This is a genomic window from Pseudomonas sp. PDM25 (assembly GCF_019219045.1).
In the GTDB taxonomy this organism is placed as follows: Bacteria; Pseudomonadota; Gammaproteobacteria; order Pseudomonadales; family Pseudomonadaceae; genus Aquipseudomonas.
Genome location: NZ_JAHUWL010000003.1, coordinates 1 through 461,373 on the forward strand (window position 1 = coordinate 1; position 461,373 = coordinate 461,373).

The window sequence follows — 461,373 nt, forward strand, 5'->3', positions numbered from 1 at the left end:
TCAACTTGGTCATGACACTGGCCGGCGTCTTTTGCTCAAACCGCGCTAGAACTTCTGCCCACATCGTTTTCGTCACCCTGACTGGAATTTTGGGAGAGTTTAAACGAAGACCTTGAAAGGGCTGGCTTTTACAGCGAGTCACTTTGGAAAAGCCCCAAAGTAACCAAAGGGCTCTTGTCCCTTTCGTTCGGTGCCTCGCCTAGGCTCGGCATGCCCTCGCTCCGGTCCTGCTCCGTGGGCCCGCCGCCATCGGCCATCCATGGCCGGGGGCGGCTAACCCGGCATCCATGCCGGGTTGCCCACTGCGCAGAACCTCCACTCGGCCTCCCGAGGGGGCGAGTACCGCAAAAGCAACGCGAGGCGGCCTACCGGCCGGCCTGTCTCTTCAAGCGTACGCATTCCCCTTTGGGAGCGAGCCTGCTCGCGAAAGACGTGAACGATAACGCGTGCTGTCTGAATGAACGCGGTGTCCGGACGTTTTTCGCGAGCAGGCTCGCACAGATACCGCGCTAGGCTTTGGCTTTGGCTTTGGCTTTGGCTTTGGCTTTGGCTTTGGCTTTGGCTTTGGCTTTGGCTTTTGATCTGCCTGCCCCTTTCCCAGAGGCCGAACGCAGGTATTGCGCAGGGGGCACCGCGGCAAGGATGCCGCGGTAGCCGCCCCCGGCCATGGATGGCCGATGGCGGCGGGCCCACGGAGCAATGCCGGAGTGAGGGCATGCCGAGCCTAGGCGAGGCACCGAATGGAGGGGCAAAAGCGCTTTGGTTACTTTCGCGCTTTTCGAAAGTGACTCGCTGTAAAAGCGAAACCGTAATCAGCCATCACCGCAGAAACGGATATGTACCCACCAACCCAACCCCAACCCCAATCCCAAAACTTTCTCAGGCGAACTGCATTCCCATCCTCGTCCGCTTGTAAGAACCGCTTTACAGCGGCACTCTCTAACCCAAGAGCATGGACCTCAAGTCACCCGGATTTTCGCTGGAGAACTGCTGATGACCGATATTGATGCACGCTTGCGCGAGGATGTTCACCTGTTGGGTGAACTGTTGGGCAATACCATTCGTGAACAGTACGGGGACGGTTTTCTCGACAAGATCGAGCAGATCCGCAAAGGCGCCAAGGCCGACCGTCGCGGTTCAATGGACGCTGAATTGAGCGCCAGCCTCAACCAATTGAGCGAAGCAGAGTTGCTGCCGGTGGCGCGGGCGTTCAACCAGTTTCTCAACCTGGCCAATATCGCCGAGCAATATCAGCTGATTCACCGTCGCGAAGAGTCACAACCTGCGCCGTTCGAAGCGAGGGTGCTGCCGGAATTGCTCGCCCGCCTGAGTGCTGAAGGCCATGGCGCCGAATCCCTGGCCCGGCAACTGGGACGGCTGGAGATCGAACTGGTCCTCACCGCGCACCCGACCGAAGTCGCGCGCCGCACGCTGATCCAGAAATACGACGCCATTGCCGCGCAACTGGCCGCCCAGGACCATCGCGACCTGACCACCGCCGAGCGCGAGCAGATCCAGACGAAGTTGCAGCGCCTGATCGCCGAAGCCTGGCACACCGAAGAAATCCGCCGCACCCGCCCAACCCCCGTGGATGAAGCCAAGTGGGGCTTTGCGGTGATCGAGCATTCGCTGTGGCAAGCGATCCCCAACTATTTGCGCAAGGCCGATAAAGCCCTGCATGACGCCACGGGCCTGCACCTCCCACTGGAGGCAGCGCCGATTCGCTTTGCCTCGTGGATGGGCGGCGACCGGGACGGCAACCCCAACGTGACCGCCGCCGTGACCCGTGAAGTCTTGCTGCTGGCGCGGTGGATGGCCGCGGACTTGTACTTGCGCGATGTCGATCACCTGGCGGCCGAGTTGTCGATGCAGCAGGCCAGCGATGACTTGAAGGCCAAGGCCGGGGACAGCGCCGAACCTTACCGTGCGGTGCTTAAACAGCTGCGTGAACGCCTGCGCGCGACGCGTAACTGGGCTCACGCTTCCTTGACGCAGACCACGCCGGCACCCGCCGATGTGTTGCAAAACAACCGCGAGCTGCTTGATCCGCTGGAGCTGTGCTTCCACTCGCTGCATGAGTGCGGCATGGGCGTGATCGCTGATGGGCCGCTGCTCGATTGCCTGCGCCGGGCGGTGACGTTCGGGCTGTTCCTGGTACGGCTCGATGTGCGTCAGGACTCGACGCGACATACCGCGGCCATGACCGAGATCACCGATTACCTGGGCCTGGGACGCTACGAGGACTGGAGCGAGGAAGAGCGCATCGCTTTCCTGATGCGCGAACTGAACAACCGCCGGCCGTTGTTGCCGGCGTACTTCAAACCATCGGCCGACACCGCTGAGGTGCTGGCGACCTGCCGGGAAATCGCTGCAGCACCGAGCGCATCGCTCGGTTCGTATGTGATCTCCATGGCCGGCGCCGCTTCCGACGTGTTAGCCGTGCAGCTGCTGCTCAAAGAGTCTGGTGTGTTGCGGCCGATGCGCGTGGTGCCGCTGTTCGAGACCCTGGCCGACCTCGACAACGCCGGCCCGGTGATCGAAAAACTGTTGCTGTTGCCCGGTTATCGCTCGCGCCTGCAAGGGCCGCAGGAAGTGATGATTGGCTACTCCGACTCGGCCAAGGACGCCGGCACGACAGCGGCGGCCTGGGCGCAGTATCGGGCGCAGGAGCGCTTGGTCGACATCTGCCGCGAGCAACAAGTGGAACTGCTGTTGTTCCACGGTCGCGGTGGCACCGTGGGGCGCGGCGGCGGCCCGGCACACGCGGCGATTCTGTCGCAGCCACCGGGTTCGGTGGCGGGGCGTTTCCGTACCACCGAGCAGGGGGAAATGATTCGTTTCAAATTCGGTCTGCCGGACATCGCCGAGCAGAACCTCAATCTGTACCTGGCAGCGGTACTGGAAGCGACCTTGCTGCCGCCACCGCCACCAGAGCCAGCCTGGCGCAATCTGATGGACGAATTGGCCGCTGACGGTGTCAGCGCTTATCGCGCCGTGGTGCGGGAAAATCCGCAGTTCGTTGAGTATTTCCGCCAGTCCACTCCAGAGCAGGAACTGGGACGCTTGCCGCTGGGCAGTCGCCCGGCCAAGCGCCGCGCCGGCGGGATTGAAAGCCTGCGGGCGATCCCGTGGATCTTCGGCTGGACCCAGACGCGTCTGATGTTGCCGGCGTGGCTCGGCTGGGAAGCGGCGTTGAGCAAGGCGCTGGAGCGCGGCGAAGGCGAGCTGCTGGGGCAGATGCGCGAGCAGTGGCCGTTCTTCCGCACGCGCATCGATATGCTGGAAATGGTGTTGGCCAAGGCCGATGCCGATATCGCCCGGTCCTACGATGAGCGTTTGGTCGAGCCGGATCTGCTCCCTTTGGGTGCGCATTTACGCGACCTATTGTCGCAGGCCTGCTCGGTGGTCCTGGGGCTGACCGGTCAGTCGCAGCTACTGGCACATAGCCCAGCCACGCTTGAATTCATCCGCTTGCGCAACACTTACCTCGACCCTCTTCATCTATTGCAGGCTGAGTTGTTGGCGCGTTCGCGACAACAGGAAGTGGCGCAGGGCAGCCCGGTAGAACAAGCGCTGCTGGTGTCTGTGGCAGGGATTGCCGCCGGTTTGCGTAATACCGGCTAAGGTTTTCGTCGTGGGTCAAGGCACTCGGCGCGAGCGTCGAGTTGCCTGTGGGCGAGGGGTTGAAAAGTGCTGCCAGGCGACAGTTAGTGATGGGGTTGCGACTAGGGTTACCCCGACGAAAGGCCACATCAGGCGCGGGTTTCTCCGACTTTCGGCGGCTTGTGTGGTCCGGGCCTGCTGTGTATCTTGATCAGCCTTTGACCGTTTGGGCGGTCACGACCCTTTTTTTGAGATTGGCCCCACGAGGCGAATCTGACGTTATCTATATAAAAAATTGAGGAGCACATCGATGCGCGTCATTCTGCTGGGAGCTCCCGGGGCCGGTAAAGGTACTCAGGCTAAGTTCATCACCGAAAAATTCGGCATTCCGCAAATCTCCACTGGCGACATGCTGCGTGCTGCGGTCAAGGCCGGCACCGAGCTGGGCCTGATCGCCAAGAGCGTCATGGACAGCGGTGGTCTGGTCTCCGATGACCTGATCATCAACCTGGTCAAGGAACGCATCAGCCAGTCTGATTGCGCCAACGGTTTCCTGTTCGACGGTTTCCCGCGCACCATTCCTCAGGCTGAAGCCCTGGTGAAAGCCGGCGTCGAGCTGGACCACGTGTTGGAAATCGACGTTAAAGACGAAGACATCGTTCAGCGAATCGCTGGCCGTCGTGTTCACGAGGCCAGCGGCCGCGTGTACCACATCGTCTACAACCCGCCAAAAATTGCCGGTAAAGACGACATCACCGGCGACGAGCTGGTGCAGCGCAAAGACGACACTGAAGAAACCGTGCGTCATCGCCTGTCGGTCTACCACGCCCAGACCGAGCCTCTGGTGAAGTTTTACCAGGAGCTGTCCGTCGCTCAAGGCAAACCGAAGTACAGCCACGTCGAAGGTGTTGGCTCGGTTGAAGCGATCACCGGCAAAGTGCTTGAAGCACTGCGCTAAAAAAACGCTTCATCTTCTACGGCCCGCTTGCGGGCCGTAGTTGTTTATACTGGCGCACTTTTTCTGACCTCTCTTACGGAAACATCGATGAGCACCTTGCTGGCCCTGGACACCGCGACTGAAGCTTGCTCCGTTGCCTTGCTGCATGACGGCAAAGTCACGAGCCATTACGAGGTGATCCCGCGCCTGCATGCGCAGAAGCTGCTGCCGATGATTCAGCAGTTGCTGGCGAATGCCGGGACCACCCTGCAAGCGGTCGATGCAATTGCTTTCGGACGGGGTCCGGGTGCGTTCACCGGCGTGCGGATCGCCATCGGCGTGGTGCAGGGGCTGGCGTTTGCGCTGGATCGCCCGGTATTGCCGGTGTCGAACCTGGCCGTGCTGGCGCAGCGGGCCTATCGCGAACATGGCGTGAGCCAGGTCGCGGCCGCCATTGATGCGCGCATGGACGAAGTGTATTGGGGTTGCTACCGCGAAACGGCGGGGGAGATGCGGCTGGTCGGCAATGAAGCGGTGCTGCCGCCGGAAGTGGCCGCGTTGCCGGCTGACGCCAGTGGTGAGTGGTTTGGCGCTGGCACTGGCTGGGGTTATGCCGAGCGCATCGCTGTCAGCCTGACCGGGCAGGATGCGGGCCTGTTGCCTCACGCTGAAGATCTGCTGACCCTGGCACGTTTTGCCTGGGCGCGGGGTGAGGCGATTGTGGCTGATGAGGCTCAGCCGGTGTACTTGCGCGATAAAGTGGCGACGCCCAAAGCACGTTAAATCTTGATACCGAGTTGCCCCCTTCGCGAGCAAGCCCGCTCCCACATGGTCTCCGCTGACCCCTGTGGGAGTGGGCTTGCTCGCGAAGGCAATTTACGAAACGCAGCCAATCGTCGTTTTATATCCCCAGCTTTTAAACCTTTTCCATTTTCTGTGTTCTAGTTATCACTCGGCGGTTTGCGAAGCGGGCCATGTGCCACTAAGCTGCCATCATTGATACCGGACATGTACTCATGCGTATAGACGGCGTTCCCTCTCAGTCCTACCCCATCAAGCGCAAGCCTCGCAAAGGCCCTGTGGCGGATGACGACTATGTCGATATCGACGGCGAGCTGGAAATTCCATCCGAAGAGCAAATGGCCGCCCGCGCTGCCAAAGCCTCTGCGCAACGCTTGAGCAATCTCCCCGCCCGTCAACAAGACATGCTTTATCACCGCGCCATGAGCAGCAGTGTCGCGAAGGCCCTGGCCAGCTACCTGAGCACCGCCGGTTTTGTCGATTGGGATTCGGATGTGCTGGGCCTCGATCTGTACATCTGATGCAGTTGCCTTACTACCTGGGCTGTCCGTCCTGGAGTGAAAACGCCTGGCGCGACTACCTGTATCCGCAAGACGCAAAACCCGCCGAATTTCTGAGTCTCTATTCCCAAGTGTTTAACGCAGTGGAAGGCAATACGACCTTCTACGCGAGCCCGGCTGCGACCACCGTGCAGCGTTGGGTCGAGACCATGCCCGAACACTTTCGCTTCACTGCCAAGTTTCCCGGCGACATCAGCCACAGCGGTGACCTGCGCGAACAATTGACCGCTGCCGACACCTTCCTGCAATTGCTCAGCCCCCTCGGTGAACGGGTTTCACCGCTGTGGCTGCAACTGTCCAAAAGTTTTACGCCGCAGCGACTGTCGGAGCTTGCCGGTTTTATTGATGCGGTGGACCGGCCTCTGGCGATTGAAGTGCGGCATGACGAGTTCTTCGCCAAGGGCGATGCCGAGAGAATGCTCAATCGCCTGCTACTGGATCGCGGTGTCGAGCGTATCTGCCTCGATCCCCGCGCGCTGTTCAGCTGCACATCGACCGATCCTTCTGTCCTTCACGCCCAATCGAAAAAGCCCAGGGTGCCGCCTCGTCCGGCCGCCTTCACGCAATGCCCGCAGGTGCGCTTCATCGGTCATCCGCAGCTTGAGGCCAACGACCCGTTCCTGGTGCCATGGGTCGAGAAAATCGCCGTGTGGATCGAGGAGGGCCGTACGCCCTATATCTTCCTGCACACCGCCGATAACCTGCTGGCCGCCAAACTGGCGCAACGTTTTCACGCAAAACTGATGCTGCGTTTGCCTGGCCTGCCGCCGCTGTCTGAGCTATACAGAGAGCCCGCTGCCGAGCAACTTGGTCTGCTCTGAAGCGGATTCCCTGCCCTTTTCAGGAGCCTGCCAAATGGATGCGCAAACCCTTCGAGCCCAAGCGTTCAAAGCACTGCACGAACGCGCGGGGGCTTTTGTCATTCCCAATCCGTGGGACGCCGGCTCGGCGAAAATGCTCGCCAGCCTTGGTTTCGAAGCGCTGGCGACCACCAGTGCCGGATACGCCTTTTCCAACGCCCGCCCCGATGGCGCACTGACGCTGGACGACACCCTGGCAAACGTTCGGGCGATTGTTGCGGCAACTGATCTGCCCGTCGCCGTCGATCTGGAAAACGGCTTCGCTGACGATCCAGCCGAGTGCGCACAGAGTATTTTGCGTGCGGCAGAGGCCGGTGCGGTCGGCGGCTCTATCGAAGATGCCACCGGCCGTGAAGAAGCGCCGATCTACTGCTTCGAGCACGCCGTCGCGCGCATCGAGGCTGCCGTGGCAGCCGCTCGCAGCTTGCCGTTTCCCTTTATGTTGACCGCTCGCGCGGAGAACTTTCTGCACGGCAATCCTGATCTCGCCGATACCATTCGCCGCTTGCAGGCGTTTGCCGAGGCGGGTGCCGACGTGCTTTATGCGCCAGGGCTGCGCAGCGCTGAAGACGTGTTGGCGGTGGTCCGTGCCGTGGCGCCGAAACCGGTCAATGTGTTGATGTCCGGCGGACTGAAATTGACGGTCGAGCAGTTGAGCGAAATGGGCGTCAAACGCATCAGCGTCGGTTCGGCGCTGGCCTTGGCCGCCTATGGCGAGTTTTTCCGCGCTGCCGAAGAGATCAAGACGTCGGGCACCTTCGGATTCACGTCGCGTTCCATGCCGTACGCCCAGGCCAATCAATTGTTCAAAGGCTGACGATGCGGTTTCGGTTGTGGGTGTGTCGCTGAGGTTTAAGCGGCGATGCGCAGGTTTTGCAGGACGATCGGGCGAGCCCAGCCATTATCGAAGTCGAGTTGTTTCTGTTGCTCCACCAGTTCTTCGGGCGAGAACGGCGGGAATGGCTTGTCCAGCAGATCGAGTTCGAATTCGGCAATTGGCAGGTGCAGCGGACGCGGTTGTGGCGCTGGACCTGCTTGCGGTACAGGCTGACCTGCGGTGAGCACGATCGGGCGGACCCAACGGCTTTCGAAGTCCTGTTGCTTCTGTTGAGCGACGATTTCCTGTGCCGGGAACGGTGGGAAAGGTTTGTCGGCCAGCTCCATTTCGAACTCGGCAATCGGCAGGAACAGTGGCTCGGGCGGGCGGACCTCGGTTTCTTTCACGTCGCATTCGCGCTGGGAAATGATGTGCGCCAGCAGTTCGCTGCCAACGGTGGGTTCGATCGGGCTGTCGAGATCAACCGGTGGAAAGTTGAGAGAAGCCGGTACGACATCGCCCGACTGATCGGCCAGGGCCTGGGCAAAGAAATCCTGCCACAGGTGACTGACGCCGCTCAGTGCTTGGGAGTTTCGTAGACCAAAATCGCCGTGTCGCGAAATGTAGCCTATCGATGTGCGTTGAATGTCTGACATTTCTCTCGGTCGACGCTCAGCTCTGGCAAAATGCTCGATAGTTTTGTTATCGGCCGTTTTTGCCGATCATTAATTTTTTGAGCGTGTTTTCTCATGATTGAGCAACCTGCGGCCTGCCGCATCCACGTCGAGGCCCTGGCCGCGACTTTTCAGCCACAGGCCGAGCAATGGGCCGAGCGCCTGGGTTTGCCGATGCAGGTGGATGACGGTGAGTTCGCCTTGCAGGTCGGCGACCAGGGTTTGCAGCTGCAGCAACTGGGCCCGGACGCACCGGGGCCGGTGCGGGTGGACTTTGTCGAGGGCGGTGCGGCCCATCGTCGCTTGTACGGCGGCGGCAGCGGTCAGATGATCGCCAAGGCTGTCGGGGTAGCCCAAGGCGTGCGTCCGCGCGTGCTGGATGCCACGGCGGGGCTGGGCAAAGATGCGTTCGTGCTGGCGAGCCTGGGCTGCGAGATGAGCCTGATCGAGCGTCAGCCGCTGATTGGCGCGTTGCTTGAAGATGGCCTGGCACGCGGCGCGGAAGACTTTGAGGTGGCGCCGATCGTGGCGCGGATGCGCTTGCTCAAGGGCAATTCGATCGAGGTGATGCGCAATTGGGAAGGCGAGCCGCCGCAGGTGATCTACCTCGACCCGATGTTCCCCCATCGTGAGAAAACGGCTTTGGTGAAGAAGGAAATGCGCCTGTTCCGGCCGCTGGTAGGCGATGACCCGGATGCGCCTGCACTGCTCGCAGCGGCGTTGGCGTTGGCCAGCCACCGGGTGGTGGTCAAGCGCCCGCGCAAGGCGCCCTGCATCGAAGGGCCGAAGCCGAGTCATGCGCTGGACGGTAAATCCAGCCGGTATGACATTTATCCGAAGAAAGCGCTGAAGCCTTAAGACCGCGTCGCGCCCTTCGCGAGCAAGCCCGCTCCCACATTTGACCGAGTCTTCTCAAGGGAACGCAGTCAAATGTGGGAGCGGGCTTGCTCGCGAAGGCGTCCGCCCAAACACTGCAAAATGATCAGGCTGACTCTGGCCGATACGCCCGCATAAACAACTCCACCACTTCCTGCACATGGCTCTCGGCCGCATCCCCGGTCAGCGGCTCGCCGCAGCCATAAAGCAGCCTGAAATTCCCCGCCCCCTTGAGCAGGCAGAAGAAATGCTCGGCCGCATTGCGCGGTTTGTCGATGCTCAAGGCGCCGCTGTGATCAACCTTGGTCAGCAACCGCTCCATGCCCTGCAGCATGCGCTCAGGCCCGGCCTCGAAGAAGATCAGCGAGAGTTTCGGGTCCTGGCTGCCCAGCGTCATCATCAGCCGGTGCAGGTTGACCGATTCGTCGCTGTTGATCAGCAGATGAAAGCCGCGCGCGATGTTCAACAGCACCGTTTCTACGGCAATGCCGTCCGGCAATTCGAAAAACAGCGTCGGCAATTGCTCTTCGCACTTGGCCATCACGGCGGCGGAGAACAGCGTCTCCTTGTCGTTGAAATGGCTGTAGACCGTCAACTTCGACACACCGGCCTCGGCCGCGACGGCGTCCATGCTGGTACTCGCATAACCCTTGCTCAAAAATAGAATTTTCGCCGCCTCGAGGATCGCCTGGCGCTTGGCCAGATCCTTGGGACGGCCAGGGCCGTTGGGTACTGAAAGATTGTTAGGCATATGCGCTTTTAATACTGGACTGGTGAGTTTGCTATTAATAACATACCGCCCAGTATAATTATTCCAAGCACCATTAGCGAAAGGTCCTTCACCATGTTCCGCTATGCCTTGCCCCTCGCGTTGCCAGTCAGTCTGGCGTTTTTATTGTCTGCGTGCGGTCACGAAGAGGCGCCCCAAGTCACCGTTCGCCCGGCCATGGTCGTGCAGCCAGAGCCTTCGGCCCAGGCGATAGAAAGTTTTCCCGGTGAAGTCCGCGCACGGTATGAGCCGGACCTGGCGTTTCGCATTGGCGGTAAAGTCAGTCGACGACTGGTCGAAGAGGGGCAGCGGGTCAAGGCCGACCAACCTTTGGCGGAGCTCGATCCTCAGGACGTGCGCCTGCAACTGGAAGCCACCCGTGCCCAGGTCGCTGCTGCCGAGGCCAACCTGAACCTGGTCCGCGCCGAACGTGATCGCTACAAGACCCTGATGGACCGTCAGATGGTCAGCCGTTCGCAGTACGACAATGCCGAAAACCTTTACCGATCCGGTGAAGCACGCCTCAAGCAAATCAAAGCCGAATTCAACGTCTCGACCAATCAGGCCAGTTACGCCGTGCTGCGTGCGCCGCAGGATGGGGTGGTGGCTAAACGCGCGGTTGAAGTCGGGCAAGTGGTGGCGGCGGGGCAAACCGTATTTACCCTCGCCACCGATGGCGAACGCGAAGTGTTGATCAGCTTGCCGGAGCAGAGCTTTGGCCGCTTCAAGGTTGGTCAGCCAGTGTCGGTGGAACTCTGGACCCAACCCGACCAACGTTTCGCCGGGCGCATCCGTGAGCTGTCGCCCGCTGCCGATCCAAAATCGCGCACCTTTGCCGCCCGTATCTCCTTCACCGCCGGCAAGGTTCCCGCTGAACTCGGCCAGAGTGCCCGGGTGTTCGTTCAGACCTCCGATGTGGTGCCGCTGTCGGTGCCGCTTTCCGCGCTGACCGCGGAAAACGGCGCGACCTACGTCTGGGTCGTCAATGCCAACAACACCCTGAAGAAAACCCCGGTACGGGTCGGTGCTTTCGGCGAGAAAACCGTACCGGTACTCGAAGGACTGAACGCTAGCGATTGGGTGGTCGCCGCTGGCGTCCATGTGCTGCTTGAAGGGCAGCAGGTGCGTCCGGTGGATCGCTCCAACCGTGTGGTCAATCTGGCGGGCAAGGAGTAATCCCCGATGGGTTTCAATCTTTCCGAATGGGCGCTGCGTAATCGCCAGATCGTACTGTTCCTGATGCTCTTGCTGGCCATTGTCGGCGCACTGTCCTACACCAAGCTCGGCCAAAGTGAAGACCCGCCGTTCACCTTCAAGGCCATGGTGATTCGGACCAACTGGCCGGGGGCCACGGCGCAGGAAGTGTCGCGTCAGGTCACCGAGCGTATTGAAAAGAAACTGATGGAAACCGGCGAGTACGAACGCATCGTTTCGTTCTCCCGTCCGGGCGAATCCCAAGTGACGTTCGTTGCCCGTGATTCCATGCACTCGGTGGAAATCCCGGACCTCTGGTACCAGGTTCGCAAGAAGATCAGCGACATTCGTCAAACCCTGCCACCGGGCATCCAGGGGCCATTTTTCAATGATGAGTTCGGCACGACGTTTGGCAATATCTACGCCCTGACCGGCGAAGGTTTTGATTACGCGGTGCTCAAGGACTACGCCGACCGCGTGCAGATTCAGCTGCAACGGGTCAAGGATGTGGGCAAGGTCGATTTGCTCGGGTTACAGGACGAGAAGATCTGGATCGAACTCTCCAACGTCAAACTCGCCACCCTCGGCCTGCCTTTGTCGGCGGTGCAGCAGGCCCTTGAAGAGCAGAACGCGGTGTCCACCGCCGGGTTCTTCGAGACCTCCAGCGAGCGATTGCAGCTACGCGTCTCGGGGAATTTTCAGACGGTCGAAGAGATCAAGAACTTCCCGATCCGCGTCGGTGATCGCACCTTCCGGATCGCCGATGTGGCGGATGTGCGTCGCGGTTTCAACGATCCGCCAGCGCCGAGCATGCGCTTCATGGCGGAAAACGCCATCGGTCTGGCCGTGGCCATGAAGGACGGTGGCGACATTCTGGTGCTGGGCAAGGCGCTGGAAATCGAGTTCGACCGGATCCAGAAAAACCTTCCTGCCGGTATGCAGTTGCGCAAGGTCTCCGATCAGCCCGCCGCCGTGAAAAGCAGTGTCGGTGAATTTGTTCAGGTGCTGGTGGAAGCGCTGGCAATCGTCCTGCTGGTGAGTTTCTTCTCCCTCGGCGTGCGCACCGGCATGGTGGTCGCGCTGGCGATTCCTTTGGTATTGGCGATGACATTCGCCTGCATGTATTACCTGGGAATCGGCCTGCACAAGATTTCCCTCGGGGCATTGGTACTGGCGCTGGGTTTGTTGGTGGACGACGCAATCATCGCCGTGGAAATGATGGCGATCAAAATGGAGCAAGGCTTCGACCGGATCAAGGCGGCCAGTTTCGCCTGGACCAGCACCGCATTCCCGATGCTCACCGGCACGCTGATCACCGCTGCCGGCTTCCTGCCGATTGCCACTGCGCAATCGGGTACCGGCGAATACACTCGCTCGATCTTCCAGGTGGTGACCATCGCGTTGCTGGCCTCGTGGGTGGCCGCTGTGGTGTTTGTGCCTTATCTGGGGGAGAAACTCTTGCCGGATCTGGCGAAGATTCATGCCGCCAAACATGGCACCGGCGGCGGCCAGCCCGACCCTTACGGCACGCCTTTCTATCAGCGCGTCAGACGCCTGGTGGAATGGTGCGTACGGCGACGCAAGACGGTCATTGTCCTGACGGTCGTGTTGTTTATCGGTTCTGTCATCCTGTTTCGCTTCGTGCCGCAACAGTTCTTCCCGGCATCGGGTCGTCTGGAATTGATGGTCGATCTGAAACTGGCCGAAGGCGCCTCGTTGAGCAACACCCGCGATGAGGTCAAACGCCTCGAAGCACTGCTCAAGGATCACGCCGGTATCGACAACTATGTCGCATACGTCGGCACCGGTTCGCCACGTTTTTACCTGCCGCTGGATCAACAACTTCCTGCCGCGAGCTTCGCGCAGTTTGTCGTCCTGGCCAAAACCATCGAAGAGCGCGAAACCCTGCGCACCTGGCTGATCGAAGCCCTCAAGGAACAATTCCCGGCCTTGCGTGCGCGGGTGACACGTCTGGAGAACGGGCCTCCGGTGGGTTATCCGATGCAGTTCCGGGTCACCGGTGAGCACATCGAGGAAGTCCGCGCGCTGGCCCGTAAAGTCGCGGCCAAGGTTCGCGAGAACCCGCATGTGGTCAACGTCCATCTGGATTGGGAAGAACCGAGCAAAGTCGTGTATCTGAACGTCGATCAGGACCGCGCCCGGGCGCTTGGCGTGAGCACTGCGAACCTGTCGAAGTTCCTGCAAAGTTCTCTGACCGGTTCGAGTGTCAGCCAGTACCGTGAAGACAACGAGTTGATCGAGATTCTGTTGCGCGGCACGTTGCACGAACGCACTGAACTGTCATTGCTGCCAAGCCTGGCGGTGCCAACTGACAATGGCCGCAGTGTTGCACTGTCGCAAATTGCGACCCTGGAATACGGCTTCGAAGAAGGCATCATCTGGCACCGCAACCGCTTGCCGAACGTGACTGTGCGTGCCGACATCTACGGCAAGGAACAACCGGCGACGCTGGTGCAGCAGATCATGCCGACCCTCGATCCGATTCGCGCCGAACTGCCGGACGGGTATTTGCTGGAGGTTGGTGGCACGGTAGAAGACTCGGCTCGCGGGCAGAATTCGGTGAAGGCCGGTGTGCCGCTTTTCATCGTGGTGGTGCTGACGTTACTGATGCTGCAACTGCGCAGTTTCTCACGCACGGTGATGGTGTTTCTGACGGCGCCTTTGGGGTTGATCGGTGTGACCTTGTTCCTGATGGTGTTCCGTCAGCCGTTTGGTTTCGTCGCCATGCTCGGCACCATCGCGCTGTCCGGGATGATCATGCGTAACTCGGTGATTCTGGTGGACCAGATCGAGCAGGACATCGCCGCGGGGCTCAAGCCTTGGCAGGCGATTATTGAAGCCACGGTGCGGCGCTTCCGGCCGATTGTGTTGACTGCACTCGCGGCGGTGCTGGCGATGATTCCGCTGTCGCGCAGCGTGTTTTTCGGGCCGATGGCGGTGGCGATCATGGGCGGGTTGATTGTCGCGACGGCGCTGACGTTGCTGTTTCTGCCGGCGCTGTATGCGGCGTGGTTCCGAATCAAAAAGGACCCAGCCTGACCTCTGTAGGAGCAAAGCTTGCTCGCGATGCAGGCGCCTCGGTCCAAATGGCAGACCGAGGTGCAGCCATCGCGAGCAAGCTTTGCTCCTACAGTTTTTGAAGAGAGTGGGAACGATTAGCAGGAGAGAGTACTAGAGGGTACCAAACACCTTCTTCGCCAAACTGGTGGCTGCCGCCGCAGGATTCTGGCGAATGGTTTCTTCCTGTTTACCAATCATTTCGAACAACCCGTTCAACGCCTGCTCGGTCACGTAGCTTTCGATGTTGGCGCTCTTCGCATCCACTACACCCATCGTCGCGGCTTGCCCGGCGAACGAGTTGTACTGTTTGGCCAGGCCCACCTGGTCGGTGGCTTGCTTGACGATTGGCAGGAACTTGACGCGGATCTGTTCGCGGCTGGTTTTGCTCAGGTACTGAGTGGCCGAGTCCTTGCCGCCGCTGAGAATACCCTTGGCGTCCTCCACGCTCATCTTTTTCACCGCGTCCACCAGGATCGGCTGGGCTTGCGTCACGGCGGTTTCAGCCGCTTTGTTCATGCTGGTTTCCAGCTGGTCGACCTGGTCGCCCATGCCGAACTGCTTCATCTTGCTGGCGACTTTGCCCAGTTTGCCCGGCAATTCGATTTTCACATCCGGGTTGTTGCTGAAGCCGCCCGGCGTGCCCAGTTGTTTCACAGCCAGTTGCGCACCTTGAGTCAGGGCATCCTTGAGGCCTCCGGTGGCGTCTTGTTGTGACAGGTCGTTGAGCGACAGCGCCAGGGCGCTGGCGGAGATCATCAAGCCTGCGCACAGGCTGGCGAAGCGAAGGGTAGGGCGGAACATGGCGGCTTCCTTGTTCAAAATAGAGAATTAGCGGGCGGCGTCGACGCGGATTTTCAGTGGCTGCGGATCGCTGCCATCCAGTTGCACGGCGTGATGTTCGGTGGTGATAAACATCAGTTCGCCATTCACTTCTATCCGTGCGCTGACCGAATAACGATGGCCCGGTTTGACCTGCGCTGGATCGTAACTCAGATGAAAGGGTAGCGGCACCTGGCCTTTGACCGGGCCTTTCTGTTCGTCGAGGATCACGGCGGGTGCGTCGGCGAGGGACACGTCCTGCAGGCTGACGCTCAATGTGGCGCTCGGCGGGAGGGCGATGCGTTGCAGGTAGAAAACTTCGCCATTGAGGCTGGTTTTAGCGGTGGGTTGTATTGATTGGCAGGCAGCGAGTAAAGCCGTAAGCCCTAGAAGCGAGAGTTTTTTCATGAGTTGAATCCCTGTCGTTGGCGCCCGAAGTAGACGAACGCCAACAGCAATTTAACGGATTTTTCCGGTGGTTTCTCCCTATGAATCTTTTGATGGGCGCTTTTTTCAGGTTCTACCAAAGGGTTTCAATACAACGGATCCTGGATATACCGTAATTGCATTGTGGTATTCATTTTCAGTGGCTGCCAGCGTATAGCGTTTACCAGGTACGACAGTGTCCGGATCGTATTCCAGGTAAAACGCCTCCGCCATTTTTTCGCTGATATGTATTTGCGTCAGTTGTGCAGCCGTATCGTCGTGCTCGTGGGCGACAACGGTTACAGCGTGTTCAGGTTGGACCGCCCGAGGCTCCTGTGCCTGGAGATAGAGGCGACCGATGGGGCTAAGGTGTAGGGTTTGCCGGTGCGGTGCACGGTGGACGATCACGAAGTAGTCCAGGTCAATCAGCAGTGGAACGCCGTTGTGGGTCATTCTGACGGTGACCAGGTATTTAACGCTGACATCGGAGTAGTTGTGTGCAAAGTAAAAATTCCAGCGCCCACTGTGCAGTACGGGTTCACGGGATTGCGCCACTTTGATGGGGGTGGAAGAGTTTGCGGTATGCACGCTTATATAAGTTTCGCCTTCGCCACCGCTGGGCGGAAGATAGTCTTCAGGCAAACTAAAGGTGAGGGTGACGTATGGGGTGGTGTTTTCTAATGGGTTCATCGCGATATCCGTATCGGGATTAGTTGTAGAGGGCCTCTATTAATTCATAACTGGGTGATTATAAGAACATCCTTGTTCTTATAATCGTTGTCAGAAAGTTACCGCTAATCGCAACTAAACTTGATCCGCCGCATCTTCACTGCGATGCAACGCGACCTGACGGATCGACAAGCGAATCTCCGCCGGCAACACTCGCTTGGCCGCACCTTCGGCCAGTTCGCCGAGCAGTTCGTGATAGCTCAGCTTGCCGGCCTCGTCGCGCTTGAGCACGTCGAGGTCGAGCAGGGTCTGGATGAAGTGGCGGAACAGGCTCTTGTCGAAAAACTCCGGGGCGTTGAGGCCATGGAGGATCGACAGGCGTTGGGCCATGACCGTGCACAAGTCTTCCAGCTCTTCGGCGCTGATGCTGTTCTGACCGCTGTTGAGCAGCAGCGAGACCGTCATGTAGAAGCGTTGCAGGGTCTGGGCGATGCTCTTCGACAGCAGGGTCAGCAGCACGAAATGCCGCGAGCTCGGCGCCGGGCGCAGGTAGACGTCGTTCTCGAAACGCAGCAGACCTTGCTCGACGAAGGCTTCGAGCCATTGATCGATCACCGCATCCAGTTCGTCCAGCGACCAGCGAATGAACAGCTCCGATTGCAGGTACGGATACAGCGCGCGGGTGTAGCGCAGGATCTGTTCACGGCTCATGCGTGAGGCGCTCTGGAAGAAACTCGCCAGCAGCGCCGGCAAGGCGAAGATGTGCAAAACGTTGTTGCGGTAGTAGGTCATCAGGACGGCGTTCTGTTCGTCCAGATACAAAATCTTGCCCAGGGCATCGCTCTGCTCGGACAGCAGATCCATGTCCTTCACATGCTCGATCAACGCTCGGCCGTCACCTTCCGGCAGCGTGGTGTGCGGCGAGTACGGGACCTTGCGCAACAGCGCCAGGTACAGATCGAGCACCCGTGCCATGGCGCGATCGTCCAGCGCGAGACGGCTGGTGGACAGCAGCGCCAGCGCCACGAGATTGACCGGGTTGATCGCCGCGGCTTCGTTCAGGTGCTGCGCGACTTTCTCGCCGAGGCGGTTGGTGGTTTCGTTGAGCCAGGCCGGTTTGAACTGCGGACCGAGTTCCTGTTGACGCCAGTCCGGCTGCTCGCTGTCGAGGAATTCCGCCAGTTTGATCGGCTCGCCGAAGTTCACCGCGACCTGGCCGAAACGCTGCTTGAGGGCGCCGATGACTTTGAAGATGTCGAAGATCGATTCTTTCTTCTTGGTCGCCCCACGCAGTTCGCCAAGGTAGGTCCGGCCTTCCAGCACACGCTCATAGCCGATGTAGACCGGGATGAAAACGATCGGCATCCGCGACGAACGCAGGAAGCTGCGCAGGGTGATCGCCAGCATCCCGGTTTTCGGTTGCAGCATGCGCCCGGTGCGCGAGCGGCCACCCTCGACGAAGTACTCCACCGGGAAGCCTTTAGTGAACAGGGTGTGCAGGTATTCGTTGAACACCGAGGTGTAGAGCGGGTTGCCCTTGAAGGTGCGGCGCATGAAGAACGCACCGCCGCGTCGCAGCAGGCCGCCGATTCCCGGCATGTTGAGGTTGATCCCGGCGGCGATGTGCGGCGGGGTCAGGCCATTGCGGAACAGCAGATAGGACAGCAGCAGGTAGTCGATGTGGCTACGGTGGCAGGGTACGTAAATCACTTCGTAACCCGGTGCGACCTTTTGCACGCCTTCGATGTTGTTGACCTTGATACCGTCGTAGATCTTGTTCCAGAACCAGCTCAACACCACTTCCATGAAGCGGATTGCGGTGTAGGTGTAGTCGGAGGCGATCTCGTTGCCATAGCGTAGGGCCTGGGCCTTGGCTTTCTCCGGGGAGATGTTTTCACGCTCGGCTTCATCGAGGATCGCTTGCTTGACCAAGGGCTGATTGAGCAGGCCTTTGACCAGGTTGCGACGGTGGGAAATGTCCGGACCGATCACCGCCGCTTTCAGGTTGCGGAAGTGCACCCGCAGAATTCGCTGGGCCATGCGCACGGTGCGCTCGTGGCCCTTGTTGTGGTCGATCAGCTCGCGTAGATGGATCGGCGCGGAGAACTGAACGCGGGTTTTGCGCCCCAGCACAATGATGCTCAGCAACCGACGCAGGCGTCCGGTGACCGCCCAACTGTCGGCGAAGAGCAGTTTCCACGGGCTCGACTCGCTGTCCGGCGACTGGCCCCAGAACACGCTGACCGGAATGATCTGCGCATCTTCGGCGGCGTTCTGGCTCAGGGCACTGACCAGGCGGGTCAGGGTCGGCGGCGCGCCGCGTTTGTCCTGGCGGCCGAGCCAATCGGGTTCTGGCGTCAGGTAAAAGAACGCGGCGGGTTCCTCCAGCGTACCTACCGAGACCGGCAACACCGGGCGCGGCAGGCCGGCCTTGCTGCATTCGGTATCGACCACGGCCAGGTCGGTCAGCGAAGGGTTTTGCAGGACGTAGAACACCGGGCGGCTGCGGTCGAGGTTGAGGGTGAACGACGACTGATTGATCGTCTCCGAGCGAACCCAGAGGTACAACAGTCGACGCAGGGTGCCAAACACAAGACGGCGGAACGGGGAGCGGGTCATACGGCTTCTGCATGAGTGGAAAAAACCGAGCAAATGCTCGGGCGGTCGTAGGGGGCGTTCTCAATGAGTTTTCACGCCGCGTTGTCGCCTTAAAGCGGGCCAGGCAAGGCGCAGGCCGCGGGGAATGGTTGTTCCCTTTCCAAGGCCTGCAACGCAGCCTGGCCCGCTTTAAGGCACAACCCGAAGGGCCGGGCCTGCTGTTGTGCAGGGCTGCGTTGCTCGAAGCTTATTTGGAATGACCAAACCACGCTTCTCGCGCCTTGCCCTGCACAACAGCAGACCCGGCGCGGCGTGAAAACTCATTGAGAACGCCCCCTAGTGTGCCGTATTCGCCGAAAATCGGCAAAAAAGCGGCTAAGTAAAGTGAGTTGAGAGTTTTGGCGGCTGTCATATACTCGGCCGTTCAAAATAAAAACAAGGGGGTACTGACATGGCAACGCGCGAAACCGGCAATGTGAAGTGGTTCAACGACGCCAAGGGCTACGGCTTCATTCAGCGCGAGGATGGAGTGGACGTGTTCGTGCACTACCGCGCGATCCGCGGCGAGGGGCATCGCTCGCTGGCGGAAGGCCAGCAGGTGGAATACGGCGTGGTGACTGGCGAGAAAGGCTTGCAGGCTGAAGACGTTGTAGGCTTGTAAACCCGCTCTTCAGATCACCCAAAACAACTGTGGGAGTGAGCCTGCTCGCGATAGCTGACTGACATTCAACATTGATGTTGACTGAAAGGGCCTCATCGCGAGCAGGCTCGCTCCCACAGGTTTTGTGTACAGCTTTTAGACTGTTTTCCAGGTGATCTCTTCTTCACCATCCGCGCTGATGCGCATCCAGCGATCGGCGGTCTCCTCACCTTCTTCCTCGACCCAGCTACCCGGTGCGCAACGCACTTCGACGTTCAGCGCGGCAAACGCTGCGCGGGCGCAGGCGATGTCGTCTTCCCACGGGGTCTGGTCGCTGTCCAGGAACAGGCTGTTCCATTTGCCCACTGCTTTCGGCAGCCAGGTGACCGACACGTTGCCGGCCTTGCACTTGTAGGTCTGGCCTTTCTGGACCCAGTCGGTGCATGGGCCCAAAGCAGTGCCGAGCCAGGCCGCGACGGCCTTGTAGTCGACGTCGGCGTCTTTCAGGTAAATCTCGATATCGGGTTGGCGCATGGATGTCCTCACTGCGGGTCTGAAAAATCCATTCGCGGATTTAGCCGGCCTAAGGCAAATGCCGAAGACCAAAAAATTAAGAATTATTGAAGTACGAAGTAATCGTAGCGCATTGAAACAGTGACCTCGAATGGCTCGACCTGTTCGATGACCGCCGCCCGGCGTTCGGCACTGGCGCGCCAGCCGTGGGGTGTCATGGCCAACAGGTTTGCACGGTCCTGTCCCTTTTCCAGCGTCAGTTTGAATTCCAGGGTTTCACTGTGTTGCAGCGCCATGCCTTCCGGCACCAAAGCCAGATGCTTGTCGTCGGTGTATTCACGGACTTCGTCGTACAGACGCTCACGCAATTCCATCAGATGGCCGCTGGTCGGCCCGACTTTCATCAAACCGCCGCCGGGGCTGAGCAGGCGTTTGGCTTCCTCCCAGTCCAGCGGGCTGAAGACGCTGGCGAGAAACTGGCAGCTGCCGGAGGCCAACGGCACCCGCGCCATGCTGGCGATCAACCAGGTCAGCTGCGGGTTGCGTTTGCAGGCGCGTTTAACGGCTTCCCGGGAGATGTCCAGCGCGTAACCGTCGGCGTTCGGCAATGCCTCGGCGATTTGCGCGGTGTAGTAACCCTCGCCACAACCGATGTCCAGCCAGCGCTGCGGGGCGTACTGAGCGGCCAGTTCTGCCAGACGCTTGGCCACCGGCGCGTAATGGCCGGCGTTCAAGAAATCGCGGCGGGCTTCGACCATCGCCAGGTTATCCCCAGGGTCGCGGCTGTTCTTGTGCTGCACCGGCAACAGGTTCAGGTAACCCTGACGCGCACGGTCGAAACGATGCCCGGCGGGGCAGGCCACGCCGTTGTCCACCGCGTTCAGCGGTTCACTGCAGATCGGGCAGGCGAGCATCAGGCGAGCAACTTGATCAGGGTCTGGTAGTAAATTTCGGTCAGCACATCGAGGTCGGCAGCCAGTACACGCTCGTTGACCTGGTGGATCGTTGCGTTGACCGGGCCCAGTTCAACCACCTGAGTACCCATGGTCGCGATGAAGCGCCCGTCGGAGGTGCCGCCGCTGGTGGAAGCTTTGGTTTCACGACCGGTGATGTCCTTGATGCTCGACGCAACGGCATCCAGCAATGCACCCGGTTCGGTGAGGAACGGCAGGCCGGACAGCGCCCAGTCGATGTGCCAGTCCAGGCCATGCTTGTCGAGGATGTCAGCGACGCGCTTTTGCAGGCCTTCCACGGTGGATTCGGTGGAGAAGCGGAAGTTGAACACCGCCACCAGATCACCCGGAATCACGTTGGTCGCGCCGGTGCCGGAGTTCACGTTGGAGATCTGGAAGCTGGTCGGCGGGAAGAAATCGTTGCCGTGGTCCCAGTGCTCGGCGGCCAGTTCGGCCAGTGCCGGGGCGGCGAGGTGGATCGGGTTTTTCGCCAGGTGCGGATACGCCACGTGGCCTTGCACGCCGCGCACGGTCAGTTTGGCACCGAGGGAGCCGCGACGGCCGTTCTTGACCACATCGCCCACCAGGGTAGTGCTCGACGGTTCGCCGACGATGCACCAGTCCAGACGCTCCTTACGGGCGGCAAGGCGTTCGATCACAGCTTTGGTGCCGTGGTGCGCCGGGCCTTCTTCGTCGCTGGTGATCAGGAAAGCGACCTTGCCCTTGTGATCCGGGTAGTCGGCGACGAAACGCTCGGCCGCCACGGTCATGGAGGCGAGGCTGCCTTTCATGTCTGCCGCGCCACGGCCGCAGAGCATGCCGTGTTCATCGATCACCGCATTGAACGGATCGATCTGCCAGGCGGTCACCGGGCCGGTCGGCACCACGTCGGTGTGGCCGGCGAAGCACAGTACCGGGCCGTCGTGTTTACCGTGGGTCGCCCAGAAGTTATCCACATCTTCGATGCGCATGGGTTCCAGCATAAAACCGGCATCGCCCAGGCGCTGCATCATCTGCTTCTGGCAATCGGCGTCGACCGGCGTCACGGACGGACGGCGGATCAGGTCGATGGCGAGTTGAAGGGTCGGCGAAAGGTCGGCGTGGGCCGTCATGGGAAACTCCGAAAACATGAAATATGGGCGCGGACTAAATGTGGGAGCGGGCTTGCTCGCGAATGCGGTGTGTCAGTCAGCATAAAAGTTGATTGTTACACCGCATTCGCGAGCAAGCCCGCTCCCACAGGTTTCGAGTACGGTCAGAAAGACCGTATATCACGCCAAGCCCTGCAAAATGGCGGTTATCTTAAAGCAAAACGGCGGCCATTGGCCGCCGTTTAGTGCATCTGGAGCGATTTAGACCGCCGGAGCCGTCTCGCCCTCGACCGCCGGTTTCGGCAGGGAAGACAAGAACGCCATGATCAGCGCCGCCAGGTACGGCAGCGACTGCACGAGCAACATGGTCACCCAGAAGCGCATGTCGTTGCTCGGCATGCCGTTCACCACGAAAATCCCCAGCGCTGCGCTCCACAACAGCAGCATGATGAACATTTCTTCGCGAGCTTCCGAAATCGCCACCCAGAAGCCGTGGTTATCGGCGTTTTTCGGGGTGCGGAAGAACGGAATGCTGCTGGTGAAGAAACCGTACAGCACCGCTTTGGCGATGGTGTGCGACAACGCCAGACCGGCCAGTGCCGCGCAGAATGCATCCTTCAGGTTGACCCCGACCGCACGGCGGTACAGGAAGATGATCTTGCCAACCTTGAACACGAACAGCGCCAATGGCGGGATCGCGAAAATCAACAACGGTGGATCGACCCGTTGCGGCACGATGATCATCGCCGCCGACCACAACAGGGCGCCCACGGTGAAGAAGATGTTCATGCCATCCGCCACCCACGGCAACCAGCCCGCGAGGAAGTGGTAACGCTGGCCACGGGTCAGCTCGGTGTCCTTGCCGCGCAGCAAACTGGCGGTGTGACGCTTGATGATCTGAATCGCACCGTAAGCCCAGCGGAAACGCTGTTTCTTGAAGTCGATAAAGGTATCGGGCATCAGGCCTTTGCCGTAGCTGGTGTGGTAATACGCCGCTGACAAGCCTTTCTCGAACACGCGCAGACCCAACTCGGCGTCTTCACAAATGCACCAGTCAGCCCAGCCCAGTTCCTCGAGCACCGAGCGCCGGGTCATGGTCATGGTGCCGTGCTGAATGATCGCGTCACGGTCGTTACGGGTAACCATGCCGATGTGGAAGAAGCCTTTGTATTCCGCGTAGCAGAGCTTCTTGAAGGTGCTTTCGTTCTGGTCGCGGTAATCCTGTGGCGACTGCACCACGGCGATTTTCGGATCGGCGAAGTGCGGCACCATGTGCTTGAGCCAGTTCGGGTCGACGCAGTAGTCCGAGTCGATCACCGCAATCACTTCGGCATCCTTGGCGGTGTGCGGAATCAGGTAATTCAGCGCGCCTCCCTTGAAGCCGGCCAATGGTGCGACGTGGAAGAACTTGAAGCGCGGGCCGAGGGTTTCGCAATAATCGCGCACCGGTTCCCAGACCGCCGGGTCCTTGGTGTTGTTGTCGATGATCAGGACTTCGAAGTCCGGATAGTCGAGGTTGGCCAGGGCGTTGAGGGTCTGTTTGACCATCTCCGGTGGCTCGTTGTAGCAAGGTACGTGAATCGAGACTTTCGGTCGGTAGTCCGAATCGCCCACCACCGGCAGGAATTCACGCCGGCGTTTGTGGGTCCAGACCGCTTCGGCCAGCTCATGCGCCTCGGTCAGCAGCACGATAAACACCCCGAGTGCGCCGAGGGCAAGCAAGAAGCCCACCGTCAGGCTGAACCAGGTGCTGTATTGCTGGCTGTAGTCGTAACCGATCCATACCAGCACCGAACCGCAGAGGAACGCGATGAAGGTCAGGAAGGTGCGGCCGCGTTGACGCAAGGCCGAGCCGTCGATCATCAGCAGGGTCAGGGACAGCAGAGCCAACACCACCGAACCGATGGCCAGCACGCGCCATTGCGGGATCGCGACGACCGGGCCTTCAAAGTTGAATTTCTGCTGGCGCGCGGCGTTGAAAACACCCCAGTAAGCGCCCACGGAACCTTCGTCACTGGCCTTCCACGGTTGGTCAAAGGCTTCGATCACGAAGTAGTTGAAGCCCTGGCGATTGAGCTTGTTGACCAAGGTCCGCAGATAAATCGCCTGGTCTGCCGGCGACGCGTCGGCGCCACCACGCATACGGCCGTTGCTCGGCCAGCCGACTTCCGACAGCAGCAGCGGTTTTTTCGGGAACATCTTTTTCAGGTCACGGGCGCGGTCGAGTACGAACTGCCCGGACTGTTCCATCGGAACATGTTCCCAGTACGGCAGGATGTGGGCGGCGATCAGGTCGACGTGCTTGGCCAGGCTCGGGTTTTCTTCCCAGACGTGCCATTGCTCGGAGGTCGTCACCGGTACTTTCACTGCCGCGCGGACGCGATCAAGGATCACGCTCAGTTCGGCGGCGGTAATTTCCTTACGGAAGATCGCCTCGTTACCCACCACCACGCGGACCACGCTGCGGGAGGTATTGGCCAGGTCGATGGCGCGCAGGATTTCACGCTCGTTGCGCTCAAGGTCCGGGCTGATCCAGATACCCAGCGTCACGCGCAAACCGAATTCTTCGGCGAGCCTGGGAATATCACCCAGGCTGCCATCGACCGAGTAAGTACGGATGTTGTCCGTCAGCTTGCTCATGATCTCCAGATCGCGACGCATTTCATCGTCGGTCGGGTATTGCTCTTTTTGTGGGTACTGCCCTTGCTGGAACGGCGAGTACGAAAAGCCGGAGATCTGTTCAGGCCAGTTGGGGGCGGTGACCGGGCGATTGATCAGCGCCCAGAAGCCGGTAAACAAGGCTGCGATGGCGAGCACCACGACCAGGTTGAGTCCAAATTTACGCGATGACATAGCTATTTCAGGTTCCAGGGGCTGCTGAACGAAGGAACGGTCGGCGGCCGATTGCCAAGAGGCTGGGGGCGCGCATCCTACACCGGGCGTTCACTGACCGTACAGCGGACAGGGAAATGCCGGACGTTGGGCACTCCAACTCGGTTTAAGTTCTTCCGTTGGACCTTGTAGGTTAAATCTTGGTTCTGTGTAGGCTGATTAAAGAGGTCAAGACGCCCGTTCATAGCCCAAAGATGCTCTTGGCCGCTGACGGCCCTATAATGCGCGCCGGTTTTTGGGGTAATGGTCATGAGTACAGAAGATCCGCGGTTTGCAGGCATCGCCCGTTTGTATGGCATCGACGGCCTGGAGCGTTTGCGCGCGGCCCACGTGGCGATCGTCGGCGTCGGTGGCGTCGGTTCCTGGGCGGCGGAAGCCGTCGCCCGTTGTGGCGTGGGCGAGATTTCGCTGTTTGACCTGGACGACGTCTGCGTCAGCAACGCCAACCGTCAGTTGCACGCGCTGGACAGCACCGTCGGCAAACCCAAGGTTGACGTGATGGCCGAGCGCCTGCGCGGGATCAACCCGGACTGCACCGTGCACGCGGTGGCGGACTTCGTCACCCGCGAGACCATGGCCGAATACATCACGCCGAACATCGACTGCGTCATTGATTGCATCGACAGCGTGAATGCCAAGGCGGCGCTGATTGCCTGGTGCAAGCGCCGCAAGATCCAGATCATCACCACCGGTGGCGCGGGCGGGCAGATTGATCCGACGTTGATTCAGGTGTGCGATTTGAACCGGACCTTCAATGATCCGTTGGCTTCGAAAGTGCGCTCGACCTTGCGCCGGGATTACAACTTCTCACGCACCGTGACCCGCCATTACAGCGTGCCTTGCGTGTTTTCCACCGAGCAACTGCGCTACCCGAAACCGGATGGCAGCATTTGCTTGCAGAAGAGTTTTGTCGGTGATGGTGTAAAGCTCGACTGCGCCGGAGGGTTTGGTGCGGTGATGATGGTGACGGCGACGTTTGGCATGGTCGCGGCGACCAAGGCTGTGGATAAGATTGTGGCCGGGGTGCGGCGACCGGCGGATCGGGTCAAGCCTGAGGTTTAAGTTGTTGCTGATGGCGCCTTCGCGAGCAAGCCCGCTCCCACATTCGACCGAGTTCTCTCAGGGGAACACAATTAAATGTGGGAGCGGGCTTGCTCGCGAAGGCGATTAACCAGCCAACTCATTCATCCGCTGGAGCACGGCATTGAGGCCATTACTGCGTGATGGGGATAACTGTCTGCTCAGTCCAAGCTGATTAAACCAATCCGGCAAATCCACCTGCTGCAACTCAACCGCCGACAACCCGTTCACCCGCGCCAGCAACAACGCCACCAACCCGCGAATCAATCGTGCATCGCTGCTCGCGGCAAACTGCCAGTGACCGTCATCCAGCGCACCCACCAACCACACCTGGCTTTCACAGCCGTGCACCCGGTTGGCTTCGACTTTATCGACATCGCTCAAAGCAGGCAGACGGTCGCCCCATTGCATCAACAGCCGCGCCCGTTGTTCCCAACCGGCAGCATTCTGAAAAACCTCCAGCGCCGCAACCGCATCGGCAGGCACGTTCATCGCAACAACTCCAGCGCCTGATCCAGCGCTTCAAAGAACCGTTCCAAATCTTCGGAATCGTTGTACAGCGCCAACGACACCCGAATCGCCCCGGCCAATTCAAAGCTTTTCAGCAACGGCATGGCGCAGTGATGACCGGCGCGCACCGCGATCCCTTGTTCCGTCAGTAAGTGCGCCAAATCAGAGTTATGCACACCCTCGACGACAAAACTGGCAAGCGCCAGTTGCGGCTTGCCCAGCAACCGAATGCCGCTGCGCGCTTCGAGGCCTTTGAGCAAATAGTCATGCAGCGCTGCTTCATGGGCGCAAACCGCGTCCTGATCGAGCCCCGCAAGATAATCCAGCGTCGCCCCCAGACCAATCACACCGGCAATCGGCGGCGTACCCGCCTCAAAACCCAGTGGCGCCGGGCGGAACCGTGCGCTGTGATAATCCGCATCCAGCACCATTTCGCCGCCGAATTGCCAGTGGCGCAGTTGCTCAAGCGCTTCATTGCGACCGAACAGCACGCCCAGTCCATCGGGGCCGTAGAGCTTGTGGCTGGAAAACACATAGAAGTCGCAACCCAGCCCCTGCACGTCGTGCCGGCCATGCACCACGCCTTGGGCGCCATCGACCACGGTCAGCGCGTCATGCGCCTTGGCCATCGTCAAGAGGGCGGGCAAAGGCTGCCAGGCGCCGAGCACGTTGGATAGCTGACTGACCGCCAGCAAGCGGGTTCGCGGACCGATCAACTGCGTGGCAGCATCAAGGTCGATCAAGCCGTCGGCGTCCAGCGGCAGGATCACCAGCTTCAGATCGCGACGGTGGGCCAGTTGCTGCCATGGCAACAGGTTGGCGTGATGCTCCAGGGCGCTGATGACAACTTCATCGCCCGGATTGAAAAGATGTTCCAGGCCATAAGCCAGGAGGTTCAGCGCAGATGTTGCGCCGTGGGTAAAGATGATCTGCCCGCAATCGCCGGCATTGAGCCAGTGGGCGACTTTGCTGCGGCTGGCCTCGAACGCCTGGGTGGCGTGGGCGCCGGGCAGGTGTTGCGCCCGATGCACGTTGGCCGCGCCGTTGGCGTAGTAATGCGCCAGGGCATCCAGCAGGGCTTGAGGTTTTTGCGTGGTGGCGGCGTTGTCCAGATACGTCTGGTCTTGCCGTTGCAATGCGGCGATGGCCGGAAAATCGGCGCGCCAGGGAGAGGCAATCATCATGCTATCGAGCCCTGTTAAACATGGGCGGGTGTACGCCTGAACCTGTGGGAGCGGGCTTGCTCGCGAAGGCGTCCTTGAGGTCGCCAAAAGCTTCGCGAGCAAGCCCGCTCCCACAGTTGATCGGTTGGGTTGCTGCAGCAATCAGTTGTGAGCGTGCAGCGCTTCGTTCAGTTCGATGGCCGATTTGTGGGTTTTGCATTCCACGGCACCGGTCTCCGAATTGCGACGGAACAGCAGGTCAGGTTGACCGGCCAGTTCACGGGCCTTCACGACTTTGACCAGTTTGTTGTTTTCGTCCAGCAGTGCCACTTTGGTACCCGCGGTCACGTACAGGCCCGACTCAACGGTGTTGCGATCGCCCAATGGAATGCCGATACCGGCGTTCGCGCCGATCAGGCAGCCTTCGCCAACCTTGATCACGATGTTGCCGCCGCCCGACAGGGTGCCCATGGTCGAGCAACCGCCGCCCAGGTCCGAACCCTTGCCGACGAATACGCCAGCGGAAACGCGGCCTTCGATCATGCCCGGGCCTTCGGTGCCAGCGTTGAAGTTGACGAAACCCTCGTGCATCACGGTGGTGCCTTCGCCGACGTAGGCGCCCAGACGAATACGTGCCGCGTCAGCGATACGCACGCCGGCCGGAACCACGTAGTCGGTCATTTTCGGGAACTTGTCCACCGAGAACACTTCCAGCAGCTCGCCACGCAGACGGGCTTCCAGTTGATGCTCGGCCAGTTCGGCCAGGTCGATTGCGCCCTGGCTGGTCCATGCCACGTTCGGCAGCAACGGGAATACACCCGCCAGGTTCAGGCCGTGCGGCTTGACCAGGCGATGGGACAGCAGGTGCAGCTTGAGGTAGGCCTCAGGGGTGGAGGTCAACTGAGCGTCTTCGGCCAGAATGGTCGCGACCAGCGGCTTGTGACTTTCAGCCAGACGGGTCAGCAAGGCAGCCTGGGCAGCGTCGACGCTTTTCAGGGCCTCAGCCAGTTGCGAAGCCTGAGCGGTAGTGAACGCGATGGCCTGATTGCCTTCGGTGTAGCCCAGAACCGGTGCGATGGTAGCGACGAGTTCGGCCGAAGGGTTGAGCAGCGGCTGAGCGTAAAACACTTCCAGCCATGCGCCTTGACGGTTTTGAGTGCCGACACCAAAGGCCAGGCTGAACAGGGTAGTGGACATGTTGATACCTCTAACAAAATGGAACGGGCTGCCTTACTTGAGCGCTGCCGCGTAGATATCTGGCTTGAAGCCAATCAGGGTTCGGTCACCGAGATCAAGCACCGGGCGCTTGATCATCGAGGGTTGTGCGAGCATCAGTTCGATGGCTTTCGGCTGGTCGAGATCGGTTTTGCGTTCGTCGTCGAGCTTGCGAAAGGTCGTGCCTGCACGGTTCAACACCACTTGCCAACCGTGCTCGTCGCACCATTGGGTCAGGTGTTCACGGTCGATTCCGACCGCTTTGTAATCATGGAAGTCATAGCTGACAGCGTGTTCATCGAGCCAGGTGCGCGCCTTTTTCATGGTGTCGCAGGCTTTGATGCCGAAAAGGTGCAACGTTTTGCTTGAAACGGTCAAGGAATTGCCCCCTTTGCAGGTGCTGGAAATAAAAGGTGACGGATTATGCCATGAGCGGACGGTTTCGCGTCGGTCGTGGTCGGGTTTGTCTGTGGGGCATGGCGATCAGCTACTGCGTGCGACATGGGTATAACGGTTCGCCCGCAGTCTAAACGGCGAATATGGCACTTCAATGCTGTCGATTGCTTGGAAAATGCGCTCAGGAAATTGCCGGACTGATGGTGCAGCACCTGGGGGCAAGCTCAGGCGTCATCACCAGTTGAGTGATGACGTGCTGCGAGAGGGGCTTGGGGAGAGCCGGTGATGAAATAGTTTTACGAGTGCTCACTCGACTCTATGGGCTGCTTGGCTGCTAGCGCTTCGGATAAAGCAACTTCATGAGTTTTTTATCTTTTTTACTGATCTTTCGGTTGATAGGTAATTCCCAATCGCCCACTGTCAGCGTATTAGCCACCGGGTGGTGCATGATCGACTTTCTGTCGTAAGACGTATAAATCGCTTCGATTGTATTGAAGGGTTGAAAGAGGTTTCTATCGACTTGCTCTTTGGTCAGTGGATTCATTTCCCGATTCTGGTAGAACTCATACACCTTCGGTTTATCCCAGGGAATATTCGCATCGGGGTGTTGATGTTCGTGCATCGCGCCTAAGGCATGTCCGAACTCATGAGTCACGATCACTTCGAAATCTTCATGTTCAGGTTTGACCCCCAGGTTCATGGTGGGCCAATCAGGATGAATCAATAGCGCGTCAGTGCCCAGCATTGAGCTGTTGTCATTGTTTTTGGTTGCGATTCGGATATCACCTTCCAGCCCCTCAACGAAGTCGAAGCTCAGATTGATATGGGGCAGCCATTGGCGCGCTGCGTTGATGATCTTCTGTTTGTGTTCATCGTCGGGGCTGTCGATAAACGCGATCTTGAGTGTGCGTCCGTTTGCCCACAGCTTTGAGTAATTGATCAGAGAGCGCTTGCGACGAGTGCCGCCGCCGGTGCCGGCATTCTCAGGGTTCTCGTTGATAGCGGTTTCATAGGATTGTTGATCGTCGGGCCATTGGATAAGGGTGCAGTCTTCAATACTGTTCATTGGCTACTTCTTCCTTGAAGTAAGGTTGTTTGGATGCGCACGCTAATGCGCTGAATGAGAGTAAGGCGGACTCCGCAGTTCGGTGAGCTTTAGTTTCGGGGGAAGTGTAACTGGCTATATCAGAGTGCCCGCACTGCGTTGCACAGTGCGGGCTGGGATATTTACTTGTTGCGGGTAATAAACTCGCGAATTCTCTTGGCCGCTTCTACACATTCGGCCAGCGGCGCGACCAGTGCCAATCGCACGCGTCCGGCTCCCGGATTGAAGCCATCAACTTCGCGAGACAGATAAGATCCGGGCACCACGGTCACGTGTTCTTCAACGAACAGATCACGGCAGAACGCCTCATCATCGCCTTCAACATTCGGCCACAAATAGAAACCGCCGTCCGGACGCTGCACATCCATCACCGGGCTGAGGATTTCCAGCACCGCATCGTACTTCTCGCGATACAGCGCACGGTTGGCGCGCACGTGTACTTCGTCATCCCATGCAGCAACGCTGGCCAGTTGGGTCTGAACCGGCATCGCGCAGCCGTGGTAGGTGCGGTACAGCAGGAAGCCCTTGAGGATGTCGGCGTCACCGGCAACAAAACCGGAGCGCAGACCTGGCAGGTTGGAACGCTTGGACAGGCTGTGGAACACCACGCAGCGCTTGAAGTCCTTGCGGCCCAGTTCCACGCAGGCGCTGAGCAGGCCGGCCGGCGGGGTTTGTTCGTCGAAGTACAGTTCGCTGTAGCACTCGTCGGCGGCGATCACGAAGTCGTATTCGTCGGCGAGGGCGATCAGTTTTTTCAGGGTTTCAACCGGGATCAATGCGCCGGTCGGGTTGCCTGGCGAGCACAGGAACAGGATCTGGCAGCGTTTCCAGATGTCTGGGGAAACGGCGTCGAAATCCGGGTTGAAGCCGTTTTCGTCCAGGCACGGCAGGTAATGCGGCTTGGCTCCGGCGAGGAACGCGGCGCCTTCGTAGATTTGATAGAACGGGTTAGGGCTGACCACCAGGGCATCGTCGCCACGATTGACCACAGTCTGGGTGAACGCGAACAGCGCTTCACGAGTGCCGTTGACCGGCAGCACATTGCGCGCCGGGTCGAGCCAGCCGTGCGGAACGCTGAAACGACGTTCGCACCACGCGGCGATGGCTTCACGCAGAGCCGGAATGCCGAGGGTGGTCGGGTACACGGCCATCTTATCCAGATTGCTTGCCAGGGCTTCGGCGACAAAGCTCGGCGAACGGTGTTTCGGCTCACCAATGGACAGCGCAATGGCGCGCTTGTCCGGGTTTGGCGTGACGCTGCCGAGCAGGGCGCGGAGCTTCTCGAACGGGTAGGGCTGCAACTGGTTCAGAGCGTTGTTCATGGGGGCCTCATCTAATGTGGGGGCGAGCCCGTGTGGCGAGGGGATTTATCCCCGTTCGGCTGCGAAGCAGTCGTAAACCTGCTTTAACTTTGAAATGCCGGGGCCGCTCCGCAGCCCAGCGGGGATAAATCCCCTCACCACATGGTTCGCTCCCACAGGGGGAAAATTTGTTAATTCAGATGCTGATGCGCGACAGTTTGATATCGGGTTCGTTACTGACGGTCAGCTGTTCGACGATTGCATCCTGCAAGCGGCTGCACAGCAATGGGTCGGACAACGGCTGGTTGTTCGCGTCGGTGATGAAGAACACGTCTTCCACGCGCTCGCCCAAGGTGGCGATCTTGGCATTCTGCAGCGACAAGTCGAACTCCAGGAAGATCGTGCCGATGCGTGCCAGCAGGCCCGGGCGGTCGGGGGCGCTGAGCTCCAGCACCGTTACCGGACGCTGGGCGTCGTTGTGGATCGTCACCTGTGGCGCAAACGCGAAATGCTTGAGCTGGCGCGGTACCCGACGCTGAATGATGGTCGGGTAGTCGTCCGGGTTGCGCAGGGCCTCGGTCAGGCCTTCGCGAATCTGTTTGACCCGCGCCGGGTTATCACCGATCGAGTCGCCGTCGGTGTCGAGCACGATGTAGGTGTCGAGGGTGAACTGGCTGCTGGAGGTGATGACCCGGGCGTCGTGAATGTTCAGGTTGAGCTGGTCCATCGCGGCCACGGTCACGGCGAAGAAGTCGTGCTGATCCGGCGCATAGATAAAGATCTGCGTGCCGCCTTCGAACTCGCGCTGGGTGGTTTCCTTGATCAGCACCAACGGCCCGCCGTCGGCCGGCTGCTGGAGGATCGCGTCGCTGTGCCAGGCCACGTCGCCGGCGGTGTGGCGCAGGAAGTAGTCATCACCCAATTGCGCCCACAATTGCTCGACATCGTCCGGATCGGTGCCGCCGCGTACCAGAATGTCCAGCGCTGCGCTCTGGGTCTGGCGAATCTGCTCTTCGCGGTCCACCGGGTTTTCCAGGCCACGACGCAAGGCGCGCTTGGTCTCGGTGTAGAGCTGGCGCAACAGGCTGGCGCGCCAGGAATTCCACAGCGTCGGGTTGGTGGCGTTGATGTCGGCGACCGTCAGCACGTACAGATAATCGAGGTGGGTTTCGTCGCCGACGATCTGCGCGAAATCGTGGATCACTTGTGGATCGGACAAGTCCTTGCGCTGGGCGGTGGTCGACATCAGCAAATGGTTCTGCACCAGCCAGACGATCAGGCGGCTGTCCCACACTGGCAATTGGTGGCGCTGGCAAAAGGCTTCGGCATCCACGGCGCCGATTTCCGAGTGATCACCATGCCGGCCCTTGCCGATGTCGTGGTACAGGCCGGCCAGGTAGATCAGCTCGGGTTTGGGCAATTTGCCCATGAGCTTGCTGGCCAGCGGGAATTTTTCCGACACCTGGGTGTACTGCAACTTACGCAGATGTTTGATCAGGTTCAGGGTGTGAGCATCGACCGTATAGATGTGAAACAGGTCGTGCTGCATCTGCCCGACGATGAAGCCGAACTCCGGCAAGTAGCGCCCGAGGATGCCGTAACGGTTCATCCGTCGCAGGTTTCGGTGGATGCCGATCTTGCACTTGAACAGTTCGATGAACAGGCTGGTATTGCGGATGTCGTTGCGGAAATCATCGTCGATCAGATGACGGTTTTCTCGCAGCAGACGAATGGTGTCGGCGCGCACGCCTTTGATTTCCGGCTGCTGAGCCATCAATACGAAGATTTCCAGCATGGCGAACGGTGTGCGGCGGAACACGTTGTCGTTGCGCGCCTCGATGTAACCGTCGTGCAGCTGGAATCGCGAGTTGATCGGCTGCGGCGGCGCTTCGTCTTCCGGTGCGAGGATGACTTCCTCGAAGTGCTGGATGATCAGGTCGCTGAGCTGGGCAATGCTCATGACCACCCGGTAATACTGCTGCATGAAGTTTTCAATGGCTTGCTTGGCGTCATCGCCTTTGAAGCCCAGCAGCCCGGCAATGGTGCGCTGGTGATCAAACAGCAAGCGGTCTTCGGAACGGCCGGCGAGCATGTGCAGGGCGTAACGAACCTTCCAGAGGAATTCCTGGGAGGAGGCCAGCAGGGCGTTTTCGCTCTCGACCAGGAAACCTTCGCCGGCCAGGGCCCGCAGGTTCAGGGTGCCGTACTCGCGACGGGCCACCCACAGAATCGTCTGAATATCCCGTAGGCCGCCGGGCGAGCCTTTAACATTGGGTTCCAGGTTGTATTCGGTGTCGTTGTACTTGTGGTGGCGGGCCTTCTGCTCGGCGCGTTTGGCCAGGAAGAAGTCCTTGCTCGGCCACATGTGCGCGGTGCTGGTCACGTCCAGCATGCGCTGGCGCAAGCGCTCGGGGCCGCAGATGGTACGGCTTTCCATCAGGTTGGTGACAACCGTCAGGTCGGCGCGGGCCTCCTGGACGCATTCGTCCACGGAGCGAACGCTCTGGCCCACTTCAAGGCCGATGTCCCACAACAGCGTCAGAAAACGCTCGATGGAATCTCGGAAAACTTCGTGATCGGCACTGTCCAGCAGGATCAGCAAATCGATGTCGGAATAAGGGTGCAACTCACCGCGACCGTAGCCGCCGACCGCGACCAGCGCGATGTCGGCGTCTTCGCTCCAATCGAACTGCTCCCAGGCCTTTTGCAGGATGTTATCGACGAACCAGGCGCGATCCTCGATCAACCGGCGAATGTCGCGGCCGCTGCGAAAGCGCTCGTCGAGCACCTCGCGGGCCTGGCGAATCGCTTTCTTGAAGGCCGCGATCGGGCTTGCCTTCAGGGCCAGTTCAGCCTGGAACTGGCCACGGTCGAAGAGTTCGGGATCCACCTGCGGCATCGATTGGCTTTCCTGTCTATAAGGCTGAGGAGCTGCGCGCCCGGATCAGGCCGAAACGCGCGGGATGGTGTCGTCGGCGCGCAGGGTGAAGATCTCGTAACCGGTTTCGGTTACCAGAAGGGTGTGTTCCCACTGTGCCGACAGCTTGCGGTCCTTGGTGATTGCGGTCCAGCCGTCGCCCAATACCTTGGTGTCGGCCTTACCCTGGTTGATCATCGGCTCGATGGTGAACGTCATGCCGGCTTTCAGCTCCATGCCGGTGCCAGCGCGGCCGTAGTGCAGGATCTGCGGCTCTTCGTGAAATACCTTGCCGATGCCGTGACCGCAGAACTCGCGAACCACGGAAAAACCGTTCTTTTCAGCGTGCTTCTGGATCACTTCACCGATGTCGCCCAGGCGGCAGCCGGGTTTGACGATTTCGATGGCCTTGTACATGCATTCCTGGGTGACCTGCGACAGGCGCTCGGCCCAGACCGGCACGGTGCCGACGTGGAACATGCGGCTGGTGTCGCCGTGGTAGCCGTCCTTGATGACGGTGACGTCGATGTTCAGCGTGTCGCCATCTTTCAGCGGCTTCTCGTTCGGGATGCCGTGGCAGACCACATGGTTGATCGAGGTGCAGATCGACTTCGGAAAGCCCTTGTAGTTGAGCGGGGCAGGGATGGCTTTCTGCTCATTGACGATATAGTCGTGGCAGATGCGGTCCAGTTCTTCAGTGGTAATGCCCGGCTTGACATGTTCGGCAATCATTTCCAGCACATCGGCGGCCAGTTTGCCGGCGATGCGCATTTTTGCGATGTCCTCTGGGGTTTTGAGGGTGACGGTCATACAGGCTCTCTCTGCGCTCGATGGCGCCTTCTAAAACGAAATGGGCGTTACGCGATCGATCTTCGCGGCCCTTAAAAACGCGATTCTAACAGACGAGCAGCGCAAATCTGAGCCTCTGTGCATCGCTTCTCCTTATAGAATGGCGCATTCTTGGCGGATTCCAAGGGCTGGAACCAAAGCACGCGCCGGGATTTAACAATCCGGGTTCCGTTTTTTTCTGCCTTGTGATATAAAATGCGCCGCTTTCCGGGGATCCCCTGAAAAGCCTAAATCCACACACGTGTCGACACGATGACCTGGGTGCCTTCAGCTGATGCTGCTGGTTGGTCATTGGGATACGTGGAGGCCAAACCCGACTTATTAAGGAACTATCATGTCCCAAGTCAACATGCGCGATATGCTGAAGGCCGGTGTGCACTTCGGTCACCAGACCCGTTACTGGAACCCGAAAATGGGTAAGTACATTTTCGGCGCGCGTAACAAGATCCACATCATCAACCTTGAAAAAACCCTGCCAATGTTCAACGAAGCTCTGACTTTCGTAGAGCGCCTGGCCCAGGGCAAAAACAAGATTCTGTTCGTCGGCACCAAGCGTTCCGCTGGCAAGATCGTTGCTGAAGAAGCAGCACGTTGCGGTTCGCCGTACGTCGATCACCGCTGGTTGGGCGGCATGCTGACCAACTTCAAAACCATCCGTGCTTCCATCAAGCGTCTGCGTGACCTTGAAGTGCAAGCCGAAGACGGTACTTTCGCCAAGCTGACCAAGAAAGAAGCGCTGATGCGCACTCGCGATCTTGAGAAGCTCGATCGTTCCCTGGGTGGTATCAAGGACATGGGCGGTCTGCCAGACGCACTGTTCGTTATCGACGTTGATCACGAGCGCATCGCGATCACCGAAGCCAACAAGCTGGGCATCCCGGTTATCGGCGTAGTCGATACCAACAGCAGCCCGGAAGGCGTTGACTACATCATCCCAGGCAACGATGACGCAATCCGCGCTATCCAGCTGTACATGGGTTCGATGGCTGACGCTGTTATCCGCGGTCGCAACCACGTTGCTGGCGGCACCGAGCAGTTCGTTGAAGAAGCTCCGGTAGCAGCAGCTGAGTAATTGACGCCCAGGCGTTGACTCAGTAAGCAAAAAGGGGGCTTGGCCCCCTTTTTGCCACCTCGAAAACCGTTTGTCGGCAGCGCAGTTACAGCCTTTGTAACCTGCTGCAGCCAGCAAGGGTGGTTCGGGAAGAATTGATCGCCCGTTCGATCGGGTGGAATGGTTGAAAACCTATCCAAGAGGAATTTTGAAATGGCAGAGATTACTGCAGCGTTGGTCAAAGAACTGCGCGAGCGTACTGGCGAAGGCATGATGGACTGCAAAAAGGCCTTGACCAAGGCTGGCGGCGACATCGAAAAAGCCATTGATGACATGCGTGCTTCGGGCGCCATCAAGGCTGCCAAGAAAGCTGGCAACGTTGCCGCTGAAGGCGCGATCGCTCTGAAGGAAGACGGTAAAACCGCCGTTCTGCTGGAAGTGAACTCGCAGACCGACTTCCTGGCTCTGCAGGACGACTTCAAGGCATTTGTTGCTGGCAGCGTTGAAAAAGCGTTCGCTGACAAACTGACTGACGTCGCTCCGCTGATCGAAGCTCAAGAAGCTGATCGCCTGGTTCTGGTCGGCAAGGTTGGCGAAAACGTCAACATCCGTCGCCTGGCTCGCGTTGAAGGTGATGTTGTTGGTGGTTACCTGCACGGCAACAAGATCGGTGTTGCGGTTGTTCTCAAAGGCGGCACCGTTGAGCTGGCCAAAGACATCGCTATGCACGTAGCGGCCACCAACCCTGAATTCCTGCTGCCATCGGAAGTTTCCGCTGAAGCTGTCGAGCGCGAGAAAGGCGTGTTCCTGACCCTCAACGCTGACAAGATCGCTGGCAAGCCAGAAAACATCGTTGAAAACATGGTCAAAGGTCGTATCAGCAAGTTCCTGGCTGAAGCGAGCCTGGTTGAGCAGGCGTTCGTCAAGAACCCTGAAATCAAAGTTGGCGAACTGGCCAAGAAAGCCGGTGCTGAAATCGTTTCTTTCACCTACTTCAAAGTAGGCGAAGGCATCGAGAAGCCGGTCGACAACTTCGCTGAAGAAGTTGCTGCCCAGCTGGCTGCCGCCAAGCAATAAGACGGTTTTTTAACTGTCGCCCTGAAGAGGCTGCCCGCTCACGCGCGCAGCCTCTTTTCAGATGGGGCACCAATTTTTAATTGGTTTCCTTTTGGAACTGGCTTACAAAGCCATGTTCCGATGGCGCTGAAGCAGTGCCAAGTTAGAGTGAACGCCAGCTGTAAACAGCTCGCAAAGAATTTTTAAAATACGCCGCAGGAGAGATTCGCAATGGCTCAGCAGGGCAGTGGTTATCAGGCTCGCTATAAACGCATTCTACTCAAGCTTAGCGGCGAGGCCCTGATGGGCTCGGAAGAGTTCGGGATCGATCCGAAAGTTCTGGATCGCATGGCGCTGGAAGTCGGTCAACTGGTCGGCATCGGTGTTCAGGTCGGTCTGGTGATCGGCGGCGGCAACCTGTTTCGTGGTGCAGCGCTGAGCGCGGCCGGCATGGATCGGGTTACCGGCGACCACATGGGCATGCTGGCCACTGTGATGAACGCCCTGGCCATGCGCGATGCGCTGGAACGTGCCAATATCTCGGCCATCGTGATGTCGGCCATTTCCATGGTTGGCGTAACCGATCACTATGATCGCCGCAAAGCCATGCGCCACTTGAACGCCAAGGACGTCGTGATTTTCGCGGCCGGTACCGGCAATCCGTTCTTCACCACGGATTCGGCAGCGTGCTTGCGTGCAATCGAAATCGATGCCGATGTCGTGCTTAAGGCGACCAAGGTCGATGGCGTCTACACCGCTGACCCATTCAAAGACCCGCATGCCGAGAAGTTCGATCATCTGACGTACGATGAAGTGCTGGATCGCAAGCTGGGCGTGATGGATCTGACCGCTATTTGCCTGTGCCGCGACCACAAGATGCCGTTGCGCGTATTTAACATGAACAAGCCCGGCGCCCTGCTGAATATCGTGCACGGCGGCGCTGAAGGGACCCTGATCGAGGAAGGCCAACAATGATCAACGAAATCAAGAAAGACGCTAAAGAGCGTATGCAGAAATCCGTCGAGTCGCTGATGCACAACTTCGGCCGTATTCGTACTGGCCAGGCGCATCCAAGCATTCTTGAAGGTGTGATGGTGCCGTATTACGGTTCCGATACTCCGATCAAGCAGGTAGCGAACATCACCGTCAAAGACGCCCGTACCCTGCAAGTTGTTGCCTTTGAGCGCAACATGCTCGGTGCTGTCGACAAGGCCATCGGTAGCGCGGGTCTGAACCTCAACCCGACCAACCTGGGTGAGTTGCTGCTGATCTCCATGCCGGCCCTGACCGAAGAAACCCGTAAGGGCTTCACCAAGCAGGCTCGCGATGTCGCTGAAGATGCCCGTGTTGCAGTGCGCAACATCCGTCGTGATGCGAACAGCCAGCTGAAGGATCTGGTCAAGGAAAAAGAAATCAGTGAAGACGAAGAACGTCGCGCCACTGGCGAAATTGATGATCTGACCAAAAAATACGTGGCTGAAATCGACGCGAATTTGGCGCAGAAAGAAAAAGACCTGATGGCCGTATAAGGGTCACGTTTTAATGGATAAGACAAAGCAGACTGCACCGGCCGCGGTGCCGCGCCATGTCGCGATCATCATGGATGGTAATAATCGCTGGGCGAAAAAACGCTTTATGCCGGGTGTCGCCGGGCATAAAGCGGGCGTGGATGCAGTGCGGGCGGTGATTGAGGTGTGTGCCGAGGCCAAGGTCGAAGTACTGACCCTGTTCGCGTTCTCCAGTGAGAACTGGCAGCGCCCGGCCGATGAAGTCAGTGCCTTGATGGATTTGTTCTTCAAGGCGCTGCGTCGCGAGGCCAAACGCCTCAACGACAACAACATCAGTTTGCGCATCATTGGCGACCGTTCGCGTTTTCATCCGGAGCTTCAGGCTGCCATGCGTGAAGCTGAGGCAATGACGGCGGGCACCAATCGCTTCATTCTGCAGATCGCTGCCAACTATGGCGGACAGTGGGATATCGCGCAGGCCGCACAGCGTCTGGCTCGGGAAGTCCAGGCCGGGCACCTGCGTCCGGAAGACATTACCCCTGAACTGTTGCAAACCTGTCTGGCGACCGGCGATTTGCCGTTGCCGGACTTGTGCATCCGTACCGGTGGCGAGCACCGCATCAGTAACTTCCTGCTGTGGCAACTGGCTTACGCCGAGTTGTACTTCTCCGACCTGTTCTGGCCGGACTTCAAACACGATGCCATGCGTACCGCGCTGGCCGATTTTGCTTCTCGGCAGCGCCGTTTCGGTAAAACGAGCGAGCAGGTCGAGGCTGGAGCCCGGGTTTAATGCTTAAACAACGAATCATCACTGCGCTGATCCTGCTGCCGATTGCCTTGTGCGGGTTTTTCCTGCTCGAGGGCACCGGTTTCGCGCTGTTCATCGGGCTGGTCGTGACTCTCGGTGCGTGGGAATGGGCTCGCCTGGCGGGCTTCACTGAGCAACCGATCCGCCTTGCCTATGCGGCTGTGGTCGCGCTGATGCTGTTTGTCATGCATATCGTGCCCGGGCTCGCGCCTTGGGTGTTGGGCGCTTCGGTGCTTTGGTGGGGCGTTGCAACCTATCTGGTGCTGACGTATCCGCGCTCCAGCGAGCTTTGGTCCAGCGCTGCCTGCAAGCTGATGATCGGTCTGCTGATCCTGCTGCCCGCCTGGCAAGGTCTGATTCAGATCAAACAGGAGCCTTTGGGCAACTGGCTGATCATGGCGGTGATGGTGCTGGTCTGGGGCGCTGATATCGGTGCTTATTTCTCGGGCCGGGCTTTTGGCAAGCGCAAGCTGGCGCCACAGGTCAGTCCCGGCAAAAGCTGGGAGGGCGTCTACGGCGGCCTCGTGGCGAGTCTGGTCATTACTGTCATTGTCGGTCTGGTTCGAGACTGGACGGTGGCGCAGCTGTTTAAAGGTCTGATAGGTGCAGCCATCATCGTATTTATCTCGGTGGTAGGCGATCTCACCGAAAGCATGTTCAAGCGTCAGTCCGGGATCAAGGACAGCAGTAATCTGCTTCCGGGGCATGGCGGCGTGCTGGACCGTATCGACAGCCTGACGGCAGCGATTCCGGTATTCGCTGTGCTCCTGTGGATGGCGGCACCGTGAGCCGCCCGCAGCAGATTACCGTCCTGGGGGCGACCGGTTCGATTGGTCTGAGCACGCTTGACGTCATCGCTCGCCATCCTGAGCGTTATCAGGTTTTCGCCTTGAGCGGTTTCACCCGTTTGAGCGAGCTGTTGGCGCTGTGCATTCGTCATACGCCGCGCTTCGCCGTGGTACCCGAGGCGGTTGCTGCCCGAGGCTTGCAGGACGACTTGCGCGCCGCAGGCCTGTCGACTCGCGTGCTGGTGGGTGAGGAAGGCCTGTGTCAGGTTGCTTCCGATCCTGAGGTCGATGCGGTCATGGCGGCTATCGTTGGCGCTGCGGGCTTGCGACCAACTCTGGCGGCGGTCGAAGCCGGCAAGAAAATTCTCCTGGCCAACAAAGAAGCATTGGTGATGTCCGGTGCGCTGTTCATGCAGGCGGTGCACAAGAGTGGTTCGGTGTTGCTGCCCATCGACAGCGAACACAATGCGATTTTCCAGTGCATGCCACAGGATTTCGCTCGTGGACTGGGTGCCGTCGGGGTGCGTCGGATTTTACTCACGGCCTCTGGTGGTCCGTTCCGACAGACACCTATGGCTGAACTGGTGCATGTTTCCCCTGAGCAAGCGTGCGCCCATCCGAACTGGTCCATGGGGCGCAAGATTTCGGTGGATTCGGCCAGCATGATGAACAAGGGGCTGGAGCTGATCGAAGCCTGCTGGCTGTTTAATGCCAAGCCGTCCCAGGTCGAAGTGGTGATTCATCCTCAAAGCGTGATTCATTCACTGGTCGATTACATCGACGGTTCTGTATTGGCCCAGTTAGGTAACCCTGACATGCGCACGCCGATCGCCAACGCGCTGGCTTGGCCTGAGCGAATCGACTCGGGTGTTGCGCCGCTGGACCTGTTTGCAATTGCGCGGCTGGACTTCCAGGCGCCTGATGAAGAGCGATTCCCGTGTCTGCGCCTTGCGCGTCAGGCGGCCGAATCCGGCAACAGCGCGCCGGCCATGCTCAATGCAGCGAATGAAGTGGCAGTCGCGGCCTTTCTCGACGGGCGGGTTCGCTACCCGGAAATCGCGAGTATCATCGAAGAAGTGTTGAATCTCGAGCCCGTGGTTGCGGTTGATGATCTCGAGGCAGTGTTCACGGCCGACGCGAAAGCGCGAGTACTGGCCGAACAATGGTTGAGTCGTCACGGGCGGTAAGTGCTGCAATACGTTGACCCATGCGGCACTGGACAGGATTGCGGAGAAAGTAGATGAGCGCGCTCTATATGATTGTCGGCACCCTGGTGGCTTTGGGCGTGCTGGTCACCTTTCACGAATTCGGCCATTTTTGGGTCGCACGTCGCTGTGGGGTCAAAGTGCTGCGTTTCTCCGTGGGCTTCGGTATGCCGTTGCTGCGCTGGCACGACAAGAAGGGCACTGAGTTCGTCGTCGCCGCGATCCCGCTGGGCGGTTACGTGAAAATGCTCGATGAGCGCGAAGGCGAAGTGCCGGCTGATCAGCTCGATCAAACCTTCAATCGCAAATCCGTCCGCCAGCGTATCGCTATCGTATCGGCGGGTCCGATTGCCAACTTTTTATTGGCGATGATTTTTTTCTGGGGGCTCGCCATGCTCGGCAGCGAGCAAGTGCGCCCGGTCATTGGTGCGGTCGAATCCGGCAGTATCGCTGCCAAGGCTGGTTTGAGCGCGGGCCAGGAAATCATTGCCATCGATGGCGAACCAACTTCCGGTTGGGCTGCGGTGAACCTGCAGTTGGTCCGTCGTCTTGGGGAGAGCGGTTCCCTGCAGTTGCTGGTCCGTGATCAGGGTTCCACAGTGGATTCGCCCCGTGAACTGATGCTGGATAAATGGCTCAAGGGTGCCGATGAGCCGGATCCGATTCGTTCGCTGGGCTTGCGCCCTTGGCGTCCGGCGCTGCCACCGGTCCTGGCCGAACTTGATCCGAAAGGCCCGGCACAGGCTGCTGGCCTGAAGACCGGTGACCGACTGTTGGCTCTGGACGGCAAGTCGCTTGATGACTGGCAGCAGGTGGTGGACACGGTCCGTATGCACCCTGATACCAAAATCATGCTGCGCGTCGAGCGTGATGGTGCTCAAATCGACGTCCCTGTGACGCTGGCCGCTCGCGGCGAGAAGAAGGCACCCAGTGGTTATCTGGGGGCAGGGGTGAAGGCAGTTGATTGGCCGCCAGAGATGATTCGCGAAGTTAGTTATGGTCCTGTGGCAGCAATTGGGGAGGGTGCTCGACGCACCTGGACCATGAGCGTACTGACCCTCGATTCGCTCAAGAAAATGTTGTTCGGTGAGCTCTCGGTAAAAAACTTGAGTGGACCGATAACCATTGCTAAAGTGGCGGGCGCTTCTGCCCAGTCGGGTGTCGCTGATTTCCTGAATTTCCTTGCTTATCTGAGTATTAGCTTGGGGGTTCTGAATTTGTTGCCCATTCCTGTACTGGATGGGGGACATTTGTTGTTTTATCTGATCGAGTGGGCGCGTGGTCGCCCCTTGTCGGATCGGGTGCAGGGTTGGGGGATACAGATCGGTATCAGTTTGGTGATCGGGGTGATGTTGCTTGCTCTTGTCAATGATCTGGGTCGACTGTAACGCTTCGCTGAATTGCGAATCTGCCGCATTTTGCGGCAGTTTGTTTATTGCCAGTTGGAATAAGAAAGGACTTCATGAAACGTCTGCTGCTAACTGCGGTTCTCACCGTATTGATGATCGCCGAAGTTCACGCCGAGTCCTTCACTATCTCTGATATTCGCGTCAATGGCCTCCAGCGGGTCTCCGCGGGTAGCGTCTTTGGTGCTTTGCCGTTGAACGTCGGTGAACAGGCGGATGATCGTCGCCTGGTGGAATCCACTCGTGCGTTGTTCAAAACCGGTTTCTTTCAAGATATCCAGCTGGGCCGCGAAGGCAACGTCCTGGTCATCACTGTAGTCGAGCGCCCGTCGGTCGCCAGTATCGAGATCGAGGGTAACAAGGCGATCTCCACTGAAGACCTGATGAAAGGCCTCAAACAATCCGGTCTGGCTGAAGGCGAGATCTTCCAGCGCGCCACCCTCGAAGGTGTGCGTAACGAGCTGCAGCGTCAATACGTCGCTCAGGGTCGCTACTCGGCCACCGTCGACACCGAAGTGGTGCCTCAGCCGCGCAACCGCGTTGCGTTGAAGGTCAACATCAACGAAGGCACCGTTGCTGCTATCCAGCACATCAACGTGGTGGGTAACACCGTCTTCCCTGAAGAAGACCTGACCGACCTGTTTGAACTCAAGACCACCAACTGGCTGTCGTTCTTCAAGAACGATGACAAGTACGCTCGTGAAAAACTTTCCGGTGACCTGGAGCGTCTGCGCTCCTACTACCTGGACCGTGGTTATATCAACATGGATATCGCTTCGACCCAGGTGTCCATCACCCCGGACAAGAAGCACGTCTATATCACCGTCAACGTCAATGAAGGCGAGAAGTACACCGTCCGTGACGTCAAGCTGAGCGGTGACCTGAAAGTCCCTGAAGACCAGGTCAAGTCTCTGCTGCTGGTCCAGAAAGGCCAGGTGTTCTCGCGCAAACTGATGACCACCACGTCCGAACTGATCACCCGCCGTCTGGGTAACGAGGGTTACACCTTCGCCAACGTCAATGGCGTGCCTCAGCCTCACGATGAAGACCACACCGTCGATATCACGTTCGCCGTCGATCCGGGCAAGCGTGCTTACGTAAACCGCATCAACTTCCGTGGCAACACCAAGTCCGAAGACGAAGTGCTGCGCCGTGAAATGCGTCAGATGGAAGGTGGCTGGGCTTCGACTTACCTGATCGACCAGTCCAAGACTCGTCTAGAACGTCTGGGCTTCTTCAAGGAAGTCAACGTCGAAACACCGGCCGTGCCGGGCGTCGACGACCAGGTAGACGTGAACTACAGCGTTGAAGAACAGGCTTCCGGTTCGATTACCGCCAGCGTTGGTTTTGCCCAGAGCGCCGGTCTGATCCTCGGTGGTTCGATCACCCAGAACAACTTCCTGGGTACGGGTAACAAGGTCAGCATCGGCTTGACCCGCAGTCAGTACCAGAGCCGCTATAACTTCGGTTATGTCGACCCGTACTGGACTGCTGATGGCGTGAGCCTGGGTTACAACGCGTTTTATCGCACCACCGACTATAAAGACCTCGATGTCAACGTAGCCAGCTACGCCGTCGACAGTCTGGGTGCAGGCGTCAGCGTTGGTTACCCGATCAGCGAGACTTCGCGCCTGACCTTCGGTCTGTCTGCACAGGAAGACAAGATCAAGACTGGTCAGTACACCGTTGACGAGATTTTCGCCTTCGTTAACAAAGAAGGCGATCAGTACCTCAACTTCAAGGCATCGGCTGGTTGGTCAGAGTCCACCTTGAACAAAGGTGTACTGGCAACCCGTGGTCACTCCCAGAGCTTGACCGCGGAAGCCACGACGCCGGGCAGCGACTTGTCGTTCTTCAAGCTCGATTACCGCGGTCAATTGTTCCAGCCGCTGTCTGAAAATTACACCATGCGCCTCCACACCGAGCTGGGTTATGGCGATGGTTATGGTTCGACCGATGGCTTGCCGTTCTATGAAAACTACTATGCTGGTGGTTTCAACTCGGTACGTGGCTTCAAGGACAGCACTCTGGGGCCTCGTAGTACTCCGAGCCGTGGCGTGAACCCTGGGACCACAGCCGACCCGGATCAGGATCCACTACCGTTTGGTGGTAACGTCCTGATTCAGGGTGGTGTAGAAGTTCTGTTCCCTCTGCCTTTCGTGAAAGATCAGCGTTCCTTGCGCACTTCAGTATTCTGGGACGTGGGTAATGTGTTCGATTCGACTTGCAAGCAGAGCACTAACGCCAATGGTTCGCAGTCCAACACTCAGTGTAACGATGTCAGCCTGAGCAATATGGCCAGTTCGGTAGGTGTCGGTGTGACATGGGTTACCGCCCTGGGTCCGTTGAGCTTCGCCTTGGCGATGCCAGTCAAAAAACCGGACAGCAATGCCGAGACTCAAGTGTTCCAATTCTCCCTCGGCCAGACGTTCTAAGCGTCTGACCCAAGATAACGACAATGGATTTTGTAGGAGTGCATCGTGCGTAAGTTGACTCAATTGGTTCTCCTGGCGACCGTACTGGTTGCAGGTCCGGCTTTTGCCGACATGAAAATCGCCGTGCTGAACTATCAGATGGCTCTGTTGGAATCGGATGCGGCCAAGAAGTACGCCGTTGATGCCGAGAAGAAGTTCGGCCCACAGCTGACCAAGCTCAAGACTCTGGAAAGCAGTGCCAAAGGTATCCAGGACCGTCTGATGGCTGGCGGCGACAAGATGCAGCAAGGTGAGCGTGAACGCCTGGAGCTCGAGTTCAAGCAAAAGGCCCGCGACTTCCAGTTCCAGTCCAAGGAACTGAACGAAGCCAAAGCCGTTGCCGACCGTGAAATGCTGAAGCAGCTCAAGCCGAAACTGGACAGCGCTGTGGAAGAAGTCATCAAGAAAGGTGCTTTTGACCTGGTCTTCGAGCGTGGCGCAGTGATTGATGTCAAACCTCAGTACGACATCACTCGCCAGGTTATCGAGCGCATGAATCAGCTGAAGTAACCATGACAGCGACTATAAAGCTCGGCCAATTGGCCGAGTTCCTCGGCGCCACACTGCGTGGCGACCCGGAGAAAGAAATTACTGGGCTAGCCACTTTGCAAGAGGCTGGCCCAGCTCAGTTGAGCTTTCTCGCAAACCCCCAATACCGTAAATACCTGGCGGACAGCCGGGCCGCAGCGTTGTTGCTGAAGGCCGCTGATGCTGAAGGTTTTGCAGGTAATGCGCTGGTCGTGCCTGATCCGTATCTGGCCTACGCGCGGATTTCCCATCTGTTCGATCCCAAGCCAAAGGCCGCTGTCGGTATTCATCCGACAGCCGTTGTGGCAGCGGATGCAGTGGTCGATCCGGCGGCGAGCATTGGCGCCTTTGCGGTGATCGAAAGCTGCGCGCGTATTGCTGCGGGTGTGACCATCGGCGCGCACTGCTTCATCGGTGCTCGCTGCGAGATTGGCGAGGGCGGTTGGTTGGCCCCGCGAGTCACGCTGTATCACGACGTGCGCATCGGTAAGCGGGTGGTGATTCAATCCGGCGCGGTGCTCGGTGGCGAAGGCTTCGGTTTTGCCAACGAGAAAGGTGTCTGGCAGAAAATCGCGCAGATCGGTGGTGTGCTGGTCGGTGACGACGTGGAGATTGGCGTGAATACCGCTATCGATCGCGGTGCACTGGCCGATACCGTTCTGGGTAACGGTGTGAAGCTCGACAACCAGATTCAGATCGCCCACAACGTGCAGGTCGGTGATCACACCGCCATGGCAGCGTGTGTGGGAATCTCCGGCAGCACCAAAATCGGCAAGCATTGCATGCTCGCCGGTGGCGTAGGGCTGGTGGGGCATATCGAAATTTGCGACAACGTTTTCATCACCGGGATGACCATGGTGACCCATTCGATTACCGAAAAGGGTTCCTATTCTTCCGGTACAGCCATGCAACCGGCAGCCGAGTGGCGCAAAAGCGCGGCCCGCATCCGTCAGCTCGATGACATCGCGCGGCGGTTGCGACAGCTGGAAAAGCGAGTAGGGGAAGTGACCCCTGACGGTAATGCTTCATCAGATGGCTGATACCATTTCCATATCAAGTGTGCACAGCCGCTAGACTGCCTCCTTGATTTGCTAGAGGGGTGCGCGTCAGTCGCGCCTCCCAATCTTTACATAGGCTTCCCCCCGAAATGATGGACATCAACGAGATTCGCGAATACCTGCCTCACCGTTACCCGTTCCTGCTGGTGGACCGGGTCGTGGATCTGGATGTGGAAGGCAAGCGCATTCGCGCCTACAAGAATGTCAGCATCAACGAGCCCTTCTTCAATGGTCACTTCCCTGCGCATCCAATCATGCCGGGCGTATTGATCATCGAAGCGATGGCTCAGGCTGCCGGTATCCTTGGCTTCAAAATGCTTGACGTGAAGCCAGCCGACGGCACGCTCTACTACTTCGTTGGCTCCGACAAGCTGCGTTTTCGCCAGCCCGTCACCCCTGGCGATCAGTTGATCCTCGAAGCCCGCTTCATCAGCTGCAAGCGTCAGATCTGGAAGTTCGAGTGCCAGGCGTCGGTCGATGGCAAGCCAGTCTGCTCTGCTGAAATCATCTGCGCGGAACGCAAACTATGAGTTTGATTGACCCTCGCGCAATCATCGATCCGACGGCTATCCTGGCCGACGGCGTCGAGGTCGGCCCTTGGTCGATCATCGGTGCAGGTGTGGAAATCGGCGAGGGGACAGTGATCGGGCCGCATGTGATTCTCAAAGGCCCGACCCGAATCGGAAAGCACAACCGCATCTACCAGTTCTCTTCGGTAGGTGAGGACACGCCCGATCTGAAATACAAGGGTGAAGAAACTCGCCTGGTCATCGGTGACCACAACGTCATCCGTGAAGGCGTGACGATTCACCGTGGGACCGTTCAGGATCGTTCTGAAACGACCCTGGGCGATCACAATCTGATCATGGCCTATGCCCACATCGGCCACGACAGCGTCATCGGCAACCACTGCATCCTGGTCAACAACACCGCGTTGGCGGGCCATGTGCACGTTGAAGACTGGGCGATCCTGTCCGGTTTTACCCTGGTTCACCAGTATTGCCATATCGGCGCCCACAGCTTTTCCGGTATGGGCACCGCCATCGGCAAGGACGTCCCGGCGTACGTCACGGTGTTTGGCAACCCGGCAGAAGCCCGCAGCATGAACTTTGAAGGCATGCGCCGTCGTGGTTTCAGCGAAGATGCGATTCACGCGCTGCGGCGTGCCTACAAGGTGGTTTATCGCCAGGGCCTGACGGTCGAACAGGCACTCGCCGAACTGGCCGAGCCTTCGGATCAGTTCCCGGAAGTCGCGGTATTCCGTGATTCCATCCAGTCTTCGACCCGCGGCATCACTCGTTAATCATGGCTAATCTGCGTATCGCGCTGGTGGCGGGTGAGGCTTCCGGCGACATTCTTGGCGCGGGTCTGATGCGCGCACTCAAGGCACAGCATCCGGCAGTCGAGTTCATCGGTGTCGGTGGTCCGCTGATGCAGGCCGAAGGCCTGACCTCGTATTTCCCGATGGAACGTCTTTCGGTCATGGGCCTGGTGGAAGTGCTGGGCCGCTTGCGCGAGTTGCTGGCACGCCGCAAGAAGCTGGTTGCCGACCTGATCGCCGAGAAGCCGGACGTGTTCATCGGTATCGATGCCCCGGACTTCAACCTCAATATCGAACTCAAGCTGCGTCAGGCCGGGATCAAGACCGTGCATTATGTGAGCCCGTCGGTTTGGGCGTGGCGGCAGAAACGGGTGCTGAAGATTCGCGAAGGCTGCGATCTGATGCTGACGCTGTTCCCGTTCGAAGCGAAATTCTATGAAGAGAAGGGCGTGCCGGTGCGGTTTGTCGGGCACTCCCTGGCTGATGCGATCCCGCTTGAAGCCGATCGTGCCGCCGCGCGGGCTGAACTCGGCTTGCCCGACGGGCCGCTGGTCGCCCTGATGCCGGGCAGCCGTGGCGGTGAGGTTGGGCGTCTTGGTGCGCTGTTCCTCGATACCGCCCAGCGCTTGCGGGCCCTGCGTCCGGGCGTACGCTTCGTCATGCCATGCGCGAGCCCGCAGCGCCGGGCCCAGCTTGAAGAGCTGCTGGCCGGTCGCGATCTGCCGCTGACCTTGCTCGACGGCAAATCCCATCTGGCCCTGGCGGCCTGCGACGCGGTACTGATTGCCTCCGGAACGGCGACGCTTGAAGCGTTGTTGTACAAACGGCCGATGGTGGTCGCGTACCGCTTGGCACCGCTGACGTTTTGGATTCTCAAGCGCATGGTGAAAAGTCCCTACATCTCCTTGCCGAACCTGCTGGCCCAGCGCCTGTTGGTGCCCGAGTTGTTGCAGGACGATGCGACGGTTGAAGCCTTGGCCCAGACGCTGTCGCCACTGATCGAAGGCGGTGAAGAACAGACTCGCGGCTTCGACGAAATCCATCGGACCCTTCGTCTCGATGCCTCCAACCAGGCTGCAGATGCAGTGCTGAAACTGATCGGCCAAGTACAATGAGTAAACCAAGCATGCAAATGGGGCTGGATTTCACCTTGGTCGCTGAAGTTGAAGAATTGGTTGCCGGTGTTGACGAAGTCGGTCGCGGCCCACTCTGTGGCGCCGTGGTAACGGCTGCCGTGATCCTAGATCCGAGCCGTCCGATCCTGGGTCTGAACGACTCGAAGAAGCTCACCGAAGCCCGCCGCGAAAAACTCTATGACGAAATCTGCGAAAAGGCCCTGAGCTGGTGCATCGCCCGGGCTGAAGTCGAAGAAATCGACGAGCTGAACATCTTGCACGCCACCATGCTGGCCATGCAGCGCGCCATCGAAGGTCTGCACATTCAGCCGAAACTGGCGATGATCGACGGCAACCGCTGCCCGAAACTGTCCATGCGCGCCGAAGCGGTGGTGCAGGGCGACGGCAAGGTACCGGCCATCGCTGCAGCGTCGATTCTGGCCAAGGTCAGCCGCGACCGCGAGATGGCCGCGTTCGAATTGATTTACCCGGGTTACGGCATTGGCGGCCACAAAGGCTACCCGACGCCCGTTCACCTGGAGGCGCTGGCCCGCTTGGGGCCAACGCCGATTCATCGCCGCTCGTTCGCCCCGGTTCGCCTGGCATACGAGGCGCGGGAAAACCTGATCGAGAGTTAGTCGCAAGGCTGATGTTTTTGCCAAGGCTCGGTACAATCCGGGCCTTGTTGTTTTCATGACATAACGCAGGATCACTATGCCGGCTTCATTCGTTCATCTACGCCTGCACACTGAGTACTCCCTGGTCGACGGTCTGGTGCGGATCAAACCGCTGGTCAAGACCCTGGTCGGCATGAACATGCCTGCCGTGGCGGTCACCGACCAGAACAACATGTGTTCCCTGGTCAAATTCTACAAAGCCGCCATGGGCGCCGGGATCAAGCCGATCTGTGGTGCCGACCTGTGGCTGTCGAACAAGGATCCGGATAACGCTCTGAGCCGGATCAGCCTGCTGGCGATGAACGCCGTGGGTTATCGCAACCTCACCGAACTGATCTCTCGCGGCTTCATCGACGGCCAGCGCAATGGCTCGGTCATCATCGAGCGTGAGTGGGTGGCCGAAGCCAGCGAAGGCTTGATCATGCTGTCGGCGGCCAAAGAAGGCGAGATCGGCCTGGCGATGCTCAGTGGCAACCCGGCCGAAGCGGAAAACCTGGCACGTGAATGGATGGCTGTGTTCCCGGATCGCTTCTACCTGGAAATCCAGCGCACCAACCGCCCCAACGACGAAGAACAGTTGCACGGTGCCGTGGCCCTGGCGGAAAAAATCGGTGCGCCGCTGGTCGCGACCAACGACGTGCGCTTCATCAAGCAGGAAGACTTCGCCGCCCACGAAACCCGCGTTTGCATCGGTGAGGGGCGTGCCCTCGACGATCCGCGGCGTTCGAAAAATTACAGCGATCAGCAATACCTCAAAAGCGCCGAGGAAATGGCCGAGCTGTTCAGCGACATTCCCGAAGCGCTGGAAAACACCGTCGAGATTGCCAAGCGCTGCAACATCGAAGTGAAGCTGGGCACTCACTTCCTGCCCAACTTCCCGATCCCCGATGGCATGACCATCGACGAGTATTTCCGCAAGGTTTCCTTCGATGGCCTGGAAGATCGCCTCAGCGTTCTGCTGCCCAGGGACACCACCGAAGACTACGAAACCAAGCGTCAGGTCTACGTCGACCGGCTGAATTTCGAGCTGGATATCATCATCCAGATGGGTTTCCCCGGTTACTTCCTGATCGTTATGGACTTTATCCAGTGGGCCAAGAGCAACGGCGTGCCGGTGGGGCCGGGCCGTGGATCGGGTGCCGGGTCGCTGGTGGCCTATGTGCAGAAGATCACCGACCTTGACCCGCTGGAATATGACCTGCTGTTCGAACGTTTCCTTAACCCGGAACGGGTATCCATGCCCGACTTCGACGTCGACTTCTGCATGGACGGTCGTGACCGTGTAATCGACTACGTGGCCGAAAAATACGGCCGCAATGCGGTAAGCCAGATCATCACTTTCGGTTCCATGGCGGCCAAGGCTGTGGTCCGTGACGTGGCGCGGGTGCAGGGCAAGTCTTACGGCCTGGCGGATCGTCTGTCGAAGATGATCCCGTTCGAAGTCGGCATGACCCTGGAAAAGGCCTACGAACAGGAAGAAATCCTGCGTGACTTCATCAAGGTTGATGAAGAGGCCGCCGAAATCTGGGAAATGGCCCGCAAGCTTGAAGGCGTTGTGCGTAACGTCGGCAAACACGCCGGTGGTGTGGTTATTGCCCCGACCAAACTGACTGACTTCTCGCCGATTTATTGCGATGAGGCCGGTGATGGCCTTGTCACCCAGTTCGACAAGGACGACGTTGAAGCTGCTGGCCTGGTGAAGTTCGACTTCCTCGGTCTGCGGACCCTGACGGTCATCGACTGGGCGCTGAAAACCATCAACCGTGATCGCGCCAAGGTTGATGAGCCGCCTCTGGATATCGCGTTCATCCCGCTGGATGACAAGCCGACTTACCAGTTGCTGCAAAAAGCCGAAACCACCGCGGTGTTCCAGCTCGAGTCGCGCGGCATGAAAGAGCTGATCAAAAAGCTCAAGCCCGACTGCCTGGAAGACTTGATCGCACTGGTGGCCCTGTTCCGTCCGGGCCCATTGCAATCGGGCATGGTGGACGACTTTATCAACCGTAAGCACGGTCGCGCCGAACTCGCGTACCCGCACTCGGACTACCAGTACGAAGGCCTCAAGCCGGTTCTGGCACCGACTTACGGCATCATCCTGTATCAGGAACAGGTGATGCAGATTGCTCAGGTCATGGCCGGTTACACCCTCGGCGGCGCGGACATGCTGCGTCGAGCCATGGGTAAGAAAAAACCCGAAGAAATGGCCAAGCAGCGCGGCGGTTTCATTGACGGTTGCAAGACCAACAATATCGACGCCGACCTGGCCGGTAACATTTTTGACCTGGTAGAGAAATTCGCCGGTTACGGCTTCAACAAATCCCACTCCGCCGCTTATGGCCTGGTGTCATACCAGACCGCTTGGCTGAAAACGCACTACCCGGCGCCATTCATGGCCGCGGTACTGTCGGCGGATATGCACAACACCGACAAGGTCGTGACCTTGATCGAAGAAATTCGCACCATGAAGCTGCGTCTCGACGCGCCGGATGTGAATACTTCGGAGTTCAAGTTCACGGTGAATGACGAAGGCCGGATTATTTACGGCCTCGGCGCGATCAAAGGTGTGGGCGAAGGTCCGGTGGAAGCCATCACCGAGGCGCGTCAGGAAGGTCCGTTCAAGGATCTGTTCGATTTCTGCGCCCGTGTCGACCTCAAACGTATCAACAAGCGCACCCTGGACGGTTTGATCCGCAGCGGTGCGCTGGATCGTCTGGGCCCTTACTTCCATGACGAGCAGAAAGCCTATCAGGCCAATATCGACCGCAACCGAGCGGTCTTGCTGAATGCCATGGAAGGGGCGATCAAGGCGGCCGAACAAACCGCGCGTACCCACGACAGCGGTCATGTCGACCTGTTTGGCGGTTTGTTCGTCGAAGAAGATGCCGACGTCTATGCCAATCACCGCAAAGCCAAGGAACTGACCCTCAAGGAACGCCTGAAAGGGGAGAAAGACACCCTGGGCCTGTACCTGACCGGTCACCCGATCGATGAATACGAAGGTGAGATCCGCCGTTTCGCCCGTCAGCGCATCATTGACCTGAAACCGGCCCGTGATACCCAGACCGTTGCGGGCATGATCATCGCCCTGCGGGTCATGAAGAACAAAAAGGGCGACAAGATGGGTTTTATCACCCTCGACGACCGCTCGGGCCGGATCGAAGCGTCGCTGTTCGCTGAAGCATTCCATTCGGCGCAGTCGCTGTTGCAGACCGACGCGATGGTGGTGGTCGAAGGCGAAGTCAGCAATGACGATTTCTCCGGTGGCTTGCGGCTGCGGGTCAAGCGGGTGATGAGCATGGAAGATGCACGCACCAACCTGGCCGAAAGCCTGCGCTTGAAGCTGCAGACCCAGGATTTGAAAGGCGATCAGCTACGCTGGCTCGGTGAGTTGTTCAAGCGTCACCGTGGCGCGTGCCCGATCACCATGGAGTACACCAGTCCCGATGCGAAGGCCTTGCTGCAGTTCGGCGAGACCTGGCGGATCGACCCGGCGGATGCCTTGATTCAAGCCCTGCGTGACCAGTTCGGGCGAGACAACGTCTTCCTCCAATACCGTTGACGGTCAGGCCCTATAGTTGGGGCCTGATCTCGACCTGAATTTTTAATCTCGACCTGAACGCGCCTCTCCCTTAAGGTAGGGCGCGAATAGACAACCGGCCGGCCCAAGCTCTCTTGGATGTCGACCCAAGACGGACGCCTATGAACCCGAATTTTCTAGATTTCGAACAGCCGATCGCCGACCTGCAAGCCAAGATCGAAGAGTTGCGCTTGGTCGGTAATGACAATTCGCTGAATATCGGCGATGAGATCTCCCGCCTGCAGGACAAAAGCAGCACGCTGACCGAAGACATCTTCGGCAAGCTGACCAGCTGGCAGATCGCGCGTCTGGCGCGTCACCCGAAACGTCCGTACACCCTGGACTACATCGAACACATCTTCACCGAGTTCGACGAGCTGCACGGCGACCGTCACTTCTCCGACGACGCTGCGATCGTGGGCGGCATTGCCCGTCTGGACGACCAGCCGGTAATGATCATCGGTCACCAGAAAGGCCGTGAAGTGCGCGAGAAAGTTCGCCGCAACTTCGGCATGCCGCGTCCGGAAGGCTACCGCAAGGCGTGCCGCCTGATGGAAATGGCCGAACGTTTCAAAATGCCGATCCTGACCTTCATCGACACCCCGGGCGCCTACCCTGGTATCGACGCTGAAGAGCGCAACCAGAGTGAAGCGATTGCCTGGAACCTGCGCGTCATGGCGCGCCTGAAAACCCCAATCATCGCCACCGTGATCGGTGAAGGTGGTTCCGGTGGTGCTTTGGCGATCGGCGTTTGCGATCAACTGAACATGCTGCAGTACTCGACTTACGCGGTGATTTCGCCGGAAGGTTGCGCCTCGATTCTGTGGAAGACCGCCGAAAAAGCGCCGGACGCAGCTGAAGCCATGGGCATCACTGCCGAGCGCCTGAAACACCTGGGTATTGTGGATAAAGTGATCAGCGAGCCTTTGGGTGGCGCACACCGTAATCCGGCTGCTGCAGCTGCATCGATCCGTGCCGAGCTGAGCTCGCAGCTGGCGATGTTGAAGAAGTTCGATAACGAAGCGCTGTTGGCTCGTCGTTACGAGCGTCTGATGAGCTACGGTCTCTGATCTGACCTCGCTTTACCTATGTGGGAGCGAGCCTGCTCGCGATGGCGGTTTAACATTCAACTAATCTGTTGGCTGTTATGCCGCTATCGCGAGCAGGCTCGCTCCCACATTTGTTTTGTGTAAAGGGAACGCTATGAGTCGGCCAATGATTGATTTGCCTGCCAGGCTTTTGCTGAATCTGAAACCGTGGCGCAACGCTACGGCCTGGCGCATCGCCTTCTCCGGTGGTCTCGACTCCACCGTTCTGCTGCACCTTCTCATACACCTCGCGAAAACCGAATCCTTGCCGGCGCTAAGCGCCATCCATGTTCATCACGGCCTTCAGGCTGTGGCTGATGCGTGGCCGGATCATTGTCAGTCGGTCTGTGATGCGCTGGGTGTGCCGCTGCAGGTTGTTCGTGTGCAGGTTCAATCCGGCGCCAGCCTTGAGCGTGCCGCCCGGGATGCGCGATATGCCGCGTTCATCGAGGCGACTCAGGCCAATGAGGTGTTGATGACCGCCCAGCACCGCGACGATCAGGCGGAAACGTTGTTGTTTCGGCTGTTGCGTGGGGCAGGGGTGAGGGGATTGTCGGGGATGCCACGCCAGCGCCTACTCGGTAAAGGGCTGCTGCTTCGGCCATTGCTCGATGTCACGCGGGCTGAACTTGAAGCCTATGCGGCGGAGCATCGGCTGAGCTGGATCGAAGACCCATCGAACCAGGATCGGCAATTCTCGCGAAATTACCTGCGCCATCAGGTTTTCCCGGGATTGACCAAGCGCTGGCCGCAAGCGGTAACGACCATGGCCCGCAGCGCTGCGCACCTCAGCGAAGCGCAGGGATTGCTCGATGAGCTTGCGCAAATCGACCTGGCCGGTGCCAGCACGGCCAATGATTTTGATTGGCTGGGATTGCCGTCCCTTGAGTTGGGGGCATTGGCAACGCTGTCCGCTGCTCGTCAGCGTAATGCCTTAAGTCACTGGCTCGAACCGCTGACGCGACTGCCGGACAGTGACCATTGGTCGGGTTGGGAGGATTTACGTGATGCCACCGGCGATGCCTGCCCGATCTGGCGGCTGGCGGATGGCGAATTGCATCGGGCTGGTGGGCGTATCTGGTGGTTGTCCGGCAGTTGGTTGCGCCCGTCGCCCGCCGTCGGAAATTGGCCTGAACCCTCGCTATCGCTGGCGTTGCCGGATAACGGCGTGCTCACACTTACCGGCCAAATCCCCGATGGCTTGCTGCATATCCGCTATCGTGAGGGAGGTGAGGTGATGAGTCTGCCCGGTCGCGGCCATCGCGATCTGAAGCGATTGCTCAATGAAAGCGGCGTGCCGGGTTTCGTCCGTGGCAGATTGCCGCTGCTCTACCGAGACGAGCAATTGCTGGCGGTGGCCAACCTGCGGGGCTTGGATGGCAGTGCAAAGGAGCATTGGAATTTGCATTGGCAGCCACCGCACGAAGATCTAGGTTTGAGCTGAAAGGGGCTTTCCGGTAGACTACGCTCCCTTCTTGATACAACTTCTGTGGATTCGCCTGAATTGCAGGAGTTGCCGATTACCAAGCAGTCTTTGCTGGGCGATTCCAAAAAATGTGTAGCGAGCAACGTACCGGTGTTTCATCTTCCGGTCTGTCCCAACGCGGCGGTTTTTTTGAAAGGTGCACTGTGATTAATGCAGGTGATCGGGGGCTTCGGCCTTCCTTCGCTTTCCCCGGCGGCTCGGACCGCTTTAACGCAGACTTCTAGGGTTTTTCATGACGCGCTACATATTCGTCACGGGCGGTGTTGTTTCTTCATTGGGGAAAGGCATCGCATCGGCTTCATTGGCGGCCATCCTGGAGGCGCGGGGACTTAAGGTCACCATGCTGAAGCTGGACCCGTACATCAACGTTGACCCGGGCACCATGAGCCCGTTCCAGCACGGTGAAGTGTTCGTCACCCACGACGGCGCCGAGACCGACCTGGACCTGGGCCACTACGAGCGGTTCATCCGCACGACCATGACCCAGAACAACAACTTCACCACCGGCCGTGTCTACGAACACGTCCTGCGCAAAGAGCGCCGTGGTGATTACCTGGGCGCCACCATTCAGGTGATCCCGCACATCACCGACGAAATCAAGCGCCGGATCATCAAGGGCGCCGGCGATGCCGACGTGGCCATGGTCGAGATCGGTGGCACCGTGGGTGACATCGAGTCCCAGCCGTTCCTCGAAGCGATCCGTCAATTGCGTTTCGAAGTCGGCGCCAAGCGCGCGATGCTGATGCACCTGACACTGGTGCCGTACATCGCCACTGCCGGCGAAACCAAAACCAAGCCAACCCAGCACTCGGTCAAGGAACTGCGTTCCATCGGCCTGCAGCCTGACGTGCTGGTCTGCCGTTCCGATCACCCGATCGATATCTCCTCGCGTCGCAAGATCGCTCAGTTCACCAACGTTGAAGAACGTGCGGTGATTGCGCTGGAAGACGCCGACACCATCTACAAGATCCCGGGCATTCTGCACTCCCAGGGCCTGGATGATTTCGTTGTCGAGCGTTTCGGCCTGCAATGTGGCGGCGCCGATCTGTCCGAGTGGGAAGCCGTGGTCGACGCCAAGCTCAACCCTGAGCATGAAGTCACCATCGCGATGGTCGGCAAGTACATGGAACTGCTGGACGCCTACAAGTCGCTGATCGAAGCGATGAGTCACGCCGGCATCAGCAACCGCACCAAGGTCAACCTGCGCTACATCGACTCCGAAGACATCGAAAACCAGGGCACTGCGCTGCTCGAAGGTGTCGACGCGATTCTGGTACCTGGTGGCTTCGGTCTGCGAGGCGTGGAAGGCAAGATCACTGCCGTTCAATTCGCTCGCGAAAACAAGGTTCCGTACCTGGGCATCTGCCTGGGCATGCAAGTGGCCGTGATCGAGTTCGCTCGTAACGTGCTGGGCTGGAAAGACGCCAACTCCACCGAGTTCGATCGTGCCAGTGGTCATCCGGTCGTGGGTCTGATCACCGAGTGGGAAGATGCCACCGGCGCCGTCGAAACCCGTACCGAATCGTCCGATCTGGGCGGCACCATGCGCCTTGGCGCTCAGGATTGCCTGCTGGAGTCGGGTTCCCTGGTGCACGATTGCTACGCCAAGGACGTGATCGTCGAGCGTCACCGTCACCGCTACGAAGTGAACAACAACCTGCTGCCGCAAATCATGGAAGCCGGTCTGAAAGTCACTGGTCGTTCCGGTGATGGCGCCTTGGTAGAAGTGGTTGAAGCCCCGGATCATCCATGGTTCGTCGCTTGCCAGTTCCACCCTGAGTTCACCTCGACACCACGCGACGGTCACCCGTTGTTCAGCGGTTTCGTTAAAGCAGCTTTGGTTCAACACCAGAAGAAGGCGTAAATCCGATGGCCCAGAAGATCATCCGCGTAGGCGATATCGAGATTGCCAACGACAAGCCAATGGTGCTTTTCGGTGGTATGAACGTGCTGGAAAGCCGCGACATGGCGATGCAGGTCTGCGAAGAATACGTAAAGGTCACCCAGAAACTCGGTATCCCTTACGTGTTCAAGGCCAGCTTCGACAAGGCCAACCGTTCCTCCGTGACCTCTTACCGTGGCCCCGGTCTGGAAGAGGGCATGCGGATTTTTCAGGACATCAAGCAAGCGTTCGGCGTGCCGATCATCACCGACGTCCACGAGCCTGATCAGGCCGCGGTCGTCGCTGAAGTCTGCGATATCATCCAGCTGCCGGCCTTCTTGTCGCGCCAGACCGACCTGGTGGTTGCGATGGCCAAGACCGGTGCGGTGATCAACATCAAGAAAGCCCAGTTTCTCGCGCCTCAGGAAATGAAACACATCCTGAGCAAATGCGTGGAAGCGGGTAACGATCAGTTGATCCTCTGCGAACGCGGTTCGAGCTTCGGCTACAACAACCTGGTCGTCGACATGCTCGGCTTCGGCATCATGAAGCAGTTCGAATACCCGGTGTTCTTCGACGTGACTCACGCGCTGCAAATGCCCGGTGGTCGCTCCGATTCCGCCGGCGGTCGCCGTGCTCAGGTCCTCGATCTGGCCAAGGCTGGCATGAGCCAGTCGCTGGCCGGTCTGTTCCTCGAAGCGCATCCGGACCCGGACAACGCCAAATGCGACGGCCCTTGCGCCCTGCGTCTGGACAAACTGGAGCCATTCCTGGCCCAGCTCAAAGCTTTGGACGAACTGGTGAAGAGTTTTCCGACGGTAGAAACCGCGTAATCCTCATTTCTCCGGTAAAGTACCGCACGAATTAATGCTCAGGCCCTCGGGTCTGAGCCTTATCGTCCGCAAGTCTGCCCGCTGCACATTACTTGCCAGCGATACAAGATTTCCTTCAGCTGCGTCGTTTTCGTCAACTTTGGAGTGTTTACAACAATGGCAAAAATCGTCGACATCAAAGGTCGTGAAGTTCTCGACTCCCGTGGCAACCCCACCGTGGAAGCGGACGTGCTTCTCGATAACGGCATCATCGGCAGTGCTTGCGCGCCGTCCGGTGCTTCCACTGGCTCGCGTGAAGCGCTCGAGCTGCGTGATGGCGACAAGAGCCGTTACCTGGGCAAGGGCGTACTCAAAGCCGTCGCCAACATCAACGGTCCGATCCGCGACCTGTTGCTGGGTACAGATCCAAGCGACCAGAAAGCGCTGGATCACGCGATGATCAAGCTCGACGGTACTGAAAACAAAGGTTCCCTGGGCGCCAACGCGATCCTCGCCGTTTCCCTGGCCGCCGCCAAGGCCGCCGCGCAGGACCAGGACCTGCCGCTGTACGCGCACATCGCCAACCTGAACGGCACCCCGGGTGTTTACTCGATGCCGGTTCCGATGATGAACATCATCAACGGTGGCGAGCACGCCGATAACAACGTCGACATCCAGGAGTTCATGGTTCAGCCAGTAGGCGCCAAGTCTTTCTCGGAAGGTCTGCGCATGGGCACCGAGATTTTCCATCACCTGAAAGCTGTTCTGAAGGCCCGTGGCCTGAGCACTGCAGTGGGCGACGAAGGTGGTTTCGCACCGAACCTGGCCTCCAACGAAGACGCTTTGAAAGTGATCTCCGAAGCCGTGGCCAACGCCGGTTACAAGCTGGGCACCGACGTGACCCTGGCGCTGGACTGCGCTGCCAGCGAATTCTACGAAGACGGTAAATACAACCTGTCCGGCGAAGGCCAGGTGTTCACCGCTGAAGGTTTCGCTGACTACCTGAAAGGCTTGACCGAGCGTTACCCGATCATCTCGATCGAAGACGGTCTGGACGAGTCCGACTGGGCTGGCTGGAAAATCCTCACCGACAAGATCGGCGAGAAAACTCAGCTGGTGGGCGACGACCTGTTCGTGACCAACACCAAGATCCTGAAAGAAGGCATCGATAAAAAGATCGCCAACTCGATCCTGATCAAGTTCAACCAGATCGGCACCCTGACCGAAACCCTGGAAGCCATCCAGATGGCCAAGGCCGCTGGTTACACCGCCGTGATCTCGCACCGCTCCGGCGAAACCGAAGATTCGACCATTGCCGACCTGGCTGTGGGCACCGCGGCTGGCCAGATCAAAACCGGCTCCCTGTGCCGTTCGGACCGTGTTTCCAAGTACAACCAACTGCTGCGTATCGAAGAGCAGTTGAATGGCAAAGCCAAGTACAACGGTCGCAGCGAATTCCGCGGTTAATCGTTAATTGGTAAAAAGACACCGGATTGTGTCGGAAAAATCGCTACAGCGATGGATTTGCCACTAATCTGATGCCTTATAAGCACAAGCCTGGGTCTTCCAGGCTTCGTGCTATCAGAAGCTTCAAAGTTTTGGCATGGCTGTCTTTTTTCACTGGATACCTGATATTCGATGCGCAGTCCCAATTGGTTGTTCCTCGTCTTGCTCCTGCTGCTGGCTGGCCTGCAGTACCGCCTGTGGGTGGGTAATGGCAGTCTGGCGCAAGTGGCCGAACTGACTCAGCAGATCGCAGATCAACACGCTGAGAACGAGGGGCTGCTTGAGCGTAATCGAGTGATGGACGCTGAAGTCAGTGAATTGAAAAAGGGCATGGAGACCGTTGAAGAGCGGGCTCGTCATGAGTTGGGCATGGTCAAGGACGGTGAAACCCTTTACCAGTTGGCTCAATGAACCCCTCGTTACCAGCCTTCTGGGCTGTAATTCCTGCCGCGGGCGTCGGTGCCCGTATGGCCGCGGACCGTCCCAAGCAATACTTGCAACTGGGCGGGCGCACTATTCTCGAACACAGCCTCGGCTGTTTCCTTGATCATCCTTCCCTGAAAGGGTTGGTGGTCAGTCTCGCTGTTGATGATCCTTATTGGCCGAATCTGGCGTGTGCTTGCGATCCGCGAATTCAGCGGGTTGAAGGTGGCTCCGAGCGTTCCGGGTCGGTACTCAATGCGTTGCTGCATTTGCATGCGCAAGGCGCCGACGATGAGGATTGGGTGTTGGTTCACGATGCCGCGCGGCCGAATCTGAGCCGTGATGATCTGGACAAGTTGCTGGGTGAACTCGCAGATGATCCGGTTGGCGGACTGCTGGCGGTTCCGGCACGCGATACCCTCAAGCGGGTCGACAAGCACGGTCGCGTGGTCGAAACCGTGGATCGCAGTGTGATCTGGCAAGCCTATACGCCGCAGATGTTTCGCCTAGGGGCGTTGCATCGGGCGTTGGCCGACAGCCTGGTGGCCGATGCGGTCATCACTGACGAAGCTTCGGCGATGGAGTGGGCGGGTCTGGCGCCGCGCCTGATCGAAGGCCGGTCCGACAACCTCAAGGTTACGCGCCCCGAAGACCTGGAATGGTTGCGCCAGCGTTGGGCTAATCGCCGCTGAATGATTCGTTGACTGTTCTGCCGCCATCGCGAGCAGGCTCGCTCCCACAGTGTTTTGCGTTGCCCGGCTTTTCGGTGTTCGCCAGCGCCCCCTGTGGGAGCGAGCCTGCTCGCGATGGCGTCCGTGCAGGCAACCCATGACTTAACTCCGATACTCCGGCCGCTCAGCCAATCCTTCCTTCAAATAATCCACCAGCTTGCGCACCTTCGGCGACAGATGCCGTTGCTGTGGATAAAGCGCCCACACGGCGGTGTTCGGCGGTTGGTGAGCTTCCAGTAGCGAAATCAATTCGCCGTTTTTCAGATGCTCCAGCACGTAGTAGTCCGGCAGCTGACACAAGCCCACTCCCTGTAACGCCGCATCCAGCACCGCTTGCCCACTGTTGCAGCGCCAGTTTCCCTGTACTCGCTGGGAAAATTCCCGCCCGTTCTGTTCCAGTTGCCAGATGTCCGAGCTACCGATGAGGCAGTTGTGGCGGCTCAGTTCCGACAAGCTATGCGGGCGACCATACCGTTCCAGGTAAGACGGCGATGCGCACAGGTACATGCGTCGTGGCGCCAGGCGTGTCGCTACCAGCCGCGAGTCCTGCAGGCGACCGAGACGGATCGCCAGGTCCAGCCCTTCGTGCACGAGGTCGAGTTGACGATTGCTCAGTTCGATGTCGATGCGCAGTTGCGGATAGAGCCCCATGAAACGGGTTACCAGCGGCACGATGAATCGTTCGCCGTACGCCACGGCGCAGGTCATGCGCAGCATGCCTTTGGGTTCACTGGTCAGGTCACCCACCGCTCGCAGTGCTTCTTCGCGTCCATCCTGCAGGCGCTGGCAATGTTGCAGAAAGGTTTGCCCGGCTTCGGTCAGAGTGACCCGGCGGGTGCTGCGATAAAGCAGTCGCGTCTGAAGGCGCTCTTCGAGGCGTACTATTTGTCGACTGATGTGGGAGGAAGAAACCCCGAGGCGTTCCGCGGCAGCCGTGAACTGACTGCACTCGGCCACGGCGACGAACTCGTCGATACCTTCCCAGCGGTTTTCGGACATCAAGGATTATCCCTGTATGGCAATAATGTTTTGCTTTTGTCCGGATTATTCACCGTCAGGCGGTGTATTACACTCACTGTCTCGTTTTAATTCACTGGAGAATCCACATGATCAAGTCGCGCGCTGCCGTTGCCTTCGAGGCCAAGAAACCCCTCGAGATCGTTGAAGTCGATGTCGCCATGCCCAAGGCCGGCGAAGTCCTGCTGCGTGTGGTTGCCTCCGGTGTCTGTCATACCGACGCCTACACGCTGTCGGGTGCGGACCCGGAAGGTATCTTCCCGTCGATCCTCGGTCACGAAGGTGGCGCGGTGGTCGAGGCTATCGGTGAGGGCGTGACCTCCGTCGCAGTCGGCGATCATGTGATCCCGCTGTACACCCCGGAATGTCGCCAGTGCAAATTCTGTCTGTCGGGTAAAACCAACCTGTGCCAGGCGATTCGCGCGACTCAGGGTAAAGGCCTGATGCCGGATGGCACTTCGCGTTTTTCCTACAAAGGCCAACCCATTTTCCACTACATGGGGACGTCGACCTTCTCCGAGTACACCGTGCTGCCGGAAATCTCCGTCGCCAAAATTCAAAAAGAAGCGCCGCTGGAAAAAGTCTGCCTGCTGGGCTGCGGTGTCACCACCGGCATCGGTGCCGTTCTTAATACCGCCAAGGTAAAACCAGGTGATACCGTCGCCATTTTCGGCCTCGGCGGCATCGGTCTGTCGGCAGTGATAGGCGCCGTCAAAGCCAAGGCTGCGCGGATCATCGCCATCGACATCAACCCGGCCAAGTTCGAGATCGCCAAGCAGTTGGGTGCAACCGATTGTGTGAACCCGAAAGATTTCGATCGTCCGATCCAGGAAGTCATCGTCGACATGACCGATGGCGGCGTCGACTTTTCCTTTGAATGCATCGGTAATGTGCAATTGATGCGTGCCGCACTCGAGTGCTGCCACAAGGGGTGGGGCGAGTCGGTAATCATCGGCGTCGCCGGTGCTGGCCAGGAAATCTCCACGCGTCCATTCCAGCTGGTAACCGGTCGCGTCTGGCGCGGTTCGGCGTTCGGCGGCGTGCGTGGCCGTACCGAGTTGCCAAGCTATGTCGAGATGGCTGAAACCGGCGAAATCCCGCTGGATACGTTCATCACCCACACCATGGGCCTGGAAGATATCAACAAGGCGTTCGACCTGATGCATGAAGGCAAGAGCATCCGTTCCGTCATCCATTTCTGAGGTCGGTCATGAGCCTGGAAAATATCTCCTGCCAGAAAAGCTTCGGCGGCTGGCACAAACGCTATCGGCACCGCTCCGATGTGCTCGGCTGCGACATGGTGTTTGCCGTGTACCTGCCGCCGCAAGCGGAGCAGGGCGGCAAGTTGCCGGTGCTGTACTGGTTGTCCGGCCTGACCTGCACCGACGAAAACTTCATGCAAAAGGCCGGCGCCATGCGCATGGCCGCCGAGCTGGGGCTGATCATCGTTGCCCCGGACACCAGCCCTCGCGGTCCTGATGTGCCGGGTGATCCGGATGGCGCCTGGGACTTCGGTCTCGGCGCCGGGTTTTATCTGAATGCCACGCAGGAACCCTGGTCGCGGCATTATCGGATGCATGACTATGTCGTGCAGGAATTGCCCGCATTGGTCGAAGCCCATTTCCCGGCCTCGGACAAGCGCGGCATCAGCGGTCATTCCATGGGCGGCCACGGCGCGCTGGTCTGCGCGTTGCGTAATCCGGGACGCTATCAGTCGGTCTCGGCGTTCTCGCCGATCAACAATCCGATGGACTGCCCTTGGGGGCAGAAAGCCTTTTCCCGCTACTTGGGGGAAGACCGATCGAAATGGCGCGAGTGGGATGCCTGCGTCCTGATTGCCGAGGCGAACGAAAAGCTGCCGCTGCTGGTTGACCAAGGTGATCGCGACGATTTCCTGGCCACCCAGCTCAAGCCTGAAGCCTTGCAACAGGCCGCCAAACTGGCCGGTCATCCGCTGACGTTGCGCCTGCAACCCGGCTACGACCACAGCTATTTCTTCATCGCCAGCTTCATAGACGATCACTTACAGCATCACGCGCGCGCCCTAGGCGTGTAATGCAGGTAGAATCACGCCCTGACAAAAATCGGGGCGTTTTTTTATGCGTATTGGCCACGGCTATGATGTGCACCGTTTCGCTGAAGGCGATTTCATTACTCTGGGCGGCGTGCGCATTGCACATGGCTTCGGGCTGCTCGCTCATTCCGACGGTGACGTCCTGCTGCACGCCTTGAGCGATGCCTTGCTCGGCGCCGCTGCGTTGGGTGATATCGGCAAACATTTTCCGGACACCGACCCGACATACAAGGGCGCCGACAGCCGAGTGCTGTTGCGTCACGTCGTTGCACTGATCCACGCCAAGGGTTGGAAAGTCGGCAACGTCGATAACACCATCGTCGCCCAAGCGCCGAAAATGGCCCCGCATATCGAATCGATGCGCGCGCTGATTGCCGCGGATCTTCAAGTTGAGTTGGATCAAGTGAACGTGAAAGCTACCACCACCGAAAAGCTCGGCTTTGTCGGTCGCGAAGAGGGCATAGCCGTGCACTCCGTTGCCTTGTTGCTGCGCGCATGAACGAACTGCAATTGCTCGGCCCGCGGGCCTATGGCGAAGCCCTCGGCACCGCAGTACTGAAAGCCACGGCGGAAGATTTTCAGGTCGATGAAGTCCTCAACATTCCCCTCAGTGGCGACGGCGAGCACTTGTGGATCTGGGTGGAAAAACGCGGTCTGAATACCGAAGAAGCGGCACGACGGATCGCCAAGGCGGCGGGCGTGCCATTGCGCACCGTCAGTTACGCGGGCCTCAAGGATCGTCAGGCGCTGACTCGCCAGTGGTTCAGCGTGCAGCTGCCGGGCAAGGCTGATCCTGATCTGTCGGCGGCGGAAAACGATACGCTGAAGATCCTCAAGACCGGCCGGCACAAACGCAAGCTGCAACGCGGTGCTCACTCGGCCAATGGCTTCACGTTGCGACTGACGCAATTCGCTGGCGACAAAGCGGCGATCGACGAGCGTCTACTACTGATCGCCAAGCAAGGTATTCCCAATTATTTCGGCGCCCAGCGTTTTGGGTTTGACGGCGGTAACGTGGTCGATGCCCGTGCCTGGGCGGCGCGTAAAGCGTTGCCGGAGCAGCGCAACGTGCGTTCGCGTCTGCTCTCTACGGCGCGCAGTTTTCTGTTTAATCAGGTGTTGGCGGCACGTGTCGCCGATGGCAGCTGGCAGCGTGCCCAGGTTGGCGATCTGCTGGCCTTCACCGACAGTCGCAGCTTCTTTCCGGCAGGTGAGGCCGAGTGCAGCGACCCGCGTCTGGCGATTCTCGATCTGCACCCGACCGGTCCGCAGTGGGGCGAAGGTGACTCGCCGACCACTGGCGCTGTCCATGAACTGGAGCAGGCAATCGCCACTCGCGAAGCGGACTTGCGCGATTGGTTGATTAACGCCGGTATGAGCCACGAACGTCGCATCCTGCGGCTGCCCATTAGTGGGTTGACGTGGCATTATCCCGAGCCTGACATTCTGCAACTGGAATTCGTCCTCCCGGCCGGATGCTTCGCCACCGTATTGGTGCGCGAGCTTGTTGATCTGGTGCCGGTGGGGCAGACGGACAGCCCATGCGTATTCTGATTTCTAACGACGATGGGGTAACCGCACCCGGTCTCGCCGCGCTTTATGCTGCGCTGGCGGATTACACCGAGTGCGTGGTTATCGCCCCGGACCAAGACAAAAGCGGCGCCAGCAGCTCGCTGACGCTCGACCGTCCGTTACACCCGCAAACCCTGGCCAACGGCTTTATCAGCCTCAATGGCACACCGACCGATTGCGTGCACCTGGGCCTCAATGGCTTGCTGGAACGCGAGGCGGACATGGTGGTTTCAGGCATCAACCTGGGCGCCAACCTGGGTGATGACGTGTTGTATTCCGGCACCGTGGCGGCGGCCCTTGAGGGACGTTTCCTGGCACGGCCTTCGTTTGCCTTTTCGTTGGTCTCACGGCAAGTGGAGAACCTTCCCACAGCCGCGTACTTTGCGCGCAAACTGGTAGAGGCTCACGCGGACCTTGAACTGCCACCGCGTACGGTACTGAACGTGAACATTCCCAATTTGCCGCTGGACCACATCCGCGGTATTCAACTGACCCGCCTCGGACATCGCGCACGTGCTGCGGCGCCGATGAAAGTGGTCGATCCGCGCGGTAAATCCGGTTACTGGATTGCGGCGGCGGGGGATGCCGAAGACGGCGGCCCGGGCACCGATTTTCATGCGGTGATGCAAGGCTATGTTTCAATCACCCCACTGCAACTGGATCGCACCTTTAATGATGCCTTCAGAAGTCTCGATGGCTGGCTGGAGGGGCTGAACTAATGGCTCGTGAACAAGACGATATTCTGCGTCGTGGCATCGGGATGACCTCACAACGGACCCGTGAGCGCCTTATTCAGCGCCTGTATGAAGAGGGAATTTGCAACGCCAAGGTGCTGGAAGTCATTCGCCGTACACCGCGACACCTGTTCGTCGACGAGGCGCTGGCTCACCGCGCCTACGAAGACACGGCGTTGCCGATCGGCAATAACCAGACCATCTCGCAGCCTTATATGGTGGCTCGCATGAGCGAGTTGCTGCTGGAGGCAGGTCCTCTCGACAAGGTGATGGAAATCGGCACCGGCTCGGGCTATCAGACGGCGGTGTTGTCGCAACTGGTCGAGCGGGTATTTTCCGTCGAGCGCATCAAGGTTCTGCAAGACCGGGCCAAGGAACGCCTGGTGGAACTTAACCTGCGCAACGTGGTGTTCCGTTGGGGCGATGGTTGGGAAGGATGGCCGGCGCTGGCGCCTTACAACGGCATTATCGTGACCGCGGTGGCGACCGATGTACCTCAGGCGCTGCTTGATCAATTGGCACCGGGAGGGCGGCTGGTGATCCCGGTCGGATCGGGTGAGGTTCAACAATTGATGCTGATCATCCGGGAAGAACAGGGCTTTTCCAGGCGTGTTCTGGGGGCTGTACGCTTCGTCCCGTTACTCAATGGGCCACTTGCCTGAGCATTTGTTTCAGGGCGCTGAATTCTCTTCGATCGCTCCTGTCTTACAGCGGCATCGATCAGTTAAACGGGATTCATCGTCAGGCAGCAAACGTGTGCGCGAAGCCGTTTCGCTTCATTAAAGGTAAAGGCTGCACGGCCCGTTATACTTGCGACATTTCATGCCGGAACACGGCAATCCACATTTTCAGCCACCACAAAGGGAGCGGCGGGTGAGTCTCACAGTCATTGCGCAGCGAATGGGTAAAACGAGCTTTCAGCGCCTGGTGACTGGCCTTGTCTTGAGCACCTTGCTGGTCGGTTGCTCCAGCAACAAGTCGAGTGATGCACGCGTCGTCGATCGCAACAACGCCGTCGCCCAGCGTCCGGCAGTGACCACGGGTCAATACGTCGTCCGACCTAAAGACACCTTGTTCTCCATTGCCTTTCGCTACGGTTGGGACTACAAAGCCCTCGCGGCACGCAACAACATTCCTACGCCTTATACGATCCATCCGGGTCAGACGATTCGCTTTGACGGTCGCACCGGTTCAACGCCGACGCCGGTGGCCAGCACCACCGATTCAACGCCTTCTTCGTCGCTGAAAACCACGGTTATCCGGCGTCAGGCGAATGGCGCAACCACCAGTACAGCCGTGGTTACACCGTCCGTCGGCAGCAAGCCGACCCCTGCTCCGATGCCTCCTGCCGGTCCGGCCCCGACCGGCTGGGGGTGGCCATCTAATGGCATTCTTATTGGAAAATTCTCTTCAAACGGGAGTTTGAATAAAGGAATTGATATCGCCGGGGATTTGGGACAGCCTGTTTTAGCTGCGTCTGATGGGACGGTGGTATACGCCGGGAGTGGCTTAAGGGGCTACGGCGAATTAGTCATCATCAAACACAGCGATACCTACGTTAGCGCCTACGGACATAACCGCAGGCTGTTGGTTCGGGAGGGGCAGCAGGTCAAGGTCGGACAGACAATTGCCGAAATGGGGTCAACGGGTACAGACCGGGTGAAGCTGCATTTTGAGATTCGCCGACAAGGTAAACCAGTAGATCCGCTGCAATTCCTGCCGCGTCGTTGATCGCTTTCCAGCCTGTTCCGTCGCGTAGAGGGAACAGGTTCCAGCGTTGCCAAGGATAAAGGCGCCGCTTGAGCCTGAGGTCGAACTCACCAAAGGACTATAACAATGGCTCTCAGTAAAGAAGTGCCGGAGTTTGACATCGACGATGAGGTTCTCCTTATGGAGACCGGCATCGGTACGGATTCGATGTCGAATGATGAAGGGGCTGCTCCACCTTCCGTTCGTGCCAAATCCAAACACTCCGCCTCGTTAAAGCAACACAAGTACATTGACTACACGCGTGCGCTCGATGCCACGCAGCTGTACCTCAATGAGATTGGTTTTTCCCCTCTGCTATCCCCCGAAGAAGAAGTTCATTTTGCGCGCTTGTCGCAAAGTGGAGATCCGGCCGGGCGCAAACGCATGATTGAAAGTAACCTGCGGCTGGTGGTGAAAATCGCCCGGCGTTACGTCAATCGTGGTCTGTCGCTACTTGACCTGATCGAAGAGGGCAACCTCGGTCTTATCCGGGCGGTAGAGAAGTTCGACCCCGAACGCGGCTTCCGCTTTTCGACCTACGCGACCTGGTGGATTCGTCAGACCATCGAGCGCGCGATCATGAATCAGACCCGGACCATCCGGTTGCCGATTCATGTGGTCAAAGAGCTCAACGTGTACCTGCGGGCTGCACGGGAGCTGACGCAAAAACTCGATCACGAACCCTCACCCGAAGAAATTGCCAACCTGCTGGAAAAACCAGTAGGCGAGGTCAAGCGCATGCTCGGCCTGAACGAGCGGGTTTCTTCGGTCGACGTCTCGCTGGGTCCGGATTCGGATAAAACCCTGCTGGACACCCTTACCGATGACCGTCCAACCGATCCATGTGAACTGTTGCAGGATGACGACCTGTCCCAGAGCATCGATCAATGGCTCTCGGAGCTGACCGACAAGCAACGAGAAGTGGTGATACGCCGCTTCGGCCTGCGCGGTCACGAGAGCAGCACGCTTGAAGATGTAGGCCTGGAGATTGGCCTGACCCGGGAGCGGGTCAGACAGATTCAGGTTGAAGGCTTGAAGCGTCTTCGGGAAATTCTCGAGAAGAATGGCCTGTCGAGCGAGTCGCTGTTTCAATAAGTAATTTGCTGGCTGGCATAAAAAACCCCCGACTGGTTCGGGGTTTTTTATTGCCCGGGAAACAGGCTGGGAGTTCCCTCCGTCATCCCTCTGGTTTGTAGTCTCTCGCTGTAAGTTTTTGCTTACTCTTTCGTAAGTGTTCGCTAATTCAATGGGTAGCAGTCGTACATATTCTTACGTGAGATAGAATTAACTAATTGATTTATATGATTATTTTTTCAGATTAATAACTTGTGACAGGTCATTTCAGCTATCGGGGGCGATTGCTCTTGGTAGGGAATTCTCTAGTATCTGAACTGTGTCGACGGACAGACACACCCTTCAAGGATGAGGGGGAAGGACATCGCAGGAAGCGATTCATCAGGACGATGAAAAGGAACACAGGGAATAGGGAAAAATGTGGGCGGGTCAAACCGCCCCTTTTTTTGCCTGCAGAAAAGCAAAAAGGCCCGCGAGGGGCCTTTTTGAGAACGCGGGGGTAATCAGCGTTCGAGGTCTTTGATCTTGCCTTTGACGCCATCCCACTCTTCGGCATCGGGCAACGATTCTTTCTTCTCGGTGATGTTGGGCCAGATTTCCGCCAGCTCAACGTTCAGCTGAATGAATTGCTGCATGTCTTCCGGGACTTCATCTTCGGAGAAGATGGCCACGGCAGGGCATTCTGGTTCGCACAGTGCGCAGTCGATGCACTCATCCGGGTGAATCACCAGGAAGTTCGGGCCTTCGTAAAAGCAGTCCACCGGACACACTTCTACGCAGTCGGTGTACTTGCACTTGATGCAGTTGTCGGTGACGACGAAGGTCATTTCTATTTTTCTCCTCAGGCGGCGGCAGCGGAGCCCCTTCACGTTGGGGTCGCCAGGTTTGGGAGCGATAGTCTGCTGGTCAGGCTATAAGCCAGCAGCATCCCAAACCGCGCGAGATTCTAACAGCTTGCAGGCAAGTGCGTTAGATCCGTGTCTTTAGTGTATAGAGCATTTCGAGTGCACGACGCGGTGTCATGTCGTCCAGATCAAGTTTTGCCAGATCATCCAGCACCGGATGCGGCAGGCTGGCGAACATGTCGCTTTGCTGCGGTGCAGCCGGTTTGCCTTTGGCGGTCTTGGGAACCTCATGAGGCAGGGCGGTCGCTTCCAGCCGGCCCAGGTGTTCGCGAGCGCGCACGATCACTTCGCTCGGCACACCGGCCAACTGCGCAACCGCAAGGCCGTAGCTCTGGCTGGCAGGCCCTGGCAGCACGTGGTGCAGGAACACGATGCGTTCGTTGTGCTCGGTGGCGTTAAGGTGAACGTTGGCCACCAGCGGCTGGGCTTCCGGCAACACGGTCAGTTCAAAGTAGTGGGTAGCAAACAGCGTATAAGCCCGCAGATGTGCCAGGCGTTCGGCTGCAGCCCACGCCAGGGAGAGACCGTCAAAGGTGCTGGTGCCGCGACCGACTTCGTCCATCAGTACCAGGCTGCGCTCGGTGGCGTTGTGCAGGATGTTCGCGGTTTCGCTCATTTCGACCATGAAGGTCGAGCGCCCGCCGGCCAGGTCATCGCTGGAGCCTATCCGGGTAAAGATCCGGTCCACCAGAGACAGCTCGCAACTGGCTGCCGGCACGAAGCTGCCGATGTGTGCCAGCAGCACGATCAGAGCGGTCTGGCGCATGTAGGTGGATTTACCGCCCATGTTCGGACCGGTGATCACCAGCATGCGGGTGTTGTCGTCGAGGCTCAGGTCGTTGGCCACGAACGGCGTGGTCAGTACTTGCTCGACCACCGGGTGACGACCCTGGCTGATGCGCATGCACGGCTCACTGACGAAGCGAGGGCAGTTCAGATCGAGGTTCAGCGCGCGTTCGGCAAGGTTGCTCAGCACGTCCAGCTCGGCCAGTGCCGCCGCGGTGTCCTGCAACGGGGGCAACTGGGCGATCAAATCTTCGAGCAGTGCTTCGTAGAGCATCTTCTCGCGCGCCAGGGCGCGGCTCTTCGCCGACAGGGCCTTGTCTTCGAACGCCTTCAGTTCCGGCGTAATGAAGCGCTCGGCACCTTTTAACGTCTGGCGACGGATATAGTCTGCCGGCGCCGATTCGGCCTGCTTGCTTGGCAACTCGATGAAGTAGCCATGAATGCGGTTGTAACCGACTTTCAGGTGCGACAGACCGGTACGGGCCTTCTCGCGTGCTTCGAGGTCGATCAGGAACTGCCCGGCGTTTTCGCTGAGCGATTGCAAGTCGTCCAACTCGGCGTCGTAACCGGTTTTCAACACGCCGCCGTCACGGATCACGGCGGGCGGGTTGTCGATGATAGCTTTTGCCAGCAGCGCCGCCAGTTCCGGGTAGGTGCTGGTGGTCTTCGCCAGTTGGATGATGTGCGGAGCTTCCAGCTCAGTCATCGCCACTTGCAACTCAGGCAATGCACCGAGCGCATCGCGCAGGCGAGCCAGGTCGCGAGGGCGGGCATTACGCAGGCCGATCCGCGCCAGGATTCGCTCGATGTCGCCAATTTCCTTGAGCTGCGGTTGCAGCTTTTCGAAACGGTAACCGTCGAGCAGGCAGGTAATCGAGGTCTGGCGCGCCAGCAATACGGTCAGATCCCGCAGCGGACGGTTCAGCCAACGGGTCAGCAGGCGGCTGCCCATGGCGGTCTGGCAGCGATCGACCACCGATTGCAACGTGTTGTCGCGACCGCCGGCCAGGTTGGTGTCCAGTTCCAGGTTGCGACGGCTCGCGCCGTCCAGCACCACGGTGTCGTCCAGGCGTTCGTGGCGCAGGCTGCGCAAATGGGGCAGGGCGGTGCGCTGGGTTTCCTTGGCGTAGCTGAGCAGGCAACCGGCGGCGCCGATGGCCAGGGTCAGGTTCTCGCAGCCGAAACCTTTCAGGTCCTGGGTGGAAAACTGCTGGCAAAGACTTTTCAGCGCCGAATCACGTTCGAAATCCCACGGCGCACGGCGACGAACCCCACGACGTTTTTCCGCCGGCAGGTCTTTCGGCCAATCATCCGGGATCATCAGCTCCACTGGATTGACGCGCTCCAGTTCTGCCAGCAGGTTTTCCCAGCCCTTGATCTCCAGCACGGTGAAGTTGCCGCTGGTGATATCCAGCACCGCCAGGCCAAACAGACGTTCGTCACCCAGCACCGCTGCGATCAGGTTGTCCCGACGCTCATCCAGCAGCGCTTCGTCACTGACCGTACCCGGCGTGATGATCCGCACCACCTGACGATCCACCGGCCCTTTGCTGGTTGCCGGGTCGCCGACCTGCTCGCAGATCACCACCGACTCGCCGAGCTTGACCAGTTTCGCCAGGTAACCTTCCGCGGCATGGTAAGGAATCCCACACATCGGAATCGCCTGACCCGCCGACTGCCCACGGGCGGTCAGGGTGATGTCCAGCAATTTGGCGGCCTTCTTCGCGTCTTCATAGAAGATCTCGTAGAAGTCGCCCATGCGGTAGAACATCAGCTGGTCAGGGTGCTGGTTTTTCAGGCGCCAGTACTGCTGCATCATTGGCGTGTGGGAGGACAGATCAGAGAGGGCTTTATTCATCGGGTAATCAGGCAAATTCGTTGAAAGGTGTAGGGCAAAGGAGGGGCATCGGCCCGGCTTTTCCGCGATGGGCGCAAGGTTAACATGGGCGGTCCACCCGACGCAGGCATGAAAGCCCCGCGATACATTTCTTCTGTCTATGCACGACATATGCGCAATTTATGCAATTTGGCATTTGTCTTCCGCGAAAAGAACAAGCACTATGCGCTTTATGCAAAAACGCAATGTTTCTACCGTCTTAAGAGTGCTGCTCGATCAGCACGGGATCTCCCCCACGGAGCTTCACCGTCGCACCGGCGTGCCTCAATCCACTCTCTCGCGGATCCTCAGCGGGAAGATCGTCGATCCCTCGGATAAACACATCTCGAAGATTGCCGAGTACTTCGCCGTGAGCACCGACCAGTTGCGGGGCCGTGCGGATGTCGCGCCTGCAGCCAGCACCGGGCGCGATCAATTGCATTCGGAACTCAAGGACATAAGTCTGTGGGACGACGATACGCCCGTCGATGACGACGAGGTATCGGTCCCCTTTCTTCGCGAGGTTGAATTGGCTGCAGGATCAGGAAGGTTCGTCATCGAAGAGAGCGAGCGCTCTAGCCTGCGCTTCGGCAAGCGGAGTCTGCGCCACAACGGCGTTCAATTCGACCAGGCCAAATGCGTGACGGTGCGCGGCAACAGTATGTTGCCGGTATTGCGCGACGGCGCCACCGTCGGCGTTAATGCCGGCAAGTGCGGGATCGGCGATATCGTGGATGGCGACCTGTATGCCATCAACCATAACGGCCAGTTGCGAGTGAAACAGCTTTATCGCCTGCCTACCGGGATACGCCTGCGCAGCTTCAATCGCGACGAACATCCGGACGAGGACTACACCTTCCAGGAAATCCAGGAAGAGCAGATTGTCATCCTCGGTCACGTCTTCTGGTGGGGCATGTACGCCCGTTAACCTCACCGCTGTCAGATAAAACCCGCCATCGAGCGGGTTTTTTTCGCCTGCCAAAAACCACCAGCGCCTTTGTCTGCGGGGCTTTCATGCGTCTGTGCATTTTTAATGCATAAATAAATGCATCAATGCATTGACTGTATATGCATCCATGCATATTCTTTGTCTCAAGCAGCTCAAAAGCAGCTCAAAAGCAGCTCGAAGCAAAGCTCTTTAGTTCCACCACAAAGGCAGCGATGAACCGGCCTCAACGGTTCAGAGGGTTGGCAACTGACCCGGGTGTGCAGCGTAAAGCACCACAAGCAGTTATCCGGCGGGCAGGGACCGCGGTCGGAAAAACAATTTGAATCGATCCGTACCGCGCCAGTAGCGCCGAAAGGTCAATGCGAAGGATCGCATTCTGAAAAGCCCGGTTAGCGCCGGGCTTTTTGGAATGCCTACCTACCGTCAGGCAACTCACGAGACACCGTTTGAAAGACACACACATCACTCATCAATCACCCCCAGGAGGCGTGACATGACAAACGAGCAACAAGCGTTGCTGGACATGCCGATCTGGCTCGTCATCGTCCTCGCCCTGGTGGGCGGGGTGTCCGGCGAAATGTGGCGCGCCGATAAGGAGGGCGCCCGCGGCTGGTCATTGCTGCGGCGCCTGGCCTTGCGATCCGGGGCCTGCATGGTCTGCGGGGTCTCGGCCATCATGCTGCTGTATGCCGCCGGCGTGTCGATATGGACGGCTTGCGCGTTCGGTTGCCTGACGGCGATGGCCGGGGCAGACGTTGCCATTGGCCTTTATGAGCGCTGGGCGGCCAAGCGGATTGGCGTTTGCGAAGTGCCGCCGCGAGATCCTCGCCAGGATCACTGATCACAAAGCCCAATGGAATGGCGAGCAGCGGTGCCGACCGGCATCCGACCCACAAGGACGCGGGTTTCCCAAGGCCAGTACCTTTCACTCAAGCCCGCCAACAAGCGGGTTTTTTATTGCCCGGTGAAAACACCATGAAGATCAGCCCCCTGATTGCCCAACTGCGCGATCACTGCCCAACCCTCGCCGGTCGCGTGGCTGCCGGCATCGACCTCGAAACGCTGCAAGCCAATACCCCGCTTTCAACTCCTTGTGCCTACGTGGTGCCGATGGCCGATCCGGCGGGCGCAAACGTGGCGCAAAACGTTACGAGGCAGACCATTCGCGACCGCTTCGAAGTGACCCTGGTGCTCGACACCACCGACGCTACAAAAGCGCTGGATCTGTTGCACGACCTGCGGGCCGAACTGTGGCGGGCGCTGGTGGGGTTCAAGCCCGGCAGTGATTACGACGCCATCACCTACGACGGCGGCGAATTGGTTTCCATCAACAGCAGCCGTGCGCTGTATCGCCTGCGTTTTTATGCCGAGTTCCAGCTCGGCCGCAATCTGCCTGGTCAGCCTGCGGAGAGCTGGCACGAACGTGAACTGGACGGTTTGTCGTCCTTTACCGGGGTCACCGTGCGGGTCGATGCGATCGATCCGGCGGACCCCAATCTGCAACGGCCAGGCCCCGACGGACGCCTGGAACTGACTTTCTCTGGAGACGTAACCCCATGAGCAAACGCATCACCGTGCTGCCGGCCCCAGGCCGTGCCGTGCCCGACCCGGAAGCGGGCGATCTGTTGCCCCTCGAGGGCCGTGAAGTGCCGGACAACGCCTGGTGGCGTCGACGTCTGGCCGATGGCGATATCACTACCAAAGCCGTGAAAGCGGCAAAACCACAGGGAGCCAAATAATGGCGATCGGATTCAGCAACATCCCCGCGGACATTCGTGTGCCGTTGTTTTACGCCGAGATGGACAATTCGGCTGCCAATAGTGCGTCGTCGGCCATGCGTCGTTTGATCGTCGCTCAGGTCAACGACAACATTGCGCCGGCCGAGGTTGGCAAACTGGTGTTGGTGTCCAGCGTGGCGCTGGCCAAAAGCATTGGCGGCCAGGGCTCGATGCTCGCTTCGATGTATGAAACCTGGCGCAAGACCGACCCGATCGGCGAAATCTGGTGCCTACCGCTGCATAACACCGAAGGCAGCATCGCCAAAGGCGTGTTGACCCTGACCGGGGCGGCCACTCAAAGCGGTGTGCTCAACCTGTACGTTGGCGGCGTTCGTGTTCAAGCAGCCATCGTCAATGGCGCCACGGCAGCTCAGGCCGCTACCGCGCTGGCGCTGAAAATCAACGCCTCGGCAGATCTGCCGGTCAGCGCGGCAGCCGTTGAAGGCATCGTGACCCTGAGCGCCAAATGGACGGGCGACAGCGGTAACGACATCAGCCTGCAATTCAATCGCCTGGGCAAGAGCAATGGCGAAGAAACCCCGGCCGGCCTGACCACGGCCATCACCGCCATGACCGGCGGTGCCGGTGTGCCGGATCAGGTCGCTGCGGTAGCGGCGCTGGGCGATGAACCGTTCGAGTTCATCTGCATGCCATTCTCGGACCTGTCGACCCTCAACACCTGGCAAGCCGTCATGGATGACAGCACCGGTCGTTGGTCGTGGGCCAAGCAATTGTTCGGTCATGTCTACAGCGCCAAGCGCGGCACCATCGGTACTTTGGTGGCGGCCGGTCAGATGCGTAACGACCAGCACATGACCCTCCAGGCACTGGAACCGGGCGTACCGCAACCGTTCTGGGTTCAGGCCGCTGCACTCGCTGCGCGCACATCGGTGTTCATCTCCGCCGATGCCAGCCGTCCGACCCAAAGCGGCAGCCTGCCAGGCCTAGACCCGGCGCCGGCCAGCGAGCGTTTCACCCTGACCGAGCGTCAGTCGCTGCTCAATTACGGCATCGCCACCGCGTACTACGAAGGCGGCTACGTGCGCATTCAGCGTTCGATTACCACCTATCAGAAGAACGCCTACGGCCAGGCAGACAATTCCTACCTGGACAGCGAAACCATGCACCAGTCGGCGTTTATCGTGCGTCGTCTGCAAAGCGTGATCACCAGCAAATACGGTCGCCACAAACTGGCCTCCGACGGCACCCGTTTCGGCGCCGGCCAGCCGATCGTGACCCCGAGCACTATTCGCGGTGAGCTGATTGCCCAGTACGCCAAGCTCGAACTGGAAGGCCACGTCGAAAACGCCGAGCTGTTCGCCGAACACCTGATTGTCGAGCGGGATGTGCAGGACCCGAGCCGGGTCAACGTGCTGTTCCCGCCGGATTACATCAACGGCCTGCGCGTGTTCGCGCTGCTCAACCAATTCCGTCTGCAGTACGACGACGCAGCCTGATCGCTGCCTTTGACTGTGTGATTTCAGCCCACTTCGCGTGGGCTTTTTATTTGAAGGGAGAAACACCATGGGTCAACTGATTGCGGGCACCTGCTACGTCAAAGTGGACGGCGCTCAACTGACTATCAATGGCGGCTGCGAAGCGCCGTTGCTGGCTGTGAAACGGGAAACCGTCGTACCGGGTTTCTACAAGGAAACCGACATCGCCCCGTCGTTCAAAGTGACAGCGCTGCACACCGCTGACTTCCCGCTCAAGCAACTGATCGCAGGCACCGACATGACCGTCACCTGCGAATTCAGCAACGGCAAAGTCTACGTACTGGCCGGCGCTTACCTGGTGGAAGAGCCTGTCTCCAAGGGCGACGACGCCACCATCGAATTGAAATTCGAAGGCATCAAGGGGACCTGGCAATGACTGGCGCCGTGAAGCTTCACGTTGCGATCGAAGCTCACGGCGAGCCCTTGACCGAACTCAACCTGCGTCGCCCGACGGTGCAGGAAGTTCGAGCGATCAAGGCGCTGCCGTACAAGATCGACAAGAGCGAAGAAGTCAGCCTCGACATGGACGTCGCGGCCAAATACATCGCGGTGTGCGCCGGCATCCCGCCGTCGTCGGTCAATCAGTTGGATCTGGCTGACCTCAACGCGCTGAGCTGGGCCGTCGCGAGTTTTTTCATGAGTGCGGCGTCGGAGCCATCACCGACCTGATTTCAGTCGCCTATGACCTGGCCTGGTTCTGGAAGGTTGACCCCGAACAGATGATGGCCAGGCCTTTGGATGTGCTCCGCGAATCGCTGGAGCACGCGCAACGGATCAATGCGATGCAGCAGGTGCAGTGATGGCAGACATGGAAAAGGAAGATAAAACACCGGTCCAGCTGACGGGGGGCGATGAAGTGCCCTCCAAGCTGGCCCGCCTTCGAGCGAAGGTCGAGGGCTTCAGAACACACCTTGAACAGACGGGGCTGGGCAAGCTGGACATCAGCGGTCTGTTCAAGGGTGGCAGCGTGATCACGCCCTTCGTGGACGGGATCAAGGCGTCCGCTGCGTTCAAGGGCCAATTGACCGAGGTCAATGAGGCCGCCAAAGGTGTCGATGTGCCGAGCGTACCGACCAGCGCCGCGCAAACCCTGAATGTGTTCAGTCGGTCGATGGAGCAGGTGTCGGTTGCCGCAAACACCGCGTTACAACCTGCCGTCGCGACCGTCACGGCAGGGATTCAGCCGCTGCTCATTGGCTTTGGCAGTCTGCTCAATGACAACCCGAAGCTGGTCGAGGGACTTGCGGCCGGTGCCATTGCGTTTTCGGCAATGCAAACCGCCGTGACCGGCGCGACCCAGGTTTTCGATCTGATGAACATGGTGCTCAAGACCCATCCCATCGTGTTGATTGCTACGGGCATCGCCCTGGCAGCCGGTTTGATTGTGGCCAACTGGAAACCCATATCGGCGTTCTTCGCCGGGCTCTGGCAAAAGATTGCTCCGGTCGTGATGCCCATGGTCGAGTTCTTCAGGACGATGTTCGCCTTCACGCCGCTGGGACAAATCATCAGCCATTGGGGACCGATCACCGCCGTGTTCGCGGCGATCTGGGACGTCATCAAAGCGGTGGCGACACCGATCATTGGTTTTTTCCAGACGCTTTTTTCCTGGTCACCACTGGGTTTGATCATCAGCAACTGGACGCCGTTGACGGGCCTGTTTTCGGCGATCTGGGATTTGCTCAGAGCGCTGTCGGTGCCGGTCATGGACTTTCTGCACGGCTTGTTCGACTGGTCGCCGCGGGAGTTGATCATCGCCGGCTGGGGCGCGGTCACCGAACTGTTTTCCGGGATCTGGGACGGCATCAAGGCCCCTGCTCTGGTGATGTACGGCACGTTGCGCAGCCTGTTTGACTGGTTTCCGCTGGAAGAGATCAAACAGCGTTGGGAGCCGATCACCGAATGGTTCAGCCAATGGTGGGACAAGCTGCAAGGCGTCGTCGCGCCGATCAAGGAATTCTTTGCCGGTGGTTTCGGCAGCCTTGTCACCCGTGTGACCGGCAAGGTCGAAGGCTTGACCGAGGCTCAAGAAAAAACCAATGCCGAAGGCCAAGGTAAGTTTGCGCCGGCGTTTTTTGGCGCCGATACCGAGCAACCACAAAGCCTGTCAGTGCTGCCCGGCAATCTGCCGCACAAACCCTCGATGCAGCCTGGTTCCCTGACACAAAACTCCAGCGCCCTGATTCAACAAAGCGCCGCCAACAGCCGCACACAACTCGAAGGCGGCCTGACCGTGCGCTTCGAAAATGCGCCGGCCGGCATGCGCACCGATCAGCCGCAAACCAATCAACCGGCGCTGGCGCTCAATTCGCGCATCGGCTACCGCACACTGTCCCTTGGAGGTTCCAATGAGCTGGCGTGATCGTTTGATGCCGGCATCGTTTCGCGGCGTCCAGTTCTGGGTCGATCAGGCGAAAAACCCGGTCGGCCAAAAAGGCCAGTTGCACGAGTATCCGCAGCGGGATCTGCCGTATTTCGAGGGCCTTGGCCTGCAGGCGAAGATTCACGATTTGACCGCATTTATCGTCGGCCCCGACTGCCTGGAACAGCGCGACAAACTGCTCAAGGCGCTGGAACAGGGCAGTGGTGAGCTGGTTCACCCTTGGCTGGGGCGTCTGCAGGTCAAGGTCGGCGAATGCGACATGACCCACACCCGCCAGGACGGCGGGCTGGTGACCTTTATCCTGAAGTTTTACCCCGATCAACCGGTGCCGTTTCCCACGGCGGCGGTCAGCACGCAGACGCTATTGCTGGTGTCGGCCGACAGCTTGCTGGGCTCTGCAGTGAAGCGTTTCGAAGACGCGATGACTTTGATCAAGGCTGCGCGGATCGGCATTGCCAACCTGCGCAACAGCATCAAGGAGGCTTACGAGGTGATTCAGCAGCACCTTCAGCCGTTGATCGATGAGTACCAGCAGATCAGCGATCTGGTCAAAGCCGTCAAGGAACTGCCCAAGGATGTGGCAGCGCAATTCAAGGGATTGATCGGCGACATCAACGAACTGAAGGACTTCGCCCGTGAAGGTTATCGTGGCGTGATTGCCAACGTCTCCCAGCAGGTCGAAGCCATCAAGAAGGCTGATGCGCCGAAGCTCACCACCGGCAAGGACACCACCGCTGCGGCCCAGGCGCTGACCAACCTGGTGCAGGACACTTTGATTGTGCAAGTGGCCCAGTGGGTCGCCTCGATGCCGGTGGCTTCACAGGCCGTCAAGCGGGTCACCAACCTGCCGGTCGGGCATCAGGCTGTGCGACCGACCACGCACCAGGACGTTCCGGTGGTCGACGATTTGGAGGCCTTGCGTACGGCACTTGAGGAAGTGTTCAAGCTGCCCGAGGCCAAGGCGGACCCCGCGCACTATCTGGCGATGAGCAATCTGCGTCAGGCCCTCCGGGCGCATTTGAAGGCGGTCGCGTCGTCGGGCGTTCGACTGGTCAGCAAGTCTTTCAAGCAAAGCCTTCCAGGGCTGGTCGTGATCTATCAGCAAAGTGGAGACGCCACGCGAATCGCTGAAGTGCTACAGCGCAACGGCATTATTCATCCGGGGTTTCTCCCGCTGGACGACGTAAAAGTCCTGGGGGAATAGACCATGAATGAACTCGATAACAGCGTGTTGCTGACCGTTGACGGTCTGGAGTACGGCGGCTGGAAAAGCGTTGAAATCACTGCGGACCTGGAGCGTCAGTTCCGCACCTTCAAACTCGACATCACCTGGCAATGGCCGGGGCAGACGGTCGACCGACCCATCCGCCCGGGTGCGCCCTGCCAAGTGCGAATCGGCTGCGATCTGGTGCTCAGTGGGTATGTGTTCAAGGCGCCGATCAGCTATGACGGGCGGCAGATCAGCCTGAGTATCGAAGGCAGTTCGAAGACTCAGGACCTGGTGGACTGTGCGGCGATCAACACGCCCAACCAATGGCATCAGCAATCGTTGCTCAGCATCGTTCAGGCGTTGGCCTCACCTTATGCCGGGAAAGTGGTCAGTGAAATCCCCGACACCGCGCGACTCGGCAGTCACACGATCGTGCCGGGGGAAACGGTCTTTCAGTCGGTCGACCGCTTGCTCACGCTGTTTCGGGTGTTTTCCACCGATGACGCCGAAGGTCGGGTGGTACTGGCCCGACCGGGTAGCGGTGGGCGAGCCAGTGACGTGCTTGAGCTGGGCAAGAACATTCTGTCGGCCAACGCGCCGATGGACTTCAGCCAGGTGTTCTCCGAGTACCGGGTGATCGGTCAGCACAAGGGCGGCGACGAGAAGAGCGGTGCGGCCGTGAGCGAAGTGTCCGGGGTTTCCACCGACCCGATTATCGGGCGCAAGCGGATCACCGTGATCAACGAAAGCGCGCAATTGACCCCGGAACTGGCGCAGCAACGTGCCGATTGGGAAAGCGGTATTCGCGTCGGCAAGGCTGGCACCACGACCTATCGGGTACAAGGCTGGCGGCAGTCCAACGGTGACTTGTGGAAGCACAACACCTTGGTGCGGGTGATCGACAAGGTGTTGGGTTTTGACCACGACATGCTGATCTCCAAGGTGACTTACTCGCTGTCCGAACAGGGCTCGGTCACCACGCTGCAAGTGGCGCCGCCTTACACCTTCGATGCGAATCCGGTGCCTCCCAAGAAAACCTGAGGTTGACACTAAAACTGTGGGAGCGGGCTTGCCCGCGAAGACGGCGGTTGATTCGACATCTATCTGACAGATCCACCGCCATCGTCGGAACGCCGCCCGGGGCAAGCCCGCTTCCACAGTGTTCTGTGTTCGGCCCGACTCCAGAGGAAACCCAATGAGCCTACTGACACGCCTCCTGGCGCGCGGCACTGTCGTGCTCGCCAACTCGGCCACCAAGCTTCAATCGCTGCAAATGCGCCTCACCGCCGGCGAAGTGAACGACGACATGGAGCACTTCGAACCCTACGGTTTCACCAGCAATCCGCTGGCTGGCGCTGAAGGCATCGCCACGTTTCTGGGTGGTGATCGTTCTCACGCCGTCGTGCTGGTGGTCGCCGACCGCCGCTATCGCCTCAAGGCACTGGCCCAGGGCGAAGTCGCGATCTACACCGACGAAGGCGACAAGATCCACTTCAAGCGTGGACGGATCATCGACATCGAAACCGCCACCCTGAACATCCGCGCCAGCACCGCCGTGAACATCGACACCCCGACCCTGACCCAGACCGGCAAGATCGTCTCTCAGGGCGATCAGATTGCCGCTGGCATCAGCCAGATCAAGCACGTGCACGTCGGCGTGCAGGCGGGCAACGGCCAGACCGGCGTGCCGGCGGGAGGCCAGTGATGTTTATCAGCCAGAACCTCCACGCCGCACTGACCCGTTCAGTGCTGATCAGCCTGTTCACCTGGCGCCGCGCCGCCGATGACGATGCCCTCGATGACGAAGAACGTTTCGGCTGGTGGGGCGACACCTTTCCTACGGTCGCGGACGACCGTATTGGCTCACGCCTGTGGCTGCTGCGCCGGGTCAAGCTGACCCGACAGACCCAGATGGACGCCGAATTCTATGCCCGCGAAGCCTTGCAATGGCTGATCGACGACGGCCATTGCAGCGCCATCGACATCATCAGCGAACGCCTCGACGCCCAGCGCCTGAACCTGCGCACGGTCCTGACCCTGGCCGACGGCGAGCGCCTGGACATCAATCCTGATAACAGTTGGCAGGTGATCTATGCCGTTTGAAACCCCTTCGCTGCCGGTGCTGATCAAACGCACCCAAAGCGACCTGGCCAGCGATTCGCTGCGCCAGTCCGATGCGCAAGTGCTGGCCCGTACCCTCGGTGGCGCCGCCTATGGCCTGTATGGCTATCTGAACTGGATCGCCGAGCAGATCCTCCCGGACAAGGCCGATGAGTCGACCCTGGAAAGGATCGCCGCACTGCGTCTGAACCAGCCGCGCAAAGCCGCACAATCGGCCAGTGGCAGCGTCAGCTTTACCGCCAGCGCTGGCGCTGTGCTGGACGTCGATACGCTGCTGCAATCGAACGACGGTCGCACCTACAAAGTGACCGCTTCGCGCACCACCAGCAACGGCCTCAACAGCACCACCATCGCCGCCCTCGACGCCGGCAGCCTCGGGAATGCCGACGCCGGCATGACGCTGATTCCGGTGCAGCCGATTCTGGGCATTATCGGCAACAGCTTCACGGTGCTGGCGCCGGGGTTGACCGGCGGAATCGCTCGGGAAAGTCTGGAGTCCCTGCGGTCTCGGGTGATTCGTTCTTACCGGATCATTCCTCACGGCGGTTCGGCACAAGACTACGAAACCTGGGCGCTCGAATGTCCGGGGGTGACCCGTGCCTGGTGTCGCGGCAGCTATCCTGGCCCCGGCATTGTCAGTCTGTACATCATGCGTGACGACGATGTGCAACCCGTCCCCAATCCCGAACAACTGGCTGAAGTTCAGGCCTACATCGAACCTCTGCGGCCAGTCACCGCTGAGTTGCGTGTGCTGCCGCCGGTACAAGTGCCGGTGACCTACCGACTCAGCCTGAAGCCCGACACCACGGCCGTACGCGCCGCCGTTGAGGCGCAACTGCGCGATCTGCATAACCGCGAAGGCGGCCTGGGCGACACTCTGCTGGTGAGTCACATCCGTGAAGCCATCAGCAGCGCGACCGGCGAAAGTGATCACGATCTCAAATCACCTACCGCCGACGTCGAAGCCCAGAGCAACCAGTTGCTGACCTTCGGAGGTTGCGTATGGCAGTGATCAGAACCGCCGCGCAATACCAGGCCCAACTGCGCAGCCTGCTACCCAGCGGTCCGGCGTGGGACCCGGAGCAGGTCCCGGAACTCGAAAAAGTCCTTGAAGGCGTCGCCCAGGAACTGGCCCGACTCGACGCTCGCGCCGCTGACCTGCTCAACGAAATGGACCCGGCTGGCGTCAGTGAACTGGTGCCGGACTGGGAGCGGGTGATGAACCTGCCCGACCCGTGCCTGGGCGCGACGCCACTGTTCGACGACCGCCGACTCGCCGTACGCCGGCGACTGCTCGCTGTTGGCAGCCAGGCCATCAGCTACTACGTCGAGATCGCCAAGAGCCAAGGTTATCCGAACGCCACCATCACCGAGCTTGAAGTCCCGCGAATGGGACGGGCCCGGTTTGGCCAGGCGCACTTCGGAACATGGCAGGCGCATTTCATGTGGACGCTCAACACCGGTGGCCGCCTGCTGCTGGGCCGACGTTTTGGCGCGAGTTACTGGGGTGAGCGGTTTGGCACGAACCCGGGCTCGGCCCTGGAATGCCTGATCCATCGCAGCGCACCGGCGCATACCAAGGTGCACATCAATTATGACTAGGGGGTAGAGGAATGGATTATCCGAACAGTGTGCCCAGCGCCGGGTTGGTGAATGGGAAGTTTGTCGATGAAAATCCGTTGACTGGGACGCCGGGGTCGTTGATTCCGGCGAGCTGGGGTAATGGTGTCACGAGTGAAGTCCTTGAGGTAATCACCGCTGCCGGCCTGACACCCAGTGAGTTCAATCTGACCCAGCTTTTGGGGGCGATTCGTAGTATCAGTCGTTCGTCTGCGGGTCTCGGCATCCAGCGATTCACTGCAAATGGCAGTTTCACTGTCCCGGCGGGCGTGACGAAGATTTGGCTCAGCGGTTGTGCCGGCGGTGCCGGTGGAGGTGCTTGTCCTGGTGGCACCAGCGCAATTGCTTCAGGAGGAGGTGGCGGCGGTGCCGGTCAACCGGTCATCAAACTATTGGTAGCGGTGACACCTGGACAGGTGATTCCGATTGTTATCGGCGCTGCGGGAGCTGGAGGAAGCGCTGGTGTGGCTGCAACGGCTGGTGGCAATACGCTCGTGGGAGCATCAGGTGCTCTGCTTGTGTTATCCGGCGGTAGTCCAGGCCTTCCAGGTGTCAACGCCGCCGGGTTTGTTCCAGGCCCCGCTGGGGGGCAAGGCTTTCCTGCTGGAGCGGACGCGACAGATAGCGTATCCAGCGTAGCAGCTGGTTATGGGGGATTTGGGGCAAGCGGGCCTTTCGGCACCGGCGGAAGCTCCGCTCGTTCCGGCACGACTTCAGGGTATCCCGGCAAACCGGCCTATGGCTTTGGCGCCGGTGGCGGTGGTGCGGGTGGTTACTACATTCCGGGATTAGGCAGCGCCCAGTCCGGTGCTCAGGGAGCGCCCGGCCTCATGATTGTTGAATGGTGAAAACATGACAAAACAAGTTCTTTATTGCCGTCGCTCAGGCGTGGTAATTGAATGGCAAGACACCGAATTGTTCGCCTTTGCTGCGCCCGCGACGGATGCGGGCGTGTTGAAAATTACCGCTGAGCAATGGGTCAGGAAAGAGTTGCCGCATCTGGTTTATAAGGGCGAGCTGACGAACGTAGTAGTACCTCAACCCTCTCCAGGGCATTGCTGGGATGGAAGTCAGTGGGTACCGGATCCCGCCGATGCGTTGAGGCTGGAATATATGGAGATTGATCAGCTTTGTGCACGGGTGGACGAGGCGGCTGACAATGCTCGCCAGGTCATTGTCGGCGATCCGCTTCGCTTGATGGAGTATGCAAATGCTGCTGCTCAGGCACAGGTTTTCAAGGAGGAGGGCTACCCCAAAAAGTCTGTACCACTGGCCGTGTCCGCCTGGGTTGTTAAAGGTCGGACTGCCCGGCAGGCTGCGGACCAGATTCTCGCTAAAGCCGCTCAATTCAATGAAAGCCTGCTGACACTTCGAACCCTTCGGTTGAAAGCTAAAGAACAAATCAAAGTTCATATCGCCAAAGGCAAAACCGATCTCGCCAATCAAGTCAGTGATGAGGCGATTGCCGCTATCCGTAATGTGGTGAGCGACCTGGCTGGCTAGTTCATTCGAAATATCCGCTGTACCCAACGCCCACTTATCCGTGGGCGTTTTTGTTTTTATTCAAACACAGCCTGCTGCGCTGTTGTGCCAATAGCCATGCAGGGCTTTATTACAGGGAGCATAAACAATGGATTATCCAAAAAGCGTCCCCAGTGTCGGACTGGTCAACGGACGGTTTGTCGATGAAAACCCCGTGGCTGGTACGCCTGGATCGTTGATTCCGGCGGTGTGGGGCAATGCCGTTACGCAGGAGATTTTGAGTGTGGTGGCTGGCGCCGGGATGGCGCCGTTGGAGGCGGACACGGGGCAGTTGTTGAAGGCGATTCAGGCGATTATCGGTGTGAGCAGTCCGATGCGTCCGGTGGTGACCCGGCTAGCGGCATCGAAGCTGCTGGCGCCGGAAGAGCTCGGTCTGGTGCTGATTGATGCAAACCCTGGGGCCACCACCGTTACCCTGCCAGTGGCCAACACCGGTTTGGGGATTCGTGATGTGATCGTGCGACGGGTGGATAACACTGCTAATCGGTTGGTCGTTCGCTGTTCGGACACAGATTCCATCAAGTTTCACACCCATCTGAGAGCGGGTGGCTATCCGTTTTTGGTGTTGATGGGGGCGGGCGATTGGTGGCATCTGCGCAGTGATGCCTCGGGTAATTGGTGGCCTGTTGGGCGGTATGACGGTACGACGCTGGGACGGGTAGTTTTTGAGACCTCTTCGACGGTGATGCCGGGTGGATATGGTGTGCTCAATGGATATCTGTTCAATCGTACCGAGTGGCCGTGGGTTTGGGATCACGCGCAGGCGTCGGGGATGCTCACCACCGAAGCGTTGCGCGCGGGTAAAGAGGGTATGTGGACCTCGGGCGACGGCGCCACGACCTTCCGTAGCCCAGAGGCCCGTGGTGAGTTTGTGCGAGTTCTTGATGAGTTGCGTGCGGTAGATGCAAGCCGTGCGGCGGGTAGCTGGCAGGCCGGCCAAATCGAGTCTCACAACCACTCAACGCCGGGTGCCGGTTCCTTCGGCACACAGATGATGGGCGGCGGCTCCAACAACTACTCACTTTGGCAAGCCGGTGCTACCGGATTTTCCGGCGGATCAGAGACTCGCCCACGCAACATCGCCTTTCCCGGCCGTATCAAACTTATCTGAGGTGTCCATGTTTAATTATCTGATTGATAACTCGGGCGCCTTGTCGGGGCCGGTGGAGTTCTTCGTGACGCCGGGGATCGGCATTCAACTGCCCAGTAATGCTGTTGAACTCTCATTTGAATTACCTCCACCAGAAAGCGGCCGTACATGGGCGCTGGTCAACAACGTTCCGCGCGAAGTGATCGACCGACGCGGTCTGGTGTATCGCAAAGAGGGTGGGGCGCAGCAGATGTGGGGTGAACTTGGGGAATTGCCCGAGACCTTTACTACTGCTCCATGGCCGGGGGAGTTTTATGTCTGGCGTGATAATGCCTGGGAGTTCGACGACCAAGCGCGGTTAGCGGATACCAGGAATCAGGTGCTGACCAAACGAGACGCGCTGCTTCGTGACGCCGTCCTGCGTATAGCCCCGCTTCAATACGCCGAAGATATCGGCGACGCCACTCACGATGAGCAATTGGCATTGATGGAGTGGAAGCTCTACAGCGTTGAGTTGAATCGCCTTGAACGGCAAGTAACCTTTCCAGCAGAGATCCACTGGCCTCAGGTTCCAGGCTCGACCGAGTAACTGCATTGCCTGTTTTTATGCCCTTCAACTTGAGTAGGTCAAATGGACTATCCAAAAAGCGTCCCCAGTGCAGGACTGGTCAACGGTAGATTTGCCGATGAAAATCCGATAGCAGGAACTCCCGGCTCCCTGATTCCAGCCAGCTGGGGTAATAGCGTCACCCAGGAAATTCTCAACGCCATCACCGCCGCGGGGCTGATGCCTTCCGAGAATCAAACGGATCAACTGAGCCTGGCCATTAAAGAGTTGGCCAAACTCGACCCGCAACAGAATTTTCCGGTGCAGGTTTATCGCAAGAATCTGATGATTAACGGCAATTTCGATATCTGGCAGCGCGGCACGGTCAACTTGGGGCCTTACACCGGTGCCTATATCGCTGACCGTTTTCGTTGCGACTGGAACGGAAACGCCGGGGTGAATATTTCCCGGCAGAGCTTTGCGCTGGGGCAGGGCGAGGTGCCCAATGAACCCCGTTACTTTATGCGTTGGCAGCAAATCACCGCGGGCGTTGGCGCCAGCGTGCATAAAATTTCCCAGGCTATCGAGTCGGTCAGGACCTTGGCGGGGAAAACCGCGACGCTGACGTTCTGGGCCAAAGCCGACACGGCGCGTCAGATCAATGTGACTGTCGCGCAGTATTTCGGAGCGGGCGGTAGTGTGGATACAGTGACGCCGGTTGGCAGCTTTCAACTCAAAACTTCCTGGACCCGATACAGCGCGACGATTCAAATACCGTCCCTGGCAGGCAAAACGTTGGGAAGTAGCGGCAATGACTTTCTGCGGCTCTCCTTCGACCTGCCTTTGAATGTTTTGCAGGTGATAGACCTGGCACAGATCCAGTTGGAAGAGGGGCGGGTGTCGACGCCGTTCGAACTCCGTAGTCCTGGCGATGAGTTGATGTTGTGCCAGCGTTATTACGAAAAAACCTATAGCCAGGATCTGCCGCCTGGAAGCATGACAGGTCCCTACGGTGCACTGTTGTCCACCGTGAGACAGGGCCAGACGGGGTTTGCTTCACAGCCCATGGCTCAGTGGACCTTCAAGGTTGAGAAGAGAACTATTCCAAGTCTCAGTTTGTTTGCCACTACTTCGAAGGGGGTCGCTGGGCAATGGCGTTCGGGGAGCGATGAAGTTTCATCGGCTAATGCTCGACCTCTTGGGGTGTCGACTCGCGGCATCTGGGTAGATAACTCCGATATCGGGCTGGTTACTCAGACTTATTACATTCACGCCACTGCCGATGCCGAACTTTAAGGAGGTTTTCCCTATGCACTATCAACTCACTAAAGACCCGGCCACTGTCATTCGTCTGCCTGACGGAGCAACCGTGCCTCGGCATCACCGTTTCTGGGATGAATACCAGCAATGGTTGGCGAGTGGTGGTGTGCCATTGCTCGCCATGCTGGAAGACGATCCGGAGGCAGAACCTGAACCAGCCACAGTAGCCCGAGCCTGGCGGAACCAGGAACTGGCCGCCAGCCAATGGCTGGTCGACCGTGATCGCGATGAGCAAGCTGCCGGCACTCCGTTGACTTTGAGCAGCGATCAATATGACGAGCTGTTGGATTACCGGCAGGATCTGCGCGACTGGCCCTCGCTAGCCAACTTTCCAAAAGACTTCAGCAAACCCCTGGCGCCGGTCTGGTTTAAAAAAACGGCAAATGGAACATGAACCATGTCTCTTACTTCAACGCAGTTGCAACAAATTTTCCCCAACGCCCGCTCTCAAGCGGGCGTTTTCATTTCCGCCCTCAACAGCGCCATGGCCCACCGCAATATCAATTCCCTCAAACGCATCGCCGCTTTCCTCGCCCAAGTCGGCCATGAATCTGGACAATTGCAGTACGTGCGTGAAGTGGGCAATGACCAATACCTGAGCAAATATGACACTGGCACCCTTGCGGCTCGTTTGGGCAACACTCCAAAGGCGGACGGTGACGGCCAGAAGTACCGAGGCCGTGGACTGATCCAGATCACCGGGCGCAACAACTACCGTCAATGCAGCCTCGGGCTATTCGGCGACGAGCGCTTGCTGTCTCTGCCTGAGTTGCTGGAGCAACCGCAATGGGCCGCCGAGTCAGCCGCGTGGTTCTGGGAGCAAAATGGCTTCAATGAACTGGCCGACCGCGACCAGTTCAACAGCATCACCCGTCGCATCAACGGCGGCCTGAACGGTTTGCAGGATCGCTTGCAACTCTGGGCACGGGCGAGGGCGGTGTTATGCCAGCCTTCGGTTTGATCCCGGTGCCTTACCGCATCATTGGCGTTGTTGTGTTTCTGGCTGTGTTGGCCGGCGGCTCGGCGGCGCTGGCCTGGCGCTTTCAGGATTGGCGTTATGGCCGGCAACTGGCGGAACAGGCCACGCTGCACGCCGAGGCACTGAATCAACTGACGCTGGCCGCCGCAACCCGGCAACAGACCGAGCAGGACAAGCGTCTGGCCCTGGAGCAGCGTCTTTCGACCAGCGAACAAACCCATTACCGAGCGCTTAGCGATGCCCAACGTGATCAAGGTCGCCTGCGCGATCGTCTTGCCACTGCTGATGTGCGCCTGTCAGTCCTCCTCGATGCCCGTGACGCGGCCTCTGTCTGTGCAGTGCCAACCACCTCCGGAGCCAGCCGCGTGGATCATGGAATCGCGCGCGCCCGACTTGACCCTGCGCATGCTCAGCGAATTATCGCCATCACCGACGCCGGGGATCGCGGATTGATCGCCTTGCAGGCCTGTCAGGCTTATATCAGAGCCCTCGCTCGTTAACATTTTGATCGATCCTGCGCCTTGCAAGCGCGTTACGCTCGTGTACGGTAGTTCTCATTCCGCTTGCTCAGGAGATGACCGTGAAAGAAATCACCCAACTGGCCGCTGAACTTGGCAGGCGTTTGCAGGCTCTCAATGCCCACGTCACCGCCGCAGAGTCCTGCACCGGCGGCGGGATCAGCGAGGCGATCACCCGGGTTCCGGGGAGTTCGGCGTGGTTTGAGGCTGGTTACGTGACGTACTCCAACCGTCAAAAAATCTTGCAACTGAATGTGCCCGAGGCGTTGTTCAAGACGGTGGGAGCGGTCAGTCGCGAGGTCGTCGAGGCCATGGTCCGAGGCGCGCAGGAGAAAAGTCATGCACATTTTGCCGTCGCGGTCAGCGGTGTTGCAGGGCCGGACGGCGGTACCGCGAGCAAACCGGTGGGCACCGTCTGGCTAGCCTGGGGCGTCGGGGAGGCGGTGTTCAGTGAGGTCCGGCACTTCCCCGGAAACCGCGACGAGGTCCGCCGACAAACGGTCAAGGCCGCGCTAGAGGGGCTGCTGCGCCATGCCACTGGAGAAATCTCAAATCAGGGGTAGGCGATCCTGAAACGCTGTGGAATAATACTGGCTACTTATACAGGTGTTGGCCGTCAGGCCTTATTGATTACGTGAGGACTTTAATGGACGACAACAAGAAGAAAGCCTTGGCTGCGGCCCTGGGTCAGATCGAACGTCAATTCGGCAAGGGTGCCGTAATGCGTATGGGCGATCAGGACCGTCAGGCGATCCCGGCTATCTCCACTGGCTCTCTGGGTCTGGACATCGCGCTCGGCATTGGCGGTCTGCCAAAAGGTCGTATCGTTGAAATCTACGGTCCTGAATCCTCCGGTAAAACCACGCTGACACTGTCGGTGATCGCCCAGGCTCAAAAAGCCGGCGCGACCTGTGCCTTCGTCGATGCTGAACACGCCCTTGATCCTGAATACGCCGGCAAACTGGGCGTCAACGTCGACGACCTGCTGGTTTCGCAGCCGGACACCGGCGAGCAAGCCCTGGAAATCACCGACATGCTGGTGCGCTCCAACGCGGTTGACGTGATCATCGTCGACTCCGTGGCAGCTCTGGTTCCAAAGGCTGAAATCGAAGGCGAAATGGGTGACATGCACGTGGGCCTGCAAGCCCGTCTGATGTCCCAGGCGCTGCGTAAAATCACCGGTAACATCAAGAACGCCAACTGCCTGGTTATCTTCATCAACCAGATCCGTATGAAAATCGGTGTGATGTTCGGCAGCCCGGAAACCACCACCGGTGGTAACGCGTTGAAGTTCTACGCTTCGGTTCGTCTGGACATCCGCCGGACTGGCGCGGTGAAAGAAGGTGATGAAGTCGTCGGTAGCGAAACCCGCGTCAAAGTCGTTAAGAACAAGGTGGCTTCGCCGTTCCGTCAGGCTGAGTTCCAGATTCTTTACGGCAAGGGCATCTACCTCAACGGTGAGATGATCGACCTGGGCGTGCTGCACGGTTTCGTTGAGAAGTCCGGCGCCTGGTATGCCTATGAAGGCACCAAGATCGGTCAGGGCAAGGCTAACTCGGCCAAGTTCCTGGCAGACAATCCGGAAATCGCCGCCAAGCTCGAGAAGCAACTGCGCGACAAGTTGCTGACTCCAGCGCCGGACGTTAAAGCATCGCCAGTCAAAGAGACTGCTGATGACCTGGCTGACGCTGATATCTGATTGATCCGATGACCGCCGTACTCGATACACTCGTCGCGGTGCGGCGAACCGCAATGGACCTGCTCGCGCGACGCGAGCACGGTCGAGTCGAGTTGACGCGTAAACTGCGTCAACGCGGCGCCCTCCCTGAAATGATCGACACGGCACTCGACCGCTTGACGGAAGAAGGCCTGCTGTCCGAATCCCGTTATCTCGAAAGCTTTGTTTCCTACCGTTCCCGTTCCGGTTATGGCCCTTTGCGTATTCGCGAAGAGTTGAGCCAGCGCGGCCTGCAACGTACCGACATCGAACTTGCTTTACGCGAGAGCGGTATCAACTGGCAGGAGCAACTGGAAGACACCTGGCGGCGAAAGTTTTCCGGGCATTTACCGATAGACGCCCGGGAACGTGCCAAACAAGGCAGGTTCCTGAGTTATCGGGGATATTCCATGGAAATGATCAGCCGCTTGTTCAGCGGTCGAGGGATGGACGATTGACTGAAACGGCTCGCTATTTCGATAGCGGGCCGTTTTTTTTTGCTTACGTAACCTTGGATGGTTCCCGCGAGCGCTGTTGCGCCTGGGGTTGGGATTGCGCCAGGTTTTCTGGCAGGTTGATGTAGTCCACCAGTTCCCGCAGGCGTCCATGATCACGGGCGTTGAAGGTGAAAGCGAGTCGCGCCAGGTGGCTGAACTGCGGTTCGTCGTGTTCCTCTCCGCTGTAAGCATGTTGATGGAAATGATCGCTCAGACACAGGTCGGCAAATGCCTCCTGCATGTGTTCGAGCGCCTGGTCGCTGAGCTTGTGATTCATACGGATCACGAATTGATGCTTGAGCCAGCGGCTGGAGTGGAAGTTGCTGTAGAACTGGTTGATCTGCTCCACAGCTTCTTCCACGCTGTAGACCAGACTGACGAGTTTCATATCGGTCGGCAGGATGTAGCGATTTTCCTCCAGTTGATGGTGAATGAAGTCCAATGCGCCTTGCCAGAACTTGCCGCCGGGAGCGTCCAGCAATATCACGGGCACCAGCGGGCTTTTGCCAGTCTGGATCAATGTCAATACTTCCAGCGCTTCATCCAGGGTACCGAAACCGCCAGGGCACAGGACCAGCGCATCGGCTTCCTTGACGAAGAACAGCTTGCGGGTGAAGAAGAAGTGGAAAGGCAGCAGGTTGGTGGTGCCATTCACGGTGGGATTGGCATGCTGCTCGAAGGGCAGGGTGATATTGAATCCCAAGCTGTGTGCCAGGCCAGCACCTTCGTGAGCAGCCGCCATGATGCCACCACCGGCACCGGTGATGACCATCAGGTCTGAGCGCGCCAGCGCCGCGCCTAGCTCTCGGGCCAGACCGTACAGCGGATGTTCTATCGGCGTTCGGGCAGAGCCGAAAACGGTGACTTTGCGCCGCCCCTTGAACTGTTCCAGCACACGGAAAGCATGTTCCAGTTCGCGTAGGGTTTGCAGGGTGATCTTGGCATTCCAGCGGTTGTGATCTTCCTGGGCCATGCGTAGCACGGTCAGGATCATGTCGCGGTAGATCGGGATGTTCGGACTGTTGGGTGAAACCAGGTTGAGTTGCTCTTCGACCTTGCTGATGAGGTCGTGGCCGCTTTCTTCAAAATGACGGCTCAGGAGGTCATTCGGTTGGTAAGGCATCAACTTCTCCTTCCATACAGGCTCTGTTTTTCCCTTGGATGAAGGAAACATTCGCACAACAAGACGCGCAATGGGCAGCCCCTTTCCTGCCCGGAAATGTAAACGTGAACACTATGAATCTAGACCGTCATAGCGTTTTTCGCTGACTTGATCATTGCGCTGCAAAGTCTTTCCTGGCAACCGCTTATTGTCGATTTGCAAGGTGCTTTCACCGCTCGTCTGAACGCAAGGCGAGAGTCCGACAGTCTGATTTACTAAATTACAGGCACGACACGACAACTTTGCGTCAAAGGCAGGACGCACGTTACAAGCGGTTCAAGGAATTTATCGCTCAAGTAAGGGCGAGGTGCAGGGAGGCGGGAAGGTATGGCCAGAGTTATTCTGGAGATCGATACGCAACTGTATCGATTACTGAAATCATCCGCCGAGGCTAATCATTTGAGTCTCGAAGAAGAGTGCTGCCGGCGTTTGGAGGGTGCCGACCGACGCTCGCGTTATTTGCAAGCGCTGTTGGCAGAACTGCGCGCCGAGGATGAACAGCGGCGCGCCAATTCCCGTTGATTACTTCTTCTTGGTCGGAGCCGCTTTCGGGCAGTCCGATTCCTGATAACTGGCGGAGCCGACTGAGCGGTTGGTCTTCACCTCAGTGAAGTCGTAACGCATGACCGCGCCCTTGGCCATCAGTTTGCGGAACGATGGGTTGTTGCATACAGAGGCGCCAAGCTGGAAATACACGGCTTTCGGGTCGGCACGCATCTTGTTGGCGTGGCTGCTTTGCACGCTCAAATGGTTGATCAGCGTGTTGCCTTCGACGGTGTAGCCCTGATCAAGAATGTCTTCGTTGATCGCCCGTGGAGTACCAACACTGCTTTGTATGGCGACGTTTCGCAGCTCTCTGTTGAGATTCTGCTCACTCAAGGAAGCAGCCTGAGCGCTGAAGGACGACGCCAGCAAAATGGCAGCGGTGGGAACGATAAGGCGCAGCATGAAACTCTCCTGGTTCAGTGACTGGTGGTTCGACCCGTCACATGACTGTGCGTTCAGTGGCGGCGAATTATAGGGGACGAGGCCTGGACGGTACAGGCTTGCGCCGGCTGCTCTGATAAACTGCCGCCACTTTCTGCCCTGCCGAGTGTTTTTCGTGTCGATTTTCTTCCCCTGCCGGCGTTGCCTGCGATGAACCCTGCAATCCCACGCTTTGCTGCAAACGCAGTAGCCCGCTTGCGCGATGAGCGAGAGGAAGAGGGCATCAAGCCGATTCAGGCCCGAGGCTGGAGGGCGCCGCGTTGCCGAGCCTGCCGTGTGATCGAGAGCCACTGCCTGTGCGCCTGGCGCCCGCAGGTGGAGGCCCGCTCTGGCGTGTGCCTGATCATGACCAACAAGGAAGTGTTCAAACCGAGCAACACCGGTTGGCTGATCGCCGATGTGGTGCGCGACAACCATGCGTTCATCTGGTCGCGTACGGAAGTTGATGAGCAACTGCTGGCGCTGCTGGCCGATCCGCAATGGCAGCCGTACCTGGTGTTTCCGGGTGAGTACGTCGAACCCGAGCGTGTCACAAACAGCGTTGATGCCGATAGTTCGAAGCGTCCACTGTTCATTCTGCTGGATGCCACCTGGACAGAAGCCCGGAAGATTTTCCGCAAAAGCCCCTACTTTGATCGGCTGCCGATCCTGAGCCTGTTGCCCGAGAAGTTGTCGCGGTACAGGTTGCGTCGATCGACCCGCAGCGAGCATTTATGCACAGCCGAAGTGGCGGCGCTGTGTCTCGATCTGGCGGGTGATACCGAGGCAGCGTCGGCACTGGACGCTTATTTTGACGTGTTCAGCCAACATTACCTTGATGCCAAACATCAGCTTGAAATGGATGTTTCAACACCGGCACACGCCGAACTGATGCCTTTTGTGTAAAACGGCGCACCTGTCACGCGCTGATTGTCGCCCATACTGCAAAGAACTGTACTGGCCATGCACCTTGACCACCCCGGCTTCGCTGGGCATGCTTGGCGCCGATTAGGGCGCGGCCAAAGTTTGATACGCCGTATTCTTTACGTGGATAGCCACGTGATTGGCGTTGAACGTGCCCTGTTGGTACAGCTCCGTGGCTGTACCTCGAGTTGTTTGAAAAACAGGATCATTTGAAAAATGGCCACATACGAAATCCTGATTGCCGATGACCACCCTCTTTTTCGTAGCGCCCTGCATCAAGCGTTGACCCTGGGCCTGGGCCCGGAAGTCCGTCTGGTGGAAGTGGCAAGCATTGCCGAGCTGGAAACCCGTCTGGACGAGAAGTCCGACTGGGATCTGGTGCTGCTGGACCTGAACATGCCGGGGGCCTACGGTTTTTCAGGGCTAGTGCTGTTGCGCGGTCAGTATCCGCAGATTCCGGTGGTCATGGTGTCGGCCCAGGAAGAAGCCTCGATCATGGTGAAGTCCCGTGAATTCGGCGCCAGCGGCTTTATCCCAAAATCCAGTGATCTGAGCGTCATCCAGAAAGCCGTACGCGCGGTGCTCGATGGTGATGTGTTCTGGCCGCCCCAGGCGTTCGAAGCGGTCAGCGTTTCCGCCGAAGCCAAGGCCGCCAGCGAAGGCCTTGCGAGCCTGACGCCGCAGCAATTTCGTGTTCTGACCATGGTCTGTGAAGGCTTGTTGAACAAGCAGATTGCCTACGAGCTGAGCGTTTCCGAAGCGACGATCAAGGCCCACGTGACGGCGATTTTTCGCAAGCTGAATGTGCGGACCCGGACCCAGGCGGCGTTGCTTCTGCAACAACTTGAGTCAATTTCGAACTAACCAGGCGCGACGCGTTCACGCTTTTTTGACTGTGCTTAATCTAGCTTTCCCACTTCCTTTTTGGTCAGTTGCCTACTTTATGTCACCTTTCAAAGGCCAAACCGGCCTCAAACGCATCCTCAACGCTTCCGGTTATTCGCTGGACGGTCTGCGCGCAGCCTTCACCGGCGAAGCGGCCTTTCGGCAACTGGTGCTGCTCAACGTCATATTGATCCCGCTGTCGTTCTTCCTGAACGTCAGTCGCGTCGAGCAGGCGTTGCTGATTGCAGTCTGCCTGTTGGCGTTGATTGTCGAATTGCTCAATTCGGCAGTAGAAGCGGCCATCGACCGTATTTCCCTTGAGTTGCACCCATTGTCCAAGAACGCCAAGGACATGGGCAGCGCCGCTCAGCTCGTAGCCTTGAGCATGATCGCGCTGGTCTGGGCGGTCATCCTGCTCTAAGCGATGGTGGGCAGAACGATCTCGTCGCTGCGCTGAACCCCAGCGGTGAAAGCGCGGCACAGGTCGAGGAATTCACGCATCGCCGACGTCTGATATTTCTGTTTGTGCCAGATGAAATAGAACTGCCGCGCCAGGTCCAGATCTGGCGTCTCCACCGGCACCAGGCTGCCGCGTCGGAATGCATCGCGCAGTGCCAGGCGAGAGATGCAGCCAATCCCCAACCCGGACTCCACCGCACGCTTGATCGCTTCGGTGTGTTCCAGTTCCAGCCGGATATTCAGCGAGCTGCGATGGTGACGCATGGCCTGGTCAAAGGTCAGTCGCGTGCCGGAGCCCTGTTCCCGCAGAATCCAGGCCTCGTGGGTCAGCTCTTCCATGGTCGCCGTGCCGCGCTTGGCCAGTGGATGCTGGGGCGCACAGAACACCACCAATTCATCCTCGACCCAGCTCTGCACTTCGATGTCCGGATGACTGCAGTCGCCTTCGATTAGACCCAGATCAATTTCATAGTGGGCAACTTGCTGCACAATGTTGGCAGTGTTCTGTACGTGCAGCTTCACCTGGCTTTCCGGATGGCGCTGCATGAAGCTGCCGATGAGTAAGGTGGCCAGGTAATTGCCGATGGTCAGGGTCGCGCCGACCGCCAGAGAACCGAATCCTGACTTGCCATTGAGCAAGTCTTCGATTTCTTTGGACTGGTCGAGCAGCGCCACCGCTTGCGGCAACAGCTGTTTGCCGAGGGCGTTGAGACTCAGCCGTTTGCCGGCGCGATCGAACAGCTGACAGCTGGACTGACGCTCTAGCTCGGTGATCGAGGTGCTCGCCGCCGATTGCGAGAGGTTGAGCAGACCCGCAGCACGGGATACGCTTTCCTGCTGGGCGACGGCGACGAATACTTGAAGTTGACGGAGAGTAAATCGCATATCGATATAACCGATAACCCTTATCTTAATAATCCAGTTAACAGATATTGTCGCTGCCATTAGAATGCGATGCAATTGCGCACAGCAGCTCATTTTTTGCAGAGCAGGCGCAGAGCACGCGCAGACCAAATCTCCAGGAGTCCCACGTACATGAGCAACATGAACCACGAGCGTGTCCTCAGTGTTCATCACTGGAACGACACTCTGTTCAGCTTCAAGTGCACCCGTGATCCGGGCCTGCGCTTCGAGAACGGTCAGTTCGTGATGATCGGCCTGCAACAGCCCAACGGCCGGCCGCTCATGCGCGCTTACTCGATTGCCAGCCCGAACTGGGAAGAGCATCTCGAGTTCTTCAGCATCAAGGTGCCTGATGGCCCGCTGACTTCCCAGCTGCAGCATCTGAAGGAAGGCGACGAGATCATCATCAGCAAGAAGCCTACCGGCACGCTGGTGCTGGATGACTTGAAGCCTGGCAAACATTTGTACCTGCTCAGCACCGGTACCGGTCTGGCGCCGTTCATGAGCGTCATCCAGGACCCGGAAACCTACGAGCGTTTCGAAAAAGTGATCCTGTGCCACGGCGTACGTTACGTCAACGAAGTCGCTTACCGCGAGTTCATCACCGAGCACTTGCCGCAGAACGAGTTCTTCGGCGAGGCCCTGCGTGACAAGTTGATCTACTACCCGACCGTCACCCGCGAGCCGTTCGAGAACGAAGGTCGCCTGACCGACCTGATGCGTAGCGGCAAGCTGTTCAGCGACATCGGTCTGCCACCGATCAACCCGCAAGACGACCGCGCCATGCTGTGCGGCAGCCCGAGCATGCTCGACGAGACCAGCGAAGTGTTGAACAGCTTCGGCCTGAAAGTGTCGCCGCGGATGCGCGAGCCGGGTGATTACCTGATCGAGCGAGCGTTCGTCGAGAAGTAATAAGCCGCTGCACTGCTCTGCCTGTGGGAGTGAGCCTGCTCGCGATAGCGGACTGTCAGTCAACGTCATCGTTGAATGTTACGCCGCCATCGCGAGCAGGCTCGCTCCCACATTGGTTTGGTGGTGACCAAAAAAAGCCCGCGTTGCCTGTAAAGGCAGCGCGGGCTTTTTCGTTTTTGGCGTTCAGACGTTCGCGGGAATGACTTCGAGAACGCGGATCAGGTCAGGCGTGGGGTAATGCCATCGCACATCCAGGTCCCAGAACTGCGCGCCGTATTCCCGTTCGGGTGTAGGAATCTGGTACGCCGGACGTGGGTCTTGTGCCAGACATTGCTCGATCAGCTCCACTAACGGTTCTTCGAGGCGCTGAGCATGGCCGTGAGCCTGTTGCAGCGCTGAATCCGCCCACTGCACGGGAATCAGCTGCGGCGCAGCGCTGGCGATGCGGTTGGAGGCTGTATCGATGATATCGGCGTAAGGTACGTAGGGTTTGATGTCGAGAATCGGCGTGCCGTCCAGCAGGTCAATGCCGGATATCCACAGGCGATTGGCTTCAACCTTGTCCAGCTTCACCACGGATTGGCCGATGCCATTGGGTCGATGCGTCGCGCGGGTGGCGAACACACCCATGGATTTGTTACCGCCGAGACGAGGAGGGCGCACTTTCAGTCGTGGCTTTTCTTCCAGGGCCTGGTGAAACAGGAACAGCAGCCACACGTGGCTGACCTGTTCCAGACCTTGCACCGCATCGCCCTGATCGAACGGCGCCACCAGTTCCAGCACGCCGCGAGCGGCCGGGGCCAGTTGTGGCTGGCGCGGGATGGCGAACTTCTCCTTGAAACAGGAGCGCACGAAGCCGATGGGGGAAACGCTGTAGGTCATGGTCTGGGGTCGAGGCGGGGTGAGGGTGGGCATGATACCCGATTGATCCTCGGGTCTGCGGTGACTGACAGGTCGCCTTCGCGAGCAAGCCCGCTCCCACACTGGATTGATGCTGGCCACAAATGGCGCGGCCACAGGAGATCCAGTGTGGGAGCGGGCTTGCTCGCGAAGGCCGCACCACGGATTAAAGGCTGAACCCACCATCCAAAGGAATAATATTCCCAGTCATATACGCCCCAGCCGTACTCGCCAGACTGATCGCCAGCGCCGCCATCTCTTCCTCCCGGCCCCAGCGTTTCATTGGAATCAACGCCGTGTCGTCGGCCAGCGCCTGCTCATCATTGCCAATGTGCTGAGTCATCTTGCTCGGAAAACGCCCCGGCGCGATGACGTTGACGTTGATGTGCTGGCTCACCAGCTCCCGCGCGAGAATCCGCGACAGTTGATGCAGGGCCGCTTTACTCGGCCCGTAGGCATAAGCCTGCTCGCCGAAGGACGAAATGCCCGCCACTGAACCGATATTGATAATTCGCGCAGGATTCGCTGCCGAACCGGCGTTGCGCAGCAGTGGCAAAAACTGCTGAATGCAGTTGAACACCGAGGTCACGTTCAGCTGCATGACCTTTTCCCAGCCCTTGACTGGGTAGCTCTCCAGCGGCGCGCCCCACGTGGTGCCGGCGTTGTTCACCAGAATATCCAGATGAGTGATCTGCTCGCCCAGTCGCGTCGCCAGTTGAAGCACGCCTTCTTCGGTGGCCAGATTGGCCGCCACTGCGTGGCAACGACCGAATGCGCTCAATTCATCAGCCGTTTGCTGACAGGCTTCGGCATCCCGGGCGCAGACGTACACGGTGGCGCCGGCCTCGACATAAGCCTTGGCGATCATTTTGCCGATACCACGGGTGCCGCCGGTCACCAGGGCGGTGCGGCCTTGCAGGGAAAAGTACGGGTGCATGGCGAATCCTGAGAGCTGAGGGTCAATACACCCTAGTCGTCAGCCGCCGGAAGCGGAGCCACTATTTTTGCGAGGAATGAAGCGCTATACAGCTTTGCGACGCCGTCCCTTGTAGGAGCACAGCTTGCTGGCGATGGCGATCTCGAAAACGCTATCGCGAGCAAGCTTTGCTCCTACAGAGGGTGGGACGATTTACTGCGGACGCACGCGCAGGGTCAGGCCCTTGAGGAAGTTGCGCAGCAACTGGTCGCCGCACGGGCGATAGTTGGTGTGGCCGAACTTGCGAAACAGCGCGCTCAGCTCAGGCTTGGACACCGGGAACTCGGAAGCCTTGAGGATGGCGTGCATGTCGTCTTCTTTCAGTTCGAAAGCCACACGCAGTTTCTTCAGGATGATGTTGTTGGTCACCGGTACTTCGATCGGCTGTGGTGGACGGCTTTCGTCCTTGCCACGCTTGAAAATCACCAGGCCATCGAGGAAATGCGCAATGACTTCATCCGGGCAGCGTACGAAGCCTTCCTCGTCTTCCTCTTTCTTGTCGAGGTACGTCACCAGGTCTTCCAGGGCCACGTCCATGCCGCCGAGCTTGATGATCTCGATGACTTTCTTGTCGCTGATGTCGAGCATGTAGCGCACGCTGCGCAGTACGTCGTTATGAATCATGGTGTGCAATCCTGATATTCAGCAGTGGGCGCCGCGTAAACAGCGGCGCCAAAATGTGTGGCGGCGTGAAAAGTCTTAGAACTTCTCTTTGCCGGACAGGTAACGCCATTGCCCCAACGGCACTTTGCCAATGGACACGCCGCCAATGCGGATGCGGCGGATGGCGACAACCTTCAGGCCGACGGCCTGGCAGAACAGGGCGATGACGCCCGGTTGTGGGTTCTTCATCGCAAAACGCAGGCGGTTTTCGTTCTGCCAGCTGGCTTTGACCGGCGGCAGTTCCTTGCCCTTATAGGTCAGGCCGTGGTTCAGGCGGTTGAGGCCGTGAGCCACCATGTCGCCTTCAACTTCGACCACATACTCTTGCTCGATCTTGGCGGAGTCGGCCGTGAGTTTGCGCAGGATCTTCCAGTCCTGGGTGAACACCAAAAGACCGCTGGCGTTGGCCTGCAGGTCGGTGCTGGCGGTCAGGCGCAGGAAGTGGCCCTTGAGCGGACGTTTGCTGAAGCGGTGTTCTTCGCTCAAGGTCTCGGCGCTGATCGTTGCCATGGCCGTTTCCGCATCCATGCCCGCAGGTACGTTGAACAGGATGGTCACCGGATCCGGCGCAGTGGCCTTGGCTTCGGGATCAAGCTCGACTTTCTGGTTCTCGACCTTGAACTGCGGCTCGTCGATGACTTCACCGTCCACGGTGACCCAGCCGCCCTCGATGAACAGCTCAGCCTCCCGACGGGAACAGCCGACGAGTTCGATGAGGCGTTTGGAGAGACGAATCGGGTCAGTCATGACAGGGCCGTAACAAAAAAGGGGTGGGCATTGTACCTGCCTGGCGCCGGTTAATCCCGGCTCCATTTGCGCCGTGTGGCTTTTTGTGGGAGCGGGCTTGCTCGCGAAAGCGGTAGATCAGTCAATTTCTCTGCTGAATGACCCACCGCATTCGCGAGCAAGCCCGCTCCCACAGTTGTTCTGTGTGTCAGCCGTTGCGCGTACGTTGTTGTGCCTGACGCAAACGCATATGCAGCAACGGATAAGGCTGCCCCATGCCATCGACTTCCGAACGGCCGATCACCTCGAAGCCCTGTTTGAAGTAAAAGCCCAAGGCCTGCGGATTCTGCTCATTGACGTCCAGTTCATCGGCGTTCAAATGTTCCATCGCATAGCGCAGTAATTGCTTGCCCAGGCCCTGGCCGCGGTGAGCCGGGTCGATGAAGAGCATTTCGATCTTGCCCGCCGCAACCCCGGCGAACCCGGTGATGCGCTGGCGCGGGTCTTTGGTGCAGATCAGCATCACCGCATCGAGGTAGCGCGTCAGCACCAGATTCTTCAACAATTCGATGTAGCTGTCCGGCAGAAAGTCGTGGGTGGCGCGCACCGAGGCTTCCCAGACCTGAGTGAGCTCTTCGTAGTCGCTCTGTTTCGGCGTGTGGATGACCGAATGTTGGCGCATGGCCGGCTGCCCCTTTTCCTGTGAATGTCGAGAATCCTTTCCTCACAAAACGATAGACGTAAAAAAGCCCCGCATCTCGTCAAGAGAGCGGGGCTTTTCGTATTTTTTGCGTTTAGATCTGTTCAGCCCACAGGTCGTATTCGTCGGCGTCAGTCACTTTGCACCAGACTTTATCGCCTGGTTTCAGGTTGCTGCCGTTGTCGATGAACACGTTGCCGTCGATTTCCGGAGCATCGAAGAAGCAGCGGCCAACCGCGCCTTGCTCGTCGACTTCATCGACCAGCACTTCGATTTCACGGCCGACGCGCATTTGCAGGCGTGCCGAGCTGATGGCTTGCTGGTGCGCCATGAAGCGGTCCCAGCGGTCTTGCTTGACGTCGTCCGGCACGATGGCCGCGTCCAGCAAGTTGGCCGGTGCGCCTTCGACCGGCGAATACTGGAAGCAGCCGACGCGATCGAGCTGCGCTTCGGTCAGCCAGTTCAGCAGGTACTGGAAGTCTTCTTCGGTTTCGCCGGGGAAGCCGACGATGAAGGTCGAACGGATGATCAGGTCCGGGCAGATTTCGCGCCAGTTCTTGATACGCGCCAGGGTCTTGTCTTCGAAGGCCGGGCGTTTCATCGCTTTCAGGATTTTCGGGCTGGCGTGCTGGAACGGGATGTCCAGGTACGGCAGGATTTTCCCGGCGGCCATCAGCGGAATCAGCTCGTCGACGTGCGGGTACGGGTAAACGTAGTGCAGACGAACCCAGACGCCGAGGGTGCTCAAGGCTTCACAGAGTTCGGTCATGCGGGTTTTCACCGGCGCGCCGTTCCAGAAACCGGTGCGGTATTTCACGTCGACGCCGTAAGCGCTGGTGTCTTGCGAAATCACCAACAGCTCTTTGACGCCGGCCTTGACCAGGCGCTGAGCCTCGTCCAGTACATCACCGACCGGGCGGCTGACCAGTTTGCCGCGCATCGACGGGATGATGCAGAAGCTGCAGCTGTGGTTGCAGCCTTCGGAAATCTTCAGGTAGGCGTAGTGGCGCGGGGTCAGCTTGATGCCTTGCGGCGGCACCAGGTCGATCAGTGGGTTGTGATCCTGGCGCGGCGGCACGGCGTCGTGCACGGCGTTGACCACCTGCTCGTACTGCTGCGGACCGGTCACGGCCAACACGCTTGGGTGCACCTTGCGAATGTTGCCTTCTTCGACGCCCATGCAGCCGGTCACGATGACCTTGCCGTTTTCCTTGATGGCTTCGCCGATCACTTCCAAAGATTCAGCCTTGGCCGAGTCGATGAAGCCGCAGGTGTTGACCACCACGACATCGGCGTCCTCGTAAGTGGACACAACGTCATAGCCTTCCATGCGCAGCTGGGTAAGGATGCGCTCGGAGTCGACCAGTGCTTTGGGGCAACCCAGGGATACGAAGCCAACTTTTGGATTGGCCGGCGCAGGAGTGGTGGACATGTCTAACCTCGGTATTTGTGACGCCTCCAGCCGAAGACGGCAAGGCGACAAACGGGCACTTGGCGTGCCTCTGATCAAAAAGTGCGCAATTCTAGCGATGAGAGGCGCACTTGACCAGCTTTATGCAGGGAAATACGACGAGTGCTGCGCTATGCTTCGCGCCGTTACGCTTTACCGAATTTTTACAGTCAATAAATCGTCTGTAACCTTAAGTAAAACGGTGCATGCTGCACGGCAAAGCATAGTGCTTCTTATAAGAAGTCCGGATCTGGGTAGTAGGAGTTTTGGATGGGGCAGGCAAGTAGTCAGGCGGCGGGCGCTGAGCATTCGGCGGCAAAACCGATCGGCATGCTGGTCGCGGCGGTTGGGGTGGTTTATGGCGATATCGGCACGAGCCCGCTGTACACCCTCAAAGAAGTGTTTTCCGGTGGCTATGGCGTGCCTGTCAATCATGACGGCGTGTTGGGCATCCTGGCGCTGATCTTCTGGTCGCTGATCTGGGTTGTGTCGATCAAGTACATGATGTTCGTGTTGCGCGCCGACAACCAGGGCGAAGGCGGGATCATGGCCTTGACCGCCCTCGCTCGGCGGGCGGCGGCGGGGCATCCGAAGTTGCGTAGTTTGCTGGTGGTCTGCGGGCTGATCGGCGCGGCGTTGTTCTACGGCGACAGCATGATCACGCCGGCGATCTCTGTGCTCTCGGCGATTGAAGGCCTGGGACTGGCATTCGAGGGCATTGACCATTGGGTCGTCCCGTTGTCGTTGGTCGTGCTGGTGGCGCTGTTCCTGATTCAGAGTCACGGTACCGCGCGGATCGGCATCCTGTTCGGCCCAATCATGGTCACCTGGTTCTTGGTGCTGGGGGCGCTGGGCGCCTACGGCATCATGCAGCACCCGGAAGTGTTGAAAGCGTTGAACCCGGTGTGGGGCGTGCGCTTCTTCACCCAGCATCCGGGCATGGGTGTGGCGATCCTCGGCGCGGTGGTGCTGGCGTTGACCGGTGCCGAAGCGCTGTACGCCGACATGGGCCACTTCGGTCGCAAGCCGATCGCTCGCGCATGGTTCATCCTTGTGCTGCCGGCACTGGTGCTGAACTACTTCGGCCAAGGGGCGCTGCTGCTCGGTGACCCGGAAGCCGCTCGTAACCCGTTCTACCTGTTGGCACCGAGCTGGGCGCTGATTCCATTGGTGGGGTTGTCGACCCTTGCCACCGTGATCGCCTCCCAGGCGGTGATTTCCGGTGCGTTCTCTCTGACCCGTCAGGCGATCCAGCTCGGTTACATTCCGCGCATGCACATTCGCCACACCTCCAGCGCCGAACAAGGCCAGATCTACATCGGCGCGGTGAACTGGGCGCTGATGGTCGGCGTCATCCTGTTGGTGCTGGGCTTCGAGTCCTCCGGCGCGCTGGCCTCGGCCTATGGTGTGGCGGTGACTGGCACCATGCTGATGACCACCATTCTGGTGGCGGCGGTGATATTGCTGCTGTGGAAATGGCCGCCGATCCTCGCGGTTCCATTGCTGTTCGGCTTCCTGTTGGTGGACGGCCTGTACTTCGCCGCCAACGTGCCGAAAATCGTTCAGGGTGGTGCATTCCCGGTGATCGCCGGTATCGTGCTGTTTGTCCTGATGACCACCTGGAAACGCGGCAAGCAACTGCTGGTCGATCGTCTCGACGAAGGTGGATTGCCGCTGCCGATTTTCATCAGCAGCATCGCCGTGCAACCGCCGCATCGCGTTCAGGGCACCGCCGTGTTTCTGACCGCGCGCCCGGACGCTGTACCCCATGCGCTGTTGCACAACCTGCTGCATAACCAGGTGCTGCACGAGCAAGTGGTGCTGCTGACGGTGGTGTACGAAGACATCCCGCGGGTGCCGGCATCACGGCGTTTCGAGGTCGATTCCTACGGCGAAGGTTTCTTCCGGGTAATCCTGCACTTTGGCTTCGTCGACGAGCCGGATGTGCCTCAAGCGCTGAAACTGTGTCATCTCGAAGACCTGGACTTCAGTCCGATGCGCACCACTTACTTCCTCAGCCGCGAGACGGTGATCGCTTCCAAACTCGAAGGCATGGCCCGCTGGCGTGAGGGGTTGTTCGCCTTCATGTTGCAGAACGCCAACGGCAATTTGCGCTTCTTCAATCTGCCGCTGAACCGGGTAATTGAACTGGGGACGCAGGTAGAGATGTAACCCACAACAAAAAGCCCCCGTTGCCATGAAGGCAGCGGGGGCTTTTTTGTGGGCGGCGCATTTCCCTGAAGGCAATGCGCGTTCAGGCCGCTATTTTTTAGATTCAGCTTTTGTCCGGGCAGGTGGCGGTGGGGGCGTCAGTACCTTCACCACATCATCAATCACGGCCTTGCTCATTGCAGTCAGATAATGCGCGGCCCAGGCATGTCGGTCGGTGTCTCGGGCGTAGGCAGCGTCTTTAGTCAGCTCCTTGGCAAGGAACAGAAAATCAGAAGCCATGGCTAGCGCATCGCCAAGGGGAACGCCGTGACTGACATGGAACAGCGCTTTGTTGGAGCAGTAGATGAGGGGGGTGAAGCCGATGGTTTTCAGTTCGTCAGGTTCTGACGGATTTGTTTTGGTCATGGTTTTTCTCCTGGGTTCAAGGAGCTGCCATTTTCGTTACCACACGAAAGGGAGGCAGCTGTACGCAGGGTGGTAAACCGGGAACCAAGGAAACCGGCACGCCCGAGGGCGTCCCACGCACAGCCGCCATAACTCGAAATCGCAGACATAAAAATGCCTGTGTTCGGGATGAAGGCGCTGTTGCGCTGGTTTCGCCGGGTTACCACACCCGATCGCTGAATGGTCAGCGACGGCCGGAGAGTATCCCGTCGAAGAAAAGCGCAACAAGGCATCAAAGTGCCCAAACGCGAGATTCGGAGTTTGCCTACAAGGTCTGCGGGTGTCATCCGATATTGCGACACCTTGAAGTAAACAAAACTAAACGCGGCGGGGCAGGTTTCTCAGTGAAACCTGATATGTATCGGAAGGGCTTGACGGTTCGACATTTTCAATGAGACAAGTGTCCACGTTTTATGGAATGTGGACACTTGGAGTTTCTAGCTTCATGAAGAGTCAAGATGTTTTGCTTTTGTTCAAGATGGCCAGCCTGCACGCCCAGGAAGAAAACCTCTTTGGGAAGATGGAATCTGAGTCGAATTCGAACAGGGTTGAGGAATTGTTGAAGCCCCAGCAGATAAATCGAATGCCGGCAGGGGGGCGAGTGGGGGAGTCGCTAGCCACCTACCTTACTGGTGGTGAAGACGTGGTATTCCACCGCCGGGAGTTCGACTCACCCTTGGGCGAGGAGGATGGATGGGAGGGGTGGTCGGAATCCGTCCCTTCTGCGTCGCTGACGGGCTGGAGTGAAGCTTACTCGTTGCGTGCGTTGTCAGCGTCTCTTGGGCTAAGCAAAAGTGAGATTTCCAACTCCATGGCAAGATGTCGCGAGTCTGGATTGCTGACCAATGACTACGACACCGGGCTTGCGAAAGTTAATCGGCGAGAGCTGCTGAAAATCACCGAGCACGCTCTGAAATACTTTTTCCCCGTGAAGCCGGGCGCAATGGTTCGCGGTATTCCAACCGGCTTCGCCGCACCCGCGCTGTCCAAAAGCATCAAGAGCGCTGGCGGGCTGATTCCGGTTTGGCCTGATGCACTCGGAACTGAGCGTGGTCAGGCGATAGAGCCGCTCTACAAAACTGTGCCGGAAGCGGTGAAGAAGGACAGAATCCTTTATCACTATCTAGCGCTTGTTGATGCGATCCGTCTTGGCGGCCCGCGAGAGTGTGGTGTGGCGGTTGGCATTCTAAAAGCAGGGATGGGGCTGAAATAACATGTCATCAAATGCTGATCACAACTATGAGCTCATAGAGTTTGTTGCAGACGGCTTGGGGGAGGAGTTTCTCGCTGAGGTTGCCTTCGTCGGCGGTTGCACCACGGCCATGCTGGTTACTGACGCTTCAGTGCTGGACGACATTCGTTTCACCGATGATGTTGACTTGGTGATCGAACTGGCAGGTATTAGCGCCTGGCAACGCCTCACAGAACGGCTGGCGGCCAAGAACTTCAAGATCTCCGGTGAGGATGAAGTTAACTGTCGTTTCCGCTTCAACGACGTCGTCGTTGATGTGATGCCTTCTGATCCTGCAGTTCTCGGATATGCCAATCGTTGGTTCGTGGAGGGGCTGTCGAGGGCTGATAAATTTACGTTGCCCAGCGGTACGGTCATCCAGATATTTAAACCGACCTACTTTCTTGCGACGAAGCTAGAGGCCTTTAGCGGTCGCGGTGAGGGTGATCCGTACCACAAAGACGTCGAAGACATCATTATCTTGATTGATGGTCGTACAGAACTTTTGGAAGAAGTTCGCCAGGCTGAGCCTGAGCTCAAGGGCTTCATTACGACTGGAATTCGAAAGCTCACGGCGCTCAGTGGTATCGACTACGTGATTGAAAGCTCGGGCTCGGTGCAGGCGAATCCAGGTAGAGGGCGAATCATCCACATGCGCATGAAGGATCTGGGCAGCGCATGAGATACACGAGCAGGTCAGTCATCGGACGGACCAGGAAAGCCAATCATGACTGTGCTGGAGCGCTGTGCGACGGCGACAGAGGGCTGTTCGTCATCACGGACGGTACGTCGAAGCCCGGCAGTGGCCAACTGGCTGAATGTTTCGTAAGAGGTGTTTTAGCGGCCTACCCGAAACACATGGATCGGGAGGGTGATATCACTGAGCATGGAGCAGTTGAGCAAGTACTTGGTTCAGTGCTGGCCGAGCTTCACCCCACTTTGTATGCGCAGCAGACAGGAACTACGTGTTACCTGATCGGTTTTGCTGCTCATGGGAAGCTCACGCTTGCGTATGATGGGGACTGTTCGTGCGGTGTAGTGACACCGACAGGCACGATCGAGTGGATTACGCCGCCTCACTGCAAGGCTAATTGGAGGCGCGACCGTTCGCACTGTGAGCTGGCGCAAGATCCGGCTCGAAACAGGGTAACCCGATGCCTGAAGGTTAATCGTGCCCCAGACCCTGACTTTGTCTTTCACCCATTGACCGTCGGTGAGCGACTGGTATTCGTAACCGATGGCTACTGGGCGGAGTTAACGAAGTCTCAGCAAAGCAGCTTGCTGGCTGCTCCAGATAGCGACTTTATTGCTGTTGAAGACGACGTAACGTGGATTGATGTTCAGCTTTAGTCTTGGAACCACAGAACATCTACATGAAGTCAGGCTCGCTGGTAGCGCTTCATGTTTGTTCATGTAAAAAAGCCCCCGCAACCTTAAGGTTGCGGGGGCTTTTTCGTAGGCGGGACTCAGATCACTCCTGCGCCGCCGTCTCCTTCGCTTGGCGCTTCTCAATGATGTCCACCAACCGCTGTGCCAGTTTCGGGTAGTTCTCGTCGAAGTGATGACCGCCAGGCAGTTTCATCGCCTCTCCAACCGCAGTCTTGTCGGTACAGCCGCTCTCGTCGACTTCCTCTTCACCGTAGATGCACACCACTTTCTCCGGCGGCAGCTTGGCCATTTCCGGGCCGGTGGCGGCTTCTTTGCCGGCGTTGCCGAGCCAGCCTTCGACTTCGATTTCGAAGCTGCCGGTGCGGGCGAAGGCCAGCAGGATAATTGCGTCGACGCGTTGCTGCTCCGATGGCTCCAGGCGGTTGTAGATCGCCGGCAGGACGTCGGCGCCGAACGAGTAACCGGTCAGGATGAAGCGCTTGGTGCCCCATTTCTGCCGGTAGTGCTGCATCAGTTCGGCGAGGTCCAGGGCGCTTTGCTCCGGGCTCTTGTGTTGCCAGTAGTAGCGCAGGGTGTCGATGCCGACGACCGGGTAGCCGATCTTCGCCATCTCGCCCGCTACGTCGCGGTCAAGGTCGCGCCAGCCACCGTCACCGGACAGGAACAGGGTCACGGTGTCCTTGGCTTGGCCGGCGGGCACTTCGACTACCGGGATCTGCAGGCCGCCGGCGGCTTTATCGCCGCCAACGAGGATCTTGCGCAGTTCGTTGTTCAGCACTTGCGGCAGGTTGATGTCGTAGTCGCTGATGCTGGTTTCGGCGTTGGGTTGGTCGCGCACGAAGCCGGCGCTGGTGTCGTCCGGGTTGTCGTTCCAGGCCACCAGCCAGTGCCCGTGAGCGGCGCTTTTCGGTAGCAGGTGAGTGCAGCCTGGTTTTTCCAGGGCCAGGTCCACCGAGACGGCTTGAGCCTTGTCGTTCTTCTGCTCGGACAACCAGCGCCACGCCAGCACGGCGCCGGGGCCGATGCCGCTGACCAGGGTCGCCGGGCCTTTGAGTTCTCTGAGGGCCGATTGCAGGGCGCGACTTTGCAGCAGGCAGTCTTTGGGCAGGATCACCTGAACAATCTGCGCCGAACCGGTGCGGCTCAAGGTCATCAACTGTTTGTTGCTGAGCTTCTGGTCCTCATTGACCGCCACCAGCACCTGGGCGCGTGGCGTGTTGCCGGGGATGACACGGGTCATCGCGGCGCCATCGGCTGGCGTCAGCTGTTCGAGGGTCGGTTCGGGTGCCGGGCGTTTCAGGTACCAGTAGCCGCCACCGAGAATCAGGGCCAGCACTACCAGTGTGGCCAGTACGTACCGCAGGGAGCGTTGAATCATCAGCGTTTCACCAATCCAGTCAAGCCGCCCGCAATCAGGGCAGCAGTGTCGGCCAGGGCAACCAGCGGATCGAGTCCGGCGGGCACGGCCATATAACGGGGTTCCCAGTCAGGCTGGAATTTGTCTTTGAAACGGCGCAAGCCTTGAAAGTTGTAGAGCTGCTCACCACGGCGGAAAACCATCGAACCCAGACGCTGGGTCAGTGGGGCACCACGGCGGGGTTGCAACCCCGACAACGGCACCATGCCCAGGCTAAAGCGCGCGTATCCATGATTTTTATAATGTTGAATCAGGCCGACCATCATGAACTCCATGGTCAGCTTGGGGGCATCCGGGTGCGCGCGCATCAGGTCGAGGCTGGCCAGGTCATGACCATAAGTCTCGAGCAGGTTAGCGAACGCCACTGGGCGCCCTTCGAAACGAATCACCGCGACGCGGAAATGTTTGAGGTAATCATCGCTGAAACGACCGAGGGAGAAGCCTTTCTCGCGCACGTTCTTGCCGGTCAGCCAGGCATCTGAAATTACCTTGAGTTCTTCCATCGGTGCTTGCCCTGGATCAAAGATCTCCAGCGACAGGCCATCGCGAGTGCCGCGGTTCCAGGTGTAGCGCAGGTCTTTCATCTCTTTGCCTTTGGCCTCGAGATCAAAGCGATGCAGATCGACACGGGCTTCTTCGCCGAGTTTGATCGCGGTCAGGCCGATGTCCATGTAGTACGGCAGGTTCTCGGCGCGCACTTGATAGAACACAGGGCGGGCGTGGTGGATGTCGCAGAGGTCGCGGAACTGCCAGATCATTTCCGCCCGTTGCTGGGTCGGGCCGATCGGGTCATACAAGGCCACCAGGCTGCGACCACGACGCGCGTACATCAGGAACGCCTCGTCGTTGGGGTGAAACAGCAACGCCTTGTCACCGGTCAGGGCGAGGCCTCCATCCGGTTGTGCGGAGGCCATCAGGATCTTTACCGCGCGGTCCAGTTCATCGGCCGTTGGCAGATGGATCACCGGGCGTGCGGTGCGCAGCAGCCAAGTCAGGGACACCACCACCAGCAGCACCGCGGCGCCGAGCAGCGAGCGCAAGCCACGCGGGGCATCGGCGTCGAGGGTGAACTGCCACCAGAGCTGATGACTGTACGGGACGTCCTGATAGGCGAACAGCAACAACCAGATCGACGCCCCGAGTACGCACAGGCTCGCCACCAGATACAGCGGCGAGAACGGCACCTCGGTCAGGCGGCTGGGGCGATAGAACGAGCTGCGGAAAACCCCCAGCAAGCTCGCAGTCAGCGTCAGCAAGCAGGCTTCTTCCCAATCGAAGCCCTTGAGCAGAGAGAGCAGGGCAGCGACCAGCAACAAGATGGTGGTCAGCATCCAGGCGGCGGATAGGCGGCGGCGCAGCCCTTGAGCCAACAGCAAGCAAAGCACGCCGATCAGGCTGGCACCGAAGTGCGAAGCGTCGACCAGTCGATGCGGGATCAGAAAGCCGATGTGTTCCAGGCGTGTATCGATTTCCGGGGTGGCGCCGGAGAACAGCAGCACCACGCCGGACAGAAACACCAGCACCGCCAGAATCGGCGCGGCCAGACCGGATGCAACCCTTAAGGACTGGCGCGATTGAAACAGGCGCTGCCCTTCGTTGATCAGCAGGAATACGCAGGCCACCAGCAATGGCAACACCACGTAGGTCAGGCGATAGAGCAGCAGGGCGGCAGCGAGTGGCGCAGCGCCGAGGGTGTTGGAGAAGGCGGCCAGCAGAATCGCTTCGAATACCCCGACGCCGCCGGGAACGTGGCTGAGCACTCCGGCGGCCAGGGCCAGCAGGTACACCAGCAGGAATGCGCCGAAGGGAGGCGCTTCTGGCAGCAACAGATAGAGCACGGTTGCCGCGGCGGCAACGTCCAGGGCCGTGATGATCAGTTGCAGGAACGTCAGGCGTCGGCCCGGCAGGCGCAAGGTGCGGCGTCCGACCTTGACCAGCAGGTTGTCCGGGTAAGGTTGCTCTGGCAGGCGGCGGCGGTAGATGCCGATGGCCAGTACGCTGAAGAGCAGCAAAACGGCCAGGGCGATGACACCCAGCAACATCTCGGACAGGCCCAGGGCGGCAGAGGCGCCAGGCAGGTTGCTGAGGGTGGCGAGGGCGGCCAGTGGGGGCAGGGCGCAGCCGAGCGAGAGGCTGGCGAACAGCGTCATGTGAGCGACTTCAGAAGCGCCCAGGCCATGGCGTGCATATAAACGGTAACGAACCGAGCCCCCCGAGAGCATCGAAAGACCGATTGCATTGCCGATGGCGAAGGCGGTGAAGCCTCCCAGGGCCAGGATTCGTGGCGCCAGTGCCACGCCCGCGTAGCGGCTGGCCGACCATTCGTAGCCCAGCAGAATGATGAAGCCGACCACGGTCGCGCCCAGCGCACCCAACAATGCCGGTTTCGGAACGTCGAGAATCGAGTCGTGCAGAGCGTACAGATCGAGTTCGCTCAGCAGGTGGCGACAGGCAATCAGCGCGATAGCGAACAACAGCAAAGTGACGGCCAGGCCGATGGGCTGACGGTATTTGCTGATTCGATCAAGCAAGCGCACACGCTCGGCCTTGAGCGGTTGTGTCGCTGTGACGGTGTCTTGTGAATCAGACGAGTTGGCGCGCATCAATCACCTCTTGGATTGTGCGCGACAGGATGGGGGTATCCAGCCAAGTTACCAATCCCTGTAGAAAAAAATAATCACAAATATTAACGCCTCTCACCGGCTATCGGCGATGGTACGTCATCAGTCGTAGAGGGTTCTGTGTCTGTGGCTCAGCATAGTCTGGGCTCAGAGCATGGGTGAACCCGAACGGCTCGCTACACAGTGGCAGATCATTGTTGCGAAAGGACTTTTTCAACGGATACAAAAAAGGCCACTCTTTCGAGTAGCCTTTTTTGATGTTTGGTTGCGGGAGCCGGATTTGAACCGACGACCTTCGGGTTATGAGCCCGACGAGCTACCAGACTGCTCCATCCCGCGTCTGTGTGGCGGCATTCTACAGGCGAACGCTGGAGTGTCAACCGTTAATCCTGAATAGGGTCAAATAAGCGTAAATGAGCGGCGAACGGTCATGGGGGAGACTTAAGTTTCGGAATCAGAACGATTTCTAATTTTCGCGCTGTCAGCCGTTACCCGCTCGTATCCATGCTCAGATTTACAAAAGAGGCGCGCACAAAAAAGGCCACTCTTTCGAGTAGCCTTTTTCGATGTTTGGTTGCGGGAGCCGGATTTGAACCGACGACCTTCGGGTTATGAGCCCGACGAGCTACCAGACTGCTCCATCCCGCGTCTGTGTGGCGGCATTCTACAGACGAACGCCGGAGTGTCTAGCGTTAATCCTGAATAGGGTCAAATAAGCGTAAATGAGCGGTGAGCGGTCATGGGGGGAGACTTAAGTTTCGGAATCAGAACGATTTTTCAATCCTGCACCGTTAGCCGTTGCCCGCTCTTGCTATCTCGCTTTTACAAAAGAGGCGCGCACAAAAAAGGCCACTCTTTCGAGTAGCCTTTCTTGATGTTTGGTTGCGGGAGCCGGATTTGAACCGACGACCTTCGGGTTATGAGCCCGACGAGCTACCAGACTGCTCCATCCCGCGTCTGTGTGTCGGCATTCTACAGAGGATCGGCAGGCTGTCAACCTTCAATCCAGAGAAAACCTCTTCCCGTTCAATCGCTTAGCTCAAAAATAGGGCTGAGTGATTGGCTGTAAGGTCGGTATGGCAAGGCTTTCAGCTCTATCGGGTGAAGCTTTTCGATTAGGAAAATAAATTCATCGGCACTTTTCCTACAAGTAGAAAAGAACATTCAGAGTACTGGTGCTATATACAGGTGTCAGTGAGATACTGCCAATCTGACTCGCCAGTACGCCATTTCTTCACCATGAACACTGCTTTTATATGACGCAGCGAAAAATCATCCACGTCGATTGTGACTGCTTCTACGCCGCCATCGAGATGCGTGACGACCCGCGCCTGGCCGGGAAGCCTCTGGCAGTGGGCGGTTCTGCGGATCGACGTGGAGTGATCGCCACCTGCAATTATGAGGCGCGGGCTTATGGGGTGCGCTCGGCCATGTCTTCCGGACATGCCTTGAAGCTGTGCCCTGACCTGACCATCGTCAAGCCACGCATGGATGCCTATAGAGAAGCCTCTAAGGAAATTCATACGATCTTTCGCGATTACACCGACTTGATCGAGCCTCTTTCCCTGGATGAGGCCTACCTCGACGTGTCTGACAGCGCGCATTTCGGTGGCAGCGCCACGCGGATCGCCCAAGACATTCGCCGTCGCGTCTCTAATCAACTGCACATCACCGTTTCGGCGGGCGTTGCGCCGAACAAGTTTCTGGCCAAGATCGCCAGCGACTGGAAGAAGCCCAACGGCTTGTTCGTCATTACGCCGGATCAGGTCGAGGATTTTGTCAGTGGTTTGCCGGTGAGCAAGCTGCACGGCGTTGGCAAAGTGACCGCAGACAAATTAGGCCGACTTGGCATCGTCGATTGTTCGCATTTGCGCGAATGGGACAAGTTGGCACTTGTGCGCGAATTCGGCAGCTTCGGCGAGCGACTCTGGAGCCTCGCCCGTGGGATCGATGACCGATTGGTGCACAACGACAGTCGTCGGCAGTCAATCAGTGTCGAAAACACCTACGACGTGGACTTGCCGGATTTGGTGAGCTGCCTCGATAAATTACCCGAGTTACTGGAAACCCTGGCCGGCCGCATGGCGCGAATCGACAGCAGCTATCGACCGGGCAAGCCGTTCGTCAAAGTGAAATTCCATGACTTCACCCAGACCACACTGGAGCAGGCCGGGGCAGGGCGGGATTTGGGGAGCTATCAGTTGTTGCTGACCCAGGCGTTCAATCGTGGCGGGAAGCCGGTGCGGTTGCTGGGGATTGGGGTGCGGCTGGAGGATTTGCGGGGTGGGTTTGAGCAGATGGAGTTGTTTGAACGGTAGTGGCAGGGTTTTGGTGCTGTTGTGAATGTCAGGCCGCTTTCGCGAGCAAGCCCGCTCCCACAGTTGACCGCGTTGTTCAGACGAATGCGGTCAACTGTGGGAGCGGGCTTGCTCGCGAAAGCGGTTTGACGAAGCTTTTTGGCTTTTAGTTCGGTCCCGGATCCGCGACCAGTCGCCCGGCATCCTTGGTCAATGACTTGAGGAATTCGGTCTGCAACTCGGGATCGTTGCGCGTCAGTTCGATCAGGCTTTGTTCCAGCTCGGTGGCTTCCTCTTCCAGGCCCAGTTCCGACAAACGTTTGACCCGGTGTACCCACTGGCTCACTTCGTCGTCTTCGAGGTCGTCGTAAATCAGCCCGTGAGCTTCGAGCAGCTTACCGCGCAAGGAGCTACTGACCGCCAGGGACGAATTGGTGTGCACCTCGTCCTGAGCATCCTGGACACTGATCAGCAGCCGGCTCAGATGATTGATGTCGTGTTCGGCGAACGGGCTGTCCAGCAGGTTTACGCGCAATACACCGTTTTTGTCGGTGCTCATCTCGAACGTTTCCTTGCCGGCCTTGACCTCAACCGGACGCTCGCTCCATGGCAGGCTTGAGTATTCGGTGCGCTTGTCGAGCTGGACCTCGTCGATTCCCGCCAGGTTCTGTTGCGCGCGACCATGAGACTGCACGTTCATGAACGGGTTGAGCCCGGCGAAACCGTAGCTCAACCAGTCTTTCGTCACGCTGTCCGGCAGGTTGCCGAGGGCGAACACGTTGACCACGTTCGCACCGACACCGGCCACCACGGCCACCGCACCCAGCGGGATCTCGTAAGCCTCCCGCCAGGGTTGGTAAGGCGTGTAGCGGTCGTAGTGGCGTGTGACTTCGAATTCAGTGACTTCGAAAGTCTTTTGCTCGTGGATCTTCACCCGACGTTGCGGCAGCTCAAGCACCTTTGGCTCGCCGACATCGATCTGCAGGCTGTGGTCGAGCAATTTACGCTCGACACGTTCCTCGTGCTCGCTGCGTTGTGACATGTGATTGGCACAGCCGCTGACCAGCAGGGTGCCGCACAGGGCGGCACCACCGAGGCCTAAGGTGTTTCGCTTGAACATGACTTCTCTATCTGGTGTCAGCGGCGGATACGGGACTGAAGGAAGGCCAGCACGTCTGCGACCGGCAGCGCTTGCGCTTCGGGCTCGGTGCGGCTCTTGTATTCAAGATTGCCTTCGGCGAGGCCGCGGTCACTGACCACGATCCGGTGAGGAATGCCGATCAGCTCCATGTCCGCGAACTTGATGCCCGGGCTGGTTTTCTTGTCGCGGTCGTCCAGCAGTACTTCGAAGCCGGCGGCCGTCAATTCTGCATACAGCTTGTCGGTGGCTTCGCGAACCTGTTCGGTTTCGTAGCGCAGCGGTACCAGAGCGATCTGGAACGGGGCCAGCGTGTCGCTCCAGATGATCCCGTTGGCGTCGTTGTTCTGCTCGATGGCTGCAGCCACCACGCGGGAAACGCCGATGCCGTAGCAACCCATTTCCAGGGTGACTGGCTTGCCATTCTCGCCCAGCACTTCGCACTTCATCGCTTTGCTGTACTTGTTGCCCAGCTGGAAGATGTGCCCGACTTCGATGCCGCGCTTGATTTCCAGGGTGCCCTTGCCATCCGGGCTCGGGTCGCCGGCGACCACGTTGCGCAGGTCGGCAACGGTCGGAACCGGCAGATCACGCTCCCAGTTCACGCCGAAGTAGTGTTTGTCGTCGATGTTGGCGCCGATGCCAAAGTCGCTCATCAATTCAACGGAACGGTCGATGATGATTGGCAGCGGCAGGTTCAGCGGGCCCAGGGAGCCGGCGCCGGCACCAATGGCGTCGCGCAGTTCGGCTTCGGAGGCCATGACCAGCGGGCTGGCAACGCCTGGCTGGTTGCCGGCCTTGATTTCGTTCAGCTCGTGGTCGCCACGGATGATCAGGGCAATCAGCTTGCCTTTCTCTTCAGCGTGAACCACGAGGGTCTTGATGGTCTTTTCAATCGGCAGGTTGAAGCCTTCGACCAGTTGCGCGATGGTCTTGGCGTTCGGCGTGTCGACCAGGCGCAGCTCTTCGGCAGGTGCGGCGCGGGAAGTTTCGCGTGGCACGGCTTCGGCTTTCTCGATGTTCGCCGCATAGTCGGAACCGTTGCTGAAGACGATATCGTCTTCGCCGGATTCGGCCAGTACGTGGAACTCGTGGGAGCCTGCACCACCGATCGAGCCGTTGTCGGCTTCAACCGGGCGGAATTTCAGGCCCAGGCGGGTGAACACGTTGCAATACGCCTGGTGCATACGGTCGTAGGTGACCTGCAGCGATGGCTGGTCAGCGTGGAAGGAGTAGGCGTCCTTCATGATGAATTCGCGACCGCGCATCAAGCCGAAGCGTGGACGGATTTCGTCACGGAATTTGGTCTGGATCTGGTACAGGTTGATCGGCAGCTGTTTGTAGCTGCTCAACTCGTTGCGCATCAGGTCGGTGATGACTTCTTCGTGAGTCGGGCCGGCGCAGAAATCGCGACCGTGGCGATCCTTGAAGCGCAACAATTCAGGGCCGTATTCTTCCCAGCGACCGGATTCCTGCCACAGCTCAGCCGGTTGGGTGCTCGGCATCAACACTTCGAGAGAGCCCGCGGCGTTCATTTCTTCACGAACGATGGCTTCGACCTTGCGCATTACTCGCAAGCCCATCGGCAGCCAGGTGTACAGGCCCGAGGCGAGTTTGCGGATCATGCCGGCGCGCAGCATCAGCTGATGGCTGATCACGACCGCGTCGGAAGGCGTTTCTTTCTGTGTGGCGAGCAAAAATTGACTGGTGCGCATGGTTGGCCGTTGTCGGTTGCTGATGACGAGAAATGACTGAGCATTGTACGGGCGAGATCTGCTGGCGTACAGGCGTGCGGTCGGCGGGGTGTGGCGGGAGGGCGGGAATCCCCCCGCCCTCTGCGCTGCTTCCTGCTGAAGAACCTACGATTCTTCCGCGACCTGGGTCGGAACCGGTTCGGGTGTCGGCGTTGGCGTCGGGCCTTCGCGGCGACTTTCCTGGAACCAGTGCAGCGCGATCAACAGCAGCGTCGGAACGCCCAGCAGGGCAGTGATCAGGAAGAAATTGTGATAACCGAATTTCTCCACCATGACCCCGGAGTAGCCGCCGATCAGGCGTGGCAGCAAAAGCATGATCGAGCTGAGCAGGGCGTACTGGGTCGCCGAGAACTTCAAGTTGGTCAGGCTCGACAGGTAGGCGACAAACGCCGAGGTCGCCAGGCCCGAACTGAAGTTATCCAGGGAAATAGTGAGGATCAGCATGTTCAGGTTGGCGCCCATGTCGGCGAGCATCAGGAACAGCAGGTTGGTGCCGGCTGATGCAATGCCGCCGATGAGCAGAATCGGCAAGATGCCGAAGCGCACAATCAGCAGGCCACCCATGCCGGCGCCGACCAGGGTCATGATCAGGCCAAAGATCTTGCTGACGCTGGCAATCTGATCCTTGGTGAAGCCCTGGTCGATGTAGAACACGTTAGCCATCACGCCCATGACCGTGTCGGACATCCGATAGGTGGCGATCAGCCCAAGCAGCAGGAACGCTTGCCAACGGTAGCGCAGAATAAAGTCGTTGATCGGCGTCAGCACCGGCGCCAGGCCGCGGCGGCCAATGGCCGACAGGCATATAGCGGTGAGGGTGGTGTAGAGGATCGCCCGCAGGAACGCGCGGTCTTCGAGCAGCAGGTCGAGCACGCTCACGCCTTCGAACAGTACGCTGGCGAAATCGGTGTTGTACAACTGAGTGAACATGGCCGGCACGGAAACCAGCAGCACGATCAGCACAAACACCGACGCCAGTTGATGCACAAAGCTGTAGCGCCCGGCCTGAAGCTGCGTGCGTAGCGGCACCGGCGGTTCGCGCATGAAAAAGGAGGTCAGCAGCGCTGGAACCATCAAGGCGCCGAACAGGATGTAGGTGCCGGCCCATGCCGAATGCTTATAGTTGAAACCGGTGGAGCCGAAGCCTTCAGCGAAGAACAGGGCGCCGGCGGTGGCCAGCAGCGCGGCGATCCGATAACCAGACATGTAACTGGCGGCGAGCGCGGCCTGGCGGGTGTCGTCGGCGATTTCCAGGCGATAGGCGTCGACCGCGATGTCTTGCGTCGCCGAGGCGAAAGCAACGACCACGGCAATGGCGATCAGCCAGGACAAATGCTTTTGCGGGTCGCAGAAACCCATCCCGATCAGGCCGAGAATGACCAGTGCCTGGGAGAGCACCAGCCAGGAACGTCGGCGACCGAGCTTGCCGAGCAATGGCAGGCGCCATTGGTCGAGCAGCGGTGACCAGACCCATTTAAAGGCGTAGGCCAGGCCTATCAGGCTTGCATAGCCAATGGTTTCGCGCGCTACACCAGCTTCGCGCAGCCAGACCGAAAGTGTCGAAAACACCAGCATGTAGGGCAGGCCGGCGGCGAAACCAAGCAGCAACAGTACAAGCGTCGAGGGGCTGGCATAGGCGGCGAGCGCGGCGCGCCAGGTTTTACGGGGCATGGGCTGGAGTCTGCCTCAAGAAATACGGAAACAAAGCGCGCACTCTAACCGCTGTGCTCTACCGGGCGCCAGCCATGGCGCTGAATATCAACACGATTGTTCAGGATACTGATGCCCTCCATGCGCAAACGCGCGCGTTGTTCATCCCCCGAAGGGCTGCCTGCAGGCAGGCTGATACGCCCGCCGGCGCCGAGCACGCGGTGCCAGGGTAATTTGCTGTCGCCCGGCAGTTGGCTCAGTGTCCGCCCGACGAAGCGGGCGGCGCGACCCAGTCCCGCCAACTCGGCGAGCTGACCGTAACTCACGACTTTGCCCTCTGGGACCTGCGCCAGAGTCAGGTACAGCGCCGTGCGTCGGATTTGCGCCGGACTATCGGTTTCAGTGGTGGAGTCGGTCACGTCGGCAGTTCCTGAAAAAAAGTTCGCATTACCGTCTGTAGAGTAAATCCTGGATCAGCTATTGAGAAATGAACTCATTAGAAATAGTCGGGTCAGTCCTTGCTAGGGTCTTATTCGTATGGGTAATGCCGACTTTTTTTCGCAAACTTGAGCCTGTATTTGCTTATGTTGTCCAGAACCCTGCTGTGCCTTGCTGTCGTCAGTACCTCCACGCCCTTGCTCGCCGATACCGTCTGGTTGAAGAACGGTGACAAGCTGAGCGGCAAGATCACCGTTTTCGATGGCGGCAAGCTGTTGATCCAGACCGAATACGCCGGTGCCGTCCCGATCGACTGGAAGCAGGTCAAAACCCTGGAAAGCGATCAGCAGTTGCTGGTCAAGCAGGACGCCTACACCGGTGAAAAGGCCAAGGCGCTGCATGCGGCAGAAGACGGCAAGGTCACCCTGGCCAACGGCGACGCTCCCAAGACTGTGGAGCTGGCCAGCATTCAGCAGATTCTCAAGCCAAAGCCTGTCATCGAGGATTTGGTGTGGAAGGGTAATGTCGATGCAGCGCTGGATTATCAGCGGGCCGAAAAAGACACCGACGATTACGATATCGACTTCAAGACCACTGCGCGTCATGGCAGATGGCGACACACCGCAGAAGGCGAGTACAACCGCGAATTTCAGGATGATGTGGTCACTACCGACAACTGGCGGGGCGAATACTCGCTCGACCGCTTCCTGACCGAGAAGTGGTTCTGGCAGGGCCGCGCAGTCTATAAGCGCGACAAGGTCGAAGAGCTCTCTCGTCAGCGCACCGTCGGTACCGGCCCCGGTTACCAATTCTGGGACGACGAGCTGGGCGCGTTCTCGCTGGGGTCGCTGGTCAACCGCACGGACTATGAGTTCGCTGACGGCAGCAAGGAAAACTTCTATTCCGTGGCAATGAAGTGGGATTACAACCGCTACCTGATCGGCAAGAAGGTGGAATTCTTCACCAATGGCGAAGTGGGCAAGCCGTTGTCGGGCGTAGCGGATTACGCGCTCGATGCTGAAATGGGCTTGCGCTACAAAGTGACCGAATGGGCATCGCTTAACCTGAAGGCCGAACGAGACATCATCAGCGGCACCGATGATGCTGATCTGGACAAGACTCGGTACACCGCCGGGTTTGGTGTGGCCTGGTAAGACGCAAAAAATCGCAGCCATGGGCTGCGATTTTTTTTGCCTGCAAAACAGACAGGCACAAAAAAGCCCCGCTTTTGAGGGCGGGGCTTTTTACTAAAGCAAGTACAAGTTAGATAACTTGAACTTCTTCAGCTTGCATGCCTTTCTGACCGCGGGTAGCGATGAAAGAAACCTGTTGGCCTTCTTTCAGGCTTTTGAAGCCGTCGGATTGGATAGCTTTGAAGTGAACGAACAGGTCGTCACCGGATTGTGGAGTGATGAAGCCGAAGCCTTTTTCATCGTTGAACCACTTAACGGTACCAGTTTGGCGATTAGACATGGTGTAACTCCTTGAACAAAGATAACTGCGACTCAGGAAGAACCCTGGCCGAGACTGAGTGCAAAGAGCAGGAAAAATTCTTGTAGATGGTTGGATCGAAATTCAACATATCGTGTAGAGATTCTCAGTGACACAAGCAGCACAGTGGCGCCACCTTAACCCTTTTTCAGGAACGTGCCAATGCTTGCGGTGAAGGTTTCTCTGTTTTCATGACTGACGGTCCGCTGGTTTTCCCCCAAGGGCCGGAAATTACGGGGGATCGCCAAGATTTGTGACCCGGACTTTGAACCCGAAGCGCGCGCCCGGTAAGATGCCGGACAGATTTTTTCCACCTCGCTATTCAGGACACCCGCCATGAGCATCAAATCGGACAAGTGGATTCGCCGCATGGCGCAAGAGCACGGCATGATCGAGCCCTTCGTAGAGCGCCAGGTGCGCGGCAGCGACGATAGCCGTGTGATCTCCTACGGCGTGTCGAGCTATGGCTACGATGTGCGTTGCACAAATCATTTCAAGGTGTTCACCAACATCAATTCGGCAATCGTCGACCCGAAAAACTTCGATGCCGGCAGCTTCGTCGATATCCACAGCGACGTGTGCATCATTCCACCGAACTCCTTCGCCCTGGCCAGCACCGTCGAATATTTCCGCATTCCGCGTAATGTATTGACCATTTGCTTGGGTAAAAGCACCTATGCGCGCTGCGGTATTATCGTCAACGTCACGCCGCTTGAGCCTGAGTGGGAGGGTCATGTGACCCTGGAGTTCTCCAACACCACCAATCTGCCGGCGAAAATCTACGCGAACGAAGGCGTGGCACAGATGCTGTTCCTTGAATCCGACGAAGAGTGCGAAGTGTCCTACAAGGACCGTGGCGGCAAATATCAGGGCCAGCGCGGCGTCACCCTGCCACGCACCTGATCCGTTCGTCCGGGAAGTCATGGGAATTCTTGAGCGGGTAGACACTCTATTGGGTGTACTGCCCGGTTCGCGCAACGCGGACGGGCCATCGCTCAGGAGTGCCCTATGAAGATCGATCCGCGAATAAGTGCCGAACTGGCAAGGCTTGAGCCCAATCAGGTTGGCGTTTTGGCCTGGTCCTTGTTGGCACATCCACCTATCAACATGGCAGGGGGCATCCCCGGTCAGCCTGATCCCGATACCCCCAACGAACAACCCACCGAGCCCGGTGAGCCTACCTTGCCGGATGAGCCGCCTCCCGCGCCTGTAGCCTGATACCAAAACGCACGTAGGAGCAAAGCTTGCTCGCGATGAACGATAACCCGGTCGTTAATGGACCGCGTCGCCTTTATCGCGAGCAAGCTTTGCTCCTACAGGGTTTTAGGGTTACTTGAGGTTGCCGCTCAGGAACTGCTTCAGCCGCTCACTCTTCGGATTGCCCAACACGTCTTCCGGTGCACCTTCTTCCTCCACCAATCCCTGGTGCAGGAACAACACCTGATTCGAGACCTTACGGGCGAAGCTCATTTCGTGGGTCACCATGATCATGGTTCGGCCTTCCTCGGCCAGACCCTGAATCACCCTGAGCACCTCACCCACCAGTTCGGGATCGAGGGCCGAGGTGGGTTCGTCGAACAGCATCACTTCTGGCTCCATGGCGAGTGCCCGGGCAATCGCCACGCGTTGCTGTTGACCGCCGGAAAGAAACGCCGGGTATTGATCCGCTACGCGCGAGGCCAGGCCGACCTTGTCGAGATAGCGTCGGGCACGGTCTTCGGCTTCCTGCTTGCTGCACCCCAGCACCCGACGCGGGGCCATGGTGATGTTTTCCAGCACCGTCATGTGGCTCCACAGGTTGAAGTGTTGGAACACCATGGCCAGGCGGGTGCGGATCCGTTGCAGTTCATTGGCATCGGCCACGTGCATGCCGTGGCGATCCTTGATCATGCGGATATTCTTGCCGTCCAGGCTCATGGCGCCGTCGTTGGGCTGTTCGAGAAAGTTGATGCAACGCAGGAAGGTACTTTTGCCCGAGCCGCTGGCGCCGATCAGGCTGATGACGTCGCCGGTGTTGGCCTTGAGCGAAACGCCTTTGAGTACTTCATGTTCGCCATAGCTTTTATGCAGGCCTTCAATGGTCAGTTTGTACATGGGGCATGCATCCTCAAGGCGAAAGTAGGTAGCCGCTGCGATAGGCTTCGGTGCCCGCAATGTGGGCGATCACCATGCCGGCAGTGGCCATGCGCCGTAGCGAGCGGGCGTACATCAACCCGGCGACGGTGCAATGAACGGGGGTGACGCGGTCAAGGATCGGGTCGATGATTTCTGCAATCAGTTGCCCGGCTTCGAGGTATTCCCCTGGTAGCGCGGTAAACACCAGCAGCCCGCCGACCGGTGTCGCTACTGGTTCAACACCGGCCAGCGGCGTAGCCGGGTAGGGCAGTTCAGGCAGCGACGCCGGTTCGCCGGCAATGGCGCCGAAGTGAGTCAGGTAATTGATCAGCGCCTGGCAATCAAGGCTGGCCAGCGGGTGATTGACGTCACCCTGGCCGCGCAATTCGACGGTGACCGAAAAACTGCCCAGCGGAATATCAAAGTGTTCGCCGAAGCGTTCCTTCAACTGCCACCAGAGCAGGGTGAAGCATTCATCGAACGACTGACCGCCGGAGTCGGTCGCCAGCAGGCTGGCTTCGGCGCCGATGTACCGCGCCAATGGCTCGACCTGCGGCCAGGCCTCGGGCGTGGTGTAAAGGTGGGTGACCGCTTCGAAATCGCAATGCAGGTCCAGCACCATGTCGGCATCGCAGGCCAGCCGTTGCAGAGCCAGGCGCTGGGATTGCAGTTGCGTGCTGGCCGTCTGTTGGGCGAGGGCATTGCGCAGGCTGCTGCGAATCAGTTCGAGGTTGTGCTGCGGATCGTCGCCGAGCAGGCCTTCGATCTCGTTGCCAACGGCTTCGCTCAAGTCGACGAACCAGCGATTGAAGTTCTGCCCGCTTTCGAGGTCGTAACGGCCCAGCGGCACATCCATCAGCACTTGTTCGAGGCCGACCGGGTTGGCCACCGGCACCAGCACGATTTCGCTGCGCAAACGGCCGGCGGCTTCGAGTTCCGCCAGACGTTGCTTGAGGTGCCAGGCAACCAGCATGCCGGGCATTTCGTCGGCATGCAGGGATGACTGGATGTAAATCTTGCCTTTGGCCGATGAGGGGCCGAAGTGAAAGCTGTGAATCTGTCGCGCGGTCCCCGGCAGCGGGGCCAGCAGGTCATGAATCTGGTGGCGCATGTCTCTTTATCCCTAAAGCGGGTCCTAGTGGGTCGGCCCGAGGAAGGCCAGCCATCGGCGTTCGGCGAGGCGGAACAGGCCGACCAGCGCAAAGGTAACGGTCAGGTAGATCAGCGCGGCGATGCCGAACGACTGGAAGGTCAGGAAGGTCGCCGAGTTGGCGTCCCGCGCGACTTTCAAGATGTCCGGGATGGTCGCGGTGAAGGCCACGGTGGTTGAGTGCAGCATCAAAATCACTTCGTTGCTGTAATAAGGCAACGAACGACGAAGGGCCGAAGGCATGATCACGTAGGCATAAAGCTTCCAGCCTGTCAGACCGTAAGCCTTGGCCGCTTCGACTTCACCATGCGCCATGCTGCGAATCGCCCCGGCGAAAATCTCCGTGGTGTAGGCGCAGGTGTTCAGGGCGAAGGCCAGGATCGTGCAGTTCATCGCATCGCGAAAGAACGCATCCAGCACCGGTTGGGCGCGCACGGCGGCCAGGCTGTAGATGCCGGTGTAGCAAATCAGCAGCTGGATATACAACGGCGTACCGCGGAACAGGTAGGTGTAGAACTGCACCGGCCAGCGGACGTAGAAGTGTGGTGAAACCCGGGCGATGGACAGCGGAATCGACACCAGGAAGCCGATGAAGATCGACGCGCTGAGCAGCCACAGGGTCATGGCCAGGCCGGTGATGTTGTTGCCGTCGCTATAAAGGAAGGGTTTCCAGTATTCCTGCAGAAGTTCGATCATCGTACGGCCTCCCGGGAACCAGCGGCGTAACGACGTTCGAGCCAGCGCAGGATGACGTTGGAGGCGCTGGTGATCAGCAGGTAAATCAGCGCTGCAAGCACCAGGAAGTAGAACAGTTGATAAGTGCTTTTGCCGGCATCCTGCGCAGCCTTGACCAGGTCGGCGAGGCCGATGATCGAGACCAGTGCGGTGGCCTTGAGCATCACCATCCAGTTGTTACCGATACCCGGCAGGGCAAAACGCATCATCTGCGGGAACACTACGATCCAGAAACGCTGGCCGCGCTTGAGGCCATACGCGGTTGCCGCTTCGACCTGGCCCCGTGGGACCGCGAGAATCGCGCCACGAAAGGTTTCGGTGAAGTACGCGCCATAAATAAAGCCCAGGGTGATGACCCCGGCGCTGAACGGGTTGATCTCGATGTATTCCCATTCCATGAAGTCGGTAAACGACGTCAGCCAGGTTTGCAGGCTGTAGAAGATCAACAGCATCAGCACCAGGTCCGGCACACCGCGAATCAGCGTGGTGTAGACCTGCGCCGGTACGCGCACCAGTTTGACTTTTGACAGTTTTGCACTGGCGCCGAGCAGGCCGAGCAACACGGCTACCAGCAGCGACAGCGCCGATAATTTGATGGTCATCCAGGTGCCTTCCATCAGCAACGGACCGAAGCCCTTGAGGCTGAAGGCGGAGAGCCCCAGGTTTTGTAAGAGGTTTTCGAACATAAATCAGCAACCTGATCGGATAAAAAAAGCGCCCATCGCGAGATGGGCGCCGGGCATTATTTGCCGCTGTACAGATTCAGATCGCCAAAGTGTTTCTTCTGAATGGTGGCGTAGGTGCCGTCGTCGTGTAACGCTTTGATACCTTTATCAAGAAGTGCCTTGAGGTCTTTGTTACCTTTCGAGATACCGACAGCTGTTTTGGCTGGCAGCAATTCGTTGTCGACCGGCTTGCTGACTTCGTAATTGGCACCTTGTGGCGACTTCAAAAAGCCCAGTTCGGCCTGCAGCATGTCCTGGATGCCGGCGTCGAGACGACCGGAAGTCAGGTCGGAATACACCTGATCCTGGTTGGCGTAGGCTTGGGTTTTCACGCCCGCCTTGTCCAGAATGGCTTTGGCATAGGCTTCCTGGATGGTGCCTTGTTCGTAGCCGACGGTTTTGCCCTTGAGCGAAGCGACGTCTGCGGTTATGCCAGAACCTTTCTTGGACACGTAAGCGGTTGGGCCGGAGAACAGCTCGCTGGAGAAGTCGATGACTTTTTCACGGGCCGGGGTGACGGTCATCGAAGAGATCACGCCGTCGAATTTATTGGCTTTCAGGCCCGGAATCATGCCGTCGAAATCGCTTTCGACCCATTTGCACTTGACCTTCAGCTCGGCGCAGATCGCGTTGCCCAGATCGATGTCGAAGCCTACCAGGCTACCGTCAGCCGCTTTTGACTCAAACGGCGCGTAGGAAGGATCAACGCCAAAACGCAATTCCTTGTATTCCTTGGCCAGCGCGGAACCGGCTGCCATGCACAACGCCAGTGCAGAAAGGGTCAGCAATGCTTTTTTCATTATTCAATCCCTAAAAACCAATATGAGCGCTTGTGGCGCAGAATTATTGTTACTGGAAAGCGTAAGACCCTATGAAAGTAGCAATTTCCGAACCAGAGTCCCGAACAAGTGTTTTAAAAGGTGATTCAAGAAATGGCAAGGAGGGATTTGTGCACGAAAACGGGCGCCTGGAAACAGCTGCACCAACTTGGTTCGGAATGGCACAAATCCATGTGGGAGCGGGCTTGCTCGCGAAGAGGGAGTGTCAGTCGATATGAATGTGCCTGACATACCGCTTTCGTCGGAACGCCGCCCGGAGCCAGCCCGCTCCCACAGGGGATCGGTTTAGCCGAGCAGATCCTGAAGCGTCGCCAGATTGTCAGCTTCCTCAACCGACTTATCCTGCCGCCAGCGCAGCATCCTCGGAAACCGCACCGCAATCCCGCTCTTGTGTCGCCTGGACAGGGCGATGCCCTCAAATCCCAGTTCAAACACCAGACTCGGGGTGACACTGCTCACTGGCCCGAATTTCTCTACGGTGGTCTTGCGCACGATGATGTCGACCTGGCGCATTTCTTCGTCGGTCAGCCCTGAATAGGCTTTGGCGAACGGCACCAGTGCGCGTTTGCTCGCGTCAGGCGGTCCGTCCCACACGGCGAAGGTGTAATCGCTGTAGAGACTGGCGCGGCGACCATGGCCGCGTTGCGCATAAATCAGCACCGCATCGACGCTGAACGGGTCGACTTTCCATTTCCACCAGACGCCCATGTCCTTGGTCCGTCCAACGCCATAGAGCGCATCCCGGGCCTTGAGCATCATGCCTTCGACACCGAGCTTGCGAGAGGCTTGCCGTTGTCGGGCGAGGTCGAACCAGTCTTCGCCAGTGAGTACCGGTGAGGCGAGTAACACCGGGTTGTTGCCGCTGGCGACGACATGCTCCAGTTGAGTGCGACGCTCGGATTGAGGCTGGTTGCGCCAGTCTTCACCCTGCCATTCCAGCAGGTCGTAGGCGAGGATCACCACCGGCACTTCTTCGAGGATTCTTTTGTCCAGGGTTTTACGGCCGATCCGCTGTTGCAGCAGCGCGAATGGCTTTACTGCAGGTGCAGCCGGGGAATGAGGGTTGAAGGCGTCTTCGGTGGTGGGTTTTCCGGTTTTCCAGGCGACGATTTCACCGTCGATCACCGTACCGTCGGGCAAGCAGTGAACCAGGCTATCGAGTTCGGGGAAGCGCTCGGTGACCAGTTCTTCACCTCGCGACCAGATCCACAGTCGCCCGTCGCGTTTGACCACCTGGGCGCGAATGCCATCCCACTTCCATTCCACTTGCCAATGGCTGGCCGGGCCGAGCAGGGCTTCGAATTGTTCAACGGGTTGAGATAACGCGTGAGCGAGGAAAAACGGGTAGGGCTGACCGCCCCGTTGGGCATGTTCGTCAGCCGATTCGGCGGCGATCAACTTCAAATAACCGCACGCGTTCGGGCGGTTGGACAGGTCGGTGTAACCCACCAGACGCTGGGCGACGCGTTTGCTGTCGAGCCCGGCCATGGCCGCCAGGGCGCGGGTGACCAGCAACTTGGAGACGCCGACGCGGAAACTGCCGGTGATCAGTTTGATGCAGAGCATCAGGCTCTGGCGGTCCAGTTGCGACCACAGGGCAGGCAGTCGCTCGGCGAGGACTTGCGGGGTTTCACCGCGCAGCGGCAGCAGTTTGCGTTCAATCCAGACCGCTAATCCATCGTTGGAACTGTGAAGCGCTTCGGGCAGCACCAGCGAAATGGTTTCCGCCAAATCGCCGACCGCCTGATAACTCTCTTCGAACAGCCACGGCGCGAGGCCGGAGATCTCAACCGCCAACTCTCGCAGGATGCGCACGGGCACCAGTTGCCGAGGTCGCCCGCCGGACAAAAAATAAACAGCCCATGCGGCATCTTCCGGCGCTGCCTCGGCGAAGTAGTGTTGCATCGCCACCAGTTTGGCGTTGCTCGACGTCGTGGCATCGAGTTCGGCATACAAATCGGCGAACGCCTTCATGGCAGCACCTCGGCGCTCTCGGGTTCGACGGCTGCGTTTTCTTGCTCATCGTCGCCGTACTCGGTGCTGAAACTCATGGCATCGAGACCCTGTTCGCGCAGATGGCGCACCAGTACCCCGACCGAACCGTGGGTCACTATCACCCGCTCAGCACCGGTCTGTTCGATGGCCCAGAGCAGGCCCGGCCAGTCGGCGTGGTCAGACAGTACAAAGCCACGATCCACGCCACGTCGCCGCCGTGTGCCACGCAAACGCATCCAGCCGCTGGCGAAACCATCGCTGTAGTCGCCGAAGCGCCGCATCCAGGTGCTGCCGCCAGCCGAAGGCGGGGCGAGGACCAGCGCCTTGCGCATCATGGGGTCGCTTTTTTGTACTTCGCCGGCATAGATCGTGGGCGGTAAATAAATGCCACCTTCGCGATAAACCTGATTGAGCGGCTCCACCGCGCCATGCACCAGAATGGGGCCGAGGCTGGCGTCAATGCCGTGGAGAATTCGCTGCGCCTTGCCGAAGGCGTAACAGAACAACACGCTGGTTTTGTCGGTGGCGGCGTTGGCTTGCCACCACTGATTGATCTCGGCAAAGACATGCGCCTGGGGTTGCCAGCGATAAATCGGCAGGCCGAAGGTCGATTCAGTGATGAAGGTATCGCAGCGCACGGGTTCGAACGGCGCACAGGTGCCGTCGGGTTCGATTTTGTAGTCGCCCGAGGCGACCCAGACTTCGCCGCGATATTCCAGGCGCACCTGTGCTGAGCCGAGGACATGCCCGGCGGGGTGAAAACTCAGGGTGACGCCATTGTGGGTCAGGGGTTGACCGTAGGGCAGGGTTTGCAGGTTGATGTCTTGACCCAGTCGCGCACGCAAAATCCCTTCGCCGGGAGCGGCCGCCAGATAATGCCGGTTGCCGATGCGGGCATGGTCGCCGTGAGCGTGGGTGATGACTGAACGTTCGACCGGCCGCCACGGGTCGATGTAGAAATCCCCGACCGGGCAGTACAAACCTTCAGGACGCGCGATAACAAGATCCATGTTGTTACCAAAATCGAGGTACTTGTTAGCTATGAGGTTTGCGCGAGACGAGAAGTTCTATTTATTTTTCATCGGCAATTGATATACCCATGTGGGAGCGGGCTTGCTCGCGAAGGTGGTGTGTCAGTTGACGATAATATTGACTGACACACCACCTTCGCGAGCAAGCCCGCTCCCACATTGGGTCGATGGTGACCTTACTTGCCAGGGGTTAGAGTCAACCGCTTGTTGCCATACACCTTGTCAAAGTTCTGCGGCTGCATCGGCAAACTCATGTATTGCCCCTTCAGCCACGGATCAATGCTGTCGAGGTAGTTCGGGCTCGCCGGATTACCGGATTGCCCCGTACCGTTTTGCCCCATCAGCGGTTCCGCCTGGCCGAAGTCGACGATAAAGCGCATGGCTGGCGCCAGGGTGGTGTTGAAATCCTGCCCCCAGGCGAATGCTGCGGTATTCAGCGTGGTGTGGTCGCCACCGGCTGCCAGTGGACCGCGCACCGTCTGGCCGCTGGCGTTTTTCCACTCGTAGCGGTGCAGTTTGCCCCATTGCCAGGCTTTGCGATCGCCGCCCAATTGGTTGTCGCCCGCGCTGATCGCTGCCGCCAGACTGCGGGCGAGGATCGCCGGTTTATCTTCTTTCTGCGGCGTGCGAGCGTCATCCCAGAACGGACTGTCCTCACGCCCCAACAGGTGATCAGCCTGGGCCGCATAGGACAACTTGCCGTTGGCGATAAAGGCTTTCCACGCCGGGCTGCTTTGCGGGCCCAGTTCGTCGAGGAAGATTTGCTGGGTGCTTTGCTGCAGGAACAACTCGTAAATAGCGGCATCGGCGGAGGTCGGGCTGAGTTTGCCGTCGAAGGCCATCAGGCGGGTATACGCCTCGCGAGCCTTGCCCCGATCCGCCTCAGGCAACGCTTCAATGGCCTGCTTGAGTGGCTTGGCCATGCCCGGTGCTTCGAACATCTTCTTCAGCTTGGCAGCGAAAGTGGTGGTCTGGTCGTATTGCATGGCGATCAGGCTGCGCGTGTCGTGTTTGCCCACGCCTGCCAGTTCGGCCAGGCGTTCGCCACGCTCCGGTGCCGACCAGGAATTGGACAACTGCATGCCGTAGCCATGCGGAATGACTCGCTGGTTGGCGGTGCCGAGCCAGCCTTGGGCTGGATCCTGGTCATAGGGGTGGAGCATCGGGTCGGCATAACCATCCCAATCGTAACGACCTTCCCAGCCCGGCGACGGCAGCAGGCCTTCGCCTTCGCGACGGTTCGGGAAGCGACCGGTGACTTGCCAGCCGATGTTGCTGGCGTCGGCAAATACCAGGTTCAGCGCGATGGCGCGGATTTCGCGGCTGGCGTCCGAGGCTTTCTCGACGGTCTGGGCGCGGGACAGGTCGAAAAACGCGTCCAGGCTCTTGTCATCGGTGAAGTTCGGCGTCTGCAAGGCCAGGCCGAAACCATTAGCCAGCGTCGTGCCTTGGGCACTGTTGAGCAGCGGGCCATGACGGGTTTCGTACACCACTTCGCGAATCGGCCGCTGGCCTTTGACGAAGTAAGTTTCGTTGCGCACGATCGCCGGCTGCCATTTGCCACCCACCTCGTAGGAAAGACCATTGCCCTGGCGTTTGATTTTTTCCAGGAACAGGTCCTGGTTGTCGCCCATGACGGCGGTCATGCTCCAGGCCACTTTGCCGTTGAAACCGCCGAGCACCATCGGCAAACCGGCAATCGTCACACCAGAAGCCTGGTACTTCGGCGTGCGAATCTGCACGTAGCTGAACAACGATGGCACGCCCATTGGGCCATGGTTGTCGCTGGCCAGCAGGCTTTTGCCGCTGCGGCTGCGTTGCGGGCCGATCGCCCAGTTGTTCGACGAGGTGGCGCCCAGCAGGTTCAGATCGGAGAGTTGGCTCGTGGCTTTGCTGATCTCGGCCAGGCCCGGGACTTGCCCGTTGAGCTTGATGCCCTGAAGTTTTTCAGCTTCGGCCAGCGGCAGTTTTTCATCGGGAGCGGACGGGGTCAGCCACGGGAGTTTATCGGTGCTGACGGTCTGGGCCAGCATCAACGAGGCAATCTCTTCCGGCAGGTTGGCCGATTGGCTGAAGTTCAGCAGGCAGAAAATCAGCGCCGAGTCTTCCGGCTTCCAGTATTCAGGTTTGTAGCCGGTGGCCGCGAGGTCTGCCGGCAGTTTGTCGCGATAGCGGAACAGGTAGGCGTTGGCGCCGCGGGCATAGACTTCGAAGAAGCGTTTGAGGCGCGGCGAAGATGCCTTGTACAGCTCGTCGGCGCTTTTCTTCAGATTGACGGCGCGCATATATCGGTCAGCGTCGAGCAGGTCCGAACCGGACATCTCTGACAAACGGCCCTGAGCCAACAGGCGCAGGGTGACCATTTGCGTGATGCGGTCGGTGGCATGGACGTAACCCAGGGTGAACAGCGCGTCGTGGAAGGTGTTGCTTTCGATCAACGGCATGCCCATGGCATTGCGGCGTACCGAAACGTTCTGCGCCAGGCCCTTGAGCGGCTGCACACCGGTGGTCGGCGGGAGGGTGTCCTGGGTGTTCCAGGTCTGACAACCGGTCAGGCTCAAAACACCGGCCACTGCTGCGGCAACGCCGAACCGGGGAAGAAAATGTGTAAGGGCTGGCGAGGCCATGGCAAAGCTCCTGCGGGGGGGTAGCGTCATTAAAGGCGCTACGTTAGTGAGCAGGAGGTGCCCGCGCAAGCGGGGGTATAGGGTTATTTCAAGATTTGTCCGATAAATACAATTTCTTGGGCAATGCATCCCTGTGGCGAGGGGACTTGTCCCCGTTCGGCTGCGTAGCAGTCGTCAACTTTCAATGTGGTTTGTCTGAAAGAATGCCGGGGGCGCTTCGCGACCCAACGGGGACAAGTCCCCTCGCCACATTGAAAGCATCACAAGGAAAGTGCGTCGTTTTTCAGGATTTAGGCGGATTGACCTTGGCCACCAGCGCATACGCCTTCACCGTCGCCGGACGGCTCTGGATGTGGTTGTACCAGCGCAGCACGTTGGGGAAGTCTTCCAGGTTCTGACTCTGCCACTTGTGGGAAACGATCCACGGGTAGATCGCCATGTCGGCAATGCTGTATTCGCTGCCGGCGACGAAGTCTTTATCGGCCAACTGCTTGTCGAGTACCCCATAGAGGCGGGCGGTTTCGTCGATGTAGCGCTTGATTGCGTAGGGGATTTTCTCCGGCGCGAATTGGCTGAAGTGATGATTCTGCCCGGCCATCGGCCCCAGGCCGCCCATCTGCCAGAACAACCATTGCAGCGCTTGTTGGCGACCGCGCAGGTCTTTGGGCAAAAACTTGCCGGTTTTCTCTGCCAGGTACAACAAAATCGCCCCGGACTCGAACAGTGCCAACGGCTCACCGCCATCGGCCGGTTCGGGATCGACGATGGCCGGAATTTTGTTGTTCGGGGAGATTTTCAGGAAATCGGGTTTGAACTGGTCGTTCTGGCTGATGTTGATCGGGTGCACGTTGTAGGGCAGGCCGGCTTCTTCCAGGAATATCGAGATTTTGTGGCCGTTGGGGGTGGTCCAGTAATACAGGTCGATCATGGAGTACTCCAAATCAAAAGATGTCGTTACTTGCGGACAGCAAACGCCGGCATCAGGTCGTCCTGTTTGCGTTCGATAGCTTGCCTGTAGGAACAGGTGATGCTGAAGTGCGGGAAATTCAATGACCCCGCATGAGAAAAACCGGCATGGAGCTCAAAACAAACGCGGCGCTGATCATCATCGATCAACAAAAAGGCATCCTGCATCCCAAACTCGGTCGCCGAAATAATCTTCAGGCCGAGCAGCGAATCCTCGATTTGCTAGGGCATTGGCGTCGAACCGGGCGACCGGTGATTCATGTGCAGCACTTGTCCCGGTCGCCGGAATCGGTGTTCTGGCCGGCGCAGTCGGGGGTGGAATTTCAGGAACGGTTTCAGCCACAGACCGATGAGCAGCTTGTTCAAAAGCAGGTGCCGGATGCGTTTTGTGCGACGGGGCTTGAGAAAAGTTTGCGAACGGCGGGGATCGATCAGTTGGTCATTGTCGGCGTAGCGACCAACAACTCAGTGGAATCCACGGCGCGAACGGCCGGGAATCTGGGGTTTGAAACGTGGGTCGTGGAGGATGCGTGTTTTACCTTCGACAAGGCTGACTACTTTGGTAAAGCCCGTACAGCCGAGGAAGTGCATGCGATGTCGCTAGGGAATTTGCATGGCGAGTATGCGACGGTCGTGAGCACAACACAGATTTTGCAGCCTGGCTGAAATCCCTGTGTGGGAGCCTGCTCGCGAAGGCAGTCCAACTGCCGGCCCAAGACTTTTCCTCGCCCATAAAAAACCCGGCAAAAGCCGGGTTTTTTTTGACTGGCGTCGATCTTAAGCGGTGAAGGTTTTGCCTTCGAACTGCTCAGCCACGAATTTCCAGTTGACCAGGTTCCAGAACGCTTCGACGTATTTTGGACGAAGGTTGCGGTAGTCGATGTAGTAAGCGTGTTCCCAGACGTCGCAGGTCAGCAGCGGGGTGTCGCCGTTGGTCAGCGGGTTGCCGGCGCCGATGGTGCTGGCCAGGGCCAGGGAACCGTCAGCCTTTTTCACCAGCCAGCCCCAACCGGAACCGAAGGTGCCGATGGAAGTCTTGCTGAATTCTTCCTTGAACTTGTCGAACGAACCGAAGGCTGCGTTGATAGCTTCAGCCAGTGCGCCGGTTGGTTGACCGCCGGCGTTTGGCGCCAGGCAGTTCCAGTAGAAAGTGTGGTTCCAGACCTGAGCGGCGTTGTTGAAGATGCCGCCCGAGGAAGATTTGACGATTTCTTCCAGAGTCTTGCCTTCGAACTCGGTGCCTGGCACCAGGTTGTTCAGGTTCACGACATAGGTGTTGTGGTGCTTGTCGTGGTGGTATTCCAGAGTTTCCTTGGAAATGTGCGGCTGCAGGGCATCGTGTGCGTAAGGCAGCGGCGGCAATTCGAAAGCCATGATGATTCTCCTAATCAGGTCAGTTGCGGTGAGCGCAAGGCCGATCACGGGCGGCCAGACAAGCGCCGGGGAGTTTGTACTCTTTGCGGCGCATCGGACCGGATCATAGCACCGGGGGTGCGGCATAACCACGCAACAACTGTGTGGGATAGAGGTTCCAGAGCCTTTTGGAATAAATCAGGCGCTGGTGATTAGTTGGGCCGCCACTGTGAACATCATTACTGCCACGAGCAGGTCGAGAATTCTCCAGGTACTCGGTCGGGCCAACCACGGCGCCAACCACGCCGCGCCGAGCGCCAGGGTGAAAAACCACAGCAACGACGCGCTGGCCGCGCCCACGACATAAGCGCCGGGCTCGGTTTGTTGGGCACCGAGAGAGCCAATCAGCAACACGGTATCCAGATAAACGTGCGGGTTCAGCAGCGTTACGGCCAAAGCACTGAGCATCACCGCGCGCAGCGAGCGCACGGTCTGGTTTTCACCTTGTTGCAGGCTCTGTTTCGAGCAGGCCCGGCGCAGTGCCTGGCTGCCATACCAAATCAGAAATACGGCGCCACCCCAACGGGCAACCGCTAAAAGCGTCGGGTTCTGCGCCAGCACCGTCGCCAGGCCGAATACGCCGGCAGCGACCAATAATGCATCGCAGGTGACGCAGAGCGCCGCCACCGGCAGGTGATGTTCACGTCTCAGGCTTTGAGCCAGCACGAACGCATTTTGAGTACCGATCGCCATGATCAGCCCCGCGGCCACGAGCAGGCCGTTCACATAGCTTTGCCACATATTTTTTACTCCGCGTTGGCCGCCAGATCCCGCAACACGTGCAGGGCGCGTTCAGCATCGGCCTGGCCGACGAATAAATGGTCGTGGTAATAGCCAGCGATCACGTTGCAACTGATGCCGGCCTGGCCTAATGCCGTGGCAAACGCGGCGGTCAGGCCGACGGCTTCGAGGGCCGAATGCACGTTCAAGGTGATCCAGGCCGCGACGTAATCGAAACTGAAACCGGCCTTCTCGGCGTGGGAACGTTCCAGAATTACCGTCAGACCTTCCTGTTCGCGGAAACTGCCGACGATCTCCAGGCCTGCCGGCAATTTGCCGTCGCGCAGGGTGCAGAACACGTATTCGCCGGCATTGAGTTGCGGGCTCATGCTACGCAGCAAGGTTGCCAATGAAGTTTCGCCAGCCATGTCGATGATCCTTGTTGAAGAGTTCTTGCTGGCCATTCTCCGGTGTCAGGCTGTATAAGAAAAACCAATCATGCTGATCGCTCATTAGGAAAACTGATGTTCGACTATAAATTGCTTTCTGCTCTGGCCGCGGTGGTCGAGCAGGCCGGGTTCGAACGTGCGGCTCAGGTGCTGGGTTTGTCGCAATCGGCGATCTCCCAGCGCATCAAATTATTGGAGGCGCGGGTCGGCCAACCGGTGCTGGTGCGGGTGACACCGCCGGCCCCGACCGAAATCGGCCGACGGCTGCTCAACCATGTGCAGCAGGTGCGTTTACTTGAACGGGACCTGCAAACACTGGTGCCGGCACTCGATGAAGAAGGTCTGCCGGAACGTCTGCGCATCGCCTTGAATGCCGACAGCCTCGCCACGTGGTGGGCCGCAGCCGTCAGTGATTTCTGCGCCGAGCAACACCTGCTGCTGGATCTGGTCGTCGAAGACCAGACGGTGGGCCTCAAACGCATGCGCGCTGGCGAAGTGGCCGCGTGCATCTGCGCCAGCGAGCGACCGGTGGCCGGCGCACGCAGCGTTTTGCTGGGGGCCATGCGCTACCGTGCGTTGGCCAGCCCGGCATTTATCGCCCGGCATTTTCCTGAAGGTGTGCGCGCCGATCTGTTGTCGAAAACGCCCGCGCTGGTGTTTGGTCCGGATGATTTCCTACAGCATCGCTACCTCGCGTCCCTCGGCGTCGATGGCGGATTCGAACACCATCTATGCCCCTCGTCCGAAGGCTTCATCCGTCTCACGGAAGCGGGACTCGGTTGGGGCCTGGTGCCAGAACTGCAGGTGCGCGAGCAACTGGAACGTGGCGTATTGGTAGAGCTTTTGCCCGATAAGCCGATCGATGTGCCGCTGTACTGGCATCATTGGCGCAATGGCGGTCAGTTGCTGGGGCTGCTCACTGATCAGCTGGTGCGTTCGTCGAAGCAATGGCTGGTGCCGTTGGACTGACGGGCAGCGTCAAGACCTCACGCAAAATGCAAAACGCAAAACGAAATATTCGGAGCAATTCATGAAGATTCTGGTTACCGGCGCAAGCGGCTTCATCGGCGGGCGCTTTGCGCGTTTTGCCCTGGAGCAGGGCCTGGACGTGCGGGTCAACGGTCGCCGGGCCGAAAGTGTGGAGCATCTGGTGCGCCGTGGCGCCGAGTTCATCCAGGGTGACTTGAGCGACCCGGAACTGGCACGTGACCTGTGCTCAGACGTTGAAGCCGTGGTGCATTGCGCCGGTGCGGTCGGTTTGTGGGGGCGTTATCAGGATTTCCATCAAGGCAACGTGCAGGTCACGGAAAACGTGGTCGAGGCCTGTCTGAAACAGCGGGTTCGGCGACTGGTGCATTTGTCGTCGCCGTCGATCTACTTTGATGGCCGCGATCACCTGGGGCTGACCGAAGAACAGGTTCCCAAGCGCTTCAAGCATCCCTACGCCGCGACCAAATACCTGGCCGAGCAAAAGGTTTTCGGCGCTCAGGAGTTCGGCCTCGAAACCCTGGCCCTGCGCCCGCGTTTCGTGACGGGGGCTGGCGACATGAGCATCTTTCCACGGCTGCTGAAAATGCAGCGTAAAGGACGGCTCGCGATCATTGGTAACGGCCTGAACAAGGTTGATTTCACCAGCGTGCAAAACCTCAATGAAGCGTTGCTCAGCAGTTTGCTGGCCAGCGGTTCGGCGTTGGGCAAGGCCTACAACATCAGCAACGGCACGCCGGTGCCATTGTGGGATGTGATCAATTATGTGATGCGCAAGATGGATGTCCCACAGGTCACGCGCCACCGTTCCTACGGTTTGGCCTACACCGTGGCGGCGCTCAATGAGGGCGTGTGCAAACTGTGGCCAGGTCGTCCCGAGCCGACCCTGTCGCGCCTGGGCATGCAGGTGATGAACAAAAATTTCACCCTGGACATCAGCCGCGCCCGGCATTATCTGGACTACGATCCCAAAGTCAGTCTCTGGACCGCCCTCGATGAATTCTGCGGCTGGTGGAAGGCCCAGGACATCCGCTGACGCACGGGTTAGCGCCGCCACACTGAACCGAGTTCGGGGTTGAGGGTCAATCGATGCGGCAGTGGGGAGTTATACTGCGCCGCATCAAGCCATCACCGCGTTCCACAAAGGTTGACTCAATGTCCATGCGTAACGATGCCAACGACGACTTCGATCTGCCGAGCCTGCGTGCCGACAGCCTCGACGACGATGATTTTCCGACCACCGCTCGCACCTCCGTGCATTCGCGGACCACGCCAGTCGTCAAAGTCAAAAGTTCGAGCACGGGCCCGCTGTGGGCGCTGGTCGGCGCCTTGTTCTTTGCGTTTGCAGGCCTGGCCTGGTGGAGCTTTCAGCAGCTCTCGCTGATGGAACAGCAATTGGTGGCGACCCAGGAAAGTTTCGCGCGTATCAGTGAAGAAGCGGCGGGGCGCTTGCAGGACATTTCCGGCAAGGTTGTCGCCAGTCAGACCAACGTCAACAGCGACAGCGAAGCCTTGAAACTGCAAATCAAACAGCTGGAAAGCAAACTCCAGGATCAAAGCAAACAACAGCAGGGCGTTGTCGGCCAGACCACCGATCTGGACAAGCGCCTGGCGCAGATGAGTGCACAGACCACCGAGCTGGATAAGCGCCTGGCGCAGATAACCGGGCAAGGTAGCGAACAACAGACCGCCACCATTCAATTGCAGGCTCAGGTCAAAGTCTTGAACAGCGATGTAGCCGTGCTGAAAAGCAACCTGACGGACACCGACAAATTCGACGCGCAACTTAAAAGCCTTGGCTCCGACATCGTTGCCCTGAAGAAACAAGGCAACCCGAGCGCCGCCATCGAGCGCCTGGAGCAGGAAGTCATTATCCTCAAAAGCCAACAGGACAATCGCTCGGCCGCGACGTCGGGCGGGACCAATACCGCCGAATTCGACGCCTTCCGTAGCCAGGTCACCCGCACCATCAACTCCCTTCAGGCGCAGATCCAGAATCTGCAGCAGCAGCTGCGCGCAAGGCAGTGAGCCATGAATCATTCCCGGATTCCCCGGGAATGATTTCCTTACACACTGGCGTTCGCTGAATATCCATACATACCCCATTGCCGTCTACGCTCTTGAAACACCAACAAGAACGAGGGATGCGCAATGGGGTTTTTGCATAGGTTGGCCTTGCTGGGCGTGATGCTTTTGCTGTGTCTGGGCCAGGTTCAAGCCGCCGGCACGGAAAAGGACGACAGCCAGGCTGCCAAAGCCTTGCTGGAAAAAGCCCTGGCGTACTACCACGACCATGGCGACAAGGCCTTCGCTGCTTTCAGCCGTCAGGGCGAGTTTGTCGACAAGGATCGTTACGTGTTCGTGGTCGACACCAAAGGCGTGATGCTCGCCAGCGGCGGGCCGTCTTCGGCGTTGATTGGCCGTGATGTGTCCGATGTGCTCGGGCCGGATTTGCAGAAAGCCTTCAAAGACGCCTTGAAAGTGCCGGAGGGCAATGGCATCCAGCAAGCCGAGTATCGCTGGCAGAACTGGTCTGACGGCAAGGTCGAACGCAAGCATGTGTTTTACCAGCGCGTCGGTCAGCGGATCCTGGCGGTCGGTTATTACTTGCCACGGGCCTCAGCGGAACAGGCGATGGCGTTGCTGAACAAAGCGGCGGCCGATCTGGCCAAGGACGAGAAGGGCACGCTCACGGCCATCAACTCCCTCAAGGGCGGTTACTTGCAGGATGACCTGTACGTCTTCGTCGTCGACCTGGATAACCAGCGTTATGTCGCCCATGGCACCAACCTGCGGTTGATCAATACCGATTTCAGCAAGATCAAGGATCCGGAAGGCAAGCCGGTTGGGGAGCCGATCCTGGCGCTGATGGCCAGGCAGGACGATGGCGAATACGAGTACCGCTGGAAAAACCCGGTGACCGGCAAGGTTGAGGACAAACATGCCTACCTGAAAAAGGTCGGGCATTTTCTTGTGGCTGTCGGGTATTACAGCCCTTGAATGGTGGTGCCTGACGGACCGCATTCGCGAGCAAGCCCGCACACATTGGAATTCGGGTGTTCACATAGTTTGTGTTCAATGCAAAACCCTGCGGGAGCGGGCTTGCTCGCGAAGGCGGCTCAACAGGCGAAGAAGTTCTTCGCCCGAAGCATCAAGCGCCGTGGCACTTCTTGAATTTCTTGCCGTTGCCGCAGGGGCAAGGGTCGTTGCGGCCGACGTCTTTCAGGGCGTTGCGCACCGGTTCCTGGTGGGCGTGGCCGCAGTTCGGGCCGTGGACATGGCCATGGTCGTGATCATGGTGGTCGTGATGGTCATGATCGTGGTTGCAGTCAGGGCCATGGACATGGGGTTGCTGGGTCATCGGTTTTGCTCCGGAATTAAATCGGCGGGGATTATCACGCCATTGCGCGCCAGGTGCACGTAGTGCGCGATGAATAAACCGGTTTCCAGTTCACCTTCCAGACGATAGGGAATGGGCTGGTCGGGTTTTTTCAGCAGTTTCACCAGATCCCGCACCTTGGGCCACAGGTTGGTGCGGATCGGCACTTTAAAGTAGGTACTGTGTTTGGGGCCGACCGTAAACCAATGTTCGTGCTCGCCTTCGGTCAGCAACATGTCGCCCAAGTGAATGCGGTACTCGATGCCTCGCACCGTCAGGTCACTGTCGTTGGGGTTGTCGACGCGAAAGTGCAGCAAGAATTTTTGCTGCATCAATTTGGCCTGGACCACTTCGACCTTGACCAGATGCACCTGCGGTTCCGGTTCATCATCGCTGAACCAGGACACACAACCGCCAAGCCCCAGAAAAAGGAACAAGGTGAGCATCTGTAAGACGCGCCGCTGACTGAGCATGGAGTGACTCCCTTTGATGCCCAGTCTAGTCTCTTGCGATTACCTCAACTGCTGAAATAACCCGCACAACACTTCTTGAACTTTTGTCCGCTGGCGCAAGGGCACGCATCATTGCGCCCGGCCTTGAGTTGTACGGTGGGGTCGATGAAGTACCAGTGGCCGGCGTTCTGCACGAACGACGAGCGTTCGCGGTGGCTGTGTTCACCGCTGCCGTCGTGCCAGCGCGCGGTAAATGTCACGAAGGCATGTTCCGGCTGACCGCCCAAGACCTCGGAGCTTTCTAGTTCAAGGCCCAGCCAGGTGCTTTGGGCGCTCCAGTCGCGGATGGACTGCCGATCCAGGCCTGCCTGTTGTGCGGGCAGGGTGGTCGCCACCAGATAATCGATCAGCCCCAGTACGTAGGCGCTATAGCGCGAACGCATCAAGGCTTCGGCACACGGCGCCGGATGGCCGGCATGGTAATGGCCGCAGCAGGCATCAAGCGGGATGCCGCTACCGCAGGGGCAAATGGATGTACTCATCGCGTTACCACCAATATTTCCCGAAGTTTTCCGGATTGGCCCAGAACCGTGAGTTGAGCCAGTCGGGGACTTGTTTGTAGTCAAGCAGATCATAGGTGAACAGGGTCAGCACTTGATCGTCGCGCTGGAAGCGTTCACTGGCTTGCAGGGCCAGGGAGAAAAAATCGGTTTCCTGCCAGCCGCTGGCCGGCAAGTCCGCCAGCACCGCGATGCGACTGGCGTTGAGGTTACGGATCCCGCCCAGCAGGTTCAGGCCCTCGCGTTTGGGCAAGTGTTCGAGGCAATCGACCACCAGCGCCAGGTCAAACCGGCGCGCCGCCAGTTCGGCCGGCAACACCCCGGGTGCTGCATGGGCCACACATGTTTCCGGGTGCGCCAGCTTGAAGGCCTCCAGCGCGGGGAACTCGCTGGCGCCAATCAGCAACAGGCGCGCGGGGGCGTAACGATCAAGCAAAGCGGCCAACGCCTGCTGGGGCGTGCGCGAAGAAATACCTGCAATCATCGAAGATCCTCAATCAGAGCTGCCAAGACTAGCCTGCTCAAAGGGCCGGGCCTAGAGGTGGTTTGTCGCAAAAGCGTCGATCTACCGTGAACACAGGATAAAACTGCAATGGCCTATTGCTGGCGGAGATTAAAACTCGGGTCTTTACTACCTGAAATCGGTTTTAAGCCGATCCCCTCAGGAGAAAACTAGATGAGCATAGTTCGCACAGCATTACCCTTGGTTCTGCTAACCAGTGTGTTGACTGGTTGCGCAGGTTTGCAGAAAACCGACTGGCCGACCTGTGCGGCGGTCGGTGGCGTCGTGGGTGCCGGTCTCGGCGCGACCGAGAGCTCGGCATGGGCGGGGTATGGCGCGCTGCTTGTCGGCGGCACGGCTGCGGCCTATTGCTGGGTTCACGGTGATGGCGACGAAGACGGCGATGGCGTGCCGGATAGCCGCGACAAGTGCCCGGGAACACCTCGAGGCGTACGGGTCGATGCCGACGGTTGCCCTCCACCGGTGCCTGCGCCAGTGGTCGAAGAAAAGGCCGTGGTTAAAGAAGAAGTCATCGTCATTCGCGATGTTCACTTCCAGTTTGACAAGGCCATACTGACCCCTTCCGATAAAGAGGTACTCAACACAATCGCCACTCGCCTGAAGCAGGAATCGAGCACCGCCCAACTGACTGTAACCGGTTACACCGACAGCGTGGGCAGCGATAACTATAACCAGAAGCTGTCGGATCGTCGTGCGCACGCGGTGGTTGAGTACCTGATTTCCCAAGGCGTACCCCGCAGTGAATTCGTGTCTGTGACCGGTGCCGGGGAAAGCCAGCCGGTTGCCGATAACAAAACCGCTGACGGCCGCGCGTTGAACCGTCGCACGGAAATCAAAATCAACCGCTAACCTCTCGTACTCCGCGGCTTGTGCAGTCGCGGTTGCGCGTCTTTACTCCTGTGTGACCGGCATTGGCCGGTAACACAGGAGCTTTCACCATGAGTGTTCTCACACGGACCGTCTTGCCGGTTGTGCTGCTGGGCAGCCTGTTGACCGGTTGCGCTACTCACAGCGATGGCACCGCCCCCCTCAATCAACGAACCTGGCCAATCTGCAGCGTTATCGGCGGCCTGGTCGGTGGCGGTCTGGGCGCTCTCCAAAATGGCGGTTGGGCGGCCGGTGGCGCGGCGCTTGGTATCTTGACCGGTGGCTTGATCTGTTATGCCCAGGATGGCGACGAAGACGATGATGGAGTCTTCGATCGACGTGATCGCTGCCCTGATACGCCCGCCAATACTCCCGTCGAACATCATGGTTGCCCATTGCCGCAGTACCCGGCCAGCGTGAAACCTGAACCTGCGCAATCGGAGGTCATCACCCTGAACGACGCGGGCGACGTGCTGTTTGCCTTCAATCAATCCGAACTGACCCCGGCCGCGCAGAGCAAGCTGGATTCGCTGATGCCCAAACTGCAAAGCGCCGATGTGGTGAGCGTCAAGGTGGTCGGTCATACCGACAACGTCGGCTCGGACAGCTATAACCAGGCACTCTCGGAACGCCGCGCCAGTAGCGTGGCGGCCTACCTGTTAAGCCAGGGCCTGGCGCCGAACAAGCTCACCAGCGAGGGCAAGGGCCAAAGTCAGCCGGTGGCCGCTAACGAAACGGAAGAAGGACGGGCGAAAAACCGTCGGGTGGAGTTGCACATCAATCGCTGAGCCCCGTGATAGAGCCGTCGGGCCACAATTGAAGTCGGTCTGGCGGCCATTCGGCGGCCTTCATGAAGAATTTTCCGTTGCCCTCTGGCTTAACCCGCGTGTAAGCCGGTACTGTGCGCGCAAAGAATAATTCTCAGCGGGGGAGCGTATGAACGTGTTTTGGGGGCTGGGGAAGTTGTTGACCCTGCTGTTCTGGCTGGTGGTGCTGACCAATCAGCTCATGCCGTTTGTCAATCCTCTGCATCTGCTGGTGGATCTGGCCGGCGGCCTGCTGGCCTGCCTTCATCTTCTTGAGGCGGTGTTCTGTTTCCGCAGCCTCAGAGGTCGCGCTCACCCTTGGCTTGATCGCCTGAATATCCTCTTTTTCGGCGTTTTCCACCTGCAAACCCTCCCGGCTCCGACCGCTCCTAAGGCTTCCCATGCGTAAACTCTGTCTGCTCGCTGCACTCATCAGCCCATTGGCCTGCGCCCAGGTGGTGAGCGTCGAAACCAACTCGCTGATGCGTTTGCCCAACACCGCCAGCACCTTGCAGCTGGAACGCCTGGAAGTGGCCGACTACGGCACGTTATTGATTCCCTCGAACGTGACGGAGGTTTCTGTCGGTGAATTGCGTCTGGGTCGTGAAGCGCGGATCGCCATCGTACCCGGCGAACAGCCGCTTGAGCTGAAGGTCAGTCGTGCGCAATTGTCGGAAGGCAGCCAGATCACGGCTCGCGGTGCGCCGGGGACTTACCTCAAGGCAGCCCGCTCCGGGCGTAACCTGAACTTGCAGATCAAGGCATTGAGTGCGCCGCAATTGTGGGTGGACGCTCGTGGCGGTGCGGGCGCACCGGGTTTCGTCGGTCTCGATGGGGCCAACGGTCAGGCTCCGGGTTGTACCTGGGGCCAGGCCGGTCGTGGTGCCGATGGTAGTGATGGTAGCGACGGTCAGCCCGGCGCGCCGGGTGCAATGGTTCGTCTGGAAGTGCCACGCGATTACCCGGCGGAGCTGATCAAGGTTCAGGTGGCCGGGGGTGACGGCGGTGTGGCCGGGCCTGGCGGTAAACCGGGCGCGGGTGGCAAGGCCAAGGGCTGTTTCGTTTACAAGGCCGATGGCGGAAAAAATGGTCGTCCAGGTGCTGATGGCCAGCCGGGGCCTGCCGGTGCGGCAGGTTCGGTGACCGTGCAGCGTCTGTAAGAGGTTTCTGGAATGTGTGTCGTCTGATCGATCGCTATCGCGGGCAAGCCTTGCTCCTACAGATTTTGCGTTGTTCACAACTTTTATGAACGACATTAAACCTGTAGGAGCAAGGCTTGCCCGCGATAGGGTCAGCCCCGTCGCCTCAAAACATCGGTCGAGCCGCGGCAATCGCCACCAGCACCAACCCGACAATCAGATTAATCCCCACCAACTTGCGAATTTTCCCAAGCGTCGCCGCCCCGGTCGGCCAGTCCTGCGCCGCCACTGCGGTGCGCAACTCTGGCAACAACAACGCCTGAATCCGGATAAACAGCGCCGTCATCACCACGTACAACCCCATCATCACCTGCACATACCGCGGTGCCGCTTCAAAACCGCTGAACTGCAAATGAATCATGCCCACACCGCTGATCGGCAACAGCACCACTGCGACCCAGACCCAGCGGAAAAAACCTTGAAACACTTCTACCCACAGCTTCAAGCGGGCAGGGCCTTCAAGTGCCTTCATCGCCGCGGGCCGCAAGACCATCCACGCGAAAAACATGCCGCCAACCCACACCAGGGCTGACAGTACATGCAGGGTATAAACAAGGCCAAAAGGTGTCATTGGGGTACTCCGTTCTGCGCGGGATTAATTAGCGCGGTATGATAGCCGCCGAACCGAACCACTGAAAATTTATCCAGCGTTTTTTGCGCCCGACAATCCATGATCAGCACTGAACTCAAAACCACGATCCAGGGCGCCTACTCGCGTTTTCTCGAAGCCAAGAGCCTCAAGCCGCGCTACGGCCAACGCCTGATGATCGCCGAAATTGCCAAGGTCCTCGGTGACATCGACACCGACGACGAAGGCCGGCGCAGTGGCGACCCCGCGATTGTCGCGGTGGAAGCCGGCACCGGTACCGGCAAAACCGTGGCCTACAGCCTGGCCGCCATCCCCACGGCCAAGGCTGCCGGCAAACGCCTGGTGATTGCCACGGCCACCGTGGCCCTGCAAGAGCAGATCGTCTACAAGGATTTGCCCGACCTGATGCGCAACAGCGGGCTGAATTTCAGCTTTGCCCTGGCCAAGGGGCGCGGTCGCTACATGTGCCTGTCCAAGCTCGACATGTTGCTCCAGGAAGGTCACGCACAAACCGCCACGGCGCAGTTGTTTGAAGAAGAAGGCTTCAAAATCGAGGTCGACGAGGCCAGTCAGAAGCTGTTCACCAGCATGATCGAGAAACTCGCCGGCAATAAATGGGACGGCGACCGTGACAGCTGGTCCACTGCCCTGGAAGACGCCGACTGGGCGCGACTGACCACCGATCACAGCCAGTGCACCAACCGCCATTGCCCGAACTTCGGCCAGTGCGCCTTCTACAAGGCCCGGGAAGGCATGGGCAAGGTCGACGTCATCGTCACCAACCACGACATGGTACTGGCCGACCTGGCACTGGGCGGCGGCGCCGTGTTGCCGGACCCGCGCGACACCATCTACGTGTTCGACGAAGGCCACCACCTGCCGGACAAGGCCATCGGCCATTTCGCCCATTACACGCGTCTGCGTTCCACCGCCGACTGGCTGGAAACCACCGCCAAGAACCTCACCAAGTTGCTGGCCCAACATCCGTTGCCGGGCGACCTGGGCAAGTTGATCGAGCAGGTGCCGGAACTCGCGCGGGAGATCAAGACCCAGCAGCAATTCATGTTCAGCGCCTGCGAGCAGGTCGCCGATTTTAAACCGGGTGAAGACGTCGAAGGTCGCGAGCGGCCGCGTCATCGCTTCGTCGGTGGGGTGATTCCCGAGCACATGCGCGAAATGGGCGTCGAGTTGAAGAAGGGTTTCGCCCGTCTGACCGATCTGTTTACCCGTCTCACCGAACTGCTCAAGGAAGGCATGGACGGCGAGGTCAACATCGGCATCGCCAGCAACCAGGCCGAGGAGTGGTACCCGCTGTTCGGCAGTCTGTTGTCCCGTTCTTCGGGCAACTGGGAGTTGTGGGTCGCGTTCACCGCTGAAGACCCGGAAGACAACCCGCCGATGGCCCGCTGGCTGACCCTGGCCGAAAGCGGCTCGCTGTTCGACATCGAGGTCAACGCCAGCCCGATCCTCGCGGCGGAAATGCTCCGTCGCAATTTGTGGAACGTGGCTTACGGCGCTCTGGTGACCTCCGCGACCCTGACCGCGCTCGGCACTTTCGACCGCTTCCGCATGCGCGCCGGCCTGCCGAAAAAAGCCGTGACCGCGGTGGTTCCGAGCCCGTTTCATCACGCCGACGCTGGTGTGCTGCGGGTGCCGGACCTGAAGGCCGATCCGCGTGATGCGCCGGCCCATACCGCAGCGATCATTCGCGACTTGCCGGCCTTGGTGGAAGGTTCGCGCGGCACCCTGGTGCTGTTCTCCTCGCGCAAACAGATGCAGGACGTGTTCGACGGCCTCGACCGCGACTGGCGCAAGCAAGTGTTCATTCAAGGCAACCTGTCGAAACAGGAAACCCTGAACAAGCACAAGGCGCGGGTTGATGGCGGCGATTCCAGTGTGTTGTTCGGCCTGGCGAGTTTTGCCGAAGGGGTGGATTTGCCGGGTGCGTACTGCGAGCACGTGGTGATCGCGAAGATTCCATTCTCGGTGCCCGATGATCCCGTCGAAGCGGCCCTGGCCGAGTGGATCGAGGCTCGGGGTGGCAATCCGTTCATGGAAATCTCCGTGCCGGATGCTTCGCTGAAGCTGGTCCAGGCCTGCGGTCGCTTGCTGCGTACCGAAGAAGACCGCGGCACCATCACCTTGCTCGATCGACGCCTGGTCACCCAGCGTTACGGCAAGGCAATCCTCAATGCGTTGCCACCCTTCCGACGTGAAATTTCCTGATACAGGGCTGGGCAATTTTGCCCAACCCGTTGTCTATCTCTCTACCATCGCTTTTCCACTGGCCATTGTTGGTCGTTAGGGAGAATTTCGTTCTCATGATTCGCCGTTCGTTGCCCGCTGTATTCGCTCTGATGTTCGCAGCCCCTTTGCTGGCGGCTCCTGCCGGCCAACAGACGCTGTTCAACTTTGTGCGCCCCGCCGATGTGGTCCAGGTGGCGACTCAGGACGCCAGCCTGCCGCAATCCAACGCCGAGCAAACGGCCGAAGGCGAAGTGCTGCGTCGGGTGACGTTCAACCCGGTGGCACAACCGAACTTGCGTCTGACCCCGCAGACGGGCGCCTGGGACTGGTCGCAATCGGGCTTCATGAGTTTGCGGATTCAGAGCGCAATGGACTGGGCCGTGACCCTGTACGTGAAAATCCAGAGCAACGATGGCAAGACGCTGGTCAGCCGCGTCGACTTGCCGGCCGGCCCTGCGCAAACCTTGTTGGTGCCGCTGCAACCCTTTACGCCATTGAGCCTGGGCCTGAAAGCCGGCCCGCCAATGCCGATGACGTTCGATGGCCAACGCGTATTGCTGGCCAGCAGCGCCGGAGAGCTGGAGCGCAGCCAGGTGGTGTCGGTGACCTTGTCGATGGATCAGCCGAAAGTCGCCCAGAGCATCCTGCTGGAACGCTTTGGCGTGCAGGACGGCGATGCGGTTACCCAAGCGGCTTTCGGCGGGCTTGTAGATGCTTACGGTCAGTCGACCCGAACCAAATGGCCAGAGAAAGTCAGCAGCGACGAGCAACTGAAAAGCGCGGCCGCCAAGGAACATCAGCAACTGAAAACCTGGCTGGCCGAGCGCGAGAAGTCGTCCCTGGACAAGTTTGGTGGCTGGAACAAAGGCCCGTCATTCAAGGCCAGCGGTTTTTTTCGCACGGAGAAGCGCGACGGTCGCTGGTACCTGGTGACCCCGGAAGGCCATCCGTTCTATTCGCTCGGGGTCAACACCATCACCCCGGATGTCGACCAGACCTACGTCGCCGGCCGCGAGTGGATGTTCGAGTCCCTGCCCAAACCGGACGAGCCGCTGGCCAGCCATTATGGCGAAGGCGATAACCGTGGCGGCAACGGCGTCGATCAGGGCCGAGGCTACAATGCCGGTCGCTGGTACGACTTCTATGGCGCCAACTTGCAGCGTCTGTATGGTCCGCCGTGTGTGGTGACCAGCGACACCAAGGCCGGTGTCGCCGAAGCGGCCAAGGCTGACGCGGTTGCGGCAACGGTGGAGAAGGCTGCTGAGCAACCGGTCGTTCCTTCGACGGCCGAATCCGGTATCGCCGAAGCCGCCAAGACCGACGCTGTTGAAGCGACCGCCGCGAAAGCAGCTGAGCAAACGCCTGCCGAACCCTGCAAAGCGGCGGTTGATGAACAGCGCTGGGCCAGCCACACCCTTGATCGCCTGCAAGCCTGGGGCTTCAACACTATCGGCAACTGGAGCGCCCCGGCGCTGGCCAACGCTGATCGCGTGCCGTACACCTTGCCGCTGTCGATCGTCGGCGATTACGCCAGCATCAGCACCGGCACCGACTGGTGGGGCGGCATGCCCGACCCGTTCGACCCGCGTTTCGCCATGGCGACCGAACGTGCCGTGGCCATCGCCGCGCGCGACCATCGCGATGATCCATGGCTGATCGGTTACTTTGCCGACAACGAACTAGCCTGGGCCGGTCCCGGCGACGACCCGAAAGCCCGTTACGCCTTGGCCTACGGCACCTTGAAAACGACCACCGACGTGCCGGCCAAACGCGCGTTCCTCAAGCAATTACGCGACAAGTACCGCAACCAGGCAGGCCTGTCGAAAGCCTGGGGCATTGACCTGCCAGCCTGGGAATTGATGGAAGATCCGGGCTTCGAAGCGCCGCTGCCAAGTGCCGAGCACCCGGAAATCGAAGCCGACTTCAAATACTTCCAGAAGGTCTTCGCCGACACTTACTTCAAGACCATTTCCGACTCGCTCAAGTGGCACTCGCCGAATCAGCTGTTGCTGGGCGGCCGGTTTGCCATCAGCACCCCCGAAGCAGTTGAGTCCTGCGCTCAGTATTGCGACGTGCTGAGCTTCAACATGTACACCCTGCAACCGCAGGACGGTTACGACTTCGCCAAGCTGCGCAGCCTGGACAAACCGGTGCTGATCACCGAGTTTAACTTCGGCTCGGCCGATCGTGGCCCGTTCTGGGGCGGTGTGACGCAATTGCCCAAGGAAGAAGACCGTGGGCCCGCTTACGCCAATTTCCTCAAACAGGCGATGAGCGAACCGTCGATCGTCGGCGTTCACTGGTTCCAATACCTTGACCAACCGGTTAGCGGTCGTCTGCTGGATGGCGAGAACGGTCACTTCGGGCTGGTGGGCATTACCGATTTGCCGTTCCAGGGTTTCGTCGATACCGTGCGCAAGAGCAATTTGCAGACCGTCGATCAGCTCGGTAAAGAGGCCGAGAAGGCCAAGACTGAGGCGGATAAAGCCGGGCAAGCAGCTCAGGGCGGCAGAAAAGGCGAGGCTGGCAAAGGCGCAGGGCAGGGCGCTGGCCATGCGGGTGGGCATTCCGGTAATGGGCATTAAATAGCTGAAACAGTGTCATCGTTCTTCGCGAGCAAGCCCGCTCCCACATTCAATCGCATTCTTTCTGAAAGAACTCGGTCGAATGTGGGAGCGGGCTTGCTCGCGAAGGCGTCCGCCAAGGCACGCTAAAGATCTGATCCAATCCATAGGGGGGCGACCGCCCAGCCCGCCATAGTTCCCAAAACCCTCTAGGGCTGGAACAATGCGGCCACTTTGTAGAACATTATCCAGAGGAGTTGCGGGTGCAGATTCAGGGTTTTTACGAGCTGAAGTTCGAAGCGGTGCGTGAAGCTTTCGCGGCGCTGTTCGACGATCCTCAGGAACGGGGTGCAGCGTTGTGCATCAAGATCGGCGGTGAAACCGTGGTCGACCTTTGGGCCGGCAGCGCTGACAAGGACGGCACCGAAGCCTGGCACAGCGACACCATCGCCAATCTGTTCTCCTGCACCAAGACCTTTACCGCGGTGACCGCCCTGCAACTGGTAGCCGAAGGCAAGCTGCAACTGGATGCCCCGGTTGCCCGCTACTGGCCCGAGTTCGCCGCCGCCGGCAAAGAGTCCGTGACCTTGCGTCAATTGCTCTGCCATCAGGCCGGTCTGCCGGCGCTGCGTGAGCTATTGGCCCCGGAAGCCCTTTACGACTGGCAAACCATGGTTGACGCCCTGGCCGCCGAAGAACCGTGGTGGACGCCGGGAAATGGTCACGGTTATGCGGCTATCACCTACGGCTGGCTGATCGGTGAGTTGCTGCGGCGTGCCGACGGTCGTGGGCCGGGTGAGGCCATCGTGGCGCGAGTCGCGAAGCCTTTGGGCCTGGACTTTCACGTCGGCCTGGCGGATCAAGAGTTCCATCGCGTGGCGCACATCGCCCGTGGCAAGGGCAATGTCGGCGATGCCGCCGCCCAGCGCTTGCTGCAAGTGACCCTGCGCGAGCCGACGGCCATGACCACGAGGGCGTTCACGAACCCGCCGTCGATCATGACCAGCACCAACAAACCCGAGTGGCGACGCATGCAGCAGCCGGCCGCCAATGGCCACGGCAATGCCCGCAGCCTGGCCGGGTTCTATGCCGGTCTGCTCGATGGCAGCTTGCTGGAAAGCGAAATGCTCGAGGAACTGACCCGCGAGCACAGCCTCGGCGAGGACAAGACTTTACTGACCCGGACCCGTTTCGGCCTGGGTTGCATGCTCGATCAACCGGACGTCCCCAACGCCACCTACGGCCTCGGCCCTCGTGCGTTCGGTCACCCGGGGGCGGGCGGTTCCACCGGCTTTGCTGACCCGGAACACGATGTGGCCTTCGGCTTTGTGACAAATACCTTGGGACCGTACGTCTTGATGGATCCGCGCGCACAAAAGCTTGTGCGAGCACTGGCCACTTGTCTGTAAAACGCGCTCAGGGGCTCCAGGGCCGGAACCCCAAGGCCTTTTTGATTTCCAAGCGTCTGTTTATCCGGGTCAATCCGGCCTGATAGTTAATTACTTCATTTTGTGGATATCCAATGTCTTCCAATAAAACCCTCGCTTTGGCTCTGTGCTTCGCTATTACCGGTTGCGCACAAACTCCACAAAGTGACTCGGATGGCAGCAGCTGGTGGCCGTTCGGCTCTTCCGACAAAGTCGCCGCTAAAGGCCCGGCTCCGGCTCCGACCCCAGCCCCGGCACCTTTGAAGCCTGCCGCGACCGCTCCGGTGGCCAAGGCTGAAAGCTCCAACCCCTGGTACTGGCCATTCGGTTCCGATGAAGTTCTCGACAAGAAGCCAGAGGTGAAAGCTGAAGCCAAGCCCGAAGCCAAACCGGTCGAGGTGGCCAAGGCCAAGGCTGAGGCCGATGCAGGTGGCAATTGGTGGTGGCCGTTCGGCGGCAAAGAGCAAAGCACTGCCAAAGCCGTGCCGATGCCTGATCCTAAAGTTACCCAAGCCTGGCTCGACGACTACGAGCCGCGCTTGCGCGAAGCGGTCAAGGGCAGCAACCTGCAACTCGAACGCCGTGAAAACGTATTGGTGGTGACCGCGCCGGTAGAAGGCTCGTTCAACCCTGACCGTCCGGCCATGCTGCTGCCGGTGACCCTCGGCCCGTTCACCCGCGTCGCGAAAATTCTTGAAGTCGATCCGAAAACTGCCGTGCTGATTCTGGGCCACAGTGATACGTCGGGTGCCGCACCGGCCAACGTGAAACTGAGCCAGGAGCGTGCCCAGGCCGTGGCAGCGATTTTCCGCCTCAGCGGTCTGCAGCGTGATCGCCTGATGCTGCGCGGTATGGGTGGCGAAGCCCCGCGTGCTGCCAACGACAGCAATGAAGGCCGTGCCTTGAACCGTCGCGTCGAACTGTTGGTGACCCCGCAAAACACCATGGTCGCGTTGCTGAGCAAGTACAACATGCCGGCCCCGGCGCCAGTGAAATTGGTCGCTGCCCAGGACGTCAAGCCAGTAGTCAAACCGGTCACCCCGGCGCCAGCCGCGAAGAAAGCCGATGTGCCTGCGGCGAAAAAAGCCCCGGCCAAGAAAGCCGCCGCCAAGAAGGCACCGGCTAAAACTGCAACGCCGGCGAAAAAGACTGCCCCGGCCAAAGCCGCTGCCGACACGAAAAAAGTCGCCGACGCCGCCGATACTGTAAAAAAGTGATTCGTTAACCAAAAGGAATGCGCCATGACCCAGGGCCTGGCTGATATGCGTCGCGACTACACCCGTGATGGCCTGACCGAGGCGCAAGCCCCGGCCGAGCCGTTCGCGCTGTTCCATCAGTGGTTCGCCGACGCGGTGAAAACCGAGCAGGCGCCGGTGGAAGCCAACGCCATGACCCTGGCCACCGTCGATCAGGACGGTCGGCCGCATTGCCGCATTCTGCTGCTCAAGGGGCTGGACGAGCAGGGTTTCACCTTCTTCACCAACTACGACAGCGCCAAGGGCCAGCACCTGGCCGCGAACCCGTTCGCGGCCATGACCTTTTTCTGGCCGGCCCTGGAGCGTCAGGTGCGCATCGAAGGGCGGGTGGTGAAGGTTACGCCCGAGGAGTCCGACGCCTACTTCCAGGTTCGGCCGCTGGGCAGTCGTCTCGGTGCCTGGGCTTCGCCCCAGAGCCGGGTGATCGCCGATCGTGCCGAGCTGGAAGCGCTGCTCAAGAACACCGAGCAACGTTTCAGCGACACACAACCTCATTGCCCTGAGCACTGGGGTGGTTACCGTTTGTTACCGGAGCGCATCGAGTTCTGGCAAGGCCGTCCGAGCCGCCTGCACGATCGCCTCAACTACCGCTTTCAGGGCGCCGACTGGACTCTTGAACGTCTGGCACCTTAAGCCATCTACCGATCGGGATAGCCTGCCGCAGCGGCTTCAAGCCACTGCGGCAGGTCTCGGCGCTTGATCTTCTGCGCTTGAGCGTTCGCCAGTTGCTGGAGCATGAACGCCTTTTTCTGCTCGTCTTTACCCGCCAGTGACAACGCCAGATCGCGGTCCATCCAGCGTTTGATCCGCACGTATAGCCACCAGTGGAAATACAATCCGGCAACGGTAGTGACGACAATGATGAAGTAATCCATGACAATCCTTGGGGCAGCGGCGCAGATTCCGGAATTTGCCGCTACTGTGTGGTGAGTTCGTGGAGGTGCCTGTACCGGGCCTGAATCAAACCAATTTTATCCGGGCGAGGCCGTGACAGGCGTCAAGCTGCGGAGTTTAATGAATACTTGTCCTTTGGAGTTGATGCTATGCGTAAGTCTGTTCTGCTGGTTGCTTCCTTTTCCACGATGGCGATGTTGCTCACTGGCTGCCAATCGAGCCTGACCGGTGACTCCTACTCCCGTGACGAAGCGCGTCGCGTGCAGACCGTTCGCATGGGCACCATCGAATCCCTGCGGCCGGTCAAAATCGAAGGCACCAAAACCCCAATCGGCGGCGCGGCTGGCGCCGTCGTGGGCGGTGTCGGCGGTAGCGCCATCGGTGGCGGTCGCGGCAGCATCGTTGCTGCCGTTATCGGCGCAGTCGCCGGTGGCCTGGCAGGTTCTGCAGCCGAAGAAGGCCTGACCCGCACTCAGGGCGTGGAAATCACCGTGCGCGAAGACGACGGCAGCATGCGCGCCTACGTGCAACAGGTTCAGGAAAATGAAGTGTTCCGTGTTGGCGAACGTGTGCGGATTGCTACTGTTGATGGGACGAGCCGCGTTTCGCACTAAGCGGGAATACGGGTAAAAGAAAACCCCGATCAGGTGACTGGTCGGGGTTTTTTGTTTGGAATGATTACCGAGCGCTAGTTAATTTATGTTGCATTACCACTGGTCACGATAGTCGAACGCTATCTGGTAATCATAGGTATTCAAGACGATAGGGTGCTGAAAATGAGGTTGGATAACAGCAACCCAGTGGTTGCAAACATTAAAGCCTCCATTATTGATATTGTTTTCGACGTGGATACCGAGAGCATTCAGTACTGACTCATCGTCACCTAAATCTTTGGAGGACTCTTCGCCCTGACAAAGTTCAGTTTGCTTGTCATACCATTCCAACCTTAGCTTCAGTCCCATTGTCGTCTCACAAGTATTTTTTGGGGATGTTTCGTTTGGATTGAGCATCGTCACGTCGTTCACCCGTTATGGGATCAAAAGCTCCCAAGTGGCTTCCATTACTTGCGCGATAAGCTTCCAGCTCTCCATGCATAGAATCCCACTCGTAGATGGTTTTGCCCTTTGCATCAATCCAGCGTTCTCTAAGTCCTCCGCCTCCTACGATGGGGTTCTTTTTCTTGGCTTTTTTAAGGCCTGGAAATGCAGTGATATCTTCGGTTCTTGGTGCTGGATGATAACTGTGACCAGCTGCCGGCAAGCCTTTACGAGGAGCGCTGATCACAACATATAGCGGCGACACCCCGGAACCAACCGGAAACACAAGAATGAAATCCTTGTACTCCGGCGGGTAAACCGGATTCACGATGATGCTATCCGCCGCTTTCGTCGGCGGATAAACCCAAATGTGCGGCGCTTGCGGAGCTGCTTCCAGCGCTGGAATACCAAGGATGTCGGAACCATCCACAGCCGGTGTCCAGATCAGCTCAACACCATCCCCCAGATCCGCCACCTGCTGACTGCCGCGCAAGCTGAACTGCACGACATCAACCATTTCCCAATCACGGTTCTTGCCGGTGTAGAAACCGTATCCCTTGAGACTGCCGTCAGCCTGTTGCTCGACTCTTAGCCGAACACGAGTTCGAGCCTGTTTCAGGGCGCGTAACTGATCTTCGGTATAGAGCGCGCTATCGCCGAGACTCGGCGTCCAGAAGAACGCGACCAGGCCGGCCAATAGGGTGGTTCCAGCAGCACCGAGTGCTGCGGTGGGAACAGCGATAGCCGGGGCGCGAAGAGCCATTCGGCCGATACCAAGCGAAACGGTACTGCCGCTGATGGTTTCAAGATTCAGCAGCCCGGCTTCGTCTGCCTCGCGAGCACCGAGCCAGGCGACTTCACCGTAGTCCTTGAGGCTGTCGGTGGGCACCATCCCCGAAGGATTCGAGTAATCGATGATGGCGTCCGGCAGCTTGCAGGACTTGGCGAATACGCATCCTGCGCGAACGGGTTCGTGCTTTTTCGCGACGACCTCACGACTCCGTTCGAAGGCGTGTTGCCTCGCGAGCATCGCGTCGTAAGCGTTTTGTCTGGCATCCCGCGCGGCCAGTTCGGTGGCCGTCATAAAGCGGTGAGTGACGTGATGACCGTCGCCTGACGGAGGGTTCTTGACCCGGGGAATGTCCTTATTGCCAGCCACTGATCTTCCTTGCGTTCGAACATCGACAGCCCCCAACAAAGGGGCTGTGCGACGTTAACGAACGAGGCTGATCGTGGCTGTAGGACGAGTCTTGAATGACGCTAAGAGTTGTCTCTGTTTATCAGGATTGCAGAGTGGCACTCTTGCGACTCGCCGCCGCCGTCACCGCATAACCAATCAATGCTGCCAGTATCGAACCGGTCAAAATCCCCATCCGGTCCATCCCTGCGTATTCACTGGCACCCGGCACAAACGCCAGGGAGCCGACAAACAGGCTCATGGTGAAGCCAATGCCGCAGAGGATTGCCACGCCCATTACCTGGCCCCAGTTGGCGCCTTGGGGCAGGGCGGCAATGCCGATTTTCACGGCCAGCCAGGTCAGGCCGAAGACGCCTAGGGTTTTGCCCAGCAGCAGGCCGACAGCAATGCCCATCGGTACGTGGTGGGTGAAGCTTTCGACGGTCACGCCGCTCAGGGACAGGCCGGCGTTGGCGAAGGCGAACAGTGGCAGGATGCCGTAGGCCACCCATGGATGCAGGGCATGTTCGAGGGTCAGCAGCGGCGAAGGTTCGGCGTTTTTCGTGCGCAGGGGAATGCAGAAGGCCAGGGTCACACCGGCCAGTGTCGCGTGGACACCGCTCTTGAGCACGCAAACCCAAAGAATCAGGCCGATGATCATGTACGGCCCGAGCTTGACCACCCCGAGCCGGTTCATCGCGATCAGTGCCACGATGCACGTCGCGGCCAGGGACAGCGAAAGGGTCGAGAGCGTACCCGAGTAGAAGATCGCAATGACGATGATTGCGCCGAGGTCGTCAATAATCGCCAGCGTCATCAGGAAAAGCTTCAGCGACACCGGTACCCGCTTACCCAGCAGGGCCAGTACGCCGAGGGCGAACGCGATGTCGGTGGCCATCGGGATGGCCCAGCCACCCAGGGCTGCCGGGTCATCGCGGTTCAGAAACCAGTAGATCAACGCCGGAACCACCATGCCGCCAATCGCCGCCGCGCCGGGCAGGACGATTTGCGACGGTTTCGACAGTTGACCGTCGAGGACTTCGCGCTTCACTTCCAGACCGATCAACAGGAAGAACAGGGCCATCAGGCCATCGTTGATCCACAGCAGAGCCGGTTTGGCGATTTGCAACGCACCGACCTGCGCCACGACCGGAGTGTCGAGAAAACTGCTGTAAAGCCACGACAGCGGAGAATTGTTGATGATCAACGCCAGGGCAGCAGCGGCGATCAATAACAGTCCGCTGGCAGCTTCCAACTGGAAGAAACGCGTGAAAGTGCTACGCAGAGGCAAGGTCGCTCTCCATCGATGAATTCAAAAGGTGGCACACCCTAACCCGTACCGTTAGTTGTTAAAACAAAAGTTATATTCTTTTTTGTTATATGCCGTTACAACGTGAACGATCAGCAGGGACCTGAGCCTAGCAGTTGTCGGGCGTATTGAACGTCAGCTGTACCTGTGCGTGCTGTAGGTTTTTTCCTAAGCTTGTCAGCTGAGCCTTGCAACAAGGCCGACTCAACGAGAAAACCACCATGAGCGACAACCGACAGTGGGCCCGCGAAGCCATCCGGATCATCGAGGCCGACTTCCAGCGCAGCGCCGACACCCACCTGATTCCCTTGCCGCTGCCGGGTTTTCCGGGCATCGAGTTGTATTTCAAGGATGAGTCCAGTCATCCCACCGGCAGCCTGAAGCACCGCCTGGCGCGCTCGCTGTTTCTGTATGCACTGTGTAACGGCTGGCTCAAGCCCGGGGCGCCGGTGATTGAAGCGTCCAGCGGTTCGACGGCGATTTCCGAGGCCTACTTCGCCAGTTTGCTGGGCTTGCCGTTCATTGCGGTGATGCCGGCGAGCACGTCCAAAGAGAAAATCGCGCAGATCGCTTTCTACGGCGGCAAGAGTCATTTGGTCGACGATCCGACGCAGATCTACGCCGAATCCGAGCGCCTGGCCCGTGAACACGATGGGCATTTCATCGACCAGTTCACCTATGCCGAGCGCGCTACCGACTGGCGGGCGAACAACAACATCGCCGAGTCGATCTTCCAGCAAATGCGCTTCGAACTGCACCCCGAGCCGAGCTGGCTGATCTCCAGCCCCGGCACCGGCGGTACCACCGCGACGCTGGGCCGTTACGTGCGTTACCGACAACATTGCACCCGCGTGCTCTGCGCCGATGCCGAGCGCTCGGTGTTCTTCGATTACTACCAGACCGGCGACGCCAGCCTGCGCCTGGATTGTGGTTCGCGGATTGAAGGCATTGGCCGGCCTCGGGTCGAAGCGTCGTTCCTGCCCAAAGTGATCGATGCGATGGTCAAAGTGCCGGACGCGTTGTCTCTGGCGGCCATGCATTACCTGGCGCAGCGTTTGGGACGTCGAGTCGGCGGGTCGAGCGGGACCAACCTGATCGGCGCGTTGATGGCGGCCCAGCAGATGGCGGCGGCGGGGGAGTCGGGGTCAATCGTGGCGATTCTGTGTGATGGCGGCGAGCGCTATGCCACCACTTACTACGATCAGGATTGGCTCAAGGGCCAGGGGTATGAGTTGAGCGGTTTGATGGATGCCGTGGCGGCGAGTGTCGAGCGCGGCGAGCCGTTGCCGGCCAGCGTGCTGCGCGCCAATATCTGACACGCTGAAAACCAATGTGGGAGCGAGCCTGCTCGCGATATCGGTAAATCAGTCAACATCTCTGTTGAATGTTAATCCGCTATCGCGAGCAGGCTCGCTCCCACAGGGTATTGCGTTGTTTCAGGCGTCGCGTATCAGGCCTCGAGGCCGAGGATGTCGCGGGCCACGGCTTCTGCAATCCGAATCCCGTCGACACCCGCCGACAGAATCCCCCCCGCATAACCGGCGCCTTCACCCGCCGGGAACAAGCCTTTCACGTTCAGGCTCTGCATCGACTCGTTACGGGTAATCCGCAGCGGCGACGACGTACGGGTCTCGATCCCGGTCAACACCGCGTCGTGCAGCGAGTAACCGCGAATCTGCTTCTCGAACGCCGGCAACGCTTCGCGAATGGCTTCGATGGCGAACGCCGGCAAGGCCAACGCCAGATCACCCAAGGCAACTCCCGGTTTGTAGGACGGCTCGACGCTGCCCAACTCGGTGGACGGCTTGCCGGCAATGAAGTCGCCGACCAGTTGCGCCGGCGCTTCGTAGTTGCTGCCGCCCAACACAAAGGCGTGGGATTCCAGGCGTTCCTGCAACTCGATACCCGCCAGCGGGCCGCCCGGATAATCGACTTCCGGGGTGATCCCGACGACGATCCCGGAGTTGGCGTTGCGCTCGTTACGCGAGTACTGGCTCATGCCGTTGGTGACCACGCGGCCCGGCTCGGACGTCGCCGCCACCACGGTGCCGCCCGGGCACATGCAGAAGCTGTAGACCGAACGTCCGTTGCTGGCGTGGTGCACCAGTTTGTAGTCGGCGGCCCCGAGTTTCGGGTGGCCGGCGTACTTGCCCAGACGCGCGCGGTCGATCAGCGATTGCGGGTGTTCGATGCGGAAACCCACCGAGAACGGCTTGGCTTCCATGAACACGCCACGGCCATGCAGCATGCGGAAGGTGTCCCGAGCACTGTGGCCGAGGGCCAGAATCACGTGTTTCGAGTGAATCTGCTCGCCGCCGTTGAGCTCGACGCCGACCAGTTGCCCATCCTCGATCAATACATCGGTCACCCGCTGCTGGAAGCGCACTTCGCCACCCAACGCGCGAATCTGCTCACGCATGTTTTCCACAACACCGGTCAGACGGAACGTACCGATGTGCGGTTTGCTGACGTAGAGGATTTCTTCCGGCGCACCTGCTTTGACGAACTCGTGCAGGACTTTGCGACCGATGAATTTCGGGTCCTTGATCTGGCTGTAAAGCTTGCCGTCAGAGAACGTCCCCGCGCCACCTTCACCGAATTGCACGTTGGATTCCGGGTTAAGCACGCTTTTACGCCACAGACCCCAAGTGTCCTTGGTGCGCTGACGCACTTCGGTGCCGCGCTCGAGAATGATCGGCTTGAAGCCCATTTGCGCGAGCAGCAGCCCGGCGAAAATCCCGCACGGACCGAAGCCCACGACGACAGGACGTTGCTCAAGATCAGCCGGCGCCTGGCCGACCGCTTTGTAGCTGACATCCGGCGCCACGTTGACGTTACGGTCATCGGCGAACGTGCGCAGCACCGCCGCCTCATCGCGAACATTGAGGTCGATGGTGTAGATGAAGCACAGTTCAGAGGACTTTTTGCGCGCATCGTAGCTGCGCTTGAACAAGGTGAAATCGAGCAGGTCATCACTGCTGATGCCCAGGCGCTGCACGATGGCAGGACGCAGGTCTTCTTCGGGATGGTCGATCGGCAGCTTGAGTTCGGTGATTCGTAACATGACAGGATCCGGTTCGCGGGGCGCACAACTGCGCCAAGGCGTTTGAAGCCCGCGATTATAAGCCTCAACGAATGATTCCCGTGAGGCTAAAACGATCAGTCGTTACGCGATCCGCCGAAATACCCGCAGCCACGCTGAACCTGGCCGTCGATGCGCAGTTCGGCGCTCATGTGCTGGACACTGCCGGTGCTGCTGTCGACGCAACGTTGCGGCGCGACCCACAGTTCGATGTGCTGGTTATTGGCTTCGGTGCTGAGGTTGAAGCGGCCATCGCCCAGTTGCTCTTCAACGTAGGGTACGGCCAATGGCGGCTGACCGGCGCGCTCGATGACCATGCCTTTGCCGCTGACTTTCACGTTCCACTCAGGCCCATGGCCGGCAGCGCGCAGAATCAGCACTTTGAAATTCGGATCGTTGCATGCAGTGCCCGAGCGCTCGACGCGGTACAGCTGCGCAAGGTCGAGACGGCTGTCGACGACCCGCCCGCGTACGTCAGCAAACAGCTTGCCTTGGTCATCGGCCAGGGTCGCAGCCTCTTGCAGGAGGCTGGTGCCACCGGTGTCGTTGACCACATAACTGCGCTGTTCATTGCACGGCTGGAACAACAGCTTGCCGTCGGCCGCCGTCAATTGGCCCTGCATGCGGGTCTGGCCCACGTGGGAGGCACTTTCACGCGGGCCGTCGAGCAACTGGCAAGCGGCAAACAATGGAAGCAGGGCAACAAGGACTAAGGAACGGGCAACACGCATCTTTGAGTCTCCAGACAAGTGCCGCCACGTTACTCAGCCTGACCGTTCATCACAACCCCACTACTTTTGAATTCGATTCGCCCATCACTTGTAGGAGCACGGCTTGCCGGCGATGGCGTCTTCGATATCGCCATCGCCGGCAAGCCGTGCTCCTACAGGTCGCGGCGGTTTAGCCCACGTGAAAGGTCTGACCTGTTTGCAGGCCCTCGACGCTTTTGGCGTAGGCCAATGCCACGTCCGCTGCCAGAACCGGTTTGTAGCCGCGGAAATACGGCGCGTATTTGCCCATGGCTTCGACCAGTACGTTCGGGCTCACCGAATTGACGCGCAGGCCGCGAGGCAGTTCGATCGCTGCGGCGCGGACGAAGCTGTCCAGGGCGCCATTGACCAGCGCTGCCGAGGCGCCGCTGCGGATCGGGTCGTGGCTGAGCACGCCCGTGGTGAAGGTGAACGAGGCGCCGTCGTTGGCGTACTCGCGGCCGATCAGCAGCAGATTGACCTGGCCCATCAACTTGTCTTTCAGGCCCAGTGCGAAGCTTTCTCCGGTCATTTCACCGAGGGGCGCGAAGGTCACGTTGCCGGCGGCGCAGACCAGTGCATCGAACTTGCCGGTTTGCTCGAACAGCTTGCGAATCGATGCGCTGTCGCTGATATCCACATGGAAATCACCGCTGTTGCGGCCGATGCGGATGATCTCGTGACGCTCGGACAGCTCCTTGTCGACCGCCGAACCGATGGTGCCGCCTGCGCCTATCAAAAGAATTTTCATGCTGCTGTTCCTTGAGTGGTTGAAAGTGGCTTCAGTCTAGAGTGGTTTTTTCCATCGATAAGCGTGCTAATAGGCAACCTTTGGTTTTCAAATGGAAACAATCCATGAGCGAAATGGATGATCTGGCGGCGTTCGCGATATTGATTGAAGCAGGCAGTTTCACACTGGCGGCGCAGCAGCTGGGGTGCAGCAAAGGTCAGTTGTCCAAGCGCATCAGCCAACTGGAATCGCGGTTTTCAGTGGTGCTGCTGCAACGCACCACCCGCCGTTTGAGCCTGACAGCCGCAGGTGCGGCGCTGTTGCCGCAAGCCCAGGCACTCGTAGTCCAAGTCGAGAGGGCGCGTCAGGCATTGGCGCGGCTGAAGGACGACATGGCCGGGCCGGTGCGTATGACGGTTCCGGTATCGCTGGGGGAAACCTTCTTCGATGGCTTGTTGCTGGAGTTTTCCGGCAAGTACCCTGAGGTGCAGATCGAGCTGGACCTGAGCAACAACTACCGTGATTTGTCCCGCGACGGGTTTGATCTCGCGGTTCGCTCCGAGGTGGGCAATGACGAGCGCCTGGTGGCCCGACCGCTATTGGCCTGGCACGAAATGACCTGCGCCAGCCCGGCTTACCTTGAGCAATACGGCGAACCGCTGACGCCGCAGGCCCTCGCTGAACATCGCTGTCTGCTCAACAGTCACTACAGCGGTCGCGAAGAGTGGCTCTATCACCAGCAACACGAGTTGTTGCGGGTTCGCGTCTCGGGACCGTTCGCCAGCAACCATTACAGCCTGCTGAAAAAAGCGGCACTGGCCGGCGCCGGCATTGCGCGGTTGCCGTCCTACCTGCTGCAAGCGGAATTGGCTGACGGCCGTTTGCGCTGGCTCCTGCGTGACTATCAGACCCGCCGCATGCCGATGTACCTGGTGCATCCCTATCAGGGTGGATTGCCGAAGCGCACACAGGTGTTGGCGGACTATTTGATTGGCTGGTTCAAGCGCAGCGGTGAAGCGCTGGATCGACTCCAACGATAGCAGCTCACCACCCAACACTGTGGGAGCGGGCTTGCTCGCGAAAGCGGAGTGTCAGTCAGCATTAATACTGAATGTCACACCGCTTTCGCGAGCAAGCCCGCTCCCACAGGGTGATCTTGGTGATCAGGATTCTTGTTGGTCAATTTGATCCAGCGCCCGATTCACCGCCAGTTCGCCCAGCATGATGCTTTGCTGGATGCCGAGCAGCATGTTGCGGTGCGAACCTTCCAGGAAAGCGGCGAAATTGCTGGCCATCACACTCGCCGACGCAAGTGATTCACAGGCATGGCCCAGCAGGGTTTGCATATCGATACCGGGCGCGACGACAAACATCGGGCTGGGATTGTGCGGGGGATTGGGTGAATTCTTGAACATTTACGGGTTCTCTCTATATGAGGCTGCAACCCGCTCGCGACTAAACGAAAAGGTGGCGGCTGTGCACAGGTTAGTCGACCGATCGAGAACCCCGGATATCGGCGCGCCCGAGGGCGCCCTGCACACAGCCACCGTCAAGTGCAGGGATGGAATACCTGACTTTTTGGCACTTATGCGATCCGGGAGAACTACCGAGCGACTAAACCCGACCACTGATGGGCAGTGGCAGGGAAACGATAGAGGCAGGCCCCAAGACGCACAAGTCGGCGGATTCTGGCGTAGCTGTAGGCAACGACGCAAGGTGATGTAGCTTGCAGGAAGTAACACGGACACTGATTAAACACGCTCTCCAATACACCCAAAATCCCCTGTAGGAGCTGCCGAAGGCTGCGATCTTTTGATCTTGATCTTCGGTGGTCCTGGCGAAAACCAAGATCAAAAGATCGCAGCCTGCGGCAGCTCCTACGGGGGAGATTTCCATTATGACAAGCATAAAAAAACGGCCCGAAGGCCGTTTTTTGTTTACCGCAAAGACTCAACCACCCAGGTACGCTTCACGCACTTTCGGGTCAGTCAGCAATGCTTCCCCGGTACCTGTCATCACCACCCGGCCGTTCTCCAGAACGTACGCACGGTCGGCAATTTTCAACGCCTGGTTGGCGTTCTGCTCCACCAAAAACACCGTCACGCCATCCTTGCGCAGCTGTTCGATGATGTCGAAGATCTGCTGGATGATGATCGGTGCCAGGCCCAATGAAGGTTCATCGAGCAGCAACAGCTTGGGTTTGCTCATCAGCGCACGGCCGATGGCGAGCATTTGCTGTTCGCCGCCGGACATGGTGCCGCCGCGTTGGGCGAAGCGTTCTTTCAGGCGTGGGAAAAGTCCGAGGACCTTGTCCATCTGTTCCTGATAATCGCCCTTGTCGGTGAAGAACCCGCCCATGGCGAGGTTTTCTTCCACGGTCAGACGGGCAAACACCCGACGACCTTCCGGCACGACGGCGATGCTCTTGCGCATGATCTGCGAGGAACTCTGACCGACCAATTCCTCACCCATGTAGCGGATGCTGCCACTGTGGGCTTGCGGCGAACCGCAGAGCGTCATCAGCAGAGTCGATTTGCCGGCACCGTTGGCGCCGATCAGAGTCACGATCTCGCCCTGGCGGACTTCGACGTTGACGCTGTGCAGGGCCTGGATCTTGCCGTAGAAGGTGGAAACGTTTTCGAATTGCAGCATTTACGCTTCCCCCAGGTAGGCTTTGATCACTTCGGGATTGTCGCGGATTTGTTCCGGCGTGCCGTCGGCCAGAGGTGTGCCCTGGTTGATCACGACGATGTGGTCGGAAATGCTCATGACCAGTTTCATGTCGTGTTCGATCAGCAGCACGGTGACATTGTGCTCTTCACGCAACATGCTGATCAGCGCTTTCAGGTCTTCGGTTTCCTTCGGGTTCAGGCCGGCGGCCGGTTCGTCGAGCATGAGGATCCGCGGACGGGTCATCATGCAGCGAGCGATTTCCAGACGACGTTGCTGACCGTAGGCCAGGGTGCCGGCAGGACGGTTGGCGAATGCCTTGAGGTTGACCTTGTCCAGCCAGAACTCGGCGAACTCCATGGCTTCGCGCTCGCTCTTGCGAAACGACGGGGTCTTGAACAGACCGGCCAGGAAGTTGGTGTTCAGGTGACGGTGCTGGGCGATCAAGAGGTTCTCGACCGCCGTCATGTCCTTGAACAGCCGCACGTTCTGGAAGGTGCGCACCACGCCTTTGAGGGCGATCTTGTGGCCGGGCAGGCCCTGGATCGGCTCGCCGTCCAGCAGGATGCTGCCGCCACTCGGCTGATAGAAGCCGGTCAGGCAGTTGAACACGGTGGTCTTGCCGGCGCCGTTGGGGCCGATCAGTGCCACGACCTGTTTTTCCTTCACGCTCAGGGCTACGCCGTTGACCGCCAGCAAGCCGCCGAAGCGCATGCTCAGATTTTCTACTTTGAGGATCTCGCGGCTCATTTGCGCAGCTCCATGTGAGGACGTTGCATGGGCAGCAGTCCTTGAGGACGCCAGATCATCATCAGCACCATCAAGGCGCCGAACATCAACATGCGGTATTCACTGAACTCACGCATCATTTCCGGCAACAGGATCATCACTGTGGCGGCGAGTACGACGCCCAGTTGCGAGCCCATGCCACCCAGCACCACGATGGCGAGGATGGTCGCCGACTCGATGAAGGTGAACGACTCCGGTGTCACCAGGCCCTGACGCGCGGCGAAGAAGCTGCCGGCAAAACCGGCGAAGCACGCACCGAGGGTGAAGGCCGAGAGCTTGATGACCGTAGGATTGAGACCCAGCGCACGGCAGGCGATTTCGTCTTCACGCAACGCTTCCCAGGCACGGCCCAGCGGCATGCGCAGCAAGCGGTTGATCACGAACAGGGCAAACAGCGCCAGCAACAGCGCAACGAGGTAAAGGAAGATCACCTTGTTGATCGAGTTGTATTCCAGGCCGAAGTACTCGTGGAAGGTCTGCAGGCCTTCAGCGGCTTTGCGTTCGAAGGTCAGGCCGAAGAACGTCGGTTTCTCGATGTTACTGATGCCGTTCGGACCCCCCGTGAGGCCGGTCAGGTTACGCAGGAACAGACGGATGATTTCACCGAAGCCCAGGGTCACGATCGCCAGATAGTCACCGCGCAGACGCAGCACCGGGAAACCGAGCAGGAAGCCGAAGGTGGCCGCCATCATCCCGGCGATCGGCAGGCAGATCCAGAAGCTCAGGCCGTAGTAGTGCGACAGCAGCGCATAGCTGTAGGCGCCGACGGCATAGAAGCCGACGTAACCGAGGTCGAGCAGACCGGCCAGACCGACCACGATGTTCAGGCCCAGGCCGAGCATCACGTAGATCAGCACCAGCGTGGCGATATCCACCGCACCGCGGGAACCGAAGAACGGCCAGACCAGCGCACCGATGATCAACGCGATGATGATCCAGCGCTGAGTGGTCGGCAGGGTCAGGAACGTACTGGCCTTGGCCGGCATCACCGGCAGGTTCGGCGAGGATTTCCAGGCCGAGCTGATCTGCTGGTCGAACAACACCCGCAGGAACATCAACACCGAGCACACGGCGATGGTGATCAGGGTGGAAGTGCTGGTGCCGTGGACTTCGAGGTTGATGCCGACGATGGTCAGTTTCAGACCGAGTACCGGGTAGGCAACGGCCCACACCAGCAAGGCGCTGAACAACGCCTGTTTAAGATTCCTAGTCATACTTTTTCAACCTCCGGACGGCCCAACAGGCCGGTAGGCCGGAACAACAACACCAGAACCAGTAAGCCGAACGCCACAACGTCCTTGTACTGGTCGCCGAAGATATCGGCACCAAAGGCTTCCGCCACCCCCAGCACGATCCCGCCGAGCATGGCGCCGGGGATGCTGCCGATACCGCCCAGTACCGCTGCGGTGAAGGCTTTGAGGCCGACCAGGAAACCGGCGTTCGGGTTGATCACGCCGTATTGCATGCTCAGCAATACCGCCGCGATGGCTGCCAGTGCGGCACCGATGACGAAGGTCAGGGCGATGATGTTGTTGGTGTTGATACCTAAGAGGTTGGCCATCTTGATGTCTTCGGCACAGGCGCGGCAGGCGCGACCCAGGCGAGAGCGGGAGATGAACAGCGTCAGGCCGAGCATGGCGACAAAGGTCACCACGAACACCACGATTTGCATGTAGGAAATCAGCACTTCATGTGCGCCACCTGGCCCGATGGAGAAGTTACCGGGGATCAGGTTGGGGATGGATTTGTCCTTGGAGTCTTGCGCCAGCAGAACCGTGTTCTGCAGGAAGATCGACATGCCGATGGCGGAAATCAGCGGGATCAGACGGTTGCTGCCGCGCAGAGGGCGGTAGGCGATCCGTTCGATGCTATAACCGTAGGCACTGGTCACGACAATGGTCGCGAGAAAAGCGGCGGTCATCAACAGCGGAACACTGTCGAGTCCCATCATGGACAGGCCCGCAATGGCGATGAACGCCACGTAGGAACCAATCATGTACACCTCGCCGTGGGCGAAGTTGATCATTCCAATGATGCCGTAAACCATCGTATAGCCGATGGCGATCAGGGCATACGTGCTGCCAATGGTCAGACCATTAACCAGCTGTTGGAAGAAGTGATAGATGTCAGGCATTACAGCGCTCCTAAAAACCTGATACGCATTTCACTGGTGGAGTCATTTTCCCGCTCGAGCCCCGTGGATCTGCATCCACTTCGAACGCGAGGTTTGCCAGCGAACCGCTGATGACGGTTTTGAGATTTTCAGGTGGGGAGACTGGCGGATCACGCCAGTGCGGCCCAATACGTTCGTAAAACAAAGCCCACGGCACGCCGTGGGCTTTATTGGCAGTCAGTCAGGCAACGCCTTACTGAGGCTTGGCTTCAGTTTTAGGTTTGCCGAAGTGCCACTCGTAAACCACAAATTTGAAGTCTTTCAGGTCGCCCTTGGCGTCGAAGCTCAGGTCGCCAGTCGGGGTTTTGAAGGAACCTGCGTGGATGGCAGCAGCCACTTTGGCAGGGTCTTCGCTCTTGGCAGCAGTAATACCACCAGCGATGACTTCAACAGCCGAGTAGGACGGGAACACGAACGGACCGCTTGGGTCTTCTTTCTTGGCTTTGAACGCATCAGCCAGGGCGATGTTGGCCGGATCCTGGTCGAAGGATTTCGGCAGGGTCACCAGCAGACCTTCGGAAGCGTCTTTGGCGATCTGCGAAATGGAGTCGTTACCCACGCCTTCCGGACCCATGAACTTGGCTTTCAGGCCTTTTTCCTGGGCTTGACGCAGGATCAGGCCCAGCTCCGGGTGGTAGCCGCCGTAGTAGACGAAGTCGACGTTGGCTTGCTTGAGCTTGGAGATCATCGAAGAGAAGTCTTTGTCGCCGGCGTTGATGCCTTCGAACACGGCAACCTTGACGTTTTTGCCTTCCAGGGTTTTCTTCACGGCGGTGGCGATGCCTTCACCGTATTGCTGTTTGTCGTGCAGAACAGCAACGATCTTCGGTTTTACGAAGTCGGCAATGTAGTTACCGGCGGCAGGGCCCTGGGCGCTGTCCAGACCGATAGTACGGAAGATCATTTTGTAACCGCGATTGGTGATGTCCGGGCTGGTGGCAGCCGGGGTGATCATGATCACGCCTTCGTCTTCGTAAATGTCCGAAGCCGGTTGAGTGGAGCTGGAGCACAGGTGACCGACCACGAACTTGACGCCGTCGTTGACGACTTTGTTCGCGACCGCTACCGCTTGTTTTGGATCACAGGCGTCATCGTATTCAACGGCTTCGAGTTTCTTGCCGTCTACGCCGCCTTTGGCGTTGATCTGTTCGATGGCCATTTTGGCGCCACTGAACTGCATGTCGCCGTATTGGGCTACAGGGCCGGTTTTAGGGCCGGCGATGCCGATCTTGATGGTGTCAGCTGCGAACGAATGGCTGGCAACCCCGGCCAGAACCATAGCGGCAAACAGTTTGGAAATCTGCTTAGTAGCCTTAGTCATAGTGCTCCACTCTTACTGTTGTAGTTTTTATAGTCCTGGCGCCGTAGCAGCAGAACCGGGTCAGATATCTTCGATATCCTCCGGAAAATGCCCCCGGCAACTGTACCGGTACAGTGTAGAGCGCCAATTGTTAGCCTGGGAAGCTGGCGCCAGGGGGCAAAACCTGAGGGTGTCGCTTTTTTGAAAGAAAAAGACAGAATGGCGGCGGGGGTTATAGCTGAAATATCAGCAATCCTTGGCTTTCCTGCTGTTTTCAATCGGTCACTCAATTGCATCCGGGTTTTTCTGCCAGACCACCAACGTTATGATTACGTCGATTTCTTTTCCGGACAGGACCCATGACTCAAGAACCTAGCACCCTCTATGCCAAGCTGCTTGGTGAAACCGCATCTATTACCTGGAAGGAGCTGGAGCCGTTCTTCGCCAGGGGTGCCCTATTGTGGGTCGATCCCGGTCTGGATTTGATTGCTGCAGCGGAGGCAGTCGCGACCGACGAAGGCGAGAAAGTGGCTGCCTGGTTGGCCGCCGACAAGGTCGCCAAGCTGTCTGAAACGCGGGCGCTGGATCTTTTCGAACGCGATCCGGAGCTGTGGGCAGTGGTCGTTTCGCCGTGGATTATGATCCAGGAAAGGGCGACAAGCTGAAGATGCGCACTCTATTGGTGCGCTGCCTTGTCGGGCAAAAGTGTGTAGCCGAGTAGCGTGATGGCACGTTGCCGTAGAGAAAGGCCACAGGCGGGCCAGCATCACGGTGACGTAAACGTAACGGGAACAGTTTATCGAGCAGCCGATTGGCTGCTTAATTGTTTCTGGATGTTGGGATTTGTGGTGATTCTGATGCCGCCATCGCGAGCAAGCTCGGCTCCTACAGGGACGATGTCGATCACAAATTTTGTGAACGCTACCGAACTCTGTAGGAGCCGAGCTTGCTCGCGATTGGGCGCGCCGCTGATTAAGCCGTCTTGCCAGTATGGTTATTCAGCGAAATAACCTTGGTCTTGCCAATCCGGTGACGATAAATCTCGCGCAAGTACTTGATCGCCTTCTTTACGCAATCCCGGGACAGACGAATGTCATTGATCGAGACGAACTTGTCTTTGTCGTTGATCAGCTCGCGGTACTTCTTCTCGTACATCGGTTTGATCGCGTACCAATTGGTGTCGAGGATCTTCGCCGGGTTCTCGAACTCATTCAGCAGCTCGTCGATACGGTCCTCGTCGAACTCTTCATTAATGATGAAGTCCAGGATCGAGTTATCCAGAGTCTCGTCAAAGCGGTACGGGTTTTTCGCGAAGCAACGCTTGATGAAGGCCACGATCAGCGTCAGGAAGTCGTCCGACAGGCACGGGCTCTTGGCGATCAGGGTGGTCAGCGACAAGTTGGCCGAGGCGCCGATGACCAGCGCATAACGCTTGAGCGTGGTGTTCGGGAACAGGCTGTTGAGGTGGGTCTTCAACCGGTTCAAGTCCATGTAGGACAGCTTGTAGTCCTTTGGCAGCGAAACAATCGAGACCACCGACGAGCAGTTCTTGAAGAAGTGCAGGTCGTGCAACGCGGCCGCGTCGTACCCCGAATTCTTGTACTGCTCCAGCGAGGCGCGATAGCGCTTGGATTCGATTGGCAACAGGCTGATGCCTTCGATCGCCTGGGTCACTTTGTTGAAGTGCGGCAAGTCGATGGAGCGGAAGAACAGGTCGTCGATGTTCAGGCGCTGCGGTTCTTTCTCGAACACCTTGAACTTGTCGCTGCTCGGCGGCGGCGTTTCCGGCACCACGGACTCGGCATAGGCAATCGCTACGGGGCCGGCCAGGCTCATGAACAGGTCGTTGGCGTCGAGGCGAATGGTTTCGCCAATGTCGATGCCAGCCCGACGGAAATAGTTCTGGTCGTAGTCGGTGGTTACCGCTTGCGCCGTCAGAATGTTGAAGATCTGCTGTGAGATGTATTGGTTAGCGTGCTTTTCCATCGCGTTGACGTCGATGTTCTGGATGTTGCCGTCATCGCTTTCTTCGGCATAACGCATGATGTCGTTGGAGATCAGCATCATGGCGTTCCATGGGCGGATACGACCCATGACACTGGCTTCGCTGCTGTCTTCGTTGGCGAAGTTGTAGGAGAAGTCCCACTCTTCCGACAGGTATTTACACAGCAGACGACCTGCGTTGATGTGCAGCGCCTCGGACATTTCGCTGCGGTGATCGGAAATGTTCGGCAGCACGCAGATGCCGCTGGTGAAGATCGGCTCGAAGACGAAGGAATGACCGCTCTTGCCGTCGTGCTCGTCCATCGGCTTGGTGTCGAACGTCTTGTTCATGTACGAGTGCTGCTGGGCCAGGCCGAATTCCGAGGCCATGCCCGAACCGGTACCGCCACCGGCGCTGAAAATCGAGAAATACAGGCGCGATTGGTTGGCCTTGATCCCGCAGCTGTCGATCAGGTACGAGTGAATCATCTTCCAGTCAGGGCTGGAGAAACGCTGGGTGTCCTTGTTCAGGATGATCTTGGCCAGGTACTGACCGAGGATCGGCGCGTTACCGGCGCCACCGGCGTGGACTTCCGACAAGTCCATGATTTTCATTTTGCTGTAGTCGCGCAGGAAGCCGCTTTTTTCGCCCTTGCGCGAGAAACGGATGCGGCCGGCGATGTCTTTGTCCAGGTCGCCGAGCATGACCAGGGGTTCTACCAGGAACACCGGTTTGGTGGCCTTGTTCGGCCCCAGGCGCAGGTTGTTGCGAATCCACTGTGCCGGGCTGTAGCCCTTTTCGGCGAAACGTTTGTCCGGCGACAGGCGATCTTCGTTATTGAATTCGTTGAGGTAGAACTTACGGGCGTTGTACACCAGCTCTGCCACGTCCAGCGCGATGTTCGAACCGCAACGGCCCAGGCCGATCAGGCACACCGACGGGAATTCCTGATCGCTGTGATGTTCGCTGTCGCCTTCCAGATGCGGTGGACGCGGGAACACCATGTCACGCAGACCGTCGAGATTATCGAGGATACGATCGGTATTGGTTTCGGTGAAATACAGGTATTGCTGAGTCGCCAACGGGCGCGATGGCGTCAATGGCTTCGACGGTGCGGGGCTGTTTGCCGCGGGGCTCAACGTCAGATCGGGTATCGCAGTGGCCGGATTGTTTTTAGAAGTCATTGTGCGCCATGTACCTGGGCTGGTTGGTTGAGCGACACGGTGTCGTCGAACCATCACGGATGGGATCTCGCGTTTTTTTTCAGCGCGTATTTGGCCCAAGCGTCAGGGCCTTGGCCTGAGCATCGCTCGGGGGAATCCTTTCCTAAGTCATGATGAATCGGCCAATATTCGACGATCTTTAATCAAAAGGAGGCCAAATGATGGCAGCGTTACCTTCACTCGGGTTTGCCGGGGTCGGCCTGATGGGCTTGCCAATGTGCCAGCGCCTGTTGGCAGCGGGTTACCCGCTGACGGTGTGGAACCGCAATCCAGCCAAGTGCGCGCCGCTGGTCGAGGCCGGTGCACGACAGGTCGCCACGCCGGCTGAGCTGTGTCAGCACGCCGACGTGGTGATGTTGTGCCTGGCGGACACGTCGGTGGTTCGTGAGGTGGTGTTTGGTGCGGCAGGGATTGCGCAAGGTGCGAAAAGCGGTCAATTGCTGGTGGACTTTTCCAGCCTGGAACCTACCGCGACGCGGGAAATGGCGACAGCGCTGGTCGGCCAGGCCGGCATGAGCTGGCTGGATGCACCGGTGTCCGGCGGAGTGGTCGGCGCCGAGGCTGGCAGCCTGGCGATCATGGTGGGCGGTGAAACGGCGGATCTTGAGCGCGTCAGGCCTGTGTTGTTGAACCTTGGTCAGCGCGTGACCCACATGGGCGCCGTCGGAGCGGGGCAGGTGACCAAGGCCTGCAATCAGATGATCGTCGCCTGCAACGCGCTGGTGATCGCCGAAGTCGTGGCGTTGGCCGAGCGTTCCGGGGTGCAGGCCAGTCTGATCGCCGAGGCGCTGGCAGGCGGGTTTGCCGATTCAAAGCCCTTGCAGATCCTCGGTCCGCAAATGGCCGAAAGCCGTTTCGAACCGGTGAAATGGCATGTGCGCACGCTGCTCAAGGACCTCGATACCGCGGTGAAGTTTTCCCGTGAGCAAGGCTCGGCCACGCCGATCAGTGGACTGGCCGCACAATTGATGCGACTGCATGGGAGCCAGGGATTCCTGGAAAAAGATCCGTCGACGCTAGTGCAGTTGTACCGCGAGCCAGACTCAAAGGGCTGACAGTGTGCAGGTGCTTGCGCTGGTTGATTTCGCTCAGCACCGGACGCAACTGCGCCAGCGGTATTGGGCGACTGAGCAGGTAGCCCTGCACGAAGTCGCAGCCGTTACGCTCCAGAAACTCGTATTGCTCAAGGGTTTCGACGCCTTCGGTCACCACCTGCAAATGCAGCGTGTGGGCCATGACGATGATCGCTTGAACGATTTCCATGTCCTGGGTGGCCTTGGGGATGTCCTGGATGAACGAACGGTCGATCTTCAGCGTGTTGAGTGGCAGTCGTTTGAGATAGGCCAGTGATGAGTAACCGGTGCCGAAGTCATCAATCGACAGCGACACGCCGAGGGCACGAATCTGGCGCAGCAACACCAGCGTATCGGCGATGTTGCCCATCAGCGCATTTTCCGTTACTTCCAGTTCCAGCCGCTGCGGCGCCACTCCGGCGACCCGCAGCGCGTGTTCGATTTCATCGGCCAATGATTCGCGCGCCAGGTTCAGGGGCGAGCAGTTCACGGCGATGTGGAGTTCTTCGCAACCCTGGCGCGACAACTCGCCCAGGTCCTCACAGGCTTTGCGCAGGACCCAGTTGTCCAGTTCGGCGATCAGGCCGTTGGCCTCGGCGATGGCAATGAACCGGTCCGGTGCCAGCAGTCCGTGAACCGGATGTTGCCAGCGGACCAGCGCTTCAAGTTTGCTGACCTGAGCGGTTTTCAGGTCATAGATCGGTTGGTAATAGAGCATCAGCCCGGTGTTTTCGCGCAGGGCGTGGCGCAGCTCTTCTTCCAGTTGCAGTTCCAGCGTCGCGCGGGTTTTCAGGTTTTCGCTGAAAAAATTCAGGCCATTGCGCCCGCTGTCCTTGGACTGATACAGCGCCAGATCAGCGTTTTTCAGCAACTCTTCACAGGTCTTGCCATCTTCCGGAAACACGCTGATACCGATACTGGTGGTCATAACCATGCGCCGCCCGGACAGCTCGATGGGCTCCTTCATTTTCGCCATGATGCGTTGGGCCATGTGCCGCGCTTCATCATGATCATGCAGGCTGATGAGGATGCAAAACTCGTCGCCTCCGAAGCGCGCAACGACATCTTCGTGGCTGCGCACCGAGCACTTTATGTGGCTGGCCAGGACTTTGAGCAATTCGTCACCGGCATCATGGCCGAGGCTGTCGTTGATCCGCTTGAAATGGTCGATGTCCAGGAACAGCACCGCCAGCATGCCGCCTTCGTTGGTTTTCTCGATGAGTTTCTCGGCAAAAATCTGGTTGAAGCCACGGCGGTTGATCAGGTTGGTCAGGGGGTCGTAGTGCGCCACTTGTTGTAACGACATCCTCGCCTGGTCCAGTTGACTGAGCAGGGCGTTGACCCGTTGCAGGTCGCGCTCCTTGTTTTGCAGCTTCTTGTCCGCCAGCGCCGCGCTGATGCTGCTGCCGATGATCAGCAGTGTCATGACCGCCACCGTCAGACCCAGTTGCAGATGATTGTTTGCGCCGGGCAGCGGCTGGAGGCTGTCAGCGGGCAGCACCAGATTGAAGGCGGCCATGGCGGTGACGTGCATGCTGATAATGCCTGCGCCGAGCACCAGGCTGGCGCTGTATTTGAGCAGTTGATGGAACAGACCGGTGCCGTCGCGCAGATGACTTGATATCAGCAGGGCTGCAAGGCTGGCACCGATGGCGAACACAATGGAGAGGGCGAACAGCGTGGGTTGGTAATAGGCCATCGCACTCGAACGCATGGCGGTCATGCCCACGTAATGCATGGTGGCGATGCCCAGGCCAATGCAGATCGACGCCTGGAGATATTGCCAAAAACTCAGGCGGGGATGGCTGAGAGCATGCATGGCCAGCCACGAGGCCAGCAGGGCGATCAACAGAGAAAGGAGAGTGATGGGCAAGTCATATTGAATGTCGATCGGCGCCTTGAATGCCAGCATGCCGATGAACTGCATGGCCCAGATCCCCCCTGCCAGGCAACTGGCACCGACCCAGCGCCAGAGCCGCTGCGAGGCGGGTTTTTCCACGTGACCGACCCGTTCGGCCATGTCCAATGTGGCAAAGCTACCGACACCGGCGACCAAATAGGCCAGCAGAACCAGAAAAGGGTCAAGTGTGCAGTTGAGTATTACCTGGCCGTTCGCCGTCAGCTCGGTAATGAAATGCAACCCAAGCCACTCCATAGCATGCCCCATTGTCATCCTGGCTGGCGCCATGAACGCTGGCGAATGCATTGGAGTATAGAAGGCGTGTTTAGAGTGCAAACGATAGTGGCACGTTGGCCCTAACCATTTTGGAATGAGCGTTAGAGCGTTTGGAGATAAATGGTGTATCAGCTGCGACATCTTCCATGGGCGGATATCAGCTTTACAAATAATGACAGACAGCTATGGCGGGCCTGACTAGATTGCAGGTTCCGGGCTCGGATGCGCTGGCAGTGAAGCCCCAATAACAATAAAAGAGACGGACCCATGCAGAACTCGACCCAAGCGGCGAATGCCTGGCGCATTCTGTTCCTGCTGTTCCTGGCCAACCTGTTCAACTTCTTCGATCGCACCATTCCGGCCATCATCATCGAACCGATCCGCATGGAATGGCACCTCAGCGACTTTCAGCTGGGGATCATCGGTACCGCATTCACCCTCGTTTATGCCATTGCCGGCCTGCCTCTGGGACGGATGGCCGATACCGGTTCGCGCAGCAAATTGATGGGCTGGGGCCTGGCGGCGTGGAGCGGGCTGACGGCGGTCAACGGACTGGTGGGGAGTTTCTGGGCGTTCCTGATCGTGCGCATGGGCATCGGCATCGGTGAAGCCAGTTACGCACCGGCCGCCAACTCGCTGATCGGCGACCTGTTCCCGGCCCACCGCCGGGCGCGGGCGATGGGTATCTTCATGCTGGGGCTGCCGTTGGGGCTGCTGCTAGCGTTCTTCACCATCGGCGCGATGGTCAAGGCGTTCGACAGCTGGCGCGCGCCGTTCTTTATCGCGGCAGTGCCGGGGCTGATCCTGGCGATCTTCATGTTCTTTATCAAAGAGCCGAAACGCGGCGCCGCAGAGAGTGTGCAGGTTTCTCAGGAGCGCGTAGACCGGCCAATCCGTCGGGTGTTGGCGGTGCCGACTTTCCTGTGGCTGGTGATGGCGGGGCTGTGCTTCAACTTCGCCACGTATGCCTGCAACTCATTTCTGGTGCCGATGCTGCAGCGCTATTTCCTGATGCCATTACAGGAAGCGGCGGTGGCGACCGGGGTGATCGTCGGCGTGACCGGTTTGTTCGGCCTGACACTGGGCGGTTGGGTCGCGGACAAGATTCACCAGCGGGTGGCCAATGGGCGACTGCTGTTTGCCGCGTTCAGCTTGATCATCTCGACGGTGTGCACGGCGTGGGCGCTGCATTCCGGGCGGATCGAGATCGGCGTGTTTGTAGCGGTGTTCAGTGTGGGCTGGTTGTTTGCCTACAACTTCTACACGTGCGTTTACACCGCCATTCAGGACGTAGTCGAGCCGCGCTTGCGGGCTACGGCCATGGCGCTGTTCTTTGCCGGGTTGTATTTGCTTGGGGGTGGTTTGGGGCCGGTGGTGGTGGGCGCATTGTCCGACCACTTTGCACATACGGCGATGCTCTCGGCCGGAGCTGAACAGATGACCGAGGCGTTCAAGGCCGTCGGCTTGCACGACGCGATGTATTTGATCCCGGTGGCGCTATTTTTCACCATGGTGTTTCTGTTCCTGGCTTCGCGGTGTTTTGTGCGCGATGCCAAGCGGATGAAGGAAGGGTTGGTGGCGGTGGTTGAGCCTGTGGGGGCTGCGGTGACTGCATGATCGCCATCGCGAGCAAGCCCGCTCCCACAGGGGATTTGTGAACGCCACAGTACCCATGTGGGAGCGGGCTTGCTCGCGAAGAGGCCATCAGCAACACCTTAACGATCAGCAGACAAAAAAAGGCCCGCATCGCTGCGGGCCTTTTGTTTTAGCGGTGGGGCAGGGGAGTTAACCCGCCACCAACACCCGAATCGCTTCCAGTCGTAGCGCAGCCTTGTCGAGCATGGCCAGGCCTTGCTCGCGTTGCTTGCGCAGGGCAACCAGTTCGCTGTCGCGCACGGTCGGGTTGACCGCTTGCAACGCGGTCAGGCGCGCCAGTTCTTCGTCGGTGTCGGCGGCCAGGCGACGCTGCGCCTCAGCCACGCGCTCGGCGTGACGCGGGAAGATCTTCTCTTCACCGGCGTTGATCCGTGGTGTCAGCTGATCACGCTGGGCCTGGATGAACTTGTTGGCGCTGGCACGCGGCACGCTTTCCAGCTGATCGTTAAGGGTTTCGAACGACACACGGGCCGACAGGTCGTTGCCATTGGCATCGAGCAGGCAGCGCAGGGCGGCCGGCGGCAGGTAACGGCCCAGTTGCAGCGAGCGCGGGGCAACCACTTCGCTGACGTAGAGCAATTCCAGCAACACGGTGCCGGGCTTCAACGCCTTGTTTTTGATCAGCGCCACGGCGGTGTTGCCCATGGAACCGGACAAGACCAGGTCCATGCCGCCCTGAACCATCGGGTGTTCCCAGGTAATGAACTGCATGTCTTCGCGAGACAGCGCCTGGTTGCGGTCGTAAGTGATGGTCACGCCTTCGTCGTCGCCCAGCGGGAAGCTGGCGTCGAGCATTTTTTCGCTCGGCTTGAGGATCAGCGCGTTTTCCGAATGGTCTTCGCTGTCGATGCCGAAGGCGTCGAACAGGGTTTCCATGTAGATCGGCAGGGCGAACTGGTCGTCTTGCTCAAGGATGTCCTCGACCAGTGCATCACCTTCGCCAGCGCCGCCGGAATTGAGTTCCAGCAAGCGGTCACGGCCGGTGTGCAGTTCGGCTTCCATGCGTTCACGCTCGGCGCGGGCTTCGTCGATCAGCGCTTGCCACTCGCCGTCGTCGGCATTTTCCAGCAGCGGCAGCAGGCGCGGGCCGAACTGATGCTGCAGGGCGTTGCCGGTCGGGCAGGTGTTGAGGAACGCGTTCAGCGCTTCGTGGTACCACTGGAACAGGCGCTGTTGCGGGCTGGTTTCCAGGTACGGCACGTGCAGTTCGATGATGTGCTTCTGGCCGATCCGGTCCAGACGACCGATACGCTGCTCCAGCAGGTCCGGGTGCGAGGGCAGATCGAACAGCACCAAGTGGTGCGAGAACTGGAAGTTACGACCTTCACTGCCGATTTCCGAGCAGATCAGCACTTGCGCGCCAAATTCTTCGTCGGCGAAGTAGGCGGCGGCGCGGTCACGCTCGAGGATGTTCATGCCTTCGTGGAAGACCGTGGCCGGGATGCCGGAGCGCACGCGCAGAGCGTCTTCCAGATCCATGGCGGTTTCGGCGTGGGCGCAGATCACCAGCACTTTGGTGCGCTTGAGCATCTTCAGCGTGTCGATCAGCCACTCGACGCGCGGGTCGAATTTCCACCAGCGTTCTTCTTCGTTGGCGTCCGGCTGGGCCTGGAAGCTGACTTCCGGGTACAGCTCGGCGTGATCACCCAATGGCAATTCGAGGTATTCGTCGGGGCATGGCAGCGGGTACGGATGCAGTTTGCGCTCCGGGAAACCCTGCACGGCGGCGCGGGTGTTGCGGAACAGCACGCGGCCGGTGCCGTGGCGGTCGAGCAGTTCGCGGACCAGACGGGCGCTGGCTTCGGTGTCGCCATCGTTGACGGCGGTCAGCAGCGCTTCGCCTTCGTTGCCGAGGAAACCGTGAATGGTCTTGTGCGCTTCAGGCGACAGGCGCCCCTTGTCCAGCAGCTCCTGGACGGCTTCGGCCACCGGACGATAGTTTTCGCTCTCGGCGCGGAAGGCGTGCAGGTCATGGAAACGGTTCGGATCGAGCAGGCGCAGACGCGCAAAGTGGCTGTCCTGACCCAGTTGTTCCGGGGTTGCGGTCAGCAGCAAAACGCCGGGAATGACTTCGGCCAGTTGTTCAACCAGCGAATATTCCGGGCTGGCCTTGTCTTCGTGCCACACCAGGTGGTGCGCTTCGTCGACGACCATCAGGTCCCAACCGGCGGCGAACAGCGCGTCCTGGGCCTTCTCGTCTTCCACCAGCCACTCGAGTGCAACCAGCGCGAGCTGGGTGTCTTCGAACGGGTTGGCGGCATCGCTTTCGATGAAGCGTTCTTCGTCGAACAGCGCAACTTGCAGGTTGAAGCGGCGGCGCATCTCGACCAGCCACTGGTGCTGAAGGTTCTCCGGAACCAGGATCAGCACGCGGTTGGCGCGGCCCGAGAGCAGTTGGCGATGGATCACCAGACCGGCTTCGATGGTTTTACCCAGACCCACTTCGTCCGCCAGCAGAACCCGCGGCGCAATGCGGTCGGCGACTTCACGGGCGATGTGCAGCTGGTGCGCGATCGGTTGCGCACGCACGCCACCGAGGCCCCAAAGCGCGGACTGCAATTGGCGGCTGGTGTGTTCCAGGGTGTTGTATCGCAGGGAGAACCAGGCCAGCGGGTCGATCTGCCCGGCGAACAAGCGATCGCTGGCCAGACGGAACTGAATGAAGTTCGACAGTTGGGTTTCCGGCAGGGTAACCACTTCGTTGTGCCCGTTGAGGCCGTGGTAAACCAGCAGGCCGTCGATGTCGTCGACTTCCTGTACGGTCAGTTTCCAGCCTTCGAAGTGAGTGATCGAGTCACCCGGCGAAAACCGCACGCGGGTGAGGGGCGCATTCCGTAGCGCGTACTGGCGAGTCTCGCCAGTGGCCGGGTAGAGCACGGTCAACAAGCGGCCGTCCTGTGCCAGAACGGTGCCTAAACCCAGCTCGGCTTCGCTGTCACTGATCCAGCGTTGCCCCGGTTGATACTGCTGCGCCATGCTGCCTGACTCCCACCTTGAAAAAGCGGGCTATCTTAACGGAATGAGGGCTTCAGGGCCAAAGGACTCTCATAAAAACTCGCAGTCTTACGTTAGTCCAATGATGCAGCGCTTGCAGGTCGGGGCACCTATTCGTGCCAAAAGGGTCACAGTTTGCGACCGATGGCTCAAGTCGGCATCCCCGCAGCCGACAGCCTGCTGACAGGAGACCAATAATTATGCTGCTACCGATGCTCCCCTTGAGTGCCGTGCCAATCACCTCACAGCAGGATCCGATTCGCCAGCGGCCGGATATTCCGCCCGTGGTGCCGGTGCAGGAAAGCTCCAACGAAAGCACCATCGACCTGCAGCAGCGCGATCCGGAAGAGGCGGCGTTTCAGCTGCGCGAGGAACAGCGCCGCAAGCAGGAGCAGCAAAGGCGCCGCCGTGAAGCAGATGAAGATCCTGAAGAACACCTGGCGATTCCCGGTGACGAGCTCAACGCCGACAATACCGTGCCCGTGGCGCCATTGATGGAAGATCAGCCACGGCAGGGTTTGTGGGTCGATATCCAGATTTGAACCCATGGCTGGTCAGCGCTGCCATCAGACCGCATTATTGGCACATCCTTGCCTGCACACGCGGCCACTGAATTTCACTCCAAGCGATGCACTGAGCACCATGAGCCAAGACGACAAGCTGATCGACCTCAACGCCGAACGCGCCAAGCGGGTTCATGACCTTAATGAAAAGCGCCTGAACGAAGTGCGCCAGGCATTCGAGCACGCCATGCCGTTGGGTAAAGCGAAGAAAAAGCCGAAGAACAAACCGAAAAAGCGTTGAAACACCCTGCATCGATTGATGCAGGTCAGTTATTTCCCCTCCTTTACGCCCAGTCTCGGGCGACATTGATCCCGGTCAATTTCTTCTCCTGCCTGATTGGTTAACTTAGCCCCATCGCAACAAAGCAACCGCAGGAGGCCAGTCATGTTTTTCGACAACGTGGTGATCGCCGGAGTGCTGACAGTCGGCCTCATGGTTCTGTTTTTTGCAGGGTTTGGATTTTTTATCTGGAAAGATTCGCACAAGCGCAAACCGTAGGTCTTTCTGGAAGCAATGAGCACGCAAGGCATTTTGGGCAACTTCGGTTGCCCTTTTTTTTGCGTCTGAAAATCTATCCAAATACGCCGACCCATTGTAGGAGCCGAGCTTGCTCGCGATGGGGCCATAACATTCAACATCCATTTTGCCTGTAAGGCCGCTATCGCGAGCAAGCTCGGCTCCTACAGGTTTTGTGGTGTTTTGAGTTTCCGGTGGGCAATAAAAAGGCGCGAACCTCACGGAACGCGCCTTTTTCGTTGCAGCGATGTATCAGTTGCCCAGTGCCTTTGACGCCAGCCAGAACAGGCCGGCCGACAGGGCCACTGTGGCTGGCAGGGTCAGGATCCAGGCCAGCAGGATGGTTTTGACGGTGCCGCTCTGAAGGCCGCTTTTATTGGCGACCATGGTGCCGGCCACGCCCGAGGACAGGACGTGGGTGGTGGAAACCGGCAGGCTGAAGATGTTGGCCAGGCCGATCATGCCCGCGGTGGTGATCTGTGCAGACATGCCTTGAGCGTAGGACATGCCTTGCTTGCCGATCTTCTCGCCGATGGTCAGAACCACACGCTTCCAGCCAACCATGGTACCCAGGCCGAGTGCCAGAGCGACCGCCAGAATCACCCAGAACGGGGCATATTCGGTGGTGGTGGTCAGGTCTTTGCGTAACTTGTCCAGGTCAGCCTTTTCACGGGCAGCGAGACCAGGAAGCTTGCTGACTTTCTTCGCCGTGTCGTCCAGGCAGAGCAGGTAGCGACGCACTTCGATGCGGCTTTCCGCCGGCAGCGAGTGGTAGTCCGCTACACCTTTAAGGGTGCCGAGCAGGGCGGTGATGGTCGGTTCGGTCTGTTGCGGATTGCAACGGAATTTCTCCGGCAGGTCGCCTTCCACGCTTTTGCCCAAGGCCAGGAATTCACCCAGCGTATCGGCATTGCGCTTGTAGAACTGGCTCAGGTGCAGGGTCGCGTCGCGAGTCCGTTCGATCTGGTAGGTTGTGCTGCCCAGGTCGAGTACGAACTGCGCCGGCACGATACCGATCAGCACCAGCATGATCAGGCCGATACCTTTCTGGCCATCGTTGGAACCGTGCACGAAGCTCACGGCCATGGCCGAGATCACCAGTACCAGACGGTTCCAGAACGGTGGGTGCTTCTTGTCATCGAGCTTGCGGCGCTGGTCCGGTGTCTTGTGCATCTTCGACAGCGGACGCCACCATTTCAGTCCGATGAGGACCAAAGCGGCAACGAGGAAACCGGCCATTGGCGAGAACACCAGGGACGCACCGATATCGATCGCTTTCTGCCAGTTCACGCCATCAGCCAACGGAATATCGTTGATCAAGGCGTTGGCAAGGCCGACACCGAGGATCGACCCGATCAGCGTATGGGAGCTGGAAGCCGGGATACCGAAGTACCAGGTGCCCAGGTTCCAGGTGATAGCAGCGGCGAGCAACGAGAACACCATGGCCAGCCCGTGACCGGTGTTCACATTGATCAGCAGCTCTACCGGCAGCAGGTGGACGATGGCATACGCCACGCCGACACCGCCCAGCAGCACGCCAAGGAAGTTGAACACACCGGAAAAAAACACCGCCAGATGGGGCGGCATGGCTTTGGTGTAGATAACAGTGGCCACCGCGTTAGCGGTGTCATGAAAGCCGTTGATGAACTCGAAGGCGAGGACAAAGGCCAGGGCGAGCAAGAGGCTCACAAGCACCCAAGCATCTAGTCCGCTGAATAAATCGATCATGAAGGTTTTCTGACCCGGTCGTAAGGGGGCGCGATTATGCCAGAAAAGACTGCTAATCAATGCACTTGCTGCTCATCGGTAACATTCTTCAACGAATTAATTTTCGGCAACGGCCCAAGCCCCAGGTTTTTACTGGGTTTTGTAAGTCATTGAATTTCTTTGAAAAGGCCGCAGGCACAAGGCGTTCTCTCGTAGGAGCAAGAGGTTTTAACGCTTGTGTGAAATATCTGAAAAGAGGGCCAGAGATGCGCCATTTACCTCATCCGGTGGGTGAGGTGGCCGCTGCCCGCTGGTAGCGGGCGCGAAAGGCATCATCGATACATCCCGTTTTTAACGGGTGCAGACGCAGACCCTTGAAAGGATTCAGGCCGAGGGCTTATGGCTCTTCGGCTTTGAGTTCCTTTTCCATTTTCTGCAATTCTTGAGTGAAAGCCTGATCCTGAACGGTGGCGCGTTTACGCCAGGGTTTGCGTTCCGGTTCGGGCTGAGCGGCGTAGGTGGTGACTTCCCCGCCGTAAACTTCCTTGTAACGTTGTTCCTGGCGCTCAAGTTCCGCGCGCAGTTCGTCTTTCGTCACAGTGCTACCTGATTGAGTTGAGATAAATTCTGGTGAAACGACTGCATCAAATGTATTTGACCACGCTCGTCGAATGGAACAAGGCCCGTAAAGGCATCATTTTTTACGGCGTTGCGATCAATTACTTCCATGTTGCAGGCGGCCACGGCACCAGAGATAAACAGCTGACGTAGCATCAGTTTCCTGTTTCAGCGAACACCTTGGCGAAGCATATGAAATGAGTGTCAGGCGTTTGCTGCGGGTAACGGCGATGGAACATCGCGCTACCGGGCGGCGGAATCGGCAATTAAAAACCGGTCGCCACTGAATTTCATTATAGCGGTCGATTCGAAGAACACTATCGCCAAAGAGTTAAAAGTGGGTCTTGATGTGTGATTGTTTTGTTACTCGCAACTTTATACGGCTAATAGGTGGTTCTGCGGCACGACGTTACAGTGATGCCTTTCTGACGCCATGAAGTCGAACAAGTTAGGACATTACATCGAACCTTCTAGTTTGCGTCAGAGCCAGTGTAAAAAACTGGTGCAGGCAAGCCCGTTCAATAAAATCGAATCGGCGGTCCGATTGCGATTATCGGTCGATGGTTCGATAATCGCACGATCTTGGCTGGCCGGGGTTGTGCGAGGGACCGGCTGCCGCTTGTAATAGCCGCTGAACCGTGTGGGAAAAGGACCTTTTATGAACGATCAAATGCGCAATTCCTTCGCTTCAGTGGCGCCGCCGATCGTTGCCTCGCCCGCCAAGCGGATCCAGGCACTGACCGGCGACCCGGATTTCATGACGTCCTTGGCCCGAGGCCTGGCTGTGGTGCAGGCGTTCCAGGAACGCAAACGTCACCTCACCATCGCCCAGATCAGTCATCGCACGGAAATCCCCCGCGCCGCTGTGCGACGTTGCCTGCACACGCTGATCAAACTCGGCTACGCCACCACCGACGGCCGAACCTATTCGCTGTTGCCAAAAGTACTGACGCTTGGCCATGCCTATGTGTCCTCGACGCCGCTGGCGGTTTCCGCTCAGCCCTACCTGGACCGCATGAGCGAGCAACTTCATGAAGCTTGCAACATGGCCACTCTGGAAGGCGATGACATCTTGTACATTGCGCGTTCGGCCACCACCCAGCGACTGATTTCCGTCGACCTGTCGGTCGGTGGACGTCTGCCTGCCTATTGCACTTCGATGGGGCGGATTCTTCTCGCAGCGCTGGACGATACGTCACTGCGCGAGTACCTCGACCATGCAGAGCTGCAAGCCAAGACCAGCCGAACCCTGCACACCCCCGAGGCGTTGCTCGAATGCCTGCAAGAGGTGCGGCAGCAAGGCTGGTGCATCGTCGATCAGGAACTGGAACAAGGTCTGCGCTCGATTGCCGTTCCGGTGTACGACGCTTCCGGCCAAGTGGTGGCGGCGCTAAACGTCAGTACCCACGCCGGCCGAGTCAGCCGCAACGAGCTGGAACAACGTTTCCTGCCTGGCCTTCTGAGCGCGAGTCGCGACCTCAGCGCGCAACTCTTCGCCTAAGCTGTTCGATAAACGCACAGAGTCGCGTTTATCGAATTGACGCTCTTTCCCTTGGATCATTAATGTCGCGGCAGCGTCATCCGGCGCTGCTGTTCTCGCTCCATTGCCGGGCGACGACCCCAATAATAATGAGAAGAGGCACCTCCCATGCGTACGTTTCCCGACTGTCGCTGTTCCCATCGGTTTCCCTGCCGGAACCGCATCGCCTGATTCCGATCCCCCTTTCTTGTGACAGCGTCAGCCTTGGCTGACACCCGTTCGACTGCGTTCTTTGCGTGGAATAAAAATAATGAACCAGCCCCAGTCTGCTGTAGGAAACTGCCTCGACGTGCAGTCCTTCATCAATGCTCAACCCATTTCGCGCTACCAATGGCGAGTGGTGATCCTGTGTTTCCTGATTGTTTTCCTCGATGGCCTCGACACGGCGGCCATGGGTTTTATCGCGCCCGCCCTGTCTCAGGATTGGGGCATCGACCGCGCCAGTCTCGGCCCGGTGATGAGCGCGGCGCTGATCGGAATGGTCTTCGGTGCACTGGGTTCTGGCCCATTGGCTGACCGCTTCGGGCGAAAAATCGTACTGGTGGGCGCGGTGCTGTTGTTCGGCGCGTTCAGCCTGGCTTCGGCTTACAGCACCAACGTCGATCAGTTGCTGGTGCTGCGATTCCTCACCGGCCTGGGCCTTGGTGCCGGTATGCCGAACGCCACGACGCTGCTGTCCGAGTACACCCCGGAGCGCAAGAAGTCCCTGCTGGTGACCAGCATGTTCTGCGGCTTCAACCTCGGCATGGCGGGCGGCGGTTTCATTTCCGCCAAACTGATTCCGGCCTTTGGCTGGCACAGTCTGCTGATGATCGGCGGGATTTTGCCGCTGATCCTCGCCGTCGTATTGCTGTTCTGGCTGCCGGAATCGGCACGCTACCTCGTCGTCCGCAATCGCGGCACTGACAAAGTGCGCAAGACCCTGGCGCCCATCGATCCAACCGTCGTCGCCCAGGCTTCCAGCTTCAGCGTGCCGGAACAGAAAACCGTGAAGGCCCGCAACGTGTTCGCGGTGATCTTCTCCGGCACCTACAGCACCGGCACTTTGTTGCTGTGGCTAACCTATTTCATGGGGTTGGTGATCGTTTATCTGCTGACCAGTTGGCTGCCGACGCTGATGCGTGACAGTGGCGCGAGCATGGAGCAGGCGGCATTCATCGGCGCGTTGTTCCAGTTTGGCGGGGTGTTGAGCGCGGTGGGCGTGGGCTGGGCGATGGACCGGTTCAATCCGCACAAGGTTATCGGCATTTTCTATCTATTCGCCGGGGTGTTTGCCTACGCGGTAGGGCAGAGCCTGGGCAACATCACGCTATTGGCGACGTTGGTGCTCGTGGCCGGGATGTGCGTCAACGGCGCGCAATCGGCGATGCCTTCTCTGGCGGCGCGTTTTTATCCTACGCAGGGGCGGGCGACCGGGGTGTCGTGGATGCTCGGGATTGGCCGCTTTGGCGCGATTCTCGGCGCATGGATGGGGGCAACGCTACTGGGGCTGGGCTGGAACTTTGAACAAGTGCTGACAGCGCTGGTGATTCCAGCGGCATTGGCGACCACGGCGGTGGTGATCAAGGGCATGGTCAGCCATGCGGATGCGACCTGAGGGCAGTTTCCGGAATTGTTATTGAATTGACGGGCCTCTTCGCGAGCAAGCCCGCTCCCACAGTTGATCGCATTCCCCTGTGGGAGCGGGCTTGCTCGCGAAGCATTTGAACTTATCGATAGGCAGGCAACAATGTGTTCGATAAACGAACACTCAGTCGATTATCGGATTGTTTGGCGTTTTTCAGGGGCTTACTCTTCAGTCATTCCGGCGCTGCGCATCGCGCCTTTTTCTTCCACTGTCGGTTCATAACAAAACGGGAGCCTGCCCCATGGCTGAAATCCTTTCGCTGCACGACGCGGTGAAGCAATTCGTTAACGACGGCGATACCGTCGCGCTCGAAGGCTTCACTCACCTGATCCCTACGGCGGCGGGTCACGAAATCATTCGTCAGGGCAAGAAAGACCTGACCCTGGTGCGGATGACGCCTGACCTGATCTACGACCAGTTGATCGGCGCCGGTTGTGCTCGCAAGCTGATTTTCTCCTGGGGCGGAAACCCTGGCGTCGGTTCGCTGCATCGCCTGCGTGACGCCGTCGAGAAGCAGTGGCCCCACGCGTTGGAAATCGAAGAACACAGCCACGCCGACCTGGCCAATGCCTACGTCGCTGGCGCTTCCGGCCTACCGTTCGCGGTGCTGCGTGCCTACGCCGGCTCCGACCTGCCGAAGGTCAACCCGCTGATCAAAACCGTTACCTGCCCATTCACCGGTGAAGTATTGGCGGCCGTGCCTTCAGTGCGCCCGGACATCACCGTGATTCACGCGCAGAAGGCTGACCGCAAAGGCAACGTGTTGCTGTGGGGCATTCTCGGCGTGCAGAAAGAAGCGGCACTGGCCGCCAAGCGCTGCATCGTTACCGTCGAAGAAATCGTCGATGACCTCAATGCTCCGATGAACTCCTGTGTGCTGCCGACTTGGGCCTTGAGCGCGGTCTGCCACGTCCCTGGCGGCGCGCATCCGTCCTACGCGCACGGCTACAACGAGCGCGATAACCGTTTCTACCAGGCTTGGGACCCGATTGCCCGCGACCGTGACACCTTCACCGCGTGGATCAACGAGTACATCCACGGCTGCGCTGACTTCAGCGAGTTCCAGGCCAAACTGGCCGCTGCTTCGGAGGCCAAGTAATGACTTACACCACCAATGAAATGATGACTGTCGCCGCTGCCCGCCGTCTGAAAAACGGTTCGGTGTGTTTCGTCGGCATCGGCCTGCCGTCGAAAGCCGCCAACCTGGCGCGTCTGACTTCCTCGCCGGATGTAGTCCTTATCTACGAATCGGGTCCGATCGGTGCCAAGCCGAGCGTACTGCCGCTGTCGATCGGTGACGGTGAGCTGGCGGAAACCGCTGACACCGTCGTCCCGACCGGTGAGATTTTTCGCTATTGGTTGCAGGGCGGGCGCATTGACGTCGGTTTCCTCGGCGCCGCACAAGTCGACCGCTTCGGCAACATCAACACCACCGTGGTCGGCGATTACCATCAGCCGAAAGTCCGCCTGCCGGGTGCCGGTGGCGCGCCGGAGATCGCTGGCTCGGCGAAAAGTGTGCTGATCATCCTCAAGCAGTCGGCGCGCTCCTTTGTCGACAAACTCGACTTTATTACCTCGGTCGGCCATGGCGAGGGCGGTGATTCGCGCAAGCGTCTCGGCCTGCCGGGCGCCGGTCCGGTCGGCATCATTACCGACCTGTGCATCATGGAACCGGAAGCCGGCACCCATGAATTCGTGGTCACCGCACTGCACCCGGGCGTGACCCGCGAGCAAGTGACCGCGGCTACCGGTTGGGCTGTTCGTTTTGCCGAGCACGTTGAAAACACCGCCGAGCCGACCGAAGTCGAACTGAAGGCGCTGCGTGATCTGGAAGCCCGCACTGCCGCGGCCCACGGCCAAGCACCGGGAGAAGCATGATGCGTGAGGTTTATATCTGCGACGCGATTCGCACCCCCATCGGCCGTTTCGGCGGTGGCCTGTCGGCGGTTCGTGCTGACGATCTCGCCGCCGTGCCGATCAAGGCGTTAATGGAACGCAACCCGTCGGTGGACTGGAACGCAGTGGACGAGGTGTTCCTCGGTTGCGCCAACCAGGCCGGCGAAGACAACCGCAACGTGGCACGCATGGCGTTGTTGCTGGCGGGCCTGCCGGAAACCATTCCGGGCGTGACCCTCAATCGCCTCTGCGCCTCGGGCATGGATGCCATCGGCACTGCCTTCCGCGCCATCGCCAGTGGCGAGATGGAGCTGGCAATTGCTGGCGGCGTCGAGTCGATGTCCCGCGCCCCGTTCGTGATGGGCAAGGCCGATGCGGCGTTCTCGCGCAACATGAAGCTGGAAGACACCACCATCGGCTGGCGTTTCATCAACCCGTTGATGAAAGCCCAATACGGCGTGGATGCGATGCCGCAGACCGCCGATAACGTGGCTGACGATTACGAAATTTCCCGCGAGGATCAGGATGCTTTCGCACTGCGCAGTCAGCAGCGGACAGCCGCCGCGCAAGCCGCAGGATTTTTCGCCGAAGAAATCGTTGAAGTGCGGATTGCCCACAAGAAAGGGGAAAGTGTCGTCAGCCAGGATGAGCATCCTCGCGCAGACACCACCCTGGAAACCCTGGCCAAACTCAAACCGGTCAACGGTCCTGACAAAACCGTCACCGCCGGCAATGCTTCCGGGGTGAACGACGGTGCAGCGGCGTTGATTCTGGCCTCGGCCGACGCCGTGAAAAAGCACGGCTTGACCGCCCGCGCCAAAGTGCTGGGCATGTCGAGCGCCGGTGTCGCACCCCGGGTGATGGGCATTGGCCCGGTGCCGGCGGTGCGCAAATTGACCGAACGTCTCGGCCTGGCTGTCAGCGATTTCGACGTGATCGAACTCAACGAAGCGTTCGCCAGCCAAGGCTTGGCCGTGCTGCGTGAACTGGGGCTGGCGGACGACGCGCCCCAGGTCAATCCGAACGGTGGCGCCATTGCCTTGGGCCATCCGTTGGGCATGAGCGGCGCCCGCCTGGTACTGACCGCGCTGCATCAGCTGGAAAAGACCGGTGGCAAGAAAGGTCTGGCGACCATGTGCGTCGGCGTTGGCCAAGGTCTGGCTTTGGCGATCGAACGGGTCTGACACGCGGCGTAACTAATAAGAACTGAGGAAATGCTCCATGACTGACAAGCCTGGTTACCGCCGCCCGCAAGAGGGCACCCAGCCGGATTACCTGCACCCGGCCTATCAATCCACCAATCGTCGCTCGCCGTCCAAGCCGTTGGTGTTTTTGCCCCATTCGCTGTCGGAAATTACCGGTCCGACCATCGGTGCCGAGCGCATTCAAGCGCAGGACAACGACCTGACCGCCCAGCACAAGGGCGAGCCATTGGGCGAGCGCATCATCATTCACGGCCGCGTGCTGGATGAAGACGGTTTGCCGGTGCCAGGGATTCTGGTGGAGATCTGGCAGGCCAACGCCGCCGGTCGCTACAACCATGATCGCGACCTGCACGATGCACCGCTGGACCCGAATTTCACCGGTACCGGCCGCACCGTGACCGACGCCGATGGCTGGTACCAATTCCAGACCATCAAACCCGGCGCCTATCCGTGGGGCAACCACCACAACGCATGGCGCCCGGCGCACATCCATTTCTCACTGTTCGGGCCGAGTATTCTGACGCGCCTGGTCACGCAGATGTATTTCCCGGGCGATCCGCTGCTGGCGTATGACCCGATCTACAACTGCGTACCGGACACCAGCGCCAAAGAACGTTTGATCGCCAGTTTCGACCTGGAAAAAACCATTCCTTCCTATGCCCTCGGTTATCGCTGGGACATCGTCTTGCGCGGCCGCGAAGCCACGCCGATGGAGAAATAAGATGACGCTGAACGCGACCACATCCCACACCGTCGGGCCGTATTACCACATCGGTTTGACCTGGCTGAACCGCGAAGACCTGACCGTCGAACAAACCCTCGGCGAGCGCGTGGCGATCACCGGGCAAGTCATCGATGGCAACGGCGACATCGTCAACGACGCGATGCTGGAAGTCTGGCAGGCCAACGCCGCCGGCAAGTACGACCACCCTGAAGACGATCAGGACAAACCCCTGGACCCGAACTTCGAAGGGTTTGGCCGGGTGCCGGTGGATGCCGAAGGGCGCTTTCGTTTCACCACGATCAAGCCGGGCACGGTGGAAGGCTTGAACGGAACGACTCAGGCGCCACACTTGGTTGTGCTGGTATTTGCTCGCGGGTTGGTGAAGCACTTGCTGACGCGGATTTACTTTGACGGCGAACCGGCCAACGTGGCGGATCCGCTGCTGGAATGTGTGCCGGCTGAACGTCGCGGCACCTTGCTGGCGAAGCAGGATGCGTCCGGTGTGTACCAGTGGAATGTGATCCTGCAAGGCACCGACGCCGAGACGGTGTTCTTCGATTACTGAGAACACCGCAAATCCCCTGTGGGAGCGGGCTTGCTCGCGAAGGCGGTGTGTCAGGCAGCATCTGTATTGACTGACATGACGCCTTCGCGAGCAAGCCCGCTCCCACATGGGGATTTGTGTTACTGATCTATCTGTGGAACGGGGCTGTTGCAAAGTGTGTCTAGACTCTCACAGTCCCCATTGAGTAAAAAACAATGACAACTGATACCGCTACTACAGCGCACTACACCGGCGAAGAGCGCAGTAAAAGGATCTTCGCGATTGTCGGCGCCTCGTCCGGCAACCTCGTCGAATGGTTCGACTTCTACGTCTACGCCTTCTGTGCGATCTATTTCGCCCCTGCCTTTTTCCCGTCCGATAACCCGACTGTGCAGCTGGTGAATACGGCTGGTGTATTCGCCGCCGGGTTCCTGATGCGGCCCATCGGCGGCTGGATCTTCGGCCGGCTGGCGGACAAGCACGGGCGCAAGAATTCGATGTTGATCTCGATTCTGATGATGTGCTTCGGTTCGTTACTCATCGCTTGCCTGCCGACCTACAAGGACATCGGCGTCTGGGCGCCGATCATGCTGCTGTTCGCCCGCCTGATTCAGGGGTTGTCGGTGGGCGGTGAGTACGGCACCACCGCGACCTACATGAGTGAAGTGGCCCTCAAGGGCCAGCGCGGTTTCTTCGCCTCGTTCCAGTACGTGACGCTGATCGGTGGGCAGCTGCTGGCGGTGTCGCTGGTGGTAATCCTGCAACAGTTTCTCACTGAGGATGATTTGCGCGCCTATGGCTGGCGGATCCCGTTTGTCGTCGGTGCGTTGGCGGCGTTGATTTCGCTGTTCCTGCGTCGTTCGCTCAAGGAAACCACCAGCAAGGAAATGCGCGCAAACAAGGACGCCGGCAGCATCCGTGCGCTGTTCCGCGACCATAAAGCGGCGTTCATCACCGTGCTCGGTTACACCGCTGGTGGCTCGCTGATTTTCTACACCTTCACCACGTACATGCAGAAGTATCTGGTGAACACCGCCGGCATGCAGGCCAAGACCGCCAGCTACATCATGACCGGCGCGCTGTTCCTTTATATGTGCATGCAGCCGTTGTTCGGCATGCTCGCGGACAAGATCGGCCGACGTAACTCGATGCTGTGGTTCGGCGCCCTCGGTACGCTGTTCACCGTGCCGATTCTGTTGAGTCTGAAAAGCGTCAGCAGTCCGTTCCTGGCCTTCGTACTGATTACCGTGGCGCTGGCGATCGTCAGCTTTTACACCTCCATCAGCGGCCTGGTAAAAGCCGAAATGTTCCCGCCGGAAGTGCGCGCCTTGGGCGTCGGCCTGGCGTATGCGGTGGCGAATGCAATCTTCGGCGGTTCGGCGGAATACGTGGCCCTGAGCCTCAAAGCCGGGGGCATGGAAAACTCCTTCTACTGGTACGTGACGGTGATGATGGCGGTGGCGTTCCTGTTCAGCCTGCGCTTGCCGAAACAGGCGAAGTATTTGGAAAACGACCTTTGATCTTTACCCGTGGGCCTGACCGGCCCACACCTCCAGGGACTGTTTATGAACGAGCGACCGGGCAATCAATTGTTCGATGCCTATTTCACTGCCCGCGACATGCGTGAGGTGTTCTGCGATCAGGGTCGGGTTCAAGCGATGCTTGATTTTGAAGCGGCGCTGGCTCGGGCCGAGGCGCGAGTCGGGCTGATTCCGCAAACGGCTGTCGCGCCGATCGAAGCGGCCTGTCACGCCGGGCATTACGACTTCGCGGCGCTCGGCGAGGCGATTGCCACGGCCGGCAATTCGGCCATTCCGTTGGTCAAGGCGTTGGGTAAACAGATCGCGGCCAACCATGCCGAAGCCGAGCGCTATGTGCATCTGGGCGCGACCAGCCAGGACGTGATGGACACCGGTCTGGTGTTGCAACTGCGTGGGGCACTGGAGCTGATCGAAAACGATCTGGCGCAACTGGGCGAAACACTGGCGACCCAGGCGTTGCGCTACGTCGCCACACCGCTGGCCGGGCGCACCTGGTTGCAGCACGCGACACCCGTCACCCTCGGCATGAAAATCGCCGGTTGGCTGGGCGCTGTCACTCGCAGCCGGCAACGTCTGCAACAACTCAAACCGCGACTGCTGGTGCTGCAATTTGGCGGCGCCTCCGGAACCCTCGCGGCCCTCGGCGAGCAGGCGATGCCGATTGCCCGCGCGCTGGCTGAAGAATTGAAACTGACACTGCCGGATCAACCTTGGCACACCCAGCGAGACCGCTTGGTGGAGTTCGGCTCGGTACTGGGATTGATCGCCGGCAGCCTCGGCAAACTGGGCCGTGATATCAGCCTGTTGATGCAGACCGAAGCCGCTGAAGCGTTCGAACCTTCCGCGCCGGGCAAGGGCGGCTCTTCAACCATGCCGCACAAGCGCAACCCGGTGGGCGCGGCGGTACTGATCGGTGCTGCGACGCGCGTTCCGGGTTTGCTCTCGACGCTGTTCAGCGCCATGCCTCAAGAACACGAGCGCAGCCTGGGCCTGTGGCATGCCGAGTGGGAAACCCTGCCGGAGATTTGCTGCCTGGTGTCCGGCAGCTTGAAACAAGCGATGCTGGTGGCGGACGGACTGGAAGTGGACGCCGAACGCATGGCCCGCAACCTCGATCTGACCCAAGGCCTGGTGCTCGCCGAAGCGGTGAGCATCGTCCTCGCTCAACGAGTGGGGCGCGACACTGCGCACCATTTGCTGGAGCAATGCTGCAAGCGTGCGGTAGCTGAACAACGTCATCTGCGAGCGGTACTCGGCGACGAGCCGCAAGTGACCGCCGAACTGTCGGATGCTGAACTCAATCATTTGCTGGACCCCGCCCATTACCTCGGTCAGGCCCATACCTGGGTCGAGCGAGCGGTGGCTGAATATTCTGCGTTGACTGCCTGAAGGAGATTGCTGTGGCTTTCGTACAACTCGCCGAGGGCGAACTACATTACCAACTCGATGGCCCGGCGGATGCGCCGGTGCTGGTGCTGTCCAACTCGCTGGGCACCAACCTGCACATGTGGGACGCGCAGATTGCGGCGTTCACCGAGCATTTTCGTGTGTTGCGTTTCGACACCCGGGGCCATGGCCAATCGCTGGTCACGCCTGGGCCGTACAACATCGAGCAACTGGGCCATGACGTGCTGGCGCTGCTGGATGCGTTGCACATCGAACGCGCGCATTTCTGCGGTCTGTCCATGGGCGGGCTGATTGGCCAGTGGCTGGGGATCAACGCGGGTGATCGCCTGAACAAACTGGTGGTGTGCAACACCGCGGCGAAAATCGGCGATCCGTCGGTGTGGAACCCGCGCATTGAAACCGTGCTGCGTGACGGTTCGGCCGCCATGGTCGCGCTGCGTGATGCGTCGATTGCGCGCTGGTTCACCGCAGATTTTGCTGAAGCCAATCCTGCTGCGGCGAAAAAAATCACGGACATGCTCGCGGCCACCTCGCCTGAAGGCTATGCCGCGAATTGTGCCGCCGTGCGCGATGCCGATTTCCGCGATCAGCTGTCCTCGATCAAGGTGCCGCTGCTGGTCATCGCCGGCACCGAAGACCCGGTCACGCCGCCGTCCGGCGGGCACTTCATTCAGGAACACGTGCAGGGCGCCGAGTACGCCGAGTTCTACGCCGCGCACCTGTCCAACGTTCAGGCCGGTGCTGCATTCAGCGAGCGCGTGTTGGCGTTTTTGTCAGCTGATTAAGGGGATTGTTGTGGACGAGAAACAACGCTACGACGAGGGCCTGAAAGTCCGTCGCGCGGTACTCGGCGACGCCCACGTCGACCGCAGCCTGAATGCGCTGACCGAGTTCAACTCGGAGTTTCAGGAGATGATCACCCGCCATGCCTGGGGCGACATCTGGACCCGTCCGGGGCTGGCGCGCCACACCCGCAGTCTGATCACCATCGCTATGCTGATCGGCATGAACCGCAATGAAGAACTCAAACTGCACCTGCGCGCCGCCGCCAACAACGGCGTGACCCGCGGCGAGATCAAGGAAGTGATCATGCAGAGCGCAATCTACTGCGGCATTCCGGCAGCGAATGCGACGTTCCATCTGGCGGAGTCGGTGTGGGATGAGTTGGGGGTTGAATCGCGGGAGTGATCCTGGCGATTTGCGGTGTCTGAGCTGACGCCATCGCGAGCAGGCTCACTCCCACAGTGATCCGGTTTGAACGCAATTCTTGTGTTCACAGAAAATTCCCTGTGGGAGCGAGCCTGCTCGCGAAAGCGGTGGGTCAGCTTGCATCGATGCTGAAGGTTAAACCGCCTTCGTCGGAATGCCGCCCAGACCAAGCCCGCTCCCACAGTGATCCGGTTGTAACGCAATTCTTGTGTTCACAGAAAATTCCCTGTGGGAGCGGGCTTGCTCGCGAAAGCGGTGGGTCAGCTTGCATCGATGCTGAAGGTTAAACCGCCTTCGCGAGCAAGCCCGCTCCCACAGTGATCCGGTTTGAACGCAATTCTTGTGTTCACCGAAAATCCCCTGTGGGAGCGAGCCTGCTCGCGAAAGCGGTGGGTCAGCTTGCATCGATGTTGAAGGTTAAACCGCCTTCGTCGGAATGCCGCCCAGACCAAGCCCGCTCCCACAGGTTTAAACCGTGGCCACAATGAAAATCCGCTTGAACGGAAACAACGTGTGCCCGTCACTCTCCGGCGGGTAGTGCGCATGCACGCGCATCAGGTAGTGGTAGATGAACCGCGCCTGTTCATCATTCTTCAGGCCCTGCATCACCGGCCGCAGCGCCGAGACTTTGACCCAGTCATAGATCGGTGACTTGCCGTCGACAACCTGTAGCTGTTCGGTCTCCCAGATATCCAGGGTCTGGGTGATCGGCGAAAGCAACCGATAGTAACTTTCCAAAGACAACAGCGGCCGCGCAGCCATGGCCTCGCGCAGTTGCGGGGTGCCGAGTGGTTTGCCACCGGGGCCTGCCTCTTCAAGGGTGTCGAGCATCAGTTTGTACCACAGCGCATCCCGCCAGTCGGGCATGTGCGCGGCCAGGCATCCACCCGGATTGAGCTGGCCGAGCAGTCGCGGCAACAACTGTTCGTGACCACTGACGAAGTGCAGTACGGCGGCGGCGAACAGCAGGTCCGCCGGTTGTTCGGGTTGCCAGTCGAGTAGATCGCAATGTTTCCATGACGCCTTGATCGGCAGACAACGGGCTTCGTCCAGCATTTGCTGCGAACTGTCGATGCCCTGCAACTGCGCTCGAGGCCAGCGCTTGGCCAACACTTGCGTGGCGATGCCGGTGCCGCATCCCAGGTCGTAGATGCGTTTGGGCTGTTTGAGTTCGACACGGTCGAGCAATTCATTGACCGGTCGTTGCCTGAGGCGGGAAAACTGCTGGTACGCCTTGGCGTCCCAGTCGGTAGTGCTGTCGGATGCCTTCAGCTCTCGACGCGTAATCATGAGGTGGTCCTCTCTGTCCATGAGTGCTCGGTGAGTGACTAGGCATCCGAGTTTTTTATCTCGCGATAGATACCGTTCCACAACTTGATTCGATGTTCGATAGCGTCAATGGCCGCCCGCAATGCTTTTTCTCGCAAGTCTGGCGTACTGATTAATCGAGATAATATTTTTTGTGCACCAGGTCCATGGTCGCCACTGTCTACTTCGATGTGTCGATTCAGGTAGTAAGTCAACTTAGGTGCTTGATGAGTGGTTAGCCCCCAGCGTTCCAACAGGGTATGGAACATTTCGGGTATCGGGTCTTCGCGGCCATAAAGAAAACTGCTGGCCACTTCAGCAGTCGAGGCCTTGCGCGCTGTTTTAATTGTGTGTTTGACGAACGTCTGTACGTACGCCGGAACATGGGCTTGATTTAGTGCCTTCCTTAAAGAAAGAGTATGTGCGAATTGATTGATGAATGTCTCTATTGTTTCAGTGGGCGCGTTGACTTCAGTCATTGCATCAAGGTATAGACGAAAGTGGCTGGTCGGGTGTCCATCATGGCCAATATCCGATTCTTCACCGGTAATGATTTCATTGATGAGTCGGGCACTATCTTCATTCTGCACCGGCATCCACGGTAGCTCTACACAGGTGAAGTCGCGTTGCAGACGTTTGGCCAGGCTCATGAAGTCCCATACTGCAAATACATGGTGACTCATGAACAGTCTGACGTGTTCGACCGAACGAATAGCGCCATAAATCGGGTGTTGGGCTAACCGATCCTGATAAGCCCTGAGTTCTTTTTCAAACATGGGTTGCATCCTTGCAAAAGCGTGGTGTAAGGGGGGACATACAGACCTGTGTTAAATAGCATTTCGCGGTTGGCGAAGATCTGCGAAAAGCCGTGACCATGCTTCAGGTGAGGGCAGCATTAAGCCGGTGACTTTCTTGTAATGTCGCCACTCATCACCAAATATGGATTCAAGGCGTTTGTCCATGTGCCATGTGCCCAAGTACATATAGATCGTGGCACCCACCGAAAAGAGCAGGGTGTCATACGTCATGATCGGGTGGGCCCAAAAAAATAACATCAGAAAAGTATGATGGGGGAAACGTACGTAACGTTTGATACCTTGCACTTGCATTCGATAGGGTGCGGGGATCTTTTGCCCTCTCAGTTTGGCAATTAATTGGTGAGCGCCGAGCCACTGCCAAAACGTTGAGGTATAACGAAAGCAGTAAATAGTTAGACCTAAAAGAGTAACCATCGATAACGCTGCAAAGTGAAACAGTGGGCTGCCCGGTATCAATACGTAGATATAATGCCCAGAGGGTTGCCAGTAAAAAATGCCAAGGGCCAGCGTGGCGGCAGAAAATACGCACATGCCAATATTCCAACTCCATTCCGGGAAGAATACTTCGTAAAGTTTCATCGCCGGTCGGGTTGTCAGGCAGGAGTGGATAAAACCATAAGAAACCATAATCAGTGTGTCGATCTGCCACCAGTTCATAGTGTTTTCCTTCCGTGGTTGAAAACTGCTGAATGTTGTTCCAGGCAGATTCTAGAAGTCTGGTAGACAGAGAGGTACTGTTAGAATTACTAGATTTTAAGTTTTTTTAGTAATAGAGTCGTGGTTAATTCGTTATAACGTGGTCGAACTACGAGCATCAAATGCACACAGCGTTTTTTGAGTAGGCCACTTCCGATGTGGCCTATTGCGTTCGGATTTTGTGTGGGTGTATATGAGGCGCCTTACAACAAACTGATCGGATAGCTGACGATCAACCGGTTCTCATCGAACTCGTTGTTGCTGAAGTCACGACGAATGGTCGAGTTGCGCCATTTGACGTTGAGGTCTTTGAGCGCGCCGCTCTGCACGGTGTAACCCAGTTCGCTTTCGCGGCCCCATTCCTTGCCGTCGGTGATGGTGCCGGTATGGACGTTGTCGCCGCTGATGTAACGGTTCATCAGGGTCAGGCCGGGAATGCCGAGGGCGACGAAGTTGTAGTCATGGCGTACCTGCCAGGATTTTTCTTTCGCATTGTCATAACTGGCGTTGTAACTGTCATTGGCCAGGGTGCCGCCGCTGGTGCCGTTGACCCGCATCCAGGCGTTGTCGCCGGTGAGTTTTTGCAGGCCGACATAGAAGGTGTTGCCGCCGTATTTGGCCGAGAACAGGCCCGACCAGGTCTTGTTGTCCAACTCGCCGGCCCGGGCGCTGCCGTCATCCTTGCCATAGAAAAAACCAAGGTTGGCGCCCAGGGTCCAGTCGCCGATGGGCTGGCTGTGGATCAGATTCACGTATTGCTGGCTGTAGATGTCCTTGAGTTCGGCGTTCCACACACCGATCTGGGTGCGTTTCTCGTTGAAGGCGTATTCGCCGCCCTGAAAGTTGAAACGGTCGGAGGTGAACGCTGGTTTTCCGGTCATCGACATGTCGTTCATGCTGCTGTCGTCGCGCGGGCTGTTGGCGCGGAACTGGCCGCCGTAGAGCGTCAGGCCGTTGATTTCCTTCGAGGTGATCTGGCCGCCACGAAAGGTTTGTGGCAGTGAACGACCGTCGTCCGAACGCAGGATCGGCAGCACCGGCATCCATTCGCCCACCTTCACTTCGGTCTGCGACAGCTTGGCCTTCAACGCCACGTTGGTGCGACCGAAGTTGTCCGCCGGGCGACCGTCGTGATCCAGCGGCAGCAACTGCGTACCGCCCGTGCCTTTACCGCCGTCGAGTTTCACCGAGTACAGCCCCAGCACATCCATGCCGAACCCGACGGTGCCCTGGGTGAACCCGGACTTGGCGTCGAGGATGAAGCTTTGGGTCCACTCTTCTGCCTTGCCCTGGGCTTTGGTCGGGTTGGTGAAGTTGCGATTGATGTAGAAGTTGCGCAGGTTCAGGTTGACCTTGGCACCTTCGACAAAGCCTGACTCTTCGGCCATGGTGGGCAGAGCCGTACTGGCCAGTGCAATGGCGATGAGGCTGGGGAACCAGTATTGAGTGTTGGAAGGTGTCATGTGTGCGGGTCTCTCTAGTTTTTAGGTGTGAAACGGGGCGCTGCCGCAACTGGGGGGTTGCAGACAAAAATTCTGAATTCGGGATAAAAACGAACGGGATCAGCCGGACAGGGCAGGGCGCGGGGGCATGGTGTCGAACCTGTTGTTATTGGTCTTGTGCGACGAATGGTGCGGGGGATGGGCGGGAGGGTTCAATCGGGGAAAGCGGGTTTTGGGCGATTATCGAACATAAGATTGGCCGGGGATTTGTATTGTTTGGGCGGGCCTCTTCGCGAGCAAGCCCGCTCCCACAGGGGATCTAGGGTGAACACAATATTGATGACAGCAGAGATCAACTGTGGGAGCGGGCTTGCTCGCGAAAGCGTCGGCATTGCCACTACACCTTTCCCCCGCAGACAACAAAAAGCCCACCAATCGGCGGGCTTCTTGTTTTACAGCGCTATCAGAACAACTTCAGCTTCGGCGCTTCTTCTTTCAACGGTTCGTTCTTCGCGGTCTGCTCGTTCCAGCCACCGCCCAGTGCCTTGTACAGATTGACGGCACTGACCAGTTGCGCCAGACGGTCGGTGATCAGTACTTGTTCAGCACTGAACAGCTGACGCTGGGCATCGAGGAAGGTCAGGTTGCTGTCGACACCAATGCGATAACGACGCTCGGCCAGACGGTAGTAGTCCTGGTTGGCGTTGACGAAATCACGCTGGGCCTGCAACTGATCGGTGTAGGTCTGGCGCGCGGCCAGGCCGTCGGCGACTTCCTGGAAGGCCGTTTGAATGGACTTTTCGTAGTTCGCCACGCCGATGTCTTTCTGGATTTTTGAATAATCCAGGCTGGCGCGCAGGCTGCCTGCGTTGAAGATCGGCAGGTTGATCTGCGGCTGGAACAACCAGGTGCCCGAACCGCCCTTGAACAGGCCGGACAGGTCCGGGCTCAGGGTCCCGGCATTGGCTGTCAGGCTGATGCTCGGGAAGAACGCAGCCCGCGCCGCGCCGATGTTGGCGTTGGCGGCTTTCAGGTTGTATTCGGCCTGAAGGATGTCCGGACGGCGTTGCAGCAAGTCCGATGGCAGACCGGCCGGCACTTCGCTCAGCAGGTCGTCAGCCAATGGCTTGGCCGCTTGCAGATTGGCCGGGATGCCAGTGCCGAGCAGCAACGCCAGGCTGTTTTCATCCTGGGCGACTTGACGGGTGTACTTGGCTTTTTGCGCGCGGGCGTTTTCCACCGAGGTACGCGACTGGGCCAGATCCAGGGCCGAGGCCACCCCCACTTCGTTGCTGCGGGCGGTGAGCTTGTAGCTCTCCTCGAACGCACCCAGGGTGTCCTGGGTCAGTTTCAGCAGTTCCTTGTCGGCCTGCCAGGTCAGGTAGGCGTTGGCCACACTGGCCACCAGGCTGATCTGGGTGCTGCGTCGTGCTTCTTCGGTGGCGAAGTACTTCTGCAAGGCTTCTTCGCTCAGGCTGCGAACCCGACCGAACAGGTCAAGTTCATAGGCGCTGATGCCGACCGTGGCCGAGTAGGAACTGTTGATGTCCGTTTGGCCGGTCTGCGAGGCCCGGGCCGGGACCCGTTGACGGCTGCCGGTACCGTTGGCCGACACGGCCGGGAACAGATCGGCACGCTGGATGCGGTATTGAGCCGCAAAGGCGTCGATGTTCAACGCCGCGACACGCAGGTCACGGTTGTTTTCCAGGGCGACCTGGATCAGTTGTTGCAGCGCCGGGTCATGGAAAAACTGCTTCCAGCCCTGTTCGGCGGCAGCCTGGGCAGGCGCCTGGGCCGGTGAATACGCCGGGCCTTGCGGGTATTGACCCGCGACCGGTGCTTCAGGCTGCTGATAATCGGGTATCAGCGAGCAGCCACCGAGCACGAAGGCGGCAACAGCCAGGGAAAGTAGCGACTTGCTCATAAGCCAGCCTCTTTAGAAGGTTCTAGAGCGTCGTCCTGGTCAGCAATTTTGCGCTGCCCCATGGCCGACACGGTGACGAAAAACAGCGGGACCCAGAATATCGCCAAAACGGTGGCGGTGATCATACCGCCAATCACCACGGTACCGATGGCGTGTTGGCTACCCGAGCCGGCGCCAGTGGAAATGGCCAGCGGCACGACGCCCAGGACAAACGCCAGGGACGTCATGATGATCGGACGCAAACGCATGCGGCAAGCCTCGATGGCGGCCTCCTGCAAGCTCTTGCCCTGTTCATGCAGGTCTTTGGCGAACTCGACGATCAGAATGGCGTTTTTCGCCGCCAGACCAATGGTGGTCAACAGACCCACCAGGAAGTACACGTCATTGGATAGACCGCGCAAGCTGGTCGCCATCAAGGCACCGATAATCCCCAGCGGCACCACGAGCACCACCGCAATCGGAATCGACCAGCTTTCATACAGCGCGGCCAGACACAGGAACACCATCAGGATCGACAACGCGAACAGCGCCGGCGCCTGCGAGCCCGCCAGTCGTTCTTCGTACGACAGGCCGGTCCAGGAAATACCGACACCGGCCGGCAGTTTCTGGGCCAGGGCTTCGACTTCGGCCATGGCTTCACCGGTGGAATAGCCGGGTGCCGGGGCACCGAGGATTTCCATCGCTTCTACGCCGTTGTAACGCGACAGCTTCGGTGCACCGTAAATCCACTCACCCTTGGCGAACGCGGAGAAGGGAACCATGGTGCCGGCGCTGTTGCGTACGTACCATTTCTTCACGTCTTCAGGGCTCATGCGCGCGCCCGGCTGGCCTTGTACGTAAACCTTCTTCACCCGACCGCGGTCGATGAAGTCGTTGACGTAGCTACTGCCCAGCGCAATCGACAGGGTGCTGTTGATGTCGGCGATGGTAATGCCCAGGGCACTGGCCTTCTCGTCATCGATTTCCAGTTGGTATTGCGGCTCGTCGTTCAGACCGTTCGGGCGGACCTGCGACAGCACCTTGCTCTGCGCCGCCATACCGAGGAACTGGTTACGTGCAGCCATCAGTGCGTCGTGACCGATACCGGCACGGTCTTGCAGGAACACGTCGAAACCGGTGGCGTTACCCAGTTCCAGCACCGCCGGAGGTGCGAACGCAAACACCATGGCGTCACGGAAGGTGAAGAAATGCTGCTGGGCACGGGCCGCAACTTTGAACACGCTGTTGTCGGCGTTACGTTCGTGCCACGGTCTGAGCATGATGAACGCCATACCCGAACTCTGACCACGGCCGGCGAAGTTGAAGCCGGTCACGGTAAACACCGAGGCCACCGCGTCACCTTCACCGCCGTCCTTGCCCGGACGCAGCAGGAACTCACGCATCTCGTCCACGACCACTTGCGTGCGCTGGGAACTGGAACCGGCCGGGGTTTGCACCTGGGCAAACAGTACACCTTGGTCTTCTTCCGGCAGGAACGCGGATGGAATACGCAGGAACAACCAGATCATGCCGACGACGATGATCACGTACACCAGCAGATACGGCACCTTGTTGCGCAGAATGTTGCCAACGCCGCGCTCGTAGCTTTTCACACTACGGTCGAAGTTGCGGTTGAACCAGCCGAAAAATCCGCGTTTCGGGACGCCGTGCTCACCCTTGGGAATCGCTTTGAGCATGGTGGCGCAGAGCGCCGGGGTAAAGATCAGTGCGACCAGTACCGACAGGGCCATGGCCGAGACGATGGTGATCGAAAACTGCTTGTAGATCACGCCGGTGGAACCGCCGAAGAATGCCATCGGCAACAGTACCGCCGAGAGCACCAGGGCAATACCGACCAGTGCACCCTGGATCTGCCCCATGGATTTCTTGGTGGCCTCCTTGGGTGACAGGCCTTCTTCGCTCATGACCCGTTCGACGTTCTCCACCACGACGATGGCGTCGTCCACCAGCAAACCGATGGCCAGCACCATGCCGAACATGGTCAGGGTGTTGATGCTGAAACCGAACGCCGCGAGGATCCCGAAGGTCCCCAGCAGTACCACGGGCACGGTCATCGTGGTGATGACGGTGGCGCGGAAGTTTTGCAGGAACAGGAACATCACCAGGAACACCAGCACGATCGCTTCGACCAGGGTTTCAACCACACCCTTGATCGACTCGGTCACCACCGGCGTGGTGTCGTACGGGAAGACCACTTCCATCCCTTGCGGGAAGAACGGCTTGAGGGATTCGATGGTCTTGCGCAGCGCTTTTGCCGTGTCGAGGGCGTTGGCACCGTTGGCCAGTTTCACCGCCAGACCGGAGGCCGGGCTGCCGTTGAACTGGGCGCTGATCGAGTAGTTTTCACCGCCCAGACCGACATCCGCCACGTCGCCGACACGCACTTGCGAGCCATCCTTGTTGACCTTCAGCAGGATGGCCTTGAACTGCTCAGCCGTTTGCAGACGGGTCTTGCCGATGATCGTCGCGTTCAGTTGCTGACCGGCCACGGCAGGCAAGCCACCGAGTTGACCGGACGACACCTGGACGTTTTGCGCGGCGATGGCGGTTTTCACGTCGCCCGGGGTCAGGTTGAAGTTGTTCAACTTGGCCGGGTCGAGCCAGATCCGCATTGCGTACTGGGCACCGAAGACCTGGAAGTCACCCACACCGGCGGTCCGCGAGATCGGGTCCTGCATGTTCGACACGATGTAGTTGGACAGGTCGTCCTTGGTCATGCTGCCGTCGCGCGACACCACGCCGATCACCATCAGGAAGTTTTTCACTGCCTTGGTCACGCGGATACCCTGTTGCTGCACTTCTTGCGGCAGCAGCGGGGTGGCCAGGTTCAGCTTGTTCTGGACCTGAACCTGCGCGGTATCGGAGTTGGTGCCCTGCTCGAAGGTCGCGGTAATGGTCATGCTGCCGTCGGAGTTACTTTCCGAGGAGACATAACGCAGGTTATCGATACCGTTGAGCTGTTGCTCGATCACCTGGACCACGGTGTCCTGCACGGTTTGTGCGGACGCGCCCGGGTAGGTCACAGAGATCGCAATGGCCGGAGGCGCAATGCTCGGGTATTGGTTGATCGGCAGTTTGAGGATCGATAGTGCCCCGACCAGCATGATGACCAGGGCAATTACCCAGGCAAAAATCGGACGGTCGATAAAAAATCTGGACATGGTTTACTCCCCTTTGCCGCTGGAAGCCTTGTTAGCTACCTGTGCGGGGGCCGGGTTCTTTGCGCCAACGTTAGTCGCTTCACTGGCCTTTACTTCGACGCCAGGTTTAACGAATTGCAGTCCTTCGGTGATCAGGCGGTCGCCAGCCTTCAGGCCGTCTTCGATCAACCATTGGTTGCCGACGGTGCGGCTGGCCTTGAGGTGACGCAGTTCGACCTTGTTATCCGGGCCGACGACCAGCGCGGTCGGGGTGCCTTTGAGATCACGGGTCACGCCTTGTTGCGGAGCGAGGATCGCCGCGCTGTTCACACCGGCCTGCAGTTGGGCGTGTACAAACATGCCGGGCAGCAGGGTGTGGTCAGGGTTCGGGAATACCGCACGCAAGGTCACGGAACCGGTGGTCTGGTCTACCGAGACTTCCGAGAACTCGAGCTTGCCTTCCTGTTTGTACTGGCTGCCGTCTTCGAGGGTCAGCTTGACCGCGGCCGCGTTGTCGCCAGATTTTTGCAGACGACCGCTTTCCAGTTCGCGGCGCAGTTCCAGCAGCTCTACCGAAGACTGGGTCACGTCGACATAGATCGGGTCGAGTTGCTGAATCACCGCCATCGCTTCGACCTGGCCGCTGGTGACCAGCGCGCCTTCAGTCACGGTCGAGCGGCCGATGCGGCCGGAGAGCGGCGCGTAAACCTTGGTGTAACGCACATTGATCTGGGCGCTTTGCAGGGCGGCTTCCGATTGCAACCGGTTGGCCAGGGCCGTGTCGTATTCCTGACGGCTCACCGCCTGTTCGCTGACCAACTGCTTGTAGCGGTCGGAAATCGATTTGGTCTGTTGCAGGTTGGCTTCGGCGCTTTTCAGAGTGGCTTCATAAACCGCCGGATCGATCTGATACAGCTGCTGGCCGGCTTTGACGTCGCCGCCTTCCTTGAACAGGCGCTTGAGAATGATGCCGTTGACCTGAGGGCGAACTTCGGCGATGCGGTACGCGCTGGTACGGCCCGGAAGCTCGGAGGTCAGGGTGAAGGCTTGAGGTTGCAGAGTAACGACGCCGACCTGAGGGGGTGGTGCGGCAGGTGCCGCCTCTTCCTTTTTGCATCCGCTGAGCAGCGATGCCAAGGCGAGGGCGGTGACCAGAGCGGTAACAGCTGGCTTGAATTGCATGAAAATCCTCGGGTCAGGCGCGCAAATTGCGCACTCGAAAGGTGGAAAGGTAAAAAATGTGCGCTGAGTGGATAAGTAGCTTGCTAAGGAATATACTTACGTTCATGGTTGTTTGTAAATACCTTGGTCGCGTATCCACACCGTTACAAAAGCCGTTCAAGGGTTCGAATTGTAGGCCGGGGACGACGTCTGAGAGCGATCGCCCCACTTTTATTCAGCTGATGTTCAGACATCGCTGAAGCATCCTGATTGAGGTTGTACTGTCATGGTCCGTCGCACCAAAGAGGAAGCTCAAGAAACCCGCAGCCAGATACTGGAAGCGGCAGAAAAGGCCTTTTACGAAAGGGGCGTGGCGCGCACGACACTGGCGGATATCGCTACCCTGGCCGGGGTCACTCGCGGGGCCATCTATTGGCATTTCAGCAACAAGGCGGATCTGGTGCAGGCCATGCTTGATACCTTGCATGAGCCGCTGGATGAAATGGCCAAGGCCAGTGAAAGCGAAGATGAACTCGACCCCTTGGGCTGCATGCGCAAACTGCTGATTCATTTGTTTCATCAAGTTGCCATGGATCCGAAAACCCGACGCATCAATGAGATTCTGTTTCATAAGTGCGAATTCACCGATGAAATGTGCGACCTGCGCCAGCAGCGCCGAGCGGTCAGCCTTGATTGCAATGTGCGAATCGCCCTGGCCCTGAGTAATGCGGTCAATCGGGGACAGTTACCGGAAAGCCTCGATACGGCCCGCGCGGCCATCAGCCTGCATGCATACATCGACGGCATCCTGTATCAGTGGCTGTTGGCGCCCGACAGTTTTGAACTGCATATCGACGCCGAGTGTTTGGTTGATACAGGGTTGGATATGCTGCGCCTGAGCCCCAGCCTGCGCAAATGAAACAAAATACCTAATGGGGGGCTTTTATATACGTACGCTCGCCAGGTTGATAGGTAGTGAGCTACCTGATTTGTAGGGATTTTGTGAGTAACCCGGTTGCCAAAAAGCCCCGGCTCTTTCGAGTCGGGGCTTTTGCGTTTCAAGGGGAGACGCTTACAACACCGGGTAGTCGATGTAGCCGACCGGGCCCTTGGCGTAGAACAGTTCAGGACGCGCCTCGTTCAGCGGCGCATCGGCCTTCAACCGTGCCGGCAAGTCTGGGTTGGCAATGAATGGCACGCCGAAGGCCACCGCATCGGCCTTGCCGCTGGCGAGCCAGGCGTTGGCGCTGTCTTTGGTGAAGCGTTCGTTGACGATGTACGGGCCGCCGAACGCTTCTTTCAATTGTGGACCCAGGCTGTCGCCATCTTCTTTCTCGCGGGAGCAAATGAAGGCGATGCCACGTTTGCCCAGTTCGCGAGCGACGTAAGTGAAGGTCTCGGACAGATTGTCGTCGCCCATGTCATGGAGGTCGGCACGGGGTGACAGGTGCATACCTACGCGGCCTGCGCCCCAGACTTCGATTGCGGCATCGGTCACTTCCAGCAACAGGCGCGCACGATTTTCCACGGAACCGCCGTAGTTGTCGGTGCGCTGGTTGGTGCTGCTTTGCAGGAACTGGTCGAGCAGGTAACCGTTGGCGCCATGAATTTCCACACCGTCGAAACCGGCCGCCTTGGCGTTCTCGGCACCGACGCGGTAGGCGTCGACGATGTCGGCGATTTCAGCGGTTTCCAGGGCGCGTGGGGTTGGGAAGTCAGCCATTGGGCGAACCAGGCTGACATGGCCTTTTGGCTGAATGGCACTTGGTGCGACCGGCACCTCACCGCCCAGGTACGACCCGTGGGAAATACGGCCGACGTGCCACAGTTGCAGGAAAATCTTGCCGCCCGCGCCGTGGATAGCCTTGGTCACATTGGCCCAGCCACGCACTTGATCGTTGGACCAGATACCCGGGGTGTCCGGGTAGCCGACGCCCATTGGCGTGACCGAAGTGGCCTCGCTGAGGATCAGGCCGGCCGAGGCGCGCTGTACGTAGTACTCGGCCATCAGCGCGTTTGGCACGCGGCCTTCGTCTGCGCGGCAGCGGGTCAGCGGCGCCATGATGATGCGGTTGGCCAACTCGAGGTCGCCCAGTTTGATCGGATCGAAAATAGTCGTCATGAAATAGCTCTCCGGTAGAGATCAGTTGGTAGCAGGGGCCAGTTCGGGATTGCCGCTCTGACGGAAGGTAATCAGGGTCACCAGCAGGGCGAGTACCGCCAGTGCTGCTGCCGCGAGAGGAACGCTGGTCAGGCCGAAACCGTGGGCGATGACGCTGCCACCGACCCAGGCACCCAGTGCGTTGCCGATGTTGAAAGCGCCGATGTTCAGCGTCGACACCAGGTTCGGTGCGGCCTTGCCGTAGGTCACCACGTTCACTTGCAGGGCGGGCACGGCGGCAAAACACGCGGTGGCCCAGAGGAACAGGGTGATTTCAGTAGGAATCAGCGCAACGCTGGTCCAGGTCAGTACGGTCGAGATCACGGCCATCGAGATAAAGACGCCAATCAACGTGGCGGCCATGCCTTTGTCAGCCAGTTTGCCGCCGATGATGTTGCCGACTGTCAGGCCCAGACCGATGAGCATCAGGGTCCAGGTCACGCCTTTGGGCGAGACGCCGGTGACATCGCCGAGCAGCGGGGCGACGTAGGTGAACAGGGTGAATACGGAAGCTGCGAACAACGCGGTCATGCTCAACGACAGCCAGATTCCGGCGCCTTTGAGGGCGCGCAGTTCGGCGCGCATGTCGAGTTTCTCTTCATCGCGTTTGGCCGGCAGGAAGCGGATCAGGCCGATCAATGCGATCACGCCAATCACGGTCACCGCCCAGAAGGTCGAACGCCAACCTGCTTCCTGGCCGAGCGCGGTGCCCAGCGGAACGCCGAGCACGTTGGCCAGGGTCAGGCCGGTGAACATCAAGGCCACGGCCGAAGCGCGCTTGTTCGCTGGCACCAGGCCTGCCGCCACCACCGAACCGATACCGAAGAACGCACCGTGGCAGAGGGCGGTGACCACTCGGGCAAACATCAGCACGTTGTAGTCAGTAGCCATTGCACAGAGCAGGTTGCCGACGATGAAGATGCCCATCAACGCTACCAGCGCAGCCTTGCGCGGCAATCTGGAGGTGGCCAGTGCCATGAACGGCGCACCGATGGCCACGCCCAGGGCGTAACCGGTCACCAGCCAGCCGGCGCCGGGAATCGACACACCGAGGTCCGCCGCCACATCGGGCAGCAAGCCCATGATGACGAACTCGGTGGTGCCGATGGCGAAGGCGCTCAAGGCCAGAATGAGTAGCGAGAGGGGCATTGTTGATTCCTTGTCGGCTTGCTGACGTTAAGGGTCAGAGCTCTTTGCTGAAGGTCTTGAGGAATTCCTGAATGGTTTCCTCATTGCGTTTGAAAAAATGCCACTGGCCGACTTTGCGGCTGCTGATCAGGCCGGCGCGTTGCAGGGTTGCCAGGTGTGCAGACACCGTGGACTGTGACAAACCGCAACGTTGATCGATCTGCCCGGCGCAGACGCCGTGCTCGTTGCTGTGAGACTGATCGGGGAATTCGACGGACGGGTCTTTGAGCCAGTGCAGGATTTCTCGCCGTACTGGGTGTGCCAGGGCTTTTATTATTTCGTCGAGATTGAGGGTCATGGTGTTGGGCTCGTGATGAGTAAAACGCTATATCGCGATGAGGCGAACTTTAAATCGGTAATTCGCGATATACCAATATGATTTTGGTCTGATGACCGCATAATTCGGTATATCGAGTTATAACGATATGTTGAGTGTAACGATACCAAGGCGCAGTGCTAAGCTGCGCCCATGAACTATCTCGCACATCTGCACCTCGGTGGCCAGCGCCCCGGTCAATTGCTCGGCAGTCTGTATGGCGATTTTGTCAAAGGACGGCTGCAAGGGCAGTTCGATCCGGAAATCGAAGCGGCCATCCAGCTGCATCGCAGCATCGATGTCTTTACCGACCGCCATCCGTTGGTGGACGTTTCGTTGTCACGGTTTTCCATGACCCGCCGGCGTTACGCCGGGATTGTGCTCGACGTGTTTTTCGACCATTGCCTGGCCCGGGACTGGACGCTGTACGCCGACCAGCCGCTGGAGCAATTCACTTCGGGTGTGTACCGGGTGCTGTCCGCCGAGGCGCAATTGCCGGAACGCCTGGCGCAGATCGCGCCGCATATGGTGGCCAATGACTGGTTGGGTTCCTATCAAGAATTTGCGGTGTTGGAGCAGGTGCTGCGGGGGATTTCACGGAGGCTGACGCGACCGGAGGAGCTGGCCGCAGCGATGCAGGAATTGCGAGTGTTGTATGAACCGTTGAGCGATGACTTTCGGTTGTTCTATCCGCAGCTTCAGGATTTCGCGCAGAACTATCCAACAACATAAACCCCCTGTGGGAGCGGGCTTGCTCGCGAAAGCGGTGTGTCAGCTGGCATCAATGCTGAATGACACACCGCTTTCGCGAGCAAGCCCGCTCCCACAGGGGATGTGTGTTTAAGCCGCGATTGCGGGGCGCAGTGGTTCCGGTTGCGCCTGCGGAATCGCCCCAAACAACGCCTTCTGCACCGCCTGCTGTGCCTCGAACGCCAGTGCCGCACGCTCGCGACCTTCACATGCGATCGGCTTGAGCAAATGAATCTCCACGTCCCCCCGATCATTTGCAAACAAGCGCATCAAGTGCGAGAGCAAATCATCATCGCCAATGAACGGTGCCAGCGAATCGAGCTTCCCGTCGCGCAGATAACGAATCGCCACCGGCTGCAACTTCACTTCGGAGTCGATTGCTGCAGACAGCAATCGACCGTGGAAAGTACGCAACGAGCGGCCATCGGTGGTGGTGCCTTCCGGGAACATCAGCAGCGGATGTTCCTGCTCCAGATGACGGGTCATCTGTTTGCGGATCAACTGGCTGTCGCCCGACCCTCGACGGATAAACAAGCTGCCAGCCTTGGCCGCCAACCAGCCCGCCACCGGCCAGGTGCGCACTTCGGCCTTGGACAGGAATGACAGCGGCGTGAGCATGCCCAGCAGCGGAATGTCGGTCCAGGACACATGATTGCTGACCCAGAGCATCGGCGCCTTCGGCAATTCACCGTGCACGGTCACGCGAAAGGGCAGGGCATTGCTCAGGCGTGCCATGAAAAATCGCGACCAGCGCTGGCGACGGACCATCGAATGAGCAATCCCCAGGCGTTCGAACAACCCGAATACACCGGCCATGCTCAACCCCAGCGCCACCACCACCAACACTCGCGCAATCCGCGCGTACACCCGTAACCGACTCATCACACGGCCGCCTTGAAGTGCTTGGCATAACGCGGGCAGAGCTCGTCGCGCTTGAGCAGGATGAACACGTCGGCGACCTGGAAATCTTCGTCCCAGCACGGTTCGCCGCAGATCTTCGCGCCAAGGCGCATGTAGGCCTTGAGCAGCGGTGGCATTTCGGCGATGACGTTGGACGGGATGTCGAGGCTCGGCAGCGGCTTTTTCGGTTCGGCCCGCAGGTGTTCAGTGCACAGGTAACGTTCGCGCAAGCGCTGCATGATCGCGTGGGCTTGAATGCCGCCGTCCTGCATCGGGATGCTCGCGCAACCCATCAAATAGCTGTAGCCGCCCTGGTTCAGCACTTCGGCCAGCTCGCCCCAGAGTACGGCGATGGTGCCGCCGTTACGGTAGGCCGGGTCGACGCAAGTGCGACCGATTTCCAGGATCGGGCCTTTGAGATGGACCAGGCCATGCAGGCTGAATTCTTCTTCGCTGTAGAACTTGCCCAGGCTGCTGGCGGCGGTGTGGTCGAGCAAACGGGTAGTCGCCACCAGTCGCCCGGTGTTCAAGTCACGCACGCCGATGTGGGCGCAGTGAACATCATAGTCATCCATGTCCAGACCCAGCTCCGCGCCTTTGAGCTTGGCGTTGAATTCGCCGCTGAACACGTTGAAGCGCAGGGCCTGGGCTTCCTGCAAGGCCTCGGCGCCCACCAGGCGTTCGGCTTGCAGGCGGCGTTCATTGCCGGTGTCGCTGATGCGGGCGATCTGAGTCATTGCGAATCTCCGTACGGGCCGGTCACCCGTCTTGGGTTGCAGCCGATCGACTTTCTTTATGCAGCCGTGTTGTGCAAAGTCAGGCTATGTAGCCCCGGTGTCATCGCCATGAAGCTTTGGTGATGCTTATATGACAGCCTTTGAGGAGCCTCTTATGCTCTGGCAAAACCTGCTGCGCCGCTGTGAACGTCTGCCCGCCAACCCGGACCTGAGCGAGGGTTTCGCGACCTTGTTGCACCCGTTGGGCAACGTCACGCCGTTCGAACTGGCGGTGGCCGGCGGGCGTTTGATGTCGACGCCGGGACTGGCGTTTCTGGTGGGCTATCAGGCGGCGTTGCGCATGCTCTGGCCGAGCGCGCCGTTGAGTCTCGGCGCGTTGTGCGCGACCGAACAGCGCAGCCTGCGGGTGGCGGACATGCAGACCCGTCTGCACGATTTGCGCCTGAGCGGGCGCAAGGATTTTGTCACCGCAGGCGATGCCGCCGATTGGCTGCTGATCGCTGCTCGCAGTGAAGCACCGGACGAAAAACCGCGCCTGAGCCTGGCGGTGGTTTATCCCGGTGAACCGGGCGTGCGTCTGGAGAAGCTACCGGCGATCCCGTTGATGCCAGACATCAGCCATGGTCGGCTGTTTCTCGATAACGCTCAGTGCGAACTGTTGGCGGGGGATGGCTGGGAGGCCTACATCAAACCGTTTCGCACCCTTGAAGACATTTACGTTCTGAGCGCCATGACCGCCTGGCTGTACGGCATCGGTCAGGACAGCGACTGGCCGCAAGCCTTGCAACTGCGTTTGCTGGCGCTGCTGGCCGGGTGCGCGGAAGTCAGCCGGCAGGCGCCGAATAATCCGTCCGGGCATGTGTTGCTCGGTGGCTTGTTTGCGCAGTTCGATGGGCTCAAGGCTGAGGTGACTCAGGCACTGGCCGATGGCCCGCCGCAGTGGGCGGCGATGTGGCAGCGTGATCAGGGAGTGATGGATCTGGCGGCGGGGGCGCGGGGGAAGCGGTTGGCCAAGGCACTCGCGGGATCTTCGCTGGATTGACGGGCCCCTTCGCGAGCAAGCCCGCTCCCACAGTGAGCGGTGGTGCGACGCAAATGGTGAACAACACACAATCCCTGTGGGAGCGGGCTTGCCCGCGAAGGCGACCTCATTGGCAACACAAATCCCGGAACTGTCATCAATGGCGACTAGGCTCAGCAGGTCCATCCCTCCGAGCCCCCACCATGTCCAAAGGCTTGTCCCTGATCTTTATGCTCCTGCTCAGCCTCACGGCCCACGCCGAATACTGGCCGGCCGAGCAATGGTCAATCGGTCCGACAGTCAGCGGGCCGGCGCTTCAAGCGCTGGAAACTTACGCCTTCCCACCCCGTGATGAGGCCACCCGAAAAGGCATCCGCACCGACGCCTTGCTGGTGATCCGCGACGGTCAACTGATCTACGAACGCTACGCCGGTCCGACCACCGCCGACACCCCGCACCTGACCTGGTCAATCAGCAAAAGCCTGATGGCCACGGTCCTCGGCGTGGCCTATGGCGAAGGGCTGTTCAAGCTCCGGGACCCGGTGCAGACATTTTATCCGCCGCTGGAAAAACACCCGACGATGACCATGGCCGACCTGCTGCACTGGGCCTCGGGTCTGGACTGGCAGGAGGACTATGAGTACGCGCCGTTGAAATCCTCGGTGGTCGCGATGCTCTACACCCGTGGCCACCCGGACATGGCCGCGTTCACCGCCGATCACGGTGAATACGCCAAACCCGGTCAGGCATTCCGTTACTCCAGCGGTGACAGCAATTTGTTATCCGCTGCGCTGAAAACCATCGTCGGCCCGACCCGCTATCCGGACTATCCATGGACGGCTCTGTTCGAGCCCTTGGGGATTCGCCACGCCGTCTGGGAAACCGACGCCACGGGAACCTTCGTCGCTTCGTCCTACGCCTACCTCACCGCCCGAGACCTTGCGCGAGTTGGTCTGCTGATGGCCCGCGACGGCCGCTGGGGCGAGCGGCAATTGCTGCCCAAGGACTGGGTCATTTTTAACCGCGAACCGTTCGCCCACTATCAAGCCAATCAGGACGACGCCGTGCCCGGCGGCCATTGGTGGCTTAACCGCGAAGTGGAAGGCGCCGCAAAACCATGGCCCGATGCACCTGCCGACACCTTCGCCGCGCTGGGTCATTGGGGGCAGGCGATGTACGTGATTCCCAGCGAACACCTGGTGATCGTGCGCTACGGCGATGACCGCGACGGCAGCTACCGGCACAACGAATTGCTCAAGCTCGCGCTCCAGGCATTTGCCGCGAAGGTGCTGCCATGAAACGTCGCAGCTTCGTTCGTCGCCGACCGCTCGGCACGCTGTTGTTGATCCTGTCGATCGCCTTGCTCGGCTGGATCTGGCAAGAGCGCGTGGCGCTGTGGGCCTTCCCGGACATCATCAGCGCCTACACCGCCAAGGAATATTGTTCGTGCCGCTACGTGATGAACGACCCGGCCGAGTATTGCCACAGCTATGTGAAGCAGTGGCTGCCGACCAGTGGCTTTACTGATGACCCCGCCAGCAAACGCGTCACCGTCAGCGGCATGGGCCGCAACAACAGCGCGCAATGGATCAGCGAACGCCAAGGTTGCCGTCTGTCACCCTGACTTCGGCGAGTTGGGCTTTTGTAGGGAATGTGTTTGACCCAAGATCCGTGGCATTAGAGTTTGCAACCTGCCTCAGGCCAGTTAAGGTTCAGCTCACGTTTATCTGCCCCACGAGTCTCTATGTTCAACCGCGTCCTCTGCAAAACCCTCGCCTTTCTGCTGTTGGCCAGCGCCACGCTGTCGGCCCACGCCGATTGGTATCTGGATGGCGAGTCCTCGCGGCTGTCGTTCATCAGCACCAAAAACACCAGTATCTGCGAAGTGCAGCGCTTTCTGGTGCTGCACGGCAAGGTCGATCCCAAAGGCCTGGCCGAGGTGGAAGTCGAGCTGGACTCGGTCAACAGTGGCATCCCGCTGCGCGATGAACGCATGCGCAAGGACCTGTTTGAAATCCAGACTTTCCCCCAAGCGCTGATCACCACGCAGATCGATCTGCGGCCGATCAACGATCTGGCGCCCGGCGCGCAACTTGAATTGCGCCTGCCGCTGACCGTCAACCTGCATGGCAAACAACACGAATACAACGCCGAACTGCTGGCGACTCGTCTCGATGACCGGCGCTTCCAGGTGGTGACCCTCGAACCGCTGATCATCAATGCCGCGGATTTCGACCTGGCCCCCGGTCTGGAAAGTTTGCGCAAGGTCGCCGGTTTGTCGGCCATCAGTCTGTCGGTGCCGGTGGGTGCGGTACTGATTTTCACGGCGCGCTGACATGGCCGGCGCAATTTTCCCCTGGCGTGAAGGCAACCGTTTTGAACTGTTGATCGACGGTCCGCAGTTTTTCCCACGGATGTTGGTCGCGATTGCCCGCGCCGAAGAGCAGGTCGAACTGGAGCTGTACCTGGTGGAGGCGGGTGCCTGTGCCGAGGCGATGGTTCAGGCGTTGGTCCAGGCAGCCGAACGTGGCGTGCGCGTGCGCTGCCTGTTCGATGATTACGGCAGCCTCGCGTTCACCCTGACCTTGCGTCGGCGATTGATGGCGGCGGGCGTGGAACTGCGTTTCTACAATCGCCTGAGCTGGCGGCGCTGGGTGGGTAACTTCTACCGCGATCACCGCAAGTTGTTGCTGGTCGATCAGAGCATGGCCGTGGTGGGCGGCACCGGGGTGACCGATGAATTCTGGACGCCGGGCGAAGACACCAGCGAATGGCACGAAGTGATGGTGGAAATCACCGGCCCCTTGGTCATCGACTGGCAGCTGCTGTTCGACCGTCAATGGATTGCCAACCGCCATCGGCGCGCCTGGAAACCCGCTTCGCATTTCGGCCTGCCGCGTCTGCCACGCGTGCCATCGATGGGCGAGGGCATGGGCCGGGTCGCCTATGCCGACGCCCGCCAGCACCGGGACATCCTGCAATCATTGACTCGCGCGCTGAACAGCGGCCAGCAGCGGATCTGGCTGGCGACGCCGTATTTCCTGCCGACCTGGAAAGTCCGCCGCTCACTGCGCCGGGCTGCCGGCCGAGGTGTCGATGTGCGCCTGCTGCTGACCGGGCCACGCACCGATCACCCGTCGGTGCGCTACGCCGGGCATCGCTACTACCCGCGATTGCTCAAGGCCGGGGTGGCGATCTTCGAATACCAGCCGTGTTTCCTGCACTTGAAAATGGTCCTGATCGACGACTGGGTGAGCATCGGCTCGTGCAATTTCGATCACTGGAATTTGCACTTCAACCTGGAAGCCAACCTGGAAGCACTGGACCCGGGGCTGACGCGTGCGGTGGCGGCAAGTTTCGAGAGGGACTTTGCGCAGAGCCAGGAAGTCAGCCTGGAAGCATGGCAACGCCGGCCGCTGTGGCGGCGGGTGAAGCAAAGGATTTGGGGATGGGTGGATCGACTGGTGGTGAATCTGCTGGATCGACGCGGATAGTCGTCACACCAAAAACCACTGTGGGAGCGGGCTTGCTCGCGAAAGCGGACTGTCAGTCAGCGATGATGTCGACTGAAAGTCCGCTTTCGCGAGCAAGCCCGCTCCCACAGTTTTATTGCGGTGTTTCAGGGGTTACAGCAATTCGAAGCTCTGCTGCGTCACGTCCTGAGAATCCAGGCCGATCTCCACATTGAACTTGCCCGGTTCTGCCGCGTACTTGAGCTGGGTGTTGTAGAACTTCAGGTCATCCTCGGTGATGGTGAAGTGCACGACTTTCTGTTCGCCGGCCTTGAGCATGATTTTCTGGAAGTTCTTCAGCTCCTTGAGCGGGCGGATCATCGAGCCGGTCACGTCTTGGATGTACAACTGCACCACGGTTTCGCCGTCACGCTTGCCGGTGTTTTTCACCATGACGCTGGCGTCGAGCTTGCCGGTTTTGTTCAGTGTGGTCGACGACAGCGCCATGTCGCTCAGGCTGAAATCGGTGTAGCTCAGACCGAAGCCGAACGGGAACAGGGGACCTGTGGTGTCATCGAAATACTGCGAGGTGTAGTTGCCCGGTTTGCCCGGCGTGAACGGCCGGCCAATGCTCAGGTGGTTGTAGTAGGTCGGAATCTGGCCTACCGAACGCGGGAAGGTGATCGGCAATTTGCCCGACGGGTTGTAGTCGCCAAACAGCACGTCGGCGATGGCGTTGCCGCCTTCGGTACCGGTGAACCAGGTTTCCAGGATCGCGTCGGCCTGTTCCTTCTCTTCGAGAATCGTCAGCGGACGGCCGTTCATCAATACCAACACCAACGGTTTGCCGGTGGCCTTCAGGGCCTTGATCAAATCGCGCTGGTTGGCCGGGATGTTCAGGTCGGTGCGGCTCGACGATTCGTGGGACATGCCACGGGATTCGCCCACTGCTGCCACCACCACATCGGCATCCTTGGCGGCTTTCACCGCTTCGTCGATCAGCACTTGGGCCGAGCGCGGATCGTCCACCACTTCCGGTGCGTCGAAGTTGAGGAAGTTCAGGTAATCCAGGACCTTCTTGTCGCTGGTGATGTTGGCGCCACGGGCGTAGATCAGCGTCGATTGCGCGCCCAGTGCCGTGGTCATGCCGTCGAACAGGGTCACCGATTGCGCGGGCTTACCGGCGGCGGCCCAGCTGCCCATCATGTCGATCGGTGCCTTGGCCAGCGGGCCGACAAGGGCGATTTTCGCGGTTTTCTTCAGCGGCAGGGTTTCGCCCTGGTTCTTCAGCAACACCATGCTGCGACGCGCGACATCACGGGCCTCGGCGCGGTGCAAGCGGCTTTCGGCGTACGTGTCGGCCGGATCATCCTCAGCCTTGCCGATGCGCAGGTACGGGTCCTTGAACAGGCCCATGTCGTACTTGGCGGCGAGCACTTCACGCACGGCGTTGTCGATGTCGCTTTGCTGGATCTCACCCGCCTTCAACAGCCCCGGCAGCTCTTTGCCGTAGAGGGTGTCGTTCATGCTCATGTCGATGCCAGCCTTGATCGCCAGCTTCGCGGCTTCGCGACCGTCACGGGCAACGCCGTGTTTGATCAACTCGAAAATCGCCCCGTGGTCGCTGACGGCCAGGCCTTTGAAGCCCCATTGCTTGCGCAACAGGTCGTTCATCAGCCAGGTGTTGGCGGTGGCCGGCACGCCGTTGATCGAGTTCAACGCGACCATTACCCCGCCAGCACCGGCGTCGATAGCCGCACGGTACGGTGGCAGGTAGTCCTGGAACATCTTGACCGGGCTCATGTCGACGACGTTGTAGTCGCGACCGCCCTCGACCGCGCCATACAGGGCAAAGTGCTTGACGCTGGCCATGATGCTGTCGGCCGCGTTCGCGCCCGTGCCCTGGAAGGCTTTGACCATGACGCCGGCGATGCGCGACACCAGGTACGTGTCTTCACCGAAGCCTTCGGAAGTCCGGCCCCAGCGCGGGTCGCGGGAGATGTCGACCATCGGCGCGAAGGTGATGTCGAGGCTGTCCGCCGCGGCTTCCTTGGCGGCGATGCGCCCGGACAGGCCGATGGCGTCCATGTCCCAACTCGAGGCCAGGGCTATCGGAATCGGGAAAATGGTGCGGTGGCCGTGGATCACGTCATAGGCGAAGAACATCGGGATCTTCAGCCGGCTGCGCATGGCCGCGTCCTGCATCGGACGGTTTTCCGGGCGGGTGATCGAGTTGAACGTGCCACCGATATTGCCGGCAGCGATTTCCTTGCGGATCAGCTCCCTAGGCATTTCCGGGCCGATGCTGATCAGGCGCAACTGGCCGATCTTTTCATCGAGGGTCATTTGCTTCATCAGGTTGCTGATGAACGCGTCCTTGTTTTCCAGAGGAGCGGGCGTCGTGGCGGCCAATACGTTATGACTGGCCAGGCTGACGAACAGGCCCAGCAAACACAGCTTCTTCATGAATAGTTTTCTCAAAAGCCTAAACGGCAGTGAATACGCGCCGGTCAGCCAAAATTTAGGGAGCGACTATTGTTGTTCAGGTAAATGCAGCACACTTCCGCGTGTTTTCGCGCTGGGGCATCTTTTAGCCCATTGGCTCGATGCAATCCAGTGGCGGCGGCAGATTATGCCCCAAGAGCCGGGTTCAAAGTTCGAAGGTTGTTTTTCAACGGAATGTGCAAGGGAGCATTAACCAGATGAATGTACGACACCACTATCGGTCGAGCCTGCAAGTTGCAGCCTTGATGTTGCTGACCACACTGCTGGCCGGCTGCGGCATCAATACGATTCCGACCCTCGACGAACAGGCCAAGGCTGCCTGGGGCCAGGTGCAGAACCAGTACCAGCGCCGCGCCGACCTGATTCCCAACCTGGTGGAAACCGTCAAGGGCTACGCCAAGCACGAAGAAGAAACCCTGACCGCCGTGATTGAAGCCCGGGCCAAGGCCACTTCGATCCAGGTCGATGCCAAAACCCTGGATAACCCGGAAAAACTCAAACAGTTCCAGCAGGCCCAGGATCAGCTGACCGGTGCCTTGAGCCGTTTGATGGTGGTGTCCGAGCGTTACCCGGACCTCAAGGCCAACCAGAACTTCCTGGCGTTGCAATCGCAACTTGAAGGCACCGAGAACCGCATTGCCGTGGCGCGCCGGGACTTCATCCTCGCCGTGCAGAAATACAACACGGAACTGCGGACCTTCCCCGGTCGCCTGTGGCACTCGGTGATGTACAGCGATTTGCCGATCCGCGAAACTTTCGAGGCCACCAGCCCCGATGCGGAAAAAGCGCCTCAAGTGAAGTTCCAGTAAGCGCCGGTATGGGCTTGAAGCGTCACCAAGGATGAGGTTGCCAATGCGTGCGTTGAAAGTTGGCCTGGTGCTGTTGCTCTGGGTGTTTGCCCTGACGGCCCAGGCTGCGTTGAAGTTTCCGGAACTGACCGGGCGGGTGGTCGATAACGCCCAGATGATCGAGCCTGCGGTGCGTGAGCAGCTGACGCAACAGCTTCAGGCCCATGAAAAAGCCACCGGCGAGCAGCTGGTGGTGGTCACGTTGCCGGATTTGCAGGGTACCGACATTGCGGACTTCGGTTATCAACTGGGGCGCTACTGGGGTATTGGCCAGAAGGACAAGAACAACGGTGCATTGCTGATCGTCGCGCGCGATGATCGCAAGCTGCGGATTGAGGTCGGTTATGGCCTGGAAGATCGGCTGACCGATGCGCAGAGCTCGGTGATCATCAATCAGGTGATCACCCCGGCGTTCAAGACCGGTAACTTCAGCAAGGGCATCAGCGACGGGGTCGCGGCGATGCTCGTGGTGCTGGGCGGCAATCCACTGGATGAGCCGTCCACGGTGTATGACTCCGGCGGCAATCAGGAAAGCGACTTCGTCTCACGGCATCCGGGGATCTTCGTGTTTCTGGTGATGCTGTTCATCCTGACGGTATTTGTCTGCCAGATGCTCGGGATCCTGCCCAGCGGCGGCGGTCGAGGCGGTTCTAGCGGCGGATTCGGCGGTGGAGGTTTTGGTGGTGGCGGTGGAGGCGGGGGCTTCAGCGGCGGCGGGGGCAGTTTCGGGGGAGGCGGTTCCTCGGGCGGCTGGTGATCACACAACAATAGCGAGTGGGCATTCTTAAACATGGCATTACTGACTGAACACGAACAACGCAAAGTTGCCGAGGCGATTGCCCGGGTCGAGCGCGACACCGACGCCGAACTGGTGACCGTGCTCGCGGCCCGCGCCGACGACTATGCATACATCCCGCTGCTCTGGGCCAGCCTGCTGGCGCTGGTCGTGCCGGGTATCGTGCATTACCTCACGGGCTGGCTGACCCTGCACAGTTTGCTGCTGGTGCAATGGATCAGTTTCATCGTGCTGTGCCTGGTGTTCAGGATTCCAAAAATCACCACGCACCTGGTCCCGCGCTCGGTGCGTCACTGGCGCGCCTCGAACCTGGCGCGCCGGCAGTTTCTGGAGCAGAACCTGCACCACACAGTGGGCGGCACCGGGATGCTGATTTTTGTCTGCGAGGCTGAACGCTATGTGGAAATTCTGGTGGATGAGGGGATTTCCAAACGGCTGGACAACAAGAACTGGGAGGGAATTGTTGCGGCGTTCACTCAGCAGGTGAAGCAGGGGCAGACGTTGCAGGGATTTGTCACCTGCGTCGAGGCGTGTGGCGAGTTGCTCAAGGTGCATGTACCGGTGACGCATGTGAGGAATGAGTTGCCGAATCGGTTGGTGGTGTTGGGCTGATTTCACACTCCGGATCTGACACACCTTCTGTGGTGAGAGGGCTTTTGTGGCGAGGGGACTTGTCCCCGTTGGGTCGCGAAGCGGCCCCATTCGATTCATCGGTTAGACCGAGTTCTCAGGTTTTACGACTGCTTCGCAGCCGAACGGGGACAAGTCCCCTCTCCACAGGGGACTCGACTTGCCTCGCGATTCGCACCGTTCGGTAAATAACTGCGTGTCCCGAGCGGCCATCCCCCCTAAAATACCCGCCATTCCCCGATCCGCACCGCCCGAGGCCGTTTTTCCCATGTCTGTCACCGCCACTCCCGCCAGCCTCGCGCCGGATCACCACGCCCAGTTCATCGACCTGCTGCAATCCAGCCTCGACGATAACGCCTTCATCAAACTGGTGCTGGCCAAGTACGTCGGCACTGAAGTGGACTTGCAGCGGCTGATCATCAAGCAGCTGACGGTCAAGGATCTGCCTTGCCTGTCCTTCGTCTACCGCTACAAAACCCGCGACATCACCAAGAATTTGCCGATTGCCGAGGGCGTAGCGACCATCGCCGCACTCTTGCCGGCATCATTCAAAAATGCGCATTTGCTGTCGTTGACGGATGAGGCTCAGCTGGAATACAGCAAAAAGGGCAAGTCTTCGCTGTTCAAGAGCAAACCTCAGCAATTGCGTGAAGTGCCGTCCGCTGAGCATAACCGCGAGAAGAACCGCTTTCTCGACCTGAGCCGGCCGTTCCTCGCCGACCTTGGTGTGACGAACAGCAAGCACGAGCTGATCCCGGCGATGTCGCGCAAGTGGAAGCAGATCAACAAGTTCATCGAAGTCTTCAGCCATGCGCTGACCACCTCACCGCTGGCGCTGGACAAGCCGGTTCAGGTGGCGGATTTCGGCTCGGGCAAGGGTTACCTGACGTTCGCGATCCATGACTATCTGCGCAACACCTTGAAGGCCGAAGGCGTGGTGACCGGCGTCGAGTTGCGCGAAGAGATGGTGGATTTGTGCAATGCCGCGGCCGCAAAGCTCGAGCATCCAGGGCTGGTGTTCAAGTGCGGTGACGTACGCAGCGTGGCGCCGAGCGAGCTGGACGTGATGATCGCGCTGCATGCCTGCGACATCGCCACCGACTACGCGATTCACACCGGTATCCGTTCCGGCGCCTCGATCATCATGTGCTCGCCGTGCTGCCACAAGCAGATTCGCCTGCAAATCCAGAGCCCGGCGCTGCTCAAGCCGATGCTGCAATACGGTCTGCATTTGGGCCAGCAAGCGGAAATGGTCACCGACAGTTTGCGCGCGTTGTTCCTGGAAGCCTGCGGTTACGAGACCAAGGTGTTCGAGTTCATCTCACTGGACCACACCAACAAGAACAAGATGATCCTGGCGGTCAAACGTGCCGAGCCGGTTGATCCGGCCCAGCTGTTGGTGAAGATTCAGGAGCTGAAGGATTTCTACCAGATCAGCGAACATTGCCTGGAAACCCTGCTGCGGGCTGACGGCTACCTCTGATCCCTGTGGGAGCGGCGGTGCGGCGATCCGACTTGCTCGCGAAGGGGCCGTAACATTCAACATCTGCGTTGGCTGTTAGTCCGCCTTCGCGAGCAAGCCCGCTCCCACAGGGGGCTTGACCGCGGTTTTGCGTCCCAGCATCACGGTCACGATCACCCCGGCGGCAAACAGCCAGGTGATCGGCTCGATGTGTTCGCCGAAGAACAGCGCCGAAAAAGCGATGGTGAAGAAGATCTGCAACAGCTGGATTTGACTGACCCGGGCAATCCCCCCCATCGCCAACCCGGCGTACCAGGCGAAGAAACCGATGAACTGCGAGAACAGCGAGACGTAACCGAAGGCCCACCAGGTCTTGGCCGAAATCTCGCCCTGATGTTGCAGCGCCAGGTACACCACCGGCCCGATCAGCAACGGCGTCGACAGCACCAGTGCCCAGCAGATCACCTGCCAACCGCCCATCTCCTTGGCCAATCGGCCGCCCTCTGCATAACCCAGGCCGCCAACGGCAATCGCGCCGAGCATCAGCAAATCACCGGCCTGAATGCTGCCGGCCCCGCTGATCAGCGCATAACCCAGCACCAGCGCGCTGCCCAGCGCAGCGCAGGCCCAGAAGGCTTTCGACGGTCGTTCGTGGGACAACCACGCGGCGTACAGCGCCACGCACAACGGCTGTAAGCCGTTGACCAGCGCACCGTGAGACGCCGGCAAGGTTTGCATGGCCCAGGCCGACAACACCGGGAAGCCGAGGATCACCCCGGCAATCACCAAGGTCAGGCCTTTGACCTGTTTCCAGGTCGGCCATTTTTCCCGACGCCAGAGCAACAGCAACGCCGCCGGAACCGCCGCGAACAGCGCACGGCCCAGGCCGTTGAGCAGCGGATGGAGTTCCTGCACGACGATCCGTGTGAAGGGCAGGGTGAGGCTGAAGATCACAACGCCGAGCAGGCCGAGGGCCATGCCGGTGTTTTCGCGCGAGGACATGATGGCAACCAGAATCGAGGGTGGCGGGAAGATCTTTATCTAGCCATAAACCCGGCGTTTGCTGCTGTTACAGCTAGGTGCAGAGTTATCCGTACAGTTTGCGGACGCCATCGCGGGCAAGCCTTGCTCCTACAGGTGAGAACGACACTGGACATGTAGGAGCAGGGCTTGCCCGCGATGAACGATGACGCGGTCCATCAGGTAGTAGCTGGTTATTACCCGACCCTGCAGATAAGGACTACCTTGAATACTCCTACGTATTTCCCAGAGGAGTCCTCCCCATGGCCGCTAAAAAAATTCTGATGCTGGTCGGCGATTACGTCGAAGACTACGAAGTGATGGTGCCGTTTCAGGCGCTGCTGATGGTCGGCCACACGGTGCACGCCGTTTGCCCGGACAAAACCGCCGGTCAGACCGTACGCACGGCGATCCATGACTTCGAAGGCGACCAGACCTACAGCGAAAAACCCGGTCACCTGTTTGCCCTGAACTTCGACTTCGCCAAGGTCAAGTCCGAGGACTATGACGCCCTGCTGGTGCCGGGTGGTCGTGCGCCGGAGTACCTGCGCCTGAACGAAAAAGTCCTGGAACTGGTGCGCGCGTTCGACAAGGCCGGCAAACCGATCGCCGCCGTGTGTCACGGCGCACAATTGCTCGCGGCCGCGGGGATTCTCGAAGGTCGTGAGTGCAGCGCCTACCCGGCCTGTGCCCCGGAAGTGCGCCTGGCGGGCGGTACGTTCATCGATATCCCGGTGACGGAAGGTCACGTTCAGGGCAATCTGGCCACTGCTCCGGCCTGGCCGGCGCACCCGAGCTGGCTCGCCGGTTTCCTCGGGTTGCTGGGCACCAAAATCACGCTGTAACGAGGGACCTTTCCATGTGCGAGCTTTACGTCAAAGCCGATCCGATTCTCTACGAGTCGCGCTCCCGCTCGCTGCGCATCTGCGGGGTGGTCACCACCCTGCGGCTGGAGAATCAGTTCTGGGACATCCTCAGCGAAATCGCCGAGGTCGACGGCATGACCACCAACCAGTTGATCGCCAAGCTGTATGAAGAGGTGATGGACTACCGCGGCGAGGTGGTGAATTTCGCCTCGTTTTTGCGGGTCAGTTGTACCCGTTATCTGAGTCAGCGACGGGTGCAGGCGCCGGAGTTATCGGTGGTGCGGGCGGTGGTGAAGTAGGTGATTTTGTGCTGACCTTACCGGCCTCATCGCGAGCAGGCTCGCTCCCACAGGGGAATTGTGTACATCGATCCATTGTGGGAGCGGGCTTGCTCGCGAAGGGGCCGGTACAGGCGACAAAAATCCTCGCCTGGTCTTTACTCTGAAGCGCAAAACCTCTCAATTGCCAAGGAGAAAGAGCATGTCTGGATGGTATGAAGTGAGCAAAAGCAGCAATGGTCAGTTCAAATTTGTACTGAAGGCCGCTAACGCGGAAACCATTCTGACCAGCGAGCTGTACACCACCCGCGCTGCCGCTGACAAAGGCATCGTGTCGGTTCAGAGCAACAGCCCGAAGGATGAACGCTACGAGAAGAAAACCACCAAGGATGGCCATCCTTACTTCAACCTCAAGGCTGCTAACCACGAGATCATCGGTAGCAGCGAGGCTTACACCTCCGTTGCCGCGCTGGAGAAAGGCATCGCCAGCGTCAAAGCCAACGGACCGACCACGGTGATCAAGGACAAGACCCTGCCAGTGCTCTGAATCCACCGACGATCTAATGTGGGAGCGGGCTTGCTCGCGAAGGCGGTGTGTCAGGCAACATTGAAGGTGACTGACACCACGCCTTCGCGAGCAAGCCCGCTCCCACATTGGTTTTGTGTGTGTTTTGAGATCAGCGCAATGCTTTCAACAGATCTTGGAGCTGACTGCAACCCGCCTCGCCGAGTGGAAACACCGGCAACCGCGGGTCGCCCGCTTCCAGCCCGGTGGCGCGCAAACCGGCCTTGATCGTCGCCGGCAAGCCACCTTTCAGAATGAAATCCAACAGGGGCAACTGGTGATAAAACAGTTCGCGCGCCTTGCCCAGATCGTTGGCCAATACCGCTTCATACAAATCAAGATTGAGCTGCGGGATCAGGTTCGGTGCCGCTGTGCACCAGCCTTTCGCGCCTGCCGCAAAGGCTTCCAGCGCCAATGGATTACAGCCGTTGTAGAACGGCACCTGACCTTCGCCGAGCCGTTGCAGCTGGTGCATGCGCTGGATGTCGCCGGTGCTTTCCTTGACCATCGTCACGTTGTCCACGGCATTGAAGATCCGCAGGATCAGGTCCACCGACATGTCGGTGCCGCTGGTGGCCGGGTTGTTGTAGAGCATGATCGGTACGCCGATGTTCTCGCCGATGGCGCGGTAGTGGGCGAGGATTTCCGCTTCGCTGAGTTTCCAATAGGACGTCGGCAGCACCATCACCACATCGGCGCCGTGGGCTTCGGCGAAACGTGCGCGGCGTACCGCTTTGGCCGTGGTCAGGTCGGAGACACTGACAATGGTCGGCACCCGTTTGGCCACGTGTTTGATGCTGAATTCGCTGACCTGATCCCATTCCGCGTCGCTCAGGTAAGCGCCTTCGCCGGTGCTGCCCAGCGGTGCGATGGCGTGGACGCCGTCGTCGATCAGGCGATCGATGGAACGCCCGAGCGCCTCGAGATCAACGCCCTCACCGTTGGCGGTGAACGGAGTGATGGTGTAGCCGATGATGCCGTGAATGTTTGGGGTCGACATGGCGACTCTCCTCTTGAAAATGAGTGGTTTCAGTTCAGGCAATCGGCGTGTTGATGCAGGTTCTGCCGAGCGTAGTAGTTGAAAGCGGCGGCGTGACGTTTCGGCCTGGCGGTCCAGTCATGGGCTTCGCGGCCAAGCGCTGGCAGGATCGGCTTGATGGTCCCGGCGCTCATGGCCAGCAGTTGCAGCTTGGCGGCGCGTTCAATCAGTTGCGCAATGACACAGGCTTCTTCGATGGTCGCGCCGGTGGACAATTGGCCGTGGTGCGAAAGCAGAATCGCTCGTTTGTCGCCCAGGGCGGCGGCAATCAGTTCACCTTCCTCGTTGCCCACCGGCACGCCAGGCCAGCCTTCGAGAAACGCGCAATCGTCGTAGAGCGGGCAGAGGTCCATGTGGGAAATCTGCAGCGGTACTTCGAGCATCGACAGCGCGGCAACGTGGGTCGGATGAGTGTGAATGATGCAGTTCACATCTGGCCGCGCGCGGTACACCCAGCTGTGAAAACGGTTGGCCGGGTTGGGCATGCCGTGGCCTTCAAGCACGTCCAGGTCTTCGTTGACCAGCAGCAAATTGCTGGCGGTGATTTCGTCGAAACCCAAGCCCAGTTGTTGAGTGTAGTAGGTGCCCGGTTGCGGGCCGCGGGCGGTAATCTGCCCGGCCAGACCAGAGTCGTGGCCGTTCTCGAACAGAATCCGGCAAGTCAGGGCCAGCTTTTGCCGGTCGGTCCACGTATTATCCGCCAGGGTGTTTTGCATCTGGGTCAGCGCTTGCTTGACCAGTTGCTCTTTGGGTAGTGCTAAGGTCTTGGCCATATCGGTGTCCTTTGGGTGGTTCAATGGACGTCGGGTTTGCCGTTCACTTGTTGCTCGCAAGGTCATGGGTGAATGCAAATGACACAAGCGATGCTATATGACACTTTGTGTCATTAGCAAGAAAGAATCGTTGCTCCCTTGATGGATTAATTGCTCTACATGTCTATCCGTTTGAAATTACTGAGAAAAAAACTCGGCGTGACGCTGGAGGCCTTGGCCGAAAAATCCGGCATGACCAAGAGCTATCTGTCGAAAGTCGAACGCGGGTTGAACACTCCGTCGATCGCTGCCGCCCTGAAACTGGCCAAGGCATTGAACGTGAAGGTCGAGGAGTTGTTCTGCGAAGACAACGTCAGCCTCGACAGTTACAGCCTGGTGCGCAGCGATGAGCGCCAATCCCTGGCAGCCAACGATGAAAGCCCGGGTTACGCGGTGCTGGCCCATCAGGTCAGCGAGCGCAGTCTGCTGCCGTTCATGATTTACCCGCCGACCGAGTTTGCCGACAAGACCTTCAAGGAACATTTGGGCGAGGAGTTTCTGTTCGTGCATGAGGGGCAGGTGGAAGTGGACTTCATGAACGAGCGGGTGCTGCTCAATCGTGGGGACGCGCTGCATTTCAATGCGCAGAAACCGCACCGGATACGGTCAGTGGGCGAGGTTCAGGCGCAGTTGCTGGTGGTGGTGCATAGCGCCGAGGAATGAGTCGATTGGTCTGAGGCCTTCGCGAGCAAGCCCGCTCCCACATTAGACCGAGTTGTCCGGACAGACGCGGACAAATGTGGGAGCGGGCTTGCTCGCGAAGGCGTCAGCCGCGTCGCCGCTAAACCTCGACTGGAACTGTGAGCTTCGGGCTGCCCAACGCATGCGTCTTCGAATCAAAAAACCGCAACTCACTCCCGGTTCCTTCAAACACCTTCGCGTAATGCCGCTTCTGGTGCTGAATGAACGCCTTGCTGCGCGGATAAATCGAGATCGCCACCCTTTGCGGTTTCGCCTGACGCAAGGCGTGAATGATGTGGCTGTCCTGCTCACCCAGGGCATGGCCAAACAGGCATAACCCGTCGCCATGGCCAAGTAACTGGTCGTAGCAGAACGACAGATAGTCCGAGCTGCGAATGGTCTTGAGCTTGTCCTGCGCCGGACCTTCATTGACGAACAGCGGCACGTCATCGAGGGTCTTGATCGTGTTGTTGATCGCGAAACTGCCGAGTAACGTGCCCTCGGTCGACATCAGTTTGCGCGCCGTGCCGTCCTGATTTCGCACCAGATGCAACCCGCCATGCAGGTAAAGCAGCCGGGTTTTATCGGTCGCCGTGGCGCTTAGATCGAAGCTTGATTCTGCACCCTGAAACAGGTCGCTGATCGCATCAGGCTGGTGCTGGGTCGCCCAGTAGTTGAGCAGATCGTAGTTGGTGGTGAACACGGTCCGGTAGCGGCCCAGTTCCTGATTGATCGTCGCCAGCGACGAAGGCACCACCAGCCGCCACGGGATGTGCACCGCGTGCACGGTGTTGATCAGCGCTTCCTTGATCGCGTAGTAACGATTGCGCGGCGCGGCGGAACTCACCGCCAGGGCCTTGTTGACCCGGCTGGTGGTTTTCAGCGCGCTGAGCACCTGCTCGAAGCTGCGCGTCTGCATGGCGTCGAACACGCTCAGCTCGGACTGGCTCAGGGGTTTTTCTTCGACGGTACGGGCGTTTTCGAACAGCGAGTCGTAGCCGAAATCGTCCCACACGGCGCGACTGGCGCCGTTGCCCACCAGCAGGCCGCTGAACGAGGCGGTGGCGCGCAAGGCGTTCCAGTCTTCAAGTTGGGCATCAACATCCTGGAAATCGGTCATTGCGTTCAAAGTCTCAAAGCAGAAGGTCTGGTGGGCGGCGACTTTATCACGACCAAGACTTGAGCCAGATCAAGTTACTTAATGACCGATAGGTCGATCCTGTGGGTCCCCGCTGGATCGGCGCTAACGATTCGGCCTCAGCCAGGAGACTCGCTCATGAGCAGCACGTTTTTCATCCCCGCCGTGAACATCATGGGCATCGGTTGCCTCGACGAAGCCATGGACGCCATTCGCAAGTACGGTTTTCGCAAGGCGCTGATCGTCACCGACGTCGGGCTGGCCAAGGCGGGCGTAGCGAAGATGATTGCCGAGAAGTTGGCGATGCAGGACATCGATTCGGTGATTTTCGACGGCGCCAAGCCTAACCCGAGCATCGCCAACGTCGAGATCGGTCTGGGTCTGCTGAAGGAAACCCGCTGTGATTTCGTGGTGTCCCTGGGCGGCGGTTCGCCCCATGACTGCGCCAAAGGCATCGCGTTGTGCGCAACCAACGGCGGGCAGATTGGCGATTACGAAGGCGTCGATCAATCCACCCAGCCGCAACTGCCGCTGATCGCCATCAATACCACCGCCGGCACCGCCAGCGAGATGACCCGTTTCTGCATCATCACCGACGAGTCCCGTCACGTGAAAATGGCCATTGTCGATCGCAACGTCACGCCGCTGCTGTCGGTCAACGACCCGGCGCTGATGGTCGCCATGCCCAAGGGCCTGACGGCTGCCACTGGCATGGACGCACTGACCCACGCCATCGAAGCCTACGTTTCCACGGCGGCCAATCCGATCACCGATGCCTGCGCACTGAAGGCGATCACGTTGATCAGCAACAACCTGCGCCTGGCCGTCCGCGACGGCAGTGACATGGCCGCGCGGGAAAACATGGCCTACGCGCAGTTCCTCGCTGGCATGGCGTTCAATAACGCATCCCTGGGTTTTGTCCACGCCATGGCCCACCAGTTGGGCGGGTTCTACGACTTGCCTCATGGTGTGTGCAACGCGGTCTTGCTGCCCCACGTACAAAGCTTTAACGCGCTGGTTTGCGCCGATCGCCTTACCGATGTCGCCCTTGCGATGGGCGTCGATGTTCGCGGTTTCACCCCGGAAGCGGGCGCCCAAGCGGCCATCGTGGCGATCTGCAGCCTGTCCAAAGACGTGGAAATCCCCGCCGGTTTGCGTGAGCTCGGCGCCAAGCTCAACGACATCCCGATGCTCGCCAGCAATGCCTTGAAAGATGCGTGTGGCCTGACCAATCCTCGCGTAGCGGATCAGCGTCAGATCGAGGAAATTTTCCGCAGCGCGTTTTAGGAAGTCTTGCGGCCCCCCTGGAAGCCTGCGAGGCTTCCAGGGTTTCAGTTCAACAGCCGATTTCCCGGCCTCGAGTGCGTAAAAGTTCGGTGATGAGTTCACAAAAGTGGCGGATCAGCATCGGCTCCATGTCGGCGCGCAGGGTGATTCTGATGGCTGCCTTGCCTTGTGCGACCACTGGGAAAAAAACCGCCGAGGTGAAGAAGCCGTGATTGGCCAGTTCCATGGCGATGCTGTTGGCGAGCGTTGCTTCGCCGCAGTTGACCAGTCGAATCGCCATGTTGCTGTTGTGTTGATCGGTGCGTATGAGGCTGTCGAACAGCCGGATATTAACCTGAAGTTTTTCCTGCAACGCGGCAAATTCCAGCGTGCGATGTAGCAGGATGGACGCTCTGCCCGCGCCAATGGCTGCACTGTCCAGGCTTTGCGACCAATTGCTGGGACCGCCGTAACGGGCAATGAGCCTCTTCTGCCGTTCATTGCCCAACATGACCAGACCACCGCCGGCGCCAAACGAGTTGGCCAGCGAGGCGACAATCAGGCAGTCATTCTCCAGGGCGTGAAACCTGGGGCGTACGAGGCCTGCGCCCGATGTTCCGACGGCGGACAGTGCGTGGGAATCGTCCAGGTAGAGAAACAACCCATAGCGGTCCTTGAGATACAAAAGACTGTCCATGTCCGCGACCCCGCCCATGCTGTAGGCGCTGTCTGCGATATACGCGACGGTGCGGTGTTGCTGACACTGCTTCTCGAGAAAATCCATGTCGTTATGAGGACTGGTCACGACCGTGGTTTCATCCGCGCAGGCGGCTTTGAGGTGATTCATCGAGTAGTGCGCCAACCGGTCAAAGACCATCACGGGAGGGCGGTTTTCCGTGAACACGCCGCTGGCCAGCAACGGCAGGATTCCGGCACTCGCCGCACTGCACGACAAGGTGCTCAGGCAACTGGCGCCGAACAACTCGGACAGTTCGGTTTCGTACTGTTCCAGAATCGCCAGCTTGCAGCGGTTCTTTGAGTTGGCGACGCGCAGGGTGCCGGTTTCCCACAGGGTATTCATGGCGCCGTCGAGAATGTCGGGATGGTGATCCAGGCCCAGGTACGACGTCGTGCAGAAATGATGAAACGCGCGCCCGTGCTGATCGAGCATCCGGTTGGCACTTTTGATTTCGACGTTAAGCCCCGAAATTTTCCCGGCTTCAGCGCTCTCCCAATCGTGATCGGCCAACGCGATGACTTTGCGGTAGTTGGTGTAGCGGTTTGCTGCGTGTGCTGTCTGGTCCATGTGAAAACGACTTTCCTTGAGTGAAACGATCCATGAGTTTGTTGCAGTTCGTGTGTGTTTCCAGACTTTACAGAGCGCGGCGAAGGCTTTGAATCGGCTGTTTCCGGTAGGGCTGAGTGTTACAAGACATTTATGTGTAGGACGATGCCTCGTGATGTTGTGGGCAATTTGCTTTGCCGAGTCGCGTAGAAACCGGGCTATCCTGCCGACTCTGTCGAACAGAAGTCATCGAGCCCTCCATGCTGCAAAAAAGCCTGATCCGCCGCCTCGACCTGATCACTCTCCAGCTGTTTGTCGCCGTTCATGAGGAGGGCACGCTGACCCGTGCCGCCGCGCGTGAAGCCATCGCGGTGTCGGCGGCCAGCAAGCGGCTGATGGAGTTGGAAGAAGCGCTGGGCATCAGCCTGTTCGTGCGTCAGGCCAAGGGCATGACCCTGACGCCGGCCGGTGAAACCTTGTTGCACCATGCTCGGCAGATGCTGTTCAACGTGGAGAAAATGGGGCTCGAACTGGGCGAACACAGCCACGGTATTCGCGGCTATGTGCGGATGCTCGCCAACCTGTCGGCGATCATTCAGTTCCTGCCCGAAGACCTGCGGGACTTCTCCGCGCGTCATCCTCAAGTCAAGACCGACCTCGAAGAACGCCCCAGCAGCGGGGTGATTCAGGGGGTGCTGGATGGCGTGGCGGACCTTGGGATCTGCTCCAGTGACAGCGACGTCAAAGGTCTGCACAGCGTGCTTTATCGACAGGACAAACTGATGGTGTTGATGCTGCCCGATCATCCGTTGGCGAGTCGTTCCAGTCTGGCCTTCGCCGATACGCTGGGCAGCGATTACGTCGGTTTGCATTCCGCCAGTTCAATCAATATGCGTACCCACGCAGCCGCGCGCGAGGCGGGCAAAGTGCTGCGGTTGCGGATTCATGTACCGGGTTTCGACGCCATGTGCCGGATGGTCCAGGCCAACATGGGCATCGGCATCCTGCCGCAAAAAGCCTATGAGCTGTTTGGCCGGGCGTTGGGCTTGCACGCGGTGCCGTTGACGGATGACTGGTCGGATCGCGCGTTGGTTCTGGTGGTGCGCGATGAAGCGGCGCTGTCGCCGGTGAGCCGGATGTTGTTCGAGCATTTGCGTGGGGTGGTCTGACAGTTCTCGATTGGCTAGGCCGGCCTCTTCGCGAGCAAGCCCGCTCCCACAGTTGGTCTGCGGGTGTACCTCCCTGTGGGAGCGGGCTTGCTCGCGAAGGCTGACCTGAGGTCGCGGCAATTCCAGGGCGTTCGCGTTTCGCGAACGCTCGTTGCCAACTGAAGGTTGGATTCCAGCCCCCGGGGTCCTCTAGCCTTGGCTCATATTCCAAGAACAACATGAGGTACCCCGCGATGACTGCCCCCTTGAGTGCAATCAAAGTGATCGAGATCGGCACGCTGATCGCCGCGCCGTTTGCCGCTCGCATGCTCGCCGAGTTCGGCGCCGACGTGATCAAGATCGAAGCCATGGGTCAGGGCGACCCGCTGCGCAAATGGCGCAAGCTGCACGAAGGCACGTCGCTGTGGTGGTACCTGCAATCGCGCAACAAGAAGTCCCTGGCGCTGAATCTGAAATCCCCCGAAGGCATCGAACTGGTCAAGCAACTGGCGACCAGCGCCGACGTGCTGATCGAAAACCTGCGTCCCGGCGCCCTGGAGAAACTCGGTCTGGGCTGGGACGTGTTGCACGCCCTCAACCCTGACCTGACGCTGGTGCGTATATCCGGTTATGGCCAGACCGGCCCTTACCGTGATCGTCCAGGGTTCGGCGCCATCGGCGAGGCCATGGGCGGGATTCGCTACACCACCGGCACCCCCGGTTCACCGCCGGCGCGGGTGGGCGTAAGCCTCGGCGATTCCCTGGCTTCGTTGCACGCGGTGATCGGTGCCTTGATGTCGCTGCTGCGGGTCAAGACCGGGCAGGGCGGTGGGCAAGTCGTCGATGTGTCGCTGGCTGAAAGTGTGTTCAACGTCATGGAAAGCCTGGTGCCGGAATACGACATGCTCGGCCATGTTCGTGAGCGCAGCGGCGGGGCCTTGCCGGGCATCGCGCCGTCTAACACCTATCTGACGGCCGATGGCGCCTACGTGGTGATCGCCGGCAACAGCGACCCGATCTACAAGCGCTTGATGGACGTCATCGGTCGCCGTGACCTGGCCGATGCGCCGGAGTTCGCCCATAACGACGGGCGTGCCGCCAAGAGCAACGTGCTCGACGCGGCGATCACTCACTGGACCAGCAGCCTGCCGATCGACGAAGTGTTGTCGGCACTGGAAGCGGCCGAAGTCCCGGCCGGGCGCATCTATTCAGTCGCCGACATCGTCGCCGATCCGCACTATCAGGCGCGGGGCATGCTGCTCAACGCCGACCTGCCCGGCGGTGCCACGGTGAAGATGCCCGGCATCGTGCCGAAAATGTCCGAGACGCCCGGTGGCGTGAACTGGTCCGGACCTACGTTGGGCCAGCACACCGACGGCATCCTCGCGGGGCTGGGTCTTACGGATTCGGACATCGAACGGCTGAAAGCGGAAGGGGTGGTGCAATGATCACTGATTTTTCCGAGACCCTGATTGTTCAGGAAGTCTCCCCCCGCGACGGCTTGCAGATCGAGCCGACCTGGGTCGAAACCGTCGACAAGATTGCCTTGATCGATCAGCTGTCGCTGGCCGGTTTCAGCCGCATCGAAGCAGGTTCGTTCGTTTCGCCCAAGGCGATTCCAGCGCTGCGCGATGGTGAGCTGGTGTTCAAGGGCATCACCCGGCAACCGGGGGTGATTTACGTCGCGTTGATCCCCAACCTGAAAGGCGCGCAACGGGCGCTGGCGACCAGGGCCGACGAGTTGAACCTGGTGATGTCCGCCAGCCAGACCCACAACCTGGCCAACATGCGCATGCGTTGCGAAGCCTCATTGGCCGCGTTCGGCGAGATCGTGCAATACGTTCGCGGAACGACGGTGCGACTCAACGCCAGCATCGCCACCACCTTCGGCTGCCCGTTTGAAGGCAAGATCGATGAGGATCGCGTGCTGCAAATCGTCGAGGCGTATCAGGAGCTCGGGATTCAGGGCATTACCCTGGCCGACACCACCGGCATGGCCAATCCGCGGCAGGTTGATCGTCTGGTGCGGCGAGTCTTGCAGCGGGTTTCGCCGGCAAATCTGACCCTGCATTTCCACAACACCCGCGGGCTCGGTCTGTGCAACGTGCTGGCCGCCTACGAAGCCGGTGCCCGTCGCTTCGACGCGGCACTGGGCGGGCTCGGCGGATGCCCGTTCGCGCCGGGTGCCTCGGGCAATATTTGCACCGAAGATTTGGTCAACCTGTGCGATGAGATCGGCATTCACACCGGCATCGATCTGCCGCTGTTGCTGCAATTGTCACGAGGATTACCCGCACTGCTGGGCCACGAAGTGCCCGGTCAACTGGCCAAGGCCGGACGCAATTGCGATTTGCACCCGTCCCCGTCCTGACAACCCCTAATCCGTGTGGGAGCGGGCTTGCTCGCGAATGCGGTCTGACATTTAACAAAGATGTCGACTGACAATCCGCCTTCGCGAGCAAGCCCGCTCCCACAATAAAGCTCCCTACAGACCTTTCAACCAGACAACAAAAACAATCGGACACCCACGGGCAGTCCACCTGGAGAACCATCATGAGCCTTAATGTACTGGAGGCGGGCGCGAGCCCGTCCGTTAGCCACGACGAAGAAAAAGCCCTGGTCAGCAAAGTCGCCTGGCGCCTGATGCCGTTGATCATGGTCTGCTACCTGTTCGCGTTTTTCGATCGCATCAACATCAGCTTCGCCAAGTTCCAGCTGCAGACCGACCTGAGCCTGAGCGACACCGCTTACGGCCTCGGCGCCGGGTTGTTCGTGGTCGGTTACGTGATCTTCGAAGTGCCGAGCAACATGATGCTGTACAAGGTCGGCGCCCGGCGCTGGATCGCCCGGATCATGATGTCCTGGGGGCTCGCTACTGCGGCCATGGTCTTCGTCAATAGCGAATGGCAGTTCTACGTGCTGCGCTTTGTGATTGGTGCGATGGAAGCCGGTTTTGCGCCGGGAGTCCTGTATTACCTGACGCTGTGGTTCCCGCAGCATTATCGTGGGCGCATCACGTCGATGTTGTTTCTGGCGTCGGCGTTTGCCGGTCTGGTGGGTGCACCGTTCTCCGGGCTGGTGCTTCAACACCTCGACGGCTTCCTCGATATGCGCGGCTGGCACTGGCTGTTTCTGCTGGGCGGCGTGCCTTGCATCGGCCTCGGCTTGCTGGTGCTGACATTGCTCAAGGACCGCATCGAAGACGCCCATTGGCTGACGCCCTCAGAGAAAACGCTGCTGGCCAGCCGTATTGCGCACCATGAACCGCACAAGAGTGGCGGCTCGTTGCTCGCCGCACTGCGGATTCCGGGTTTCCTGACACTCGGGCTGATCTACTTCCTGATTCAGGTGGCGTCCTACGGCTTGAACTTCTGGGCCCCGCAACTGATTCGCAGTGCCGGCACCGAGAGCCCGGTGATGATCGGTTTGCTGACCGCCATCCCTTACATCTGCGGCGCCATCAGCATGGTGGTGATCGGGCGGTTGTCTGACTCGACCGGCGAGCGACGCAAGTTTGTCGCAGGTCTGGTTGCGGTGGGCGCGGTGGGGTTCTTCTGTGCGGGAATCTTCGCTAACCACACGACCTTCCTGATTGTCGCGCTGGGCTTGCTCGGTGCCGGAATCATCGCGTCTATCCCGAGTTTCTGGACCCTGCCGCCCAAACTGCTGGCCGGTGCGGGCGCAGGGGCTGCTGGCGGGATTGCAGTCATCAACACCCTCGGCCAGTTCGGCGGCATCGTCAGCCCGGTGATGGTGGGGCGGATCAAAGACCTGACCGGCAGCACCACGCCGGCACTGTATGTCATCGGCGTCTGTGCGCTGATCGCCGTGGCGCTGCTGCTGTGGGGGTTGCCGCAGAAGCTGCGTACGCTCGACAAGTTTTAAAAGTTTCGCAGGCTACGCCGGTTCCTGCATCGACCACGCATCACTGCAGGAGCTGGCGAAGGCTGCGATCGCAAGAAGATGATCGTTCCCACGCTCTGCGTGGGAATGCTTCAAGGGACGCTCTGCGTCCAGTGACGCGGAGCGTCACGGGCTACATTCCCACGCAGAGCGTGGGAACGATCAAGACGTTGCTGTTATCGCTTTTTCCAATGTGCCTTCGAACTGAATCAACACCACTCCAGCCATTAACAACACCGCCCCAGACACCCGAGGCACTGTCATCTCCCGCTCCACCAACCCAAACCACCCGAAGTGATCCAGCAGCGAGGCAATCACCTGTCCCGCCAGCGCCAAAGCAATAAACCCCGAGGCCCCGAGTTTGGGCAACAGCATCAACGCCAACGAAATAAAGCACACCCCAAACGCGCCACCAGCCCACATCCACAGCGGCGCCTTGCTGATGAACGCCAGCGACGGCAACGGCAAACGCAGCGCCAACATAACCGGCAACAACACCACAATACCGACCAGCAACGACGCGAGGGTTGCCCACAACGGGTGGCCCAAACCGCGTCCGAGGTTGGCTGCCGACCTACCTCGCCCGACCCCACGTCCTGCTGGAAATGCGCGGCAGCGGCACCCCGGAAATCGAACGAGCCCTGACAGCCCTGCGTGAACGCCGTCGCGTGGCGATCAGCCTGTCGCACTGGAGCGTCGCCCCGGAATTCATCAGCGGTACTGACCTGATCCTCACCGTCGCTTTCCGAGGGTTGCTCAATATCGATGAGCAGTCGTTGATCGTGGTCCCGCCGCCGTTTCACATTCCGTCGTTTACGTTTGTGTTGGTTTGGCACAAACGGCGGGGCGGGGATCAGGCGTTGAACTGGTTGAATGGGCGGATTGGGGAGGGGATCAAGCACGGATGACGTTCTATCCAGCAAGGTGATCGACGCCGGCAAGGATGGCTTGGACGAAATCCGCTGCGGCCGGGGGTTAGGCCACCCCCCGTTCGTCTACCGTAACAAATGATTGAACAGACCTACCGAGCCGGGGATAGTGCGCGGCTGAAATCGTCTGGTTTTTTGAAGTAGACAAGGAGCAGGGCATGACATTGAAGTCTGGGTTGATGGGAAGTCTGGCTGCGTGCAGCCTGATAATGACGGCCCGGGTGTTCGCTGAATGTGCGTCACCGTCGTTGAGTGACGATTTCGGTTTTTCCGTTTGCAAGGACTGGCCCGCTTACCCTGGCCTTACTCTGACTGCCACTTCGCAGCACGAAACAAACCCGTCTTTCGACAGTTCGGGTCGTGACGGGATCTACGACCTCAGTCTTGCGGTGGTGTCGGGTAGTGAATCGAGACCCCAGGCATCCTTCCATCAAGCGTCTGCCTTCGTGTCTGACGCGTTTGGCATTGAAGACCTGCAACTGGATACCGCCCGCTACACACTCACTCCAGAACTGCGAGCCTTTGGCGTACGAATCAGATTCGGCGGTTCTTCTCGCGCCAATCCCATGGCTGAAACCTGGCTGTCGCTCTATGTAAAAGAAGGCAATCAGTTGCGTCCAGTCCTGGACAGGCTCATCACGGAGGCGGAAAGCGGCGAATGGGATACCAACTGTGCCGGTGAGCGCTATAACACCGTTCGAACCGTTGAGATCGGCAAAACCAGTTCACATGGATTTGCGGATCTGATCATCAAATCGGTGGCCACCAGTATCATCGGCAAAGGCGAGGGGGAGGCTTGTGAGTCAACATCAATCACCGCCAAACCCGCGCTGACGACACTCCGATACAACGGAAAAGCCTATGTCCTTCCACAAGGTTTCAAGGGCGTTTAAGTACTGCGAGCGATTCGAGACGATCAGGGAAGACAATGACTACTACCAAGAAACTGCTGAGTTCAATCGCCGTACTCGGCCTCATCATTGCTGCCGGCCAGGCCAAAGCGGGTTGCGAAGATGAGGCGCCATTCGGCCAGCGTTCATTCACGCTATGCAAGGTTTGGCCGGCTTATGACGACCTGACTATTGTTGCCACGTCTACGTTTACCCCGGACTTCGTAGATGCAGGCAATGATGGCGGGAATGTCGATCTGGAGTTGTCGCTGATCCAATCATCCAATTCGAAGCGCCTGGCCAACTACCGAAAAAAAGACGCCTATTATTCGGACGCTGTGGCGTATGAAGGGCTGGCCATTGATACAGCAAGGTACAAGCTGAACACTGACGAGCGTGCGTTTGGCATTCGTTCGAAATTTGCCCATGAGTCCAGCGTCAGTCCCTATACGAAAACAGAATTGGCACTGTATCTCAAGGATGGCAGTGTTCTACGTCCCGTGCTGGAAGGGCTGGTGGTCGACAGCAGCAATGGCGAGTGGGACGGCAATTGCGCAGGAGAGGGGACGCGGACGCAGCGAACGGTCGGTATCGCTCAGTCGATGCAAAACGGGTTCACAGACCTCATTGTCAGCTCCACTGTGACGCTGACGAAAAGCTTCAAGGTGGGCGAACTGTGCGATGGCGAATCCCAGAAATTGAAGACGACCCAAGTCACTCTCCGTTATGACGGCAAGCAATACGTCGTACCAGAAGCACTTAGAGGTTAATCCATCGGTAGCAGCCCGATGCGGGAATGAAAGTCTTCGACGATCAGTAAGTCGGGTTCCGGGAACCTGAGATAGACTTGCGTGCATTCGCTCCGGCTCAACAGGACTTCCAATGACCCCGTCGCTGCTAATGGCTGTTCTCGCCTCTGGCTTTATCTACGGCATCACGCCGGGGCCGGGTGTGTTGGCGGTGTTCGGCATCGGTGCGGCGCGTGGTCGGAGGGCCGGGGCGGGGTTTCTCTGCGGGCATCTGCTGGGGGATGTGGTCTGGTGCAGCACTGCGCTGATCGCGATTGTCGGTGCGCGGGAAATCGGCAGTACCGCATTCGATGTGCTGGGAGTACTCAGTGGGCTGTACCTGTTTTGGCTCGGTCTGCGAGCGGTTCGCGCTCGTCGCAGCAGTGACGAAGCACCTCAAGGCCCGGCGCGGCAGCCGTTCTGGCACGGCATTCTGTTTGGCCTGACCAATCCGAAGGCTTACCCGGTGGCGGTAGCGACTTTTACGGCGCTGCTGTCCAGCCGTGCCGAATTGCTGCACTGGTCGATGCTGCCGTGGCTGATTGTCCTGAGTTTCGTCGGTGGCCTCATGGCCTACGCTATCCTCATTGGCATTGTCGGTGCGCGGCAGGTGCGCATGTTGTACCAGCGCCATGAGCTGCTGATCACCCGGTTGTGTGGGGTGATGTTTATCGGATTCGCCATCAATGCCCTGGCGCATGCATTGCCGGGGCTGGTGACGAACAAGGCGTGAGGCTGATTGCAAGGAGGCGTCAGCTGTACTGATGGGGCAGGGAAGGTTCTTTATTGCTGCATTGGCCGGACACGCTCACCGCACTATGGCAACCAGAAATTCCGCGCCGTTGGCGAGTTATATTGATCTCTTGCTGGACGCCGTCTGTGCGGTCGACAAACAAGGTCGCTTCGTTTTTGTCAGCGCGGCTTGCGAGCGTATTTTCGGTTATACCCCCGACGAGCTGATCGGCCAGCCGATGATCGATCTGGTGCATCCCGCCGATCGTCAGCGCACCCTCGATGCCGCGCGGGAGATCATGGGTGGCGACCCCAAGCTCAATTTCGAAAACCGCTACCTGCGCAAAGATGGCCGAGTGGCGCACATCCTCTGGTCGGCACGCTGGTCGGAGGTCGACCAACTGCGCATCGCCGTGGCGCGCGACATCACTGAGCGCAAACAGGCCGAATCCCGGCAAGCGGCGTTGTATGCGATCTCCGAAGCGGCCCACGCGGCGGAAGACTTGCTCGCACTGTTCAAACGCATCCATTTGATCATCGGTGAATGGCTGCCGGCGCTGAATTTCTCCGTGGCGCTGTATGACGAACACTGTGCACAGCTGAATTTCCCTTATCACGTGGACGACCTGGAGCTGCAACCCGAGCAGCCCGGAACGATCACCGGACGCCTCTGTGCCGAGGTGATTCGCAGTGGCCAGCCGATTCTGCTGACCCCGGATCAAGACAATCCACTGGCGGGGTTTGAGGCGCTGGTCGCGGGCCAGCATTCACCTTGCTGGCTGGGTGTGCCGTTGAGTTCACAAAACGGCACCATCGGTGCGCTGATCGTTAAAAGCGTGCCCGGTGGTGAGCGTTACACCGAACAGGACAAGGAGCTGCTGCAATACGTTTGCGCACAGGTCGCCACCGCGATTGAGCGCAAGCAATTGCTTGCCCGACTGCAGCGCATGGCCCAGTACGACCAGCTGACTCAGCTGCCCAACCGAGAGTTACTCCGTGACCGGCTTAAAGATTCACTGGCGCTGGCGCGGGCGGACTCCGGCCGAATGGCACTGCTGTACGTCGACCTCGACCGCTTCAAGCAAGTCAACGACACCCACGGTCATGCGGTCGGCGACATGCTGCTGCAAGCGGTCGCCAATCGGCTCAAAGGCTGCGTGCGAGAAACCGACACGGTAGCGCGCATCGGCGGTGATGAGTTTGTAGTGTTGTTGCACAGCATCCACGCCTCGGAAGACGCCGACAGCGTGGCGGGAAAAATCCGGCAGGTTTTGGCTCACCCCCTGCGTCTGGACGGCCACAGCCTGATCATCCAGACGAGCATCGGCGTTGCGCGATACCCCGACGACGGCACTGAAGAAAAGCAATTGTTCCGGCATGCCGATGAGGCCATGTACGCCGCCAAGCGCCAACATCACCGACGCCTCGGGGTCTGAAAAATCTGCCACCGTTCGTCGTGGCGTTTTCAACTTTTCTAAACCTTTGCGGTGAACGAAATTCTGATTCTATGCGGGCTCCTGCTCGCCGCGATCATCACCAAGAGGTAGAGAATCATGCCTAATTCAAGAAACTCGAACTCGGGAAACTTCGCCAACGATCGAACGAAGGCGTCTGAAGCCGGTCGCAAAGGTGGGAAAACTACCACCACGACTGTCGATAAAGACCCTTCGAAACCCGATATGGGCCGCAAAGGTGGTCAGAAATCGAAGTAGCGGTGAAGGTAGTTTTGATTGAGAGGCGGGAGCGTAAGCTCCCGTTTGAATTTTTTACGAGGAGGGCGCGACCATGAGCCGGATGGCCACCCGTTTACGCAATGCCAGTTTTGCCACGTTGCTGGGCCTGTGCGCCAGCAGCGCCTTTGCCCAGTCCCCCGCCGAATTCATCAACGATGCGTCGGCCAAAGGCATGGCCGATATCGAAGCCAGCCGCCTGGCGCACCAGAAAACCGAATCCAAAGAGGTCAAGGATTACACCATCGTCGTCATCAACGACCGCACCACCGCCAACCAGCACCTGGCGAAAATCGCCAAACAACTGGATTTGCCGGTGGCTCCGCGTGAAGAGGTCGTCGATAAGGCCAAAGCCTTGATGCCGCAAGTGCAGGACGGCGCGAGCTTCGACCAGGCCTACGCGGCCAGTCAGGTGAAAACCACCCAGGAAGCCATCGAACAGCTTCAACAGGCAGCGCAGACCATCGATGTGCCTGAAATCAAGGCCTTCGCCGAAGAAACGTTGCCCAAATTGCAGAACCACCTGCAAATGGCCAAGGCGCTGCAAGCCAGTCGCTAACCCACGAAGTACGCGGGTGACCTAGAGCCACCCGCGATGAGCCCGATCAGCATTCATCCAAATCCTGCTTGCCTTTTTCCTGGACGACGGTACCGTCCAGGGGAATCGTTTCGCCCTCGCCAAGTTGCCGATACTTCTTTCGTAGCGCTTCCAACTGCTTGAGGTCCAGCGCCTCAAGCCCCAGCATCGCGTTCTGCGCCTCCTTCGTCACCCGCAGCAACTCATCGACCTTCAAGTGCAAAATGTCCGTGTCGCGGTTCTGGGTGTTCTGGATCAGGAACACCATCAGGAAGGTGATGATCGTGGTCGACGTATTGATGATCAGCTGCCAGGTGTCGTTGAAGTGAAAAATCGGCCCACTCAAACCCCACAGAAAAATCAGAATGATTGCCCCCATGAACGTCTTGGGGCTACCCGCCCACAGGGCAAGTTTCTGAGCGACTTTTGCGAATTTCATAGCCGTGTTCCTTATAGGGATGCGCCTGATTTTCAGACAGCGACGGCGAGTTGGAAATTCTAATTACATTTGTGTGTTCAATAAAAAACCGGCCCTTGAGGCCGGTTTTTCAGGAGTCCATTCACTCCACCAACTTAACGCTCACCGACCAGCTGAAGTATCCCAATGCCTCGCAACTTTTATTGATCAGCATGAATTTCAGTTCACACGCCGCCACCCCAGCCGCCAATTGCGTGCAATGCCAGTAATGATCATCGGCCGTGTGGCTGCCCGGTTGGGTCGGGCTTTCGGGGTTGGGGGCGGGGACTGTCAGGTTGGTGTGAACGACCAATTCAGGCGGTGAAAGTACCCCGGCATTACCTACTGACATCTCGTAGAACACCACGCTGTGTTCGGCGAGCAAGCTGACGGTCCTGCCACGGATATGGAAGTCCTTTCCGTTGCTGGCGAGAAAGGTCATAAGGCTGTCATTTATTGTACTTTGCGGTGTTTGGGTGCCGCTGACGGCGAAGATGAAACCTTCTTCAATCCTGGTCGCGTTTTGCGGATCAAGACTGGGTTGCGGATAGCGTGAAAGCAGTGATTCGGCATCGACGATCAGCAGCACATTATTGGCTGGCGCGATACTTCTCGAGGGGGAGGCAATCGGTTCGGAAGTCATCATGGATTCCTTTCATGATGTTGATGCAAGACGGCAGCCGCATCGGCTCAAGCAGGACATCCCGTCCCGGCCCAGGCGGCAACGAACTCGGCAGGCCCCTCGTCGCCAAGGGGCCTGATCATCGTCAGTTTCGGATGGTAATGAACGGATCCCACGAGCAGCAGCCTACGATCTTGCAGTCGCGATCAACGATCAGGAAATGGAAGTGGTAGGTCACGCTACCGCACGAAAGTGTTTCCGAAGACCAGTAATGGTTGTCGACTTTCTGGCAGCTCGGCACCGACGGGTTGCTGGTGTTGGGAACGGCAACGCACGCTGTAGCCTTGCGGGGCGTGGGTGTTGAGATCAACTCGTTGCCGACATTGCCAATGAACTTGTAGAAAATTACTGCATTCTCGAAGTTTTGCGACAGGCTGGTTTCACGCCAGCGAATCAAGTCGCCTACCTGGGCTTTCAGGTTGAGTTCGCCACCGGCCTGGCCGCTGACGACATTGTTCTGGTTGGTCACCATGTACACATGATTGACGTCGATCAACGTCGGCGACGCAGGGTTTTTGCTGATGTTCGGGTAGTTTTTCAGAATGGTTTCAGTGTCGATTGAAACAAGTACATCCGTGACTCGAGACATAGTAAAGCTCCTTGTTCATAGTGAATGCCTGGCATCTTCCAGGCACAACAACGCTTGCTTGCCTTACGGCCGTTGCGAATACACTACGGGCGGAACCCACCTGTCACGAGCACGATCTGGCCTTGCTCCTTGCGTGCAAACTAACGGGTTCGGGTTCCTTCCGACGGGCCGCGATAGGACTATAGGTGCCGTTTTCAGACTGTCAAAATTGCTTGCCTGTCAGTTCGACGAACGGTCGATTTAGTTATGATTTCAGAAGATTTGGCGATAAAGAACGCTCATTCAAATTCTCGTTGTTATGTCGGTGCCAAGTCATACAAGTTCAGGTAATAGACAGATACGACCTGCTACAAGATCAATTAGCCAGGCAGGAGCGTGGCTGGGGAAGGGGGGGATTTTTGCTGATTCACTCAATGCGGCGGTCAAGTCCGAGGAGGCAGCATGTGGTTACGTTATATGGCGTTATTGGCGGTGATGTTCGCAGCGTCCGGCTGTGTGCAGGAGCGGGTCGTTCATGAGCGGCGTCCGGTTCAGCATGAGTACGTTGAAGTCATTGCACCGCAGCCGCCACCGGAACGGGTAATCGAAGTAGAGCCTATGGCACGTCCGGGGTACGTCTGGTCCCGAGGATACTGGCGTTGGGAAGGTGGGCGTTATGTCGCTGTTCATGGCCACTGGGTGCCGGAACGACCGGGTTATCGTTATGTGCATCCCCACTGGGAGCAGCGTAATAATGGCTGGTATTGGCAACGAGGAGGTTGGGTTAACTGACCGCTTTCGCCATAGGTCGGATTGGGCAGAGCGCATCGGTCGAGGTATCGTAGCGAACCGGTTTTCCGCCTCTTGCTACAACAACGCACCGACAGGAGAACGCAATGAGTTGGTCCGCCAAACAATACGTCGCTTTTGAAGATGAACGCACACGTCCCGCCCGTGACTTGCTGGCCGCAATCCCTGCTGTGGACGCGCGCTCGGCAATTGACATCGGTTGCGGCCCCGGTAATTCGACCGAGTTGCTGGTTGAGCGCTTCGCCAATGCCACGGTGCGTGGCCTGGACAGTTCGACCGATATGATCGACGCCGCCCGCAAGCGCTTGCCGCAGGTGCAATTCGATACGGCTGATATTGATACCTGGAACGAAAACGGCCCGTTCGATGTGATTTTCGCCAACGCGGTGTTGCAGTGGCTACCGGATCACGCGAAGTTGCTGCCGGCACTGGCGAGCAAGCTGACCCCCGGTGGCAGCCTGGCGATCCAGATGCCGGACAATCTCAATGAGCCTTCGCATCGCTTGATGCGCGAAGTTGCAGCCGATGGTCCATGGGGTGGCAAACTGGCGGACGCCGCCGGGCAGCGGACGGAAATGGCTGGTGCCAGCGGTTATTACTCGATGCTGCGGGCCCACTGTTCCCGTGTCGATGTGTGGCGCACGACGTACCATCATCCACTTGCTGGCGGCGCGTCTGGTGTGGTCGAGTGGTTCAAGGGCAGCGGATTGCGGCCATTTCTTGATCCGCTGGATGAGGCGGAGCGGGCGCAGTATCTCAAGCAGTATCAGGCGGCAATCGAGCTGGCCTATCCGCCGTTGGCCGATGGTTCAGTGCTGCTGCCGTTCCCACGGTTGTTTATCGTTGCGACGCGCTGATGCATTAATGAAAAAGGGACAGATTCTGCTCTTTTCGTCTGTCCCTTTTGCGTACCAATGGCCGAGCATCCCGTCGTAGCTAGGCGTCAATCAGCTGATCAATCAAAACCGCGTTGCTATAGATCAAGCTTCCATCACTCGCTCGATGCCCGACCAAATGGAACTGACCGCGCTCGTTGTGTATATAGACGCGCATTTGGCAGTCGGACAAAGGGCCGTATCCCTCTGGCAATTTCAACTCCAGCGTGTCCATGTCGACATCGACCATGGCTTCACGCTCATGGGTCTTCTGCAGGTGTTCTTCAGCGTCCTCCAGACCCTTATGGAGGGAGCCATCGACGTAAAAATGGATTTCACCCATCGGGGTCGACTTTTGTTGTCCGTTGACTTTGCACCAGCCTTCGATCGTCAAGGCACTCATGGCGAAATCTCCGTTGTGGACGGCTGGACTCTATAGCTCTGGCCGTCACTTGTCTGACCGCTATAGGCAAGGACTTTTGCGGGCGCTTTTAGCCGATCTTTGCCTTCCGTAATCAGACCTAATTATAGCTGGCAACCGGGCTTCGCTTACTCGACGTGGCGACCAGGCGAGAGGTGTTACTTAATAGTTACAGTTATATATAGCGAATCGGTTTCAAGTGATCAAGTTGACGCAGAAGTTGGAATATCCAGAGCGCCAATGGTTTTCACGATAAGCGCTGGTTCTGGCCATGAACTATACTTCCTGCGGACTTTGCCACAAAGATAGTGGTATTTGTCTAGCCTGTTTTGGCGTCAGATTAGTATTGATTTGACGGTGTTGTTCTGTGGCGATGTTTAGGCATACCGATGAGTAACAGGAATAGGATGAAGGCAAAATGGCAATGGCAATTATTCTTGTACTAATCGTTATTGCGTCCGTGCTGTTCCATTTATTAGCGCCTTGGCATGCGGCACCGCCAGCCTCCAACTGGGGGTCAATAGACACCACCCTGTTCATCACCCTGATCATCAGCGGAATATTTTTCATCGCCGTCACTCTTTTCATGGCGGTGGCCTTGATACGTTTCCGTCACAAGAAAGGCGGCAGGGCTGCCTACCAGCCAGAAAATAAAAAGTTGGAAACATGGTTGATTATCGTGACCTCGATAGGTATTGCCGCGATGTTGGCGCCAGGCCTGGTTGTTTATGATGATTTCATCCGGGTGCCAAAAAATGCTTATGAGCTCGAAGTGGTCGCCCAGCAGTGGCAATGGGCTTTTCGTTTTCCGGGTCAGGATGGGAAGCTGGGAAAGTCAGACATCAAGTTTGTTGACTCGGTCAATCCTCTCGGCCTTGATCCCAAGGATTCTGCCGGGCAGGACGATGTACTAATAAGAAGCAATGAAGTTCACCTTCCGCTCGATCAGCCGGTGAAAGTCTTATTGCGTTCCAAAGATGTACTGCATGATTTCTATATACCGCAGATTCGCAGCAAGATGGACATGGTGCCTGGGATGGTGTCGTACTTTTGGTTTACACCGACGGTAATCGGGAAGTATGAAATACTGTGTGCCGAGTATTGTGGTGTCGGTCATTACAACATGCGCGGCTATATGATCGTAGAAGACCGGACCGCCTTCGAACAATGGCTTAACAGTCAACCGACTTTTGCGCAGACATTAACGACAGCTGCCAAACCCAGTCGGGACAGCGTGCTGGAAAAAGGTCGCCAGTTGGTCGAAAAATACGGCTGCGTTGCCTGCCATAGCCAGGATGGAACTGCCAGTCTCGGCCCGGGATGGAAGGGGCTGTACGGCCGCACTGAACAGCTTGCCGATGGCACCAGCGTGCTCGTCGATGAGGCCTACGTGAAAGAGTCGATCCTCGATCCGAAGGCTCGACTGGTACAGGGTTATCCGCCGGTCATGGTGGCCTATACTCTCACTGAAGATGAACTGGGTGCTGTCGTCACCCTGATCAAATCACTGGGTGTCGCGCAGCAAGAACCTTCTACTGGCGAAAAGCTGGACGGAGGTGACGACTTGGCGACACAGGGGCAGCGGCTGGCCCAGTCACTCGGCTGTCTGGCCTGCCACAGTGTCGATGGCAGCAAGGGCGTCGGCCCCAGCTGGCAGGGCCTGTATAACGAGCCTGTAACCCTTGCCGACGGTTCGACGATAAAGGCCGATGAGGGCTATATAAAAGAGTCGGTGCTTAATCCCGGTGCCAAAATCGTCAAGGGCTACGCAGCCATCATGCCGGCCTTTACCCCGAGTGATCAGGAGTTGAACGCACTGATCGCTTTTATCAAATCCAAAGCGAAAGCCGACGCTGATGCGAGCAAGGCGGAGCCAGGGAAGTAACCGTAAAGCAGCCAGGAATGCACCGAAACTTCGACAGGAGGATGACGTGATGGCCTATGCGGAGCAAGCCGAAACAGAAGCACTACACGAGCCCAAAAGCTTCCTGACCAAATATATCTGGAGTCAGGATCACAAGGTCATCGCCATTCAATATTCCTTGACGGCTATATTCGTGGGCGTTATCGCCGTGGTGTTGTCCGACTTGATGCGCATACAGATTGGCTTCCCCGGCACTTTGGCGTTCATGGACGCCAGTGCTTACTATCAGGCGATGACCATGCACGGCATGATCATGGTCATTTACTTGCTGACGGCCTTGTTTCTGGGTGGCTTCGGTAACTATCTGATCCCGCTGATGGTGGGCGCCCGCGACATGGTCTTCCCCTATGTCAACATGCTGAGTTACTGGTTCTACCTGCTGGCGGTAGTGGTGTTGCTCTCCAGTTTCTTTGTCCCTGGCGGCCCCACCGGTTCGGGCTGGACGCTCTATCCGCCACAGTCCATTTCTCAGGGGACACCGGGGGTCGAGTGGGGCATCGTCATGATGCTCGTCTCACTGGCGATTTTTATTGTCGCAGCCACCATGGGCGGGTTGAACTACGTCACCACGGTGTTGCAGGCGCGCACGCACGGCATGACATTGTTTCGCATGCCGCTCTCCGTATGGGGCATCTTCATGGCCTCGATCATGGCTTTGCTGGCCTTCCCGGCGTTGTTCGTCAGTGCGGTCATGATGCTGTTTGACAAGCTGTTGGGCACCAGCTTCTTTATGCCGGCAATGATCTCGCTGGGGCAGCAGCTCGATCACCAGGGTGGCAGCCCCATATTATTCCAGCACCTGTTCTGGTTCTTCGGCCACCCGGAGGTCTACATCGTTGCGCTCCCTGCGTTTGGTCTGGTCTCCGACTTGATCAGCACCCATGCGCGTAAAAATATCTTCGGCTATCGAATGATGGTGTGGGCCATTATTGCGATTGGCGTACTCAGCTTTGTGGTCTGGGCGCACCACATGTATGTCAGCGGAATGAACCCGTACTTTGGCTTTTTCTTCGCGACCACCACCCTGATCATCGCGGTGCCGACCGCACTGAAAGTCTACAACTGGGTGCTGACCCTGTGGCGTGGCGACATCCATCTGACCGTGCCGATGCTGTTTGCCCTGGCCTTTATCGTCACCTTTCTGGTCGGCGGTCTGACCGGGTTGTTTCTCGGCAATGTGATCGTGGATATACCGCTCTCGGACACCTATTTCGTCGTCGCCCATTTTCATATGGTCATGGGGGTCGCACCGGTACTGGTGGTGTTCGGCGGTATTTATCACTGGTTCCCGAAAGTCACCGGGCGCATGTGGAACGACACCCTGGGCAAGTTGCATTTCTGGATTACCTTTCTGGGCACCTACGCCATTTTCTTCCCCATGCACTACCTGGGTTTTCAGGGGATGCCACGCCGCTACTACGCCTATGACAACTACGCGTTCATCCCGCAGTCGGCGCATGAGTTGAATGCCTTCATTACGGTGATCGCATTGGCCGTTGGCGTTTCCCAGTTGTTGTTCCTGTTCAACCTGGCCTGGAGTGCATTCAAGGGCAGGCCCGCAGGCAGTAATCCCTGGGGCGCGGCCAGTCTGGAATGGCAAACGCCGAACACCCCGCCGATACACGGTAACTGGGGAGAGAAGCTGCCGGTCGTTCATCGCTGGGCCTATGACTACAGTGTGCCGGGGATAGAACAGGATTTCGTTCCGCAGACAGTCTCTGCCGAGGAGTTGGAGCAGATGCGGCAACTGAGTGCCGGAACCAAGATAGCGGACGTTAGAACATGAGCAGGTTGCTATTGAGAAACGCCGACGGCGCAGACCCCGGCGGCAGCTGGAATCGTGATCCGCAGGGTATTCAGGCCGGCGAAGGTGCCGATCGAAACCAAATCGCAAGAACAGGCCTGCGCTTATTTCTGGCCGTGGTGAGTTCGTTATTCTTTCTCTTCTTGCTCGCCTTTATCGCCCGTTCACAAATGACCGACTGGCTCCCCCTGACAGAGCCCATGGCGCCGTTAGCCAATCTAAGGCAGTTATGGCTGAATTCGGCTTTTCTGGTAGTCAGTTGCGTCGCACTGCAGTGGTCGCGTATGGCCGCCCGACGGGCGCGACTGGGTGCCGCTGTGATTGGTTTTGCATTGGCGGGCGTATTCGCCATTGCTTTTCTGGCGGGGCAGCTCTTGGTCTGGCAGCAGTTTGTCGCCTGGGGTTACTTTCTCGCCAGCAATCCGGCCAACAGCTTCTTCTACCTGTTGACTGGCCTGCATGCGCTCCACCTGCTGGGCGGGTTGATAGCCTGGGGCATCATCGTTGCTAAATACCTGCAGCGCGTGCCGTTGCCGCAACTCAGCGCCAGCGTAGAGCTGTGTGCCATCTATTGGCATTACTTACTGGGTCTTTGGTTCGTGCTATTCGCTTTGCTGGCCAGCACGCCGCAAACCTATGAAGCGATCGCCAGATTCTGCGGCCTGAGGTGAAAAGCCATGGCATTGCACCCACTTGCCCCAGGCGAGTCCAGTTCATCCAATCCACCTAGCTTGCCGCCTGCTGCAGGATGGCAGGGCATCGCCAGCGACTGGTCCTCGGATAAGGAGGCCTTCAGGCAGGTGCCTTGGGGCAAGGCGATGATGTGGATATTCCTGCTCAGCGATACGTTCATATTCACCTGTTTTTTAACCGGCTACATGTCGGTACGCATGACCATCACCAGCGCCTGGCCGAACCCCAGTGAAGTGTTCGCATTGACGATCGGCGGCAGAGAAATCCCGCTAATTCTGATCGCCATCATGACCTTTGTGCTGATCAGCAGCAGCGGCACCATGGCCATGGCAGTCAATTTCGCCTATCGCCGTGATCGGGCGAAAACCACGGCCCTGATGCTGGCGACCGCTGCCTTGGGTGTGACCTTCGTCGGCATGCAGGCATTCGAATGGAGCAAGCTCATCGCGGAAGGCGTGCGTCCCTGGGGGAACCCTATGGGGGCGGCGCAGTTTGGCGCCAGTTTTTTCATGATTACCGGTTTTCACGGACTGCATGTGTCAATCGGCGCCATCTATCTCAGCATTGTGGCGTTGAAAGTACTGCGGGGAGATTATGAGCGCTCCGGAAACTATCAGAACGTCGAGATAGCCGGGCTTTACTGGCACTTCGTGGATTTGGTGTGGGTGTTTATTTTTGCTTTCTTCTATTTATGGTAGAGGAGCACGGGTGATGGCACATGCTCAGGGTCAGCAACATCCAATCAGCTTGTACCTTAAAATCTGGGGGCTGTTATTCGTCCTCAGCACGATGTCGTACCTTGTCGACTATTTCCACTTTCATGGTTACCTTCGGTGGTCCCTGATTATCACTTTCATGTTGTTGAAGGCAGGTTTAATTGTCTCCATCTTCATGCATATGGCCTGGGAACGGTTGGCCATGGTCTACGCCATACTGGTGCCACCGTTGTGTTTGCTGGTGCTCGTCGGACTGATGGCCACCGAGGCGGACTATGTATTCCTCAGCCGGGTTATTTCCTTCGGCCAATAAGCAGCTTCCGGATGGCCATCAGTCTCCAGGGGCTAACCCGATATCACTCGCTTGAACTGATGCCATTTGTGCTGCCAGGCTACAGTCCAATGGGGGGCGGCCGTTCCCGTGCCGGCAATCTCCAGCGCTGGGTGATGTTCGATAACCCCGTCCAACACCGATTCCTGAGCCGGCTCGACATCTACGAAGAAAATATGTTTTCCCTCTTCTACCACCTGTTTAAAACTGCGGAAGTGAGCGTTTGGCACCTGAATACCAAAAAAACCGCCTTCCCAGATGCAGAAGCCACATACAACAATGGCAAGAAAGATAAACGGCATCCAGCCTGCGGCGGATTCGGTCCAGCCCAGCCAATAGGCGCCGCCAAGAACCAGCGCCGCGAGTGGCACACCGATCACTGCACCAATTTCGCCAGAGTGGACAACATCCTGTTCCATTAACGAGTTGATTTCGTGAAGGTGATGTTGTTCAACATCGGCAACGTGTTGACTGAGCACATGAATTTGTTCGGAATTGATGCCGCTGGCTTCCAGCTCATTTTCAACGGCTTCAAGATCATCGAGATTGTTGCTGATGTAATAGTGTCGATTCATGCCACACCTCCCATCTCGTGCTTGCTGTAGACCTCCTTTGTCTTGTAGCTGCCAGTCGAGATTTGCAGTCGGTATCAGTACCCGTGGGCAACGCTTTACACTTCATTCAAAGCATAAAAAAGTATAGCACTGCATATCATTCAGGCATGGGGGCGGGAAGCATGCGGTCTGATGCCCCCGGCAGGTTCTCCGACACCTCAAATCCTGGGCATAAAAAAACCGGTCACAACAGACCGGTTTTTGTGTTCCTGCATCTCCCGTCAAAATCATCCTGACGTGAGACCAAAATTCGATTGGAGCGGGTGAAGGGAATCGAACCCTCGTTATCAGCTTGGGAAGCTGGAGTAATGCCATTATACGACACCCGCTCAGAGCGGTGACTTTGTACCAGATGTGGCCGTGGAAATGAAGTTTTTCTTTGTGTGGGACGGCTTTAGCGCAGGTGAAACAAAAACAGAGACCGCATGACGGTCTATCGCGGACAAGCTTCGCTCCTACAGGAATGCATTCAACACTGTAGGGCGAAGCTTGCTCGCGATGACGCTGTTTCAGATGGCCAATGCATGTTGGTCCTGGACGTAGTGATAACGCGGTCGACTTTCGTGTTGCGAAGGTTTCAGGAAGCCCAGCAATGCGTTGCGGCTATCTCGGCAAGCAGCTTTGTGTTCCATGTCGAGAAAGTGGCCGGTGGCCTGCAGGGTGGTGAACGTAGCGTGTTGCACGTGGTTGGCGAACAGTTGGGCGCCGTCGGCAGCGGTGTACTCGTCCCATTCGCCGTTCATGAACAGCACCGGTACGTTAACTTTCTCTGCGGCTTTGAAGAAGCACTGGCGATCACTGTGCAGCAGATCGCTGATGTGGAAGTGCATCTGCCCGTATTCATGCTCGGCCAGGGAACTGACGTGCCGATAATTGAAGCGCTTGAACAGGGTCGGCAGGTGTTTGCCGATGGTGCTGTTCACCAGGTTGCCGACCCGGTCACCGTCCCGGCTACCGAGGTAATCGATGCCGCGCTCGAGGTAGTCGAGCATGTGCGCGTTGATCTCCGGAGAGAACGAGCTGATCACGGCTTTTTCGATGCGTCGTGGCTGGTGGGCCAGGGCGACCAGGGTCGCGGCGCCACCCCAGGAAAACGACAGCACGTGTTCGGCGGCGAAGTGGTCGATCAGCTCCAGGAGGATCTGCCCTTCGATTTCCTTGGTCAGCAATTTCTCGTGCAGGTTGTGGGCTTTCGACTTGCCCGCGTAGGGCTGGTCGTAGCAAACCACATTGAACTGCGGATGAAGGTTTTTCACGGTCTGTGCAAACGACGCAGTCGTGGCCATCGAGCCGTTGACCAAAATAATGGTCTTCTCTGCGGCGTCTGCGCGATAGAACTCCGTGTAAACCCGATACTGACCCTGTATATCCAGCACAGCGATTTCTGGCCTCATGTCATAAGACTCCAAGCAAGCGGGTATGCGCGCAAATGAGATTGCACGAGCTTTGTGACAGGTAGGCATACGCCTGGAATTTTTGAGCCCATGTCGATCCAGTGCAGTCCGGTCGACGGGTATTGTTATTGGCGGGCAGTCTGCCGGGGGAAAGCGGAACCTGAGGGTTCTCTACCGGCAAAAAGTTTCTTAGAAGTATGTTGTGACTCGTCGGTCACATTTCGGCCGACGTCCTGATTCAAGCAGGGGTCACGTCATCGCGCAAGTATCTTTGGAAAATTGTTCGACAACTTCTGCTGAGCGGTCGTCTGCTTAGATCAATTGAATCTCTTCGGTGCGTAATGCGCGGTACTCGCCCGGTTTCAGGGCACTGTCGAGCACCAGCGGGCCCATGCTTTCGCGGTGCAGGCGCAGCACCTTGTTGTCGAAATGGCCGAACATCCGCTTCACCTGATGATAACGGCCTTCGATGATGCTCAGGCGCGCCGATTTTGGCCCGAGCAAGACCAGTTCGGCAGGCTGGGTTGTAAGGTCTTCGAAGGCGAAGTACAGGCCTTCGGTGAATTTCAATGCGTATTGCGGGCCAATCTCTTGCTCGGTCTCGACGTAGTAGACCTTGGGTAGCTTGGTCTGCGGTTGGGTCAGGCGTCGCGACCAGCTGCCGTCGTTGGTGATCAGCATCAGGCCGGTGGTGTTGAAATCCAGGCGGCCGGCGATATGCAGGTCCTCCTTGTCCGGCTCATGGATCAGGTCGAGCACGGTCGGGTGTTGCGGATCGCGGGTGGCACTGACGCAACCAGGCGGTTTGTGCAGCATGAAATAGCGTGCAGGCTTGCCGACTTGCAGAACCTCGTCGTTGACCTCGACGCGGCTGAACTCGAGTACCTCGGCGTGCGGGTCGCTGACGATTTTTCCGTCGATGCTGACGCGCTTTTCCACCAGCAACAGACGCACCTGCTTACGGTTGAAGCGCGGCAGGTTGCTGAGGAAACGGTCAATGCGCATGACGAGGGATCGGTAGGAAAGGGGCGCGTATCTTACGTGATCGATTGTGCGGTTGCTTACAGCTGCGCCTCGACTTGCGCACAGCGTGGGCACAAACAGGATTTGTCGCGCAGTTCGGGCGGCAGTGCTTCGAGCACCGCCGGATCGATGCTGACGCCGTAGCACCAGCAGGCCCGATCGGCGGTTCGCGGGTCGGCCAGGGCGCAGTCGTTGGAGGCGCCGCAGGCCGGGCAGAAATCTGGCTTATTCATGTAGGGTTATTCATAACTGGAGTGAGGCATTTCCACACAGGTGCGGTTACGGCCGGCTTGTTTGGCCCGGTACATCGCATGATCGGCCCTCGAGAGCAGCGTGTGCAAGGTGTCATCGGTCTGCAGGGGGAGCAGGCCGATGCTCACGATCAGCGGGCAGGCATTCTAAAGGCACTGCCGGGAAATAACTGCTCGATGTGCAGGGCGAACGATCATTGAGCGAGGTAACGCCGCCACCCACCCAAGTGACTGATATCCACCGCCCCCTCCAACCCATACGCCTCACAAATAAATCCACTCTCCCAGCGCCCATCGGCCAATTGCACCTTGCCCAACCCCAACGGTGCCGGGATCCCGGTCAAAAACGAGCCCAGCTCACGGCTCGGCAATTCCCAAACCTCCACCGCAATCGCCACCCCCCCGTCCTTCACGCGAACCATCCCGGGCCGAAACGGCGGGCCGCCGGCCAGGGCATACAGTTGATAGTCCGGCGAGCTGAACGTCGTCTCGACCAGTCGAGCTCCGCGCTGCTTCAATTGCCAATTCAGCGCCAGCCCATCCAGATGCGCACCACACACCACCAATCGCGCCCGGTCGTGACGTGCGACAGACGACGGAACCGGTGTCGCCAAACCTAGCTGGCGCTGCAACGCATCCGCTACACCCAACAAATACTGATCAGTAAACGCCCGCCCGAACAACGTCACGCCCCACGGCAAACCATTGCCCATGAAACCGCTGGGCACGGCGACGGCGGCGTAATCGAGCAGGTTCATGAAGTTGGTGTAGTAGCCCAGTTCCGAATTGCGCAGCACTGGCTCGGCGTCCAGTTCCGCCAGTGTGACGGGGCGGCCAATGGTGGGGGTGAGCACGCAGTCGAGGCCTTCCAGCGCCTGGTCGCACAGGGCTTTCAGCGCTTGCAGCCGGTACTGGGCGCGGAAGGTTTGCACGCCGTTCACCGCTGGCGCCTTGGCCAGCACCGCGCGAATCACCGGCAGTACAGCTTCAGGATTTTGCTCCATCAGTTCGCCGGCGACGCTGTAGCGCTCAGCCACCCACGGGCCTTCATAGAGTAAACGCGCCGCTTCAAGGAACGGCGACAAATCCAGTTCCACGGCTTCACCGCCCAAGGCATTGAGCTGGTCGATGGCGTCACCGAATAACAACGGGCCTTCAGGGCAGCCGAAGAATTCCAGATCCTGAGCACGCGGCACGCCAAAGCGGAAGGGCCGAGGCGCACCAAACGCCGAGCCGTCATTCCACAACGGATTACTGCGGCTGTATTCATCGCGGGGATCAAGGTGCGCAGTGAGCGCGAGCAACTGACTGGCTTCCCGAGCCGTCGCGGTGAACGTGGTCACACAATCGAGGGTGCGGCACGCCGGAACCACACCGGCCGTGGAGATCAACCCTTTGGTGGCTTTCAACCCCACCAGATTGTTCAGCGCCGCCGGCACACGCCCGGAACCCGCCGTGTCTGTGCCCAGGGAGAAACTCGCCACGCCGAGTGCCACCGCCAGTGAAGAGCCGGCGCTGGAACCGCCCGACGGATACTCCGACAACACGCTGTTCGGGCACGCGCCATACGGCGAGCGACTGCCGTTAAGCCCGGTGGCGAATTGATCAAGATTGGTCTTGCCCAACGGAATCGCCCCCAGCGCCAGCAACTGTTCGACGATGGTCGCCGAACGCTCCGGCACGTAGGTAAACGCCGGGCACGCCGCGGTCGTCGGAATGCCCGCCAGATCAATGTTGTCTTTGATCGCGAATGGCACGCCGAACAGCGGCAAACTGTCGAGGTCGCGACCGTCGAGTGCGGCGAGGTACGGTTCCAGTTCTTCAACACTGAGCAAGTGGATGAACAGGTGATAGTCCGGGTTCAACGCCGCGGCCTTATCGCGCAGGCTCAGTAGCAGTTCACGGGGCGTGATGTTGCCGATGCGATAAGCGCTGCGCAGGGCGTCGAGTTGCAGATTGATGTTCATCGCGTTAGTCCTTTTCATAATGGGTTCAGTCGAGTTCCAGCACCACGACACGCTGTCCGGCACGCACCGCCGAACCCGGTTGCACACGAATCTCGCGTACCACACCGGCCACGGGCGCGAGCAATGGGATTTCCATCTTCATCGACTCCAGAATCACCAGCACATCCCCCGCGGCAACCCGGCTACCGGTTTCAACCTGAACCTGCCAAAGGTTGCCGGCGATGTGGCTGTCGACGCTCTGTAGACCGCTGGCCAGTGGTGCGTCGTCGGTGACTTCCGGGCCCCGTTCTTCACTGTCGAAATGCGCCTGGCCACTGGCGATCCAGCGCTCGCGCTCGGCGTTGAACGCGCCTTTTTGCTGATCGCGAAACGCGGCAATGCTCTCGGCTTCCTTCGTCAGGAAGGCTTGGTAATCCGCCAGATTCAGCTGACTGTGCTCGATGTTCAGATCGAAGCGGCCGAGGGGGAAATCCCGTCGAATGCGCAGCAGTTCATCGGCACTGACCGGGTAGAAACGGATCTGATCGAAGAAGCGCAGCAACCACGGTTTGCCATCGAATGCGGCGACCTCGCGATAGCGATTCCACATCTGCAACGTGCGGCCCACGAACTGATATCCGCCAGGGCCTTCCATGCCGTACACGCACAGGTAGGCGCCACCGATGCCCACCGAGTTTTCCGCGGTCCAGGTGCGGGCCGGGTTGTATTTGGTGGTCACCAAACGATGACGTGGATCGAGCGGCGTCGCGACCGGCGCACCGAGGTAGACGTCGCCCAGGCCCATCACCAGGTAGCTGGCGTCGAACACCGTGCGCTGCACTTCATCGAGGTTTGGCAGGTCGTTGATGCGGCGGATGAACTCCAGATTGCTCGGGCACCACGGGGCGTCCTTGCGCACGGTGGTCATGTATTTTTCGATCGCCAACTGGCAGGCCGGGTCGTCCCAGGACAATGGCAGATGGACGATGCGCGAGGGCACTTGCAGGTCCTTGGCGGCGCATACGGCGTCCCATTCGCCAGCGACGATACCGAGCAGATCGGCCAGCGGCAGTTGTTCGGGTTGGTAGTGCACTTGCAGCGAGCGGATGCCTGGGGTGAGGTCGATGACGCCGTGCAGGTTTTGGCTTTCCAGGGCTTGCATCAGTGCGTGGGCGCGGAAGCGCAGGACGAGGTCCAGTTCGGGTGCGCCGATTTCCAAAAGCAGATGAGTGTCCCCCGACAGCCTTGCCACCAGACGCGTATCACCCTGACCCAAATCCAACACCACAGGCGACACAACTCCCTGTAGGAGTGAGCCTGCTCGCGATAGCGGTGTGTCAGTCACATCAATGTTGGCTGCACTGCCGCCATCGCGAGCAGGCTCACTCCCACAGGGGGAATTCCATTTCAAGGCGAGGGTACGGGCGGTCTGGAGATCGACGGGGATAAATTGCACTTTGTCCCCGGCCTTCAATTGGCCCAGCTGCCAAAGATCCGCCTCGATCACCGTCACCGGGCAGACAAAACCGCCGAGGCTAGGGCCGTCGGGACCGAGGATGACCGGCATGTCCCCGGTGAAATCCACTGCACCAATGGCGTACGGATTGTCATGGATATTGGATGGATGCAGACCCGCCTCGCCACCATCGGCACGCACCCATTCAGGCTTCGGCCCGATCAACCGCACGCCGGTTCGGCTGGAGTTGAAATGCACTTCCCACTGGGTGGCGAAGAAGGTGCCGATGTAGTTTTTGGTGAAGTATTCCGGCGCACCATGAGGGCCGTAGATCACCCTGATTTGCCGCACGGTGGGCAACTCGGTGACCTGTTCTTCAGGCAGTTGAAGACCGCTGCTGCGATCGCTCAAAGCAAGGACATGCAACACGTCCCCGGCTCGCAACGCACGACCGCCATGCCCACCAAACTGGCCGAGGGTGAAAGTGCTTTTGCTGCCCAGGTAATCCGGTACTTGCAGGCCACCGCGCAGGCACAAATAACTGCGGGCGCCCGCACCGGCAATCGTACCAAGGCTCAAAGTAGCGCCCGCCGGTACCAGCAAAGCCGTGTTCATCGGCACCACTTCACCATTAAGGGTCAGTGGAATCACGGCCCCGGTCACCGCCACCACCGCGTCGCAATTGAAGCGCAGCAGCGGCCCGCTCATGGTGATTTCCAGCGCAGCGGCGCCTTCGTCGTTACCCAGCAAAAGGTTGCCAAGACGCAACGCACGACTGTCCATCGGCCCTGACGGCGGCACGCCCACGGCCCAGTAACCGAGACGGCCGGGATAATCCTGAACGCTGGTCTGAGTGCCGGCGCTGAGCACTTCAAAGGTGTTGGCCTGATAGGCCAAAACTTCCAGGCAACGGGTCCAGGGCTGGCCGCTGGTGAAGGGCACATCGAGCAGAATCTGCCGCAAATAATCGCGGTTGGTTTCCACCCCGTAGAGCAGGCTGTCGCCCAGCGCTTGATGCAGATCGGCAGCGGCTTCTTCGCGGCTCGGCGCCCAACTGATGACTTTGGCGATCATCGGATCGAAGTACGGCGGAATCTCGCAACCTGCCTCGACCCAAGTGTCGATGCGCAGGTGTTTGCCATCGGCGGCAGGGAAGTTCACGGCGGTCAGCAAGCCTGGGCTCGGCTGAAAATCGCGACCGGGATCTTCGGCATAAAGCCGTGCCTGAATCGCATGGCCGCAGGCTTTCAAACCTTGGCTCAATGTGCTCAGCTGCGGCAAATTACCCGCCGCCAGTTCCACCATCCAGCGCACCAGATCCACGCCCCAGACTTGCTCGGTGACGCCGTGCTCCACCTGCAAACGGGTGTTCACTTCGAGAAAGTAGAAACGCTGAGCCTCGCTGTCGAAGACGAATTCGATGGTGCCGGCGCTGCGGTAATTCACCGCTTTCGCCAGTTTGATCGCCGCCGCGCACAGCTCTTCGGCCATGCCCTCGGGGAGGTTCGGTGCGGGGGTTTCTTCGAGGACTTTCTGGTTGCGCCGCTGCACCGAGCAGTCGCGCACGCCGAGGGCAATCACTTCGCCCTGGCCGTCGCCGAACACCTGGACTTCCAGATGTCGGGCGCGCTGGATGTACTTTTCGATGAACACCCCGGCGTCGCTGAAGTTGTTCTGTCCGAGGCGTTTGACCGCTTCAAAGGATTCGCTCAACTCGGCGGCACTGCGACACACGCGCATGCCGATGCCACCACCGCCGGCGGTGCTTTTGAGCATGACCGGGTAGCCGACCTGTTCGCCAGCCATCAGCGCCGCGTCGAGGCTGTCGAGCAACTCGGTACCTTCGAGCATCGGTACGCCGTGTCGCTTGGCCAAGGCGCGCGCGGTGTGCTTGAGGCCGAACACGCGCAGCTGCTCTGGTGTCGGGCCAATGAAGGCGATGTTGGCGGCTTCGCACGCTTCGGCGAACGCAGCGTTTTCCGAAAGAAAACCGTAGCCGGGATGGATCGCCGTGGCGCCGGTGGATTTGGCGATGGCGAGGATTTTTTCGACGGCCAGATAGGTGCCGGCGGCTGCGCCTTCACCGAGGCTGTGGGCTTCATCGGCCTGCAAGATATGCAAACTGGCGGCATCGGCTTCGGAGTAAACGGCAACGCCCTGGACCTGCAACTCACGCAGGGTGCGCAGGATGCGACAGGCAATGGCGCCACGGTTGGCAATCAGGACTTTTTCGAACATGGCATAACCCCTGGAGGCGATAACGCATCAGCCTCGACTTGGGATGCGGGCCGTCCCGCAGTTTTTCGATAGGCGCCGAGGTCGTCCCCGACGGCAGAATCAACTCACTCAAAAACACCACCGTCCCCCTGTGGGAGCGGGCTTGCTCGCGAAGGGGCCAGCACATTCAACATTGATGTCGACTGACACTCCGCCTTCGCGAGCAAGCCCGCTCCCACAGTTGATTAATGGTGTTTGGGCTGTTTGAGGCACTGGCTTGAACGGGCCTGGCACAGGGCAAACAACCATCTACGCAACCGCGCGAATTTCAGTTCCATACCAGCAGCTCCGCAGGGGTCGGGTTGTAGGCGTTGCATGGGTTGTTCAGTTGTGGGCAATTGGAGATCAGCACGATCACGTCCATCTCGGCCCGCAGGTCGACGTACTTGCCCGGCGCCGATATCCCGTCCTCAAACGTCAGCCCGCCATCCGCCGTGACCGGCACGTTCATGAAGAAGTTGATGTTCGGTCCGATGTCGCCCTTGCCCAATCGCCCATCGTGGACGCAGGCCCGCAGGTAGTTGTCGCGGCAGCTGTGCATGTAGCGTTTCTCCAACGCATAACGCACGGTGTTGCTCTCTTGCGCACACGCTCCGCCGAGGGTGTCGTGACGGCCGCAGGTGTCGGCAACGATGGTCAGCATCGGCTTGCCGAGGTTGGAATAGAGCACGCTGCCGGTGCTCAGGTAGACGCTGTTCTGTCGGCGCAACGTACGTTGTACGTCGTAGCGTTCCTTTGGGTTGGCGACGCTGTAGAACAACGTGTCGACGGCCTGATTGCCTTCCAGGTCGAGGATGCGCAAGGTCTGGCCAGCCTTGACCTCCATCAGCCACGGTTCGCCGGCCGGGATGGTGGCGCGGTATATCGCGGTTTCGGGCAGCTGTTGAGCGGTAGCGATTGCGAGTGACATGGCAGCGATCCTCAGGCGAACAGACGGTCGGTGTTGATGAAGCCGCGCTCGTTTTCCGGGCGCGAGGTGCGGCAGTGTTCGGCGACGCTGGCATCGGCGTTCATCCAGCTCAACTTCAATGGCTTCGGCGCGTACTCAGGTGAAGGATCCATCGGATGTTGCAGCGCGGTGAGCACCACCAGCGTGTCCATCGGCGCATACAACTCGATGTAGTCGCCGGCCCTGGAATGGCCTTCGACGAAATGAAAACGCCCGGCCTCATCGACGTTCACGCGACTGAACAGGTTGAGCGTCATCAGCAAATCGGACAGGCCCAAACCCCACTTGCCCAATTCCACCAACAGGTTGTCGGCGCCGTTGCGGAAGAAGCCGTTGCGCAGTTCCTGATAGCGCCCCGCGCCGTATTTTTCTGCGACCTCTTCAGCGCAGAGCACGCCGCCGAGGCTGTCACTCCAACCGCAGGTGTCGGCGGTAATGGCGGCGAGCACGCGGCCCATGTCCGAATACAGGCAATGGCCGGTGGTGAGCTTGGCGGTGTGTTGGCATTTGAGGCTGTCGGGCAGGTTCAGGCGTTCGGTTTTTTCATTGGCGTTGAGCAGCGTCAGGCTGACGTTGGCACCTCCGCGCAGGTCGGTCAGGCGCAGCAGTTGGCCGCGTTTCAGGACGAAGGAACGATGGCCACCGCCGGGGAGCATTTCTTCGGCGAAGGGCGGGAACAGTTGAGTCGAATCAGTCATTTCAAGATTCCTCTAAGCGATACGAAGCGTGCCCGCCAGCGCAGCCGGCAAGGCATCGACGGCGGCGCGGTTGACGCGGCGGTCGCTGTTCAAAGGGATGTCGTAGGTTATGCGGGCGCCATAGGCGCCGGGGGCGTGCGGGTCGAGGCGGACCTTGTCGAACACCAGCAGGCGAGTGCCGAGGCTGAAGCCTTCGGACAGGTCGTGGGTGACCATGAACACCGTCAATTGCGTCTCGCACCACAGCTCCAGCAGCAGGCCGTGCATGTCTTTGCGAATGCCTGGATCGAGGGCGCCGAACGGTTCGTCGAGCAGCAACACGCGCGGCTTCATGATCAGCGCCTGGGCGATGGCCAGTCGTTGTTGCATGCCGCCGGAGAGCTGCGCCGGGTACTTGTCCCGCGAGTGGCCGAGGCCGACTTTGTGCAGCAGCACTGAGGCTTGTTCGCGTGCGTCTTTTTTAGCGCTGCCGAACAACCGCCCGAGCAGCGGCGAGCGCGGCAGTTCGAGGCCCAGGGCGACGTTGTCCAGCACCGTTAAATGCGGGAACACCGAGTAGCGCTGGAACACCACGCCACGGCTGGCATCCGGCTCGCCGGCCAAGGCCTGGCCATCCAACAGAATCTCGCCGCGACTGGCGCGCTCCTGACCCAGCAGTAGCCGCAGGAAGGTCGATTTACCGCAGCCGGAAGCGCCGACCAGCGTGCAGAACTCACCCTCGTTGACGTTCAGGTTCAGCCCTTCGAGCACCACCTGATCGGCGTATTGCTGCCAGACATTTTTCACCGTGATGAAGCTCATGCGCGGGCCCCCTCATACCAAGGGAACGCCCGTTGGGTCAGGCGTTTCAGGCCCCAGTCCATCAGCCAGGCGAGCAGGGTGATCCACACCACGTAGGGCAAAATCACGTCCATCGCCAGGTAGCGGCGCACCAGGAAAATCCGGTAGCCGAGGCCGTCGGTGGAGGCGATGGCTTCGGCGGCGATCAGGAATAACCACGCCGAGCCAAGCATCAGCCGCAGCGAGATCAGCAGGCGCGGCAGCAATTGCGGCAGCACCACGCGCAGCATCAGCGTCCAGGTCGAAGCGCCGAGGGTCTGGGCCTTGATCAGCAACTCGACCGGAATCTCTCGGGCGCGTTGCTCCAGATCACGGGCCAGGCACGGGGTGATGCCGATCACGATCAGCATCACTTTCGACAATTCCCCCAAGCCGAACACGATGAACAGAATCGGCAGAATCGCCAGCGGTGGCACCATCGACAGCACCGTCAACAATGGCGACAACGGCGCGCCAAACAGCGGCAGCGTACCGGCGGCGATGCCCAGGCACAGCCCGGCCAACGCGCTGATACCGAGGCCGATGGCCAGGCGGCGCAGGCTGGACGCGGTGTCTTGCCACAACACGTATTCGCCGGTGCGGGTGTCGGCGGTGAAGGCCAGGCGTTTCACCGCGTCGGTCATCTGCACGGCGCTCGGCAGCAACTTGTCGTTGGGGTTGTCCGTCAGCCGCTCGGCCGAGCCCATGAAGTAGGCGAACAGCACCAGGGCGAACGGCAGGATCACCAACAGCAGGCGACTGGGGCGATCCGGGTGGCGATTGATCAGGCGCATGGCCAGGTCCTCCTGATTACAGCTTGGCGTCGGCGGCCAACTGCACGTAGGTCGGGTCGAAGCGCAGCTTGAGGTTGTTCTTGTCGCCGCTGGTCACGCCGTTGGCGAACGCCATGCCGACCGCGCTGGTGTCCTTGGCGCCTTCACCCAGCAAGCCATGCTGGAACGAAAACTCGGCCACCTTGCGCATGGTTTCCGGCAGTTGCTTGCTGGTGGAGAACGCCAGGGCTTCTTTGGGGGTGGCGAACAATTTGGTGGTGTCCAGTTGCGACTGGAAACCGGCCAGATCGGTGCCCGAGGCTTTGGCCATGTGTTCGAGAGCGGCTTTGCTGGCGGCGTTTTTGGCGTTCATCAATTCCACCACTTCGAACCAGGCGCCGGTCAGCGCTTTGCCCAGAGCCGGGTTGTCTTTGAGGGTGGCGCTGTTGACCACCATCATGTCCATGATTTCGCCGGGGATCTGGCTGGAGTTGAACACTTCGGTCACCGCAGGCTTGGCCTTGATGTCCGAAAGCATCGGGTTCCAGGTGGTGACGGCGTTGACCTGATCGGTGTTGAAGGCCGCCGAGATGTCGGCGTCGGAGGTGTTGACCACTTTCAGGTCTTTCTCGGTGAGATCGACCGAATCCAGCGCCCGGGCCAGCAAATAGTGGGAGACAGAGAGCTCCACCAGATTGACGTCCATGCCTTTGAGGTCGGTGACTTTCTTGCCGTCGCCCTTCAGCACAATGCCGTCGTTGCCGTTGGAGAAGTCGCTGACGATCAGCGCGGTGCTGTCGACGCCACCGGCCGCCGGAATGGTCAGCGCGTCCATGTTGGTCATGGTGCAGCCATCGAACTGGCCGGCGGTGTATTGATTGATCGATTCGACATAGTCGTTGAGCTGCACCACATCGATCTTGATGCCGTACTTCTTTGCCCATTTATCGACGATGCCTTGGCTGCCGGCGTATTCCCACGGCATCCAGCCGGCGTAGATGGTCCAGCAAACGCTGAAGTGGTCTTTCTGTGCGGCCTGGGACGAGACGCTCACGAGGGCTGCGAAAGCAGCGGCGAGCAGGGCGGGTAAACGAAGCTTGAGCATGGGTGGTTCTCCAGTTGATCAAGGGCGGGCAGGAGTCAACGCGGCACCGTGAACGGTGGCTTGTCTCCCGGGCTTTTATCCCGCCGTGTAACCTCAACTGGAGGTCGCCAACTCTCGGACCAGCCACTCGCCTTAGCGAGCCGGAACCCTAGTCAGCCATTGCAAATTGTGGTGCCGCGAACCTGTGATGACTCCTGCACGTCTTTGCTAAAGCGAGAGCCGTGCCAAGTTGGCTTGAGCGCTCTAGCGTGGGCGTTTACGCCATTAGCGCGTTGGGAAGAGGTGGCGACGTCGCCTTGTGATGGTGCATGGGTGCACCGCAATGGATCGGGCCGGCCGCTGATCTGAAGGTCCTGGCGGCTCGGCACTCGATGGAATATTTCCAGTCAAAATAGGTGTCAGCCGGCGTGTTCCGGCTGTGGGTCTTTCAGGAGGCCGCCATGTTTCGTCGACTGTTGTTTGGTGTTGTTCTCGGTCTGGGGTTGTCCGGCTGCTACTACTACGCCGGTGGCTACGATGTGTATTCCGCGCCTTATTACTACCCCGGCTATTCACCCTATTCCTACTATTACGGACCGCGCTATTACTCTGGTCCGCGCTTTTATGGTGGCTATCGTTACTACTATTGGGGCGGGCATTCACCTCGTTATTACGGAGGTGGATATCGTGGTGGCCACCACTAATCAGCGGGTGAATGGATGAAAAACCTTTCATCGGCGACTTGTTTCAATCTGTTTCAGGAACGCACCAGATTTGGAAAACGATGTCTGATCTTTCGACAGTCACCGAATAATTGACTGTCGCCTGCCAGCGTCGCTGGTGTGGCTCACTCGCGGTCCAGGAGGCCGCCATGTATCTGCGAATTCTTCTGATTGCTGTATTGGGATTGTCTCTTGGTGCATGCGTGCCCTATTCCGATGGAGGAGCCAGCTACTACAGTTCCGAGGTCTATACCTCGCCATCCTATTATGACGGCGGACCTTACTATTCAGGCGGCGGCGGTTACTACACGCAACCACGCCGGTACTACGCACCGCCAGCGCGGTATTACCAGCCAACACCGCGTTATTACTACCAGCCGCGGGTTTATCAACCGGCACCGCGTTATTACCAGTCGTCGCCACGAGCCGATTACCGGGCTCATCAGAATCGCGGCTGGGATGACCATAACCGCGGCGGCTGGGATAACCATAACCGTGGCGGTTGGGACGGTCGTAGCCGCGGTGGAAACAACGACTATCGCGGCGGTCATGGCGGACGCGACAACCGTGGCGGAAGGGGCGACCACAGCGGTCGCGGTGATAACGATGGCCGAGGCGGCCACCGTTAAACACTCATAAAAAAGCGGCGCATGAAGCGCCGCTTTTTTATGCCCAGATTTCATTATTCCTACAGATCGGCCAGAGGATGCCGGCCTTCCCAGGCCTTGTGGAAATGCGCTTCTACCACCGCATCCGGCAGGTTATTGATGTCTGGCCAGTGCCAATGCGGTTTTTGATCCTTGTCGATCAACCGTGCGCGCACGCCTTCGCTGAACTCGGGATGACGGCAGCAGTTGAGGCTCATGGTGTATTCCATCTGAAAGACTTGAGCCAGCGACATGTGCCGGGCGCGGGCGATCTGCTCCCACACCAGATGAGCGGTCAGGGGCGAGCCTTCGCTCATGGTTTTCGCGGCACGGCTGAGCAGCAGATCCGTGTTGTCGCGCAGCTGGCTGATGGCCTTCCAGGCGCAGCGCACGTCACTGACATCCAGCAGCTCATCGATCTGCTGGCGTCGTGGTAGCCACTGGGCTTCAGGCATTTGCGCGATGGCTTCCTGCTGCAAGGCCTTGAGCAGGCTGTTCAGCTGCATCGGTGTCTGTTCCTGCCAGTTCAACTGCAGTAGGCCTTCCATCAGTTCTTCCTGCTGTTCATCGAGCAGGAAACGGTCGGCCAGGTCGAGATCGATCGCATCGCGACCGTTTATATGGGCGCCGGTCAGACCGAGAAACAATCCGAGCTTGCCGGGCAGGCGCGACAGAAACCAACTGGCCCCGACATCCGGGTACAAACCGATACTGATCTCCGGCATCGCCAGGCGGCTGCTCGGCGTAACAATTCTAATGCCCGCCCCTTGCAGCAGCCCCATGCCGCCGCCGAGCACATAGCCATGCCCCCAGCAGATCAGCGGTTTAGGATAAGTGTGCAGATTGAAGTCCAGGCGATATTCCGCCGCAAAGAAATGCGCGGCCAACGGCGGCACTTCGCCGGGATGGGCGCGACAGGCTTCCACCAGGCTGCGGACTTCGCCACCGGCGCAAAAGGCTTTGGCACCGTTGCCGCGCAGCACGACGCAGACGATTTGTGGCTCTTTGGCCCAGACGTCCAGTTGATCGCGCAAGGCGTTGATCATCGGCAAGGACAGGGCATTGAGGGACTTTTCGGCATCCAGGCTGGCGACTCCGATGCGTGCGCCGTCGGTGCCAGTGAGTTCTTCGAAGTGCAGATTCATCGTGACCTCGATCGGGAATTTGAGCGTTCAGTATGATCGCTATGTAGGAAAGTGCTGGATCTGCGTCAGATCAATTGACAAGCGTGATGGGCTTTCCTAGGGTTCGCCCCATTGTTTTTGCCGGATGTAACCATGACTGCTGACGACCGTATCAAACTCGAACCGAGCTGGAAGGAGGCACTGCGTGCCGAATTCGACCAGCCCTACATGGCAGAGTTGCGCAACTTCCTGCAAGAGGAGCGTGCGGCAGGCAAGGAAATCTACCCTCCGGGACCGATGATTTTCAACGCGCTCAATTCGACGCCGCTGGATAAAGTCAAAGTCGTCATCCTCGGCCAGGACCCGTACCACGGTCCGGGACAGGCCCACGGCTTGTGCTTTTCAGTGCAACCGGGCGTACCGGCGCCGCCGTCGCTGGTGAATATCTATAAGGAGTTGAAACGCGATCTGAACATCGACATCCCGACCCACGGTTGCCTGCAAAGCTGGGCTGACCAGGGCGTGCTGATGATCAACACCACCATGACCGTGGAACGCGCCAACGCCAACGCCCATGCGGGCAAAGGCTGGCAACACTTTACCGATCGGATTATCGAAGTGGTCAGCGAACACCAGCCACATCTGGTGTTCCTGCTGTGGGGCGCGCATGCCCAGAGCAAGCAGAAACTGATCGATGCCACCAAGCACCTGGTGCTGACGTCGGTGCATCCATCACCGCTGTCCGCCTATCGCGGCTTCCTCGGGTGCGGGCACTTCAGTCGAACCAATAAGTTTCTGGAGCAGAATGGCGAGACGCCGATTGAGTGGCGGTTGCCGCCGGTTTGAGGGGTTAATGATCGTTCCCACCACTCTGCGTGGGAATGCAGCCCGGGACGCTCTGCGTCCCATCCAAAGCCGAACGCGGAGCGTCCGTTGAGGCATTCCCACGCGGAGCATGGGAACGATCAGGTTAGGGGGCGTCGGGCTGCCGATTCCAATACTTGAACAACGGTTCCGCCAGAAACAACACAAACAACAAGCGCATCACCTGCATCGCCGTCACCAACGGCACCGACAACTGCAATGTCTCTGCCGTCAGGCTCATCTCCGCAATCCCGCCGGGCATCATGCCTAATGTCAGCGAACGCAAATCCAGATGCGTCAGCGCACTCAACCCCAAGGCTGCCAGCGTGGCGATCAACATGGTCAGCACCGTGCCGATCAAGGTCCGCCCCATAAACGACGGCGCACGCCGGAAAAACTGCCGATTGAAGTGGCACCCCAACCCGCTGCCAATCAGCCATTGGCCGATCTGGCTGCCGCCGTTGGGCAAACTGATGTGCAGATCCCAGCCAATGCTCACCGCCGCACTCACCAGCAACGGACCGAACAGCCACGGATTGGGTTGACGCAGACGCTCCCAGATCCAGGCGGCGAGGGCGCCCGCCGGGAATAGAAGTGCCAGCCAGCGCCAGTCAACGGAAGTGGCATGGGACAGTGGTGCACCGTCACCCAGTAAATACTTGAACGCCGCCGGCACACACAGCACCACCACCAACACCCGCAGACTTTGCCCCGCTGCAACGCGACTGAGCACCGCGCCGTTACGCGCGCCGAGGTTGACCATCTCCCCGGAGCCGCCGGGCATGCTGGAAAAGAACGCGGTGGCGCGATCTTCACCGGTACGCCGCATCAACCAGACACCGACCACGGCCGAGAGGCTGGTGACCAATGCACCGAAGAAGATCAGGCCGAAGTGGCTCAGGACCTGCTCCATCACCACCGGGGTGAAGTGCAGGCCGATGCCGATGCCGACAATCCACTGGCCGCACTTGCGGCCGCCAGGGATTTCCGCCAATTGCCAGGGTGTCAGGCAACGCACCAGGATGATCGCCAGCAACGAGCCGACCATCCATGGCAGTGGCCAGCCAATCTGGCTGGCCAGGTAACCGCCCAGCAGACCGACCAGCGGAGTTCCCCACCAGGCTTTGAAGGGTGTTCGATCAGACATCGGCGATAACGCGCCGGGCGACCGAACGTTTGCGCCAGATTCGCAGGATCGGCATCAGCAGCATGATTGCGGTCAGTACCCAGACACCGAAGGTGATCGGGCTGGACCAGAGGATTTCCAGCGCGCCGTTGGAAATCGACAGGGCGCGACGCAGGTTCTGCTCCATCAGGCCACCAAGGATGAAGCCCAACAGAACCGGTGACAACGGGAAATCCAGCTTGCGCAGGATGTAACCGAAGATGCCGATGCCGATCATCAGGAACAAGTCGAAGGTGGTGGCGTGCACCGCGTAGACGCCGATCCCGGTGATGATCGCAATCACTGGCACCAGCGCCCAGTTCGGCACGGCCAGGATGCGCGTGAAGATGCGGATCATCGGGATGTTGAGGATCACCAGCATGATATTGGCGACGAACAACGAAGCGATCAGGCCCCAGACAATGTCCGGTTGCTGTTGAAACAACAGCGGACCCGGGGTGATGTTGTACAGCGACAGTGCGCCGATCATGACCGCCGTGGTACCGGAACCCGGAACGCCGAGCGTCAGCATCGGCACCAGGGCACCGCAGGCTGCGCCGCCGATGGCGGTTTCCGGCGCCGCGAGGCCACGCATGTCGCCTTGTCCGAACGTGCCATTGGCGCCGGCGATACGTTTTTCGGTCATGTAGGCCACGGCACTGGCCAGTGTTGCGCCGGCACCCGGCAGAACGCCCATGATGAAACCGAGCAGACCGCAACGGATGTTCACCACGAACACCGACGACGCTTCCTTGAAGTTGAACATCATCCGGCCGGTCGCTTTCACCGCTTCCTGGCCGCGATGGGTTTTTTCCAGCAGCAGAAGGATTTCACTGATGGAGAACAAACCCAGTACCAGCACGACGAACTGAATGCCGTCGGTCAAATGGATGTTGTCCCCGGTGAAACGATACACGCCGCTGTTGGCATCGATCCCGACGGTCGACAAAAACAAACCGATCAGCGCGGCGATAAAAGTCTTCAGTGGTCGATCACCGGCCATGCCGCCGAGGCAGACAATCGCGAACACCATCAGCACGAAATACTCTGCCGGTCCAAAGGCAATCGCCCATTTCGCCAGCAACGGGGCGAACAGCACCATGCCGCAAGTGGCGATGAACGCACCGATGAACGAACTCCACGCCGACAGCGACAACGCTACACCCGCCAGACCCTTGCGAGCCATCGGGTAACCGTCGAGGGTGGTCATGACGGTGGAGGCTTCGCCCGGAATGTTCAGCAGGATCGAGCTGATCCGGCCGCCGTATTCACAACCCAGGTACACCGCCGCCAGGAGGATCAGCGCCGACTCCGGCGGCAGACCGAGGGCGAATGCAATCGGAATCAGCAACGCCACGCCGTTGATCGGGCCCAGGCCTGGCAACAGCCCGACGACGGTGCCGATCAGGGTGCCGCACAGTGCGGTCACCAGGTTGTACGGGCTCAGCGCGACGCCGAAGCCCTGACCCAAATAGCCAAGAGTATCCATATCAGTTCTCCAGAACGTCGAGCACGCCCAGCGGCAGTGGCACGTCCATCACCTTGTCGAACAGCAGATAAAGACCGATAGCCATCAGGCTGATGATCACCGTGCTGGGTAGCCAGCGGCCGCCATACAGGCGTGCCATAGGGATGCCAATCAGAATGCTGGCGACGATGAAACCAAGGGGTTCGAAGGCCCCGGCGAACACCAGCAACAGCAGTACGCAGATGCCGATCTTGATCAGGGTTTCACGGTCGAGTTTCGGGTCGTCGTCACTGTGCACGATCGGTGTCGGACGAAACACCATGTACAACAGACCAAGGCCCATCAGGCCGAGCATCAATAGCGGGAAGGCTCGGGGCCCCACCGGTTCGTAGGAAAAGGCCGCTTGATACGGCCACGCCATCAGCGCCAGGCCAACACAGGCCAGCAACAGCACCGAAGCGAAAATGCGTTGTAAGAGCATGAGAAACTCCTGTGCCGCGGCCCCGCAGAACGGGGGCCGCAGCCGCTAGACAGAGGCGATCACTGAATCAGGCCGAACTCTTTGGCCAGCACTTTGTAGTCCGCCACCTGCTTCTTCACGTAGGTGTCCAGCTCCGGGCCGGTCATGGCGAACGGGAACAGTTCACGCTGATCACGCAACTTGGCGAACTCTTCAGAAGCCAGCAGTTTGTCGAAAGCGTCTTTCCACCAGGCGTAGTCTTCATCGCTGACTTTTGGCCCGAGGTAGAAGCCGCGAACCACTGGCCAGACGATGTCGTAGCCTTGCTCTTTGGCGGTCGGAATGTCTTTCATTTCCGGCTCGTCCAGACGCTTCTCGGCGAACACAGCCAGCAAGCGCATGTCGCCGCTCAGGATGTGTGGCATGGAGTCAGAGATGTCGGTGCTGCCAACCTGAATGTGGCCGCCGAGCAGGGCGGTGGCGATTTCACCGCCGCCTTCGAGGGCGACGTAACGCAGGTCACGCGGGTTGATCCCGGCGGCCTTGGCGATCAGGGCGGTCTGCATCCAGTCCTGGCTGCCGACGGTGCCGCCGGAGCCGATCACCACTTTGCTCGGATCTTTCTTCAACGCCTGAACCAGATCGTCCAGGGTCTTGTAAGGCGAATCGCTTTTCACCGCGATGGCGCCATAGCTTGTTCCAACGGCGGCCAACCAGCGCACGGCGCTTTCATCAAAACGGCCGAACTTGCCTTGGGCCAGGTTCAACAGCGAACCGCTGGACCACGCCACCAGCGTGCCAGCATCGGCCGGACGCTGGGCGACCACCGCGTTGTACGCCACCGCGCCGACACCGCCGGGCATGTAGGTCACGCGCATCGGTTTGGTCAGTAGTTTCTGATTCACCAGCGCGCTTTGCGCCAGCTTGCAGGTCAGGTCGAAACCGCCGCCTGGCGAGGCCGGGGCGATACATTCCGGGCGTTTGGGTTCGGCGAGCAATTGGCCGGCGAACAGCAGGGCGCTGGCGGTGAGAGCAACTTTACGCAGTGATAAGTTCATTCAAGTCTCCTGGGGAGTTGTTGTTATAGGTTTACTGAATTACCAAAGGGCAACGCTATAGCTCACCAGCAGACGCACTTCATCGGCATCGCGAGCGGAGTAGTTGGAGCGGTAAGTGGCATTACGCAGGCGCACGGCGACATCCTTGAGCGCGCCGCTTTGTACGACGTATTTGATTTCGGTGTTGCGTTCCCACTCTTTGCCTTCGTCACCGTTCTTGAGCTTGATGTTGTCACCGCTCAGGTAACGGCTCATGAAACTCAGGCCGGGGATGCCGAGTTTGGCGAAGTCATAGTCGTAGCGCGCCTGCCAGGAATGTTCTTCGGCGCCGGCAAAGTCATTGATCTGAACGAAGTTGACCAGGTACGGGTCACTGCCATCGACATAAGGGAACGCGCTGTCGCCGGACATGTGCTGATAGCCGGCGCTGAATTTATGCCCGCTCAAGGCGTAGCTCACCAGGCCGTTGAGGGATTTGTTGTCGATCTTGCCGCCACGGGCCGCACCCTGGTCATCACTGATGGCCAGGCGCAGATCGGTGCCGAAAGTACCGGGGCCGAACGGTTGCGAAGCGACAATACCGAGGAAGTGCTGGTTGTAGACTTCATCGAGTTGCGCGAAGTGGTAGCTGCCGGTGATCTTGTCGGTGAACTTGTAGTCCACGCCGCCAAAGTCAAAGTGCTTGCCGGCCACGGTACCGGCGAAGCGGCTGTTCTTGTTGTTGAGGGCGATGTCCTCGAAGTCGGTGCTGTCGCGGTCCTTGGCTTTCTCCAGACGCCCGCCGGCGAAGGTCAGGTTCTTGATCTCTTTGGAGGTCAGCATTCCACCTTCAAAAGTCTGCGGCAGGATGCGCCCGTCGTTGGGCTTGAGGATCGGCAGTTCCGGAATCAGGCTGCCGATTTTAAGTTCCGTGGCGGAGATTTTCACTTTGCCGGTCAGGCCAAGCTTGGAGTACTCATCGGCCGCGCGGCCGTCGTCATGGGTTGGCAGCAGGCCGGTGCCGGTGCGGTCGGGACTCGAATCGAGTTTGACCCCCAGCATGCCCAGCGCATCGACACCGAACCCCACGGTGCCGTCGGTGTAACCCGATTGCAGATTGAGCATGAACCCCTGGGCCCATTCGTCCCGCTTGGATTGCTGGGCGCTGGTACCGTCGCGAAAGTCGCGGTTGAAATACATGTTGCGGGTTTCGAGGGTTGCCGTACTGTCTTCGAAGAAGGCAGCCTGGCTCAACGGCGAAAAGCCGGCGAGGGCGGCAGCACTGGCAAGGGCGGTGTAGCTGAGGCGGGAAAAGCGAGCAGGCGGGCAAGCCTGGAGCTGCATGGACTGCATCTTGAAGTACTCCGTTTATTGTTCTTATTGGCGAAAACGCTTCGAGGCGTTTTTCGTACGCTATGTGCGGTAGCGACGGCAGTCGAAACTGTCCGTGGCTGGACTCTAACCGGCCAACCTTTCGCTAACCTTTCAGAAGACTTTCACGGTTTTCGGGCTTCACAGCGGCGGTTGCGGCTGTAAACTCCGCGCCAAAGAATGGCGTCGGCCATCCCTGAATGAGGTAAGGATCCATGCGTGTTCTGCTCGTCGAAGACCATCTGCAGCTCGCCGAAAGTGTCGCCCAGGCGCTCAAGAGCACCGGGCTGACCGTGGATGTGCTGTACGACGGCGTGGCGGCCGACCTGGCGTTGAGCAGCGAGGAATACGCCATGGCGATTCTCGACGTCGGCCTGCCACGCATGGATGGCTTCGAAGTGCTGGCGCGCCTGCGGGCGCGGGGCAAGAACCTGCCAGTGTTGATGCTGACCGCCCGCAGCGACGTCAAGGATCGGGTCCACGGCCTGAACCTTGGCGCTGACGATTACCTGGCCAAACCTTTCGAACTGACCGAACTCGAAGCCCGGGTCAAAGCCTTGCTGCGCCGCAGTGTGCTCGGCGGTGAACGCCTGCAGCGCTGCGGTGTGCTGGCCTATGACCTGGACACCCGGCGCTTCACCCTTGGCGAAGAGTTGCTGACCCTGACCTCCCGCGAGCAGGCGGTGCTCGAAGCCCTGATTGCCCGTCCCGGTCGGGTGATGAGCAAAGAGCAACTGGCCTCGCAAGTCTTCGGACTGGACGAAGAGGCCAGCCCCGACGCCATCGAGATCTATGTCCATCGCCTGCGCAAAAAGCTCGACGGTCAACCGGTCGTCATCGTGACCTTCCGCGGTCTCGGCTACTTGCTGGAAAGCCGCGATGCATAAGCCCAGCAGCCTGCGTTGGCGGTTGCTGTGGAATCTGGCGCTGTTGCTGGTGGTGTTGATGTTGGCCAGTGGTTTGAGCGCTTACTGGAACGGTCGCGAAGCGGCCGACACCGCCTATGACCGGACCTTGCTGGCCTCGGCGAGGACCATCGCTGCGGGCGTCTCCCAGCGTGACGGCACGCTGAGCGCCGACGTGCCCTACGTGGCCCTCGACACCTTCGCCTACGACAGTGCGGGACGGATTTTTTACCTGGTCAACGACATCAATCAGAAGCTGATTTCCGGTTACGAAAACCTTCCGCCACCGCCGCCGGGAACGCCACGCACCGATGACTATCCGGCACTGGCGCGCTTCTATAACGCCAAGTACCAGGGGCAGAACGTGCGCGTGGTGAGCCTGCTCAAACCCGTGAGCGAGCCGAACATGAACGGCATGGCGGAAATCCGCGTGGCGGAAACCGATGAGGCGCGGGTCAGCATGGCCCGCAGCCTGGCGGCGGACACGTTGCTGCGTCTGGGTATGTTGGCGATGGGTGCGTTGTTGTTGGTGTGGTTTGCGGTCAGCGCCGCGTTGCGTCCGTTGGAACGCTTGCGCACCGCGGTGGAAGAGCGTCAGTCGGACGATCTGCGGCCATTACCGTTGGTGGAAGTGCAACGCGAATTATGGCCGCTGGTGCGCGCGCTCAATCACTTTACCGAGCGCTTGCGCGGGCAGTTCGAGCGTCAGGCGCAGTTCATCGCCGATGCCGCCCATGAGTTGCGTACGCCCCTGGCGGCGCTCAAGGCACGACTGGAGCTGGGTTTGCGCTCGACCGAACCTGAAACCTGGCGCAATACATTGGAAACGGTCGCCCAAAGTACGGACCGTTTGACTCACCTTGCCAATCAATTGCTCTCGCTGGCACGGGTCGAAAACGGTGCCCGGGCCATCGCCGAGGGCGGCGCGCAGTTGCTTGACCTCAGTCAGCTGGCTCGCGAACTCGGCATGGCCATGGCGCCGCTGGCCCATGCGCGCGGTGTGGCGCTGGCGCTGGAAGCGGACGAACCGGTGTGGTTGCGCGGCGAGCCAACGCTGTTGAACGAACTGTTGAGCAATCTGGTGGATAACGCGCTGGCGCACACGCCGTCGGGTGGCAACGTGATTCTTCGGGTCACGGCACCGGCTGTGTTGGAGGTCGAGGACGACGGCCCAGGCATTCCTCTTGAAGAGCGCGATCGGGTGTTCGAGCGCTTTTATCGGCGCAACCAGCAGGTGGCCGGTTCGGGATTGGGACTGGCGATTGTTGGCGAGATCTGCCGCGCACACCTGGCTCAAATCAGCCTGCACGATGGCGAGCAGGCGGGGTTGAAGGTGCGGGTGAGTTTTATCGCCGGATAGTTTTTCGGTGTCAGGGCTGACCCCTTCGCGAGCAAGCCCGCTCCCACATTGGTCCTGTGAACACAGATCAAATGTGGGAGCGGGCTTGCTCGCGAAGGGCGCGACGCGGTCTAGATTAGTAAAACATCGACCGTGACTCTTCCAGATCGCGGCATACTGCCTCGTTCTCCGGATCAATTCCCAGCTTTTTGAACGCCGGCACGCTGAATGCGTCGATACGGGCGAGGGGATGATCGGTGTCCTTGTGGCAATACAGGCTGGCCACTTGCACCAGATCGACATAGTCGACCCGCTCGGACTGTCGATTGAAGTCCAGATAAAGCCCCGGCACCTGTACCAGCATCTCCGGAAACTCCCAGACCCTGAGCAGTTTGTCGCCGAGCAGTGGATGAATGTGATCGATCACATGGTTGAGGCTGACCGGGTCAGCCAGCAGTTCATAGTGATCTTCGGCGTAGGTCAGGATCGGCAACACACCGATCTGATGCACCAGTCCGCCAAGGGCTGCCTGGTCGGGCTTGAGTTGCGTGTACCGGCGGCACAACGCATAGCTGATCCCGGCGATTTCCAGGCTTTTGCGCCAGACATCGCGCATTTTCTGTTCCACCACCTCGGAGCGGGCATGGAAAATCTGTTCCATGACCAGACCGATGGCCAGGTTGCTGCTGTAATTGATGCCCAGTCGAGTGATTGCCGTGTGCAGGTCAGTGACTTCCTGGGTCGCGCGCAACAGCGGGCTATTGACCACTTTGATCAGACGCGCCGACAGCGCGGTATCGCGGCCGATCACTTTGCTCAGGGTGCTGACACTGATTTCCGGGTCTTCGGCGGCCTTGCGAATCTGCAGGGCCACTTCCGGTAACGTTGGCAGAACCAGGTCATCGTTATCGATGGCCTCAACCAAATCCTGTTGGACCTTTTCCGCCAGCTCGCTCATTTCGTTTCTCTAGGTATTGCGACAAATGCTGCTGTTAACGCTGGATTTCGCGATCGCGATCCAGTTCGTAAGGCAGGTCGAGCAGGTGCAGGGCTGGCCCTTCGAGCGCGCCCAGATGGATATCACCGCCTTCTGCTGCTTCGGCTTGCAGCACGGCCAGGAGTTCAATGTTTTGCTCGGCGTTGGCGGCCAGCACCACTTCGCCGATAGAGCTGCCGTGGGTAGGGGAAAACAAGGGTGTGCCAGGTTCAGGCAACTCGTTGGCATCCAGTGTCAGGCGATACAAGCGGCGCTTGAGTTTGCCCAGGTACTGCATGCGCGCAACGATTTCCTGGCCGGTGTAGCAGCCTTTCTTGAAGCTCACGCCACCTACGGCTTGCAGATTGAGCATTTGCGGGATGAACAGTTCGCGAGTGCTCGGCATGACCTGGCCGATCCCTGCGCGGATCTGGCCCAACAGCCATTGATTCAGATCGCCTTCGGCCAATACGGCGGACAGCTTGCCCTTGATAAGGTCGGCCTGGTCGGCGGCGACCCAGAGTTCGGCGCGGTCCGGCGAGACGCGAATGGCGATCAAGCCGTCATTGCGCGCGACGCTGTCGGTGTCAGCCGGAAGATCAAGACCGAGGCTGATCAGCGCCGCATCGCCATGGTCGATGCCGAAGCGGACCCAGGCAGCGCTTTCGTCGGTCAGTTTGGACTTGGAGAACACCGCGTACTTTTTCAGGTCCGCCAGTTGCGGTTCCAGCAGTTCGGTGGCCATGGCCATCAGAACGCCGTCGCCTTCCAGCAGGATGCGGAAACTCGACTGCATCCGGCCCTTCTGCGTGCAGCGGGCGCCGAGGCTGGCCTGGGTGTCACTCAGGTAATTGAGGTTGCAGGTCAATTGGCCTTGCAGGAATTTGCCGGCGTCCGCGCCGCGTACTGCGAGAACGCCTTCGTGAGACAGGGTGCAGAAAAAAGCAGAATCGGCCATGGGTCATCGCAGGATAAAGAGTCTGGGGGACATCATAAGGGGGCGCTCTTGAAATGGGTAGTTCACAAAGGATCGTTGGTGGCCGACCAAAGCCGAGTGTTCGACTCCGCCTGGGGCTGTATACTTGCCGCCTATTTGAGGAGCGCTCCATGGTCGAAGATGTTGAACTGAATCGCCTCTACTGGCACAGCCGCCGCGGCATGCTTGAGCTTGACGTGTTGCTGGTACCGTTCGTGAAGGAGGTCTATCCGCACCTCAATGATGTCGACCGCGATTGCTACCGCAAGCTGCTCGAATGCGAAGATCAGGACATGTTCGGCTGGTTCATGGAACGCGCCGAATCTGAAGATCCGGAGCTTCAGCGCATGGTTCGCATGATTCTGGATCGTGTCCAGCCCAAATAATGCGTTCGAATGCCGCTGGCATGCCTCACGGCAGTTGCTGGCGGCGTATCTTCTGGCCCAGCTGTTCGCGCTGGGTTCGCTGTGTCTTCTCTCTATACCGGTCTGGGCCAGTCTGCTCGGCGCTTTTTGCTGTCTGGCTCACGGTGCTTGGGCGTTACCGCGGCAAATTCTGCTGACACACCCAAGAGCATTTCGCGGCTTGCGTCGCAATGCCGATGGTTGGCAATTGTGGAATCAGGAGGAGGGTTGGCAATCGGTGCAGCTACGACCGGACAGCCTGGCGCTCCCTTTGCTCGTTGTGCTGCGTTTTCGACTGCGAGACGAGCGGCGGGTCAGATCAATCTGCGTTCCCCGCGACTCGCAGGCGGCGGATATGCACCGGCGCCTGCGGGTTCGGCTCACGTTCAGTCGACGTAGGTGGGCGGCACCAGAATAGTGTCCAGGGCCACCGGCAGCATGTTCGGATAGTCGAGGGTGTAATGCAGGCCGCGACTCTCCTTGCGTTCCATGGCTGACTGGATCATCAGCTCGGCCACCTGGGCCAGGTTACGCAGTTCGATCAAGTCCCGACTGACCTTGTAGTTACTGTAGAACTCGTCGATTTCATCCAGCAACAGACGCACGCGGTGCTGTGCCCGTTGCAAGCGCTTGTTGGTGCGCACAATGCCGACGTAGTCCCACATGAATCGCCGCAGTTCGTCCCAGTTGTGCGCAATGATCACGTCCTCATCGGAGTCGGTGACCTGGCTCGCATCCCAGACGGGCAGGGCGGTCGGAATCGAAACCTGCGGCAGCTGCTCAAGAATGTCCGCCGCCGCGGAGCGCGCGTAAACGAAACACTCGAGTAACGAGTTGCTGGCCATGCGGTTGGCGCCGTGCAGGCCGGTGAAGCTGGTTTCGCCAATGGCATAGAGTCCCGGCACGTCGGTGCGACCCTGCTGATCGACCATCACACCACCGCACGTGTAGTGCGCCGCAGGAACCACTGGAATCGGTTGCTTGGTGATGTCGATGGAGAATTCGAGGCAGCGCTCGTACACCGTCGGGAAGTGAGTCTTGATGAACGCTTCCGGCTTGTGGCTGATGTCCAGATAGACACAATCGACGCCCAGGCGCTTCATTTCATGGTCGATGGCACGTGCGACGATGTCCCGTGGCGCCAGCTCGGCGCGAGGGTCGAAGCGTTGCATGAAGCGTTCGCCGTTAGGCAGCTTCAGGTGTGCGCCTTCGCCGCGCAGGGCTTCGGTGATCAGGAAACTCTTGGCTTGCGGGTGATACAGGCAAGTGGGGTGGAACTGGTTGAACTCCAGATTCGCCACCCGGCAGCCCGAGCGCCAGGCCATGGCAATGCCATCACCGCAGGCACCGTCGGGGTTGCTGGTATAGAGATAGACCTTTGCGGCGCCGCCCGATGCGAGGATCACAAAGCGAGCGGCGTAGGTGTCAACTTCACCGGTTCCGCGATTGAGGACGTAGGCGCCGAGGCAGCGATCACCTTCAAGGCCCAGGCGCTTTTCGGTAATCAGGTCGACCGCGACCCGCTGCTCCAGCAGTTCGATGTTCGGTCGTTGCCTGGCCTTGTCGAGCAAGGTTCTGAATATCGCGGCGCCCGTGGCATCGGCGGCATGGATGATACGCCGATGACTGTGACCGCCTTCGCGGGTCAGGTGGAACTCGAATCCGCCATCTTCGGTACCGGACTGTTCATCGCGGGTGAAGGGCACACCTTGGTCGATCAGCCATTGAATCGCTTCTTTACTGTGCTCGACGGTAAAGCGCACGGCGTCTTCGTGGCACAGGCCGCCGCCAGCATTGAGGGTGTCATCGACATGTGATTCAACGGTGTCGGTGTCATCCAGGACGGCAGCGACGCCACCCTGGGCCCAGAAAGTCGAGCCATTGGCGAGGTCGCCTTTGCTCAGTACGGCGATGCGCAAATGACCGGGCAAGGTCAGCGCAAGGCTCAAGCCGGCAGCACCGCTGCCAATTACCAGAACATCGTGTTGAAACTGTTGGCTCATTTCAGGATTCCGCTCAAAGCGACCCGGGTCGGGGTTGGCGCAAGACACCTGGATCGGCGAGTCAAGACAGCCACACAGCCCACTAGTATATAGAGGGGGGGAGCGGCACAATAGCGAGCGCACATGGCATTGTGAAACTACTGTGACGGAAAATACCTGACGCTTCGTCGGATGGTTTTTCGGCCGCTTCGGCGACAAGACGACTGTATCAACGATTTAACAGTTTTTTTCCATTCACGATTGCACAATGTCGCTCTTGCGCAGCTATAAATATTTGGAACTTTTGCCAAAGGCCCAAGACCAATAGACCGTTGCCTGATTCAAGGGACAGTGTCGGCTTCAACGCGGGATCTGTGATTTGATCCTTGCCGGCGAATCCGATGACAAGATTATTCGCGCAGCCGGGTTAACCCGCGCTGCGCTTTTCGTGCGTGCCAAATCAGAGCCCGCAGGAAACTTGCTTGGAGGGGGAGAACTTTTGCGAAAAGCCCGAGTCTATGTTTGCAAGTCTGGTTGTTTAGTTATGCAAGCCTCCTTCGAGCTTATCGAGGAGTGTTCATGCTAACCCAGGAAGAGGATCAGCAGCTGGTCGAGCGCGTTCAACGCGGCGACAAGCGAGCTTTCGATCTGCTAGTGCTGAAATACCAGCACAAAATTCTCGGGTTGATCGTGCGTTTCGTGCACGACACCCATGAAGCCCAGGATGTGGCGCAGGAAGCCTTTATCAAGGCGTACCGTGCACTTGGAAATTTTCGCGGGGACAGCGCGTTTTATACGTGGCTTTACCGCATCGCCATCAACACGGCGAAAAACTATCTGGTTTCACGCGGCCGTCGGCCGCCGGATAGCGATGTCAGTTCCGAGGATGCAGAGTTCTACGATGGCGATCATGGCCTCAAGGATCTCGAGTCGCCAGAACGTGCATTGCTGCGGGATGAGATCGAAGGCACCGTCCATCGAACCATTCAGCAACTGCCAGAAGATTTGCGTACGGCTTTAACTTTACGTGAATTCGATGGTCTGAGTTACGAGGACATTGCGGCCGTCATGCAGTGTCCGGTGGGTACCGTGCGCTCCCGGATTTTCCGCGCTCGGGAAGCCATCGATAAAGCCCTGCAGCCGTTGTTGCAGGAAAACTGAGACAGCGGCGACAGCCAAGAGAGGAACGCCATGAGTCGTGAAGCCCTGCAGGAATCGCTGTCCGCAGTGATGGATAACGAAGCGGACGAATTGGAATTGCGTCGGGTATTGAATGCCTTTGACGATGTAGAAACCCGTGATACCTGGGCTCGTTATCAAATCGCTCGGGCAGTTATGCACAAGGATTTGCTGCTTCCACGTCTGGATATCGCTGCGGCAGTTTCTGCTGCGCTGGCTGACGAAGCCGTACCTGCAAAAGCCACCCGTGGTCCATGGCGCAGCCTGGGTCGTCTGGCGGTCGCTGCTTCGGTAACCCTCGCCGTACTGGCAGGTGTTCGTCTATATAACCAGGACGAAATCGCTGGGGTCGAACTGGCTCAACAATCCAGTCAACCAGGTCTGGCCGTTCCTCAGGTCAAGGGTCCAGCTGTATTAGCAGGCTACAATGAGAGTTCGGAAGCCACTGGCCCTATGGCCAACGGCGTGTTGCAAGGTCAGCAAGGCTCGCACGATCAGCGTCTGCCAGGCTATTTGCGCCAACATGCTCAACAGGCTGCACTGAAAGGTACTGAGAGCGCTCTGCCTTACGCTCGTGCAGCAAGTCTGGAAAACCGTTAAGGAGGATCATGCGCGCCATCCCTCTACTTACGCTTCTGCTCGGTGGCTGGTTTGTTGTTCCAGCCCATGCTGATGAAGCCCAGAACTGGTTGACCCGTCTGGGCCAAGCCGAGCAACAGCAAAGTTTTCACGGTACATTCGTCTACGAGCGTAACGGTAGTTTTTCTACCCACAACATTTGGCACCGCGTCCAGGATGGCAAGGTCCGCGAGCGTTTACTCCAGCTCGACGGCTCGGCACAGGAAGTCGTGCGCATTGATGGACGTACTCAATGCGTTAGCGGCATTCTGATAGCAGGGCTTGGAGATTCCCCCAGCTCCGCTGCTCGTGCACTCGATCCACAAAAGTTAAAGAATTGGTACGACCTTGCCGTCATTGGCAAGTCGCGTGTGGCTGGGCGTGCGGCAGTAATCGTTTCACTGACACCTCGCGATCAACACCGCTACGGTTTTGAATTGCATCTGGATAAAGAAACCGGCCTGCCTCTCAAATCATTGCTTCTGAATGAACGAGGGCAGTTGCTGGAGCGATTCCAGTTCACGCAACTGGATACCGCCGATCTTCCGTCCGACAGCGACTTGCAGCCTAGTGCCGATTGCAAAACTATTGCCCTCGACAGTGACAAGGCTTCTGCAACCAAGGCGGCGCAAGTATGGCGTTCGGACTGGTTACCGCCTGGTTTCGAGCTGACCAGCAGTACGTCCCGCAAGGATCCAGAGACCAAAACCCAAGTCAACAGTCTGATGTATGACGATGGTCTGGCGCGTTTCTCGGTTTTCCTAGAGCCGTTGAATGGCGCAACAATTACTGACACTCGCACCCAGTTGGGGCCGACCGTTGCAGTTTCCCGACGCTTGACTACCCCGCAAGGCGAGATGATGGTGACCGTGGTCGGTGAGATTCCGATTGGCACCGCTGAACGGATTGCGCTATCCATGCGCAGCGACGCCACTGCAACCAAGTAGTGAGCTGAAATCGAAATGTTTGGTGAGCATTTCAACTTGCAAATATCCCCGATTTTTTCTATAGGTCAGAGCCTCTCGGCTCTGGCCTTGTTTGTTGTTCCCGGAACAAAAATACCGGCGTATCGTTCCCGGTGTTCCTTGCTCCATATCGCTTAACCATGCTCGTCGTAACGGGAGCCGTATGTCGATACCACGCTTGAAGTCTTATCTCTCTATTTTTGCCACCGTGCTGGTGCTTGGTCAGGCGGTCGCTGTTCAAGCGGCTGAGTTGCCTGACTTCACACAGTTGGTCGAGCAGGCCTCGCCCGCGGTGGTAAACATCAGTACCACGCAGAAACTGCCTGATCGCATAGTGAGCGAGCAGATGCCCGACCTTGAAGGCTTGCCGCCCATGTTGCGCGAGTTCTTCGAGCGCGGTATGCCGCCACAGCCGCGTACGCCCCGCGGTGATCGTCAGCGTGAAGCCCAATCCCTGGGCTCGGGTTTCATCATCTCGTCTGATGGCTACATCCTGACCAACAACCATGTGATTGCCGATGCAGACGAAATCCTCGTCCGCCTCGCTGACCGCAGCGAATTGAAAGCCAAACTGATTGGCACCGATCCGCGTTCCGACGTGGCTCTGCTGAAAATCGAGGGCAAGGATCTGCCGGTCCTCAAGCTCGGCAAATCCCAGGACCTGAAGGCCGGCCAATGGGTCGTGGCGATTGGCTCGCCATTCGGTTTCGACCATACCGTGACCCAAGGTATCGTCAGCGCCATCGGTCGCAGCCTGCCAAACGAAAACTATGTGCCGTTCATCCAGACCGACGTGCCGATCAACCCGGGTAACTCGGGTGGTCCGCTGTTCAACCTGGCCGGCGAAGTGGTTGGCATCAACTCGCAGATCTACACCCGTTCCGGCGGCTTCATGGGTGTGTCGTTCGCGATCCCGATCGACGTCGCCATGGACGTTTCCAATCAGCTCAAAAGCGGTGGCAAAGTTAGCCGTGGCTGGTTGGGTGTGGTGATTCAGGAAGTGAGCAAGGATCTGGCCGAATCGTTCGGTCTGGAGAAGCCAGCCGGTGCGTTGGTGGCTCAGATCCAGGATGACGGCCCGGCTGCCAAGGGTGGCCTGCAAGTAGGTGACGTGATCCTGAGCATGAACGGCCAACCGATCGTCATGTCCGCCGATCTGCCACACCTGGTGGGCGCGCTGAAGGCCGGCTCGAAAGCTGATCTGGAAGTGATTCGTGAAGGTAAGCGCAAGAATGTCGAGTTGACGGTCGGCGCTATCCCGGAAGAAGGCAAAGAGCTGGATTCGCTGCCGAAATCTACCACCGAGCGCAGCAGCAACCGGCTGGGTGTTTCCGTGGTCGAGCTGACGGATGAGCAGAAGAAAACCTACGACCTCAAAGGCGGTGTCGTGATCAAGGAAGTCCAGGACGGTCCTGCTTCTCTGATTGGCCTGCAGCCAGGCGATGTGATCACTCACCTGAATAATCAGGCAATCGGTTCCACCAAGGAGTTCACGGATATCGCCAAGGCGCTGCCAAAGAACCGCTCGGTGTCGATGCGGGTTCTGCGTCAAGGTCGCGCCAGTTTCATCACCTTCAAACTGGCTGAATAATCCGGTTGTTGGCTGAATAAAAAACCGCCTCGAAAGAGGCGGTTTTTTTGTGCCTGGCATTTTGTTTGAATAGCAGGTCAGCCCATCATGTCCTTGATCATGCGCTCCTGTTCCATCAGCTCACGTTGCCGTGCATCGATCCGCGATGACAGCGGGAAGTTGGTGCCTGCCTTGCGCTTGGCGAAGTCCAGTTGCTGAATGGCCTGGCGGTAATCCCCGACCAGGGCGAAATACTCGGCGCGAGCCTGATGCAGGCCGATGATGTTGCCTGACAGACCGCGAGTCTCGGCCACCATGTACCAGACGTCCGGATCGTCAGGACGGCTCTTGAGCAGATTCTCCAGTGCTTTTTCCGCTTCGGGCGCACGGTTCTGCTTGAGCAGCAGGTCAACGCGCACTGAGTTCAGCGGATAGTTGCCGGGGTACTGCGTCAACATTCGGTCAACCCGGGATTGGGCGTCCGGCAGACGATTGTTGGTGATGTCCAGATCGACCTGCGCCAGGTTGTAGATGATTTCGTTCGGCGACTTGGCCAGAAGCAGCTTGAGGTTTTCCCGTGCTTCATTCAGCTGGCCGCCCTTGATCTGCGCGATGGCCAGGCCATAGCGAGCGACATCATTTTTCGGGTTTTCATCAAGCTGGGCGCGAAAGCGTTTGGCACCCAGGCCTGGGGTTTCTTCATAGATCAACTGGACCCGTGCACGAATCAGCTGATAACGCATCGTGTCTTCGATGCCGCCGGGTTTTGCCTGTTCGGCGCGGTTGCGCGTGTCAGCGATCCGCGACTCGGTCACCGGGTGAGTCAGCAGAAATTCCGGTGGCTTGGCGTCAAAACGGTACTGGCGCGCCAATCGCTCGAACATGGTCGGCATCGACCGCGGGTCGTAACCGGCCTTTTCCAGATTGAGGATGCCAATGCGGTCAGCTTCCTGTTCGTTCTGGCGAGAAAAACGCCGTTGTTCCTGAATGGCTGCCGCCTGCGTGCCCGCAATGGCCGCGATCCCGGCGTTACCGCCGCCGGCTGCGGCAATCACGATCCCGGCCAGCAGCGCGGCCATCATCGGCACTTGCATGCGCTGTTGGGCTTCGACGCCACGGGCGAAGTGGCGCTGCGACAAGTGAGCCAATTCGTGAGCGAGTACGGAGGCGTATTCGCCTTCGGTCTGGGCATTGAGGAACAAGCCGCCGTTAACCCCGACAATACCGCCCGGTGCGGCGAAGGCGTTGAGTTGCGGGCTGTTGATCAGGATGAACTCCAGGCGCCGGTCATTGACCTGGCTGGTCTCTACCAGCCTGTAGACGCTGGATTCGACGTAGTCCTTGAGCTGTGGATCGTTGAGCTGCGAAACCTGGCTGCGCAACAGCGCCAGCCAGGCACGGCCCAACTGATGCTCCTGTTGCGGCGAGACGATGGCAGAACTGGCGTCGCCGAGTGACGGCAGGTCGTCGGCGAAGCCCGGTGAGGCGAGCAGGCAAGCGAGCGTCAGCAGGGTAGGGCGCAAAAAAGTCATGCACAAAGCCTTAGTCGACAAAGACCTTACTGTAGCCGGACACTACGCTTCGGACCAGATATTCTAGCCGCTCGACCACCTGTCCCCGGAGTGATGCAATGACCGACGCTGTAGCCCATGACGCCGAGCTCGACGCCAGCGGCCTGAATTGCCCCTTGCCGTTGCTCAAGGCCAAGATGGAACTCAATCGACTGGCCAGCGGCGCAGTGCTGAAGGTCATTGCCACCGATGCGGGCTCGCAGCGCGACTTCCGCACCTTTGCCCGATTGGCGGGTCATACGCTGCTTCGTGAAGAAGATGAAGCGGGTGTTTACCGCTACTGGTTGAAAAAAGCCTGAATTCTGCTGCGTTCGTTTCTAAGGATTATTGATGTTCAAAGTGTTACGCGACTGGATTCAGCGCTACTTCTCCGACGAAGAGGCTGTTGTGCTGGCGGTCCTGCTGTTTCTGGCGTTTACCGCCGTGCTGACGCTGGGCGGCATGCTTGCGCCAGTGCTGGCCGGGATGGTGCTGGCGTACCTGATGCAAGGGTTGGTCGTCACCCTCGAACGCCTGCGCATGCCGGGCGGGGTGGCGGTGGGACTGGTCTTTGCGTTGTTCATGGGGCTATTGCTGGTGTTCATCGTGGTTGTGGTGCCGTTGCTCTGGCATCAGTTGATTACGCTGTTCAACGAGTTACCCGGCATGCTCGCCAAGTGGCAGTCGCTGTTATTGCTGCTGCCCGAGCGCTACCCGCATCTGGTATCCGATGAGCAGGTGCTGCAGGCCATCGAAGTGGCGCGGGGCGAGATTGGCAAGTTCGGCCAGTGGGCGCTGACGTTCTCGCTGTCGAGTCTGCCGTTGCTGGTGAACATCATGATCTACCTGGTGCTGGTGCCGATCCTGGTGTTTTTCTTTCTCAAGGACCGGGAGATGATCGGTCAGTGGGTGCGTGGTTACTTGCCTCGTGAGCGGGCGCTGATCACCCGCGTCGCTCATGAGATGAACCGGCAGATTGCCAATTACATTCGTGGCAAGGTCATCGAGATTTTCATTTGCGGTGGCGTGACCTACATCGGTTTCGTTGTTCTGGGCCTGAACTACGCGGCGCTGCTGGCATTGCTGGTGGGCGTGTCGGTGGTGGTGCCTTACGTCGGCGCTGTGGTGGTGACCGTGCCGGTCATGCTGATTGCGTTGTTCCAGTGGGGCTGGAGCGATCAGTTCATCTATTTGATGGCGGTCTACGGGATCATCCAGACGCTGGACGGCAACGTGCTGGTGCCGTTGCTGTTTTCAGAAGCGGTCAATCTGCATCCGGTGGCGATCATCTGCGCGGTATTGTTGTTTGGCGGATTGTGGGGATTCTGGGGGGTATTCTTTGCGATCCCCCTGGCGACCTTGTTCAAGGCGGTGCTGGATGCCTGGCCACGCAAGGAACCGGTGGTGGCGCCGCTGCTTTAACTGCCGGGTAAGGCATAAGGCCTCTTCGCAAGCAGGCTCGCTCCCACATTAAACCGCGTTTGTCTGGACAGCTCGGGTCAACTGTGGGAGCGAGCCTGCTCGCGAAAGCGTCCGAAAGGGCGCTGAAAATCAGGCCTTGTTCAGCGCCTGAGCGGCAGCCAGAACAGCATCCACATGACCCGGCACCTTCACACCACGCCATTCCTGACGCAGCACCCCATCCTTGTCGATCAGGAACGTGCTGCGATCAACACCCATATATTCTTTGCCGTAGAGCTTTTTCAGCTTGATCACGTCGAACTGCTGGCAGAGCGCTTCTTCCTTGTCGCTGATCAGCTCGAAGGTGAACGCCTGCTTGGCCTTGAAGTTTTCGTGTGATTTAAGGCTGTCGCGTGACACGCCAAAGACTTCGGTATTGGCGGCTTTAAAGGCGTCGAGCTGGTCACGAAAGCCCTGACCCTGAGTGGTGCAGCCTGGCGTGCTGTCCTTCGGATAGAAGTAAATCACCACCTGCTTGCCTTTGAGGCTTGCGAGGTTGACGGTCTGCCCGCTGGTGGCGGGTGCTTCGAAGTCGGCAACCGGTTGATCGATGGCAACGGCCATGAAAGCTTCCTTACATTGGGTTTTGTGGGCGCCACGGTTCGATCAGGGCATCCAGGTTCAGCGCGTCGGCGAAATCCAGGAACTGATCGCGCAGCCAGCTGATTTGCACCCCGGCCGGCAAGGTCACGGTAAACGTGGCATTGAGCATGGTGCCGCCGGTTTGCGGAGCCTGATAGGTGTCACAGGTCAGGTTTTCCAGCTCGACGTTGTGGTCCATGAAGAACTGGCACAGCTCGTTGATAATGTCCGAGCGGTAAGCCGAGCTGACATAGGCGACGTAAGGCAGGGCTTGAGGACGATTCTCCAGCGCTGCGCTGCGCACCACGTTGACCGTAAAGGCGTGCTTCTTGGCGAGGCTCGGCAGGCTGCCTTCGAGGCGCGCAAGGGCATCCCAGCTGCCGGAGATCTCGAGGATCAACGCACTGCACTCGCCATGACGCGTCAGGCGAGAGGTGACCACGGCGCAGCGGTTTTCATGGCTGGCGCGGCACAGGACGTTAGTCAGCTCCATGGGGTTGGCGCCGAGGGCACTGATGACAAGGAATTGTTCGCGAACTGTGGGGGTGGACATGCAGCATTCCTAAAGCGATGAGCGGTCGATACTTCTACGGGCTTTTTTTACCGGGAGCGAGCCTGCGGATGCGAATTCAAAAAACCCGAGCCACAAGGTTGCAACATGCTCCAGTGAGGCAGGAGCGAGGGGCGGCAACGCTGGATCGGGGCTTGTGATGCCGAAAATGGAGGCTGGAACCCGGCGTACGAGCTTATCAGTACCGATCAAAGTCTGAAGGGTAGCGAAAAGCGACGCCAAGGGGAATGGCAGCAGCGCAGTACTTTGCTTGTGCAAGCATCTTGGCGCCAGTACCATTACCGCTCTCTTTTTCCGGCAGGAGCGGTTTCATGATTGCGGGCAGTATGGTGGCACTGGTCACACCCATGGATGCACAAGGGCGTCTTGACTGGGACAGCCTCAGCAAACTCGTGGACTTCCACCTTGAAAACGGCACCCATGCCATTGTCGCGGTCGGTACTACCGGCGAGTCGGCAACCCTCGATGTGGACGAACACATCGCTGTCATCAAAGCCGTGGTCAAGCAGGTCAATGGCCGTATTCCGGTCATCGCCGGTACCGGCGCCAACTCGACCCGCGAAGCCGTAGAACTGACCCGCAACGCCAAAGCGGCCGGCGCCGACGCCTGTCTGCTGGTCGTTCCGTACTACAACAAGCCGACTCAGGAAGGTTTGTACCAGCACTTCAAGCACATTGCTGAAGCGGTCGACATTCCACAGATTCTCTACAACGTTCCTGGCCGCACCTCCTGCGACATGCAGGCCGAGACCGTGATTCGCCTGTCCACTGTGCCGAACATCATCGGTATCAAGGAAGCCACCGGCGACATGAAGCGTGCCAAGGCAATCCTTGATGGCGTGAGCAAGGACTTCATCGTGCTGTCCGGCGATGATCCGACCGCTGTCGAGCTGATCCTGATGGGCGGCAAGGGCAACATCTCCGTCACCGCCAACGTCGCCCCGCGCGAAATGGCTGACCTGTGCGAGGCAGCGCTCAAGGGCGACGCCGAGACTGCACGGGCAATCAACGAAAAATTGATGCCACTGCACAAGGATCTGTTCATCGAAGCCAACCCGATTCCAGTGAAGTGGGCTTTGGTCGAAATGGGCCTGATGCACGAAGGCATTCGCCTGCCGCTGACCTGGCTGAGCGCACCCTGTCATGAAACGCTTCGCACGGCCCTGCGCCAGTGCGGCGTCCTGGTTTAATTGAGGAAGTACTACGCATGAAGCGATTGGCCGGACTTTCCGCACTTGCCTTGATCATCTCCAGCACCAGTGGCTGCGGATGGGTCTGGGGCCCGGAAGGTTATTTCCGTGACCGCGGTAGCGATTACCTGGAAGCGCAACAGACTGCACCCATGCAACTGCCGCCGGATGTCAGCACTGCCAAACGTCTGGATCCGCTGTTGCCGATCCCGCGCAACGTGGCCGATGACTCCGTCAAGGGCGAGTACATCGTTCCTCGTCCGCAGCCGTTGTCGGCAGCGGCTGACGCCAGCGCCTACTCCCTGCAAAAGACCGGTGATTCGCGTTGGATCGTTGCTCAGAACCCGCCGGCCGAAGTCTGGCCAGTGGCCGTGCAGTTCTTTCAGGACAACGGTTTCCGTCTGGACGAACAGCGTCCGCAAACCGGCGAATTCACTACCACCTGGCAGCATTCCGACGAACTGTCCGCTGCAATGGCCAAGCGCCTGAGCGCAGCCGGTGTCGGCGCGAACAGCGAAACCCGCGTGCGGGTCCGCATCGAGCCAGGCGTGCAGCGCAACACCAGTGAAATCTACGTGGTCAGCGCCGAGCGTCCTGCCGGTAGCACCTCCGACGTGGCCTTCACCAACCGTTCGGTCAACACTGGCCTGGACGCGGCACTGGTCGACGACATGCTCGCGAGCATGAGCCGCACCTCGGAGAAGGGCGGTTCGGTCTCCATGCTGGCTTCGCGTGACTCCGATACGCCAAGTCGTGTCAGCCTGAGCGAAGACGGCAGCGGTAACCCTGTCCTGAACGTCGGCACCGACCTGGATCGTGCCTGGTCGAGTGTTGGTCGTGCGTTGGAACAGGGCGAATGGCGCGTTGAAGACATCAACCGCAGCCTGGGCCTGTACTACATCAACCTGGCCGAAAAAGCCGAGAAGAAGGACGAGAAGCCAGGTTTCTTCAGTGGCCTGTTCGGCAGCAAGCCGAACAAGGAAGAAGTTGAAGCCCGTGCCGAGCGTTATCAGGTTCGCCTGAGCAAGGTTGGCGAAAACGTCCAGGTCACCGTCGAGAAAAACATCAACACCGTGGCGCCGGCCGATGTGGCGCGCAAGGTATTGAGCGTGATTCAGGACAACCTGGGCTGATCACATGCGTTTTGCCGTTCTCGGCAGCGGTAGCCAAGGGAACGGCACGCTGATAGCCAGCGCTGACACGTATGTGCTGGTGGATTGTGGTTTCTCCCTGCGGGAAACCGAAAAGCGTCTGCTGCGCCTGGGGGTTAACCCGGCGCAGTTGAGCGCGATACTCGTGACCCACGAACATGCCGACCACGTGCATGGCGTGGGTTTGCTGTCTCGGCGCTACAATCTGCCTGTCTACCTCAGTCGCGGTACCCTGCGCGGGATGCGCAAACCAATTGAACCGGCTGGCCTTCTGGCCGGCGGCGAGCAACTGCAGATCGGCGCACTGAGCATCGGCGTCATTGCCGTGGCCCATGATGCACAGGAACCGACGCAATACGTCTTCAGTGACGGTGAGCGGCGTTTCGGCCTGTTGACCGACCTGGGCTCGTATTGCAACAAGGTGCTGGACGGCTATCGGGATCTCGATGCGTTGATGATCGAGTCCAACCATTGCCGTGACATGCTGGCTCGCGGTCACTACCCGTACTTTCTCAAGCAACGGGTAGGCGGTGAACTGGGGCATTTGAACAACCATCAGGCGGCATTCCTGGTGTCCGAGTTGGGCTGGCAAGGCCTGCAACACCTGGTCCTGGCCCATCTGAGCAGCAAGAACAACCTGCCGCAGCTGGCCCGGCAATGTTTTGTCGACACCCTCGGGTGCGACCCGGACTGGCTGCAACTGGCCGATCAAGATTCAGGGCTCGACTGGCGACACATCGCCTAGCCCACCTACTTAGCAAGCGGAGCCCATCATGGAAAAACGTGAAGAACTCTACCGCGGCAAAGCCAAATCGGTTTTCAAGACCGACGACGCTGACCGCTTGATCCTGCTGTTTCGCAACGACACTTCGGCGTTCGACGGCAAGCGCATCGAGCAGCTCGACCGCAAAGGCATGGTGAACAACAAGTTCAACGCCTTCATCATGCAGAAACTCGAAGCAGCCGGCGTGCCGACCCAATTCGACAAACTGCTGGGCGACAATGAATGCCTGGTGAAGAAGCTCGACATGATCCCGGTCGAGTGCGTCGTGCGTAACTACGCCGCCGGCAGCCTGGTCAAGCGCCTGGGCGTCGAAGAGGGCATGAAGCTCAACCCTTACACCTTCGAATTGTTCCTGAAGGACGACGCCAAGGGCGACCCGTTCATCAACGAATCCCACGTCGTGGCGTTCGGTTGGGGCACCGCCGAGCAACTGGTTCGCATGAAAGAACTGTCGCTCAAGGTCAACGAAGTCCTGAGCAAACTGTTCGACGACGCCGGCCTGCTGCTGGTCGACTTCAAACTGGAGTTCGGCGTGTTCTCCGACGGCTCTATCGTCCTGGGCGACGAATTCAGCCCGGACGGCTGCCGTCTGTGGGACAAGGCCACCGGCAAGAAAATGGACAAGGACCGCTTCCGTCAGGGCCTCGGTGACGTCATCGAAGCCTACGAAGAAGTCGCCAATCGTCTGGGCGTACCGCTTTAATCGACGCAAGCATCTGATAGCACGGAAAAATTTCGCTTAGGGGGTTCGCTTCCGGCAAAAGTGTTGTTATGATGCGCGCCGTTGGAGAGATGCCAGAGTGGCCGAATGGGACGGATTCGAAATCCGTTGTACCTTCACCGGTACCTAGGGTTCGAATCCCTATCTCTCCGCCATTATTGAATAAGACTAAGCCCCTGAAATTGTTAAAGATTTCAGGGGCTTTTTCGTTTCTGGCGTTTCGTTTAGGGCAAATTTGCCGACTGTTTCGCCGGCGAGCGGTACGACTTACTCGCGAAACACAGGTGATATTGCTCTTTGCTATCGAACCTGAACTCTCGCCTGGATCACCCACAATCCCAGCAACGTCAGAGCAGCAAAGCCGCCACCCATCAAGAACGTGCCTTGGAAGCCTACCGTGTCCCACAGTGCTCCAGCGATGACGCTGGCCAGCAGCAAGGCCAACCCGGTCAACAGGTTGAACATGCCAAATGCCGTCCCGCGCAGTTCAGCCGGCGCGCAATCGGCGATCAGGGCGGCGAATATCCCTTGGGTAAACCCCATGTGCAGCCCCCATAGAACGACGCCGACGACCAAGCCTCCGATACCCGGCGCGAACGCCAGCGTCAGGTCGGCAGCAATCAGCAATATCAGACCTGCACCGAGTACCGCCACGCGGCTGACACGATCAGACAAGGCCCCGGCGGGATAGGCTGACAGTGAGTACGCTACCGCCATCAGGACAAGCACCGCTGGCGCCCACATCGGCGCGAGCCCGACGGCCTGGCCGCGCAGTATCAGAAAGGCTTCGCTGAAACGCGCCAGGGTGAACACCGCAGCGACACCCACCACCCACCAGTAACCAGCGCCCAGTCGGGCTAATTCCCGCCGGCTCAAAGGCGCACGCACCCGGTGCGTCCCTTCCACTGCTTTGGGTTCATGAACGAACACCAGCAGCACCGCGACGGCAAGGAAGGCCGGGATGACGGCCACCCAGAACACGGTCTGGAAGTGGTTCGCGGTTAGCCACATCAACCCGATCGCCAGCAACGGCCCCAGGAATGCACCAACGGTATCCAGCGTTTGCCGCAGGCCGAAAGCTGCGCCCCGTATCGCGGGCGGCGTGATATCGGCCACCAACGCATCGCGCGGGGCGCCGCGAATACCTTTGCCAATACGGTCGATAAAGCGAGCCCCGATCAGCCAGTCCAGCGAGCCCGCCAAAGGAAAGATCGGTTTGGACAGTGCCGCCAACCCATAGCCCAACGCCGCGAGCAGTTTGCGCTTGCCCAATCGATCGCTGAGTGCCCCGGAGAATACCTTGGTGATCGAGGCCGTAGCCTCGGCTATGCCTTCGATGAGACCCACGGCCAAAACAGAGGTCCCCAGTACGGTGACCATGTAGAGCGGCAACAATGCATGGATCATCTCTGAGGAGATGTCCATCAGCATCGAGACGAAGCCCAGCGCCCAGATGCCGCCAGGCATGGTGCGCCAAACGTTGCCGGTTGACGTTTTCTTGATTGGCGCAGTAACCGAAGTGCCATCTGACTTGTCGGTGGTTTTCATCATGAGCCTCGAAATCCTTGTTTGGCACAGGCCTCTAGCGCCTCGCACCCCCGCAGCCGCGTTGCCGCTACCTCCGCCAAGATACGCTGTATCGATGAGTGATTTCGATCAAACAGATTGCGCCGATCCCACATCAGTTTGTTCTGGCTTACGGTGTAACCCTGGTCATTAGCTATCATGCAATACAGGGCAAATCACCGGATGACGGGGGAATGCATGAACAGATGGCGACGGATTTGGGTGTTTGTGAAGCTGGTGGCAGCATTTGCGGCATGCCTGGCTGTTGCTGTTCAGGCTTTCAGCTACATGTTGGAAAGCCCCGATGCAGCGCAGATGCACCCTTTGAGCATTTTGGTGGTTGGACTGATCTTTGGCTTCGTCACCTATGGAATCCTTTCACTGATTGAAAGGCTTGTGCGGGTTTTCCTGCCCCATCCTGTCCCAGTCACCACCACGGTAGCGGCTCAACCTCAAACCGACCTTGAGGAAGATGCCGTGGTGATGGAAGAACAGCCTTTGACCCTGTCAGCTGACGATTCAACTCAGCAGAAAAATCACTGAACAGTCTGTAAGGCATGTATTGCCGGGCGATCACCAACGGCTTGAATCAGCGTTTTTGCGTCGGACCAGATAGCATCGCAGCGTAAGAAAAATATGCCTCTTCAAGGGAAAAGTTACCCAGCGCAGTCACCCAATTCACCGCCCCCCGAATCTGTTGGTCGTCCCGCCAATCAAGGCTGAATCTGCGAAACATCCCCTGACATTGAAAGACCCTGCTGCAAAAAATCCTCATCTACTCTCGTTTCGCAGATCACTGATCTGCGGTCATCAGCAATCGCAAGGAGCGAGCAATGTATTTCGAGATTTACAGGCAAACCCGTGGCATCGCACAGACCGGCAAAGGTCAATGGCGGTGGCGTTTGAGGGCGGGTAACCATGAAACGATTGCCAGTGGGGAGGCTTACGTCAACAAGTCTGATTGTGTGCATGCCATCAGTTTGATCAAAGGGACCCATGATCAGACCCCGGTCAAGGAAATCTAGGCTTCAGGTGGTGAAGCTGCTCAGCCAGAGCAGCTTCGTTTCAACGGGCGGTCTCATGGTTATGAGTGCCGCTGCCGGATTGCGGATTAAACACAAACTGCTTGAGTCGCATAGACGCCGATTGCGACAGCTACCTAAACTGTCATCAGATTTGGGAGCGGGGTCAGTGGATGAATCGTAACGAACTACGCAAGGCCGACATCAACCTGATGGTGGTGTTTGAAACGCTGATGCTCGAACGCAACGTCACCCGGGTGGCTGAAAAGTTGTTTCTCGGCCAGCCGACCATCAGTTCGGCGCTCAATCGCTTGCGCACGATGTTCAACGACCCGCTGTTCATTCGCGTCGGCCATCGCATGGAGCCGACGGCACGGGCCGAGGAGATTATTCTGCACCTGTCGCCGGCGTTGGATTCGTTGTCGGTGGCATTGAGCCTGACCCATGATTTCGACCCCGCCAGCAGCACCATGACCTTTCGTATCGGGCTGTCGGACGATGTCGAGTTTGGCCTGCTGCCGCCATTGCTGCGTGCCTTGCGCCAGGAAGCCCCCAAGGTGGTGTTCGTGGTGCAGCATGTCGATTACTGGCGGATTCCGGATTTGCTGGCGTCCGGCGATATCACCGTTGGTATCAGCCAGACTCGCGGGCTGCCGGCCAACGCCAAGCGCAAGTTGTTGCGGCACATCCTGCCGAGCATTTTGCGCGCGGACGCATCGGACACACCGTTGACGCTCGATGAATATTGCGCACGACCGCACGTGCTGGTTTCCCACACCGCCAATGTCAGTGGTTACGCCGATGAGTGGCTGGCGGAGATTGGTCGCACGCGCCAAGTCGTCCTTTCCGTGCCGCAATACAGCTCGTTGCCGGCCTTGCTTGCTGGGACCGATCTGATCGCCAGCCTGCCGGACTACGCCGCCGAAGCGATGGCCGCGTCCGGCCAGCTGTTCAAGGAGCCGTTTCCGTTCAAGACGCCAACCCTGGATCTGTCGATGGTGTGGCTCAGCCATGTAGATACCGACCCGGCCGAGCGCTGGTTGAGGTCGCGGCTGGAGGCGTTCATGAGTGAGCATCCTGGGTCGCGGATCTGAATCTTGCCGGGCGGGGCAGGTGACGAGCGAGCCGGAACTCGCTCGGATCGGGAGGCAAGTGATCAAGCCGACGGGATATGGGTTTCCCGCAACTGACACTTTTCCCCGATTTGCAGCTTGTTGTCCTGAGTGTAAGGCTGCCCCTGCCTATCGATCAGGAAAAATACTTCGAATAGATACTGTTTGCCGCCTAAGCTCGCACAACGAAATGAGGTGTTGGACGGGAACAGCGTTTTTAACTTTTCCAGATCAAGGGATTTACCCTGATATTGGTTGAACTCTGGACTGTAGTGGACGGCGTCGCGCAACCTCACGAAATCTTCGAAGTATTCCCGTTGGCTGGTGCCATAACAGGTGCCGTGTTTTTGCCATTCGTGTTTCATCAGGTATTCAGGCGACTCGGTGACAATTTCAGAAAAACGATTGTCGGCCTGGGCCTGCGCCTGGACTGTTGTTGATAGTTCGCAAGCGACTTCAGTCTGATTACATCCTGCGGATTTGATGCAGGAAGAGGGGGGGCGATTGGCCGATTGAGCGGTGCTGTTGTAATACGGCCAGATGCCGTGCGTGTAAAAAACGTTTTTAGGTTTGTTACATCCGGCTGTGGCGGGCGTCAGCAGACAAAATGTCGGCTGCCAAGTGACGGCATAAGCGAGGTAATCGAAGTTTGCACTAGGGGCTCCTTCCTGGCTTTCTTCGTCAGGGTCAAGAGCGTGCGCGCAGAAAGAAATAACAGACAGGGCCATTGAGGCGTATAGACGATTCATAGTGTTCAATCCTTGATTCAGGCTTTTCCGGGTTACCTCCTCACTGCGGGAGAGGACGCTTGCTGTTTCAGCGTCATGATCAATTAACGGCACACTTCTAATTTCAGACCTGATCTGGAAACGATAGTAGAGTACGGAGCATTAGGAAAACCGTCTTCATCTTTGATTCCGTCCCGCCATTAATTCAGGAGCTCAGTCATGCCTCACCTGCACATGGAATACACCGCCAACCTGCCCGAGCTCAATGCCGACGTGGCGTTGATCCGGCTCAATAATACGTTGGTGGCTTCCGGTCAGTTCGCTGCCGAATACGACATCAAGAGCCGAGCGGTGAAGGTTGAGACGTTCAAGGTCGGCACGGTGTCAGGCGAGCGAGCCTTTGTGCATGTAAAACTGGCGCTGTTGAGCGGTCGTTCGCCGCAGATCAAGCAGCAGTTGTCCGAAAGTTTGCTGGCGGTGGTGCAGGAGCTGTGTGAATGGCCGAAGGACATTGAAGTCCAGCTGGCCGTGGAAATCCTCGACATCGATCGAGAGTCCTACACCAAGATTGCCATCAGCCACTGAGTTTCAGGCCATTTCCTGCTCGGTGCAGGCCTTGACCACTTGCTCGCGCAGCCAGGTGTTGGCGCTGTCCTGATCGACATTCTGGCTCCACTGCATGTCGAGGCTGAAACCCGGCAAGCCGTTGGGCGCTTCGCAATGATTGAAGATCGCATCGTTGGCCAGCAATTGCTGGATACGCCGAGGCAGGGTCAGGATGAAGTCGGTGCCGGTGATCATCTTCAGTGCCGCGCTGTAGCTGTTGGAGCGCGCGACGATCTGCCGTTTTTGCGCCTGCTGCGCCAGCCAGCCGTCGACCATGTTGGTGGTGGAGGTCCAGGGTGTCGGGAATACGTGCCGGCGTTCAACAAAGGCTTGCAGGCTTAAACGCGGCTCCGGCGGTGTGGCACGTTTATCGAAGACACAGACCAGGTCGTCCTCCAGCAGCATCCGGGATTTGAAATCGCCGTGACTGCGATGAAAGTTCGGGCCGAAGCAAATCACCAGGTCGAGGCTGCCGTCGCGCAGTTCGTCGACCGGGATGTCGGTTTCGAACTTGTGCATGTTGACCATGACTGGAAGGTCGGCGAAATCGAAGCTTTTCAACAGGCGCGGCAGGATCAACTGCTCGAAGTATTCCGGTGCGCAGATATTGAAGGTGACGGGTTGCAGGGTGGGGTCGAATGCTGGCGCACCGGCGTGACACAGGTTGATGCTTTCCAGGATTTTCAGCACGTGGGCGTACATGGTGCTGGCTTTGTAGGTGGGGCGCATACCCGCGCGGGTATTGATGAACAGTTCGTCTTCGAAACTGGTGCGCAGCTTTTTCAGGCAGTAACTCACGGTGGACTGGCTGACGCAGAGCGCCTCGGATACACCGCTGACGCTGCTTTGCTCATACACGGCGATAAACACCATGAGGTCCTGCATATCGAGCTTTCTAAGCAAGTTACTGTTCAACATCCGTTCGTCTCGCTGTGCTCCTTGCGCTGACTGTGCGCAAACGTGTGCGAGTGATCCTAACGGAACGATGGTGCCAGGAGAATGCCTTGTAGGCGTTTTCATGGAAAGTTGTGGGGCAATTCCAGAGGGCTTCAGTCCTGAACGGCTGCAGGCACCCCTCGACGACTGGACATCAGCAGTGCCCACATACCGACTCCGACCAGCAGCGCGCCAATGATTTCCAGCGACAGTGGCGACTGACGTAACCAGAACCAGTGAAACAATGTAAGAAACAGTGTGCTCAGGTAAATGTAGGAAATGACCGAGGAGGGGGCGATAACGCCGATGGCCCGATGCAGCAGCCAGAAGGTCGCCAGCGTGGCGAACACCGCCAGGTAAATCAGCCACCAGAAATCGCTCACGGTCAGCAATGACGCCGATCGCCAGCCGCCGCTGAACCCACAGAATGTCAGCAGAAACAGCGCGCCGAACAGCATGTTCCAGAACGTCATGCCCACCGGGCCGCGACCCTTGAGGCTGCGAGTCTTGAGCCGTTGACTCAGGGGCGAATAGAGCGCCATCGCCAGGCAACCGACGCCATACACCGACACTGCATACAGCGAAGGCAGCTCACCAGGGCCTGCGCCTTTCAAAACCAGCAACACGGCCCCGGCAGCGGCAATCAGCATCGGCAGCACCCGTTGTTTCAGGTGGCTGTCGGGCATCAAAACGGCTTCGAACAGCAATGTCAGCAGTGGCACCAAGGTGAACATCGTCCCGGTGTTGACCGCCGAGGTATAGCGCAGTGCCTCGAACAGCGAGCCGAAATACACCGCCAGCAGCAAGCCGAGCACGGCATGGCCGAACAGTCCGCGGGCGGTCATGGCGGTATCGCCCTTGAACAGCAGCAGCGGCAAAAATACCAGGGCGCAGAACAGCAGGCGCAAACCGGTCAGCAGGATCGGGTCGATGGCTTGGCTGACCTGTGCTGCCGCAGAAAACGATGCAGCGATCAACAGTGCCCAGAGCAGCATGCCGACGTGAGCGGCGGCGAAACCGGTGTGTTTCATGGTGGGGCTTCCGGGTCAGTGAATGTGTTGGGCGTAATGCCGCGGATCGAAGCGCAAGACCATCAGGATCATCAGTGCCATGACGCCGGTCAGGGACCACCAGGCCCATTCGAAGCTGCCGAGCTGATCGCGGATCAACCCGGCAATCAGCGGCGAGAGACCGGCGATCAGGTAGCCGATGCCTTGCACGAACGCGGTCAGGCCACCGGAACGCTGGGGATTGTCCAGATGATCCAGGGACACAATCAGGCTCATCGGGAACAGTCCGCCGATGCCGAGCCCCAGCAGACATGGCCATAACAGAGCCAGGTGTTGCGGACTGAGAACAAGCCCGCAGAAACCGGCCATGATCAGCGCCAGCAACACCACCAGCACCACGCGCCGGTCACGGCTGCGGTTGGCGATGGCCGGTGTCAGCAGGCCGGACAACACTTCCATGGCGGTCAGGAAACCCAGCAGCAACCCGGCGTTTTGTTCGCTCCAACCCTTTTCCACGTAGTACGGCGCCAGCCAGGCCAGCACACAGGTGTAGGACGCCGTGCCCAGGCCGAAGAAAATTGCGAGCAGCCAGGCACGGGAATTGCCGAAGAAGGAGCCATTGCGCTGCACCTGAGCAGACTGCGCCGGCAGCCTTTCACGTTGCACGCACCAAAACAGCAGCGCTACCAGCGCCAGTGCCGCCCAGATCGCCAGGCCTACGCGCCAGCTGCCAGTGCGGATCATCACCAGCGGCGCAAACGACGCCGCAATCGCTGCGCCGCCCATGATCGACGTGACGTAGAGCCCCATGCACACGGCAACGTTGTCGCTGAAACGGGATTTGATCAGCGCCGGCATCAACGCCTGGATCAGCGCGATACCGATACCCGCCAGCACGGCGCTGAGGATCAGTTCGGCCGCCGAATCGAGGAATAACCGCGATACCGTGGCCACGCCGATGATCAGCAGTGAGAGCACCACGGTGCGTTGTTCGCCGATTCGTTGGCTGACGCCCAGCCCAAAGAACATCGCCAGCCCCATTGCCATCACTGGCAGCATGGTCAACAACGAGGCCAGGCTGAAACTCAGTGCAATGTCGCCGCGAATCGCCGACAGCAAAGGACCGACGGCGGCCATGGACGGTCGCAGGTTCAGGGCGACAAGAATGATGCTGAACATCAGCCAGAGGGCGGGGCGGGAGATTACGCGAACGTTTTCCATCTATCGGACCTTGAATGACAAGGAGCCGATTAGGCGCGCGAGGCCTGCGGGCCGCAAATCAGAAAGTCCGGAGCAGTATTTAGAAATTAAATACTTCTGCCGCGACATTGAACCCTGTGGGAGCGGGCTTGCTCGCGAAAGCGGTGTGTCAGTCGCTACTCATGTGGCTGACACGCCGCTTTCGCGAGCAAGTCGAATCGTCGAACCGCCGCTCCCACATTGGATAGTGGTGTTTTGGAGGTTGATTGTTTAGTCGTATCGCAACCAAAGTTCTTCAAATCCCGATTTAACGGCTTATCTACCCGTGTGACGCTGCGGCTCATCTGTTTTCTGTGGTTTTTTCTATGGACGGTTGTCCCGTCGCACTTCCCTGCGAATTAGCCTTTTGGGCGCTGTGGCACTGCCGTCACGCGCGCCCACCGGATTCCTGCATTTCCCGTTGATTGTTCTTACAGGTCCCGCGCTATGCGCCGGGATCAAAGCGGCGACGCCTGTGCGTTTGCCTGACGCGGAAATAAGAGAATTCCCATGAGTGTTGCCACGACATCTTTCGCCTCCAAGCAAGAAGCCCTGACCTTTCTGGAACAGAACCCGGATATCGAGATGTTCGAGTTGTTCATCCTCGACAACAACGGTGTACCGCGGGGCAAGTTGCTGCATCGCGATGAACTGCTGGCGGTGTACGAAAGCGGGCGGCCCTTGCCGAGCACCATTCTTGGCCTGACCATCAACGGCGATGACGTGGAAAACTCCGGCCTGGTCTGGGACGTTGGCGATATCGACTGCCGGGCGTACCCGATCAGCGGCAGTTTGACGCGCATGCCGTGGCGGCTGATTCCTACGGCGGCGGTGCAGGTCAGCATGCACCCGAAGGAGGGCATGCCCGCGACGATTGCCGATCCACGGCATCTGCTGGCGAAAGTTATCGAAGGCTTGCAGGCCGACGGTTATTACCCGGTGATGGCGGCAGAGCTGGAGTTCTACCTGCTGGATCAGCAGCGCGACAGCAACGGTCGACCGCAACCGGCGCGGGATGTCGATGGCGGACGGCCGCGAGGGACTCAAGTCTACGGATTGCGTGAACTGGAACAGATCGAGCCGTTTCTGGCCGATCTCTACAGCGCCTGCAAACTGCAGGGCATTCCGGCGCGCACGGCGATTTCCGAATACGCGCCGGGGCAATTGGAAATCACCCTCGAACACCGCACCGACGCCTTGCAGGCGATGGACGAAGCGGTGCGCTACAAACGACTGGTCAAAGGCGTGGCGCACAAGCACGGGATGACGGCGTGCTTCATGGCCAAACCGTTCGATGACCTGGCGGGCACTGGCATGCACATGCACGTCAGCCTGGCGGACAAGGAGGGCAACAACCTGTTCGCCAGCGAAGCTGCGGACGGTACTCCGCTGCTCAAACAGGCGGTCGGCGGGATGCTCAGCACGTTGCTCGATTCGTTGCTGCTGTTCTGTCCGAACGCCAACTCTTACCGTCGCTTTCAAACCAACAGCTATGCGCCGCTGGCACCTACGTGGGGCGTGGACAATCGCACCGTGAGTTTGCGCGTGCCCGGCGGGCCGGCGTTTTCCCGGCATATCGAACACCGCATCTGTGGCGCCGACGCCAACCCGTATCTGGCGGCCGCGGCGATTCTGGCCGGGATCCATCGCGGTATTCGCGAACAACTCGATCCTGGCGCGCCGGTGGAGGGCAATGGGTACGCCCAGGCCACGGAACTGTTGCCGACTGACTGGTTGACCACGTTACGAGCGCTGGAGGGTTCGAGCTGGGCACGGGAAGCCTTCGGCGGTGAATTTCTCGGTGTGTACCTGGCAGTAAAACGTGCCGAGTATCGACAGTTCATGGGCGAGGTCGGCGAGCAGGACTGGCGCTGGTATTTGCATCAAGCCTGAACAGAACCTGAATCGTTCTCAAATAAGTTAGAGATTTTGGCCCAACGCCATGAGCCAACCAATCGTTGGCTTCTTTTTCACAAAATATTGATGGTTGGCTGACTAAAATTAGTGCTGTCACGGTAAATGAAATTTTCACATTTGCCGAAGGCGCTTCTTTTCAGGAACAACCGATCATAATGTTGAAGATTAAAGCCGTGCGGCCCGAGTGGGTAACACTGATTGCCAGTGCCTTCCTATTAACGGGCTGCAACCTTGTTCTCTGGCAACACCTGTTTGAGATCACGTCATCTGACGGCCAAGGCATCGTCATGCGCGTGGCGTTCGGCTTGATGATTCTGGCTGCCTTCAACATTGTGCTGACCCTACTGGCGTTCCGGCCTGTGCTCAAACCGGTCTTGACCCTGATCTTTATGATCAGCGCCGGGGTGGCGTATTTCATGGCCCAATACGGTGTTTTGATTGACACCGGGATGTTGCGTAACTTTGCGCAAACCAATGCGACGGAAGTGCGTGACTTACTCTCGATCAAGTTGCTTGTTTATATTGTTTTGCTCGGTGTTTTGCCGTCCTTTTTGTTATGGAAGACGCCGGTTAGTTACCGTCGCTGGCACCGTGAGCTACTCAGTAAAATTCTCGTGAGTGTCGCATCGGTTGCTGTGATCGGGGGGGTCGCACTGGTTAACTATCAAGGCTTGTCCTCATTGTTTCGCAATCACCATGAGTTGCGCCTGATGGTGGTGCCGAGCAACTACATCGGTGCCTCGGCCGGCTATCTGCGTGAGCAGGTCGTCTCTGCGCGGCAACCCTTCGTCACGCTGGGCGAAGATGCCCAGCGAAATCCCGCCTTGCAAACCCACGGCCGCAAATCACTGACCGTACTGGTGGTGGGCGAAAGTGCCCGGGCCGAGAACTTCGGCATCCTGGGGTATGACCGTGACACCACGCCCAAACTGAGTAAAGAAGCTGGCTTGATCGCTTTTACCGATGTTCATTCCTGCGGGACGGAAACAGCGGTGTCGGTGCCGTGCATGTTCTCCGACATGGGCCGCAAGAATTACAACGCCAGCAAGGCAAAAAACCAGGAAGGCCTGCTGGACGTGCTCAAGCGCGCGGGTCTCGATGTGATCTGGCGCGATAACCAATCGGGCTGCAAAGGCACGTGCGATCGGGTCACCCTCGACGACGTCAGTAACCTGAAAGACCCGGTACTGTGCGCCAATAGCGAATGCCGCGATGAAATCCTGCTGCAGGGTTTGCAGCACTTCATCGATACCCTGAATAAAGACACGGTACTGGTGTTGCACCAGATGGGCAGTCACGGTCCGGAATACTTCAAGCGCTACCCGAAAGAATACGAGCGCTTCACCCCGGTCTGTGAAAGTAACGCCCTGAACAATTGCAGCCGCGAAAGTATCGTCAATGGCTACGACAACACCCTGGTGTATACCGACCACGTGCTGTCCACCCTGATCGATTTGTTGCGTAGCAATCAGGGTAAAGTCGACACCGCGATGCTCTATCTGTCGGACCACGGCGAATCCCTGGGTGAGTACAACTTGTTCCTGCATGGCACGCCTTACATGCTGGCGCCGGAACAACAAAAACATGTCGCGATGCTGGCCTGGTTTTCCGACAGCTATCAAAAGTCGTACTCGGTGGACGCTAATTGCCTGCAACAGAGCCGCGAAAAACCCTTGAGCCAGGACAACCTGTTCCATTCGATGCTCGGTTTGCTGGAGGTCAAGAGCAAGGTCTACAACCAGGACCTGGATATGTTTGCCGGGTGTCGCGGTGCGGTGACCGACGGTGTGTTGGCCAAAGAGTGAGTGCTTCAACCTTTTTTCCACGCACCGGTCGCTAACCTGCGGCCGGTTAGCGTTTTTCCCCCGAGAACCATTGCACATGTCTGCTCAATCCCCATCCGCCATCGAGCTTGAGATCGCCCGGCGCTACGATCAGGAACACGCCCGCGTCTGTCTTCAGCCGCGCCCCCGTGGCCTGGCCGGGCGGTTGACGTTCTGGCGTGACGAGCAACTGGTGCGCAACGCGCTCAAGGCTGCCGGCGAACCGGGGTTGGTGCTTGATTTGGCCTGCGGTGTCGGGCGCTACTGGCCGGTACTGGCTGAGCATGCAAACCGGGTGATTCTCGCGGCCGACCCGTCGCAGGACATACTCGATCATGCCCGCACCCACCATCCGCAGAACTTGCTGGAACGGGTCAAGACCTTTCAGAGTTCAGCGTTCACCATTGGCTTGTCGGCGAATGCGGTTGACTGCATTTTTTGCATGCAACTGTTTCAACACATCGCCTGCCCTGAGCATCGTTTGGCCATGCTTAAGGAATTCCATCGGGTCAGTCGCGATACGGTGATTGTGGCGGTACGGGTCGATGCTCATTTCAAAGGCCGGCGCATAGATGTACAGGGCGTTCCGGTCCGACCGTTGGTCAGCAAGGCCGAGGTGGAAGCCGAGTTCAAGCGCGCAGGTTTGCGCTTGCTCAGTCATCAGGACTTCCTGCCCGGCTGTGCGCGGATGCGCGTCTACGTACTGCGTAAGGCCGGCTAGTCTCCGCTTATCAGACATTTCTTGCTGTTCGGCAGGCATTTTCGCTAAAGCTCTTGTTCAGTGGATGCGAGGAAATCGCCGGGGGCGATATATACTGCGCGCCATTCTTCAAGGGAGAGCCGTGTGGCCATCGATATTCACTGGATTCGCGACAACGATAGCCTCGGTCAGTTTTGCGCTGAGTGGCAGCAGCTGCCATTCGTTGCCCTCGACACCGAATTCATGCGGGTCGACACCTTTTATCCGATTGCAGGCCTGCTGCAGATCGGCGATGGCGTACGCGCTTACCTGATTGACCCGCTGAGCATCGACAACTGGCAGCCGCTGGCCGCGTTGCTGGAAAACCCGGCCGTGGTCAAAGTCGTCCATGCGTGCAGCGAAGACCTCGAAGTCCTGCTGCGCCTGACCGGCAGCCTGCCAGTGCCGCTGTTCGACACCCAGTTGGCCGCCGCTTACCTGAACCTCGGTTTTTCCATGGGCTATTCGCGGCTGGTGCAGGAAGTGCTCGGCATCGACCTGCCCAAGGGCGAGACCCGTTCCGACTGGCTACAACGTCCACTTTCCGACACCCAAATCAGCTACGCCGCCGAAGATGCCTTGCACTTGGCGGAAGTTTTTGTGCAGCTGCGTCCGAAACTGTCTGACGACAAGTACGCCTGGGTCCTGGAAGACGGCGCCGAGCTGGTGGCCAACCTGCGCCGTGAAGTTGATCCGTATGAGGTCTATCGCGAAGCCAAGCTGGCCTGGAAGCTTTCCCGCGCCCAGCTCGCCGTATTGCGTGAACTGTGTGCCTGGCGCGAGCGCGAAGCCCGCGCCCGTGATCTGCCGCGCAACCGCATCGTGCGGGAGCATTCCCTGTGGCCGCTGGCGCGGACTCAGCCGGACAACCTTGGCGCGTTGGCGAAAATCGAAGACATGCACCCGCGCACCGTGCGTCAGGACGGCGAGTTTCTGCTTGATCTGATCAAACGCTCTGGCAGTGTGTCGCCAGATCAATGGCCGCCAGCAGTGCCGGAGCCTTTGCCGGTGGACGCCGCCGCACTGGTCAAACAGCTGCGTGCGATCGGCCAGGCCGAAGCCGAGCGCCTGAACATTGCGCCGGAGCTGATGCTGCGCAAGAAAACCCTGGAAGCGCTGCTCAAGAGCGGCTACCCCAACGGCCCCTACCAATTGCCTGATTCGCTGCGTGGCTGGCGCCGCGAATTGATGGGCCAGGCGCTGCTCGACAGCCTGGCCACCGCCGGAGAACAGCCTTGAAGCGTATTTGTTCCATTTATCGAAGCTTGAAGAAAAACGAGATGTACCTCTATGTGCTCAAAAGCGATGCACTGGAGCGCGTCCCGGAAAGTCTGATGGCCGCCTTCGGCAAACCGCATCACGCCTTCGACCTGGTGCTGACCCCGGAGCGCAAACTGTCGCGCGAGGACATCACCGTGGTACTGGAAAACCTTGAGAAGCAGGGTTACCACTTGCAAATGCCGCCGGCCGAAGACGAATACATCGAACACTTGCCGGAAGAATTGCTGCGCCGCAACGACCCGATGTGACCGGCAGACAGGCTCTGTTCAGAGCCTTTATGAAACACTGGAATGATTTTGGCGATGGCCAGGCCGATGGAGCGTTACTCCATTGGCGGCCGACTGCTCTGTTTTTGAAAGGTTTGAACCATGCGCGTTCTGATTGCTGAACACGACCACCCTGTGTACGCCCAGCTGTTGCGTCAAGCAGCGCCCGACCTGGAAGTGCTGACCAGCGGCGACTCCGCCGAACTGGCCAGCCAGGCCGCTGATTGTCCGATCTGGCTCGGTCAGCCGGACTTGCTGGCGACCTTGCTGCGTCAGGGCCACGAGCCACAATGGCTGCAATCGACCTGGGCGGGCATTACGCCGCTGCTGGCCGACGGCTTGCCACGTCACTATCGCCTGACTCGGGCGGTGGGGATTTTTGGTCAGGTCATGGCCGAATACGTGTTGACCTACATGCTCGGCCACGAGCGCGAAGTGCTGCCGCGGCTGGTCAGCCAGGTCGAGCGCAAGTGGGACAGTCGCCAGGGCCAAAGCCTGGCTGGCCGCAAAGTGTTGATCGTTGGTACCGGTGATATCGGCCAGACCGTGGCGCAGTTTCTTCTGCCGTTTGGCGTCGAGTTGTACGGCATCGCCAGCGAAGCCCGCGAGCAGGCGCCGTTTGTCGAAGTCGGGGCATTGGCTGATCTGCCGCGTCTGGTGGGTGAAGTGGATTACGTGATCAATCTGCTGCCCAATACACCCAACACCCACGATCTGTACGACGCGGCGCTGTTCAAGCAGTTCAAGCCGACCGGGTTGTTCATCAACGTCGGGCGTGGCGTGGCGGTGGTCGATGCGGACCTGGTGGAGGCCTTGAAAGAAGGGCATCTGGCCGGTGCCGTGATTGACGTCTGCCGTCAGGAGCCGCTACCGCAACGTCATCCGTTCTGGACCGCCTGGGGCCTGCTGCTGACCGGCCACAGCTCGGCACCGACCTCGCCATCGATGATGGTGAACCTGTTTGTCGAGAACCTGCGGGCGTATCAGGCGGGTGAGGCATTGCGTGGGGAAGTGGATTTCAATCGCGGGTATTGAATTCACCCTATGAACCTGTAGGAGCCGAGCTTGCTCGCGATGGCGATCTCACAGTCAACGATGATGTTGAATGTGATGGCCTCATCGCGAGCAAGCTCGGCTCCTACAGTAGATCTTCGGTGTGGCTTAGAGGGTGAAGTCGCCTTCGGCGGCCAACTCGCTCAGCGGACGACGTGGGCTTGGCTCTTCACGCGCTTGCAGGTACTCCGCCAGCGTCGCCTTGTCGCCCAGTTTGCCCACCGCTACCGCTGCGTGCAGCGCATAACCCTCAGGAATGTTCAGCTCCTTGCGCGTCAGGTCCTGGTCGAAACCGGCCATGCCGTGGGTGTGCCAGCCGCTGATGCTCGCTTGCAGCGCCAGATGGCCCCAAGCGGAACCGGTGTCGAAGGTGTGCCACAAGGCCGGGGTTTCTTCGGTGGCGCCAGGTACCGCGAAGGTGGTTTTCGAGATCACGATCACCAGTGCCGAGGCGTGCTGCGCCCAGCCGCGGTTGAACTCATTCAGCAGGCCCAGGAAACGCTCCCAGTTCGGCGTGTCGCGACGTGCATAGAGAAACCGCCAAGGCTGCGAGTTGTAAGCCGATGGCGCCCAGCGCGCGGCTTCGAAGAAGCTCAGCAGGGTTTCTTCCGGGATGCTTTCGCCGGTAAAGGCGCGGGGCGACCAGCGGTCGGTGAACTGAGGGTGGATGGCATAGTCGGCAACGCGTGGATTAGCGCTCATCAAGTGATTCCTTGCTACGTTTGAAAGAATGGGGCGACGCAAAACCCTACTGGGCGGCGCAATAACTGACAAGCTCGTTTTACCGGCAGTCGCCAACGCTTGGCCCACAAGGGCCTTGGCACTAGACTGGCGGCCTTTTCACCACCTGATGTTGATGCTTGAGCCATGGCCGCCAAAGTCGAACCGTTCTGGATACGCAAAACCCTCGATCAACTCGATCAAGAGGAATGGGAATCGCTGTGCGACGGCTGTGGCCTGTGCTGCCTGCAAAAGCTCGAAGATGAAGACGACAACAGCGTCTACTACACGCGTATCGCCTGCAAACTGCTGGACCTGAAAACCTGTCAGTGCACCGATTACCCGAACCGCCGCGATTTCGTCCCCGATTGCATCCAGCTCACGCCCGGCAAGGCCGATGAGTTCAAGTGGCTGCCGCCGACCTGCGGCTATCGACTGGTCAGCGAAGGCAAGGACCTGCCGCTTTGGCACCATCTGGTGTGCGGTGATCGCGATGCGGTGCATCACGCGCGAATTTCCCAGTCCGGGCGCATGCTCGCCGAAGGCAGCGTGGCCGACGACGATTGGGAAGACCATCTGATTTTTCGGGCGGGTTAATTACCACTCACAAAATGGGTAGTGATTACTAGAATTCAGGGCTGCTACGCAGCCTCGCGCGAGCAAGGAGTGTGTATGGCTGTGGGATTGCGGCTGGCGTTGGCCTTTGGGCTTTTGGCCCTGAGTTCACCCGTGTGGGCGGTGAAGAAGGTTGATCTGGATTACCACGTGCGCCTGTTGCCGCAAAGCGATCAGGCTGAAGTGCGACTGACCCTGGCCCAGGGTTCGGCAGTACGCAGCCTGGATTTTGACCTGGGCGACGGTAGCCAATACAGCGATTTCAAGGCCGACGGCCAATGGCAGTTCACGCCGGGCAAGCAGGCCCGTGGTGTCTGGCGTCCGGCCGCCGACAAGGCCAGCCTGACCTACCGCGTACGCATCAGCCAAGGGCGCAAGAGCGGCAGCTTCGATACGCGCATGACGCCAACGTGGGCGCTGATGCGCGGCGACGATCTGGTGCCGGCGGCCAAACTCGATCAGCAGGACGGCATCGAGTTGGTTTCACGCCTTGAATTCGAATTGCCCACCGGCTGGAAAAGCGTTGAAACTGCCTGGCCGCGAATCGGCAAGAACAAATTCCGGGTCGATAACGTTTCTCGCTTGTTCGACCGGCCCACGGGCTGGATGCTCGCCGGCCACCTCGGTAGCCGTCGCACGCGGCTTGGGGAAACCGAAGTCACCGTCGCCTCGCCTCAGGGCCAGGGCATGCACCGCATGGATGTGCTGACGCTGCTGACTTTTGTCTGGCCGCAAGTGCAGGCGGTGTATCCCCGTCATCCCGTCAAACTGTTGATCGTCGGTGCCAACGACCCGATGTGGCGTGGCAGTCTGGGCGCTCACGAATCGATCTATCTGAACACGCGTCTGCCGCTGGTCAGCGAAAGCGGCAGCAGTGCACTGGTGCGGGAATTGGCGCAGGTGTTCGGACTGATCAACGACCAACAGCGCAGTGACTGGATCAGCGAAGGTTTTGCCGAGTATTACGCCATCGAACTGGTGCGCCGCGCCGGCGGCATGAGCGATGAGCGGTATGAGAGTTTGCAGAAGAAGTTGGCCAAGGACAGCCAGAAGGTCACGACCTTGCGTGGTGATCAGGCCAGCCCGGCGCAGGTGTCGAAAGCGGTCGTGTTATTGCAGGAACTGGATCGCGAGATTCGCCTGAAGACCCGCAACAAGCGTTCGCTGGATGATGTGTTGCGCGGGGCGATGCATTTGCAGAGTGTGGATACCAAGGAGTTTGTTCAACTGGCCGAAAGCGTGATTGGCGAGTCCTCCAAAGTCCTCGATACCGAGTTACTTCAGTAACACCGCCATCGTCGGAGCGCCGCCCGGAGCAAGCCCGCTCCCACAGTGATTGGCGGCGATCATAAATGTTGTATACGCCGCATAACCCTGTGGGAGCGGGCTTGCCCGCGAAGAGGCCGTAAGCCTCACCACATCTTCTGGATCAAACCCCGGTTTTAGGCGACTTCAACGAATCATTACCGGTCACGGTAGCGGTATTGGTCGCCGCTTCGGCATTCGCCTTCAACCGGTTCAGCTCTTCACCCGCCCGCTGAATCTTCGCCCGCACGTTGTTCATGTCCTGACGGCTTTTCTCCAGCAGGCTTTTCGCTGAACTGTGCCCGGTAATACCACGCGCCAGGGCCACACCGCCGATCGCCACTTGAATCAACCCGAACACACCACCGCGACGCAGGCCCTTGCCGACCATCACCACGCCGCCGGCCAGTGAACCGATACGTTCCCAACCCTGCACGTTCTGCTCCGTGTGAGTCTGGAACGGGGTGGATTCGATGCGTTCTACGCGTTTGAGTTCGCTCATGATCTGTCTCCTGGCTGGAATGACTGCTTCAAGAATAGATAATTAAGCTGACTGCCGAGGCGGGCGGCTTGTTCCATCGGATATGTGCTGAATCAGCGAAACTTTGCCCCGGAACGAGTGTTGAGCCCCTTGGACATGCGGTCATAGAGCACGACGTTGACGGTGGCCGCCAGGTTCATGCAACCGGTGGTGGGGATGTAGACCACGTCTTCGCACCAGTCGCGAATCTCTTTATCCAGCGAGCCGTCTTCCGGGCCGAAGATGTATAGCGCGCGGTCCGGATGGGTGTATTCCGGCAGCGAACGGGCACCTTCCACCAGTTCCACAGCGACTGGAACACAGCCCAGCGGCAGGATTTTTTTCAGGTCGTCGATGCCGATCAGCGGAATGTCGTAGTGGACGCGCTTGGTGTCGGTGACGAAGTCGGCGGCGCGTTCATAACGCTTGCCGGTATAGAACACGGACGCCACGCCATAACAGCCAGCGGCGCGCATCACCGAACCGACGTTCTCCGGTGATTTGGGGTTATACAAACCAATGCAGCTGTACCGTTTGTCTGCCACGAGCGGGGTGCCTTCGGGGAAAAAACGGCGATTATACGGGGATTGGGGGAGGGTGGTCAGTTTGTAGATTGGTGGTGTCTGGTCGGCCGTCTTCGCGAGCAAGCCCGCTCCCACATCGATCTCAGGTGAATACACTACTGGCGTACGCCACAGATCAATGTGGGAGCGGGCTTGCTCGCGAAGGGGCCGGTTGAAGCACTGAAGATCTTCAGTCTTCTTTCTTCATCAACCCGGCCAACGCGGCAAACGGGTTATGCGTCGCCTTGGCGATTTTCGGTGAGCTCAGCGAGCCTTCACCGAAATACTGTTGATCGGTGTACCGCGAGTGTTCGTTGTCGTGGCAATACAGGCACAACAATTCCCAGTTCGAGCCATCCTGAGGGTTGTTGTCGTGGTTATGGTCGCGGTGGTGCACGGTCAGTTCGCTCAGGCGCTTGCCGGAAAACTCACGGGCGCAACGACCGCAAACGTGCGGGTACATTTTCAGGGCCTTGTCGCGGTAACCCATTTCCTTGTCGCGCTGGTTGTCGGCAAGGATGCGGTCCAGTTTCGACGTGTTGGTCGGTGTTGACGAACTCATGGGTTCACCTTTGTAAAAGACTAATGACGGTATTAATCGCAGTTTAGCTCAGCCCTTGAGCTTCTCGGCAATCCAGATGGTGTGACGGGTGCCTTTGTTGCCATGGGCGAAGACCTGGACTTCCTCGGCCTTGAAGCCGGCCTTCTTCAGTTTGTCGGAAAACTGTCGGTCAGCGCTCGCGGACCAGACGGCCAGCACGCCTTTAGGCCGCAGGGCCTTGGCGCAGGCGCTCAGGCCGCCAGCGGAGTAGAGCCAGCTGTTGGCCTTCTGGGTCAGGCCTTCGGGGCCGTTGTCGACGTCGAGCATGATTGCGTCGAATCCTTGTGGCTCGGCTTGCAGGACGTTGGCCACGTCTTCCATGCGAATGACCGTGCGCGGGTCCAGCAGCGGGTTCCCGGCTTTCTCACCCAGCGCGCCACGGTTCCACTCCACCACCCCCGGCACCAGTTCCGCGACCACCACTTCAGCGGTCTTGCCCAAATGCTTGAGGGCCGAGGCGAGGGTGAAGCCCATGCCCAGGCCGCCGATCAGCACGCGCGAATTCGGCCGGCCGGCCACTTTACGGCACGGGATCTCCGCCAGAGCGTCTTCCGAGCCGTGCATGCGGGTGTTCATCAGTTGCCCGCCGTCGCCGCCCTGGATCTTGATGACGAAATCCTCACCGTATTCGAACAGGCACAAGGCACCGCCATTTTCAGGAATTGGAGCGGTGTCGAGCAGAACGAAACGTTTCATGGGATTCACTTGAGGAGAAATTGGCATAAGAGGGAGAAGGCAAACACGCGCCGTTGGGAGTAGCCTGCAAAAACACAAAAAGGCCAACGGAGCCATTGATGAAGCGCACCATTCTAACGGTCATTGCCTTGGCCGCGCTCTCGATAACTGCAGTGCAGGCCCAGCAGTTGCAAACCACCCCCACTAGCCCTGCGCCGCTGCCCGGTTCGCCCGGCACCGCGACCCCGACACCGTACCCGCAAATCACCCCGACCAGCGTGCCCAAGGTCGGGCCCGGCAGTGGCGGCCCGCCGTTGGTGCCGATTGAAATGCCTAGCCCGCCGACCAAGGACCAGCCACTGCCGGTGCCGGAGCAAACCCCGTCGAAAGCCAAACCGCCCGGCGGTTAAACCTGCTGCGAGAGCAGTTGCCCATCGGCCATGCGCAGGCGTTTGGAGAGGGAAACGGCGAGGGCACGGATGATTTTTGCGGCGATTTTCGGCGCGTCGTTGAGCATCTTTTCCAGCGAATCCTTGCCCAGATTGAGCAACTGGCAATTGCTTGCGGCCACGCAACTGGCCGAGCGACGTTCGCCGTCGAGTACAGCCATTTCGCCGAACGCCCGACCGCTGCGCAACGTTGCCATGGTCACCAGGTGACCGTCGCTGTTGGTTTTCTGTACCGCCACCTGGCCGGTATGGATGATGCACATGAAGCTGCCGGCATCGCCCTCATGGAAAATCTCTTCGCCCTGAGCAATGGTGCTGATGCTGAAGTAGCCCGAGGCCGCGGCGAAGTCCGCCGGCAGCAGTTGATCGAACAGGCCACAGTCCATCAGCCAGTCGCGAATTTCGTTGTTCAGTAAGGTCGGTTCTGACATGTCGTCACGGTCTTTTTCTTGTGTCTGTTGCTGTTCCGGATCTGCAATCCACCACACACATCCCCAGTGGGAGCGGGCTTGCTCGCGAAGAGGCCATCACATTCAACATCAATGTTGTCTGACACACCGCCTTCGCGAGCAAGCCCGCTCCCACAGGGGATGTGTGTGGTGTATCGGCGTCCAGTGTTCAGAGTTAAGACCCGCACGCCGAACGGAGTTCCTCAGGCGATGCCCAAAACCTTGAAAACAAATGCGTATTCGAGTGCTACGTCACGCAATCCCTGATAACGACCGCTCATCCCGCCGTGCCCGGCACCCAATTCGGTCTTGAGCAGCAGGGGATTTGCGTCGGTTTTGGTCGCGCGTAATTTCGCCACCCACTTGGCCGCTTCCCAGTACTGCACGCGACTGTCGTTGTAGCCGGCGATCACCAGCGTCGCCGGATAAGCTTGTGCGGTGACGTTTTCGTACGGGGCGTAGGCCTTGATCCGATCATAGACGTCCGGTTCTTCAGGATTGCCCCACTCGTCGTATTCGGTGACGGTCAACGGCAGGTCCGGGTCGAGCATGGTGTTCAGCACGTCGACGAACGGCACTTCGGCAATCGCAGCAGCAAACAACTCCGGCCGCTGATTGAGCACCGCGCCGATCAGCAGGCCACCGGCGCTGCCGCCGCTGATCGCCAGTTGCTGTGAAGTCGTGAAACCATTGGCGATCAGGTGTTCGGCGCAGGCGATGAAGTCGCTGAAGGTGTTGTGTTTGTGTTCCTGCTTGCCGGCGCGATACCAGGCTTCGCCCAGTTCACCGCCACCACGCACGTGAGCAATGGCGAACGCCACGCCTCGATCCAGCAGACTCAAGCGGGCATGGGAGAACCACGGGTCGAGGCTTTCGCCGTAAGCGCCATAGCCGTACAGATAAAGCGGCGTCGGCTTACCGAGTGCTTCGCGTTTGACGACGAGGCTGATCGGCACTTTCGTACCGTCAGGTGCCGTTGCCCACAGGCGCTGACTGACGTAGGCATCGGCGTCGAACGGACCGAGCACCGGGGTTTCCTTGAGGACTTTCTGCTCGCCGCTGCCCAAGATCAGTTGGCGGATTTGCGCCGGACGGTTCAGCGCTTCATAGCGCAGACGGATCCTGTCGCTGACGAACTCCAGACTGTTCTGCACATGAAGGCTGTAGGCCGCATCCGGTAATTGCACGCGGTAGCTCGGCAGGTCTTGCGGATGAACTTCGATGATCGGCAAGCCACCCTCACGCAAGCTCAGGGTCATGGCACCGGCATTCAGGCTCATGCCTTCGATCATCACCGTGTCGCTGTGGGGGATCAGGTTCTGCCAGTCGGCCTCGGTCGGCGCCACGCCGGTGTCTACGGCGTGGTACAGGGCAAAGTTGATGCCGTCGCGATTGGTGCGAATGAACCAGGTCCATTGACCGTCGAGCGCGCCGTGATCGACGTCGTACTCATGGTCTTCAGCCCTCGGTGCGATGCAGGTAAACGCCTGTTGCGGCTGGAACGCGTCGAGCACCCAGACTTCGCTGGTGGTCTTGCTGCCCAAGGACAGCAGCAATTGCTGCTCGGAACTGGAGCGGTAGCAATGCATGAAGAATCGACCGTCCGGCTCATGGAACACTTCTTCGGCTGCCGTACCGTCCAGCCGATAGCGGAACAATTTGTGCGGGCGATGGGTGTCGTCCAGTTCGCCGAAGAACAGCGTCAGGCTGTCATTGGCCCAGGTCATGCTGCCGTCGCAATCCTGGAATTCCAGTTCACTGACACGGCCGTTGGACAATTCCTTCACGAACAGCGTGAAAATCTCATCGCCCGTGGCGTCAATGCTGTAGGCCAGACGCTGGTGGTCCGGGCTGATACTGAAGGCGCCCAGGGAAAAGAAGCCGCCGTTGGCCAGTTCATTGGGGTCCAGCAGCAGTTGTTCCTGGCTTTCGTCGAGCTGCAGGCTGTCATCGGCAGGGCGCGGGCAGCGGTAGTGGCGGGCATATTCATCACCGGCCGTGGTGCGCGTGTAATACAGGTACGGACCCCAAGGGGAGGGCAAGGACAGGTCGGTTTCGAGAATCCGGGCCTTGATCTCTTCGAACAGGGTTTCACGCAACCCGGCCTGATCGGCGGTTTGCGCCTCTTGGTAGCGGTTTTCCGCTTTCAGGTAGTCGAGCACCGCGTCGGTGTCGCGCTCCTGCAGCCAGGCATACGGGTCGTCGCCTTCGGCCTTGTGGGCGATGGGAGCGTCGGAAACGTTGACGGATAGGGGCATGAAGGACTCTCGAACAATGTACAGAATAAGGGCTTCGCAACGTGTGGGAGCGGGCTTGCTCGCGAAGAGGCCAGCAGTTTCAACATCTCTGTTGACTGACACATCGCTTTCGCGAGCAAGCCCGCTCCCACAGGGGGTGCGTTTTTCAGACTGGCATTGGGGCAAGCCTGACGTGCGAAAAGTCGTTACTATAAGCGCCTCTTTGCCTGCCTTGCCATGGACACCATGACCGAGAACGACTATCTGATCGCTTGGGGCCTCTACGCCTTCGCCGCTTTGGGCTGCCTGTTGGTGTGGATGCGTATCACCCGCTGGATGTGGCGCTGGCTGCGTGAGCCGCTGCGGCTATTGGTTGCTGTGTTGCTGTTCAGCCCGACCATCATTGATCCGGTTAAGGAAAAGGTTGCCCCGGCCATCGCCATTACTGCCCTTGATCTATTGTTCAAGGTCGGCAACAACGCCTGGCGCGCAATTTCCGACCTGTTCATGTACGGCATCATCGCCTTCGGCATTTACCTGGTATTTGTGGCGATCCGTTTCCCTATCGAACGTGCGTCCAACGCTCGCAAGGAACAGGCTGCCGCTGCCAAGGCTGCGGCCAGGTCCGATGATCCTGAAGAGGATCATCCCTTCGGCGGTGCGGGCGATGATCGTTACGGTCGTCCACCGGTGCCGAGCAACCCTCAGCGAATGCGGGTCGAACCGCGACTGTAACCTGCCCCTGCCTTTGAGCGAGAATCCGAGCATGTGTGAGTTATTGGGCATGAGCGCCAATGTGCCGACCGATATCGTGTTCAGCTTCACCGGGCTGATGCAGCGCGGCGGCCGCACCGGTCCGCACCGTGACGGCTGGGGCATCGCTTTTTACGAGGGCCGTGGCCTGCGCCTGTTTCAGGACCCGGCGGCGAGCTGTGAGTCCGAGGTCGCGAACCTGGTGCAGCGCTATCCGATCAAGAGCGAAGTGGTGATCGGGCACATCCGCCAGGCCAACGTCGGCAAGGTCTGCCTGTCCAATACCCATCCGTTTGTGCGTGAGCTGTGGGGCCGTAACTGGTGTTTCGCCCACAACGGCCAACTCGCGGACTTTCAACCGATCAAGCGTTTTTACCGCCCGGTCGGCGATACCGACAGCGAGGCGGCGTTCTGCGATCTGCTCAACCGCGTGCGCGCAGCGTTCCCGGAACCGGTCGAGGTCGAAGAACTGCTGCCAGACCTGGTGGCCGCCTGCGCTGAATACCGCAGCAAAGGCGTATTCAACTGCCTGCTCAGCGATGGCGACTGGTTGTTCTGCTATTGCTCCACCAAACTGGCGCAAATCACCCGTCGCGCGCCATTCGGCCCGGCGCGCTTGAAGGACGTCGATGTGATCGTCGATTTCCAGGCCGAAACCACGCCCAACGACGTGGTCACGGTGATCGCCACCGAACCGTTGACCGAAAACGAAACCTGGACCCGCTACGAACCGGGCCAATGGAGCCTCTGGCGACGCGGTGAATGCGTCAGCCAGGGCAAGACCGAATAAGGATTTCCCTTCATGTTGCTCAGTTATCTACGGCTGGTGTTGTTCGCGGCGGGCCTGTTGATCGGTGTCCAGGTGCCGGGATTCATCAACGACTATGCCAAGCGCGTCGAAGCGCATCTGATTGAGGCGCAGACCGGTCTGAGCGGTTTTCAGGGCACGGCGAATCAGTTCTTCAAGGGTGACATGCAGGCATTGGTGGCCCATTACCGCGCCAGCGAAGACCCGATCTTTCGCAGCGATGCCGACAGCCTGAGCACCTTATTGACCCGTCAACTGGCCCTCGATAAACAGTTCCAGGCCATGCAGGGGCCGTGGTACATCCGCTTCCTGCAGGTTGCACTGGCGGCTGATCCGGATATTCGCAAGGAAACCTGGAATGGCTACAGCTACCAGATCCTGCTGACGCCGGAAGCGATGATCTGGGGCATGAGCGGGGCGATGCTGTTGTCGTTCGGCATTGAATGCCTGTTCCGTCTGATCGACTGGGTGGTGCTGGGCGGCAAACGCTTGCGCCAGAGCCGGCCGATCGAAGATCGGGATGTGCGCGGGTTGTAAGGGGGTTACGCGATCTCTGTGGCGAGGGGGTTTACCCCCGTTCGGCTGCGCAGCAGTCGTGAAACCGGCACACGCGGTTTACCTGATACATCGAGGCGTCTGGTTTTGGGGCCGCTTCGCGACCCAACGGGGGTGAACCCCCTCGCCACAGGGGGGCGGTGTTCAGCGGGCTAGGACGATGTAGTTCTCACCCACCTTCTTCGCATACCCGTCCAACACCTGCTGACACAACGCCACGATTTCTTCGACCCACTCCACGCCAACCCGCCACGACACCACCACCTGCAAATTCGGTGGCCGTTGATCGATGGCCAGCAAGGTCAACTCCCCCCGCGCCAGTTCCTCGGCGACCAGCACCGGTGGCAGCGCGCCAATACCGAAACCATCCCGCAGCAACCGGGTGATCGCCGATACCGAGTTCACGCAGTTCAACCGTGGCGTCAAGATGCCGTTGGCTTGCATCAGGGCGAGAATCTCCTGATGCGGATGGGAGTTTTTCGAATAGGTAATGATCCGTTCCCGCGCCAGATCGGCAATGCCTGAATACTCGCGGTTGTAGATCGAATTCGTAGCCACAATCCAGCCCATCGGGTGACTGGCCAGCTCAAGGCTGCGTACGCTTTCCTGACGCAACAGGTCGGTTTGCAGGATCAGATCGAGAAAGCCTTTTTGCAGCTGATCGCAGAGGTTGAGCGCGGTATCGGCCACTAACTCGATTTCCACCAGCGGATAGTGATCCATCATTTGCGCCACCAACGGGCTCAACCAGGTATGGATGACCGTGTCCATCACGCCGATGCGAACCCGTCCGACCTTGCTCGAGCGGGTTTCGATCGACTGCTTGAGGGCTTGCATGGTGTCCATCATTTGCTCGGCGTACTCGAGCACTTTCAAGCCTTCGGGCGTCAGGCTCACGCCGCGTGAATCGCGCAGGAACAGCTTCACCCCGAGCTCGCCTTCAAGCACGGCAATGCGGCTGGAAATCGACGCCTGGGTGGTGAAGAGCTTGTCCGCCGTCAGGCGAAAACTCTTGAGTCGGGCGACCCAGACAAAGGTCTCGAGAAACTTCAGGTTCATAAGGACAAATTTTTCTTATGTCTAGAGCGGGTTTTTATTAGTTGGACGCAGCAGGGCAGGGAGCCCAAAAATCAGGTCATCCGGTTCCCACGATAGGCGTCGTCGGGGCTCAGAACAATACCAATAAAAATTAGCGCGGAGATTTGCCATGAGTGCGCCCGACACGCTCGACATCCCCAAAGCCACGGTTCGTCCAGGACCTTTCGACTGGTACCACAATATCAACAAGCAGGAGCGCCGCACCTTCTGGAGCTGCAAGATCGGCTATGGCCTGGACGGCATGGACACCCAGATGCTCAGCTTCGTGGTGCCGACCCTGATTGCGATGTGGGGCATCACCACCGGCGAGGCCGGGTTGATTCACACCAGCACCCTGATCGCCTCGGCCATCGGCGGTTGGGTGGCGGGGATTCTCTCCGACCGCATCGGTCGCGTACGCACCTTGCAACTCACCGTGCTGTGGTTCGCCTTCTTCACCTTCCTCTGCGGTTTCGCCCAAAACTACGAACAACTGCTGATCAGCCGCACGCTGATGGGCTTCGGTTTCGGCGGCGAATGGACCGCTGGCGCGGTGCTGATGGGTGAAGTGATTCGCGCCAAGGACCGCGGCAAGGCTGTTGGCATGGTGCAATCCGGCTGGGCATTGGGTTGGGGGCTGACGGCGATCCTGTATGCGCTGCTGTTCTCGGTACTGCCGCCGGAAGACGCCTGGCGCGCACTGTTCATCCTTGGCATTGTGCCGGCGATCTTTGTGATCTTCGTCCGTCGACTGGTCAAGGACCCGGAAATCTATCGCGAAGCCAAGGCCAAGCAAGAACCCGGCAACCCGGCAAAATTCTACGAGATCTTCGCTCCCGGCATCCTTTTCACCACAATTCGCGCGTCGGTGCTGACCACCGGTGCTCTGGGCGGCTACTACGCGATCACCTCCTGGTTGCCGACCTTTCTGAAGAACGAACGCGGGTTGAGCGTACTCGGTACGGGTGGTTATCTGGCGATGGTGATCATCGGTTCCTACGTCGGTTACGTCATCAGCGCGTATTTGACTGACATCCTCGGGCGTAAAAAGAACTTCATTCTGTTCGCGGTCGGCTCGTTCACCATTGTTCTGCTCTACACCCAATTGCCGGTTAGCAATGGCGTGATGCTCTGGCTGGGCTTTCCCCTTGGCTTCTTCGCATCGGGGATTTTCAGTGGCATGGGCGCGTTTTTGACCGAGCTGTTTCCAACGCGGATTCGTGGTTCGGGTCAGGGCTTTTGTTACAACATCGGCCGGGCACTGGCGGCATTGTTCCCGCTGTTGATCGGCTTGATGAGCCAGAAGGTGCCATTGAGCGTAGGAATCGGTGCCTTTGCGGCGGTGTCCTACGGGGTGGTGATTCTTGCGGCCCTGAGCCTGCCGGAAACCCGTGGCAAGCAACTCGAAGCCCAATAACTTAATGCCCAGCAACTGATAATCTGCGGGCCTGCCGTTACAAAAAGTGTCCCGCAGTTAAAAAGAATAAAGCTGAAAGGAGTGTTCACCGTGAGCCGCCTGCTATTGAACTGCGACATCGGCGAGAGTTTCGGCAACTGGACCATGGGTCTGGACGCCGAGGTCATGCCCTTCATCGATTGCGCCAACATCGCCTGCGGCTTCCACGCCGGCGACCCTAGCATCATGCGCAAGACTGTCAGCCTGGCCTTGAGCAACGGCGTGCAGATCGGCGCACATCCGGCGTATCAGGATCTGGTCGGCTTCGGCCGCCGCTCCATGGCCTACACCGCCCAGGAACTTCAGGACATTGTGCATTACCAGATCGGCGCCCTCGACGGCATTTGCCAGGCTCAGGGCGCGCGGGTGAGTTACGTCAAACCACACGGCGCGATGTACAACGACATGATGGCCAACCCGGCGCAATTGCGCGCGGTGCTTCAGGCCGTGGCGTCCTATGATCGTGAGTTGCCGCTGATGTTGATGGCCACTCGCGACAACAGCGCAGCCCAGCGATTGGGCGATGAATACGGCGTGACCCTGTGGTTCGAAGCCTTCGCCGATCGCGCTTACGACAGCGCGGGAATGCTGGTCTCGCGGCAACTGCCGGGCGCAGTGCATCACGATCCCGAGACAATCATCGAACAAGCCCTGACCATTGCCCGCGGCGGCAATCTCACGGCCAGCGATGGCAGTGCCTTGCATTTGCAGGCCAACACCCTTTGCGTACACGGCGACAATGCCAGTTCGGTAGCCGCCGTGCGGCGTATTCGCGAAGCACTTGATCAGCAGAGCGCGCCATGAACCTGCGGGTAGAAGTGGTGGCGCTGGATTGTTTGATGGTCCGTCTGTTTGATCAGATCAGCGAGGCCAACATGCCGTGGATGCTCGCCGCCAGTGAAAGTCTGCGTGCTGCATTCGCCGGGCATCTGATCGATCTGGTGCCATCCTATACGACGTTGATGGTGCATTACGACCTGACCGCGTTGAGTCCGGCTCAGGCTCGGGAGCTGATCGCCGAGGCCTTGATCGATCTGTCGCCCAACGCCTGCACCCGCGGCAAATGTCATGTGTTGCCGGTCTGGTATGACTTGAGCGTTGGCCCGGAGTTGAGTCTGTTGTCCCAGCGCAGCGGATTGGCCGTGGATGAAGTGATCCGCCGCCACAGCGCGCGCGAATATCAGGTGTTCGCCTTGGGTTTTGCGCCGGGTTTCGCCTTCATGGGGCTGGTGGAAGAAGCGCTGGCCGCGCCGCGATTGAACACTCCGCGTAAAAAGGTAGCCGCGGGCAGTGTCGGCATCGCCGAACGGCAAACGGCCGCTTATCCGGTGGTGTCCCCCGGTGGCTGGAATCTGATCGGCCGCACCCCGGCCAAATTGTTCGACCGCGAACGCGACGGCTACAGCCTGATGCAACCAGGCGACACGGTGCGCTTCGAAGCCGTCAGCCATGCCGAATTCATCAATCTGGGCGGTGATGACACGCCGTTGGAGGCGCAGGCATGAGCCGTCTATCAATAGAAGCGAGTACACCGCTGTGCCTGTTACAAGACGCTGGCCGTTTCGGCGTGCGGCATCTGGGCGTGACCCAGGGCGGGGCGGCGGATTGGCGATCGATGTCGTGGGCCAATTGGTTGCTGGGCAATGGCCTGGATGCACCGGTGATTGAAATCACCCTCGGTGGGTTCACAGTCGTTGCCGAAGAGGATTGCGTGCTGGCTTTGGCTGGGGCAGATCTGGGAGCTCAGGTGGATGGCGAGTCGTTGGCGCCGTGGCGCAGTTTCAGGCTGAACAAAGGTCAGCGATTGCAATTTACTCAGCCGCTGCTTGGCGCCCGGGCATATTTGGCGGCCCCGGGCGGATTCGATGCGCCAAAGGTGTTGGGCAGTAGCGCAACGGTGGTCCGTGAGGAGCTCGGTGGGCTTGACGGTATGGGCCGGGCGTTGGCCAAAGATGCGCAGTTGAGCTATTCGGGCAGCTCGCTGTTACTGCTGCGGGAGTTGGCGCGCGAACAGGTGCCGGACTTCAAACTCAACGCGCCGCTGGACCTGGTGCTCGGTGCCCAGATCGGCGAGTTCAGTGGACAGAGTTCGTTTGACGCGTTCAACAGCATCTGGACCCTCGACAGCCGTGCCGACCGGATGGGCATCCGCTTGCTGGGAACGGCGTTGCAGTATCAGGGGAAGCCGATGATTTCCGAAGGCATCCCGCTGGGCGCGGTTCAGGTGCCGCCGGACGGGCAGCCGATTGTGCTGCTCAATGATCGGCAGACCATTGGCGGCTATCCGCGATTGGGGGCGTTGACGCCGCTGGCGCTGGCGCGACTGGCGCAGTGTCTGCCGGGGACGCAGGTACGGTTGAAACCGGTGGTGCAGGATGTCGCGCATCGCGAACACGTCGAATATCTGCGACGATTCCTGAATAGCTAAAAGCTTCGCGAGCAAGTCGAATCGTCGCACCGCCGCTCCCACATTGAATCCCTGTCGTACACAGATCAACTGTGGGAGCGGGCTTGCTCGCGAAGGCGTCAGTCCAGACAACAACGATTACTTGGAGAGAAACCGCATCCCTTCCTCCAACCCCCGCAACGTCAGCGGATACATCTGATCGTTAATCAAGTCCCGCACGATGTTGGTCGAAGACGTATAGCCCCACGTATCTTTCGGATACGGGTTGATCCAGATGACCTTCTTGTACTTCTCCATGAACCGCTGCATCCACACATAACCCGCTTCTTCGTTCCAGTGCTCGACGCTGCCGCCGGCCTGGGTGATTTCGTACGGGGCCATGGCGGCATCACCGATGAAGATCACTTTGTAGTCGGCGCCGTATTTGTGCAGCAGATCCTGGGTCGAAGTGCGCTCGGACGTGCGGCGCATGTTGTTCTTCCATACCGATTCATAAACGAAGTTGTGGAAGTAGAAATACTCCAAGTGCTTGAACTCGGTCTTGCAGGCCGAGAACAGCTCTTCGCAGATCTTCACGTGGGCGTCCATCGAGCCGCCGATGTCGAACAGCAGCAACAGCTTGACGGTGTTGCGCCGCTCCGGACGCATCTGGATGTTGAGCAGCCCGGCATCACGGGCGGTATGGTCGATGGTGCCATCGATGTCCAGCTCTTCCGCCGCACCCTGGCGCGCGAATTTGCGCAGCCGTCGCAGGGCGACCTTGATGTTGCGCGTACCCAGTTCCACCGAATCGTCGAGGTTCTTGTATTCGCGCTGATCCCAGACCTTGACCGCTTTGCCCTGGCGTTTGCCGGCATCGCCGACCCGAATGCCTTCCGGGTTGAAGCCGCCGGAGCCGAACGGGCTGGTGCCACCGGTGCCGATCCACTTGTTACCGCCGGCATGGCGTTCTTTCTGTTCTTCGAGGCGTTTCTTGAACTCTTCGATCAGCTTGTCCAGGCCACCGAGGGACTGGATCGCCGCCCGCTCTTCGTCGGTCAGCGAACGCTCGAACTCCTTGCGCAACCAGTCTTCCGGGATCAAGGCCTGAAGGTGGTCGTCGAGTTTTTCCAGGCCGTTGAAATAGGCGCCGAAGGCCCGGTCGAACTTGTCGAAATGCTTTTCGTCCTTCACCAGAATCGCCCGGGACAAGTAATAAAACTCGTCCATGTCGGCGAAGGTCACGCGCTGTTTCAGCGCGTTGATCAGGTCGAGCAGCTCCCGTACCGAGACCGGTACCTTGGCTGCGCGCATTTCATTGAACAGGTTAAGCAGCATGGCTATCGCCCTCTATCTTGTTAAACAGAGGGATCAGCGAGTGCCGCGACGGCTCATGAACGCCAGACGCTCAAGCAATTGCACGTCTTGTTCGTTCTTCACCAACGCGCCGGCCAGTGGCGGAATGGCCTTGGTCGGATCGCGCTCGCGTAGCACCGCTTCGCCGATGTTGTCGGCCATCAGCAGCTTCAGCCAGTCCACCAGTTCGGAGGTCGATGGCTTTTTCTTCAGGCCCGGCACCTTGCGCACATCGAAGAACACGTCCAGCGCTTCGCTGACCAGGTCTTTCTTGATGTTTGGGTAGTGCACATCGACGATCCTCTGCATCGTGGTGCGATCCGGGAAGGCGATGTAGTGGAAGAAGCAGCGGCGCAGGAAGGCGTCCGGCAGTTCTTTCTCGTTGTTGGAGGTAATGATGATGATCGGGCGTTTCTTGGCCTTGATGGTCTCGTCGATCTCGTAAACGTAGAATTCCATCTTGTCGAGTTCTTGCAGCAGGTCGTTCGGGAATTCGATGTCGGCCTTGTCGATTTCGTCGATCAGCAGGATCACCCGCTCTTCGGATTCGAAGGCTTCCCAGAGCTTGCCCTTTTTCAGGTAGTTGCGAACGTCGTGAACCTTTTCCGTGCCCAGTTGTGAGTCGCGCAGACGGCTGACCGCGTCGTACTCGTACAGGCCCTGATGCGCCTTGGTGGTGGACTTGATGTGCCAGGTGATCAATTTGGCGCCGAAGGACTCGGCCAGTTGCTCGGCGAGCATGGTCTTGCCCGTGCCCGGCTCACCCTTGACCAGCAGTGGACGCTCCAGGGTGATGGCGGCGTTGACTGCCAGCTTCAGGTCATCGGTGGCGACGTAGGCCTGGGTGCCTTCGAACTTCATCTGCTAATCCTCGAACGGTAACGCCGACCTGAACGAGGCAGGGCGGGGCGCAATAATTGTAGTACCCGACTATAACGCGGTGCCTGGGCGACTGTGAACGCAGACGGCTTATTCAGTCTCTGAATGGGGCGTCACATCTTGACTCAGTCTCGGCCGCTAGCCAGTATTGAGCTATCGCCATTTTGGCGATAGCTTGCGGGGCATGTCTACTAAATACCGATTTCGCGATACATACCGCATTCAGTTACGCGAGAAGGATCACCCGCCGCCCCATGTTCACCTGACCGGTGGCGGGCTCGACGTGATGCTCAGCCTGGAAACCGTCGAAGTGATGGTGGGCAAGGCGCCGCCGCTGATTATCAAGGAAGCGCTGGCGTGGGTCAGGGCCCATCAGGTGCAATTGCTGGAGGATTGGAAACAATGTTACCCATGAAGCGACCACGGCTGTCGGCCGTGCAGGCGTTGCCGGATCACCGCCTTATGCTGACCTTTATCGACGGTCAGCAACTCACTCTCGATTTGAGTCGGGACCTGCGCGCCTACCCTGGGTTGCAGCCATTGCTGGAGGTGGTCGCTTTCGAAAGAGCAACCCTGGGTGATGAAGGCTGGAGCGTCGAGTGGCCCGAGCTGGACATCCAGATCGGCGCAGACACCCTGTATCTGGATGCTCTCGCACAAAATGCAGTAGACGAAAACACCCGGATCTTCATCGACTGGCGCGCTCGCACCGGGCTGCCGCTCAATCAGGCGGCCGAAGCGTTGGGGGTCAGTGCCCGCAGCATCACGCGCTACAGCAGTGGTCGTGAAGCCGTTCCGCGATCGCTGGCACTGGCCTGCCTGGGGTGGGACTTCTTGCAGCAGCAATCGAACCCGGCGCGGGCGGCGGAAGAAACCGGTCGTTACACCGTCACACGCAAGTCTTAGCCGGCATCCGGTTTCGGCCGTTCGTACTGGGCATTGAACGCCTCGATGAAACCATTACGCAAAATCTGCAAAAAAGCCTCGAATGCGCTGATATCTTGTTGATGCACGCTGCCTCTGAGCTGGACGCGAGTGGCGAACTGGTTTGTCGGCTGGTTCTTCAACACATTCTCGGTACCCCCGACGAGTGCTTCCCAGATGGAGCGAAAAATCCCTTTGTCTTTGTTTTCCACGTCCTGTTGCCAATTGAACACATCGACGTCCCGCAATAGCGGCTTGATGTAGCCGGTGAGTTGACCCTTTTTGGCTTCGGCTTCGATGACCAGGTCTCCATGGCCGGCATTGAAGTCGAACTTGCCGTAGGCCGAGGCGAAGTCGTTCATGCGTTTGAGTTCAAGGTTCTTGGCGCGCAGGCGAAATTCGAAGTCCTGGAAGTCGCTCAGCGGATCGAAGGTCGCCGTGGTTTCCAGCGGTGCATGCCCCAGCAATAGAGCCTTGCCGTCGAAGCGAGCGTCGCGTTTGCCTTTGGTGTCGACCACGTTGGTCAGGTTGTAAATGCTGGCATTGACCTGAGTGGCATTCATGTTCACGGGCGGTTTTGAATTGAAGTTTCGGAAGGTGACCCGCCCGTCGTTGATCCGCACTTCGTTCAGGGTAATCGGCAGCAATTTTTCCAATTGTGCCCGCCAGTCGGTGCCTTCACCGGTCTGGGAGTTTTTCTTGTTGGCACCGCCGTCGACGAAGTTCACCTCGGGTTTGTCGAACTGCGCCTCGGCCACCACCGCGTGGTCATACCAGAGTGAGTGCCAGCTGACGGAGAGGTCAATCAATGGCGCGTTGACGAAAGGCACGGGGACCTTGCCATTGACCTTGACGATTTTCAGTCCATTGATTTTGTAGGCGCCGCGCCACAGGGCCAGGTCCACGTCGGTAATCTGCCCGCGGTAGTCACCCATGTTCGCCAATCTTTCGTTGAGGTAGTCGCGCACCACGTAGGGCAGGGCGATGTGCAGGGCAACCAGCAGCACAACGAGGCCGGCGAGGGTCCACAGGGGCCAACTGTATCGACGCTTCATGGCGGCAAATCTCTGGCGGTATAAAGCGATTGACTGCTGCGGTTACGGGACGTTCGACTGACTGGACGACCAAGGGCAACAGGCATACCTTGGAGAGCTTATTTAACGCTGTATAAGGACCCAGCCATGAGCCGTATCTACGCTGACAACGCCCATTCCATCGGCAATACACCGCTGGTGCAGATCAACCGTATCGCCCCGCGCGGCGTGACCATCCTGGCCAAGATCGAAGGGCGTAACCCCGGTTACTCGGTCAAGTGCCGGATCGGTGCAAACATGATCTGGGACGCCGAAAGCACCGGCAAACTCAAGCCTGGCATGACCATCGTCGAACCGACCTCAGGCAATACCGGTATCGGCCTGGCGTTCGTCGCTGCGGCTCGCGGTTACAAACTGATGCTGACCATGCCGGCGTCCATGAGTATCGAGCGACGCAAAGTGCTCAAGGCTTTGGGGGCCGAACTGGTACTGACCGAACCGGCCAAGGGCATGAAAGGAGCGATCGAAAAGGCGGCTGAAATTGTCGCCAGCGACCCGGCTGCCTACTTCATGCCGTCGCAGTTTGAAAACCCGGCCAACCCGGCCATCCACGAAAAAACCACCGGTCCGGAAATCTGGAACGACACCGACGGTGCAGTCGACGTACTGGTGGCAGGTGTCGGAACGGGTGGAACCATTACCGGGGTTTCGCGGTATATCAAGAATACCCAGGGCAAACCGATTATTTCGGTGGCGGTGGAGCCCGCGGTGTCGCCAGTCATCACCCAGGCAATGGCCGGTGAAGAGATCAAGCCGAGCCCTCACAAGATCCAGGGTATTGGTGCCGGTTTTGTGCCGAAGAATCTTGATCTGTCGATGGTCGATCGGGTCGAGTTGGTCAGCGATGAAGAATCCAAGGCCATGGCCCTGCGCCTGATGCAGGAAGAAGGGATTTTGAGCGGCATTTCCTGCGGCGCCGCCATGGCGGTGGCCGTTCGCCTGGCGGAAACCCCGGAAATGCAGGGCAAGACCATCGTGGTGATCCTGCCGGACTCCGGTGAACGCTACCTGTCGAGCATGCTGTTCAGTGATCTGTTTACCGAGCAGGAGAATCAGCAATAGGCGTTGCGGTTTTTGATCCAGTGGGAGGGGGTTGATTCAGGTCAGCCCCCGTTCAGGAACCTTATGTTAAGAAGTGCTTTATTGCGTAATCCTTAACACTGAATGTTGAAATGCACGGGTGTTTCCCGAGGCCGGTAATGTTTATCATGACGGGCTGCCACGTCGGGTAAATGGCGTTATGCAAAGTTGTCTACTATCAAGGAGTTGTTGATGACCGTTTCCCTTGCCGCAAAGGCGTCGCTGTTGTTGCTGTTCTTCGGCAGCACTCTCTATGTGCATTTGCGCGGCAAGGCGCGTTTGCCGGTCTTGCGTCAGTTCGTCAACCACTCGGCGTTGTTCGCACCCTATAACGCCTTGATGTACCTGTTCTCCAGCGTGCCGTCCAAACCCTATCTTGACCGCAGCAAGTTCCCGGAACTGGATGTGCTCAAGGACAACTGGGAAGTCATCCGCGACGAAGCGATGCATTTGTTCGACGAGGGTTACATCCGCGCCGCCGAAAAGAACAACGACGCTGGTTTCGGTTCGTTCTTCAAGAAAGGCTGGAAGCGCTTTTACCTCAAGTGGTACGACAAACCACTGCCATCGGCCGAAGCCCTGTGCCCGAAAACCGTGGCATTGGTCAGTAGCATTCCCAACGTCAAAGGCGCCATGTTCGCGTTGCTGCCAGGCGGCAGCCACCTCAACCCGCACCGTGATCCGTTCGGCGGTTCCCTGCGTTATCACTTGGGGCTATCGACACCGAACTCCGACGATTGCCGGATCTTCGTCGACGGTCAGGTCTACGCCTGGCGTGATGGCGAAGACGTGATGTTCGACGAAACCTACGTGCATTGGGTCAAGAATGAAACCGACAAGACTCGGGTCATCCTCTTTTGCGACATCGAACGACCGCTGAGCAACCGCCTGATGACCCGCCTCAACCGCTGGGTCAGCGGTTTTTTGGGTCGCGCCACTGCACCGCAGAATCTTGATGATGAACGTGTTGGCGGGATTAACCATGTTTATGCATGGAGCAAGAACTCCAGCGACAAGTTCAGCGGTGTGATCAAACAGTGGAAGCGTCGCAATCCCAAGGCCTACCGTGTGCTGCGACCAGTGTTGGCGGTGGTGGTGTTTACGTTGTTGGGGTATTGGTTGTTTGGGTGATTGCGTGCAAGAAATGAAAAACCGCTCATTGGAGCGGTTTTTTTTCGCCGAAGTTATGGTCGCCCGGCGAGCACGTCAGGTTCGCCTTCGATACCCGTCGCAAGGACCTGTAAAATGCGCCGCTGACTGGCCGTCAGTTCTACTTTGACAGGTTTGTTTTCCTGGGCAGAGGAGCGTTTTCTTATGTGCGGGTTTCTGATGACTCCGTGCATATTTCCTCCGTTATCGGTCATTAATTGAACAGTTTTCACGATACTAGGCTCTCCACAGTTTTGACAAGTCGACCTTCAGCGTCTTCGTAGAAATCGAGTCGTTTATAAATAGAAATTGCACCTTCCAGCGGTTCCTGTACTTCGATGAATCTACTACCGATAATCACGGCGTAATGTTCGATGGCCGAAACAGCGAGGGCCGCAATCCGGTTTTTTAAAGGATGTGCTTCTCGCGGTCGCCCTTCCAATCGCACGATGCGGATTCGTTGCCGACTGTTGTTCGGATTCGCGAAGCATAGTCCGCACAATTCCTCTTCGAACCAGATGGCAATATCCAGAGACAAAGGCTCCTTTGCTTTCCATCCTATGACCTCATTCCATAAAAAGTGTGGATCCTCCCAGCGCTCGCAAGCATCCAGCGCTTGCGCATTGATGGCGTCAAACCGCACCCGCGATAGATCAATGTCCGTTGGGCCTGCCAGTTCCAGTTCATGTTGCAACTGAGCAGCGCTGATAGCAGCAAGCGTTCTAGCCCTCGATCGATACAACTGATACCGAAGATGCGTCCGTTCCCTTGGCATGTGATCTCGTGCATTCCCTGTCCCTCATAGCGGGCGTTTGCATTTCTCTCCAAGGTAGATTGCGGTGCTGCAGCTGTCGTTACTGGCCCTTTGACCAAGTCATTGCAATCTATGTCGCGGGCTGGTTATAGTCGGCGCTCGCCTGCTTTCCCGAGCACGGCCCTCAAAAAAGATCAGCCCATGCCTGCATCCCTCATCAACGCGGTAGTCGATTCAGCGGTCAACGCTGGCGTCGTGCCGTGCGGGAATCAGCAGCCTGCGCAGATCAGTCATTACCCCCCACCTGTCAGTAGCTCGCCGGTGTGCGCAGTCGTATCACCGCCAGGCGTTGGCTTTTCGGGCTGATCAGCTTTTTTCTGCTGTTCCCACGCCCGTCTGAAAAAGCGCCCGCTTGAAAAAACTACTGAATTTCAGCTTCGGCTGAGTTGGCTTTTTGCCTGACTACAGGTGGTATTCATGTTTGTCCTTTCGAAAAACACCGCGCTCGCGGCGGCGTCCACGAGCCTGTTCGTTCTGCTGTGGAGCAGCGGGGCGATTTTCTCCAAATGGGGCTTGGCCCACGCGTCCCCCTTTGCCTTTCTGCTGTTTCGCTTTGCCATCGCGCTATTCGGTCTGGTGCTGCTGGTGCCGTTGCTCAAGTTGAAGCTGCCCAAGGGCGGCAAGCCGATGGTGTATGCGATGGCCACGGGTGTGGTGTTGCTGGGGGCTTATCAGATTTTCTATCTGCTGGCCCTGGACCTGAAAGTCACCCCGGGAGTGATGGCGACGATCATGGGCGTGCAGCCCATTCTCACGGTGGTGATCATGGAGCGTCAGCGATCAGCCAGCAGAATGTTTGGTCTGACGCTGGGGTTGGCCGGGTTGATCATGGTGGTTTACCAAGGCATCGGTCTGGCCGGTATTTCGCTGGCCGGGATGCTCTTCGGTTTGCTGGCACTGGCGAGCATGACGTTCGGTTCGATCATGCAGAAGCGCATCACCGACAATCCACTCGGCACGCTGCCCGTGCAGTACCTGGCGGGGCTGTTGCTCTGCGGAGTCTTCGTGCCGTTCCAACCCTTTCATTTCGAACACGGCACCGGTTTTATCGTACCGGTGTTGTGGATGGGATTGGTCGTGTCGGTGCTGGCGACCTTGCTGCTGTATCGCTTGATCGCCCGGGGCAACCTGGTCAATGTCACCAGTCTGTTTTACCTGGTGCCGGCGGTAACGGCGGTGATGGACTACCTGATTTTCGGCAACCGGCTGGCGGCGTTGAGCATGCTGGGCATGTTGCTGATCATCATCGGTTTGGTGTTCGTATTCCGTAAAAACGCTTGAAACAAAACAAGGCGCTGCAGAACGCCAATCCGCTGGGGATTCGGCGGTTGGTGGATGGCGAGGTGAGTCAGTCAGCTTTGTAGCGTCTGAACAATCGCCTTCGCGAGCAAGCCCGCTCCCACAGGTTCAGCGCAATCCCTGTGGGAGCGGGCTTGCTCGCGAAGGCGTCATCAGCCGCACCACAACTCTACTTGCTCGCCCCCCCAACAGCCTTCACCACCGATGTCTTCAACACCAACCACAACGCCGCCGCAATCAACACCCCGCCATAGATGTGCGCCATCGACAACGGCTCATCCAGCAACAACGCCCCCCACAACACCCCGAACGGCGGAATCAGAAAGGTCGTGGTCATCGACTTCACCGGCCCGACCGAGCTGAGCAGGCGGAAGTAAATAATGTACGCAAGCGCCGTACATACCAGCCCCAACCCCAGCAGCGACAACCAGACACTCCAGCCGCCCCAGCTCTCCGGTGGCTGGCTGATCACGCTGTAACCGAACAGCGGCAACAGAAACAACGTCGCGCCCAGCATGCTGCCCACCGCCGATAGACGACTGTCGAGACCTCCGGCCTGATCGAGCCAGCGGCGCGCGAGGAATCCGGCGAAACCGTAGCAGGTCGTGGCGAGCAGGCAGGCGAGGGCGCCCATCAGCAGTTCCATGTCGAACGCCACCGGACCGGCTCGGGTCAGGATGCCCACGCCAAGCAACCCGAGGAACACGCCGCCAAGCTTGGCGGCGGTGAGCCTTTCATGGAAGAACAGACCGCCGATCAGCACGCCCATCAATGGCGTTGTGGCGTTGAAAATCGCCGAATAACCGGCCGGTAACACTTGCGCAGCCACCGAATAGAGGGTCGCCGGAATCCCTGAGTTGATCACTCCGAGCAGCATCACGGTTTTGAGTTTGCCTTTGAAATCCCAGCTGATGCGCATCAGACCGAGAATCACCAGCAGGCCGGTAGCGGCAATCGATACGCGGAAAAAAGCAGTGGGGATTGTGCCAATCACCGGGGCGATGATGCGCATGAACAGAAAGCTCGCGCCCCAAATGGCGGCAAGCGATAACAAACGCAGAGTATCGACGGGGTTCACAGCACGTTCCTTCCTTGATGGGCGCGCAAGTGTCGCGCCAGTCAGGACGCAAGGCAATGGTTGCGTTGCGTAACAAAGGGCCACTAAGCTCAGGCCCCACGATAAGCATCAGCCGCCGAGGTTTTACCTATGCCGCAGCAATGGCCAGCCGCCGACATCGCCCGAATGATCCTCGATGGCTTTGACGATTACCGCGAGCATTTCCGCCAGATCACCGACGGCGCCCGGGCTCGCTTCGAGCAGGCCAAGTGGCAGGAGACGCAATCGGCGTCGGCCGCGCGGATCAATCTCTACGAAGAAAAAGTCAGCGAAACGGTGGAGCGGCTGCGCATCGCTTTCGACGCCGACACGCTGGATGTCAGCTGCTGGCCGCTGGTCAAAAGCGCTTACATCACGCTGATCGACCTGCGCTTCGACGATGAACTGTCCGAAACCTGGTACAACTCGATCTTCTGCGGGCTGTTCAGCCACGACCTGATCAGCGATGGCTGCATGTTCATTCACACCACCCGGCCGAGCCTGCGCCGGGCCCGCGCCGCACAAACCCGCACCTACAAGCCTCAGGGGCAGTTGTCCGGGATGCTGGCGAGCATTTTTGCCGACTACCGCTTCAGCGAGGATTACGCCGACCTGGCCGGCGACCTGCGCCGCCTCGAAGCTCAACTGCGTGAAAACCTGCCGGACTGGGTCTGCAAGGACCCGGAATTGAGCGTCGAACTGTTTTCCTCGGTGCTTTACCGCAACAAAGGCGCGTACCTGGTCGGGCGCATCTACACCCAGGACGAACAATGGCCGCTGGTGATTCCGCTGCTGCATCGCGAAGGTCGCGGGATTCAGATCGATGCGCTGATCACCGATGAAGCGGACGTGTCGATCATCTTCTCGTTCACCCGTTCGTATTTCATGGTCGACGTGCCGGTACCGGCGGAGTTCATCGGTTTCCTCAAGCGCATTCTGCCGGGCAAGCACATCGCCGAGCTGTACACCTCGATCGGCTTTTACAAACACGGCAAGTCCGAGTTCTACCGGGCGCTGATCAACCACCTGGCCAACACCGACGACCAGTTCATCATGGCCCCGGGCGTGCGTGGCATGGTGATGAGCGTGTTTACCCTGCCGGGTTTCAACACCGTATTCAAAATCATCAAGGACCGCTTTTCGCCGTCGAAAAACGTCGACCGCGCCACGGTGATCGAGAAGTACCGCCTGGTGAAAAGTGTCGACCGGGTCGGGCGCATGGCCGACACCCAGGAATTTTCCGACTTCCGTTTCCCGTTGAGCAAGTTCGAGCCGGCCTGTCTGCAAGAATTGCTCGAAGTGGCCGCGTCCACCGTGTCGGTAGAGGACGACACCGTGCTGATCCGCCACTGCTGGACCGAACGGCGGATGACGCCGTTGAACCTGTATCTGGAGAACGCCAACGATGCTCAGGTCCGCGAGGCGCTGGAAGATTACGGCCTGGCGATCAAGCAACTGGCGGCGGCGAACATTTTCCCCGGCGACATGCTGCTGAAGAACTTCGGCGTCACGCGTCACGGGCGAGTGGTGTTTTATGACTATGACGAGATCTGCTTCCTGACCGAGGCCAACTTCCGGCATATCCCGCAACCGCGCACGCCGGAAGACGAGATGGCGTCGGAGCCGTGGTATTCGATTGGGCCGCTGGATGTGTTTCCCGAAGAGTTTCCGCCGTTTTTGTTTGCTGATTCCGGGCAGCGCAAGTTGTTTGATCAGTTGCACGGGGAGCTGTACAACGCCGATTACTGGAAAAGCCTTCAGGAAGCGATTCGCGCCGGGAAGGTGATTGATGTGTTCCCGTACCGCCGTAAGGGCCTCGACAACGAATAGTCCCGCTGAGTGAACCCCCTGTGGCGAGGGGATTTATCCCCGTTCGGTTGCGAAGCAATCGTAAACCGGTCAGCGCGGTTTATCTGAAATGCCGCGGTGGATGGTTTTAGGGTCGCTTCGCAACCCAACGGGGCGGTGCGACGTTTCGATAAATCCCCTCGCCACAAAGGCAGGTTGAGTTCGTCGCCGAGCCCCCAAATCTGCGACAATCCACCCCCTGCGCCACTAGACGACTTATTGCGTACCTGATGACTGACGAATCGCCTTCCATCGACAAACTGCTGAAAAACCTCGATCACGCCATGCTCGCCGACCGCCACCGGCTGCGGCGGCAGTTGCTTGAGCTGCGCAAAAAACCTGACGAGGCCAAGCTGGCCCAGTGGGTGACGCGCACGCAGGCGTCCTGTGATCAGGTGTTGGCGCGGCGGGCCAGCCTGCCGGTGATTCGTTACGACGACAGCCTGCCGATCGCCGCCAAGCGCGACGAAATCAAAGCAGCGCTGCTCAAGCATCAGGTGCTGATCATTGCCGGTGAAACCGGTTCGGGTAAAACCACCCAGTTGCCGAAGATCTGCCTGGAAATCGGTCGCGGCCAGCATGGCCTGATCGGCCACACCCAGCCCCGTCGAATCGCCGCCCGCAGCGTGGCGAGCCGGGTCGCCGAAGAACTGGCGACGCCGTTGGGGGCGCTGGTCGGCTATCAGGTACGGTTCGAGGATCAGAGCGATTCCAACACCCTGATCAAACTGATGACCGACGGCATCCTGCTGGCGGAAACCCAGAACGACCGCTACCTCGAACGCTACGACACGATCATCGTCGACGAAGCCCACGAACGCAGCCTGAACATCGACTTCCTGCTCGGTTACCTGAAAACCCTGTTGCCGCGTCGTCCAGACCTGAAAGTCATCATCACTTCGGCGACCATCGACCTGGAGCGTTTCTCCAAGCACTTCGATGACGCGCCGATTGTCGAAGTCTCCGGCCGCACCTTTCCCGTGGAAACCTGGTATCGCCCGCTGACCCTGGAGCAGGACGAAGAGGGCAACCGCGTCGAGGACGACTTGACGGTGGATCAGGCGATCCTCGCCACCCTCGACGAAATCGCCGCGTTCGAACGCAGCGAGCGCAAGAGCCCCGGCGATGTGCTGGTGTTCCTGCCCGGCGAGCGCGAGATTCGCGACGCGGCGGACATGCTGCGCAAGGCCCAGCTCAAGCACACCGAGATTCTGCCGCTCTACGCACGGCTGTCGCCGGCCGAACAGCAGCGGATTTTCCAGTCGCACCCAGGTCGGCGCGTGGTCCTGGCGACCAACGTCGCGGAAACCTCGCTGACCGTGCCGGGCATTCGTTATGTGATCGACAGCGGTACCGCGCGCATCAGCCGTTACAGCTACCGCGCCAAGGTCCAGCGCCTGCCCATCGAAGCCATTTCCCAGGCCAGCGCCAACCAGCGTAAAGGTCGCTGCGGGCGGGTCGAGCCGGGTATTTGTATTCGCCTATACGGTGAAGAAGATTTCATCGGTCGCCCGGAATTTACCGATCCGGAAATCCTGCGCACCAACCTCGCGGCGGTGATTTTGCAGATGCTGCATCTGCGCCTCGGCGAGATCACCGATTTCCCGTTTATCGAGCCGCCGGATGGCAAAGCCATCAGCGACGGTTTCAACCTGCTGCAAGAACTCTCGGCGGTCGACCGCAACAGCCAACTGACGCCGCTTGGCCGCCAATTGGCGCGGCTGCCGGTGGACCCGCGCATGGGTCGCATGCTGCTGGAAGCGGCGAAACTCGGCAGCTTGCAGGAAGTGCTGATCGTCGCCAGCGCCATGTCGATTCAGGACCCGCGCGAGCGTCCGCCGGAACGTCAGCAAGCGGCGGATCAGGCTCACGCGCAATGGAAAGACGTGGACTCGGATTTCGCCGGGCTGGTCAATCTGTGGCGTGGTTTCGAAGAACAGCGTCAGGCCCTGACCGCCAGCCCGCTGCGCAATTGGTGCCGCAAGAATTTCCTGAATTACCTGCGTCTGCGCGAATGGCGCGACTCCCATCGGCAGTTGAGCCTGATCTGCCGCGACATGCAGTTGAACCTCAACAAAGAACCGGCGGATTACCCGAAACTGCACAAAGCCGTGCTCTCGGGGCTCCTCAGCCAGATCGGCCAGAAAACCGATGAAGGCGATTACCTCGGTGCGCGTCAGCGGCGCTTCTGGATTCACCCGTCATCGGGCCTCGGTAAAAAGCGTCCGCAATGGCTGATGGCCGCTGAACTGGTGGAAACCACCAAGCTCTATGCGCGCATGGTCGCCAAGATCGACGCTGACTGGATCGAGCCGCTGGCTGGGCACCTGATCAAGAAAAACCACTTCGAACCCCATTGGGAGAAGAAGCGCGGTCAAGTCGTGGCGTTCGAGCAGATCACGTTGTTCGGGCTGATCGTGGTCGGTCGCCGGCCGGTGCACTACGGGCCGATCGACCCGGTGGTGTCTCGTGAGTTCTTCATTCGCGAAGGTCTGGTACGCGGCGAGATTCAGTCCAAGGCCAAGTGCCTGACAGCCAATGCGCAGTTGCTGGAACAGCTCGACGAACTGGAAGCCAAGGCTCGCCGTCGCGACATTCTGGCCGACGAAGAAACCCTGTTTGCCTTCTACGATGCGCGACTGCCGGCGGAGATCCACCAGACTGCGACGTTCGACAGCTGGTATCGGGTCAACAGTCAGAAAGACCCGCAGCTGCTGATCATGCGCGAAGAAGACGTGCTGGCCCGCGAGGCGAGTGAAGTCACCGCTTTGCATTACCCGGACACCTTGCACATCGGTGATCTGGAGTTGGCGCTCAGTTACCACTTCGAACCGAACCATCCACGCGACGGCGTAACCCTGCGTGTGCCGGCGCCGTTGTTGCCGATGCTGCCGCCGGAGCGCCTGGAATGGCTGGTGCCGGGCGTGATCGAGGCCAAGTGCATTGCGCTGGTGCGCAACCTGCCCAAAGCCCTGCGCAAGAATTTCGTACCGGTGCCGGACTTCGTCAAAGCCGCATTGCAGCGCATGACTTTCGCCGAGGGCTCGTTGCCGCAAGCGCTGGGTCGTGAACTGTTGCGCATGACCGGTGCGCGGGTCAGCGATGAAGCCTGGGCCGAAGCGTCGCAGCAGGTCGACAGTCATTTGCGGATGAACCTGGAAATCGTCGACGGCCAAGGCAAGTTCCTCGGTGAAGGGCGCGATTTGGCAGAACTGACCGCACGCTTTGCCGAAGCCAGTCAGGCTGCATTGGCCGTGCCGCAAACCGCGAAAAACCAGCAACCGGTGGAGCCGAAAGTGTTCGCCGCCGTCGCCGAGAAAACCCAGCAGAAGATCGCCGGGTTATCGATGACGGTGTATCCGGCGCTGGTGGAAGAGAGCGGCACGGTCAAGGAAGGACGTTTCTCGACGCCGGCCGAAGCCGAGTTTCAACATCGCCGCGCCTTGCAGCGTTTGCTGATGCAGCAACTGGCCGAACCGGCGAAGTTCCTGCGCAGCAAGTTGCCGGGGCTGACCGAATTGGGCCTGATGTACCGCGACATGGGGCGCGTCGACAGTCTGGTCGAAGACATTCTGCTGGCCAGCCTCGACAGCTGCATTCTCGACGGCGAAGACCCGCTGCCACGGGATGGCGCCGGGTTGGCCTCACTGGCTGAACGCAAGCGCGGTGGCTGGACCGAGCATGCCGAGCGCTTGGCCAAGCTGACGCTGGAGATTCTCAAGCTCTGGCACGGCCTGCAAAAACGCTTCAAGGGCAAGATCGACCTGGCGCAAGCCGTGGCCCTGAACGACATCAAACAGCAACTCAGTCATCTGGTGTATCCGGGCTTCGTCCGGGAAACCCCGATGCAGTGGCTCAAGGAGTTGCCGCGTTATCTGAAAGCGGTCGAGCAGCGCTTCGAGAAAATCGGCGCTCAGGTGCAGAGGGATCGGGTCTGGAGCGGCGAGTTGTCTGGTCTGTGGACGCAATATCAAACCCGCGCCAACAAACATGCCCAGGAAGGCAAACGCGATCCGCAGCTGGAACTCTATCGCTGGTGGCTGGAGGAATACCGGGTTTCCCTGTTCGCCCAACAATTGGGGACCAAGGTGCCGATCTCCGACAAGCGCCTGAACAAGCAATGGACCCAGGTCGAACCCTGAACCCTGTGGGAGCGGGCTTGCTCGCGAAGGGGCCGTCAGCTTCAACATCAATGTTGACTGATACACCGCTTTCGCGAGCAAGCCCGCTCCCACATTAGGTACGCGTTACTCTCGCAAAAGGCGCCAAAACCCATTGTTTATGGCAAACTTCGCGCCTATAAACGCCGGCCCCGCGGTTTTGAGCCTTCACAGGTCTGGGCGGATCGGAATAAAGCGATGCCAGGTTTGCTCCCCCTGACGGGAGCAGATCCTTTGTGTGTTGGTACGTCGGTGCCAACACTTTCTGCCTGAACAGATTAGAGAAACGACCATGCATAACGTCGTCATCAGCGGCACCGGCCTGTACACCCCGGCCAACAGCATCTCCAACGAAGAGCTGGTGCAGTCTTTCAACGCCTACGTCGCGCAATTCAACGCCGACAACGCTGACGCCATCGCGCGCGGCGAAATCGAAGCGTTGACCGAGTCCAGCGTGGCGTTTATCGAAAGGGCGTCTGGCATCAAAAGCCGCTTTGTCATGGACAAGGAAGGCATCCTCGACCCGCAACGCATGGCGCCACGCCTGCCGGAACGCTCGAATGACGAGTGGTCGGTGCTTTGCCAAATGGCCATCGGCGCCGCCGAGCAAGCCTTGCAGCGTGCCGGCAAGACCGCCGCGGACATCGACGGCGTGATCGTCGCCTGCTCCAACCTGCAACGGGCCTATCCGGCCATCGCCATCGAAGTCCAGGAAGCCTTGGGCATCCAGGGTTTCGGTTTCGACATGAACGTTGCCTGCTCCTCGGCGACCTTCGGCATTCAGGCTGCGGCCAACAGCGTGCAACTGGGCCAGGCCCGGGCGATCCTGATGGTCAACCCGGAAGTCTGCACCGGTCACCTGAACTTCCGCGACCGTGACAGCCACTTCATCTTCGGCGACGCCGCGACTGCGGTGATCATCGAACGTGCTGACCTGGCAACGTCCAAGTACCAGTTCGACATCGTCAGCACCAAGCTGCTGACCAAGTTTTCCAACAACATCCGCAATAACTTCGGCTTCCTCAACCGCGCGGCGGAAGAGGGCATCGGCGCCAAGGACAAATTGTTCGTGCAGGAAGGCCGCAAGGTGTTCCGCGATGTCTGCCCGATGGTCGCCGAGCTGATCGCTACGCACCTGGAAGAGAACACGCTCAACATCGGCGACGTGAAACGCTTCTGGCTGCACCAGGCCAACCTCAGCATGAACCACCTGATCGTCAAGAAGCTGCTGGGCCGCGAAGCCACCGAAGAAGAAGCCCCGGTGATTCTCGACACCTACGCCAACACCAGCTCCGCCGGTTCCGTGATTGCGTTTCACAAGAACCAGGACGATCTGGCTGCAGGTTCGCTGGCCGTGCTCAGCTCGTTCGGCGCCGGTTACTCGATTGGTAGCGTGATTCTGCGCAAGCGCTGAGTTTGGCTTAAAAGATCGCAGCCTGATTTTTGGCGAGGACACTTTCCTGTGGCGAGGGAGCTTGCTCCCGCTCGGCTGCGAAGCAGTCGTAAAACCAGCGAGTGGGTTTTGTCTGGAGGAATACATGGGGCCGCTTCGCGCCCCAACGCGAGCAAGCTCGCTCGCCACAAAGGTCCGGCTGTGTAGCGGGAAATGAAAACAGCCTCGCGTTGGTCTATCGGACGGATGATGGGGACCGATAGACCAACGCGAGGCTGTAAAAAAGAGCTCGGGCTTCCTTGCCCGAGTCGTGTAGCGGGGAATCAGAACTTCGCTTCGGCATCCAGTTGCAGGGTGTTGATGTCGGAGTCTTTCAGGTTGGCGTTAGTGTAGTCAGAGTTAGCCATGAAGTACGTCGCGCCGAGGTTGAAGTTCTTGTCCAACTCGTAGCTCACTTTCAGCTTGCTGCCGCGCGAACCGGTGAAACCGTTGGCGAAGTCGGAGTCGGTGAAGGCGCCGACCACCGCGTTACGCTGTACGTCGCGGTAGTTGTAGTCCACTGCGAAGCCGTAGAACTTGGTCTTTACACCGGCCAACCAGGCAGAGTCCTGATCGTTGCTGGCGTCCTTGTTGTTCACGTACTGACCGTACAGCGAGAGCGGCATAGGCAGGCCACCGATGTCGAGCTGGCCGAAGCCTTCGTACAGTTTGAATTGCTCGTTCGGGCTGTTGCCGTTGATGGCCAGTGCGGCTGGAATGCTGGTGCCGCCTGTGCGGATGTCGTCGTCGTTGTCGTAGCCGTAGATGCTGCCACCCAGGGTCAGTTTCAGGTTGTCGGTGATAGCGAAGCGCGCGCCCAACTGGCCGGCGTACAGACGCAAGTCGTGCTTGAACTGCACGCCGTCGCCGTCGACGTTGTCCTTGAGGGTGTAGTGGCCGGCGCTACCGAACAGCTCGGTGCTGGCGCCCAGCGGGTATTTGTAAGCCAGCGACAGACCTTCCGGGCTGATGTCGCTATCCCAGATGATGTCGCCCATGCTCACCCATTGCTGCGGCATCTTGCCGCCAACGATGTGCAGGTTCTTGATGGCGTCCGGGTGGTAGTCGACGTAACCCTGGTCCAGCCAGATCTGCTTCTTGTCGAAGTAATTGTCCAGACTCTGGTTGGTGGAGCGAGCGTCGTCGTTGTTGCCGGTGGCGATACGAATACCGGTGTCGACCTGAGGGTTGATCTCGCTGTAGGCACCCAGGCGGGCACGAATGCGCTGACGATCCTGGTCTTTGCTGTTTGAAACGCCATCGTTGTGGACGTTTTCCTGACGGAAACGCACATCACCCTTGAATTGGGTCTTGGCGGCCCACGCCAGTTTCTGGTCGAAGGTACTCAGTTCATTGGTTTTCTTCGCAGTCGCCGCGATCTGCTCGTTGGTCTCTTGTTGAGCCTGGCGGGCGATTTGCTGGTCTTTCTGATCCCTGGCCAGCTCGGCTTGCAGTTCGGTGTACTGCGCAGGCGAAATCGAGCCGTTTGCCTTGAGCATGTCGAGCAGTTTGGCGTCGACTGCGGCGCTGGCCGGTACACTCATGGCCAGCAGCAACCCGCCACACAAGGCTGCCGCAGTTTTCGTGGAAGCAAGACGCATATCAATCTCCGAAGATGTAATGGGATGACTGAGCCATCCAGGACACAACCGACCGTTTAGGGCGGAAAACAGTGACCAGGTTTAGAACCCGGCGCTCTAAAAACAGGCGCCAGTATCGCGATGGTTTATGACAGGGCAGTGGCAATGTGATGGCGTCTCGATGACGATACAAAGTCATCGAGAACTATTGAGCGAGAGCGCTGTCGTCGAATTGCTCGTGTGGATTTTTTGGCGATGGGCGATACTCGCCGGGCTTTCACGCAAAGAAGTAGGAAAGAACTGATGCCGCTGCAACGTCTGGAAAGTCTGTCCGAAATCGCGTCGCAGACGTGGGATGCCCTGGTGCCCGAGAATCAGCCCTTTCTGCGCCACGCCTTTCTCAGCACGCTGGAAGACAGCGGCAGCGTCGGCCCTCATTCCGGCTGGCAACCCGAGCATTTGTTGCACATCGAAGGCGATCGCCTGATTGCCGCGCTGCCCAGTTACCGCAAATGGCATTCCTATGGCGAGTACGTGTTCGACCACGCCTGGGCCGATGCCTGTGAGCGTGCCGGAATCGATTACTACCCCAAGCTGCTGACGGCTGTGCCGTTCAGTCCGGTCAGTGGCCCGCGTTTGCTGGCGGCCACGCTCGAGGACGGTTTTGAACTGTTGAAAAGCCTGCCGGGCTACCTTGAAATCGAACAACTCTCCAGTGCCCACATCAACTTCACCGACCCGTTCACTGACGCAGCCTTGGCCGAGCAGCCGGGCTGGTTGCAGCGAATCGGCTGTCAGTACCACTGGCAGAATCGCGGCTATCGGGATTTTCAGGATTTCCTCGACGCTCTCAGTTCGCGCAAGCGCAAACAGATGCGCAAGGAGCGCGAGCAAGTGGCGGGGCAGGGCATTGATTTCGAATGGCTTGAAGGTAGGCAACTCGATCAGGCGCAGTGGGATTTTGTCTATGCCTGCTACGCCAACACCTACGCAGTGCGTCGGCAAGCGCCGTATCTGACGCGGGAGTTTTTCAGTTTGCTGGCCGAGCGCATGCCAGAGTCGATTCGTGTGGTGTTGGCCAAGCAAGGCTCACGGCCGGTGGCCATGGCCTTCAGTCTGGTGGGCGGCGACAGTTTTTACGGTCGTTATTGGGGCTGTCTGGCGGAGTTCGACCGTCTGCACTTCGAGACCTGTTTCTACCAGGGCATGGATTACGCAATTGCCAATGGCTTCCAGCGTTTCGATGCCGGTGCCCAGGGTGAGCACAAGTTGATTCGCGGGTTCGAACCCGTGATCACTCATTCATGGCACTACTTGCGTCATCCCGGCCTGAAAGCCGCCGTCAAAGACTTCCTGCAGCAAGAGCGCGCTGGTGTGTTGGCGTATGCCGAGGAAGCGAGGACGGCTTTGCCTTACCGGCAAGACTGAAGGGGGCAAGATCGTTCCCACGCTCTGCGTGGGAATGCAGCCCGTGACGCTCCGCGTCACTGGACGCTCTGCGTCCCTTGAGGCATTCCCACGCAGAGCGTGGGAACGATCATCAATCGATGCCGACAAATCCACCTGTCTGGTGCTGCCACAACCGCGCATACAACCCGCCATGGGCCAGCAGTTCGGCGTGGCTGCCGGTTTCGGCGATCTTGCCTTTTTCCAGCACCACCAGCCGGTCCATGCGGGCGATGGTCGAGAGCCGGTGAGCGATGGCAATTACGGTTTTGCCCTGCATCAGGGTTTCGAGGCTTTCCTGGATCGCTGCTTCGACCTCCGAATCCAGCGCCGAGGTGGCCTCGTCCATGATCAGGATCGGCGCGTCCTTGAGCAGCACGCGAGCAATCGCAATCCGCTGACGCTGACCGCCGGAGAGTTTCACCCCACGCTCACCGACGTGGGCATCAAAACCGGTGCGACCTTCGGAGTCCGACAACAACGGGATGAACTCGTCGGCGCGGGCCTTGTGCACCGCCTCCCAGAGTTCGGCGTCGGTGGCGTCGGGTTTGCCGTACAACAAATTGTCGCGGATCGAACGATGCAGCAGGGACGTGTCCTGGGTGATCATGCCAATGCGCTCGCGCAGGCTTTCCTGGCCGACTTCGGCGATGTTCTGGCCGTCGATGAGGATGCGGCCGCCCTCCACGTCATAGAGGCGCAGCAGCAGGTTAACCAGGGTTGATTTGCCTGCGCCGGATGGACCGATCAGGCCGATTTTCTCACCGGGCTTGATGGTCAGGTTGAGGTCACCGATGATCCCGCTCTTCTTGCCGTAGTGGAAATCCACGTGCTCGAAACGCACCTCGCCACGGGTGACCGCCAGCGGTTTGGCCTGCTCGCGATCGGTGACGCTGACCGGTTGAGAAATGGTCTGCAAACCGTCCTGAACCATGCCGATGTTTTCGAAAATGCCGGTGACCACCCACATGATCCAGCCGGACATGTTGACGATGCGGATCACCAGGCCGGTGGCCAGGGCAATCGCGCCTACGGTGATCAGCGACTGCGTCCACAACCACAGGGCCAGGCCGGTGGTGCCGACGATCAGCAAGCCGTTCATGCTGGTGATGACCACGTCCATGCTGGTGACCACCCGGCCGGCCAGTTGGGCTTTTTCGGTTTGTTCCTTGATCGCTTCGCGAGCGTATTGCTGCTCGAAGTTGGTGTGGGCGAACAGCTTCAGGGTGGTGATGTTGGTGTAGCCGTCGACGATCCGCCCCATGAGTTTGGAACGCGCATCGGAGGACACGACCGAGCGTTCCTTGACCCGTGGCACGAAGTAGTAAAGGGCACTGATGAAGGCGACGATCCAGGTCAGCAGCGGGATCATCAGGCGCCAGTCGGCTTCGGCGAACAGCACCAGCGAACTGATCGCGTAGATCAGCACGTGCCACAGCGCGTCCACCGCTTGCACGGCTGAATCGCGCAGCGAGTTGCCGGTCTGCATGATGCGTTGGGCGATGCGCCCGGCGAAGTCATTCTGGAAAAAATTCAGGCTCTGTTTGAGCACATAACTGTGGTTCTGCCAGCGGATCAGGCTGGTCATGCTGGGGCTCAGGGTCTGGTGCACCAGCAGGTCATGCAGGCCGACAAAAATCGGCCGGAACACCAGGGCTACCACCGCCATCCAGGCCAGTTCGATGCCATGTTCCTTGAAGAAATCGACGTTCGGTGTGCCTTGGGTCAGGTCGATGATGCGGCTCAGGTAACTGAACAGCGCCACTTCGATCAGCGCACCGATCAGACCGACGATCAGCAGGACGGCGAAACTCGGCCAGACCTGCTTCAGGTAATAGGTATAAAAAGGCAGAACCCGATCCGGCGGCGCGGCCGTCGGGGCCTCGCGGAAAATGTCGATCAGTTTCTCGAAACGGCGATAAAGCATCAGTTCTCCGCCCGCGCACGGGCTCTCCTTTGAACAGTGTGAGCGGCGCACTCCGGCAGCCGCTCAAGACTTCCTGTGTAGCTTAGTCGATGACTTTGGCCGACTTGATGAACACAGGGTCGGCTGGCACATCTTTCATGCCGCCACGGGTGGTGGTTTGCGAGTTGACGATGACGTCTACCACGTCCATGCCTTTCACGACTTTACCGAAGACCGCATAGCCGTCACCGCTGTCGAGGAAGTCATTGTCCTTGACGTTCACGAAGAACTGGCTAGTGGCCGAATCAGGATTGGAGGTGCGGGCCATGGACAGTGTGCCACGGACGTTATGCAGACCGTTTTTGGACTCGTTCTTGATCGGTGCCTTGGTTTCTTTCTGCTGCATTTGTTGAGTGAAACCACCGCCCTGAATCATGAACCCTGGAATCACACGGTGAAAAATCGTGTTGTTGTAGAAGCCACTGTTGACGTAATCGAGGAAGTTTTTGGTACTGATCGGCGCCTTGACCGGGTCCAGTTCGATTTCGATCTGGCCATTGGTGGTCTCCAGCAGCACGTGCGGCGCCTTGGCGGGTGTTGCGGCCATCAGGTTGGCGGCAAACAGAACGGAGCCAGCGACGAGGGCGATTTTTTTCAGCATGGGTCAGTGATCCTGAGTGAGGTGGTGTCGACTGCGGTGAGAAACTCGAGCAGCGTTTGGTTGAATATTTCGGGTTGATCCAGCGGGGTGGCGTGGCGCGAATCGGCGATCACCACCAGCCGCGCATCGGGCAGCAGTTTTACGTAGGTCTCTTTCAGCGAGACCGGTGTGTAGTCACGGTCGGCGCTGACGATGAGCGTTGGACAGGACACCTTCGAAAGTCGTTCCTGAACCCCCCAGCCAACGATTGCATCGAAGCTGGCGAGATAAGCATGTTTGTCGTTTTTTGCCCAGCGCTCGGCCATTTTTTGTCGCAAATCTGCCTGTTCCGGTTTCGGGAACAGCTTGCCTCCAAGCGCGGTGCCGATGGCGCCGAGACTGAGTACGCGCATCAGGCTCCAGCGCTTGAACCACTGCCAGTAATCATCGCGGCTGCGCAGTTTGACCTCGGGCGCGCTGTTGACGATGCACAGGCTTTTGAGCAATTGCGGCTGGTCCACGGCCAGTTGAAAACCGATCATGCCACCCATGGAAAGTCCCACATAATGTGTCGGGCCGAGGTTCAAATGCTCCATGAGGGCGACCAGGTCGGCGCTGAACCCGGCGATGCTGTAGCGCTCGCGGGGTTTGTCGGAACGACCGTGGCCGCGTACATCCGGGACGATCACCCGGTAGCGGGCCGCCAACGCCGGGATCTGCTTTTCCCAGTCCAGGGTGCTGGAGCCGAGTCCGTGGACCAGCAGCAACGGCGTGCCGTGGCCATATTCCTCATAGTGCAGGTTGCAACCTTCATGTTCGAAATAGGCCATGCATACACTCCTTGTCAGGCTTGTTCAGGGGCGGCGAAAGGTGCATCCAGCGGCGCGGTATCAAAGGTGCGCAGCAGTTCGATGAGAATCTGCGTGGCCGGCCCCAAGGGTTTGTCCTTGTTCGAGTACAGGTAGAAGCTCGGGTTGCGGCTGCCACCCTGGTCCAACGGTAGCAGCTTGAGCAGGCCTTCCTTGATTTCCCGTTCAATCATGTGCCGAGGCAACCAGGCGAAACCCAGGCCGCTGCTGACAAACGTCGCCGCGGTGGCCAGGCTGCCGACGGTCCAGCGCTGTTCCGCGCCGAGCCAGCCGACGTCCCGAGGCTGCTGGCGACCGGAGTCGCGGATGACGACTTGCAGCTGGCTTTCCAGGTCCTGGAAATTCAGTTCGCGGTTGAGGCGGTGCAAGGGATGTTCGGGATGGGCAACCGCCACGAATTCGACGTCGCTCAATTCCGCGCCCAGGTAACCGGGAATGCTGAAGCCACTGATGGCCAGATCGGCCACGCCTTCGAGCAAGACTTCTTCCACCCCCGACAATACTTCTTCGCGCAGACGCACCCGGCAGCCACGGCTTTGCGGCATGAACGCGGTCAAGGCGCGAACGAGGCGGGCGCTCGGGTAAGCGGCGTCGACCACCAGCCGCACTTCTGCTTCCCAGCCCTGTTCCATGTGATGGGCCAGGTCTTCCAGCTGACTGGCCTGTTTCACCAGTTGCCGCGAGCGGCGCAGCAGCACGCCGCCGGCTTCGGTCAGCACCGCTTTGCGGCCGTCGATGCGCAACAGCGGTACGCCGAGTTGGTCCTGCATGCGCGCCACGGTGTAGCTCACCGATGATTGCGAGCGGTGCAGCGCTTCGGCGGCCTGGGCGAAACCGCCGTGGTCGACCACGGCCTGTAACGTTCGCCATTGATCAAGGGTCACGCGGGGCGCTTTCATGAATAGCTCCTCTTGTCCTAAGCTGGCAGTCCATATTGGAGACTGCTGAATGAAAAAGCTTTGTGGTGTGGTATCGGGTTGTGTGCTGCTGGCGATGCTGCCGCTGACGGCGTTTGCCTATCCGATCGACGTTGAAAAACAGCTGAACGGCATGAGCATCGACTACAACGCGTATGACACGGATAACGACATCGCCTCCATTCAGGTGAACAACTACGGCACTACCGATGCGGCCTGTAAGGTAGTTTTCAACAATGGCCCGGAAGCGCCACGCACCCGCAATATCGAAGTGGCCGCCGGTAAACACAAAAATGCCACCGCCAAGTTCAGCCGAAGCATCATCAAGATGCGTATCAAACTGACCTGCACCCCCAAATGACATTACAACCGTGTGGGAGCGGGCTTGCTCGCGAAGGGGTCGTGTCAGTCGACATCAATGTTGACTGACATACCGCTTTCGCGAGCAAGCCCGCTCCCACAAGGTACGCTCTGCTTATAAACGAATTTATTGATGGTTTATAGCAGTTATTTGCGCTTTTTCATCGATTTAACTCTGTTTAACCTTCACTCCATCGACTTACAACATTCTCAGATGGAGGCTACATCCCATGTCCCGCGTTCTGATCATCGAAAGCAGCGCTCGTCAGCAAGACTCGGTTTCGCGTCAACTGACCCAGACCTTCATCAGCCAGTGGCAAACCGCGCACCCGAACGACCACATCACCGTTCGTGACCTGGCCGTCAACCCGGTGCCGCATCTGGATATCAACCTGCTGGGCGGCTGGATGAAACCTGCCGAGCAGCGCAACGACATCGAACAGGCTTCTTTGGAACGCTCTAACCAGTTGACTGACGAATTGCTGGCTGCCGATGTACTGGTCATGGCCGCGCCGATGTACAACTTCGCCATCCCGAGCACCCTCAAAGCCTGGCTCGACCATGTGCTGCGTGCTGGCGTGACCTTCAAGTACACCGACACTGGCCCGCAAGGCTTGCTCAGCGGCAAACGTGCCTACGTGCTGACTGCCCGCGGCGGAATCTACGCCGGCAGCGCCGCGGATCACCAGGAACCCTACCTGCGCCAGGTCATGGCGTTCATCGGGATCCACGACGTGACGTTCATTCACGCCGAAGGCATGAACCTGGGCGGTGACTTCCAGGAGAAAGGCCTGAGCCAGGCCAACGCCAAGCTTTCCCTCGTCGCCTGAGGTTTTAATCGCCAGATAATCCCTTGATGTTCAAGTGACCTGGCGCAACCCCTTCATGGCTTTACGCGCATCGAACCTCCCTTTGCACTTATTGCTCCTGAGTGCTGTAGCCCGATTGAACGCTTTAGCGAGATCGGGCTTTTTTTTGCCTGCGATTTGGTGATGAGCACACAACCCTTGTGGGAGCGGGCTTGCTCGCGAATGCGGTGTGTCATTCAATAATTATGGCGACTGGCACACCGCATTCGCGAGCAAGCCCGCTCCCACAGGGAATTTGTATGCTGCCTGACAGGTCGCGATGGCTGGTAAAAACCGCTATCGTCGCCGCCATTCGAAACGAGGCGAGCATGGGCTATCTACTTTTTGTCACGCTGATTCAGGCGTTTTCCTTCAGTTTGATCGGCGAGTACCTCGCCGGTCATGTCGACAGTTACTTCGCGGTGCTGGTGCGAGTGGTGCTGGCGGGGCTGGTGTTCATTCCGTTGACCCGCTGGCGTTCGGTTGAACCGGCGTTCATGCGCGGCATGTTGCTGATCGGCGCATTGCAGTTCGGCGTGACCTACGTCTGCCTGTACCTGAGCTTTCGGGTGCTGACAGTGCCGGAGGTGTTGCTGTTCACCATCCTCACGCCGCTGCACGTGACCTTGATCGAAGACGCGCTGAACCGGCGCTTCAATCCGTGGGCATTGGTCGCGGCACTGGTGGCGGTGATGGGTGCGGCGGTGATTCGCTACGACCGGATCAACCCGGATTTCTTCATGGGGTTCCTGCTGCTGCAACTGGCCAACTTCACCTACGCCGCCGGACAGGTGCTTTATAAACATCTGGTGGCGCGCCACCCTAGCGATTTGCCGCATTACCGGCGCTTTGGCTACTTCTACCTGGGGGCATTGGCGGTGGCGCTACCGGCGTTTCTGCTGTTCGGCAAACAGAACTTCCTGCCCGAAGCACCTCTGCAATGGGGCGTGCTGGTATTCCTCGGCCTGGTCTCGACGGCGCTCGGGTTGTACTGGTGGAACAAGGGCGCGTGCCTGGTGAATGGCGGGACGCTCGCGGTGATGAACAACCTGCATGTGCCGGTGGGGTTGCTGATCAATCTGCTGATCTGGAATCAGCATGAAGCGCTGGGGCGGTTGTTCCTGGGTGGGGCGGTGATTTTGATGGCGGTGTGGATTAGCCGGTTGGGTGTCAGGCGAGAACCGCAGCCGTTGCGGGAACGGTCATGACAGACTTGATCGCCGCCATCGAGCAGATCTACAAGCCCGCAGGTATGACGTTAACGGATGAAGCTCGGCGCGAGGAGGAGAGTGCCGACTACGGCGCCTGCCGCTTCGGCCTCGATGGCCAGGTGATTGTCTTCCGAGTGGCGAAAACCACGCCGACCAAGATGGGTCAGTTCGTCACGTTGTGGAAGCGGCCAACGCCGACCAGCGAGATTGCACCGCTCGATAGCGGCGATGGCGTCGCCTTTGTGGTGGTGAGCGTTGCTGATGAAACCCATCGCGGGCAGTTTGTGTTTGACCGGGAGATATTGGCGGCCAAAGGGGTCATGTCGATTGATGGTGAAGGCGGCAAGCGAGCGATTCGCGTCTATCCGCCGTGGTCCAGGCCCGTCGCTAAACAGGCAGTCAGGACGCAGCAATGGCAGCTGAAGTATTTCCTCACGCTGGACCAAAGCGGTCATGCCGACCCCGTTCAGGTACGCCGACTTTTCAAAAAATAAACACTAACCCCCTGTGGGAGCGGGCTTGCTCGCGAAGAGGCCGTATCAGTCGACATTAATGTTGAATGACACACCGTATTTGCGAGCAAGCCCGCTCCCACAGGGATTTACGGTGTCACATGATGTGTTTTTCGGATTCAGGGATATGGCTCGCGCCTAACATGGCCGGAAGCAACCCCGCCCGCAAATCCCCGCCACTCGGCTGCTGATACAAGCTCAAGCCAAACTCCGGCAACACCGCCAGCAAGTAATCGAAAATATCCCCCTGAATCCGCTCGTAATCCGCCCACGCGGTGGTGCGAGTGAAGCAGTAGATCTCCAGCGGAATGCCCTGCGCGGTAGTTTGCATCTGGCGGACCATGCAGGTCATGTTCGGCTGGATTTCCGGGTGACTCTTCAGATACGCCAGCGCATACGCGCGGAACGTCCCGATATTGGTCATCCGCCGACGGTTGGCCGACATCGCCGCCACATTACCCTGGGCTTCGTTCCAGGCCTTGAGTTCAGCCTGCTTGCGACTGATGTAGTCGGTCAGCAGATGCACCTGAGCCAGTTTTGCCTCTTCGTCGTCGCGCACAAACCGCACGCCACTGGCGTCGATGAACAGGCTGCGCTTGATCCGTCGTCCACCGGATTGCTGCATGCCGCGCCAGTTCTTGAACGACTCGGACATCAGGCGCCAGGTTGGAATCGAAACGATGGTCTTGTCGAAGTTCTGCACTTTGACCGTGTGCAGCGTGATGTCGACCACGTCGCCGTCGGCGCCGACTTGCGGCATCTCGATCCAGTCGCCGACCCGCAGCATGTCATTGCTGGTCAGCTGCACGCTGGCGACGAACGACAGCAAGGTGTCTTTGTAGACCAACAGAATCACCGCCGACATGGCGCCCAGCCCTGACAGCAGCAATAGCGGCGAACGGTCGATCAGCGTGGCAACGATGATGATCGCGCCAAACACGTACAAGACCATTTTCGCCAGTTGTATGTAGCCTTTGATCGAGCGGGTACGGGCATGTTCGGTGCGTGCATAGATGTCGAGCAGGGCGCTGAGCAGGGCACTGACCGCCAACAGCAAAAACAGAATGGTAAATGCCAGCGCGACGTTACCCAGGAAGATCAGACTGGTCTTGCCCAACTCCGGCACCAGGTGCAAGCCGAACTGGATCACCAGCGAGGGTGTGATCTGCGCCAGACGATGAAAGACCTTGTTATGCCGAAAGTCATTGATCCAGTGCAATGCCGGCTGGCGACCGAGCATTTTGGTCGCATGCAGAATGAGGAAGCGCGCCACTCGTCCGAGGACCAGCGCAACCACCAGCAATACCACCAAAGCCAGGCTGGAGTGCAGGAGGGGGTGCTGATCAAGGGCACCCCAAAGGTCTTGGACGTTGAGCCAGAGCTGTTTGATATCCATGGGTAAAAACGGTTCTTCTGTAGGACGCGACGGGGCGATTAGAGCATTTAAGACGCTTTGGATGACGTTTGAGGACAAAAGACGCAACAAAAAAACCACTGTTTAGCGCCGTTTGTATAAAGAAACTCGGCCTGAGCGCTCGAAACCGTTACCCTATGCAGCTGTTTTTTTGTATTTCTTCGAGGTAGCACCCGTGTTTTCCCAATTCGCCCTGCACGAACGCCTGCTCAAAGCCGTGGCCGAGCTTAAATTTGTCGAGCCAACGCCTGTGCAAGCAGCGGCTATTCCGCTGGCGCTCCAAGGGCGTGACCTGCGGGTGACAGCGCAAACCGGTAGCGGCAAAACCGCTGCATTCGTTTTGCCGATCCTCAACCGCTTGATCGGCCCGGCTAAAGTCCGCGTCAGCATCAAGACCCTGATCCTGCTGCCGACCCGCGAGCTGGCCCAGCAGACCATCAAGGAAGTTGAGCGTTTCGCTCAGTTCACCTTCATCAAGTCCGGCCTGATTACCGGCGGTGAAGACTTCAAGGTCCAGGCCGCCATGCTGCGCAAGGTGCCGGACATCCTGATCGGTACGCCGGGCCGGATGATCGAGCAACTGAACGCCGGCAACCTCGACCTCAAGGAAGTCGAAGTACTGGTCCTCGACGAAGCCGACCGCATGCTCGACATGGGCTTTGCCGAAGACGTCCAGCGTCTGGTGGAAGAGTGCACCAACCGCCAGCAGACCATGCTGTTTTCCGCCACCACCGGTGGTTCGGGCCTGCGCGAGATGGTCGCCAAGGTACTGAACAACCCTGAGCACCTGCAGCTCAACAACGTCAGCGATCTGAATGCGACTACCCGTCAGCAGATCATCACCGCTGACCACAACCAGCACAAAGAACAGATCGTGAACTGGCTGCTGGCCAACGAGACCTACCAGAAGGCCATCGTGTTCACCAACACCCGGGCCATGGCCGACCGTATCTACGGCCGTCTGGTGGCGCAGGAATACAAAGCGTTCGTCCTGCACGGTGACAAAGACCAGAAGGATCGCAAGCTGGCCATCGACCGTCTGAAGCAGGGCGGCGTGAAAATCCTCGTCGCCACCGACGTCGCCGCTCGCGGCCTCGACGTGGAAGGCCTGGACCTGGTGATCAACTTCGACATGCCGCGCAGCGGCGACGAATACGTTCACCGCATCGGTCGTACCGGCCGCGCCGGCAACGATGGCCTGGCCATCTCGCTGATCTGCCACGGCGACTGGAACCTGATGTCGAGCGTCGAGCGCTACCTCAAGCAGAGCTTCGAGCGTCGCACCATCAAGGAAGTCAAAGGCACCTATGGCGGACCGAAAAAGGTCAAGGCCTCGGGCAAAGCCGTTGGCGTGAAGAAGAAAAAGGTCGACGCCAAGGGCGACAAGAAGAAAACCGGCGCCAAGGCCCCGACCAAACGCAAGATCGCCAACCGCCCGAAGACCGACGCCTTGTCGCTGGTCAGCAAGGACGGCATGGCGCCGCTCAAGCGCCGCAAGCCAGAAGCGCCGGCTGCTGAATAAGCAGTTCTGGCGACCCATAAAAAAACCGGACCAATGTCCGGTTTTTTTATGCCTGAAATTCCTGAGTTTGATTAACTCTCGGTTTTCTTCTCCGCGGCCCCCAGCTCCTTCAATCGCTGATCGATCAACTGGCACTTGTCCGGCAAATCCTTGCTGGCCGTCCCCAGATCCATTTTCTGCAACTCGGCGTTGATCTCCTTGGCCTTGGCTGGGTTTTGTTCAGTGAGCTTGGCCACTTCCTTGGCCAGTTGTTCGCGCTTAATGGTGGCTTCTTCGGGCGTGCAGGCCCAAACGGGGAGGGCGCAGGCGAGGGCGGAAGCGAGGGTGAGATTGAGCAGGATGGTTTTCATGAGCAGGGCCTCATTGATCAATGTCACGGCGTTATTGAGTGGAGGGTTTCTCCACCCAGAAAGTTCAGGCAGTGGACCCAAACCCGCGCGCTAGAGCGTCCGCCAAAAAACACCCTGAACGGCTTATTGACGCCAGAATGATGGCAACTTAACATCGCGCCATCACATTGATATCACTTCGCCGTTTCGAGGGACCGAACAGACCATTCGCACGCTGATGCAATGGTCGTTTACGCCACGCTTTGGACCTTCTGACCCAAGCGCGTATTTATCCCCTTATGACGTATTCGCTCTGCAAATGCCCCCAGCGTTTGCCGTGTCGGGAAGGCTGTGTCTGTGAATTGTTCATTCCATTCTTGCCGATCGAAACGAGACCTTTTGACATGGACGTTCGCCACTACGCCTTCCTCGCTGGCCAGCCTTCTGCTGCGGTCAAAAACCGTGAGCACTTCTGGGGCATGCCCAAGCGCGGGTTGGCGTTCCTGTTGGCCAACGTCATGTTCTGGCAGCCGATGTGGGCGCAGGCCGACGGGATTGTGGTGGCCACGCCGGGCACCAGTCTCGGTCAGGCGGGCAACGGGGTGCCGATCGTCAATATCGCCACACCGAATGGCAGCGGGCTGTCGCATAACCAGTTTCACGATTACAACGTCGGCACCCAGGGTGTGATCCTCAACAACGTCGCCGCGCAGACCGGTGCGACACAACTGGGCGGGATCATCGTCGGCAACCCCAACCTGACCAACCGGGTCGCGGCACAAACCATCCTCAACGAAGTGGTCGGCGGCAGTCCTAGCCAGTTGCGCGGTTACACCGAAGTAGCGGGGCAGTCGGCTCGAGTGATCGTCGCCAACCCCTATGGCATCAGTTGCAACGGTTGCGGCTTCATCAACACCCCGCGCGTGACCCTGACCACTGGCAAACCCGTGTTAGACGGCGGCGGCCGTCTGGATCGCTTCCAGGTCGATCAGGGCAGCATCGCCATCGAAGGCGCCGGGCTGAACGCCACTAATGTCGACCGCTTCGAGATCATCACCCGCAGCGCGAAAATCAACGCCGAGATTCAGGCGAACAACCTGACCATCGTCGCCGGTCGTAACGACGTCAACGCCGACAATCTCAACGCCACCGCCCGCGCGGACGACGGCAGCGGCAAACCAGGACTGGCTATCGATTCTTCGGCACTGGGCGGCATGTACGTCGGGGCGATCAAACTGGTGGGTACCGAAGCCGGGGTCGGGGTGAAACTCGACGGCAAATTGATCGCCAGTGGTGGCGACATCCAACTCGACGCCAACGGCCACTTGAGTCTTGTCGACACATCCGCCACGAACGGTGCAGTCAACGTCAAAGCCGCCAGCCTCGAAGCGCGCGGCCCGGTCTACGCCGGCACCGCCGTCAACGTGCAAACCCAAGGCAACCTGACTAACCAGCAAACCCTCGCGGCCCGGGACAGCATCGTGCTGAGCGCCGGCGGTGTGCTGACCAACAACGGCATCATCGAGGCCGGCGTTAATGCCGACACCAGCCGCAACGCCAACGGTGATGTGAGCCTCAGCGCGCAGAACCTCAACAACACCGGCAAGACGGTGGTGGCCAGCCGTAATCTGACGGTCAATACGAGCCAGACCCTGAGCAACCAGAATGGCACGCTGAGCGCCGCGCAAACCGCCAACATCACCGTCGGGACTTTGGACAACCAGAACAATGGCCGGGTGTTGAGCAGCGGTGCGCTGAACCTCAATGCCAATCAGGTCCTCAACACCCTGGGGGTGATCAACAGCACGGGGAGTTTGACGGGCACGATCGGCCAGTTGAACAACAGCAACGGTGAAGTTTCCAGTGCCAGCATCACTCGGCTTAACGCAACCACACTGAACAATCGCAGTGGTCAGGTCCTCGGCGACCTGGGTTTGAATATCGACCTCAGTGGCGCCCTGGATAACCGCGACGGGGTGTTGGGCTCGGGCAAGAGCGTGGATCTCAAAGCCGCCAGCCTCGACAACCGCGACACCGGTGTGGTGGTCAGCGACGGCAGCCTCACCACGCGCATCAGCGGTTTGCTGGATAACCAGAACGCGGGTGAAATCAGCGCCAAGGGCGCCATCGACGTGCGCAGCGGCAGCCTCGACAACCGCGGTGGCAAAGTCAGTGGTAAAGACACACTCACCATAAGCGGCAATTCTGCCGACAATCGCGGCGGAGTGATCCAGGCCGACAAACAGCTGAAATTGCAGATTGGCCAACTGGATAACCGCGACAAAGGCTTGATCAGCGGCAAGGCCGGTATCGCCTATGACGGTACTCGCCTGGACAACAGTGGCGGTTTGCTCAGTGCCATCGGCGCGGTCACCCTCGACGCCGATGAAGTGCAAAACTCGGCCGGGCGGATCTCCAGCCAAAGTGACCTCACCGCCACCATTGGTCTTGTGCAACAACAAGGCGGGGCATTGGTCGCCCAAGGCAATCTGAGCCTGACCGGCACCACCCTCGATAACAGCAATGGCGGCCTGGTCGGCACCACTAAAGCGCTGACGCTTAAAGTCGACGACATCGACAACCGCGCAGGCGAGCTCTCCAGCAGCCTGTTGCTGAAGATCGAAGGTCAACGCCTGGACAACAGCGATGGCGGGAAAATTCTCGCCGCTACCGATCTGAAAATGGTCGTAGCCAAACTGATCAATCAGAATAAAGGCCTGATCGTCGCCAAGGGCGCGACGACGCTGACCGGCACCACGCTGGATAATACCGGCGGCACCTTCGACAGCCTCAAGGGGTTGGTGATCACCCTCGACGATGCCTTGCTCAATGGCCAGGGGTTGATCAGTACCGAAGGAGCTTTGACCGTCAATGCCGCCAGCCTCGACAACAGCGCCGGCAGCCTGGGCAGTGCCGGTGCGTTGTCCGTGACCAGTCGTGGCGCCTTACTCAATCTGGGTGGTTCGATCACCACCGACAACACCCTGACTCTCAACAGTGTCAGCCTGGATAACAGCCAGAAAGGCCTGATATCCGGTAAAGACGCCACCCACGTCATCACTGGCAACGTTGATAACAGTCAGGGCGGTCGCCTCATCAGCGGCGCTACCCTGGAGCTCACCGCCAAGCACGTTAATAACGCCACCGGACGCATTGCCAGCCAGCAAGCGTTGACGGCCTCGGTCACCGGGCTCGACCAGCAGGGCGGTGAACTGTTCAGCCAAACCAGCCTGAGCCTGGACCTGAACAACGGTCAACTGAACAACCAAAGCGGTCTGATCAACGCGCCGTTGCTCGTGTTGAAAAACCTCAAGGACGTCAACAACCAGCACGGTGAAGTCTCCAGCGCTCAAGCCTTCACACTGACCGCTCAGAATCTGGACAACAGCAACGGCAAGTTGCTGAGCAATCAGGGGCTGACCCTGCGTATTGCACAAGCCCTGAACAACCTCAAGGGTGTGATTTCCGCAGCATCCCTGGATAGCCACAGCGACAGCCTCAACAACAGCGAAGGCTTGATCAGCAGTCACGACCGGCTGGAGCTGACCACTGACAACACGCTGGCTAACCAGAAAGGTGCGGTCATCGCTGACGGTGAACTGCTGCTCATTGCCGACACCCTGGACAATCTTGGCGGCGATATTGCCGGTAAGGCCGACGCCACCGTTCAGGTCAAAACCCTGAATAACCAGAAAGGCAAATTGATCACCACCGGTGTGCTCAAGCTGACCGCTGATACCCTCGACAACAGCGAAAAAGGTCTGCTCGGTTCCAGCAAGGCCATGACCCTGACGGTCGATGACCTCGATAACCGCGGTGGTGAAGTCAGTACCAACGCCGACTTGTCGATCACCGGCACAAAACTCGACAACAGCGATGGCGGCCAGATTTTCACCGGTCAGGCGCTGACCCTCACTGTGGATCAGTTACTCAACCGCAACCAAGGTCTGCTCAGCGCTACCGCGCTGAACCTGCAAGGGCGTTTGCTGGATAACAGCGGCGGCAATTTGCTCAGCGTGCAAAACATGCACCTGAACCTGACCGGCGCATTCGACAACAGCCTGGGCCAGGTCAGCAGCGAAGGTGCGTTGACTGTCAAAACCACGCAACTGATCAATATCAAGGGCAGTCTTTCCAGCGCGGACGATCTGACGCTCGACAGTGACGGCAGCATCAGCAACCAGGGCGGTGCTCTGGTCACCGATGGTGCGCTCACACTCACCAGTGCCAGCCTCGACAATAGCCAGCAGGGCAGCATCAGCGCCAAAGGCGCGGTGAGGGTCACCACCGGTGCGTTCGATAACAGTCAGGGTGGCCGACTCAACAGTGCCAGTACCCTGAATCTCGTCGCGGGCCAGGTCACCAACCAGGACGACGGCCGCATCGGCAGCCAGGGCGCATTGACCGCTTCGGTCACCGGGCTGGATCAACAGGGCGGCAAGCTGTTCAGCAATAGCAGCCTTAGCCTGGACCTGAATAACGGCCAATTGAATAACCAGAACGGATTTATCAATGCCCCCGGTGCCCTGTTGCTCAAACAACTCAAGGGCGTCAACAACCAGGGCGGTGAAATCTCCAGCGCCGAAGCCTTCACGCTGACCGCGCAAAGCCTGGACAACGGCAACGGCAAATTGCTGAGCAATCAGGGCCTGACCCTGCGCATCGCCAACGCACTGGACAACGTCAAAGGCCTGATCGGCGCTGCGTCCCTCGACGCGCGCGCCGCCAGCCTGAACAACAGCGGCGGTAGCCTGACCAGCCGCGGCGACCTCGAACTGACCGTCGACGGTTTGTTGCGCAACGATGCCAAGGGCCTGATCAGCGCGGCACAACGACTCAAAGTCGGTAGCGCCGAATTCAATAACCAGAGCGGCACGGTACTTGGCGTCAGCGCTGTCATCCTCAACGCCATGGCGCTGAACAACCGCGATAGCGGGTTGATCAACAGCCAAGGCAAGCTGACCCTGACCGCCACTAGCCTGGACTCCAGCAACGATGGCGAAGTATCGGCCAAGGGCGATATCGACCTGACCCTGACGTCCCTGACCCAAGACGGTGGCCGTCTGCTCGGCGACAAAGCTGTCACCGTGGAGCTGGCCAACGGCGATTTCGACAATCGCAACGGCCTACTCATGGCCAAGGGGCCACTAACCCTCAAGCGCCTGCGCGATCTCAACAACCAGAACGGCGAAATCTCCAGCAACCTCGGTTTCGATGTGATTGCCCGCGCCGTGGATAACAGCGCCGGCAAGCTGATCAGCAGTCAGTTACTGACGGTCAACGGCGCCAGCCTGGTCAACCAGAAGGGACTGATCTCTGGTTGGCAGGGCCTGACCGTCAACGGCGACAGCCTTGATAACCGCGACAACGGCACGCTCTCGAGTCGCAACGGTGATGTTGCCGTGGACCTCAAGGGCGCCTTGCTCAACAGCAATGCCGGGGCATTGGTCAGCCAAGGCAGCCTGAGCGTCAAATCAAAGAGTCTGGATAACAGCAACAAAGGCATCCTCAGCAGCGCGGCAGGACAGACCCTTACCTTGGGCGAGTCCCTCAACAACAACCAGGGCGGTTTGATCGACAGCGGTGCCGCACTGGACATCACCGCCGGCGCATTGACCAATGTGGGCGGCACGATCAACGCGCAAGAGGCGATCAATGCCACGGCCACCGGCCTGGACAACACGGCCGGGAGCATCGCTGGCAATGGCGCAGTGACGCTGGATCTGCTCGGTGCATTGACCAATACCAGCGGTAAACTGGCCGGCGCCGGCCCGGTGCTGATCAAGCGCGTTACCAACCTCGCTAACCAGAATGGCCAACTCGCCAGCCAAAGCACCCTGACCCTTCTGACCGGTTCGCTGGACAACAGCAACAACGGCACCATCGCCGCCAAGGACGCCTTGCAGATCACCGCCAGCGGCGCGGCACACAACGACGCCAATGGTTTGATCTACAGCCAGAACGCCGGCCTGAACTTAAAAGCCGCCAGCCTGGCCAACGGCAAAGGCGCGATCCAGAGCCAGAACGGCCTGACTCTCGACGTCAGCGGTGACCTCGATAACCAGAGCGGTAAAGTCATTGCCGAGAACGGCTTGGTGATGGTCAAAGCGGCCAACATCGACAACCGCGGCGGCGTGCTGTCGAGCATCAAAGGCGCCCTTGAAGCGCGAACCGTCGGCGTACTGCGCAACGGCTACGACCTCAACAACAACCGCCAGGGCGGAATCATCCAAGGCCAGGGCCTGACGCTGTCGGCACTGGCCGGCCTGGATAACAACGGTGGGCGGATCTCGGCGCAAGCCACTGACGCAAGCATCACCACCGCCGCGTTCGACAACCGCAATGGCGTGCTCTACGCCAAGGGCCTGGCCGGCGTGATCGGCACCAGTCTGGACAACGGTAACGGTCAGATTGCCGGTAACCGCATCGACCTCAGCCTCAGCGGTGCCCTGAGCAACCGCACCGGTATCGTTGAAAGCGACACCACACTGACCGTCAAAGCGGCTAGTGTCGATAACCAGACAGGCCGGCTTCGCTCCCTTGGCAATGCCGGCAAAACCAGCTTCCAGATCGGCGGCTTGCTGGATAACCGTAATGGCGTGCTCGAGACCGCCAACACCGATCTGACCTTGGCCGTTGGCAGCTTTCTGAATGCCGGTGGCCAACTCAATCACGTCGGTCTTGGCCGGTTTGATATCTCCACCGCCAACGTCATGGGTGCCGGAGGCGGCATCACCACCGCCGGCACCCTGGATCTGAATGCCGATACCTGGAGCAACTCCAGCGTCATCCAGGCCGGACGCTTGAACGTCAACGTCGGAAATTTCAGTCAGACCGCCAGCGGCAAGTTGCTGGCCTCTGACTACTTGCAAGCTCGTGGTGGTAACTGGACCAACGATGGTCTGATCGCCAGTGATGGCGTGATGGATATGCAGTTGGGCGGCAGTTACAGCGGCAACGGGCGGATGTCGAGCGTTGGCGGTCTTTCCCTGACTGCGGCACAACTGAACTTGAGCGCGGCTTCAAGCATTGCCGGTGGTGGTGACTCCACGGTCAAGATCGGCGGACAGCTGACCAACGCCGGGCGGCTGACTTCCAATGCCGACCTGACCGTCGAAGCCGGCAGTCTTGCCAACTACGGAACGCTGGGTTCTGCTCAAAACCTCAACCTCAAAACTGCGTCGCTGTTCAACGATCGCGGGCTGATTTTCAGCGGCGCCGACATGACGCTGAGCGTTGGCAACTTCACTAACCAGAACGGCGATCTGTACGGATTGGGCAACGTGGTGATCGGTGGTTACGGCGGTGCTGTGCGGGCCGCTGGTGTCCACAACATTTCCGGCGCAATGGAGAGCGGTGGAGCATTCACGATTAACGCTGATGTGTTCCAGAATCGTACCGAGGGAGCGGTCGTGTCTGGTGGGCGGGAGCTGGTATCGGGGTTTATCGCCAATATATGTAATGACTGCCGAGGGGATTACTACACCTTCACGCTGGCTGCTCGTGAGGTCTATGAAAGTAGTGACACCGACACCAGCGCGTCGGCGATGCTTACAGCTGGCAAGGATTTCGTTTTCCAGGGCGGTACTTTCCTCAACAGTAAAAGCACTGTGGCCGCCGGTGGCAATATCACTATCAACGCTGACAGTCTTCAGAACATTGGTTCGAAGAGTGGGACCGTTGAGCGCACGCGTACTTACAAGATCGAAGGTATGAGTGATGGTGACACCGGGCGCTTTTTCTCCAATGTCGTGATGCCCTATAACCAGCGGAACAACCCTGATTTCCCCTATGTGTATTACATCGATCAGGCAGGCGCTATCCGAAAAGCCATACCTACATCGGGTCGTATCAGGGAGGGGGGGCGAGACGGTGAAACGTATCAAGTGGTTCACCTCAAAGACAGTGAAACGGGCACAGTCGTCAGTGCACTCCGGGGATATAACATTGCACTGTCCGGGTTGAGCTATGGCTTCGAAACCTCAACACCATCCCAGTACAACCCGAATAGCCTGCTTGAACTGCCGAGCCAGCTAGCTCAGTACACACTGCTCAGCGATATCGAAGTCGCCCAAGACAGCACTGGTGCTGCAAGTACAAGCACCAGTCGCAATGCCGTCATCCAGGCAGGCGGCAATGTCTCGATCACGGCGGCCCAGGATCTGCAGAACAGTGTCATCCACCAGGATTACGGTTCCACAGGCGGCACCAACAAAGTCGCGGATACCAAGGCAAGTGGTACCGGCACCACGGTCATAAGGCTCAATAGTCAACTGCCACCCGATCTTGCCCAGCAGCAAGTCAACCCGTTGGCATTGCCGGGCTTTAGTCTTCCCACCGGGCAGAACGGCCTGTTTCGTCTGAGTACTCAGGACACCAGTGATCTGGCGCCGGTTGCAGGCACACTGCATCCGCCGGGTTGGACGGTGGGCGGTGAAAACGTCATCACCCAGGGACACGTGGTCGCCGCTAACAGCGGTGGCCCGCGCAGCTTGCAGGTCAACACCCCGACGGCCGTCTCCAGCAGTGACCGAGCCGTACTCCCTGCCAGGCGCACACCGACCGTGGCAACGGACGTCGCCAGCACACTCGACGTGACCGTCAAACTCGATGGCTCTACTGCCGACGCGCATACGAAAGCCATCCAGTCCGCGATCGGCATTCGTCCCCTGACTCGCGTCACCGGCCTGCCGGACGTGAAAGCGCCGGCCAACGGCCACAAATACCTGATCGAAACCAATCCGGTACTCACCAACCTCAAGCAGTTCATGAGTTCGGATTATCTGCTGGCCAACCTCGGCTACGACCCGGACACCAGCGCAAAACGCCTGGGCGACGGCCTCTACGAACAGCGCCTGATCCAGCAAGCGGTCGTCGCCCGCACTGGCCAACGTTACATCGACGGCCAGACCACCGACGAAGGCCTGTTCAAGTACCTGATGAACAACGCCATCACCAGCAAGAACGCACTCAATCTGTCGATGGGCGTCAGCCTCACCTCGCAACAAGTCGCGGCGCTGACCCACGACATCGTCTGGCTCGAAGAGCACGAAGTGAACGGCGAGAAAGTGCTGGTGCCGGTGCTGTATCTGGCACAGGCCGAAGGCCGCCTCGGCCCTACCGGTGCGCTGATTGCAGGTAAGGACGTGACGCTGATCGCCGGTCAGAACCTCGATAACGTTGGTACGTTGCGCGCCACCAATAACCTGTCGGCGACGGCGGGCAAGGATCTGGTCAACAGTGGACTGATTCAGGCGGGTAATCGCCTGGATGTGCTGGCGGGTAATGACGTCATCAACAAGTCGGGCGGCATTCTTGCTGGTCGTGATGTGAGCGTGACTGCGACCAGAGGTGATGTGCTCAACGAGCGCACCATCACGTCGTCGGATAGCACTACCCGCTTCGCCACCCAGCATCACGATTACGCCGACAACGCCGCTCGCATCGAAGCCGCCAACGACCTCACCGTGAAGGCGGGGCAAGACATCAACATTGTCGGTGGTGTCATGCAAAGCGGTCGGGACATGAGCCTGAATGCAGGGCGAGACCTCAATGTGTCCTCGACACAGGTCACCAACAGCGTGTTCAAGGACAGCAAACACAACAGTAGCGACATCACTCAACTGGGCGCCCAGATCAGCGCCGGACGTGACCTGTCGGCCGATGCCAAGCGTGATATCAACGTCATCGCCAGCGAGATCGATGCCAAGCGCAACATCGCCATGACGGCAACCGACAACATGACCATCAGCTCGGCGGCGGATGAAGAGCACTCCCTGTCCAAGAGCAAAAAACTCACGGTCCAGGAAGATCACGTCAGCCAGGTCATGTCGGGTATCACGGCGGGCGGCAACATGAAGTTGAATGCCGGTGAGGATCTCTCCGTCATCTCCAGCCGCATTACCGCCGGCGACGAGGCGTACCTGGTGGCGGGTAACAACCTCGATATTCTTGCGGCGCAAGACAGCGATTACTCGTTGTACGACAAAAAGAAAAAGGGCTCATTCGGCGCGAAAAAAACCAAACGCGATGAAGTGACCGATGTGAAAAACATCGGCAGTGAAATCACCACCGGAGGCAACCTGACATTGGTCAGCGGTGGGGATCAGCGGTATCAGGTGGCGAAGCTGGAGAGTGGCAAGGACATTACGCTGGACAGTGGTGGTTCCATAACGTTTGAAGCGGTCAAGGACCTGCACGACGAGAGCCACACCAAGAGCAACAGCAATGCTGCCTGGAACTCGATGAAGGGCAAAGGCAATACGGATGAAACCGTGCGTCAAAGTGAGTTGGTGGCCAACGGGGCGTTGGTGATCAAGGCAGTGAACGGTCTCAAGATCGATATCAAGCAAATCGATCAGAAGAGCGTCAGCCAGACCATCGACTCCATGGTAGCGGCTGATCCCAAACTGGCTTGGTTGAAAGAGGCCGAACAGCGAGGCGATGTTGACTGGCACCGCGTGGAAGAAATCCACAAGAGTTTCAAATACTCAAACTCGGGACTCGGCGTCGCCGCGCAACTGGCCCTGGCAATCTTGCTGGCAGCGGTCACGGGTGGGGCAGGTGCCGCGTTGATGGGTGCTACGGCCGGTACCTTTACAGCAGGCTTTGCCAACGCGGTATTGATCGCGGTGGAAACCACGGCAGCCAACAGCGCCATCAGTAACAAAGGTAACTTGGGTTCAGTCTTAAAAGACACCTTCAGCAGCGAAAGCCTCAAAGGTTACGTGCTCTCCGGAGTGTTGGGCGGAATTGGCAGCAGTAGCCTGGGTTATGACCCAAGCAAAATTGGGTTCGACCTGGACAGTCTTGGCCAAGTCGTTATCAAGACCGGTGCTGATACCGTGGCCCAAACTGTCCTTCAGGGCGGCAGCCTGGGCGATAACTTCGTCGACAACCTGCTGGGTGCCGTCGTTAATATTGGCGGTGCTATTGCGGCCAATAAAGTCGGCAACCTGAATCTGATCGAAGGCAGCCCGACCAAGATCGCGGCCCACGCACTAGTCGGTGGTTTGAAGTCGATGGCCATGGGCGGCGACTTCAAGACGGGAGCATTGGCAGGGGGAGCTAACGAAGCTCTAGTGCAGTACCTGGCGGACTTGGTGCTGCCCGAAGGCTACGATCCGAGCATGCCGGGGGCCGACCAAGCTAAAGCCAACTTGTTAGCGATGTCGCAGTTGCTCGGCGTACTCACAGCGGTACTTTCAGGCAGCGATCCTACTATTGCCGCGAACATTGCCGCCAATGCCACTCAGCACAACTACCTGAATCATTCAGATCTTGATCGGGCAGCAAACGAGTTGGTGGGTTGCGGAAATGATGCCCAATGCGTCACCAAGGCATACACCTCGTATCGCGAGTTGAGTCAGCATCAGGAGATGGATGCGTTGGTCCAGTGTGGTCAGGATCCAGCAAACTGCGGGCGCATCGCGAATCTTGTCGCCAAGGCGCAAGCTGATACTGAACATTTCCGAGACCTGATCGCCTCTGCATCACCCGAAGCCCGTGAGGCTTATAACCTGCTGATTGCGGAAAACGATGGCTTCCAGAATCTGCTGGCAGGTGCTACCACTGAGCACTCGGCAAGTGCAGTTGCGGATATCCTTGTTGAAAAGTGGGGGATGAGCCCCGAGCGTGCTGCAGCTGTTATGGCAGGCGTTATGACGCTTGCGGCTGGATTGGCTGCTGTTCGGGTTATACGCACCGGTAAGGATCCGACCAAGGTTGTTCCCCCGGCAGTGGATAGCCCATCCGGTCCAACAAAAAACCTCGCAGACGTCTGGACCCTGAAACCGACTGAGCGGGGTTCCACCATCGAATCGTACCTTGCTAAAAATGACTATTCACCTGAAAGCGGCTGGTACAACGTTGGCGCTGAAAGAAATGGATATTTTCCACTGGTCGATTTCCAAAACGGTAACACGCTTGTTAGTCTGAAATCGGTAGACACCACAGGTACAACATGGCTGAACCGTATGCAGGATCACATTATTGATCTAGGAACGAACGGAGCAAAAGTGAACGGTGTTCCAGCCAGTATGGCGCTTGATCTGCGTGTTCAGCCGGGGGGGGCGGCGGCTGCGAAGTCGCTTATCGAATTTGGTCGAGAGTATAACGTGACAGTAATTGTCAAGGAGTTTAAGTGAAAGATAAAAGGCCGGAGAAGTTGAAGTTTGTTTTTGCTGCCGATTCGATAAGCGGCGAGCAGGTATTAGCTACCTTTATCGGCGCGTTAAATAAACTTGGCTTGCCTACGGTTTTTTCGATGCATGGAGTTGACGTTGGTGTGAAGGCACTTGAAAAAAACATATCGAAAAAAAAGTCCTGGCCTAGCGGCGTGGTATCGAACGGACTTGAACTTCGATTCGGCATCCTGCCTGCCTTAGCCCACAGCTTTCTGACCATACAAGAAGCAGGTTGTGCCAATAAGATTGCTTGGGAAGAACTGGTCGCGCCTTTTCTAAGTGTCAAAGGTCTTATTCAAGCGTGGATTTCAGATGTCGAATATGATTTTTGGCAAAATGCGAAAGACCCTATGGAGTACGCGTGTGCTGGACGCTCTTTTTCACAGCTTCCTCAAAAAACAAATGGTCTGCCTGCGCCTTTGACTCAAATGGAAATTGATACTTCTGGGAATCCCGGACGTATCGAACTTCGGCAAGGGTACGTAGAGGCCATTGGAAGCACTATGTGGCTGAGTGATTTGTTTTGGGAGAATGTCGGAAAGAATAGAGCGTCTACTTTATTATTGTTGAGGGCGCAGGGTTTTATAGTTTTCGAAGGAGCTGAGTTTGTTAAAGTTGTTGCGTCAGAAAGCTGCTTTCATGACGATAAAACAATAGAAATGCAACGTACCCTCAGAGGGGTTTTGTTTGATTGAGACTGGTGCGGATGTGTAAAGAAAAAATGTTAATGGAGCAGATATATTTATTGCTTGGTAGTTCGATCATTAAATAAATCTGTCCCCTTATGCCTTATAACTTCAAGGGCCTATTCAATAAAGTGTTGCTTGGAATATAAATCAATTAAAGACCGAGCAATCTTTGCTGTAATCAATTCATGAAGGATTTCTGGAGGGGCACAATATTTTTCAGAATATTGGAAGGCTAGCTACTGATACTTCAATTTGGTCAGATTCCATTGTTGGTGCCAATGGTGGGGTGTCTATTTTTGACTATAAGTCTTGGGTGGAGTTTGGTTGCAAATTACTGGGGTACTCTAAGAGTCAAGGTTGTGTGCCATGAGTGGAATCATTTATCCTCGTCATAAAGTTTTTCTGGCTTTTTTTCTTTGTCCGCTAGTACTTGGATTCATTGCCGGAATTATCAGAACAGTAGCAGTGGTCGCTGAGCTGGTGAATAATCCAAAATTGTTGGGTTCGGTGAGGGGCATTGAATTACTGTTAATGCCGTTTTTAACCCCTCTTTTCATACAATTAGCTTACTTTTTGCCGTTTCTGGGTTACGCATTGGCGATTGCATTAATTAAAGTCAAGAAAACACCGCGTAATTGTATGGTGGTTTCTTTTTTTGGAGGTTGTATAACAACGTTGTGGGTATTGTTGTTTATTTCGAATGTGGTGCAAAATATCAAGGGGGCTCAATACTCAGACTATGTTATTGAGCTTTTGATACTGTTCGTCGCATCGATGGCTACCTGTTGGTTAACGGCCTATTTCTTTTTGCCTGAGGGGAGTTATGTCGAAGATTAGATGTGGTAGGGGTGTTGGGATAGCATTGGATCGTTGATTGTGGTCTGTCCGACATTGCTTCCACAGTAGAAAATAGAAAAGGGGACGGATTTATTTTTTGGCTTGTGCAGAAAATAAATCTGTCCCCTTTTCTCCACAATGAGCTGATGCAAATTCTTTCGCTACTCGAACCGCATCGTACCGAACTGCTCGGTGTCGTGGTCGAGTAGACCTACAACTGGTATTGGCTGGTCGATGGCCTCAAGGCAGCCGGCTCTTTCAATGGGGGCCGGCCGGTTACCATCGACTTCAAGAACGCCCCGGGAGGTGTTTGATGGTGCAGGAACAGGATTTGTTGCAAGAGATCGGGCAACTGTTGGTTGACGCAGGCCCCGAAAGTGCCAATGTAATTGTCGTAAGAGCCGAGTTGTATCCAGAAGGTGACACTTGTAAGTACGAATTCGACTATGTCGATAGTAGCGACAAGACTGATTGGTTCAGGCCGCCCGCTCGTGCGGTAGGCGATTTAACAGAACTTTTGGTTAAGTTAAGAAATGGATCGCTTTTAAGTGGAGAGGTTGTTTGGACGAAATGTGAAATAAATTTCGATGTTCTGCGTAATAAGCTGAAGATCAATTACGGATATGACGAGATTGTTTGAAAGGCGGGGACATCCCCTGAGGGATCCCCACAAATCTACTCCAACGCCTGCGCCTGTTGATGGGGGATAAACGGGGCAGACCACATTTATCCTGAGAAAGAGGCAGTGCTTTTTCGATTCAACGTGTTCTGTCCCCGATTTTCGCGCTGTCCCTCACGTTGCAAGCGCCTGGTTTAGCCAGCCCCCGTCGTCAATTACCTATTTTCGAATGGATCCATTCATTGACGCCAGAATAGTGGCCATCTAATATCGCGCCACTATTTTGCTATCAGTCTCCATTCGAGGGATCGAACATGTACCCACCCGCCCTCGTGGCGAGGTTGTGCCTGGCTTTGCTGTGCCTTTCTCCGCTGAATCTTGCTCACGCCGCCCCCACTCCCGGTGAAACCGATCTGATCCGCGAACGTCAGGATCGCTTGCTCGAAGAGCAGCGTCGGCGTCTCGAAGAACTCAAGGAATTACCCGGCAAGGAAGCCAAACCCGCGCAACCGACGGCCCCGGCCGACGCGCGTTGTTTCCCCATCAAGGACATCGAGCTCAAAGGCGCCGACAGTCTCTCGGACAGCGATAAAAATCGCCTGCTCAAGCCTTATATCGGTCAGTGCCTGGGCGTCACGCAGCTCAACGAGTTGCTGAAAGTCATCACCGATTACTACATCGAAAAAGGCCTGGTCACCAGTCGTGCCTACTTGCCGCAGCAGGATTTGTCCGGCGGGCATCTGAAGGTGCTGGTGGTCGAAGGCAAGCTCGAAGGGTTGAAAGGCGCGGAGGGCAGCAAGCTGTCCGACCGCGAGTTGGGCATGGCTTTTCCCGGCAAGACTGGCGAGTTGGTCAACCTGCGGGAAATTGAGCAACTGGTCGATCAGCTCAACCGTTTGCCATCGAATCAGGCGCAGATGGAGTTGGCGCCGGGCAAGAACGTCGGCGGTAGCGAAGTGCTGGTCAAGAACACGCCGCAGAAGCCTTGGCGTGCCGGGTTGTCCCGCAGTAATGACGGCCAGCGCAGCACCGGCGAGCAGCAGTGGGGCACGACGTTTGATTGGGACAGCCCGCTGGGCCTGGCCGATCAACTGATGTTGCGCGGCGGTCACGATGCCATGACCGATCACCAGCACACCTCCAACAACGCGATGCTCAATTACAACCTGCCGTGGGGCTGGTGGAACTTCAATTACACCTACAGCCAGAGTGAATACCGCTCGCAGGCTCAAGCCAATGGCTTCAATTTCAAGCAGACCGGCGATAGCGAAAACCATCAGCTGCGCGCCGAGCGGGTGATCCATCGCGATGCCGTGAGCAAGACATCCCTCAGCACCGGTCTCTCTTACCTGCGCACCAACAACTTCATCGAAGACAGCAAGCTCAAGCTGAGCAGCAACCGCATCAGCGAAGCGCAGTTCGGCATCAACCACGGTCGGCGAGTCGGCAGCGCGTTCGTCAACATTGACCTCGGCATGCAACAAGGCATCGGCGCGTTCGATGCGCAGGGCAACGGTCACCCTGGCCCCGGCGAACCGAACGCGCGCTACCGCAAATACACCGCCACTGCGAGCTACCTGCAACCGTTCAAGGTGTGGGGCGAGTCGTTCAGTTTCAGTAGCCTGATGACTGGCCAGCGCAGTGAAGACGTGCTGTTCAGCCCGCAGCGCACCAGCCTCGGCGGGCAGTCGTCGATCCGTGGTTACAAGGATCAATCCTTGTCCGGCGACAGCGGCGGTTACTGGCGCAACGACCTGCGCTGGACCCGCCCGGTGACACTGGAATGGCTGCGCCCGGCGTTCGCCGAGTACGGCACCAGCCTCGGTTACGACCAGGGCGTGATTCGTGGCGATCGCTACAACGGCGATCAGCACGGACGCATGTCCAGCAACTCGGTGGAGTTGTTTGCACGCGGTCAGCATCTGGCCGCCAGTGTGACCTTTGCCCATTCCCTCGAACGTCCGGACACCCTGACCGAGCGCGAAGCGCCGATCTATTTCCGCGTGGATTTCTTCCTCTAAGTTTTGCTTTAACGAGATTCAAATCATGGACGTTCGCCATCACGCCTTCCTCGCGCGCCAGCCTTCTGCGGACCTGAAAACCCGCGAACACTTCTGGGGCATGCCCAAACGCGGGTTGGCGTTCCTGTTGGCCAACGTCATGTTCTGGCAGCCGATGTGGGCGCAGGCCGACGGGATTGTGGTGGCCACGCCAGGTACCAGCCTCGGGCAAGCGGGTAACGGTGTGCCGATCATCCAGATCGCCACGCCCAACGGCAGCGGCCTGTCGCATAACCAGTTTCACGATTACAACGTCGGCACCCAGGGTGTGATCCTCAACAATGTCGCCAACCAGACCGGCGCGACGCAGTTGGGCGGGATCATTGTCGGCAACCCCAACCTCACCAACCGGATCGCGGCACAAACCATCCTCAACGAAGTGATCGGCGGCAGCCCTAGCCAGTTGCGCGGTTACACCGAAGTGGCGGGGCAGTCGGCGCGAGTGATCGTCGCCAACCCCTATGGCATCAGCTGCAACGGTTGCGGCTTCATCAACACGCCGCGCGTGACCCTGACCACCGGCAAACCGGTGCTGGACAACGGTCGACTGGATCACTTTCAGGTGGATCAGGGCAGCGTCTCCATCGACGGTGCCGGGTTGAATGCCAACAACGTCGACAGCTTCGAAATCATCACCCGTAGCGCGAAGATCAATGCCGAGATTCAGGCGAAGAACCTGACGATTGTCGCCGGTCGCAACGACGTCAACGCCGACAGCCTCAACGCCACCGCTCGCGCCGATGACGGCAGTGCCAAACCGCAATTGGCCATCGACTCTTCTGCGTTGGGCGGCATGTACGCCGGGGCGATCAAACTGGTGGGCACCGAGTCGGGTGTCGGGGTGAAACTCGACGGCAAATTGATCGCCAGCGGTGGCGACATCCAACTCGACGCCAACGGCCACTTGAGTCTTGTCGACACATCCGCCACGAACGGTGCAGTCAACGTCAAAGCCGCCAGCCTCGAAGCGCGCGGCCCGGTCTACGCCGGCACCGCCGTCAACGTACAAACCCAGGGCAACCTGACCAACCACCAAACCCTCGCGGCCCGGGACAGCATCACCCTTAGCGCCGGCGGTGTGCTGACCAACAACGGCATCATCGAGGCCGGCGTTAATGCCGACACCAGCCGCAACGCCAACGGCGATGTGAGCCTCAGCGCGCAGAATCTCAACAATGCCGGCAAAAGCCTGGTCGCCAGCCGCACTCTCACCATCAACACTGCTCAGACCTTGAGCAACCAGGGCGGCACGCTGAGCGGGCAAAGCACCCACATCAGCGCCGCAACCCTGGACAATCAAAACAACGGGCGAGTGCTGAGCAACAGCACGCTGAACCTCAATGCCAATCAGGTACTCAACTCGAAAGGCGTGATCAACAGCACCGGCAATCTCACAGGTAACATCGGCCGATTGAGCAACAGCAGCGGCGAGCTGAGCAGTCTGACTGATGTTGTCCTGAACGTAACCTCACTGGATAACGTCGCCGGCCTTGTGACTGCCGGGCGCCTGCTGGACATCACCGCCAGTGGTGGCATAAACAACGTCAGCGGCACCCTGGGGGCGAAACAAGCTCTGACAGTCCGCGCACAAAACCTCGACAACAGCCAACAAGGAAAGCTGAGCAGCGAAGGCCAACTGACCACCCGAGTCAGCGGTCTCCTGAACAACCAGAGCAAAGGGCTGATCCAGGCCAACGGCGCGATAGATGTGCAGGCCTCACGCCTGGACAACCGCGAAGGCAAGATTTCCGGCATCAGCACACTGACAGTCAGTAGCAACAACGCAGATAACCGCAACGGCGTGATTCGTGCCGATCAGGCGGTGAAGCTGCTGATCACTGACTTGGACAACCGTGACAAAGGCCGGCTCGAAAGCAAGGCTGCACTGAGCCTGGACGGCAATAAACTGGACAACCGCAACGGTGGCCTGCTGACCGCCACCGGTCCGCTGACCCTCAAGGCCAAAGAAGTCGCCAACGATGGCGGCCGAATTTCCGGCAAGGGTGACATCGAAGCCGATATCGATACCTTGAGCCAGCAGGCTGGCGAACTGGTTGCCGAGGGCAATCTGAAGTTGACCGGCAAGACGCTGGACAACCGTAAAGACGGCCTGCTCGCGTCGCTCAAATCGCTGACGGTCAACGTCGATCAGATCGACAACCGTGGCGGTTCACTGTCCAGCCAGACCGACCTGCACATCAACGGTGCGAGCCTGAACAACAGCGACAGCGGCAAAGTACTCTCTGACACGACGCTGGCACTCAAGGTCGATCAGATCATCAACCAGACAGCCGGGCTGATTTTCAGCAAAGGCGCGAACACGCTGAGTGGCGTCGGGCTCGACAACTCGGGCGGTAAAATCGTCAGCCAGAACAACCTTGTTTTGACCTTCGACGACATCAAGAACAACCAGCAGGGGCTGATCAGCAGCGAAGGCACACTAGTGCTCAATGGCGGCAGTCTGGACAACCGTCTGGGCAAGCTCTCGAGCCTCGAAGCCATGTCGCTCAACGTAGCGGCAGCCCTGCAAAACCAGGGCGGTTTGATCGCTTCGCAAAAAGGTCTGACGCTGGTCAGCGCCAGTCTCGATAACAGCGACAAAGGCATCATCAGCGCCAAGGCGGCATCGACCGTCACTACGGGTGAATTCAACAACAGCAAGGGCGGCAGTCTGGCGACCGACGGCATCCTCGACCTGACCGCCAAACACCTGGATAACTCGGCCGGGCAAATTGGCAGTCAGCAGCAATTGAACGTCTCGGTCACGAGCCTGGATCAAGACGGTGGCGAGCTGTTCAGCAACAGCGACCTGACCCTCGACCTGAACAACGGTCTGCTGAACAACCAGCGTGGCAACCTCCATACACCGGGTCTGTTGCTGTTGAAAAACCTCAAGGAGGTGAACAACAGCGGCGGCGAAATCTCCGGTGCCAAGGCCTACAGCCTCACTGCGCAAAGCCTGAACAACGATGGCGGCAAGCTGCTGAGCAACGAGAAACTCACCCTCGTTATCGACCGTGCACTGAGCAACGTCAAAGGGCTGATCGCCTCCGCCGGCTTCGACAGTCGCAGTGCCAGCCTAAACAACGCCGGTGGTGAAATCCGTGGCCGCGGCGAAGTGGATCTGACGGTTACCGACGCCTTCGATAACCAAGCCGGTGTGGTCATTGCCGATGATGGGCTGACTGTAAAAGCCGCCAGCCTCGATAACCGCCAGGAGGGTTTGGTAGGGGCCACAAAAGCGCTGAAACTGACCGTCGATGACATCGATAACCGTAACGGCGAACTGTCGAGCAAGGCTGATGTGACACTGATCGGCCAACAACTCGACAACAGCGACGCCGGTTACATTCTGGCCGGTGGCAACCTTGCACTAACCGTAGACAAGGTCATCAACCGCAACAAAGGGCTGCTGTCCGGCGACGCCGGGTTGACGCTGACCGGGAAAGCCCTGGAAAACAGCGGTCGCCTGACCACACTGAACAACCTCACGGTGAACCTCACTTCGGATCTGGACAACAATCAGGGCAGCCTCGTCAGCGAGGGTAAATTGGCGATCAATGCCCAGAGCCTGAGCAACAATGGCGGCACGATTTCCAGCGCCAAGGCGCTCACAATCGATAGCAAAGGCGCGGTCAGCAACCAGGGCGGCAAACTGCTGACCGACACCCTACTGACCCTCACCAGCACCCGCCTGGATAACCAGCAAAAAGGTGCGATCAGCAGCAAAGGTGGGATGAGCATCACCACCGGCGCGCTCAATAACAGCCAGGCCAGTATTTACGCGGGCGACCGCCTGGAGCTCAGCGCCGGCCAGGTCACCAACACCGACGGCAGCATTGGTGCGGCCACCTCGCTGGTTGCCAACGTCAGTGGCCTGGATCAGCAGGGCGGCAAGCTCTTCAGCAAGGGCGCCTTGAGCCTTGACCTGAGCGGCGGAGCCTTGAACAACCAGGACGGCTTCATTAACGCGCCCGGTCAACTGCTGCTGAAAAACCTCGCCGGTGTGGACAACCGCAATGGTGAAATCTCTAGCGAAGAGGCTTTCGAACTGGTCGCCAAACAGCTGGATAACAGCGATGGCCAGGTACTCAGCAACCAAAAACTCACGCTGCGTATTGAGCAGGCGTTGACCTCGGTCAAAGGCAAAATTGCCGCCGCAGCATTGCAAGTCCGCGTCACCAGTCTGGATAACAGCGCCGGTACTCTGCTCAGCGATGGCGATCTGCAAGTGACCGTCGACGGTCTACTGACCAACCAGAACAAAGGCCTGATCAAAGCGGCCGGACAACTCACCCTCAACAGCAACGGTCTGGATAATCAGGGCGGTACGTTGCTGGGCAGCACTGGCCTGAGCATCGATCTGGGTGCAACACCTGCCGACCTGAATAACCAGAGCGGCCTGATCAACACCAAGGGAGTGTTGAGCATTGCGCACCTGCGTGACCTTAATAATCAGAAAGGCGAAATCTCCAGCGTCCACAGCTTCAGCCTGACCGGCAACACGCTGGATAACCGTGGCGGCAACCTGATCAGCAATGATCAATTGACCCTCAACGCCACCCGCCTGAATAACCAGGGCGGCCTGGTTTCCGGCTGGAACAAACTCGCCGTTGCCGGCGGTAGCCTCGACAACAGCCAGGAAGGCACGCTTTCCAGCTTGCTCGGCAATCTGAACATCGACCTCAGCGGTGCGCTGATCAACAACGCCAAGGGTGGCCTGGCGGGCTTAGGCGACGTGTCCATCACTGCCGCCAGTCTCGACAACAGCAACGGCATCGTCACCAGTGGCGGCAAGCAGACGCTGACGATGACTCAAGGCGCGATCAACAACACATCGGGTGGCCTGATCGAAAGCAGCGACACACTGGATATCAGCGCGACCTCCTTGAACAACGCGTCGGGGAACGTCTCCGCGAACAAAGCGCTGACCTTCACCGGTACGAGCCTGGATAACAGCAACGGCAGTCTGGTCGGTGAAGACAGCGTCACCCTCGATCTGCTAGGTACGTTGACCAACATCAAAGGTGCGCTGGGTAGTACGGGGCCGCTGGTGATCAAGCGTTCCAGCAGCATCGATAACCAGGGCGGCCAACTGATCAGTCAAGGTTTGTTGAGCTTGTTGACCGCAAGCCTGAATAACAGCCTGGAGGGCACCGTGGCTGCCAATGGGCAGCTCGACCTCACCGCCACCGGCAGTGTTCGCAACGACGTCGGCGGCCTGATCTCCAGTCGCGACGCAGGCCTCAACGTCAAAGCCGCGTCCCTCAACAATGCCGGCGGCGCGCTGCAAAGCCAGGGCGCATTGACCCTGGACGTGAAGGGCGGCGCCATCGACAACCAGGGCGGCAAGGTCATCGCCCAGAACGGAGAGCTGAACATCACCGCCGCCAGCCTCGACAGCCGCGCCGGTGTGCTGTCGAGCCTCAAAGGTTTGCTGCAGACCCGCCTGACGGGCGTATTGCGCAACGGCCAGGGCGGCAAGATCGAAGGCAATCGCCTCGACCTTCAGGCCTTGGGCGGAATCTACAGCGACGGCGGACGCATCGCTGCCAATACCGGCAACATTCTGCTTAACGCTGGCAACGCTGCTATCGATAACAGCAACGGCGGGATTTACGCCAAAGGCCAGGTCAAGGTTATTGGCGGTGCGCTGAACAACAACGCCGGCAAGATCAGCGGCGATGGTATCGACGTCGTTCTCGATAGCAATCTCACCAACCGCGGCGGCCTGATTGAAAGCGCCGGCACCCTCGCAGTGCGTGCCGCCAGCCTCGATAACCAGACGGGCAAACTGCGTGCGCTGGGTCTCAGCGGGAAAACCAACTTCCAGATCGGCAGCCTGTTCGATAACCGCAATGGCCTGGTAGAAACCGCCAACACTGACCTGACTCTCGCGACACCGAGCTTCTTGAATGCGGGCGGTACCGTAACCCATGTGGGTGTGGGTGAGTTCGACATTTCGACGGCCAACGTCATGAATGCCGGCGGTTCGATGGTGACGCGTGGCGGGCTGACGTTGAATGCCGATAGCTGGACTAACAGCAGTGTGATTCAGGCCGGGCGGTTGCGAGTCAACGTCAATAACTTGATGCAAACCGCAGGCGGCCAGTTGCTGGGCTCCGACAGTTTCATCGGCAGCGGGGTCAATTGGTCCAACGAAGGCCTGCTGGCCAGTAACGGCACCTTTAGCCTCGACTTGAGCGGAGCATACGGCGGAAACGGACGGGTCAGCAGTGTCGGGAATCTGGGGCTTACGGCCTCTCAGATTGACTTGACCTCTGCGGCGAGTATCACCGGTGCTTCGGCTTCTACGGTTACCAGTCGTGGCAGTCTGAACAACTTTGGTCGAATCACTTCGGCTGACAGTCTGACCGTCAATGCTTCCTCGCTGACCAACAACGGCACCCTCGGCAGTGCCGGAAAATTGCGCATCAACAGCAACTCGCTGCTCAACCAGAACGGTCTGATTTTCAGTGGTGGCGATATGGATCTGCGGGTGGACACACTGACCAACCGTTTTGCCGATATCTATGGTATGGGTAACATCAGCATCGCCCGGGATGACAGCAATGGCTGGAGTTCATCGATCAATAACATCTCGGGGACGATTGAAAGTGTCGGCGACCTCACCATGGCAGCCGGTTACATCGAGAACCGTAAGGATGTGTTCGAGGTGGCCGGTGGCGGGCTGATTTCCGGAGCCATTGGTGTCCAGTGCAAGGCCTGTTCTTCACTCGGCGATTACGATTACGTGCACCAATACCCAAGCTACCTGGTCTGGGTGGAAAACTATCAATCTGAAATCGTCAAGGACTCCGCTTCGGCGACGTTCACCGCTGGACGAAATCTGCTGGTAAACGGCGGGACCTTCCTGAACAAGGTTTCCACTGTCACTGCCGGCAACGACATGACACTCAACATTCAGAATTTCACCAGTGAAGGCGCATCGGTCGGCACTTATAGCGTCAGGAAGTCGTTTGAGATTCCCTCCCAAAGTTTGAGTTTCTGGCGCTCGATACTGGATTACAACGCCGCCAATGATCCCCTTTATGATTCTGGCGAACTCGGCTACATCGCGGGTCAAGGGGCCTTTGTCCGACCGAACATTCGCTTGTGGAACAGTAACGGTGATGAATCGTATACGCGGATAGGGACCAAGCAAGGAGGAGAGTCGACCCCTTACGTGAAATTCGGCCCTGTGTGGATCGAGTTCGGGGGCGGGGCATTCAACGTTACCGCACCTCACTATAACGACGGCGTTCGCACCGAGGCGCCTGCCCTCGTCAAAAATGCCGGTTTTTTTGAGAATACCATTACCGAAAGCAGCCCGTCGTCAACCGCCAATGCTGTCGTTCAGGCCGGCGGCAAGGTCTACATCAACGCTACAAAGAACCTGACCAATACCGTGCTTCGTGACGGCTACGCTCCTGGCACCCGAGGACCACGCGTAGGGTCCACGCAACTCGCCGGCCAGGTCACCCCGACCGTCATCAGCATCAATTCCCAACTGCCACCGGACCTTGCCCAACAACAAGTCAACCCGCTGACGCTGCCAGGCTTCACCCTGCCAACCGGCAATAACGGCCTGTTCCGCCTTAGCGGTCAAAGCGGCACCGAGCAAACGATGGTACCCGGACAGAGCTGGACCATTGGTTCCGTTTCCGCCGGTACCACACAGCGCTCGGACGGCATGCCTGTCAGGCAAGCCACCGAATTCCAGTTCGACAAGAACGACCCGGTCTCGGTCAATAATCGCGAGCTGGCCCTGGCCAGTCGCCCGTCGGTGAATCTCAACGACAAGGCCGCTCAGATCAACGTCAATGCCGCCGCCGGTGACGGTCCGGTCGGTGTGTTGTTGCCCAATCGCGGGAACATTTCCTTCGACGTGCCGCGTGTGCAGGGACTGCCCGACACCAGCGTGCGCTCCAATCCGCACAAATACCTGATCGAAACCAACCCGGTACTGACCAACCTCAAGCAGTTCATGAGTTCGGATTATCTGCTGAGTAATCTCGGCTACGACCCGGACACCAGCGCCAAACGCCTGGGCGATGGTTTGTTCGAACAACGCCTGGTCCAGCAGTCGATCGTCGCACGCACTGGCCAGCGCTTCCTCGACGGTCAGACCTCTGACGAAGCGATGTTCAAGTACCTGATGAACAACGCCATCGCCAGCAAGGACCAACTGAACCTGTCCATGGGCGTGACGCTGACCGCACAGCAAGTTGCCGCGCTGACCCACGACATCGTCTGGCTCGAAGAGCACGTAGTCAACGGTGAAAAAGTCTTGGTGCCGGTGCTTTACCTGGCCCAGGCGAACAACCGTCTGGCACCCAATGGCGCATTGATCCAGGGCGGCGACGTCAAGCTGATTGCCGGCCAGGACCTGAACAACGCCGGCACCCTGCGTGCCACCAACAACCTTTCGGCCGAGGCCGGCAACGACCTCACCAACACCGGCTTGATCGAGGCGGGTGATCGCCTGACGCTGAAGGCGGGCAACAACATCGTCAACAAATCGGGCGGGATCATTTCCGGTCGCGACGTCAGTCTGACGGCAACCAATGGTGATGTGATCAACCAGCGTGACGTGACCGGTGTTGATGTCCGTCGGGGTGGAAGTCTGCAGCATCGCGATTATCTCGATAACGCGGCGCGGATCGAGGCAGCCAACGATCTGAGTATCGATGCGGGGCGTGACATCAACAACATTGGTGGTGTTTTACAGAGCGGGCGTGATCTTGAGCTCATTGCCGATCGTGACGTCAACATCACCTCGGTCCAGGATCGCAGCACCAATGCGCGTGGCAGCCATTTTCTCAACCAGACCATTACTCAGCATGCTGCTGAAGTGACGTCTGGCCGGGATCTGTCGATCAGCGCTGATCGTGACGTCGCCATCGTTGCAAGTCGCCTGGACGCCAAGCGTGATATCGGGGTCGATGCAGGCAATGACATTGTCATCACCTCGGCAGCCAACGAGAGTGATTACGTCTCGCGCAGCAAAAAGCGCGCGCAGGAAAGCCACAGCACTACTCAGCAGGCTTCCGTGCTGAACGCTGGTCGAGACATTGCACTTAATGCCGGCAACGATTTAGGCATCATCGCCAGTCGGATCAAAGCTCAGGAAGACATCAGCCTCGATGCGGTACAGGACATCACCGTCGCTTCGGCCAAGGACGAAAGTTCCTCCTACTACTACAGGAAGAAAACGGGCTCGTTCGGTCGCAGCAGTACCACTCAGAAAGAGAGTTACGACAGCACTAACGTCGCCTCGGTGATAGAGGCTGGCCATGACCTGACTGTGAACGCTTCCAAGGATGAGGACGGCGCGGTCAGCCTCGATGGCGGGCATAACGTCACTATTATTGGCAGTCAGTTGAAGGCTGGTAACGATATGGTGGTGGGGGCGACCAACGACGTCGCCATCCTGTCTGCCACCGAAGAAACCGGTGACTACAGCAAGAAAACCAAAACCGGACTGTTCGGCATGTCGAGCAGCGGCAAGAGTCAACTGCAGACCACCGTCACTCAAATCGGTAGTGAACTGGATGCAGGTCACGATGCGGTCATTCTGGCGGGGCGCGATGTGCGGTTGAACGCCAGTGAAGTCAATGCCGAAAATGATGCCGAACTGCACGCCGGGCTGGTGGACAAAACCGGTGACATCACGCTGTCGTCCTCCGATGACCTGGCCTACAGCCGTGCCGAGGAGTACAAGAAAAAGCTGGGCCTGACGCTCAAGGACGCTATTGGCTGGGCGGTAGGCACGCCAAGTTTCGGGGGGGACATTACTGTCAACTCGTCACACAAAGAGGGGCGCGAGGTCGTCAGTTCCAACAGTGTTGGCAGCCAGGTCAATGCCGGGCATGACGCCATTCTGAATGCCGCCCGTGACATCAATATCATTGGCAGCGGCATCAGCGCCGATAACAACGCGAAACTGGATGCGGGTCGCGATGTCAACGTAGTCGCCTCTACCGATCAGCAGCGCAGCAACAGTTGGGAGACCGATAAAAGCACCGGTCTCAAGCAAACCGTCGATAACAACGGGTACACCACGTTTGTCGGCAATGAAACCATCAAGCACGGAGTCGACAGCAGCGGTTATACCGCAGCCGGCAGTTCCATCGATGCCGGGGCCAATCTTAGCGTCAATGCCGTTCGGGATATCAATCAGCAGGGTTCGGACCTGCAAGCCGAAAATAACATCAAGCTCAAAGCCGGCCACAACATCAACATTGATGCTGCGGAGGAAGCGAACGTCGTCACCACCCGTGACAGCGTGAAACGTACCGGCTCGACCACCACCGTCGCTTACAACTTCGGCAACACCGTTGATAGCCTCAAAGGTACTGGCAAAGGTGAGGATGGGGTCAGCAAGGGTTCAAGCGTTCTGAAGTCGGTTGATGCCCTTGATCAGTTTTTCAGCGGGCCTAAGTTCGATGGTCATTTGGGCTCATCCAGTACCAGCCAGACTCACACCCAGACATCGATAACCAATCGCCCATCCAGCCTGTCCGCCGGTGGCGACATCACGCTTGAAGCTGAAAATGATGTCAACGTGAAAGGCAGTCAGTTCGATGCCGGGCGCGATATCAATGTTTCGGGCCGCAACATCACCTTCGATGTGGCACACGGCGCCGAAAATAGCGAAGACAATCAGACCCAAAGCAAGGGCGGCATCAAGGGTGGCACCACTGGCGGTTTTAAACTGGGCGTCGGTATTAGTAACGCCGGTAACCAAGGCGAGTCGACTCAAGGCACGTCTACCGCGACGCAACTCAATGCCGGTGGCAGCATCAATCTGGACGCGAAAAATGACCTGACGCTGGTCGCCACTCAGGCGACTGCCGAACGGGATATCAAACTTAAGGCCGGCAACGACCTGAACGTGTTGTCCACACAAAATGCTTACAGCAGTGAAAACGACCGCCGGAGCTGGGGAGCAGAGGGCGGCATCATCCTCGGCAAAGACGGGTTTGGCATCTATGGCTCCGCCAATATCGGTATTGGCGATCTCAACCGTGAAGGTGTGAAGCAGCAGGAAGCCTATCTGTACGCAGGCAACAAGCTGGACTTTGAAAGTGGACGTGACACCAAGATCGCTGGCGCCACATTGCGTGGCGATGAAGTCATTGGTGATGTGGGTCGCAACCTCACAGTGAGCTCGGTGCCGGATACCGGCAAAGTGCGTGGGCAGGAACTGGACCTGAGCATCACTGGTTCGTTTTACGGTGTCAGTGGTTCGGTCGGGTATGGCAAAACCACTGGCCAGACCAACTGGGTCGAAAACCAGACGGTGATCAGCGGCAAAAACAAAGTCGATATCCGCACTGAAGGCCACACGCAGCTGGATGGCGCAGTGCTGGCCGCCGACAACGGCAATCTCAAGCTGGATACCGATACCCTGGGTTTCCGCAATATCACCGGCAAGGACAACGAGCACGGTTACTACCTGAATGTCAGTGGTAGCTACGGCGCGGAGGGTGGCTCCCAAGCCGACAAACCTAACAAAGGCATGGAAGCCCCGGATAAGAACAGTTGGGCGGTGGAGGGTTACAACTACACCAAGGATCGTGAGCAGACGCTGAACGCCACAGTGGGGGCGGGCGAGATTGTCGTGCGCCATGACAAGGCTACTGGGCAGGACTCAACGGCCGGGCTCAATCGCGATGTGAACAAGGCTTACGAAGTGACTCGGGATGAGGAGCATCGTACGGATCTGTATGCCAGCAGTTCTTCGATTGACGCGGTGAGACAGCCGATCGATACCGTGGATGGTTGGGTTAATAGCGCTATCAATTACAGCGATACCGCCAAAGCGAACTTTAATGCGTTGGCTTTGGTTATCGGTAATCAGATTGATCGAATCCAACATGAAGGTGCTGGGCAAGGCGCGATCGCAGCGGGCGGGCAAGAAGTTGCCGAACAGGCCCTATCCGCTTTAGTGGAGGCGGGTTACAGCAGGAAAGATGCTCGGACGATGTTGGAAGATCCGGCCTTTCAAAGTCAGGTCCTGGCTCAGCTAAAACAGCTCGATGACCTATCCAAGGATCAGTCGGAAACGATAGCCGCGGTTAAGGATGATTTGGCCGACAAAAACATTGTCGAGAAGAACATCGTTGTCAAAGGCCCTGCCATTACCAACTCCAAGCTTGCCCTTGATCGTGTTTCTGACATTAACAAATACCTGGAGGCCAATCCCGACAAGGTTCAGGCTGTCGAGCTTATTCTTGCTGCTGCGCAGGGTCCGAAGGGCATGATTTTGTATGCCACTCAAAAGGTCCTGGGTGAAACGTCCTTGGTACAGTCTTTGAACCAGCTTCAAAGTGATCTGCAAGGTATTGTCGGACGCAAGATCGCTGAAGGTATTGAAGGTAAAAAGCTTAGTGAGGATGTTGACCTGGATGCTTGGCGATTGGGCGGTGGGTCGCTCATGGCCTCGATCCTGATAGGGATGGCGACACCGAGTCTCGATAAGGCTGGTGGAAGGGCTATCGAAGTTTTGAAGAAAAAACCGTCTGAAATTTTAGGTGGACCTCATAGAGATACCACTAAACCTAAGAATGATGGATTTGATTCGCACCACTGCCCCGCAAAGGGATGTTATGACGGCGCCCCAATAAGCACCAAGGCTGGTCCAGCAATAAAAATGACACCAGCCGATCATGCAAGAACAGCGAGCCATGGTAATTCGGCCAAGGCTGTGGCATATAGGGAGAAACAGGAGGAGCTCCTCAGACAAGGTAAACTGATGGAAGCTATCGATATGGATATTCGAGATATAAGAAGCAAGTTTGGCGATAAATACGATGGGGCGATAAAACAGATGTTGGACTATGCCTCAAAGCTAAATCCTGATGATTTCAAGAGATAAGTATATGAACTTTGAATTGCTGGGCTTCGGGGATCTTGGTTTGATTAAAGCTGGGATGAGTCGGGATCGTGTGAGAACGATTTTAGGCGAAAACTTTGAAGAGTTCTTCAAGGTGGAAGATTCTATAGTCCCTACAGACGCCTATGATGATCTCGGATTACACGTTTATTATCTTGAAAATCACAATATTGAAGGCGTGGAGTTTCTGAAGTGGAGCAATTTTTTCTGGGGTTCACAACGTTTGGTAGGTGTTGGCTCGCATGAGGTGCAGAGTTTTTTTGAGCGGGCTGGAGAAGTCCTTGAGTTCAACTCTTCAGGTTATTATTTAAATAGGTTAGGGTTGCGTTTTTACGTTCCAGATATACGTGAAAATGACGCTTTAATTGAGGCTGTGTATGTGGTTTTTTCAGATGAGCAGCCAATTTGAAATTATATAGGGGGCGCTTGCAGGAGCTGAGTGCAACACGGCTATTGAATTGAAGCAGGAGCCTAATGTTGCAATCCCATGAGCTGAGTGAATACCTCGATCGGACACCGCCAGTTAAATCGCTTGCGTGGTCGGATGTTCAGCAAATACGCAAACTTATCCAGCTCCTCTTGGCTGTGCTTGGACAGGTCGGTTCCCTTCGGCAAAAACTGTCGGACAAGGCCGTTGGTGTTCTCGTTGATCCCGCGCAATCAGGGGCTGTGCGGGTGGACTTGCCCCTACAAAATCGGACACCAACTCCCTGTTAAATTGATGCGGAATAACCAGAACGGTGTGCTGGGTTCCGGGCAGACCGTGAGCATCAGCGCCGCCAGTCTGGATAACAGCCATGACGGCAGCCTGGTCAGCGATGGCAGTCTCACCGCACGTATCAATGGCCTGTTTGATAACCAGAACGGCGACCTGAGCGCCAAAGGCGTGATCGACCTGCAGACCGGCAGCCTCGACAACCGCAATGGCAGCCTGATCGGCAAGGATCGGCTGACCCCGCGTAGCGATTCGCTGGACAACCGCACCGGCAAAGTACGCGCTGGCAAAGACCTGCAACTGACCGTCGGACAACTCGATAACCGCCAGCAAGGTCTGCTCAACAGCCAGGCCGCCATCAACTTCAATGGCACTCATCTGGATAACCGCGGCGGCTTGCTCAGCGCGGCGGGTGCGGTGCAACTGGAGGCAATCAGCGTCGACAACAGCGGCGGCCGTATCTCCAGCAAAACCGATCTGACGGCCAAGGTTGCGCAATTCACCAACCAGGGTGGCGAACTGGTTGCCCAGGGGATGTTGACCCTCAATGGCAAAGGGCTCGATAACCGCAACGGCGGTCTGGTAGGCGCGACAAAAGCGCTGAAACTCAACGTCGATGAAGTGGGCAATCGCGGCGGCGAAATCTCCAGCGCCCAGGCCTTCACACTGGCCGCGCAGAACCTGGATAACAGCAATGGCAAATTGATCAGCACTCAAGGTTTGACCCTGCACATCGATCAACTGCTCGCCAGCATCAAGGGCCTGATTGCCGCACAGACCCTGGAGGTGCACAGCGCCCGTCTGGACAACACCGGCGGCTTGATCAGTAGTCGCGGCGCCCTCGGGGTGACGGTAGACGGTCAACTCGTCAATCAAGACGGCACGTTCATCGCTGACGGTGACGTGCACATCAGCACCGATAGCCTGGACAACACCCGTGGCCAGATCGCCGGTAAAACCGATGTCACGGCCAGCGTCGCGACCCTGAACAACCAGGGCGGTCAGTTGATCGCAACCGGTGGGCTCACTCTGACGGGCATCAACCTCGATAACCGGTTTGGCGGCCTGGTCGGTGCGACCAACGCCCTGCACCTGAACGTGGAATCGGTCGACAACCGCGGTGGTGAATTGTCGAGCAAGTCAGATGTGACCCTGGTCGGCAACCGTCTGGACAACAGCGATGGCGGCCAGGTATTCGCCGAAGGCGCGCTGGCCCTGACGGTTGCTCAAGTGCTCAACCGCGCCAAAGGCCTGCTCTCGGGCAAGACCGACCTGACACTGACGGGACGCGATCTCGACAACAGTGGCGGCTCACTGTTGAGTCAGAAAAACCTGACGCTCGATCTCACGGGTGACCTGAACAATAGCCAGGGCCTGCTCAGCGCTGAAGGGACGCTCGGGGTCACGGCCGCCAGCTTGACCAACACCCTGGGCAGCGTTTCCGCTTTCGGGCCGCTGACGTTGACCACCAGCGGCGCGGTACTCAATCAGGGCGGCGAAATCGTTACTGACGCGGGCATCACACTCAAAAGCGCGAGCCTGGATAACCGCAACAAAGGGAGCATCAGCGGCAAGGGCGCGGTGATCGTCAACACCGGCGCACTGGATAACAGCCACACCGGTCGATTGAACAGCGGCGCCAGTCTGGACCTGACGGCCACCCAACTGACTAACCAGGATGGCGGTCGCATCGCCAGTGTCGGTGCGCTGACTGCCAGCGTCACCGGCCTTGATCAGCAAGACGGGCAACTGTTCAGCAACACGTCCCTGGTGCTGGATCTGAACAAGGGTCAGCTGAACAACCAGAATGGCCTGATCAGCGCGCCATTGCTGATGCTCAAGAACCTCACCGACATCAACAACGATGGCGGCGAAATCTCCAGCGCCGAGGCCTTCACGCTTGCCGCTCGTAGCCTGGACAACAGCAATGGCAAACTGCTGAGCAATCAGAATCTGACCCTGCGCATCGATCAGGCACTGACCAACCTCAAAGGCCTGATCGCCGCCGCGGCACTCGACGTCAAAGCCGCCAGCCTGGACAACAGCGGCGGCACGCTGACCAGCCGTGCCAACCTCAATCTGAATCTCGACGGGCTGCTGAATAACCAGAACCAGGGGCTGATCAACGCCACCGACGACCTGACTATCAACAGCAGTGACCTGAATAACCAGAACGGTTCTTTGCTGGGCAGCGCGATTGCCATCGACTTCGGCTCGGTTACCGGCGACCTGAACAACAGCGGCGGTCTGATCACCACCGCAGGCTTGCTGAGCATCCAGCACCTGCGCGACCTGAACAATCGCAGCGGCGAAATCTCCAGCAGCCAAAGCCTCAACCTGACATCCCGCGCCCTGGATAACAGCGGCGGCAAACTGATCAGCAGCAACTTGCTGACGGTCAACGCCGACACAGTACTCAACCAGGGCGGCCTGATCTCTGGCTGGCAGGGCCTGAACCTCACCAGCAACAACCTGGACAACCGCAACAAAGGCACGCTGTCGAGTCACGACAGCGATGTGGTCGTCAGCGTCAGCGGTGCGATTCTCAACAGCGGCGAAGGTGCGCTGGTCAGCCAGAAAACCCTGAGCGTCAATGCGGCAAGCCTGGACAACAGCAACGGCGGCATCCTCTCCAGTGGTGGCGCCCAGACCCTGACCCTCAGCGGTCTGCTCAACAACGCTCAGGGCGGCTTGATCGACAGCGGCGCGACCCTGGCCATGCAGGCCATGACCCTGGGTAATGCCGGCGGCTCGGTCAACGCAAAACAGGACCTCAGTTTCACCGGCACCACACTGGATAACACTGGCGGCAACCTGATCGGCAACGCTGCCGTCACCCTCGACCTGCTCGGTGCCCTGACCAACACCAACGGCAAACTGGCCAGCGCCGGCCCGCTGCGGGTGCAACGCACCACACACATCAATAACCAGGGCGGCCAACTCGCCAGCCAAGGCTTGATGACCCTGCTTACCGGTGACCTGGACAACCGCAATCTCGGCACTATCGCGGCCAATGATCTACTGACCATCACCACGGGTGGTACGCTGCAGAACAGCGCCGACGGCCAGATCTACAGCCAGAATGGCGACCTGCAAATCCAGGCCGCCAGCCTCACCAACGCCAAGGGCACCCTGCAAAGCCAAGGGGCTTTGAACCTCACCATCAGCGGTGATATCGACAACCAGAGCGGTCGGATCGTCGCCAAGGACGGTGACCTGTCCATCAAGGCCGGCAACCTCGATAACCGCGGCGGCGTGCTCGCCAGTCTGCAAGCAGCATTCACGGCCAACCTGACCGGCGTGCTGAAAAACGGCTATGACCTGAACAACAACCGCCGCAGCGGCGTCACCCAGGCCCAGCGCCTGAACCTGACTGTGCTGGCCGGCATCGACAACTACGGCGGGCGTATCGCTGCGCAAAGCGGCGACGCGATCATCGCCACCGGCAACTTCGACAACCGCAACGGCGGTCTCTACGCCAAAGGCAAGGTCAACGTCACCGGCAACAATTTTGACAACAGCGGCGACAACGATGGCCAGATCGCCGGTCAACAGATCGACCTCAACCTCAGCGGCGCGTTGAACAACCGTCTGGGCATCATCGAGAGCGACAGCACCTTATCGATCAAGGCGGCCAGCCTCGATAACCAGACCGGTCAACTGCGTGCACTTGGCACCAGTGGCAAAACCAACTTTCAGATCGGCGGCCTGTTCGACAACCGCAACGGCACCCTGGAAAGCGCCAACAGCGACCTGAGCATGGCGGTTGGCAGCTTCCTCAACGGTGGCGGCAGTCTGCTGCACGTGGGCAACGGCACCTTCGACATTTCCACTGCCAACGTCACCGGCGCTGGTGGCTCGATCGTCACCCGCGGCGGCTTGACCCTCAACGCCGACAGCTGGAGCAACAGCAACGTCATCCAGGCCGGACGCCTGAACGTCAACGTCAATAACTTCAGCCAGACCGCCAGCGGCCAACTGCTCGCTTCCACCAGCCTCGTCGGTACCGGCGGCAATTGGTACAACGATGGACTGATCGCCAGTGACGGCACGCTAAGCCTCAACCTCGGCGGTACATACTGGGGCAATGGCCGGCTCAGCAGCCTCGGGACGCTCGGACTGAGTGCCGCGCAAGTGAACCTCAACGCCGCTTCGACCATCGCCGGCGGCGGTGACACCTCGGTGACGGTGGGGGGCCAATTGAGCAATGTCGGTCGCCTGACCTCGGCGACTAACCTGACCGTCAACGCGGGGGGTATCTACAACCAGGGCGCGCTGGGCAGCGGTCAAGCGCTGACCGTGACCACCGGCTCGCTGGTCAATGACCGCGGGCTGATCTTCAGCGGCGGCAACATGAGCCTGCGGGTCAATGCGCTGAACAACAGCTACGCCAACATCTACAGCCTGGGCAATCTCACGATTGACCGTAATGGGCAAGGCGCCCAGGCCGACAGCATCGTCAACAGTTCGGCGTCGATTCAAAGCGACGGCAGCATGAGCCTGGCGGCGAGCACGATACAGAACATCCGGGCGCTGTTGACCATCAGTAATGGCGGTATCTACACCGCCAGGATTGATGAGGGTGCGTGCTACCGGCCGGGTTACCACAATGACTGCGGCGGCGGCAAGGAAACTCATACCTGGGATATCACCCAGCGTGAAAAACTGGAAGTGACCGCCGCCAGTGCGGCGTCCAGCATCACCGCTGGCGGTAATCTGAACATCAACGGCGGCGACCTGTTCAACCAGAGCAGCACCATCGCCACCAGCGGCAACCTCACCGCTACGCTGAACAACCTGACCAACACCGGCGTAGAGACCAACGATACCGAAACGGTGCGGGTGTACCGCAGCAAACGGGACAACGGCGCCGGCAGCTGGCTTGATGCCGCCAGCGCCTTCACCAATCAGTACTGGTTTGCCAGCAGCGGTTATGACGCCAACCACCTCACCGGCCTGGAAGCGGCAATGGCCGACTTCATCGGCACCACCGAAGTCGAGATGCCCGAGTTCCGCCAGGTCACCCAGTTGGCCACCGGCGATCAGAGCTATGCCGCCATTATCCAGGCTGCGGGTGCGGTCAACATCAACGCCCAGAACAACATCGACAACAGCGTCGTACGCGCTGGCTACAGCTACGTGGGCAGTGGTCCCCGCACGGGCACCGGTGCTTCGGGCAGCCAGTTCTCCACGCGCATCACCGTCAATCAACAATTGCCGCCTAACCTGGCCCAACAGCAAGTCAACCCGCTGACCTTGCCTGGCTTCAGCCTGCCCACCGGGCAAAACGGCTTGTTCCGCCTGAGCGGACAAGACAGCAGCACGCCAGTGGCCAGCGCTCCGCAAAGCTGGACCATGGGCGGCGCCAGCGTCACCCCGTCCCAGCGTCAACAATCGCTGCCCAGCGTCCAGCCACGGGACATTCTACTGGGCAGCAACACGCAGGCCTCGGCCAGCAGCGTTGCCCTGAACCCGGCGGATCATCAGGCGTCGAACGTGGGCGTCGGTGCCAGCGCGATCGACGTCAGCACACCGACGGCCAATTCAACCGGCTCGGCACTGCCTGGTCGTTCCACAGCCTTTACCGTTAATCGTGTCCAAGGGGTGCCGGCCAGCAGCGGCCAGTCCAAACCCCAAAAATACCTGATCGAAACCAACCCGATACTCACCGACCTCAAGCAATTCATGAGTTCGGATTACCTGTTGTCGAACCTGGGTTACGACCCCGACCAAAGTGCCAAGCGCCTGGGCGATGGCCTTTATGAACAACGCCTGATCCAGCAAGCGGTAGTGTCTCGCACCGGCCAGCGTTTCATCGATGGCCAGACCAGCGACGAAGGCTTGTTCAGATACCTGATGAACAACGCCATCGCCAGCAAAACAGAACTCAACCTGTCGCTGGGCGTCAGCCTGACCTCCGAGCAAGTCGCGGCCTTGACCCACGACATTGTCTGGATGGAAAACGCCGAAGTGAACGGCGAGCAAGTGCTGGTGCCGGTGCTGTACCTGGCCAACGCCAACAATCGCCTGGCCGCCAACGGTGCCTTGATCCAGGGCAGCGACGTAACCCTGATCGCCGGCAAAGACCTGAACAACGCCGGCACCTTGCGCGCCTCCAACAACCTGTCGGCCACCGCCACCAACGACCTGGTCAACAGCGGCCTGGTGGAAGCCGGCAATCGCCTCGACCTGAAAGCCGGCAACAACATCGTCAACAAGGCCGGCGGCATCATCGCCGGCCGTGACGTCACGCTCACCGCCGCCCGGGGCGATGTGATCAACGAACGCACCGTCACCACCCACGAAAGCAGCAGCGGCTATCGCAGCGAGCGCACCGACTTCGTCGACAACGCCGCCCGCATCGAAGCCGGCAACTCGCTCACCCTCAACGCCGGACGCGATATCAACAACGTTGGCGGCGTGCTGAAAAGCGGGGCTGACACCACGATCACTGCCGGTCGCGACGTCAACCTCACTTCCGCTGAACAGATCGTCAGCGGCGAGCAGGGTCTGCACCGCAATCAGACCATTACCCAATATGGCTCAGACATTGATGTCGGGCAGGACCTGAAGGTCAATGCCGGACGGGATATCACCGCTATCGCCAGCCAGATCGACGCCAAACGCGATGTGAGCATGAGCGCTGTTGGCGACTTGACCCTGGCTTCGGCGGCGGATGAGCAGCACTCGTATGGCAAGAGTAAGAAGGTGACGAGTCAGGAGGACCATGTCAGCCAAGTGTCCAGCACAGTCAATGCGGGCGGCAGCATTACCCTGAATGCAGGCAAGGATTTGACGCTGATCTCAAGCAAGATCACCGCTGGGGATGAGGCCTACTTGGTGGCGGGTGACAAGCTCGAGCTGCTGGCGGCGCAAGACAGCGACTACTCGTTGTATGACATGAAGAAGAAGGGCTCCTTCGGCGCGAAGAAAACCCAGCGCGACGAAGTGACCGATGTGAAATACATCGGCAGCGAGATCAAGTCGAGTGGCAACCTGACACTGGTCAGTGGCGGCGATCAACTGTACCAAGGGGCCAAGCTTGAGAGTGGCAAGGACATTACCCTCGACAGCGGCGGCAGCATCACCTTTGAAGCGGTGAAGGACTCTCATCAGGAGAGCCACGACAAGAGCAGCAATAGCTGGGCGTGGACCAGCATGGAAAACAAAGGTCAGGTTGACGAAACGCTGCGGCAGAGCCAGCTTACGGCTAAAGGCCAGACGCTCATCAACGCAGTTGATGGATTACACATCGATGTCAAAGCCATCAACCAACAAAGCGTGAGCCAGGCGATCGATGCCATGGTGCAAGCTGACCCGAGCATGGCTTGGCTAAAGAAAGCTGAAGCACGGGGCGACGTGGACTGGCGCCAAGTGAAAGAGCTGCATGACAGCTGGGATGAAAGTCATTCTGGGCTGGGCGGCCCGGCAATGCTCATCATCATTATCATCGTCACCTACTTCACCGCCGGTGCAGCCTCCGGTGCTCTGGGGTCCGCTGCGGGCGCAACCGCCGGCTCTACGTCGGCCATGTCGGCAGGTCTTGCAGCGACAGCCACCGAAGGTGCGGTGGCCGCAGGTTGGGCGAACGCGGCCCTTACCGCCGTGATCACCTCGGCAGCCAGTACGGCGGCCGTCAGTACGATCAACAATAAGGGCAACATTGGCGCTGCGCTGAAAGAAACCTTCAGCATCGACAATCTGAAAAACTACATCGTGGCCGGAGGCACCGCCGGTCTTACCGCTGGTTTCTTCAATGACTGGACCAGCACCTCTACCGCCCCAGGCACTGCGTTGACCGATTCCACCAATGGGGTTTTGGCTAACACGGGCAAAGTTGCCGTTTCCAACTCCGGCGGGTTGAGCAGCCTGGAAGGTATCGCCCAGTTCACGGCAAACCAGGCTCTGCAAAACAGCACCTCTGCAGTGCTCAATAAAGCACTGGGTCGCGACGGCAGCCTTGGTGATGCCTTGCAAAGCAGTCTGGTGAATGCGTTTGCTGCCTATGGTTTCAACCTGGTGGGTGATATCGGCCTACAGAACGACCTACCGAACGGAGGCCTCGCCAAAATCGGCCTGCACGCGGTGATGGGGGGCTTGGCCTCGCTCGCTGCGGGCGGTGATTTTAAAACGGGTGCCTTGGCGGCAGGGGTTAACGAAGCCCTGGTCGACAGTTTGGCCTCGGTGTATGCCGGGATGCCGAAAGCGGATAGGGATCGACTGTTGGCCATGAACTCGCAACTGATAGGAGTGCTGGCGACTGCTGTTCAAGACCCTGATGCGGATTCCGGCAAGTTGCAACTCGGGTCTTGGGTCGCGCAGAATGGGACGCTGTACAACCGTCAGCTTCATGCCGACGAGCAAGATTGGATCAAGGGGCATGCCAAAGAGTTTGCCGAGAAAAATGGCATCAGTGAAGACGAAGCCATGAAACGCTTGAGCCAGCAAGCGCTCAAGGATGTTGACTTCCTGTGGCGATCCATCCTGACTGATGGCGACGATAGTGCAGCGCAAACCTTCTTGAGCAATTCCGGGCAGACATTCACCAATGACCTCGGCGGACAACAAGCGCTGTTCACCGCAAAAGGGCAACAGCTTTTCCGGCCAGAAATGTTTGCGGATACAGCTGATCCGAAGTTCTATCAGCAGTTCGTTCAAAGCGGCGTAAACCGTGACCTGAGCGCAGGTTTGCTCAAAGAACTGAAGGATTCTGGCGTTGAGATAAAAAATGGTGCTGTAGATCTCGCAAAGCTGGCCACCGAGCACCCCGATGTTGTACTGAATGGGTTGTGGGAGGGCGCCAAGGCGCTGCCCCAAAGCGTGGTGGACGGATTTGTAGAGAGTGGTCACGCGATTGGAGAAGGAACCGCCGTTAGCCTCAGTGACGACCTTACCAACAAGCTGAACACCATCTACGGGCAGGATGTACATACCGCTCAAACCACGTTGTTGGCCATTCGAACGCTCCTCGCCGTCTCTGGCGCGGGGAGCGCAGCGAAAGTTGGGGGCAAGCTTTCGGAAAAGGCCGCCGAGGCTATCGGTAAAAAACTGGATGAGGTGATAGACCGCCTGGCGGAGCAGGCCTTCATAAAAAGTGGAGGCATTGTTGATAGTAAAGGCAACGCGCTGATCGATCTGAAATACCTCAGCAATGATCAGAAACGAGTCATCGGTGAGGTGTTCGGTGAAGCGACGGTGCGGCAAATAGTGCCTGAAGGAGAAAAACTGGCGAGAATGCAGGGGGCGGGCGAGACGGGCATTGACGACTTGTTTCGAGTCAATCGTCCGGATGTAGATTATGTGGTTATCGAATACAAGTTTGTCGGGGACCCCAAAAAAGGTGGCAACACGAGCCTGATAAACACGAACGATGGTAAGCAGGCGAGTGAAAGCTGGACGCTGGGGGCCGGGCGGTTGGAAAAGGCAGTGGGTGTTGATTCAGCTCGTGATATCGCTATCGCCGTCAAGACAGGCCGTACTGAGACATGGGTTGTGCGGACGGGGGTGGATGGGGCAACCGAGATCCAGGTGCTCGATTCTTTAGGCAAACCAAAGCCCATTGATACGTCCCAAATATTAGCTTCAAAAACAAATCTTTCAGGAGCACAGCCATGATCCGAGACTCGATGGCGAACATAAACTACTGGCGTGAGCGAGTGGCTAAAGATTTTGCCTGGATAGAAAAAGCAGAAAAACTTCTATCTGAGCCATCACAGAATCCGGTGTACGACCCTCAATTCTCATTTGATCTTTCAAGGGATATTTTGCGTCTTATTCTCCGGCGCTATTCCCAAGGCGATTCTGTTTCTGAGATTGGTCAGTTGTTCCCCCAACTTCTCGATACCTGGGAATTGTCGAATGACCTGGCAGACGGAGTGTGTGCCGAACATAATCTGAAAACCTGTCGCGACTGGGTCTTCGATCTATCCGACCTCAACCACTATATCTGGTGTTTATGGCTTGTTGGGCTGGCGCTTGTCTTGCACATTCCTGACGATCAGTGGAACCGACTGCTGGCCCTCGTTGGTGGAGAAGGCAACGACATCTTGCTGGATCGAATAGTCGCCAGCCGCCAGCCATCACGCGTCATTGGAGATGTCCTCCTGCATGACAAACCTTATGCCCGATTGCTCAAGACCATCGATGCCCCCAAGGAACAACAGGCGATACTGCTGAAAGAGTTTGTCAATTGTTGGTACACGGAACTTAACCGGGGCGGCAAGCAACAGCCATGGTGGTACCAGTACGGCGATCCTGAAAAGCATCCGCTGGAAAAGGGCAGCTACTTTGGACGTTGGTGCATCGAAGCTGTAGCAGCAGTTGAAGCTTTTGGATTAGATGACAGCCAATGTTTGGGGCATCCACATTATCCAGGCGACTTGCTGCGCCCAAACGGCCCGAGCACACATACACCGCAGCTAGAAAAAAAGGCGCGGAGTTGGTTTGGATTTTTTGGGATTTAGCGTAGGAAAGGGGACAGATTCTGAGGAAATACCACAAATCTATCCCAACGCCTGCGCCTATTGACGTAGCTTTAGTTGAATGCGCAATGTGAAACGGGCGACCTACAGGTCGCCCATTTTCATTCACTCCGCAGTCTGAGCCCGCAACCGTCTGCCAATCACATCCATCAAATCACAACCATCGCGCAACGGTATGGCGAGCAATTTTGAGAAGTCGGACAGCACGACTGTGTCGCAGCCGATTTCTGCGCGAAAGGCGATGTTCTCCAGCACCTGAGTGACCGTGCGAATGCGGTAATCCGCCATCGCTTGCAGGACGTCGAGTGGCGCTTGGGTATCAATAAGCAGAGAAGCCGGGATCAAGTCGATTCCGGTGAGGGGCATGTATCTAGCCATAGGTGAAACCTCGTTTAGTTTGCTGAGACTGCCAGCAGATCGTCGCCAAACGAAATGGGGTGGCAGCTGTACGCAGGTTGGCGAACCGGAAACGAGTAACCGGCAGACCCGAAGGTCTCCCGCGCACAACTGCCATAAAAAACAGTTCTGCGGATGCGGAGGCGCCTGCAAATAAGCAGATAGCTCTCGCACTCGTTAGTCAGGTCGCCAAACCCGGTCGCCATGTGGACGACGGGCGGACTATAAGCTTCATAGTTCCAGCGGTCCGAGGCGCCTAGTTCCGAGGTGGGTGTAGGAAATTTGTTTATCCCTCACTGCCACATACATCTTCAACTCATGCCACGAATGGCCTCTTCGAAAGGCGAGTGACCTGCTGAACCAGAGCAGCACCATCGCCTCCGGCGGCAATCTGAGTGCCTTGCTGGTCAACCTGACCAATAGCGGCATCGAAACCGGCGAAACCGAGACCACCCGGGTATTTCGCTCCGAACGAACCCGCAACGCAGGCGGGTTGTACAACGCGGCCGGTAATTTTACCGACCAGTACTGGTTCGAAAGCGCGGGCTACACCCCCAATGATCTGGGCGGTCTTGAGGCCGGAATGGCCAACTTTATCGGCATGACCGAAGCTGAACTGCCTCAGTTCGGCACGACCACAAAAATTTCCTCCGGCGACCAAAGTTACGCCGCCGTGATCCAGGCCGCCGGTGCGGTCAACATCAACGCCCAGAACAACATCGACAACAGCGTCGTGCGCGCTGGCTACACCTACGTAGGCAGTGGTCCGCGCACCGGAACCGGTGCTTTGGGCAGCCAGTTCTCCACCCGCATCACCCTGAACCAACAACTACCGCCGGACCTGGCGCAACAGCAGGTCAACCCGGTCAGCCTGCCCACCGGCCAGAACGGCCTGTTCCGCTTGAGTCAGGAAGGCAGTGCAAACCCGACCGGTACCGGCCCGCAGAGCTGGAATGTTACCGGCGCCACCGTCACGGGAGGCGGCTCATCCTCCGGCGCCCCATTTACCATCAATCGCGTGCAGGGCCTGCCGAGCAATGCCGGCAAATCCCAGCCTCACAAGTACCTGATCGAAACCAATCCTGTACTCACCGACCTCAAGCAATTCATGAGTTCGGATTACCTGTTGTCGAACCTGGGTTACGACCCCGACCAAAGTGCCAAGCGCCTGGGCGATGGCCTTTATGAACAACGCCTGATCCAGCAAGCGGTAGTGTCTCGCACCGGCCAGCGTTTCATCGATGGCCAGACCAGCGACGAAGGCTTGTTCAGATACCTGATGAACAACGCCATCGCCAGCAAAACAGAACTCAACCTGTCGCTGGGCGTCAGCCTGACCTCCGAGCAAGTCGCGGCCTTGACCCACGACATTGTCTGGATGGAAAACGCCGAAGTGAACGGCGAGCAAGTGCTGGTGCCGGTGCTGTACCTGGCCAACGCCAACAATCGCCTGGCCGCCAACGGTGCCTTGATCCAGGGCAGCGACGTAACCCTGATCGCCGGCAAAGACCTGAACAACGCCGGCACCTTGCGCGCCTCCAACAACCTGTCGGCCACCGCCACCAACGACCTGGTCAACAGCGGCCTGGTGGAAGCCGGCAATCGCCTCGACCTGAAAGCCGGCAACAACATCGTCAACAAGGCCGGCGGCATCATCGCCGGCCGTGACGTCACGCTCACCGCCGCCCGGGGCGATGTGATCAACGAACGCACCGTCACCACCCACGAAAGCAGCAGCGGCTATCGCAGCGAGCGCACCGACTTCGTCGACAACGCCGCCCGCATCGAAGCCGGCAACTCGCTCACCCTCAACGCCGGACGCGATATCAACAACGTTGGCGGCGTGCTGAAAAGCGGGGCTGACACCACGATCACTGCCGGTCGAGACGTCAACCTCACTTCCGCCGAACAGATCGTCAGCGGCGAGCAGGGTCTGCACCGGGATCAGACCATCACCCAATATGGCTCAGACATTGATGTCGGGCAGGACCTGAAGGTCAATGCTGGACGGGATATCACCGCTATCGCCAGCCAGATCGACGCCAAACGCGATGTGAGCATGAGCGCTGTCGGCGACTTGACCCTGGCTTCGGCGGCGGATGAACAGCATTCGTATAGCAAGAGCAAGAAGGTGACCAGTCAGGAAGATCATGTCAGTCACCCCTTCAAAAACAATCGCCCCACCACTGTCGAGGATGATGTCCTTACCTTATTGTTGGGATGGCACTGAGCTATACCGCCGAGCTTTTGCCTCTGGCTGCAGGTGTAAAAGGCACAGTAATTCCTAGCGGTTTTTCAAGTGCAGATGACTTTTTACGTTTTGGTACGAATATGCGGGAAGGATTGTCACGTGCAGGTTATGGATATGTGGAGCCCATACTTCAAGGAAGCGCGGTAACAGGAAGAAGTTTTAAATCAGGGCAGGCATTTGATGCAGGAAGAGTTAGTGACTTTGATGTGGCACTGGCAAGCCCAGAGCTGTTGCAGCGTGCTCAATCTATAGGGATAGGACTTAGAAGTGGAGGGACATGTACTGGACCATTGAGTGCAAGAGATCTACAAGCTCTCGGATTACGGGACTTAGCTAGCAATCTAAGCTCGCAAGCCGGGCGTGAAGTTAACTTCATGATTTATGAATCGTCGGCGGCAGCTACAAGCCGTGCACCAAGCATAGTGATGCCAAAATGATGACTTATGATTTGTACGGTGTGGAATGTTTGAACTTGGTCTCGGCAAAGGCACAGATAGAGGCGCTTGCTGGAATTCTTTTTGAGGAAAGAGATAGTACTTATCATGGAGGTGTTTATTACCTTTATGGTGATAATAGTTCGGAGCACTTTGTTCTGAAAAATAATATTGATCCTTATGATGGCGAGCCGGTGGAGCAAGAGTTTTCTGATTACCCGTTTCTGCTCTATGTCAATGCAACGGGCCGTTCTCTTGAGCTAATGGAGATTCTAAAAAGGAAGGCGGGTTTTAGTTTGCTTAGGCACGAAGTTTTTTAATGTTTAAGCGATTGCGTGAGTTGTGGTTGCGTCACATTGGACGTTGTGAGTTTTAATTGGCAAACGGGGACAGACCACGTTTTTCTTTGGGGCAGGAGCACACTACTTCGATTTAAATGTGGTCTGTCCCCTTTTTTTTGAATTTATTTTAGCCAAAGCAGTAATCCCCCCCCCTTTTTTTTCCTTAAATAACTTGAGCATCCCCCCCAATCTCGTAAAATATCGCTCTTAAATTAACATAACCTTCCACAAGGACGAATTGACATGCGTGTGTTGGCTTTACTGTTGGCAATCTTATTTTTGTCGGGCTGCGCCTCGAAGCCGGATTACTACATCTCCCCCTCGCCGGTTCAGATCCCGGCGACCGCTACCTACTGGATCGATACCTTCGACGTTGAACTGATCGGCAAGAATGAGCGGTTTCTGCCGCAAGACACGTTGCGCGAGCAGCTCAGCGTTGAGCTGATCAATCAATTGTCGAGCGCTAATCGCTATGCAGCGAGCAAGGAAAGTGCCGACTACCTGTTGGATGTGAACACCGTCTACAAGCGCCGGATCGGCAACTCCAATGGCGGATTGGTGTCGGTCATCGTCGACGACAATACGATCCTTGCCAGTGTCGATTTCAGTTATCAGGTCAAGGTCAAAAAGGCCGGCGCCGAAGTCTTGCATTTCTCCCAAGCTCGCGAGGGGCTGCAGCCTGGCGGTGCACTTGGTCAGCTTCGCAATATGAAGACGATGGTGGCGGCGCTGACTCACAAGGATAATTCCGACGTGGAGCCTTTCTATATCCGTACCTTGCCGAAATATATCGTGTCCGACATCAGGGATATTCCTTCGCGCTAGACATCCCACAGATGCGGCGGATCCGGTAATCGCAATAACCGGTTTTGCGGCTGCTGCGCAGTCGAGCAGGAGCAAACTCCCTCGCCACCGGTGTGGTTCAGCGGCAATTAAATAAATCTGTCCCCTTGTCCCCAAAAGGGGACAGCCATTAGCCGGTCTCAAGTCAAGGCCAATGGGTGTCCCCTTTTTTCTTTTTTTGCTCCTTTTTTGCTCCAGAACGAAGCAAGGTGTATCTGGTTGCGTTCCACTTTGTGGGTGAGCGTTGTGAGCAGCATGTTTACGATGTGACCCAACCTCAGCAGCGTATTCCCGTGACGAGCGTACCTTCTGTGTGAAAGGGATTTGTCTATTGCTCACAATATGAAACGGGCGACTCAACAGGTCGCCCGTTTTCATTCACTTCGCGCCTTGCGCCCGCAACCGCCGACCGATCACACCCATCAAATCACAACCGTCCCGCAACGGGATGGCGAGCAATTTTGAGAAGTCGGATAGCACGACTGTGTCGCAGCCGATTTCTGCGCGGAAGGCGATGTTTTCCAGGACCTGAGTGACAGTGCGAATGCGGTAGTCGGCCATGGCTTGAAGGACGTCGAGCGGCGCTTGGGTGTCGATGAGCAGGGAAGCCGGTATCAGGTCGATTCCGGTGAGGGGCATGTATCTATCCATGGGTGGAGCCTCTTGTCATTGATGAGGACTCTCTGTGGTCGGGTCGCCAAACCCGGTCGCTTTTTGGGCGACCGGCGGACTATAAGCTTCATCGTTCCAGCGGTGCAAGGTGCCTGTTTCCGAGGTTGTTGTAGGGCATTTGCCCCTGTTGCGGTCAGTCAACCGGCCGCAACCTACAGAACATCACGCAACCTCGTGGGAGCGAGCCTGCTCGCGATAGCGATGAATCAGTCGACATCAATGTTGAATGTTAGTCAGTCATCGCGAGCAGGCTCGTTCCCACAGGGGATTTGTGGTGTTCATGGGGACTGTGTCCAGCCCGGACCAATCCCCCGATGGCTGTGCTGTCTACCCTCCATGGCAGCAGTTGGCCGCTGCCTTGTCCTCATACCGGTCGTGATGCCTCACCCACTCCATGATTTCCTCTTCATTGCGGCCCTTAGGCGTGAGGTCGAGGTAGTTATAGGCCCCGACCAACATGTCCAGGCCTCGGGCATAAGTTGAATAGGTGTGAAAAATCTCTCCAGCTTCATTGCGATAAAACACGCTGAGGCCGGGGAGTTCTTCTTCGGCTCCGTCGGATTTTTCGTAGTTGTAGGTGGCTTTACCGGCGGTGACGTCTTCTGCTCGGGCCGAAACGCCAAAGTCGTAATTGAAATCGCTACCTTCTGACGACACCCAATCGAATTTCCAACCCATGCGTCGTTTGAAGGCTTGGAATTCGGCGAACGGTGCGTGGGAAACCGCTACCACGGCGACGTCATGATGGGCCAGGTGTTGGTTGGCGCCGTCAATGTGATCGGACAGGAACGAGCAGCCAGAGCAGCCTTCGTCCCAGCCTTTGCCAAACATGAAGTGGTAGATGACCAACTGGCTACGGCCGCCGAACAGGTCAGCCAGTTTGAGTTCGCCGTTCGGGCCCTGGAAACGGTAGTCCTTGTCGATTTTCACCCAGGGCAGGGCGCGGCGTTCGGCGCTGAGTTTGTCTCGTTCTTTGGTGAAGGCTTTTTCGTGGGCCAGGTGTTGTTTACGGGCGGCGAGCCATTCTTCTCGGGAGACGACGGGATGATTCTGAATGTTCATTGGGATTCTCCTGCGGGGTGCTGGGAGGGGACTTACACAGCCTAGTCGTTTGGCCTACGCCCAATTCGACATACCGCCGGTCGGTGCTGTTCAAAACCTCAGCTGAACGGCTACGAACCGCACCGGTCACAACCTATGAAGGCCATCTCACTGGCGGGCACCGGAGGTTGAATCAGGATGACGACTTATAACTGGGATTTGATTGAACGCTTGCTGCATGAAGTGCAGAACGGCGCTGGCCATACGTTCACCCCACGACCCTACGCCGAGCAGTATGCGGCGGAGAAAGCGTCGAAAGGTGAGCCGTTTGAGAACCTGGATCACCTGAAAACGGTCGCTGGTGAGTACGAAAAGTTACTGTTGTTACGGGGCTATATCGAGCCTCGGCCAGAAGATCAGGGTGGCAATGGCGAGAACTACATTTTGACGCCTCGGGGCTCGAGTTTATTGAGCTTGATCGACAGCAGCATTCCGGGGAATGACCATCCGCGGCAGGTGTTGGATGAGCAGGAAGATGCGCTGGATGAGGTGAGGTTTGATGAAATCGCATCGAGGGCACAGATTGCCTGAAGACGCGCATATCCCCTGTGGGAGCGGGCTTGCTCGCGAATGCGGTGTGTCAGGCAACTATAAGTTAACTGGTACATCGCATTCGCGAGCAAGCCCGCTCCCACAGGGGAGTTGTGTAGCGCTTAACTTTGTTTTGCTGCCTTCAGGCACTTCAAATCGTTGAAGTCCTTGCGCACCCCTTCGATTTTCTTCAGCAACCGCTGGCGCTGTTCCGGCGTGCTTTCGGCCATCAAGTCCACAAATAATGCGCGGGCCTGGGCTTCGGTGTTGGCGTAGGCCTGGCGATAGTCAGACGTCCACAAACTCTCGCGATTGACCAGAAGTGTCTCGATTTGCTGTGGGAATTCTGGACTCTGGCGCTGCGCAACTGCCGCACTGAACTGTTTCTGCCAATGGACGCGGTTGGCGATCCATTGCGAGTTCTGGTCACCCAAGGCGTTTGACCACGCGACAACACGCAGCTGCTGAGTTGCGCTTAGCGGGCCGAGCCAATCATTCAGACGTTTTTCCATGCGCTGGCTGCGCGCCTTGATCTGTTGATCGAGAGACGGTTTGAGGTATTGCTCCTGGCGTTTGCGCTGGTCCTTGGCGAAGGCCTCGTTCATTTCCGCGACTTGCTTGTCATCCAGCCCCTGTAACAGCTCAATGGCCGATGGGGTGATTTCCTTTGCGGTCTGGGCGATGGCCTGTTTGGCTTCCTGGGTGCGGGTTTGCAGTGCGGCGTCGGTGACCTGGTTGGTCTCGACCATGACTTTCAAGCGATCCAGCCAGTCTAGGTAGCCCGGCAATTGCGTGGTGCAGTGCCAGCTCAGGTGCTCTTTGAGGCGCTCATTAAACCAATCTTTTTGCTCGCCGTTCATGTTCAGGTAGTCGCTGAGCGTCCACGGAATGATCACGTCGAGGTTGCGATAGGCCAGGCCGACGCGGCTGCACGCACCGAGGGCGAGACTGAGGGTGATAATGACGGCGAGACACTTCAACCAGCGCGACATGGGCGAATCCTTTGCGAAGGCCTGGCTTTTTTAATGGGCTTCTTTATGTGAACGCAGGATGAGCCTCGCAGTTCAGCCGATCAGTAAAAGGCGCGTTCGGCCTTGAGGGTGACCAACCCGTCGCATTGGCTGTTGTGCCCGGAATAGGCGGAACAACTGTTGCCGCTCAAGCTGGAGTCACTGTAGATCAGGTCCAGATCGACGCCCATGAACGGGCGGGAAAGTTTCACTGACCAGTCAGTGAAACTGCCTACATACCCACCGTCGACGGACACCGGCGCGTTGAGCTGGTGGGTGGTGTATTTCATGCTGATCCCGATGCCAAACGGCTGATTGCCACCGAGGTCGGCGAATACGGTGCTGTTCTGTTTGTCCGGGTCGTTGCTGAAGGCTGCGCCGAAACGGCTGTCCAGAAAGGTCAGGCCACCGAAAAGCTCCTGGCTGTCGAGGGTGTCTACTTTCGGGTAGCTGTAACGGATCATGCCGACTTCGTACCCGAGGGTATTATCGAAAGGTTGTTTAAAGCCCATGTAGGAGTCGACTTCAAGGTTGGCCCCTGGCGTTAAACCCATGCTCGGTGCCCATTGGCCCACGTAAAAACCGCTGTCGTGACTCAGGTCGAGCCCACCGTGGAACGAGCCGGTGCTGGAAGGTTTGACCAGCCCTTGGGCCATGCTGCGGCTGGGGGTGGTGCCGAGTTTGAGATCGAAGTCGCCCAGTTCACGCTGAAAGATTTGCGCATTGGCGACCGAACACGACAGCAGGGTGCCGAGCAGTAAATGGGAGGGTTTGAGCATGCGTCACTCCATGACAGCGAGGTGCAGGCACTAAAAACCTACTGAAACGCTTGATCTAGACGTGTGTAAGCATACCGGCGAATGATCGGCATCGAGGGCCGTTCGTCGATTTTTGAAATATTGGTGTTTTGCGGGGGTGTTGCGAGGAGGGTTCCAGTCCAAGCGCTTCGAAGCTCAAAGCGCTTAGGGACCAGGTGACGCGGCGGATCTTGGGGAAGTTACTTCTTGCCCAGAGTGATCTGCTTGGACGGGCCGAACGTCTGGCCGCTGACGCCTTTGGCAATTTGCTGGATCTCTCCGCCGGACTTGAGGAACGCAGCAATCTGGTTGTTGATCGATTCGCTGGTTTCAACGGCTGGAGCTGGCTTTGCTTTGCTGTTGGATGCTTTTACACGCATGGCGGCCATTAACCTATAGAAAATTAACTTGGCCAGGCATCGTACAGGAAATACTTGACAATTGCTTGGTAAATATCCCCCCGAAATACACAGGGCAGATGAAGAATTAATCACAAGTTATTATTCTGAATTGGTCCCTAAGCTGCTGTTTTAACTAAGAACGATCCTGAAAAATCACAGTTTTTTGCTTGGCGGACAGGTGCGAAAACCTCCAGAACGGCCTGACGAGCGGCCTGGCGTGTGCGGTAAAGCCCAGGAAAATTAAGCCCTTCAGAGGATTTTCTTGCGCCACCGGGCTGGCCAGCGAACGCGGCCCGCAAAACCGGGTAGAATGCCGCCCACGCAATGAGGGTATTGGAAATGGCTTTAGTCGGGCGCTACAACAGTTTGCAAGTGGTTAAACACACTAACTTCGGTTTATATCTGGACGGTGGCGCGGATGGCGAAATCCTCCTGCCTAATCGTTATATTCCCAAAGATATTCCCAGCGAAGATGAAGATTGGCTCAACGTTTTTGTTTATCTGGACAGCGATGACAAACTCATCGCAACTACCGAAAAGCCGAAAGTTCAAGTCGGTGAATTCGCCAGTTTAAAAGTCGTTGAAGTCAACAGCATCGGTGTTTTCCTGGATTGGGGTTTGCCGAAGGATCTGTTGCTGCCGTACTCCGAAGAAAAGCGTCAGATGACCGCCGGCGAGTATGTCGTGGTGCACGTCTACCTCGACAAGCACACCCGCCGCATCACCGCGACGGCGCGTCTGGACCGCTACCTCGACAAGACCCCGGCCAACTACACCCCTGGCCAGGAAGTTGATTTGCTGGTTGCCGAAGCCACCGATATGGGCTTCAAGGCGATCATCAACAACAAGCATTGGGGCCTGATCCACAAGAACGAAATCTTCAAGTTCATGCGCGCCGGTAAAGAAGAGAAGGGCTTTATCAAAGAAGTCCGTGCCGACGGCAAGATTAGCCTGAGTCTGCAACCGGTAGGCGAAGAAGCCGCCACCAGCCTGAACTCGAAGATTCTCGCCAAGTTGCGCGACAACAATGGCAGCCTGCCGGTCAGCGACAAGAGCGACCCAACGGTGATCAGCAGTATGTTTGGCGTGAGCAAGGGCAACTTCAAAAAGGCCATTGGTGCGTTGTACAAGAACGGCCAGATCGTCATTCACGCCGATCGCATTGAACTGAGCTGAGCGTAATACCGGTCAAACTCTTGTAGCAGCTGCCGAGTTTCTGCCATGGATTGTGTTGTCGAGGTATCACGGTGAGCGCCACCCGGCGCAGCGCCGATGGGTTTGCCCTGCAAGTGATGATTGGGCTGTGCCTGATCTGGGGGATTCAGCAGGTGATGATCAAGTGGGCGGCGCCAGACATTGCGCCGGTCATGCAGGCCGCCGGGCGCTCGGGTATTTCCGCGTTGCTCGTAGGATTGTTGATCTGCTGGAAGGGCGGTTGGGATCAAGTGGGCAACACCTGGCGCGGTGGACTACTGGCCGGCGCGCTTTTTGGCCTGGAGTTCTTCTTCATTTCCGAAGGCCTGCAACTGACTACGGCCGCGCACATGTCGGTGTTCCTTTACACCGCGCCGATCTTCACCGCATTGGGCGTTCATTGGTTGTTGCCGAGTGAGCGTTTAAGGCCGGTCCAGTGGTTGGGGATTTTCCTCGCCTTCGTCGGGATTGCCATCGCCTTTGCCGGTGGGGTCTCGTGGGACAACCTCGATCACCGCATGTTGATGGGCGATGCGCTGGGCGTGCTGGCTGGCGCGTCATGGGGGGCGACCACGGTGGTGGTGCGCGCTTCGCGCCTGTCGGAAGCGCCGGTGACGCTAACGCTGTTCTATCAATTGATTGTCGGTTTCGTTGGCCTGTTGCTGATTGCGATCCTCAGCGGCCAGGTCACCCACGTCAGCCTGACCACCGTGGCGGTGGCCAGTGTGTTGTTCCAGGGATTGGTGGTGTCGTTCTTCAGTTACCTGACCTGGTTCTGGCTGTTGCGCCGTTACCTGGCGGCGAACCTGGCGGTGTTTTCGTTCATGACGCCGCTGTTCGGCGTCACGTTCGGTGTGGTGCTGCTGGGCGAAAAGCTGAGCTTCAACTTCGTTGTCGGCGCGGTGCTGGTGTTGTTGGGCATCACCTTTGTCAGCGCTGAGCAGTGGGTGCGCCGTCGCTTGCGCAAAGCCCTTGGGCAGAGCTGACCGGGCGCAATAACAGACCGCCAGCGACAATCAAACCACTGCCGGCGAACACCAGCGCGGGCTGCAAACCCCCGCTGAAATGGCTGCTCAACGCCGCGAGCAACGGCCCGCTGAGCTGGCCCACGGCAAAGCATGCCGTCAGCAGCCCGGCGTTGCGCTGGGTGGCGTGGGGCGCCAGTTCCCGGGAGCGTTGCATCACCAGCTGCATGCAGGCCAGGAACGGCGTGCCGCAAAGGATCACGCCCAAGGCCAGTCCTGGGCCACTGCCCAACAAGCAGGCGAAGACCCCGGCGGCTTGCAGCCACAACGTCGCCATCAGCCAATAACGAGTGCCATGCGGGTGTTGTCGACGCAGACTCACCAGCACCACCCCGATGGCCGAAGCAAGTCCGAAGCAAGGCCAGAACAGATCGGCCTGCCATTGGCCATGGAACTGCGCGTTGGCCATTTGCGAGAGGAAAGTGGCCGGAATGATGTAGCCTAAACCGTACAACCCATAGACCACACCTAAACGGCTGATGCCATGATTGCCCGAGCCAGCGACGCTGGGGGCGGCGGCCACGGTCGTGGCCGGTTGCGGCAGGAACGGCAGAATCCCCAGCAGCATCGCCAGCCCGACGCCGGCATACACCAGCCACAAGGCTGCAGAAGTCTGCCCCAGCAGGTTCGATCCCAAGGCCAACAAGCCCGTCAGAAAAATCCCCAGACCCGGTCCGGCAAATACCAGGGCGCCAAGCCGTGGGCGACCGGCCGCCGCGGCCAGTGGCTGGCTCAACGCAGTGATCATCACCAACACCCAGGCGCTGGCCACGCCGGTGCCGAACCGCAGCACCAGATGGGACCAAAACCCGTTTGCCCAGAACGAGGCCAACGTCAGCAATACACAGAGCCACAAACCGCCCAGCAAACGCCGGCGCACTTGCTCGGGGCGGCGAGAGAACATCGCGTCCACCGCACCGACGAAGTAGCCGAGGTAGTTGGCCGCGGCAATCAGACCGGCGGCGGTCAGGTCGATCTGGCCTTCGCTGAGCAGGTGCGGCAACTGCGGCGTGAGGGCGAAACGCCCGATGCCCATGGCCATCATCAGGGCGATGAAACTGGCGAGTAAGCGAATCAGAGGGGACATGGTCTGAATTCCAGCAGAGGATCAATGACCGTCAGGCTAGGACTGATTGACTTTCTTTTAAAATGAATAATAGTGAGTAACTTGTTCTGATTTGGAGAATGGTGTGGAATTCAGCCAATTGCGGATTTTCCAGGCAGTAGCGCAGGAGGGTTCCATCACCCGCGCTGCCGAACGCCTGCACCGGGTGCCCTCGAACCTGTCGACCCGGCTTAAACAGCTGGAAGAGCAACTTGGTGTAGAACTGTTCGTGCGTGAACGTCAGCGTTTGCAGTTGTCGCCTGCAGGAAAAGTCCTGTTGGACTACACCGCCAAGCTGTTCAATCTGCGCGACGAAGCTCAGGCGGCGGTGCAGGGCGGGCAACCGGCCGGGGACTTCGTGCTCGGCACCATGTACAGCACGGCGGCGATTCATCTGCCGGGGTTGTTGGCGCGTTATCACCGCACTTATCCGGCGGTGAACCTGCAAGTGCAGTCCGGCCCAAGCGGCGAATTGCTTGAAGGTTTGCTCACCGGGCGTCTCGATGCGGCGCTGGTGGACGGTCCACTGGAGCTGGCCGGGCTCGACGGCGTGCCGTTGTGCGACGAACGGCTGGTGCTGATCAGCGAAGCCGATCACCCGCCGATCCTCAGCGCACTGGATGTGGAAGGGCGCTCGGTGTTCACGTTTCGGCAGGGTTGTTCCTACCGCATGCGCCTGGAAGCCTGGTTCTCTCATTACCACGCGGCCATGGGCCGGGCGATGGAAATCGAGTCTTATCCGGGGATGCTTGCCTGCGTGATCGCCGGCTCAGGCGTGGCGCTGATGTCGGAGTCGATGCTTGCCAGTCTGCCGGGCCGCGAAAGCGTGGCGGTGCATCCGTTGGCCGAGCCATTTGCCAGTGCCACCACGTGGCTGATGTGGCGCAAAGGCATGGTCGGGGCGAACTTGAACGCCTGGCTTGAGCAGCAACAATCGGTCTATCCGTCGGCGCTGAGTCAGGCTCAGGCGATAGCTTGAACTATCGGTCAGGTATTTTGATCAATTCAGTAACAGATCATTGCGACTTTGGGCGAGCATTGCGTAGGACTTCGGACTATTATCAGTGCGAAGTGGCTACAGAATTTTTGGCTACTCGGCACTACCCTGAAGGGGGCACCATGAAAGAGAAAATCCAAAACTGGCTGCACGACCTGGGGGTTGCACTCGGTTTGATCGAACCGCCTCTGCAACCTGTGCCTATTCGCACTGACGACGAACAACGCCGACGCCAGCAGCGTCGCCGGTAACTACCGACACGAGGTCTGTGGCGAGCGGGCTTGTTGTGGCGAGGGGATTTATCCCCGTTCGGCTGCGAAGCAGTCGTAAATAGCTTGACGCGGTCAGCCAGATACAACCCGGTTGAATGGTCTTGGGGCTGCTCCGCAGCCCAACGGGGATAAATCCCCTCGCCACAGGTTTTCGGATGCCAAATAGTCCGTAGTTGGCAACCCGTCTCAATGCCGCCCAATCTCGATCAAAAACCGCCTCAAGTCATTCGCCGTCCTGGCGGTCTTGAGCATCTGATCTTCCTCCGCCGTAAACGCCGTCAAACCCAGCTGATCTTCCAGATGGAAGATCAGCTCTTCGATATCTCCTTTGTCCAATCCCAATTGCGCCAGGCTCGCGTTGTCGGCTGAGTACAGCAGGCCTCAGGCGTGCAAGCGTTGCCACTCGTCAATCATCGTGCGCAAATGCTCCCCGGAAAAACTCCCGAAATGCCCGCCATGCACCGTGCGGATCGGCAACTCGCGCAAACGCTGCAGGCTGCGGGCGTAGTCGTCGAGGTTGGAATGGTAGGCGTCTTCGATCAGCGGCCCGTCGTAGATGATGTCGCCGCTGAACAGGGTCTCGGTCGCCGCTTCGTACAGGCTGATACCGCCGGGTGAATGCCCCGGTGTGTGCAGCACTTGCAGCGTGCGGTTGCCCAGATCGAGCACGTCGCCTTCTTCGATCAGGCCGGTGGCTGGGGCAGCTTTGACCCGATACTCGGCGTAGCACAACGGGCAATCCGGGTGCGCTTCGAACATTTCGTCGCCGACAAACGCCGTGCTCAGCGTGTTCTCGCCGTCCGGTGACGCGAGGATCTGTGCTTCGGCCGGGTGCACCAGCCGTTCGGGGAATTCGTGATGCCCGGCGATGTGGTCGAAATGGCAATGGCTGGCCACGGCGACCAGCGGCCGCTCGGTGATCCACGGCAATTGCTCGCGCAGACTAACCAGCCCGGAACCGCTGTCGAGCAGCAAGTCCTTGTCGCGGCCCTGAATGTGCCAGAGGTTGCAGCGATAGAAGGGGCGGATGTAAGGCTCGTGAATCAGGCGAATACCGTCGCTGAGCTGTTTCACTTCAAACCACTGATCGCGAGAAACAATCTTCATCAAAGGTTTTCTCCAGACGAAAAAAAACGGGTGTGGCAACCGACGCCACACCCGTCGAAGAAAGCATCAAGTCGTTATGTTCAGCTTAGGCAGGGCTGGCCACTGCTGCTGGACGAGGGGACAGCAAACTGACCACCACGAAACTCACCAGACCCACACCGAGGCTGTAGTAGATCGGGGTGTTGGCATCCAGACCGTCTTTGAACATGAACACCAACGCTGTGGCGAAGCCCATGCCCATGCTGGCGATAGCGCCGGCGGTGTTTGCACGTTTCCAGAAAATCGCACCGATCAGCGGGATCAGCATGCCGCCCACCAGCAGGTTGTACGCCAGGGTCAGGGCGCTGATCACGTCATTCACGACCAGAGCGATGCCGAGTACGACGATGCCGGTCAGTAGGGTGAACAGGCGGTTGATGCCCAGAGTCGACTGTTTGCCGCCGCGCAGTTTCGGCAGCAGGTCTTCGGTCAGGGTGGTGGCGGCGGCGAGCAGGCCGGCGCTGGCGGTGGACATCATGGCCGCCAGGGCAGCCGCAATCACCAGGCCACGGATACCGTCCGGCAGGGACAGTTTGACGATGGCGGCGAAGGCGTTGTTGACGTTGTCCAGATCCGGGATCAGCACATGAGCGGCCATGCCGATCAGGGCGCAGGCCAGTCCGTAAAGGATGCAGTAGAAGCCTGCGAATGTACCGGCGACCTGAGCCACTTTGGCGCTCTTGACGGTGAATACACGCTGCCAGATGTCTTGGCCGATCAGGATCCCGAAGAAGTAGATCATGAAGTAGGTGATGATGGTGTCCCAGCCAATCGTGGTGAAGCTGAAGGCGGTTGCGGGCAGTTTCAACACCAACTCATCCCAACCACCGACGCGGTACAGGCAGATTGGCAACAGGATGAACATCAGGCCCACGGTCTTGATCACGAACTGGACGATGTCGGTCAGGGTCAGGGACCACATGCCGCCGATCGCCGAATAAATCACCACCACACCACCGCCGACCAGCACCGACAACCAGAACGGCAGGTCGAACAGCACTTGCAGCACGGTGCCAATGGCCAGGATCGAGACCACGCCGATCATCAGCGCATACGCCAGCATGATCACCGCGCTCGCCGAGCGGGCCATCGGGTTGTAGCGTTTTTCCAGCACCTGGGTAACGGTGTAGATCTTCAGTTTCAGCAGCGGTTTGGCGAGGAACAGGTTCAGCGCCACGATTCCGCAACCGAGGGCGGCGCATAACCAGAAACCAGAGATACCATGGACATAGCCCAGGCGCACGGTGCCGACGGTGGACGCGCCGCCCAGAACGGTGGCGGCCATGGTGCCCATGTACAGGCTTGGGCCGAGGTTACGACCGGCGACCAAAAAGTCTTCGTTGGTCTTGGCCTTGCGCATGCCGTAGTAGCCGAGTATCAGCATCGCGGCGGCGTAGATGAGTACGACGAATAAATCCAATGCCATGATGGCGTGTCTCCGATTGTCTTTTTTATGTTGAGGCAAAAATCAATCCCTGTGGGAGCGGGCTTGTCTCCGGGCGGCGTTCCGACGAAAGCAATCGGTCAGTCACTTTAATGTTGAATGTGCTGCCGTCTTCGCGAGCAAGCCCGCTCCCACAGGTAATGCGTTGAATCAGGCGGCTTGGCGCAACGCCGGTTTAGCGAGCGAATCCGCGCCCTTGCTGCGTGCATCGTTTGGACCGAACACCGCGGCCGATTCCGGGAACAGGCTCAACAGCGTCAGGTACACCAGCGACGCCAGGCCAAGGGTGACCGGCAGGCTGATGTCGATGCCGCCGGCCAGTTCACCGAGCGGACCCACGAACTGCCCAGGCAGGTTCACAAAGCACAAGCCCACCGCGGCACTTGGAATCCAGGCACCCAGACCACGCCAGTTCCAGCCGTGCGTGAACCAGTAACGACCACCTTTCTCGCCGCGGGTGAACACTTGCAGGTCATCCGGGCAGTAGAAACCGCGACGCACCAGCAGACCGATGATCATGATCACCATCCACGGGGTGGTGCAGGTGATGATCAGCACGGCGAAGGTCGACACGCTCTGCACCAGGTTCGCTGCAAAACGGCCGATGAAGATGAAGGCAATCGACATCACACCGATCAGCAGTGTGGCCTTGACCCGCGACAGTACCCGTGGGAACACGCTGGACATGTCCAGCCCGGTGCCATAGAGCGAGGTGGTGCCGGTGGACATGCCGCCGATCACCGCGATCAGGCACACCGGCAGGAAGAACCAGCTCGGTGAAACCGCCAGCAGGCCGCCGACGTAGTTGTTGGCCGCGATGTAGTCCGGCGCCTTGATCGCTACGATGGTGGCGGTGGCGAGGCCAAACAGGAACGGGATGAAGGTTGCGATCTGCGAGATCACCACGGCAGCCATGATCCGGCGCTTGGAGGTGTCCCGCGGGATGTAACGCGACCAGTCACCGAGGAACGCGCCGAAGGAAATCGGGTTGCTCATCGCCACCAGCGCCGCGCCGATGAAGGCGGCCCAGAAACCGGGTTGGCCCATGCTGACGGTGCCGGCGTAGTTCACATCGAACGGACCGACGAAGGCGAAGATGCCCAGCAGGAACAACAGGCTGGCGCTCCACACGGCGATCTTGTTGACCCACAGCAGGAAGCGGAAGCCGTAGATGCAAACGGTCAGCACCAGGATCGCGAATAGACCGTAGGCCAGGCCCAGGGTCAGGTCGGTTTCCGGAAGACCGATCAAGCGCTTGGCCCCACCAATCAGCGCATCACCCGAGCTCCACACCGAGAGCGAGAAGAAGGCGATGGCGGTCAACAGCGACAGAAACGAACCGACGATCCGCCCGTGCACGCCGAAGTGCGCACCGGAAGACACGGCGTTGTTGGTGCCATTGATCGGACCGAACAGACCCATTGGCGCAAGGATCAGCGAGCCCAGCAACACGCCCAGCACAATCGCCCAGACGCCCGCCTGAAAAGACAGGCCGAACAGTACCGGGAAACTGCCGAGTACGGCGGTGGCAAACGTGTTGGAACCACCGAAGATCATCCGGAACAAATCCGTCGGGCCTGCGGTGCGTTCACTGTCCGGGATCTGTTCGACCCCGTAGGTTTCAATGTGCGTAAGGCTTTGGTCTTTGTTGTTGTTATTCATGATCAGCTCCGATCATAAAGGCGCGCTCATCGTGTGTGAGCGTCACCTGTTTGGCTAAGGGGTTGGCAGCCCTTCCGGCATCGCGGACAAATGTTCGTGGCAGGCCAGCCATAGGCCTTGTTGTTGTCGGCGAAACACAATGGTCTCGCGCTCCTGGCTGAAGTGTTGCTCCCCTTGCATGCGCAGCTCGGTGGCCACGTCATGGATAAAAATCGCCACGTCACCCTGCAGGCTGACGAAGGCGTTGCTCGAGGTGCACGAAAGCACCTCGAAGCCATCCTCCGAGCGCCAGGTGTCCCACAACGCCTGATAGGCATCGCGTGACAGCAGGGGCTGTTCGAGGGTGTAGAACACGAAGCTCGCGTCGGTGCTGAACGCACCGAAGTAGGCTTCGCGATCGTTACGGGCAAAGGCGGCTACCAGATCGGCAGCGGCCTGGAGTACTTGATCACGTTCGTTCACGACCAATCCTCAGCGGTGGACTACGCCAGGCAGTACGCAGAGCATTTCGTACAGCAGGTTGGCGGCCAGCAGCGAGGTGTTGCCGGTGGTGTCGTAAGCGGGCGAGACTTCTACCAGATCGCAGCCGACCAGGTCGAGGCCTTGGCAGCCGCGAACGATTTCAATCGCCTGAATGGTCGTCAGACCACCGATTTCCGGGGTGCCGGTACCTGGCGCCCAGGCTGGATCGATGCCGTCGATGTCGAAACTCAGGTATACCGGACCGCCGCCGACTTTCTCGCGAACTTCGGCCATCAGCGGAGCCAGGGATTTGTGCCAGCACTCTTCGGCCTGAACCACACGGAAACCCTGGTTGCGGCTCCAGTTGAAGTCATCAGCGGTGTAGCCCTGAGCGCGCAGACCGATCTGTACTACGCGGTCCGGATCCAGAAGGCCTTCTTCGACAGCGCGACGGAAAGTGGTGCCGTGGGCGATTTTCTCGCCGAACATGTGATCGTTCACATCGGCGTGAGCGTCGATGTGCACCAGGCCGACCTTGCCGTGCTTCTTATGAATCGCACGCAGGATTGGCAGGGTGATGGTGTGGTCGCCGCCGAGGGTCAGGGGGATCACATTGTGTTCGAGGATCTTGTGGTAGGACTCTTCGATGATCCGTACCGCGTCCAGCAGGTTGAACGTGTTGATCGCCACGTCACCGATGTCGGCAACCGACAGCGAGTCGAACGGTGCAGCGCCGGTGGCCATGTTGTACGGGCGGATCATCACCGATTCGGCGCGGATTTCGCGAGGCCCGAAACGGGTGCCTGGTCGCAGGGACGTGCCGATGTCCAGCGGGACGCCAACGAAGGCAGCATCCAGACCGGCAGCGGTTGGCACATGGGGGAGTCGCATCATGGTGGCGATGCCGCCGAAGCGCGGCATTTCATTGCCGCCCAGTGGTTGGTGAAGAATCTTGTCCACGGGTAAGGCCTCATCGTCGTTGTTTTATTTATGTCGGTTGCGCAGGTCGGGGAGACGCAGGCACCGCTGTGGGGCGATTCTGCGAAATGTAGTGGTCGGGAAGAATCGCTACGGGCAAATACTTAGTTCAGATTTTTCTAAACTAATGGCCACGGCGACGATAGACTTGTGGCCATTCACGGAATCCTGAGTGAGAGGGCTTTTGTGGCGAGGGGGCTTGCCCCCGTTGGGCTGCGCAGCGGCCCCAGAACCTGCCTATGCGGTCTACCTGATGCAACTGAAGCGAATGTTTTGGGGCCGCTTCGCGACCCAACGGGGGCAAGCCCCCTCGCCACAGGATCTCCATCGTCCCGAAGCATTGTGCGTTCCTGTCACCGGAGAGCCCCATGGCCAACGCATTACCCGACCTGAAACTGTTACGCATCTTCGTCAGCGTGGTTCGCCATCAGGGGTTTGCCAACGCCCAGCAGGAGCTCAACCTCTCGACCTCGGCCATCAGCACTTACATGAGCCAGCTCGAAGCCGCCCTCGGCCTGGTGCTCTGCCATCGCGGCCGGGGTGGTTTCAGCTTGACCAGCAAAGGCGAACTGTTCCACCAGGAAACCCTGCGTCTGCTCGGCGAACTCGAAGGTTTCGAGCAATACGCTGCTGCCCTCAAAGGCGAACTGCGCGGTACCTTGAACCTCGGCGTCATCGACTCCACCGTCAGCGACAAGGCCTTGCCGTTCGCCGAAGCCATTGGCGCCTACAGTCAGGAACACCCGGCTGTGCATTTGCATTTGTCGGTCATGAGCCCTTACGAACTGCAACTCGGCGTGCAGGACAATCGCCTCGACCTGGCCATCGGCGCGTTCTCCACGCGCATGAGCGGTCTGGTCTATATGCCGCTGTACCGCGAGCAACACTGGTTGTATTGCAGCAGTCGTCATCCGCTGTTCACCGAGCGGCGCATCCCTGAACAAGTGATCACCCAGCAGCGCATGGTTGGCCGTGGTTACTGGAGCCAGGCGGAACTGGCACGCCACGGTTTCAAACACAGCGCGGCGACGGTGGAAAGTATGGAGGCGCAGCTGATTCTAGTGCTGTCGGGCGCCTACATCGGCTACCTGCCGGAGCACTACGCTCAAGCTTGGGCCGACAAGGGCGATTTGCGGGTGCTGCTGCCGGCGACCTTCGGCTATCAGGCGCCGTTCTCGATGATCGTGCGTCGTGGCCGCAGTCGCGAGCCGTTGATCCAGACCTTTCGCGATTTGCTCAAAGCACAACTGAATCAGGCCGCTTAACGGAAAAACAAGCCATGTCCAGAATCCAATGTCCGCGCTGCCTGCGTCCGCAAACACATTGCCTGTGCCCGCTGATTCCGAGCCTCGACAGCCGCACCCGGGTGTTGCTGTTGCAGCATCCGAGCGAAGTGAACCATGCGCTGAACACCGCGCGGTTGGCGGCATCAGGGTTGAAGAATGCCGAGTTGATAGTGGGCGAGGTGTTCGAGGATTTGCCAGCGCTGTTGAATCAACCGGGCTATCAGGCGCGGCTGTTGTTTCCCGCCGATGATGCGCAGCCGTTGCAGGCTTACACGCTAAATGATGAACCGATGTTGTTGGTGGTTCCGGACGGCACCTGGCGCAAGGCGCGCAAGATGCTGCACCTCAACCCGCTGCTGGCGGCGCTGCCGAGGGTGACGTTGGCGCAGGGCGCAGTGTCGAGATATCGATTGCGCAAGGCACCGGGGCCGGGCGCGTTGTCGACGGTGGAGGCGATAGTGCAGGCGTTGCAGACCCTCGAAGCACCGACTTCTTTCGAACCGTTGTTAAAACCGTTCGAGGCGTTGATCGAGGGGCAGATTGCGGCGATGGGGGAGGAGACCTTTCGGCGCAATCATGGGCCGAAATAGTCGTTGTTTGTGCCGGCCTCTTCGCGGGCAAGCCCGCTCCCACAGTGTTTGGTGGTGTTCACAATATTTGTGTACGACGCGGATCCCTGTGGGAGCGGGCTTGCCCGCGAAGGCGGGTGATCAATCACCGCGGCCTTCGGAGAATGTCTAGCGCTCGCGCATCGCTTCGGTCCGGGCTTTGAGCACGGGTTTAAGCAAGTAATCCAGCACGCTTTTCTCCCCGGTGATGATGTCTACCGTCGCCACCATCCCCGGAATGATCAGCAACGGTTTCACATCCCCGCCCAAGTGATTCTTGTCGGTCCTCACCTGAATCAGGTAGAAGCTGTTGCCCTTGTCGTCCGTAATCGTGTCCGCGCCAATCAACTCCAGCTTCGCACTCAACCCCCCATAAATCGTGTAGTCGTAAGCACTGAACTTGACCATGGCTTTCTGGCCCGGGTGCAGAAACGCCACGTCCTGCGGCCGGACCTTGGCTTCGATCAGCAAGTTGTCTTCAATGGGCACGATTTCCACCATGTCGCTGCCCGGCTGGACCACGCCGCCAATGGTGTTGACCTTCAGCACTTTGATAATCCCGTGAACCGGCGACACCACCGTGGTGCGGGTCACTCGGTCATCGATAGCAATGCTCGTTGCCGTGATTTTCGACAGATCAGTGCGTTTTTCATTGAGCTCCTTCGCCGCGTCGGAGCGGAAGGATTGTTCGGACTCATCAATCTTGCTTTTGATCTCATTGATCGCCGATTCCGCACGGGGAATCGCCAGGGTCGTGGCGTTCAATGAACCGCGAATTTCCACCGCGCTGCGTTTGAGTCGCAAAATTTCCACCGGCGAAACCGCCCCGGTGCCTACCAGGGGCGTGGACATGTTCATTTCTTGCTGCAGCAACGCCAGGCTTGAACTGAATTGGCCCTGTTTGGAGCGGAACTCTGCCAGTTCCTGGGATTTTTGCCGAAGCTGCTCACTCAAGGTGCGCTGCTCGCTGGCCAGTCGACGTTGCCGTTGTTCGTACAGCGAGCGTTCGTCCTCGGCCACTTGCGGCGCCTTGGCGATCACTTCGGGGGACAGTTTGAACGGCCGGCCTTCCGCCTCGGCCGACAGACGTTCGACCTGCGCCGTCAGTGCATAGCGATCCGCCTCGCTTTCGCCCTTGTTCGACAGGAATCGAGTGTCATCGAGGCGCAGCAAGGTGTCGCCCTTGTTCACCATTTGCCCCTCGCGAACGAAAATCTCAGTGACGATGCCGCCCTCCAGGTTCTGGATCACTTGGACCTTGCTCGACGGAATCGCCTTGCCTTCGCCCATGGTCACTTCCTGCAGCACCGCGAACTTGGCCCAGACCACCGCCGTGATAATCAGCGCAGCCGCCAGCCACACGGTGATCCGCGACCAGCGTGGTGAGTCCTGCAACGAGGCGCCGGCGGTTTCCGGCATGAATTCGCTTTCGGCGCTTTTGCTGAAACTGCTGAAGTAGCCGCGTGGCTTCGAATTGGACGAGGTGTCGGAGGATGAACGGGCCATGGCTAGCTCCTAGACAGCCGCAGAGCCGACACGGCCCTTGCGCAGTGCATCGATGACCACTTCTTTCGGGCCGTCGGCGACGATCCGCCCGTTGTCCAGCACCACCAGGCGATCCACCAGGCTGAGCATCGAAGTACGGTGGGTCACCAGCAGCAGGGTTTTGCCCTGGACCCAGCGGTGGAGTTTTTGCCGCAGGATGTCTTCGCTGCTGTTGTCCATGGCGCTGGTGGGTTCGTCGAACAACATGATCGGCGGATCCAGTAACAAGGCGCGGGCCAGCAACACCGCCTGGCGTTGCCCGCCGGACAGCAGTTGTCCGCGTTCACCCACTGGCCGGTCGAAGCCTTGCGGATGCTGACGCGCCAGCTCGGTGACACCGGTCAGTTCGGCGACTTCGAGCATCCGTGAATCGCTGATGTAGCGTGCGCCGAGGGTCAGGTTGTCGCGCAGGCTGCCGGCCAACAGCGGCAGGTCATGGGCGACGTAACCGATTTGCTGACGCAGGTCGGCGACATCCAGTTGCCGCAGGTCCAGGCCATCGAGCAGCAGTTGGCCTTCTTCCGGCGCGTAGAAACCCATGACCAGCCGCGCCAGCGTACTTTTGCCTGAGCCGCTGCGACCGATGATGCCGACCCGCTCACCGGGTTTCACGCTGAAGCTGATGTTGGCCAGGGCCGGAGCGTTCTGGCCGTTGTAATGGAACGTCACACCGCTGACGTCTATTGCGCCTTGCAGTTGCGTGCGTTCAAGCGGCCGTTGTTTGGCGTCGCGTTCCTGGGGCAAGGACATCAGCGCATCGGTGCTTTTCATGGTCAGTTGCGCTTGCTGATAGCGCGTGATCAAACCGGCAATCTGCCCCAGCGGCGCGAGCACCCGGCTGCCGAGCATGTAGGTTGCGACCAGCGCGCCGACGCTGAGGTTGCCGGCGATGATGCTGTAGACGCCGGCGACGATGGTCGCCATGCCGCAGAATTGCTGGATGAACAGCGTGCCGTTGGTGGCCAGCGCCGAGAGGTTGCGCGCATGGCTGTCGAGGCGGGTGAGGGCGCCGTGGGTGCTTTCCCATTTGTGCTGGCGTTCGCTTTCGGCGCTGCACGCCTTGAGGGTTTCCAGACCGCCGAGGGTTTCGATCAGCAGCGCCTGGCGTTCGGCGCCGAGGGTCAGGCTTTTCTGTACGGTGTCGCGCAGGCGGACCTGGATCACCATCGCGAAGAGGATCGTGATCGGAAACGCCAGTAACGGAATCACCACCAGCCAGCCGCCGAGCAGGCCGATCACCACCAGCATCAGCACGGCAAAGGGCAGGTCGATCAGGCTCGTCAGCGTTACGGCGGTGAGGAATTCCCGCAGGCCCTGGAAGTCATGGATGCTTTGGGCGAAACCACCAATGGTCGCCGGCCGCGCTTTCATCGACATGCCAGTGATGCGTTCAAACAGCGTGGCCGAAAGGATCACGTCGGTCTTCTTCCCGGCGGTGTCCAGCAGGTGCGCGCGCACCACCCGCAAGACCAGTTCGAAACCGGTGCCGATCAGCAAGCCGATGGACAGCACCCACAACGTCGACGTGGCCTGGTTCGGCACCACCCGGTCGTAGGTCTGCATGACGAACAGCGGCACCATCAGCCCCAGCAGGTTGATCAGAAAACTCGCCAGAATCGCGTCGCTGTACAGCCACTTCGACAGCTTCAAGGTGTCGCGAAACCACGCTTCAACCCTCGGCACCAGCGGCGAACGCAGGTCTTCGAGTTCATGCCGTGGCCGCGCGAACAAGGCCTGGCCACTGTAATTTTCGGCCAGCTCCTCCGTGCTGACCCATTGTTCGCCGCCGTCGGCTTCGCTGGGCAATATCAACAACTGCCCGTCATCGCCGATGCGTCGCAGAATGGCCGTACGGCCGTTGTTGAGGATTAGCATTACAGGCAGGTTGAGGACGGAAATGTCCGCCAGTTCACGGCGCAGCAATCGCGCCTGCAAACTGGCCCGGGCCGCTGCGCGAGGCAGCAGGTCCAGGCTCAAGCGTTGTTTGTTCAGGGGCAGTCCGGCGCTCAGGCTGGCGCGACTGACCGTCGCGCCGTGGAGTTTGCAGAGGATCAACAGACCGTCCAGAAGCGGGTCATCGAAGCTCAGACGCGGATCGACACCGATGTTGCCGGATTCCATGCTGGTCACATTGATCTCTCCACAGGCCTACTTCAGTTCAGGCAAACGGGCTTCGTTTTTTACTTCCGTGGAGGCGATCGCATCGGCGGGCAACACCACTCGTTGTTTGCTCAGCAACTGCCCCATGTTCGCCAGCACGCGGTACATCGAGAACTCCTCGGTGTAGCGCACTTCGGTGTAGCGGCGGTTGGCGTTGTAGAGCTCGTTTTCACTGTCCAGCAGGTCGAGCAGGGTGCGCTGGCCGAGGCCGAACTGGTCCTGATAGGCCACGCGCACGCGTCGGCTGGTGTCCGCGTATTCGCGGGCGGTCGGGGTTTGTTTCTTGGCATTGACCATGGCGTTCCAGGCCAGGTGAATGTTCTCGTTGAGTTGGCGCAGGGCATTGTTGCGGACGTCCATCGCCTGGTTGATCAGGTGCGCATCGGAGGCCAGGCGAGCCTTGTCGCTGCCACCGCGGAACAGGTTGTAGTTCATCACTATGCCGACTCGCCATTCGTTGTCGTGGCCTTCATCGCCCTGCACGTTGTTGTTCGCACCCACGGCGGCTTCGGCGTCGAAGCGAGGGTAGAACGGCGACTTGGCAACTTCGTACTGGCTCTCGGCCGATTGCACATCGGCCTGGGCGGATTTCAGGTACGGGTTGTTTTCCACCATGCTTTGCTGGGCTTCCTGCAGGGTGGCGGGCAGTTCGCCGCGGGTCGAGGGCGGGGCTTCGAGTTCATCGGGCAGGCGCCCCACGACGGCGTAGAAGTTCGACTCGGCATCCGCCAGATCGACTTCAGCGGTATCGAGGTTGTTTTGTGCCAGTGCCCGGCGAGCGACGGACTGGTCAGAGTCGGCGGTGCTGCCGATACCACGCTGGGTGCGCAGACTGATCTGATCATTGACCCGCATGTGAGCTTGCAGATTGTTTGTGGCCAGGGTCACCAGTTCGCGGCGCTTGAGCACTTCGAGGTAGACCTCGATGGTGCGCAGGGCCAGATCCTGAGCGGTGCCCTGCGCGTAATAGGCCCGGGAGTTGACCACGCCTTTAGTGCGCTGGACTTCGTTCGAGGTGTTGAAACCATCGAAGAGCATCTGCCGCAGACGCAATTCCGATTGGGTGTAGGTCAGAATTTCGGTGTGGTGATTACCTAATGCCCGGGTGTTGGTGTTATCGCTGTACCCGCGCCCGTAGGCGGCATTCAGATCAACCGATGGATAAAATCCTCCCTTGGCGACTTTCACTTGTTCATCGGCCGAGAGGCGGCTGTCCACTCGAGACGCCAGCTCCGGGTGGGTCGCGATGGTGCTCTGGATTGCCTCCGTCAATGACATGGCTTGAGCCTGAGAAGCGCAGGCCATGGCCAGCAGAATTGCGCTGCAGAGGGGGGTTAATACGCGCATGGGTGCCTCTCCCTGATTCCTAATGGTGCTTATTAGTCGCCAAATATTTGACGGCATTTATAGTGAAAACCGTTTCATGCTTGTAACAACAGAGCTAAGAACATTCTGGGGAAAACCATAGAAGAATTTTTCATAAGGCTTATGCCAAAAAAAACTTATGCGCTCTGCAAAATCCAGCACATTGTTCACTCCGAAAGCCCTTGATTTACGAGCGTTATGGCGCTCATCGGGGCTTGAGGAAAGTTCCAGACCACATATCGACTTAGGGCGGGGAAGTGCTGGAGGGGAGGGAAGCGGACGGTTTTAAGGTGACGGTTTTTTGTCACCTTGGTGGATCAAAGCCGTTACGCATCGCTCAAAAGGTGACGTGGTGCGAAAGTGGATCCCGATGCCATTGATTGCAGAGGGTTTTTATCCCGCAGCAGACACGTCGCCCGCGAGCGGCACGCTTGGCGAGAACGGCGCCAGGGCAGCGGCTTACTTGAAGTAACCGCTGCCAGCAGGCGATTCCGCCAGGCAACCCGTAGGAGCCATGAGCACGTTCTTCGCAAAAACAGGATGCCGACAGCGGTTGGCAGCGGAGGAAGTGCACATGGCTACGCTCATCGGTATTGTCAGTAAGGTCATTGGTCAGGTGTTCGCGGTTGCGGGCGATGGCACCCGACGCGCGCTGGTCGAGGGGGACCGGTTATTCGCCGGCGATCAACTGGTTACCGGGGCCGAAGGCGCGGTGGCGGTTCATCTGCACAATGGCCAGGAACTGACACTTGGGCGTGGCAGCAGTATGGAGATGACGCCTCAGTTACTCGCGAATCAGGCACCTCATGTAGACACCGCTGAAGCGGTGACACCGACTCAAGCGCAACTGACCGATGTCGAACAACTGCAAAAAGCGATCGCTGCCGGCGATGACCCGACCCAGACTGCTGAAGCTACGGCGGCCGGACCGGGTTCGACCGGCGCACCCGGTGCACTGGGCGGCGGCCACTCGTTTGTCATGCTTGAAGAGGTGGGCGGGCGGGTCGATCCGACGATTGGTTTTCCTACCGCAGGCTTCAACGGCATTCCCGAATTTCCCCTGGGGCGGCTGGCCGGAAACCCGGATAACGGTGCAGGCGGTTCAGGCGGTTCAGGCGGTTCAGGCGGTGCAGGTGGTTCAGGAGGGACAGGCGTTCTTCCGGTGACACCGGATGTTCCGGATGTTCCTGTTGTGCCTGTGACACCGGTTGTTCCTGATGTGCCGAACAATCCGGTGACCCTCACCGGCCTGTCGGTGGCAGGGGGCGAACTGACCGTCAATGAGGCCAACCTGGCCGACGGTTCGGCCCCCGACCCAGAGGCACTGACCAAGACCGGCACGTTCAGCGTGTCTGCTCCTGACGGGCTGACCAGCCTGAGCATCGCAGGGGTCAACGTGATCATCGGTGGCGTTGCCGCAGGCTTCCCGCAATCGATCACTACCCCGTTGGGCAACACCCTGACCGTCACCGGCTACAACCCGGCCACGGGGGTTGTGAGTTACAGCTACACCCTCGTCGACAATGAAACCCATCCGACCGGTGACGGCGCCAACAGCATCACCGAGAATCTCGACGTCGTCGCCACCGATACGGACGGCAGTTCGGCGACCGGGCAAATCAACGTCAACATCGTCGATGACCTGCCGACCGCCAACCCCGACTCGACCGCGGTTGAGGAGGGCGGCATCGTCAGCGGCAACGTGCTGTGGAACGACGTCGCCGGTGCCGATGGCCCCGCCGCAGGGGGCGCGGTGCTCGGCGTGCGTGCCGGTTCCGACACCTCGGCGCCGGCTGTTGGCGGCCTCAACAGCCAGATCAATGGCACCTACGGTTACCTGACGCTGGACGCCAACGGCAACGCTGAATACCACAGCAACCCGAACGCCGTGAGTGGCCCTGGCGCGACGGACACGTTCACCTACACCCTGCGCGATGCCGACGGAGACCAAAGCACCACCACCATCACCATCGACGTGCACAACTGCAGTATCAGAGCGGTCAGCGATAGCGACGTGACCGTCTACGAAAAAGCCCTCGACCTGAACCAGGACGGCCAGGATCTGGCGCCCGGCACTGTCACCGGCAGCCTGCCGGGCAACACCGGCGAAACCGCCAGTGGCACGCTGGCCGGTTCGGTCAGCGGCGCGGTCGGAGCGATCACCTACACCCTGGTCGGCAGCGCCACCGGTACCTACGGTCAAATCCTGCTCAATCCCGACGGCTCCTACACCTACACCCTGACGTCGCCGGCCAGCACCACGCCGCATGCCAACGACGGGCCGAACACCCTGAGCGAAAGTTTCACCTACCAAGCCACCGATGCCCAGGGCAACAGCACCACCAGCACCATTGTGGTCAACATCGTCGATGACCTGCCGACGGCTCATGCCGACGAGGCTTCGGTCGCGGAGGGCGGCGTTGTCAGCGGCAACGTGTTGTGGAACGACGTCGGCGGCGCCGATGGCCTCGCCGCCGGAGGCGCGGTGCTCGGTGTGCGTGCCGGTTCAGACACCTCGACCTCAGCCGTTGGCGGCCTCAACACTCAGATCAATGGCACCTACGGTTACCTGACGCTGGACGCCAACGGCAACGCCGTCTACCACAGCAACCCGAACGCCGTGAGCGACCCCGGCGCGACCGACACGTTCACCTACACCGTGCGCGATGCCGACGGTGACCAAAGCACCACCACCATCACCATCGACGTGCACAACAGCAGCATTCTGGCGGTCAGCGACAGCGACGTGACCGTTTACGAAAAAGCCCTCGACCTGAACCAGGACGGCCAGGATCTGGCGCCCGGCACTGTCACCGGCAGCCTGCCGGGCAACACCGGCGAAACCGCCAGTGGCACGCTGGCCGGTTCGGTCACTGGTGCCACCGGCGCGATCACCTACACCCTGGTCGGCAGCGCCACTGGCACCTACGGGCAAATCCTGCTCAATCCCGATGGCTCCTACACCTACACCCTGACGTCGCCGGCCAGCACCACGTCGCATGCCAACGACGGGCCGAACACCCTGAGCGAAAGTTTCACCTACCAAGCCACCGATGCCCTGGGCAACAGCACCACCAGCACCATTGTGGTCAACATCGTCGATGACCTGCCGACGGCTCATGCCGACGAGGCTTCGGTCGCGGAGGGCGGCACCGTCAGCGGCAACGTGTTGTGGAACGACGTCGGCGGCGCCGATGGCCTCGCCGCCGGGGGCGCGGTGCTCGGCGTGCGTGCCGGTTCCGACACCTCGACCTCAGCCGTTGGCGGCCTCAACACTCAGATCAATGGCACCTACGGTTACCTGACGCTGGACGCCAACGGCAACGCCGTCTACCACAGCAACCCGAACGCCGTGAGCGACCCTGGCGCGACCGACACGTTCACCTACACCGTGCGCGATGCCGACGGTGACCAAAGCACCACCACCATCACCATCGACGTGCACAACAGCAGCATTCTGGCAGTCAGCGACAGCGACGTGACCGTCTACGAAAAAGCCCTCGACCTGAACCAGGACGGCCAGGATCTGGCGCCCGGCACCGTTACCGGCAGCCTGCCGGGCAACACCGGCGAAACCGCCAGTGGCACGCTGGCTGGTTCGGTCAGCGGCGCGGTCGGCGCGATCACCTACACCCTGGTCGGCAGCGCCACCGGTACCTACGGCCAAATCCTCCTCAATCCCGACGGCTCCTACACCTACACGCTGACGTCGGCGCCAAGCACCACGCCGCACGCCAACGACGGGCCGAACACCCTGAGCGAAAGTTTCACCTACCAAGCCACCGATGCCCTGGGCAACAGCACCACCAGCACCATCGTGGTCAACATCGTCGATGACCTGCCGACGGCTCATGCCGACGAGGCTTCGGTCGCCGAAGGCGGCACCGTCAGCGGCAACGTGTTGTGGAACGACGTCGGCGGCGCCGATGGCCTCGCCGCCGGGGGCGCGGTGCTCGGTGTGCGTGCCGGTTCAGACACCTCGACCTCAGCCGTTGGCGGCCTCAACACTCAGATCAATGGCACCTACGGTTACCTGACGCTGGACGCCAACGGCAACGCCGTCTACCACAGCAATCCGAATGCCGTGAGCGACCCTGGCGCGACCGACACGTTCACCTACACCGTGCGCGATGCCGACGGTGACCAAAGCACCACCACCATCACCATCGACGTGCACAACAGCGGCTTCATGGCGGTCAGCGACAGCGACGTGACCGTTTACGAAAAAGCCCTCGACCTGAACCAGGACGGCCAGGATCTGGCGCCCGGCACCGTCACCGGCAGTCAGCCGGGCCTCACGGCTGAAACCGCCAGTGGCACCCTGGTCGGTTCTGTTACTGGTGCCACCGGCGCGATCACCTACACCCTGGTCGGCAGCGCCACTGGCACCTATGGCCAAATCCTCCTCAATCCCGATGGCTCCTACACCTACACCCTGACGTCGGCGCCAAGCACCACGCCGCACGCCAACGATGGCGATAACACCCTGAGCGAAAGTTTCACCTACCAAGCCACCGACGCCCTGGGCCATTCCACCACCAGCACCATCGTGGTCAACATCGTCGATGACCTGCCGACCGCCAACCCCGACGCGGCCTCGGTAGTGGAGGGCGGCATCGTCAGCGGCAATGTGCTGGCGAACGACTTCGGCGATGCCGATGGAGTTGGGGTGGTCGGCGTGCGTGCCGGTTCCGACACCTCGAACTCGGCCATCGGCGGCCTGAACAGCCAGATCAATGGCACCTACGGTTACCTGACGCTGGATGCCGCGGGCAACGCGGTCTACCACAGCAACCCGGACGCCGTGAACGGTCCCGGTGCGACCGACGTGTTCACCTACACCTTGCGCGATGGCGATGGCGACGAGCGGACCACCACCATCACCATCGACGTGAACGATAGCTGCATCATCGACAACGGCGGCGACCAGGCCCCAGTCATTGCGAACACGCCACCCGTGGCAGTCGATGACCACATCATCACCAACGTGCTGTCGGACCACATCGTGGTACCGGAGGAGTTGCTGCTGGCCAATGACACCGATGCGGATAAGGATCCGCTCACTGCATCGCCGACCTCATTCAACACTGGCTGGATTGCCAAAGGCGCGGACTTCACCGGCACCAATCAAAACTTCAGCTTCATCGGCGGTAACGAGCAGGCGGTGACCCTCGCCCGCAGTGCATTCGTCGCCAACACGACAGCCATGACGGCGGTGTTGGTCGTCAGCGGGGCGCTGGGACCGGTCGACAACACCCACGCTGAGGACCGCATCACCATCGACCTCAAACAGGGTGAAACCCTTAACCTGGATCACAATCTGCCGGCCGATCATGTCGCCATGGAGTACTCAATCAACGGCGGCGCATGGGTCGCCCTCGCGGACGGGCAAACCCTCACCGCAACGTCGGACAGCACCTACCAGATCCACATCACCAACATCGACAACCCTGGCCCGGGCAACAGCGGGAATGGGGCGGAAAACTACCAGTTGACCATGACCGTCGACTACGCCGGAGCCCACGACATCACGCCAGATGCCCACGGCACCTATGCCGCCAACGACAGCCATGGCGGCAGCGACAGCGGTGCCGTAACCATCACCTATCAGGATGGCCACACCCTCACCGGCACGGCGGGCGACGATGTACTCCTGGCGGGCGCCGGTAACAACGTGATCAATGCCGGCGACGGCAACGACGTACTCACCGCCGGTTCCGGCAACAACGAAATGCACGGCGACGCCGGCAACGACTTGCTGTACAGCGGTGCGGGCAACGACCTGCTCGACGGCGGCACCGGCGTCGACACCGCGAGCTATGCCCACGCCACGGCCGGGGTTACGGTCAATCTGGGCGTGCTGGGTGCGCAGAACACGGCGGGCGCCGGGACCGACACCCTGACGGCGATCGAAAACCTGACCGGTTCAAATTTCAACGACAGCCTCACCGGCGACAACCACAGCAACATCATCAACGGCGGCTTGGGTGACGACATGCTCAACGGTGGGGGCGGCGACGACTTCCTCATCGGCGGCCTGGGCAACAACACCCTCACCGGCGGCAGCGGTGCCGACACTTTCCAGTGGCTCAAAGGCAACAGCGGCCACGACGTGGTCACCGACTTCACGCCGGGCATCGACAAACTCGACCTGTCGCAACTGCTGCAAGGGGAAAACAGCACCGCGGCGTCGCTGGATGACTACCTGCACTTCAAAGTCACCGGCAGCGGCGAATCACTGGTCACCAGCATCGACGTCAGCGCCATGGCCGGCGCCGCGCCGAATCAAACCATCGACCTGGCGGGTGTGAACCTGGCCAGCCATTACGGCGTAACGCCGGGGGCGGGTGGGGTAATTGCGGGGGGGCAGGATACGGCGACGATTATCAACGGGATGTTGAATGATCATTCGTTGAAGGTTGATACGGTGTGACTTGAAGGCTGAAACGACAAAACCCGCGATCCCGGTGATAGGGGGTGGCGGGTTTTTTGTTGTTCCTCTGCGCGACGGCTGCGATCTGATGGACGTGATTGGGTGACGGTTGCGGGCGCAGATGGCGTGATAAACAAAAACGGGCGACCTCAGGGGGGCGCCCGTTTTTTTGGGTTGGTTGATACCTGCTGCGCCTTCCTGGCATGAAGCGACAGAGCACGATTAATTAATATCGTGATCTGTCCCCGGATTTCGGTCGGGGTTAATGTCCGTTGAGAAGCTGGAACGTGTATGCAAACCGGGAATAGGGCGGTGCGGCAATGGAACGGTCGGTGGTGGTGGTTGGACTGGTAGCCCATGTTTCAAACAGCCCTCCGTAAGGGGGCGTGACATGGGCTGGATAAAAAGTAGTGTAAATGCTGCCGGCTTCACCGATGGGGGCATAAATTTGGGTGAGGTCCTGGAATTGGGAGGGGAAAAGGAAGGGGACGTAGCCAAGACCGCCAGATTCCGGATTGGCGTAGTTCCATGAAACTGCTGCTGGTCCCGAAAGGGGGGTGGGCGAGCGTATGAGGCGACAGACCCGAGAAGCGGATACTGTGTAGGAGAGACTATCACCGTTGCTGTCTGTGACGGTGATAATGGTGGTTCCGTTGCCTCGTGCTCTCACTTTTCCGTCAGTAGCGCCGACCGTTGCCACTGATGGGTTCTGCGATGTATAGCGATAAGGAGGGGTGCCCGCGGTCGCCTGTCGTGTTTCCGTTGTTCCGGGTGCGTCTTTTTCGGTCCAGCCGAAATCTTGAATGAGCTTGATACCGTTGAGTCCCATGTGGGTTGTGGGTATTTGTATTTTTTGCACCACTCTAAAGGTCCGTGCCAGTGATACGGGCAAGCTGCCATAAGTGGCTTTGGCTGTAATGCTGTGCGCAGCCACTGTCAGGCCGGTGAGGGTGTAGTTCCATTCGCCTGTTGAATCAATGGTGACCGTGTCTTTTATTGTTCCGTTGACCAGGATCTGCACCTGCAAGTTAGCGGTGGCTCTACCGGTCAACTTGACCGTGGTGTCGGCCGTGGTGCCGCCCTGCGGGATCTCTACATTCTTGGAGTTCCTCACATAGGTAATAGTGGGCTCAATCAACGCCACCGCTTTGATGGTATAGGTCCGATCCGGAAACACCGTGGCCGTGGCCAGATTGTTGCTCTTGTCCAGCGAGACCTTGAACTTGATCGTCAGCGTGGTGCCGTGTCCGAGTTGCTTGAGATAGCTGTTGGCCAGCGCGTTGGGCCAGAATCCTTGACTGATCCAGGTGGCGTTGACCTGATACGGGAGGCCGTTCCACCGGGTCAGGTTGTGCGCCGTGCCGTCCGCCTTCTTGCCTTCCAGACTCAGCCAGCACGGCTGGCCCGCTTCGATCAGCGTGTGGAGCAGGGCGTGAATGGTCGCGTTGCTGCTGCCCAGCGCCATCACATCCAGAAAGTTGTTGGCGTCGGCTTCGACGATCTTTGGCGAGATCAGTGCCGTCGCTGGCAACGTCAGGATGTTCAACGGCAAAGGCAATGAGGGGGCGGGTTTGCCGTTGCGTTCGACGACGTAAGTGACCGTCACCTGTTTACCCAAGCTGTAGGCCAGCACCGAGCGCGGCACGGCGATTTCCAGACCTGCGCTGACCAGCCGCTGCGGGCTGGTGTAGGAGCCCGCCACCGCTGAGCCGGTCGCGCCTTGCCAGATCACGCTCAGTTTGTCGGTGGGCAGCAGCGAGCCTTGCGGCACCAGCACTCGGACTTCTGGCTGGGTCGGGCTGAAGTTGGTGCCGGTCATGCCCTTGACAGTCGGGGCCCGCAGATCAAGTCGGTCGAGATGAATGTCCAGCCGCTTCTCCGGGGATTTGACCTGGTTGAGCAACTGGTCGACGACAAAGAACTCCGCCACCGCACTCGCGTTGTCACCCGCCTTTCGGAACGTGTCGGTGAACAGTGTGTGGGTGATTGGCGCCGTGCCATCGGGGACATCGAACTCGACTAGGGTGTCGCCCAACCAAAACTTGATGCGGTCGTGGTTGCGCCGGTTGGCATAGGTGAACCCGAACTCCACCCCTTGCGCCGCGCGTGCGGCGCTGACGCCGTCCTTGAGCACGTCGGCCGGGATTATCAGATTCAGGTTTTCCGCAGGCCGTAGGTGATACAGCACGAGCAGATCCCGAGAGGGTACCGAGTTCCCGCTGGGACGAGTGACCATGTAATGCAGCCGATTGACGCCTTGTCTCAAATTCCCGTGTGGCAGGCACAGGCGCTGGCGCAGCGTTTCCTCCCCCGGCTTGACGGTCTGGCCTGCTCCTGGGATGAGATCGCCGTTGCAATACAAATCCACGTGATCATCGGCCGCCATGATCCAGGAGCGCTGCTGCAGTTCGGTCCAGGGATCGACCAGGCATACAAGGCCCTGTGCCTGGCCGTCGTAAAGGGCTTTGGAAATACCGCCGTCGGCGATGCCGGCCGGTTTCGACGGCGTGACCCAGCCCTGGATGATCATGGGATGCAGCACAAACAATTCGTTCAACACCGCGGACTGGATATCCATTACGTTCTCCTTGGAGGTGGCAAGCCCTGAGTCCTCTCGGGACGCGGGCTCATCACACACCAGGCTGGGAAGATTGGCTACTGTCAGATCTGACAGGTAAGCGTGACTTCCAGACGAACGGTCGTACCGCATCACATCGGCTCCGGTGGCCCAATCAACCGGCCCATCACCCCAAACAATCCCCCAATCAACGGCAAATCAATGCTGTTGGTTGCCCGGAAAATCCACGCGACTGCTGGCGTCATGGTCAATCTGGGCGTGGTCGGTGCGCAGAACACCCCTGGCGCCGAGACCGACTCTGACGACGATTGAAAACCTGACCGGCATGTTGAATGATCATTCGTTGAAGGTTGATACGGTGTGATCTGAAATGCGTCCCCAATTCCCTACCACTTTCTCCAAACATCTGGTTCTGGACTTATCGTGGGTTGCTTCTTTAATTCCCGATTACCCAAACATTGTTGTCCGTGTAATTGCAGATATAGACGCGAGTGCTGTCCGGGCTGAAGGCTACACCAGCAGAGTCGCGGCCGACCGGGATTCGACGGACGCTAAAGGTCGTGGTATCGACTAACACGATGGCCTTGCCGTTAAACCACTCACTGGCACAGAGAGACTTGCCATCCGGACTGAGTGCCAATTGCCACGCGCCAAATCCGATTGGGATGTTGTGAATGACTGCATGGGTACGCGCATCGATCACCACGAGCAGGTTGCCTTCTGTCCTGACGGTATAAATGCGGGTGCCGTCCCGGCTGACCACTATGCCGTGAGGATTGGACCCAACTTCAATGTTGCTGATCACTGAGTAAGTACTCGTATCAATCACCGAGACCGTTCCGCTGTAGGCAGTGCCATTGCCATTCGCGTTGGTGGCATAGACACGACTACCGTCCGGGCTGACGGTAACTTCACTTGCATTGTTTTGAAGCACCAAGGTCCGGAGAGTCTCGAAGCGAGTCGTATCGACTATCGCCAGCCTGCCATTGGGGAAACCGGTAAAAGGATAAGTGCCACTACAAATATAGGCACGAGAGCCATCCGGGCTTATCGCAACGCCCGCTGGAGAATAACCCGTGAACGAGACATTGCGAATAATGTCGAGGCTGGTGGTATCAACTACGGTCAAAACGAAGTTAAGAGAATCAACGCCACCCCGGGTGATATAGACTCGGCTGTTATCCGGACTGACTGCAACACCGAACACATTCCTCCCTAGTGCGATAGAGCCCATCGCTTTGTGAGTGGCGGTATCAACCACCGTGAGTGCGCCATAGTTAGCGGGATGTGAAGTACTGACAACATAGGCTCGGGTGCCGTCGGGACTAATTGCGATGTTGTAAGGGTAGGGTATTCCCGGGATGGTCCCCGCGGATGTCTGAGGTGTAACTGTTGCCACGCCCGTCACGGTCTGGTTTCCATGCAAGGCAGTCAAGGAATAAGCACCGGGCACCGTGTGCCCCTTCACCCCGTTTACAGTGATCTTTCCATCTTTGTCGGTGACGAAGCGGCGGCTACCCCCGACGTTGTCGCTGAAAGTAAAATCCTCTGCCAAGGACAGTTCGACGGTTTCGTCAGGTAGATCCACGCCATTCGTCGCCAGCGCCAGCCTGACTGTAAACCGGCCTGCCGGGGCGAGCGTGTAGGGGTCATTATCAAAGGTCAGGGTCACTACCGGGGCCGAAATCCTGAGCCGCAACTCGGGTGAGGGCGTCAACGATCCCTTGCGGATCAGAACCCAGCGCAGTCTGAGGTTTCTGCCCTGATGCGCCTTGAGCAACTCGGGGCTTAGCGTAAAGTTGGCGCGTTTGTTCTGGTTCAACTTGACCGTCGCAAACGTCGGTGTGCCTGGAAGTGCATTGAGCGCCTCCAACCGCGCTTCGTCGCCCTCTTGAGCGGTCAGTAGTTCGACTCGCACTTTCACCCCTTGCGGATAAAGAGACGATTCAATCGGGTTCTTGGCCGGTGCCACCAGAAACGGTGCCTTCAGCTCAATCTGGGCATTGCCTGTCACCATGACGGGGGTTGAGTAAGAGCGTCCCAGTTCCCGGCCATTTCTAAATTGCTTGTAGTACACCCATATCTGCCAACCACTTGCGGCGGCAAAGTAGCTATTGTCCAGTGGTAGCTCGGGAAAGTCCGGGACAATTTTCACCTCCTTTGTCGTCACAAAAGTTACGTCCTTGCCCTCCGCGTTCCGGTAAGTGCAGGTCAGTTCCAGTGTGTCGCCTGTGGCCCATGGCGTGCGCACATGTACCTTGGCGATCACCGGTTGACCATTGAGTTCACCCAGGTCGATGGTTTCAGGCCCGTGCTGTGGGCTGAGGATGGGTTTGTCGAACCAGTTGCCTTTGAGGTTCACCCACAGCGGGATACTCTCCGAATACGGTTCTGGGGCAGGACCGTTACCGATCCAGTCCTCGACCGTATAGGAGAAGCGAACTGCCGTCCCTTCGCCAGCGGCAACAAGAGCGGCATGATTTACCAGAATCGGTAGCGGATTCTGGTGAGAAGTTTGCTCAGCTTCTTCGACGCTCACATTGTGTTTGATGACATGGTCGTTGCAATTGAACAGGACCATGTCGAACGCTCTAATCAACGGGTAAAACACGTAAAACCAGACCCCGCGCTGCGCCAGTTCCGGCCCTACGCCGTACTTGGCGGCGTCCTCGACCTGGATCTGTAATTGTGAATTCACACCATCGCCTGGCTGGTCGTCCCGCCCTCCCGGGCCTTCTCGGTGAAACCATGCCGCCAGGACGTCAGAGGTGCCGATGTTCTGCGAACCGTTGGTGACGGTGTAGTGGAGGAGGTTCTGGCCATCGCGCAAATAGTCCGTCGGGATTTGGAGGTTGGCGGTTTTGTTTTCATCTCCGGGGTTCAGGTAGGTGTGGAAGTCGACCTTGAGCTTGTTTACGTACAAAGTGATGGTTTGGCCCTGCTGGCTACCGGGAAAAGGGTCCACGACAGCGACGTACCCGGAGTCCGTCTTTGCAAGAATCGGGATGCCGCACTGCGCGTTGATCCCTCCAGGCACGGTGGTTTCCATGCCCTCGATCCTGACCAGATCCAACTTGAGAATCTCTATAACTGTCATAACCTCACTCCCTGTTCGAGGCGCCCACGAGTTAGAAGCAGGGCGGCGATGAGAGTCATGACACCTGATGTCGGGTGATTTGCCTACTGTCATATCTGACAGGTTAATGAGGATTTAAGACGAACGGTCTAACCGCATCACATCGGCTCCGGCGGCCCAATCAACCGCCCCATCACCCCAAACAGTCCCAACTCCCGGATCACCTCCAGCTCCCCCTTGGTCTCGACCATCTCCGCAATCAACGGCAAATCAATGCTGTTGGTGGCCCGAAAAATCGCCTCGATAAACAGCCGTTTATCGCTCTGCTCATCAATGTGACGGATGTACGCCCCATCGATTTTCAAGTAAGCCAGCCCCAGTTGAGCCAGGTTGCCGATCTGGCCGAAGCTGCCGCCGAAATGCTGCAGACCGATGCGGTAACCGGTGTTGAGCAGGCTGTGGCTCAGGCGTTGCAGTTCTTCCTGAGGTGGCAGTTGGCGTTCGTCGATTTCCAGTATCAGCAACTCAGCGAGTTCGGGCAGCGATTCGAGCATGTCGAGGATGTGTTGCAGTTGCGCTGGGTCGCGCAGGGTGCTGCCGGACAGGCTTAACGCCAGGGGCCAACGGTTGACCACGAGGTAGTCGAGGGTGGCTTCGAGCATGGCCAGGTCGAATCGGGCCGACCAGCCGAGTCGCTCGATCCACGGCAGGAAATGCCCGGCGGCAATGGCCTCGCCCTGCGGGTCGAGCAGGCGTGCGAGCACTTTGTGATGCAGCACCTGGCTGGTGTCGGCGCATTGCACCACCGGCTGGAAATACAGTTGCATCTTGCCTTGGTTCAGGGCGTCGTCAATCCAGGTTTGCCAGTCGTTTTGGGGCGGGTTCGGCGCGGTGATGGAATCGGCCAAGTGGACCCACGGGCGCTCGGGATGTTGCCGGGCTTCGGTCAACGACCGGTCCAGTCGCGTCAGCACAACACTGGCTGGTTCACCGGGGTGGTAAGGGGCGATCCCCAAATGCGCCACCGGCATGGCGTCGCTGGCGCCAGTCAGGCGCAGGTTTTCCAGGGTGGCGCTGACTTCGCTGGCCAGGCGTGCAGCGTCGGCGCTGTCCAGCCCTGGCGTCAGCAGGCTGAATTCACCGCCACGATTGCGCGCTGCAAGCCAGGTGCGACGTTCCGGTGGCTGGGTCAGGCGCTTGAGCAATTCACCGACGGCGCTGATCAGCGCATCGGTGCGCTGGCCGCCCAAGCGTTGGTTGAGACCGGCCAGATCGTTGATCCGCAGCATCAGCAAATGGCCGTCGCTGCTCTGCTCGGAGACCAACAATTCGTCGGCCAGCTCTTCATCCAGCAAGCGCCGATTGGCCAGACCCGTAAGGCTGTCCTGATAAGACTCGACCCGCAGTTTTTCACTGCGTGCGACCTCTTCGGCGAATAGCGCCTTGAGCTTCTCGACCATCTGGTTCATGGCCAACACCACGCGTTTCAACTCCGGTGTGCGCGGCAGTTTCGGCAGGCTGAGGAACTCGCGTTTGCTGATGGCTTCAGCCTGTTTGACCATGGTGTCGAGTGGACGAAATTGCCGGCGCAGCAACCAGCCTCCAAACACGGCACTGAGCAGGCCGCACACCAGTAACCAGATCAGGCTGCCGAGGGTGCTGTCCCAAAGTTTGGCCAGGGCGAACTGCGGATTGCTCAACACCTCGACCCGTGCCGCCTGGGCCCAGCCACGCATGATCAGCGCTTCGCCACCGGGTGGGTGCAGGTTGACCAGATTCACAAACCAGGCGGGAACGCCCTCGATTTGCCCCGGCGCACTGCGCTCTACCAGCACCTGCGCATTCTCGATGTTAATGATTCGAATGCTGCTGAAATAACCGCTGTCGAAAATCGAGCTGACCATTAATTCGATCATGGCCGGGTCATCGATTTGTGCCGTCAACGACAAACCCAGCGCGGTGGCCGCGTCCTGAGCGTGGGAGCGCAACTGGCTGAGCATCTGGTCGCGAGAGCTTTCCAGGCTGACAAAAAAACTGCCGCTGAACGCCACCAGCAAGAACAGGCAGATGGCGAGAAACAACTGTTTACGCAGTGACATAAATCGCTCCTTGCTCAGGTGGCTAGCCGTCGCCCACGGCGAACCCTTCAGCCTGCATTTTTTTCAGTACGTCCTGCCAGCGCGACAGTTTTTTCGAGTCGCCGCTGCGTTTGCCACCATTGGCTCCGGGCAAGTACAGGCCTTCTGCGTTGAAGGCGTACACCGGCAGCAGGTCTTGGCGTTGGGAGGCGGGGCGGACCTCGCCGATCAAGTTGTCCAGCACCAGTGGATCGGCCGTGGGGCTGTTGTAGAACGTCAGCACCATGTGCGCCTGGTTCTGGGTCAGGGCTTTCACGTAGGTGATGCGTAGTTTTTCGCTGGGAATTCCCAGGTAGCGCAGGCTGAAATATTTCGCCAGTGCGTAGTCCTCACAATCAGCGGCACCCTTGATCAGGGATTCGACGGGCGTGGCCCAGTAATCGGTCTGATGCCAAATGCGGGTGTCGTCCAGAAAACTCAGTTGCTGATTGAAGAAGCGATTGACTGCGTTCAGCTGCTCGCGCTCGGGCGCGTTGACTTCGCTACTGATCATTTGACTCCAGGCCTCGATCCTTCCCCGTCCCGGGCCCAGGGTGCCGTAGCGATTTTCGGCGGTTTGCAGAATCTGCGCAAAATCCCAGTTGGCCCCGACACTGCCCAGCCCGGCCAACAGAAAAGTGATCAGCAACAGCCATCCGCCGAACCGAAGTCGGAGCGTTGACCATCTTGGGCTACGCGGACTGCGGGACATGTCTGGCCGCTCGGGTGCAGATGCTTGAAGTCTAGGCGGTGTTTTTTGAAAGGTAGGGTTGATCGTCGGGTCAGTTCGCGGACTGATCGTTCCCACGCTCTGGTGTGGGAATGCCGCCCGGGACGCTCCGCGTTCCTTAGACGCGGTGACGCAGAGCGTCACTGGATGCATTCCCACGCGGAGCGTGGGAACGATCATTGTGGCGTTTTCAAGGTTTATGCAGGGTTTTCTGTTTGAGGATGTAGAGGGTCACCAGCACGGCGCTGGTCAGCATGAACCCCCGCGCCCACGGCAGGGGCACCAGATAGCAGGAGAGCAGGATACTCGCCCACATCAGGCCGATGGCGTAGACCTTACCCTTGAGCGGAATGCCGTTGCCGCTCAGGTAATCGCGAACCCACGGCCCAAGCCGCGGATGTTCAACCAGCCAATGATAAAAACGCGGCGAACTGCGGGCGAAGCAGGCGGCCGCCAGCAGCAGGAAGGGCGTGGTGGGCAATACCGGCAGGAAAATCCCGATCACCCCCAGCGCTACGCTTAGCCAGCCGATGGCCAGCAGCACGTAGCGCAACATCAGGGAGCGGTTGCCTATGGGGTTGTCCATAGGCAAAACCTTAGTGGTGACGAGGCTTGAGGATCGCCGGTTTTTCGTCTGGCGCCTGGCACAGCAGGTACAGCGCGGTCAGGGCTTCCGGGATCTGTACGATCATGTCGTCCATCAGGTTGGCGTCTTTGGCGATGTCTTCGAACTCAGGCTGTTCGTCGAACAGGCCCGAACCGACCATGATCGGCAGCAGCATTTCGCTGACTTCGTCTTCGGCGGTCTCGAACCAGGCTGCTTCGCGCAGGAACACGCCTTCCATGAAACCGATGCACCAGCCGCGCAGGTCGGAATCGTCCGGCTCTTCGCCCAGGTCCAGGTCGCAAGGCAACTCGAACTCTTCATCGGACGCCAGTTGGCGAGCGATGTGAGCCTTGAGGGCCAACAGGGTGGATTCGATCGCTTCACGCTCGGTGTCGTCGGCGTAGTGCGGCTCTTCGGCGAAAAGGGCGTCGATCCATTCACGGTCAGGAACGGTTTCGGAACAGATCGACAGCGCCGTGAGGTAGCCGTGGGCGGCCACGTAGTCCAGCGCCTCGTCATGCAGTTCGTCGGCGTCGAGGAAGACTTGCAGGCGGGTTAGTTGCTCAGCGAAGGACATTAAAGGGCTACCTTGGGGAATATACGATGCAGGAATTCTAGGCCTTCTTGAGCGTTGGGGCCAGCCGCGCGGCATTTTTGCGCCATTGCGGCCCTGCGAAACACCGCAACCCCTGTGGGAGCGGGCTTGCTCGCGAAAGCGGTGTGCCGGCCAGCATTAATGTCGACTGACATGCCGCTTTCGCGAGCAAGCCCGCTCTCACAAGGTCTGCAGTGCATTGACCTTCGCGTGTCTTATCAGCGGCACCCTTTGCAGGGGAGGGCTCGGGTATACTCCCGCGTTTTGTGATGCCCTGCCGGCGTCGCGGCTGAAATGTGACGCGTCATGCAATGCGCACTTACGATTTGTCGGTGCAGCCTTCGTGGTTCTGAACCAGCCTTGCAGGGATGTTTTTGTGATTTTTGGAGTTTCTATGCTCGAACAGGCTCAACGCGTCCTCAAGGACATCTTCGGCTACGACAGTTTCCGTGGCCGTCAGGGTGCAATCATTGAGCGCGTGGCCAGTGGCGGCGATGCCCTGGTGCTGATGCCTACCGGTGGCGGCAAGTCCTTGTGCTTCCAGGTGCCGGCGCTGTTGCGCGAAGGCCTGGCAGTGGTAGTGTCGCCGCTGATCGCTCTGATGGACGACCAGGTCGCTACCCTCGAAGAGCTGGGCGTCGCTGCGGCGGCATTGAACTCCACGCTCAGCGCCGAGCAGCAGCGCGATCTGGCGGCACGGATCAAGCGCGGTGAAGTGAAAATGCTTTATCTCGCGCCCGAGCGTCTGGTTCAGCCACGAATGCTGGCGTTCCTGCAAAGTCTTGAAATTTCCCTGTTCGCCATCGACGAAGCCCACTGCGTGTCCCAATGGGGCCACGACTTTCGCCGCGAATACCTGCAATTGGGCCAGTTGGCGGAATTGTTCCCCAACGTCCCGCGTATCGCCCTGACCGCGACCGCCGACAAGCGTACCCGGGAAGAAATCGTCGACCGCCTTCATCTTCAGGATGCCGAGCGCTTCCTGTCGAGTTTCGACCGTCCCAACATCTTCTATCGCATCGTGCCCAAAGAGCAGCCGCGCAAGCAGTTGCTGGCGTTCCTCGCCGAGCGGCGCAGCGATGCCGGCATCGTCTATTGCCTGTCGCGCAAGAAAGTCGACGAAGTGGCAGTGTTCCTCAGCGAGCAAGGTTTCCCGGCGCTGCCGTATCACGCCGGTTTGCCCAACGATACCCGGGCTCACCACCAGAAGCGCTTCCTCAATGAGGAAGGCCTGATCATGGTCGCCACCGTGGCGTTCGGCATGGGCATCGACAAGCCCAACGTGCGCTTTGTCGCTCACCTCGACTTGCCAAAATCCCTTGAGGCTTACTACCAGGAAACCGGTCGCGGCGGCCGTGACGGTCTGCCGGCAGACGCCTGGATGGCTTACGGCCTGCAAGACGTGGTGATGCTCAAACAGATGTTGCAGAACTCCGAGGGCGACGAGCGCCACAAGCGTCTGGAGCAGCACAAGCTCGACGCCATGCTCTCGCTCTGCGAAGAAACCCGCTGCCGTCGCCAGACGCTGTTGGCTTATTTCGACGAAGACATGCCCGAGCCGTGCGGCCATTGCGACAACTGCGTCGATGGCGTGCAGACCTGGGACGCCACCGAGCCGGCCCGTCAGGCGCTTTCGGCGATCTACCGCACCGGCCAGCGCTATGGCGTCGGGCATTTGGTCGATGTATTGCTGGGCAAGGACAACGAAAAGGTCCGCAATTTCGGCCATCAACACCTGTCGGTATTTGGTGTAGGCAAGGCGATGGGGGAGAGCGAATGGCGCTCCTTGTTCCGTCAGCTGGTTGCCCGCGGTCTGGCGGACATCGACCTGGAAGGCTACGGCGGTCTGCGCCTGAGCGACACCTGTCGACCGCTGCTCAAGGGCGAAGTAACCCTGGAGCTGCGTCGCGACCTCAAGCCGCAAACCACGGCCAAAAGCAGCAAGAGCCAGGCGAGCCAACTGGTTCGCGGCGAAGAGCGCGAACAGTGGGAAGCCTTGCGCGCCCTGCGTCGAAAACTCGCCGAAGAGCATGGCGTGCCGCCGTACGTCATTTTCCCCGACTCGACACTGCTGGAAATGCTCCGCAGCCAACCGACCTCGCTGTCGGAAATGGCCACGGTCAGCGGCGTTGGTGCGCGCAAGCTGGAGCGTTACGGCGAAGCCTTCCTCGAAGTTCTCGGTGGGCAAGTCGAGGCGCCGAAAGTGGTGGCCGACCTGCGCCACGAACTGATCACCCTGGCCCGAGCCGGGATGACACCGTTGCAGATCGCCGGTCAGCTGCAATGCTCGGAAAAGAACGTCTACACCCTGCTCGCCGAAGCGATTGGCAAGCAGCAGTTGTCGCTGGAGCAAGCGCTGGATCTGCCTGAAGAATTGATGGGTGAGATCCAGGATGCGTTCCTTGACGGCGAGGGCGAATTGCCGCCCGTGTCGGAGATTGCCGCACTGTTTTCCGGGCGAGTGCCGGAAGGCGTTTTGTACTGTGTTCGGGCGGCGCTGCAATCCGAATTCGAGATTTAGGTGATCTGCCACATAGATGTAACGATTCAGTACAGAGCAAGCCTTGCCTCTGGCCAAGGGTCATGCTTAGCTGACTAATAATTAGTTTTTCTTTATTTCAGTCTAATCATGAGTGTTCTATGCCGTTAACCGAACAACACCGCTTTGGCATGCAACTGGCCCAGATGTCGCGCGGCTGGCGTGCCGAACTGGACCGCCGTCTGGCTGGCCTGGGGCTGTCCCAGGCGCGCTGGCTGGTGCTGCTGCACCTGGCGCGTTTTGATGATGCCCCGACCCAACGTGAACTGGCGCAGAGCGTCGGCGTTGAAGGGCCGACTCTGGCTCGTCTGCTCGACAGCCTCGAAAGCCAGGGACTGGTGCAACGTCAATCGGTGCTGGAAGATCGCCGAGCGAAGAAAATCGTCCTTTGCGCGCCGGCGCTTCCCTTGATCGAACAAATTGAAACCATTGCTACCCAACTGCGCCACGAGTTGTTCGAAGGCGTCGATGAGGCAGACTTGAAGGTCTGCATGCGTGTCCACGGGCACATTCTGGCCAACCTGGAAAAATCTTGAGGTATTAACGCCCCCAAGACTTTTGAGATACTCCGTTGGGCAGACTATAAAGAACTACTTGGCAATATCGTGTTCGTACCGGATGTGCGAACGCGTACAAGATGGTTCTGGTTATCTAAGGGATGCTCATGCTCGAGAGTTGGCACATGGCTTTACGGTGTTGCGCCAGGCTGCTTCTGGTCGGTGGTGCTGTCACTTACTCGGCATTGGCGCCCGCGTTGGGCTTGGGTGATATCACCCTGCATTCAGCGCTGAATCAGCCGTTGCGCGCCGACATCGCACTGGAAGATGCCGCAGGTCTGGAGGAGGGCGAGCTCTCCGTCAGCCTGGCGACAGCAGACGAGTTCAGCCGCGCCGGCATCGATCGGGTGTTCTTTCTCAATAATCTGAAATTCACCCCGATCCTGCGCGGCAACCGCAGCCTGATCCGGGTGAGCTCCAGCAAACCGGTCAATGAACCTTTCCTGAATTTCCTGGTGCAGCTCAATCAGCCCAACGGGCGGGTGCTGCGCGAGTACACGGTGCTGATCGATCCGCCGGGTTCGCCGGGGATTGTTCCCGTCAATGACGAACCGGTGACCGACGTTCAGCCCTCTGGATTCCCAACGGTTGAGCCGGCTGTTGCGAAGCCACCCGCGGCGAAAGGCAAACAGTCGCCACCCCCTCCTGCCGCCGCGCCTGTGAGTGATCCCGTTGCCGAACAACTGGCCGCCAGCGTGCTGCGAAACCAGCAGCTGCAAGCAACTATCGATGAATTGACTGCGAAGCTTCAGGCCCAGGAGGAGCAGATCTCCGGTCAGAAAAAGCAGGTGACTGAACTGCAAACCCAATTGGCGGAAATCAAGACCGCAACGGTGGGGCCGGTTGGACCCGCCGTTGTGGCTCCTGCGCCGGCCATTGTTGAAGAGCCTGAGGCTACTAACTGGGGGCTGATTCTCGGGTTGTTGGCGGTGGTGGCTCTGGTGTTGCTGGGGTTGTTCGTGAGGCGTCAACGACAACAGGTTCAGGCATTGCCCGACGCTTTACCGGATTTGCCGTCACGGCATGAACCGGTGCTCAATCGCACTGCAGAACCGGTTTCACAATCGTCAGAGGTGCAACCGGCAACTGAATCGGGTGAAGAGTCGCCCGCAGGCGATGTGCTTGAAGGGGTTGATATCTATCTGGCCTATGGCCGTTTTTCCGAAGCCGCCGGTTTGTTGCGAGAGGCGCTGATCAAAGAGCCGCAACGCACGGATCTTGCCGTTCAGCTGTTGGAAGTCTTGGGTAAACAGGGTGACGCACCCGCTTATGAAACACAGGAAAACAACCTGCGTGACGCCGGATACGACCTGCAAGAACTTCAGAATATTCGCGCCCGACACCCGAAATTGAACAGTGCGGCACCGTTGGCCGTTGCAGCGTCAATGACTCCCCCCAAGGCGGCGATTGCCGAAGCAGCACCCAACGATGAGTTCCAGTTGAACCTGGATGACCTGTCGATGGATTCGAGTTGGGACCTGATCAGCCCTTTTGAACACTCGCCGTCGGCCGCGAAGCCATCGAGCGAATCCGCGCCGGTCGAGCCGCCGTTTGCCTCGAACCTGCACGTCTTGCCCGAGGTGTTTGAAATGCCCGACGAGTCGACGCTGGATGAGCCCGAACTTGAATGGGTCGCCGAGCCTGATTCACAGACTCTGGATGACACCTTTCTCAACGAGTTCAGCGATCCCGGCCAGTCGCTGGAACTGCAACCGCTGAACCTGGAACCGCCCGAGCCGAGCAGCGCCGAAAAACTCGAACAAGCCCAGACCTGCATTGATGACGGCGATCTGGACAGCGCCATCGAATTGCTCAACGAGTTGCTCAAGGAAGGTAACGAGCCGCTTAAGCAGACCGCCCGGAACCTGCTCGCAGGGCTATCATAGCGGCGCCCTCTGGCTCAGGAGTTTCGCCGATCATGACTGCACGCAAACCGGAAATCATCATCACGTATTGCACGCAATGCCAGTGGCTGTTGCGTGCTGCCTGGCTGGCCCAGGAACTGCTCAGTACCTTCGGTGACGATCTGGGCAAAGTGTCGCTGGTGCCCGGCACCGGTGGGGTGTTTCACATTTTCTGTGACGATGTGCAGATCTGGGAGCGCAAGGCTGATGGCGGTTTCCCGGAGGCCAAAGTGCTGAAGCAGCGGGTCCGTGATCAAATTGATCCGGACCGCGACCTGGGGCACAACGACCGCACTCAGTGAGAGGCGGCTTCTGCCGCAACGGCTTTCTTGCTTGAGCCGCCCGAGAGTCGGCTGGAGACCACGATCGCCACGATGATCAACGCGCCACCGATCAGCATGTGCAGTGTCGGATTTTCATCAAACAGCAGCCAGGCCATGGTGATGCCGTAAACCGGCTCCAGGGCGAACACCACCGCCGCGGTCCGCGCCTTGATCACTGCCAGGCTGGCGACAAAAAGACTGTGAGCGACGCCAGTGCAGAACACCCCGAGCAGACCGATCCACAACCAGTCGATGGCGCGCACTTCGCTTAACTGCGGTGCCGCCACCGGCAACAGGCACAACGCGACCACCACGTTCTGACACAGCGCCGCCTGCACCGCCGGGATTCGCCCGGAGCTGGCGCGGTTGGTCAGCGATAGCAGAGAGAACAGCAAACCTGAGCCCACCGCCCACAGCAGACCCATTGTGGCGCCGCTGGCCAGATCGAAATCAGGGGTGACCAGCACCAGCCCGACACTGACCAGCACCACCAGCAGGATTTCGTTGGCGCGAATTCGCTCGCGGAAGATCAACCCTTCAAGGATCACGGTAAACGCCGGGAAGCTGGCGAAACCCAGGGTCGCAATCGCCACGCCCGCGACCTTCACTGCAATGAAAAAGCTCACCCAGTGTCCGGCCAGCAGTAAGCCGCTGAGCAACAGTCGGCGCCAGTCCACAGCCTCGAGTTTCTGCCAGCGAGTAGTGCTGGCGAATCGCGCAAAAACGGCCAACGCCAGCACAGCGAATGCAGCACGCCCGAAGACGATGACGGCGGGGGAGGCGGCAGCCAGTTTGCCGAAGACACCGGTCAGGCCGAACATCAATGCGCCAATATGCAAAGCGCCAAGGGCGGTACGGGGGGTCATTGTAATCCTTGAAAAACGTATAAAACCAGGCCCTACATTGAACCGCGCAACGTCCCGTTGTGTCTGTCGCCAGACTATCGTCCTTTGTCGCCAGCCTCTCGGCGCAACTTGCCAGGCGATGCGCCAAACTCCCGCAACACCGCTGCAGCAAATGCACTCTGGGAACTGTAACCGACCCGACTGGCAACCTCGCCGATGGGCAATGGCGAATCCCGCAGCAGTCCCACCGCGATATGCAAACGTCGACTGCGGATGTAATCCATCGGCGTCTGCCCACATTCAGCAACGAACCGCGCATGCAGCCGTGCGCTGGACAGACCAGCGACGCGTGCCAGATCGGCGACTTGAAGTGGATAGGCGGCGTACTGATCGATGTGCGCATTCAGCGCCGCATAAGGCAGGCGCCGACCGCCGACGATCTCGGGTTTGGCGTTGTTGAGGCTGGCCAGCAACAACACCGCGCCTTGTTGCGCGATCAATGGATCGTTGACCTGACTGCCCGCCAACCAACTGACCAATTGGCTTTGCCCGGCATCCAGCGGCAGGCGACCGGCATTGTCGAGCAAACGACGGCTGGCCTCGGCGTGGTCACCCAGGGACTGAGCAACCCATTGGTCGCTGGGCACATCCAGCACCAGGCAACGGCTGCCATTGGCGCTACCGCAGGCGTGATGGAAACCGGACGGCACCACCACGAAACTCTGTTGAACCACCTGACTGCCACGCCCGTCGACCTCGAAATCCAGCGCACCCGACAGCCCGAACACCAGTTGCGCGTGGTCGTGACTGTGGACGATCAGGTCATGAGTGTATTGGCGTAGCGTGAGGATCGGTCTCATCGCAGGTCTCCTGGTCAAGGTGCGGTCAGTCTACACCGGCCCGGCGCTGTCACAGGACTGACTCGCCACTGTCATGGGCGATTAACCCGACCGGCGCAAGCTTGCAAAAACTTTTCCAGAGGGTTGCCCATGACCAGCGCCGAGCTCGCCAAACCCAGTCGTAAGCAACGTGTGCGAACCTTGTGGATTTCCGACGTGCATCTGGGCACCCGGGATTGCCAGGCCGAACACCTGTCGCAGTTTCTCAAGGGCTATCACGCGGACAAGATCTACCTGGTCGGCGACATCATCGATGGCTGGAAGCTGCGCGGCGGCATGTACTGGCCTCAGGCGCACACGAACGTGATCCGCCGCTTGCTGACCATGAGCAAGCGCGGTACCGAGGTGATCTACGTCACCGGCAACCACGACGAATTCCTGCGCCGCTATTCGAAGCTGATTCTGGGCAATATCCAACTGGTGGATGAAGCCGTGCACGTGACCGCCGATGGTCGCCATCTCCTGGTCATTCATGGCGACCAGTTTGACGTGATCACGAGGTATCACCGCTGGCTGGCCTTTCTCGGCGACTCGGCCTACGAATTCACCCTGACCCTCAACCGCTGGCTCAACCATTGGCGCGCACGCTATGGCTACGGTTACTGGTCGCTGTCGGCGTACCTCAAGCACAAGGTCAAAACCGCGGTCAGCTTCATCAGCGATTTCGAAGAAGCCATCGCTCACGAATGCGTCAAACGCGAGTTGCACGGCGTGGTATGCGGGCACATTCACCATGCCGAGATACGCAAGGTCGGCGGGGTGGATTACCTCAATTGCGGGGATTGGGTGGAGTCGTGCACCGCGCTGATCGAGCATTGGGACGGAACGATCGAGTTATATCGATTGGCGGATGCCCAGGCGCGGGAGGCCGAGTTGAAAGCCATCAAAATCGCAGAGCCGGCTTGAATCGTTAGAGATGTGGTGTATGGATTGGCCTCTTCGCGAGCAAGCCTACTCCCACAGTTGACCGCATTCTCAAGTTAGACAAAGTCCAATGTGGGAGCGGGCTTGCTCGCGAATGGACCGCGCAGCGGTCCCACTGGATCGATCAGGCCGACGCGTGTTCTTCCATCGCCGCCTTGTAAATCGAGTACTTGGGCTGCGCAAACAACCGTTCCATCATCGGTTCAAAGAAGCTCAGCGGCAGCGTGTCATACGCTGGGTCAAACGCCGCGGCGTCATATTTGGCGCAAAACTCAATGGTCGCCTGATACTGCGGATGCCCGCTGAATTGCTCGCGCAAATGCCGGTCCATCCCTAGATGATGGAAGAAGTAATACCCCTGGAAAATTCCGTGTTTCTCGACCATCCACAGGTTCGCGGCGCTGACGAACGGCTTGAGGATTGCCGCAGCGATGTCCGGGTGGTTGTAGGAACCCAAGGTGTCGCCAATGTCGTGAAGCAGCGCGCAGACCACGTATTCTTCATCGCGGCCATCACGCCAGGCACGGCTGGCGGTTTGCAGGGAATGGGTCAGACGATCCACCGGGAAGCCGCCAAAATCACCCTCCAGTAATTTCAGGTGCGCCACAATCCGTGTCGGCAATTGCCTCGCATAGGCACTGAAATCTGCGGCGATGATCGCCCAGTCTTCCTGCGTGCCGTCCTGCATGTGGGTGAAACGGGCGTGGGCGTTCATCGGCTCTCCGCTTGTTCTTATCGAAAGGGATTTTTTGAGTGTAGAGCCTGGATCCAATACCGCACTGGCTGCGCAGGACGCTTTTGTGGCCCGTCGGGCCTAGAACGGCACGCGACCCAGAATCATGTCTCGGTACATGACGAAATCGCCGAGCAGGCTGTAAAACGGATGTTGAAAGGTCGCGGGACGGTTCTTCTCGAAAAAGAAATGCCCGGCCCAGGCGAAGCTGTAACCCGCCAGAGGAAGGGCCCATAACAGCAGCCAGGCGCCTTTGCCGATGGTCAGGGCCAGGATGAAAATAACCAGCGTCGTGCCGATAAAGTGCAATCGTCGGCAGGTGCTGTTGCTGTGTTCGCTGAGGTAATACGGGTAGAACTCAGCGAAGCTGTTGAAACGTTTGATGTTTTCCACGACTGCGATCTCTGTGGTTATTGTTCTGACTGCAAGTTGTTCTGCGGGTAGCTTATTTGAGTCTAGAGTGATCATTGGCATCAGCCAGTGACAATAGGCGCCACTTTAGTATCCTTCGGAAATTGGCCGCGATAGACGGCTCACTAAGTAGTAAGTAAACGCCATGAGCGAACGAACGACTTCTGCAAGCTGGGCGATGGGGATTGTCAAAGCACTGGAGATGGACGGCCTGGATTGCCGGGTGCTGTTCAAACAGCTGGGGCTCGACTACGCGGCACTGGATGATCCGGACGCGCGCTTCCCGCAGGATTCCATGACGCGGCTGTGGCAGCGCGCGGTTGAGCTGTCCGGTAACCCGGCGATTGGCCTGAACATGGGCAAGGTCGTGCGACCGGCCTCCTTTCATGTGGCCGGTTACGCCTTGATGTCCAGCCAGACCCTGGCCGAAGGCTTTCAACGGCTGGTGCGCTATCAGCGGATCATTGCGGAAAGTGCCGACCTGAGTTTCCGATTGTTGGAAGAAGGCTACGCGCTGATTCTGACGGTCCACGGCGACCATCTGCCACCGACCCGGCAAAGCGCCGAAGCGTCACTGGCCTGTGCCCTGGCGCTGTGCGGCTGGTTGACCGGGCGCACCTTGCAACCGCGCAAGGTGCTGGTGCAGGGCGAAGAGCCCGCCGATCTCGAACCCTATAAACAAGCCTTCCATGCGCCTTTGGTGTTCAACGCACCGTATGACGCCTTGATCTTCGAACGCGCTGACATGGAGGCTCCGCTGCCTACCGCCAACGAGGCGATGGCGCTGTTGCATGACCGGTTTGCCGGTGAATACCTGGCGCGATTTTCCGAGAGTCGCGTGACCCACAAGGCGCGACAGGTGCTGTGCCGTTTGCTGCCCCAGGGCGAACCCAAGCGCGATACCGTGGCGCAGACGCTGCACCTGTCGCAACGCACCTTGCAGCGACGCTTGCAGGAAGAGGGCACGAGTTTTCAGACGTTGCTGGACGACACCCGACGTGAACTGGCCGAGCAATACCTGGCGCAGCCGACCATGACCTTGCTGGAAATTGCCTACCTGCTGGGGTTCGCCGATCCGAGCAACTTCTTCCGCGCTTTCCGCCGCTGGTTCGACGCCACCCCCGGCGAGTACCGCGCGCGGCTGATGGACGCGCTTGCGCCTGTCAGTGACGCCAGAACGCCGGAATACACAGAACAAACACCGTAATGATTTCGAGTCGGCCCAGCAGCATGCCGAACGAGAGAATCCACTTGGCCGCGTCCGGCAGGGTGGCGAAGTTACCCGCCGGGCCAATGGTCTCGCCCAGGCCCGGGCCAACGCCGGACACTGTGCTGGCGGCGCCGGTAAGGGCGGTCATCCAGTCCACGCCGAGCAGCGACAACAGCAGCGCGATCACGCAGATGGTGATGGCGAAGAAAAACGAAAAGGTCAGAATCGAACGCACGATCTCTTCGTCGAGGCGGTGACCGTTGTACTTCTGCTTGATCACCGCGCGTGGATGAATCAACTGGTTAAGGTTGGCCTTGAGCAGGATGTACGCGACCTGGAAGCGGAAAATCTTGATCCCGCCGGCGGTCGAGCCCGAGCAGCCGCCGACAAAACCCAGATAGAAGAACAGCATCAGTGAGAAGTTGCCCCACAGGCTGTAGTCCCCGAGTGCGAACCCGGTGGTCGTCACCACCGAAGTCACGTTCAGCGCCACATGCCGCAGCGCCTCCAGCCAATGTAACTGGGTGGTCCACCAGTACCAGGTGCCGAGCACCAGCCAGGTTACCAGCAACATGCCGAGCAAGCCTTGAACCTGCTGATCCTTGATCAGTGCTTTGCGGTTACCGCGCAAGGTCGCTACATACAGGGTGAACGGCAGGCTGCCGAGGATCATGATGACGATCGCCACCCAATGCACCGCCGGTTGCGTCCACTTGGCCAGAGACTGGTCGGACGTTGAGAAACCACCGGTGGAAATCGCCGACATCGCGTGGTTGATCGCATCGAACAGGCTCATACCGGCCCACCAGAACGCCAGGCTGCCGAAAATGGTGATGCCGACGTAGGCCGCAACGATCAAACGCGCCACCATGTGCGATCGGGGCATGATTTTTTCGGAACGGTCTGACGACTCGGTCTGAAACAGCCGCATGCCACCAATGCGCAGCAGTGGCAGAATCGCTACCGCCATGCCGATAAAGCCGATGCCGCCGATCCAGTGCAGCAACGAGCGCCACATCAGAATGCCGGGGGACATGGCGTCCAGGCCCGTGAGCACCGTCGACCCGGTGGCGGTAATGCCGGACATGCTTTCGAAGAACGAGTCGGTATAGCTGATGTGCTGGGTCAGCAGGAACGGCAGCGCGGCGAAGATGCACACCACCAGCCAGCTGCTGACCGTCAGCAGGTACATGTCCCGCGGGCGCAGGTGTACATGTTCCGGGCGACCGGGGATGACCAGCGCGAGGCCGGCGACAAAGGTAATCATGCTCGCCCAGAGGAACGACGTCAGGTCGCTGGTACGCTCGAAAATCACCAGCGTGGCCATGGGCACGACCATGGCGATGGCCAGGGTGATCAGGAAGATGCCGATGATGAAACCAATGAGACGTAAGGTCGGCAACGCCATGAAGTCCGCTCAGGCTGAAATAGGGAAGGGCGCCATTCTACCTGTGGGGTCTGCTATGTAAACCGGCACTCCCGAGGTGGTTGCAGCTAGAATAGCCTCACATTTTTTTCAGGAGGTGGCCGATGCAGGCTCTCGACGCTTTGCTCAACCGTGTTTCCGTTCCACGACTGATAGAACCGGCCCCCACCGCAGAACAGCGTGAAGTGCTGTTTGGCGCTGCGATGCGAGCGCCAGACCATGGCCACTTGCAGCCTTGGCGCTTCCTGACAGTCGAAGGCGCGGCGCGCGAGCAAATGGGCGAGTTGCTGGCCGAAGCGGCGAAGCTGCAGGACAGCGAAGTGTCCGAGGCGGCGTTGGACAAGGCGCGTAACGGTCCACTGCGCGCGCCACTGGTGGTTGTGGTGATCGCCCGGTTGCAGGATCACGTCAAATATCCGAAGTCCGAACAACGGCTGGCGGCGGGCTGTGCGGCTCACGGGATTTTGCTGGCGGCTTATGCGCAAGGGATTGGCGCGGTATGGCGCACGGGTGAGCTGGCGTATTCGGCGCATGTGGCCAAGGGTTTGGGTTTGGCGGAAGGGGAAGAGGTGATAGCGTTTCTTTACCTTGGCACGCCGCAGAAAGAACCGCGCGTGGCGGAGAAAGTCGACCTGGCTGAATTCGTCAGCGCCTGGCCCGGAAAAGCCTGACACCATCAAACTCCTGTGTGAGCGAGCCTGCTCGCGAAAGCGTCGGTTCAGTCAACATATCTATTGAATGTTAAGCCGCCTTCGCGAGCAGTTGATCAGGGTTGGACGACGATTCCCGGTACTAACGGTAATTCGAGGCTGGCGATAAACCCGCCATCGGGATGATTGGCCAACACCAGACTACCGCCATGCCGTTCCGCCGCACGGCGCGCAATCGCCAATCCCAAACCATGCCCGGCCGCCGTCTGCCCCGGCGCCCGGTAGAACGGCTCACCCAACTGACTCAAATGCGCAGCCTCTACCCCCGGCCCATGGTCGCGCACACTGACCACAATCCGCTCACCCTGACGCACCGCCTGCATTTCAATCGATTGTCCCACCGGGTTGAACCGCTGAGCATTGCGCAGCAGGTTGTCGAGGGCGCGCTCGATCATCGTCGGCCAGCCTTTAAGGTTCAACTGCGGCTCGGCCTCAAGGTGCACGTTTTGCTCCGGCGAACCCAATTGAGCATCCTTTTGCAGGGTGTTGAGCAGCGCATTGAGATCAACCTCTTCAGCGCTGGCGTTGTCGGCATCGACCCGCGCCAGAACCAGAATTTCGCTGATCAGCGCTTCCAGTCGATCGCACTCCCGAGTGAGGCGCGGCCAGAGTTTTTGCCGTTCTTCAGGGTTGGCCCGCTCGGCCAGAGCCAGCGCAATTCGCAGCCGGGCAAGCGGTGAACGCAGTTCATGGGACACATCCCGCAGCAACTGCCGCTGACTGCCGATCAAACTTTGCAGACGCGCGCCCATGCGGTTGAAGTCGTTGGCCAGCACGCCGAACTCATCGCGCCGATTGGCCAGTTTTACCAGGCTGTTTTGTTGGTAGGTGGTTTGCCCCAGATCATGCACTGCGCCGCGCAAGCGGTTGAGTGGGCGAGTAATGGACATCGTCACGAACAGGCTGAACAAGGTCAGGACCACCAGCGCGATACCCAGCGCACTCAACGGCCAGAGCAGGCTTTCGCGGTGCCACGCGTCCAGCTCCGGGTGCGGAATGCGGTAGATCAGCAGGTAGGTGTCGCCGGTTTTTTCGCTGGTGTACTCCGCCGTCAAACGACGCCATGGCAGGCGGCGGTCGTCGTTGTTCTGTCGCGCTTCGAAGGCGGCCGCCCGGCGTGGGAAGGTGCCGCGCACCACCGGATCGCCGCTCTCGTTGAGCACTTGAACGTCGATGTGATACTGGCGCTTGCGCTGTTCCAGAATGTCCTGGGCCGCGTCTTCACCCTGTGATTCGTAGGTTTGCGTCCACTGTTCGGCCAAGGTGTTGAGGCCCGGATGGCGGCTGAGAATCCACGCGTCCTGGTTGAGCATGTGCCCCAGCAGAATGGAAAGCCCTGCAACCAGAGCGATGGCCAACCAGAAGCTGGCCAGAATACGCCAGAACAATGAGCGCACAGAAAATCCTCAAGCAAACACAAATCCCACATTAGACTGAGTGATATCAGCCCCGACGGTGTTAGCCGTCGGGTCCGGGGGTTAGCGGCATTATTGCGCCTTTTGTGCCTGTTGCGCTTTCCAGGCCTTGAACTCGGCCCATTCGGCGCGACGTTCAGCCTGTTTTTTCTGGATCTCGTCGAATTGCTTCTGTTGATCCGGTTTCAGCAAGGCGCGCACGTCGGCTTCGGCTTTCTTGTGGTTGGCCGCCATTTCATCTTTCATGGCTTTCTGGTCGGCTGGCGAGAGTTTTTCCAGGTACTTTTCGACCACTTGCTTACGCTCGTGCATCTGCTCGCCCATGATTTTGCGGATCTGCTCGCGCTGTTCGCGGCTCAGGTCCAGCTGGCTGTACGGGCCTTTGCCGTGCATGCCGTGCATCTGACCGCCATGGCGTGAGCCGTCCATCGGGCCACCCATCGGGCCGGTATCTTCAGGCATGGCGGCCATGGCAACGGTTGGCAGGGCGGCAGCGAACATCAGAGCGATAAGAGTCTTGCGCATGGTGAATCTCCTTGTCTCGTTCCCGGTACGTTCCGGATGAGTACAGATTACGCAGATCAAGGTCAGCGGTGGTCAGCGGAGCGTAAAGCTTGGGTAAAGACGATTTCTCGCCGACCTGACAAAACAGGCATCGTAGGAGCACGGCTTGCTGGCGATGGCGTCCTTGAGATAGTCATCGCCGGCAAGCCGTGCTCCTACGGGGGAAGATATTCGGGATTAGAGGCTGTAGTAATAGCCGCGGCTGCGCAGGGCGACGATGCGTGGGCGACCGTCGGGGTGCGGGCCGATCTTTTTGCGCAGGTTGCTGACGTGCATGTCCAGGCTGCGGTCGTACAGCGTCAGTTTGCGGCCGAGGGCGATTTGCGCCAGTTCCTGTTTGTCCAGCGGCTCGCCGGGTTGCTTGAGCAGGGCTTCTAGCAAGCGGCTTTCGGAGACGGTGAGGGTGAATTCCTGTTCATCGATGCTGACCACGCCACGTACCGGGCTGAAACACAGGTCGCCCAGTTCGAGCTGACTGGAGACGGCTGCCGGATGACTGCGGCGCAACACGGCGCGCAGGCGGGCTGTCAGTTCCCGTGGGTCGCACGGTTTGGCCAGGTAATCGTCGGCGCCGAGTTCCAGGCCGAGGATGCGGTCCAGCGGTTCGCCGCGAGCCGAGAGCATCAGCACCGGCAAGTCCGGGTGATCGCTACGCAATTGCTTGAGCAGCTCCAGACCGCTGCCGTCCGGCAGCATCACATCCAGCACCACGGCTGCCGGCGATGTTTCGGCCAGTGCGCGACGGGCGCTCTGACCATCGTGGCAGGCGCGGACGTGGAAGCCTTCCTGGCTCAGCCAACTGCTCAGGAGCTCGCACAGCTCCTGGTCATCATCAATTAATAACAGCTCGCTCATGACTCACTCAATTTAGCCATTGCCTACGTTTTCTGGTGGCACCACTGGCGAAGATACCGCAGAGCAGCGCCAATAGCGCTACCCCGGCGCCGATGACGAACCACTGTTGCTGGTCGGTCAATAGACGCGGCAGCGGGTTGCCGGCCTGTGTTTCCTTGAGTTGCAGCTTGAGGCGCTGATTCTCTTGGCGCAACCGGCTCAGCTGAGCGCTTTCGCGTTCGGCATCGGTATTTTGCAGTTGTTTACTCAGTTCTTCTCGTTGCTGTTCGCTTACCTTCAAGCGCTGTTGCAACTGGGTGATCTGGCTGCCGGCGCTCAGGGACAATGGCGTGGAACTGCCGCCCTCGGCGCTTTCTTCACCGTGGGCAGGGGCCACAATCGACAACGTCACCAACATCAGACACAACGGACCTTTGCGCATCGCCACTCCTGATTCCAATACGAGTATTGGGCAGGTTGTCGGCCGGTAAACGAGAATAATGAGCGTTGAGAGCACGATGAACCGACAAGGTTCATCGTGGGGGGAGAAATTACGGGAGGACTTGCTTGAACGGCTTGACCGAAACGTTGGCGTAGACGCCTGCGGCGATATACGGATCAGCGTCGGCCCAGGCCTGTGCGGCGCTCAGGGAATCGAATTCGGCGACGATCAGGCTGCCGGTGAAACCCGCAGCGCCCGGATCATTGCTGTCGACCGCCGGGTGTGGACCGGCCAAAACGATGCGACCTTCACCTTTGAGCACTTGCAGGCGCTCAAGGTGTGCAGGCCGTGCGGCCAGGCGGGCTTCCAGGGAGTTGGCGACGTCTGTGGCAATGATTGCGTAAAGCATGTCAGTCCTCGGTTTTTGGCGTAGTGGTATCGGCGTCGTGCAGGTGGCGGGACAGGTAAATGCCCTGGCCGACCAGGAACAGCAGCGTCATACCCAGGCTGCCGAAGACTTTGAAGTCGACCCAGTAGTCCTGAAAGGTGAACGCGACGAACAGGTTGGCGGCACCGCAAAACAGGAAAAACCCGATCCAGGCGATGTTCAGGCGAGTCCAGACCGGATCCGGCAGGGTCAGCGCGTGGCCCATGATGCGTTTGATCAGCAGTTGCTCACCGACAAAGTGGCTGCCAATGAACGCCAGGGCGAACAGCCAGTTCACCACCGGGGCTTTCCATTTCAGGAAGGTTTCGCTGTGGAACGCCAGGGTCAGGCTGCCGAAGACCAGGCAGGCGATGAGGGTCAGCCACTGGCTCTTCTCCAGCTTGCGCTGCTTGATGAACAGCGTGCCGTAAACCACCAGGGAGCTGATGATCAGCATGGCGGTGGCGCTGTAAATACCGCCTACAGTGACCTCGTGACCGGCGATGTCGACGACCCGGGGATCGAGCTTGAAGACGATGAAGAACAGCAGAAGCGGGATGAAATCGATGAATTGTTTCACAGTGGCAGCCAGAAGCAGGATGTGGCGGCATAATAACAAACATATGGGCGCGCGATAGCGCCAGCTGATTTGAGGTAAAAAAGTCCTGTGAATGTTGATTTGCACTGCCATAGCACGGCCTCCGATGGCGCTCTCGCGCCAGCAGTACTGGTTGCGCGTGCGTTCGAGAAAGGCGTGCGAGTCCTGGCCTTGACCGATCACGACACCCTCGAAGGCCTTGATGAGGCCCGCAGCACCGCGACTGCGCTGGGGATGCAACTGGTCAACGGCGTCGAATTGTCCTGCACCTGGGGCGGCGCGACCATTCACGTGCTGGGCTATGGTTTCGACGTCAACGCTGTGCCGTTGGTCGAGGCCATCGCAAAATTGCACGATGGCCGCTGGTTACGGTCCGAAGAAATAAGCCGCAAGTTGGCGCTTAAAGGCATGCCGGGGGCGCTGGAAGGTGCCCGGGCGATCCAGCAGGAACTGGGCGACAGCGGCAACGCGCCGGCCCGTCCGCATTTCGCCGACTGGATGGTGCGTGAAGGTTTCGTCAAGGATCGCGCCGAAGCGTTCCGCAAATGGCTGGGTGCCGGCAAGCTGGGGGACGTCAAGCAACACTGGCCGACCCTGGAAGACACGGTCGAAACCCTGCGCGCCGCCAAGGCCTGGGTCAGCCTGGCGCACCCGTGGCACTACGATTTCACTCGCAGCAAACGTCGCCGGCTGATTGCCGACTATATTCAAGCAGGGGGCCACGCAATCGAAGTGGTCAATGGCCATCAGCCCGCCGAGCAAGTGGGCAGCCTGGCGATTCTCGCCCGTGAGTTCGGTCTGCTGGTCAGCGCCGGCAGTGATTTTCATGGTCCTGGAGGTTGGTCCGAGATCGGTGAATACCGCCCGCTCCCGGAGGATCTGCCGCCACTGTGGTGTCGATTCAAACATGACCCAATTATTGCCGCCGTCTGAACAGGTAGAGAATGTGAGTCAATTTTTCCAGATTCATCCGGAAAACCCGCAAGCGCGCCTGATCAAACAGGCTGTCGAAATCATCCGCAGCGGCGGGGTGGTGATTTATCCCACAGACTCGTCCTACGCCATTGGTTGCCAGATCGGCGACAAGAATGCCGTGGAGCGCGTGCGTCGGTTGCGTGGACTGGATGACAAGCACAACTTCGCACTGATTTGCAGCGACCTGTCGCAACTGGGGCTGTTCGCCAAGATCGACACCGGCCTTTTCCGTTTGCTCAAGGCCCACTTGCCGGGTCCGTATACCTTCATTCTCAACGCCACCCGCGAAGTGCCGCGGCTGTTGTTGCACCCGAAAAAACGCACCATCGGCCTGCGTGTGCCGAGTCATCCGATTGCCCTGGCACTGTTGGAGGAACTCGGCGAACCGCTGATGAGCGTGACCCTGATCATGCCCGGCGACACTGACCCGATGACCGATCCTTACGAAATGCGTCAGTTGCTTGAGCATCAGGTCGACCTGATCATCGACGGCGGTTTCGGCGGAATCAAGGCGTCCACCGTGATCAATCTCGCCGACGGCGAGCCGGAAGTGATCCGTGTTGGCTGCGGCGACCCGACGCCGTTCATGGCCGAGGCGTAGATGTCTGCAGTAGAACCCGTTGTTGACAGTCAGGCCGGAGCCCAGCAAGAGCTGCCCTTCGCGATGGTCTATGGCCAGGCGGTCATGGAAATGCCGCTGGACCTGTACATTCCGCCGGATGCGCTTGAGGTCTTTCTCGAAGCCTTCGAAGGCCCTCTCGACTTGCTGCTGTACCTGATCCGCAAACAGAACATCAACATCCTCGACATCCCGGTGGCGGAAATTACCCGTCAGTACATGGGCTATGTCGAGTTGATGCAGTCGGTGCGCCTGGAGCTGGCCGCCGAGTACCTGGTCATGGCCGCAATGCTGGCCGAGATCAAATCGCGGATGCTGCTGCCGCGTGCCGAAACGATCGAAGCCGAAGAAGACGACCCCCGCGCTGAACTGATTCGCCGCTTGCAAGAGTACGAACGCTTCAAGGCCGCAGCCGAAGGCATCGATGGCCTGAGCCGTGTGGGCCGTGACGTGGTAGTCCCCAAGCTCGACGCCCCGGAAGCCCGGGCACGCAAGCTGTTGCCAGACGTGCGTCTTTCAGAGCTGCTGTTGTCCATGGCCGAGGTCCTGCGCCGAGGCGACATGTTCGAAAGTCACCAGGTCAGCCGCGAGGCACTGTCCACCCGCGAACGCATGAGCGATGTGCTGGAGCGCCTCAAGGGCGGCGGTTTCGTGCCCTTTGCCGAGCTGTTCACCGCTGAAGAAGGACGTCTGGGGGTGGTGGTGACCTTTATGGCGATTCTCGAACTGGTCAAGGAATCTTTGGTCGAGCTGGTGCAGAATGAGCCGTTCGCAGCGATCCACGTGCGGGCCCGAGCCGAATAACGAGTTGAATCATGAACCTGACTGAACCCCGCGAGCTGGCGCCACTGCTTGAAGCCTTTCTGTTGGCCTCGGGAAAACCGCAATCGCTTGAACGCCTGTTCGAACTCTTCGAAGAGGGCGAGCGCCCGGAGCCGCCGGTCTTCAAGAAAGCCCTGACAATTCTCGCCAAGTCCTGCGACGGCCGCGCCTTTGAGCTGAAGGAAGTGGCCTCTGGGTATCGCTTGCAGATCCGCGAAAAGTTCTCGCCATGGGTCGGACGTTTATGGGAAGAGCGGCCGCAGCGCTATTCCCGCGCCATGCTCGAAACCATCGCGCTGATCGCCTATCGCCAGCCGATCACCCGGGGCGAGATCGAAGACGTGCGGGGCGTGGCGGTCAACAGTCACATTGTCAAAACCTTGCTGGAGCGCGAGTGGATCCGCATCGTCGGTTACCGCGACGTGCCGGGTAAACCAGCGATGTTTGCGACCACCAAGGCCTTTCTCGATCACTTCAACCTGAAAAACCTCGACGATTTGCCACCGCTGGCCGAATTGCGCGAGCTTGAGCCTGACCCGGTGCTCGATTTCGACGACGCGCCGGTGCCTGCCGCACTGCAGGAGTTGGCCGACGCCAGCGCCGAGCCGGAAGAGCCGAAGGAAGAAACCAGTTTCCACACCCTGTTGCTGGAACTGGACACCATGGAGGAGGGGCTCAAGACCGACTTCGACGATCTGTTGCGCGATGGGGCGGTGACCGAGACCGAAGGGGCGTTGGCAGAGCCCGAGCCTGACACTGAAGTTGAACTTCAAGTCGAGGCTGAAGCCACTGTCGAAGAAGAGCAGGAACCAGAGCAGGAACCAGAGCAGGAAGATGACATTCTTGGCGTCGCCGAAGCTCGCGCAAAGCTCCTGGCCGCTGTAGCCGCGTTGGAGCAGTCGACACCTGAGCTCAGCGATGAAGAGGCCGAAGCCCAGGCCCTCGCCGAAGCGATCGAAAACGAACGCCGCCAGCACGAAGACTGACACGAGCCCAATGTGGGAGATCTATGTTGCAGCGCAACCTTGCCTTCAGGCGCCGTTCTTGAGCAACTGGCTGAACGCCTCCAGCTCACTTTTCTCCAGATCGGAAACCAGTACAAATTGCATGTGGTTTTCTTGCCAGAACACGACGTTAAAGCCGCGGACCATCTGACTCTGACGCGGCTTGTCCGCCTCCTGCGTGGGCAGGATAAACACATTGATAATGTGCTTGGCGCGCCCATAACTCAGGGCCGCCGTGGTCTGATGTTGCAGGTAATCCAACCGTCCACCCAATAATGGAAAGCCCTGCGCCGAGTAATCGAATACCGGTGGCGAGAAGTCGAGCTTGCCGGTGAACCAAGGCTTCACTGTATGGCGGTCGGATGAAACCACATCGTTCAAATGTTCACCCATTAACGAGCGGACATGGCTGGAGACCGCCTCATCCATCAACGGCTGTTCGCTGGCCGGCGTGACGACATACAGCATCACTGCCAAGGCCAGCGCTGTCGCCGAAAAAACAGGCGCGAACCATTTTCGCCAACGTTCCACTGCACGGGTTTGTGGCGCAACAGGGGCGAAAAGGTTGGCAGTCAACGACACCGGTGCCGAGTAATACGGCGCATGTCGCTTCACGCTGACCTTCAGTAGCCGCGCCTGATCATGCAACCGCGCGCAGTTGGCACATACAGCCAAATGCCCGGCGACCCGGGCAGCCATCACCGTATCGAGTTCCTTGTCCAGATAGCCATGAACCAGCATCTGGCAAGCCGTGCAGTCGAGTTCATTCATGATCATGCAACTTCAGTAGTTCGAGCTTGAGCATGGCGCGAGCCCGGGCCAGTCTCGACATGACGGTGCCGATCGGGATGTCGGCGACCAAGGCGATGTCCTTGTAGGGCATGTCTTCGAGCTCCTTCAGAATAATCACCTCGCGAAATATGGGCGGCAGGGCGCACAGGGCTTGCTGGACAAGCATCGCGTTTTCCGTGTGTATGGCCAGCAACTCCGGGGTTTGGCCGTGACTCAACGCGGCATCGTCTTCGGGCAGTTCATCGCCGATAGCCACCCAGTGGTGGCCGGCCGAGGCCTTGAGCCAGGTGTAGCTTTCGTTACGCACGATGGTCAGAAACCAGGCCTTGGCATTGCCGTCGGTGAAACGGTGCAAGAATCTGAAGGCCCGCAGGGCGCTTTCCTGCACGACATCGCGCGCGGCGCTGTCGTTTCCGGTGAGCCAGCGCGCGAGGTTGTAGGCGGCGTCCATGTGGGGCGCAAACAAGTCCTCAAATCGCTTCATAGTGATTCCCGTAACGTCCCACCCCTATAACCGTCATTCGCCGGGTTTTATTCCCGGGGAAAAAATAATTTTTCGACGTGGAATAAAGACTCGTCCCACAAGGTTGTACTCGTGTCAGCTACATCACTGTAGTCCGCCAGCGAGGGCACACCGATGGACATTCATATGAAACACGAACGACGCACCGACGGTCCGCTTAACCCCGACCGCCGGACACTGCTCAAGTGTTCCGCGTGGGCCGGGGCCGGGGTGCTCTGGGCCTTGAGCGGCGGCATTCCGCGGGCCTTTGCGCTGGACGCTTCCGGCAACGTCTCCGACCCCAAAGCGCTGGCCAGCACGTTCCACTTTGTGCAGATCAGCGACTCGCACATCGGTTTCAACAAGGAGGCCAACCCGGAACCGTCGAAGACCTTGCAGGTGGCCATCGACAAGGTCATCGCATTGCCGAAACGGCCGTCATTGATCCTGCATACCGGCGATATCACCCACCTGTCGAAACCGGAAGAATTCGATACGGCGGCGCAACTGCTCAAGGGCCTTCCGTCCACCGTGCACTACGTGCCGGGCGAGCACGACACCCTCGACGAGGGCGGTGGCAAGCTCTATCTGGAGCGTTACGGCAAAGGCACCAAAGGCAATGGCTGGTACAGCTTCGATGACCACGGCGTGCATTTCATCGGGTTGGTGAATGTCTTCAATTTCCAGGCTGGCCATGAAGCGACGCTTGGCGCCGATCAACTGGCCTGGCTGGCCGATGACCTGCGCGCCGTGACGAGCAGCACGCCAATCGTGGTGTTTACCCATATTCCGTTGTGGACGATTTATCAGCCGTGGGGTTGGGGCACCGAAGATGGCGATCAGGCGATTGCCATGCTGCGCAAGTACGGTTCGGTGACGGTATTGAACGGGCATATCCATCAGGTCATCCAGAAGGTTGAAGGCAATATCACCTTCCACACCGCCCGCGGCACGGCTTATCCACAACCTGCACCGGGTACGGCGCCGGCACCGGGACCGATGACGGTGGCGGCTGATCAACTGCGCAATTATTTAGGGCTCACCGATGTGCGAGCGACGCAGGGCGAGCATCCGCTGGCGCTGATCGATTCGACACTGGTTTAGCGGAGGAACGGGGATGAAAACGCGACTGTTGGCCGTTGTCTGCCTGATGCTGTCGATGCCGGTGTGGGCTCAGGAGGTGAAAATCGATATCAAAGAGTTCATGTTTGCGCCCAAGGATTTGAACGTGGCCGTGGGCACCAAAGTGACGTGGGTAAACGATGACCAGATCCCGCATACGGTGGCGGAAACCCATAAGGTGTTTCGCTCAGGGGCGCTGGATACGAATGACAGCTTTTCCTGGGTGTTCAACACGCCGGGGGAGTTTGAGTATTTTTGTGCGCTGCATCCGCAGATGATCGGGAAGATTGTGGTCAGCCAGTGATGTCGCAAGCAACTTGCGATAGATCGAGCTAAAGAAGCCCTAACCCCTGTGGGAGCGAGCAGGCTCGCTTCCACAGGGGGGCAGTGACGCGGTTGAGCAAACTCGGCACCACCGGTCGGCGGAAAAACAGGTAAGTCTCCATTGATCAGCTAGTCTCTGATGCGCGAACGCTCCCATGAGCGTATGATTCGCGACCCTTCGGCGATCCCTTTGCCCTAGACCCAGCTTTCAACTCTTCAGGTCCCTCACTTCAGAGCTGCCTGAACAGACCACACCGGGAGGTGCCCAGATGAGTATCAACGACCAGAAAGACGACCAGGAAATCGGCCCAGCAGGCGAAAAACTGCAGAAAGTCCTCGCCCGTATCGGCGTCGGCTCGCGCCGTGACGTAGAAGCCTGGATCAGCCACGGCCGCATCAAAGTCAATGGCAAAGACGCCACCCTCGGGCAGCGCGTCGACATGCACGACGCCATCACCATTGATGGCAAGGTGATCAAGCGCGAAGAAGCCGCCGAGTCGGTACGCCGCGTGATCATGTACAACAAGCCGGACGGCGAAATCTGCACCCGCCTCGATCCGGAAGGCCGTCCGACCGTTTTCGACAAGATGCCGCGCCCGAAAGAAGGTCGCTGGATCAACATCGGTCGTCTGGACA

The 461,373-nt window shown here is 59.0% G+C and carries 409 protein-coding genes, 5 tRNA genes, 7 pseudogenes and 1 riboswitch (1 of these 422 only partly in view); of the genes and pseudogenes, 234 read left to right on the forward strand and 187 right to left on the reverse strand.

Annotated features, from left to right (window positions below):
* Positions 1-993 precede the first annotated feature (993 nt).
* From ppc to KW848_RS05545, 6 genes are all read left to right on the forward strand, one after another.
* Complete coding sequence (gene ppc / locus KW848_RS05520; protein WP_192406342.1) at positions 994-3,624, forward strand: phosphoenolpyruvate carboxylase; 2,631 nt, start codon at positions 994-996, stop codon at positions 3,622-3,624.
* A 289-nt stretch (positions 3,625-3,913) separates the two neighbouring features.
* Complete coding sequence (gene adk, locus KW848_RS05525) at positions 3,914-4,561, forward strand: adenylate kinase (RefSeq protein ID WP_218536273.1); 648 nt, start codon at positions 3,914-3,916, stop codon at positions 4,559-4,561.
* An 87-nt stretch (positions 4,562-4,648) separates the two neighbouring features.
* A complete protein-coding gene (tsaB, locus tag KW848_RS05530) occupies positions 4,649-5,323 on the forward strand; it encodes a tRNA (adenosine(37)-N6)-threonylcarbamoyltransferase complex dimerization subunit type 1 TsaB (protein WP_218536274.1) in 675 nt (224 codons plus the stop codon).
* Between the two features lie 233 nt (positions 5,324-5,556).
* Positions 5,557-5,862: a hypothetical protein gene (locus KW848_RS05535; protein WP_008156859.1), complete on the forward strand. Its 306-nt coding sequence runs from the start codon at positions 5,557-5,559 to the stop codon at positions 5,860-5,862.
* Positions 5,862-6,722 carry a DUF72 domain-containing protein gene (locus KW848_RS05540; RefSeq protein WP_218536275.1) on the forward strand — a complete coding sequence of 287 codons (861 nt, stop codon included), beginning with the start codon at positions 5,862-5,864 and terminating at the stop codon, positions 6,720-6,722. Before KW848_RS05535 ends, KW848_RS05540 begins: the two co-directional genes overlap by 1 nt.
* Positions 6,723-6,756: 34 nt before the next feature.
* Positions 6,757-7,578, forward strand: a complete 822-nt coding sequence (locus KW848_RS05545; RefSeq protein ID WP_134101798.1) for an isocitrate lyase/phosphoenolpyruvate mutase family protein — start codon at positions 6,757-6,759, stop codon at positions 7,576-7,578.
* A gap of 35 nt (positions 7,579-7,613) precedes the next feature.
* Here KW848_RS05545 and KW848_RS05550 read toward each other — a convergent pair whose 3' ends face one another.
* Positions 7,614-8,234, reverse strand: a complete 621-nt coding sequence (locus KW848_RS05550) for an energy transducer TonB (RefSeq protein WP_218536276.1) — start codon at positions 8,232-8,234, stop codon at positions 7,614-7,616.
* 93 nt (positions 8,235-8,327) lie between these two features.
* Between KW848_RS05550 and KW848_RS05555 the strand changes: the two genes are divergently transcribed.
* A complete protein-coding gene (locus tag KW848_RS05555; RefSeq protein ID WP_256365049.1) occupies positions 8,328-9,110 on the forward strand; it encodes a class I SAM-dependent methyltransferase in 783 nt (260 codons plus the stop codon).
* A 124-nt stretch (positions 9,111-9,234) separates the two neighbouring features.
* Here KW848_RS05555 and KW848_RS05560 read toward each other — a convergent pair whose 3' ends face one another.
* Positions 9,235-9,879, reverse strand: coding sequence for a TetR/AcrR family transcriptional regulator (locus KW848_RS05560; protein WP_218536277.1), 645 nt, complete (start codon positions 9,877-9,879; stop codon positions 9,235-9,237).
* Between the two features lie 93 nt (positions 9,880-9,972).
* Between KW848_RS05560 and KW848_RS05565 the strand changes: the two genes are divergently transcribed.
* Together KW848_RS05565 and KW848_RS05570 are read left to right on the forward strand one after the other, a co-directional pair.
* Positions 9,973-11,073, forward strand: coding sequence for an efflux RND transporter periplasmic adaptor subunit (locus tag KW848_RS05565; protein WP_192406348.1), 1,101 nt, complete (start codon positions 9,973-9,975; stop codon positions 11,071-11,073).
* A 6-nt stretch (positions 11,074-11,079) separates the two neighbouring features.
* Entirely contained in the window at positions 11,080-14,151 is a 3,072-nt protein-coding gene (locus KW848_RS05570) for an efflux RND transporter permease subunit (protein WP_192406350.1), read from the forward strand.
* Between the two features lie 132 nt (positions 14,152-14,283).
* Here the strand turns inward: KW848_RS05570 and KW848_RS05575 are convergent, their stop codons facing one another.
* The 4 genes from KW848_RS05575 to plsB form a co-directional block, all read right to left on the reverse strand.
* Positions 14,284-14,973, reverse strand: a complete 690-nt coding sequence (locus KW848_RS05575; RefSeq protein WP_218536278.1) for a DUF4197 domain-containing protein — start codon at positions 14,971-14,973, stop codon at positions 14,284-14,286.
* A 27-nt stretch (positions 14,974-15,000) separates the two neighbouring features.
* Complete coding sequence (locus KW848_RS05580; protein ID WP_192406352.1) at positions 15,001-15,399, reverse strand: YbaY family lipoprotein; 399 nt, start codon at positions 15,397-15,399, stop codon at positions 15,001-15,003.
* Positions 15,400-15,504: 105 nt separating this feature from the next.
* On the reverse strand, positions 15,505-16,107 hold the full coding sequence (locus KW848_RS05585; RefSeq protein ID WP_218536279.1) for a hypothetical protein: 603 nt from the start codon (positions 16,105-16,107) through the stop codon (positions 15,505-15,507).
* A 114-nt stretch (positions 16,108-16,221) separates the two neighbouring features.
* Positions 16,222-18,705 carry a glycerol-3-phosphate 1-O-acyltransferase PlsB gene (gene plsB, locus KW848_RS05590; RefSeq protein WP_218536280.1) on the reverse strand — a complete coding sequence of 828 codons (2,484 nt, stop codon included), beginning with the start codon at positions 18,703-18,705 and terminating at the stop codon, positions 16,222-16,224.
* A 430-nt stretch (positions 18,706-19,135) separates the two neighbouring features.
* Here plsB and KW848_RS05595 point away from each other — a divergent pair, with 430 nt between their 5' ends.
* Positions 19,136-19,345, forward strand: a complete 210-nt coding sequence (locus KW848_RS05595; RefSeq protein ID WP_008146705.1) for a cold-shock protein — start codon at positions 19,136-19,138, stop codon at positions 19,343-19,345.
* A 135-nt stretch (positions 19,346-19,480) separates the two neighbouring features.
* Here the strand turns inward: KW848_RS05595 and KW848_RS05600 are convergent, their stop codons facing one another.
* From KW848_RS05600 to KW848_RS05615, 4 genes are all read right to left on the reverse strand, one after another.
* Positions 19,481-19,858: a hypothetical protein gene (locus tag KW848_RS05600; protein ID WP_008146702.1), complete on the reverse strand. Its 378-nt coding sequence runs from the start codon at positions 19,856-19,858 to the stop codon at positions 19,481-19,483.
* Between the two features lie 83 nt (positions 19,859-19,941).
* Positions 19,942-20,751 (reverse strand): putative RNA methyltransferase, encoded by an 810-nt coding sequence (locus tag KW848_RS05605; protein ID WP_218536281.1) that lies wholly within the window; start codon positions 20,749-20,751, stop codon positions 19,942-19,944.
* Positions 20,751-21,902 (reverse strand): succinyl-diaminopimelate desuccinylase, encoded by a 1,152-nt coding sequence (gene dapE, locus KW848_RS05610; RefSeq protein WP_218536282.1) that lies wholly within the window; start codon positions 21,900-21,902, stop codon positions 20,751-20,753. The genes KW848_RS05605 and dapE overlap by 1 nt, the downstream gene beginning before the upstream one ends.
* 240 nt (positions 21,903-22,142) lie before the next feature.
* Positions 22,143-24,734 (reverse strand): glycosyltransferase, encoded by a 2,592-nt coding sequence (locus tag KW848_RS05615; protein ID WP_192406369.1) that lies wholly within the window; start codon positions 24,732-24,734, stop codon positions 22,143-22,145.
* A gap of 288 nt (positions 24,735-25,022) precedes the next feature.
* Between KW848_RS05615 and tcdA the strand changes: the two genes are divergently transcribed.
* Positions 25,023-25,835 carry a tRNA cyclic N6-threonylcarbamoyladenosine(37) synthase TcdA gene (gene tcdA, locus KW848_RS05620; protein WP_371918014.1) on the forward strand — a complete coding sequence of 271 codons (813 nt, stop codon included), beginning with the start codon at positions 25,023-25,025 and terminating at the stop codon, positions 25,833-25,835.
* 105 nt (positions 25,836-25,940) lie between these two features.
* Here tcdA and KW848_RS05625 read toward each other — a convergent pair whose 3' ends face one another.
* The 8 genes from KW848_RS05625 to map all read right to left on the reverse strand — a co-directional run bounded on the left by KW848_RS05625 (position 25,941) and on the right by map (position 35,270).
* Positions 25,941-26,345 (reverse strand): SufE family protein, encoded by a 405-nt coding sequence (locus tag KW848_RS05625; RefSeq protein WP_218536283.1) that lies wholly within the window; start codon positions 26,343-26,345, stop codon positions 25,941-25,943.
* A complete protein-coding gene (locus KW848_RS05630; RefSeq protein WP_218536284.1) occupies positions 26,342-27,547 on the reverse strand; it encodes an aminotransferase class V-fold PLP-dependent enzyme in 1,206 nt (401 codons plus the stop codon). Before KW848_RS05630 ends, KW848_RS05625 begins: the two co-directional genes overlap by 4 nt.
* Positions 27,548-27,688: 141 nt before the next feature.
* Complete coding sequence (gene dapD / locus KW848_RS05635) at positions 27,689-28,723, reverse strand: 2,3,4,5-tetrahydropyridine-2,6-dicarboxylate N-succinyltransferase (RefSeq protein WP_218536285.1); 1,035 nt, start codon at positions 28,721-28,723, stop codon at positions 27,689-27,691.
* A 33-nt stretch (positions 28,724-28,756) separates the two neighbouring features.
* Positions 28,757-29,119: an ArsC family reductase gene (locus KW848_RS05640; protein ID WP_223528221.1), complete on the reverse strand. Its 363-nt coding sequence runs from the start codon at positions 29,117-29,119 to the stop codon at positions 28,757-28,759.
* Positions 29,120-29,471: 352 nt separating this feature from the next.
* On the reverse strand, positions 29,472-30,203 hold the full coding sequence (locus tag KW848_RS05645; RefSeq protein ID WP_218536286.1) for a M12 family metallopeptidase: 732 nt from the start codon (positions 30,201-30,203) through the stop codon (positions 29,472-29,474).
* A gap of 161 nt (positions 30,204-30,364) precedes the next feature.
* Positions 30,365-31,564 carry a succinyldiaminopimelate transaminase gene (dapC, locus tag KW848_RS05650; RefSeq protein ID WP_218536287.1) on the reverse strand — a complete coding sequence of 400 codons (1,200 nt, stop codon included), beginning with the start codon at positions 31,562-31,564 and terminating at the stop codon, positions 30,365-30,367.
* Positions 31,565-31,739: 175 nt separating this feature from the next.
* Positions 31,740-34,442 (reverse strand): [protein-PII] uridylyltransferase, encoded by a 2,703-nt coding sequence (locus tag KW848_RS05655; RefSeq protein ID WP_111451015.1) that lies wholly within the window; start codon positions 34,440-34,442, stop codon positions 31,740-31,742.
* 45 nt (positions 34,443-34,487) lie between these two features.
* Positions 34,488-35,270: a type I methionyl aminopeptidase gene (map, locus tag KW848_RS05660; protein ID WP_008146676.1), complete on the reverse strand. Its 783-nt coding sequence runs from the start codon at positions 35,268-35,270 to the stop codon at positions 34,488-34,490.
* A 373-nt stretch (positions 35,271-35,643) separates the two neighbouring features.
* Between map and rpsB the strand changes: the two genes are divergently transcribed.
* From rpsB to ispD, 23 genes are all read left to right on the forward strand, one after another.
* Positions 35,644-36,381: a 30S ribosomal protein S2 gene (gene rpsB, locus KW848_RS05665; RefSeq protein ID WP_003219330.1), complete on the forward strand. Its 738-nt coding sequence runs from the start codon at positions 35,644-35,646 to the stop codon at positions 36,379-36,381.
* 192 nt (positions 36,382-36,573) lie between these two features.
* On the forward strand, positions 36,574-37,437 hold the full coding sequence (tsf, locus tag KW848_RS05670) for a translation elongation factor Ts (RefSeq protein WP_111451014.1): 864 nt from the start codon (positions 36,574-36,576) through the stop codon (positions 37,435-37,437).
* A gap of 210 nt (positions 37,438-37,647) precedes the next feature.
* On the forward strand, positions 37,648-38,391 hold the full coding sequence (gene pyrH, locus KW848_RS05675; RefSeq protein ID WP_003440426.1) for a UMP kinase: 744 nt from the start codon (positions 37,648-37,650) through the stop codon (positions 38,389-38,391).
* A complete protein-coding gene (gene frr, locus KW848_RS05680) occupies positions 38,388-38,945 on the forward strand; it encodes a ribosome recycling factor (protein ID WP_008028968.1) in 558 nt (185 codons plus the stop codon). The genes pyrH and frr overlap by 4 nt, the downstream gene beginning before the upstream one ends.
* A 13-nt stretch (positions 38,946-38,958) precedes the next feature.
* A complete protein-coding gene (uppS, locus tag KW848_RS05685; RefSeq protein ID WP_111451013.1) occupies positions 38,959-39,714 on the forward strand; it encodes a polyprenyl diphosphate synthase in 756 nt (251 codons plus the stop codon).
* Positions 39,714-40,520 (forward strand): phosphatidate cytidylyltransferase, encoded by an 807-nt coding sequence (locus KW848_RS05690; RefSeq protein ID WP_218536288.1) that lies wholly within the window; start codon positions 39,714-39,716, stop codon positions 40,518-40,520. Before uppS ends, KW848_RS05690 begins: the two co-directional genes overlap by 1 nt.
* Positions 40,517-41,707 (forward strand): 1-deoxy-D-xylulose-5-phosphate reductoisomerase, encoded by a 1,191-nt coding sequence (gene ispC / locus KW848_RS05695; RefSeq protein WP_192406378.1) that lies wholly within the window; start codon positions 40,517-40,519, stop codon positions 41,705-41,707. The genes KW848_RS05690 and ispC overlap by 4 nt, the downstream gene beginning before the upstream one ends.
* Positions 41,708-41,760: 53 nt before the next feature.
* Positions 41,761-43,113 (forward strand): sigma E protease regulator RseP, encoded by a 1,353-nt coding sequence (rseP, locus tag KW848_RS05700; RefSeq protein WP_218536289.1) that lies wholly within the window; start codon positions 41,761-41,763, stop codon positions 43,111-43,113.
* Positions 43,114-43,187: 74 nt separating this feature from the next.
* A complete protein-coding gene (gene bamA, locus KW848_RS05705; protein ID WP_192406382.1) occupies positions 43,188-45,566 on the forward strand; it encodes an outer membrane protein assembly factor BamA in 2,379 nt (792 codons plus the stop codon).
* A 45-nt stretch (positions 45,567-45,611) separates the two neighbouring features.
* On the forward strand, positions 45,612-46,115 hold the full coding sequence (locus tag KW848_RS05710) for an OmpH family outer membrane protein (RefSeq protein WP_008028980.1): 504 nt from the start codon (positions 45,612-45,614) through the stop codon (positions 46,113-46,115).
* Positions 46,116-46,117: 2 nt separating this feature from the next.
* Positions 46,118-47,173, forward strand: coding sequence for a UDP-3-O-(3-hydroxymyristoyl)glucosamine N-acyltransferase (lpxD, locus tag KW848_RS05715; RefSeq protein WP_192406384.1), 1,056 nt, complete (start codon positions 46,118-46,120; stop codon positions 47,171-47,173).
* 107 nt (positions 47,174-47,280) lie between these two features.
* Positions 47,281-47,721 carry a 3-hydroxyacyl-ACP dehydratase FabZ gene (gene fabZ, locus KW848_RS05720; RefSeq protein ID WP_008154051.1) on the forward strand — a complete coding sequence of 147 codons (441 nt, stop codon included), beginning with the start codon at positions 47,281-47,283 and terminating at the stop codon, positions 47,719-47,721.
* Complete coding sequence (lpxA, locus tag KW848_RS05725) at positions 47,718-48,494, forward strand: acyl-ACP--UDP-N-acetylglucosamine O-acyltransferase (protein ID WP_033056289.1); 777 nt, start codon at positions 47,718-47,720, stop codon at positions 48,492-48,494. Before fabZ ends, lpxA begins: the two co-directional genes overlap by 4 nt.
* A 2-nt stretch (positions 48,495-48,496) precedes the next feature.
* Positions 48,497-49,627: a lipid-A-disaccharide synthase gene (lpxB, locus tag KW848_RS05730; protein ID WP_218536290.1), complete on the forward strand. Its 1,131-nt coding sequence runs from the start codon at positions 48,497-48,499 to the stop codon at positions 49,625-49,627.
* 11 nt (positions 49,628-49,638) lie between these two features.
* Entirely contained in the window at positions 49,639-50,265 is a 627-nt protein-coding gene (gene rnhB / locus KW848_RS05735) for a ribonuclease HII (protein WP_008154045.1), read from the forward strand.
* A 76-nt stretch (positions 50,266-50,341) separates the two neighbouring features.
* Entirely contained in the window at positions 50,342-53,863 is a 3,522-nt protein-coding gene (gene dnaE / locus KW848_RS05740; RefSeq protein ID WP_218536291.1) for a DNA polymerase III subunit alpha, read from the forward strand.
* Between the two features lie 140 nt (positions 53,864-54,003).
* The gene (locus tag KW848_RS05745; RefSeq protein ID WP_218536292.1) at positions 54,004-54,951 is read left to right on the forward strand and encodes an acetyl-CoA carboxylase carboxyltransferase subunit alpha; all 948 of its coding nucleotides are present in this window, start codon (positions 54,004-54,006) and stop codon (positions 54,949-54,951) included.
* Positions 54,952-55,084: 133 nt separating this feature from the next.
* The gene (gene tilS / locus KW848_RS05750) at positions 55,085-56,413 is read left to right on the forward strand and encodes a tRNA lysidine(34) synthetase TilS (RefSeq protein ID WP_218536293.1); all 1,329 of its coding nucleotides are present in this window, start codon (positions 55,085-55,087) and stop codon (positions 56,411-56,413) included.
* A gap of 274 nt (positions 56,414-56,687) precedes the next feature.
* The gene (locus tag KW848_RS05755) at positions 56,688-58,319 is read left to right on the forward strand and encodes a CTP synthase (protein WP_111451003.1); all 1,632 of its coding nucleotides are present in this window, start codon (positions 56,688-56,690) and stop codon (positions 58,317-58,319) included.
* Between the two features lie 5 nt (positions 58,320-58,324).
* On the forward strand, positions 58,325-59,170 hold the full coding sequence (gene kdsA, locus KW848_RS05760) for a 3-deoxy-8-phosphooctulonate synthase (RefSeq protein WP_111451002.1): 846 nt from the start codon (positions 58,325-58,327) through the stop codon (positions 59,168-59,170).
* Positions 59,171-59,326: 156 nt separating this feature from the next.
* Complete coding sequence (gene eno, locus KW848_RS05765; RefSeq protein ID WP_010462792.1) at positions 59,327-60,616, forward strand: phosphopyruvate hydratase; 1,290 nt, start codon at positions 59,327-59,329, stop codon at positions 60,614-60,616.
* A gap of 171 nt (positions 60,617-60,787) precedes the next feature.
* Positions 60,788-61,066, forward strand: coding sequence for a cell division protein FtsB (gene ftsB / locus KW848_RS05770; protein WP_008028992.1), 279 nt, complete (start codon positions 60,788-60,790; stop codon positions 61,064-61,066).
* Positions 61,063-61,770, forward strand: coding sequence for a 2-C-methyl-D-erythritol 4-phosphate cytidylyltransferase (gene ispD, locus KW848_RS05775; protein WP_111451000.1), 708 nt, complete (start codon positions 61,063-61,065; stop codon positions 61,768-61,770). The genes ftsB and ispD overlap by 4 nt, the downstream gene beginning before the upstream one ends.
* A gap of 141 nt (positions 61,771-61,911) precedes the next feature.
* Here ispD and KW848_RS05780 read toward each other — a convergent pair whose 3' ends face one another.
* Positions 61,912-62,808, reverse strand: coding sequence for a LysR substrate-binding domain-containing protein (locus KW848_RS05780; protein ID WP_111450999.1), 897 nt, complete (start codon positions 62,806-62,808; stop codon positions 61,912-61,914).
* A 107-nt stretch (positions 62,809-62,915) separates the two neighbouring features.
* Here KW848_RS05780 and KW848_RS05785 point away from each other — a divergent pair, with 107 nt between their 5' ends.
* From KW848_RS05785 to rpoS, 8 genes are all read left to right on the forward strand, one after another.
* Positions 62,916-64,028 carry an S-(hydroxymethyl)glutathione dehydrogenase/class III alcohol dehydrogenase gene (locus KW848_RS05785; protein ID WP_008154027.1) on the forward strand — a complete coding sequence of 371 codons (1,113 nt, stop codon included), beginning with the start codon at positions 62,916-62,918 and terminating at the stop codon, positions 64,026-64,028.
* An 8-nt stretch (positions 64,029-64,036) separates the two neighbouring features.
* Positions 64,037-64,882 (forward strand): S-formylglutathione hydrolase, encoded by an 846-nt coding sequence (gene fghA, locus KW848_RS05790; RefSeq protein ID WP_008154025.1) that lies wholly within the window; start codon positions 64,037-64,039, stop codon positions 64,880-64,882.
* Between the two features lie 43 nt (positions 64,883-64,925).
* Complete coding sequence (gene ispF, locus KW848_RS05795; RefSeq protein WP_008154023.1) at positions 64,926-65,399, forward strand: 2-C-methyl-D-erythritol 2,4-cyclodiphosphate synthase; 474 nt, start codon at positions 64,926-64,928, stop codon at positions 65,397-65,399.
* Positions 65,396-66,454 carry a tRNA pseudouridine(13) synthase TruD gene (gene truD, locus KW848_RS05800; RefSeq protein WP_111450997.1) on the forward strand — a complete coding sequence of 353 codons (1,059 nt, stop codon included), beginning with the start codon at positions 65,396-65,398 and terminating at the stop codon, positions 66,452-66,454. The genes ispF and truD overlap by 4 nt, the downstream gene beginning before the upstream one ends.
* Positions 66,442-67,191, forward strand: coding sequence for a 5'/3'-nucleotidase SurE (surE, locus tag KW848_RS05805; RefSeq protein WP_008154019.1), 750 nt, complete (start codon positions 66,442-66,444; stop codon positions 67,189-67,191). Before truD ends, surE begins: the two co-directional genes overlap by 13 nt.
* 41 nt (positions 67,192-67,232) lie before the next feature.
* Positions 67,233-67,868, forward strand: a complete 636-nt coding sequence (locus tag KW848_RS05810) for a protein-L-isoaspartate(D-aspartate) O-methyltransferase (protein WP_177327881.1) — start codon at positions 67,233-67,235, stop codon at positions 67,866-67,868.
* A gap of 211 nt (positions 67,869-68,079) precedes the next feature.
* Complete coding sequence (locus KW848_RS05815) at positions 68,080-68,937, forward strand: peptidoglycan DD-metalloendopeptidase family protein (RefSeq protein ID WP_192406403.1); 858 nt, start codon at positions 68,080-68,082, stop codon at positions 68,935-68,937.
* Between the two features lie 105 nt (positions 68,938-69,042).
* Positions 69,043-70,050: an RNA polymerase sigma factor RpoS gene (gene rpoS, locus KW848_RS05820; RefSeq protein WP_008154012.1), complete on the forward strand. Its 1,008-nt coding sequence runs from the start codon at positions 69,043-69,045 to the stop codon at positions 70,048-70,050.
* A 482-nt stretch (positions 70,051-70,532) separates the two neighbouring features.
* On the opposite strand, the gene fdxA is transcribed toward rpoS, so the two are convergent.
* Both fdxA and mutS read right to left on the reverse strand, forming a co-directional pair.
* On the reverse strand, positions 70,533-70,856 hold the full coding sequence (gene fdxA, locus KW848_RS05825; RefSeq protein ID WP_008154011.1) for a ferredoxin FdxA: 324 nt from the start codon (positions 70,854-70,856) through the stop codon (positions 70,533-70,535).
* A gap of 142 nt (positions 70,857-70,998) precedes the next feature.
* Positions 70,999-73,578: a DNA mismatch repair protein MutS gene (gene mutS, locus KW848_RS05830; RefSeq protein WP_218536294.1), complete on the reverse strand. Its 2,580-nt coding sequence runs from the start codon at positions 73,576-73,578 to the stop codon at positions 70,999-71,001.
* 211 nt (positions 73,579-73,789) lie between these two features.
* On the opposite strand from mutS, the gene KW848_RS05835 reads away from it, so the two are divergent.
* The 25 genes from KW848_RS05835 to recX all read left to right on the forward strand — a co-directional run bounded on the left by KW848_RS05835 (position 73,790) and on the right by recX (position 93,324).
* Positions 73,790-74,524, forward strand: coding sequence for an XRE family transcriptional regulator (locus KW848_RS05835; protein WP_218536523.1), 735 nt, complete (start codon positions 73,790-73,792; stop codon positions 74,522-74,524).
* Between the two features lie 514 nt (positions 74,525-75,038).
* A complete protein-coding gene (locus KW848_RS05840; RefSeq protein ID WP_046046281.1) occupies positions 75,039-75,386 on the forward strand; it encodes a phage holin family protein in 348 nt (115 codons plus the stop codon).
* 134 nt (positions 75,387-75,520) lie between these two features.
* Positions 75,521-76,105: a hypothetical protein gene (locus tag KW848_RS05845; protein ID WP_192406407.1), complete on the forward strand. Its 585-nt coding sequence runs from the start codon at positions 75,521-75,523 to the stop codon at positions 76,103-76,105.
* Positions 76,102-76,284, forward strand: a complete 183-nt coding sequence (locus KW848_RS05850; protein ID WP_003198311.1) for a DUF2635 domain-containing protein — start codon at positions 76,102-76,104, stop codon at positions 76,282-76,284. Before KW848_RS05845 ends, KW848_RS05850 begins: the two co-directional genes overlap by 4 nt.
* Positions 76,284-77,780 carry a phage tail sheath subtilisin-like domain-containing protein gene (locus tag KW848_RS05855; protein WP_218536295.1) on the forward strand — a complete coding sequence of 499 codons (1,497 nt, stop codon included), beginning with the start codon at positions 76,284-76,286 and terminating at the stop codon, positions 77,778-77,780. Before KW848_RS05850 ends, KW848_RS05855 begins: the two co-directional genes overlap by 1 nt.
* A gap of 67 nt (positions 77,781-77,847) precedes the next feature.
* Positions 77,848-78,195 carry a phage tail tube protein gene (locus KW848_RS05860; RefSeq protein ID WP_056739184.1) on the forward strand — a complete coding sequence of 116 codons (348 nt, stop codon included), beginning with the start codon at positions 77,848-77,850 and terminating at the stop codon, positions 78,193-78,195.
* Complete coding sequence (locus tag KW848_RS05865; RefSeq protein WP_192406411.1) at positions 78,192-78,488, forward strand: phage tail assembly protein; 297 nt, start codon at positions 78,192-78,194, stop codon at positions 78,486-78,488. Before KW848_RS05860 ends, KW848_RS05865 begins: the two co-directional genes overlap by 4 nt.
* Before the next feature lie 130 nt (positions 78,489-78,618).
* Positions 78,619-80,181, forward strand: coding sequence for a phage tail protein (locus tag KW848_RS05870; RefSeq protein ID WP_218536296.1), 1,563 nt, complete (start codon positions 78,619-78,621; stop codon positions 80,179-80,181).
* On the forward strand, positions 80,168-81,406 hold the full coding sequence (locus KW848_RS05875) for a DNA circularization protein (protein ID WP_218536297.1): 1,239 nt from the start codon (positions 80,168-80,170) through the stop codon (positions 81,404-81,406). The genes KW848_RS05870 and KW848_RS05875 overlap by 14 nt, the downstream gene beginning before the upstream one ends.
* A gap of 3 nt (positions 81,407-81,409) precedes the next feature.
* The gene (locus tag KW848_RS05880) at positions 81,410-82,453 is read left to right on the forward strand and encodes a phage baseplate assembly protein (RefSeq protein ID WP_218536298.1); all 1,044 of its coding nucleotides are present in this window, start codon (positions 81,410-81,412) and stop codon (positions 82,451-82,453) included.
* Between the two features lie 154 nt (positions 82,454-82,607).
* Positions 82,608-83,117, forward strand: coding sequence for a phage baseplate assembly protein V (locus KW848_RS05885; RefSeq protein WP_218536299.1), 510 nt, complete (start codon positions 82,608-82,610; stop codon positions 83,115-83,117).
* Positions 83,117-83,515 carry a phage GP46 family protein gene (locus KW848_RS05890; protein ID WP_038979177.1) on the forward strand — a complete coding sequence of 133 codons (399 nt, stop codon included), beginning with the start codon at positions 83,117-83,119 and terminating at the stop codon, positions 83,513-83,515. The genes KW848_RS05885 and KW848_RS05890 overlap by 1 nt, the downstream gene beginning before the upstream one ends.
* Positions 83,505-84,545, forward strand: a complete 1,041-nt coding sequence (locus tag KW848_RS05895; RefSeq protein ID WP_218536300.1) for a baseplate J/gp47 family protein — start codon at positions 83,505-83,507, stop codon at positions 84,543-84,545. The genes KW848_RS05890 and KW848_RS05895 overlap by 11 nt, the downstream gene beginning before the upstream one ends.
* On the forward strand, positions 84,536-85,135 hold the full coding sequence (locus KW848_RS05900; protein ID WP_218536301.1) for a YmfQ family protein: 600 nt from the start codon (positions 84,536-84,538) through the stop codon (positions 85,133-85,135). The genes KW848_RS05895 and KW848_RS05900 overlap by 10 nt, the downstream gene beginning before the upstream one ends.
* Positions 85,136-85,146: 11 nt before the next feature.
* Positions 85,147-86,001, forward strand: a complete 855-nt coding sequence (locus tag KW848_RS05905; protein ID WP_218536302.1) for a hypothetical protein — start codon at positions 85,147-85,149, stop codon at positions 85,999-86,001.
* 4 nt (positions 86,002-86,005) lie between these two features.
* Positions 86,006-86,656 carry a hypothetical protein gene (locus tag KW848_RS05910; protein WP_218536303.1) on the forward strand — a complete coding sequence of 217 codons (651 nt, stop codon included), beginning with the start codon at positions 86,006-86,008 and terminating at the stop codon, positions 86,654-86,656.
* A gap of 127 nt (positions 86,657-86,783) precedes the next feature.
* On the forward strand, positions 86,784-87,806 hold the full coding sequence (locus KW848_RS05915; protein ID WP_192406423.1) for a phage tail protein: 1,023 nt from the start codon (positions 86,784-86,786) through the stop codon (positions 87,804-87,806).
* Positions 87,807-87,813: 7 nt separating this feature from the next.
* A complete protein-coding gene (locus KW848_RS05920; RefSeq protein WP_218536304.1) occupies positions 87,814-88,374 on the forward strand; it encodes a tail fiber assembly protein in 561 nt (186 codons plus the stop codon).
* Positions 88,375-88,416: 42 nt separating this feature from the next.
* Complete coding sequence (locus tag KW848_RS05925; RefSeq protein ID WP_218536305.1) at positions 88,417-89,628, forward strand: carbohydrate binding domain-containing protein; 1,212 nt, start codon at positions 88,417-88,419, stop codon at positions 89,626-89,628.
* A gap of 13 nt (positions 89,629-89,641) precedes the next feature.
* On the forward strand, positions 89,642-90,046 hold the full coding sequence (locus KW848_RS05930) for a phage tail assembly chaperone (protein WP_223527961.1): 405 nt from the start codon (positions 89,642-89,644) through the stop codon (positions 90,044-90,046).
* Positions 90,047-90,049: 3 nt separating this feature from the next.
* Entirely contained in the window at positions 90,050-90,613 is a 564-nt protein-coding gene (locus tag KW848_RS05935; RefSeq protein ID WP_218536307.1) for a glycoside hydrolase family 19 protein, read from the forward strand.
* Positions 90,595-91,131, forward strand: a complete 537-nt coding sequence (locus KW848_RS05940; protein ID WP_218536308.1) for a lysis system i-spanin subunit Rz — start codon at positions 90,595-90,597, stop codon at positions 91,129-91,131. The genes KW848_RS05935 and KW848_RS05940 overlap by 19 nt, the downstream gene beginning before the upstream one ends.
* Before the next feature lie 80 nt (positions 91,132-91,211).
* Complete coding sequence (locus KW848_RS05945; protein WP_218536309.1) at positions 91,212-91,712, forward strand: CinA family protein; 501 nt, start codon at positions 91,212-91,214, stop codon at positions 91,710-91,712.
* A gap of 83 nt (positions 91,713-91,795) precedes the next feature.
* Positions 91,796-92,848 carry a recombinase RecA gene (recA, locus tag KW848_RS05950; protein WP_007907270.1) on the forward strand — a complete coding sequence of 351 codons (1,053 nt, stop codon included), beginning with the start codon at positions 91,796-91,798 and terminating at the stop codon, positions 92,846-92,848.
* An 8-nt stretch (positions 92,849-92,856) separates the two neighbouring features.
* Entirely contained in the window at positions 92,857-93,324 is a 468-nt protein-coding gene (gene recX, locus KW848_RS05955) for a recombination regulator RecX (protein WP_046046277.1), read from the forward strand.
* A 43-nt stretch (positions 93,325-93,367) separates the two neighbouring features.
* Here the strand turns inward: recX and KW848_RS05960 are convergent, their stop codons facing one another.
* On the reverse strand, positions 93,368-94,486 hold the full coding sequence (locus tag KW848_RS05960) for a TIGR00730 family Rossman fold protein (RefSeq protein WP_111450984.1): 1,119 nt from the start codon (positions 94,484-94,486) through the stop codon (positions 93,368-93,370).
* A gap of 366 nt (positions 94,487-94,852) precedes the next feature.
* Between KW848_RS05960 and KW848_RS05965 the strand changes: the two genes are divergently transcribed.
* Positions 94,853-95,047, forward strand: coding sequence for a hypothetical protein (locus KW848_RS05965; protein WP_192406438.1), 195 nt, complete (start codon positions 94,853-94,855; stop codon positions 95,045-95,047).
* Here KW848_RS05965 and KW848_RS05970 read toward each other — a convergent pair whose 3' ends face one another.
* Positions 95,048-95,473: a PA3611 family quorum-sensing-regulated virulence factor gene (locus tag KW848_RS05970; RefSeq protein ID WP_111450982.1), complete on the reverse strand. Its 426-nt coding sequence runs from the start codon at positions 95,471-95,473 to the stop codon at positions 95,048-95,050. It lies immediately after the preceding gene.
* 189 nt (positions 95,474-95,662) lie between these two features.
* On the opposite strand from KW848_RS05970, the gene KW848_RS05975 reads away from it, so the two are divergent.
* The 3 genes from KW848_RS05975 to KW848_RS05985 all read left to right on the forward strand — a co-directional run bounded on the left by KW848_RS05975 (position 95,663) and on the right by KW848_RS05985 (position 97,721).
* Positions 95,663-96,397: a tRNA-uridine aminocarboxypropyltransferase gene (locus KW848_RS05975; RefSeq protein WP_111450981.1), complete on the forward strand. Its 735-nt coding sequence runs from the start codon at positions 95,663-95,665 to the stop codon at positions 96,395-96,397.
* Between the two features lie 234 nt (positions 96,398-96,631).
* Positions 96,632-97,279, forward strand: a complete 648-nt coding sequence (gene erdR / locus KW848_RS05980) for a response regulator transcription factor ErdR (RefSeq protein WP_033053926.1) — start codon at positions 96,632-96,634, stop codon at positions 97,277-97,279.
* A 79-nt stretch (positions 97,280-97,358) separates the two neighbouring features.
* Positions 97,359-97,721 carry a diacylglycerol kinase gene (locus KW848_RS05985; protein ID WP_008153979.1) on the forward strand — a complete coding sequence of 121 codons (363 nt, stop codon included), beginning with the start codon at positions 97,359-97,361 and terminating at the stop codon, positions 97,719-97,721.
* Here the strand turns inward: KW848_RS05985 and KW848_RS05990 are convergent.
* Positions 97,718-98,644 (reverse strand): LysR family transcriptional regulator, encoded by a 927-nt coding sequence (locus KW848_RS05990; protein WP_008153977.1) that lies wholly within the window; start codon positions 98,642-98,644, stop codon positions 97,718-97,720. The two genes, KW848_RS05985 and KW848_RS05990, sit on opposite strands and share 4 nt — an antisense overlap.
* A gap of 150 nt (positions 98,645-98,794) precedes the next feature.
* Between KW848_RS05990 and fpr the strand changes: the two genes are divergently transcribed.
* A complete protein-coding gene (gene fpr, locus KW848_RS05995; protein ID WP_003443014.1) occupies positions 98,795-99,574 on the forward strand; it encodes a ferredoxin-NADP reductase in 780 nt (259 codons plus the stop codon).
* Between the two features lie 183 nt (positions 99,575-99,757).
* On the opposite strand, the gene tsaA is transcribed toward fpr, so the two are convergent.
* From tsaA to rimO, 6 genes are all read right to left on the reverse strand, one after another.
* Complete coding sequence (gene tsaA, locus KW848_RS06000) at positions 99,758-100,456, reverse strand: tRNA (N6-threonylcarbamoyladenosine(37)-N6)-methyltransferase TrmO (protein WP_218536524.1); 699 nt, start codon at positions 100,454-100,456, stop codon at positions 99,758-99,760.
* A gap of 184 nt (positions 100,457-100,640) precedes the next feature.
* Positions 100,641-101,411, reverse strand: coding sequence for an SDR family oxidoreductase (locus tag KW848_RS06005; protein WP_218536310.1), 771 nt, complete (start codon positions 101,409-101,411; stop codon positions 100,641-100,643).
* A gap of 192 nt (positions 101,412-101,603) precedes the next feature.
* The gene (locus KW848_RS06010; protein ID WP_008153972.1) at positions 101,604-102,074 is read right to left on the reverse strand and encodes a DUF1456 family protein; all 471 of its coding nucleotides are present in this window, start codon (positions 102,072-102,074) and stop codon (positions 101,604-101,606) included.
* Between the two features lie 75 nt (positions 102,075-102,149).
* A complete protein-coding gene (locus KW848_RS06015) occupies positions 102,150-102,860 on the reverse strand; it encodes an rRNA pseudouridine synthase (RefSeq protein WP_218536311.1) in 711 nt (236 codons plus the stop codon).
* Between the two features lie 187 nt (positions 102,861-103,047).
* On the reverse strand, positions 103,048-103,521 hold the full coding sequence (locus KW848_RS06020) for a GNAT family N-acetyltransferase (RefSeq protein WP_134101705.1): 474 nt from the start codon (positions 103,519-103,521) through the stop codon (positions 103,048-103,050).
* A gap of 112 nt (positions 103,522-103,633) precedes the next feature.
* A complete protein-coding gene (gene rimO, locus KW848_RS06025; protein WP_008153968.1) occupies positions 103,634-104,971 on the reverse strand; it encodes a 30S ribosomal protein S12 methylthiotransferase RimO in 1,338 nt (445 codons plus the stop codon).
* A 288-nt stretch (positions 104,972-105,259) separates the two neighbouring features.
* Here rimO and KW848_RS06030 point away from each other — a divergent pair, with 288 nt between their 5' ends.
* A complete protein-coding gene (locus KW848_RS06030; RefSeq protein ID WP_218536312.1) occupies positions 105,260-107,161 on the forward strand; it encodes a potassium transporter Kup in 1,902 nt (633 codons plus the stop codon).
* Positions 107,162-107,251: 90 nt separating this feature from the next.
* Here the strand turns inward: KW848_RS06030 and KW848_RS06035 are convergent, their stop codons facing one another.
* Entirely contained in the window at positions 107,252-107,566 is a 315-nt protein-coding gene (locus KW848_RS06035) for a DUF3077 domain-containing protein (RefSeq protein ID WP_218536313.1), read from the reverse strand.
* Between the two features lie 484 nt (positions 107,567-108,050).
* Here KW848_RS06035 and KW848_RS06040 point away from each other — a divergent pair, with 484 nt between their 5' ends.
* Together KW848_RS06040 and KW848_RS06045 are read left to right on the forward strand one after the other, a co-directional pair.
* The gene (locus KW848_RS06040; protein WP_223527945.1) at positions 108,051-108,818 is read left to right on the forward strand and encodes a MarR family transcriptional regulator; all 768 of its coding nucleotides are present in this window, start codon (positions 108,051-108,053) and stop codon (positions 108,816-108,818) included.
* 1 nt (position 108,819) lies between these two features.
* Positions 108,820-109,518 (forward strand): hypothetical protein, encoded by a 699-nt coding sequence (locus KW848_RS06045; RefSeq protein WP_218536314.1) that lies wholly within the window; start codon positions 108,820-108,822, stop codon positions 109,516-109,518.
* Between the two features lie 789 nt (positions 109,519-110,307).
* On the opposite strand, the gene KW848_RS06050 is transcribed toward KW848_RS06045, so the two are convergent.
* The 5 genes from KW848_RS06050 to KW848_RS06070 form a co-directional block, all read right to left on the reverse strand.
* Positions 110,308-111,603 (reverse strand): virulence factor family protein, encoded by a 1,296-nt coding sequence (locus KW848_RS06050; protein WP_111450973.1) that lies wholly within the window; start codon positions 111,601-111,603, stop codon positions 110,308-110,310.
* Complete coding sequence (gene mprF / locus KW848_RS06055) at positions 111,603-114,245, reverse strand: bifunctional lysylphosphatidylglycerol flippase/synthetase MprF (RefSeq protein ID WP_218536315.1); 2,643 nt, start codon at positions 114,243-114,245, stop codon at positions 111,603-111,605. Before mprF ends, KW848_RS06050 begins: the two co-directional genes overlap by 1 nt.
* Positions 114,246-114,525: 280 nt before the next feature.
* A tRNA-Met gene (locus KW848_RS06060) sits at positions 114,526-114,602 on the reverse strand.
* Between the two features lie 232 nt (positions 114,603-114,834).
* A tRNA-Met gene (locus KW848_RS06065) sits at positions 114,835-114,911 on the reverse strand.
* Between the two features lie 231 nt (positions 114,912-115,142).
* A tRNA-Met gene (locus KW848_RS06070) sits at positions 115,143-115,219 on the reverse strand.
* Positions 115,220-115,519: 300 nt separating this feature from the next.
* On the opposite strand from KW848_RS06070, the gene dinB reads away from it, so the two are divergent.
* Positions 115,520-116,581: a DNA polymerase IV gene (dinB, locus tag KW848_RS06075; protein WP_008153950.1), complete on the forward strand. Its 1,062-nt coding sequence runs from the start codon at positions 115,520-115,522 to the stop codon at positions 116,579-116,581.
* Between the two features lie 145 nt (positions 116,582-116,726).
* Here the strand turns inward: dinB and KW848_RS06080 are convergent, their stop codons facing one another.
* From KW848_RS06080 to KW848_RS06095, 4 genes are all read right to left on the reverse strand, one after another.
* A complete protein-coding gene (locus tag KW848_RS06080) occupies positions 116,727-117,680 on the reverse strand; it encodes a hypothetical protein (protein ID WP_218536316.1) in 954 nt (317 codons plus the stop codon).
* 17 nt (positions 117,681-117,697) lie between these two features.
* The gene (locus tag KW848_RS06085) at positions 117,698-119,413 is read right to left on the reverse strand and encodes a proline--tRNA ligase (RefSeq protein WP_111450970.1); all 1,716 of its coding nucleotides are present in this window, start codon (positions 119,411-119,413) and stop codon (positions 117,698-117,700) included.
* Positions 119,414-119,557: 144 nt separating this feature from the next.
* Positions 119,558-121,123 (reverse strand): AmpG family muropeptide MFS transporter, encoded by a 1,566-nt coding sequence (locus KW848_RS06090; RefSeq protein WP_008153940.1) that lies wholly within the window; start codon positions 121,121-121,123, stop codon positions 119,558-119,560.
* A gap of 44 nt (positions 121,124-121,167) precedes the next feature.
* Positions 121,168-121,521, reverse strand: coding sequence for an MGMT family protein (locus tag KW848_RS06095; protein ID WP_008153938.1), 354 nt, complete (start codon positions 121,519-121,521; stop codon positions 121,168-121,170).
* Positions 121,522-121,686: 165 nt separating this feature from the next.
* Between KW848_RS06095 and KW848_RS06100 the strand changes: the two genes are divergently transcribed.
* Positions 121,687-122,694, forward strand: coding sequence for a DUF481 domain-containing protein (locus KW848_RS06100; RefSeq protein WP_218536317.1), 1,008 nt, complete (start codon positions 121,687-121,689; stop codon positions 122,692-122,694).
* Between the two features lie 109 nt (positions 122,695-122,803).
* Here the strand turns inward: KW848_RS06100 and KW848_RS06105 are convergent, their stop codons facing one another.
* Positions 122,804-123,013 (reverse strand): cold-shock protein, encoded by a 210-nt coding sequence (locus tag KW848_RS06105; protein WP_002554837.1) that lies wholly within the window; start codon positions 123,011-123,013, stop codon positions 122,804-122,806.
* Between the two features lie 354 nt (positions 123,014-123,367).
* Between KW848_RS06105 and dcd the strand changes: the two genes are divergently transcribed.
* Positions 123,368-123,934, forward strand: coding sequence for a dCTP deaminase (gene dcd, locus KW848_RS06110; protein WP_007904652.1), 567 nt, complete (start codon positions 123,368-123,370; stop codon positions 123,932-123,934).
* A 105-nt stretch (positions 123,935-124,039) separates the two neighbouring features.
* Positions 124,040-124,249, forward strand: coding sequence for a hypothetical protein (locus KW848_RS06115; protein WP_008153934.1), 210 nt, complete (start codon positions 124,040-124,042; stop codon positions 124,247-124,249).
* A gap of 111 nt (positions 124,250-124,360) precedes the next feature.
* Here the strand turns inward: KW848_RS06115 and KW848_RS06120 are convergent, their stop codons facing one another.
* The 9 genes from KW848_RS06120 to KW848_RS06160 form a co-directional block, all read right to left on the reverse strand.
* Complete coding sequence (locus tag KW848_RS06120) at positions 124,361-125,125, reverse strand: ABC transporter ATP-binding protein (protein ID WP_111450968.1); 765 nt, start codon at positions 125,123-125,125, stop codon at positions 124,361-124,363.
* A gap of 13 nt (positions 125,126-125,138) precedes the next feature.
* Positions 125,139-126,257 (reverse strand): succinylglutamate desuccinylase/aspartoacylase family protein, encoded by a 1,119-nt coding sequence (locus tag KW848_RS06125; RefSeq protein WP_218536318.1) that lies wholly within the window; start codon positions 126,255-126,257, stop codon positions 125,139-125,141.
* Between the two features lie 24 nt (positions 126,258-126,281).
* Complete coding sequence (locus KW848_RS06130) at positions 126,282-126,992, reverse strand: ABC transporter permease (protein ID WP_140892483.1); 711 nt, start codon at positions 126,990-126,992, stop codon at positions 126,282-126,284.
* A complete protein-coding gene (locus KW848_RS06135) occupies positions 126,989-127,717 on the reverse strand; it encodes an ABC transporter permease (protein WP_218536319.1) in 729 nt (242 codons plus the stop codon). The genes KW848_RS06130 and KW848_RS06135 overlap by 4 nt, the downstream gene beginning before the upstream one ends.
* Positions 127,718-127,773: 56 nt before the next feature.
* The gene (locus KW848_RS06140) at positions 127,774-128,556 is read right to left on the reverse strand and encodes a transporter substrate-binding domain-containing protein (RefSeq protein ID WP_218536320.1); all 783 of its coding nucleotides are present in this window, start codon (positions 128,554-128,556) and stop codon (positions 127,774-127,776) included.
* A gap of 324 nt (positions 128,557-128,880) precedes the next feature.
* Positions 128,881-130,569 (reverse strand): ATP-dependent DNA ligase, encoded by a 1,689-nt coding sequence (locus KW848_RS06145; RefSeq protein ID WP_218536321.1) that lies wholly within the window; start codon positions 130,567-130,569, stop codon positions 128,881-128,883.
* The gene (locus tag KW848_RS06150; protein WP_218536322.1) at positions 130,566-131,600 is read right to left on the reverse strand and encodes a ligase-associated DNA damage response exonuclease; all 1,035 of its coding nucleotides are present in this window, start codon (positions 131,598-131,600) and stop codon (positions 130,566-130,568) included. The genes KW848_RS06145 and KW848_RS06150 overlap by 4 nt, the downstream gene beginning before the upstream one ends.
* 197 nt (positions 131,601-131,797) lie before the next feature.
* Positions 131,798-134,248 carry a penicillin acylase family protein gene (locus KW848_RS06155; protein ID WP_218536323.1) on the reverse strand — a complete coding sequence of 817 codons (2,451 nt, stop codon included), beginning with the start codon at positions 134,246-134,248 and terminating at the stop codon, positions 131,798-131,800.
* A 283-nt stretch (positions 134,249-134,531) separates the two neighbouring features.
* Positions 134,532-135,176 carry a glutathione S-transferase N-terminal domain-containing protein gene (locus KW848_RS06160; protein WP_218536324.1) on the reverse strand — a complete coding sequence of 215 codons (645 nt, stop codon included), beginning with the start codon at positions 135,174-135,176 and terminating at the stop codon, positions 134,532-134,534.
* A 146-nt stretch (positions 135,177-135,322) separates the two neighbouring features.
* Here KW848_RS06160 and KW848_RS06165 point away from each other — a divergent pair, with 146 nt between their 5' ends.
* Complete coding sequence (locus KW848_RS06165) at positions 135,323-135,880, forward strand: cysteine hydrolase family protein (protein WP_218536526.1); 558 nt, start codon at positions 135,323-135,325, stop codon at positions 135,878-135,880.
* 111 nt (positions 135,881-135,991) lie between these two features.
* Here the strand turns inward: KW848_RS06165 and KW848_RS06170 are convergent, their stop codons facing one another.
* From KW848_RS06170 to KW848_RS06180, 3 genes are all read right to left on the reverse strand, one after another.
* A complete protein-coding gene (locus KW848_RS06170) occupies positions 135,992-136,588 on the reverse strand; it encodes a superoxide dismutase (RefSeq protein ID WP_008156084.1) in 597 nt (198 codons plus the stop codon).
* Positions 136,589-136,765: 177 nt separating this feature from the next.
* Positions 136,766-137,368: a LysE/ArgO family amino acid transporter gene (locus KW848_RS06175; RefSeq protein WP_218536325.1), complete on the reverse strand. Its 603-nt coding sequence runs from the start codon at positions 137,366-137,368 to the stop codon at positions 136,766-136,768.
* A gap of 5 nt (positions 137,369-137,373) precedes the next feature.
* Positions 137,374-137,775 (reverse strand): ACT domain-containing protein, encoded by a 402-nt coding sequence (locus KW848_RS06180; protein ID WP_008156081.1) that lies wholly within the window; start codon positions 137,773-137,775, stop codon positions 137,374-137,376.
* A 96-nt stretch (positions 137,776-137,871) separates the two neighbouring features.
* Here KW848_RS06180 and KW848_RS06185 point away from each other — a divergent pair, with 96 nt between their 5' ends.
* The 4 genes from KW848_RS06185 to KW848_RS06200 all read left to right on the forward strand — a co-directional run bounded on the left by KW848_RS06185 (position 137,872) and on the right by KW848_RS06200 (position 141,783).
* The gene (locus KW848_RS06185; RefSeq protein ID WP_076028448.1) at positions 137,872-138,765 is read left to right on the forward strand and encodes a LysR family transcriptional regulator ArgP; all 894 of its coding nucleotides are present in this window, start codon (positions 137,872-137,874) and stop codon (positions 138,763-138,765) included.
* 61 nt (positions 138,766-138,826) lie between these two features.
* On the forward strand, positions 138,827-139,819 hold the full coding sequence (locus KW848_RS06190) for an NAD(P)-dependent oxidoreductase (protein WP_218536326.1): 993 nt from the start codon (positions 138,827-138,829) through the stop codon (positions 139,817-139,819).
* 119 nt (positions 139,820-139,938) lie between these two features.
* On the forward strand, positions 139,939-140,811 hold the full coding sequence (locus KW848_RS06195) for an ATPase (RefSeq protein WP_218536327.1): 873 nt from the start codon (positions 139,939-139,941) through the stop codon (positions 140,809-140,811).
* 123 nt (positions 140,812-140,934) lie between these two features.
* Entirely contained in the window at positions 140,935-141,783 is an 849-nt protein-coding gene (locus KW848_RS06200) for a cache domain-containing protein (protein WP_111451960.1), read from the forward strand.
* Between the two features lie 151 nt (positions 141,784-141,934).
* Here KW848_RS06200 and KW848_RS06205 read toward each other — a convergent pair whose 3' ends face one another.
* The 4 genes from KW848_RS06205 to KW848_RS06220 are packed head-to-tail and all read right to left on the reverse strand — an operon-like array spanning position 141,935 to position 143,658.
* Positions 141,935-142,144 (reverse strand): SEC-C metal-binding domain-containing protein, encoded by a 210-nt coding sequence (locus KW848_RS06205; RefSeq protein ID WP_007906737.1) that lies wholly within the window; start codon positions 142,142-142,144, stop codon positions 141,935-141,937.
* On the reverse strand, positions 142,141-142,635 hold the full coding sequence (locus KW848_RS06210; protein WP_192406481.1) for an LEA type 2 family protein: 495 nt from the start codon (positions 142,633-142,635) through the stop codon (positions 142,141-142,143). Before KW848_RS06210 ends, KW848_RS06205 begins: the two co-directional genes overlap by 4 nt.
* 44 nt (positions 142,636-142,679) lie before the next feature.
* The gene (locus tag KW848_RS06215) at positions 142,680-143,156 is read right to left on the reverse strand and encodes a YchJ family protein (RefSeq protein ID WP_192406483.1); all 477 of its coding nucleotides are present in this window, start codon (positions 143,154-143,156) and stop codon (positions 142,680-142,682) included.
* A gap of 4 nt (positions 143,157-143,160) precedes the next feature.
* Positions 143,161-143,658 carry a DUF6231 family protein gene (locus KW848_RS06220; RefSeq protein ID WP_111450958.1) on the reverse strand — a complete coding sequence of 166 codons (498 nt, stop codon included), beginning with the start codon at positions 143,656-143,658 and terminating at the stop codon, positions 143,161-143,163.
* Positions 143,659-143,850: 192 nt separating this feature from the next.
* Here KW848_RS06220 and KW848_RS06225 point away from each other — a divergent pair, with 192 nt between their 5' ends.
* The 4 genes from KW848_RS06225 (at position 143,851) to KW848_RS06240 (ending at position 146,530) form a co-directional block, all read left to right on the forward strand.
* On the forward strand, positions 143,851-144,546 hold the full coding sequence (locus KW848_RS06225) for an OmpA family protein (protein WP_218536328.1): 696 nt from the start codon (positions 143,851-143,853) through the stop codon (positions 144,544-144,546).
* Positions 144,547-144,635: 89 nt separating this feature from the next.
* Positions 144,636-145,352, forward strand: coding sequence for an OmpA family protein (locus KW848_RS06230; protein WP_218536329.1), 717 nt, complete (start codon positions 144,636-144,638; stop codon positions 145,350-145,352).
* A gap of 148 nt (positions 145,353-145,500) precedes the next feature.
* Positions 145,501-145,779, forward strand: a complete 279-nt coding sequence (locus KW848_RS06235) for a DUF1145 domain-containing protein (protein ID WP_218536330.1) — start codon at positions 145,501-145,503, stop codon at positions 145,777-145,779.
* Positions 145,772-146,530: a collagen-like protein gene (locus tag KW848_RS06240; protein ID WP_218536331.1), complete on the forward strand. Its 759-nt coding sequence runs from the start codon at positions 145,772-145,774 to the stop codon at positions 146,528-146,530. Before KW848_RS06235 ends, KW848_RS06240 begins: the two co-directional genes overlap by 8 nt.
* 145 nt (positions 146,531-146,675) lie before the next feature.
* Here the strand turns inward: KW848_RS06240 and KW848_RS06245 are convergent, their stop codons facing one another.
* Positions 146,676-147,140 (reverse strand): CopD family protein, encoded by a 465-nt coding sequence (locus tag KW848_RS06245; RefSeq protein ID WP_111450953.1) that lies wholly within the window; start codon positions 147,138-147,140, stop codon positions 146,676-146,678.
* A gap of 99 nt (positions 147,141-147,239) precedes the next feature.
* Between KW848_RS06245 and dinG the strand changes: the two genes are divergently transcribed.
* From dinG to pdxH, 5 genes are all read left to right on the forward strand, one after another.
* The gene (dinG, locus tag KW848_RS06250) at positions 147,240-149,384 is read left to right on the forward strand and encodes an ATP-dependent DNA helicase DinG (protein WP_008153901.1); all 2,145 of its coding nucleotides are present in this window, start codon (positions 147,240-147,242) and stop codon (positions 149,382-149,384) included.
* 95 nt (positions 149,385-149,479) lie between these two features.
* A complete protein-coding gene (locus KW848_RS06255) occupies positions 149,480-151,990 on the forward strand; it encodes a beta-galactosidase (RefSeq protein WP_218536332.1) in 2,511 nt (836 codons plus the stop codon).
* A 242-nt stretch (positions 151,991-152,232) separates the two neighbouring features.
* A complete protein-coding gene (locus tag KW848_RS06260; RefSeq protein WP_192406495.1) occupies positions 152,233-153,378 on the forward strand; it encodes a serine hydrolase domain-containing protein in 1,146 nt (381 codons plus the stop codon).
* 113 nt (positions 153,379-153,491) lie between these two features.
* Complete coding sequence (locus KW848_RS06265; RefSeq protein WP_218536333.1) at positions 153,492-154,613, forward strand: OmpA family protein; 1,122 nt, start codon at positions 153,492-153,494, stop codon at positions 154,611-154,613.
* A gap of 24 nt (positions 154,614-154,637) precedes the next feature.
* Positions 154,638-155,285, forward strand: coding sequence for a pyridoxamine 5'-phosphate oxidase (gene pdxH / locus KW848_RS06270; protein ID WP_111450948.1), 648 nt, complete (start codon positions 154,638-154,640; stop codon positions 155,283-155,285).
* 5 nt (positions 155,286-155,290) lie between these two features.
* On the opposite strand, the gene KW848_RS06275 is transcribed toward pdxH, so the two are convergent.
* Positions 155,291-155,527 carry a hypothetical protein gene (locus KW848_RS06275; RefSeq protein WP_192406499.1) on the reverse strand — a complete coding sequence of 79 codons (237 nt, stop codon included), beginning with the start codon at positions 155,525-155,527 and terminating at the stop codon, positions 155,291-155,293.
* Positions 155,528-155,695: 168 nt separating this feature from the next.
* Between KW848_RS06275 and KW848_RS06280 the strand changes: the two genes are divergently transcribed.
* Positions 155,696-156,160, forward strand: coding sequence for a glycine zipper 2TM domain-containing protein (locus KW848_RS06280; RefSeq protein ID WP_056739294.1), 465 nt, complete (start codon positions 155,696-155,698; stop codon positions 156,158-156,160).
* A gap of 93 nt (positions 156,161-156,253) precedes the next feature.
* On the opposite strand, the gene KW848_RS06285 is transcribed toward KW848_RS06280, so the two are convergent.
* From KW848_RS06285 to nhaA, 3 genes are all read right to left on the reverse strand, one after another.
* Positions 156,254-156,508, reverse strand: coding sequence for a colicin E3-like toxin immunity protein (locus KW848_RS06285; protein ID WP_218536527.1), 255 nt, complete (start codon positions 156,506-156,508; stop codon positions 156,254-156,256).
* Between the two features lie 7 nt (positions 156,509-156,515).
* The gene (locus tag KW848_RS06290) at positions 156,516-157,742 is read right to left on the reverse strand and encodes a colicin E3/pyocin S6 family cytotoxin (protein ID WP_218536334.1); all 1,227 of its coding nucleotides are present in this window, start codon (positions 157,740-157,742) and stop codon (positions 156,516-156,518) included.
* A gap of 121 nt (positions 157,743-157,863) precedes the next feature.
* Entirely contained in the window at positions 157,864-159,051 is a 1,188-nt protein-coding gene (nhaA, locus tag KW848_RS06295; RefSeq protein ID WP_218536335.1) for a Na+/H+ antiporter NhaA, read from the reverse strand.
* A 239-nt stretch (positions 159,052-159,290) separates the two neighbouring features.
* Here nhaA and KW848_RS06300 point away from each other — a divergent pair, with 239 nt between their 5' ends.
* Complete coding sequence (locus tag KW848_RS06300) at positions 159,291-160,385, forward strand: PLP-dependent cysteine synthase family protein (RefSeq protein WP_218536336.1); 1,095 nt, start codon at positions 159,291-159,293, stop codon at positions 160,383-160,385.
* Between the two features lie 134 nt (positions 160,386-160,519).
* On the opposite strand, the gene KW848_RS06305 is transcribed toward KW848_RS06300, so the two are convergent.
* From KW848_RS06305 to KW848_RS06315, 3 genes are all read right to left on the reverse strand, one after another.
* Complete coding sequence (locus KW848_RS06305) at positions 160,520-162,133, reverse strand: NAD(P)/FAD-dependent oxidoreductase (protein ID WP_218536337.1); 1,614 nt, start codon at positions 162,131-162,133, stop codon at positions 160,520-160,522.
* 95 nt (positions 162,134-162,228) lie between these two features.
* A complete protein-coding gene (locus KW848_RS06310) occupies positions 162,229-162,882 on the reverse strand; it encodes a COG3650 family protein (protein ID WP_218536338.1) in 654 nt (217 codons plus the stop codon).
* 169 nt (positions 162,883-163,051) lie between these two features.
* The gene (locus KW848_RS06315; RefSeq protein WP_218536339.1) at positions 163,052-163,651 is read right to left on the reverse strand and encodes a short chain dehydrogenase; all 600 of its coding nucleotides are present in this window, start codon (positions 163,649-163,651) and stop codon (positions 163,052-163,054) included.
* Positions 163,652-163,755: 104 nt separating this feature from the next.
* On the opposite strand from KW848_RS06315, the gene KW848_RS06320 reads away from it, so the two are divergent.
* Positions 163,756-164,670, forward strand: coding sequence for a LysR family transcriptional regulator (locus KW848_RS06320; protein ID WP_111450939.1), 915 nt, complete (start codon positions 163,756-163,758; stop codon positions 164,668-164,670).
* A gap of 123 nt (positions 164,671-164,793) precedes the next feature.
* Here the strand turns inward: KW848_RS06320 and KW848_RS06325 are convergent, their stop codons facing one another.
* From KW848_RS06325 to KW848_RS06350, 6 genes are all read right to left on the reverse strand, one after another.
* A complete protein-coding gene (locus KW848_RS06325; protein WP_111450938.1) occupies positions 164,794-165,045 on the reverse strand; it encodes a DUF6124 family protein in 252 nt (83 codons plus the stop codon).
* 535 nt (positions 165,046-165,580) lie between these two features.
* The gene (locus tag KW848_RS06330; protein ID WP_008147292.1) at positions 165,581-166,282 is read right to left on the reverse strand and encodes an ABC transporter ATP-binding protein; all 702 of its coding nucleotides are present in this window, start codon (positions 166,280-166,282) and stop codon (positions 165,581-165,583) included.
* Complete coding sequence (livG, locus tag KW848_RS06335; protein ID WP_008147293.1) at positions 166,283-167,050, reverse strand: high-affinity branched-chain amino acid ABC transporter ATP-binding protein LivG; 768 nt, start codon at positions 167,048-167,050, stop codon at positions 166,283-166,285.
* Complete coding sequence (locus KW848_RS06340; RefSeq protein ID WP_218536340.1) at positions 167,047-168,303, reverse strand: high-affinity branched-chain amino acid ABC transporter permease LivM; 1,257 nt, start codon at positions 168,301-168,303, stop codon at positions 167,047-167,049. Before KW848_RS06340 ends, livG begins: the two co-directional genes overlap by 4 nt.
* On the reverse strand, positions 168,300-169,223 hold the full coding sequence (gene livH, locus KW848_RS06345; protein ID WP_008147295.1) for a high-affinity branched-chain amino acid ABC transporter permease LivH: 924 nt from the start codon (positions 169,221-169,223) through the stop codon (positions 168,300-168,302). Before livH ends, KW848_RS06340 begins: the two co-directional genes overlap by 4 nt.
* A gap of 232 nt (positions 169,224-169,455) precedes the next feature.
* Entirely contained in the window at positions 169,456-170,583 is a 1,128-nt protein-coding gene (locus KW848_RS06350) for a branched-chain amino acid ABC transporter substrate-binding protein (RefSeq protein WP_218536341.1), read from the reverse strand.
* A gap of 338 nt (positions 170,584-170,921) precedes the next feature.
* Here KW848_RS06350 and KW848_RS06355 point away from each other — a divergent pair, with 338 nt between their 5' ends.
* Positions 170,922-171,227, forward strand: coding sequence for a DUF2288 domain-containing protein (locus KW848_RS06355; protein ID WP_111450936.1), 306 nt, complete (start codon positions 170,922-170,924; stop codon positions 171,225-171,227).
* Between the two features lie 307 nt (positions 171,228-171,534).
* Here the strand turns inward: KW848_RS06355 and KW848_RS06360 are convergent, their stop codons facing one another.
* A complete protein-coding gene (locus KW848_RS06360) occupies positions 171,535-173,730 on the reverse strand; it encodes a hypothetical protein (protein WP_218536342.1) in 2,196 nt (731 codons plus the stop codon).
* Between the two features lie 197 nt (positions 173,731-173,927).
* Here KW848_RS06360 and KW848_RS06365 point away from each other — a divergent pair, with 197 nt between their 5' ends.
* Positions 173,928-174,824, forward strand: a complete 897-nt coding sequence (locus KW848_RS06365) for an NAD(P)-dependent oxidoreductase (protein ID WP_192406520.1) — start codon at positions 173,928-173,930, stop codon at positions 174,822-174,824.
* Here KW848_RS06365 and KW848_RS06370 read toward each other — a convergent pair.
* Positions 174,715-176,997, reverse strand: coding sequence for a bifunctional diguanylate cyclase/phosphodiesterase (locus KW848_RS06370; protein ID WP_218536528.1), 2,283 nt, complete (start codon positions 176,995-176,997; stop codon positions 174,715-174,717). The genes KW848_RS06365 and KW848_RS06370 overlap by 110 nt on opposite strands.
* Before the next feature lie 288 nt (positions 176,998-177,285).
* On the opposite strand from KW848_RS06370, the gene KW848_RS06375 reads away from it, so the two are divergent.
* Entirely contained in the window at positions 177,286-178,635 is a 1,350-nt protein-coding gene (locus KW848_RS06375; RefSeq protein ID WP_192406522.1) for an MFS transporter, read from the forward strand.
* 168 nt (positions 178,636-178,803) lie between these two features.
* On the opposite strand, the gene rapA is transcribed toward KW848_RS06375, so the two are convergent.
* Positions 178,804-181,650 (reverse strand): RNA polymerase-associated protein RapA, encoded by a 2,847-nt coding sequence (gene rapA, locus KW848_RS06380; RefSeq protein WP_192406524.1) that lies wholly within the window; start codon positions 181,648-181,650, stop codon positions 178,804-178,806.
* 218 nt (positions 181,651-181,868) lie between these two features.
* Between rapA and KW848_RS06385 the strand changes: the two genes are divergently transcribed.
* The 3 genes from KW848_RS06385 to ccoM all read left to right on the forward strand — a co-directional run bounded on the left by KW848_RS06385 (position 181,869) and on the right by ccoM (position 182,730).
* The gene (locus KW848_RS06385) at positions 181,869-182,210 is read left to right on the forward strand and encodes an aspartate-semialdehyde dehydrogenase (RefSeq protein WP_218536343.1); all 342 of its coding nucleotides are present in this window, start codon (positions 181,869-181,871) and stop codon (positions 182,208-182,210) included.
* A gap of 100 nt (positions 182,211-182,310) precedes the next feature.
* Positions 182,311-182,472, forward strand: coding sequence for a hypothetical protein (locus KW848_RS06390; protein WP_095128014.1), 162 nt, complete (start codon positions 182,311-182,313; stop codon positions 182,470-182,472).
* Positions 182,473-182,616: 144 nt separating this feature from the next.
* Positions 182,617-182,730, forward strand: coding sequence for a cytochrome c oxidase subunit CcoM (gene ccoM, locus KW848_RS32150; RefSeq protein WP_010462558.1), 114 nt, complete (start codon positions 182,617-182,619; stop codon positions 182,728-182,730).
* Between the two features lie 270 nt (positions 182,731-183,000).
* On the opposite strand, the gene KW848_RS06400 is transcribed toward ccoM, so the two are convergent.
* The 3 genes from KW848_RS06400 to KW848_RS06410 all read right to left on the reverse strand — a co-directional run bounded on the left by KW848_RS06400 (position 183,001) and on the right by KW848_RS06410 (position 185,229).
* Positions 183,001-184,476 carry an inorganic phosphate transporter gene (locus tag KW848_RS06400; protein WP_218536344.1) on the reverse strand — a complete coding sequence of 492 codons (1,476 nt, stop codon included), beginning with the start codon at positions 184,474-184,476 and terminating at the stop codon, positions 183,001-183,003.
* 376 nt (positions 184,477-184,852) lie between these two features.
* Positions 184,853-185,053 (reverse strand): hypothetical protein, encoded by a 201-nt coding sequence (locus KW848_RS06405; protein WP_007935837.1) that lies wholly within the window; start codon positions 185,051-185,053, stop codon positions 184,853-184,855.
* Complete coding sequence (locus tag KW848_RS06410; RefSeq protein WP_218536345.1) at positions 185,050-185,229, reverse strand: hypothetical protein; 180 nt, start codon at positions 185,227-185,229, stop codon at positions 185,050-185,052. Before KW848_RS06410 ends, KW848_RS06405 begins: the two co-directional genes overlap by 4 nt.
* 502 nt (positions 185,230-185,731) lie before the next feature.
* Here KW848_RS06410 and pcaR point away from each other — a divergent pair.
* The 11 genes from pcaR to pcaC all read left to right on the forward strand — a co-directional run bounded on the left by pcaR (position 185,732) and on the right by pcaC (position 196,745).
* Positions 185,732-186,574 carry a pca regulon transcriptional regulator PcaR gene (gene pcaR / locus KW848_RS06415; protein ID WP_008147316.1) on the forward strand — a complete coding sequence of 281 codons (843 nt, stop codon included), beginning with the start codon at positions 185,732-185,734 and terminating at the stop codon, positions 186,572-186,574.
* A 289-nt stretch (positions 186,575-186,863) separates the two neighbouring features.
* Complete coding sequence (locus KW848_RS06420) at positions 186,864-188,210, forward strand: MFS transporter (protein WP_111450928.1); 1,347 nt, start codon at positions 186,864-186,866, stop codon at positions 188,208-188,210.
* 271 nt (positions 188,211-188,481) lie between these two features.
* A complete protein-coding gene (locus KW848_RS06425) occupies positions 188,482-189,339 on the forward strand; it encodes a CoA transferase subunit A (RefSeq protein ID WP_059407998.1) in 858 nt (285 codons plus the stop codon).
* On the forward strand, positions 189,339-190,118 hold the full coding sequence (locus tag KW848_RS06430; RefSeq protein ID WP_095632377.1) for a CoA-transferase subunit beta: 780 nt from the start codon (positions 189,339-189,341) through the stop codon (positions 190,116-190,118). The genes KW848_RS06425 and KW848_RS06430 overlap by 1 nt, the downstream gene beginning before the upstream one ends.
* Positions 190,115-191,320, forward strand: coding sequence for a 3-oxoadipyl-CoA thiolase (pcaF, locus tag KW848_RS06435; RefSeq protein ID WP_218536346.1), 1,206 nt, complete (start codon positions 190,115-190,117; stop codon positions 191,318-191,320). The genes KW848_RS06430 and pcaF overlap by 4 nt, the downstream gene beginning before the upstream one ends.
* 37 nt (positions 191,321-191,357) lie before the next feature.
* Positions 191,358-192,062: a protocatechuate 3,4-dioxygenase subunit beta gene (gene pcaH / locus KW848_RS06440; protein WP_111450926.1), complete on the forward strand. Its 705-nt coding sequence runs from the start codon at positions 191,358-191,360 to the stop codon at positions 192,060-192,062.
* 1 nt (position 192,063) lies between these two features.
* Entirely contained in the window at positions 192,064-192,630 is a 567-nt protein-coding gene (gene pcaG, locus KW848_RS06445) for a protocatechuate 3,4-dioxygenase subunit alpha (protein WP_218536347.1), read from the forward strand.
* A 194-nt stretch (positions 192,631-192,824) separates the two neighbouring features.
* A complete protein-coding gene (locus KW848_RS06450) occupies positions 192,825-194,129 on the forward strand; it encodes an MFS family transporter (protein ID WP_192406527.1) in 1,305 nt (434 codons plus the stop codon).
* A gap of 45 nt (positions 194,130-194,174) precedes the next feature.
* Positions 194,175-195,539 carry a 3-carboxy-cis,cis-muconate cycloisomerase gene (locus KW848_RS06455; protein WP_218536348.1) on the forward strand — a complete coding sequence of 455 codons (1,365 nt, stop codon included), beginning with the start codon at positions 194,175-194,177 and terminating at the stop codon, positions 195,537-195,539.
* 11 nt (positions 195,540-195,550) lie between these two features.
* Positions 195,551-196,342, forward strand: coding sequence for a 3-oxoadipate enol-lactonase (pcaD, locus tag KW848_RS06460; RefSeq protein WP_218536349.1), 792 nt, complete (start codon positions 195,551-195,553; stop codon positions 196,340-196,342).
* 10 nt (positions 196,343-196,352) lie between these two features.
* Positions 196,353-196,745 carry a 4-carboxymuconolactone decarboxylase gene (gene pcaC, locus KW848_RS06465; RefSeq protein WP_218536350.1) on the forward strand — a complete coding sequence of 131 codons (393 nt, stop codon included), beginning with the start codon at positions 196,353-196,355 and terminating at the stop codon, positions 196,743-196,745.
* A 489-nt stretch (positions 196,746-197,234) separates the two neighbouring features.
* Here the strand turns inward: pcaC and KW848_RS06470 are convergent, their stop codons facing one another.
* From KW848_RS06470 to KW848_RS06500, 7 genes are all read right to left on the reverse strand, one after another.
* Positions 197,235-198,056 carry a methyltransferase domain-containing protein gene (locus tag KW848_RS06470; RefSeq protein ID WP_218536351.1) on the reverse strand — a complete coding sequence of 274 codons (822 nt, stop codon included), beginning with the start codon at positions 198,054-198,056 and terminating at the stop codon, positions 197,235-197,237.
* A gap of 38 nt (positions 198,057-198,094) precedes the next feature.
* Entirely contained in the window at positions 198,095-198,850 is a 756-nt protein-coding gene (locus KW848_RS06475) for a DUF3050 domain-containing protein (protein ID WP_218536352.1), read from the reverse strand.
* A 51-nt stretch (positions 198,851-198,901) separates the two neighbouring features.
* Positions 198,902-199,549, reverse strand: a complete 648-nt coding sequence (locus KW848_RS06480; protein WP_218536353.1) for a hypothetical protein — start codon at positions 199,547-199,549, stop codon at positions 198,902-198,904.
* Positions 199,550-199,791: 242 nt separating this feature from the next.
* Positions 199,792-201,051 (reverse strand): OprD family porin, encoded by a 1,260-nt coding sequence (locus KW848_RS06485; RefSeq protein WP_218536354.1) that lies wholly within the window; start codon positions 201,049-201,051, stop codon positions 199,792-199,794.
* A gap of 442 nt (positions 201,052-201,493) precedes the next feature.
* Entirely contained in the window at positions 201,494-202,954 is a 1,461-nt protein-coding gene (emhC, locus tag KW848_RS06490; RefSeq protein WP_111450919.1) for an efflux RND transporter outer membrane subunit EmhC, read from the reverse strand.
* On the reverse strand, positions 202,951-206,115 hold the full coding sequence (gene emhB, locus KW848_RS06495; RefSeq protein ID WP_218536355.1) for an efflux RND transporter permease subunit EmhB: 3,165 nt from the start codon (positions 206,113-206,115) through the stop codon (positions 202,951-202,953). The genes emhC and emhB overlap by 4 nt, the downstream gene beginning before the upstream one ends.
* A gap of 3 nt (positions 206,116-206,118) precedes the next feature.
* Positions 206,119-207,276, reverse strand: a complete 1,158-nt coding sequence (locus KW848_RS06500) for an efflux RND transporter periplasmic adaptor subunit (protein ID WP_192406541.1) — start codon at positions 207,274-207,276, stop codon at positions 206,119-206,121.
* 265 nt (positions 207,277-207,541) lie between these two features.
* On the opposite strand from KW848_RS06500, the gene emhR reads away from it, so the two are divergent.
* Positions 207,542-208,174, forward strand: coding sequence for an efflux system transcriptional repressor EmhR (emhR, locus tag KW848_RS06505; RefSeq protein WP_111450916.1), 633 nt, complete (start codon positions 207,542-207,544; stop codon positions 208,172-208,174).
* Positions 208,175-208,327: 153 nt separating this feature from the next.
* Here emhR and KW848_RS06510 read toward each other — a convergent pair whose 3' ends face one another.
* From KW848_RS06510 to KW848_RS06520, 3 genes are read right to left on the reverse strand one after another with little or no spacing between them, the layout of a single operon-like run.
* Entirely contained in the window at positions 208,328-209,377 is a 1,050-nt protein-coding gene (locus tag KW848_RS06510; RefSeq protein WP_218536356.1) for an alkene reductase, read from the reverse strand.
* Positions 209,378-209,398: 21 nt separating this feature from the next.
* Positions 209,399-210,565, reverse strand: a complete 1,167-nt coding sequence (locus tag KW848_RS06515) for an MFS transporter (RefSeq protein WP_008152916.1) — start codon at positions 210,563-210,565, stop codon at positions 209,399-209,401.
* Between the two features lie 34 nt (positions 210,566-210,599).
* Positions 210,600-210,902, reverse strand: a complete 303-nt coding sequence (locus KW848_RS06520) for a helix-turn-helix transcriptional regulator (RefSeq protein ID WP_218536357.1) — start codon at positions 210,900-210,902, stop codon at positions 210,600-210,602.
* Between the two features lie 171 nt (positions 210,903-211,073).
* Between KW848_RS06520 and KW848_RS06525 the strand changes: the two genes are divergently transcribed.
* Positions 211,074-211,652: an ACP phosphodiesterase gene (locus tag KW848_RS06525; protein ID WP_218536358.1), complete on the forward strand. Its 579-nt coding sequence runs from the start codon at positions 211,074-211,076 to the stop codon at positions 211,650-211,652.
* Positions 211,653-211,760: 108 nt separating this feature from the next.
* On the opposite strand, the gene KW848_RS06530 is transcribed toward KW848_RS06525, so the two are convergent.
* Entirely contained in the window at positions 211,761-212,552 is a 792-nt protein-coding gene (locus KW848_RS06530) for a 1-acyl-sn-glycerol-3-phosphate acyltransferase (protein WP_218536359.1), read from the reverse strand.
* Positions 212,552-213,307, reverse strand: coding sequence for an L-ornithine N(alpha)-acyltransferase (gene olsB, locus KW848_RS06535; RefSeq protein WP_008152922.1), 756 nt, complete (start codon positions 213,305-213,307; stop codon positions 212,552-212,554). Before olsB ends, KW848_RS06530 begins: the two co-directional genes overlap by 1 nt.
* Before the next feature lie 154 nt (positions 213,308-213,461).
* On the opposite strand from olsB, the gene KW848_RS06540 reads away from it, so the two are divergent.
* From KW848_RS06540 to KW848_RS06560, 5 genes are all read left to right on the forward strand, one after another.
* Positions 213,462-214,349 carry an acyl-CoA dehydrogenase family protein gene (locus KW848_RS06540; protein WP_218536360.1) on the forward strand — a complete coding sequence of 296 codons (888 nt, stop codon included), beginning with the start codon at positions 213,462-213,464 and terminating at the stop codon, positions 214,347-214,349.
* A 182-nt stretch (positions 214,350-214,531) separates the two neighbouring features.
* Positions 214,532-215,626, forward strand: a complete 1,095-nt coding sequence (locus KW848_RS06545) for a serine hydrolase (protein ID WP_218536361.1) — start codon at positions 214,532-214,534, stop codon at positions 215,624-215,626.
* A complete protein-coding gene (locus KW848_RS06550) occupies positions 215,623-215,952 on the forward strand; it encodes an amidase (RefSeq protein WP_218536362.1) in 330 nt (109 codons plus the stop codon). The genes KW848_RS06545 and KW848_RS06550 overlap by 4 nt, the downstream gene beginning before the upstream one ends.
* 120 nt (positions 215,953-216,072) lie before the next feature.
* A complete protein-coding gene (locus KW848_RS06555; RefSeq protein ID WP_218536363.1) occupies positions 216,073-216,663 on the forward strand; it encodes a YceI family protein in 591 nt (196 codons plus the stop codon).
* Position 216,664: 1 nt separating this feature from the next.
* Positions 216,665-217,822, forward strand: coding sequence for a phosphatidylserine/phosphatidylglycerophosphate/cardiolipin synthase family protein (locus KW848_RS06560; RefSeq protein WP_218536364.1), 1,158 nt, complete (start codon positions 216,665-216,667; stop codon positions 217,820-217,822).
* Between the two features lie 132 nt (positions 217,823-217,954).
* Here KW848_RS06560 and bglX read toward each other — a convergent pair whose 3' ends face one another.
* Positions 217,955-220,246 carry a beta-glucosidase BglX gene (bglX, locus tag KW848_RS06565; RefSeq protein ID WP_218536365.1) on the reverse strand — a complete coding sequence of 764 codons (2,292 nt, stop codon included), beginning with the start codon at positions 220,244-220,246 and terminating at the stop codon, positions 217,955-217,957.
* Between the two features lie 236 nt (positions 220,247-220,482).
* Between bglX and KW848_RS06570 the strand changes: the two genes are divergently transcribed.
* From KW848_RS06570 to KW848_RS06585, 4 genes are all read left to right on the forward strand, one after another.
* Entirely contained in the window at positions 220,483-221,094 is a 612-nt protein-coding gene (locus KW848_RS06570) for a LemA family protein (RefSeq protein WP_008152939.1), read from the forward strand.
* 43 nt (positions 221,095-221,137) lie between these two features.
* Entirely contained in the window at positions 221,138-221,890 is a 753-nt protein-coding gene (locus KW848_RS06575) for a YgcG family protein (RefSeq protein ID WP_192406559.1), read from the forward strand.
* Positions 221,891-221,923: 33 nt separating this feature from the next.
* Positions 221,924-222,541 (forward strand): TPM domain-containing protein, encoded by a 618-nt coding sequence (locus KW848_RS06580; RefSeq protein WP_111450902.1) that lies wholly within the window; start codon positions 221,924-221,926, stop codon positions 222,539-222,541.
* A gap of 286 nt (positions 222,542-222,827) precedes the next feature.
* Complete coding sequence (locus KW848_RS06585; RefSeq protein WP_218536366.1) at positions 222,828-224,042, forward strand: SAM-dependent methyltransferase; 1,215 nt, start codon at positions 222,828-222,830, stop codon at positions 224,040-224,042.
* A 75-nt stretch (positions 224,043-224,117) separates the two neighbouring features.
* Here the strand turns inward: KW848_RS06585 and KW848_RS06590 are convergent, their stop codons facing one another.
* A complete protein-coding gene (locus KW848_RS06590) occupies positions 224,118-225,023 on the reverse strand; it encodes a DMT family transporter (protein ID WP_111451038.1) in 906 nt (301 codons plus the stop codon).
* 281 nt (positions 225,024-225,304) lie between these two features.
* On the opposite strand from KW848_RS06590, the gene KW848_RS06595 reads away from it, so the two are divergent.
* From KW848_RS06595 to KW848_RS06605, 3 genes are all read left to right on the forward strand, one after another.
* Positions 225,305-225,886: a DJ-1/PfpI family protein gene (locus tag KW848_RS06595; RefSeq protein ID WP_008152949.1), complete on the forward strand. Its 582-nt coding sequence runs from the start codon at positions 225,305-225,307 to the stop codon at positions 225,884-225,886.
* 14 nt (positions 225,887-225,900) lie between these two features.
* A complete protein-coding gene (locus KW848_RS06600; RefSeq protein WP_008025707.1) occupies positions 225,901-226,206 on the forward strand; it encodes a ribbon-helix-helix domain-containing protein in 306 nt (101 codons plus the stop codon).
* Between the two features lie 181 nt (positions 226,207-226,387).
* Positions 226,388-226,732, forward strand: a complete 345-nt coding sequence (locus KW848_RS06605; RefSeq protein ID WP_218536367.1) for a YegP family protein — start codon at positions 226,388-226,390, stop codon at positions 226,730-226,732.
* A 130-nt stretch (positions 226,733-226,862) separates the two neighbouring features.
* On the opposite strand, the gene KW848_RS06610 is transcribed toward KW848_RS06605, so the two are convergent.
* Together KW848_RS06610 and KW848_RS06615 are read right to left on the reverse strand one after the other, a co-directional pair.
* Positions 226,863-227,750 (reverse strand): dihydrodipicolinate synthase family protein, encoded by an 888-nt coding sequence (locus KW848_RS06610; RefSeq protein WP_218536368.1) that lies wholly within the window; start codon positions 227,748-227,750, stop codon positions 226,863-226,865.
* A 29-nt stretch (positions 227,751-227,779) separates the two neighbouring features.
* Complete coding sequence (locus KW848_RS06615; protein ID WP_218536369.1) at positions 227,780-228,562, reverse strand: aldolase; 783 nt, start codon at positions 228,560-228,562, stop codon at positions 227,780-227,782.
* 159 nt (positions 228,563-228,721) lie between these two features.
* On the opposite strand from KW848_RS06615, the gene KW848_RS06620 reads away from it, so the two are divergent.
* On the forward strand, positions 228,722-229,264 hold the full coding sequence (locus KW848_RS06620; protein WP_218536370.1) for a helix-turn-helix domain-containing protein: 543 nt from the start codon (positions 228,722-228,724) through the stop codon (positions 229,262-229,264).
* 118 nt (positions 229,265-229,382) lie between these two features.
* Here KW848_RS06620 and KW848_RS06625 read toward each other — a convergent pair whose 3' ends face one another.
* On the reverse strand, positions 229,383-230,402 hold the full coding sequence (locus KW848_RS06625; RefSeq protein WP_074874229.1) for a DUF4917 family protein: 1,020 nt from the start codon (positions 230,400-230,402) through the stop codon (positions 229,383-229,385).
* A 156-nt stretch (positions 230,403-230,558) separates the two neighbouring features.
* Here KW848_RS06625 and yiaY point away from each other — a divergent pair, with 156 nt between their 5' ends.
* Positions 230,559-231,707 carry an L-threonine dehydrogenase gene (gene yiaY, locus KW848_RS06630; protein WP_192406565.1) on the forward strand — a complete coding sequence of 383 codons (1,149 nt, stop codon included), beginning with the start codon at positions 230,559-230,561 and terminating at the stop codon, positions 231,705-231,707.
* 49 nt (positions 231,708-231,756) lie between these two features.
* Here the strand turns inward: yiaY and KW848_RS06635 are convergent, their stop codons facing one another.
* The gene (locus KW848_RS06635; protein WP_218536371.1) at positions 231,757-232,992 is read right to left on the reverse strand and encodes an aminotransferase class I/II-fold pyridoxal phosphate-dependent enzyme; all 1,236 of its coding nucleotides are present in this window, start codon (positions 232,990-232,992) and stop codon (positions 231,757-231,759) included.
* Between the two features lie 239 nt (positions 232,993-233,231).
* On the opposite strand from KW848_RS06635, the gene KW848_RS06640 reads away from it, so the two are divergent.
* The 4 genes from KW848_RS06640 to KW848_RS06655 all read left to right on the forward strand — a co-directional run bounded on the left by KW848_RS06640 (position 233,232) and on the right by KW848_RS06655 (position 238,004).
* Complete coding sequence (locus KW848_RS06640; protein ID WP_111450896.1) at positions 233,232-234,140, forward strand: LysR family transcriptional regulator; 909 nt, start codon at positions 233,232-233,234, stop codon at positions 234,138-234,140.
* A gap of 233 nt (positions 234,141-234,373) precedes the next feature.
* On the forward strand, positions 234,374-235,567 hold the full coding sequence (locus KW848_RS06645) for a CaiB/BaiF CoA-transferase family protein (RefSeq protein ID WP_218536372.1): 1,194 nt from the start codon (positions 234,374-234,376) through the stop codon (positions 235,565-235,567).
* The gene (locus KW848_RS06650; RefSeq protein ID WP_218536373.1) at positions 235,564-236,490 is read left to right on the forward strand and encodes a hydroxymethylglutaryl-CoA lyase; all 927 of its coding nucleotides are present in this window, start codon (positions 235,564-235,566) and stop codon (positions 236,488-236,490) included. The genes KW848_RS06645 and KW848_RS06650 overlap by 4 nt, the downstream gene beginning before the upstream one ends.
* A gap of 182 nt (positions 236,491-236,672) precedes the next feature.
* A complete protein-coding gene (locus tag KW848_RS06655) occupies positions 236,673-238,004 on the forward strand; it encodes an MFS transporter (RefSeq protein WP_218536374.1) in 1,332 nt (443 codons plus the stop codon).
* 180 nt (positions 238,005-238,184) lie between these two features.
* Here KW848_RS06655 and KW848_RS06660 read toward each other — a convergent pair.
* Positions 238,185-238,589, reverse strand: a pseudogene (locus KW848_RS06660) (DMT family transporter); the annotation flags it as partial.
* Between KW848_RS06660 and KW848_RS06665 the strand changes: the two are divergent.
* From KW848_RS06665 to KW848_RS06695, 7 genes and pseudogenes are all read left to right on the forward strand, one after another.
* A pseudogene (locus KW848_RS06665) lies at positions 238,589-238,930 on the forward strand (LysR family transcriptional regulator); the annotation flags it as partial. The pseudogenes KW848_RS06660 and KW848_RS06665 overlap by 1 nt on opposite strands.
* A gap of 179 nt (positions 238,931-239,109) precedes the next feature.
* Positions 239,110-239,844, forward strand: a complete 735-nt coding sequence (locus KW848_RS06670) for a hypothetical protein (RefSeq protein ID WP_218536375.1) — start codon at positions 239,110-239,112, stop codon at positions 239,842-239,844.
* Between the two features lie 35 nt (positions 239,845-239,879).
* Entirely contained in the window at positions 239,880-240,611 is a 732-nt protein-coding gene (locus tag KW848_RS06675) for a hypothetical protein (RefSeq protein ID WP_218536376.1), read from the forward strand.
* Positions 240,612-240,723: 112 nt separating this feature from the next.
* The gene (locus KW848_RS06680; RefSeq protein WP_111450884.1) at positions 240,724-241,362 is read left to right on the forward strand and encodes a LysE family translocator; all 639 of its coding nucleotides are present in this window, start codon (positions 240,724-240,726) and stop codon (positions 241,360-241,362) included.
* 85 nt (positions 241,363-241,447) lie between these two features.
* The gene (locus KW848_RS06685) at positions 241,448-242,797 is read left to right on the forward strand and encodes a sensor domain-containing diguanylate cyclase (RefSeq protein WP_218536377.1); all 1,350 of its coding nucleotides are present in this window, start codon (positions 241,448-241,450) and stop codon (positions 242,795-242,797) included.
* Between the two features lie 117 nt (positions 242,798-242,914).
* A complete protein-coding gene (locus tag KW848_RS06690; RefSeq protein WP_008152986.1) occupies positions 242,915-243,073 on the forward strand; it encodes a KGG domain-containing protein in 159 nt (52 codons plus the stop codon).
* Between the two features lie 73 nt (positions 243,074-243,146).
* The gene (locus tag KW848_RS06695; RefSeq protein ID WP_218536378.1) at positions 243,147-243,650 is read left to right on the forward strand and encodes a DUF4142 domain-containing protein; all 504 of its coding nucleotides are present in this window, start codon (positions 243,147-243,149) and stop codon (positions 243,648-243,650) included.
* A gap of 46 nt (positions 243,651-243,696) precedes the next feature.
* Here the strand turns inward: KW848_RS06695 and KW848_RS06700 are convergent, their stop codons facing one another.
* The 3 genes from KW848_RS06700 to KW848_RS06710 form a co-directional block, all read right to left on the reverse strand.
* On the reverse strand, positions 243,697-244,107 hold the full coding sequence (locus KW848_RS06700) for a low affinity iron permease family protein (protein ID WP_218536379.1): 411 nt from the start codon (positions 244,105-244,107) through the stop codon (positions 243,697-243,699).
* Between the two features lie 121 nt (positions 244,108-244,228).
* The gene (locus KW848_RS06705; RefSeq protein WP_218536529.1) at positions 244,229-244,768 is read right to left on the reverse strand and encodes an AidA/PixA family protein; all 540 of its coding nucleotides are present in this window, start codon (positions 244,766-244,768) and stop codon (positions 244,229-244,231) included.
* A 124-nt stretch (positions 244,769-244,892) separates the two neighbouring features.
* Positions 244,893-245,396 carry an inclusion body family protein gene (locus tag KW848_RS06710; protein WP_218536380.1) on the reverse strand — a complete coding sequence of 168 codons (504 nt, stop codon included), beginning with the start codon at positions 245,394-245,396 and terminating at the stop codon, positions 244,893-244,895.
* Positions 245,397-245,837: 441 nt separating this feature from the next.
* Here KW848_RS06710 and KW848_RS06715 point away from each other — a divergent pair, with 441 nt between their 5' ends.
* Complete coding sequence (locus KW848_RS06715; RefSeq protein WP_111450872.1) at positions 245,838-246,167, forward strand: YXWGXW repeat-containing protein; 330 nt, start codon at positions 245,838-245,840, stop codon at positions 246,165-246,167.
* Between the two features lie 104 nt (positions 246,168-246,271).
* Entirely contained in the window at positions 246,272-247,042 is a 771-nt protein-coding gene (gene tam, locus KW848_RS06720; protein WP_218536381.1) for a trans-aconitate 2-methyltransferase, read from the forward strand.
* Positions 247,043-247,121: 79 nt separating this feature from the next.
* Here the strand turns inward: tam and KW848_RS06725 are convergent, their stop codons facing one another.
* Positions 247,122-247,463: a hypothetical protein gene (locus KW848_RS06725; RefSeq protein ID WP_192406584.1), complete on the reverse strand. Its 342-nt coding sequence runs from the start codon at positions 247,461-247,463 to the stop codon at positions 247,122-247,124.
* A 436-nt stretch (positions 247,464-247,899) separates the two neighbouring features.
* Between KW848_RS06725 and KW848_RS06730 the strand changes: the two genes are divergently transcribed.
* The 5 genes from KW848_RS06730 to KW848_RS06750 are packed head-to-tail and all read left to right on the forward strand — an operon-like array spanning position 247,900 to position 252,931.
* Positions 247,900-249,366: a cytochrome c oxidase subunit II gene (locus KW848_RS06730; RefSeq protein ID WP_218536382.1), complete on the forward strand. Its 1,467-nt coding sequence runs from the start codon at positions 247,900-247,902 to the stop codon at positions 249,364-249,366.
* 49 nt (positions 249,367-249,415) lie between these two features.
* The gene (gene ctaD / locus KW848_RS06735) at positions 249,416-251,191 is read left to right on the forward strand and encodes a cytochrome c oxidase subunit I (RefSeq protein WP_218536530.1); all 1,776 of its coding nucleotides are present in this window, start codon (positions 249,416-249,418) and stop codon (positions 251,189-251,191) included.
* A complete protein-coding gene (locus tag KW848_RS06740) occupies positions 251,188-251,880 on the forward strand; it encodes a cytochrome c oxidase subunit 3 (protein ID WP_218536383.1) in 693 nt (230 codons plus the stop codon). Before ctaD ends, KW848_RS06740 begins: the two co-directional genes overlap by 4 nt.
* Before the next feature lie 6 nt (positions 251,881-251,886).
* Entirely contained in the window at positions 251,887-252,600 is a 714-nt protein-coding gene (locus KW848_RS06745; protein WP_111450864.1) for a heme-copper oxidase subunit III family protein, read from the forward strand.
* A gap of 13 nt (positions 252,601-252,613) precedes the next feature.
* Positions 252,614-252,931: a cytochrome C oxidase subunit IV family protein gene (locus KW848_RS06750; protein ID WP_192406592.1), complete on the forward strand. Its 318-nt coding sequence runs from the start codon at positions 252,614-252,616 to the stop codon at positions 252,929-252,931.
* A 32-nt stretch (positions 252,932-252,963) separates the two neighbouring features.
* On the opposite strand, the gene KW848_RS06755 is transcribed toward KW848_RS06750, so the two are convergent.
* The 13 genes and pseudogenes from KW848_RS06755 to KW848_RS06815 all read right to left on the reverse strand — a co-directional run bounded on the left by KW848_RS06755 (position 252,964) and on the right by KW848_RS06815 (position 266,254).
* Positions 252,964-253,524: a magnesium transporter gene (locus KW848_RS06755; RefSeq protein ID WP_111450863.1), complete on the reverse strand. Its 561-nt coding sequence runs from the start codon at positions 253,522-253,524 to the stop codon at positions 252,964-252,966.
* A 294-nt stretch (positions 253,525-253,818) separates the two neighbouring features.
* Positions 253,819-253,892: transfer RNA gene (locus tag KW848_RS06760), tRNA-Gly, on the reverse strand.
* A 180-nt stretch (positions 253,893-254,072) separates the two neighbouring features.
* Entirely contained in the window at positions 254,073-254,957 is an 885-nt protein-coding gene (locus KW848_RS06765) for an alpha/beta fold hydrolase (protein WP_134097772.1), read from the reverse strand.
* Between the two features lie 312 nt (positions 254,958-255,269).
* Complete coding sequence (locus KW848_RS06770; protein WP_218536384.1) at positions 255,270-255,962, reverse strand: pseudouridine synthase; 693 nt, start codon at positions 255,960-255,962, stop codon at positions 255,270-255,272.
* A 56-nt stretch (positions 255,963-256,018) separates the two neighbouring features.
* The gene (locus tag KW848_RS06775; RefSeq protein WP_218536385.1) at positions 256,019-256,213 is read right to left on the reverse strand and encodes a cysteine-rich CWC family protein; all 195 of its coding nucleotides are present in this window, start codon (positions 256,211-256,213) and stop codon (positions 256,019-256,021) included.
* A gap of 6 nt (positions 256,214-256,219) precedes the next feature.
* Positions 256,220-256,366, reverse strand: a pseudogene (locus KW848_RS06780) (GGDEF domain-containing protein); the annotation flags it as partial.
* Between the two features lie 59 nt (positions 256,367-256,425).
* Positions 256,426-258,198: an allophanate hydrolase gene (gene atzF / locus KW848_RS06785; RefSeq protein WP_218536386.1), complete on the reverse strand. Its 1,773-nt coding sequence runs from the start codon at positions 258,196-258,198 to the stop codon at positions 256,426-256,428.
* A gap of 25 nt (positions 258,199-258,223) precedes the next feature.
* Positions 258,224-261,871, reverse strand: a complete 3,648-nt coding sequence (gene uca, locus KW848_RS06790) for an urea carboxylase (protein ID WP_218536387.1) — start codon at positions 261,869-261,871, stop codon at positions 258,224-258,226.
* A 307-nt stretch (positions 261,872-262,178) separates the two neighbouring features.
* The gene (locus tag KW848_RS06795) at positions 262,179-262,820 is read right to left on the reverse strand and encodes an urea amidolyase associated protein UAAP2 (RefSeq protein ID WP_076030050.1); all 642 of its coding nucleotides are present in this window, start codon (positions 262,818-262,820) and stop codon (positions 262,179-262,181) included.
* Between the two features lie 11 nt (positions 262,821-262,831).
* Positions 262,832-263,557, reverse strand: a complete 726-nt coding sequence (locus KW848_RS06800; protein WP_192406603.1) for an urea amidolyase associated protein UAAP1 — start codon at positions 263,555-263,557, stop codon at positions 262,832-262,834.
* A gap of 12 nt (positions 263,558-263,569) precedes the next feature.
* Positions 263,570-264,358, reverse strand: a complete 789-nt coding sequence (locus KW848_RS06805) for an ABC transporter ATP-binding protein (RefSeq protein ID WP_218536388.1) — start codon at positions 264,356-264,358, stop codon at positions 263,570-263,572.
* On the reverse strand, positions 264,355-265,170 hold the full coding sequence (locus KW848_RS06810; protein ID WP_033054095.1) for an ABC transporter permease: 816 nt from the start codon (positions 265,168-265,170) through the stop codon (positions 264,355-264,357). The genes KW848_RS06805 and KW848_RS06810 overlap by 4 nt, the downstream gene beginning before the upstream one ends.
* 16 nt (positions 265,171-265,186) lie before the next feature.
* The gene (locus tag KW848_RS06815) at positions 265,187-266,254 is read right to left on the reverse strand and encodes a putative urea ABC transporter substrate-binding protein (protein WP_111450850.1); all 1,068 of its coding nucleotides are present in this window, start codon (positions 266,252-266,254) and stop codon (positions 265,187-265,189) included.
* Between the two features lie 62 nt (positions 266,255-266,316).
* Positions 266,317-266,417, reverse strand: a riboswitch (guanidine-I (ykkC/yxkD leader).
* 277 nt (positions 266,418-266,694) lie between these two features.
* Here KW848_RS06815 and KW848_RS06820 point away from each other — a divergent pair.
* Both KW848_RS06820 and KW848_RS06825 read left to right on the forward strand, forming a co-directional pair.
* Positions 266,695-266,937 (forward strand): hypothetical protein, encoded by a 243-nt coding sequence (locus tag KW848_RS06820; protein WP_218536389.1) that lies wholly within the window; start codon positions 266,695-266,697, stop codon positions 266,935-266,937.
* Positions 266,938-267,104: 167 nt separating this feature from the next.
* Positions 267,105-267,584 carry a hypothetical protein gene (locus tag KW848_RS06825; protein WP_192406609.1) on the forward strand — a complete coding sequence of 160 codons (480 nt, stop codon included), beginning with the start codon at positions 267,105-267,107 and terminating at the stop codon, positions 267,582-267,584.
* 59 nt (positions 267,585-267,643) lie between these two features.
* Here KW848_RS06825 and KW848_RS06830 read toward each other — a convergent pair whose 3' ends face one another.
* Entirely contained in the window at positions 267,644-268,747 is a 1,104-nt protein-coding gene (locus KW848_RS06830; RefSeq protein WP_218536390.1) for an enoyl-CoA hydratase/isomerase family protein, read from the reverse strand.
* 132 nt (positions 268,748-268,879) lie between these two features.
* Here KW848_RS06830 and ung point away from each other — a divergent pair, with 132 nt between their 5' ends.
* Complete coding sequence (ung, locus tag KW848_RS06835) at positions 268,880-269,572, forward strand: uracil-DNA glycosylase (RefSeq protein WP_111450846.1); 693 nt, start codon at positions 268,880-268,882, stop codon at positions 269,570-269,572.
* A 124-nt stretch (positions 269,573-269,696) separates the two neighbouring features.
* Here ung and KW848_RS06840 read toward each other — a convergent pair whose 3' ends face one another.
* From KW848_RS06840 to KW848_RS06860, 5 genes are read right to left on the reverse strand one after another with little or no spacing between them, the layout of a single operon-like run.
* Positions 269,697-270,737, reverse strand: a complete 1,041-nt coding sequence (locus KW848_RS06840; RefSeq protein ID WP_218536391.1) for an AbrB family transcriptional regulator — start codon at positions 270,735-270,737, stop codon at positions 269,697-269,699.
* The gene (locus KW848_RS06845) at positions 270,730-272,244 is read right to left on the reverse strand and encodes a tripartite tricarboxylate transporter permease (protein ID WP_192406616.1); all 1,515 of its coding nucleotides are present in this window, start codon (positions 272,242-272,244) and stop codon (positions 270,730-270,732) included. The genes KW848_RS06840 and KW848_RS06845 overlap by 8 nt, the downstream gene beginning before the upstream one ends.
* Position 272,245: 1 nt before the next feature.
* Positions 272,246-272,704: a tripartite tricarboxylate transporter TctB family protein gene (locus KW848_RS06850; RefSeq protein ID WP_218536392.1), complete on the reverse strand. Its 459-nt coding sequence runs from the start codon at positions 272,702-272,704 to the stop codon at positions 272,246-272,248.
* Positions 272,705-272,763: 59 nt separating this feature from the next.
* Positions 272,764-273,741: a tripartite tricarboxylate transporter substrate binding protein gene (locus KW848_RS06855; RefSeq protein ID WP_192406618.1), complete on the reverse strand. Its 978-nt coding sequence runs from the start codon at positions 273,739-273,741 to the stop codon at positions 272,764-272,766.
* 39 nt (positions 273,742-273,780) lie between these two features.
* On the reverse strand, positions 273,781-275,073 hold the full coding sequence (locus KW848_RS06860) for an OprD family porin (RefSeq protein WP_218536393.1): 1,293 nt from the start codon (positions 275,071-275,073) through the stop codon (positions 273,781-273,783).
* Positions 275,074-275,306: 233 nt separating this feature from the next.
* Here KW848_RS06860 and KW848_RS06865 point away from each other — a divergent pair, with 233 nt between their 5' ends.
* Entirely contained in the window at positions 275,307-275,978 is a 672-nt protein-coding gene (locus KW848_RS06865; RefSeq protein ID WP_218536394.1) for a response regulator, read from the forward strand.
* Positions 275,971-277,356 carry a sensor histidine kinase gene (locus tag KW848_RS06870; protein WP_218536395.1) on the forward strand — a complete coding sequence of 462 codons (1,386 nt, stop codon included), beginning with the start codon at positions 275,971-275,973 and terminating at the stop codon, positions 277,354-277,356. The genes KW848_RS06865 and KW848_RS06870 overlap by 8 nt, the downstream gene beginning before the upstream one ends.
* Positions 277,357-277,471: 115 nt before the next feature.
* Here the strand turns inward: KW848_RS06870 and KW848_RS06875 are convergent, their stop codons facing one another.
* Both KW848_RS06875 and KW848_RS06880 read right to left on the reverse strand, forming a co-directional pair.
* On the reverse strand, positions 277,472-278,293 hold the full coding sequence (locus KW848_RS06875; protein ID WP_111450836.1) for an HDOD domain-containing protein: 822 nt from the start codon (positions 278,291-278,293) through the stop codon (positions 277,472-277,474).
* A 34-nt stretch (positions 278,294-278,327) separates the two neighbouring features.
* Entirely contained in the window at positions 278,328-279,269 is a 942-nt protein-coding gene (locus KW848_RS06880; RefSeq protein ID WP_218536396.1) for a folate-binding protein YgfZ, read from the reverse strand.
* Between the two features lie 149 nt (positions 279,270-279,418).
* Here KW848_RS06880 and KW848_RS06885 point away from each other — a divergent pair, with 149 nt between their 5' ends.
* Positions 279,419-279,673, forward strand: a complete 255-nt coding sequence (locus KW848_RS06885; RefSeq protein WP_007944081.1) for a succinate dehydrogenase assembly factor 2 — start codon at positions 279,419-279,421, stop codon at positions 279,671-279,673.
* The gene (locus tag KW848_RS06890; protein ID WP_218536397.1) at positions 279,657-280,109 is read left to right on the forward strand and encodes a protein YgfX; all 453 of its coding nucleotides are present in this window, start codon (positions 279,657-279,659) and stop codon (positions 280,107-280,109) included. The genes KW848_RS06885 and KW848_RS06890 overlap by 17 nt, the downstream gene beginning before the upstream one ends.
* On the opposite strand, the gene nadB is transcribed toward KW848_RS06890, so the two are convergent.
* Entirely contained in the window at positions 280,078-281,694 is a 1,617-nt protein-coding gene (nadB, locus tag KW848_RS06895) for an L-aspartate oxidase (protein WP_008153071.1), read from the reverse strand. The two genes, KW848_RS06890 and nadB, sit on opposite strands and share 32 nt — an antisense overlap.
* A gap of 558 nt (positions 281,695-282,252) precedes the next feature.
* Here nadB and rpoE point away from each other — a divergent pair.
* The 4 genes from rpoE (at position 282,253) to KW848_RS06915 (ending at position 286,026) form a co-directional block, all read left to right on the forward strand.
* Positions 282,253-282,834: an RNA polymerase sigma factor RpoE gene (gene rpoE / locus KW848_RS06900; protein WP_007944079.1), complete on the forward strand. Its 582-nt coding sequence runs from the start codon at positions 282,253-282,255 to the stop codon at positions 282,832-282,834.
* Between the two features lie 30 nt (positions 282,835-282,864).
* Positions 282,865-283,452 (forward strand): sigma-E factor negative regulatory protein, encoded by a 588-nt coding sequence (locus tag KW848_RS06905; RefSeq protein ID WP_111450832.1) that lies wholly within the window; start codon positions 282,865-282,867, stop codon positions 283,450-283,452.
* An 8-nt stretch (positions 283,453-283,460) separates the two neighbouring features.
* The gene (locus tag KW848_RS06910) at positions 283,461-284,417 is read left to right on the forward strand and encodes a MucB/RseB C-terminal domain-containing protein (protein WP_192406625.1); all 957 of its coding nucleotides are present in this window, start codon (positions 283,461-283,463) and stop codon (positions 284,415-284,417) included.
* 181 nt (positions 284,418-284,598) lie between these two features.
* On the forward strand, positions 284,599-286,026 hold the full coding sequence (locus KW848_RS06915; protein WP_111450828.1) for a DegQ family serine endoprotease: 1,428 nt from the start codon (positions 284,599-284,601) through the stop codon (positions 286,024-286,026).
* 77 nt (positions 286,027-286,103) lie between these two features.
* Here the strand turns inward: KW848_RS06915 and KW848_RS06920 are convergent, their stop codons facing one another.
* The gene (locus tag KW848_RS06920) at positions 286,104-287,537 is read right to left on the reverse strand and encodes a M48 family metalloprotease (protein ID WP_111450827.1); all 1,434 of its coding nucleotides are present in this window, start codon (positions 287,535-287,537) and stop codon (positions 286,104-286,106) included.
* 98 nt (positions 287,538-287,635) lie between these two features.
* Here KW848_RS06920 and KW848_RS06925 point away from each other — a divergent pair, with 98 nt between their 5' ends.
* Together KW848_RS06925 and KW848_RS06930 are read left to right on the forward strand one after the other, a co-directional pair.
* Positions 287,636-287,875 (forward strand): sulfurtransferase TusA family protein, encoded by a 240-nt coding sequence (locus KW848_RS06925; RefSeq protein ID WP_007930235.1) that lies wholly within the window; start codon positions 287,636-287,638, stop codon positions 287,873-287,875.
* Between the two features lie 31 nt (positions 287,876-287,906).
* A complete protein-coding gene (locus tag KW848_RS06930; RefSeq protein ID WP_046055715.1) occupies positions 287,907-288,977 on the forward strand; it encodes an AI-2E family transporter in 1,071 nt (356 codons plus the stop codon).
* A gap of 129 nt (positions 288,978-289,106) precedes the next feature.
* Here KW848_RS06930 and KW848_RS06935 read toward each other — a convergent pair whose 3' ends face one another.
* Together KW848_RS06935 and KW848_RS06940 are read right to left on the reverse strand one after the other, a co-directional pair.
* Positions 289,107-289,580, reverse strand: a complete 474-nt coding sequence (locus KW848_RS06935) for a peroxiredoxin (RefSeq protein ID WP_008153083.1) — start codon at positions 289,578-289,580, stop codon at positions 289,107-289,109.
* Positions 289,581-289,590: 10 nt separating this feature from the next.
* On the reverse strand, positions 289,591-290,151 hold the full coding sequence (locus tag KW848_RS06940; protein ID WP_008034925.1) for a glycine cleavage system protein R: 561 nt from the start codon (positions 290,149-290,151) through the stop codon (positions 289,591-289,593).
* A 329-nt stretch (positions 290,152-290,480) separates the two neighbouring features.
* Here KW848_RS06940 and dapA point away from each other — a divergent pair, with 329 nt between their 5' ends.
* From dapA to KW848_RS06965, 5 genes are all read left to right on the forward strand, one after another.
* The gene (gene dapA, locus KW848_RS06945) at positions 290,481-291,359 is read left to right on the forward strand and encodes a 4-hydroxy-tetrahydrodipicolinate synthase (protein WP_008153085.1); all 879 of its coding nucleotides are present in this window, start codon (positions 290,481-290,483) and stop codon (positions 291,357-291,359) included.
* Positions 291,360-291,376: 17 nt separating this feature from the next.
* Positions 291,377-292,492 carry an outer membrane protein assembly factor BamC gene (bamC, locus tag KW848_RS06950; RefSeq protein ID WP_218536398.1) on the forward strand — a complete coding sequence of 372 codons (1,116 nt, stop codon included), beginning with the start codon at positions 291,377-291,379 and terminating at the stop codon, positions 292,490-292,492.
* A 4-nt stretch (positions 292,493-292,496) separates the two neighbouring features.
* Positions 292,497-293,255: an MBL fold metallo-hydrolase gene (locus tag KW848_RS06955; protein ID WP_008153089.1), complete on the forward strand. Its 759-nt coding sequence runs from the start codon at positions 292,497-292,499 to the stop codon at positions 293,253-293,255.
* Between the two features lie 28 nt (positions 293,256-293,283).
* The gene (gene purC, locus KW848_RS06960) at positions 293,284-293,997 is read left to right on the forward strand and encodes a phosphoribosylaminoimidazolesuccinocarboxamide synthase (RefSeq protein ID WP_008034929.1); all 714 of its coding nucleotides are present in this window, start codon (positions 293,284-293,286) and stop codon (positions 293,995-293,997) included.
* An 83-nt stretch (positions 293,998-294,080) separates the two neighbouring features.
* A tRNA-Ser gene (locus tag KW848_RS06965) sits at positions 294,081-294,170 on the forward strand.
* A gap of 145 nt (positions 294,171-294,315) precedes the next feature.
* Here the strand turns inward: KW848_RS06965 and KW848_RS06970 are convergent.
* Positions 294,316-295,482: an MFS transporter gene (locus tag KW848_RS06970; RefSeq protein WP_218536531.1), complete on the reverse strand. Its 1,167-nt coding sequence runs from the start codon at positions 295,480-295,482 to the stop codon at positions 294,316-294,318.
* A 297-nt stretch (positions 295,483-295,779) separates the two neighbouring features.
* Between KW848_RS06970 and KW848_RS06975 the strand changes: the two genes are divergently transcribed.
* The 3 genes from KW848_RS06975 (at position 295,780) to KW848_RS06985 (ending at position 297,697) form a co-directional block, all read left to right on the forward strand.
* Complete coding sequence (locus KW848_RS06975) at positions 295,780-296,124, forward strand: hypothetical protein (protein ID WP_218536399.1); 345 nt, start codon at positions 295,780-295,782, stop codon at positions 296,122-296,124.
* 290 nt (positions 296,125-296,414) lie between these two features.
* Complete coding sequence (locus KW848_RS06980) at positions 296,415-296,606, forward strand: DUF1508 domain-containing protein (protein ID WP_008074435.1); 192 nt, start codon at positions 296,415-296,417, stop codon at positions 296,604-296,606.
* Between the two features lie 170 nt (positions 296,607-296,776).
* Positions 296,777-297,697 carry a LysR family transcriptional regulator gene (locus tag KW848_RS06985; RefSeq protein WP_218536400.1) on the forward strand — a complete coding sequence of 307 codons (921 nt, stop codon included), beginning with the start codon at positions 296,777-296,779 and terminating at the stop codon, positions 297,695-297,697.
* A gap of 62 nt (positions 297,698-297,759) precedes the next feature.
* Here the strand turns inward: KW848_RS06985 and KW848_RS06990 are convergent, their stop codons facing one another.
* The gene (locus KW848_RS06990; RefSeq protein WP_218536401.1) at positions 297,760-298,464 is read right to left on the reverse strand and encodes a hypothetical protein; all 705 of its coding nucleotides are present in this window, start codon (positions 298,462-298,464) and stop codon (positions 297,760-297,762) included.
* Between the two features lie 198 nt (positions 298,465-298,662).
* On the opposite strand from KW848_RS06990, the gene KW848_RS06995 reads away from it, so the two are divergent.
* Positions 298,663-299,028: a 5-carboxymethyl-2-hydroxymuconate Delta-isomerase gene (locus tag KW848_RS06995; RefSeq protein ID WP_192406631.1), complete on the forward strand. Its 366-nt coding sequence runs from the start codon at positions 298,663-298,665 to the stop codon at positions 299,026-299,028.
* A 3-nt stretch (positions 299,029-299,031) separates the two neighbouring features.
* On the opposite strand, the gene KW848_RS07000 is transcribed toward KW848_RS06995, so the two are convergent.
* The 3 genes from KW848_RS07000 to KW848_RS07010 all read right to left on the reverse strand — a co-directional run bounded on the left by KW848_RS07000 (position 299,032) and on the right by KW848_RS07010 (position 302,216).
* On the reverse strand, positions 299,032-299,967 hold the full coding sequence (locus tag KW848_RS07000) for a LysR family transcriptional regulator (RefSeq protein ID WP_218536402.1): 936 nt from the start codon (positions 299,965-299,967) through the stop codon (positions 299,032-299,034).
* A 131-nt stretch (positions 299,968-300,098) separates the two neighbouring features.
* Positions 300,099-301,016, reverse strand: coding sequence for a DMT family transporter (locus KW848_RS07005; protein ID WP_218536403.1), 918 nt, complete (start codon positions 301,014-301,016; stop codon positions 300,099-300,101).
* A gap of 15 nt (positions 301,017-301,031) precedes the next feature.
* The gene (locus KW848_RS07010; protein WP_218536404.1) at positions 301,032-302,216 is read right to left on the reverse strand and encodes a cyanate transporter; all 1,185 of its coding nucleotides are present in this window, start codon (positions 302,214-302,216) and stop codon (positions 301,032-301,034) included.
* A gap of 528 nt (positions 302,217-302,744) precedes the next feature.
* On the opposite strand from KW848_RS07010, the gene KW848_RS07015 reads away from it, so the two are divergent.
* The 6 genes from KW848_RS07015 to KW848_RS07040 all read left to right on the forward strand — a co-directional run bounded on the left by KW848_RS07015 (position 302,745) and on the right by KW848_RS07040 (position 309,295).
* Positions 302,745-304,127 (forward strand): glutamine synthetase family protein, encoded by a 1,383-nt coding sequence (locus KW848_RS07015; protein ID WP_218536405.1) that lies wholly within the window; start codon positions 302,745-302,747, stop codon positions 304,125-304,127.
* Positions 304,128-304,306: 179 nt separating this feature from the next.
* On the forward strand, positions 304,307-305,956 hold the full coding sequence (locus KW848_RS07020) for a phosphoethanolamine transferase (protein ID WP_218536406.1): 1,650 nt from the start codon (positions 304,307-304,309) through the stop codon (positions 305,954-305,956).
* 76 nt (positions 305,957-306,032) lie between these two features.
* Positions 306,033-306,695, forward strand: a complete 663-nt coding sequence (locus KW848_RS07025) for a class I SAM-dependent methyltransferase (protein WP_111450815.1) — start codon at positions 306,033-306,035, stop codon at positions 306,693-306,695.
* 123 nt (positions 306,696-306,818) lie between these two features.
* Entirely contained in the window at positions 306,819-307,952 is a 1,134-nt protein-coding gene (gene rnd / locus KW848_RS07030; RefSeq protein WP_192406639.1) for a ribonuclease D, read from the forward strand.
* Entirely contained in the window at positions 307,949-308,242 is a 294-nt protein-coding gene (locus KW848_RS07035; protein ID WP_007898694.1) for a YcgL domain-containing protein, read from the forward strand. The genes rnd and KW848_RS07035 overlap by 4 nt, the downstream gene beginning before the upstream one ends.
* Before the next feature lie 120 nt (positions 308,243-308,362).
* The gene (locus KW848_RS07040) at positions 308,363-309,295 is read left to right on the forward strand and encodes a D-2-hydroxyacid dehydrogenase (protein WP_111450813.1); all 933 of its coding nucleotides are present in this window, start codon (positions 308,363-308,365) and stop codon (positions 309,293-309,295) included.
* Positions 309,296-309,421: 126 nt separating this feature from the next.
* Here KW848_RS07040 and KW848_RS07045 read toward each other — a convergent pair whose 3' ends face one another.
* Positions 309,422-310,015, reverse strand: coding sequence for a nitroreductase family protein (locus tag KW848_RS07045; protein WP_008153118.1), 594 nt, complete (start codon positions 310,013-310,015; stop codon positions 309,422-309,424).
* 165 nt (positions 310,016-310,180) lie between these two features.
* Between KW848_RS07045 and KW848_RS07050 the strand changes: the two genes are divergently transcribed.
* The gene (locus KW848_RS07050) at positions 310,181-310,630 is read left to right on the forward strand and encodes a YcgN family cysteine cluster protein (RefSeq protein ID WP_218536407.1); all 450 of its coding nucleotides are present in this window, start codon (positions 310,181-310,183) and stop codon (positions 310,628-310,630) included.
* A gap of 75 nt (positions 310,631-310,705) precedes the next feature.
* A complete protein-coding gene (locus tag KW848_RS07055) occupies positions 310,706-311,935 on the forward strand; it encodes a hypothetical protein (protein WP_218536408.1) in 1,230 nt (409 codons plus the stop codon).
* A 142-nt stretch (positions 311,936-312,077) separates the two neighbouring features.
* Here the strand turns inward: KW848_RS07055 and KW848_RS07060 are convergent, their stop codons facing one another.
* From KW848_RS07060 to KW848_RS07075, 4 genes are all read right to left on the reverse strand, one after another.
* Positions 312,078-312,455: a DUF2892 domain-containing protein gene (locus tag KW848_RS07060; RefSeq protein ID WP_046046102.1), complete on the reverse strand. Its 378-nt coding sequence runs from the start codon at positions 312,453-312,455 to the stop codon at positions 312,078-312,080.
* A gap of 92 nt (positions 312,456-312,547) precedes the next feature.
* Complete coding sequence (locus KW848_RS07065) at positions 312,548-313,018, reverse strand: RNA methyltransferase (RefSeq protein WP_008153126.1); 471 nt, start codon at positions 313,016-313,018, stop codon at positions 312,548-312,550.
* A 208-nt stretch (positions 313,019-313,226) separates the two neighbouring features.
* Positions 313,227-313,598, reverse strand: coding sequence for a YajD family HNH nuclease (locus KW848_RS07070; protein WP_111450808.1), 372 nt, complete (start codon positions 313,596-313,598; stop codon positions 313,227-313,229).
* Between the two features lie 48 nt (positions 313,599-313,646).
* Positions 313,647-314,333 carry a spermidine synthase gene (locus KW848_RS07075; protein WP_111450806.1) on the reverse strand — a complete coding sequence of 229 codons (687 nt, stop codon included), beginning with the start codon at positions 314,331-314,333 and terminating at the stop codon, positions 313,647-313,649.
* 98 nt (positions 314,334-314,431) lie between these two features.
* Between KW848_RS07075 and KW848_RS07080 the strand changes: the two genes are divergently transcribed.
* Positions 314,432-314,722 carry a hypothetical protein gene (locus KW848_RS07080; RefSeq protein ID WP_111450805.1) on the forward strand — a complete coding sequence of 97 codons (291 nt, stop codon included), beginning with the start codon at positions 314,432-314,434 and terminating at the stop codon, positions 314,720-314,722.
* On the opposite strand, the gene KW848_RS07085 is transcribed toward KW848_RS07080, so the two are convergent.
* Positions 314,719-315,192: a cyclic nucleotide-binding domain-containing protein gene (locus KW848_RS07085; protein ID WP_033053557.1), complete on the reverse strand. Its 474-nt coding sequence runs from the start codon at positions 315,190-315,192 to the stop codon at positions 314,719-314,721. The two genes, KW848_RS07080 and KW848_RS07085, sit on opposite strands and share 4 nt — an antisense overlap.
* 221 nt (positions 315,193-315,413) lie before the next feature.
* Positions 315,414-317,468, reverse strand: a complete 2,055-nt coding sequence (locus KW848_RS07090; protein WP_218536409.1) for a S9 family peptidase — start codon at positions 317,466-317,468, stop codon at positions 315,414-315,416.
* 216 nt (positions 317,469-317,684) lie between these two features.
* Here KW848_RS07090 and KW848_RS07095 point away from each other — a divergent pair, with 216 nt between their 5' ends.
* The 3 genes from KW848_RS07095 to KW848_RS07105 are packed head-to-tail and all read left to right on the forward strand — an operon-like array spanning position 317,685 to position 319,545.
* A complete protein-coding gene (locus KW848_RS07095; RefSeq protein ID WP_218536410.1) occupies positions 317,685-318,182 on the forward strand; it encodes an MFS transporter in 498 nt (165 codons plus the stop codon).
* Between the two features lie 31 nt (positions 318,183-318,213).
* Positions 318,214-318,990, forward strand: a complete 777-nt coding sequence (locus tag KW848_RS07100) for a class II glutamine amidotransferase (protein ID WP_111450801.1) — start codon at positions 318,214-318,216, stop codon at positions 318,988-318,990.
* A gap of 12 nt (positions 318,991-319,002) precedes the next feature.
* The gene (locus tag KW848_RS07105) at positions 319,003-319,545 is read left to right on the forward strand and encodes a DUF2937 family protein (RefSeq protein ID WP_218536411.1); all 543 of its coding nucleotides are present in this window, start codon (positions 319,003-319,005) and stop codon (positions 319,543-319,545) included.
* A gap of 162 nt (positions 319,546-319,707) precedes the next feature.
* On the opposite strand, the gene KW848_RS07110 is transcribed toward KW848_RS07105, so the two are convergent.
* Entirely contained in the window at positions 319,708-320,622 is a 915-nt protein-coding gene (locus KW848_RS07110) for a LysR family transcriptional regulator (protein WP_111450798.1), read from the reverse strand.
* Between the two features lie 148 nt (positions 320,623-320,770).
* Here KW848_RS07110 and KW848_RS07115 point away from each other — a divergent pair, with 148 nt between their 5' ends.
* From KW848_RS07115 to KW848_RS07130, 4 genes are all read left to right on the forward strand, one after another.
* Positions 320,771-322,057 carry an MFS transporter gene (locus KW848_RS07115; protein WP_111450797.1) on the forward strand — a complete coding sequence of 429 codons (1,287 nt, stop codon included), beginning with the start codon at positions 320,771-320,773 and terminating at the stop codon, positions 322,055-322,057.
* Positions 322,058-322,147: 90 nt separating this feature from the next.
* Positions 322,148-322,900 carry a 5-oxoprolinase subunit PxpA gene (locus KW848_RS07120; protein WP_218536412.1) on the forward strand — a complete coding sequence of 251 codons (753 nt, stop codon included), beginning with the start codon at positions 322,148-322,150 and terminating at the stop codon, positions 322,898-322,900.
* On the forward strand, positions 322,897-323,601 hold the full coding sequence (locus KW848_RS07125) for an allophanate hydrolase subunit 1 (RefSeq protein WP_192406651.1): 705 nt from the start codon (positions 322,897-322,899) through the stop codon (positions 323,599-323,601). The genes KW848_RS07120 and KW848_RS07125 overlap by 4 nt, the downstream gene beginning before the upstream one ends.
* Positions 323,598-324,524, forward strand: a complete 927-nt coding sequence (locus KW848_RS07130) for a biotin-dependent carboxyltransferase family protein (protein ID WP_218536413.1) — start codon at positions 323,598-323,600, stop codon at positions 324,522-324,524. Before KW848_RS07125 ends, KW848_RS07130 begins: the two co-directional genes overlap by 4 nt.
* 117 nt (positions 324,525-324,641) lie before the next feature.
* On the opposite strand, the gene KW848_RS07135 is transcribed toward KW848_RS07130, so the two are convergent.
* Both KW848_RS07135 and KW848_RS07140 read right to left on the reverse strand, forming a co-directional pair.
* The gene (locus KW848_RS07135) at positions 324,642-325,820 is read right to left on the reverse strand and encodes a VWA domain-containing protein (RefSeq protein ID WP_008153157.1); all 1,179 of its coding nucleotides are present in this window, start codon (positions 325,818-325,820) and stop codon (positions 324,642-324,644) included.
* A gap of 33 nt (positions 325,821-325,853) precedes the next feature.
* Complete coding sequence (locus KW848_RS07140) at positions 325,854-326,699, reverse strand: MoxR family ATPase (protein ID WP_008153159.1); 846 nt, start codon at positions 326,697-326,699, stop codon at positions 325,854-325,856.
* Positions 326,700-326,901: 202 nt separating this feature from the next.
* Here KW848_RS07140 and KW848_RS07145 point away from each other — a divergent pair, with 202 nt between their 5' ends.
* Complete coding sequence (locus tag KW848_RS07145) at positions 326,902-327,132, forward strand: DUF4160 domain-containing protein (protein ID WP_165934043.1); 231 nt, start codon at positions 326,902-326,904, stop codon at positions 327,130-327,132.
* Positions 327,120-327,623: a DUF2442 domain-containing protein gene (locus KW848_RS07150; protein ID WP_192406654.1), complete on the forward strand. Its 504-nt coding sequence runs from the start codon at positions 327,120-327,122 to the stop codon at positions 327,621-327,623. The genes KW848_RS07145 and KW848_RS07150 overlap by 13 nt, the downstream gene beginning before the upstream one ends.
* Here the strand turns inward: KW848_RS07150 and KW848_RS07155 are convergent.
* On the reverse strand, positions 327,620-328,696 hold the full coding sequence (locus KW848_RS07155) for a DUF748 domain-containing protein (protein WP_218536414.1): 1,077 nt from the start codon (positions 328,694-328,696) through the stop codon (positions 327,620-327,622). The two genes, KW848_RS07150 and KW848_RS07155, sit on opposite strands and share 4 nt — an antisense overlap.
* 126 nt (positions 328,697-328,822) lie before the next feature.
* Here KW848_RS07155 and cysK point away from each other — a divergent pair, with 126 nt between their 5' ends.
* Positions 328,823-329,797, forward strand: a complete 975-nt coding sequence (gene cysK / locus KW848_RS07160; protein ID WP_134097854.1) for a cysteine synthase A — start codon at positions 328,823-328,825, stop codon at positions 329,795-329,797.
* Positions 329,798-330,007: 210 nt separating this feature from the next.
* Positions 330,008-330,946, forward strand: a complete 939-nt coding sequence (locus KW848_RS07165) for an aspartyl/asparaginyl beta-hydroxylase domain-containing protein (RefSeq protein ID WP_008153168.1) — start codon at positions 330,008-330,010, stop codon at positions 330,944-330,946.
* Between the two features lie 53 nt (positions 330,947-330,999).
* Here the strand turns inward: KW848_RS07165 and KW848_RS07170 are convergent, their stop codons facing one another.
* Both KW848_RS07170 and KW848_RS07175 read right to left on the reverse strand, forming a co-directional pair.
* On the reverse strand, positions 331,000-331,197 hold the full coding sequence (locus tag KW848_RS07170; protein WP_134097859.1) for a hypothetical protein: 198 nt from the start codon (positions 331,195-331,197) through the stop codon (positions 331,000-331,002).
* Entirely contained in the window at positions 331,194-331,739 is a 546-nt protein-coding gene (locus KW848_RS07175) for a hypothetical protein (protein ID WP_218536415.1), read from the reverse strand. Before KW848_RS07175 ends, KW848_RS07170 begins: the two co-directional genes overlap by 4 nt.
* Positions 331,740-332,195: 456 nt before the next feature.
* Here KW848_RS07175 and KW848_RS07180 point away from each other — a divergent pair, with 456 nt between their 5' ends.
* Entirely contained in the window at positions 332,196-333,059 is an 864-nt protein-coding gene (locus KW848_RS07180; RefSeq protein WP_218536416.1) for a DMT family transporter, read from the forward strand.
* A 187-nt stretch (positions 333,060-333,246) separates the two neighbouring features.
* Here KW848_RS07180 and KW848_RS07185 read toward each other — a convergent pair whose 3' ends face one another.
* The gene (locus tag KW848_RS07185; RefSeq protein WP_218536417.1) at positions 333,247-334,155 is read right to left on the reverse strand and encodes a DMT family transporter; all 909 of its coding nucleotides are present in this window, start codon (positions 334,153-334,155) and stop codon (positions 333,247-333,249) included.
* Positions 334,156-334,284: 129 nt separating this feature from the next.
* On the opposite strand from KW848_RS07185, the gene aceK reads away from it, so the two are divergent.
* The 3 genes from aceK to KW848_RS07200 all read left to right on the forward strand — a co-directional run bounded on the left by aceK (position 334,285) and on the right by KW848_RS07200 (position 341,595).
* Positions 334,285-336,003 (forward strand): bifunctional isocitrate dehydrogenase kinase/phosphatase, encoded by a 1,719-nt coding sequence (aceK, locus tag KW848_RS07190; RefSeq protein ID WP_111450786.1) that lies wholly within the window; start codon positions 334,285-334,287, stop codon positions 336,001-336,003.
* 248 nt (positions 336,004-336,251) lie between these two features.
* Positions 336,252-340,163, forward strand: coding sequence for an ATP-dependent RNA helicase HrpA (hrpA, locus tag KW848_RS07195; protein WP_218536418.1), 3,912 nt, complete (start codon positions 336,252-336,254; stop codon positions 340,161-340,163).
* A gap of 310 nt (positions 340,164-340,473) precedes the next feature.
* Entirely contained in the window at positions 340,474-341,595 is a 1,122-nt protein-coding gene (locus KW848_RS07200; protein WP_111450784.1) for a beta-ketoacyl-ACP synthase III, read from the forward strand.
* A gap of 302 nt (positions 341,596-341,897) precedes the next feature.
* Here the strand turns inward: KW848_RS07200 and KW848_RS07205 are convergent, their stop codons facing one another.
* Positions 341,898-343,214 carry a putative porin gene (locus KW848_RS07205; protein ID WP_218536419.1) on the reverse strand — a complete coding sequence of 439 codons (1,317 nt, stop codon included), beginning with the start codon at positions 343,212-343,214 and terminating at the stop codon, positions 341,898-341,900.
* 282 nt (positions 343,215-343,496) lie between these two features.
* On the opposite strand from KW848_RS07205, the gene KW848_RS07210 reads away from it, so the two are divergent.
* A complete protein-coding gene (locus KW848_RS07210) occupies positions 343,497-344,621 on the forward strand; it encodes a GNAT family N-acetyltransferase (protein WP_218536420.1) in 1,125 nt (374 codons plus the stop codon).
* Positions 344,622-344,733: 112 nt separating this feature from the next.
* On the opposite strand, the gene KW848_RS07215 is transcribed toward KW848_RS07210, so the two are convergent.
* The 4 genes and pseudogenes from KW848_RS07215 to KW848_RS07230 form a co-directional block, all read right to left on the reverse strand.
* A complete protein-coding gene (locus KW848_RS07215; protein WP_218536421.1) occupies positions 344,734-346,566 on the reverse strand; it encodes an ABC transporter ATP-binding protein in 1,833 nt (610 codons plus the stop codon).
* Positions 346,567-346,648: 82 nt separating this feature from the next.
* Positions 346,649-347,206: a peptidylprolyl isomerase A gene (locus KW848_RS07220; RefSeq protein ID WP_008153188.1), complete on the reverse strand. Its 558-nt coding sequence runs from the start codon at positions 347,204-347,206 to the stop codon at positions 346,649-346,651.
* Between the two features lie 3 nt (positions 347,207-347,209).
* Positions 347,210-348,015 (reverse strand): annotated as a pseudogene (locus tag KW848_RS07225) (alpha/beta fold hydrolase).
* Between the two features lie 14 nt (positions 348,016-348,029).
* Complete coding sequence (locus KW848_RS07230) at positions 348,030-348,953, reverse strand: LysR family transcriptional regulator (RefSeq protein ID WP_074874335.1); 924 nt, start codon at positions 348,951-348,953, stop codon at positions 348,030-348,032.
* 49 nt (positions 348,954-349,002) lie between these two features.
* Between KW848_RS07230 and KW848_RS07235 the strand changes: the two genes are divergently transcribed.
* The 4 genes from KW848_RS07235 to KW848_RS07250 all read left to right on the forward strand — a co-directional run bounded on the left by KW848_RS07235 (position 349,003) and on the right by KW848_RS07250 (position 351,884).
* Positions 349,003-349,332, forward strand: coding sequence for a 3-phosphoglycerate kinase (locus KW848_RS07235; protein WP_218536423.1), 330 nt, complete (start codon positions 349,003-349,005; stop codon positions 349,330-349,332).
* 229 nt (positions 349,333-349,561) lie between these two features.
* Positions 349,562-350,161: an FMN-dependent NADH-azoreductase gene (locus KW848_RS07240; protein WP_218536424.1), complete on the forward strand. Its 600-nt coding sequence runs from the start codon at positions 349,562-349,564 to the stop codon at positions 350,159-350,161.
* A 347-nt stretch (positions 350,162-350,508) separates the two neighbouring features.
* Positions 350,509-351,387: a carboxylate/amino acid/amine transporter gene (locus KW848_RS07245; protein ID WP_218536425.1), complete on the forward strand. Its 879-nt coding sequence runs from the start codon at positions 350,509-350,511 to the stop codon at positions 351,385-351,387.
* Positions 351,384-351,884, forward strand: coding sequence for a MepB family protein (locus KW848_RS07250; RefSeq protein ID WP_218536426.1), 501 nt, complete (start codon positions 351,384-351,386; stop codon positions 351,882-351,884). Before KW848_RS07245 ends, KW848_RS07250 begins: the two co-directional genes overlap by 4 nt.
* 115 nt (positions 351,885-351,999) lie before the next feature.
* Here the strand turns inward: KW848_RS07250 and KW848_RS07255 are convergent, their stop codons facing one another.
* Positions 352,000-353,298 (reverse strand): mechanosensitive ion channel family protein, encoded by a 1,299-nt coding sequence (locus KW848_RS07255; RefSeq protein ID WP_218536427.1) that lies wholly within the window; start codon positions 353,296-353,298, stop codon positions 352,000-352,002.
* Between the two features lie 193 nt (positions 353,299-353,491).
* Between KW848_RS07255 and KW848_RS07260 the strand changes: the two genes are divergently transcribed.
* Positions 353,492-354,838, forward strand: coding sequence for a DEAD/DEAH box helicase (locus tag KW848_RS07260; RefSeq protein ID WP_008153197.1), 1,347 nt, complete (start codon positions 353,492-353,494; stop codon positions 354,836-354,838).
* A 71-nt stretch (positions 354,839-354,909) separates the two neighbouring features.
* Here KW848_RS07260 and KW848_RS07265 read toward each other — a convergent pair whose 3' ends face one another.
* The gene (locus tag KW848_RS07265) at positions 354,910-355,188 is read right to left on the reverse strand and encodes a hypothetical protein (RefSeq protein ID WP_218536428.1); all 279 of its coding nucleotides are present in this window, start codon (positions 355,186-355,188) and stop codon (positions 354,910-354,912) included.
* 383 nt (positions 355,189-355,571) lie between these two features.
* Here KW848_RS07265 and KW848_RS07270 point away from each other — a divergent pair, with 383 nt between their 5' ends.
* The 7 genes from KW848_RS07270 (at position 355,572) to KW848_RS07300 (ending at position 384,867) form a co-directional block, all read left to right on the forward strand.
* Complete coding sequence (locus KW848_RS07270; protein ID WP_218536429.1) at positions 355,572-367,313, forward strand: filamentous hemagglutinin N-terminal domain-containing protein; 11,742 nt, start codon at positions 355,572-355,574, stop codon at positions 367,311-367,313.
* Positions 367,310-368,047 carry a hypothetical protein gene (locus KW848_RS07275; protein ID WP_218536430.1) on the forward strand — a complete coding sequence of 246 codons (738 nt, stop codon included), beginning with the start codon at positions 367,310-367,312 and terminating at the stop codon, positions 368,045-368,047. Before KW848_RS07270 ends, KW848_RS07275 begins: the two co-directional genes overlap by 4 nt.
* 360 nt (positions 368,048-368,407) lie before the next feature.
* Positions 368,408-368,878, forward strand: coding sequence for a hypothetical protein (locus KW848_RS07280; protein WP_111452708.1), 471 nt, complete (start codon positions 368,408-368,410; stop codon positions 368,876-368,878).
* Between the two features lie 313 nt (positions 368,879-369,191).
* Complete coding sequence (locus tag KW848_RS07285; protein WP_165934050.1) at positions 369,192-369,518, forward strand: hypothetical protein; 327 nt, start codon at positions 369,192-369,194, stop codon at positions 369,516-369,518.
* A gap of 293 nt (positions 369,519-369,811) precedes the next feature.
* A complete protein-coding gene (locus KW848_RS07290) occupies positions 369,812-371,518 on the forward strand; it encodes a ShlB/FhaC/HecB family hemolysin secretion/activation protein (protein ID WP_218536431.1) in 1,707 nt (568 codons plus the stop codon).
* Between the two features lie 25 nt (positions 371,519-371,543).
* Positions 371,544-384,440: a hemagglutinin repeat-containing protein gene (locus KW848_RS07295; RefSeq protein ID WP_218536432.1), complete on the forward strand. Its 12,897-nt coding sequence runs from the start codon at positions 371,544-371,546 to the stop codon at positions 384,438-384,440.
* A gap of 4 nt (positions 384,441-384,444) precedes the next feature.
* On the forward strand, positions 384,445-384,867 hold the full coding sequence (locus tag KW848_RS07300) for a hypothetical protein (protein ID WP_218536433.1): 423 nt from the start codon (positions 384,445-384,447) through the stop codon (positions 384,865-384,867).
* Between the two features lie 62 nt (positions 384,868-384,929).
* On the opposite strand, the pseudogene KW848_RS07305 reads toward KW848_RS07300, so the two are convergent.
* Positions 384,930-385,133: pseudogene (locus tag KW848_RS07305) on the reverse strand (transposase); the annotation flags it as partial.
* A gap of 88 nt (positions 385,134-385,221) precedes the next feature.
* Here KW848_RS07305 and KW848_RS07310 point away from each other — a divergent pair.
* Positions 385,222-394,788 carry a DUF637 domain-containing protein gene (locus KW848_RS07310; RefSeq protein ID WP_375154706.1) on the forward strand — a complete coding sequence of 3,189 codons (9,567 nt, stop codon included), beginning with the start codon at positions 385,222-385,224 and terminating at the stop codon, positions 394,786-394,788.
* The gene (locus KW848_RS07315) at positions 394,785-395,636 is read left to right on the forward strand and encodes a PoNe immunity protein domain-containing protein (RefSeq protein ID WP_218536434.1); all 852 of its coding nucleotides are present in this window, start codon (positions 394,785-394,787) and stop codon (positions 395,634-395,636) included. Before KW848_RS07310 ends, KW848_RS07315 begins: the two co-directional genes overlap by 4 nt.
* 123 nt (positions 395,637-395,759) lie before the next feature.
* Here KW848_RS07315 and KW848_RS07320 read toward each other — a convergent pair whose 3' ends face one another.
* Complete coding sequence (locus KW848_RS07320) at positions 395,760-396,032, reverse strand: hypothetical protein (protein ID WP_218536435.1); 273 nt, start codon at positions 396,030-396,032, stop codon at positions 395,760-395,762.
* Between the two features lie 367 nt (positions 396,033-396,399).
* Here KW848_RS07320 and KW848_RS07325 point away from each other — a divergent pair.
* The 4 genes and pseudogenes from KW848_RS07325 to KW848_RS07340 all read left to right on the forward strand — a co-directional run.
* A pseudogene (locus KW848_RS07325) lies at positions 396,400-398,280 on the forward strand (hemagglutinin repeat-containing protein); the annotation flags it as partial.
* A complete protein-coding gene (locus KW848_RS07330; protein WP_218536436.1) occupies positions 398,271-398,738 on the forward strand; it encodes a hypothetical protein in 468 nt (155 codons plus the stop codon). The pseudogene KW848_RS07325 and the gene KW848_RS07330, both read left to right, overlap by 10 nt.
* The gene (locus tag KW848_RS07335; RefSeq protein WP_218536437.1) at positions 398,735-399,055 is read left to right on the forward strand and encodes a hypothetical protein; all 321 of its coding nucleotides are present in this window, start codon (positions 398,735-398,737) and stop codon (positions 399,053-399,055) included. The genes KW848_RS07330 and KW848_RS07335 overlap by 4 nt, the downstream gene beginning before the upstream one ends.
* A gap of 264 nt (positions 399,056-399,319) precedes the next feature.
* The gene (locus KW848_RS07340) at positions 399,320-399,901 is read left to right on the forward strand and encodes a hypothetical protein (RefSeq protein ID WP_218536438.1); all 582 of its coding nucleotides are present in this window, start codon (positions 399,320-399,322) and stop codon (positions 399,899-399,901) included.
* 396 nt (positions 399,902-400,297) lie between these two features.
* Here KW848_RS07340 and KW848_RS07345 read toward each other — a convergent pair whose 3' ends face one another.
* Complete coding sequence (locus tag KW848_RS07345; RefSeq protein WP_111452677.1) at positions 400,298-400,570, reverse strand: hypothetical protein; 273 nt, start codon at positions 400,568-400,570, stop codon at positions 400,298-400,300.
* A gap of 348 nt (positions 400,571-400,918) precedes the next feature.
* The gene (locus KW848_RS07350; RefSeq protein WP_218536439.1) at positions 400,919-401,653 is read right to left on the reverse strand and encodes a thioredoxin family protein; all 735 of its coding nucleotides are present in this window, start codon (positions 401,651-401,653) and stop codon (positions 400,919-400,921) included.
* A 177-nt stretch (positions 401,654-401,830) separates the two neighbouring features.
* On the opposite strand from KW848_RS07350, the gene KW848_RS07355 reads away from it, so the two are divergent.
* Positions 401,831-402,223 (forward strand): transcriptional regulator, encoded by a 393-nt coding sequence (locus KW848_RS07355; protein ID WP_074874388.1) that lies wholly within the window; start codon positions 401,831-401,833, stop codon positions 402,221-402,223.
* Positions 402,224-402,345: 122 nt separating this feature from the next.
* On the opposite strand, the gene KW848_RS07360 is transcribed toward KW848_RS07355, so the two are convergent.
* The 3 genes from KW848_RS07360 to KW848_RS07370 form a co-directional block, all read right to left on the reverse strand.
* Entirely contained in the window at positions 402,346-403,215 is an 870-nt protein-coding gene (locus KW848_RS07360; RefSeq protein ID WP_218536440.1) for a DUF6279 family lipoprotein, read from the reverse strand.
* Between the two features lie 80 nt (positions 403,216-403,295).
* Positions 403,296-404,012 carry a TorF family putative porin gene (locus KW848_RS07365; protein ID WP_218536441.1) on the reverse strand — a complete coding sequence of 239 codons (717 nt, stop codon included), beginning with the start codon at positions 404,010-404,012 and terminating at the stop codon, positions 403,296-403,298.
* A 218-nt stretch (positions 404,013-404,230) separates the two neighbouring features.
* Positions 404,231-404,419: a hypothetical protein gene (locus tag KW848_RS07370; protein WP_017337097.1), complete on the reverse strand. Its 189-nt coding sequence runs from the start codon at positions 404,417-404,419 to the stop codon at positions 404,231-404,233.
* A gap of 351 nt (positions 404,420-404,770) precedes the next feature.
* On the opposite strand from KW848_RS07370, the gene KW848_RS07375 reads away from it, so the two are divergent.
* Both KW848_RS07375 and KW848_RS07380 read left to right on the forward strand, forming a co-directional pair.
* Positions 404,771-405,607, forward strand: coding sequence for a S1 RNA-binding domain-containing protein (locus KW848_RS07375; RefSeq protein WP_008153208.1), 837 nt, complete (start codon positions 404,771-404,773; stop codon positions 405,605-405,607).
* Positions 405,608-405,678: 71 nt separating this feature from the next.
* Entirely contained in the window at positions 405,679-406,611 is a 933-nt protein-coding gene (locus tag KW848_RS07380; protein ID WP_111452681.1) for a DMT family transporter, read from the forward strand.
* Here the strand turns inward: KW848_RS07380 and KW848_RS07385 are convergent.
* Complete coding sequence (locus KW848_RS07385) at positions 406,556-407,737, reverse strand: MFS transporter (protein WP_218536442.1); 1,182 nt, start codon at positions 407,735-407,737, stop codon at positions 406,556-406,558. The genes KW848_RS07380 and KW848_RS07385 overlap by 56 nt on opposite strands.
* 103 nt (positions 407,738-407,840) lie before the next feature.
* Between KW848_RS07385 and KW848_RS07390 the strand changes: the two genes are divergently transcribed.
* Together KW848_RS07390 and KW848_RS31725 are read left to right on the forward strand one after the other, a co-directional pair.
* Complete coding sequence (locus tag KW848_RS07390) at positions 407,841-408,734, forward strand: LysR family transcriptional regulator (RefSeq protein ID WP_218536443.1); 894 nt, start codon at positions 407,841-407,843, stop codon at positions 408,732-408,734.
* 140 nt (positions 408,735-408,874) lie between these two features.
* Complete coding sequence (locus tag KW848_RS31725) at positions 408,875-409,003, forward strand: PA1414 family protein (RefSeq protein ID WP_007914492.1); 129 nt, start codon at positions 408,875-408,877, stop codon at positions 409,001-409,003.
* 207 nt (positions 409,004-409,210) lie between these two features.
* Here the strand turns inward: KW848_RS31725 and KW848_RS31730 are convergent.
* From KW848_RS31730 to speB, 6 genes and pseudogenes are all read right to left on the reverse strand, one after another.
* Positions 409,211-409,387 (reverse strand): annotated as a pseudogene (locus KW848_RS31730) (acyl carrier protein); the annotation flags it as partial.
* Between the two features lie 18 nt (positions 409,388-409,405).
* Positions 409,406-410,131: an MBL fold metallo-hydrolase gene (locus KW848_RS07400; RefSeq protein WP_140684406.1), complete on the reverse strand. Its 726-nt coding sequence runs from the start codon at positions 410,129-410,131 to the stop codon at positions 409,406-409,408.
* Between the two features lie 85 nt (positions 410,132-410,216).
* Positions 410,217-411,596 carry a sodium:solute symporter gene (locus KW848_RS07405; protein WP_008153218.1) on the reverse strand — a complete coding sequence of 460 codons (1,380 nt, stop codon included), beginning with the start codon at positions 411,594-411,596 and terminating at the stop codon, positions 410,217-410,219.
* A gap of 168 nt (positions 411,597-411,764) precedes the next feature.
* On the reverse strand, positions 411,765-413,276 hold the full coding sequence (locus tag KW848_RS07410) for a cytosine permease (protein ID WP_111452686.1): 1,512 nt from the start codon (positions 413,274-413,276) through the stop codon (positions 411,765-411,767).
* Positions 413,277-413,330: 54 nt separating this feature from the next.
* Positions 413,331-413,738 (reverse strand): nuclear transport factor 2 family protein, encoded by a 408-nt coding sequence (locus KW848_RS07415; RefSeq protein ID WP_008153222.1) that lies wholly within the window; start codon positions 413,736-413,738, stop codon positions 413,331-413,333.
* A gap of 9 nt (positions 413,739-413,747) precedes the next feature.
* The gene (gene speB, locus KW848_RS07420) at positions 413,748-414,698 is read right to left on the reverse strand and encodes an agmatinase (protein WP_008153224.1); all 951 of its coding nucleotides are present in this window, start codon (positions 414,696-414,698) and stop codon (positions 413,748-413,750) included.
* 386 nt (positions 414,699-415,084) lie between these two features.
* Between speB and KW848_RS07425 the strand changes: the two genes are divergently transcribed.
* Both KW848_RS07425 and KW848_RS07430 read left to right on the forward strand, forming a co-directional pair.
* A complete protein-coding gene (locus KW848_RS07425) occupies positions 415,085-415,981 on the forward strand; it encodes a LysR family transcriptional regulator (protein ID WP_008153227.1) in 897 nt (298 codons plus the stop codon).
* A 14-nt stretch (positions 415,982-415,995) separates the two neighbouring features.
* A complete protein-coding gene (locus tag KW848_RS07430; RefSeq protein ID WP_218536444.1) occupies positions 415,996-416,592 on the forward strand; it encodes a tRNA-uridine aminocarboxypropyltransferase in 597 nt (198 codons plus the stop codon).
* Positions 416,593-416,739: 147 nt separating this feature from the next.
* Here KW848_RS07430 and KW848_RS07435 read toward each other — a convergent pair whose 3' ends face one another.
* From KW848_RS07435 to KW848_RS07445, 3 genes are read right to left on the reverse strand one after another with little or no spacing between them, the layout of a single operon-like run.
* The gene (locus KW848_RS07435) at positions 416,740-418,116 is read right to left on the reverse strand and encodes an HlyD family type I secretion periplasmic adaptor subunit (RefSeq protein ID WP_218536445.1); all 1,377 of its coding nucleotides are present in this window, start codon (positions 418,114-418,116) and stop codon (positions 416,740-416,742) included.
* A 9-nt stretch (positions 418,117-418,125) separates the two neighbouring features.
* Positions 418,126-420,285 (reverse strand): type I secretion system permease/ATPase, encoded by a 2,160-nt coding sequence (locus KW848_RS07440; RefSeq protein ID WP_218536446.1) that lies wholly within the window; start codon positions 420,283-420,285, stop codon positions 418,126-418,128.
* 18 nt (positions 420,286-420,303) lie between these two features.
* On the reverse strand, positions 420,304-421,662 hold the full coding sequence (locus KW848_RS07445; protein ID WP_192406691.1) for a TolC family outer membrane protein: 1,359 nt from the start codon (positions 421,660-421,662) through the stop codon (positions 420,304-420,306).
* Positions 421,663-422,254: 592 nt separating this feature from the next.
* Here KW848_RS07445 and KW848_RS07450 point away from each other — a divergent pair.
* Positions 422,255-428,113 (forward strand): retention module-containing protein, encoded by a 5,859-nt coding sequence (locus KW848_RS07450; RefSeq protein WP_218536447.1) that lies wholly within the window; start codon positions 422,255-422,257, stop codon positions 428,111-428,113.
* Positions 428,114-428,375: 262 nt separating this feature from the next.
* On the opposite strand, the gene KW848_RS07455 is transcribed toward KW848_RS07450, so the two are convergent.
* From KW848_RS07455 to KW848_RS07480, 6 genes are all read right to left on the reverse strand, one after another.
* Positions 428,376-430,691: an Ig-like domain-containing protein gene (locus KW848_RS07455; protein ID WP_218536448.1), complete on the reverse strand. Its 2,316-nt coding sequence runs from the start codon at positions 430,689-430,691 to the stop codon at positions 428,376-428,378.
* Positions 430,692-431,127: 436 nt separating this feature from the next.
* Positions 431,128-433,740, reverse strand: coding sequence for a YncE family protein (locus KW848_RS07460; protein ID WP_218536449.1), 2,613 nt, complete (start codon positions 433,738-433,740; stop codon positions 431,128-431,130).
* Between the two features lie 185 nt (positions 433,741-433,925).
* Positions 433,926-435,866, reverse strand: a complete 1,941-nt coding sequence (gene lapD / locus KW848_RS07465) for a cyclic di-GMP receptor LapD (RefSeq protein WP_218536450.1) — start codon at positions 435,864-435,866, stop codon at positions 433,926-433,928.
* Between the two features lie 22 nt (positions 435,867-435,888).
* Positions 435,889-436,596: a cysteine protease LapG gene (lapG, locus tag KW848_RS07470; RefSeq protein ID WP_192406699.1), complete on the reverse strand. Its 708-nt coding sequence runs from the start codon at positions 436,594-436,596 to the stop codon at positions 435,889-435,891.
* 208 nt (positions 436,597-436,804) lie between these two features.
* The gene (locus KW848_RS07475) at positions 436,805-437,200 is read right to left on the reverse strand and encodes a YbaN family protein (protein ID WP_008156164.1); all 396 of its coding nucleotides are present in this window, start codon (positions 437,198-437,200) and stop codon (positions 436,805-436,807) included.
* 10 nt (positions 437,201-437,210) lie between these two features.
* On the reverse strand, positions 437,211-437,798 hold the full coding sequence (locus KW848_RS07480; RefSeq protein WP_008156162.1) for a YecA family protein: 588 nt from the start codon (positions 437,796-437,798) through the stop codon (positions 437,211-437,213).
* Between the two features lie 412 nt (positions 437,799-438,210).
* Here KW848_RS07480 and recQ point away from each other — a divergent pair, with 412 nt between their 5' ends.
* The 4 genes from recQ (at position 438,211) to KW848_RS07500 (ending at position 443,118) form a co-directional block, all read left to right on the forward strand.
* Positions 438,211-440,337 (forward strand): DNA helicase RecQ, encoded by a 2,127-nt coding sequence (recQ, locus tag KW848_RS07485; RefSeq protein ID WP_218536451.1) that lies wholly within the window; start codon positions 438,211-438,213, stop codon positions 440,335-440,337.
* 119 nt (positions 440,338-440,456) lie between these two features.
* Positions 440,457-440,891, forward strand: a complete 435-nt coding sequence (locus KW848_RS07490) for a MarR family transcriptional regulator (protein ID WP_111451824.1) — start codon at positions 440,457-440,459, stop codon at positions 440,889-440,891.
* A gap of 128 nt (positions 440,892-441,019) precedes the next feature.
* Complete coding sequence (locus tag KW848_RS07495) at positions 441,020-442,798, forward strand: FimV/HubP family polar landmark protein (RefSeq protein WP_218536452.1); 1,779 nt, start codon at positions 441,020-441,022, stop codon at positions 442,796-442,798.
* Positions 442,799-442,830: 32 nt separating this feature from the next.
* A complete protein-coding gene (locus KW848_RS07500; protein WP_033055915.1) occupies positions 442,831-443,118 on the forward strand; it encodes a SelT/SelW/SelH family protein in 288 nt (95 codons plus the stop codon).
* Here KW848_RS07500 and KW848_RS07505 read toward each other — a convergent pair.
* Together KW848_RS07505 and KW848_RS07510 are read right to left on the reverse strand one after the other, a co-directional pair.
* Positions 443,112-444,005, reverse strand: a complete 894-nt coding sequence (locus tag KW848_RS07505; RefSeq protein WP_218536453.1) for a DMT family transporter — start codon at positions 444,003-444,005, stop codon at positions 443,112-443,114. The genes KW848_RS07500 and KW848_RS07505 overlap by 7 nt on opposite strands.
* 74 nt (positions 444,006-444,079) lie before the next feature.
* On the reverse strand, positions 444,080-444,844 hold the full coding sequence (locus KW848_RS07510) for an AraC family transcriptional regulator (protein WP_218536454.1): 765 nt from the start codon (positions 444,842-444,844) through the stop codon (positions 444,080-444,082).
* A 129-nt stretch (positions 444,845-444,973) separates the two neighbouring features.
* On the opposite strand from KW848_RS07510, the gene KW848_RS07515 reads away from it, so the two are divergent.
* Positions 444,974-445,789, forward strand: a complete 816-nt coding sequence (locus tag KW848_RS07515) for a UDP-2,3-diacylglucosamine diphosphatase (protein WP_192406705.1) — start codon at positions 444,974-444,976, stop codon at positions 445,787-445,789.
* 142 nt (positions 445,790-445,931) lie between these two features.
* Here the strand turns inward: KW848_RS07515 and KW848_RS07520 are convergent, their stop codons facing one another.
* Both KW848_RS07520 and KW848_RS07525 read right to left on the reverse strand, forming a co-directional pair.
* Complete coding sequence (locus KW848_RS07520) at positions 445,932-446,522, reverse strand: HD domain-containing protein (protein WP_218536455.1); 591 nt, start codon at positions 446,520-446,522, stop codon at positions 445,932-445,934.
* 99 nt (positions 446,523-446,621) lie between these two features.
* Positions 446,622-446,933, reverse strand: a complete 312-nt coding sequence (locus tag KW848_RS07525) for an Mpo1-like protein (RefSeq protein WP_008156143.1) — start codon at positions 446,931-446,933, stop codon at positions 446,622-446,624.
* A gap of 163 nt (positions 446,934-447,096) precedes the next feature.
* Here KW848_RS07525 and KW848_RS07530 point away from each other — a divergent pair, with 163 nt between their 5' ends.
* Positions 447,097-448,158, forward strand: coding sequence for an AraC family transcriptional regulator (locus tag KW848_RS07530; protein WP_218536456.1), 1,062 nt, complete (start codon positions 447,097-447,099; stop codon positions 448,156-448,158).
* Here the strand turns inward: KW848_RS07530 and KW848_RS07535 are convergent.
* A complete protein-coding gene (locus tag KW848_RS07535) occupies positions 448,115-449,569 on the reverse strand; it encodes a TrkH family potassium uptake protein (RefSeq protein WP_218536457.1) in 1,455 nt (484 codons plus the stop codon). The genes KW848_RS07530 and KW848_RS07535 overlap by 44 nt on opposite strands.
* Positions 449,570-449,691: 122 nt before the next feature.
* Between KW848_RS07535 and KW848_RS07540 the strand changes: the two genes are divergently transcribed.
* Positions 449,692-450,258 carry an NAD(P)H nitroreductase gene (locus KW848_RS07540; protein ID WP_111451832.1) on the forward strand — a complete coding sequence of 189 codons (567 nt, stop codon included), beginning with the start codon at positions 449,692-449,694 and terminating at the stop codon, positions 450,256-450,258.
* A 95-nt stretch (positions 450,259-450,353) separates the two neighbouring features.
* Here KW848_RS07540 and KW848_RS07545 read toward each other — a convergent pair whose 3' ends face one another.
* From KW848_RS07545 to KW848_RS07570, 6 genes are all read right to left on the reverse strand, one after another.
* Complete coding sequence (locus KW848_RS07545) at positions 450,354-451,694, reverse strand: cell wall metabolism sensor histidine kinase WalK (protein ID WP_111451833.1); 1,341 nt, start codon at positions 451,692-451,694, stop codon at positions 450,354-450,356.
* Between the two features lie 90 nt (positions 451,695-451,784).
* Complete coding sequence (locus KW848_RS07550; protein WP_218536458.1) at positions 451,785-452,237, reverse strand: Spy/CpxP family protein refolding chaperone; 453 nt, start codon at positions 452,235-452,237, stop codon at positions 451,785-451,787.
* A gap of 216 nt (positions 452,238-452,453) precedes the next feature.
* A complete protein-coding gene (locus KW848_RS07555) occupies positions 452,454-453,131 on the reverse strand; it encodes a response regulator transcription factor (protein ID WP_008156129.1) in 678 nt (225 codons plus the stop codon).
* A 7-nt stretch (positions 453,132-453,138) separates the two neighbouring features.
* On the reverse strand, positions 453,139-453,552 hold the full coding sequence (locus tag KW848_RS07560) for a translation initiation factor 2 (RefSeq protein ID WP_111451835.1): 414 nt from the start codon (positions 453,550-453,552) through the stop codon (positions 453,139-453,141).
* A 109-nt stretch (positions 453,553-453,661) separates the two neighbouring features.
* Entirely contained in the window at positions 453,662-453,961 is a 300-nt protein-coding gene (locus KW848_RS07565) for a YciI family protein (protein ID WP_008156126.1), read from the reverse strand.
* 1 nt (position 453,962) lies between these two features.
* Entirely contained in the window at positions 453,963-454,559 is a 597-nt protein-coding gene (locus tag KW848_RS07570; protein WP_218536459.1) for a septation protein A, read from the reverse strand.
* A gap of 87 nt (positions 454,560-454,646) precedes the next feature.
* Here KW848_RS07570 and KW848_RS07575 point away from each other — a divergent pair, with 87 nt between their 5' ends.
* From KW848_RS07575 to scpB, 4 genes are read left to right on the forward strand one after another with little or no spacing between them, the layout of a single operon-like run.
* Entirely contained in the window at positions 454,647-455,510 is an 864-nt protein-coding gene (locus tag KW848_RS07575; protein WP_218536460.1) for a PHP domain-containing protein, read from the forward strand.
* A 13-nt stretch (positions 455,511-455,523) separates the two neighbouring features.
* Positions 455,524-456,153 (forward strand): L-threonylcarbamoyladenylate synthase, encoded by a 630-nt coding sequence (locus KW848_RS07580; protein ID WP_111451925.1) that lies wholly within the window; start codon positions 455,524-455,526, stop codon positions 456,151-456,153.
* On the forward strand, positions 456,154-456,975 hold the full coding sequence (locus tag KW848_RS07585; protein ID WP_008156118.1) for a ScpA family protein: 822 nt from the start codon (positions 456,154-456,156) through the stop codon (positions 456,973-456,975).
* An 11-nt stretch (positions 456,976-456,986) separates the two neighbouring features.
* Positions 456,987-457,979: an SMC-Scp complex subunit ScpB gene (gene scpB, locus KW848_RS07590; RefSeq protein WP_218536461.1), complete on the forward strand. Its 993-nt coding sequence runs from the start codon at positions 456,987-456,989 to the stop codon at positions 457,977-457,979.
* Between the two features lie 45 nt (positions 457,980-458,024).
* On the opposite strand, the gene KW848_RS07595 is transcribed toward scpB, so the two are convergent.
* Positions 458,025-458,768 carry an anti-sigma factor gene (locus KW848_RS07595; protein WP_218536462.1) on the reverse strand — a complete coding sequence of 248 codons (744 nt, stop codon included), beginning with the start codon at positions 458,766-458,768 and terminating at the stop codon, positions 458,025-458,027.
* Positions 458,761-459,273, reverse strand: coding sequence for a sigma-70 family RNA polymerase sigma factor (locus tag KW848_RS07600; RefSeq protein WP_111451839.1), 513 nt, complete (start codon positions 459,271-459,273; stop codon positions 458,761-458,763). The genes KW848_RS07595 and KW848_RS07600 overlap by 8 nt, the downstream gene beginning before the upstream one ends.
* A 153-nt stretch (positions 459,274-459,426) precedes the next feature.
* Between KW848_RS07600 and KW848_RS07605 the strand changes: the two genes are divergently transcribed.
* From KW848_RS07605 to rluB, 3 genes are all read left to right on the forward strand, one after another.
* Positions 459,427-460,395: a metallophosphoesterase gene (locus KW848_RS07605; protein WP_111451840.1), complete on the forward strand. Its 969-nt coding sequence runs from the start codon at positions 459,427-459,429 to the stop codon at positions 460,393-460,395.
* A gap of 13 nt (positions 460,396-460,408) precedes the next feature.
* Positions 460,409-460,717, forward strand: coding sequence for a cupredoxin family copper-binding protein (locus tag KW848_RS07610; RefSeq protein WP_111451841.1), 309 nt, complete (start codon positions 460,409-460,411; stop codon positions 460,715-460,717).
* A 289-nt stretch (positions 460,718-461,006) separates the two neighbouring features.
* On the forward strand, positions 461,007-461,373 hold the 5' portion of the coding sequence (gene rluB / locus KW848_RS07615; RefSeq protein WP_111451842.1) for a 23S rRNA pseudouridine(2605) synthase RluB. The gene runs 932 nt beyond the window's last position; the window shows 367 of its 1,299 coding nt (coding positions 1-367); its start codon is at positions 461,007-461,009; its stop codon lies off the right edge, out of view.

Bases quoted from the DNA above. Each gene is read 5' to 3' on its own strand.
- KW848_RS07595 (WP_218536462.1), bottom strand. From the start codon at position 458,768: ATGAATGAACTCGACTGCACGGCTTGCCAGATGCTGGTTCATGGCTAT.
- KW848_RS06985 (WP_218536400.1), top strand. From the start codon at position 296,777: ATGAATCGTAACGAACTACGCAAGGCCGACATCAACCTGATGGTGGTG.
- KW848_RS06800 (WP_192406603.1), bottom strand. From the start codon at position 263,557: ATGACTGATTCGACTCAACTGTTCCCGCCCTTCGCCGAAGAAATGCTC.
- pcaG (WP_218536347.1), top strand. From the start codon at position 192,064: ATGACGCTGAACGCGACCACATCCCACACCGTCGGGCCGTATTACCAC.
- KW848_RS06635 (WP_218536371.1), bottom strand. From the start codon at position 232,992: ATGGACCAGACAGCACACGCAGCAAACCGCTACACCAACTACCGCAAA.
- truD (WP_111450997.1), top strand. From the start codon at position 65,396: ATGAACGAACTGCAATTGCTCGGCCCGCGGGCCTATGGCGAAGCCCTC.
- KW848_RS06215 (WP_192406483.1), bottom strand. From the start codon at position 143,156: ATGAGTACATCCATTTGCCCCTGCGGTAGCGGCATCCCGCTTGATGCC.
- KW848_RS06220 (WP_111450958.1), bottom strand. From the start codon at position 143,658: ATGATTGCAGGTATTTCTTCGCGCACGCCCCAGCAGGCGTTGGCCGCT.
- KW848_RS05745 (WP_218536292.1), top strand. From the start codon at position 54,004: ATGAACCCGAATTTTCTAGATTTCGAACAGCCGATCGCCGACCTGCAA.
- KW848_RS07050 (WP_218536407.1), top strand. From the start codon at position 310,181: ATGGCCGCCAAAGTCGAACCGTTCTGGATACGCAAAACCCTCGATCAA.
- tilS (WP_218536293.1), top strand. From the start codon at position 55,085: ATGAGTCGGCCAATGATTGATTTGCCTGCCAGGCTTTTGCTGAATCTG.
- hrpA (WP_218536418.1), top strand. From the start codon at position 336,252: ATGACTGACGAATCGCCTTCCATCGACAAACTGCTGAAAAACCTCGAT.
- KW848_RS06285 (WP_218536527.1), bottom strand. From the start codon at position 156,508: ATGGGACTGAAGCTAAGGTTGGAATGGTATGACAAGCAAACTGAACTT.
- KW848_RS05565 (WP_192406348.1), top strand. From the start codon at position 9,973: ATGTTCCGCTATGCCTTGCCCCTCGCGTTGCCAGTCAGTCTGGCGTTT.
- KW848_RS07145 (WP_165934043.1), top strand. From the start codon at position 326,902: ATGTCTACTAAATACCGATTTCGCGATACATACCGCATTCAGTTACGC.
- KW848_RS06390 (WP_095128014.1), top strand. From the start codon at position 182,311: ATGAGCCAAGACGACAAGCTGATCGACCTCAACGCCGAACGCGCCAAG.
- lapD (WP_218536450.1), bottom strand. From the start codon at position 435,866: ATGTCACTGCGTAAACAGTTGTTTCTCGCCATCTGCCTGTTCTTGCTG.
- emhB (WP_218536355.1), bottom strand. From the start codon at position 206,115: ATGTCCAGATTTTTTATCGACCGTCCGATTTTTGCCTGGGTAATTGCC.
- KW848_RS06140 (WP_218536320.1), bottom strand. From the start codon at position 128,556: ATGAAAAAAGCATTGCTGACCCTTTCTGCACTGGCGTTGTGCATGGCA.
- KW848_RS06705 (WP_218536529.1), bottom strand. From the start codon at position 244,768: ATGACTTCCGAACCGATTGCCTCCCCCTCGAGAAGTATCGCGCCAGCC.
- KW848_RS06325 (WP_111450938.1), bottom strand. From the start codon at position 165,045: ATGTTCAAGAATTCACCCAATCCCCCGCACAATCCCAGCCCGATGTTT.
- KW848_RS05900 (WP_218536301.1), top strand. From the start codon at position 84,536: ATGGCAGTGATCAGAACCGCCGCGCAATACCAGGCCCAACTGCGCAGC.
- KW848_RS06265 (WP_218536333.1), top strand. From the start codon at position 153,492: ATGTCTTCCAATAAAACCCTCGCTTTGGCTCTGTGCTTCGCTATTACC.
- dapE (WP_218536282.1), bottom strand. From the start codon at position 21,902: ATGACGGCCCACGCCGACCTTTCGCCGACCCTTCAACTCGCCATCGAC.
- KW848_RS06620 (WP_218536370.1), top strand. From the start codon at position 228,722: ATGTCTATCCGTTTGAAATTACTGAGAAAAAAACTCGGCGTGACGCTG.
- KW848_RS06020 (WP_134101705.1), bottom strand. From the start codon at position 103,521: ATGCGCCAACATTCGGTCATCCACACGCCGAAACAGAGCGACTACGAA.
- KW848_RS07605 (WP_111451840.1), top strand. From the start codon at position 459,427: ATGGACATTCATATGAAACACGAACGACGCACCGACGGTCCGCTTAAC.
- rapA (WP_192406524.1), bottom strand. From the start codon at position 181,650: ATGGCGCAGCAGTATCAACCGGGGCAACGCTGGATCAGTGACAGCGAA.
- ccoM (WP_010462558.1), top strand. From the start codon at position 182,617: ATGTTTTTCGACAACGTGGTGATCGCCGGAGTGCTGACAGTCGGCCTC.
- KW848_RS07250 (WP_218536426.1), top strand. From the start codon at position 351,384: ATGACAGACTTGATCGCCGCCATCGAGCAGATCTACAAGCCCGCAGGT.
- KW848_RS06135 (WP_218536319.1), bottom strand. From the start codon at position 127,717: ATGTTCGAAAACCTCTTACAAAACCTGGGGCTCTCCGCCTTCAGCCTC.
- bglX (WP_218536365.1), bottom strand. From the start codon at position 220,246: ATGAAGAAGCTGTGTTTGCTGGGCCTGTTCGTCAGCCTGGCCAGTCAT.
- KW848_RS05910 (WP_218536303.1), top strand. From the start codon at position 86,006: ATGACAAAACAAGTTCTTTATTGCCGTCGCTCAGGCGTGGTAATTGAA.
- KW848_RS06190 (WP_218536326.1), top strand. From the start codon at position 138,827: ATGAAGATTCTGGTTACCGGCGCAAGCGGCTTCATCGGCGGGCGCTTT.
- KW848_RS05920 (WP_218536304.1), top strand. From the start codon at position 87,814: ATGTTTAATTATCTGATTGATAACTCGGGCGCCTTGTCGGGGCCGGTG.
- KW848_RS05810 (WP_177327881.1), top strand. From the start codon at position 67,233: ATGACCTCACAACGGACCCGTGAGCGCCTTATTCAGCGCCTGTATGAA.
- KW848_RS07550 (WP_218536458.1), bottom strand. From the start codon at position 452,237: ATGCGCAAGACTCTTATCGCTCTGATGTTCGCTGCCGCCCTGCCAACC.
- KW848_RS06830 (WP_218536390.1), bottom strand. From the start codon at position 268,747: ATGAATCTGCACTTCGAAGAACTCACTGGCACCGACGGCGCACGCATC.
- KW848_RS07230 (WP_074874335.1), bottom strand. From the start codon at position 348,953: ATGAAAGCGCCCCGCGTGACCCTTGATCAATGGCGAACGTTACAGGCC.
- KW848_RS06560 (WP_218536364.1), top strand. From the start codon at position 216,665: ATGGCCGGCGCAATTTTCCCCTGGCGTGAAGGCAACCGTTTTGAACTG.
- KW848_RS07060 (WP_046046102.1), bottom strand. From the start codon at position 312,455: ATGAGCGAACTCAAACGCGTAGAACGCATCGAATCCACCCCGTTCCAG.
- KW848_RS07005 (WP_218536403.1), bottom strand. From the start codon at position 301,016: ATGAAACACACCGGTTTCGCCGCCGCTCACGTCGGCATGCTGCTCTGG.
- KW848_RS07455 (WP_218536448.1), bottom strand. From the start codon at position 430,691: ATGGATATCCAGTCCGCGGTGTTGAACGAATTGTTTGTGCTGCATCCC.
- KW848_RS05645 (WP_218536286.1), bottom strand. From the start codon at position 30,203: ATGAACAGTATTGAAGACTGCACCCTTATCCAATGGCCCGACGATCAA.
- KW848_RS07405 (WP_008153218.1), bottom strand. From the start codon at position 411,596: ATGGCATTGGATTTATTCGTCGTACTCATCTACGCCGCCGCGATGCTG.
- fabZ (WP_008154051.1), top strand. From the start codon at position 47,281: ATGATGGACATCAACGAGATTCGCGAATACCTGCCTCACCGTTACCCG.
- KW848_RS07105 (WP_218536411.1), top strand. From the start codon at position 319,003: ATGTTGCTCAGTTATCTACGGCTGGTGTTGTTCGCGGCGGGCCTGTTG.
- KW848_RS05885 (WP_218536299.1), top strand. From the start codon at position 82,608: ATGAGCCTACTGACACGCCTCCTGGCGCGCGGCACTGTCGTGCTCGCC.
- KW848_RS06245 (WP_111450953.1), bottom strand. From the start codon at position 147,140: ATGACACCTTTTGGCCTTGTTTATACCCTGCATGTACTGTCAGCCCTG.
- KW848_RS07345 (WP_111452677.1), bottom strand. From the start codon at position 400,570: ATGGATAGATACATGCCCCTCACCGGAATCGACCTGATACCGGCTTCC.
- KW848_RS07350 (WP_218536439.1), bottom strand. From the start codon at position 401,653: ATGAACATTCAGAATCATCCCGTCGTCTCCCGAGAAGAATGGCTCGCC.
- KW848_RS06755 (WP_111450863.1), bottom strand. From the start codon at position 253,524: ATGAATCGACACTATTACATCAGCAACAATCTCGATGATCTTGAAGCC.
- KW848_RS06485 (WP_218536354.1), bottom strand. From the start codon at position 201,051: ATGACACCTTCCAACACTCAATACTGGTTCCCCAGCCTCATCGCCATT.
- KW848_RS07165 (WP_008153168.1), top strand. From the start codon at position 330,008: ATGACCGTTTCCCTTGCCGCAAAGGCGTCGCTGTTGTTGCTGTTCTTC.
- livG (WP_008147293.1), bottom strand. From the start codon at position 167,050: ATGAGCCGCGAGATCCTCAAAGTAGAAAATCTGAGCATGCGCTTCGGC.
- KW848_RS06980 (WP_008074435.1), top strand. From the start codon at position 296,415: ATGTATTTCGAGATTTACAGGCAAACCCGTGGCATCGCACAGACCGGC.
- bamA (WP_192406382.1), top strand. From the start codon at position 43,188: ATGAAACGTCTGCTGCTAACTGCGGTTCTCACCGTATTGATGATCGCC.
- KW848_RS06885 (WP_007944081.1), top strand. From the start codon at position 279,419: ATGGTCGAAGATGTTGAACTGAATCGCCTCTACTGGCACAGCCGCCGC.
- KW848_RS06540 (WP_218536360.1), top strand. From the start codon at position 213,462: ATGCTCTGGCAAAACCTGCTGCGCCGCTGTGAACGTCTGCCCGCCAAC.
- dapC (WP_218536287.1), bottom strand. From the start codon at position 31,564: ATGAACAACGCTCTGAACCAGTTGCAGCCCTACCCGTTCGAGAAGCTC.
- KW848_RS06305 (WP_218536337.1), bottom strand. From the start codon at position 162,133: ATGTTACGAATCACCGAACTCAAGCTGCCGATCGACCATCCCGAAGAA.
- KW848_RS05630 (WP_218536284.1), bottom strand. From the start codon at position 27,547: ATGATGATTGCCTCTCCCTGGCGCGCCGATTTTCCGGCCATCGCCGCA.
- KW848_RS06910 (WP_192406625.1), top strand. From the start codon at position 283,461: ATGCGCGCCATCCCTCTACTTACGCTTCTGCTCGGTGGCTGGTTTGTT.
- KW848_RS05970 (WP_111450982.1), bottom strand. From the start codon at position 95,473: ATGCTGCGCCTTATCGTTCCCACCGCTGCCATTTTGCTGGCGTCGTCC.
- KW848_RS06970 (WP_218536531.1), bottom strand. From the start codon at position 295,482: ATGCCTGGCGGCATCTGGGCGCTGGGCTTCGTCTCGATGCTGATGGAC.
- KW848_RS07585 (WP_008156118.1), top strand. From the start codon at position 456,154: ATGTCTGCAGTAGAACCCGTTGTTGACAGTCAGGCCGGAGCCCAGCAA.
- KW848_RS06750 (WP_192406592.1), top strand. From the start codon at position 252,614: ATGGCACATGCTCAGGGTCAGCAACATCCAATCAGCTTGTACCTTAAA.
- KW848_RS06625 (WP_074874229.1), bottom strand. From the start codon at position 230,402: ATGACCGATTTCCAGGATGTTGATGCCCAACTTGAAGACTGGAACGCC.
- KW848_RS07355 (WP_074874388.1), top strand. From the start codon at position 401,831: ATGACGACTTATAACTGGGATTTGATTGAACGCTTGCTGCATGAAGTG.
- KW848_RS06915 (WP_111450828.1), top strand. From the start codon at position 284,599: ATGTCGATACCACGCTTGAAGTCTTATCTCTCTATTTTTGCCACCGTG.
- KW848_RS06005 (WP_218536310.1), bottom strand. From the start codon at position 101,411: ATGCACCCGTACTTTTCCCTGCAAGGCCGCACCGCCCTGGTGACCGGC.
- KW848_RS06855 (WP_192406618.1), bottom strand. From the start codon at position 273,741: ATGAACTTATCACTGCGTAAAGTTGCTCTCACCGCCAGCGCCCTGCTG.
- KW848_RS07285 (WP_165934050.1), top strand. From the start codon at position 369,192: ATGGTGCAGGAACAGGATTTGTTGCAAGAGATCGGGCAACTGTTGGTT.
- KW848_RS07115 (WP_111450797.1), top strand. From the start codon at position 320,771: ATGAGTGCGCCCGACACGCTCGACATCCCCAAAGCCACGGTTCGTCCA.
- rimO (WP_008153968.1), bottom strand. From the start codon at position 104,971: ATGTCCACCACTCCTGCGCCGGCCAATCCAAAAGTTGGCTTCGTATCC.
- KW848_RS06340 (WP_218536340.1), bottom strand. From the start codon at position 168,303: ATGACTAGGAATCTTAAACAGGCGTTGTTCAGCGCCTTGCTGGTGTGG.
- cysK (WP_134097854.1), top strand. From the start codon at position 328,823: ATGAGCCGTATCTACGCTGACAACGCCCATTCCATCGGCAATACACCG.
- KW848_RS07335 (WP_218536437.1), top strand. From the start codon at position 398,735: ATGATGACTTATGATTTGTACGGTGTGGAATGTTTGAACTTGGTCTCG.
- recA (WP_007907270.1), top strand. From the start codon at position 91,796: ATGGACGACAACAAGAAGAAAGCCTTGGCTGCGGCCCTGGGTCAGATC.
- KW848_RS06850 (WP_218536392.1), bottom strand. From the start codon at position 272,704: ATGCTCTTACAACGCATTTTCGCTTCGGTGCTGTTGCTGGCCTGTGTT.
- KW848_RS07015 (WP_218536405.1), top strand. From the start codon at position 302,745: ATGAGTGTTGCCACGACATCTTTCGCCTCCAAGCAAGAAGCCCTGACC.
- KW848_RS05855 (WP_218536295.1), top strand. From the start codon at position 76,284: ATGGCGATCGGATTCAGCAACATCCCCGCGGACATTCGTGTGCCGTTG.
- plsB (WP_218536280.1), bottom strand. From the start codon at position 18,705: ATGACCCGCTCCCCGTTCCGCCGTCTTGTGTTTGGCACCCTGCGTCGA.
- KW848_RS06200 (WP_111451960.1), top strand. From the start codon at position 140,935: ATGGGGTTTTTGCATAGGTTGGCCTTGCTGGGCGTGATGCTTTTGCTG.
- KW848_RS05860 (WP_056739184.1), top strand. From the start codon at position 77,848: ATGGGTCAACTGATTGCGGGCACCTGCTACGTCAAAGTGGACGGCGCT.
- KW848_RS06090 (WP_008153940.1), bottom strand. From the start codon at position 121,123: ATGCCCCGTAAAACCTGGCGCGCCGCGCTCGCCGCCTATGCCAGCCCC.
- KW848_RS06810 (WP_033054095.1), bottom strand. From the start codon at position 265,170: ATGCGCCTGATCAATCGCCACCCGGATCGCCCCAGTCGCCTGCTGTTG.
- erdR (WP_033053926.1), top strand. From the start codon at position 96,632: ATGGCCACATACGAAATCCTGATTGCCGATGACCACCCTCTTTTTCGT.
- KW848_RS05880 (WP_218536298.1), top strand. From the start codon at position 81,410: ATGAATGAACTCGATAACAGCGTGTTGCTGACCGTTGACGGTCTGGAG.
- KW848_RS07530 (WP_218536456.1), top strand. From the start codon at position 447,097: ATGAGCGAACGAACGACTTCTGCAAGCTGGGCGATGGGGATTGTCAAA.
- KW848_RS06730 (WP_218536382.1), top strand. From the start codon at position 247,900: ATGGCAATGGCAATTATTCTTGTACTAATCGTTATTGCGTCCGTGCTG.
- KW848_RS06715 (WP_111450872.1), top strand. From the start codon at position 245,838: ATGTGGTTACGTTATATGGCGTTATTGGCGGTGATGTTCGCAGCGTCC.
- KW848_RS07290 (WP_218536431.1), top strand. From the start codon at position 369,812: ATGTACCCACCCGCCCTCGTGGCGAGGTTGTGCCTGGCTTTGCTGTGC.
- KW848_RS05870 (WP_218536296.1), top strand. From the start codon at position 78,619: ATGGCAGACATGGAAAAGGAAGATAAAACACCGGTCCAGCTGACGGGG.
- dnaE (WP_218536291.1), top strand. From the start codon at position 50,342: ATGCCGGCTTCATTCGTTCATCTACGCCTGCACACTGAGTACTCCCTG.
- KW848_RS06685 (WP_218536377.1), top strand. From the start codon at position 241,448: ATGGCAACCAGAAATTCCGCGCCGTTGGCGAGTTATATTGATCTCTTG.
- KW848_RS06175 (WP_218536325.1), bottom strand. From the start codon at position 137,368: ATGTGGCAAAGCTATGTGAACGGCCTGCTCGTGGCCGCGGGGCTGATC.
- KW848_RS07375 (WP_008153208.1), top strand. From the start codon at position 404,771: ATGGCTTTAGTCGGGCGCTACAACAGTTTGCAAGTGGTTAAACACACT.
- pcaH (WP_111450926.1), top strand. From the start codon at position 191,358: ATGACTGACAAGCCTGGTTACCGCCGCCCGCAAGAGGGCACCCAGCCG.
- KW848_RS05890 (WP_038979177.1), top strand. From the start codon at position 83,117: ATGTTTATCAGCCAGAACCTCCACGCCGCACTGACCCGTTCAGTGCTG.
- KW848_RS07180 (WP_218536416.1), top strand. From the start codon at position 332,196: ATGTTTGTCCTTTCGAAAAACACCGCGCTCGCGGCGGCGTCCACGAGC.
- rpoE (WP_007944079.1), top strand. From the start codon at position 282,253: ATGCTAACCCAGGAAGAGGATCAGCAGCTGGTCGAGCGCGTTCAACGC.
- KW848_RS07220 (WP_008153188.1), bottom strand. From the start codon at position 347,206: ATGCTGAAAAAAATCGCCCTCGTCGCTGGCTCCGTTCTGTTTGCCGCC.
- KW848_RS06940 (WP_008034925.1), bottom strand. From the start codon at position 290,151: ATGTCCACCCCCACAGTTCGCGAACAATTCCTTGTCATCAGTGCCCTC.
- KW848_RS06160 (WP_218536324.1), bottom strand. From the start codon at position 135,176: ATGATCGACCTGTATTACTGGACCACCCCCAACGGCCACAAAATCTCG.
- KW848_RS07070 (WP_111450808.1), bottom strand. From the start codon at position 313,598: ATGAGTTCGTCAACACCGACCAACACGTCGAAACTGGACCGCATCCTT.
- KW848_RS05930 (WP_223527961.1), top strand. From the start codon at position 89,642: ATGCACTATCAACTCACTAAAGACCCGGCCACTGTCATTCGTCTGCCT.
- KW848_RS06470 (WP_218536351.1), bottom strand. From the start codon at position 198,056: ATGATTACGCGTCGAGAGCTGAAGGCATCCGACAGCACTACCGACTGG.
- purC (WP_008034929.1), top strand. From the start codon at position 293,284: ATGGAAAAACGTGAAGAACTCTACCGCGGCAAAGCCAAATCGGTTTTC.
- KW848_RS06640 (WP_111450896.1), top strand. From the start codon at position 233,232: ATGCTGCAAAAAAGCCTGATCCGCCGCCTCGACCTGATCACTCTCCAG.
- emhR (WP_111450916.1), top strand. From the start codon at position 207,542: ATGGTCCGTCGCACCAAAGAGGAAGCTCAAGAAACCCGCAGCCAGATA.
- KW848_RS06365 (WP_192406520.1), top strand. From the start codon at position 173,928: ATGATGGCAGCGTTACCTTCACTCGGGTTTGCCGGGGTCGGCCTGATG.
- KW848_RS05895 (WP_218536300.1), top strand. From the start codon at position 83,505: ATGCCGTTTGAAACCCCTTCGCTGCCGGTGCTGATCAAACGCACCCAA.
- nadB (WP_008153071.1), bottom strand. From the start codon at position 281,694: ATGAGCCAACAGTTTCAACACGATGTTCTGGTAATTGGCAGCGGTGCT.
- KW848_RS06080 (WP_218536316.1), bottom strand. From the start codon at position 117,680: ATGTTCAAGCGAAACACCTTAGGCCTCGGTGGTGCCGCCCTGTGCGGC.
- KW848_RS06595 (WP_008152949.1), top strand. From the start codon at position 225,305: ATGGCCGCTAAAAAAATTCTGATGCTGGTCGGCGATTACGTCGAAGAC.
- KW848_RS06600 (WP_008025707.1), top strand. From the start codon at position 225,901: ATGTGCGAGCTTTACGTCAAAGCCGATCCGATTCTCTACGAGTCGCGC.
- KW848_RS06615 (WP_218536369.1), bottom strand. From the start codon at position 228,562: ATGGCCAAGACCTTAGCACTACCCAAAGAGCAACTGGTCAAGCAAGCG.
- KW848_RS06425 (WP_059407998.1), top strand. From the start codon at position 188,482: ATGGCTGAAATCCTTTCGCTGCACGACGCGGTGAAGCAATTCGTTAAC.
- KW848_RS07200 (WP_111450784.1), top strand. From the start codon at position 340,474: ATGCATAACGTCGTCATCAGCGGCACCGGCCTGTACACCCCGGCCAAC.
- recQ (WP_218536451.1), top strand. From the start codon at position 438,211: ATGCTCGAACAGGCTCAACGCGTCCTCAAGGACATCTTCGGCTACGAC.
- KW848_RS06360 (WP_218536342.1), bottom strand. From the start codon at position 173,730: ATGACTTCTAAAAACAATCCGGCCACTGCGATACCCGATCTGACGTTG.
- dcd (WP_007904652.1), top strand. From the start codon at position 123,368: ATGAGCATCAAATCGGACAAGTGGATTCGCCGCATGGCGCAAGAGCAC.
- KW848_RS05960 (WP_111450984.1), bottom strand. From the start codon at position 94,486: ATGCCTTACCAACCGAATGACCTCCTGAGCCGTCATTTTGAAGAAAGC.
- atzF (WP_218536386.1), bottom strand. From the start codon at position 258,198: ATGAACATCAATCTGCAACTCGACGCCCTGCGCAGCGCTTATCGCATC.
- KW848_RS06990 (WP_218536401.1), bottom strand. From the start codon at position 298,464: ATGAATCGTCTATACGCCTCAATGGCCCTGTCTGTTATTTCTTTCTGC.
- ftsB (WP_008028992.1), top strand. From the start codon at position 60,788: ATGCGCAGTCCCAATTGGTTGTTCCTCGTCTTGCTCCTGCTGCTGGCT.
- recX (WP_046046277.1), top strand. From the start codon at position 92,857: ATGACCGCCGTACTCGATACACTCGTCGCGGTGCGGCGAACCGCAATG.
- uca (WP_218536387.1), bottom strand. From the start codon at position 261,871: ATGTTCGAAAAAGTCCTGATTGCCAACCGTGGCGCCATTGCCTGTCGC.
- KW848_RS06645 (WP_218536372.1), top strand. From the start codon at position 234,374: ATGACTGCCCCCTTGAGTGCAATCAAAGTGATCGAGATCGGCACGCTG.
- KW848_RS07600 (WP_111451839.1), bottom strand. From the start codon at position 459,273: ATGAAGCGATTTGAGGACTTGTTTGCGCCCCACATGGACGCCGCCTAC.
- KW848_RS07150 (WP_192406654.1), top strand. From the start codon at position 327,120: ATGTTACCCATGAAGCGACCACGGCTGTCGGCCGTGCAGGCGTTGCCG.
- KW848_RS06955 (WP_008153089.1), top strand. From the start codon at position 292,497: ATGCGTTTTGCCGTTCTCGGCAGCGGTAGCCAAGGGAACGGCACGCTG.
- KW848_RS06455 (WP_218536348.1), top strand. From the start codon at position 194,175: ATGAACGAGCGACCGGGCAATCAATTGTTCGATGCCTATTTCACTGCC.
- KW848_RS05935 (WP_218536307.1), top strand. From the start codon at position 90,050: ATGTCTCTTACTTCAACGCAGTTGCAACAAATTTTCCCCAACGCCCGC.
- KW848_RS06230 (WP_218536329.1), top strand. From the start codon at position 144,636: ATGAGTGTTCTCACACGGACCGTCTTGCCGGTTGTGCTGCTGGGCAGC.
- KW848_RS07610 (WP_111451841.1), top strand. From the start codon at position 460,409: ATGAAAACGCGACTGTTGGCCGTTGTCTGCCTGATGCTGTCGATGCCG.
- bamC (WP_218536398.1), top strand. From the start codon at position 291,377: ATGAAGCGATTGGCCGGACTTTCCGCACTTGCCTTGATCATCTCCAGC.
- KW848_RS06510 (WP_218536356.1), bottom strand. From the start codon at position 209,377: ATGACGACTATTTTCGATCCGATCAAACTGGGCGACCTCGAGTTGGCC.
- KW848_RS07425 (WP_008153227.1), top strand. From the start codon at position 415,085: ATGGCCAACGCATTACCCGACCTGAAACTGTTACGCATCTTCGTCAGC.
- KW848_RS06385 (WP_218536343.1), top strand. From the start codon at position 181,869: ATGCTGCTACCGATGCTCCCCTTGAGTGCCGTGCCAATCACCTCACAG.
- KW848_RS06300 (WP_218536336.1), top strand. From the start codon at position 159,291: ATGAGCGACAACCGACAGTGGGCCCGCGAAGCCATCCGGATCATCGAG.
- ctaD (WP_218536530.1), top strand. From the start codon at position 249,416: ATGGCCTATGCGGAGCAAGCCGAAACAGAAGCACTACACGAGCCCAAA.
- mutS (WP_218536294.1), bottom strand. From the start codon at position 73,578: ATGAATAAAGCCCTCTCTGATCTGTCCTCCCACACGCCAATGATGCAG.
- KW848_RS07450 (WP_218536447.1), top strand. From the start codon at position 422,255: ATGGCTACGCTCATCGGTATTGTCAGTAAGGTCATTGGTCAGGTGTTC.
- yiaY (WP_192406565.1), top strand. From the start codon at position 230,559: ATGAGCAGCACGTTTTTCATCCCCGCCGTGAACATCATGGGCATCGGT.
- KW848_RS07135 (WP_008153157.1), bottom strand. From the start codon at position 325,820: ATGCTGCTTAACCTGTTCAATGAAATGCGCGCAGCCAAGGTACCGGTC.
- KW848_RS05625 (WP_218536283.1), bottom strand. From the start codon at position 26,345: ATGAACGTGCCTGCCGATGCGGTTGCGGCGCTGGAGGTTTTTCAGAAT.
- KW848_RS06555 (WP_218536363.1), top strand. From the start codon at position 216,073: ATGTTCAACCGCGTCCTCTGCAAAACCCTCGCCTTTCTGCTGTTGGCC.
- KW848_RS07370 (WP_017337097.1), bottom strand. From the start codon at position 404,419: ATGGCCGCCATGCGTGTAAAAGCATCCAACAGCAAAGCAAAGCCAGCT.
- KW848_RS07480 (WP_008156162.1), bottom strand. From the start codon at position 437,798: ATGTCCTTCGCTGAGCAACTAACCCGCCTGCAAGTCTTCCTCGACGCC.
- KW848_RS06690 (WP_008152986.1), top strand. From the start codon at position 242,915: ATGCCTAATTCAAGAAACTCGAACTCGGGAAACTTCGCCAACGATCGA.
- scpB (WP_218536461.1), top strand. From the start codon at position 456,987: ATGAACCTGACTGAACCCCGCGAGCTGGCGCCACTGCTTGAAGCCTTT.
- KW848_RS07400 (WP_140684406.1), bottom strand. From the start codon at position 410,131: ATGAAGATTGTTTCTCGCGATCAGTGGTTTGAAGTGAAACAGCTCAGC.
- KW848_RS06675 (WP_218536376.1), top strand. From the start codon at position 239,880: ATGACTACTACCAAGAAACTGCTGAGTTCAATCGCCGTACTCGGCCTC.
- KW848_RS06130 (WP_140892483.1), bottom strand. From the start codon at position 126,992: ATGATCGAACTTCTGCAGGAATACTGGAAACCCTTCCTTTATAGCGAC.
- KW848_RS07365 (WP_218536441.1), bottom strand. From the start codon at position 404,012: ATGCTCAAACCCTCCCATTTACTGCTCGGCACCCTGCTGTCGTGTTCG.
- KW848_RS07000 (WP_218536402.1), bottom strand. From the start codon at position 299,967: ATGTTGAACAGTAACTTGCTTAGAAAGCTCGATATGCAGGACCTCATG.
- KW848_RS06315 (WP_218536339.1), bottom strand. From the start codon at position 163,651: ATGAAAATTCTTTTGATAGGCGCAGGCGGCACCATCGGTTCGGCGGTC.
- pyrH (WP_003440426.1), top strand. From the start codon at position 37,648: ATGGCTCAGCAGGGCAGTGGTTATCAGGCTCGCTATAAACGCATTCTA.
- KW848_RS07155 (WP_218536414.1), bottom strand. From the start codon at position 328,696: ATGAAGCGTCGATACAGTTGGCCCCTGTGGACCCTCGCCGGCCTCGTT.
- KW848_RS07025 (WP_111450815.1), top strand. From the start codon at position 306,033: ATGTCTGCTCAATCCCCATCCGCCATCGAGCTTGAGATCGCCCGGCGC.
- KW848_RS07020 (WP_218536406.1), top strand. From the start codon at position 304,307: ATGTTGAAGATTAAAGCCGTGCGGCCCGAGTGGGTAACACTGATTGCC.
- KW848_RS05550 (WP_218536276.1), bottom strand. From the start codon at position 8,234: ATGTCAGACATTCAACGCACATCGATAGGCTACATTTCGCGACACGGC.
- KW848_RS05570 (WP_192406350.1), top strand. From the start codon at position 11,080: ATGGGTTTCAATCTTTCCGAATGGGCGCTGCGTAATCGCCAGATCGTA.
- KW848_RS06500 (WP_192406541.1), bottom strand. From the start codon at position 207,276: ATGCAATTCAAGCCAGCTGTTACCGCTCTGGTCACCGCCCTCGCCTTG.
- fdxA (WP_008154011.1), bottom strand. From the start codon at position 70,856: ATGACCTTCGTCGTCACCGACAACTGCATCAAGTGCAAGTACACCGAC.
- KW848_RS06920 (WP_111450827.1), bottom strand. From the start codon at position 287,537: ATGACTTTTTTGCGCCCTACCCTGCTGACGCTCGCTTGCCTGCTCGCC.
- KW848_RS06180 (WP_008156081.1), bottom strand. From the start codon at position 137,775: ATGGCTGGCGAAACTTCATTGGCAACCTTGCTGCGTAGCATGAGCCCG.
- KW848_RS06585 (WP_218536366.1), top strand. From the start codon at position 222,828: ATGTCTGTCACCGCCACTCCCGCCAGCCTCGCGCCGGATCACCACGCC.
- KW848_RS05580 (WP_192406352.1), bottom strand. From the start codon at position 15,399: ATGAAAAAACTCTCGCTTCTAGGGCTTACGGCTTTACTCGCTGCCTGC.
- KW848_RS06870 (WP_218536395.1), top strand. From the start codon at position 275,971: ATGCATAAGCCCAGCAGCCTGCGTTGGCGGTTGCTGTGGAATCTGGCG.
- KW848_RS06610 (WP_218536368.1), bottom strand. From the start codon at position 227,750: ATGTCGACCCCAAACATTCACGGCATCATCGGCTACACCATCACTCCG.
- KW848_RS06185 (WP_076028448.1), top strand. From the start codon at position 137,872: ATGTTCGACTATAAATTGCTTTCTGCTCTGGCCGCGGTGGTCGAGCAG.
- tam (WP_218536381.1), top strand. From the start codon at position 246,272: ATGAGTTGGTCCGCCAAACAATACGTCGCTTTTGAAGATGAACGCACA.
- KW848_RS06530 (WP_218536359.1), bottom strand. From the start codon at position 212,552: ATGAGTCGGTTACGGGTGTACGCGCGGATTGCGCGAGTGTTGGTGGTG.
- KW848_RS06420 (WP_111450928.1), top strand. From the start codon at position 186,864: ATGAACCAGCCCCAGTCTGCTGTAGGAAACTGCCTCGACGTGCAGTCC.
- KW848_RS07280 (WP_111452708.1), top strand. From the start codon at position 368,408: ATGAGTGGAATCATTTATCCTCGTCATAAAGTTTTTCTGGCTTTTTTT.
- KW848_RS06195 (WP_218536327.1), top strand. From the start codon at position 139,939: ATGTCCATGCGTAACGATGCCAACGACGACTTCGATCTGCCGAGCCTG.
- KW848_RS07515 (WP_192406705.1), top strand. From the start codon at position 444,974: ATGACCAGCGCCGAGCTCGCCAAACCCAGTCGTAAGCAACGTGTGCGA.
- KW848_RS05545 (WP_134101798.1), top strand. From the start codon at position 6,757: ATGGATGCGCAAACCCTTCGAGCCCAAGCGTTCAAAGCACTGCACGAA.
- tsaA (WP_218536524.1), bottom strand. From the start codon at position 100,456: ATGACCTACAGCGTTTCCCCCATCGGCTTCGTGCGCTCCTGTTTCAAG.
- tcdA (WP_371918014.1), top strand. From the start codon at position 25,023: ATGAGTACAGAAGATCCGCGGTTTGCAGGCATCGCCCGTTTGTATGGC.
- KW848_RS06015 (WP_218536311.1), bottom strand. From the start codon at position 102,860: ATGACTGACCCGATTCGTCTCTCCAAACGCCTCATCGAACTCGTCGGC.
- KW848_RS07045 (WP_008153118.1), bottom strand. From the start codon at position 310,015: ATGAGCGCTAATCCACGCGTTGCCGACTATGCCATCCACCCTCAGTTC.
- KW848_RS07475 (WP_008156164.1), bottom strand. From the start codon at position 437,200: ATGGACAACCCCATAGGCAACCGCTCCCTGATGTTGCGCTACGTGCTG.
- KW848_RS05915 (WP_192406423.1), top strand. From the start codon at position 86,784: ATGGATTATCCAAAAAGCGTCCCCAGTGTCGGACTGGTCAACGGACGG.
- KW848_RS07430 (WP_218536444.1), top strand. From the start codon at position 415,996: ATGTCCAGAATCCAATGTCCGCGCTGCCTGCGTCCGCAAACACATTGC.
- KW848_RS07080 (WP_111450805.1), top strand. From the start codon at position 314,432: ATGAAGCGCACCATTCTAACGGTCATTGCCTTGGCCGCGCTCTCGATA.
- KW848_RS05540 (WP_218536275.1), top strand. From the start codon at position 5,862: ATGCAGTTGCCTTACTACCTGGGCTGTCCGTCCTGGAGTGAAAACGCC.
- KW848_RS07175 (WP_218536415.1), bottom strand. From the start codon at position 331,739: ATGCCAAGGGAACGGACGCATCTTCGGTATCAGTTGTATCGATCGAGG.
- KW848_RS07125 (WP_192406651.1), top strand. From the start codon at position 322,897: ATGAACCTGCGGGTAGAAGTGGTGGCGCTGGATTGTTTGATGGTCCGT.
- KW848_RS06865 (WP_218536394.1), top strand. From the start codon at position 275,307: ATGCGTGTTCTGCTCGTCGAAGACCATCTGCAGCTCGCCGAAAGTGTC.
- KW848_RS06525 (WP_218536358.1), top strand. From the start codon at position 211,074: ATGAACTATCTCGCACATCTGCACCTCGGTGGCCAGCGCCCCGGTCAA.
- KW848_RS06235 (WP_218536330.1), top strand. From the start codon at position 145,501: ATGAACGTGTTTTGGGGGCTGGGGAAGTTGTTGACCCTGCTGTTCTGG.
- KW848_RS06030 (WP_218536312.1), top strand. From the start codon at position 105,260: ATGGGGCAGGCAAGTAGTCAGGCGGCGGGCGCTGAGCATTCGGCGGCA.
- KW848_RS06085 (WP_111450970.1), bottom strand. From the start codon at position 119,413: ATGCGCACCAGTCAATTTTTGCTCGCCACACAGAAAGAAACGCCTTCC.
- pcaF (WP_218536346.1), top strand. From the start codon at position 190,115: ATGATGCGTGAGGTTTATATCTGCGACGCGATTCGCACCCCCATCGGC.
- tsaB (WP_218536274.1), top strand. From the start codon at position 4,649: ATGAGCACCTTGCTGGCCCTGGACACCGCGACTGAAGCTTGCTCCGTT.
- KW848_RS07330 (WP_218536436.1), top strand. From the start codon at position 398,271: ATGGCACTGAGCTATACCGCCGAGCTTTTGCCTCTGGCTGCAGGTGTA.
- KW848_RS06930 (WP_046055715.1), top strand. From the start codon at position 287,907: ATGTTCAAAGTGTTACGCGACTGGATTCAGCGCTACTTCTCCGACGAA.
- KW848_RS05835 (WP_218536523.1), top strand. From the start codon at position 73,790: ATGCAAAAACGCAATGTTTCTACCGTCTTAAGAGTGCTGCTCGATCAG.
- KW848_RS06840 (WP_218536391.1), bottom strand. From the start codon at position 270,737: ATGTCTGATCGAACACCCTTCAAAGCCTGGTGGGGAACTCCGCTGGTC.
- KW848_RS06550 (WP_218536362.1), top strand. From the start codon at position 215,623: ATGAAACGTCGCAGCTTCGTTCGTCGCCGACCGCTCGGCACGCTGTTG.
- KW848_RS05575 (WP_218536278.1), bottom strand. From the start codon at position 14,973: ATGTTCCGCCCTACCCTTCGCTTCGCCAGCCTGTGCGCAGGCTTGATG.
- KW848_RS07445 (WP_192406691.1), bottom strand. From the start codon at position 421,662: ATGCGCGTATTAACCCCCCTCTGCAGCGCAATTCTGCTGGCCATGGCC.
- livH (WP_008147295.1), bottom strand. From the start codon at position 169,223: ATGCCTGACATCTATCACTTCTTCCAACAGCTGGTTAATGGTCTGACC.
- KW848_RS07090 (WP_218536409.1), bottom strand. From the start codon at position 317,468: ATGCCCCTATCCGTCAACGTTTCCGACGCTCCCATCGCCCACAAGGCC.
- KW848_RS06575 (WP_192406559.1), top strand. From the start codon at position 221,138: ATGCGTGCGTTGAAAGTTGGCCTGGTGCTGTTGCTCTGGGTGTTTGCC.
- KW848_RS05840 (WP_046046281.1), top strand. From the start codon at position 75,039: ATGACAAACGAGCAACAAGCGTTGCTGGACATGCCGATCTGGCTCGTC.
- ispF (WP_008154023.1), top strand. From the start codon at position 64,926: ATGCGTATTGGCCACGGCTATGATGTGCACCGTTTCGCTGAAGGCGAT.
- KW848_RS06105 (WP_002554837.1), bottom strand. From the start codon at position 123,013: ATGTCTAATCGCCAAACTGGTACCGTTAAGTGGTTCAACGATGAAAAA.
- KW848_RS07490 (WP_111451824.1), top strand. From the start codon at position 440,457: ATGCCGTTAACCGAACAACACCGCTTTGGCATGCAACTGGCCCAGATG.
- surE (WP_008154019.1), top strand. From the start codon at position 66,442: ATGCGTATTCTGATTTCTAACGACGATGGGGTAACCGCACCCGGTCTC.
- KW848_RS07460 (WP_218536449.1), bottom strand. From the start codon at position 433,740: ATGGAAACCACCGTGCCTGGAGGGATCAACGCGCAGTGCGGCATCCCG.
- adk (WP_218536273.1), top strand. From the start codon at position 3,914: ATGCGCGTCATTCTGCTGGGAGCTCCCGGGGCCGGTAAAGGTACTCAG.
- KW848_RS06650 (WP_218536373.1), top strand. From the start codon at position 235,564: ATGATCACTGATTTTTCCGAGACCCTGATTGTTCAGGAAGTCTCCCCC.
- KW848_RS06145 (WP_218536321.1), bottom strand. From the start codon at position 130,569: ATGAAGGCGTTCGCCGATTTGTATGCCGAACTCGATGCCACGACGTCG.
- KW848_RS06210 (WP_192406481.1), bottom strand. From the start codon at position 142,635: ATGCTCAGTCAGCGGCGCGTCTTACAGATGCTCACCTTGTTCCTTTTT.
- KW848_RS07205 (WP_218536419.1), bottom strand. From the start codon at position 343,214: ATGCGTCTTGCTTCCACGAAAACTGCGGCAGCCTTGTGTGGCGGGTTG.
- dapD (WP_218536285.1), bottom strand. From the start codon at position 28,723: ATGTCCACTACCCTGTTCAGCCTGGCCTTTGGTGTCGGCACTCAAAAC.
- KW848_RS06430 (WP_095632377.1), top strand. From the start codon at position 189,339: ATGACTTACACCACCAATGAAATGATGACTGTCGCCGCTGCCCGCCGT.
- KW848_RS05555 (WP_256365049.1), top strand. From the start codon at position 8,328: ATGATTGAGCAACCTGCGGCCTGCCGCATCCACGTCGAGGCCCTGGCC.
- KW848_RS06275 (WP_192406499.1), bottom strand. From the start codon at position 155,527: ATGGATTACTTCATCATTGTCGTCACTACCGTTGCCGGATTGTATTTC.
- KW848_RS07265 (WP_218536428.1), bottom strand. From the start codon at position 355,188: ATGAAAACCATCCTGCTCAATCTCACCCTCGCTTCCGCCCTCGCCTGC.
- KW848_RS05990 (WP_008153977.1), bottom strand. From the start codon at position 98,644: ATGCGATTTACTCTCCGTCAACTTCAAGTATTCGTCGCCGTCGCCCAG.
- KW848_RS06655 (WP_218536374.1), top strand. From the start codon at position 236,673: ATGAGCCTTAATGTACTGGAGGCGGGCGCGAGCCCGTCCGTTAGCCAC.
- KW848_RS06695 (WP_218536378.1), top strand. From the start codon at position 243,147: ATGAGCCGGATGGCCACCCGTTTACGCAATGCCAGTTTTGCCACGTTG.
- KW848_RS06770 (WP_218536384.1), bottom strand. From the start codon at position 255,962: ATGCGCATTGACCGTTTCCTCAGCAACCTGCCGCGCTTCAACCGTAAG.
- KW848_RS07255 (WP_218536427.1), bottom strand. From the start codon at position 353,298: ATGGATATCAAACAGCTCTGGCTCAACGTCCAAGACCTTTGGGGTGCC.
- kdsA (WP_111451002.1), top strand. From the start codon at position 58,325: ATGGCCCAGAAGATCATCCGCGTAGGCGATATCGAGATTGCCAACGAC.
- KW848_RS05780 (WP_111450999.1), bottom strand. From the start codon at position 62,808: ATGTCCGAAAACCGCTGGGAAGGTATCGACGAGTTCGTCGCCGTGGCC.
- KW848_RS07055 (WP_218536408.1), top strand. From the start codon at position 310,706: ATGGCTGTGGGATTGCGGCTGGCGTTGGCCTTTGGGCTTTTGGCCCTG.
- KW848_RS05535 (WP_008156859.1), top strand. From the start codon at position 5,557: ATGCGTATAGACGGCGTTCCCTCTCAGTCCTACCCCATCAAGCGCAAG.
- KW848_RS05585 (WP_218536279.1), bottom strand. From the start codon at position 16,107: ATGAACCCATTAGAAAACACCACCCCATACGTCACCCTCACCTTTAGT.
- dapA (WP_008153085.1), top strand. From the start codon at position 290,481: ATGATTGCGGGCAGTATGGTGGCACTGGTCACACCCATGGATGCACAA.
- KW848_RS31725 (WP_007914492.1), top strand. From the start codon at position 408,875: ATGAAAGAGAAAATCCAAAACTGGCTGCACGACCTGGGGGTTGCACTC.
- KW848_RS07565 (WP_008156126.1), bottom strand. From the start codon at position 453,961: ATGCTTTACGCAATCATTGCCACAGACGTCGCCAACTCCCTGGAAGCC.
- rseP (WP_218536289.1), top strand. From the start codon at position 41,761: ATGAGCGCGCTCTATATGATTGTCGGCACCCTGGTGGCTTTGGGCGTG.
- KW848_RS06515 (WP_008152916.1), bottom strand. From the start codon at position 210,565: ATGCCCCTCTCGCTACTCATTCTGGCCTTGAGCGCCTTCGCCATCGGC.
- KW848_RS05985 (WP_008153979.1), top strand. From the start codon at position 97,359: ATGTCACCTTTCAAAGGCCAAACCGGCCTCAAACGCATCCTCAACGCT.
- fghA (WP_008154025.1), top strand. From the start codon at position 64,037: ATGAGCCTGGAAAATATCTCCTGCCAGAAAAGCTTCGGCGGCTGGCAC.
- KW848_RS06475 (WP_218536352.1), bottom strand. From the start codon at position 198,850: ATGTTTGAAAAAGAACTCAGGGCTTATCAGGATCGGTTAGCCCAACAC.
- KW848_RS07100 (WP_111450801.1), top strand. From the start codon at position 318,214: ATGTGTGAGTTATTGGGCATGAGCGCCAATGTGCCGACCGATATCGTG.
- KW848_RS05595 (WP_008146705.1), top strand. From the start codon at position 19,136: ATGGCAACGCGCGAAACCGGCAATGTGAAGTGGTTCAACGACGCCAAG.
- KW848_RS06745 (WP_111450864.1), top strand. From the start codon at position 251,887: ATGGCATTGCACCCACTTGCCCCAGGCGAGTCCAGTTCATCCAATCCA.
- ispD (WP_111451000.1), top strand. From the start codon at position 61,063: ATGAACCCCTCGTTACCAGCCTTCTGGGCTGTAATTCCTGCCGCGGGC.
- KW848_RS06815 (WP_111450850.1), bottom strand. From the start codon at position 266,254: ATGCTCAAGCTTCGTTTACCCGCCCTGCTCGCCGCTGCTTTCGCAGCC.
- frr (WP_008028968.1), top strand. From the start codon at position 38,388: ATGATCAACGAAATCAAGAAAGACGCTAAAGAGCGTATGCAGAAATCC.
- rnhB (WP_008154045.1), top strand. From the start codon at position 49,639: ATGCAAATGGGGCTGGATTTCACCTTGGTCGCTGAAGTTGAAGAATTG.
- KW848_RS07235 (WP_218536423.1), top strand. From the start codon at position 349,003: ATGAAAAAGCTTTGTGGTGTGGTATCGGGTTGTGTGCTGCTGGCGATG.
- KW848_RS07435 (WP_218536445.1), bottom strand. From the start codon at position 418,116: ATGGCCCGTTCATCCTCCGACACCTCGTCCAATTCGAAGCCACGCGGC.
- KW848_RS06795 (WP_076030050.1), bottom strand. From the start codon at position 262,820: ATGTCACTCGCAATCGCTACCGCTCAACAGCTGCCCGAAACCGCGATA.
- ppc (WP_192406342.1), top strand. From the start codon at position 994: ATGACCGATATTGATGCACGCTTGCGCGAGGATGTTCACCTGTTGGGT.
- KW848_RS06880 (WP_218536396.1), bottom strand. From the start codon at position 279,269: ATGGCCGATTCTGCTTTTTTCTGCACCCTGTCTCACGAAGGCGTTCTC.
- pcaR (WP_008147316.1), top strand. From the start codon at position 185,732: ATGAACGATCAAATGCGCAATTCCTTCGCTTCAGTGGCGCCGCCGATC.
- KW848_RS06125 (WP_218536318.1), bottom strand. From the start codon at position 126,257: ATGCGCCACCAGATTCATGACCTGCTGGCCCCGCTGCCGGGGACCGCG.
- KW848_RS06925 (WP_007930235.1), top strand. From the start codon at position 287,636: ATGACCGACGCTGTAGCCCATGACGCCGAGCTCGACGCCAGCGGCCTG.
- KW848_RS06355 (WP_111450936.1), top strand. From the start codon at position 170,922: ATGACTCAAGAACCTAGCACCCTCTATGCCAAGCTGCTTGGTGAAACC.
- KW848_RS06330 (WP_008147292.1), bottom strand. From the start codon at position 166,282: ATGCTGCAATTCGAAAACGTTTCCACCTTCTACGGCAAGATCCAGGCC.
- rpsB (WP_003219330.1), top strand. From the start codon at position 35,644: ATGTCCCAAGTCAACATGCGCGATATGCTGAAGGCCGGTGTGCACTTC.
- KW848_RS07085 (WP_033053557.1), bottom strand. From the start codon at position 315,192: ATGTCAGAACCGACCTTACTGAACAACGAAATTCGCGACTGGCTGATG.
- KW848_RS06765 (WP_134097772.1), bottom strand. From the start codon at position 254,957: ATGAGGCCAGAAATCGCTGTGCTGGATATACAGGGTCAGTATCGGGTT.
- KW848_RS06975 (WP_218536399.1), top strand. From the start codon at position 295,780: ATGAACAGATGGCGACGGATTTGGGTGTTTGTGAAGCTGGTGGCAGCA.
- KW848_RS05755 (WP_111451003.1), top strand. From the start codon at position 56,688: ATGACGCGCTACATATTCGTCACGGGCGGTGTTGTTTCTTCATTGGGG.
- lpxB (WP_218536290.1), top strand. From the start codon at position 48,497: ATGGCTAATCTGCGTATCGCGCTGGTGGCGGGTGAGGCTTCCGGCGAC.
- KW848_RS06480 (WP_218536353.1), bottom strand. From the start codon at position 199,549: ATGAACTGGTGGCAGATCGACACACTGATTATGGTTTCTTATGGTTTT.
- KW848_RS06165 (WP_218536526.1), top strand. From the start codon at position 135,323: ATGGAGCTCAAAACAAACGCGGCGCTGATCATCATCGATCAACAAAAA.
- KW848_RS06670 (WP_218536375.1), top strand. From the start codon at position 239,110: ATGACATTGAAGTCTGGGTTGATGGGAAGTCTGGCTGCGTGCAGCCTG.
- KW848_RS07140 (WP_008153159.1), bottom strand. From the start codon at position 326,699: ATGAAGTTCGAAGGCACCCAGGCCTACGTCGCCACCGATGACCTGAAG.
- KW848_RS06680 (WP_111450884.1), top strand. From the start codon at position 240,724: ATGACCCCGTCGCTGCTAATGGCTGTTCTCGCCTCTGGCTTTATCTAC.
- KW848_RS05975 (WP_111450981.1), top strand. From the start codon at position 95,663: ATGAACCCTGCAATCCCACGCTTTGCTGCAAACGCAGTAGCCCGCTTG.
- KW848_RS06120 (WP_111450968.1), bottom strand. From the start codon at position 125,125: ATGTACAAACTGACCATTGAAGGCCTGCATAAAAGCTATGGCGAACAT.
- KW848_RS06905 (WP_111450832.1), top strand. From the start codon at position 282,865: ATGAGTCGTGAAGCCCTGCAGGAATCGCTGTCCGCAGTGATGGATAAC.
- KW848_RS06205 (WP_007906737.1), bottom strand. From the start codon at position 142,144: ATGACCCAGCAACCCCATGTCCATGGCCCTGACTGCAACCACGATCAT.
- KW848_RS05605 (WP_218536281.1), bottom strand. From the start codon at position 20,751: ATGCTCGCCTGCCCGATCTGCAGTGAACCGCTGAACGCGGTGGACAAC.
- KW848_RS06255 (WP_218536332.1), top strand. From the start codon at position 149,480: ATGATTCGCCGTTCGTTGCCCGCTGTATTCGCTCTGATGTTCGCAGCC.
- KW848_RS06370 (WP_218536528.1), bottom strand. From the start codon at position 176,997: ATGGAGTGGCTTGGGTTGCATTTCATTACCGAGCTGACGGCGAACGGC.
- lpxA (WP_033056289.1), top strand. From the start codon at position 47,718: ATGAGTTTGATTGACCCTCGCGCAATCATCGATCCGACGGCTATCCTG.
- KW848_RS06775 (WP_218536385.1), bottom strand. From the start codon at position 256,213: ATGAATAAGCCAGATTTCTGCCCGGCCTGCGGCGCCTCCAACGACTGC.
- KW848_RS07495 (WP_218536452.1), top strand. From the start codon at position 441,020: ATGCTCGAGAGTTGGCACATGGCTTTACGGTGTTGCGCCAGGCTGCTT.
- KW848_RS06010 (WP_008153972.1), bottom strand. From the start codon at position 102,074: ATGATTCATAACGACGTACTGCGCAGCGTGCGCTACATGCTCGACATC.
- KW848_RS07095 (WP_218536410.1), top strand. From the start codon at position 317,685: ATGGACACCATGACCGAGAACGACTATCTGATCGCTTGGGGCCTCTAC.
- KW848_RS05655 (WP_111451015.1), bottom strand. From the start codon at position 34,442: ATGCCGCAGGTGGATCCCGAACTCTTCGACCGTGGCCAGTTCCAGGCT.
- KW848_RS06050 (WP_111450973.1), bottom strand. From the start codon at position 111,603: ATGATTCAACGCTCCCTGCGGTACGTACTGGCCACACTGGTAGTGCTG.
- KW848_RS06280 (WP_056739294.1), top strand. From the start codon at position 155,696: ATGCGTAAGTCTGTTCTGCTGGTTGCTTCCTTTTCCACGATGGCGATG.
- KW848_RS07505 (WP_218536453.1), bottom strand. From the start codon at position 444,005: ATGACCCCCCGTACCGCCCTTGGCGCTTTGCATATTGGCGCATTGATG.
- ung (WP_111450846.1), top strand. From the start codon at position 268,880: ATGACTGCTGACGACCGTATCAAACTCGAACCGAGCTGGAAGGAGGCA.
- KW848_RS06155 (WP_218536323.1), bottom strand. From the start codon at position 134,248: ATGGCCTCGCCAGCCCTTACACATTTTCTTCCCCGGTTCGGCGTTGCC.
- KW848_RS06875 (WP_111450836.1), bottom strand. From the start codon at position 278,293: ATGAGCGAGCTGGCGGAAAAGGTCCAACAGGATTTGGTTGAGGCCATC.
- KW848_RS07240 (WP_218536424.1), top strand. From the start codon at position 349,562: ATGTCCCGCGTTCTGATCATCGAAAGCAGCGCTCGTCAGCAAGACTCG.
- eno (WP_010462792.1), top strand. From the start codon at position 59,327: ATGGCAAAAATCGTCGACATCAAAGGTCGTGAAGTTCTCGACTCCCGT.
- KW848_RS06115 (WP_008153934.1), top strand. From the start codon at position 124,040: ATGAAGATCGATCCGCGAATAAGTGCCGAACTGGCAAGGCTTGAGCCC.
- KW848_RS07410 (WP_111452686.1), bottom strand. From the start codon at position 413,276: ATGAATAACAACAACAAAGACCAAAGCCTTACGCACATTGAAACCTAC.
- KW848_RS05875 (WP_218536297.1), top strand. From the start codon at position 80,168: ATGAGCTGGCGTGATCGTTTGATGCCGGCATCGTTTCGCGGCGTCCAG.
- KW848_RS06725 (WP_192406584.1), bottom strand. From the start codon at position 247,463: ATGAGTGCCTTGACGATCGAAGGCTGGTGCAAAGTCAACGGACAACAA.
- KW848_RS05965 (WP_192406438.1), top strand. From the start codon at position 94,853: ATGGCCAGAGTTATTCTGGAGATCGATACGCAACTGTATCGATTACTG.
- KW848_RS07535 (WP_218536457.1), bottom strand. From the start codon at position 449,569: ATGGCGTTGCCGACCTTACGTCTCATTGGTTTCATCATCGGCATCTTC.
- KW848_RS06570 (WP_008152939.1), top strand. From the start codon at position 220,483: ATGAATGTACGACACCACTATCGGTCGAGCCTGCAAGTTGCAGCCTTG.
- KW848_RS07500 (WP_033055915.1), top strand. From the start codon at position 442,831: ATGACTGCACGCAAACCGGAAATCATCATCACGTATTGCACGCAATGC.
- KW848_RS06590 (WP_111451038.1), bottom strand. From the start codon at position 225,023: ATGTCCTCGCGCGAAAACACCGGCATGGCCCTCGGCCTGCTCGGCGTT.
- KW848_RS05865 (WP_192406411.1), top strand. From the start codon at position 78,192: ATGACTGGCGCCGTGAAGCTTCACGTTGCGATCGAAGCTCACGGCGAG.
- KW848_RS06860 (WP_218536393.1), bottom strand. From the start codon at position 275,073: ATGCAGTCCATGCAGCTCCAGGCTTGCCCGCCTGCTCGCTTTTCCCGC.
- KW848_RS06170 (WP_008156084.1), bottom strand. From the start codon at position 136,588: ATGGCTTTCGAATTGCCGCCGCTGCCTTACGCACACGATGCCCTGCAG.
- KW848_RS06580 (WP_111450902.1), top strand. From the start codon at position 221,924: ATGGCATTACTGACTGAACACGAACAACGCAAAGTTGCCGAGGCGATT.
- pdxH (WP_111450948.1), top strand. From the start codon at position 154,638: ATGACCCAGGGCCTGGCTGATATGCGTCGCGACTACACCCGTGATGGC.
- KW848_RS07560 (WP_111451835.1), bottom strand. From the start codon at position 453,552: ATGCGCAAAGGTCCGTTGTGTCTGATGTTGGTGACGTTGTCGATTGTG.
- KW848_RS07320 (WP_218536435.1), bottom strand. From the start codon at position 396,032: ATGGCTAGATACATGCCCCTCACCGGAATCGACTTGATCCCGGCTTCT.
- KW848_RS07540 (WP_111451832.1), top strand. From the start codon at position 449,692: ATGCAGGCTCTCGACGCTTTGCTCAACCGTGTTTCCGTTCCACGACTG.
- lpxD (WP_192406384.1), top strand. From the start codon at position 46,118: ATGACAGCGACTATAAAGCTCGGCCAATTGGCCGAGTTCCTCGGCGCC.
- KW848_RS07510 (WP_218536454.1), bottom strand. From the start codon at position 444,844: ATGAGACCGATCCTCACGCTACGCCAATACACTCATGACCTGATCGTC.
- dinB (WP_008153950.1), top strand. From the start codon at position 115,520: ATGACGCAGCGAAAAATCATCCACGTCGATTGTGACTGCTTCTACGCC.
- KW848_RS05845 (WP_192406407.1), top strand. From the start codon at position 75,521: ATGAAGATCAGCCCCCTGATTGCCCAACTGCGCGATCACTGCCCAACC.
- lapG (WP_192406699.1), bottom strand. From the start codon at position 436,596: ATGTCCCGCAGTCCGCGTAGCCCAAGATGGTCAACGCTCCGACTTCGG.
- KW848_RS07360 (WP_218536440.1), bottom strand. From the start codon at position 403,215: ATGTCGCGCTGGTTGAAGTGTCTCGCCGTCATTATCACCCTCAGTCTC.
- KW848_RS06040 (WP_223527945.1), top strand. From the start codon at position 108,051: ATGAAGAGTCAAGATGTTTTGCTTTTGTTCAAGATGGCCAGCCTGCAC.
- KW848_RS07340 (WP_218536438.1), top strand. From the start codon at position 399,320: ATGCGTGTGTTGGCTTTACTGTTGGCAATCTTATTTTTGTCGGGCTGC.
- KW848_RS06935 (WP_008153083.1), bottom strand. From the start codon at position 289,580: ATGGCCGTTGCCATCGATCAACCGGTTGCCGACTTCGAAGCACCCGCC.
- KW848_RS05905 (WP_218536302.1), top strand. From the start codon at position 85,147: ATGGATTATCCGAACAGTGTGCCCAGCGCCGGGTTGGTGAATGGGAAG.
- KW848_RS06740 (WP_218536383.1), top strand. From the start codon at position 251,188: ATGAGCAGGTTGCTATTGAGAAACGCCGACGGCGCAGACCCCGGCGGC.
- KW848_RS07385 (WP_218536442.1), bottom strand. From the start codon at position 407,737: ATGTCCCCTCTGATTCGCTTACTCGCCAGTTTCATCGCCCTGATGATG.
- KW848_RS05785 (WP_008154027.1), top strand. From the start codon at position 62,916: ATGATCAAGTCGCGCGCTGCCGTTGCCTTCGAGGCCAAGAAACCCCTC.
- KW848_RS06375 (WP_192406522.1), top strand. From the start codon at position 177,286: ATGCAGAACTCGACCCAAGCGGCGAATGCCTGGCGCATTCTGTTCCTG.
- KW848_RS05600 (WP_008146702.1), bottom strand. From the start codon at position 19,858: ATGCGCCAACCCGATATCGAGATTTACCTGAAAGACGCCGACGTCGAC.
- KW848_RS07300 (WP_218536433.1), top strand. From the start codon at position 384,445: ATGAACTTTGAATTGCTGGGCTTCGGGGATCTTGGTTTGATTAAAGCT.
- KW848_RS07210 (WP_218536420.1), top strand. From the start codon at position 343,497: ATGCCGCTGCAACGTCTGGAAAGTCTGTCCGAAATCGCGTCGCAGACG.
- KW848_RS07215 (WP_218536421.1), bottom strand. From the start codon at position 346,566: ATGCTTTATCGCCGTTTCGAGAAACTGATCGACATTTTCCGCGAGGCC.
- KW848_RS07110 (WP_111450798.1), bottom strand. From the start codon at position 320,622: ATGAACCTGAAGTTTCTCGAGACCTTTGTCTGGGTCGCCCGACTCAAG.
- mprF (WP_218536315.1), bottom strand. From the start codon at position 114,245: ATGCGCGCCAACTCGTCTGATTCACAAGACACCGTCACAGCGACACAA.
- rpoS (WP_008154012.1), top strand. From the start codon at position 69,043: ATGGCTCTCAGTAAAGAAGTGCCGGAGTTTGACATCGACGATGAGGTT.
- KW848_RS06310 (WP_218536338.1), bottom strand. From the start codon at position 162,882: ATGCGTGTTGCCCGTTCCTTAGTCCTTGTTGCCCTGCTTCCATTGTTT.
- KW848_RS07520 (WP_218536455.1), bottom strand. From the start codon at position 446,522: ATGAACGCCCACGCCCGTTTCACCCACATGCAGGACGGCACGCAGGAA.
- KW848_RS07270 (WP_218536429.1), top strand. From the start codon at position 355,572: ATGGACGTTCGCCACTACGCCTTCCTCGCTGGCCAGCCTTCTGCTGCG.
- KW848_RS06700 (WP_218536379.1), bottom strand. From the start codon at position 244,107: ATGAAATTCGCAAAAGTCGCTCAGAAACTTGCCCTGTGGGCGGGTAGC.
- KW848_RS06035 (WP_218536313.1), bottom strand. From the start codon at position 107,566: ATGACCAAAACAAATCCGTCAGAACCTGACGAACTGAAAACCATCGGC.
- fpr (WP_003443014.1), top strand. From the start codon at position 98,795: ATGAGCAACATGAACCACGAGCGTGTCCTCAGTGTTCATCACTGGAAC.
- tsf (WP_111451014.1), top strand. From the start codon at position 36,574: ATGGCAGAGATTACTGCAGCGTTGGTCAAAGAACTGCGCGAGCGTACT.
- KW848_RS07315 (WP_218536434.1), top strand. From the start codon at position 394,785: ATGATCCGAGACTCGATGGCGAACATAAACTACTGGCGTGAGCGAGTG.
- KW848_RS05560 (WP_218536277.1), bottom strand. From the start codon at position 9,879: ATGCCTAACAATCTTTCAGTACCCAACGGCCCTGGCCGTCCCAAGGAT.
- KW848_RS06350 (WP_218536341.1), bottom strand. From the start codon at position 170,583: ATGACTAAGGCTACTAAGCAGATTTCCAAACTGTTTGCCGCTATGGTT.
- KW848_RS07010 (WP_218536404.1), bottom strand. From the start codon at position 302,216: ATGGAAAACGTTCGCGTAATCTCCCGCCCCGCCCTCTGGCTGATGTTC.
- KW848_RS06100 (WP_218536317.1), top strand. From the start codon at position 121,687: ATGTTGTCCAGAACCCTGCTGTGCCTTGCTGTCGTCAGTACCTCCACG.
- KW848_RS05615 (WP_192406369.1), bottom strand. From the start codon at position 24,734: ATGTCATCGCGTAAATTTGGACTCAACCTGGTCGTGGTGCTCGCCATC.
- KW848_RS06450 (WP_192406527.1), top strand. From the start codon at position 192,825: ATGACAACTGATACCGCTACTACAGCGCACTACACCGGCGAAGAGCGC.
- KW848_RS06320 (WP_111450939.1), top strand. From the start codon at position 163,756: ATGAGCGAAATGGATGATCTGGCGGCGTTCGCGATATTGATTGAAGCA.
- KW848_RS06995 (WP_192406631.1), top strand. From the start codon at position 298,663: ATGCCTCACCTGCACATGGAATACACCGCCAACCTGCCCGAGCTCAAT.
- KW848_RS06710 (WP_218536380.1), bottom strand. From the start codon at position 245,396: ATGTCTCGAGTCACGGATGTACTTGTTTCAATCGACACTGAAACCATT.
- uppS (WP_111451013.1), top strand. From the start codon at position 38,959: ATGGATAAGACAAAGCAGACTGCACCGGCCGCGGTGCCGCGCCATGTC.
- KW848_RS06605 (WP_218536367.1), top strand. From the start codon at position 226,388: ATGTCTGGATGGTATGAAGTGAGCAAAAGCAGCAATGGTCAGTTCAAA.
- KW848_RS06150 (WP_218536322.1), bottom strand. From the start codon at position 131,600: ATGGATCTTGTTATCGCGCGTCCTGAAGGTTTGTACTGCCCGGTCGGG.
- KW848_RS06825 (WP_192406609.1), top strand. From the start codon at position 267,105: ATGTATCTGCGAATTCTTCTGATTGCTGTATTGGGATTGTCTCTTGGT.
- KW848_RS06410 (WP_218536345.1), bottom strand. From the start codon at position 185,229: ATGCTACGTCAGCTGTTTATCTCTGGTGCCGTGGCCGCCTGCAACATG.
- KW848_RS06240 (WP_218536331.1), top strand. From the start codon at position 145,772: ATGCGTAAACTCTGTCTGCTCGCTGCACTCATCAGCCCATTGGCCTGC.
- dinG (WP_008153901.1), top strand. From the start codon at position 147,240: ATGATCAGCACTGAACTCAAAACCACGATCCAGGGCGCCTACTCGCGT.
- KW848_RS06805 (WP_218536388.1), bottom strand. From the start codon at position 264,358: ATGAGCTTCATCACGGTGAAAAATGTCTGGCAGCAATACGCCGATCAG.
- KW848_RS07295 (WP_218536432.1), top strand. From the start codon at position 371,544: ATGGACGTTCGCCATCACGCCTTCCTCGCGCGCCAGCCTTCTGCGGAC.
- KW848_RS07245 (WP_218536425.1), top strand. From the start codon at position 350,509: ATGGGCTATCTACTTTTTGTCACGCTGATTCAGGCGTTTTCCTTCAGT.
- KW848_RS05925 (WP_218536305.1), top strand. From the start codon at position 88,417: ATGGACTATCCAAAAAGCGTCCCCAGTGCAGGACTGGTCAACGGTAGA.
- KW848_RS06845 (WP_192406616.1), bottom strand. From the start codon at position 272,244: ATGGATACTCTTGGCTATTTGGGTCAGGGCTTCGGCGTCGCGCTGAGC.
- aceK (WP_111450786.1), top strand. From the start codon at position 334,285: ATGCCGCAGCAATGGCCAGCCGCCGACATCGCCCGAATGATCCTCGAT.
- KW848_RS06520 (WP_218536357.1), bottom strand. From the start codon at position 210,902: ATGACCCTCAATCTCGACGAAATAATAAAAGCCCTGGCACACCCAGTA.
- KW848_RS07130 (WP_218536413.1), top strand. From the start codon at position 323,598: ATGAGCCGTCTATCAATAGAAGCGAGTACACCGCTGTGCCTGTTACAA.
- KW848_RS06820 (WP_218536389.1), top strand. From the start codon at position 266,695: ATGTTTCGTCGACTGTTGTTTGGTGTTGTTCTCGGTCTGGGGTTGTCC.
- KW848_RS07075 (WP_111450806.1), bottom strand. From the start codon at position 314,333: ATGAAACGTTTCGTTCTGCTCGACACCGCTCCAATTCCTGAAAATGGC.
- KW848_RS07555 (WP_008156129.1), bottom strand. From the start codon at position 453,131: ATGAGCGAGCTGTTATTAATTGATGATGACCAGGAGCTGTGCGAGCTC.
- KW848_RS07040 (WP_111450813.1), top strand. From the start codon at position 308,363: ATGCGCGTTCTGATTGCTGAACACGACCACCCTGTGTACGCCCAGCTG.
- KW848_RS05690 (WP_218536288.1), top strand. From the start codon at position 39,714: ATGCTTAAACAACGAATCATCACTGCGCTGATCCTGCTGCCGATTGCC.
- olsB (WP_008152922.1), bottom strand. From the start codon at position 213,307: ATGACTCAGATCGCCCGCATCAGCGACACCGGCAATGAACGCCGCCTG.
- KW848_RS05850 (WP_003198311.1), top strand. From the start codon at position 76,102: ATGAGCAAACGCATCACCGTGCTGCCGGCCCCAGGCCGTGCCGTGCCC.
- KW848_RS05940 (WP_218536308.1), top strand. From the start codon at position 90,595: ATGCCAGCCTTCGGTTTGATCCCGGTGCCTTACCGCATCATTGGCGTT.
- KW848_RS06045 (WP_218536314.1), top strand. From the start codon at position 108,820: ATGTCATCAAATGCTGATCACAACTATGAGCTCATAGAGTTTGTTGCA.
- KW848_RS06545 (WP_218536361.1), top strand. From the start codon at position 214,532: ATGTCCAAAGGCTTGTCCCTGATCTTTATGCTCCTGCTCAGCCTCACG.
- KW848_RS06400 (WP_218536344.1), bottom strand. From the start codon at position 184,476: ATGATCGATTTATTCAGCGGACTAGATGCTTGGGTGCTTGTGAGCCTC.
- emhC (WP_111450919.1), bottom strand. From the start codon at position 202,954: ATGAGCAAGTCGCTACTTTCCCTGGCTGTTGCCGCCTTCGTGCTCGGT.
- KW848_RS06225 (WP_218536328.1), top strand. From the start codon at position 143,851: ATGAGCATAGTTCGCACAGCATTACCCTTGGTTCTGCTAACCAGTGTG.
- map (WP_008146676.1), bottom strand. From the start codon at position 35,270: ATGACCGTCACCCTCAAAACCCCAGAGGACATCGCAAAAATGCGCATC.